The organism is Pseudomonas sp. KH_046_2, from assembly GCF_057838985.1.
Genome location: NZ_CM174480.1, coordinates 4,479,918 through 4,941,290 on the forward strand (window position 1 = coordinate 4,479,918; position 461,373 = coordinate 4,941,290).

The 461,373-nt window shown below is 58.7% G+C and carries 420 protein-coding genes, 9 tRNA genes, 10 pseudogenes and 1 riboswitch (2 of these 440 running past the window's edge); of the genes and pseudogenes, 163 read left to right on the forward strand and 276 right to left on the reverse strand.

The annotated features are described in order from the left end of the window. Nucleotides 1-232, reverse strand: partial view of a molybdenum cofactor biosynthesis protein B gene (gene moaB, locus AC3IX1_RS20220; protein ID WP_489385557.1) — the beginning only. It extends 308 nt beyond the left edge of the window; the window shows 232 of its 540 coding nt (coding positions 1-232); it begins with the start codon at nt 230-232; its stop codon lies off the left edge, out of view. Between the two features lie 81 nt (nt 233-313). Here moaB and mobA point away from each other — a divergent pair, with 81 nt between their 5' ends. Both mobA and AC3IX1_RS20230 read left to right on the forward strand, forming a co-directional pair. Beyond that, a complete protein-coding gene (gene mobA / locus AC3IX1_RS20225) occupies nt 314-916 on the forward strand; it encodes a molybdenum cofactor guanylyltransferase MobA (protein ID WP_489385558.1) in 603 nt (200 codons plus the stop codon). A gap of 77 nt (nt 917-993) precedes the next feature. Then, nucleotides 994-1,215, forward strand: a complete 222-nt coding sequence (locus AC3IX1_RS20230; RefSeq protein WP_007994800.1) for a YgdI/YgdR family lipoprotein — start codon at nt 994-996, stop codon at nt 1,213-1,215. Between the two features lie 84 nt (nt 1,216-1,299). Here AC3IX1_RS20230 and AC3IX1_RS20235 read toward each other — a convergent pair whose 3' ends face one another. The 4 genes from AC3IX1_RS20235 to AC3IX1_RS20250 form a co-directional block, all read right to left on the reverse strand. Continuing rightward, nucleotides 1,300-2,193 carry a pseudouridine synthase gene (locus tag AC3IX1_RS20235; RefSeq protein WP_489385559.1) on the reverse strand — a complete coding sequence of 298 codons (894 nt, stop codon included), beginning with the start codon at nt 2,191-2,193 and terminating at the stop codon, nt 1,300-1,302. A 118-nt stretch (nt 2,194-2,311) separates the two neighbouring features. Then, entirely contained in the window at nt 2,312-2,629 is a 318-nt protein-coding gene (locus AC3IX1_RS20240; RefSeq protein ID WP_095946326.1) for a transcriptional regulator, read from the reverse strand. Nucleotides 2,630-2,801: 172 nt separating this feature from the next. Next, the gene (locus AC3IX1_RS20245; RefSeq protein ID WP_489385560.1) at nt 2,802-3,038 is read right to left on the reverse strand and encodes a glutaredoxin family protein; all 237 of its coding nucleotides are present in this window, start codon (nt 3,036-3,038) and stop codon (nt 2,802-2,804) included. A 105-nt stretch (nt 3,039-3,143) separates the two neighbouring features. Continuing rightward, the gene (locus AC3IX1_RS20250; RefSeq protein ID WP_489385561.1) at nt 3,144-4,352 is read right to left on the reverse strand and encodes an ammonium transporter; all 1,209 of its coding nucleotides are present in this window, start codon (nt 4,350-4,352) and stop codon (nt 3,144-3,146) included. Nucleotides 4,353-4,681: 329 nt separating this feature from the next. Here AC3IX1_RS20250 and AC3IX1_RS20255 point away from each other — a divergent pair, with 329 nt between their 5' ends. The 8 genes from AC3IX1_RS20255 (at nt 4,682) to AC3IX1_RS20290 (ending at nt 15,359) form a co-directional block, all read left to right on the forward strand. Next, nucleotides 4,682-4,996 carry an ElaB/YgaM/YqjD family protein gene (locus AC3IX1_RS20255; protein WP_008049105.1) on the forward strand — a complete coding sequence of 105 codons (315 nt, stop codon included), beginning with the start codon at nt 4,682-4,684 and terminating at the stop codon, nt 4,994-4,996. A 1-nt stretch (nt 4,997) separates the two neighbouring features. Next, complete coding sequence (locus AC3IX1_RS20260; RefSeq protein ID WP_489385562.1) at nt 4,998-5,387, forward strand: phage holin family protein; 390 nt, start codon at nt 4,998-5,000, stop codon at nt 5,385-5,387. Beyond that, nucleotides 5,384-5,728 (forward strand): hypothetical protein, encoded by a 345-nt coding sequence (locus AC3IX1_RS20265; protein WP_489385563.1) that lies wholly within the window; start codon nt 5,384-5,386, stop codon nt 5,726-5,728. Before AC3IX1_RS20260 ends, AC3IX1_RS20265 begins: the two co-directional genes overlap by 4 nt. Before the next feature lie 214 nt (nt 5,729-5,942). Further along, entirely contained in the window at nt 5,943-7,271 is a 1,329-nt protein-coding gene (locus AC3IX1_RS20270; RefSeq protein ID WP_489385564.1) for a deoxyguanosinetriphosphate triphosphohydrolase, read from the forward strand. Nucleotides 7,272-7,449: 178 nt separating this feature from the next. Continuing rightward, entirely contained in the window at nt 7,450-7,842 is a 393-nt protein-coding gene (locus AC3IX1_RS20275; RefSeq protein ID WP_489385565.1) for a response regulator, read from the forward strand. Nucleotides 7,843-8,087: 245 nt separating this feature from the next. Next, nucleotides 8,088-8,714: a response regulator gene (locus AC3IX1_RS20280; RefSeq protein WP_489385566.1), complete on the forward strand. Its 627-nt coding sequence runs from the start codon at nt 8,088-8,090 to the stop codon at nt 8,712-8,714. An 8-nt stretch (nt 8,715-8,722) separates the two neighbouring features. Further along, complete coding sequence (locus AC3IX1_RS20285; protein ID WP_489385567.1) at nt 8,723-12,364, forward strand: transporter substrate-binding domain-containing protein; 3,642 nt, start codon at nt 8,723-8,725, stop codon at nt 12,362-12,364. A 49-nt stretch (nt 12,365-12,413) separates the two neighbouring features. Further along, nucleotides 12,414-15,359 (forward strand): HD domain-containing phosphohydrolase, encoded by a 2,946-nt coding sequence (locus AC3IX1_RS20290; RefSeq protein WP_489385568.1) that lies wholly within the window; start codon nt 12,414-12,416, stop codon nt 15,357-15,359. Here AC3IX1_RS20290 and AC3IX1_RS20295 read toward each other — a convergent pair whose 3' ends face one another. Further along, nucleotides 15,360-15,842 carry a GAF domain-containing protein gene (locus tag AC3IX1_RS20295; protein WP_057713828.1) on the reverse strand — a complete coding sequence of 161 codons (483 nt, stop codon included), beginning with the start codon at nt 15,840-15,842 and terminating at the stop codon, nt 15,360-15,362. Beyond that, nucleotides 15,839-16,729, reverse strand: coding sequence for an ATP-binding protein (locus AC3IX1_RS20300; RefSeq protein ID WP_150756002.1), 891 nt, complete (start codon nt 16,727-16,729; stop codon nt 15,839-15,841). The genes AC3IX1_RS20295 and AC3IX1_RS20300 overlap by 4 nt, the downstream gene beginning before the upstream one ends. A gap of 123 nt (nt 16,730-16,852) precedes the next feature. Here AC3IX1_RS20300 and AC3IX1_RS20305 point away from each other — a divergent pair, with 123 nt between their 5' ends. Then, nucleotides 16,853-19,216, forward strand: coding sequence for a hybrid sensor histidine kinase/response regulator (locus tag AC3IX1_RS20305; RefSeq protein WP_489385569.1), 2,364 nt, complete (start codon nt 16,853-16,855; stop codon nt 19,214-19,216). Here AC3IX1_RS20305 and AC3IX1_RS20310 read toward each other — a convergent pair. The 3 genes from AC3IX1_RS20310 to msrB all read right to left on the reverse strand — a co-directional run bounded on the left by AC3IX1_RS20310 (nt 19,200) and on the right by msrB (nt 20,641). After that, nucleotides 19,200-19,661, reverse strand: a complete 462-nt coding sequence (locus AC3IX1_RS20310; protein ID WP_489385570.1) for a MarR family winged helix-turn-helix transcriptional regulator — start codon at nt 19,659-19,661, stop codon at nt 19,200-19,202. The genes AC3IX1_RS20305 and AC3IX1_RS20310 overlap by 17 nt on opposite strands. Beyond that, complete coding sequence (locus AC3IX1_RS20315; RefSeq protein ID WP_056727098.1) at nt 19,658-20,143, reverse strand: glutathione peroxidase; 486 nt, start codon at nt 20,141-20,143, stop codon at nt 19,658-19,660. Before AC3IX1_RS20315 ends, AC3IX1_RS20310 begins: the two co-directional genes overlap by 4 nt. A gap of 102 nt (nt 20,144-20,245) precedes the next feature. Then, nucleotides 20,246-20,641: a peptide-methionine (R)-S-oxide reductase MsrB gene (gene msrB, locus AC3IX1_RS20320; RefSeq protein ID WP_489385571.1), complete on the reverse strand. Its 396-nt coding sequence runs from the start codon at nt 20,639-20,641 to the stop codon at nt 20,246-20,248. A 226-nt stretch (nt 20,642-20,867) separates the two neighbouring features. Between msrB and AC3IX1_RS20325 the strand changes: the two genes are divergently transcribed. Beyond that, nucleotides 20,868-22,079: a pyridoxal phosphate-dependent aminotransferase gene (locus tag AC3IX1_RS20325; protein ID WP_489385572.1), complete on the forward strand. Its 1,212-nt coding sequence runs from the start codon at nt 20,868-20,870 to the stop codon at nt 22,077-22,079. A 314-nt stretch (nt 22,080-22,393) separates the two neighbouring features. After that, complete coding sequence (htpX, locus tag AC3IX1_RS20330; protein WP_007973520.1) at nt 22,394-23,284, forward strand: protease HtpX; 891 nt, start codon at nt 22,394-22,396, stop codon at nt 23,282-23,284. A 179-nt stretch (nt 23,285-23,463) separates the two neighbouring features. On the opposite strand, the gene AC3IX1_RS20335 is transcribed toward htpX, so the two are convergent. Continuing rightward, nucleotides 23,464-24,120, reverse strand: a complete 657-nt coding sequence (locus tag AC3IX1_RS20335; protein ID WP_489385573.1) for a thiopurine S-methyltransferase — start codon at nt 24,118-24,120, stop codon at nt 23,464-23,466. 102 nt (nt 24,121-24,222) lie between these two features. On the opposite strand from AC3IX1_RS20335, the gene AC3IX1_RS20340 reads away from it, so the two are divergent. Further along, a complete protein-coding gene (locus AC3IX1_RS20340) occupies nt 24,223-24,990 on the forward strand; it encodes a DODA-type extradiol aromatic ring-opening family dioxygenase (protein ID WP_489385574.1) in 768 nt (255 codons plus the stop codon). A gap of 77 nt (nt 24,991-25,067) precedes the next feature. Here AC3IX1_RS20340 and AC3IX1_RS20345 read toward each other — a convergent pair whose 3' ends face one another. After that, nucleotides 25,068-26,741 carry a DEAD/DEAH box helicase gene (locus AC3IX1_RS20345; protein WP_150756007.1) on the reverse strand — a complete coding sequence of 558 codons (1,674 nt, stop codon included), beginning with the start codon at nt 26,739-26,741 and terminating at the stop codon, nt 25,068-25,070. A gap of 422 nt (nt 26,742-27,163) precedes the next feature. Here AC3IX1_RS20345 and AC3IX1_RS20350 point away from each other — a divergent pair, with 422 nt between their 5' ends. Then, nucleotides 27,164-27,955 (forward strand): crotonase/enoyl-CoA hydratase family protein, encoded by a 792-nt coding sequence (locus tag AC3IX1_RS20350; protein ID WP_489385575.1) that lies wholly within the window; start codon nt 27,164-27,166, stop codon nt 27,953-27,955. A gap of 110 nt (nt 27,956-28,065) precedes the next feature. Here AC3IX1_RS20350 and AC3IX1_RS20355 read toward each other — a convergent pair whose 3' ends face one another. Beyond that, on the reverse strand, nt 28,066-28,821 hold the full coding sequence (locus AC3IX1_RS20355; RefSeq protein ID WP_108229894.1) for a spermidine synthase: 756 nt from the start codon (nt 28,819-28,821) through the stop codon (nt 28,066-28,068). A gap of 150 nt (nt 28,822-28,971) precedes the next feature. On the opposite strand from AC3IX1_RS20355, the gene AC3IX1_RS20360 reads away from it, so the two are divergent. Beyond that, nucleotides 28,972-30,318, forward strand: coding sequence for a class II 3-deoxy-7-phosphoheptulonate synthase (locus AC3IX1_RS20360; RefSeq protein ID WP_150759484.1), 1,347 nt, complete (start codon nt 28,972-28,974; stop codon nt 30,316-30,318). A gap of 122 nt (nt 30,319-30,440) precedes the next feature. Here AC3IX1_RS20360 and AC3IX1_RS20365 read toward each other — a convergent pair whose 3' ends face one another. Both AC3IX1_RS20365 and AC3IX1_RS20370 read right to left on the reverse strand, forming a co-directional pair. After that, on the reverse strand, nt 30,441-31,670 hold the full coding sequence (locus AC3IX1_RS20365; protein ID WP_489385576.1) for a winged helix-turn-helix domain-containing protein: 1,230 nt from the start codon (nt 31,668-31,670) through the stop codon (nt 30,441-30,443). Between the two features lie 64 nt (nt 31,671-31,734). Further along, nucleotides 31,735-31,950 (reverse strand): DUF1127 domain-containing protein, encoded by a 216-nt coding sequence (locus tag AC3IX1_RS20370; RefSeq protein WP_007983517.1) that lies wholly within the window; start codon nt 31,948-31,950, stop codon nt 31,735-31,737. Between the two features lie 95 nt (nt 31,951-32,045). On the opposite strand from AC3IX1_RS20370, the gene AC3IX1_RS20375 reads away from it, so the two are divergent. Continuing rightward, nucleotides 32,046-32,900, forward strand: coding sequence for a LysR substrate-binding domain-containing protein (locus AC3IX1_RS20375; protein ID WP_489385577.1), 855 nt, complete (start codon nt 32,046-32,048; stop codon nt 32,898-32,900). On the opposite strand, the gene AC3IX1_RS20380 is transcribed toward AC3IX1_RS20375, so the two are convergent. After that, nucleotides 32,890-33,639, reverse strand: a complete 750-nt coding sequence (locus AC3IX1_RS20380; protein WP_489385578.1) for a sulfite exporter TauE/SafE family protein — start codon at nt 33,637-33,639, stop codon at nt 32,890-32,892. The genes AC3IX1_RS20375 and AC3IX1_RS20380 overlap by 11 nt on opposite strands. Before the next feature lie 111 nt (nt 33,640-33,750). On the opposite strand from AC3IX1_RS20380, the gene AC3IX1_RS20385 reads away from it, so the two are divergent. The 4 genes from AC3IX1_RS20385 to AC3IX1_RS20400 all read left to right on the forward strand — a co-directional run bounded on the left by AC3IX1_RS20385 (nt 33,751) and on the right by AC3IX1_RS20400 (nt 37,066). Beyond that, nucleotides 33,751-34,707 (forward strand): LysR family transcriptional regulator, encoded by a 957-nt coding sequence (locus tag AC3IX1_RS20385; RefSeq protein ID WP_489385579.1) that lies wholly within the window; start codon nt 33,751-33,753, stop codon nt 34,705-34,707. 67 nt (nt 34,708-34,774) lie between these two features. Continuing rightward, nucleotides 34,775-35,239, forward strand: a complete 465-nt coding sequence (locus tag AC3IX1_RS20390) for a MarR family winged helix-turn-helix transcriptional regulator (RefSeq protein WP_489385580.1) — start codon at nt 34,775-34,777, stop codon at nt 35,237-35,239. A gap of 359 nt (nt 35,240-35,598) precedes the next feature. Further along, on the forward strand, nt 35,599-36,018 hold the full coding sequence (locus AC3IX1_RS20395) for an organic hydroperoxide resistance protein (RefSeq protein WP_046031808.1): 420 nt from the start codon (nt 35,599-35,601) through the stop codon (nt 36,016-36,018). A 34-nt stretch (nt 36,019-36,052) separates the two neighbouring features. Further along, on the forward strand, nt 36,053-37,066 hold the full coding sequence (locus AC3IX1_RS20400) for an alpha/beta hydrolase (RefSeq protein ID WP_489385581.1): 1,014 nt from the start codon (nt 36,053-36,055) through the stop codon (nt 37,064-37,066). Nucleotides 37,067-37,242: 176 nt separating this feature from the next. Here AC3IX1_RS20400 and AC3IX1_RS20405 read toward each other — a convergent pair whose 3' ends face one another. Next, nucleotides 37,243-37,812 carry an elongation factor P gene (locus AC3IX1_RS20405; RefSeq protein WP_028619992.1) on the reverse strand — a complete coding sequence of 190 codons (570 nt, stop codon included), beginning with the start codon at nt 37,810-37,812 and terminating at the stop codon, nt 37,243-37,245. A 48-nt stretch (nt 37,813-37,860) separates the two neighbouring features. Continuing rightward, the gene (gene earP, locus AC3IX1_RS20410; protein WP_489385582.1) at nt 37,861-39,003 is read right to left on the reverse strand and encodes an elongation factor P maturation arginine rhamnosyltransferase EarP; all 1,143 of its coding nucleotides are present in this window, start codon (nt 39,001-39,003) and stop codon (nt 37,861-37,863) included. A 124-nt stretch (nt 39,004-39,127) separates the two neighbouring features. On the opposite strand from earP, the gene AC3IX1_RS20415 reads away from it, so the two are divergent. Continuing rightward, entirely contained in the window at nt 39,128-39,538 is a 411-nt protein-coding gene (locus AC3IX1_RS20415; protein ID WP_489385583.1) for a hypothetical protein, read from the forward strand. Between the two features lie 2 nt (nt 39,539-39,540). Then, the gene (locus tag AC3IX1_RS20420; protein ID WP_489385584.1) at nt 39,541-40,023 is read left to right on the forward strand and encodes a GreA/GreB family elongation factor; all 483 of its coding nucleotides are present in this window, start codon (nt 39,541-39,543) and stop codon (nt 40,021-40,023) included. A gap of 16 nt (nt 40,024-40,039) precedes the next feature. Here AC3IX1_RS20420 and cysB read toward each other — a convergent pair whose 3' ends face one another. From cysB to AC3IX1_RS20445, 5 genes are all read right to left on the reverse strand, one after another. Next, complete coding sequence (gene cysB / locus AC3IX1_RS20425; protein WP_015094029.1) at nt 40,040-41,014, reverse strand: HTH-type transcriptional regulator CysB; 975 nt, start codon at nt 41,012-41,014, stop codon at nt 40,040-40,042. Between the two features lie 113 nt (nt 41,015-41,127). Next, a complete protein-coding gene (locus tag AC3IX1_RS20430; protein WP_116264780.1) occupies nt 41,128-41,631 on the reverse strand; it encodes a universal stress protein in 504 nt (167 codons plus the stop codon). A 95-nt stretch (nt 41,632-41,726) separates the two neighbouring features. Beyond that, on the reverse strand, nt 41,727-42,632 hold the full coding sequence (locus tag AC3IX1_RS20435; RefSeq protein WP_046043378.1) for a 5'-nucleotidase: 906 nt from the start codon (nt 42,630-42,632) through the stop codon (nt 41,727-41,729). Nucleotides 42,633-42,657: 25 nt separating this feature from the next. Continuing rightward, nucleotides 42,658-43,611: a putative 2-dehydropantoate 2-reductase gene (locus AC3IX1_RS20440; RefSeq protein WP_489385585.1), complete on the reverse strand. Its 954-nt coding sequence runs from the start codon at nt 43,609-43,611 to the stop codon at nt 42,658-42,660. Beyond that, nucleotides 43,608-43,994, reverse strand: a complete 387-nt coding sequence (locus tag AC3IX1_RS20445) for a thioredoxin family protein (RefSeq protein WP_489385586.1) — start codon at nt 43,992-43,994, stop codon at nt 43,608-43,610. The genes AC3IX1_RS20440 and AC3IX1_RS20445 overlap by 4 nt, the downstream gene beginning before the upstream one ends. On the opposite strand from AC3IX1_RS20445, the gene AC3IX1_RS20450 reads away from it, so the two are divergent. Continuing rightward, nucleotides 43,993-44,436 carry a PilZ domain-containing protein gene (locus AC3IX1_RS20450; protein WP_489385587.1) on the forward strand — a complete coding sequence of 148 codons (444 nt, stop codon included), beginning with the start codon at nt 43,993-43,995 and terminating at the stop codon, nt 44,434-44,436. The genes AC3IX1_RS20445 and AC3IX1_RS20450 overlap by 2 nt on opposite strands. Before the next feature lie 186 nt (nt 44,437-44,622). Continuing rightward, complete coding sequence (locus AC3IX1_RS20455) at nt 44,623-45,699, forward strand: 3-deoxy-7-phosphoheptulonate synthase (RefSeq protein WP_489385588.1); 1,077 nt, start codon at nt 44,623-44,625, stop codon at nt 45,697-45,699. A gap of 83 nt (nt 45,700-45,782) precedes the next feature. On the opposite strand, the gene AC3IX1_RS20460 is transcribed toward AC3IX1_RS20455, so the two are convergent. Further along, nucleotides 45,783-46,070, reverse strand: coding sequence for a GNAT family N-acetyltransferase (locus AC3IX1_RS20460; RefSeq protein ID WP_007973562.1), 288 nt, complete (start codon nt 46,068-46,070; stop codon nt 45,783-45,785). 642 nt (nt 46,071-46,712) lie between these two features. Between AC3IX1_RS20460 and oprI the strand changes: the two genes are divergently transcribed. After that, on the forward strand, nt 46,713-46,964 hold the full coding sequence (oprI, locus tag AC3IX1_RS20465; RefSeq protein WP_003199355.1) for an outer membrane lipoprotei OprI: 252 nt from the start codon (nt 46,713-46,715) through the stop codon (nt 46,962-46,964). A 123-nt stretch (nt 46,965-47,087) separates the two neighbouring features. On the opposite strand, the gene AC3IX1_RS20470 is transcribed toward oprI, so the two are convergent. The 4 genes from AC3IX1_RS20470 to AC3IX1_RS20485 form a co-directional block, all read right to left on the reverse strand. Further along, nucleotides 47,088-48,062, reverse strand: coding sequence for a L,D-transpeptidase family protein (locus AC3IX1_RS20470; RefSeq protein ID WP_489385589.1), 975 nt, complete (start codon nt 48,060-48,062; stop codon nt 47,088-47,090). 1,000 nt (nt 48,063-49,062) lie between these two features. Next, the gene (locus AC3IX1_RS20475) at nt 49,063-50,367 is read right to left on the reverse strand and encodes an IS4 family transposase (RefSeq protein WP_489385590.1); all 1,305 of its coding nucleotides are present in this window, start codon (nt 50,365-50,367) and stop codon (nt 49,063-49,065) included. 213 nt (nt 50,368-50,580) lie between these two features. Beyond that, complete coding sequence (locus tag AC3IX1_RS20480; protein WP_007991769.1) at nt 50,581-50,874, reverse strand: hypothetical protein; 294 nt, start codon at nt 50,872-50,874, stop codon at nt 50,581-50,583. Nucleotides 50,875-50,930: 56 nt separating this feature from the next. Beyond that, entirely contained in the window at nt 50,931-51,536 is a 606-nt protein-coding gene (locus AC3IX1_RS20485; RefSeq protein ID WP_489385591.1) for an arylesterase, read from the reverse strand. 10 nt (nt 51,537-51,546) lie between these two features. Here AC3IX1_RS20485 and AC3IX1_RS20490 point away from each other — a divergent pair, with 10 nt between their 5' ends. From AC3IX1_RS20490 to greB, 3 genes are read left to right on the forward strand one after another with little or no spacing between them, the layout of a single operon-like run. Continuing rightward, complete coding sequence (locus tag AC3IX1_RS20490) at nt 51,547-52,230, forward strand: ABC transporter ATP-binding protein (RefSeq protein WP_046043370.1); 684 nt, start codon at nt 51,547-51,549, stop codon at nt 52,228-52,230. Then, a complete protein-coding gene (locus AC3IX1_RS20495; RefSeq protein ID WP_489385592.1) occupies nt 52,230-54,734 on the forward strand; it encodes an ABC transporter permease in 2,505 nt (834 codons plus the stop codon). Before AC3IX1_RS20490 ends, AC3IX1_RS20495 begins: the two co-directional genes overlap by 1 nt. A gap of 34 nt (nt 54,735-54,768) precedes the next feature. Then, nucleotides 54,769-55,266, forward strand: a complete 498-nt coding sequence (gene greB / locus AC3IX1_RS20500; protein WP_007973570.1) for a transcription elongation factor GreB — start codon at nt 54,769-54,771, stop codon at nt 55,264-55,266. A 3-nt stretch (nt 55,267-55,269) separates the two neighbouring features. Here the strand turns inward: greB and AC3IX1_RS20505 are convergent, their stop codons facing one another. From AC3IX1_RS20505 to AC3IX1_RS20520, 4 genes and pseudogenes are all read right to left on the reverse strand, one after another. Then, nucleotides 55,270-55,578 carry a class I SAM-dependent methyltransferase gene (locus tag AC3IX1_RS20505; protein WP_489385593.1) on the reverse strand — a complete coding sequence of 103 codons (309 nt, stop codon included), beginning with the start codon at nt 55,576-55,578 and terminating at the stop codon, nt 55,270-55,272. Between the two features lie 316 nt (nt 55,579-55,894). After that, nucleotides 55,895-57,319: pseudogene (locus tag AC3IX1_RS20510) on the reverse strand (IS1182 family transposase). A 109-nt stretch (nt 57,320-57,428) separates the two neighbouring features. Continuing rightward, nucleotides 57,429-57,863, reverse strand: a complete 435-nt coding sequence (locus AC3IX1_RS20515) for a DoxX family protein (protein WP_489385594.1) — start codon at nt 57,861-57,863, stop codon at nt 57,429-57,431. Nucleotides 57,864-57,966: 103 nt separating this feature from the next. Then, nucleotides 57,967-59,388 (reverse strand): MltF family protein, encoded by a 1,422-nt coding sequence (locus AC3IX1_RS20520; protein ID WP_489385595.1) that lies wholly within the window; start codon nt 59,386-59,388, stop codon nt 57,967-57,969. Nucleotides 59,389-59,625: 237 nt separating this feature from the next. Between AC3IX1_RS20520 and AC3IX1_RS20525 the strand changes: the two genes are divergently transcribed. The 3 genes from AC3IX1_RS20525 (at nt 59,626) to AC3IX1_RS20535 (ending at nt 62,621) form a co-directional block, all read left to right on the forward strand. Further along, nucleotides 59,626-60,432: a TatD family hydrolase gene (locus tag AC3IX1_RS20525; RefSeq protein ID WP_489385596.1), complete on the forward strand. Its 807-nt coding sequence runs from the start codon at nt 59,626-59,628 to the stop codon at nt 60,430-60,432. Nucleotides 60,433-60,545: 113 nt separating this feature from the next. Then, the gene (locus tag AC3IX1_RS20530; RefSeq protein WP_489385597.1) at nt 60,546-62,027 is read left to right on the forward strand and encodes a methyl-accepting chemotaxis protein; all 1,482 of its coding nucleotides are present in this window, start codon (nt 60,546-60,548) and stop codon (nt 62,025-62,027) included. A gap of 228 nt (nt 62,028-62,255) precedes the next feature. Then, the gene (locus AC3IX1_RS20535) at nt 62,256-62,621 is read left to right on the forward strand and encodes an Mpo1-like protein (protein WP_008049048.1); all 366 of its coding nucleotides are present in this window, start codon (nt 62,256-62,258) and stop codon (nt 62,619-62,621) included. On the opposite strand, the gene AC3IX1_RS20540 is transcribed toward AC3IX1_RS20535, so the two are convergent. The 3 genes from AC3IX1_RS20540 to AC3IX1_RS20550 all read right to left on the reverse strand — a co-directional run bounded on the left by AC3IX1_RS20540 (nt 62,622) and on the right by AC3IX1_RS20550 (nt 64,802). Further along, nucleotides 62,622-63,419: an acyl-CoA thioesterase gene (locus AC3IX1_RS20540; protein WP_489385598.1), complete on the reverse strand. Its 798-nt coding sequence runs from the start codon at nt 63,417-63,419 to the stop codon at nt 62,622-62,624. Nucleotides 63,420-63,664: 245 nt separating this feature from the next. Beyond that, nucleotides 63,665-64,423 (reverse strand): CHAD domain-containing protein, encoded by a 759-nt coding sequence (locus AC3IX1_RS20545; protein ID WP_489385599.1) that lies wholly within the window; start codon nt 64,421-64,423, stop codon nt 63,665-63,667. Nucleotides 64,424-64,523: 100 nt separating this feature from the next. Next, a complete protein-coding gene (locus tag AC3IX1_RS20550; RefSeq protein ID WP_007973587.1) occupies nt 64,524-64,802 on the reverse strand; it encodes a hypothetical protein in 279 nt (92 codons plus the stop codon). Between the two features lie 221 nt (nt 64,803-65,023). On the opposite strand from AC3IX1_RS20550, the gene AC3IX1_RS20555 reads away from it, so the two are divergent. Then, the gene (locus AC3IX1_RS20555; RefSeq protein WP_489385600.1) at nt 65,024-66,061 is read left to right on the forward strand and encodes a patatin-like phospholipase family protein; all 1,038 of its coding nucleotides are present in this window, start codon (nt 65,024-65,026) and stop codon (nt 66,059-66,061) included. Between the two features lie 87 nt (nt 66,062-66,148). Here AC3IX1_RS20555 and AC3IX1_RS20560 read toward each other — a convergent pair whose 3' ends face one another. The 6 genes from AC3IX1_RS20560 to kdpF all read right to left on the reverse strand — a co-directional run bounded on the left by AC3IX1_RS20560 (nt 66,149) and on the right by kdpF (nt 74,214). Beyond that, entirely contained in the window at nt 66,149-66,838 is a 690-nt protein-coding gene (locus tag AC3IX1_RS20560) for a response regulator (RefSeq protein WP_489385601.1), read from the reverse strand. A gap of 48 nt (nt 66,839-66,886) precedes the next feature. Then, nucleotides 66,887-69,538, reverse strand: a complete 2,652-nt coding sequence (locus tag AC3IX1_RS20565; protein WP_489385602.1) for a DUF4118 domain-containing protein — start codon at nt 69,536-69,538, stop codon at nt 66,887-66,889. A 131-nt stretch (nt 69,539-69,669) separates the two neighbouring features. After that, complete coding sequence (gene kdpC, locus AC3IX1_RS20570) at nt 69,670-70,215, reverse strand: potassium-transporting ATPase subunit KdpC (protein WP_489385603.1); 546 nt, start codon at nt 70,213-70,215, stop codon at nt 69,670-69,672. Between the two features lie 138 nt (nt 70,216-70,353). Then, on the reverse strand, nt 70,354-72,411 hold the full coding sequence (kdpB, locus tag AC3IX1_RS20575) for a potassium-transporting ATPase subunit KdpB (RefSeq protein WP_489385604.1): 2,058 nt from the start codon (nt 72,409-72,411) through the stop codon (nt 70,354-70,356). Nucleotides 72,412-72,421: 10 nt separating this feature from the next. Beyond that, nucleotides 72,422-74,116, reverse strand: a complete 1,695-nt coding sequence (gene kdpA, locus AC3IX1_RS20580) for a potassium-transporting ATPase subunit KdpA (RefSeq protein ID WP_489385605.1) — start codon at nt 74,114-74,116, stop codon at nt 72,422-72,424. An 8-nt stretch (nt 74,117-74,124) separates the two neighbouring features. Beyond that, nucleotides 74,125-74,214 carry a K(+)-transporting ATPase subunit F gene (kdpF, locus tag AC3IX1_RS20585; RefSeq protein WP_489385606.1) on the reverse strand — a complete coding sequence of 30 codons (90 nt, stop codon included), beginning with the start codon at nt 74,212-74,214 and terminating at the stop codon, nt 74,125-74,127. A gap of 413 nt (nt 74,215-74,627) precedes the next feature. Between kdpF and eat the strand changes: the two genes are divergently transcribed. The 3 genes from eat (at nt 74,628) to AC3IX1_RS20600 (ending at nt 77,023) form a co-directional block, all read left to right on the forward strand. Further along, nucleotides 74,628-75,992: an ethanolamine permease gene (gene eat, locus AC3IX1_RS20590; RefSeq protein ID WP_489385607.1), complete on the forward strand. Its 1,365-nt coding sequence runs from the start codon at nt 74,628-74,630 to the stop codon at nt 75,990-75,992. Between the two features lie 140 nt (nt 75,993-76,132). Next, nucleotides 76,133-76,300, forward strand: coding sequence for a DUF2897 family protein (locus tag AC3IX1_RS20595; RefSeq protein ID WP_007985427.1), 168 nt, complete (start codon nt 76,133-76,135; stop codon nt 76,298-76,300). 165 nt (nt 76,301-76,465) lie between these two features. Next, complete coding sequence (locus tag AC3IX1_RS20600; RefSeq protein ID WP_489385608.1) at nt 76,466-77,023, forward strand: TetR/AcrR family transcriptional regulator; 558 nt, start codon at nt 76,466-76,468, stop codon at nt 77,021-77,023. On the opposite strand, the gene fabF (AC3IX1_RS20605) is transcribed toward AC3IX1_RS20600, so the two are convergent. From fabF (AC3IX1_RS20605) to mtnA, 30 genes and pseudogenes are all read right to left on the reverse strand, one after another. Next, complete coding sequence (fabF, locus tag AC3IX1_RS20605) at nt 77,020-78,294, reverse strand: beta-ketoacyl-ACP synthase II (RefSeq protein WP_489385609.1); 1,275 nt, start codon at nt 78,292-78,294, stop codon at nt 77,020-77,022. The genes AC3IX1_RS20600 and fabF (AC3IX1_RS20605) overlap by 4 nt on opposite strands. 31 nt (nt 78,295-78,325) lie before the next feature. Beyond that, nucleotides 78,326-79,120 (reverse strand): SDR family NAD(P)-dependent oxidoreductase, encoded by a 795-nt coding sequence (locus tag AC3IX1_RS20610; protein WP_489385610.1) that lies wholly within the window; start codon nt 79,118-79,120, stop codon nt 78,326-78,328. A 386-nt stretch (nt 79,121-79,506) separates the two neighbouring features. Further along, entirely contained in the window at nt 79,507-79,842 is a 336-nt protein-coding gene (locus AC3IX1_RS20615) for a ComEA family DNA-binding protein (protein ID WP_489385611.1), read from the reverse strand. 112 nt (nt 79,843-79,954) lie between these two features. Then, on the reverse strand, nt 79,955-81,949 hold the full coding sequence (locus tag AC3IX1_RS20620; RefSeq protein ID WP_489385612.1) for a polysaccharide biosynthesis protein: 1,995 nt from the start codon (nt 81,947-81,949) through the stop codon (nt 79,955-79,957). 103 nt (nt 81,950-82,052) lie between these two features. After that, nucleotides 82,053-83,078: an MraY family glycosyltransferase gene (locus AC3IX1_RS20625; protein ID WP_489385613.1), complete on the reverse strand. Its 1,026-nt coding sequence runs from the start codon at nt 83,076-83,078 to the stop codon at nt 82,053-82,055. A 64-nt stretch (nt 83,079-83,142) separates the two neighbouring features. Next, complete coding sequence (locus AC3IX1_RS20630; RefSeq protein WP_489385614.1) at nt 83,143-84,105, reverse strand: UDP-glucose 4-epimerase family protein; 963 nt, start codon at nt 84,103-84,105, stop codon at nt 83,143-83,145. A 20-nt stretch (nt 84,106-84,125) separates the two neighbouring features. Beyond that, complete coding sequence (gene wecB / locus AC3IX1_RS20635) at nt 84,126-85,253, reverse strand: non-hydrolyzing UDP-N-acetylglucosamine 2-epimerase (RefSeq protein WP_489385615.1); 1,128 nt, start codon at nt 85,251-85,253, stop codon at nt 84,126-84,128. Beyond that, on the reverse strand, nt 85,246-86,256 hold the full coding sequence (locus tag AC3IX1_RS20640) for a polysaccharide biosynthesis protein (protein WP_489385616.1): 1,011 nt from the start codon (nt 86,254-86,256) through the stop codon (nt 85,246-85,248). Before AC3IX1_RS20640 ends, wecB begins: the two co-directional genes overlap by 8 nt. A gap of 32 nt (nt 86,257-86,288) precedes the next feature. Next, on the reverse strand, nt 86,289-87,146 hold the full coding sequence (locus AC3IX1_RS20645) for a dTDP-4-dehydrorhamnose reductase family protein (RefSeq protein WP_489385617.1): 858 nt from the start codon (nt 87,144-87,146) through the stop codon (nt 86,289-86,291). Between the two features lie 2 nt (nt 87,147-87,148). Further along, nucleotides 87,149-88,387, reverse strand: a complete 1,239-nt coding sequence (locus AC3IX1_RS20650) for a glycosyltransferase family 4 protein (RefSeq protein ID WP_489385618.1) — start codon at nt 88,385-88,387, stop codon at nt 87,149-87,151. A gap of 3 nt (nt 88,388-88,390) precedes the next feature. Next, a complete protein-coding gene (locus AC3IX1_RS20655) occupies nt 88,391-89,527 on the reverse strand; it encodes a glycosyltransferase family 4 protein (protein WP_489385619.1) in 1,137 nt (378 codons plus the stop codon). Nucleotides 89,528-89,537: 10 nt separating this feature from the next. Continuing rightward, a complete protein-coding gene (gene asnB, locus AC3IX1_RS20660; protein ID WP_489385620.1) occupies nt 89,538-91,481 on the reverse strand; it encodes an asparagine synthase (glutamine-hydrolyzing) in 1,944 nt (647 codons plus the stop codon). A 225-nt stretch (nt 91,482-91,706) separates the two neighbouring features. Further along, nucleotides 91,707-92,792: a hypothetical protein gene (locus tag AC3IX1_RS20665; protein WP_489385621.1), complete on the reverse strand. Its 1,086-nt coding sequence runs from the start codon at nt 92,790-92,792 to the stop codon at nt 91,707-91,709. 187 nt (nt 92,793-92,979) lie between these two features. Next, complete coding sequence (locus AC3IX1_RS20670; protein WP_489385622.1) at nt 92,980-94,251, reverse strand: glycosyltransferase family protein; 1,272 nt, start codon at nt 94,249-94,251, stop codon at nt 92,980-92,982. Then, on the reverse strand, nt 94,232-95,440 hold the full coding sequence (locus AC3IX1_RS20675; protein WP_489385623.1) for a hypothetical protein: 1,209 nt from the start codon (nt 95,438-95,440) through the stop codon (nt 94,232-94,234). Before AC3IX1_RS20675 ends, AC3IX1_RS20670 begins: the two co-directional genes overlap by 20 nt. Further along, on the reverse strand, nt 95,437-96,498 hold the full coding sequence (locus tag AC3IX1_RS20680) for an NAD-dependent epimerase/dehydratase family protein (RefSeq protein WP_489385624.1): 1,062 nt from the start codon (nt 96,496-96,498) through the stop codon (nt 95,437-95,439). The genes AC3IX1_RS20675 and AC3IX1_RS20680 overlap by 4 nt, the downstream gene beginning before the upstream one ends. An 80-nt stretch (nt 96,499-96,578) precedes the next feature. Then, a complete protein-coding gene (gene tviB, locus AC3IX1_RS20685; protein ID WP_489385625.1) occupies nt 96,579-97,856 on the reverse strand; it encodes a Vi polysaccharide biosynthesis UDP-N-acetylglucosamine C-6 dehydrogenase TviB in 1,278 nt (425 codons plus the stop codon). A 907-nt stretch (nt 97,857-98,763) separates the two neighbouring features. Continuing rightward, nucleotides 98,764-99,834: an LPS O-antigen chain length determinant protein WzzB gene (locus AC3IX1_RS20690; protein WP_489385626.1), complete on the reverse strand. Its 1,071-nt coding sequence runs from the start codon at nt 99,832-99,834 to the stop codon at nt 98,764-98,766. A gap of 161 nt (nt 99,835-99,995) precedes the next feature. Beyond that, a complete protein-coding gene (locus tag AC3IX1_RS20695; RefSeq protein WP_489385627.1) occupies nt 99,996-100,250 on the reverse strand; it encodes a lipopolysaccharide assembly protein LapA domain-containing protein in 255 nt (84 codons plus the stop codon). A 23-nt stretch (nt 100,251-100,273) separates the two neighbouring features. After that, entirely contained in the window at nt 100,274-100,573 is a 300-nt protein-coding gene (ihfB, locus tag AC3IX1_RS20700) for an integration host factor subunit beta (RefSeq protein WP_489385628.1), read from the reverse strand. Nucleotides 100,574-100,722: 149 nt separating this feature from the next. Beyond that, the gene (locus AC3IX1_RS20705; protein WP_489385629.1) at nt 100,723-101,004 is read right to left on the reverse strand and encodes a hypothetical protein; all 282 of its coding nucleotides are present in this window, start codon (nt 101,002-101,004) and stop codon (nt 100,723-100,725) included. Between the two features lie 210 nt (nt 101,005-101,214). Further along, nucleotides 101,215-102,906 (reverse strand): 30S ribosomal protein S1, encoded by a 1,692-nt coding sequence (gene rpsA, locus AC3IX1_RS20710; RefSeq protein ID WP_007973639.1) that lies wholly within the window; start codon nt 102,904-102,906, stop codon nt 101,215-101,217. A 120-nt stretch (nt 102,907-103,026) separates the two neighbouring features. After that, complete coding sequence (gene cmk, locus AC3IX1_RS20715; protein WP_008049002.1) at nt 103,027-103,716, reverse strand: (d)CMP kinase; 690 nt, start codon at nt 103,714-103,716, stop codon at nt 103,027-103,029. Then, nucleotides 103,713-105,920 carry a bifunctional prephenate dehydrogenase/3-phosphoshikimate 1-carboxyvinyltransferase gene (locus tag AC3IX1_RS20720; protein WP_489388768.1) on the reverse strand — a complete coding sequence of 736 codons (2,208 nt, stop codon included), beginning with the start codon at nt 105,918-105,920 and terminating at the stop codon, nt 103,713-103,715. Before AC3IX1_RS20720 ends, cmk begins: the two co-directional genes overlap by 4 nt. 28 nt (nt 105,921-105,948) lie before the next feature. After that, complete coding sequence (gene hisC / locus AC3IX1_RS20725; RefSeq protein WP_489385630.1) at nt 105,949-107,061, reverse strand: histidinol-phosphate transaminase; 1,113 nt, start codon at nt 107,059-107,061, stop codon at nt 105,949-105,951. A 13-nt stretch (nt 107,062-107,074) separates the two neighbouring features. Further along, entirely contained in the window at nt 107,075-108,169 is a 1,095-nt protein-coding gene (gene pheA, locus AC3IX1_RS20730; protein ID WP_007939916.1) for a prephenate dehydratase, read from the reverse strand. Further along, nucleotides 108,169-109,254, reverse strand: a complete 1,086-nt coding sequence (gene serC, locus AC3IX1_RS20735; RefSeq protein WP_489385631.1) for a 3-phosphoserine/phosphohydroxythreonine transaminase — start codon at nt 109,252-109,254, stop codon at nt 108,169-108,171. Before serC ends, pheA begins: the two co-directional genes overlap by 1 nt. 28 nt (nt 109,255-109,282) lie before the next feature. Further along, a pseudogene (locus tag AC3IX1_RS20740) lies at nt 109,283-109,363 on the reverse strand (outer membrane lipoprotein carrier protein LolA); the annotation flags it as partial. A gap of 92 nt (nt 109,364-109,455) precedes the next feature. After that, a complete protein-coding gene (gene gyrA / locus AC3IX1_RS20745; RefSeq protein WP_489385632.1) occupies nt 109,456-112,110 on the reverse strand; it encodes a DNA gyrase subunit A in 2,655 nt (884 codons plus the stop codon). 416 nt (nt 112,111-112,526) lie between these two features. Then, the gene (gene mtnA, locus AC3IX1_RS20750) at nt 112,527-113,603 is read right to left on the reverse strand and encodes an S-methyl-5-thioribose-1-phosphate isomerase (RefSeq protein WP_489385633.1); all 1,077 of its coding nucleotides are present in this window, start codon (nt 113,601-113,603) and stop codon (nt 112,527-112,529) included. A 108-nt stretch (nt 113,604-113,711) separates the two neighbouring features. Here mtnA and AC3IX1_RS20755 point away from each other — a divergent pair, with 108 nt between their 5' ends. The 5 genes from AC3IX1_RS20755 to AC3IX1_RS20775 all read left to right on the forward strand — a co-directional run bounded on the left by AC3IX1_RS20755 (nt 113,712) and on the right by AC3IX1_RS20775 (nt 118,715). Next, a complete protein-coding gene (locus AC3IX1_RS20755) occupies nt 113,712-115,046 on the forward strand; it encodes a TRZ/ATZ family hydrolase (protein WP_489385634.1) in 1,335 nt (444 codons plus the stop codon). A 58-nt stretch (nt 115,047-115,104) separates the two neighbouring features. Then, nucleotides 115,105-115,803 (forward strand): bifunctional 2-polyprenyl-6-hydroxyphenol methylase/3-demethylubiquinol 3-O-methyltransferase UbiG, encoded by a 699-nt coding sequence (ubiG, locus tag AC3IX1_RS20760; RefSeq protein ID WP_033055822.1) that lies wholly within the window; start codon nt 115,105-115,107, stop codon nt 115,801-115,803. A 4-nt stretch (nt 115,804-115,807) separates the two neighbouring features. Next, complete coding sequence (gene mupP / locus AC3IX1_RS20765; protein ID WP_489385635.1) at nt 115,808-116,479, forward strand: N-acetylmuramic acid 6-phosphate phosphatase MupP; 672 nt, start codon at nt 115,808-115,810, stop codon at nt 116,477-116,479. A 191-nt stretch (nt 116,480-116,670) separates the two neighbouring features. Beyond that, entirely contained in the window at nt 116,671-117,411 is a 741-nt protein-coding gene (locus tag AC3IX1_RS20770) for a YciK family oxidoreductase (protein WP_007999919.1), read from the forward strand. Nucleotides 117,412-117,788: 377 nt separating this feature from the next. Beyond that, entirely contained in the window at nt 117,789-118,715 is a 927-nt protein-coding gene (locus AC3IX1_RS20775; protein ID WP_489385636.1) for a GGDEF domain-containing protein, read from the forward strand. Nucleotides 118,716-118,852: 137 nt separating this feature from the next. Here AC3IX1_RS20775 and AC3IX1_RS20780 read toward each other — a convergent pair whose 3' ends face one another. From AC3IX1_RS20780 to AC3IX1_RS20810, 7 genes are all read right to left on the reverse strand, one after another. Then, the gene (locus AC3IX1_RS20780; RefSeq protein ID WP_489385637.1) at nt 118,853-119,614 is read right to left on the reverse strand and encodes an iron-containing redox enzyme family protein; all 762 of its coding nucleotides are present in this window, start codon (nt 119,612-119,614) and stop codon (nt 118,853-118,855) included. Between the two features lie 76 nt (nt 119,615-119,690). Continuing rightward, nucleotides 119,691-122,150, reverse strand: a complete 2,460-nt coding sequence (locus AC3IX1_RS20785) for an EAL domain-containing protein (protein ID WP_489385638.1) — start codon at nt 122,148-122,150, stop codon at nt 119,691-119,693. Nucleotides 122,151-122,318: 168 nt separating this feature from the next. Further along, the gene (locus AC3IX1_RS20790; RefSeq protein ID WP_489385639.1) at nt 122,319-124,136 is read right to left on the reverse strand and encodes an ABC transporter ATP-binding protein; all 1,818 of its coding nucleotides are present in this window, start codon (nt 124,134-124,136) and stop codon (nt 122,319-122,321) included. Then, nucleotides 124,129-124,731 (reverse strand): DsbA family protein, encoded by a 603-nt coding sequence (locus AC3IX1_RS20795; protein WP_489388769.1) that lies wholly within the window; start codon nt 124,729-124,731, stop codon nt 124,129-124,131. The genes AC3IX1_RS20790 and AC3IX1_RS20795 overlap by 8 nt, the downstream gene beginning before the upstream one ends. Nucleotides 124,732-124,767: 36 nt before the next feature. Then, a complete protein-coding gene (trhO, locus tag AC3IX1_RS20800) occupies nt 124,768-125,709 on the reverse strand; it encodes an oxygen-dependent tRNA uridine(34) hydroxylase TrhO (protein ID WP_489385640.1) in 942 nt (313 codons plus the stop codon). A gap of 102 nt (nt 125,710-125,811) precedes the next feature. Beyond that, a complete protein-coding gene (locus AC3IX1_RS20805) occupies nt 125,812-126,111 on the reverse strand; it encodes a BolA family protein (RefSeq protein WP_150765645.1) in 300 nt (99 codons plus the stop codon). Nucleotides 126,112-126,123: 12 nt separating this feature from the next. Further along, nucleotides 126,124-126,648, reverse strand: coding sequence for a DUF2059 domain-containing protein (locus AC3IX1_RS20810; RefSeq protein WP_007997268.1), 525 nt, complete (start codon nt 126,646-126,648; stop codon nt 126,124-126,126). 191 nt (nt 126,649-126,839) lie between these two features. On the opposite strand from AC3IX1_RS20810, the gene AC3IX1_RS20815 reads away from it, so the two are divergent. Then, nucleotides 126,840-128,234 (forward strand): class II fumarate hydratase, encoded by a 1,395-nt coding sequence (locus AC3IX1_RS20815; RefSeq protein WP_489385641.1) that lies wholly within the window; start codon nt 126,840-126,842, stop codon nt 128,232-128,234. A 130-nt stretch (nt 128,235-128,364) separates the two neighbouring features. Here AC3IX1_RS20815 and AC3IX1_RS20820 read toward each other — a convergent pair whose 3' ends face one another. The 3 genes from AC3IX1_RS20820 to pap all read right to left on the reverse strand — a co-directional run bounded on the left by AC3IX1_RS20820 (nt 128,365) and on the right by pap (nt 132,382). Beyond that, entirely contained in the window at nt 128,365-129,324 is a 960-nt protein-coding gene (locus AC3IX1_RS20820) for a DMT family transporter (protein ID WP_489385642.1), read from the reverse strand. A gap of 247 nt (nt 129,325-129,571) precedes the next feature. Then, on the reverse strand, nt 129,572-130,756 hold the full coding sequence (locus AC3IX1_RS20825) for a thiolase family protein (protein WP_489385643.1): 1,185 nt from the start codon (nt 130,754-130,756) through the stop codon (nt 129,572-129,574). A 102-nt stretch (nt 130,757-130,858) separates the two neighbouring features. Then, complete coding sequence (gene pap / locus AC3IX1_RS20830; RefSeq protein WP_489385644.1) at nt 130,859-132,382, reverse strand: polyphosphate:AMP phosphotransferase; 1,524 nt, start codon at nt 132,380-132,382, stop codon at nt 130,859-130,861. Between the two features lie 153 nt (nt 132,383-132,535). Between pap and mnmC the strand changes: the two genes are divergently transcribed. The 5 genes from mnmC (at nt 132,536) to AC3IX1_RS20855 (ending at nt 139,980) form a co-directional block, all read left to right on the forward strand. After that, entirely contained in the window at nt 132,536-134,515 is a 1,980-nt protein-coding gene (gene mnmC / locus AC3IX1_RS20835; protein ID WP_489385645.1) for a bifunctional tRNA (5-methylaminomethyl-2-thiouridine)(34)-methyltransferase MnmC2/FAD-dependent 5-carboxymethylaminomethyl-2-thiouridine(34) oxidoreductase MnmC1, read from the forward strand. A 170-nt stretch (nt 134,516-134,685) separates the two neighbouring features. Next, nucleotides 134,686-136,458 (forward strand): N-acetylglutaminylglutamine amidotransferase, encoded by a 1,773-nt coding sequence (locus AC3IX1_RS20840; RefSeq protein WP_489385646.1) that lies wholly within the window; start codon nt 134,686-134,688, stop codon nt 136,456-136,458. 3 nt (nt 136,459-136,461) lie between these two features. Next, entirely contained in the window at nt 136,462-138,210 is a 1,749-nt protein-coding gene (gene ngg / locus AC3IX1_RS20845) for an N-acetylglutaminylglutamine synthetase (RefSeq protein ID WP_489385647.1), read from the forward strand. Between the two features lie 139 nt (nt 138,211-138,349). Continuing rightward, complete coding sequence (locus AC3IX1_RS20850) at nt 138,350-139,540, forward strand: osmoprotectant NAGGN system M42 family peptidase (protein ID WP_489385648.1); 1,191 nt, start codon at nt 138,350-138,352, stop codon at nt 139,538-139,540. 212 nt (nt 139,541-139,752) lie between these two features. Beyond that, nucleotides 139,753-139,980, forward strand: a complete 228-nt coding sequence (locus AC3IX1_RS20855) for a YheU family protein (RefSeq protein ID WP_489385649.1) — start codon at nt 139,753-139,755, stop codon at nt 139,978-139,980. Nucleotides 139,981-139,985: 5 nt separating this feature from the next. On the opposite strand, the gene csrA (AC3IX1_RS20860) is transcribed toward AC3IX1_RS20855, so the two are convergent. The 13 genes from csrA (AC3IX1_RS20860) to AC3IX1_RS20920 form a co-directional block, all read right to left on the reverse strand. After that, the gene (gene csrA, locus AC3IX1_RS20860) at nt 139,986-140,171 is read right to left on the reverse strand and encodes a carbon storage regulator CsrA (protein WP_489385650.1); all 186 of its coding nucleotides are present in this window, start codon (nt 140,169-140,171) and stop codon (nt 139,986-139,988) included. Nucleotides 140,172-140,325: 154 nt separating this feature from the next. Continuing rightward, nucleotides 140,326-140,658, reverse strand: coding sequence for a YnfA family protein (locus AC3IX1_RS20865; protein WP_489385651.1), 333 nt, complete (start codon nt 140,656-140,658; stop codon nt 140,326-140,328). A gap of 64 nt (nt 140,659-140,722) precedes the next feature. Further along, nucleotides 140,723-141,538, reverse strand: a complete 816-nt coding sequence (locus AC3IX1_RS20870; RefSeq protein WP_489385652.1) for an SDR family oxidoreductase — start codon at nt 141,536-141,538, stop codon at nt 140,723-140,725. Between the two features lie 198 nt (nt 141,539-141,736). Beyond that, entirely contained in the window at nt 141,737-143,830 is a 2,094-nt protein-coding gene (locus AC3IX1_RS20875; RefSeq protein ID WP_489385653.1) for an LTA synthase family protein, read from the reverse strand. Between the two features lie 338 nt (nt 143,831-144,168). Beyond that, complete coding sequence (locus tag AC3IX1_RS20880; protein WP_489385654.1) at nt 144,169-144,774, reverse strand: START domain-containing protein; 606 nt, start codon at nt 144,772-144,774, stop codon at nt 144,169-144,171. 40 nt (nt 144,775-144,814) lie between these two features. Further along, the gene (locus tag AC3IX1_RS20885) at nt 144,815-145,069 is read right to left on the reverse strand and encodes a YkgJ family cysteine cluster protein (protein ID WP_046037440.1); all 255 of its coding nucleotides are present in this window, start codon (nt 145,067-145,069) and stop codon (nt 144,815-144,817) included. 166 nt (nt 145,070-145,235) lie between these two features. Then, nucleotides 145,236-145,715, reverse strand: coding sequence for a translation initiation factor 2 (locus AC3IX1_RS20890; protein ID WP_489385655.1), 480 nt, complete (start codon nt 145,713-145,715; stop codon nt 145,236-145,238). Nucleotides 145,716-145,796: 81 nt separating this feature from the next. Continuing rightward, nucleotides 145,797-147,236 (reverse strand): aminotransferase-like domain-containing protein, encoded by a 1,440-nt coding sequence (locus AC3IX1_RS20895; protein ID WP_347908207.1) that lies wholly within the window; start codon nt 147,234-147,236, stop codon nt 145,797-145,799. 201 nt (nt 147,237-147,437) lie between these two features. Further along, nucleotides 147,438-148,250, reverse strand: coding sequence for an OmpA family protein (locus AC3IX1_RS20900; RefSeq protein WP_057713742.1), 813 nt, complete (start codon nt 148,248-148,250; stop codon nt 147,438-147,440). Next, the gene (locus AC3IX1_RS20905; protein ID WP_489385656.1) at nt 148,247-148,603 is read right to left on the reverse strand and encodes a DUF4398 domain-containing protein; all 357 of its coding nucleotides are present in this window, start codon (nt 148,601-148,603) and stop codon (nt 148,247-148,249) included. Before AC3IX1_RS20905 ends, AC3IX1_RS20900 begins: the two co-directional genes overlap by 4 nt. Nucleotides 148,604-148,612: 9 nt before the next feature. Next, nucleotides 148,613-149,452 (reverse strand): substrate-binding periplasmic protein, encoded by an 840-nt coding sequence (locus AC3IX1_RS20910; RefSeq protein WP_489385657.1) that lies wholly within the window; start codon nt 149,450-149,452, stop codon nt 148,613-148,615. 193 nt (nt 149,453-149,645) lie between these two features. Then, nucleotides 149,646-150,575: an electron transfer flavoprotein subunit alpha/FixB family protein gene (locus AC3IX1_RS20915; RefSeq protein WP_223534377.1), complete on the reverse strand. Its 930-nt coding sequence runs from the start codon at nt 150,573-150,575 to the stop codon at nt 149,646-149,648. Next, nucleotides 150,576-151,325, reverse strand: a complete 750-nt coding sequence (locus AC3IX1_RS20920) for an electron transfer flavoprotein subunit beta/FixA family protein (RefSeq protein WP_150753971.1) — start codon at nt 151,323-151,325, stop codon at nt 150,576-150,578. A 548-nt stretch (nt 151,326-151,873) separates the two neighbouring features. Here AC3IX1_RS20920 and AC3IX1_RS20925 point away from each other — a divergent pair. Further along, nucleotides 151,874-153,538: an electron transfer flavoprotein-ubiquinone oxidoreductase gene (locus AC3IX1_RS20925; protein WP_489385658.1), complete on the forward strand. Its 1,665-nt coding sequence runs from the start codon at nt 151,874-151,876 to the stop codon at nt 153,536-153,538. A gap of 183 nt (nt 153,539-153,721) precedes the next feature. Here AC3IX1_RS20925 and AC3IX1_RS20930 read toward each other — a convergent pair whose 3' ends face one another. Beyond that, nucleotides 153,722-154,612, reverse strand: coding sequence for an AraC family transcriptional regulator (locus AC3IX1_RS20930; protein WP_150726208.1), 891 nt, complete (start codon nt 154,610-154,612; stop codon nt 153,722-153,724). Nucleotides 154,613-154,816: 204 nt separating this feature from the next. On the opposite strand from AC3IX1_RS20930, the gene AC3IX1_RS20935 reads away from it, so the two are divergent. After that, a complete protein-coding gene (locus AC3IX1_RS20935; protein ID WP_489385659.1) occupies nt 154,817-155,869 on the forward strand; it encodes an NAD(P)-dependent alcohol dehydrogenase in 1,053 nt (350 codons plus the stop codon). Here AC3IX1_RS20935 and AC3IX1_RS20940 read toward each other — a convergent pair. The 6 genes from AC3IX1_RS20940 to AC3IX1_RS20965 form a co-directional block, all read right to left on the reverse strand. After that, nucleotides 155,866-156,669, reverse strand: coding sequence for an IclR family transcriptional regulator (locus AC3IX1_RS20940; RefSeq protein ID WP_489385660.1), 804 nt, complete (start codon nt 156,667-156,669; stop codon nt 155,866-155,868). The two genes, AC3IX1_RS20935 and AC3IX1_RS20940, sit on opposite strands and share 4 nt — an antisense overlap. A 60-nt stretch (nt 156,670-156,729) precedes the next feature. Then, nucleotides 156,730-158,040: an MFS transporter gene (locus AC3IX1_RS20945; protein WP_489385661.1), complete on the reverse strand. Its 1,311-nt coding sequence runs from the start codon at nt 158,038-158,040 to the stop codon at nt 156,730-156,732. Between the two features lie 170 nt (nt 158,041-158,210). Further along, on the reverse strand, nt 158,211-159,359 hold the full coding sequence (dgoD, locus tag AC3IX1_RS20950; protein WP_008047041.1) for a galactonate dehydratase: 1,149 nt from the start codon (nt 159,357-159,359) through the stop codon (nt 158,211-158,213). Nucleotides 159,360-159,407: 48 nt separating this feature from the next. Beyond that, nucleotides 159,408-160,028: a 2-dehydro-3-deoxy-6-phosphogalactonate aldolase gene (locus AC3IX1_RS20955; protein ID WP_489385662.1), complete on the reverse strand. Its 621-nt coding sequence runs from the start codon at nt 160,026-160,028 to the stop codon at nt 159,408-159,410. A gap of 19 nt (nt 160,029-160,047) precedes the next feature. Beyond that, nucleotides 160,048-161,040 (reverse strand): 2-dehydro-3-deoxygalactonokinase, encoded by a 993-nt coding sequence (locus AC3IX1_RS20960; RefSeq protein WP_489385663.1) that lies wholly within the window; start codon nt 161,038-161,040, stop codon nt 160,048-160,050. A 145-nt stretch (nt 161,041-161,185) separates the two neighbouring features. Then, the gene (locus tag AC3IX1_RS20965) at nt 161,186-161,668 is read right to left on the reverse strand and encodes a GNAT family N-acetyltransferase (RefSeq protein WP_057713732.1); all 483 of its coding nucleotides are present in this window, start codon (nt 161,666-161,668) and stop codon (nt 161,186-161,188) included. 322 nt (nt 161,669-161,990) lie between these two features. Between AC3IX1_RS20965 and AC3IX1_RS20970 the strand changes: the two genes are divergently transcribed. Together AC3IX1_RS20970 and AC3IX1_RS20975 are read left to right on the forward strand one after the other, a co-directional pair. Further along, on the forward strand, nt 161,991-163,196 hold the full coding sequence (locus tag AC3IX1_RS20970) for an MFS transporter (protein ID WP_489385664.1): 1,206 nt from the start codon (nt 161,991-161,993) through the stop codon (nt 163,194-163,196). Between the two features lie 81 nt (nt 163,197-163,277). Next, nucleotides 163,278-163,607 carry a hypothetical protein gene (locus tag AC3IX1_RS20975; protein ID WP_489385665.1) on the forward strand — a complete coding sequence of 110 codons (330 nt, stop codon included), beginning with the start codon at nt 163,278-163,280 and terminating at the stop codon, nt 163,605-163,607. A gap of 160 nt (nt 163,608-163,767) precedes the next feature. Here the strand turns inward: AC3IX1_RS20975 and AC3IX1_RS20980 are convergent, their stop codons facing one another. From AC3IX1_RS20980 to AC3IX1_RS21055, 16 genes are all read right to left on the reverse strand, one after another. After that, nucleotides 163,768-164,328, reverse strand: a complete 561-nt coding sequence (locus AC3IX1_RS20980) for a DUF1285 domain-containing protein (RefSeq protein ID WP_489385666.1) — start codon at nt 164,326-164,328, stop codon at nt 163,768-163,770. 16 nt (nt 164,329-164,344) lie between these two features. Then, complete coding sequence (locus AC3IX1_RS20985) at nt 164,345-164,953, reverse strand: DUF4823 domain-containing protein (RefSeq protein ID WP_057713723.1); 609 nt, start codon at nt 164,951-164,953, stop codon at nt 164,345-164,347. 171 nt (nt 164,954-165,124) lie between these two features. Then, a complete protein-coding gene (locus tag AC3IX1_RS20990) occupies nt 165,125-166,093 on the reverse strand; it encodes a GTP 3',8-cyclase MoaA (RefSeq protein WP_489385667.1) in 969 nt (322 codons plus the stop codon). Between the two features lie 137 nt (nt 166,094-166,230). Next, the gene (locus AC3IX1_RS20995; RefSeq protein ID WP_489385668.1) at nt 166,231-166,869 is read right to left on the reverse strand and encodes a TetR/AcrR family transcriptional regulator; all 639 of its coding nucleotides are present in this window, start codon (nt 166,867-166,869) and stop codon (nt 166,231-166,233) included. Between the two features lie 386 nt (nt 166,870-167,255). Further along, a complete protein-coding gene (locus AC3IX1_RS21000) occupies nt 167,256-168,044 on the reverse strand; it encodes a TatD family hydrolase (protein WP_489385669.1) in 789 nt (262 codons plus the stop codon). 78 nt (nt 168,045-168,122) lie between these two features. Then, a complete protein-coding gene (locus AC3IX1_RS21005; RefSeq protein WP_489385670.1) occupies nt 168,123-169,103 on the reverse strand; it encodes a DNA polymerase III subunit delta' in 981 nt (326 codons plus the stop codon). Next, nucleotides 169,096-169,728: a dTMP kinase gene (gene tmk / locus AC3IX1_RS21010; RefSeq protein WP_489385671.1), complete on the reverse strand. Its 633-nt coding sequence runs from the start codon at nt 169,726-169,728 to the stop codon at nt 169,096-169,098. The genes AC3IX1_RS21005 and tmk overlap by 8 nt, the downstream gene beginning before the upstream one ends. Nucleotides 169,729-169,747: 19 nt before the next feature. Then, complete coding sequence (mltG, locus tag AC3IX1_RS21015; protein WP_489385672.1) at nt 169,748-170,980, reverse strand: endolytic transglycosylase MltG; 1,233 nt, start codon at nt 170,978-170,980, stop codon at nt 169,748-169,750. A gap of 3 nt (nt 170,981-170,983) precedes the next feature. Further along, a complete protein-coding gene (gene pabC / locus AC3IX1_RS21020) occupies nt 170,984-171,799 on the reverse strand; it encodes an aminodeoxychorismate lyase (RefSeq protein WP_489385673.1) in 816 nt (271 codons plus the stop codon). After that, nucleotides 171,799-173,043: a beta-ketoacyl-ACP synthase II gene (fabF, locus tag AC3IX1_RS21025; protein WP_489385674.1), complete on the reverse strand. Its 1,245-nt coding sequence runs from the start codon at nt 173,041-173,043 to the stop codon at nt 171,799-171,801. The genes pabC and fabF (AC3IX1_RS21025) overlap by 1 nt, the downstream gene beginning before the upstream one ends. Before the next feature lie 109 nt (nt 173,044-173,152). After that, nucleotides 173,153-173,389: an acyl carrier protein gene (acpP, locus tag AC3IX1_RS21030; protein ID WP_003175607.1), complete on the reverse strand. Its 237-nt coding sequence runs from the start codon at nt 173,387-173,389 to the stop codon at nt 173,153-173,155. A 196-nt stretch (nt 173,390-173,585) separates the two neighbouring features. Further along, complete coding sequence (fabG, locus tag AC3IX1_RS21035) at nt 173,586-174,326, reverse strand: 3-oxoacyl-ACP reductase FabG (RefSeq protein WP_007987168.1); 741 nt, start codon at nt 174,324-174,326, stop codon at nt 173,586-173,588. A 16-nt stretch (nt 174,327-174,342) separates the two neighbouring features. Next, nucleotides 174,343-175,281 carry an ACP S-malonyltransferase gene (gene fabD, locus AC3IX1_RS21040; protein ID WP_489385675.1) on the reverse strand — a complete coding sequence of 313 codons (939 nt, stop codon included), beginning with the start codon at nt 175,279-175,281 and terminating at the stop codon, nt 174,343-174,345. Nucleotides 175,282-175,406: 125 nt separating this feature from the next. Further along, on the reverse strand, nt 175,407-176,417 hold the full coding sequence (gene plsX / locus AC3IX1_RS21045; RefSeq protein WP_489385676.1) for a phosphate acyltransferase PlsX: 1,011 nt from the start codon (nt 176,415-176,417) through the stop codon (nt 175,407-175,409). Nucleotides 176,418-176,421: 4 nt separating this feature from the next. Continuing rightward, entirely contained in the window at nt 176,422-176,604 is a 183-nt protein-coding gene (rpmF, locus tag AC3IX1_RS21050; RefSeq protein WP_003179396.1) for a 50S ribosomal protein L32, read from the reverse strand. A gap of 13 nt (nt 176,605-176,617) precedes the next feature. After that, nucleotides 176,618-177,145, reverse strand: coding sequence for a YceD family protein (locus AC3IX1_RS21055; RefSeq protein WP_008050439.1), 528 nt, complete (start codon nt 177,143-177,145; stop codon nt 176,618-176,620). Nucleotides 177,146-177,250: 105 nt separating this feature from the next. Here AC3IX1_RS21055 and AC3IX1_RS21060 point away from each other — a divergent pair, with 105 nt between their 5' ends. Further along, entirely contained in the window at nt 177,251-177,829 is a 579-nt protein-coding gene (locus tag AC3IX1_RS21060) for a Maf family protein (RefSeq protein WP_489385677.1), read from the forward strand. 62 nt (nt 177,830-177,891) lie between these two features. On the opposite strand, the gene AC3IX1_RS21065 is transcribed toward AC3IX1_RS21060, so the two are convergent. From AC3IX1_RS21065 to rluC, 3 genes are read right to left on the reverse strand one after another with little or no spacing between them, the layout of a single operon-like run. Beyond that, the gene (locus tag AC3IX1_RS21065) at nt 177,892-178,881 is read right to left on the reverse strand and encodes a S49 family peptidase (protein WP_489385678.1); all 990 of its coding nucleotides are present in this window, start codon (nt 178,879-178,881) and stop codon (nt 177,892-177,894) included. Nucleotides 178,882-178,905: 24 nt separating this feature from the next. Next, the gene (locus AC3IX1_RS21070; RefSeq protein WP_489385679.1) at nt 178,906-179,568 is read right to left on the reverse strand and encodes an HAD-IA family hydrolase; all 663 of its coding nucleotides are present in this window, start codon (nt 179,566-179,568) and stop codon (nt 178,906-178,908) included. Then, nucleotides 179,555-180,517 (reverse strand): 23S rRNA pseudouridine(955/2504/2580) synthase RluC, encoded by a 963-nt coding sequence (gene rluC / locus AC3IX1_RS21075; protein WP_095942602.1) that lies wholly within the window; start codon nt 180,515-180,517, stop codon nt 179,555-179,557. The genes AC3IX1_RS21070 and rluC overlap by 14 nt, the downstream gene beginning before the upstream one ends. 701 nt (nt 180,518-181,218) lie before the next feature. Between rluC and rne the strand changes: the two genes are divergently transcribed. Continuing rightward, a complete protein-coding gene (gene rne, locus AC3IX1_RS21080) occupies nt 181,219-184,437 on the forward strand; it encodes a ribonuclease E (RefSeq protein WP_489385680.1) in 3,219 nt (1,072 codons plus the stop codon). 191 nt (nt 184,438-184,628) lie between these two features. Here the strand turns inward: rne and AC3IX1_RS21085 are convergent, their stop codons facing one another. The 12 genes from AC3IX1_RS21085 to AC3IX1_RS21140 form a co-directional block, all read right to left on the reverse strand. Next, nucleotides 184,629-185,225, reverse strand: a complete 597-nt coding sequence (locus AC3IX1_RS21085) for a nucleotidyltransferase family protein (RefSeq protein ID WP_489385681.1) — start codon at nt 185,223-185,225, stop codon at nt 184,629-184,631. Beyond that, a complete protein-coding gene (locus AC3IX1_RS21090) occupies nt 185,222-186,205 on the reverse strand; it encodes an XdhC family protein (protein WP_489385682.1) in 984 nt (327 codons plus the stop codon). The genes AC3IX1_RS21085 and AC3IX1_RS21090 overlap by 4 nt, the downstream gene beginning before the upstream one ends. Further along, on the reverse strand, nt 186,205-188,526 hold the full coding sequence (locus AC3IX1_RS21095) for a xanthine dehydrogenase family protein molybdopterin-binding subunit (protein WP_489385683.1): 2,322 nt from the start codon (nt 188,524-188,526) through the stop codon (nt 186,205-186,207). Before AC3IX1_RS21095 ends, AC3IX1_RS21090 begins: the two co-directional genes overlap by 1 nt. Beyond that, on the reverse strand, nt 188,523-188,993 hold the full coding sequence (locus tag AC3IX1_RS21100; RefSeq protein ID WP_150753999.1) for a (2Fe-2S)-binding protein: 471 nt from the start codon (nt 188,991-188,993) through the stop codon (nt 188,523-188,525). The genes AC3IX1_RS21095 and AC3IX1_RS21100 overlap by 4 nt, the downstream gene beginning before the upstream one ends. A 241-nt stretch (nt 188,994-189,234) precedes the next feature. Beyond that, nucleotides 189,235-190,254: a UDP-N-acetylmuramate dehydrogenase gene (gene murB / locus AC3IX1_RS21105; protein WP_489385684.1), complete on the reverse strand. Its 1,020-nt coding sequence runs from the start codon at nt 190,252-190,254 to the stop codon at nt 189,235-189,237. Beyond that, on the reverse strand, nt 190,251-190,715 hold the full coding sequence (locus AC3IX1_RS21110) for a low molecular weight protein-tyrosine-phosphatase (protein WP_489385685.1): 465 nt from the start codon (nt 190,713-190,715) through the stop codon (nt 190,251-190,253). Before AC3IX1_RS21110 ends, murB begins: the two co-directional genes overlap by 4 nt. Then, the gene (gene kdsB, locus AC3IX1_RS21115; RefSeq protein WP_489385686.1) at nt 190,715-191,479 is read right to left on the reverse strand and encodes a 3-deoxy-manno-octulosonate cytidylyltransferase; all 765 of its coding nucleotides are present in this window, start codon (nt 191,477-191,479) and stop codon (nt 190,715-190,717) included. Before kdsB ends, AC3IX1_RS21110 begins: the two co-directional genes overlap by 1 nt. Next, a complete protein-coding gene (locus AC3IX1_RS21120; RefSeq protein ID WP_003179363.1) occupies nt 191,476-191,661 on the reverse strand; it encodes a Trm112 family protein in 186 nt (61 codons plus the stop codon). The genes kdsB and AC3IX1_RS21120 overlap by 4 nt, the downstream gene beginning before the upstream one ends. Nucleotides 191,662-191,685: 24 nt before the next feature. After that, nucleotides 191,686-192,696 (reverse strand): tetraacyldisaccharide 4'-kinase, encoded by a 1,011-nt coding sequence (lpxK, locus tag AC3IX1_RS21125; RefSeq protein WP_489385687.1) that lies wholly within the window; start codon nt 192,694-192,696, stop codon nt 191,686-191,688. Then, nucleotides 192,696-193,124 (reverse strand): ExbD/TolR family protein, encoded by a 429-nt coding sequence (locus AC3IX1_RS21130; protein WP_489385688.1) that lies wholly within the window; start codon nt 193,122-193,124, stop codon nt 192,696-192,698. Before AC3IX1_RS21130 ends, lpxK begins: the two co-directional genes overlap by 1 nt. Then, nucleotides 193,121-193,756 carry a MotA/TolQ/ExbB proton channel family protein gene (locus tag AC3IX1_RS21135; RefSeq protein WP_489385689.1) on the reverse strand — a complete coding sequence of 212 codons (636 nt, stop codon included), beginning with the start codon at nt 193,754-193,756 and terminating at the stop codon, nt 193,121-193,123. The genes AC3IX1_RS21130 and AC3IX1_RS21135 overlap by 4 nt, the downstream gene beginning before the upstream one ends. Nucleotides 193,757-193,854: 98 nt before the next feature. Further along, complete coding sequence (locus AC3IX1_RS21140) at nt 193,855-196,089, reverse strand: DNA internalization-related competence protein ComEC/Rec2 (protein ID WP_489385690.1); 2,235 nt, start codon at nt 196,087-196,089, stop codon at nt 193,855-193,857. A gap of 135 nt (nt 196,090-196,224) precedes the next feature. Between AC3IX1_RS21140 and AC3IX1_RS21145 the strand changes: the two genes are divergently transcribed. After that, entirely contained in the window at nt 196,225-196,740 is a 516-nt protein-coding gene (locus AC3IX1_RS21145) for a DUF2062 domain-containing protein (protein ID WP_489385691.1), read from the forward strand. 172 nt (nt 196,741-196,912) lie between these two features. Here AC3IX1_RS21145 and AC3IX1_RS21150 read toward each other — a convergent pair whose 3' ends face one another. The 4 genes from AC3IX1_RS21150 to AC3IX1_RS21165 all read right to left on the reverse strand — a co-directional run bounded on the left by AC3IX1_RS21150 (nt 196,913) and on the right by AC3IX1_RS21165 (nt 200,080). After that, nucleotides 196,913-197,692, reverse strand: a complete 780-nt coding sequence (locus tag AC3IX1_RS21150; protein WP_008054107.1) for an ABC transporter permease — start codon at nt 197,690-197,692, stop codon at nt 196,913-196,915. Beyond that, a complete protein-coding gene (locus AC3IX1_RS21155) occupies nt 197,689-198,621 on the reverse strand; it encodes an ABC transporter ATP-binding protein (RefSeq protein ID WP_108215331.1) in 933 nt (310 codons plus the stop codon). Before AC3IX1_RS21155 ends, AC3IX1_RS21150 begins: the two co-directional genes overlap by 4 nt. Nucleotides 198,622-198,753: 132 nt before the next feature. Next, nucleotides 198,754-199,377 (reverse strand): glutathione S-transferase family protein, encoded by a 624-nt coding sequence (locus tag AC3IX1_RS21160; RefSeq protein WP_489385692.1) that lies wholly within the window; start codon nt 199,375-199,377, stop codon nt 198,754-198,756. 43 nt (nt 199,378-199,420) lie between these two features. Next, a complete protein-coding gene (locus AC3IX1_RS21165; protein WP_489385693.1) occupies nt 199,421-200,080 on the reverse strand; it encodes a transglutaminase-like domain-containing protein in 660 nt (219 codons plus the stop codon). A 204-nt stretch (nt 200,081-200,284) separates the two neighbouring features. On the opposite strand from AC3IX1_RS21165, the gene AC3IX1_RS21170 reads away from it, so the two are divergent. The 5 genes from AC3IX1_RS21170 to AC3IX1_RS21190 all read left to right on the forward strand — a co-directional run bounded on the left by AC3IX1_RS21170 (nt 200,285) and on the right by AC3IX1_RS21190 (nt 206,176). Continuing rightward, nucleotides 200,285-202,732: an acyl-CoA dehydrogenase gene (locus AC3IX1_RS21170; protein WP_489385694.1), complete on the forward strand. Its 2,448-nt coding sequence runs from the start codon at nt 200,285-200,287 to the stop codon at nt 202,730-202,732. Nucleotides 202,733-202,806: 74 nt separating this feature from the next. Continuing rightward, nucleotides 202,807-203,214 carry a PA2817 family protein gene (locus AC3IX1_RS21175; RefSeq protein WP_007991629.1) on the forward strand — a complete coding sequence of 136 codons (408 nt, stop codon included), beginning with the start codon at nt 202,807-202,809 and terminating at the stop codon, nt 203,212-203,214. Nucleotides 203,215-203,831: 617 nt separating this feature from the next. Further along, entirely contained in the window at nt 203,832-205,055 is a 1,224-nt protein-coding gene (locus AC3IX1_RS21180; protein WP_489385695.1) for a type II and III secretion system protein family protein, read from the forward strand. Between the two features lie 119 nt (nt 205,056-205,174). Further along, complete coding sequence (locus AC3IX1_RS21185; RefSeq protein ID WP_489385696.1) at nt 205,175-205,888, forward strand: tetratricopeptide repeat protein; 714 nt, start codon at nt 205,175-205,177, stop codon at nt 205,886-205,888. 18 nt (nt 205,889-205,906) lie between these two features. Next, nucleotides 205,907-206,176 carry a DUF3613 domain-containing protein gene (locus AC3IX1_RS21190; protein ID WP_489385697.1) on the forward strand — a complete coding sequence of 90 codons (270 nt, stop codon included), beginning with the start codon at nt 205,907-205,909 and terminating at the stop codon, nt 206,174-206,176. A 211-nt stretch (nt 206,177-206,387) separates the two neighbouring features. On the opposite strand, the gene AC3IX1_RS21195 is transcribed toward AC3IX1_RS21190, so the two are convergent. The 9 genes from AC3IX1_RS21195 to AC3IX1_RS21235 form a co-directional block, all read right to left on the reverse strand. Further along, a complete protein-coding gene (locus tag AC3IX1_RS21195) occupies nt 206,388-207,350 on the reverse strand; it encodes a type II secretion system F family protein (RefSeq protein ID WP_489385698.1) in 963 nt (320 codons plus the stop codon). 29 nt (nt 207,351-207,379) lie between these two features. After that, on the reverse strand, nt 207,380-208,366 hold the full coding sequence (locus AC3IX1_RS21200) for a type II secretion system F family protein (RefSeq protein WP_489385699.1): 987 nt from the start codon (nt 208,364-208,366) through the stop codon (nt 207,380-207,382). Then, nucleotides 208,363-209,805, reverse strand: coding sequence for a TadA family conjugal transfer-associated ATPase (locus AC3IX1_RS21205; RefSeq protein WP_489385700.1), 1,443 nt, complete (start codon nt 209,803-209,805; stop codon nt 208,363-208,365). Before AC3IX1_RS21205 ends, AC3IX1_RS21200 begins: the two co-directional genes overlap by 4 nt. 3 nt (nt 209,806-209,808) lie before the next feature. Further along, on the reverse strand, nt 209,809-211,029 hold the full coding sequence (locus AC3IX1_RS21210; protein ID WP_489385701.1) for an AAA family ATPase: 1,221 nt from the start codon (nt 211,027-211,029) through the stop codon (nt 209,809-209,811). Next, nucleotides 211,023-211,499, reverse strand: a complete 477-nt coding sequence (locus AC3IX1_RS21215) for a pilus assembly protein TadG-related protein (RefSeq protein WP_489385702.1) — start codon at nt 211,497-211,499, stop codon at nt 211,023-211,025. Before AC3IX1_RS21215 ends, AC3IX1_RS21210 begins: the two co-directional genes overlap by 7 nt. Nucleotides 211,500-211,574: 75 nt before the next feature. Then, nucleotides 211,575-212,402: a Flp pilus assembly protein CpaB gene (gene cpaB, locus AC3IX1_RS21220; RefSeq protein ID WP_489385703.1), complete on the reverse strand. Its 828-nt coding sequence runs from the start codon at nt 212,400-212,402 to the stop codon at nt 211,575-211,577. A 15-nt stretch (nt 212,403-212,417) separates the two neighbouring features. Then, complete coding sequence (locus tag AC3IX1_RS21225) at nt 212,418-213,746, reverse strand: DUF8689 domain-containing protein (RefSeq protein WP_489385704.1); 1,329 nt, start codon at nt 213,744-213,746, stop codon at nt 212,418-212,420. Nucleotides 213,747-213,748: 2 nt separating this feature from the next. Then, nucleotides 213,749-214,279, reverse strand: coding sequence for an A24 family peptidase (locus tag AC3IX1_RS21230; protein WP_489385705.1), 531 nt, complete (start codon nt 214,277-214,279; stop codon nt 213,749-213,751). A 28-nt stretch (nt 214,280-214,307) separates the two neighbouring features. Beyond that, nucleotides 214,308-214,502 carry a Flp family type IVb pilin gene (locus tag AC3IX1_RS21235; RefSeq protein ID WP_489385706.1) on the reverse strand — a complete coding sequence of 65 codons (195 nt, stop codon included), beginning with the start codon at nt 214,500-214,502 and terminating at the stop codon, nt 214,308-214,310. Nucleotides 214,503-214,911: 409 nt separating this feature from the next. On the opposite strand from AC3IX1_RS21235, the gene AC3IX1_RS21240 reads away from it, so the two are divergent. Next, on the forward strand, nt 214,912-215,781 hold the full coding sequence (locus tag AC3IX1_RS21240; RefSeq protein ID WP_489385707.1) for an AraC family transcriptional regulator: 870 nt from the start codon (nt 214,912-214,914) through the stop codon (nt 215,779-215,781). Between the two features lie 58 nt (nt 215,782-215,839). Here the strand turns inward: AC3IX1_RS21240 and AC3IX1_RS21245 are convergent. From AC3IX1_RS21245 to AC3IX1_RS21260, 4 genes are all read right to left on the reverse strand, one after another. Beyond that, nucleotides 215,840-215,915 (reverse strand) — tRNA-Gly (locus tag AC3IX1_RS21245). 3 nt (nt 215,916-215,918) lie between these two features. Beyond that, a tRNA-Glu gene (locus AC3IX1_RS21250) sits at nt 215,919-215,994 on the reverse strand. Nucleotides 215,995-216,098: 104 nt separating this feature from the next. Then, nucleotides 216,099-216,174 (reverse strand) — tRNA-Gly (locus tag AC3IX1_RS21255). A 2-nt stretch (nt 216,175-216,176) separates the two neighbouring features. Further along, nucleotides 216,177-216,252, reverse strand: a tRNA-Glu gene (locus AC3IX1_RS21260). Nucleotides 216,253-216,636: 384 nt separating this feature from the next. On the opposite strand from AC3IX1_RS21260, the gene AC3IX1_RS21265 reads away from it, so the two are divergent. Further along, nucleotides 216,637-217,395, forward strand: a complete 759-nt coding sequence (locus AC3IX1_RS21265; protein ID WP_489385708.1) for a hypothetical protein — start codon at nt 216,637-216,639, stop codon at nt 217,393-217,395. 59 nt (nt 217,396-217,454) lie between these two features. Here the strand turns inward: AC3IX1_RS21265 and AC3IX1_RS21270 are convergent, their stop codons facing one another. The 4 genes and pseudogenes from AC3IX1_RS21270 to AC3IX1_RS21285 all read right to left on the reverse strand — a co-directional run bounded on the left by AC3IX1_RS21270 (nt 217,455) and on the right by AC3IX1_RS21285 (nt 221,874). Beyond that, a complete protein-coding gene (locus AC3IX1_RS21270) occupies nt 217,455-218,336 on the reverse strand; it encodes a methyl-accepting chemotaxis protein (protein WP_371918222.1) in 882 nt (293 codons plus the stop codon). After that, nucleotides 218,316-219,419 (reverse strand): annotated as a pseudogene (locus tag AC3IX1_RS21275) (HAMP domain-containing protein); the annotation flags it as partial. The pseudogene AC3IX1_RS21275 and the gene AC3IX1_RS21270, both read right to left, overlap by 21 nt. A 108-nt stretch (nt 219,420-219,527) precedes the next feature. Further along, nucleotides 219,528-220,913: an aminotransferase-like domain-containing protein gene (locus AC3IX1_RS21280; RefSeq protein WP_489385709.1), complete on the reverse strand. Its 1,386-nt coding sequence runs from the start codon at nt 220,911-220,913 to the stop codon at nt 219,528-219,530. 199 nt (nt 220,914-221,112) lie between these two features. Beyond that, nucleotides 221,113-221,874, reverse strand: a complete 762-nt coding sequence (locus AC3IX1_RS21285; RefSeq protein ID WP_489385710.1) for an SDR family oxidoreductase — start codon at nt 221,872-221,874, stop codon at nt 221,113-221,115. A gap of 236 nt (nt 221,875-222,110) precedes the next feature. Between AC3IX1_RS21285 and AC3IX1_RS21290 the strand changes: the two genes are divergently transcribed. Further along, nucleotides 222,111-223,115 (forward strand): NADP-dependent oxidoreductase, encoded by a 1,005-nt coding sequence (locus tag AC3IX1_RS21290; protein WP_489385711.1) that lies wholly within the window; start codon nt 222,111-222,113, stop codon nt 223,113-223,115. 120 nt (nt 223,116-223,235) lie between these two features. Here the strand turns inward: AC3IX1_RS21290 and pyrF are convergent, their stop codons facing one another. From pyrF to AC3IX1_RS21325, 7 genes are all read right to left on the reverse strand, one after another. Beyond that, nucleotides 223,236-223,934 (reverse strand): orotidine-5'-phosphate decarboxylase, encoded by a 699-nt coding sequence (gene pyrF / locus AC3IX1_RS21295; protein WP_223456137.1) that lies wholly within the window; start codon nt 223,932-223,934, stop codon nt 223,236-223,238. 804 nt (nt 223,935-224,738) lie between these two features. Continuing rightward, nucleotides 224,739-226,007 carry a group II intron reverse transcriptase/maturase gene (gene ltrA / locus AC3IX1_RS21300; RefSeq protein ID WP_489385712.1) on the reverse strand — a complete coding sequence of 423 codons (1,269 nt, stop codon included), beginning with the start codon at nt 226,005-226,007 and terminating at the stop codon, nt 224,739-224,741. 833 nt (nt 226,008-226,840) lie between these two features. Then, nucleotides 226,841-227,896: an AI-2E family transporter gene (locus AC3IX1_RS21305; RefSeq protein WP_489385713.1), complete on the reverse strand. Its 1,056-nt coding sequence runs from the start codon at nt 227,894-227,896 to the stop codon at nt 226,841-226,843. 69 nt (nt 227,897-227,965) lie between these two features. Beyond that, on the reverse strand, nt 227,966-228,772 hold the full coding sequence (locus tag AC3IX1_RS21310) for a DUF4892 domain-containing protein (RefSeq protein ID WP_489385714.1): 807 nt from the start codon (nt 228,770-228,772) through the stop codon (nt 227,966-227,968). An 8-nt stretch (nt 228,773-228,780) separates the two neighbouring features. Continuing rightward, entirely contained in the window at nt 228,781-229,440 is a 660-nt protein-coding gene (locus tag AC3IX1_RS21315) for a glutathione S-transferase family protein (protein ID WP_489385715.1), read from the reverse strand. A 50-nt stretch (nt 229,441-229,490) separates the two neighbouring features. After that, entirely contained in the window at nt 229,491-230,345 is an 855-nt protein-coding gene (locus tag AC3IX1_RS21320; protein WP_489385716.1) for an alpha/beta hydrolase, read from the reverse strand. After that, nucleotides 230,342-231,148: an alpha/beta fold hydrolase gene (locus tag AC3IX1_RS21325; RefSeq protein WP_489385717.1), complete on the reverse strand. Its 807-nt coding sequence runs from the start codon at nt 231,146-231,148 to the stop codon at nt 230,342-230,344. The genes AC3IX1_RS21320 and AC3IX1_RS21325 overlap by 4 nt, the downstream gene beginning before the upstream one ends. Before the next feature lie 190 nt (nt 231,149-231,338). Here AC3IX1_RS21325 and AC3IX1_RS21330 point away from each other — a divergent pair, with 190 nt between their 5' ends. The 5 genes and pseudogenes from AC3IX1_RS21330 to AC3IX1_RS21350 all read left to right on the forward strand — a co-directional run bounded on the left by AC3IX1_RS21330 (nt 231,339) and on the right by AC3IX1_RS21350 (nt 235,505). Then, nucleotides 231,339-231,647, forward strand: coding sequence for a hypothetical protein (locus AC3IX1_RS21330; RefSeq protein WP_489385718.1), 309 nt, complete (start codon nt 231,339-231,341; stop codon nt 231,645-231,647). Nucleotides 231,648-231,905: 258 nt separating this feature from the next. Beyond that, entirely contained in the window at nt 231,906-232,745 is an 840-nt protein-coding gene (locus AC3IX1_RS21335) for a hypothetical protein (protein WP_489385719.1), read from the forward strand. A 43-nt stretch (nt 232,746-232,788) separates the two neighbouring features. Further along, nucleotides 232,789-232,911 (forward strand): annotated as a pseudogene (locus tag AC3IX1_RS21340) (RHS repeat-associated core domain-containing protein); the annotation flags it as partial. 1,052 nt (nt 232,912-233,963) lie between these two features. Beyond that, entirely contained in the window at nt 233,964-234,368 is a 405-nt protein-coding gene (locus AC3IX1_RS21345) for a TadE/TadG family type IV pilus assembly protein (protein WP_489385720.1), read from the forward strand. 21 nt (nt 234,369-234,389) lie between these two features. Beyond that, nucleotides 234,390-235,505: a TadG family pilus assembly protein gene (locus AC3IX1_RS21350; RefSeq protein ID WP_489385721.1), complete on the forward strand. Its 1,116-nt coding sequence runs from the start codon at nt 234,390-234,392 to the stop codon at nt 235,503-235,505. A gap of 1,109 nt (nt 235,506-236,614) precedes the next feature. Here the strand turns inward: AC3IX1_RS21350 and AC3IX1_RS21355 are convergent. From AC3IX1_RS21355 to AC3IX1_RS21375, 5 genes are all read right to left on the reverse strand, one after another. Continuing rightward, nucleotides 236,615-237,061: a hotdog fold thioesterase gene (locus AC3IX1_RS21355; RefSeq protein WP_489385722.1), complete on the reverse strand. Its 447-nt coding sequence runs from the start codon at nt 237,059-237,061 to the stop codon at nt 236,615-236,617. A 32-nt stretch (nt 237,062-237,093) separates the two neighbouring features. After that, nucleotides 237,094-238,761 carry an AMP-binding protein gene (locus AC3IX1_RS21360; RefSeq protein ID WP_489385723.1) on the reverse strand — a complete coding sequence of 556 codons (1,668 nt, stop codon included), beginning with the start codon at nt 238,759-238,761 and terminating at the stop codon, nt 237,094-237,096. Nucleotides 238,762-238,961: 200 nt separating this feature from the next. Continuing rightward, entirely contained in the window at nt 238,962-239,417 is a 456-nt protein-coding gene (gene sixA / locus AC3IX1_RS21365; RefSeq protein WP_150759674.1) for a phosphohistidine phosphatase SixA, read from the reverse strand. Further along, nucleotides 239,414-239,761 (reverse strand): DUF4389 domain-containing protein, encoded by a 348-nt coding sequence (locus AC3IX1_RS21370; RefSeq protein WP_489385724.1) that lies wholly within the window; start codon nt 239,759-239,761, stop codon nt 239,414-239,416. Before AC3IX1_RS21370 ends, sixA begins: the two co-directional genes overlap by 4 nt. Nucleotides 239,762-239,792: 31 nt before the next feature. Continuing rightward, entirely contained in the window at nt 239,793-240,818 is a 1,026-nt protein-coding gene (locus AC3IX1_RS21375; protein ID WP_150812165.1) for an NAD(P)H-dependent glycerol-3-phosphate dehydrogenase, read from the reverse strand. Between the two features lie 195 nt (nt 240,819-241,013). Between AC3IX1_RS21375 and AC3IX1_RS21380 the strand changes: the two genes are divergently transcribed. From AC3IX1_RS21380 to AC3IX1_RS21405, 6 genes are all read left to right on the forward strand, one after another. Beyond that, nucleotides 241,014-243,137 (forward strand): TonB-dependent receptor plug domain-containing protein, encoded by a 2,124-nt coding sequence (locus AC3IX1_RS21380; protein WP_489385725.1) that lies wholly within the window; start codon nt 241,014-241,016, stop codon nt 243,135-243,137. Next, entirely contained in the window at nt 243,138-244,070 is a 933-nt protein-coding gene (locus tag AC3IX1_RS21385) for an ABC transporter substrate-binding protein (protein WP_489385726.1), read from the forward strand. Further along, nucleotides 244,067-245,968 carry an ATP-binding protein gene (locus AC3IX1_RS21390; protein WP_489385727.1) on the forward strand — a complete coding sequence of 634 codons (1,902 nt, stop codon included), beginning with the start codon at nt 244,067-244,069 and terminating at the stop codon, nt 245,966-245,968. The genes AC3IX1_RS21385 and AC3IX1_RS21390 overlap by 4 nt, the downstream gene beginning before the upstream one ends. 247 nt (nt 245,969-246,215) lie before the next feature. After that, nucleotides 246,216-246,731: a 3-hydroxyacyl-[acyl-carrier-protein] dehydratase FabA gene (gene fabA / locus AC3IX1_RS21395; protein WP_003227150.1), complete on the forward strand. Its 516-nt coding sequence runs from the start codon at nt 246,216-246,218 to the stop codon at nt 246,729-246,731. Between the two features lie 11 nt (nt 246,732-246,742). Further along, the gene (gene fabB, locus AC3IX1_RS21400) at nt 246,743-247,963 is read left to right on the forward strand and encodes a beta-ketoacyl-ACP synthase I (RefSeq protein WP_489385728.1); all 1,221 of its coding nucleotides are present in this window, start codon (nt 246,743-246,745) and stop codon (nt 247,961-247,963) included. A gap of 386 nt (nt 247,964-248,349) precedes the next feature. Beyond that, nucleotides 248,350-248,538, forward strand: a complete 189-nt coding sequence (locus AC3IX1_RS21405; protein WP_489385729.1) for a hypothetical protein — start codon at nt 248,350-248,352, stop codon at nt 248,536-248,538. 59 nt (nt 248,539-248,597) lie between these two features. Here the strand turns inward: AC3IX1_RS21405 and AC3IX1_RS21410 are convergent, their stop codons facing one another. From AC3IX1_RS21410 to AC3IX1_RS21445, 8 genes are all read right to left on the reverse strand, one after another. Beyond that, nucleotides 248,598-249,545, reverse strand: a complete 948-nt coding sequence (locus AC3IX1_RS21410) for a hypothetical protein (protein ID WP_489385730.1) — start codon at nt 249,543-249,545, stop codon at nt 248,598-248,600. A 186-nt stretch (nt 249,546-249,731) separates the two neighbouring features. Further along, nucleotides 249,732-250,274, reverse strand: coding sequence for a DUF2058 domain-containing protein (locus AC3IX1_RS21415; RefSeq protein WP_489385731.1), 543 nt, complete (start codon nt 250,272-250,274; stop codon nt 249,732-249,734). Nucleotides 250,275-250,302: 28 nt separating this feature from the next. Next, a complete protein-coding gene (gene mazG / locus AC3IX1_RS21420) occupies nt 250,303-251,136 on the reverse strand; it encodes a nucleoside triphosphate pyrophosphohydrolase (protein ID WP_489385732.1) in 834 nt (277 codons plus the stop codon). 139 nt (nt 251,137-251,275) lie between these two features. Further along, entirely contained in the window at nt 251,276-253,519 is a 2,244-nt protein-coding gene (relA, locus tag AC3IX1_RS21425; protein WP_489385733.1) for a GTP diphosphokinase, read from the reverse strand. Nucleotides 253,520-253,641: 122 nt separating this feature from the next. Further along, the gene (rlmD, locus tag AC3IX1_RS21430; RefSeq protein ID WP_489385734.1) at nt 253,642-254,994 is read right to left on the reverse strand and encodes a 23S rRNA (uracil(1939)-C(5))-methyltransferase RlmD; all 1,353 of its coding nucleotides are present in this window, start codon (nt 254,992-254,994) and stop codon (nt 253,642-253,644) included. Then, nucleotides 254,994-255,896, reverse strand: a complete 903-nt coding sequence (gene cysM / locus AC3IX1_RS21435) for a cysteine synthase CysM (protein WP_489385735.1) — start codon at nt 255,894-255,896, stop codon at nt 254,994-254,996. Before cysM ends, rlmD begins: the two co-directional genes overlap by 1 nt. Nucleotides 255,897-256,060: 164 nt before the next feature. Continuing rightward, nucleotides 256,061-257,482, reverse strand: a complete 1,422-nt coding sequence (locus AC3IX1_RS21440; RefSeq protein ID WP_489385736.1) for a histidine kinase sensor domain-containing protein — start codon at nt 257,480-257,482, stop codon at nt 256,061-256,063. Continuing rightward, nucleotides 257,472-258,191 (reverse strand): response regulator transcription factor, encoded by a 720-nt coding sequence (locus AC3IX1_RS21445; RefSeq protein WP_489385737.1) that lies wholly within the window; start codon nt 258,189-258,191, stop codon nt 257,472-257,474. The genes AC3IX1_RS21440 and AC3IX1_RS21445 overlap by 11 nt, the downstream gene beginning before the upstream one ends. Nucleotides 258,192-258,406: 215 nt before the next feature. Here AC3IX1_RS21445 and AC3IX1_RS21450 point away from each other — a divergent pair, with 215 nt between their 5' ends. From AC3IX1_RS21450 to AC3IX1_RS21465, 4 genes are all read left to right on the forward strand, one after another. Continuing rightward, a complete protein-coding gene (locus AC3IX1_RS21450; RefSeq protein WP_489385738.1) occupies nt 258,407-261,160 on the forward strand; it encodes a response regulator in 2,754 nt (917 codons plus the stop codon). Nucleotides 261,161-261,255: 95 nt separating this feature from the next. After that, on the forward strand, nt 261,256-262,248 hold the full coding sequence (locus tag AC3IX1_RS21455) for a 2-hydroxyacid dehydrogenase (RefSeq protein WP_489385739.1): 993 nt from the start codon (nt 261,256-261,258) through the stop codon (nt 262,246-262,248). Nucleotides 262,249-262,325: 77 nt separating this feature from the next. Next, entirely contained in the window at nt 262,326-262,760 is a 435-nt protein-coding gene (locus AC3IX1_RS21460; protein ID WP_007988765.1) for a hypothetical protein, read from the forward strand. Further along, nucleotides 262,760-263,164, forward strand: coding sequence for an META domain-containing protein (locus AC3IX1_RS21465; RefSeq protein WP_489385740.1), 405 nt, complete (start codon nt 262,760-262,762; stop codon nt 263,162-263,164). Before AC3IX1_RS21460 ends, AC3IX1_RS21465 begins: the two co-directional genes overlap by 1 nt. Before the next feature lie 184 nt (nt 263,165-263,348). On the opposite strand, the gene AC3IX1_RS21470 is transcribed toward AC3IX1_RS21465, so the two are convergent. Further along, nucleotides 263,349-263,816, reverse strand: coding sequence for a TlpA disulfide reductase family protein (locus AC3IX1_RS21470; protein ID WP_489385741.1), 468 nt, complete (start codon nt 263,814-263,816; stop codon nt 263,349-263,351). 114 nt (nt 263,817-263,930) lie between these two features. Between AC3IX1_RS21470 and arsC the strand changes: the two genes are divergently transcribed. Genes arsC through AC3IX1_RS21485 form a run of 3 tightly spaced genes read left to right on the forward strand, consistent with a single transcriptional unit; the run spans nt 263,931 to nt 265,304 of the window. Continuing rightward, complete coding sequence (arsC, locus tag AC3IX1_RS21475) at nt 263,931-264,284, forward strand: arsenate reductase (glutaredoxin) (RefSeq protein ID WP_489385742.1); 354 nt, start codon at nt 263,931-263,933, stop codon at nt 264,282-264,284. After that, complete coding sequence (gene wrbA / locus AC3IX1_RS21480) at nt 264,281-264,877, forward strand: NAD(P)H:quinone oxidoreductase (protein ID WP_046043016.1); 597 nt, start codon at nt 264,281-264,283, stop codon at nt 264,875-264,877. The genes arsC and wrbA overlap by 4 nt, the downstream gene beginning before the upstream one ends. Nucleotide 264,878: 1 nt before the next feature. Beyond that, a complete protein-coding gene (locus tag AC3IX1_RS21485) occupies nt 264,879-265,304 on the forward strand; it encodes a DUF2069 domain-containing protein (protein WP_489385743.1) in 426 nt (141 codons plus the stop codon). A 114-nt stretch (nt 265,305-265,418) separates the two neighbouring features. Here AC3IX1_RS21485 and AC3IX1_RS21490 read toward each other — a convergent pair whose 3' ends face one another. Both AC3IX1_RS21490 and ttcA read right to left on the reverse strand, forming a co-directional pair. Then, the gene (locus AC3IX1_RS21490) at nt 265,419-266,093 is read right to left on the reverse strand and encodes a DNA-3-methyladenine glycosylase I (protein WP_489385744.1); all 675 of its coding nucleotides are present in this window, start codon (nt 266,091-266,093) and stop codon (nt 265,419-265,421) included. 175 nt (nt 266,094-266,268) lie between these two features. Then, the gene (gene ttcA, locus AC3IX1_RS21495; RefSeq protein WP_008051493.1) at nt 266,269-267,093 is read right to left on the reverse strand and encodes a tRNA 2-thiocytidine(32) synthetase TtcA; all 825 of its coding nucleotides are present in this window, start codon (nt 267,091-267,093) and stop codon (nt 266,269-266,271) included. Between the two features lie 282 nt (nt 267,094-267,375). Between ttcA and AC3IX1_RS21500 the strand changes: the two genes are divergently transcribed. Further along, the gene (locus AC3IX1_RS21500) at nt 267,376-267,978 is read left to right on the forward strand and encodes a Yip1 family protein (RefSeq protein ID WP_056728028.1); all 603 of its coding nucleotides are present in this window, start codon (nt 267,376-267,378) and stop codon (nt 267,976-267,978) included. Nucleotides 267,979-268,135: 157 nt separating this feature from the next. Continuing rightward, on the forward strand, nt 268,136-268,630 hold the full coding sequence (locus tag AC3IX1_RS21505; protein ID WP_489385745.1) for a SprT family zinc-dependent metalloprotease: 495 nt from the start codon (nt 268,136-268,138) through the stop codon (nt 268,628-268,630). 120 nt (nt 268,631-268,750) lie between these two features. On the opposite strand, the gene AC3IX1_RS21510 is transcribed toward AC3IX1_RS21505, so the two are convergent. Both AC3IX1_RS21510 and AC3IX1_RS21515 read right to left on the reverse strand, forming a co-directional pair. After that, nucleotides 268,751-269,932, reverse strand: a complete 1,182-nt coding sequence (locus AC3IX1_RS21510; protein WP_489385746.1) for a CaiB/BaiF CoA transferase family protein — start codon at nt 269,930-269,932, stop codon at nt 268,751-268,753. Nucleotides 269,933-270,076: 144 nt separating this feature from the next. Then, nucleotides 270,077-271,411, reverse strand: a complete 1,335-nt coding sequence (locus tag AC3IX1_RS21515; protein WP_489385747.1) for a dicarboxylate/amino acid:cation symporter — start codon at nt 271,409-271,411, stop codon at nt 270,077-270,079. Between the two features lie 338 nt (nt 271,412-271,749). On the opposite strand from AC3IX1_RS21515, the gene AC3IX1_RS21520 reads away from it, so the two are divergent. Then, nucleotides 271,750-272,748 (forward strand): AraC family transcriptional regulator, encoded by a 999-nt coding sequence (locus AC3IX1_RS21520; protein ID WP_489385748.1) that lies wholly within the window; start codon nt 271,750-271,752, stop codon nt 272,746-272,748. A gap of 160 nt (nt 272,749-272,908) precedes the next feature. Here the strand turns inward: AC3IX1_RS21520 and AC3IX1_RS21525 are convergent, their stop codons facing one another. The 3 genes from AC3IX1_RS21525 to AC3IX1_RS21535 form a co-directional block, all read right to left on the reverse strand. After that, a complete protein-coding gene (locus AC3IX1_RS21525) occupies nt 272,909-274,255 on the reverse strand; it encodes an ATP-binding protein (RefSeq protein ID WP_489385749.1) in 1,347 nt (448 codons plus the stop codon). Beyond that, complete coding sequence (locus AC3IX1_RS21530; RefSeq protein WP_489385750.1) at nt 274,252-274,929, reverse strand: response regulator; 678 nt, start codon at nt 274,927-274,929, stop codon at nt 274,252-274,254. Before AC3IX1_RS21530 ends, AC3IX1_RS21525 begins: the two co-directional genes overlap by 4 nt. A 119-nt stretch (nt 274,930-275,048) precedes the next feature. Then, nucleotides 275,049-275,651, reverse strand: a complete 603-nt coding sequence (locus AC3IX1_RS21535; protein ID WP_489385751.1) for a hypothetical protein — start codon at nt 275,649-275,651, stop codon at nt 275,049-275,051. 233 nt (nt 275,652-275,884) lie between these two features. Between AC3IX1_RS21535 and AC3IX1_RS21540 the strand changes: the two genes are divergently transcribed. Beyond that, entirely contained in the window at nt 275,885-276,610 is a 726-nt protein-coding gene (locus tag AC3IX1_RS21540) for a 4'-phosphopantetheinyl transferase family protein (protein ID WP_489385752.1), read from the forward strand. A gap of 52 nt (nt 276,611-276,662) precedes the next feature. Here the strand turns inward: AC3IX1_RS21540 and AC3IX1_RS21545 are convergent, their stop codons facing one another. Together AC3IX1_RS21545 and AC3IX1_RS21550 are read right to left on the reverse strand one after the other, a co-directional pair. After that, nucleotides 276,663-278,273, reverse strand: coding sequence for an ATP-binding protein (locus AC3IX1_RS21545; protein WP_223446608.1), 1,611 nt, complete (start codon nt 278,271-278,273; stop codon nt 276,663-276,665). Then, complete coding sequence (locus AC3IX1_RS21550; protein WP_008051517.1) at nt 278,270-278,992, reverse strand: response regulator; 723 nt, start codon at nt 278,990-278,992, stop codon at nt 278,270-278,272. The genes AC3IX1_RS21545 and AC3IX1_RS21550 overlap by 4 nt, the downstream gene beginning before the upstream one ends. 734 nt (nt 278,993-279,726) lie before the next feature. On the opposite strand from AC3IX1_RS21550, the gene AC3IX1_RS21555 reads away from it, so the two are divergent. Beyond that, nucleotides 279,727-282,621 carry a ribonucleoside-diphosphate reductase subunit alpha gene (locus AC3IX1_RS21555; protein WP_489385753.1) on the forward strand — a complete coding sequence of 965 codons (2,895 nt, stop codon included), beginning with the start codon at nt 279,727-279,729 and terminating at the stop codon, nt 282,619-282,621. A gap of 284 nt (nt 282,622-282,905) precedes the next feature. Here the strand turns inward: AC3IX1_RS21555 and flgE are convergent, their stop codons facing one another. From flgE to AC3IX1_RS21580, 5 genes and pseudogenes are all read right to left on the reverse strand, one after another. Next, nucleotides 282,906-284,237, reverse strand: a complete 1,332-nt coding sequence (gene flgE / locus AC3IX1_RS21560) for a flagellar hook protein FlgE (RefSeq protein ID WP_489385754.1) — start codon at nt 284,235-284,237, stop codon at nt 282,906-282,908. Between the two features lie 31 nt (nt 284,238-284,268). Next, a complete protein-coding gene (gene flgD / locus AC3IX1_RS21565; protein ID WP_489385755.1) occupies nt 284,269-284,991 on the reverse strand; it encodes a flagellar hook assembly protein FlgD in 723 nt (240 codons plus the stop codon). Nucleotides 284,992-285,006: 15 nt separating this feature from the next. After that, the gene (gene flgC, locus AC3IX1_RS21570) at nt 285,007-285,450 is read right to left on the reverse strand and encodes a flagellar basal body rod protein FlgC (protein ID WP_007980123.1); all 444 of its coding nucleotides are present in this window, start codon (nt 285,448-285,450) and stop codon (nt 285,007-285,009) included. Between the two features lie 3 nt (nt 285,451-285,453). After that, entirely contained in the window at nt 285,454-285,861 is a 408-nt protein-coding gene (flgB, locus tag AC3IX1_RS21575) for a flagellar basal body rod protein FlgB (protein WP_489385756.1), read from the reverse strand. 341 nt (nt 285,862-286,202) lie between these two features. Beyond that, nucleotides 286,203-286,382 (reverse strand): annotated as a pseudogene (locus AC3IX1_RS21580) (PhoH family protein); the annotation flags it as partial. Between the two features lie 311 nt (nt 286,383-286,693). Here AC3IX1_RS21580 and AC3IX1_RS21585 point away from each other — a divergent pair. The 9 genes from AC3IX1_RS21585 to AC3IX1_RS21625 are packed head-to-tail and all read left to right on the forward strand — an operon-like array spanning nt 286,694 to nt 294,049. Continuing rightward, nucleotides 286,694-287,425, forward strand: coding sequence for an SDR family NAD(P)-dependent oxidoreductase (locus AC3IX1_RS21585; RefSeq protein ID WP_489385757.1), 732 nt, complete (start codon nt 286,694-286,696; stop codon nt 287,423-287,425). 30 nt (nt 287,426-287,455) lie between these two features. After that, complete coding sequence (locus tag AC3IX1_RS21590; protein WP_489385758.1) at nt 287,456-288,169, forward strand: SDR family NAD(P)-dependent oxidoreductase; 714 nt, start codon at nt 287,456-287,458, stop codon at nt 288,167-288,169. Nucleotides 288,170-288,190: 21 nt separating this feature from the next. Continuing rightward, nucleotides 288,191-289,234, forward strand: coding sequence for a Gfo/Idh/MocA family protein (locus tag AC3IX1_RS21595; protein ID WP_489385759.1), 1,044 nt, complete (start codon nt 288,191-288,193; stop codon nt 289,232-289,234). Continuing rightward, nucleotides 289,215-290,225 (forward strand): zinc-dependent alcohol dehydrogenase, encoded by a 1,011-nt coding sequence (locus tag AC3IX1_RS21600; RefSeq protein ID WP_489385760.1) that lies wholly within the window; start codon nt 289,215-289,217, stop codon nt 290,223-290,225. The genes AC3IX1_RS21595 and AC3IX1_RS21600 overlap by 20 nt, the downstream gene beginning before the upstream one ends. A 21-nt stretch (nt 290,226-290,246) precedes the next feature. Beyond that, on the forward strand, nt 290,247-291,029 hold the full coding sequence (locus AC3IX1_RS21605) for a 1-deoxy-D-xylulose-5-phosphate synthase N-terminal domain-containing protein (RefSeq protein ID WP_489385761.1): 783 nt from the start codon (nt 290,247-290,249) through the stop codon (nt 291,027-291,029). A 21-nt stretch (nt 291,030-291,050) separates the two neighbouring features. Further along, nucleotides 291,051-291,980, forward strand: a complete 930-nt coding sequence (locus AC3IX1_RS21610; RefSeq protein WP_489385762.1) for a transketolase family protein — start codon at nt 291,051-291,053, stop codon at nt 291,978-291,980. A 3-nt stretch (nt 291,981-291,983) separates the two neighbouring features. Beyond that, on the forward strand, nt 291,984-292,805 hold the full coding sequence (locus tag AC3IX1_RS21615) for a sugar phosphate isomerase/epimerase family protein (RefSeq protein ID WP_489385763.1): 822 nt from the start codon (nt 291,984-291,986) through the stop codon (nt 292,803-292,805). A 3-nt stretch (nt 292,806-292,808) separates the two neighbouring features. Beyond that, a complete protein-coding gene (locus AC3IX1_RS21620) occupies nt 292,809-293,603 on the forward strand; it encodes an SDR family NAD(P)-dependent oxidoreductase (protein WP_489385764.1) in 795 nt (264 codons plus the stop codon). A 2-nt stretch (nt 293,604-293,605) separates the two neighbouring features. After that, the gene (locus tag AC3IX1_RS21625; protein ID WP_489385765.1) at nt 293,606-294,049 is read left to right on the forward strand and encodes an HIT family protein; all 444 of its coding nucleotides are present in this window, start codon (nt 293,606-293,608) and stop codon (nt 294,047-294,049) included. A 159-nt stretch (nt 294,050-294,208) separates the two neighbouring features. Here AC3IX1_RS21625 and cheR read toward each other — a convergent pair whose 3' ends face one another. Both cheR and AC3IX1_RS21635 read right to left on the reverse strand, forming a co-directional pair. Further along, nucleotides 294,209-295,036: a protein-glutamate O-methyltransferase CheR gene (cheR, locus tag AC3IX1_RS21630; RefSeq protein ID WP_489385766.1), complete on the reverse strand. Its 828-nt coding sequence runs from the start codon at nt 295,034-295,036 to the stop codon at nt 294,209-294,211. 45 nt (nt 295,037-295,081) lie between these two features. After that, nucleotides 295,082-296,014, reverse strand: coding sequence for a chemotaxis protein CheV (locus AC3IX1_RS21635; RefSeq protein WP_008051531.1), 933 nt, complete (start codon nt 296,012-296,014; stop codon nt 295,082-295,084). Between the two features lie 83 nt (nt 296,015-296,097). Between AC3IX1_RS21635 and flgA the strand changes: the two genes are divergently transcribed. The 4 genes from flgA (at nt 296,098) to AC3IX1_RS21655 (ending at nt 298,705) form a co-directional block, all read left to right on the forward strand. Beyond that, complete coding sequence (gene flgA / locus AC3IX1_RS21640) at nt 296,098-296,856, forward strand: flagellar basal body P-ring formation chaperone FlgA (RefSeq protein ID WP_489385767.1); 759 nt, start codon at nt 296,098-296,100, stop codon at nt 296,854-296,856. Nucleotides 296,857-297,023: 167 nt separating this feature from the next. Beyond that, nucleotides 297,024-297,350, forward strand: coding sequence for a flagellar biosynthesis anti-sigma factor FlgM (gene flgM / locus AC3IX1_RS21645; protein ID WP_277530970.1), 327 nt, complete (start codon nt 297,024-297,026; stop codon nt 297,348-297,350). Between the two features lie 48 nt (nt 297,351-297,398). Then, complete coding sequence (locus AC3IX1_RS21650) at nt 297,399-297,866, forward strand: flagella synthesis protein FlgN (protein ID WP_489385768.1); 468 nt, start codon at nt 297,399-297,401, stop codon at nt 297,864-297,866. A gap of 92 nt (nt 297,867-297,958) precedes the next feature. Next, a complete protein-coding gene (locus AC3IX1_RS21655) occupies nt 297,959-298,705 on the forward strand; it encodes a flagellar brake protein (protein WP_489385769.1) in 747 nt (248 codons plus the stop codon). A 63-nt stretch (nt 298,706-298,768) separates the two neighbouring features. On the opposite strand, the gene AC3IX1_RS21660 is transcribed toward AC3IX1_RS21655, so the two are convergent. From AC3IX1_RS21660 to AC3IX1_RS21675, 4 genes are all read right to left on the reverse strand, one after another. Continuing rightward, the gene (locus AC3IX1_RS21660; protein WP_489385770.1) at nt 298,769-300,145 is read right to left on the reverse strand and encodes an MFS transporter; all 1,377 of its coding nucleotides are present in this window, start codon (nt 300,143-300,145) and stop codon (nt 298,769-298,771) included. A gap of 70 nt (nt 300,146-300,215) precedes the next feature. After that, entirely contained in the window at nt 300,216-301,460 is a 1,245-nt protein-coding gene (locus AC3IX1_RS21665; protein WP_489388770.1) for a glutamine synthetase family protein, read from the reverse strand. Nucleotides 301,461-301,661: 201 nt separating this feature from the next. Beyond that, the gene (locus AC3IX1_RS21670) at nt 301,662-302,354 is read right to left on the reverse strand and encodes a sensor histidine kinase (protein ID WP_489385771.1); all 693 of its coding nucleotides are present in this window, start codon (nt 302,352-302,354) and stop codon (nt 301,662-301,664) included. Continuing rightward, nucleotides 302,351-303,955, reverse strand: a complete 1,605-nt coding sequence (locus AC3IX1_RS21675) for a response regulator (protein WP_489385772.1) — start codon at nt 303,953-303,955, stop codon at nt 302,351-302,353. The genes AC3IX1_RS21670 and AC3IX1_RS21675 overlap by 4 nt, the downstream gene beginning before the upstream one ends. Nucleotides 303,956-304,567: 612 nt before the next feature. Here AC3IX1_RS21675 and AC3IX1_RS21680 point away from each other — a divergent pair. The 3 genes and pseudogenes from AC3IX1_RS21680 to AC3IX1_RS21690 form a co-directional block, all read left to right on the forward strand. Further along, nucleotides 304,568-304,834: a hypothetical protein gene (locus AC3IX1_RS21680; RefSeq protein ID WP_489385773.1), complete on the forward strand. Its 267-nt coding sequence runs from the start codon at nt 304,568-304,570 to the stop codon at nt 304,832-304,834. Then, complete coding sequence (locus AC3IX1_RS21685; protein WP_489385774.1) at nt 304,831-305,544, forward strand: response regulator transcription factor; 714 nt, start codon at nt 304,831-304,833, stop codon at nt 305,542-305,544. Before AC3IX1_RS21680 ends, AC3IX1_RS21685 begins: the two co-directional genes overlap by 4 nt. 1,016 nt (nt 305,545-306,560) lie before the next feature. Then, nucleotides 306,561-307,338: pseudogene (locus tag AC3IX1_RS21690) on the forward strand (IS3 family transposase); the annotation flags it as partial. Between the two features lie 110 nt (nt 307,339-307,448). On the opposite strand, the gene AC3IX1_RS21695 reads toward AC3IX1_RS21690, so the two are convergent. From AC3IX1_RS21695 to AC3IX1_RS21705, 3 genes are read right to left on the reverse strand one after another with little or no spacing between them, the layout of a single operon-like run. Continuing rightward, nucleotides 307,449-308,105, reverse strand: a complete 657-nt coding sequence (locus tag AC3IX1_RS21695) for a hypothetical protein (RefSeq protein WP_489385775.1) — start codon at nt 308,103-308,105, stop codon at nt 307,449-307,451. Between the two features lie 5 nt (nt 308,106-308,110). Continuing rightward, nucleotides 308,111-311,347 (reverse strand): hypothetical protein, encoded by a 3,237-nt coding sequence (locus AC3IX1_RS21700; RefSeq protein ID WP_489385776.1) that lies wholly within the window; start codon nt 311,345-311,347, stop codon nt 308,111-308,113. Then, nucleotides 311,337-312,122, reverse strand: coding sequence for a tyrosine-type recombinase/integrase (locus AC3IX1_RS21705; RefSeq protein WP_489385777.1), 786 nt, complete (start codon nt 312,120-312,122; stop codon nt 311,337-311,339). Before AC3IX1_RS21705 ends, AC3IX1_RS21700 begins: the two co-directional genes overlap by 11 nt. Nucleotides 312,123-312,337: 215 nt before the next feature. Between AC3IX1_RS21705 and tnpA the strand changes: the two genes are divergently transcribed. From tnpA to tnpC (AC3IX1_RS21740), 7 genes and pseudogenes are all read left to right on the forward strand, one after another. Beyond that, nucleotides 312,338-312,655, forward strand: coding sequence for an IS66-like element accessory protein TnpA (tnpA, locus tag AC3IX1_RS21710; RefSeq protein WP_489385778.1), 318 nt, complete (start codon nt 312,338-312,340; stop codon nt 312,653-312,655). Continuing rightward, the gene (gene tnpB, locus AC3IX1_RS21715) at nt 312,652-312,987 is read left to right on the forward strand and encodes an IS66 family insertion sequence element accessory protein TnpB (protein ID WP_256453175.1); all 336 of its coding nucleotides are present in this window, start codon (nt 312,652-312,654) and stop codon (nt 312,985-312,987) included. Before tnpA ends, tnpB begins: the two co-directional genes overlap by 4 nt. A 61-nt stretch (nt 312,988-313,048) precedes the next feature. Then, nucleotides 313,049-314,023, forward strand: a pseudogene (gene tnpC / locus AC3IX1_RS21720) (IS66 family transposase); the annotation flags it as partial. Between the two features lie 113 nt (nt 314,024-314,136). Beyond that, nucleotides 314,137-315,363: a tyrosine-type recombinase/integrase gene (locus AC3IX1_RS21725; RefSeq protein ID WP_489384666.1), complete on the forward strand. Its 1,227-nt coding sequence runs from the start codon at nt 314,137-314,139 to the stop codon at nt 315,361-315,363. Beyond that, nucleotides 315,360-316,304: a tyrosine-type recombinase/integrase gene (locus AC3IX1_RS21730; protein ID WP_489384667.1), complete on the forward strand. Its 945-nt coding sequence runs from the start codon at nt 315,360-315,362 to the stop codon at nt 316,302-316,304. Before AC3IX1_RS21725 ends, AC3IX1_RS21730 begins: the two co-directional genes overlap by 4 nt. After that, a complete protein-coding gene (locus AC3IX1_RS21735; RefSeq protein WP_489384668.1) occupies nt 316,297-317,295 on the forward strand; it encodes a tyrosine-type recombinase/integrase in 999 nt (332 codons plus the stop codon). Before AC3IX1_RS21730 ends, AC3IX1_RS21735 begins: the two co-directional genes overlap by 8 nt. 116 nt (nt 317,296-317,411) lie before the next feature. Beyond that, nucleotides 317,412-318,002: pseudogene (tnpC, locus tag AC3IX1_RS21740) on the forward strand (IS66 family transposase); the annotation flags it as partial. Here the strand turns inward: tnpC (AC3IX1_RS21740) and AC3IX1_RS21745 are convergent. The 5 genes from AC3IX1_RS21745 to AC3IX1_RS21765 all read right to left on the reverse strand — a co-directional run bounded on the left by AC3IX1_RS21745 (nt 317,999) and on the right by AC3IX1_RS21765 (nt 322,305). Further along, entirely contained in the window at nt 317,999-318,475 is a 477-nt protein-coding gene (locus AC3IX1_RS21745; protein WP_489385779.1) for a hypothetical protein, read from the reverse strand. The pseudogene tnpC (AC3IX1_RS21740) and the gene AC3IX1_RS21745 overlap by 4 nt on opposite strands. Nucleotides 318,476-319,325: 850 nt before the next feature. Next, a complete protein-coding gene (locus tag AC3IX1_RS21750) occupies nt 319,326-319,532 on the reverse strand; it encodes a hypothetical protein (RefSeq protein ID WP_489388800.1) in 207 nt (68 codons plus the stop codon). Next, nucleotides 319,519-320,322 (reverse strand): IS21-like element helper ATPase IstB, encoded by an 804-nt coding sequence (istB, locus tag AC3IX1_RS21755; protein ID WP_489385302.1) that lies wholly within the window; start codon nt 320,320-320,322, stop codon nt 319,519-319,521. Before istB ends, AC3IX1_RS21750 begins: the two co-directional genes overlap by 14 nt. Further along, nucleotides 320,315-321,814, reverse strand: coding sequence for an IS21 family transposase (istA, locus tag AC3IX1_RS21760; protein ID WP_178925292.1), 1,500 nt, complete (start codon nt 321,812-321,814; stop codon nt 320,315-320,317). Before istA ends, istB begins: the two co-directional genes overlap by 8 nt. Before the next feature lie 419 nt (nt 321,815-322,233). Further along, a tRNA-Arg gene (locus AC3IX1_RS21765) sits at nt 322,234-322,305 on the reverse strand. Nucleotides 322,306-322,803: 498 nt separating this feature from the next. On the opposite strand from AC3IX1_RS21765, the gene AC3IX1_RS21770 reads away from it, so the two are divergent. The 3 genes from AC3IX1_RS21770 (at nt 322,804) to AC3IX1_RS21780 (ending at nt 323,980) form a co-directional block, all read left to right on the forward strand. Further along, nucleotides 322,804-323,037, forward strand: coding sequence for a hypothetical protein (locus tag AC3IX1_RS21770; RefSeq protein WP_489385780.1), 234 nt, complete (start codon nt 322,804-322,806; stop codon nt 323,035-323,037). 23 nt (nt 323,038-323,060) lie between these two features. Further along, nucleotides 323,061-323,240, forward strand: a complete 180-nt coding sequence (locus AC3IX1_RS21775) for a PA3371 family protein (protein WP_489385781.1) — start codon at nt 323,061-323,063, stop codon at nt 323,238-323,240. 413 nt (nt 323,241-323,653) lie between these two features. After that, the gene (locus AC3IX1_RS21780; RefSeq protein ID WP_489385782.1) at nt 323,654-323,980 is read left to right on the forward strand and encodes an Arc family DNA-binding protein; all 327 of its coding nucleotides are present in this window, start codon (nt 323,654-323,656) and stop codon (nt 323,978-323,980) included. Nucleotides 323,981-324,081: 101 nt separating this feature from the next. Here the strand turns inward: AC3IX1_RS21780 and mgtE are convergent, their stop codons facing one another. Continuing rightward, entirely contained in the window at nt 324,082-325,524 is a 1,443-nt protein-coding gene (gene mgtE, locus AC3IX1_RS21785) for a magnesium transporter (protein WP_489385783.1), read from the reverse strand. 321 nt (nt 325,525-325,845) lie between these two features. On the opposite strand from mgtE, the gene AC3IX1_RS21790 reads away from it, so the two are divergent. Continuing rightward, nucleotides 325,846-326,364 carry a cell envelope protein SmpA gene (locus AC3IX1_RS21790; RefSeq protein WP_489388771.1) on the forward strand — a complete coding sequence of 173 codons (519 nt, stop codon included), beginning with the start codon at nt 325,846-325,848 and terminating at the stop codon, nt 326,362-326,364. Nucleotides 326,365-326,383: 19 nt separating this feature from the next. On the opposite strand, the gene AC3IX1_RS21795 is transcribed toward AC3IX1_RS21790, so the two are convergent. The 7 genes from AC3IX1_RS21795 to ltaE all read right to left on the reverse strand — a co-directional run bounded on the left by AC3IX1_RS21795 (nt 326,384) and on the right by ltaE (nt 332,351). Beyond that, nucleotides 326,384-326,460 (reverse strand) — tRNA-Arg (locus AC3IX1_RS21795). A gap of 72 nt (nt 326,461-326,532) precedes the next feature. Then, nucleotides 326,533-326,609 (reverse strand) — tRNA-Arg (locus tag AC3IX1_RS21800). Between the two features lie 107 nt (nt 326,610-326,716). Continuing rightward, nucleotides 326,717-326,807: transfer RNA gene (locus AC3IX1_RS21805), tRNA-Ser, on the reverse strand. 62 nt (nt 326,808-326,869) lie between these two features. Beyond that, entirely contained in the window at nt 326,870-327,058 is a 189-nt protein-coding gene (csrA, locus tag AC3IX1_RS21810; RefSeq protein WP_002554426.1) for a carbon storage regulator CsrA, read from the reverse strand. 187 nt (nt 327,059-327,245) lie between these two features. Continuing rightward, entirely contained in the window at nt 327,246-328,487 is a 1,242-nt protein-coding gene (locus tag AC3IX1_RS21815) for an aspartate kinase (protein ID WP_007971040.1), read from the reverse strand. Between the two features lie 91 nt (nt 328,488-328,578). Next, nucleotides 328,579-331,200 (reverse strand): alanine--tRNA ligase, encoded by a 2,622-nt coding sequence (alaS, locus tag AC3IX1_RS21820; protein ID WP_489385784.1) that lies wholly within the window; start codon nt 331,198-331,200, stop codon nt 328,579-328,581. Between the two features lie 146 nt (nt 331,201-331,346). Then, on the reverse strand, nt 331,347-332,351 hold the full coding sequence (ltaE, locus tag AC3IX1_RS21825) for a low-specificity L-threonine aldolase (RefSeq protein WP_489385785.1): 1,005 nt from the start codon (nt 332,349-332,351) through the stop codon (nt 331,347-331,349). Between the two features lie 197 nt (nt 332,352-332,548). Then, nucleotides 332,549-332,719: riboswitch (FMN riboswitch) on the forward strand. Nucleotides 332,720-332,818: 99 nt separating this feature from the next. On the opposite strand from ltaE, the gene AC3IX1_RS21830 reads away from it, so the two are divergent. After that, nucleotides 332,819-333,328, forward strand: a complete 510-nt coding sequence (locus AC3IX1_RS21830) for a 6,7-dimethyl-8-ribityllumazine synthase (RefSeq protein WP_489385786.1) — start codon at nt 332,819-332,821, stop codon at nt 333,326-333,328. 119 nt (nt 333,329-333,447) lie between these two features. On the opposite strand, the gene astE is transcribed toward AC3IX1_RS21830, so the two are convergent. From astE to AC3IX1_RS21865, 7 genes are all read right to left on the reverse strand, one after another. After that, complete coding sequence (gene astE / locus AC3IX1_RS21835) at nt 333,448-334,458, reverse strand: succinylglutamate desuccinylase (protein WP_489385787.1); 1,011 nt, start codon at nt 334,456-334,458, stop codon at nt 333,448-333,450. Nucleotides 334,459-334,470: 12 nt separating this feature from the next. Further along, on the reverse strand, nt 334,471-334,761 hold the full coding sequence (locus tag AC3IX1_RS21840; protein ID WP_046042326.1) for a hypothetical protein: 291 nt from the start codon (nt 334,759-334,761) through the stop codon (nt 334,471-334,473). Nucleotides 334,762-334,822: 61 nt separating this feature from the next. Then, the gene (astB, locus tag AC3IX1_RS21845; protein WP_489385788.1) at nt 334,823-336,169 is read right to left on the reverse strand and encodes an N-succinylarginine dihydrolase; all 1,347 of its coding nucleotides are present in this window, start codon (nt 336,167-336,169) and stop codon (nt 334,823-334,825) included. A 166-nt stretch (nt 336,170-336,335) separates the two neighbouring features. Next, nucleotides 336,336-337,805 (reverse strand): succinylglutamate-semialdehyde dehydrogenase, encoded by a 1,470-nt coding sequence (gene astD / locus AC3IX1_RS21850; protein WP_489388772.1) that lies wholly within the window; start codon nt 337,803-337,805, stop codon nt 336,336-336,338. Then, nucleotides 337,802-338,827 carry an arginine N-succinyltransferase gene (gene astA, locus AC3IX1_RS21855; protein WP_489385789.1) on the reverse strand — a complete coding sequence of 342 codons (1,026 nt, stop codon included), beginning with the start codon at nt 338,825-338,827 and terminating at the stop codon, nt 337,802-337,804. Before astA ends, astD begins: the two co-directional genes overlap by 4 nt. Nucleotides 338,828-338,906: 79 nt before the next feature. Continuing rightward, nucleotides 338,907-339,926: an arginine/ornithine succinyltransferase subunit alpha gene (aruF, locus tag AC3IX1_RS21860; RefSeq protein WP_007971023.1), complete on the reverse strand. Its 1,020-nt coding sequence runs from the start codon at nt 339,924-339,926 to the stop codon at nt 338,907-338,909. A gap of 195 nt (nt 339,927-340,121) precedes the next feature. Continuing rightward, on the reverse strand, nt 340,122-341,342 hold the full coding sequence (locus tag AC3IX1_RS21865) for an aspartate aminotransferase family protein (protein ID WP_477775263.1): 1,221 nt from the start codon (nt 341,340-341,342) through the stop codon (nt 340,122-340,124). Between the two features lie 313 nt (nt 341,343-341,655). Between AC3IX1_RS21865 and AC3IX1_RS21870 the strand changes: the two genes are divergently transcribed. Beyond that, complete coding sequence (locus tag AC3IX1_RS21870; RefSeq protein ID WP_489385790.1) at nt 341,656-346,680, forward strand: dermonecrotic toxin domain-containing protein; 5,025 nt, start codon at nt 341,656-341,658, stop codon at nt 346,678-346,680. Nucleotides 346,681-346,697: 17 nt separating this feature from the next. On the opposite strand, the gene argR is transcribed toward AC3IX1_RS21870, so the two are convergent. From argR to acs, 6 genes are all read right to left on the reverse strand, one after another. Then, nucleotides 346,698-347,678: a transcriptional regulator ArgR gene (argR, locus tag AC3IX1_RS21875; RefSeq protein WP_489385791.1), complete on the reverse strand. Its 981-nt coding sequence runs from the start codon at nt 347,676-347,678 to the stop codon at nt 346,698-346,700. A gap of 245 nt (nt 347,679-347,923) precedes the next feature. Then, entirely contained in the window at nt 347,924-348,688 is a 765-nt protein-coding gene (locus AC3IX1_RS21880) for an ABC transporter ATP-binding protein (RefSeq protein ID WP_477775266.1), read from the reverse strand. 37 nt (nt 348,689-348,725) lie between these two features. Continuing rightward, complete coding sequence (locus AC3IX1_RS21885; protein WP_223446648.1) at nt 348,726-349,424, reverse strand: ABC transporter permease; 699 nt, start codon at nt 349,422-349,424, stop codon at nt 348,726-348,728. Beyond that, on the reverse strand, nt 349,421-350,110 hold the full coding sequence (locus AC3IX1_RS21890; protein WP_150726078.1) for an ABC transporter permease: 690 nt from the start codon (nt 350,108-350,110) through the stop codon (nt 349,421-349,423). Before AC3IX1_RS21890 ends, AC3IX1_RS21885 begins: the two co-directional genes overlap by 4 nt. A gap of 90 nt (nt 350,111-350,200) precedes the next feature. Further along, nucleotides 350,201-350,977: an ABC transporter substrate-binding protein gene (locus AC3IX1_RS21895; protein WP_150726077.1), complete on the reverse strand. Its 777-nt coding sequence runs from the start codon at nt 350,975-350,977 to the stop codon at nt 350,201-350,203. Between the two features lie 703 nt (nt 350,978-351,680). Beyond that, the gene (gene acs / locus AC3IX1_RS21900) at nt 351,681-353,636 is read right to left on the reverse strand and encodes an acetate--CoA ligase (RefSeq protein ID WP_489385792.1); all 1,956 of its coding nucleotides are present in this window, start codon (nt 353,634-353,636) and stop codon (nt 351,681-351,683) included. Between the two features lie 473 nt (nt 353,637-354,109). Here acs and AC3IX1_RS21905 point away from each other — a divergent pair, with 473 nt between their 5' ends. The 6 genes from AC3IX1_RS21905 (at nt 354,110) to AC3IX1_RS21930 (ending at nt 359,804) form a co-directional block, all read left to right on the forward strand. After that, nucleotides 354,110-354,373: a DUF2790 domain-containing protein gene (locus AC3IX1_RS21905; RefSeq protein ID WP_489385793.1), complete on the forward strand. Its 264-nt coding sequence runs from the start codon at nt 354,110-354,112 to the stop codon at nt 354,371-354,373. 188 nt (nt 354,374-354,561) lie between these two features. Next, nucleotides 354,562-354,837, forward strand: coding sequence for a hypothetical protein (locus tag AC3IX1_RS21910; RefSeq protein ID WP_489385794.1), 276 nt, complete (start codon nt 354,562-354,564; stop codon nt 354,835-354,837). 527 nt (nt 354,838-355,364) lie between these two features. After that, the gene (locus AC3IX1_RS21915) at nt 355,365-356,612 is read left to right on the forward strand and encodes a ribonucleotide-diphosphate reductase subunit beta (protein ID WP_108215199.1); all 1,248 of its coding nucleotides are present in this window, start codon (nt 355,365-355,367) and stop codon (nt 356,610-356,612) included. 101 nt (nt 356,613-356,713) lie between these two features. Next, entirely contained in the window at nt 356,714-358,048 is a 1,335-nt protein-coding gene (locus AC3IX1_RS21920; protein ID WP_489385795.1) for a KAP family P-loop NTPase fold protein, read from the forward strand. A 393-nt stretch (nt 358,049-358,441) separates the two neighbouring features. Continuing rightward, the gene (locus tag AC3IX1_RS21925) at nt 358,442-358,975 is read left to right on the forward strand and encodes a BRO-N domain-containing protein (RefSeq protein ID WP_489385796.1); all 534 of its coding nucleotides are present in this window, start codon (nt 358,442-358,444) and stop codon (nt 358,973-358,975) included. A 115-nt stretch (nt 358,976-359,090) separates the two neighbouring features. Beyond that, nucleotides 359,091-359,804 carry an HNH endonuclease gene (locus AC3IX1_RS21930; protein ID WP_489385797.1) on the forward strand — a complete coding sequence of 238 codons (714 nt, stop codon included), beginning with the start codon at nt 359,091-359,093 and terminating at the stop codon, nt 359,802-359,804. A gap of 234 nt (nt 359,805-360,038) precedes the next feature. On the opposite strand, the gene AC3IX1_RS21935 is transcribed toward AC3IX1_RS21930, so the two are convergent. From AC3IX1_RS21935 to AC3IX1_RS21945, 3 genes are all read right to left on the reverse strand, one after another. Next, the gene (locus AC3IX1_RS21935; protein ID WP_489385798.1) at nt 360,039-360,284 is read right to left on the reverse strand and encodes a type II toxin-antitoxin system Phd/YefM family antitoxin; all 246 of its coding nucleotides are present in this window, start codon (nt 360,282-360,284) and stop codon (nt 360,039-360,041) included. A gap of 62 nt (nt 360,285-360,346) precedes the next feature. Next, nucleotides 360,347-363,850, reverse strand: coding sequence for an alkaline phosphatase family protein (locus tag AC3IX1_RS21940; protein WP_489385799.1), 3,504 nt, complete (start codon nt 363,848-363,850; stop codon nt 360,347-360,349). Nucleotides 363,851-364,023: 173 nt separating this feature from the next. After that, nucleotides 364,024-365,790 (reverse strand): SulP family inorganic anion transporter, encoded by a 1,767-nt coding sequence (locus AC3IX1_RS21945; protein WP_489385800.1) that lies wholly within the window; start codon nt 365,788-365,790, stop codon nt 364,024-364,026. A gap of 118 nt (nt 365,791-365,908) precedes the next feature. Between AC3IX1_RS21945 and AC3IX1_RS21950 the strand changes: the two genes are divergently transcribed. Continuing rightward, nucleotides 365,909-366,874, forward strand: coding sequence for a hypothetical protein (locus tag AC3IX1_RS21950; protein ID WP_489385801.1), 966 nt, complete (start codon nt 365,909-365,911; stop codon nt 366,872-366,874). Nucleotides 366,875-366,993: 119 nt separating this feature from the next. Further along, entirely contained in the window at nt 366,994-367,311 is a 318-nt protein-coding gene (locus AC3IX1_RS21955; protein WP_007978167.1) for a helix-turn-helix domain-containing protein, read from the forward strand. A gap of 47 nt (nt 367,312-367,358) precedes the next feature. Here the strand turns inward: AC3IX1_RS21955 and AC3IX1_RS21960 are convergent, their stop codons facing one another. Beyond that, complete coding sequence (locus AC3IX1_RS21960; RefSeq protein WP_489385802.1) at nt 367,359-368,417, reverse strand: MBL fold metallo-hydrolase; 1,059 nt, start codon at nt 368,415-368,417, stop codon at nt 367,359-367,361. 215 nt (nt 368,418-368,632) lie between these two features. On the opposite strand from AC3IX1_RS21960, the gene AC3IX1_RS21965 reads away from it, so the two are divergent. Continuing rightward, nucleotides 368,633-369,244: a TetR/AcrR family transcriptional regulator gene (locus tag AC3IX1_RS21965; RefSeq protein WP_489385803.1), complete on the forward strand. Its 612-nt coding sequence runs from the start codon at nt 368,633-368,635 to the stop codon at nt 369,242-369,244. 119 nt (nt 369,245-369,363) lie between these two features. On the opposite strand, the gene AC3IX1_RS21970 is transcribed toward AC3IX1_RS21965, so the two are convergent. Further along, the gene (locus AC3IX1_RS21970) at nt 369,364-370,305 is read right to left on the reverse strand and encodes a LysR family transcriptional regulator (protein WP_489385804.1); all 942 of its coding nucleotides are present in this window, start codon (nt 370,303-370,305) and stop codon (nt 369,364-369,366) included. 15 nt (nt 370,306-370,320) lie between these two features. Between AC3IX1_RS21970 and AC3IX1_RS21975 the strand changes: the two genes are divergently transcribed. Continuing rightward, nucleotides 370,321-371,028: a CTP synthase C-terminal region-related (seleno)protein gene (locus AC3IX1_RS21975; RefSeq protein WP_489385805.1), complete on the forward strand. Its 708-nt coding sequence runs from the start codon at nt 370,321-370,323 to the stop codon at nt 371,026-371,028. Then, a complete protein-coding gene (locus tag AC3IX1_RS21980) occupies nt 371,025-371,348 on the forward strand; it encodes an antibiotic biosynthesis monooxygenase family protein (RefSeq protein WP_489385806.1) in 324 nt (107 codons plus the stop codon). The genes AC3IX1_RS21975 and AC3IX1_RS21980 overlap by 4 nt, the downstream gene beginning before the upstream one ends. A gap of 141 nt (nt 371,349-371,489) precedes the next feature. On the opposite strand, the gene AC3IX1_RS21985 is transcribed toward AC3IX1_RS21980, so the two are convergent. Next, nucleotides 371,490-371,816, reverse strand: coding sequence for a DUF2025 family protein (locus tag AC3IX1_RS21985; protein ID WP_489385807.1), 327 nt, complete (start codon nt 371,814-371,816; stop codon nt 371,490-371,492). Between the two features lie 211 nt (nt 371,817-372,027). Here AC3IX1_RS21985 and AC3IX1_RS21990 point away from each other — a divergent pair, with 211 nt between their 5' ends. Together AC3IX1_RS21990 and AC3IX1_RS21995 are read left to right on the forward strand one after the other, a co-directional pair. Continuing rightward, on the forward strand, nt 372,028-373,155 hold the full coding sequence (locus tag AC3IX1_RS21990) for a glycerophosphodiester phosphodiesterase (RefSeq protein WP_489385808.1): 1,128 nt from the start codon (nt 372,028-372,030) through the stop codon (nt 373,153-373,155). Further along, nucleotides 373,156-373,839, forward strand: coding sequence for a helix-turn-helix transcriptional regulator (locus AC3IX1_RS21995; RefSeq protein ID WP_489385809.1), 684 nt, complete (start codon nt 373,156-373,158; stop codon nt 373,837-373,839). Between the two features lies 1 nt (nt 373,840). Here AC3IX1_RS21995 and AC3IX1_RS22000 read toward each other — a convergent pair whose 3' ends face one another. Beyond that, the gene (locus AC3IX1_RS22000; protein ID WP_489385810.1) at nt 373,841-374,728 is read right to left on the reverse strand and encodes a sterol desaturase family protein; all 888 of its coding nucleotides are present in this window, start codon (nt 374,726-374,728) and stop codon (nt 373,841-373,843) included. A 151-nt stretch (nt 374,729-374,879) separates the two neighbouring features. On the opposite strand from AC3IX1_RS22000, the gene AC3IX1_RS22005 reads away from it, so the two are divergent. Continuing rightward, nucleotides 374,880-375,188 carry a PepSY domain-containing protein gene (locus tag AC3IX1_RS22005; protein WP_150674262.1) on the forward strand — a complete coding sequence of 103 codons (309 nt, stop codon included), beginning with the start codon at nt 374,880-374,882 and terminating at the stop codon, nt 375,186-375,188. Between the two features lie 198 nt (nt 375,189-375,386). Here the strand turns inward: AC3IX1_RS22005 and AC3IX1_RS22010 are convergent, their stop codons facing one another. Continuing rightward, the gene (locus AC3IX1_RS22010; RefSeq protein ID WP_489385811.1) at nt 375,387-377,012 is read right to left on the reverse strand and encodes a methyl-accepting chemotaxis protein; all 1,626 of its coding nucleotides are present in this window, start codon (nt 377,010-377,012) and stop codon (nt 375,387-375,389) included. 271 nt (nt 377,013-377,283) lie between these two features. Between AC3IX1_RS22010 and AC3IX1_RS22015 the strand changes: the two genes are divergently transcribed. Beyond that, nucleotides 377,284-378,306, forward strand: a complete 1,023-nt coding sequence (locus AC3IX1_RS22015) for a transporter (RefSeq protein ID WP_489385812.1) — start codon at nt 377,284-377,286, stop codon at nt 378,304-378,306. Nucleotides 378,307-378,360: 54 nt separating this feature from the next. Here AC3IX1_RS22015 and AC3IX1_RS22020 read toward each other — a convergent pair whose 3' ends face one another. After that, nucleotides 378,361-378,795, reverse strand: coding sequence for a multidrug/biocide efflux PACE transporter (locus AC3IX1_RS22020; RefSeq protein ID WP_489385813.1), 435 nt, complete (start codon nt 378,793-378,795; stop codon nt 378,361-378,363). Between the two features lie 92 nt (nt 378,796-378,887). On the opposite strand from AC3IX1_RS22020, the gene AC3IX1_RS22025 reads away from it, so the two are divergent. After that, nucleotides 378,888-379,742 carry a LysR family transcriptional regulator gene (locus AC3IX1_RS22025; RefSeq protein ID WP_489385814.1) on the forward strand — a complete coding sequence of 285 codons (855 nt, stop codon included), beginning with the start codon at nt 378,888-378,890 and terminating at the stop codon, nt 379,740-379,742. A 126-nt stretch (nt 379,743-379,868) separates the two neighbouring features. Here AC3IX1_RS22025 and AC3IX1_RS22030 read toward each other — a convergent pair whose 3' ends face one another. The 3 genes from AC3IX1_RS22030 to AC3IX1_RS22040 all read right to left on the reverse strand — a co-directional run bounded on the left by AC3IX1_RS22030 (nt 379,869) and on the right by AC3IX1_RS22040 (nt 381,943). Further along, nucleotides 379,869-381,104, reverse strand: a complete 1,236-nt coding sequence (locus AC3IX1_RS22030) for an RNA polymerase sigma factor (RefSeq protein WP_489385815.1) — start codon at nt 381,102-381,104, stop codon at nt 379,869-379,871. A 1-nt stretch (nt 381,105) separates the two neighbouring features. Beyond that, entirely contained in the window at nt 381,106-381,450 is a 345-nt protein-coding gene (locus AC3IX1_RS22035; RefSeq protein WP_015096538.1) for a YciI family protein, read from the reverse strand. A gap of 67 nt (nt 381,451-381,517) precedes the next feature. After that, the gene (locus AC3IX1_RS22040) at nt 381,518-381,943 is read right to left on the reverse strand and encodes a YybH family protein (protein WP_489385816.1); all 426 of its coding nucleotides are present in this window, start codon (nt 381,941-381,943) and stop codon (nt 381,518-381,520) included. 142 nt (nt 381,944-382,085) lie between these two features. Here AC3IX1_RS22040 and AC3IX1_RS22045 point away from each other — a divergent pair, with 142 nt between their 5' ends. Continuing rightward, nucleotides 382,086-382,571 (forward strand): GNAT family N-acetyltransferase, encoded by a 486-nt coding sequence (locus AC3IX1_RS22045; protein WP_489385817.1) that lies wholly within the window; start codon nt 382,086-382,088, stop codon nt 382,569-382,571. 150 nt (nt 382,572-382,721) lie between these two features. On the opposite strand, the gene AC3IX1_RS22050 is transcribed toward AC3IX1_RS22045, so the two are convergent. The 3 genes from AC3IX1_RS22050 to AC3IX1_RS22060 all read right to left on the reverse strand — a co-directional run bounded on the left by AC3IX1_RS22050 (nt 382,722) and on the right by AC3IX1_RS22060 (nt 384,524). After that, nucleotides 382,722-383,210, reverse strand: coding sequence for a GNAT family N-acetyltransferase (locus tag AC3IX1_RS22050; RefSeq protein WP_489385818.1), 489 nt, complete (start codon nt 383,208-383,210; stop codon nt 382,722-382,724). 98 nt (nt 383,211-383,308) lie between these two features. Continuing rightward, complete coding sequence (locus tag AC3IX1_RS22055) at nt 383,309-383,794, reverse strand: GyrI-like domain-containing protein (RefSeq protein WP_489385819.1); 486 nt, start codon at nt 383,792-383,794, stop codon at nt 383,309-383,311. A gap of 67 nt (nt 383,795-383,861) precedes the next feature. Further along, a complete protein-coding gene (locus AC3IX1_RS22060; RefSeq protein WP_085717119.1) occupies nt 383,862-384,524 on the reverse strand; it encodes a LysE family translocator in 663 nt (220 codons plus the stop codon). Between the two features lie 139 nt (nt 384,525-384,663). Here AC3IX1_RS22060 and alaC point away from each other — a divergent pair, with 139 nt between their 5' ends. Next, nucleotides 384,664-385,878, forward strand: a complete 1,215-nt coding sequence (alaC, locus tag AC3IX1_RS22065) for an alanine transaminase (RefSeq protein ID WP_489385820.1) — start codon at nt 384,664-384,666, stop codon at nt 385,876-385,878. Nucleotides 385,879-386,060: 182 nt separating this feature from the next. On the opposite strand, the gene AC3IX1_RS22070 is transcribed toward alaC, so the two are convergent. Further along, nucleotides 386,061-387,413: a GntP family permease gene (locus AC3IX1_RS22070; protein WP_150726658.1), complete on the reverse strand. Its 1,353-nt coding sequence runs from the start codon at nt 387,411-387,413 to the stop codon at nt 386,061-386,063. Nucleotides 387,414-387,494: 81 nt separating this feature from the next. Next, nucleotides 387,495-388,028 carry a gluconokinase gene (locus tag AC3IX1_RS22075; RefSeq protein WP_489385821.1) on the reverse strand — a complete coding sequence of 178 codons (534 nt, stop codon included), beginning with the start codon at nt 388,026-388,028 and terminating at the stop codon, nt 387,495-387,497. A gap of 215 nt (nt 388,029-388,243) precedes the next feature. Between AC3IX1_RS22075 and gntR the strand changes: the two genes are divergently transcribed. Continuing rightward, a complete protein-coding gene (gene gntR / locus AC3IX1_RS22080; RefSeq protein WP_489385822.1) occupies nt 388,244-389,275 on the forward strand; it encodes an HTH-type transcriptional regulator GntR in 1,032 nt (343 codons plus the stop codon). A 190-nt stretch (nt 389,276-389,465) separates the two neighbouring features. Here the strand turns inward: gntR and AC3IX1_RS22085 are convergent, their stop codons facing one another. Continuing rightward, nucleotides 389,466-389,714, reverse strand: coding sequence for a DUF6124 family protein (locus AC3IX1_RS22085; RefSeq protein ID WP_489385823.1), 249 nt, complete (start codon nt 389,712-389,714; stop codon nt 389,466-389,468). A 442-nt stretch (nt 389,715-390,156) separates the two neighbouring features. Between AC3IX1_RS22085 and AC3IX1_RS22090 the strand changes: the two genes are divergently transcribed. Beyond that, entirely contained in the window at nt 390,157-390,663 is a 507-nt protein-coding gene (locus AC3IX1_RS22090; RefSeq protein ID WP_489385824.1) for a hypothetical protein, read from the forward strand. Between the two features lie 141 nt (nt 390,664-390,804). Continuing rightward, the gene (locus AC3IX1_RS22095) at nt 390,805-391,443 is read left to right on the forward strand and encodes a glutathione S-transferase family protein (protein WP_489385825.1); all 639 of its coding nucleotides are present in this window, start codon (nt 390,805-390,807) and stop codon (nt 391,441-391,443) included. Nucleotides 391,444-391,504: 61 nt separating this feature from the next. On the opposite strand, the pseudogene AC3IX1_RS22100 reads toward AC3IX1_RS22095, so the two are convergent. The 3 genes and pseudogenes from AC3IX1_RS22100 to AC3IX1_RS22110 all read right to left on the reverse strand — a co-directional run. Further along, a pseudogene (locus AC3IX1_RS22100) lies at nt 391,505-392,837 on the reverse strand (IS4 family transposase). A 228-nt stretch (nt 392,838-393,065) separates the two neighbouring features. After that, nucleotides 393,066-393,605, reverse strand: coding sequence for a methyl-accepting chemotaxis protein (locus AC3IX1_RS22105; protein WP_227698141.1), 540 nt, complete (start codon nt 393,603-393,605; stop codon nt 393,066-393,068). A gap of 9 nt (nt 393,606-393,614) precedes the next feature. Continuing rightward, a pseudogene (locus AC3IX1_RS22110) lies at nt 393,615-394,385 on the reverse strand (PAS domain-containing protein); the annotation flags it as partial. Between the two features lie 779 nt (nt 394,386-395,164). Between AC3IX1_RS22110 and AC3IX1_RS22115 the strand changes: the two are divergent. Further along, nucleotides 395,165-395,611: a GNAT family N-acetyltransferase gene (locus AC3IX1_RS22115; RefSeq protein ID WP_489385826.1), complete on the forward strand. Its 447-nt coding sequence runs from the start codon at nt 395,165-395,167 to the stop codon at nt 395,609-395,611. Here AC3IX1_RS22115 and def read toward each other — a convergent pair. After that, a complete protein-coding gene (gene def / locus AC3IX1_RS22120) occupies nt 395,565-396,104 on the reverse strand; it encodes a peptide deformylase (protein ID WP_489385827.1) in 540 nt (179 codons plus the stop codon). The two genes, AC3IX1_RS22115 and def, sit on opposite strands and share 47 nt — an antisense overlap. Nucleotides 396,105-396,106: 2 nt before the next feature. Then, a complete protein-coding gene (locus tag AC3IX1_RS22125; RefSeq protein WP_046042267.1) occupies nt 396,107-397,063 on the reverse strand; it encodes a YihY/virulence factor BrkB family protein in 957 nt (318 codons plus the stop codon). A gap of 353 nt (nt 397,064-397,416) precedes the next feature. Here AC3IX1_RS22125 and AC3IX1_RS22130 point away from each other — a divergent pair, with 353 nt between their 5' ends. Next, nucleotides 397,417-397,794, forward strand: coding sequence for a hypothetical protein (locus tag AC3IX1_RS22130; protein ID WP_489385828.1), 378 nt, complete (start codon nt 397,417-397,419; stop codon nt 397,792-397,794). Nucleotides 397,795-398,003: 209 nt separating this feature from the next. On the opposite strand, the gene fadD1 is transcribed toward AC3IX1_RS22130, so the two are convergent. Both fadD1 and fadD2 read right to left on the reverse strand, forming a co-directional pair. Then, the gene (fadD1, locus tag AC3IX1_RS22135; RefSeq protein WP_489385829.1) at nt 398,004-399,704 is read right to left on the reverse strand and encodes a long-chain-fatty-acid--CoA ligase FadD1; all 1,701 of its coding nucleotides are present in this window, start codon (nt 399,702-399,704) and stop codon (nt 398,004-398,006) included. A 384-nt stretch (nt 399,705-400,088) separates the two neighbouring features. Continuing rightward, complete coding sequence (fadD2, locus tag AC3IX1_RS22140; protein WP_489385830.1) at nt 400,089-401,777, reverse strand: long-chain-fatty-acid--CoA ligase FadD2; 1,689 nt, start codon at nt 401,775-401,777, stop codon at nt 400,089-400,091. A 245-nt stretch (nt 401,778-402,022) separates the two neighbouring features. Between fadD2 and AC3IX1_RS22145 the strand changes: the two genes are divergently transcribed. The 4 genes from AC3IX1_RS22145 to AC3IX1_RS22160 all read left to right on the forward strand — a co-directional run bounded on the left by AC3IX1_RS22145 (nt 402,023) and on the right by AC3IX1_RS22160 (nt 404,987). Next, nucleotides 402,023-402,967, forward strand: a complete 945-nt coding sequence (locus AC3IX1_RS22145) for an alpha/beta hydrolase (RefSeq protein WP_489385831.1) — start codon at nt 402,023-402,025, stop codon at nt 402,965-402,967. Between the two features lie 42 nt (nt 402,968-403,009). Continuing rightward, nucleotides 403,010-403,480, forward strand: coding sequence for a MaoC family dehydratase (locus AC3IX1_RS22150; RefSeq protein ID WP_007995982.1), 471 nt, complete (start codon nt 403,010-403,012; stop codon nt 403,478-403,480). A 69-nt stretch (nt 403,481-403,549) separates the two neighbouring features. Continuing rightward, complete coding sequence (locus AC3IX1_RS22155) at nt 403,550-403,786, forward strand: DUF3820 family protein (RefSeq protein ID WP_003227425.1); 237 nt, start codon at nt 403,550-403,552, stop codon at nt 403,784-403,786. A gap of 19 nt (nt 403,787-403,805) precedes the next feature. Next, nucleotides 403,806-404,987, forward strand: a complete 1,182-nt coding sequence (locus tag AC3IX1_RS22160) for an aminotransferase class V-fold PLP-dependent enzyme (RefSeq protein ID WP_489385832.1) — start codon at nt 403,806-403,808, stop codon at nt 404,985-404,987. Nucleotides 404,988-405,184: 197 nt separating this feature from the next. Here AC3IX1_RS22160 and AC3IX1_RS22165 read toward each other — a convergent pair whose 3' ends face one another. From AC3IX1_RS22165 to zwf, 3 genes are read right to left on the reverse strand one after another with little or no spacing between them, the layout of a single operon-like run. Continuing rightward, nucleotides 405,185-405,850 carry a bifunctional 4-hydroxy-2-oxoglutarate aldolase/2-dehydro-3-deoxy-phosphogluconate aldolase gene (locus AC3IX1_RS22165; protein ID WP_489385833.1) on the reverse strand — a complete coding sequence of 222 codons (666 nt, stop codon included), beginning with the start codon at nt 405,848-405,850 and terminating at the stop codon, nt 405,185-405,187. 17 nt (nt 405,851-405,867) lie between these two features. Further along, nucleotides 405,868-406,581, reverse strand: coding sequence for a 6-phosphogluconolactonase (gene pgl, locus AC3IX1_RS22170; protein WP_489385834.1), 714 nt, complete (start codon nt 406,579-406,581; stop codon nt 405,868-405,870). Continuing rightward, the gene (gene zwf, locus AC3IX1_RS22175; protein ID WP_008050559.1) at nt 406,568-408,037 is read right to left on the reverse strand and encodes a glucose-6-phosphate dehydrogenase; all 1,470 of its coding nucleotides are present in this window, start codon (nt 408,035-408,037) and stop codon (nt 406,568-406,570) included. The genes pgl and zwf overlap by 14 nt, the downstream gene beginning before the upstream one ends. A 226-nt stretch (nt 408,038-408,263) precedes the next feature. Between zwf and AC3IX1_RS22180 the strand changes: the two genes are divergently transcribed. Then, entirely contained in the window at nt 408,264-409,124 is an 861-nt protein-coding gene (locus AC3IX1_RS22180; protein WP_489388773.1) for a MurR/RpiR family transcriptional regulator, read from the forward strand. Between the two features lie 144 nt (nt 409,125-409,268). On the opposite strand, the gene AC3IX1_RS22185 is transcribed toward AC3IX1_RS22180, so the two are convergent. The 11 genes from AC3IX1_RS22185 to edd all read right to left on the reverse strand — a co-directional run bounded on the left by AC3IX1_RS22185 (nt 409,269) and on the right by edd (nt 423,130). After that, on the reverse strand, nt 409,269-410,123 hold the full coding sequence (locus tag AC3IX1_RS22185) for a D-hexose-6-phosphate mutarotase (protein WP_489385835.1): 855 nt from the start codon (nt 410,121-410,123) through the stop codon (nt 409,269-409,271). 291 nt (nt 410,124-410,414) lie between these two features. Continuing rightward, nucleotides 410,415-411,761 (reverse strand): carbohydrate porin, encoded by a 1,347-nt coding sequence (locus AC3IX1_RS22190; protein WP_095942741.1) that lies wholly within the window; start codon nt 411,759-411,761, stop codon nt 410,415-410,417. Nucleotides 411,762-411,963: 202 nt separating this feature from the next. Next, complete coding sequence (locus AC3IX1_RS22195) at nt 411,964-413,124, reverse strand: ABC transporter ATP-binding protein (RefSeq protein WP_489385836.1); 1,161 nt, start codon at nt 413,122-413,124, stop codon at nt 411,964-411,966. A 3-nt stretch (nt 413,125-413,127) separates the two neighbouring features. After that, the gene (locus tag AC3IX1_RS22200) at nt 413,128-413,973 is read right to left on the reverse strand and encodes a carbohydrate ABC transporter permease (protein WP_489385837.1); all 846 of its coding nucleotides are present in this window, start codon (nt 413,971-413,973) and stop codon (nt 413,128-413,130) included. Further along, a complete protein-coding gene (locus AC3IX1_RS22205; protein ID WP_008032969.1) occupies nt 413,966-414,874 on the reverse strand; it encodes a carbohydrate ABC transporter permease in 909 nt (302 codons plus the stop codon). Before AC3IX1_RS22205 ends, AC3IX1_RS22200 begins: the two co-directional genes overlap by 8 nt. 160 nt (nt 414,875-415,034) lie before the next feature. Continuing rightward, nucleotides 415,035-416,333: an ABC transporter substrate-binding protein gene (locus AC3IX1_RS22210; RefSeq protein ID WP_489385838.1), complete on the reverse strand. Its 1,299-nt coding sequence runs from the start codon at nt 416,331-416,333 to the stop codon at nt 415,035-415,037. Between the two features lie 117 nt (nt 416,334-416,450). Continuing rightward, entirely contained in the window at nt 416,451-417,710 is a 1,260-nt protein-coding gene (locus AC3IX1_RS22215) for a D-mannose isomerase (protein WP_489385839.1), read from the reverse strand. A gap of 261 nt (nt 417,711-417,971) precedes the next feature. After that, the gene (locus tag AC3IX1_RS22220) at nt 417,972-419,399 is read right to left on the reverse strand and encodes an ATP-binding protein (protein WP_489388774.1); all 1,428 of its coding nucleotides are present in this window, start codon (nt 419,397-419,399) and stop codon (nt 417,972-417,974) included. A gap of 31 nt (nt 419,400-419,430) precedes the next feature. Further along, nucleotides 419,431-420,162, reverse strand: a complete 732-nt coding sequence (locus tag AC3IX1_RS22225; protein ID WP_008050538.1) for a response regulator — start codon at nt 420,160-420,162, stop codon at nt 419,431-419,433. Nucleotides 420,163-420,347: 185 nt separating this feature from the next. After that, nucleotides 420,348-421,307 (reverse strand): glucokinase, encoded by a 960-nt coding sequence (locus AC3IX1_RS22230; RefSeq protein WP_489385840.1) that lies wholly within the window; start codon nt 421,305-421,307, stop codon nt 420,348-420,350. Further along, nucleotides 421,304-423,130 (reverse strand): phosphogluconate dehydratase, encoded by a 1,827-nt coding sequence (edd, locus tag AC3IX1_RS22235; RefSeq protein ID WP_489385841.1) that lies wholly within the window; start codon nt 423,128-423,130, stop codon nt 421,304-421,306. The genes AC3IX1_RS22230 and edd overlap by 4 nt, the downstream gene beginning before the upstream one ends. Nucleotides 423,131-423,350: 220 nt before the next feature. Here edd and gap point away from each other — a divergent pair, with 220 nt between their 5' ends. From gap to AC3IX1_RS22280, 9 genes are all read left to right on the forward strand, one after another. After that, complete coding sequence (gene gap / locus AC3IX1_RS22240) at nt 423,351-424,352, forward strand: type I glyceraldehyde-3-phosphate dehydrogenase (RefSeq protein WP_489385842.1); 1,002 nt, start codon at nt 423,351-423,353, stop codon at nt 424,350-424,352. Nucleotides 424,353-424,369: 17 nt separating this feature from the next. Further along, entirely contained in the window at nt 424,370-424,834 is a 465-nt protein-coding gene (locus AC3IX1_RS22245) for a methylglyoxal synthase (protein WP_489385843.1), read from the forward strand. A 77-nt stretch (nt 424,835-424,911) separates the two neighbouring features. After that, on the forward strand, nt 424,912-425,430 hold the full coding sequence (locus tag AC3IX1_RS22250; protein WP_489385844.1) for an RNA polymerase sigma factor: 519 nt from the start codon (nt 424,912-424,914) through the stop codon (nt 425,428-425,430). A gap of 120 nt (nt 425,431-425,550) precedes the next feature. Beyond that, a complete protein-coding gene (locus AC3IX1_RS22255) occupies nt 425,551-426,516 on the forward strand; it encodes a FecR family protein (RefSeq protein WP_489385845.1) in 966 nt (321 codons plus the stop codon). Nucleotides 426,517-426,638: 122 nt separating this feature from the next. Continuing rightward, nucleotides 426,639-429,206: a TonB-dependent receptor gene (locus AC3IX1_RS22260; RefSeq protein ID WP_489385846.1), complete on the forward strand. Its 2,568-nt coding sequence runs from the start codon at nt 426,639-426,641 to the stop codon at nt 429,204-429,206. 114 nt (nt 429,207-429,320) lie between these two features. Next, nucleotides 429,321-429,929: a biliverdin-producing heme oxygenase gene (locus tag AC3IX1_RS22265; protein WP_489385847.1), complete on the forward strand. Its 609-nt coding sequence runs from the start codon at nt 429,321-429,323 to the stop codon at nt 429,927-429,929. A 147-nt stretch (nt 429,930-430,076) separates the two neighbouring features. Further along, nucleotides 430,077-430,466, forward strand: a complete 390-nt coding sequence (locus AC3IX1_RS22270) for a YbaN family protein (RefSeq protein WP_489385848.1) — start codon at nt 430,077-430,079, stop codon at nt 430,464-430,466. A 200-nt stretch (nt 430,467-430,666) separates the two neighbouring features. Continuing rightward, nucleotides 430,667-432,805, forward strand: coding sequence for a methyl-accepting chemotaxis protein (locus tag AC3IX1_RS22275; RefSeq protein WP_489385849.1), 2,139 nt, complete (start codon nt 430,667-430,669; stop codon nt 432,803-432,805). Nucleotides 432,806-432,914: 109 nt separating this feature from the next. Continuing rightward, nucleotides 432,915-434,264, forward strand: coding sequence for a CoA transferase (locus tag AC3IX1_RS22280; RefSeq protein WP_489385850.1), 1,350 nt, complete (start codon nt 432,915-432,917; stop codon nt 434,262-434,264). A gap of 130 nt (nt 434,265-434,394) precedes the next feature. Here the strand turns inward: AC3IX1_RS22280 and AC3IX1_RS22285 are convergent, their stop codons facing one another. Further along, entirely contained in the window at nt 434,395-435,258 is an 864-nt protein-coding gene (locus tag AC3IX1_RS22285; protein WP_489385851.1) for a DNA-3-methyladenine glycosylase family protein, read from the reverse strand. After that, complete coding sequence (gene arcD / locus AC3IX1_RS22290) at nt 435,255-436,682, reverse strand: arginine-ornithine antiporter (protein ID WP_489385852.1); 1,428 nt, start codon at nt 436,680-436,682, stop codon at nt 435,255-435,257. Before arcD (AC3IX1_RS22290) ends, AC3IX1_RS22285 begins: the two co-directional genes overlap by 4 nt. 442 nt (nt 436,683-437,124) lie before the next feature. Here arcD (AC3IX1_RS22290) and arcD (AC3IX1_RS22295) point away from each other — a divergent pair, with 442 nt between their 5' ends. From arcD (AC3IX1_RS22295) to AC3IX1_RS22350, 12 genes are all read left to right on the forward strand, one after another. Continuing rightward, nucleotides 437,125-438,552: an arginine-ornithine antiporter gene (arcD, locus tag AC3IX1_RS22295; protein ID WP_489385853.1), complete on the forward strand. Its 1,428-nt coding sequence runs from the start codon at nt 437,125-437,127 to the stop codon at nt 438,550-438,552. 51 nt (nt 438,553-438,603) lie between these two features. After that, on the forward strand, nt 438,604-439,860 hold the full coding sequence (arcA, locus tag AC3IX1_RS22300) for an arginine deiminase (protein WP_489385854.1): 1,257 nt from the start codon (nt 438,604-438,606) through the stop codon (nt 439,858-439,860). A gap of 81 nt (nt 439,861-439,941) precedes the next feature. Next, entirely contained in the window at nt 439,942-440,952 is a 1,011-nt protein-coding gene (locus AC3IX1_RS22305; protein WP_489385855.1) for an ornithine carbamoyltransferase, read from the forward strand. 187 nt (nt 440,953-441,139) lie between these two features. After that, on the forward strand, nt 441,140-442,069 hold the full coding sequence (arcC, locus tag AC3IX1_RS22310) for a carbamate kinase (protein ID WP_489305936.1): 930 nt from the start codon (nt 441,140-441,142) through the stop codon (nt 442,067-442,069). A gap of 12 nt (nt 442,070-442,081) precedes the next feature. Next, a complete protein-coding gene (locus AC3IX1_RS22315) occupies nt 442,082-442,444 on the forward strand; it encodes a DUF5064 family protein (protein ID WP_108215109.1) in 363 nt (120 codons plus the stop codon). Nucleotides 442,445-442,597: 153 nt separating this feature from the next. Beyond that, nucleotides 442,598-444,106 carry a sigma-54-dependent transcriptional regulator gene (locus tag AC3IX1_RS22320; protein WP_489385856.1) on the forward strand — a complete coding sequence of 503 codons (1,509 nt, stop codon included), beginning with the start codon at nt 442,598-442,600 and terminating at the stop codon, nt 444,104-444,106. A 444-nt stretch (nt 444,107-444,550) separates the two neighbouring features. Next, a complete protein-coding gene (gene gcvH / locus AC3IX1_RS22325; RefSeq protein WP_008047373.1) occupies nt 444,551-444,934 on the forward strand; it encodes a glycine cleavage system protein GcvH in 384 nt (127 codons plus the stop codon). An 11-nt stretch (nt 444,935-444,945) separates the two neighbouring features. Further along, nucleotides 444,946-447,798, forward strand: coding sequence for an aminomethyl-transferring glycine dehydrogenase (gene gcvP / locus AC3IX1_RS22330; RefSeq protein ID WP_489385857.1), 2,853 nt, complete (start codon nt 444,946-444,948; stop codon nt 447,796-447,798). A gap of 204 nt (nt 447,799-448,002) precedes the next feature. Next, entirely contained in the window at nt 448,003-449,379 is a 1,377-nt protein-coding gene (locus tag AC3IX1_RS22335) for an L-serine ammonia-lyase (protein WP_489385858.1), read from the forward strand. A 36-nt stretch (nt 449,380-449,415) separates the two neighbouring features. Then, nucleotides 449,416-450,540, forward strand: a complete 1,125-nt coding sequence (gene gcvT, locus AC3IX1_RS22340; protein ID WP_489385859.1) for a glycine cleavage system aminomethyltransferase GcvT — start codon at nt 449,416-449,418, stop codon at nt 450,538-450,540. A 403-nt stretch (nt 450,541-450,943) separates the two neighbouring features. Then, nucleotides 450,944-451,156, forward strand: a complete 213-nt coding sequence (locus AC3IX1_RS22345; protein ID WP_007977299.1) for a cold-shock protein — start codon at nt 450,944-450,946, stop codon at nt 451,154-451,156. A 95-nt stretch (nt 451,157-451,251) separates the two neighbouring features. After that, nucleotides 451,252-451,740 (forward strand): RDD family protein, encoded by a 489-nt coding sequence (locus AC3IX1_RS22350; protein ID WP_489385860.1) that lies wholly within the window; start codon nt 451,252-451,254, stop codon nt 451,738-451,740. Nucleotides 451,741-451,876: 136 nt separating this feature from the next. Here AC3IX1_RS22350 and nadA read toward each other — a convergent pair whose 3' ends face one another. From nadA to ruvB, 12 genes are all read right to left on the reverse strand, one after another. After that, nucleotides 451,877-452,935 carry a quinolinate synthase NadA gene (gene nadA / locus AC3IX1_RS22355; RefSeq protein ID WP_095942772.1) on the reverse strand — a complete coding sequence of 353 codons (1,059 nt, stop codon included), beginning with the start codon at nt 452,933-452,935 and terminating at the stop codon, nt 451,877-451,879. A gap of 270 nt (nt 452,936-453,205) precedes the next feature. Continuing rightward, nucleotides 453,206-453,281, reverse strand: a tRNA-Lys gene (locus AC3IX1_RS22360). Nucleotides 453,282-453,344: 63 nt separating this feature from the next. Next, nucleotides 453,345-454,037, reverse strand: a complete 693-nt coding sequence (gene queC, locus AC3IX1_RS22365; protein ID WP_489385861.1) for a 7-cyano-7-deazaguanine synthase QueC — start codon at nt 454,035-454,037, stop codon at nt 453,345-453,347. A gap of 1 nt (nt 454,038) precedes the next feature. After that, complete coding sequence (gene queE / locus AC3IX1_RS22370; protein ID WP_007995628.1) at nt 454,039-454,686, reverse strand: 7-carboxy-7-deazaguanine synthase QueE; 648 nt, start codon at nt 454,684-454,686, stop codon at nt 454,039-454,041. Nucleotides 454,687-454,852: 166 nt separating this feature from the next. Next, entirely contained in the window at nt 454,853-455,692 is an 840-nt protein-coding gene (gene ybgF / locus AC3IX1_RS22375) for a tol-pal system protein YbgF (RefSeq protein ID WP_489385862.1), read from the reverse strand. Nucleotides 455,693-455,698: 6 nt separating this feature from the next. Further along, a complete protein-coding gene (pal, locus tag AC3IX1_RS22380) occupies nt 455,699-456,196 on the reverse strand; it encodes a peptidoglycan-associated lipoprotein Pal (protein WP_003178634.1) in 498 nt (165 codons plus the stop codon). Between the two features lie 52 nt (nt 456,197-456,248). Further along, entirely contained in the window at nt 456,249-457,529 is a 1,281-nt protein-coding gene (gene tolB, locus AC3IX1_RS22385) for a Tol-Pal system beta propeller repeat protein TolB (protein WP_167362903.1), read from the reverse strand. Between the two features lie 17 nt (nt 457,530-457,546). Then, on the reverse strand, nt 457,547-458,626 hold the full coding sequence (tolA, locus tag AC3IX1_RS22390) for a cell envelope integrity protein TolA (protein ID WP_489385863.1): 1,080 nt from the start codon (nt 458,624-458,626) through the stop codon (nt 457,547-457,549). Beyond that, nucleotides 458,626-459,078, reverse strand: coding sequence for a protein TolR (gene tolR / locus AC3IX1_RS22395; RefSeq protein WP_162135951.1), 453 nt, complete (start codon nt 459,076-459,078; stop codon nt 458,626-458,628). Before tolR ends, tolA begins: the two co-directional genes overlap by 1 nt. Before the next feature lie 23 nt (nt 459,079-459,101). Continuing rightward, on the reverse strand, nt 459,102-459,797 hold the full coding sequence (gene tolQ, locus AC3IX1_RS22400; protein ID WP_150726712.1) for a protein TolQ: 696 nt from the start codon (nt 459,795-459,797) through the stop codon (nt 459,102-459,104). After that, nucleotides 459,787-460,254: a tol-pal system-associated acyl-CoA thioesterase gene (gene ybgC, locus AC3IX1_RS22405; RefSeq protein WP_057713518.1), complete on the reverse strand. Its 468-nt coding sequence runs from the start codon at nt 460,252-460,254 to the stop codon at nt 459,787-459,789. Before ybgC ends, tolQ begins: the two co-directional genes overlap by 11 nt. 127 nt (nt 460,255-460,381) lie before the next feature. After that, a protein-coding gene (ruvB, locus tag AC3IX1_RS22410) for a Holliday junction branch migration DNA helicase RuvB (protein ID WP_489385864.1) crosses the window boundary here: on the reverse strand, nt 460,382-461,373 show its 3' portion. 70 nt of this gene lie beyond the right edge of the window; the window shows 992 of its 1,062 coding nt (coding positions 71-1,062); its start codon lies off the right edge, out of view; it ends in the stop codon at nt 460,382-460,384.

Genomic DNA, 461,373 nt, shown 5'->3' on the forward strand with positions numbered 1-461,373 from the left:
CGGTGATCAGCACCACCTGCACGACATCGTCGGCAATCCAGTTGGCGACTTGCGCGCGAATTTTGTAGAGGTCATCTTTGAGCAACACCCGGGCGGCCAGGTAATGACCGGCAGCGGTCAATCCGTCGACAAAGGCCTGGCCTGAGGTGTCGGTTTCCAGTGTGCGGGTATCGCTGACAGTCAGCACTGCAATATTCAGCGGTGCGAAAGGTACATCAGCCTTGGCTTTCATAGGCTCGTCCAGTTGTAGGAGAAACAGCCCGGTGTTATATCACAGCGCTCCGTTTTTTCGCCGCCCCCATGGAGGCCTGCCATGACCACGAATTCACAATTGCCACCCTGCTCCATTCTGCTCCTGGCGGGCGGTCGCGGCCAACGTATGGGTGGTCGGGACAAAGGGTTGCTGGACTGGCACGGTGAACCCCTGATTGCGCACTTGCATCGCAAGACCCGCCCGCTGACCGACGACCTGATCATCTCCTGCAATCGCAACCTTGAGAAGTACGAGCCCTACGCCGACCAGTTGGTCCACGATGATGAAGGTGACTTCCCCGGACCTCTGGCCGGCATTCGCGCAGGCCTGAAAGCGGCTCGCCATAGCCATCTGCTGGTCATGCCCTGTGACGTTCCGGGCATCGATGCGGCGCTGATCGGCACTATGCGCGAGTCCGCCAACCTGCATCCGGACAAGCCGCTGATGGTGCGGCATGACGGCCACTGGGAACCTTTGTTGTGCGTGATTCCCGTGCTACACAGGGCAGCATTTGAAGATGCCTGGAACGAAGGTGAGCGCAGCCCTGGCCGGTTGATGCGCAAGCTCGGTGCGACCGCACTGCAATGCCCGGACAACGATCCTCGGCTGGCAAATCTCAACACGCCGGAACTTTTAAGCGGTCATGACACTGTGTCAGACTGACATTGATCAGGAACTTGCGTGGACGGTGCACGTCTCAAGTTCAGCAACCAAAGAATTCATTTTCGGAGACACAACTCATGACTCAACGGACCCTCGCCACTTTCATGCTCGCACTGGGCCTTGCTACCCTCGCCGGTTGCGCCTCGCCTACAGTGATCACCTTGAATGACGGTCGCGAAATCCAGGCCGTCGACACACCGCAATTCGACAAGGATTCCGGTTTCTACGAATTCGAACAGCTCGATGGCAAACAGACCCGCATCAACAAAGATCAGGTTCGTACCGTCAAAGAGCTGTAATCCTGGTGACACCGGATACAGAAAAGCCCGCTTGATGCGGGCTTTTTCATGCCTGGAGAACAGCGCTTCAGGGGCGCTTCCTGATCACCATTGCAGAGTGATTTCACTCTCGAACTCACGCGCCTGGCCCGTGACCGGATCGATGAACTTCAGCCCTTGAGCCAGCAGTTTCAAAGGATTGGCGTAGTCATCCTGCGCATCCTTGAGCACCTCGGGGTAAAACGGGTCGTTGCAGATACCGGCGCCCAACGCCGCCATATGTACCCGCAGCTGATGTTTCTTGCCCGTCACCGGGTAAAGACCATAACGCCAGAGATCCCCCTGTTTTTCCCTGACTTCGACCGCAGTCTCGGTGTTGCTGGTTCCCGGCCCCTCCTGCATGCGGAAAAACGGCTCGCCATCGACCAGTCGGCTTTTATGAACCAACGGGAAAGAAAGGCCAGGCAACGCCTTTGCGATGGCCTCGTAACGCTTTTCGATTTGCCGGGTTGGAAACAGCGACTGATAAGCCGAACGGGTCTGCGGATTAGCGGAAAACAGCACCAGCCCCGCGGTATGCCGGTCGATGCGATGCAATGGCACCAGGTGCGGATTGTCCAGGCGCCGGATCAAGCGCCTGAGCAGCGTCTGTTCGACGTATTCGCCAGCCGGCGTCACCGGCAGGAAATGCGGCTTGTCGGCGACCACCAGATGCTCATCCGCGTACAGAATCGACTCGATCACCGGGATCGGCTTTTCATCCGGCACTTCGCGAAAATAATGAATCCGCAAACCTTCCCTGTAGGCCAGATCGAGGGCAATCGGTATGCCCTGCCCATCGAGGACCCGGCCACGGGCAATTCTGTCCAGCCATTGTTCACGACCGATGGCGCTGAAATGCTCGCACAGGCAATCGACAACGGTCTGCCACGGGCCAGGTGGCAAATAGAGCGTACTGGCCTGACGGTGTGCCGCGGAAAAAGAAGAAGAAGTGGACATACGAAAGCTCTAACCTCAGTGCAGAGCGGCATTATCCAACAGCACGGGGAATGAACCTAGGGGACGTTCTCAATTAGTTTTCCCGTGAAAACTAATTGAGAACGCCCCCTAAGATTCCTCAAGCCGGGATCTGCGCGCGCGCCGCCGCTTCGGTGTACTCCTTGAGCCAGCGCAGCACATCGACCGCCTCCCAGCGAGCCGGGTCATACAATGCGTACAACAACCCCTGATAACCCACGACATCGAGTTGCCGGTGATAACCCGCGCGTTGAAACAAGGCTTCGATTTCTGCGAAACAGGTATTGAAATGCGTTTTGTTGAAGGGCGTTTTCCCCTCGGTCACCAGACCATCCAGACGCAACTCAAGGACAGCCTCGCGCACGACGTCCGCGGACATCCGGTTCACGCTGTTCTTCAACTGTTCGACATTGACCACGATTCATCCCTCTGACGCCCGGGCTTGCCTGCTCACTCCCGAAAATCGGGAACGGCAAGGCAGGCACCGCGAATAACTGTATACACATACAGTATCCGATCAACACCTAATAAGCCAAGGGGATCAATCGCAAAGTTCGACAGGCGGGAGATACCGCCAGTGCAAAAACTGTTTAACCCAGGAACGCCACCACCTGATCGGCACTGAACGGCCAGCCCAGTTCAGCACCGGTATCGACTCGCCGCAACACCGGAATTCGCAGGCTGTAGGCTGCGAACCATGTTTCATCTTCGGCGATGTCCACCAGCTCCACCAGCAGACCGCGCTCGACGAACTCCATCAACATGGCTTCGGCTACTTCACAGAGATGGCATCCAAGGGTGCCGAACAGCTGACATTCGGGAAGCATGAGTGCTCAACCAGAAAATGAAGTGACCATTCTAGGCCTGCCCCGAAAAACCGTCGAGCCATTGAGGCCCCTGCCCTGATGCCACCGAAAATAAAGAGACCCGAATCAGTCCTGGCTCACGGCGCCGATCTTGTGGATCGACAGGTCCGCGCCGTAATACTCTTCTTCCTGGCTCAGGCGCAATCCATGCAGCGCCTTGATCACGCCATACACCGCAAATCCGCCGGCCAGTGCCACAGTGATGCCCAGCGCAGTGCCGATCAACTGGCTGATCAGACTGACCCCGCCCAGCCCGCCCAAGGCGCTCTGGCCGAAAATGCCGCAGGCGATGCCGCCCCACACGCCGCACAAGCCATGCAACGGCCACACACCCAACACATCGTCGATGCGCCATTTGCCTTGGGCCGCGGTAAAGCACCAGACAAACAACGCCCCCGCGACAGCACCGGTGACCAGCGCCCCCACTGGATGCATCAGGTCGGATCCGGCACAGATTGCCACGAGCCCCGCCAAAGGGCCGTTGTGCAGAAAGCCGGGGTCGTTGCGCCCGACAATCAGCGCCGCCACCGTACCGCCAACCATGGCCATCAACGAGTTCACCGCCACCAGCCCACTGACACCTTGCAGGGTTTGCGCGCTCATGACGTTGAAGCCGAACCAGCCAACAATCAGGATCCACGAGCCCAGTGCCAGAAACGGGATGCTTGATGGCGCGAACGCGACCAGCCGACCGTCGCGATAGCGGCCATTACGCGGCCCGAGCAACAGCACCGCCGCCAGTGCCAGCCAACCGCCCATGGCATGCACCACCACCGATCCCGCGAAATCATGGAAACCGGCGCCAAAGCGCTCCAGCAACCAGGCTTGCAAACCCAGGTTGCCGTTCCAGACAATGCCTTCGAAGAACGGATAGATGAACGCGACAATCAACGCGGTTGCACACAGTTGTGGGACAAACCGGGCGCGCTCGGCGATCCCTCCGGAAATGATCGCCGGAATCGCCGCGGCAAAGGTCAGCAGGAAGAAAAACTTCACCAGTCCATAGCCATGGTCGGCATTGAGCACGGCCGCTGGCTGCATGAACGTCACACCATAGGAAATCCAATAGCCTATAAAGAAGTAGGCCAGTGTCGAAACGGCGAAGTCGCTGAGGATTTTCGACAACGCATTGACCTGGTTTTTCTGTCGCACGGTTCCGACTTCGAGAAAGGCAAAACCGGCGTGCATGGCCAAAACCATGACCGCACCGATCAGAATGAACAGCGTGTTGGAGCTATGGACCAGGGTGTCCACAACGCTTTGCAGATTTTCCATGGAATGGGCAGACCTTATGGCAGAAAAAAGCACCAAAGCAGTTCGCGATGACTGCCCATGCACCAAGTTGCAGCCTCAAGACATCAGCGCACTGATCTCGTTGAACCACTTTGGCGCACGGACGCCACCCGGGAAAAAACGCGCCCCGGACGTTTACGCGAGTTTTTGATTGTTGGTCCTACGGTTTTACTGAAATCATGCCCGGCAATAGCGCAATGGTGCGGACCGGCGCACCACGACCCAGCAAAAGTTGTACCAGTCATTTGTACTGAACCTTCGCCGAAGGCTCATACTCGAACGCATCAGAAAGCCACTTAAGGAGATCCACCATGGCCCGCCCCCAGGCAAAGACTGCTCAAGAAATCCTGATGAACGACTTTCAGACACTGGTCAGTGACACCGAACGCTTGCTGGAGCACACCGCGACCCTGGCTGGCGATCAGGCCGACGAGTTGCGCGAGCAGATCCACGAGAGTCTCTTGCGTGCCCGTGAAACCCTGAAACTGACCGAAGACTCCCTGCGCGAACACGGCAAGGCTGCTGTAACGGCCACTGAAGACTATGTCCAGGCCAACCCTTGGCAATCCGTCGGGATCGCGGCCGGCGTGGGTTTCCTGATCGGCCTGCTGGCCAGCCGGCGCTGATATGTCGATCGGCGAATCCGGCCCGTCCGTGACGGGAACCAGCTCCTCATCGCGGCGCCTGGGTGCTGCCTTCCTTGGGTTGCTGCACAGCCATGTCGAACTGTTCGGCATCGAATTGCAGGAACAAAAAGCCCGCACCGTCAGCCTGTTGCTGTTTGCCGGCCTGGCGCTGGTGTTTGCATTGCTGCTGCTGGTAGGGCTGTCGACGCTGGTGCTTATCCTGTTCTGGGACACGTATCGCCTGACCGCCATCATCGGGCTCTGTGCGTTCTACTCCCTCGCCGCCATATTCTGTGGGATGCGCTTGAGAGCGGCGATTTTCGATGAGTCCTCGCCCTTCCATGGCACCCTGGAAGAGCTGGCCAACGATCGGGAGCGCCTGCTGCCATGAGCCTGCCTGAACTGCCACAAAACAGCTCGCGCGCGGAAATGCGCAAGGCCCTGATCCGCCTGCGCATGGAAATGCATCGTCAGGAAATCCGCCACGAGTCCGCGCAACTGCTGCAACCCTTGCAACGGGTGCGCGGGATCACACAAAACCTGCAGGACGGCTTTGGCATCAAGCACGCTCCACTCTGGGGCGTGGCCGCCGTTACCTTGCTGGGCTTTCTGACCGGCAAGGGTGCGAAAAACGGAGGTGGCCTCAGCAGCCTGACCCGGCTGATCCGTCTCGGCACCTCACTGGGGCCGCTGATCAAACTGATCATGCAGGGCTCTTCGCGCAAAGACTGATCAGTTTTTCTGGCTGTATTTTTGCCATGTCGACGGGATGTGCCCCTCTTTCGAGGGGTGCAATCCTGTGCGCCTACCCGGTCGACAGGCACCCTCCAAAAAATGATCTTGCAAGGACGTCTCGATATCGACGCCGCCAGATTGTAGTTCCGCTTGCAGGTCATGGCGCGAAACGGGAAGCTAGGCCATCAGTCACCTGACGGAGAGACCCGCCTTGGATTGGCACACCCTGCTTACCCGCGAACGCCTCGGAAAACCTCTGCACAGCCCTGAAGAACTCGGCCGCAGCCCTTTTCACAAAGACCACGACCGCATCATTTTCTCGGGGGCTTTCCGCCGCCTCGGGCGCAAGACCCAGGTCCATCCGGTGTCCAGCAACGATCACATTCATACGCGTCTGACCCACTCGCTGGAAGTCAGTTGTGTGGGTCGTTCACTGGGCATGCGCGTCGGCGAAACCATCCGCAGGACCCTGCCCGAATGGTGTGAACCCAGCGACCTGGGGATGGTGGTGCAATCGGCCTGCCTGGCACACGACATCGGCAACCCGCCGTTCGGCCATTCCGGTGAAGACGCGATCCGCCATTGGTTCCAGCAAGCCGCCGGCCGTGGCTGGTTGGATGCAATGAGTGAAGCCGAGCGCAATGACTTCCTGAATTTCGAAGGCAATGCCCAGGGCTTTCGGGTACTCACCCAACTGGAGTATCACCAGTTCGACGGCGGTACCCGCCTGACCTATGCAACGCTGGGCACGTACCTGAAGTATCCATGGACGGCCAGGCACGCCGACTCGCTGGGCTACAAGAAACACAAGTTCGGGTGTTATCAGAGCGAGCTGCCGCTGCTGGAGCAGATCGCCCATAAACTCGGCCTGCCACAACTGGAGGAGCAGCGTTGGGCGCGGCACCCGCTGGTGTACCTGATGGAGGCCGCCGACGACATCTGCTATGCGCTGATCGACCTGGAAGACGGCCTGGAAATGGAGTTGCTGGAATACGCCGAAGTCGAATCCCTGCTGCTGGGCCTGGTGGGCGATGACTTGCCGGAAACTTATCGCCAGCTCGGTCCTGACGATTCGCGCCGACGCAAACTGGCGATCCTGCGCGGTAAAGCCATCGAGCACTTGACCAATGCCGCGGCTCGCGCCTTCGTCGAGCAACAGGAGGCGCTATTGGCCGGTACACTGCCCGGCGATCTGGTGGAACACATGCACGGTCCCGCCAAGCGTTGCGTGCTGAATGCCAAGGACATGGCCCGCAAGAAAATCTTCCAGGACAAGCGCAAGACCCTGCACGAGATCGGCGCCTACACCACGCTGGAAATCCTGCTCAATGCCTTTTGCGGTGCCGCGCTGGAGCAGCACAATGGGCGGACGCCGTCATTCAAGAGCCGCCGCATCCTTGACCTGCTGGGCAACAATGCACCCGACCCTCACGGCCCGTTGCATACTTCGTTTTTGCGCATGATTGATTTCATTGCCGGCATGACCGACAGCTATGCCAGTGACATGGCTTTGGAGATGACCGGCCGCGCCAGCCACTGAGGAGAATCGACTGATCAGCCATTACGGCATTCGTTATGGCTGATCCCCCCTTCAACATCCAACAGCACTCAAGTTTCGTCGAATCGCCCTACAGCACATGGCGAGCAAACTGATCGCTTGCCCGGTACTCTCGCGAAACAATCGCCCTCCCTTCTGTTCGACAGATGAAGTACGCCCCATGGCCAAAGACGATCTACGCATCCTCGTGGTGGAAGACCATCCCTTCCAACTAATAGCCACTCAATGCCTGCTGGAAAGTTATGGCTTCACCCGGCTGACGACCACCGACAGCGCAAAAGGCGCTCTGCAGCAACTGCTCGGGGCCGACCAACCGTTCGACATCCTTTTATGCGATCAGTGCCTGCCCGATCTGACGGGACTCGATCTGGTCCGGTTTGCCAGCCAGCGAGGGCTGATCAGGCAGGCGATCATTCTGAGTAGCCTGACGACATCTGAACTGGATGAGCTAGAAAAAACAGCCACTGAACACGGGCTGCCATTATTGGGTTACTTGATAAAACCATTGAAACAATCTGAATTTAGAGACTTGTTGACTTCAGCAACACTATAGAAAAAAACATATAAAAACTGACAAACACACAGTGAAAAACTTACAAACAACTCCCTTTTAAAGCACATCCACTTGTTTGACTTTTTTCAGCCTTCCTAATAAGAAACCTAGTTAATACGTAGTCCAATTCTTTTTAATCTGTAGGATTTCTCCTATATTGCTGCTACAGGTCGGTCAGTTCATGCGTCCCTTCAAGTATCTGAGCTATGGTGCGCGCTTTATTTGAGCTCGCATGGGACTTTATTATGAACTCCGTTTTTATAGTCGACGATCACCCGGTTATCCGCCTTGCCGTTCGAATGTTATTGGAACATGAGGGTTACAAAGTCGTCGGCGAAACTGACAATGGTGTCGACGCCATGCAGATGATTCGCGAATGCATGCCGGACCTGGTCATTCTCGACATCAGCATTCCAAAACTGGATGGACTGGAAGTGCTATCCCGATTCAATGCAATGAGCGCCCCTCTTAAAACACTGGTACTGACAGCACAATGCCCGACACTTTTCGGTATTCGTTGCATGCAATCGGGTGCATCGGGCTATGTCTGCAAACAAGAGGACATCAGTGAACTTGTCAGTGCCATAAGAGCGGTATTTGCGGGTTACAACTACTTCCCGAGCGAGGCCTTGAACCCCGTCCGCGGAGATGAAACACGCTGCATCGAATTGGAACTGTTCAAATCGGTAAATGACCGGGAACTTATGGTCTTGCAACTTTTTGCCCAAGGTCGCACAAACAAGGAAATTGCCAAGGGCATGTTTCTAAGCAACAAGACCGTGAGCACCTACAAAAAGCGCCTCATGCAGAAACTCAAAGCCAAATCCCTGGTTGAACTGATCGAGATGGCAAAACGTAACGCACTCGTGTGAGAACCTCGATGCCCAGCCGTTTGAAGGCCTATCTGATTCAATTGACCGCAGGTCTATGCGTGAGCACCTCGTTGTTCGGGGCACCGGGCAATGAAAACTACACGCTGCTCAGTCGCTCGAAGGCCGGGGCACTGGAGGTTCGGCTGGATGAATCCCAGCGACAATGGATCAAACAAAAAAATCAGCTGACGCTCGGTACGTCGGCCCCGGACTATCCCCCATTCGACCTGACCACCAGTGGTCGGGACTATGAAGGGTTTACCGCCGATTACGCCGGTCTCCTGGGGAAAGTTACCGGTTTGCCCGTCACGGTTCAGCGTTTCGATTCCCGAGGGGCCGCGATCGCTGCGCTGGAGAACGGCGAAGTCGATCTGCTTGGCACCGCCAATGGATTCGAAGCCGGCAATGCCGACATTGCACTGTCCATACCCTATGCCGTCGACCAACCCGTATTGGTGACCCGCGAAGGGGAAACCCGATCCCTCACCGATGGCCTGGCCGGATTGCGCCTGAGCATGGTGTATCACTACTTGCCGCTGGCGGAAGTCAAGGCGTTGTACCCGAAGGCGATCATCACGTCCTATCCGTCCTACCAGAATGCGATCAATGCCGTTGCTTTCGATCAGGCGGACGTGTTTCTCGGCGACACCATTTCAACTCACTACATGATCAACAAGGGGTACCTGAACAACATCCGCATGGCCAACTTCGGCAAACATGAAGCCTTTGGTTTCAGCTTCGCCGTCAACCGGAACAACCCCGAGTTGCTCCGCATCATCAACACGGTGATCACGGCCATCCCCTCCAGTGAACGAGAAAACATCGCCAAACGCTGGAGCGCCGGCAGCGACATTCTGCTGACCGATCAAAAGCTGCAACTCACCGAGCGGGAAGAACGCTGGCTGAGCCACCACCCGATTGTGCGTGTTGTCGTCAACGAAGCCTTTGCGCCACTGACGTTTTTCGATAGCAATGGCAATTTTCGCGGAGTCACCGCGGATTTGCTTGAGCTGATCAGGCTGCGTACCGGCTTGCGTTTTGATATCCGGAGCAGCCGAAGCGATGACGAAATGATCAAACAGATCAAGGACAACAAGGTAGATGTGATCGCAGCGTTGCTCCCCAGTGCCCAACGTCAAACCCGGCTGAACTTTACCCGCCCCTTTCTGGAAAATTCCTACGTCCTGCTGACCCGCAAAGCCGCCGACAGCCCGACCAACCTCGCGCAGTTAGAGGACAAGCGCCTGGCCATTGCCCGCGGCAATCCACTCATGGATTACCTGCGCGGAGAGTTTCCCCGAATCAAGTTGGTCGAAACCCCGGACACCTTCAGCGCCGTAGAGCTACTCGCCGAAGGCCAGGTAGAGGGCGCGGTGAACTCACTGGTCATTGCCAATTACTTTATTTCCTCGCAGCTGTTCGAGCACACATTGCAAATCAGTACCACCATCGGCACCGAGCAGGCGGCGTTTTCCCTTGCCACCGCTCTGGACGCCAAAGAGCTGAACGCCATTCTCGACAAGGCGTTGCTGAGCATCTCGCCGGAAGAACTGGGCATCATCAACAGTCGCTGGCGCGGCTATTCGGCGTCCTCGCAAAACACCTGGCGCAACTATCAAAGACTGTTCTACCAAATCGTCATCGGTGCCGGCGTGCTATTGCTGATTTCCATTGCGTGGAACGACTACATGCGACGCCAGATCAAGCAATGCAAGGCCGCCGAGCGTGCGCTGAACGATCAGTTTGAGTTCATGCGATCGCTGGTCAACGGCACACCCCATCCGATCTACGTGCGTGATCGCCAGGGGCTGCTGCAAAGTTGCAACGACAGTTACCTGCAAGCGTTCTGCGCCCGGCGTGAAGATGTCATCGGCAAAAGCGTCATGCAGGGATCGATGAGCAACGTGTTCGAAGCCCGGGAGTACCAGGCCGACTACCAGCGTGTGGTGGCCGAGGGCAGACCGTTGATCGTCGATCGCGAGCTGCACATTGGTGGCCGGCGGCTGACGATCTATCACTGGATTCTTCCCTATCGGGATTCGAGCGCAAAAGTGCAAGGCATTATCGGTGGCTGGATCGACATCAGCGAACGGCGGCAACTGCTCGATGATCTGCGTTGCGCGAAAGAACGTGCCGATAACGCCAACCGGGCCAAAAGCACGTTTCTGGCCACGATGAGCCATGAGATACGCACGCCGATGAATGCAATCATCGGCATGCTTGAACTGACACTCAAGCGTCTTGATCATCAGCACCCGGAGCGTCCGGCCATCGATGTCGCGTACAACTCGGCGAAAGGGTTGCTGGAATTGATCGGCGACATTCTCGACATCGCCAGAATCGAATCAGGACGCTTGAGCCTGAGCCCGGAGCGGGTCAATCCGGGTGAACTTGTGACCTCGGTCGTACGAATCTTCGAAGGCCTGGCCCGACAGAAGGAGCTCGAACTGGTGCTGGAGTTTTCATCGGTGAACCCGACCTTCGATGTGTTGCTGGACCCATTGCGCTTCAAGCAGGTGCTGTCCAACCTGATCAGCAATGCCATCAAGTTTACCGAGCAAGGCCAGGTCCGGGTCATTGTCGACCTGCACCTGGCAACGCAACCTGAGCATGTGCAGATGCGGGTGCAGGTTCACGACAGTGGTATCGGGATCAGCGAACAGGATCAACAACGCCTGTTCGAACCCTTCGCCCAGGCCGACCACGCCATGCAATCGGCCAGGGGAGGCGCAGGGCTGGGGCTGGTGATCAGCCGCAATCTCTGCGAGATGATGGGCGGCAGCCTGCAATTGCGCAGCGAGCCGGGCATCGGCACCCAAGTAGAGGTGTTGTTGCAGCTGGAAACGTTGCCGCTGCAACAGTCAGCCCAAGCAGTCGAAACCCAAGTCATCGTCGCCACAACCCCATTGAATGTTCTGGTCGTCGACGATCACTCCGCCAATCGATTGCTCACGTGCCAGCAACTGGAATTTCTTGGGCATCGATTTGCCGTCGCGGCCGATGGACAGGAGGGATTGAAGGCATGGAAAGACCAGCCTTTTGATCTGGTGATCGCCGATTGCAACATGCCGGTCATGAACGGTTACGAGCTGGCCCGTGCCATTCGCCAGCATGAGCGACAGCTCCATCGTCCTCCCTGCACCGTTCTCGGCTTTACCGCCAACGCCCAACCGGAAGAAATACAACGCTGTAAACAGGCAGGAATGAACGACTGCCTGTTCAAACCCCTCAGCCTCGGGGCCTTGAGTCAATGGGTGCAAGGCATTGAACCAACCCATGCAGCCCCGGCGTTCAGCCTTCACGGGTTGAAACTGCTGACCGGGGGCAACCCGATCTTGAACCGACGATTGCTGAACGAACTGGTGAACAGCAACCGCCAGGATCTGCCAACGCTGTTGTCGCTATCCAGCTCCGGGGATACGCAGGCGCTGCGAGACATTGCCCACAAAATCAAAGGCGCAGCCCGGATAGTACAGGCCTCCCGCCTGATCGACTGCTGCGAGGCACTCGAAGCCGTCTGCCATGAGGATTTCGATCGCGGAAAAGTGGCCGGATGCTGCAAATCCATGGAGCGCGCCATGCTTGAGCTGGAGGAGGCATTGCTGCGTCAGATCGAGCAATATGACGAAGGCAAAATGCCAGAGCCTTAACTATGCTTGGTCCCTCGGCAGTGTGTTGACCATCATGGAGAAACCCGCAATGCCTGACCCACTGCGCACGGATCCACGCCGGTTTCCGCTGCATGTCCATATCAGCGTGATGTTCACCTTTTTGTTGTTGCTGACCGGGGCGGTGCTGGGGCTTTTCAACTACCGGCAAACCACACAGATCATCTTGTCCAGCAGCGAGAAACTCTTCAACCGCATTGAGCAGGATGTCCGGCTGGACCTGCACGCGACCTATGACCCCATTCGTCATCTGTTGAGCCTGCTGGCACTCAATCCGGCGGGCCAGTCCCCTGATCTGGAACAACGCCTGGCACTGCTCGAACCGTTCAGCCAGTCACTCGAAGACAACCCCAACCTGGCTTCGCTGTACCTGGGCTACGACAATGGTGACTTTTTCATGGTCCGCCCGCTGCGCACCCCAGCGGTCAATGCCCTGGTCAAGGCACCGGACACGGCGGTTTACCAGGTCTGGAGCATCGAGCACGACAGCAGCGGCCAGGCCCACTCCCAGTCGTTGTTTTTCGACCGGAACCTGGCACTTGTCAGCCGTCAGGACAACCTGAACGACACGTACGACCCACGCAATCGTGCCTGGTTTATCAGCGCCCATGGGGACAATGACCAGATCACCACCGAACCCTATATCTTCTTTTCCACCCACAATATCGGCACGACACTGGCACGACGCAGTGGCGACAAGGCAATCCTGGCCGCTGACCTGACCCTGGCCGAGCTCAGCGCGACCCTGGCCAAGCACGTCGTGACCCCCAATACCGAAATCGTGTTGTTCGATGCCGAAGGCAATGCCATCGCCTACCCCGACAGCCGCAGGCTGATCATCGATGATCAGACGTCCCGCCTGATCAAGGCGGCGGACCTGAGCCCCAGCCTGGGTGCGTTGCTCAACAGTCCGCCTCAAGGCAGTCGCCTGAACGCCAACGGCCGGCAGTGGATCGTGGCCCGCAGCAGCATGCAGGAAGGCGGCCCCCAAGGCCTGCAACTGGCGCTGCTGGTACCGGAAGACGAGTTGCTCGTCGACGCCTACCGGATGCGCTGGCAAGGTGCGCTCATTACCCTGGCAACCCTGCTGTTATGCGTGCCGCTGGGTTGGCTGACGTCGAGAGTCCTGGTCAAACCCTTGCGCGCCCTGGTGCAGGAGGCCGATGCGATTCGCAGCTTCGATTTCAATTTTCCGCTTTCCCGTCGCTCGCCGGTGCTCGAAGTCGACCAGTTGAGTGTGTCGATGGCACGGATGAAAGACACCCTGGCGAGCTTCTTCCAGATCACTGAGAGCCTCAGCGCCGAAACCCGTTTCGCCCCGCTGCTGGAACGGGTGTTGTTTGAAACCGTGAAAATCGGCCAGGCCCAGGCCGGCCTGATCTATCTGCGCGAAGGTGATGGCGAGCACATGGAACCCCACGGACTGGTGATCAACAACACCGCCGAAAACCTGCAAGCCTTCGACATCCGCGGACACTCGCTCAAGAACCCGCAAAGCCCCCCATGGCTGCATCAGTTGGCCAACGTCGACACTGTCGTCAGCAACCTGGGTTTCGAGCAGGCAGGTGACCTGCAGAAAATCCTGCTCGCGCTGGAAAGTCCCCGGGTCCATCTGATCGGGATCCGCCTGCACAATCGCCACAACGAAACCGTGGGTCTGCTGGTATTGCTGTTGGCCGACAGCGGCGAGCAGAGCGATCTGGACAAACTGCGGCCGGACCGCATTGCGTTTCTCCAGGCGGTGTCCGGCGCGGCCGCCGTATGTATCGAAAGCCAGCGCCTGCAAGCCCGGCAAAAACAGCTGCTGGACGCCTTCATTCAACTGCTGGCCGGCGCCATCGACGCCAAAAGCCCCTACACTGGGGGCCATTGCCAGCGCGTGCCGGAACTGACCCTGATGCTCGCCCAGGCGGCGGCAGACAGCCAGGAGCCCGCCTTCAGCGCTTATCAGCCAACCGAAGATGAATGGGAGGCACTGCACATCGCCGCTTGGCTGCACGATTGCGGCAAGGTCACCACCCCGGAATACGTTGTCGACAAAGCCACGAAACTGGAAACCCTGACCGATCGCATCCACGAAATCCGTACCCGCTTCGAGGTACTCAAGCGCGATGCCTGGGTAAGCTACTGGCAGGCCATCGCCCTGGGCGGTGACGAGCAAGCGCTGGCGGAACTGCGCAATGCCAGCCTGGCCGGGCTGGATGATGATTACGCCTTCGTGGCCCGTTGCAATCTCGGCGGCGAAGCCATGGCCGACGATGACCTGCAACGCCTGCGTCGCCTGGCTGAACGCACCTGGACCCGGACCCTGGATGACCGGCTGGGCGTGTCCTGGGAAGAAAACCGGCGTCAGGCCCGAACACCCGCTCCCGCCCTGCCCGTCAGCGAACCCTTACTGGCGGACAAACCCGAGCACTTGTTCGAACGCAGCGAAAACGAAGTGATACCGCAAGACAATCCCCTGGCCTTCAAGCTCGACGTTCCGCCCCACAAATACAACCGGGGCGAGCTGTACAACCTGAGCATTGTCCGGGGCACCCTGACGAGCGAGGAGCGTTATGTCATCAATAACCACATCGTTCAGACGATTCTGATGCTCAACCATTTGCCGTTCCCCGAGCACTTGCGCAGCGTCGCGGAAATAGCCGGCGGGCACCACGAAAAAATGGACGGCACCGGCTATCCGAAACGCTTGAAGCGAGAGGAAATGAGCCTGCCGGCGCGGATGATGGCGATTGCCGATATATTCGAAGCGCTGACGGCCGCCGACCGCCCCTACAAAAAAGCCAAGACCTTGAGCGAGGCGCTGGGCATCATGGCGTTCATGTGCCGTGATGCCCACATCGACCCGGAGCTGTTCGGGTTGTTCATCAAGGCACAGATCTATTTGCAGTACGCCAGGCGCTTCCTCGACCCCGGGCAGATCGATGCGGTGGATGCCTCGGGCCTGTTGGCCAAGGCCGGATTGGCATCTTGATCAGCAGTCGGTCAGGCGCAGGAAAATCGCCGCCAGCTGTTCGATTCCGGCCTGGTCCTGCGCGGTGAAACGCGCGAGTTTCGGACTGTCGAGATCGAGCACGCCGATCAATCGGCCGTCCTTTACCAGCGGCACCACCAGTTCGCTGTTCGAGGCGCTGTCGCAGGCAATGTGACCGGGGAACGCGTGCACATCTTCGACTCGTTGAGTCTGCAAGGTGGCTGCCGCCGCCCCGCAAACGCCGCGGCCAAACGGAATCCGCACGCAAGCGATCTGCCCCTGAAACGGGCCCAGCACCAGTTCTTCATTACGGTTGAGGTAGAAACCGGCCCAGTTCAAGTCATCGAGCTGGTTGAACAGAAACGCCGAGAACTGTGCGGCATTGGCGATGAAATCCCGCTCGTCCGCCAGCAATGATTCCAGCTGCGCGTGCAGCATGCCGTAGCCTTCGAGGCCCTGGCCGCTCTTTTGTAAATCGATCATGCCTTGTGCTCCAACAGTTTCAGCCCGACCCAGTAACGGGCAAATTGATAGGCACAACGCCCATTGCGATTGCCTCGGCCGGTGGCCCAGCGCACCGCCAGAATGTCCAGCTCCTCGGTGCGCTGCCAGGCCAGTCCGGCCTTGCCGGCCAACTGGCCGATCCAGTGTTCGACGACGTCGAGGAAGTGTTCCTGGGTAAACGGATAGAACGACAGCCACAGGCCGAAACGGTCCGACAGCGCGATCTTGTCTTCCACCGCTTCGCTCGGATGCAGTTCGCCGTCGACCCGTTTCCAGTTTTCGTTGTCACTTTCCTTTTCCGGCACCAGGTGGCGACGGTTGGACGTGGCGTACAGCAAAACGTTGTCCGGCGCCTGCTCCAGCGAGCCATCGAGGACGCTCTTGAGCACTCGGTAATCACCCTCGCCCGACTCGAACGAAAGGTCATCGCAAAACAGCACGAAACGCTGAGGCAGTTTGCCGATCTGTTCGACCACTCGCGGCAGGTCTGCCAGGTGATCACGTTCAATCTCGATCAAGCGCAAACCGGCTTGAGCGTGCTCAGCCAACAAGGCGCGCACCAGCGACGACTTGCCGGTGCCGCGCGAGCCCCAGAGCAAGGCGTGGTTGGCCGGCATGCCGTCGAGGAACTGCCGGGTATTGCGCCCAAGCTGCTCGACCTGCCGGTCGACGCCGATCAGGTCCGACAAACGCATGTCGAGGCTGACCTCCAGCGGCATCAGATAACCGCCACGCGACTCACGCTGCCAGCGCGCGGCCAGGCATTGCGTCCAGTCGATGGCTGGCCGAGGCGCCGGCAGCAACGGCTCGATACGGGCCAGAACGGCATCGGCGCGTTCAAGAAAAGCATTCAATCGAGAATCCACGACTTCTCCTCGGGCACGTTCACAGTAATGATGGTGATACAGCGACGAAACACAGCGTCACACAAGCGGCTGCCCCCGCAGTACATGCCTCGCGAGAACATCAGCAGGCAGGCATGATCGACTATGCTTGAGCAGCGAAAGGAAACCGAAGTGGTTCACCCCCCAATGGACATCAAATTCACCAACCGGCTGTCATTCAAGCAAGCCCGGCTTACCGTGCTGGTCGGTTTCATTCTGGGCACGCTGCTCAGCCTGCTGCAAATAGGCATCGATTATGCCAGTGAAGACGCCTCCATCAATCGTGAAATCCTTTCATTGCTGGAAATCAGCCACAACCCGGCATCGCGGATCGCCTACAACATCGACGCCGAACTCGCCAAGGAACTGACACAGGGCCTGCTGCGCTCGCCGGCGATCATCGGCGCAAAACTGACCGACAACAACGGCACCGTGCTGGCCAACGTCAAGCGACCCGGTGTGGAAAACGGTTACCGGATGCTCAGTGACTTCCTGTTCGGCGCCAACCGACAGTTCGATGACCGGCTTTACCTGGATCATATGCCCAACGAATCCCTGGGTACGCTGCGGCTGAACGTCGACACTTACGCCTTCGGCGACCGGTTCCTGCGCCGGGCCGAAGTGACCCTGCTTAATGGCTTCGCCCGCAGCCTGCTGCTGTCCGGCATCCTGCTGGCGCTGTTCTATGTGATGCTGACCAAACCCCTGGTGCGGGTCATCCGTGAACTCAGCGGTCGCGACCCGAGCAGCACCGAATCGACCTCACTGGAGTGTCCCACCGGGCATGCCAACGATGAGATCGGCGTGCTGGTCAAGGTTGCCAACCAGCAATTCAAGAACATCGCCACCGAAATCCAGCAGCGGCGCAACGCGGAAAACCGCCTGACCGAGTATCTCGGCCAACTGGAAAACATCGTCTCGGCCCGCACTGCCGAACTCAAGGCGATCAACACCCGGCTGAGTCAATCCAACGAGGAACTGGAAGCCGCCCGCAGTACCGCCCTCGACATGGCCGAAGCCCGCTCGGTGTTCCTGGCCAACATGAGCCATGAAATCCGCACCCCCCTCAATGGCTTGCTCGGGATGATCGCGCTGTCCCTCGACGGGCCGCTGAATGCCGAACAACAGCAGCAACTGTCGATCGCCCATGACTCGGGCAAAGTGCTGGTGGAGCTGCTCAACGATATTCTCGATTTGTCGAAGTTCGATGCCGGCCAACTCGAACTCGAACACATCCCCTTCGACCTTGGTTCGCTGATCGAAGACACCGCCAACCTGTTGTCGCAGAACGCCGCCCCCAGCGTCGAACTGACCTGCCTGATCGATCCGCATTTCCCGGCACTGGTGCTCGGCGATCCGACCCGGGTGCGGCAGATCGTCAGTAACCTGCTGTCCAACGCCCTCAAGTTCACCCGTTTCGGGCGGGTCGACGTGCGCCTGTCGACGTTCGGTGACGGCGTCAGGATCGAAGTGTGCGACACCGGCATCGGCATCCCCCAGGATGCCCAGGTCAAGATCCTCCAGCCTTTCACCCAGGCCGGCGCCGGTATTACCCGACAATTTGGCGGTACCGGGCTGGGCCTGGCCCTGACCTACAACCTTTGCGAAGCCATGCAGGGGCGCCTGACGATCAGCTCCGAGCCGGGTTTTGGCAGCCAGTTCTGCGCGGAGTTGCCATTGCCCAGCCATACCCGCGCAATGCCTGCTGTTTCGCTCAAGGGCAAAGTCATCGCCATCACGGCCGCCAGCAGCGGGCTGGGGGAACTGTTGAACAGCCTGTTGCCTGTCTGGGGGCTGGACTATGAACGGCGTTCCATGGATGACCCACTGCTTGGCCTGGCAGCCGACGTGCTCATCACCGACTGCCCCGAATGCCTGTTCAATTTGCGCCCCACCCTCAGCGCGCCGATCCTGCTGATCACCGCTTACGGCAACTTCATGCCCGGCGAAGAGGCCAACGCCCTCGCCCCCCTGCAACAACAGGCCCGCCCCCTTGCCCGCAATACACTGCTGCAGACGTTGCAGCGGATCCTGCAACCGCAAACCCACCCGATCAATGAGGCCCGGCTCGACACCCAATGCCCTCAACGCCGCGGGAGCGTGCTGTTGGTGGAAGATAATCCGGTCAACCAGTTGGTGGCCAAGGGTATGCTCGGCAAACTCGGCTGCGAGGTCATCACCGCGGCTCATGGTGGCGAGGCCCTGGATCAACTCGAGCAACGGGATTTCGACCTGGTGCTGATGGACTGCAACATGCCGGTGATGGACGGCTATGAAGCCAGCCGGCAAATCCGCCGCAGCGGACGCTGGCCCCAACTGCCCATCGTCGCCCTGACGGCCAACGCCATGTCGGAGGAGCGCGAACGCTGTCGTGCCGCGGGCATGAGCGACTACCTGGCCAAACCCTTCCGGCGCGAAGAACTGGCCGCCCTGCTGGACTTGTGGGTCCCCGCTACGACAGCGCCTTGATCTGCCCCAACAGGTGATCGAGGCCATCGCGCAAGTCGTTGAGACGATTGAGATCGACCCCGCTGTCGCACAACAGGCGCGCCTTGAGTGGCCCGACCCGGTCGCGCAAGGCCGTGCCGGCTGGCGACAGGCTCAGGTGCACTTCACGCTCATCGCGCGCCGAACGCTGACGCTGCACCAGTTGCAGTTGTTCCAGGCGCTTGAGCAAGGGTGTCAGCGTGCCGGAATCCAGGGCCAGACGCTCGCCCAATGCCTTGACGGTCGGCTGCTCCGGGGCCGCTTCCTGCCACTCCCACAACACCAGCATCGCCAGGTACTGAGGGTAAGTCAGGCCCAACTGATCGAGCATGGGCTTGTAGGCGCGAATCACCGCCCGGGAAGCCGCGTACAGCTTGAAACACAGCTGGCTGTCGAGCTTCAGGGAATCGACTGACAAGGTGTTCATTTGAGCAGGGCTTCGATCTCGCGGGTCAGGTCCTGCGGCTTGGTCGCCGGGGCGAAGCGCTTGACCAGTTGCCCGTCCTTGCCGATCAGGAACTTGGTGAAGTTCCACTTGATGCCCTGGGAACCCAGCACCCCCGGTGCGCGCTTTTTCAATTGCACGAACAGCGGATGGGCGTCGGCACCGTTGACGTCGATCTTTTTGAACAGCGGGAAGCTGACGCCGAAGTTCAGTTCGCAGAACTCGGAGATGGCCCCTTCGTTGCCCGGCTCTTGCTTGCCGAACTGGTTGCAGGGAAAACCGAGCACCACCAGGCCCTGGTCCTTGTAGGTCTGCCACAGCTCTTCCAGGCCTTTGTACTGTGGAGTGAAACCGCATTTGCTCGCGGTGTTGACCACCAGCACGGCTTTGCCGGCGAAGTCCGCCAGGGTCTTTTGCTCACCCTTGATCGTGGTGCAAGGGATGCTCAGCAGGTTGTCGCTCATGTTTGAGGTTCCGATTGAATGGACGAGATAACAAAGTAGCGAGCAATTGAATTGTGTGCAATTTAAATATCCGGAAAGCGATCACCGGATCGCTTCAGGGACTTACCCGCGGGGCACCAGGTCCAGGCACACCGAATTGATGCAATAACGCAGGCCCGTCGGCGGTGGCCCATCGGGGAATACATGCCCCAGGTGCGCGTCGCATTTGGCGCAGACCACTTCGGTGCGGATCATGCCGTGGCTGACATCACGGATTTCGGTCATGGCGCTGTCGCCGATCGGCGCGTAGAAACTTGGCCAGCCGCAGCCGGAGTCGAACTTGGTCCTGGAGTCGAACAGCGGTTCGTTGCAGCAGATGCAGTGGTAGATACCGTCGGTCTTGGTGGCGTTGTATTTGCCGGAAAACGGTCGTTCGGTGCCCTTGAGACGACACACGTTGTACTGCTCTGGATCGAGCATTGCCTTCCATTCTTCCAGGGTTTTTTCCAACTTTTCCATCATCACACCTCAGCGGCTGAAAAAGCCCGATCTGTACCTTTTCCACGGATCGGGCGGCACGTATGATTGCGCCTCGTCAAACGCCAGTCTGGCAGCCAGTCCACGCGCATTCAAACGGAAATATGGGTGCTGCCTCTCAAGGCGTCAGGCCTGTGTGAATACGCAGGATTCCCAGCACGGTTGCCCAAACGCCGTCTGGATCGTTCATTTTCGGGAACACATCGCCATGCAGGTCAGCAAATCGAACAAGCTCGCCAACGTCTGCTACGACATTCGCGGCCCGGTGCTCAAGCACGCCAAGCGCCTGGAAGAGGAAGGCCATCGCATCCTCAAGCTGAACATCGGCAACCCGGCGCCTTTTGGTTTCGAAGCGCCGGATGAAATCCTCCAGGACGTGATCCGCAACCTGCCGACCGCCCAGGGCTACAGCGATTCCAAGGGCCTGTTCAGTGCGCGCAAGGCCGTCATGCAGTACTACCAGCAAAAGCAGGTGGAAGGCGTCGGCATTGAAGACATTTACCTGGGCAACGGCGTTTCCGAACTGATCGTGATGTCGATGCAGGCCCTGCTCAACAATGGCGACGAAGTGCTGGTGCCGGCGCCGGACTATCCATTGTGGACCGCAGCCGTGAGCCTGTCCGGTGGCAATCCGGTGCATTACCTGTGTGACGAGCAAGCCAACTGGTGGCCGGACCTGGCCGACATCAAGGCCAAGATCACCCCGAACACCAAGGCCCTGGTGATCATCAACCCGAACAACCCGACCGGCGCGGTGTATTCCAGGGAAGTACTGCTGGGCATGCTGGAACTGGCCCGCCAGCACAATCTGGTGGTGTTCTCCGACGAGATCTACGACAAGATCCTCTACGACGATGCCGTGCACATCTGCACCGCCTCCCTGGCGCCGGACCTGCTGTGCCTGACCTTCAACGGTCTGTCCAAGTCCTATCGCGTGGCCGGTTTCCGTTCCGGCTGGATCGCCATTTCCGGCCCGAAACACCACGCCCAGAGCTACATCGAAGGCATCGACATGCTGGCGAACATGCGCCTGTGCGCCAACGTGCCGAGCCAGCATGCGATCCAGACCGCCCTGGGTGGCTATCAGAGCATCAATGACCTGGTGCTGCCCCAGGGCCGCCTGCTGGAGCAACGCAACCGCACCTGGGAGTTGCTCAACGACATTCCGGGCGTGAGCTGCGTCAAGCCAATGGGCGCGCTGTATGCGTTCCCGCGGATCGACCCGAAGGTCTGCCCGATCCATAACGACGAAAAGTTCGTCCTGGATCTGCTGCTCTCCGAGAAGCTGCTGGTGGTTCAAGGCACCGCGTTCAACTGGCCATGGCCAGACCACTTCCGCGTCGTGACCCTGCCCCGTGTCGATGACCTGGAGATGGCCATCGGACGCATCGGCGGCTTCCTCAAGTCCTACCGCCAGTAAGCGATCCGTCACCGTGCGACGCCCCGAACGTCGCACGGTGATTCATCCGGCAACATTTGTTTGCATTGCGCCACTGGCAGTCGCTTTGTCGCTGCCGGACAGCGCCTTGCCTGCTCGCGCCTAACAAAGGCGGGGCCTTCGACACGAATTGACTGACAAACACTTCCCGCACACTTGTCGGAAATGCCCTGCAAGCAGCTAGACTGTTGCCGTAGGACACAGTTTGAAATAGTCACCCTGTTGAATACCCCGGTGCAGCACCTTATATACCCCGCAGTACGCTACATCTTTAGCATGAGGAGATTTCTACAACCATGATGCGCATCCTGCTGTTCTTGGCCACTAACCTGGCGGTCGTGCTGATTGCCAGCATCACCCTGAGCCTTTTCGGCTTCAACGGGTTCATGGCGGCCAATGGGGTTGATCTCAACCTCAATCAGCTGCTGATTTTCTGTGCGGTCTTTGGTTTCGCCGGTTCCCTGTTCTCGTTGTTCATCTCCAAGTGGATGGCGAAGATGAGCACCAGCACCCAGATCATCACCCAGCCACGCACCCGTCACGAGCAATGGCTGCTGCAAACCGTCGAGCAACTGTCCCGCGAAGCCGGGATCAAGATGCCCGAAGTCGGTATATTCCCGGCCTACGAGGCGAACGCCTTCGCCACCGGCTGGAACAAGAACGACGCATTGGTCGCCGTGAGCCAGGGTTTGCTCGAGCGTTTCTCACCGGATGAAGTGAAAGCCGTCCTGGCTCACGAAATCGGCCACGTAGCCAATGGCGACATGGTTACCCTGGCGTTGATCCAGGGCGTGGTGAACACCTTCGTGATGTTCTTCGCACGGATCATCGGCAATTTCGTCGACAAGGTGATCTTCAAGAACGAAGAAGGCCAGGGCATTGCCTACTACGTGGCGACCATTTTCGCCGAACTGGTTCTGGGCATCCTGGCCAGCGCCATCGTCATGTGGTTCTCGCGCAAGCGCGAATTCCGTGCCGACGAAGCCGGTGCAAACCTGGCCGGCACCGCCGCGATGATTGGCGCCCTGCAACGCCTGCGGGCGGAACAAGGGCTGCCGGTGCACATGCCCGACACCCTGAACGCCTTCGGCATCAACGGTGGTATCAAGCAAGGGTTCGCTCGCATGTTCATGAGCCACCCGCCGCTGGAAGAGCGTATCGACGCTCTGGCTCGTCGTCGCGGCTAAGAGACTTCACAGCAAAAATGAAAAGGCCCGCAGCGATGCGGGCCTTTTTTTGTCTGTTCAAAAGCTTCAGTGCTTTTCAGGGCCCCTTCGCGGGCAAGCCCGCTCCCACAGGATCTGTGAACGCCACAGATCATTGTGGGAGCGGGCTTGCCCGCGAAGAGGCCGGGACTAACAACTAATTACTGACTGGAAACCCGATACACCCGCTCCTCAAGCCGCGTGACACCTGCCTCCAGAAACTTCCCGCTCTCGCTCAACACATCCTGATCCTCCAGGATCTTCAGCGCCCATGAGTCCCCGAACAACCGCCGCACCTCATCATCGAGCACAGCAAACGGCGGACCGGGCATTTGCGCCTGGTCATAGTCCAGGGTAATCAACAGGCCATGGGACTCCTTCGGCAGAATCCGCTTCAAATGGGCGGCATAGCGCTCTCGCATTTCCGCCGGCAACGCGATCAACGCCGCGCGATCATAAAGTGCGGAGCAATCGGCAACATCGCCTGCCGTCAGCTCGAAGAAATCGCCGCACCACAGCTCAATGGAACCAGCCCGATAAACCTTGAACGGCCCCTGCTCGCTGACGGCCGGATCGAAGCCATGTTCGCTGAAAAACTCCTCGACGGCTTTTTCCGACAGCTCGACTCCCAGGACCTCATGGCCTTGATGGGCGAGCCAAAGCAAATCCAGGCTTTTCCCACATAACGGCACCAACACGCGTGCGCCTTCTTCAAGGCTCAACGCTGGCCAGAACCGTTTCAGATGAGGGTTCACCTGCGGCAGGTGAAAGCCGATCTGGTTCGCCGCCCATTTCTTGTGCCAAAACTCCGGCTGCATAAATAACCCCGAAAATTCGATCAAAACACCCTAAAACTTATATTAGATTTAGATTAATGATCTGACTGAAGATGTTGCATCTTAACTCTCAGGAGCTCATTCATGTTCCCCAGCCTGTACATATCCCACGGCTCCCCCATGCTCGCCCTGGAACCCGGCGCCAGCGGGCCGGCACTCGCCCGCCTGGCCGCCGAAATACCGAAGCCAAAAGCCATCGTGATTGTTTCCGCGCACTGGGAAAGCAATGAGCTGCTGGTCAGCGACAATCCACTACCTGAAACCTGGCATGACTTCGGTGGCTTTCCCAAAGCCCTGTTCGAAGTCCAGTACCCGGCTCCTGGCGACCCACGACTCGCCGCAGAGGTTGCCGAGTTATTGAAATCCGCTGGCTTTCCAGCACGTATCGACAGCAATCGGCCTTTCGACCATGGCGTCTGGGTGCCGTTATCGCTGATGTACCCGCAGGCAGACATCCCGATTGTCCAGGTTTCATTGCCCACCCGTGGCGGCCCCGCCCTGCAGACCCGCGTTGGCCACGCGCTGGCCAGCCTGCGCGAGCACGGGGTGCTGCTGATAGGCTCCGGCAGCATCACCCACAACCTGCGGGAACTGGATTGGCATGCCGGCCCCGAGAGCGCTGAGCCCTGGGCCCGATCCTTCCGTGACTGGATGATCGAGAAACTCGCCGCGAACGACGAAGCCGCATTGCACGACTACCGCGCGCAAGCACCGAATGCTGTGCGCAACCATCCCAGCGACGAACACTTGTTGCCGCTTTACTTTGCCCGCGCCGCCGGCGGGCCGTTCAGCATTGCCCACCAGGGCTTCACCATGGGTGCACTGGGCATGGACATCTATCGCTTCGGCTGACGCTTTTGCGCACGGCAAAAAAAATCCCCGAACCAGTCGGGGATTTTTCATGTTCGATCAATCAGCCCGAGAGCGGATCAATCTTCGCGGTAGCGACGCAGCTTCAACTGCTTACCGGCAACGCGAGTGTCCTTCAGCTTGGTCAGCAACTTCTCAAGACCATCTTCCGGCAGCTCGACGAGGCTGAAGCTGTCACGCACCTGGATGCGACCGATCGCTTCACGCGCCAGACCACCTTCGTTGAGGATGGCGCCCAGCAGGTTCTTGGCAGCGATACCGTCACGCGCGCCCAGCGCGGTACGGCAACGTGCACGGCCTTCGCCCAGTGGCATCGGAGCACGACGCTCGCGGTCGCCACGCTCAGGACGATCACCGGAACGCTCTGGACGATCGCCACGCGGTGCATTGTTCGGCACCAGTGGACGTTCTTTCTCGATAGCGGCCAGGGTCAGCGCTTGAGCGTTGGTAGCCTTGCGCAGCAGAGCAGCGGCCAGGGCACGCGGGCTGCAACCGATGTCGGCGGTCAGACGATCCAGCAGATCGCCATGAGTCGATTCGGCATCAGCCACCAGCGGCGACAGGCTGTTGGTCAGTTTCTTGATGCGCGCATCCAGAACGGCTTGAGCGTCTGGCAGGCGAACTTCAGCAACCTTTTGACCGGTTACACGCTCGATCACTTGCAGCATGCGGCGCTCACGCGGAGTCACCAGCAGCAGTGCACGACCTTCGCGACCGGCACGGCCGGTACGGCCGATACGGTGAACGTAGGACTCTGGATCGTACGGCATGTCAACGTTGAACACGTGAGTGATGCGCGGAACGTCCAGGCCACGAGCAGCAACGTCGGTCGCCACAACGATGTCCAGACGGCCATCCTTGAGGGAGTCGATCACGCGCTCACGCTGGTTCTGGGCGATGTCACCGTTCAGCGCAGCGGCTTTGTAGCCTTTGGCTTCCAGGGCACTGGCCAGGTCCAGGGTCGCTTGCTTGGTGCGCACGAACATGATCAGGGCGTCGAAATCTTCCACTTCCAGCAAGCTGAGAACGGCCGAAGTCTTCTGGTCAGCGTGAACCAGCAGGTGAGCCTGCTCGATCGCGGTAACGGTCTGGGTCTTGGTCTGGATCTTCACGTGTTGCGGATCGCGCAGGTGGCGTTCAGCAATGGCACGGATCGACTGCGGCAGGGTGGCCGAGAACAATACGGTTTGACGGGTGACAGGAAGGGCCTTGAAGATAACTTCCAGGTCGTCCATGAAGCCCAGTTTGAGCATTTCGTCGGCTTCGTCGAGAACCAGGTGGTTCACGGTCGCCAGTACTTTTTCGTCGCGACGCAGGTGGTCGCACAGACGGCCCGGAGTGGCGACAACGATCTGTGCGCCATTACGGATTGCTTTCAGCTGTGGGCCCATCGGCGCGCCGCCGTAGACAGCCACAACAGTTACGCCCGGCATTTGCTTGGCATAGGTTTCGAAAGCGGTTGCAACTTGTAGCGCCAACTCACGAGTTGGGGCCAGGATCAGGGCTTGCGGTTCGCGCTTTGCAGGATCGATGCGATGCAGGATCGGCAGGGCGAACGCAGCGGTTTTACCCGTACCGGTTTGCGCCTGACCAATCATGTCGTGACCGGCCATGATGATCGGGATCGATTGCTGCTGAATAGCCGATGGCTCTTCGTAGCCAGTCGCGGTGACGGCTGCAAGAATATTCGGATTAAGATTAAAAGCGGCGAAGCCGCCGGTTTCCTGGGTCATGGGTCTGCCTCTAAGTGCATCCGCAAAGACCCATGCTCCAAAGCTGCGCGTGCCGTGTTGAGACTCAAGAGTCGCCCTGGCAGCTTTGTCGGCGGGGATTTGCGAAAACGAATGAATGAAAAGAATCGTCAAGGAAGAGTCCGCTGGGCGGACGTGCAGCCGAAGCTGGCTTCGGGGAATTGCGCTACCTAAACGCGGCCCGGTTAAAGGCCGGCGCGCACTATACCGGAATTCGCCCAAAAAGGGAGCTTTTTTTATCTAAAATTCACCGGATACACCGTTGTGTCACAGGCTTTGCGAATAATCGATCAGCCGTCTATTTTTCAAAGGCCCGGCCTTGCGGGTGATGGCGCTAAAACGGTTCACCCCTTGCCGTGCAGACCGCCGGTCTGACACGCCTTTCCCACCCCGAGGACCGCTCCATGAATCAGCCCAGTTCCAGTCGAGTCAGCCGCGAACGGCATGGCCATGTGTTCCTGATCGGTCTGGATCGGGTGGCCAAGCGCAATGCCTTCGATCTCGACCTGCTCAACGCGTTGAGCCTGGCCTATGGCGAGTTCGAAGCCGACAGCGAGGCGCGGGTGGCGGTGGTGTTCGCTCATGGCGAGCACTTCACCGCCGGGCTCGACCTGGTCAATGCCAGCGTCACACTGGCAGATGGCTGGCAGGTTCCGCCCGGCGGCTGTGATCCGTGGGCGGTGTTCGCAGGTCCCAGGGTCAGCAAACCGGTGATCGTCGCCGCCCAGGGCTATTGCCTGACCATCGGCATCGAATTGATGCTGGCCGCCGACATCAACCTGTGCGCCAGCAATACCCGGTTCGCACAAATGGAAGTGCAACGCGGGCTCTTCCCGTTCGGCGGCGCCACCCTGCGCCTGCATCAAGTCGCCGGCTGGGGGAACGCCATGCGCTGGTTGTTGACCGGTGATGAATTCGACGCCCGTGATGCCTTGCACCTGGGTCTGGTGCAGGAGGTCATGGCCAGTGAGGACTTGCTACCCCGGGCGATTGAGCTTGCTGAGCGGATTGCCCGTCAGGCACCGCTTGGGGTGCAGGCGACGCTGATGTCGGCGCGACAGGCCCGGTATGAAGGGGAAACCGCCGCGGCACAGGCGTTGCCTCTGCTGGTCAAGAAGTTGATGGCTAGCGAGGACGTCAAGGAAGGTGTGCGGTCGATGGTGGAGCGGCGACCTGGAGTCTTCAAAGGGCTTTAGCCTTTGCAGTGGCTTTGATGGCCCTTTCGCGAGCAAGCCCGCTCCCACAGGGGATCGCGGTCAAATGTGGGAGCGGGCTTGCTCGCGAAGGGGCCCTCACAGGCGCCAACCTAAGTCGCCGGACGAATGCACTTGATCAACGAATCCAGCGAATACCCCAACCGTGGCGCCAGCGCTTCGGCGCGGGCGATCAGGCCGTCCATGTCCAGTTCCTGATCCAGCTCCGACGGCACGATCAGAATCACGTTGCCCTCCTTCACCGGCAGCTCCCAGTAATGTCGGTGGTACAAACCGCGCAACAAGGCAGCGCCCAGGGGTTTGCCATCGTCGGTAGCCCACTGATTGATGACCAGCCAGCCACCCGGATTCAATCGCTTCTGGCAGTTTTCCAGAAAGCTCCAGGCCAGATGCCCGACACCCGGACCGACGTCGGTATAAAGGTCGACGAAAATCAGGTCCGCCGACTCAGCGGTGTCCAGCAGCTCCAGCGCATCGCCAACGCGGATGTACAGGCGCGGATCGTCATCCAGCCCCAGGTACTCGATGGCCAGGCGCGGCACATCCGGGCGTAGTTCGATGGCTTCGACATCTTCCAGCGGCAGGAACTTGAGGCAGGCCTGGGTCAGCGTCCCGGCTCCAAGACCGAGAAACAGCGCACTTTCCGGTTGCTCGTGGCACAGCGCACCGATCAGCATCGCCCGGGTATAGTCATACTCGAGCCAGCTCGGATCCGCCGTGAACACGCAGCTTTGCTCGATGGCATCACCGAACTCGAGAAAACGGTAATCGGCCACTTCCAGCACGCGAATCACGCCGAACTCGTCCTGTACCTCGGCGAGCAAATGCTCGACGCGCTCCTCAGTCATTTCATCTCCTGATCGTCACCGGGGCCGGCAACGCAATAACACCGCGTGTAGAGAGCGGCAAAGGCGAGATTGTCGGCGAAGCGACTGGAACAGGTCACGCACTAATTTGCTGATAACATGGACGTCCGAGCGAAAACACTAGAGACCGTGATGAGCCAACCCTGGAGCCCTGACAGCTGGCGCGCCCTGCCGATCCAGCAACAACCCCGATACCCCGACGCCGCGCATTTGCAGCAGGTCGAGCAAACCCTGGCCAGCTATCCGCCGCTGGTGTTTGCCGGTGAAGCCCGGGAGTTGCGCCGTCAGTTTGCCGAGGTGACCCAGGGCCGCGCATTTCTGTTGCAGGGTGGCGACTGCGCCGAAAGCTTCGCCGAATTCTCCGCGGCGAAAATCCGCGACACCTTCAAGGTGTTGTTGCAGATGGCGATCGTGATGACTTTTGCCGCCGGTTGCCCGGTGGTCAAGGTCGGGCGCATGGCCGGGCAATTCGCCAAGCCCCGTTCGGCCAATGACGAAACCATCGATGGCGTGACCTTGCCCGCCTACCGTGGCGACATCGTCAACGGCATCGGCTTCGACGAAAAAAGCCGCGTGCCGGACCCGGAGCGCCTGCTGCAGTCCTACCACCAGTCCACCGCCACCCTGAACCTGTTGCGCGCGTTCGCCCAGGGCGGGTTTGCCGATCTGCATCAGGTGCACAAGTGGAACCTGGACTTCATTGCCAACTCGGCGCTGGCGGAAAAGTACAGCCACCTGGCCGACCGTATCGATGAAACCCTGGCGTTCATGCGTGCCTGCGGCATGGACAGTTCGCCGCAGTTGCGCGAAACCAGTTTCTTCACCGCCCACGAAGCGTTGCTGCTGAACTACGAAGAAGCCTTCGTGCGTCGCGACAGCCTGACCAACGATTACTACGACTGCTCGGCCCACATGCTGTGGATCGGCGACCGCACCCGTCAGCTCGACGGTGCCCACGTCGAATTCCTGCGCGGGGTGAACAACCCGATCGGGGTCAAGGTCGGCCCGAGCATGAACCCGGACGACCTGATTCGCTTGATCGATGTGCTCAACCCGCAGAACGATCCGGGTCGCCTGAACCTGATCGCGCGGATGGGCGCAAACAAGGTCGGCGATCACTTGCCGCAGCTGATCCGCGCCGTCCAGCGCGAAGGCAAGCAGGTGCTGTGGAGTTCCGACCCGATGCACGGCAACACCATCAAGGCCAGCAGCGGCTACAAGACCCGCGACTTTGCGCAGATCCTTGGCGAAGTGAAGCAGTTCTTCCAGGTGCACGAGGCCGAAGGCAGTTATGCCGGTGGTATCCACATCGAAATGACCGGGCAGAACGTGACCGAGTGCATCGGTGGTGCGCGGCCAATCACCGAGGATGGCTTGTCGGATCGGTACCACACCCATTGCGACCCACGGATGAATGCCGATCAGTCGCTGGAGTTGGCGTTTTTGATCGCTGAAACTCTGAAGCAGGTTCGGCGCTAGATTTTGCTTGTCTGATAGACCGCCATCGCGGGCAAGCCCGCTCCCACAGGGTTCGCGTCGTACACATGAATGGTGACCGACGCGGTCATTGTGGGAGCGGGCTTGCCCGCGATGGCGTCAGCTCAATCACCATCAATTTGAGCCAATGCCACCCGCAACCGCGCCGCACACGCCCGCGGGCAATTCAGCTGAACCTGTGCCAGCCCCAGCCAATCCGCCATCTGCCGCAGATTGACCGCCAACGCCAGCATCCCCTCCTCATCCAGCCCCGCGTCCTCTTCATGCACCGCATGCACGGCCAAACGGCCCGCCGCCCGTTCGGCGCGCAGATCGACCCGTGCAGCAATCCGCTCGTTGTGCAAAAACGGCAGGACGTAATAGCCGTACACCCGTTTGTCCTGCGGCGTATAGATCTCCAGCCGATAGCGAAAATCAAACAGCCGCTCGGTCCGGCTGCGCTCCCAGATCAGCGAATCGAACGGCGAGAGCAATGCACTGGCGGCGACTTTGCGCGGCACTTTTGGCTCGGCCAGACAATAGGCCGGTTGCCGCCAGCCCTGGACTTCGCAGCTCAGCAACTCCCCGGCCTCGACCAACTCGGCCAAACGTGAGCGGCTGTCCGCAAGGTTCAAGCGGAAATAATCACGCAAGTCCTTCTCCGTACCGACACCCAAGGCCATTGCCGCATGCCGCAACAGGCCGCGCTGGGCCTCGTCTTCACTCAGGACGGGGTGCGCAAGCACCGCCGAGGGAATCACCCGCTCCGGCAGATCGTAGAGCCTTTCGAATCCGCGCCGTCCGGCGACGGTTACTTCACCGGCAGCGAACAACCATTCCAGCGCATGCTTTTCCGCGCTCCAGTCCCACCAGGGGCCGGCCCGTTCCTGACGGGTCGACAGACTTCCGGCACCCAACGCACCCTGCTCCTCGACCGAAGCCAGTACCCTGCGAATGGTGTCTTGCTGTTCACGGCCAAAGCGCGCCAATTGCTGATAAATGTCTTCGCCACGACTCGCACGCTGCATGCGCCAACGCATCAAGGGGTACATGGACAGTGGCAACAATGAGGCTTCGTGGCCCCAATACTCGAACAACGTACGGCGCCGGCCCTGGCTCCAGGCAGCCTGGTCGAGCAAATCGAAGGAATAGTTGCCGAGGCGGGAAAACAGCGGAAGGTAGTGCGAACGCACCACTGCATTGACTGAATCGATCTGCAGAATGCCCAGCCGTTCGATCAGGCGATTGAGCGCAACAGCCTTGATCGCCGCTGGCGGCGACCGCCCGTTGAACCCTTGGGCGGCCAGCGCCAGACGCCGAGCCTGTTTGAGGGTAAAGGACAACGTTGCGGGCATGGGCGTCTCCTTGTCTGCTCGCAACCTACCTCACCGGTAAGGGGTTTGTGTAGCGTGGCATTCATCATTTATGCATCGGGTCATTCCAGAACGGTTTGATCGACTCGTTCTCCACATCCGCACGGCTCATGCCGATGTCCTTGAGTGCTTCGTCGCTCAAGCTCGCCAGCAGTTCGCGCTCGCGATGCAGTTCGTACCAGCGGCCGACCTTGTGCAGCAGATCGGATATCACGTGAATCGAGTGTTTTTCTGCGCCATGGAACTCATGTTGACCTTTCATCTTGTTGCCCTCCGTTTGGATGGCTCCAGTCTCGCGCCGGGTCTAAGATCAATCCAACGAATGTTTCTGATGTCACATATCTCGGAGATTGATGGATGTCCGCCTACCCGAGTATCGATACCGAAGTGTTGCGCACCTTCGTCGCCATCGCCGACCAGGGCGGCTTTACCCGCGCCGGCGAAATGGTCAACCGCACCCAGTCAGCCGTCAGCATGCAGATGAAACGACTGGAAGAAGATGTGCTGCAGCGCCAGTTGTTCCAGCGCGACGGGCGGCAGGTACGTCTGACGGCCGAAGGCCAGGTGTTGCTCGGCTATGCGCGGCGAATCCTCAAGTTGCACAGCGAGGTCTTCAATACCTTGCGTGAGCCCGACATGGTCGGCACCGTGCGCATCGGCACGCCGGACGATTATGTGATGCGGTTCCTCCCGGGGATTCTGCGCCGGTTTGCCCAGTCTTACCCGCTGATTCAGATAGAGGTGCACTGCGAATCATCAAAACAACTGTTGATGCGCCAGGACCTCGACCTGTCCATCGTCACCCGCGAACCGGGCAGCGAAATCGGCCAGTTGTTGCGCAAGGAACGTTTTGTCTGGGCCGAAGCGCAATGTTACAGCGCTCATGAGCAGACGCCGCTACCGCTGGCGATGTTCAACAGTGATTGCTTCTGCCGCCTGTGGGCCTGCAACGCCCTGGATGCCCGGGGGCGCGATTACCGGGTGGCGTACAACAGCGACAGCCTGTCGGCGATTATGGCGGTGGTCAGCGCCGGCCTGGCCGTCACGGCGCAACTTGAAAGCCTGATCACCGCGGACATGCGCATCCTCGGTGAGGCCGAGGACCTGCCGCTGCTGCCCGAGGCCAGCATCATGCTCGTGCGCAATCTGCATAACCCTTCACCGATAACCGAGTGCCTGGCCGAGCACATCATCGAAGGCTTCAAACTTTGAGGGCGAGCATCACCGCACAGAACACCAGGAACCCGCAAAACAGCCCGCGCAGCAGCCGCTCCGGCAAAGCGTGGGCAACCTTCACCCCCCAACTGATGCTCATCAACCCACCGACCGCCAAGGGTAAACCGATCACCCAGCTGACCTGATGGTGCACGGCGTAAGTCACCAGCGTCACCCCCGTACTCGGCAAGGCCAGCGCCAACGACAACCCCTGCGCAACCACCTGACTGGTGCCGAACAGACTGGTCAGCACCGGTGTCGCCACCACCGCACCACCCACGCCGAACAACCCGCCCATCGTGCCGGATGCAGCGCCGAGTACACCCAGCCAGGGCCACGAGTAGTTCATCTGCGAAGCCGGCGGAGCGCTGGCGGCGAACATGCGAACGAGGTTGTACGCCGACAGCGCGACTAGAAAGGCGACAAAACCCATGCGCATGGTTTGCGCATCAATGCCCACCGCCCAGATCGACCCGAGCCAGGCGAAGCAGAACCCCATGATGGCCAGCGGTAGCGCGTGGCGCAGTTCGATCCGGTTGCGCTGATGATAGCGCCACAGCGCCAGCATCACGTTCGGCACCACCATCACCAGCGCCGTGCCTTGGGCTATCTGCTGATCGAGCCCGAACAGCACGCCCAGCAGCGGAATGGCGATCAGGCCGCCGCCGATGCCGAACAAACCGCCGAGCGTGCCCAATGCAGCGCCGAACACCAGATACATCAAGAACTCAATCACAGCATTTTCCCCGTTGCCGTCAGGCCTTTGATCCTACGCAGTTGCCTCTGGCACGGAAATGCACAGCAACGCACAATGGCTGTGCCAAATTCGCACAAGCGCAAACCTGCCATGAACCCCAATCAACTGACCGACCAACTGGCCTTATTCCTCGACGTGCTGGAAACCGGCAGTTTTTCCGCCGCCTCGCGCCGTCATCCGCTGACCCCTTCGGCCGTGGCACGGCGTATCGACAGCCTGGAAAGCGCGGTCGGCAGTCAGTTGTTCCTGCGCAGCACTCATGCGGTACGCGCCACCCCGGCGGGATTGGCCTTTGCCGAGCGCGCACGACGGATCGTCGCCGAATTGCGCCTGGCCCGGGCCGAGGCCGTGTCGCTGAGCAGCGCGCCGGAAGGCCTGATTCGTATCGATGCGCCGGCAGCCTTTGGTCGCCGGCACCTCGCACCGGTGATTGCCGATTTCCTGATGCTCTACCCCGGGCTCGATGTGCAACTGCACTTGATCGACAGCTTCGTCGACATGCAGGGCCTGAACCTCGGCAAGGTCGATCTGGTGTTGCGCGCCGGGCAACTGGCCGATACCCGGCTGGTGGCCACGCCACTGGCGAGCATGGTGCGTATCGCCTGCGCCAGCCCCGATTATTTACGGCGTCGCGGCGTGCCAACCGAGCCGACCCAGTTGATTGAACACGACGGTCTCGACTGGGATGGCCTGGCCCCGCCCTTCGCCTGGCGTTTCGAGCGCGACGGGCAAATGCAGTTGCACCGGCCGGCGCGAATCCGCATGAGCGCCAACAATGCCGAGGCGCTGGTGTGCGGCGCATTGGCCGGACTGGGTATCGCGCATCTGCCGACCTGGCTGGCCAGCGAGTACCTGTTGCGGGGTGAGTTGCTGCCTCTGTTCTGCGACAGCGGCCTGCCGAAACCGGAAAGCGCCGGCATCTATGCCTTGCGCCTGGAACAGCAGCCCAACTCCCGCAGTCGCTTGTTGCTGGAATACCTTAAAACCCGCTTCAGCCCCGTTCCGCCCTGGGATCTGGTGCTGCAAAGCCATTTGCAGCGACACTGACCAGAATTATCTGGCGCATTAAAGATTCGCCCGCTAGATTCTTCAGATCACAGATCAAGGCTTCGACATGACCACCGAGCGCAACACCCCGGACAACTGCGACAACCTGCTGCTGGACAATCAGGCCTGCTTCGCCCTGCACTCCACTTCGCTGATGATGACCAAGGTCTACAAACCCTTGCTGCAAGCGCTGGGCCTGACCTACCCGCAATACCTGGCGATGATGGTGTTATGGGAAAGGGATGGTTTGACCGTAGGCGAAATCAGCACGCGACTGCTGACCGATCCTGGCTCGTTGACGCCGCTGCTCAAGCGCCTGGAAGCCGAAGGCCTGCTCAGCCGAACCCGCAGCCGTGAGGATGAGCGGGTGGTGATCGTCGAACTCACCGAACAGGGCCGGGCGTTGCGCGACAAGGCCCGTGATGTTCCCCAATGCATCCTCGGCGCCAGCGGGATGAGCGTGGAGCGCCTGCAAAACCTGCAAGCCGAGCTGCAGGAGCTGCGTCGCCACCTGCAAGACAGCCTGATCTAAAGCACATCATCCATTCCTGTGGGAGCGGGCTTGCTCGCGAATGCAGAGTGTCAGTCGACTAATATTTGACTGATACACCGCATTCGCGAGCAAGCCCGCTCCCACATTTGTTTTGCGGCGCACCAGAAAATCGGGCTCGCCACCTCCTCCTGAAAAAATTTCCGCTGAAAAAATCCCCCATCGCTGGCTCTAACTCAACGCCTCCAGCCAAAACCACCCTGCCGCCCTTCCGATTTTTTCATATTTCTTTGAAAATTTATATTGCGCGCAAAATATTAGCGCGATACATTCATCTCGCACTTACTTAGCGCGCAAACATTTAGCGCAAAACAAACCAAACCCTGAACGAGGCTTTCATCATGCAAACTCTCTACACCGCAATCGCAACTTCCACCGGTGGCCGTGACGGTCGTGCGGTTTCCAGCGACAACATCCTCGACGTCAAGCTCGCCACCCCGAAAGAACTCGGCGGCGCCGGCGGCGCAGCCACCAACCCGGAGCAACTGTTCGCTGCCGGCTACTCCGCCTGCTTCATCGGTGCCCTGAAATTCGTGGCCAGCCAGACCAAGCGCAGCATCCCGAACGACGCTTCGATCACAGCCCATGTCGGCATCGGCCAGATCCCCGGCGGCTTCGGTCTGGACATCGACCTGCACATCAGCCTGCCGGGCCTTGAACAGGCCGATGCCCAGGCACTGGTCGACGCGGCCCACCAGGTCTGCCCGTACTCCAACGCCACCCGTGGCAACGTCGATGTGCGTCTGCACGTAACCGTCTAAGCGCTGACTACCCAGGCCCGAACAGGAAACGAACATGAACACTTTCAGTAAAGTCTTGACCGGTACCCTTCTCGCCTTGTCCATCAGCAACGCGTTCGCAGGTACCGGGGTTGAACACAACACCCAGGCGTTCCTCGATGCGCTGAATGCCGGAACCGGCAAGCCGATGGAACAAATGACGCCCGCCGACGCCCGCGCCGTTCTGGTAGGCGCGCAGGCCGGGGTGAAGCTGACGTTGCCAAAAGCCGATGTCAGCCAGAAGACCATTCAAGTCGACGGCCAACCGATCAGCCTGACCATCGTCCGGCCGGCCGGGGTCAAGGGCGAGCTGCCGGTGTTCATGTTCTTCCACGGCGGTGGCTGGGTGCTGGGGGACTTCCCGACCCACGAGCGGCTAGTGCGTGACCTGGTGACGGGTTCGGGTGCTGCGGCGGTGTTCGTGAACTACACGCCGTCGCCGGAAGCGCATTACCCGGTGGCGATCAACCAGGCTTACGCCGCGACCCGATGGGTGGCCGAGCACGGTAAAGAGATCAACGTCGATGGCCAGCGCCTGGCGGTAGCCGGCAACAGTGTCGGCGGCAACATGGCGGCGGTGGTTGCGCTGATGGCCAAGGACAAGGGCACTCCGGCGATCAGGTTCCAGGCGCTGCTATGGCCGGTGACTGATGCCAACTTCGAAACGGCGTCCTACAACCAGTTTGCCGAGGGGCACTTCCTCACCAAAAACATGATGAAGTGGTTCTGGGACAACTACACCACCGACGCCAATCAGCGGAACGAGATCTACGCCTCGCCACTGCGGGCAACCCCTGCGCAACTCAAGGGCCTGCCACCTGCGCTGGTGCAAACGGCAGGTGCAGATGTCCTGCGCGACGAAGGCGAAGCTTACGCTCGCAAACTGGACGAGGCCGGTGTGCCGGTGACCTCGGTCCGCTACAACGGCCTGATCCACGACTACGGATTGCTCAACGTGGTGAGCCAGGTGCCGGCGGTGCGTTCGGCGATGTTGCAGGCTTCGCAAGAGCTCAAGGAACACCTGAAATAAAAACCTGTGGGAGCGGGCTTGCTCGCGAAGAGGGAGTGTCAGTCGACATCCATGTGCCTGATACACCGCCTTCGCGAGCAAGCCCGCTCCCACAGGGGTTCTTCGCTGAAAGGTGAAATCGCAGGCACAAAAAAGCCCGACTCAATGGTCGGGCTTTTTCATTCCTGAAGCTGTGCTTACTTGGCACGGCCTTTGTAGGAACCGCCTTCGCGGGTGTCGATCTCGATCTTGTCACCGATTTCGATGAAGTCAGCAACTTGCAGCTCGGTACCGTTGCTCAGCTTGGCTGGCTTCATTACTTTGCCGGAAGTGTCGCCGCGAGCCGAACCTTCGGTGTAGTCAACTACGCGCACGATGGTGGTCGGCAGCTCTACGGAAACCAGACGCTCTTCGAAGAAGATCGCTTCGCAAACATCGGTCATGCCTTCTTCAACGAAAGGCAGAACGGCTTCGATGTCTTCAGCGTTCAGCTCGTACATGGTGTAGTCGGTGGTGTCCATGAACGTGTAGGTATCGCCGCTGATGAAGGACAGGGTCGCTTCTTTGCGGTCGAGGATTACGTCGTCCAGTTTGTCGTCGGCGCTGTAAACGATCTCGGTCTTGTAACCGGTCAGCAGGTTCTTCAGCTTGGTCTTCATGATCGCGCTGTTACGACCGGACTTGGTGAATTCAGCTTTCTGAACCAGCCAAGGATCGTTTTCGAGACGAATCACGGTCCCGGGTTTCAGTTCTTTACCAGTTTTCATTGCGAATATCCGAATTTGGATGGGATTTACAAAAATCTAGGCCGCGTATCATATCCAATTTCCATAAAACTGTACCAGCGCCGTGGCAAGATCGGCCTGCAAGGCTTGTTCCTGACACCACGCCTCGGCGTGTTTTTCCAGCTCTGGCCAGTGTTTACGGGTGAATTGCCAGTGGTCGGCTATTTTTTCACCAGCGTTCCACGCCCGCCAGAGACCGCTGATCGCCTCCCGCGCAGGCGCAGATAACCCCCTTACATAGAGTTCGAGGAAGGCTTCGAGCTTGTCCAGGTGGATGTCTTCTTCCTGCTGGTAAATGTGCCAGAGAAATGGCCGGCCCGCCCATTGGGCGCGCACAAAGGAGTCTTCGCCGCGCACGGCATTGAAATCACAGCACCACAGCAACCGGTCGTATTGATCCTGGCGGACGAATGGCAGCACTTGCACGGTCAGGGCGTCACGCACATGCACGGCACCGGCCGCCAGACCCTGCACACCGAGCCAGCGCTTGACGTCGCCGAGAATCCGCCCTTCCGGCACCAGCAGATGAGTGGTCGTCGAATCGCCTGCCATCCCGTCGAGCCAACTGGCCAGACCGGTGTTTTCGTAGGCAAACAATGAGATCAGTTGTGCGCCGGGCGCAGGATCGATCCCCATACCTTGCAGGAATTCTCTTTGAGCCTGCGGGTCTTGCTGAAAATGCCGACGCCGTTCCAGCAACCCTCGCTCACGCAGCAGTCCGCCGGTGCCCTTCTGGAACCCCGGAAAGAAAAAGAACTTCTGTACGCTTTTGTACTTCACCGAGGGCAAGCCGTGGCAGCCGATCACCCAGTCTTCGGCGCTCAGGTAATCCAGGTTCATCCACAGCGGCGGCTTTTCCCGTTCGACCATGGCGTCCATATAGGCGCTTGGCAATTGGCAGGCAAAGGCAGCAATCACCACATCGGCGGCTTCGGTCGGCTGCCACTCGGCTGGCCATTGGCGCACGTCGACGTCGTGCTGCCACTGCTTGGGAGCATGGATGTCGATTTCCGGGCACAGGCGCTCGAACGCTCGCAGATCATCGACCCACAAACGTACCGCCAGCCCATGTTCGGCCACCAGTTGCCGGGCCAGTCGCCAGGTCACGCCGATGTCGCCGAAGTTGTCGACCACGGTGCAAAAAATATCCCAGCGGGTTTTCATTTCAGGCATTCCAGGCTCCCGTTGGCAAAGGCGCCGATTGTCCGCATAAATTACCCCGTGCAGAAGAGCCGACGGCGATTATTCTTCATGCGACAATTGCTACCCGCCAGTGACCTTTCGCCAGGAGGCAACCATGCCCCACCGCCCCACTCCGCGCCGATCCTTCCCGATCAGCCTCAACGCGCTGCAGCTGACCGGCAGCATCGCCCTTGGCATATGGCTGGGGTTCGTTGCCATCGTGCTGACCTGCTGGCTCGCGTCGCGCCTGCTTTTCAGCGAACAACTCGCCCCGATCGCGGCGGCGGTAGAGCAACTGGCCCAACCACCCGCGGTGGCTCAACCGATGCCGAACATCCCGCCACAGAGCCCGCTGTTCGAGCAATATGAAGAAAACCTGCGCAAGAACGAGCAGCAGCAACGGCTCGATCAGGCGCGCGGCAGCAGTCGCAACCTGGCCAACCCAAACTGTCAGTTCTGGCTGCAACAGGACCGGACTGCACCCAGCGAAAAAAGCCGCGCCAACGTCCTGCAATTCTGCGATTGATCATGAATAAGCATACCGTCCACCAACTGATTCTCGACAAGCTGCGGATCGATCTCGACATCGCCGAACGGGCCGCACAAACCGCCTACGAAACGGCGACCCATGAAGAAAACATCGCAGAGAACAAGTACGACACCCTGGGGCTGGAAGCGTCCTATCTCGCGGCCGGGCAAGCCAGGCGGGTCGAGGAAATTCGCCAGTCACTGAACCTCTGCCAGCACCTGGCCCTGCGCCCGTATGACGATCAGCGGGGTATCGAAGTGGGTGCGCTGCTCGGACTGGAGGACGAAAAGGGGCGCGAACAATGGCTGTTTCTGGCCCCCGATGCAGCCGGGCTGAAGGTCGATCTGGTGGGGCAACTGATTACCGTCATCACCCCGCGCTCACCGCTGGGCAAAAGCCTGCTGGGCAAGTTCGAGGGTGACGAGGTGGAGATCATGGTGGCGGGCGCTCGGCAACAGTTCGCTGTCACCGAGGTGGTTTGACCGGTAGCAAACGCTATCAGTGAACGGGCAGTTCGACGCCCTCGAACAGCTCTTCCAGTTCCTGCTTGTTGTGGCACTGAATGGCCTTGGCCATGACTTCGCGGGTCAGGTGCGGCGCGAACTTCTCGATGAAGTCGCACATGAAACCCCGCAGGAAGGTGCCGCGACGGAAGCCGATCTTGGTCACGCTGGACTCGAACAGTTCGCTGGCGTCGAGTACCACCAGGTCGCTGTCGAGCTTGGTATCGACAGCCATTTTCGCCACGATGCCCACACCCAGACCCAGGCGAACATAGGTCTTGATCACGTCGGCGTCGGCAGCGGTGAACACCACTTTCGGCGTCAGGCCGCGATGGCTGAAGGCTTCGTCGAGTTTCGAACGGCCGGTAAAACCGAACACGTACGTCACGATCGGGTATTCGGCCAGTGCTTCGAGGGTCAGTTTCGACAGTTTGGTCAGCGGATGGCCCTGAGGCACGACCACGCAACGGTTCCAGCGGTAGCACGGCATCATCACCAGGTCACCGAACAGCTCGAGCGCTTCGGTGGCGATGGCGAAATCCACCGTGCCGTCAGCGGCCATTTCGGCGATTTGCATCGGCGATCCCTGGTGCATGTGCAGGGCCACGTCCGGGTATTGCTTGATGAAATTGCTGATCACCGGCGGCAACGCATAACGCGCTTGGGTGTGAGTGGTGGCAATCGACAGGGTGCCTTTCTTCTCGTTGGAGAATTCCTGGGCGATCTGCTTGATGCTTTCAACCTTGCGCAGAATCTCGCCAGCGGTGGTGATGATGCGCTCGCCGGCCGGGGTAACGCGGGTCAGATGCTTGCCGCTGCGAGCAAAAACCTCGACGCCCAGTTCGTCTTCCAGCAGACGGATCTGCTTGCTGATGCCGGGTTGAGAGGTGTAGAGGCTTTGGGCTGTAGCGGAAACGTTGAGGTCGTGGTGCGCCACTTCCCAGATGTAGCGCAATTGTTGAAGCTTCATATGAATCCCTCAAAGCAGGTAGACGCCACGGGCATCAGCGACGGTATATAACTATATTAATGGCACGAAGAATAAATCTAGAACTTTTTTATCAGATTGCCACTATTCGTGTTCTAGCGATCCCCTTGGCGACGACGTTGCACCAGCGGCACCAGATAGACCGGCACCTTGGACAGTTGCAACACACGGGCGGCGGTTCGCCCCAGAGGCGTTTCCGCACCAGCACCATGGCTGTGACTACCTACGATCAATAAATCCACGGAGAGTTTCTGCGCCTGGTCCAGAATCACCTGCGACGGATCGCCCTGCAGCACCCGCACCGCCTGAATCCGCTCCAGGTCGTGCTCCCCTTCATCCCCCAACTCTTCACGAAAACTGTCGAGCACCCGCTGCTCGATACTGGCAATCACGGTATTCAGGCCCTGGCTGTGAAACTCATTCAGCGCCTGCTCATCGAGATAACTTTGCAGCACCGATTCGGCAAACAGCCCCATGGGCTCGACCGCATGCACGACATACAAATCGGCATTGAAGGTCCGGGCCAACTCCAGGGCATGCTGCATCACCACGGGCGCGTACAGGCCAAGGTCAGTGGCATACAGCATCGAACGAATCATATGACCTCCTCGACTGCCAACATGGCGCAGATTTGATTCAGCTTAGCAGTGCCTTGGCGACTACGACGTCCGGCGCAACGCATTGAATGGCGGGCTTAAACCTTTTGCTCGTTGCTTATGCCATGGGGCACATGACCGGTGGCGACGACTTCACGGGCCAATTCGCAGTGACCGGCCTGATCGTCGAAAAACACGTCGGCCGCGAAGGCTTCGAGAAAGGCCGATTTGGTCAGGCCGCCGAGAAACAGCGACTCGTCGAGACGGATGTCCCATTCGCGCAACGTGCGAATGACCCGCTCATGGGCCGGCGCCGATCGCGCCGTGACCAGCGCGGTACGGATCGGACAGGTGTCCTCCGGGAATTCACGCTGCAACAGATTGAGGGCCGCGAGAAAGCCCTTGAACGGGCCTCCGCGCAACGGCTCGCGGGCGGCCTCACGCTCGCTGGCCTGGAACGCCTCCAGACCACCGGCCTGATAAATACGCTCCGACTCATCGGAAAACAGCACCGCGTCTCCGTCGAAGGCAATGCGTAACTCGTCGCTGGCCGCACGGCTGGCACCACCCGACAGAATGGTCGCTGCCGCGAACCCTGCGTCCAGTGCATTGCGCACGTCTTCGGCGTGGGTCGAGAGAAACAGGTCGCAGCCAAAGGCCTTGAGGTAGGGATACGGACTGCGTCCGCCGACAAAGGCCGCACGGGAAATCGCCAGTCCGTAGTGGTCAATCGAGTTGAACACCCGCAACCCAGTGTCGGCGCTGTTGCGCGACACCAGAATCACCTCGACCCGGGCGCGGCCGAGGCTGTTGTTGAGGTTCAGGAGTTTCTGCACCAACGGGAAGGCATCGCCGGGTTCGAGGATTTCGTCTTCATGTTCGATCTGATACTGCCGGTAGGCTTCGACGCCACTCGACAGGTAGACCTTGTGGCTTTCGCTCAGGTCGAACAGCGCCCGCGAAGAAATCGCCAGCACCAGCTTGTCGTCAATTGCCTTTGGCATGCCCTTCCCCCTCAGGTCGGTCGACTCAGGTGTTGCGTCGATCAATGAAACTCAAACTGCGATACAAGGCCTCGATGCGCGGCATCTCACACCCCGCGGCCCTGGCGGCCGCCAGCGGCCTGGCGTAGATCGCCGCCAGCTCCAGCGGCCGCTTGTGCAGGAAATCGTGGTACATGCTCGGCCAGTAGTCGGGCATTTTTTCGGTCACCATGAACAAGTGCTCGGCATACCCCGTCGGTACATCGTGCCCGCACGCGATTGCACCTTGCACCACTTCAGCCATCAGCGCCTTGATCAGCTCGCGACTGTCGGCATCGGCCATCAACGGTGTGGTGCTCGCTCCCAGCAAAACCGAGAGACCGTTGTAAGGGATATTCCAGACCAGTTTTTGCCAACGTGCCTGATGCAGATTCGCCATGGCCTGGGAATCGAGGCCGGCGCTGCGAAACAGGCCGACGCCCTCCTCGACAATTGCGCTGCGTACCGGCCCATCGGCAGGACCGCTGTGATAACCCACATGCACCGCGCCGAGCGCCTGATGGGTGATGACGCCCGGTGCCTCGCGGTGGACGCAGATGTAGCAGAGCCCGCCGAGCACATGCAGCGAGTCGGGGAGCAACTCGCGCAGACTGTCTTCGACGTCCAGGCCGTTTTGCAGCAGCAGTACCTTGGCGTTCGGTGCTGCCGCTTGCAGGATGGCCGGTGCCAGGTCGGCGTTGCTGGTGGTTTTCGCGCCCACCAGCAGCCAGTCGCAGGGCGGCATGTCTTCAGCGTTCGAATAAGCCTGCACCGGATTCAGTTTTAACGCGCCATGGGGCGCGCTGTCGACTTGCAACCCGTGCTCGGATACAGCGGAAAACTCGCTGCGCAGCAGAAAATGCACATCAAAACCGGCACGCGCCAGCATCACCCCGTAGAAACCGCCGATTGCGCCGGTCCCGATAATGCCGATCGTCGGCCTGGCAACTGCTCCCATCATGGCAACTCCTCTGCTGTTCGACTCAGCGCCTGGCGCACGGCCCGATTGAGTTCGGTGTCGGTCAGGCGCGATTTCAGTGCTCCAAAGAATTCGCCGTCGCGAACGACAAACAGCGCCGGCAAGTGAAAGACCTGATAACGCTCGACCACCCCGCCGTTGTTGCCGGCGTCGATCCAGCACAGCCGATCGATTGTCAGATCGAGTGTCGGCAATTGCTCGCGGGCAAAACGGCAACCGGAGCAGCCGACACTGGTGAAAATGACCAGCGATACACCGCTCATCGCCAGCAGCCGTTGGTCGGCGTCAAAATCGGTCAGTTCCAATTCGACCACTATACTGGGGAGAACAATGTCAGATGGCCGACACATGGAGTCTGTGTTCATGGGACGTTTTATTCCTCACCCTGACGATGTGCCCGTCGAGTTAACGTTGCTGAAACCTGAGTGTATTTCGCGACGACAGCTGCACACTATCAGCCTCGGGGGCATGGCTTGCAATTATCACCGCGCGTGGCGCCACGGCACGGCGCTTGAGGTACGCATGCCGACCGTGAACCCGGACATGCGCTACCTGGGCTATGTCGCCTGGTGCCTGCGACGCAAGCGCGGTTACCTGGTGGGCATCGCCTTCGTTGATGAACAAACGCTGTTCAGCGCCCGAATGGGCGAGCAGGTGTGCCAGATCGAACGCTACTGCCGCCTGCATGACGCCCACGAAGAATTGCAGGATATCCAGGCACTGGCCCTCGAATGGCTCCAGGAGCATGCTGATGAGTTCTCTCACGATTCGGTGCGCAAGGCTTTTGCGCAGCCGGTGCTGGAATAGGGGTGTTCTGGTCGGTTTGCCCCTCACGGCAGGGAAACTGACTGCGAAAGCCCACCAAACCGGCGTCTGCCCATTGTCGAGCCACGGTGTAACGCGCTAAGGTTCGGCTCCCCGACGCGCTTAATTTGCTGTGCTCCGCCGCGCGGGTTCGCTGGCGGCCGGCACCCGTGACCTGACGAGTAAACGATGGCTGATTTACCGATCAACGACCTAAACGTCGCCTCCAACGAGACACTGATCACTCCTGATCAGCTCAAGCGCGATATTCCCCTGAGCGACGCAGCACTGCGCACCGTCACCAAGGGCCGCGAAGTCATTCGCAACATTCTGGATGGCACCGACCATCGCCTGTTCGTCGTCATCGGGCCTTGCTCGATCCACGACATCAAGGCTGCCCACGAATATGCCGAGCGCCTGAAGGTTCTCGCCGCCGAAGTGTCCGATACCCTGTATCTGGTCATGCGCGTGTATTTCGAGAAGCCACGTACCACCGTTGGCTGGAAAGGCTTGATCAACGACCCGTACCTGGACGACTCGTTCAAGATCCAGGACGGCCTGCACATCGGTCGCCAGTTGCTGCTGGACCTGGCCGAAAAAGGCCTGCCGACCGCCACCGAAGCCCTCGACCCGATCTCCCCGCAATACTTGCAGGACCTGATCAGCTGGTCGGCCATCGGCGCGCGCACCACCGAATCCCAGACTCACCGTGAAATGGCGTCCGGCCTGTCCTCGGCCGTCGGCTTCAAGAACGGCACCGATGGCGGCCTGACTGTGGCGATCAACGCCCTGCAGTCGGTTTCCAGCCCGCACCGCTTCCTGGGCATCAACCAGGAAGGTGGCGTGTCGATCGTGACCACCAAGGGCAATGCCTACGGTCACGTGGTGCTGCGCGGCGGCAATGGCAAGCCGAACTACGATTCGGTCAGCGTTGCGCTCTGCGAGCAGGCGCTGAACAAGGCGAAGATCAAGCCGAACATCATGGTCGATTGCAGCCACGCCAACTCCAACAAGGATCCGGCCCTGCAACCGCTGGTGATGGAAAACGTCGCCAACCAGATCCTCGAAGGCAACAAGTCGATCATCGGCCTGATGGTAGAAAGCCACCTGAACTGGGGCGCCCAGGCGATCCCGAAAGACCTCGCCGACCTGCAGTACGGCGTGTCGATCACCGACGCCTGCATCGACTGGACCTCGACCGAAAACACCTTGCGCAGCATGCATGCCAAGCTCAAGGATGTGCTGCCTAAACGCGATCGCAGCTGATCGCCTGATTGGCTGCACAAAAAGCGCATAAAAAAACGCCGGGCTGAACCCGGCGTTTTTTTATGCATTCGTTTTGTTGAAGGTCACTGACTCAGCTTGGCCGCATGCCGCTGGTGACGCTCCATGTAGCGCTCGACGTAGGAGCACGATGGAATGACGGTGTAGCCCATTTCGTCAGCGTACTCCAGCGCCTTCTCGGTCAAGGCTGCCGCAATACCGCGACCACGCAATGCGTTGGGCACGAAGGTGCGATAGATATCCAGGGTCTGTTTCCCCAGATCCATATAGGTCAGATAGGCACGATGACCGTCCACATTGGTCTCGAACTGATGACCAGCCTGGTCATGGTGGATGGACAACGCCTCGCTCATCACTACTCCTCGCGGGTCTGGAATTCCGACCCCTACCTTACCGATGTTTTTCCGGCGAAGGAACATCTACGCCACCCCGTGCCTGAATGGACACCGAGAGAAGAGCTGCACCGATCTCGCGCTACCGAGCACGTACAAATAGTAGGCACCATTGGCAGAAATGCTCAAGGTGCGCTCGTCATCGTGCGGGTTGGCGGGTGCTGCTCCGGATCACGCAGGATTGGCTCGACCGAAGATCACTCCGGGTCGATAGCCTGTACATTGCCGGATGTTGAGACTTAAGACGAGCGCCCGTTGTTTAAGTCACCTGAACATCGAGAAAGATGTTGAGAGGCGCCACACAAAAGCCGAACAAAAGTGTAGACGAATCCATGTAGGCGGACTTTAGCCCGACCAGGAAAAAGAGCGCCGTGCCACAGGAACTTTTTCTCGCCAGTTCGCTCAGCCACGGGCCTTGCAGCTGGATATTTTTTAAACAATTCGGTTAAAAGTTGCTCGAAAAAGAATCAACGCCTACAATTTTTTTTGCTTCTTGCGTCACGTCAGTTTTACTTACTACAAGTAATGGGTAGTATGTATGCCGGCTATTTCCTCAATCGGAGGAGATAGCTACTTAATAGAAAGTCCTTGAAGGGGAACACGATGAACAACGTTCTGAAATTCTCTGCTCTGGCTCTGGCCGCAGTTCTGGCTACCGGTTGCAGCAGCGCATCGAAAGAAACCGAAGCACGTCTGACCGCTACTGAAGACGCAGCTGCTCGCTCCCAGGCTCGTGCAGACGAAGCTTACCGTAAAGCTGATGAAGCTCTGGCTGCTGCTCAAAAAGCACAACAGACTGCTGACGAAGCTAACGAGCGTGCTCTGCGCATGCTGGACAAAGCTAGCCGCAAGTAATAATCCTTCGGGATTGTTATCAAGCCGACCCATTTTTTGGGTCGGCTTTTTTATTGTCCGGCTTTTCTCCAGGCAATAAAAAACCCGTCGACGCGGTCCGCGCCGACGGGCTCTTTGCCCGCGCTACTGCAGCGGGTCGATCGGCATGCTGGACACCATCGGTGCAACGCCGTTGCCCGGCACAGCGATCTCGACCGGCAGGCCGTCTTCAGCGGCGACCACATCACGCACCACATCCCAGTTCATGCGCAGGTTGTTGGTGATGTCTTCACGCTTGAGCATCGCATTGATGACCGCAGTGTGCTTGTCGACCACCGACGGGTTGCCCTTGTCGTCCAGCGGCGTGTGCGCCTCCAGATAGACCTTGCCGCCACTCAGACCAAACTTGTACGGGTCGTTGATGATCCGCACCGACGTACCGACCGGCACCATGCCCGCCATTTCCAGCACATTGTTGTTGAACATGCGGAAGCAGCCGTGGCTGGTGCGCATGCCGATGCCGAACTTCTTGTTCGAACCGTGGATCAGGTAGCCCGGTGTGCCCAGGGTGAACTTGAACGGCCCCAGCGGGTTGTCAGGGCCGGCCGGCACGACGTTGGGCAGCGGGTCACCGTCGGCTGCGTGCTCGGCCTTGATCGAAGCCGGAGGCGTCCAGGTAGGGTTCGGTGTCTTGGCGGTGATGCTGGTGTGGGCGATCGGCGAGCCCCAGCCTTCACGACCGATACCCAACGGGAACGTGTACACCACGTTCTTGCCTTTCGGGTAGTAGTAGAGGCGGTACTCGGCCAGGTTGATCACGATGCCTTCACGCGGGCCTGGTGGCAAGATGAAGCGGGTCGGCAGGATGATTTCCGTGCCGGTGCCTGGCAACCAGGCATCGACACCCGGGTTGGCCGCGACCATTTCCGTGTAGCCCAGATCATAGGCGGTACCAAGGTCGGCGAAGGTATCTTCGTACTTGGCCTTGATCACCTGTACCTGGCCGATGATGTCCTCACCGGGCGGTGGCAGGGGAAACTCCAATGCTGCGACGGGACCGGCCACAAAGAGGGCGGCAAGAGTCAGGCAGCGGGTGACGGCAGGAAAGCGCGGCAACATCCGGAAAATCCTTCGCATGATCAACAGAGATATAAGAGCGCGATTGTACACCGCTGTCCGTTATTTCGGGGAGATGGCCCGATTGCAGGCACTGTAAGGCGATTTTCCTCGTTCTCGTGTGGGAGCGAGCCTGCTCGCGATGGCTTTGTGTCAGGCGGCATGGATTTTTTGATGGTGTACATATCCGTTTCTGCGGTAACGGCCACTTAGGGTTCCGCTCTTACAGCGGGTCACTTGGAAAAGCCCCAAGTAACCAAGGGCTCCTGCCCCTGACATTCGGTGCCTCGCCGTGGCTCGGCATGCCCTCGCTCCGGTCCTGCTCCGTGGGCCCGCCGCCATCGGCCATCCATGGCCGGGGGGCGGCTAACCCGGCATCCATGCCGGGTTGCCCACTGCGCAGAACCTGCGCTCGGCCTCACGAGGGGGCATACACCGCAACAGCATCCGAGGCGGCCTACCGGCCGGCCTGTTCGCGGGGTTCGTTCGGCTGGAAGGTACTTGGTCGGCTGTCAGGCCGCTATCGCGAGCAAGCTCGCTCCCACAGGTACTGAGTACATCTGCAAGTAGTTGGTTGGCTGGCAGACCGCTATCGCGAGCAGGATCGCTCCTACAGTTGGGCCGGGGACATCTGAAAGAAATTGGTCGGCCGTCAGGCCGCCTTCGCTGGCAAGCCAGCTCCTACAGTTGATCGGCGTACACCCACGCTTTTCACCACTCATCAGGCCGAGCGTTAGCTCGCCTGCAGCTCTTGATCTTGATCCACCCGCCCCCTCGGAAGGCTGAGTGGAGGTGTTCCTCCGGGGATTGGCGCGCAGCGCCGTTCGACGCAGTCGAACTCATTGCATGTAGGTCGAAGCGAAGCCGACCGGAGGGCAATGCCCCCGGATGAATACCGCAGCGAAGGAACCCCGAGCCTAAGCGAGGGGCCGTACGTAAGGGGCGAGACCTTTGGTTCCTTTGGGGCGTTTGCCAAAGGGACTCGCCGTAAGGGCCAGCCCTTTCAAGGTGTTTTCCCTTTATGGGCCTTAAGCACCCGATCGGTCGACACATGAGCATGCGCAGCTTTGCCGTCCAGCCACTCCTTGGGTTTGGCGATTTTGGGACCGCGTATGCTTTTGGCCACTTGCTTGGGCTTGATATTCCTGGCCAGCGCCAACAGTCGCATTGCCAGCGTTTCCAGGGTCGTTTGAAGGGGCAGGTAATCTGAGGGTAACGCGATCTGCATGCCCTCGTAACCGCTACGCACTTGCACGGTCAGATGGAAGATCGAAGCCTCCCAACCTTCAGGCAATGTCTCGCGATGAGCCTGTTCCACGCTACGTTTGAGCACTGCCAGGACGTTGTAGGCCAAGATCGCCGAAGCAAAACCCAGCAAGGCCGCCCGGGGAGCGCCAAGGCTTTCGATTTCACTGTCCAGCACCGATTCCAGGCGTTGGAACATCCCTTCGATACTCCAGCGACGACGATATAAATCGGCGATTTGCACGGCGCTGATGGTGTCGGGCAAGTTGCTCCAGAACCACATCACGCAGTCGCCTGATTCGGTAGGTGTTTGCAGGGTCAGTTCAACTCGGCGCCAGCGATGACCACCTTTGAGTTCGATGATTTGCTCGCGCACCGTGCCGGATTCAACCGCCACAGGTTCTTGCCAGCTGCCTTCCTCCATCAACCGTGGATGTTTGCTTGGCTGGCGAATAATGAACGAAGCCTGCGTTTCCTCGCAGGCTTGCATGACGGGCAGCGTGCAATACAGCCGATCGGCCATCCACAGCTGACCCTTAGTAGCGCGGGCCAACAACGGCAGCACGCTGACGCGTTCACTCGCGTAGGCATCCTCGCAAGGTTGCAAGTCGACGATCTGATCCAGGTCCGGGTCGTAGACCACGACTGAAAACCCTGGCCGGGCCGCACCTCGTTCCCGGCGCAAAGCCCCCAAGCGTTTTTCGGTAGAAGGCAGGTGGTTACCGTCGACAATGCGCAATTGCCAGCCAGGCAAAATGGCGGGACAACCCAACTCCTCTATCGTCGGGGTCAGGCGCTCAGCGCTCCCTGTGACCAACGCCCGCAGCAATGCAGGCTCTGTGCGACTGACCTTGTCATAGAGCGCCGCCAAGGTAACCGGTAGGTCATCCATCTGGCGGGCAGCGGCATGCAAGGAAGGGCGCAAACCCAATGAAACAAGGGACATCAGTTCAACGATGGTCGAAAACAAAAGCTCACGCGGGTATTGGCGTTGACGGTGTTCTTCGAACACCTGATCAACCCATTCGGCAGGAACAGCCTGCTCCAGTATCAACTTGGTCATGACACTGGCCGGTGTCTTTTTTTCAAACCGTGCTAGAACTTCTGCCCACATCGTTTTCGTCACCCTGACTGGAGTTTTGGGGGAGTTTAAACGAAGACCTTGAAAGGGCTGGCCGTAAGGGCGAAACCATAAGCCGCCGTTACCGCAGCAACGGATATGTACACGGTCAACAAAAGACAGGTCGGCTCGAAGGCCGCCTCGACTCCCGACGGATCAAAGCTCAAACCGCAATTCAGGCCAGATCGGCGACGTCCCCCGCTTCTGCGACTCAAGAATGGCCCGACACAGCGAACACAGCCGCTGGTCCTGAAACACCCGACGATCAACACTCGACCAGCGAGGCGAAGCCGGCAACAGACTGCCACACAAGGTCCGGTCCGCCGAACCGCCCAACTCCAGCTGACGGGTCACCAGATGCACCCGCACTTCCTGGCAGGCGAACAGATCCAGCTGTTCGTCAGGCTCGATCAGTTGGTAGGCAAATAGTGACCAGGCGGGACGCGGCATCGGGGGCTCCAAATCGGGGGCGCCACCTTAGCCGAAAGCCTGCCTCTAGAAAAGTGTCATAACAGCGGTTTTAGAGTAGGCCAGACATTTTCCAGCAACTTGTCCTGGGCCCCGGCCGCCGGGTGTATGCCGTCAGCCTGCATCAAGTCCGGATGACCGCCCACGCCGTCGAGGAAAAACGGCACCAGCGGGATCTTTTTCTCATCGGCCAGGTTGCTGTAGACCTCGGCGAACGCCTTGGTGTATCGCGTACCGTAATTGGGTGGCAATTGCATGCCGAGCAGCAACACCTTGGCGCCGCTGGCCCGGGAGCTGTCGATCATCGAAGCAAGATTTTGTTGCAATTGAGTTGGCAGCATCCCGCGCAGGCCGTCATTGCCGCCCAACTCGAGGATCACCAGTTCCGGTTTATGCTCTGCAAGCAGCGCGGGCAGGCGCGCCTGGCCTCCGGCGCTGGTGTCGCCACTGATGGACGCATTGATCACTTTGTCGTCGAAACCTTCGCGCCTGAGCCGTTGCTCAAGCAGCGACACCCACCCCAGCCGGGTATCCAGCCCGAAACCGGCGCTGATACTATCGCCAACGATCAGGACTGTACCCGCCGCTGCGTTTTGGGCCATGCACATCAAGGCCAGGCCAGCACTCAAAAACCAGACACGCATCGGACTCTCCATGGGCGCAAGCATTCTCATCGCGAAGGACCTTAGCAAAGTGGTTCCCAGCGCGGAAGGTGAACTGACCATCCTGCACCAACTCAGCCTGGAACTGAACAAGGGCGACAGCCTGGCCATCGTCGGCGCTTCGGGTTCCGGCAAGTCCACCCTGCTGGGCCTGCTTGCCGGCCTCGACCTGCCGAGCAGCGGCGAGGTCACGCTCGCCGGGCAAGGCCTGAGCAACCTCGATGAAGACCAGCGTGCGCGCATCCGCGCCGAGCACGTGGGTTTTGTCTTTCAATCGTTTCAGCTGCTCGACAGTCTCAATGCCCTGGAAAACGTCATGCTGCCGCTGGAGCTCGATGGCCGCAAAGACGCCCGCGAACGCGCCACCCAATTGCTGCAACGGGTGGGACTGGGCCAACGCCTGACTCATTCGCCGCGCCAGCTCTCCGGAGGCGAGCAACAACGCGTGGCGATTGCCCGCGCGTTTGCCGCCGAGCCCGATGTGCTGTTCGCCGACGAACCGACCGGCAACCTCGACAGCCACACCGGCGAGCGCATCAGCGACTTGCTGTTCGAGCTCAACCAGGAGCGCGGCACGACCCTGGTGCTGGTAACTCACGATGAACGCCTGGCCCATCGCTGCCGGCGCCTGATCCGTCTTGAAGCCGGCCTGCTGGTCGCCCCTCTGGAGCCTTGATGGCACGTCTGCCGCTGTTGCGCCTGTTCAGTCTCGCCATCCGCCAATTGCTGCGCGATGCCCGCGCCGGTGAATTGCGCGTGTTGTTTTTCGCCTTGCTGGTGGCCGTGGCCGCCAGCACCGCCATCGGTTATTTCGGCGCGCGCCTGAACGGCGCCATGATGCTGCGCGCTACCGAATTTCTCGGTGCCGACCTGCTGCTCGAAGGCAGTTCGCCTGCACGCTCCGAACAGATAAGAAGTGGCACCGAACTGGGTCTGGAACACGCTCAAGTGGTGGAGTTCTCCAGCGTCATCGCCACCGACAACGGCATTCAGCTGTCGAGCATCAAGGCGGCCGACGACACCTACCCGCTACGCGGCGAATTGAAAAGCGCGCCCGCCCCCTTCGCCACGGAAATAGTCGGTGGCGGACCGCAACCCGGTGAAGCCTGGGTCGAGGCACGCCTGCTGACCGCCCTGGACCTGAAGATCGGCGACAGCATCGATGTCGGCATGAAAACCCTGAAACTGGCGCGGGTGCTGACTTACGAACCCGATCGCGCCGGCAATTTCTACAGCCTGACACCCCGAGTGCTGATCAACCTCGACGATCTTGCGGCCACCGGCGTGGTGCAGCCCGGCAGCCGGGTCAGCTATCGCGAATTATGGCGTGGCAATGCTCAGGCACTCGAGACGTATCGGCAACTGATCAAACCGGAGCTCGCCGCCAACCAGCGCTTGCAGGACGCCCGCGACGGCAATCGACAGATCGGCGGCGCCCTGGGCAAGGCCGAACGCTACCTGAACATGGCCAGCCTGGTGGCGGTGTTGCTCTCCGGCGTGGCGGTGGCGCTGTCGGCAACCCGCTTCGCCACCCGCCGGTTCGATGCCAGTGCCTTGCTGCGCTGCCTCGGGCTGTCACGCCGGGAAACCATGGTGTTGTTCAGCCTGCAACTGACCGTGCTCGGGCTGCTGGCCAGCATCAGCGGCGCCCTCCTCGGCTGGCTCGCACAGCTGGGGTTGTTTGCCCTGCTGCATGACTTGTTGCCGACCGACGTGCCTCCGGGCGGGCTGTTTCCAGCCATTGCCGGGATCGGCACCGGGCTGGTGGCGCTGGCCGGTTTCGCCCTGCCGCCACTGGCGGCTCTGGGCCGGGTTCCGCCATTGCGCGTGCTGCGCCGGGACATGCTGCCAATCCCTTCCAGCACCTGGATGGTCTACGGCGCAGCGCTGGGCGCCCTCGGCCTGATCATGTGGCGCCTGAGCCTGGACCTGGTGCTGACCTTTGCCCTGCTCGGCGGCGGCGTGATTGCAGCGCTGGTGCTGGGCGGCTTGTTGTTGCTGCTGTTGAAGAGTCTGCGGCGCATGCTTGCGCGTGCGTCCTTGCCCTGGCGTCTGGGACTCGGCCAACTGCTGCGTCATCCCCTCGCTGCGGCGGGCCAGTCCCTGGCGTTCGGCCTGATTCTGCTGTCGATGGCACTGATTGCGCTGCTGCGCGGCGAGTTGCTGGACACCTGGCAGAACCAGCTGCCGAAAAACGCTCCAAACTACTTCGCGCTGAACATCCTGCCGGCGGACAAGCAGTCCTTCACCGATCACCTGATCGCCGTGTCGGCGCAATCGGCACCGCTGTACCCGGTGGTGCCGGGGCGCTTGATCAGCATCAACGGCGAGCCGGTGCAGCAAATCGTCACCAAGGAATCGGCAGGTGATCGGGCGATCCAGCGCGACCTGAGCCTGACCTGGGCCGCGGACCTGCCGTCGGGCAACAAACTCACGGCCGGCAATTGGTGGAACGAACAGACACCGGATGATGTTCCCGGCGTGTCGGTAGAAGGCAAGGTCGCCGAAAGCCTGAAAATCCAGCTCGGCGACCATCTGGTTTTCAGCGTTGGCGGGGTCAATCGCGAGGCGAAGGTCACCAGCCTGCGGGAGATCAACTGGGACAACTTCCAGCCGAACTTCTTCATGATCTTCCAGCCCGGCACCCTCAAGGATCTGCCGGCGACCTACCTGACCAGTTTCTATCTGGCACCGGGTCACGATCAGCAGATTGTCGACCTGTCCCGCGCCTTCCCGGCGGTGACGATCCTGCAGGTCGAAGCCTTGCTGGAGCAACTGCGCAGCATCCTCGCCCAGGTGACCCTGGCGGTGGAGTACGTATTGTTGTTCGTGTTGGCGGCGGGCATGGCGGTGCTGTTTTCCGGCTTGCAAGCGACGCTGGATGAACGCATTCGCCAGGGTGCTCTGTTGCGTGCGCTGGGGGCGGAGCGGCAACTGCTGGTCAAGGCTCGACGTATCGAGTTCGGTTTGCTGGGCGCAGTCAGTGGCTTGCTGGCGGCGCTGGGTTCGGAAGTGGTGAGTTGGGTGCTCTACCGCTACGCCTTTGACCTGCCGTGGCACCCGCACCCATGGCTGTTGCTGCTGCCACTGCTGGGCGCCGTGCTCATTGGTGGTGCCGGGGTGTTCGGCACCCGTCGGGCATTGAACGCCAGCCCGCTGACAGTCCTGCGCGAGGGTTGATAGACTCCTGCCATCCTCACCACAAGAAGCTGTCATGAGCCGTTACCGCCCTCCCCGCACTGCCGGCACCGCGCTGATCACCCCCGAGGGTGAAGCGCGGATGCGCGCCGAGTTCCATGAGCTGTGGCATGTACGTCGGCCCCAGGTTACCCAGGCTGTCAGCGAAGCCGCGGCCCAGGGTGACCGCTCGGAGAACGCCGAATACACCTACGGCAAAAAGATGCTGCGCGAAATCGACAGCCGCGTGCGTTTTCTCACCAAACGCCTGGAAGCACTCAAGGTCGTCAGCGAAAAACCCAGCGATCCGAACAAGGTCTATTTCGGCGCCTGGGTCACGATCGAAGACGAGGATGGCAAAGAGTCGCGCTACCGCATTGTCGGGCCGGATGAACTGGACCTCAAACAGGGCCTGATCAGCATCGACTCGCCCCTGGCCCGCGCCCTGATCGGCAAGGCACTGGACGCCGAAGTCCGGGTCCAGACACCGACCGGTGAACAGTGTGTGTACATTGTGGCGATCGACTACCCGTGAGCTTTAACGCCGGGTAATCAACCCTTGCCGGGCAACGCGGGTCAGTTGCCGGATCACTTCAGGCGCATCTTCGAGATTGGGGGACTGAATCACTGCCAGATCGAAACTGTCGTCGGCGAAACGAGCGAGTGACTCACCGTCTTCGACAAACTGGATCAGGAAGGCGGCGGGACCGCCGGTACGACGTGGCCAGCCATCGAGATAACGCAAGAGTGTCGGCTGATGTTGGCCGCCAAGCAGAATTTTTGGATTGCGCTGGGTCAGGTGTGCCGTGATCGGCGCGGGACGTACAACGGCGTTTAGTGCATTCATTGTGTCGTGTCTCTGCCTCAAAAGTCTGCATGGCAGGTGAGAGGCAACACCGAACCAGCGCTTTAGCGGTATTTCGAAGCCTGTTCCGGCCTCTATCGGCAACTGGATGAGTCACCTGGCGCCCCGCAAGTAGCTGTTTAAATCGGCGCATGAGCAACATCCTAGAGAAGCTGACTGGACAGTGTCAAGAATGACGCTCAACAAAAAAGGCCCGCACAATCAGGCTGTGTGAAAACGCAGTCTGCCGCGGTTTAAAGCAAATGCCCCGACTTGTCAGGGCATTTGCTTTTCTGAAATCAGAAAATCAAAAGGCCTCTCAGCCCATCAGCGCCATCAGCTTTTGCGCTCCCAGCACCTTGATGGCCCTTTTCAAGTTGTAGGCCTGTACCGCCAGTGCCATTTCTGCGCGAGCGCCTTTCAACTGACGCAGCAAGAACCGGCCATTACCAAAGATCCACTGCTTCAGATTGCCGAAGGGGTGCTCAACGATGGAGCGACGATTGACCATCATCTCGGGATGGGCCTTCATTCGCTGTTCCATGCGCTCAAACGCTGCTTCGTGAGCGTGGCGCGTCAGATACCGCCGTTGAGCCTTGGTGCACCGGCTTTTCAGCGGGCAACTTCGACAGTCACTGATGGTAGCTTGGTAGATTCGATCGCCCTTGCTGAGTTGTTTGAGCGTCAATTGTTTACCAGCGGGGCATTGATAGTGATCGTTGTCCTGGTCATAGCTGAACGCTGTCCGATCAAAGTATTGCTCTTCACCCCCGGTGGTATTGATGGATCTATTAGGGGGCACAAATGCGGTGATCGCCGCATCCTCACACGCCTGGAACTGGGCGCCATTGGAGTACCCCGCATCCGCCGTGACGCAGAGTTCGGATTGTTGCAGCTCCTCTTTAGCCGCTTGGGCTATCGGTTCGAGCTGACGGTTGTCGGTGCTTTCCTGAGTGACTTCGTGGTGCAAAATTAGGCAATGCTTCGAATCGACTGCACTTTGAATGTTGTAGGCCACAAGCGGGCCGGAGGCCGTTCGCATTTTCTATGCATCGGGCTCACCCACAATGTGCTGGACCAGACCTTGAGCATCCATCAGCCCTTGGCAGGTCTGGTTATTGGCCTTTTTTACCTGCAATTCCCGAAGCGCCGTTTGCACTGCCGAGCGGTCAATCGACTCCCCTTCCTCACCACGATCCGCTTCATCGAGCTGCGCCAAATAGCGCGTAATGCGCTTGTCGAGCACCGCTTCCTGGTGCTTGAGCTTTTTCGGCGTCAGGTGTTTACGGCTTGAAGCGACCGCCTGGAACTTGCTGCCATCAATGGCCACCAACTCGCCAGCGATCAGGCCGGCATTTCTGCAGAATCGGACGAAGGCGCGGCAGGTCGCGGTAAACGCCGCACTGTTGTCGCGGCGAAAGTCAGCGATGGTTTTGAAGTCAGGGGATAGCCGACCAAGCAGCCACATGACTTCGACGTTGCGCTGGCACTCGGCCTCGAGCCGCCGTGATGAACGAATACGCTGGAAATAACCGTACAGGTAGAGTTTGAGCAGATCGGCGGGATCGTACGAAGGTCGTCCCGTGGCCTTGGGCCTGGCTTTGTCGAAACCCAGTTGTTCAAAGTCCAGAAGGGATACATAGGCCTCGATGACGCGAACCAGATGGTCATCGGGAATGAGTTCGTCCAACGACACTGGAAACAGCGCGCTCTGGGAGCGGTTTTCGCCTTGGATGTAACGCATAAGAAAAATGCCCGTATCTTGCGATACGGGCATTTTCTTTAACCGGCCAGCAGATTGCTAGGTTTTCACACAGCCTGACAATGCGGGCCTTTTCGTTGAACCAGAGCGGTCAATCGGCGATGGCACGGTCCGCCGAGAGTTTGCCCGCACCTTCGATCAATACCGCGATACTGCCACCGAGCAACGCCAGGGCGAACTCATAACCGTTGTTGGCCATGAACAGACCATTGCTGATGTGCACCGAGAAAATCGCGACCAGCGACAGGAAGATCAGGCCCAGCGCGGCCGGGCGAACCAGCAAGCCGATGATCAGGGCCAGGCCGGCGAAGAATTCGGTGCCGCCCGCCAGTGCCGCCATCAGGTAACCCGGCGTCAGTCCGATGCTTTCCATGTACTGCCCGGTTCCAGCCAGACCATAGCCGCCGAATGCCCCGAAGAGTTTCTGCGAGCCGTGAGCGGCGAAAATAATGCCGACCACGATGCGCAGAACAGTCAGGCCGTAGCCGGCGCGGGTAGCGAGTACCTTGTTGATCAGAGTGCTCATGCTGTTTCATTCCTTGTAAGTGTGTGTTGGTTGGCCGCTATATTAATCAGTAATTCACACGTTAAAAGTGCAAAAAACCCGTCATAACAATCAGATTAGTTGATCATTTGCGTGAGACAACCTTTTGCCCCTGGGGCTCCAACGACTCCCGCTCCCGGTCGAACGCCAAGTAATACTTGTTCACACTATTAACATAGCTGACGGGCCCCATACCCACTTGCTCCATGGCAATGCGTTCGACCTGGAAGAACCACTGGTTGGGATTCAAGCCTCGCCGCCGCGCTTCGGCCCGCATGCCTTGCACCCGCTCCGGCCCGATGTTGTAGGCCGCCAGCACGAAGGCCATGCGTTCGCGCTCGTTGAGTTTGGGGCTGGCAAAGAACTTGCGCCGGATCATCGCCAGGTACTTGGCCCCGGCCTGCACATTGCCATCAAGGTCCTGAATATTGTTGACCCCCACCCGCTGCGCCGCAGCAGGCGTGATCTGCATCAAACCGGTTGGGCCACCGCCACTGCGGGCGGCGGGTTGCAGGGCGGACTCCTTGAAGGCCAGCGCCGCCAGGTTCAGCCAGTCCATGCCCTGGGCATCGGCGTGTTTCTGCAGCACCGGGCGAAGTTTTTCCAGACGCTGCCGGTCCGTCTTGGCCAATGGATAGCGCACTTGATAGAGACGACGATAGATCCGCAGGAACGCGGCGTCCTGATCCGATGGTTTTTTGTAGACGGTGAGGAAGCGATCAATGCTGGCCCGCAGCATCGAGGCATCACGGCGCACGAACCAGAATTCTTCTCCTGGATCACTGACGAGCACCTGCTTGTCGAAACGCAGCTTGGGCAGGATCTTGCCCCAGCGCTCGGCGATCGACTGCTCGACGATGGTCAGGTGGAAGATTCCGCCCTGCACCATTTCCAGTACATCCTCGACGGCAAGACTTGGATCGACCCATTCGATTGTGACCGGTGGCAGTTTGTGCTGGGCGAGCTTTTGATTGATCTGGCTGACGGCATCCCCGGCGGCGCTGCCAGCGGGTAACGCCAAGGTCTTGCCGGAAAGCTGTTCAAGCCTGGTGTAGCGGCGTTCGCCCTTGATGCCCACCAGGACCAACGGAATGTTGCTGGCAATCGGCTCGCTGGTGCTGACGGCGAAGCCCGGTTGCAGATCGAGCAACTCGCCTGGCGCCACCAGATCGCCCTCCCCGCGCTGCAATGCGCCGAGCAGTTGATCCTTGGCCTTGGGAATGATCTTGAGGGTGATTTCCTGGCCGTCACGGGCGTGGCCGTTGAGGTATTGCTCGAACGCTCTCAGGCGATGGTATTCGACCCCGATCGCCTGCCCCTGGACTTCGCCGGAACTGTTGCGGCTCTGGTTGACCAACACCCGCAGCACACGACTGCTGCGAATTTCGGCAAGGTCGCGCACCTTGCTGGCCGGTACGGCTTGCAGCGGCCCGGGCAGACGCGCGACCGCCGTCATCGGCAGTAGCAGCGAACAACACAGCAGTAGCAAAACCGAGGGACGAATCATCCACTCTCCGGAAAGAATATGAGGCCCGCTTCAATGACGAAAACCATCAAGCGCGGCGACAAAAACAGAGCGCCCAAGGCGCCGGCAAAGTGCGAAAGACTGGCACAATGATAGCAAAACTACCAACCCGGCCTGGTCCGCGGCTCAAGAGACAGCGTTAACCCGTTGTAGTTCTTGGCTTTTCTTATAAATCCACGGCTCTGATATGCTTTCCGGCCTTTGGGCCGAGGTAGCACCATGCAACTCATCGATATCGGCGTCAACCTGACCAACGCCAGTTTTGCCGACAAACACCAGGCCGTACTCGACCGCGCCTACGCGGCCGGCGTGTGCCAATTGGTGCTGACCGGCACCAGTGTCGAGGGCAGTGAACAGGCCCTTGAACTGTGCCAGCAACTGGACGCAAGCGCCCAGCGCCTGTTCGCCACCGCCGGTATTCACCCTCATTGCGCCAGCGACTGGAACGCCGACAGCGCCCGCCGTTTGCGCAGCTTGCTCAACGAGCCGAATGTGGTGGCGGTGGGTGAATGCGGGCTGGATTTCAACCGTGATTTCTCGCCGCGTCCGCAGCAGGAAAAGGTCCTCGAAGAACATCTGGCCATGGCCGTCGAATTGCAGCTGCCGGTTTTTCTGCACGAACGCGACGCCAGCCAGCGTTTGCTGGAAATCCTGCGCGACTTCCGCGACCGACTGCCGGCCGCGGTGGTGCACTGCTTCACCGGCGAACAGAAGGCACTGTTCAGTTACCTCGACCTGGATCTGCACATCGGCATTACCGGCTGGATCTGCGACGAGCGCCGGGGCACGCATTTGCATCCACTGGTCAAGGAAATCAAGCGCGGACGCCTGATGCTCGAAAGCGATGCACCGTATCTGCTGCCACGCAGCCTGCGCCCCAAGCCGAAAAACGGACGAAACGAGCCGGCGTACCTGACCGAAGTACTGCGCGAAGTGGCGCTGCATCGCGGAGAAAGCCAGGAAGATCTGGCGGCGCACACCACCGCATGCGCACGGGCGTTTTATGGCCTGCCATTGATCTCCTGATTGCCGTAAATCCCACAGGTTTGAAGTTGATCTGCATCAAGAATCAGCCACCTGAGTAGCGGCACAATAATGGCACCTTGCCAAAACTGTTTCCGCTATCAGAGAAGACCTCCATGGGTGCCTGGCTTAGCAATATCTCGCTGAAATACAAATTCTGGGCGGTCAACGCCGTCGCTTTCGTCACCACCTTGTTGTTGGTGCTGTACGCGGTGCAGCTCGAACAGCAGGCCCGCAGTCATGCCGCCCAGGCTTCGGCCCAGGCCCAGGCGCGCTTGCTCGAAGCCTGGCCCGCCGGGCAACCGCTGCCCCACGCCGACAACCTGCTGACGTTCAATCGCGGACAGGCGCCGTCGCTGAATGAACAACCCATTCCCGAACTCATCAATGCAAACGGCTGGGTCGAGATCAACGTGATGCCGCTGTTCGGTGACAATCCGTTGATGGGTGCCGAAGTGTTTACCCGTGCCGACGACCAGCGGGTCGCCGTGATTGCCCATGGTCCGAGCCTGAGCCAGGTGTTCAGCGAGCGCTTCACCAATTACGCGTTGGCCGTGTTCATCCTGATGCTGGCAATGCTCGGCGCATCGCAGTTATTGATCCGCTTCCTGCTAAGCCAGCTCAACACCTTGAAAGATGTCATGTTGCACGTAGAGAAAACCGGTGACCTGTCGGCCCGCGTGCCATTGGCTTGCAGCGACGAAGTCGGGCAAATGGCCAACGCCTTCAACGCCATGCAGGCCGGTTATCAACGGGTGGTCAACACCGTCGCCAGCACCGCCCGGCAGCTGGATGTCGGCGCCGCGCGGCTGGCGGCCAGCATGAATGAAGTGCGCCATGGCATGCTGGGCCAGCAAAGTGAAACCGATCAGGCCGCCACGGCGATCAATGAAATGACCGCCACGGTCTATCACATCGCCCAACACGCCGGTGCCACCCGCGACCTTTCGCAATCGGCCAATACCCTGGCCGGCAGCGGGCAGGAGGTCGTGACGCGGGTGCAGCGGTCGATTGCCGGACTGTCCACCGGCGTCCAGCAGACCGCCGAGATGATTCAACGCCTGGCCGAGGACAGCCAGAAGATCAACGGGGTGGTCAACGTGATTCACAGCATCGCCGAGCAGACCAATCTGTTGGCATTGAACGCCGCCATCGAAGCGGCCCGGGCCGGCGAGATGGGGCGCGGTTTCGCGGTAGTTGCCGATGAAGTACGCAACCTCGCCAAACGTGTACAAGCCTCCACGGATGAAATCACCCTCATGGTCTCGGCGTTGCAGGCCGGCACACGGGACGCCGTGGATTTCATGCAAGAGAGCTCGTTCAAGGCCGACGACTGCGTACAACAGGCGCAAGAGGCCGGCGCGGCATTGGCCGAGATAACCGGCGCGGTGGCGCAGATGCGTGAAAGCAACACGCAGATCGCAGTGGCGGCCGAACAGCAGAGTCAGGTGGCGGAAGAGATGAACCGCGCGGTGGTGAGCATCCGTGACGTGACCGAGAACACGGTGCAGCAGACCGTCACTTCAGCGACCACCAGCAATGAACTGGCTGCACTGGCCGGGGAATTGAGCAAAGCCATCGGTCAGCTGAAACTTTGAGGACCCTTTCGCGAGCAGGCTCGCTCCCACAAGGGATCTATGTGGGTCCAGAATCTGATGGTCAACGAAGATCAATGTAGGAGCGAGCCTGCTCGCGATAATCAGTACCGGCAACATCAATCCAGACCATGACACCTATCAAGCCAATAGCCAGCCTTGATTCGCCGCCCGTGCCAAGCCGGCCTATTCTTCAATACATGTATTCAACATGGATCGAGGATCGGCATCATGGGCAAACGTCACCCCAACCTTCCCGCCTGGCAATGGCGAGCGTACCCGAACAATCATCAGCACCCGACCAATCTGGTGCTGCACCTGATCGCGGTGCCGCTGTTCATCGTGGCATTTCTGCTGATCGTGTCCGGGGTGTTCAGCCTGAGCCTGGCAAACATCGCCATTGGTGTGATCGGTGTGATTGCGGCGCTGGCCTTGCAACGCCACGGTCACAGCCTGGAGACCCAAGCCTCCGAACCCTTCAGCGATCGCAAGGATGCGGTATCGCGCCTGTTGGTCGAGCAGTTCCTGACGTTTCCGCGGTTCTTCCTCAGCGGAGGCTGGTGGCGCGCCTGGCGTGAGCGCCACCGCCGTCACTGATCAGGCGAACACTGTCACCGTCTGCCGGCTCATGGCGATCAATCGGCCATCCGCGCTCCACATTTTTGCCGCGGCATGCCCGTAACCGTCGGCGGCGTATTCGGTTTCGACGAGGTATTTGCACCAGTCCTGGGTGGTCAGTTCCAGCAACGGTTGCACGAATTCGATGGTCCAGGTCAGCGTGCTGCCCATCGCCGGTTTCTTCAAAAACGGCATCAGGGCCGGAGGCCAGGCGTCCACCAGCGCCAGGATGTGCGCCTCACCGATGGCCTCTTCCTTTACGTCACCGCGCAAGCGCACCCAGCCGCCCATTTGCCGGGATGTGCTGCCGCTGAACGGCAGCCCGCCGACACTCCAGCGCATCGCCAGATGCCGCATGAACTCCGGGATGACACCTTCGACAAAAGGCAATTCCTGGCACTCGTCCCAGTGCTTCATTTCAGGTGCCGGTTCAGCGGCCACCGCCACTTCCGAAGGTCGCGAGGCGCCGAAGCTGCCCTGGATCAACGTCACCACCTGGCCCTTCTGCATCACCCGGCCCAGCACTTGGCTGACAGCCTTGCCTTCGCGCAGCACGTCGACTTCAAAACTGACCGGAACCTCAGGTTCAACCGGGCCGACAAAGGTGATTGCCAGCGAGCGCACCGGACGGTCCGCCGGCACCCGGGCACGCATGGCTTCGTATTGCAGAGCGGCCACCAGGCCACCGAAACTGGCCCGCCCCTGTGCCCAGGAGGCCGGGATAGACAGCCCTGCTGGCTGGCTACGGACAGCGTCGAGCAGTTCGGAAAAACGCATGAAAACCTCAGGGATCGGAAAAAGATGAAGGGATCTTAACCATCTGGCGAAGTTGATACATCGCCTATTCCGGCCAAATTGACTGACAGATGAGCCGCACAAGGCTCGTGCCGGACATATAACCTGTAGGAGCGAGCCTGCTCCGGGCGGCGTTCCGACGATTGCGCCCGGACAGCCAACATCAATGTTGAATGTCACGACCTCATCGCGAGCAGGCTCGCTCCTACAATGGATCTCCGGTGTTTTCAGGATTTGAAACAGGCCTTGCTGAGTTTTTCCAGCACCCGGTCCGCACGGCTTTCAGCCTCGGCCATGGTGGCTTCCCAGACTGCAACACAGGGTTGCAAATCCGCTTCCCGCTCAGCCATCGCCAGCCATTGCACGCAATCGTGCCAGTCACCCAACGCGCCCTGGGCCGATTTCAGCCGGGGCATGGCCGCTTTCGGCAAACGGTCCAGCTCAGGGTAAGCGTCGATGCCATAGCGCACGCGCTTGATCAGCAGGCGCAGCCGATGACGGTCATGAGTCGGATCGTGCAGCGCCTCGTCGAGTTTTTTCCACTGCTTGCCCAGGCGTTTTTCGATGCGCTTGCGCAGGCCCTTGAGCAAACCCTGGCGTTGAGCTGCACGCAGAAAACGCGGAAACGCATCGAGGACGATCAGCATTTGCGCAAGCTCAGCACTGGCCGCGACGGCCGGATAGGCCTCGGCCATTTGCGCCATGCGCCACTGTGCGGCTTGGGGTTGATGATGCTGGAGCAGGTACGCCGCCAGCACTTCGCGATCACGTAACGGCGTGGTCAGATCGCCCACCCGCGAGGCGGCCGCTTCCAGTTGCTCGACACCGGGCTGCCCGCGCAAGGGCCGCAACAGACTGCGCAACCGACGCATGGTTGTGCGCAGATCGTGCAGTGCTTCAGGGTCAGTACGCTCTTTCAAGCGGGCCTGACAGGCCAGCAGACGAATTTCCAGGCCCAGAACCTGAGCCACCAGCCTATCGATCATGGGGGGGTTACTCCGTAAACAGCGCCAGGTTGCATGCTACGAACTGCAAACCCGATGAGTCCTGCAGTTCATAGCTTAGAGCCTGCTGCTGCTTTTGCCTTCAACGCCCCGCGCGCGACTCACGAATATAGAAACGGGCCTTCTCGGCTTTTCTGGTGCAGCCTTCGAACCCCTCGAATTGTTGCTGGGTCTTGGCCGCGGTCAACAGCGACAGGGCCTTGGAATAGCTGACGGTCCCGGCGAAACCTTCGGCTTTGGCGAGGTCCAGTTCATGCCATGCCGCATCCAGGTTACTACCGCAACTATCGCGATAAGCGGTTTTGCCGGCACAACCGGCTAGCGCCAGGGCAATCAATGGCACGCAGATCCAGGCTTTCATCACTCACTCCTCAAAAATAGGTCAACAGTCATGCAGGTAAGACGTTGTGGCACCTGAAAAGTGCCGTTGGTCAGCTGTGCAAACTATAGCGCTGCCGAGAATAACCATGTGCCGCCATGGAGTGTCGAAAATACGACGCTCCTGTCCCCTCGAACGACCATGGCGATTGAAGCATGGCCCTCGATGGGTGCATTGTTGAACCATTCAAACGAGGGCGATTCATGAAAAAGCGCGTCGCACTGGTATTGGGGTCGGGTGGAGCCCGGGGTTATGCACATATCGGGGTCATTGAAGAGATCGAACGGCGCGGCTATGACATTGCCTGTATCGCCGGATGCTCCATGGGCGCGGTGGTGGGCGGGATCTACGCCGCCGGCAAACTCAATGATTACCGCGATTGGATCGAGAGCCTGGACTATCTCGACGTGTTGCGCCTGGTGGACGTCAGTTTTCGTCTGGGGGCGATTCGTGGCGAGAAAGTCTTCGGGCAGATCCGCAAGATCGTTGGCGAGATCAACATTGAAGATTTGCGCATCCCCTACACTGCCGTTGCCGCTGACCTGACCAACCAGCAGGAAATCTGGTTCCAGGAAGGTTGCCTGCATCAGGCCATGCGCGCCTCGGCGGCGATTCCCAGCCTGTTCACCCCGGTGATGCAGGGCAACCGCATGCTGGTCGATGGCGGCATTCTCAACCCGCTGCCGATCGTGCCGGTGGTGTCGAGCCATTGTGACTTGATCATTGCGGTCAACCTCAACTCCACCAACCAGCGCCACTATCAGTTGCCGGTCATCCAGCGTCCCGCAGCCTTCAAGACCCGCTTCGACAGCCTGATCAACTCCCTGGGCTCGAAGATGCCGTTCCGCCGCAAACAGGCCGAGCAATTGTTGATCCTCGAGCAGGAAGCCCTGAGGGCCGAAGGGGCGAGCCTCAATCCGTGGATCGAATCCGCCGAGCCAGAAGCGCAGCAACCGGCGGCGGCTCCGCAAGCCAGTGGCGCACCCCGCTCCGCTACCGGTTCGTTCATCATCGACAACGTCGGGCCGGCGTCCTTGCTGGATTTGATCAACCAGAGTTTCGAGGTGATGCAGACGTCACTGGCGCAGTACAAGATTGCCGGCTATCCGCCGGACATCCTGATCAACGTGCCCAAGCGCGTGTGCCGGTTTTTCGAGTTCTACAAGGCGCCGGAGCTGATCGCGCTGGGACGGGAGATTGCGCGGGATACGCTGGATCGGTATGAGAATGAGCAGAACTGAACGTCTGAAAGTTCTCGGGTGACTATCAGGGCCTCATCGCGAGCAGGCTCGCGATGGGTCCAGATCAGTCACCACAAAATTTCAAAGCTACTCACCCAACAACCGATACCCCACCCCTGCCTCAGTGACGATGAACCTGGGTTGGGTCGGGTCATCCGCCAGTTTCTGGCGCAAGTGCCCGACCACGATACGCAGGTAGTGAGTGTCTTCGGTGTGGGTCGGTCCCCAGATGTCCTTGAGCAATTGCTGCTGGGTGATCACCCGTCCGGGATGCCGCGCCAGTTGCGCCAGCACGGCGTATTCCTTGCGGGTCAGCGCGACTTCGACACCGTCGAGCAGCACCCGGCGATACACCAGGTCGACCGTCAACGGACCGAAGTTCAGCGCAGCCTGTTGCGCCTCGCCTGCGGGCGCCTGGCGCAATAACGCACGGATCCGCGCCAGGAATTCCTGAATGCCGAACGGCTTGGTCACATAGTCATTGGCGCCGCCATCCAGTGCCTCGACTTTCTGTCCTTCACCGGCGCGCACCGAGAGCACCAGCACTGGCACCGTCGACCACTCGCGAAAGTCGCGCAATACCTGTTGGCCGTCCATGTCCGGCAAGCCAAGGTCGAGCACCAGCAAGTCCGGTTTGTTCAACGCGGCTTGCACCAATCCTTCACTGCCGGTACCCGCCTCCAGCACTTTGTAGCCCTGGGAAGCGAGGCTGATGCGCAGGAATTTGCGGATCTGCGGTTCGTCGTCAATGACCAAAATGGTCGCGGTCTGGCTCATGAGTTCACATCAACACAAAGAAGTGGCAAGAGAGTAGCGCAAGCGCGATCAGGCTTCACTTTCGTATCCCGGTTGAGCCTGTAGCGGCAGGTGCAACGTGATACAGGTGCCGCGCCCCTCGATGCCGTCGGCGACGCTGATGCGACCGCCATGGGCACCGACCATGCCCTGACAAATCGCCAGCCCCAGCCCGGTACCCTGCCCACCACGATCACCCCGCGCCGCGGTATAGAACATATCGAAAATCTTCGCCCGTTCCTCTTCCGGTATCCCCGGCCCCTCATCACTGACCGAGAAAAACAGCTCAGTGTCATCGGCCCCGGCGCGCAATTGCAAGCGCCCGTGGGGTGGCGAAAACCGCGCGGCGTTTTCCATCACGTTGATCAGTGCCTGTTCGATCAGCGCTGCATGCACATACAGTAGCGGTAACTCGGCCGGTACGTCGGTACTGACCTGCAACGGCGCAAGGACTGCTCGCAGGCGATTGCGCGCGCTGCCGACGATGTCCGCCGGCGACACCCAGTCCCGCGCCAGCTTCAAGGCACCGTGGCCGAGGCGGGTCATGTCGAGCAGGTTTTGAATGTAGCGATCGAGGCGCTCGGCTTCATCGCGGGTGCCTTCGAGCAACTCACGCCTGTCCTCCAGCGGGATCGCTTCCCCCAGGGCCAGCAGGCTATCGATACTGCCGCGCATGGACGTCAGCGGAGTGCGCAAATCGTGGGATACCGAAGCCAGCAAGGCACTGCGCAGTTGTTCGGTTTCGCCGTGCAGCCGCGCCGCTTCCAGATCATCGGCCAATTGCGCCCGGGCCAGCGCCTGGGCCAGCGGCTGGCTCAGCGCGGTCAACAAGCGTCGGCGCTGGCCGCTCAGGGTCTGGCCTTCCCTGGCGCACACGCCAAGCAACGCCAGCGGACCGTCCTCCACCGACAATGGCCACCACCACCAGCGGCCGAACGGCAAGGTGCCGGTGCCCGCACCCGCGGGTTGATCGTGCTGCCAGGCCCAATCGGCGGCGGCGCGCTCGGCTTCGCTGAACTCCAGCGGGCCACCGGTTTCGACTTTCCAGCCGTTTTGCCCGTCGCGATTGAGCAGGCACAGTTGCACATCGCTCCAACCGTTGAGGTGCTGGGCGGCCGCGCTGACCACGGCCTGGCGGTCGGTGGCGGCGGTGAGCTTGCGTGACAGGTCGAGCAATTCACTGGTCTCTTCCTGGGTGTCGCGCAGGGCCTGCAATTGCCTGCGCTGACGCGCCGCAAGGTTGCCGGTGAGGGCCGCCATCAACAGGAAGAACAGCAGGGTCAGCACGTCTTCTTCGCGCTGGATCCTGAAGGAAAAAGTCGGCGGAATGAACAGGAAGTCATAGGTCAGAAACGACAGCGCCGCACAGGCCAGCGCCGGCCCGAGACTGCTGCGCACCGCCACCAGCAACACGGCGGCGAGGAACACCAATGAAATATTGGGCAGTGGCAGAACACTCGCCACGCCCCAGGCCAGGGCGCTGGCCAGAACCGTCGCGACCACGGCCAATGCGTAGTCGAACCAGACCAGTGAATGCATCGACCGCTGACGGGGTTGATGCTGTTGCTGATCGCTGTCGAGTACGTTGATTTCCAGTCCGCGCGCATTACGTAGCAACCGCGCCGCCAGCCCTCCTCCGAACAGACGTCGGCGCAAACGCGGTCGGGACTGACCGACCAGCACCAGGCTGGCGCGGCGTTCGGCGGCATGCTGGATCAGGGTTTTCGCCACTTCACCGGCGCGCAGCAACACCACTTCGCCGCCCAGGCGCTCGGCCAGTTGCTGGGCGCTTTGCAGGCGCAGGCGCGACTGTTCGTCACGCACACTGCCATTGTCCACGTGCACAAGGCTCCAGGGCAGGTGCCGCCGTTGGGCCACGCGACTGGCATGCCGTACCAGACGCTCGGCCTGGGCATCGCCGTCGACCCCTACCAACAAACGCCCGCGCACGGCCGGCGCCGCTTGCCCCAACTGACGATACCCTTGGGCCAGATCGTTATCGACCTGAGCCGCCGCGGTTTGCATCGCCAGTTCGCGCAGGGCCGTGAGGTTGGTCTGGGAAAAGAACGCGTCGATGGCCGCCCGCGCCTGCTCCGGCACATAGACCTTGCCGTCGCGCAAACGCTCCAGCAACTCCCGCGGCGGCAAGTCGATCAGCAGCAGTTCGTAGGCTTCCTGCAACACCCAGTCCGGCAGGGTTTCGCGAACCTGTACGCCGGTGATGCCGCGCACCTGATCGTTGAGGCTTTCCAGGTGCTGGACGTTGACCGTGGTGTACACATCGATGCCGGCGGCGAGCAGTTCCTGAATGTCCTGCCAGCGTTTTTCGTGACGGCTGCCGGGGGCGTTGGTATGCGCCAGTTCGTCGACCAGCACCAGCTTCGGTTTGGCGAGGAGCAGTCCGTCGAGGTCCATTTCTTCAAGCAGCACGCCACGGTACTCGGAACGTACCAACGGCTGCTGCGACAAACCGCCGAGCAGTGCTTCGGTTTCGGCCCGGCCGTGGGTTTCGACGACGCCGGCGACGACTTTCACCCCTTGGCGTAACTGGGTGTGAGCCGCTTGCAGCATGGCGTAGGTCTTGCCGACACCCGGCGCGGCACCGAGAAATACCTTGAGCCGGCCACGGCCATCGCGGGGCAGGTCTGCTAACAGCGCGTCGGCGCGGCCGGAGTTGCTCATGTATGAAGTTCTCGTTTTTCTGATGTTGATGTAGTGCTTTTCAGGCCGTCATCGCGAGCAGGCTCGCTCCTACAATTGGAATGCGTACTTCTGTGGGAGCGAGCCTGCTCGCGAATGGCTGCGCCACCGACCTAAAGTTTTTCCAGCGCCCGGTTCAACTCAAGCACATTCACCACCGGCGGGCCTATCAGTGGTTGCTCGATGTGGGCGTCCAGCAGTTGTTGCAGTGTCGCTACCGGCAGGTTGCGCGCCGCCGCGACACGCGCCAGTTGATAGGCAATTGCCGCCGGTGGCAAGTGCGGATCGAGACCGCTGCCGGAGGTAGTGACCAGCGCCAATGGCACCGGCCCCTGGCCAGGCACCAATTGTTTGTTGGCATCGTCGATCACCCGTGTCGCCAGCGCCGGGTTGCTCGGCGACAGGTTGCTGGCACTGCTCGACACGGTGGCAAAGGCACCGGCCGAAGGACGCGGGTGGAACCAGGCGTCGCCGACGAAATCCTGGGCGATCAGCGAGGAACCGCGGACCTTGCCCTCGGCATCCCGCACCAGGCTGCCGTTGGCCTGGTCCGGGAACGCGACCTGAGCCACGCCGGTGACCACCAGTGGATAAGCGACGCCGGTGATCAGCGTCATCAGGACCAGCAGGCTCAGGGCCGGGCGTATCAATGTGGACATTTCAAAATCCTCGAATTGTAGGAGCGAGCTTGCTCGCGAAGAACCGGAGGGCGCTACGCTCATGCAGACAGAACGCGTTATCGTTAACTTCCATCGCGAGCAAGCTCGCTCCTACAGTGGGTGGGTGTGTGAGTGTGCTTAAACCAGATGCAACGCCGTCAACAGCATGTCGATCGCCTTGATGCCCACGAACGGCACCAGGATCCCGCCCAGGCCATAGATCAGCAGATTGCGTCGCAGCAACGCCGCTGCACTCGCCGCGTGAACCCGCACACCGCGCAGCGCCAGCGGAATCAGCACCACTATGATCAGGGCGTTGAACACGATCGCCGAGAGAATCGCGCTCTGCGGGCTGCTCAGGTGCATCACGTTGAGCACGCCCAGTTGCGGATAGATCGCGGCGAACAGCGCCGGCAGGATCGCGAAGTACTTGGCCACGTCGTTGGCGATGGAAAAGGTCGTCAGCGCACCGCGGGTGACCAGCAACTCCTTGCCGATCTGTACCACGTCCAGCAGCTTGGTCGGGTCGCTGTCGAGGTCGACCATGTTGGCCGCTTCACGGGCCGCTTGCGTGCCGTCGTTCATCGCCATGCCGACGTCCGCCTGGGCCAGGGCCGGGGCGTCATTGGCGCCGTCGCCGCACATGGCGACCAGACGACCGTCGTTTTGTTCGTGACGAATGCGCGCCAGTTTTTTCTCCGGCGTGGCTTCGGCCAGCACATCGTCCACACCCGCTTCAGCGGCGATGGCAGCGGCGGTCAACGGGTTGTCGCCGGTGACCATGACGGTGCGGATTCCCAGCTTGCGCAGCTCGGCGAAACGCTCGCGGATACCGGGCTTGACCACGTCCTTGAGGTGGATCGCCCCGAGCAATTTGCCGTCTGCACACACCAGCAGCGGGGTACCGCCGCTTTGGGCGATCTTGTCGATTTCACGAGACAAGGCCGGTGCCAGGTCAGCGCGTTTCAAACCAACGAACGCCAGCAACGAATCCACCGCGCCCTTGCGGTACACGCGTCCCTGATAGTCGACACCGGACAAGCGGGTTTCAGCACTGAACGGCACAGCGGTCAGCAGCTCGGCGGCTGGCTCCGACTGAGGGTGAAGGCCACGCAAGTACTCGACGATGGACTTGCCTTCAGCAGTGTCATCGGCCAGCGAGGCAAACAACGCACCTTCAGCCAGTTCCTTGGCAGTGACGCCAGGGGCGGCATACACCGCCGAGCAACGACGGTTACCGAAGGTGATGGTGCCGGTCTTGTCCAGCAGCAGGACGTGCACGTCCCCCGCCGCTTCCACCGCACGACCGGACTTGGCGATCACGTTCAACCGCACCAGTCGATCCATGCCGGCGATACCGATGGCCGACAGCAAACCGCCGATGGTGGTTGGAATCAGCGTGACCAACAGCGCCACCAAAAACACCAGCGGCAGGCTGCCATTGGCGAAGTGGGCGAACGGTTGCAGGGTGACGACCACCAGCAGGAAGATCAGGGTCAGGCCGATCAGCAGGATATCGAGCGCCACTTCGTTCGGGGTTTTCTGGCGTTTGGCGCCTTCCACCAGGGCGATCATGCGGTCCAGGGTCGACTCGCCGGGGTTGGCGGTGATCTTCACCAGCAACCAGTCGGACACCAGCCGTGTGTTGCCGGTCACGGCCGAGCGGTCGCCACCGGACTCACGGATAACGGGGGCCGATTCACCGGTAATCGCCGCTTCGTTGACCGCCGCGATGCCTTCGATCACCTCGCCGTCACCGGGGATCATCTCCCCCGCTTCGACGCGCACCACATCGCCTTTGCGCAGGCTGGCGGCAGGCACCACCTGAAAGCTGCCGTTGCCGGTCTTGCGCCGGGCGCTCAGGCCTTCGCTGCCGGCCTTGAGGCTGTCGGCGCGGGCCTTGCCGCGACCTTCGGCCAGGGCTTCAGCGAAGTTGGCGAACAGCACGGTGAACCACAACCACACAGCGATTTGCGCGGCGACGAAAGTCGGCACCGCCGTGTCGGGAATGAAGCACAGCACAGTAGTCAGGATCGCCGTCAGTTCGACCACCAGCATCACTGGCGCACGTTGCAATTGCCTTGGGTCGAGCTTGACGAAAGCTTGCAGCAACGCTGGGCGCCAGAGGGCCGAGATTGCGGTTTTCGGTTGTTCCGGTGCCTTTACGGTAGCCGGTTTAATTACGGGCATATTCATCAATTAGTCCTCAGAAGCCCATACTCAGATGTTCAGCAATCGGGCCCAGCGCCAGGGTCGGCAGGAAGGTCAGGCCGCCCACCAGCAAAATGGTCACGGTCAGCAGGGTCACGAACAGCGGGCCGTGAGTCGGGAAGCTGTTCTGCCCGATCGGCGCGGTTTTCTTCATCGCCAGGCTGCCGGCCAGGGCCAGGACCGGAAGGATGTAGCCGAAGCGACCGATCAACATGCCCAGGCCCAGCATCAGGTTGTGGAAGGGTGTGTTGGCGCCGAAACCAGCGAAGGCGGAGCCGTTGTTGGCACTGGCCGAGGTGTAGGCATAGAGCAGCTGACTGAATCCGTGAGGCCCAGGGTTGCTCACCGCAGCCACCGGGCCGGGCAGACTGGCGGCAATCGCGCCGAGCACCAGTACGCCAATCGGCATGACCATCAGGGTCACCACCAGCAATTGCACTTCCCTGGCTTGCAGTTTCTTGCCGAGGTATTCCGGAGTACGACCGATCATCAGGCCGGCGAGGAACACCGCGATCAGCACGTTGAGCAACATGCCGTAGAGCCCGGCGCCAACGCCGCCGAAGATCACTTCGCCCACCATCATGTTGACCAGCGCCACCATGCCGCTCAGCGGGTTGAGGCTGTCGTGCATGCCGTTCACCGAGCCGTTGGACGCAGCCGTGGTGGTCACCGACCACAACACCGTCGCAGTAGTGCCCAGACGCGCTTCCTTGCCTTCCAGCGGCGCGGTCTGTTCGACGGCGACATTGTTCAGGGCCGGGTTCGGCTGGTATTCAGCCCAGAGCGAGGTAGCGCCGCCGATCAGGAACAGCGCCAGCATGCAGGCGATGATCGCGCGGCTCTGGCGCAGGTCCTTCACGTAATGGCCGAAGGTGAACACCAGCGCGACGGGGATCAGAATGATCGAGGACACCTCGAACAGATTGCTCCATGCCGTCGGGTTCTCGAACGGATGCGCCGAGTTCACGCCGAAGAAACCGCCACCGTTGGTGCCCAATTGCTTGATCGCAATCTGACTGGCAGCCGGTCCGAGCGGGATCACCTGATCGACGCCCTGCATCGTCACCGCATTCACATACTGCGCGAAGGTTTGCGGCACGCCCTGCCAGACCAGGTACAGCGCCAGCAACAGGCACAGCGGCAGCAAGCCGTAGAGGGTGGCGCGGGTCATGTCGACCCAGAAGTTGCCCAGGGTCCGGGTGGATTTGCGGCCGATGCCGCGACACAGTGCAACCAGTACCGCCAGGCCGGTGGCGGCGCTGACGAAGTTCTGCACGGTGAGGCCCGCCATCTGGCTCAAGTAGCTCAGGGATGCTTCACCGCTGTAGGCCTGCCAGTTGGTGTTGGTCATGAAGCTGACGGCGGTGTTGAACGCCAGCGTCCACTCCTGTCCCGGCAGGTTCTGTGGGTTCAGCGGCAGGTGGCCCTGGAACAGCAGGATCGCGAACAGCAGCAGGAAACCCGCGAGGTTGAAGGCGAGCAAGGCCAGGGCGTACTTCTGCCAGCTCTGTTCGGCCTGCGGATCGACGCCGGCCAGACGATAACAACCGCGTTCGACCGGACCGAGAACCGGCGTCAGCCAGGTGCGCTGCCCTTCCATCACTTTGTAGTAGAAGCGCCCGAGAAACGGCGCCGGCAGCAAGACCACCGCGAAGAACGCGATGATCAGCCAATAGTCATAACTGTGCATAGCCGCTCCTAGTTCCGGTCCGCGCGCAGCAGCGCAATCAACAGATAAATGAACAGCCCCACTGCCAGCAGCAGCGACACCCCGTCCAGAACGCTCATGGAAGTTCTCCGTGTTACGGCGTATTGCCGCGTGTGGAGTCATTGTCGGGAGGGAGGGTGTAAAGGAACGAGATCGAGGGTGGAGGTGGGGAATAAAGAAAGCGTAAAGAGTGGGTTTATGGCTTTGTTACAGCGAGGATTGATGGCGGATGCGCGGGCCTCATCGCGAGCAAGCTCGCACACATTTGAGACTCGTCAGCCCATACAACATGGCTCCACTGTGGGAGCGAGCTTGCTCGCGATGGCGGCACAACAGACAACAACGCACCCAACTGGCGCATCAAAAGCATGCATTCAGCAGCGATCATCCCCGATACGACAGCTTTCAGCGCTTTACGACGCAACATCACAAAATGGCACGCCCACTGCACTGACCTCCCCCGAGCTTTCCAAACCACTCAGGGAGCAAACCCATGAACACACAACTCAAACCCACGCTGGGCACCTTGCACCTGTGGGGCATTGCGGTCGGGCTGGTGATTTCCGGAGAATATTTCGGCTGGAGCTATGGCTGGGGCGTGGCCGGGACCTTGGGCTTTCTGGTGACCTCATTCATGGTCGCCACCATGTACACCTGCTTCATCTTCAGTTTCACCGAGCTGACCACCGCCATTCCCCACGCTGGCGGTCCCTTTGCCTACAGCCGTCGCGCCTTTGGCGAGAAAGGCGGATTGATCGCCGGGCTCGCGACACTGATCGAATTCGTCTTCGCCCCACCGGCGATTGCCCTGGCCATCGGCGCCTACCTCAATGTCCAGTTTCCAGCCCTGGACCCGAAACACGCGGCAGTCGGTGCCTACATCGTATTCATGGGCCTCAACATTCTCGGCGTGAAACTGGCGGCGACCTTCGAGCTGGTGGTCTGCGTGTTGGCGGTCGCTGAATTGCTGGTGTTCATGGGCGTGGTCGCTCCGGCCTTCAGCTTCAGCAACTTTGCCCTCAACGGCTGGGCCGGGTCCGATGTCTTCGGTGCTCCGGCGATTGCCGGGATGTTTGCGGCGATCCCGTTCGCGATCTGGTTCTTCCTCGCCATCGAAGGCGCGGCCATGGCCGCCGAAGAAGCCAGGGAGCCGAAACGCACGATTCCCAAGGCTTACATCAGCGGTATCCTGACCCTGGTGCTGCTGGCGATGGGCGTGATGTTCTTCGCCGGTGGCGTCGGCGACTGGCGCACCCTGTCGAACATCAACGACCCGTTGCCGCAAGCGATGAAAGCCGTGGTCGGCGAAAGCTCGGGTTGGTTGCACATGCTGGTGTGGATTGGGCTGTTCGGACTGGTCGCGAGTTTTCACGGGATCATCCTCGGTTACTCGCGGCAGTTCTTCGCCCTGGCCCGCGCAGGCTACCTGCCGACGTCCCTGGCCAAGTTATCGCGCTTTCAGACACCGCACCGGGCGATCATCGCCGGCGGCGTAATCGGCATCGCGGCCATCTACAGCGATGGCCTGATCAATCTTGGCGGCATGACGCTGACGGCGGCAATGATCACCATGGCCGTGTTCGGCGCCATCGTGATGTACATCATGAGCATGCTCAGCCTGTTCAAACTGCGTAAAACCGAGCCGAACCTGGAACGCACTTTCCGTGCCCCTTGCTACCCGCTGGTGCCGTTCATTGCGCTGCTGCTGTCAGTGGTGTGCCTGCTGGCGATGGCCTGGTTCAACACGTTGATCGGCCTGATCTTCCTGGGCTTCATGGCGGCAGGTTTCGTGTACTTCATGCTCACCGCACAACTGCGCGCCGAAGCACCGGCAGATGCGATGCTGACCGGACATTGAAAGCGTTCGAGTGAAGCTTGAACAACAGGCATAGAATGGGGGTGATAGCGATGGAACTGCGATGAAACCCCATCACTCATAGTGGTATGCACGATCGGTTGGCGAACCCTCGCCGACCGCCTGTTTTCAAGGAGAGTCCTATGCCCTGGTATGCCTGGTTGATTCTGGTCGTTGCCATCGGCTCGATCGTTGGAGGTCTGATGCTGCTGCGCGACACCGCCAACAAGGTCGAACTGACCGAAGAGCAACGTAAGCGCGTCGCCGAACGCAATGCGGAAATGGACGCCAAGGAAGCGCAGGACCGCTGACTGAAACCCCGCCTGGAACGGCGGGGTTTGTTTTTGCGTGAAAACTCCCGAAATCATGCCCCTTTGCACCCATATCGAAGCATCTGCATGTTTTTTAGAAGTAGAAGTACAGCCACCATGCAATTTTCATTGGTTAATATGGCCGCATTGATGCGGAGATATCAGATGCGTTACTCGCAGGACCATAAAGCCCAGACCCACCAACGCATAATCAAGGAAGCTTCAGCGCGATTTCGACGCGACGGTATCGGCGCGACCGGGCTGCAACCCCTGATGAAAGCACTGGGCTTGACCCACGGTGGCTTTTACTCGCACTTCAAGTCCAAAGACGAACTGGTAGAAAAAGCCTTGCAGGAGGCTGGCGCACAAGTCGATGAGTTGTGCGCGCAAATCTTCGCCGAGGAACAGCCACTCGAAGCCTTCATCGACGCTTACCTGTCCGAATGGCATCAAACCTCACCTCACGAAGGCTGCCCACTGCTGACCATCTCTTCGGAACTGGGACTGCGTGGCCAACCGAGTCCGACCAGCGACGCCGTGCTCCAGGCGCGACTCGATCAGATCCAGCACACCCTCGACGGAGAGCGCACCACCGACCGCAGCATCGTCATCATGTCTACGCTGGTCGGCGCCTTGCTGTTATCGCGCAGCGTGGCCGACGCCGAGTTTGCCCAACGGATTCTCGACGTCGCACGTGAACACCTCAAGAAATCGCAGGATTAACCCTGCCAACGCTTGAACAGCACACTGGCATTGACCCCGCCAAATCCGAAGCCGTTGGACAATGCGTATTCGATGGCCATTGGCCGTGCGTTGCCATGAACGATATCCACTCCTTCAGTGGCAGGGTCCGGGTTCTCGAAATTGAGGGTCGCCGGCACGATCTGGTCACGGATCGCCAGCAGCGTAAAGATCGCCTCGATTCCCCCCGCTGCACCGAGCAAATGCCCGGTCGCCGACTTGGTCGATGTCACAGCGATGCCGTTTTGCGCACCGAACAACGCCTTGATCGCCGCCAGCTCACCCAGATCCCCCACCGGAGTCGAGGTTGCATGAGCATTCAGATGCTGAACCTGAGCCGGTGAAACACCGGCCTGTGCCAATGCCAACGACATCGCCCGCCGCGCACCGTTGCCGTCTTCGGGCCCGGCGGTCAGGTGATAGGCATCGGCGCTGGTGCCGTAGCCAACCAGCTCCGCCAGCGGCTGGGCGCCCCGGGCCAGCGCATGGTCCAGAGACTCGATGACCAGCAGCCCGGCCCCTTCTCCCATGACAAATCCATCGCGGCCACTGTCGAAAGGTCGCGAAGCGCGTTCAGGCGTGTCGTTGTAAGCGCTGGACAAGGCCCGAGCAGCCGCAAACCCGGCCAGGCTAACCCGATCGATCGCCGCTTCCGCACCGCCGCACACCGCAATATCCGCCTCACCGGCACGAATCAACCGCGCCGCGTCACCAATCGCCTGAACCCCGGCTGCGCATGCCGTGACTGGCGCGCCCAATGGCCCCTTGAAGCCATGCTGGATCGACACATGACCCGCCGCGAGATTGACCAGAAACGAGGGGATGGTAAATGGCGACAACCGTCTCGGACCACGGCTATCAGTGGTGCGCACCGCGTCGGCAATCGCACCAAAACCACCTACGCCTGAACCGATGATGGTGGCCGTGCGCTCCTGGGCATTGGCATCCTGCGCTTGCCAGCCGGCTTGCTCGATTGCCTGACGCGCAGCCTCCATGGCGAACAGGATGAAGCGGTCCATCTTCTTCTGTTCCTTGGGTGGGGTCGCCCGGTCCGGATCGAACCCCGCCTCCGGATCATCCGCCAGCGCAGGTACTGCACCGCCGACCGTGGCCGGCAGATCGGCAACCACCTCTTGCGGTAAAGTGCGCAGCCCGGAACGCCCGGCCAGCAGCCGCGCCCAGACCGCTTCGACACCGCTCCCCAGAGGCGACACCAGGCCCATGCCCGTTACAACCACTCGACGATCACTCATACCAAACACACCTCAAGCCGATAGATGGCGCTTACCGATAACGGGCAGCGGCCTTGCTTTTGGAAAGATTAGGCGCCATCACATGACGCGCCGCCACGAACGCCTCCCAATCCGCCGCATCGGGCAACGAAGGAATCGTGATCAGTTCCCCCTGGTCCAGACCCGACAACGCAGCATCGACCATCTCACCCGCCTCCATCACCATTTCCGCAGGAATTTGCGACGCATCGATACCGGAGCGTTCCCAGATTTCAGTACGTGTCACACCCGGCAGCACAGCCTGGATCTTCACCCCGGTGCCATTCAGCTCGGCGTTCAACGATTGAGTCAAGCTCAATACATAGGCCTTGCTGGCGCTGTACGTCGCGTTGAAACGCTCGGGAAACAATGCCACCACCGAAGCGATATTGATGATCGTGCCGCGCCCGGCCTTGGTAAAACTGGCCGCTGCCGCCGACGCCAATCGTGTGACAGCGGTGATATTCAACTGAATCATTCGCTCCAGTTGATCGGTATCGGCATTGGCCAATAGCCCGTCCGCCGCCACACCGGCGTTATTGAGCAACAGACTGATACTTGAATCACTGCGTAGCCGCTGTTCGAGTTGCAGCACGTCTTCCTTCTGGGTCAGATCCGCCTTCAGCACTTCGACCTGGATCCCATGCTCCGAGCGCAGCTTGCTCGCCGCCGCCTCCAGTCGCTGCTCGTCGCGAGCCACCAGCAACAAATCAAAACCACGGGCTGCCAACCGCTTGGCGTAAACCGCCCCGATACCGGAAGACGCGCCGGTGACGAGGGCCGTACCTTGGGACTGAACTGAATTCATGACGGTACTCCTGAAGAATGCTGAAGGACGCCTGACGCCGAGGCACTTTGGCGCAAACGGTATTTATTATACGCATAATTCAAACGTAATATGATAATCGTAATTTTTCATTCCCGCGGAGCAGTCGGCTCTCGTTGATGACCCGGCCAGAATGAGAGAGTAGACCCTGAATGAACGCAAAACCGCACCGAAGCTCTGCGATGGAATGAACGGTTTCGATGAAAGCGATGCCTGATTGGCGACCTTGCTGAACAACGCGGGCCTGTACTTTGCCTGATTTCGGGTAGCCGACAAACCATTCAAGTACTGCGACTGGCCCGCCGGGTATAACTCTCGCTACAGGCAAAGGCCGATCAATGATCGACCCTTGTCGCTCAGTCCCGCCCTTAGTTCACCTCGATCCTGTCGCGGTTCCTATCCAGAAGCGCTTTGCCGATACCCTTCACTTCCAGCAACTCGTCAACTGACGCAAACGCACCATTACTTTCACGATAAGCAACAATCGCTTTCGCTTTGGCCTCGCCCACTCCCGCCAGCTCACGTTGCAGCGTAGGTACATCAGCACTATTGAGATCGACTTTACCGGATGGCGCCTTGACGGCCACATCCTGTACCAGAGGCGCATTCGTCACCTCAGGTGCCTTGACAGGCGCGGCGATTGCCGTAAGAGAGGCGCTGGTGAGAAGGGCAAATACCAGAGAGTAGAAACTGCTTGTACGCATAAGTGAAGCTCCATGCCGTCGTTTGAGAAAGCAGCTTTTCCGAAGCTGCTCTCCAAACGTAGGCTATGCCATGGGACTGTCAAAAATGTGTACGTTACTGCATATGAAACAATCAGGGCTCAAGGCGGCGTTGCTGGTAGATCCAGTCGACAATTTCACCGTCCGGGGTGTAGCCGCTGACAGTGTCGCGCAACAGCTGGCGGACGCGCGTGTAGTCGTCCTGATCCACCGCAGCGAGCAACTCGGTCAACTTGCCCTTCAGCAAATCCCAGGACAGGTGATCCTCGTTGGCCGTCATGATCATCGGGTGCTGTGTGGCTGCCACGTTGTCACCGATCAGTAGCTCTTCGTAAAGCTTCTCGCCCGGACGCAACCCGGTGAACTCGATAGCGATGTCACCATGCAGGTTTTTCTCCGAACGGACGCTCAGGCCGGACAAATGGATCATCTTCTCGGCCAGTTCGACGATTTTCACGGGCTCGCCCATGTCCAGGACAAAAACATCTCCCCCCTGCCCCATGGAGCCCGCCTGAATCACCAACTGCGCCGCTTCAGGGATGGTCATGAAATATCGAGTGATCTTCGGATGCGTGACCGTCAGCGGACCGCCTGACTTGATCTGCTTGTGAAACAACGGAATGACCGAACCCGACGATCCCAGGACGTTACCAAACCGTACCATTGTGAAGCGGGTTTTGTTCACACGCGAAACATTGCTCGTATCACCGAACAACACCGGAGCCAACTCACGACTCAGCGCTTGCAGCGTCAACTCGGCAAGGCGCTTGGTGCTACCCATGACATTGGTTGGCCGCACAGCCTTGTCGGTGGAAATCAGAACGAAGTTCGCCACTCCTGCCTGGAGCGCGGCCTGTGCCGTATTAAGCGTGCCTATCACATTATTGAGCACGCCTTCGGCAATGTTGTGTTCAACCATGGGGACATGCTTGTAGGCTGCGGCGTGATACACCGTGTCTACTCGCCAGGTTTTCATGACATCCAGCAACTTGTTCGGGTTACGAACCGACCCAAGAATCGGCAAAAGACGGATGGACAGTGACTCTCGAGCCACCCGATGCTCCAGTTCGGACAAGATGGAGTAAAGATTGAACTCACTGTGTTCAAACAATAGAAGCGTCTTCGGGCGCAGCGCCAAAATTTGCCGGCAAAGCTCGGAGCCAATGGACCCCCCGGCGCCCGTGACCAACACAGACTGCCCAGTGATGCAATGTTCGAGCAAATCAGCCTGGGCCGGGACTGCGTCACGCCCGAGCAGGTCTGCAATGTCTACTTCCTGGATATCATCGACCTTGACCCGGCCGCTGGCCAGATCCATGAACCCCGGGACGCTTCGAACGTGTAACGGAAAACCTTCGAGAAACCCGAGAATCTCGCGGCGGCGTCCACGGTTGGACGAAGGAATAGCAAGGAGGATTTCCTGAGCGCCAGTGTTGTCAATCATTTGCTGGATGTGCTTGGGTTTGTACACCTGCAATCCGGAAATCACCCTGTCGGCGATTCCGCTATCGTCATCGATAAAAGCAACAGGCCGCATGACGCGCCCCATCCGCAATGCAGCAACGAGTTGATTACCCGCCGCCCCTGCGCCGTAGATAGCCACTTTCGGCAGGCCGTCATCCCGGCTGGTGAAGGGCACGTGCTGGGCAGCGCTGAACCAGTCGCCCATAAAGTACTGACGCATGGCCAGGCGCAGCCCGCCGATCATGATCAGACTCAACCACCAGTAGTTGAAAATGATTGAGCGTGGGACGACGTTTTGGTGATTGCTGTACCAATACACCACAATTCCAAGTATCAAGGATGACAGTGTCACCGCCTTGATAATGGCAATGAGCGCGTCATTTCCAAAGTAACGCATGACGGCACGGTACATGCCAAAGCGGATGAAAAGAGGAATGGCGATCACAGGTGCACTGACAAAAAGCCAGACATGCTGAGTGAACGGGTTGACCAATTCGTCCAGCCCAAGACGCACGACAAACGCCATCCACAGGGCAAACCAGACCAACGAAATATCAGTCAGAACCTGCAGAATGCGTTTATGTCGCCTTGGCAGACTTAACAACTTTGCCCGAATCTTATCCATAACCCCTCTGAACACCTCTCGAAGCTCCTAGCATTGATATAGCAACTACAGCTTTAGGTAACTCACTTACCGACAAAGCAATACTCAGAAACCAATGCGTCCATCACGCCTTGCCAGCGATTTCCAACTTGCCTGCGTGAAACTTGAAAGCCAGCAACACCAGAGGCACATAGGCCAGGACCAATCCCGCCACGCCGTCGAGATACTGCATGGCGACCAATATAGCCACTGGCACTAACCACAACAAATTGATCGCGGTTATTGCCAGCGTAACCGTCCGATGGCTGCCATATTGTCGTGAAGCATACTGGTATCCATGGCTGCGATGGGCCTCATAAACCTTATCCCCGCGCAACAACCGACGAATGAGGGTAAAGGTGGCATCAACAATAAAGACGCCCAACAAAATGAGCCAGGCCCAGAGAAACAGTGGATTCGTCCATGCCGCATAAAGCGACATCACCGCCAACACGATGCCCAGAAAACCACTGCCAGCATCGCCCATGAAAATCTTCGCTGGCGGGAAATTCCAGACAAGAAAACCCAAGACGGCCATCGCCAGTACAAGCGGAGCAATGGCGAGGCTGGTGTGGCCTGCGATCCAGTAGACCAGGCAAGCACCGACACAGGCGCAAATAGCCTCGATGCTGGCCAAACCATCAATACCATCCATGAAGTTGTAGAGATTGAGCATCCAGACCAGATAGAACGCCCCGATGACATAGCCGAACCAGCCGAAACTGAACGCGTGACCGAACAGATTGATCGGCGCCATCCCCCCAATCCAGAACAATGCCCAGATGGCGCCACCGAAATGCGCAAGCAGACGCCAACGCGCAGCAATATGCCCATGGTCGTCGAGAAAACCAATGATCGCGATCCAGCCGCCGGCGCCCAGCAGAGCCAGCGCCATCGGCAAGGCGACGACATCTGTCCAGGCCAAGACAGGCAGCGCAATCAGAAAACTCAGGACGATAGCCACACCACCACCCCGAGGGGTCGGGACCGAATGCGAGCTACGCGCATTAGGAATATCTATCAAGCTGCGTGCCAATGCGTATTTGCGCAATGCACCTGTGCCAAAAAATGAAACACCCACCACCAACGCCAACAACCATATTGTGTTCAAAGGTCAACTTCCTGAAACAGCCAAAATCAACTCTGCAATTGAACCGGCACTGTCATAAGCCAGCTTAGCGCTGCCTCTCCTTGTAGTAGTTGGCAGCCGACACTAGCGCCTCATCGACGCTGACCGGAGGAACCCAGCCTAGCAATTCTCGAGTCTTGCTTATATCGACTTGCAACGAACCGCACAGTCGTTGCGACAAAGCCTGCTTGCCCAGAAGCTGCGCCCCCCATTCAAGCAACACGCTTGGCACAGGTAACAAGCGAGCAGGTTGACCCAATGCCTGCGCCATCCGCGTCAACAATTGTGTCGTGGACAAATCCTCCCCATCGCTGACGAGAAAGGTCTGATTGGCGGCGGCCGGATGACGGACGCAGGTTACGATCAAATCAGAAAGATTGTCGAGCGCGACCAGGCTGCGCCGATTATGGATAGCCCCGAATGGCAAGGGTATTCCCTTGTCCAGCCAACGCATCATGTTCAGAAAGTTGGCTCTCACGCCCGGGCCGTAAACCAGTACCGGACGGATGATCACCACTTCCATCCCGGTGACGGCCGCAATTTCGCGCAGCCCCTGCTCGGCCTCCATTTTCGAAATGCCATACGGATCGCCTGGCGCGGGTGTCGCGTCGGCGAAGTAAGGCTGATTGAGCGGCGTACCTTCGCCATTCACCTTGATCGAACTGATGAACACAAAGCGACGAACACCCAATGAGGCAGCCTGCCGAGCGAGGCTGAGCGTGCCTTCGACATTCACCTTGCGAAACGCCTCCAGCGGATCGGATTCGGTGTCATTCATGACGTGAACGCGAGCCGCGCCATGAATGACAACCTCCACTTGATCCAGCGCCTGCGACCAATCGGTATCAGCACTGAGCCCGGCGGTTCGAACGGTAGTAACGCGCGACGGACAGTCAGGCAAGGCGTGCCCACGAATGGCTGCCACCGGTTCCAGATCGTCAGAGGCCGCCAAACGACCCAATACCGCGCGACCAACGAAACCCGTAGCACCTGTCAACAAAACACGCATTTTTCAAACCTCGACGACGCTCAGGATTTCGACCAGACAGTACGATTGATGTAGTCGGTGTAACTCAACACGACCCGAACTACCTGCTTCGACACAGGACCTGCCTGGTAATCCCTCACGACTGGGATAACACGCCGGGTACGATCATGTTGGCTCGTCACCACACGCACGGCATCCAGAACGCCCTCCACTTTCAGGCCACTCATGATGAGCGTGCCTTCATCCATCCCTTCCGGACGCTCGTGCGCATTACGAATAGTAATGGCAGGCAAATTCAGAAGAGAGGCTTCCTCAGTGATGGTGCCGCTATCGGACAGCACGCAAAACGCCGACATCTGCAACTGGATGTAGTCGAGCAGACCGAATGGCTTCGAGAAACGAATCAGAGGGTGGTCCAGCGATTCACCGATCGCTTCCAGGCGCTTGCGGGTACGAGGATGCGTGGAAACGATAATGGGATACTGGTACTTGTCGGCCAGGGCTCGCAGCGTTTTGAGCAAATCGCGAAGGTTCTCCGGCGTATCGACGTTTTCTTCACGGTGAGCGCTGACAATGAAGAACTTGTCCTGCTCCAGGCCTTCTCGCGCCAGCACGTCGGAAGTGAGGATTTTCGGCATGTAATAGTCGAGCACCTCCTCCATGTGCGATCCGGTCTTGATGATGGTTTCAGGACGAATCCCTTCAGCGATCAGGTAACGCCGGGCATGCTCGGTCAGGACCATATTGATATCGCTGAGGTGATCGAGCACCTTGCGATTCAGTTCTTCAGGAACGCGCTGATCAAAACAGCGGTTGCCGGCTTCCATGTGGAACACCGGAATCTTGCGGCGCTTGGCGGCAATGACGGCCAGACAGGTATTGGTATCGCCGTAGAGTAGAAGCGCATCAGGTTTTTCGGCCTCAAATACTTCATCCGCCTTGGAGATTACTTCGGCGATGGTCTTGGCAGCGGTATCGCCGGCAGCACCCAGGAAGTAATCAGGCTTACGAATTTCAAGATCGTCGAAAAAAACCTGATTCAATTCAAAGTCGTAGTTTTGACCCGAGTGAACCAATACATGATTAACCTGCTTATCAAGCTCGGCAATAACGCGGCTCATCTTGATAAGTTCTGGTCGCGTACCAACCAGCGTCATGACCTTAAGCATCAAGTTGCTCCTGAATGTATTCCAGATTCAACAGAACTTTCTTCACGCCCTCTACATCGAGGCGCTCGGTGTTGTGGGAGGTGTAATCGTCGAGATCGGAAATCTCCTGTTCGCCCTCAACAAAAAACTTCTTGTAGTTAAGGTCGCGATTGTCCGAAGGAATACGGTAGTAGCGCCCCATGTCTTCGGCCTTGGCCATTTCTTCACGGGAGATCAGCGACTCGTAAAGTTTTTCGCCATGGCGGGTACCAATGACCTTGACGGCATTGTCACGAGCGAACAGCTCCTTGAGCGCTTGCGCCAGGTCCGCCACTGTCGAGGCAGGTGCTTTCTGAACGAAAATATCACCTTGCTCGGCATGCTCGAACGCGTGCAGTACCAGGTCAACGGAATCCTCGAGCGACATCAGGAAGCGAGTCATGTTCGGGTCGGTGACGGTCAGTGGCTCACCGCTCTGCAGCTGATTGATGAACAACGGGATTACCGAACCACGGGATGCCATGACGTTACCGTAGCGGGTAGCGCAAATCACCGGACCTGTCGCCGGAATCATCCGCGACTTGGCAACCATTAGCTTCTCAGCCATGGCTTTGGAAATACCCATCGCATTGATCGGATAAACAGCCTTGTCGGTACTGAGCACGACAACGCGTTGCACACCCGAAGCAATGGCCGCATTCAACACGTTTTCGGTACCCATTACGTTGGTACGCACGGCTTCCATCGGGTAGAACTCGCAGGAAGGCACCTGCTTCAGGGCTGCGGCGTGGAAAATGTAATCCACGCCAACCATCGCCTGTGCCAGGCTATCGCGATCACGCACGTCACCGATATAAAATTTCACTTTGTCGTTTGACAAAGCAATACGCATATCTTCCTGCTTTTTCTCGTCACGACTGAAGACGCGAATTTCTTTTACATCTGTATCAAGAAAACGTTTCAATACGGTATGGCCAAACGAGCCAGTTCCACCGGTAATCATCAAAATTTTATTATCAAACATAGCCACCTCCAAAACCTTATTAAACCCAGCAATCAGCGTTGTGCGTGCATTGACTTAATTAATTCCAACCAGGATGGCGGAATATAGCCTGTCGCAGCCTGAAACTTTGAAGAGTCCAGCGAACGATTTATAGAAACACTGACATCAGCAATGATATCGATTTCTTTATCATAAACCTTCGCAACTAATTGAAGTAGTGAAAATTTATCAATTGGATCCACAGAAACGTGGTACAGCCCTTTAAGCCCTGAGTTTGTAATTACAAAATCGCGAATAACGCGTGCAAGTTCCACAGTAGGGAGCCCTGAGAAAATAGCCTTCTCATAACCTTTGACCGTACCATTCTGCGAAAGGAACCAATCAACGAGCGAATATTGGCTACCTAGCTCATGACCAATAATCGAAGTTCGAAGAGTTACCGCGTTGGGAGCGGAATGAAGCTCGCCAATATATTTCGATTTTCCGTAAAGATCTTCGGCATCGGAGATATCACTTTCGGTATACAAGCCTTTGCGACCGGAAAAAACACAGTCTGTACTGATATGGATCATACGAGCGCCAGATAGCTCGCACAACTTTGCAATGCGATGCGGTAACATAGCGTTGATAGGAAGGGCTGAAAGGGGGTCTTTTGCGTCCGCCAGTTGCTTGATCAACCCAACACAATTAATCACAACATCCGGGTTGACCTGCGCCAGCACAGCGACAAGCGAATCCTGATCAAGTACATCTACATTACCGATTAACGAACCTTTGGCGCTTTCTGAAAAGTGCTTTGCACCTCCCGGATTGCGTAAGGTGCCCCACACCTCGTGGTTCGAATCACCGTGGAACAACCGAAATACTGCGCTGCCCAGCATTCCGGTAACACCTAGGACGAGAACTTTCATTTTCAAATACCCTTCAATTCGTTGATCCTGTTCCCGAGAATTTCGACCAGACGCTGGCTCTGGCGGCCCATTTCGAAATGCTCAAGGTAGTATTCCCGCCCTGACCGTCCCATACGCTCGCGCTCACGCAAATCCATATGGAAGAGCTGCTCTATACGACTGGCCAGATTTTCAGAGTCCTGCGCGGGGCTGGTAAAACCAGCCTTGGCCTCCTCTATGATTCTGGCACCTTCGCCATCAAGGGCAGCGATGATCGGCCGTCCTGCCGCCAGATAAGCCTGGACTTTACTGGGAATGGTATAGGAGAACGCCTTATCCTGCTTCAACGTCACCAATAAACCTTCGGCACGACTGAAAAAATGTGGCATTTCGCTAGCTGGAAAACGGCCAGCAAGGACAAGATTGTCCAATTTTCTCGATTGCTTTTGACTCTCGATCCAGCTGTACATACTACCACTACCAACCAGCACTATCCTCAGTCCTTCGAGATGCTTTAGCTTCTCCGCTACCTCAACGATTGTTTCGACTGACTGCGCCGTCCCTAAATTCCCGGCAAAAACGAGACAAAAATTTTCATCAAGGTCAGCAAGCAACTCCTCAGGGATTCGAGTATCTTGTAGATCGGAAGATAATTCCTGATATGAGTTCGGATAATAGATAATTTTATCTAAACTAGCGTACTTTGATACGGGAGCCCGAAACGCCTGCGATTGAACGAGAAGAGTATCGACAAAGGAATAAATGCCCTTCACCATATATCCAACAAGTCGCAACGCAAATTTATTACTGACAAACCCAGTAGCACTTAAGCTTTCAGGCCACAGATCTTGCACCCAAACAGCCAAATGACTCTTAAGCTTCCACTTTAAATATATCGCAGGAATAACCGATGTTATGGGTGATGGCGCAAATACAAAGATCGTATCAAAATACTGACCTTTCACAGCTCGAGGGTAATATCTAAGGCCGTTAAAAACGAAAGACAAATAGTTTAGGAACAAATTCTTTGCTCCTGAAACCCCGCGAGCACGAAGCGGCGCGCGACATACAGTCACATCGGACTCATAGCTCTGCTCAACATATCCAGCGGCGCAATAACCATCAAAAATCATACCCTCAGGATAATTTGGCTTGCCAGTTAAAACTTGAACAGTGTGCCCCTGAGCAGCCAAATTTTTAACCAGGTCGTTGATAATAAAAGACTCTGGCCAAAAATACTGAGAGACTACAAGGATTTTCATATATTAATTACCCTCTCCGGAGCTTGGCTTTAGAGCTAACAACTCATGCCAAGTCTTTCTACAGGTATCTGCCCAGTCAAATTTTTCGCTTTGCCTAATCGCAGCAACTGACAAATCGCTTAAAACCTCAGGACTGCTTAACGCCTTGGACAATACGCTACAGATATTCTCCGAATCAAAGGGAGAGAAATAAAGAGCCGCTTCTGCACCGAACTCTGGCATAGGCATGACGTCAGAACATATCATTGGCCGGCCCGAAGCAAGTGCCTCTAAAAGTATATTTGGGCAGTTTTCGCAAGACGAGGCGAATAGATTAAGATAGGCGTGGTGATACAATGGAGGCAAGCCCTGATAGGGAATGGCGCCCAAAAGCAAAACTCGCCCATCTAGACCAAGATCTTTAACCAGCGACCTCACCCGCTCCGCTTCGGGCATATTAGTCTCGCCAACAAGAATCAATGAGAAACGATCACGTAGCTCTTGCGAAAGCTTTCCGTATGCACTTACAACTTCAAAATGATGCTTATAAATATCAAACCTTGAGACATATAAAATATATTCACTTGCAGAAATAAAATCAGGACGAGGAACAACTTTACCATGTGTTCTAAACACCGAGCCAATTCCGTGGGGAATTGTAACTGCATTTTTTACTTTGGTAAGCGACTCTATTACACCTCTGGCATAATCAGAGATAAAAATCGTTAAATCTGCATTAGACATACTCTTCAACATAACTCTATTGAGGAGCCATACACGGATTCTCTGAAGCCCCCACGGAATACTTTGCTGCACGCGGGAGTCGAACGGGATCATATTCCTAAACATCGTAGCTACCTTGCATCCCTTCGGAGGAACGGTAGACACTACGCCACCAGGGCAGAATAGAACATCAGCATTTTCTGCCTTTAATACCCGAGGAAGTATCAGTTTTTCCCAAAGTGTTCGCAAAATAGGGTTTTCGGTGGGCCAGGCAGTCTCTATGCGCCGAATGCTTGGATGAGCAGGTAGATCAAGGTCCTTCGGAGCAAATACCAAAATTTCCAGACCACTAAAATTCGGCATATGCGCAAAAAGGTTAAGCAGGTAAGTCCGCCCCCCACCAAGACGAGCAGAGAATGCATTAACAATAATTTTCATATCTATTTAATTACCCGACATGTACTGAAGACTGATTTTCAAGCCAAGCCTGAAACATCAGAATATTCCACAAATGTAGACTCCTATCATAAGTCTGGTGTAAATGCTGGGACCAAATTAGACGTATCTTCTTACTGTCAAAATACCCTTGACTTTCAAGTTTACGTTCATCCAACAACTCTTCAGCCCACTCCCTTAACTCACCTCGTAACCATTCCGCTAGTGGAACAGAAAAACCCGCTTTGGGTCTTTCAAAGAATGAAGCAGGGACATACTGTTTAAGTACTTCCCGAAGAGGCCACTTGCCAACTCCATTTTTAATCAAGTGATGCGTGGGTAGAGCAAAGGCCAACTCTACTATTCTGTGGTCAAGAAGTGGTGCACGCGTTTCTAAACTAGCACTCATGGCTGCCCGGTCAACTTTTACCAGTAAATCATCAGGCAGATATTGGCCAAAATCCCAACGTCTCATCTCTTCTATGGAATCAGCTCCTTCCTCCCACGGAGAAGCATCTTGCATAAAACTGTCAACCCCCAGAACCAAGTTATCTACACGCTGCCACTGCGACATCAATCCAGTATACATGTCGGCTAACCGCTCAGAAGTCAATAGTTCAGACATTCTGTAAATACGACGACCGTTGACTTTCTTACGAACTCCGGCAGGAAAAAAAGAACAAACACCATCCCAACTCTTTGAAGAAAGAGCCCTCAGTGAGTGAGCTGCCAATCGACGCAATGGCAAAGGCATCAATTCCATGCGACGCCACAATTCGGAAGTAACCTGATATCTTGGATAACCCGCAAAAAGTTCATCACCACCATCACCGGACAATGCGACAGTGACGTGCTCTTTAGTTAACCTGGAAACAAGTACCGTTGGGATTTGTGAAGAATCGGCAAACGGCTCGTCATAGATCGCAGGTAAATCAGGAATTACTTGAAGTGCATCTTTCGCCCCCACATACAATTCCGTATGTTCAGTTCCAAGATGCTTTGAGATAGCCCTTGCATAAGGAGCCTCGTCGAAACTCTTTTCTTCAAACCCGATAGTATACGTATTTATTTTTTTAACACTTTGAGCTTGCATCAATGAAACGACCAAACTGGAGTCGATCCCCCCCGAAAGGAAGGCTCCAATAGGCACATCAGAGACCATCTGACACTTAATTGCGCCCAACAATTTTTCATTGGTAAGATTTACAACGCTTTTTTCGGACGCTGTATTTAGCTGGCGAGTAAGCTCTCGTTGCCCTGTCGTATTAATATGCCAATATGAACGAGGGGTTGGTAGTTCAGAAGATGATTCAATTGAAACATAATGCCCGGGCTTAAGCTTACTAATACCAGTATAGATAGACTTTGGCGCGGGCACATATCCAAATCTAACAAACTGGGAAAGTGCTGACCGATCAATTTCCAAGTTGTCTTTAAATACGGAGTGAATTGCTTTCAACTCAGAAGCAAATACAAACTTATCACCAACGCACCCATAATATAGAGGTTTCTCACCAACTCGGTCTCGCGCCAAAATTATCGATTGCTTTTCGCTATCCCATAACGCAAACGCGAACATACCAACCAAACGTTGCAACGTCAGTTCCAGCCCCCAACATTCGACAGCGGCTAACAATACTTCAGTATCTGAGCCACCCTTCCACGCAACAGAAAAACCTGACTCAACAAGCTCTGCCTTAATTTCTAAAAAATTATATATTTCACCATTGTATGCAATGGTATATCTCCCACTAGGAGAGACCATCGGCTGATGACCGAGTGGAGTGAGATCCAAAATAGCTAAACGTCGGTGCCCGAACGCTACACCGTACCGACTATCCTCCCACACACCAAAGTCATCTGGCCCGCGGTGAAAAATTGGGGAGGTCATTTTTTCAGCTATCTTACTAACACTGCATCCTGAAACCCAAGTTGCAATACCGGCTATCCCACACATAAGAAGCACCAATCCGTAAAGTACAGTTCAACCTTAAGTTAAACAATCCAAGACTTTTATAATACTACATGAAACAACTGAGCATCCATTCAAAGCTCGAAGACCGTCATTTTGGCCGATCAAGCAGCCTTCCATAGCGCAAAAGCAGGCTTGGCCCGGTTGCCACCTCATCTCAGAACGCTGACAACATGCTAGGGCGAGAAATCACAAGCACCTCTCAGCACGTCAGGGAGCCAACAAAGCTGTGCCAGTCTGAGGAATCTTTCTCATCACAAAAAACAGCATCAATACAGGCGAGATATTTATAAGATATCTATAATCTACAACTGGGGAAATTGAATAAACCAAAAAAAATGAACAAATAACGATCGAAGCAAATAATTGCTCACCTTTTCTCAAAAAAACCCACGGCAGGTAAACTGCACTACAAAAGCGATAACCCAATATTAAAATCAAAAACACCAAATATAATCTTGAGAGATAGACACCCCACCCTAATAGTGAGTTATCTACAGCCGCACTGCGGTATAAATCATAAATGTACTGAATTGGCTTTATAACATTTAGTAAAAAAGACCCAATGTAATACTGACTGTTTAGCATCGAAATCCAGGAAGCAACCCCCCCTTCTGAGTAATAACTATGCGAAAGAAGCGTCTCGCTACTTTCGAGATACAGAGCCACGACTGAGCATACAAAATACAAAAAGAAAACCTTGAAAATCATTTTCGACTTACTCTTGCGTGCATTCAGAGTCCCCACCAGAAAAAATGAAAAAGCCAGCACTAAAAAAAACTGCATGCGTATTGGACAAAGTGCCAACAATAGAAACAGATCTAATTTTTTTCGAAACACCAAAAAAGACAAGAGAACTACATAAAACAAAACACCAAAACTGTCCTTGTTAATTAGTATTGAAAACTGCAGTATTGCAAGCAACCCAAGCCAATAAAAAAACGGAAAAAATCTTTTGATTGTATCAAAGCAAAGCAACTCCGCTCGCCAGTAAGCGTAAGTGAGGATGGATATATTGAGAAAAAGGGAAACCGACACCAGGTCAGACATCCCGAGATTAAAAAAAATCGAATAAATAAAACTTACAACATAATTGTTCAACGACGAAACATCAGGCGTCAAATCAAACCCCGTTACTACCCCCTCATAAAATATATGATCAGGTACATTCAAGTAAGAACTATTAGGGGTAAAATAGTAATCAAAATCGAAATAAAATATGGTTTGAAAAAAAGCCAAGACACAAAAAAAAATAAACACCCTAGCCAAAAAAAACAGAGAATTATTGTTATTCATATACCCACATAGACCTCGAGAGCCCCATCACTAAAAACTTGCCTGGCAAAATAAGCGCCAATTCAGTCAATAACATTCAATTACTAATGACCACCAAATTCTATATAAGTTTCGAACTAAAAATACAATTCAACAACAGTTACGTCCAAGCCTTCCTAGCAAAAACCACGAACAAAGCAACCCGCGATCAATGTGATGCTCCTTCGATATTTTCAAGGTATTTTCTGGAAACCTCCTCAATACCAAAGTCACTCAAAACTCCGTTAATCGTATCAAGCGAAATTTTTTCGCTACCCTTGTATCTTTTAAGGAAATTTTGAAGCTCTACGAATTCGCTTGAGTAAAGCTCATCAATAATAATTGCGCCTCCTTCCGCAGCATAAAGATCAAGCAATTTAGAAACATCTTTTCTTGTTTGAGCAATATCTATAATCGGTTTACCAGTCGCTATATATTCAACAATCTTGCTCGGGATCATTGAGCAGTTCGTATTCTCTATATTTACTAAAAAATCGGCACTTCCAATTACCTCGTTAACATGCTCACGTTCTAAAGGACCGTGCCAACTTATAACAGGACTACAAATTGACGCAACATCTACACCGTTGCTTGCACCATAAACATCAAAGACAATACGCAGACCGTTTTTAGCATGTAAAAAACTTGCTAATTTTTCTATAATTTCCGACGCTAAAAAAGGCTCTCTGATGCCCACATGAAAATTACCGATAAATACCAACCTGATCACTGCTGGATCAATTATTCCTTTGATATTCTTATAAACCTTTTCCACATTAGCCATATGCGGGATAATTTGGGCATTATTTATCACCCCAAAAACCGAGAAATAATCATCTTTCGTATTCTGACTTGTAAAGCAAACCTTGCTTGCCTGATTAATAACTAGCGACTCCACCCACCTGTTCACCCCCCCATACAATGAAATATTATTATTTGGCATTGAAATAGATGTTGAAAACGGATCACCATAATCAGCTATCCAAAAAGAACTGTTCTTGGTAACTTTCTTAAATAACATAACAGCAAGATGAGCAGTAAACGTAGGCGAATAACTTACAATCAAGTCATACTTGGTTGATCTACGCTTAAACAACTCTCCTGACACAGAAAAAAACCAGTGCCAAAGACCATCAGGCCAATAGAACCGCCTATAAATCAATCTCAAAATTTGCTTTAATGCTGTAACTAATCTTTTATGCGAGTGTAGATTTTTCGCGCCAGCGTTCTTTTCTGACTGTATTTTTATCGCGCGAAAAAAACCGACCCTTGTTATTTTTTTATTTTTTCCGCGCTCCAAATCTTCGACATTGCCTACCTTCGAGCAAATCACATCAATTTGGAATCCTTTTTCAGCCCAGTACTCTGAAAGCTGAGTCCACCGATATGCGTGAGCGTCCACCATAGGGCTGTAATAATAGTTAACCAACAGTACTTTCAACCGCTTTCTCCTTACTAGCATTCCATATCATCAACAACGCAATAACTAGATAGCCTGCAGCCATACTTAGTAAAGGTCCTAACCCTACGCTGATCAAGTTAAATATAGGAGTAAAAGCGATCATTACCATAAAACCTATAAATACACCTTTAAGCATTACTCGATAGCTATTAAAGGCAAGCAACTGATTTACGGCAACCGTGGAGATTAGGGAAATTGCAGAGCACAGAGAGAGGATAACGAAAGCCGTACGTAGGCCAGGGTACTTCCCACCATCAACATAGGGTATACCCCACCAAATAATAGCAATTGCAACAAACAAACACAGTAACGCTAAAGGCAACACTTTGTAAAACGAATCAACTTGGGACTTTATTATATCTTTCCTATTACAAAACCTAGCTATTACAACTGTATTTACAGCCATTATCGCCATTGAAAATATAGCTTGATACCTCATGGCGGCACCATATGTCGATATCAACGATTCGTTACGCATAACTGTTGCAATAATAAAAGGATAATATGGAATTGCACCACCGATAATAGAATACAGCAATACATCCCCTCTTGAGAGAAAATATCTGGCAGAGGAAACAAACTGCCCGCCAAAAAACTTGATTGACTTCACCGGCACAACAGTTTCACCGGAAATAAAATACAGAAGCGCATTTGCAAAAATTGCTAATAGCGCATATGTAGCTAGTGCAAAAAACCCGTTTGTTATGTAGGGCACATTGGGAAACATAGAAAACTTTGAATAAAGCAAACAAAGCCACGCAGCATTCCTCAACATATCTACGAAAGAGTAGGTAAAAAAACGTTCCTCCCTTTGTTTTCTAATTCGTTGAATTTGATATTTAGTGCATAAGTAAGTCAGAACAAGCGTGAATACAGCGGCGCGTATATCAGCGTGAAAATAAATGTAACCGGAAACACCAACCCCGAACACCAGTATCAAAAAAAAGCTACTTCCCGCCCCCTGCCTTATATAATTGCAGTGATCAGATATATATAGCCTTTCTACAATGCCACCAATTATCTGGTAAGTCATCATGCTCGCTGTGAACACTACACTGAACTGAGCAAACTCACTTATTGATAAATACTTGATCAGAACTAACGAAGCCACCGCAAGGAAAGCTTTCGAAACCCCATCAACAACGAAAAGAACCAACATTGGATTCATAAAGCATTAAGACTCTGCTTGATATACCACGGCATTGTTTGCTTTATACCTTCTTTAATACTAAACTTCGGAATATATCCGAGCGCTTGGTTAGCCTTCGATATATCAGCCAGAGAATGTCGAACATCTCCAGAACGAAAACCCTGATAAACGGGAGAGCAATTGTAAATATGCCCCTGCTCCAGCAACGAATGAGTCAAGTAAACAAACAGTTGATTAAGCGTCGTGCGCTCACCAAACGCAACATTGTAAATATTGTTTTTCGCTTCTTCATCTGCTGTTGCGGCAAGTAAGTTTGCTTGAACAGCGTTCTCAACGAAACAAAAATCACGACTCGTTTCACCGTCACCATTGATCGATATACTGCCCCCGCCAATCATCGATGCCGTCCACTTCGGAATCACAGCAGCGTATGCGCCATTTGGATCCTGTCGCTTACCAAAAACGTTAAAATACCGTAGTCCTATTGTATTAAAGCTATAGGTTCTTGAAAACACCTCAGCATACAACTCGTTAACATACTTCGTAACGGCATATGGTGAGAGAGGTTTACCGATAAAATCCTCCACCTTGGGAAGGCCCGGGTGATCGCCGTATGTAGAACTCGAAGCAGCATAGGTAAAACTCTTAACCTCTGCGTCTCTGGCCGCAACTAACATATTAAGAAATCCATCAATGTTAGTGCTATTGGTTGCGATTGGATCATTGATAGAGCGAGGTACGGAACCTAGAGCGGCTTGATGTAACACATAATCAACAGGAATCGAATTACTTTCGCCTGGTGAATAGAATCTCATGGCTCTGTTACAATCGGCTAGACTCCGAATGTCTCCTTCGATAAAAATGAATCTTTCCCATTGATCGTTAGAAACTAATGTTCTTACCTCATCCAGATTTCGCTGATGACCTGTGGCAAAATTATCAAGCCCTACCACCCGCTGATTGAGGAGAAGAAGCGTTTCAAGTAGGTTTGAGCCAATAAAACCTGCAACACCAGTAACTAACCAAGTTTTCGGGGTTTGACGTAGCTCAATTAACAATTGATCGTAGCGGCTCATCTCTTTTCTCTTCTCAAAATATCAAAAATGCTTGTAGCTGCTTAGTTTTTTGAGGGACACTACAGCTACGTTTTTTTTCATCAAAGACGTAAGTCAGATTGCTCTGCTGTTAGAAGATATTTAAGATCATACAAAACGTGTTCTGTTTTTCCTAAGCTACGGATACTTTCTGAGCCTAGCGCTGCGAACTCCTTATGAGCCACAGCTAGAATAATGCCATCGTAAGCCCCGGTGGTCGGCTCGGTTATTGGAGTAATGTTATACTCATGCTGCGCCTCGGAAGCATTAACCCAAGGGTCAAAAACATCTACGCTTATATTGTATTCCGTCAATTCTTTAATAATATCGATTATTTTAGTATTTCGAAGATCTGGGCAATTCTCTTTAAAAGTCAACCCCATCACCAGAACACGAGCGCCATCGACATGTATACGGCGCTTTACCATGGCCTTAACTAACTGTGAAACTACGTAAGCCCCCATGCTATCGTTCAAGCGTCGTCCAGCCAAAATAATCTCAGGATGATAACCCAACGACTGGGCTTTATGAGTTAAATAATAAGGATCAACACCGATACAATGCCCTCCCACCAACCCTGGGCGGAAAGGCAAAAAATTCCACTTTGTACCCGCTGCTTCCAAAACAGCTTGTGTGTCGATACCCATCTTATTAAAGATGAGCGCCAGTTCATTTATAAGAGCAATATTAAGATCACGCTGAGTGTTTTCTATTACCTTAGCTGCTTCGGCAACTTTTATGCTGCTGGCCTTGTGTGTACCTGCAGTGATAACCTGATTATAAAGATCATCAATAAGATCAGCGATTTCAGGAGTCGATCCTGAAGTAACTTTCTTTATGGTAGTTACCCGATGTTCTTTGTCACCTGGATTAATTCGTTCAGGACTATATCCAGCGTAAAAGTCGACATTAAACCGCAATCCAGATATTCGCTCTAACACAGGAACACAATCTTCTTCTGTTGCGCCAGGATAGACCGTAGATTCATAGATTACGATGTCTCCCTTTTTAAGAACATTCCCGATGGTTTCTGACGCCTTGATCAGAGGCGTAAGATCCGGTTGATTATACTTATCAATCGGAGTTGGGACAGTAACAATATAAGTATTGCAGGATTTCAGCTCGTCCACATTAGAACTATACTTCAACCGTGTTGCTTGCAACAACTCAACGTCACTTACTTCAAGTGTAGAGTCATGACCCGAATTGAGGGCAGTAATGCGAGATTGGTTGATATCAAATCCAACTACAGAGCGGTGTTTACCAAACTCTACAGCGAGAGGCAGACCTACATAACCGAGGCCAATGATAGCTAGTTTAATATCTTCAAGTTGGAGCATAGTAAAAACCTAAATTATCGAATGAATTATGTCTTGTTAAAGCCGAAAATCACCGCCCACAGGGAAGCCCCGCGGGTGACATTCGGAGCACTTAATAAAGTATCGAGATTCAGAGTCCCATTAAAAATATTACGCTGATTACATTTTTCTCGTGCTGGTAGAATTAGAGGTTGAATACACTCCAATCTCCGGAAAAAAGGATTCCCTTCAGCCGATGTTCCACGAAGAGGCTTACCAGGCTTCAAGTACGTGTAAGCTTTTCCGTTGAGGGTCGACTCGACAGCGCTATAGATGACTTTAAGATCCATTATCTTCATTTCTGACTACGCCTGAAAATTAATCTCTTCTCGATACGGCTGCGATCGAAACCGTTCCTCCATTCGCATCCTCCAGACGAGAAAATGAAGGTGAGCGGAACTGCCCATCGTCCCGCACGATGAGCTGGTGTTTGCGCTGCCGAGGTATGCACAATCACATGCGGGTTGATGCTCTATGTTACCCATTTCAACCTGCACCGCGTATCTCCCTCCCTTCGTCAAACAAAAGCTCACGCCTGTTCATTTCTCCGTGCGATCATCGGCTCGTGACACATCAAACATGCTGCCAACCAAAACAGCCCTCAGTGTAACGATTATACGACCTTTGGAGAAAATTCCGTTACTCCAAATCAAGACCGAGAGCCATCATTTTTTGCTTAGAACTGAGCCGTAGCCTGGGATGTCGAAAGTGACCAATGGATGTTGACAGTCGACGAAATTTGACACCGTGCCCATTCAAAGTGTGAAGCATATTGAGATCACCACTAGTATTGGCGGACAAACTAGAGGTGACCTGCACAGATGAAACAATTGGTATCGACTCTACAATTATCAGCCCGACAAAACCCAATATCAAATCTAGTCAAAATTTATTGCGCCTGACTACTATCACGACGATTTGATTTTCTTCTTGAGATAAATATCCTTACGAATGCACACATCAACCCAACACCTATCCCAAGTACCCCCCCAAAAACAGAGATGATAACTTTCTTAGGTTTTATCGGCGAGTCTGGTTGTTTGATCTCCCCATCCTCTCGATACACAGCGACGTCCTCGGCGCGAATGTTCAAACTTTTAAGTAAATTGGAGCTTGATTCGAGCTCGCGCAAATTATCAATAAAGGGATCTTCTGCCTCACGCGTTTCAAGATTTTCGATTTCAGCTTTCAGCGCTTTAGTGCCGCGCATATAAACTAATTGCCCTCCCATACTTCCCGACATTTCAGCAGAAAGGTTGCCGGATATTATCAAAGGTTTCTCTAAGTTGATCGCCTCAGCAATTCTCAATGCCTCTCGCAACTGAATAATCGAGTCTTCACGAGATTTTCGTGCCCTCTCTCGATACATAGCTGTTTGCTGATCAAGGTTGCGGGCTATGCCTTGAGCTTCCCGCTGGGCATTTTGGATGACCTCCTGTTTGGCATTATCTCCAGCTTGCTTAACATACTTACTAGCCCAGTCTGCTGCTTGCTTTGGATCATACGCCAGAGAAGCTACAGAATACCGGTCAGTCAAATCCTTTCCAGGAGGCGCAACTGTGAGCCGTGAGGAAAAATTTGCATACAATACGTCTTGGGGCGCGCGCCTTTCGGCCTCACTCAAAGAGGGCAAATAAACGTCAATGAAAAAATTTCGCCGAAGCGACTCTGACTGTAAATTCCGCAAAAACACATCGTAAATTTCTTTAACGCTAAAGGGCGCTAAATCATTACTCCGAGTACGACCTATATTAAAACTAACTATTTGACTTTGCTTTGGAGGTAAAATGTAAACTTTAGCTTCGTACACTGGAACACTAAAATAAGCGTATAGTATCGCAACCAAGGAAAAAATACCCGCAACACCAAGAATCAACCAGCCTTGAGAAAAAATGTCTTGGAGAGTTTCAAAAATATCAACCTCATCGTTACGAGTATATTGTCTTTGGTTAGTTGGCATAATACCGCAGCACCTTATCTTTTAATGTTTGCCCAACGAAATCAGCATTACTGAGATATTGGCATAACAAGTTTAATAGTCGCACCCTACACAGTTTCACTTTGTAGAGCTTTCCGCGCCAAACAACTCGTCATTTATAATATCATTATTCTTTTTAACCTTTAGGCACCTGTCAATTTATGCCGACGAGCCAACTTTAATCGTTGACGCGCTTTGAGAACGGTACCAATAAGTGGCCCAATAACCATACCAAGCAGTATTGCAAGCACTACGACCAACGAAACAGGGAGCTCCGGAGAGCGCCACCCAAGCAGCATCAAAGTAAGCGGGCGCTGATTCTCAAGTACAAAACCAACGACAGCCAGAGCGCTAAGCAAGAGAATTAAAATAATAATTACGCGATTAACCTGGCGCATCTCCGCCCCTTTAGCTCAAACATTCAAACACCGTCCAGCTCTTCATCCTCATTAACCCGATCCCTCAACTCCTTACCCGGCTTGAAATGCGGAACGAACTTGCCGTCGAGACTGACAGACTGGCCGGTTTTCGGATTGCGCCCTACCCGCGGTGCGCGGTAGTGCAGAGAGAAGCTGCCAAACCCCCGGATTTCGATACGATCCCCGGTAGCCAGACATTGGGACATTTGCTCAAGCATGGTCTTGATGGCCAGCTCCACATCCTTGGATGAGAGCAGCCCTTGATGGGTGACAATTCGTTCGATCAACTCCGACTTCGTCATATTTTTCCCTTCTTTTTCAAGCAGCTAGATCAGCGCTCCAAAGGTTTTAGCATGCCTGAACGATTTTGAACAGCCTGACTTTTGCCATCCATCCCAGCCTGCCAAAATGCTTGATTCCTGGAACGGGAAGACTCTGGGCGATCCCCCTGTCATCGGCAAATCACCAACATAGTGCGCGTCAGGAAACCTGCCGGGTTGAACCCAAAAAGCCCCCCGTCCTCCTCTTCCTTGAGATCATCAGACCTTGCCACAACCTGGTAGCCCGTCCCCTTGCATTCCCTGGCCGCACGCTTGTGACACTTCTCCCATTTCGAACCGAGCCCCGAACAATCGACCTCAATACCGCTAACCCCACGCACTACGTGAGTTTTGGCGTTAGTGGTACAACCCGCCAATGCCAGCACTGCTACTGCGACAATGAGCTTGTTCATTCACGTCCTTTTGCCAGAAAACCTATCGGGCGATCATTAGCCTCAGGCTAAAGACTAGCTGCAAATAAGCGCTTGATCCGACTAAACAATCAGACCTCCTTTCGGCCTTTTTGGTTCACACCCCAAGCGACTACATCCGCAGGTAACTCACCAAACGCCAGGCACAAAAAAGGGCGACCGAAGTCGCCCTTTTTTACAGAAAGTCAGAACTTAGTTCTGCTTTTCCATTTGTGCACGCAGCAGGTCACCCAGAGTGGTGGCCACAGGAGCATCAGTAGCTACTGGCTTGTCGCGCAGGCTCTGGATTGCTTCTTTCTCGTCTTCAACGTCTTTCGACTTGATCGAGAGCTGAATTACACGGCTCTTGCGGTCAACGCTGATGATCTTGGCTTCTACTTCTTCGCCTTCTTTCAGAACGTTGCGCGCGTCTTCAACGCGGTCACGGCTGATTTCGGAGGCTTTCAGAGTCGCTTCGATATCGTCGGCCAGAGTGATGATGGCGCCTTTAGCGTCAACTTCCTTCACGATGCCTTTAACGATGGCGCCTTTGTCGTTCTCTTGAACGTACTCGGAGAACGGATCGCTTTCCAGTTGCTTGATACCCAGGGAGATGCGCTCGCGCTCTGGGTCAACCGACAGGATAACGGTGTCCAGCTCGTCGCCCTTCTTGAAGCGGCGAACGGCTTCTTCGCCCACTTCGTTCCAAGAGATGTCGGACAGGTGAACCAGACCGTCGATGCCGCCGTCCAGACCAATGAAGATACCGAAATCGGTGATCGACTTGATGGTGCCGGAGATTTTATCGCCCTTGTTGAACTGGCCAGAGAAATCTTCCCATGGGTTAGATTTGCACTGCTTGATGCCCAGGGAGATACGACGACGCTCTTCGTCGATGTCCAGAACCATGACTTCCACTTCGTCGCCGACTTGTACGACTTTCGAAGGGTGGATGTTCTTGTTGGTCCAGTCCATTTCGGAAACGTGTACCAGACCTTCAACGCCTTCTTCCAGCTCAGCGAAGCAGCCGTAGTCGGTCAGGTTGGTTACACGCGCGGTAACGCGAGTGCTTTCTGGGTAACGGGCTTTGATAGCAACCCATGGATCTTCGCCCAGTTGCTTCAGGCCCAGGGAAACACGATTGCGCTCGCGATCGTACTTCAGAACCTTGACATCGATCTCGTCGCCAACGTTGACGATTTCGGAAGGATGCTTGATACGCTTCCAAGCCATGTCGGTAATGTGCAGCAGGCCATCGACGCCACCCAGATCGACGAATGCGCCGTAATCGGTGAGGTTCTTGACGATACCTTTGACTTGTTGGCCTTCCTGCAGGGATTCCAGCAGAGCTTCGCGCTCGGCGGAGTTCTCGGCTTCCAGGACGCTACGACGGGAAACGACAACGTTGTTGCGCTTCTGGTCCAGCTTGATGACCTTGAATTCCAGCTCTTTGCCTTCCAGGTGCGTGGTGTCGCGCACTGGACGGACGTCAACCAGAGAACCTGGCAGGAACGCACGGATGCCGTTAACGTCGACAGTGAAGCCGCCTTTAACCTTACCGTTGATAACGCCCTTGACCACTTCTTCGGCTGCGAAGGCTGCTTCCAGAACAATCCAGCATTCAGCGCGCTTGGCTTTTTCACGGGACAGCTTGGTTTCACCAAAGCCGTCTTCAACCGAGTCCAGAGCAACGTGAACTTCGTCACCGACGTTGATGTTCAGTTCGCCAGCGTCGTTGTAGAACTGCTCAAGCGGGATGAGTGCTTCAGACTTCAGGCCAGCGTGAACGGTTACCCAGCGAGCCTGGTAATCGATATCAACGATAACACCGGTGATGATGGAGCCTGCCTGAAGGTTCAGGGTTTTTAGGCTTTCTTCAAAGAGTTCCGCAAAGCTTTCGCTCATTTTAATTCCTGTCGATGAGGGCGAAGAATACGCCCATCTCCACACCCCAGACGGTGTGGGTTAGTTTCATTTAAAAGAAGCCACCGCAGGACTATGACTGGTCCCCTGCGGCCTTCTTGGTCACCCGGCGATATCGCGAATGGCGATCTCGCTCATGATGCGTTCCAGCACCTGGTCGATGGATAATTCCGTGGAATCCAGCTGTATGGCGTCAGCCGCCGGTTTGAGCGGGGCTACCGCTCGCTGGGTGTCACGCTCATCGCGCGCACGTATCTCATCTAGCAGACTCGACAGACTAACACCCTCGACCTTGCCCTTCAACTGCAAATATCGACGGCGTGCCCGCTCCTCGGCGCTGGCGGTCAGAAAAATCTTCAGCGGCGCGTCTGGAAAAACCACTGTGCCCATGTCGCGACCATCCGCCACAAGGCCCGGCGCTTCCTGAAAAGCCCGCTGGCGCTGCAGCAGCGCCTCGCGTACAGCGGGCAGCGCAGCCACCTGGGAAGCGCCGGAACCGACGCTTTCGGTGCGAATGACATCGCTGACTTCATCACCTTCCAGAATGATGCGTTGCAACTGACCGTCCGTCGCCGCGATGAACTGCACATCCAGATGAGCGGCGAGTTTCTTCAGCAGCTCTTCATTGGTCAGGTCGACACCATGGTTATGCGCGGCGAAGGCCAGCAATCGGTACAGCGCACCGGAATCCAGCAGGTTCCAGCCCAGGCGCTTGGCCAGAATCCCGGCTACCGTGCCCTTGCCCGAACCGCTTGGCCCATCGATGGTGATGACCGGTGCAATGCTGATCACGACTGTGCCTCTTGTGCCACGCGAATACCGACCTGTGCGCACAGCGCCAGGAAATTCGGGAACGACGTCGCGACGTTGGCGCAATCATGAATGCGGATCGGTGCACTGGCGCGCAGCGAAGCAACGCTGAACGCCATGGCGATACGGTGATCACCATGACCGTGTACTTCACCGCCGCCGATCTGGCCGCCGTCGATGATGATGCCATCCGGGGTTGGCTCGCACTTGACGCCCAGCGCCAGCAAACCATCCGCCATGACCTGGATGCGATCCGACTCCTTGACCCGTAGCTCTTCGGCGCCACGCAACACGGTGCGCCCTTCGGCACAGGCGGCGGCGACGAACAGCACCGGGAACTCGTCGATCGCCAGCGGAACCAGCGCCTCGGGAATCTCGATACCTTTGAGTTTAGCTGCACGTACGCGCAAGTCTGCTACCGGCTCGCCACCCACTTCACGCTGGTTTTCCAGGGTGATGTCGGCGCCCATCAGGCGCAGGATGTCGATCACACCGGTACGGGTCGGGTTGATGCCGACGTGTTCCAGCACCAGCTCCGAACCTTCGGCGATCGATGCCGCCACCAGGAAGAACGCCGAGGACGAAATATCACCCGGGACTTCAATGTGGGTCGCGGTCAGTTTGTTGCCGGACTCGACCGATGCGGTCGCGCCGTTGACCGTTACCGGGTAGCCGAAGCCACGCAGCATGCGCTCGGTATGGTCGCGGGTCGGAGCAGGCTCGGTAACCGTGGTCTTGCCTTCGGCATACAGACCGGCCAGCAGCAGGCAGGACTTAACCTGGGCACTGGCCATCGGCATGGTGTAGGTCAGGCCCTTGAGCTTGTTGCCACCGCGAATGGTCATCGGCGGACGACCTTCGGCGGCGGTTTCGATCACCGCGCCCATTTCACGCAGCGGATTGGCCACGCGATTCATCGGGCGCTTGGACAGCGAAGCGTCGCCGGTCAGGGTGCTGTCGAAGTTCTGCGCAGCCAGCAGGCCGGACAGCAGGCGCATCGAAGTACCGGAGTTGCCCAGGTAGATCGGGCCCGGCGCCGGCTTCAGGCCATGCAGGCCGACGCCGTGAATGGTCACGCGACCGTGGTGAGGACCTTCGATCACGACACCCATGTCACGGAAAGCCTGCAAGGTCGCCAGGGCATCTTCGCCCTCGAGGAAGCCTTCGACTTCGGTGACGCCTTCGGCCAGGGAGCCAAGCATGATCGAACGGTGGGAAATCGATTTGTCACCCGGTACGCGAATCCGACCGGACAGGCGGCCACCAGGTTGAGCCAGGAAAATCAGATCGTTGGAATTCATAGCGTCCACATAGGCCCTGCGGGCCAGGATTTTACTGAAATGCTCGCGGGCAACCCGGGCGCGAGTGAAAACGCCCAACAATTGGTGCCCATCCCCTGCATCGACCGCGTCGCGCAAGGCGTCGAGATCGCTGCGAAATGTATCGAGTGTGCGCAGGACAGCTTCGCGGTTGGCGAGGAAGATGTCATGCCACATGACCGGGTCGCTTCCGGCGATTCTTGTGAAATCGCGGAAACCGCCCGCAGCGTAACGGAAGATCTCAAGATTTTCATTGCGCTTGGCCAACGAATCGACCAAGCCGAACGCCAGCAAGTGCGGCAGATGACTAGTCGCCGCCAAGACCTCGTCGTGACGCTCGACCTGCATGTGCTCGACATCGGCACCCAGCTCGCGCCACAAACGGTCGACGACCGCCAGGGCTGCCGGATCGGTTTGCTCCAGCGGCGTCAGGATCACTTTGTGGCGACGGAACAGTTCGGCGTTGGAGGCTTCCACCCCGCTTTGCTCCGAACCGGCAATCGGGTGCCCCGGCACGAAGCATGGCGGCATCATGCCAAATGCTTCAGTGGCCGCACGCACCACATTGCCCTTGGCACTGCCGACGTCGGTCAGGATCGCCTGCCCCAGATCCATGCCCGCCAGACGCGCGAGCACTTTTTCCATGGCCAGGATCGGCACCGCCAGCTGAATGACATCGGCGCCCTGACAAGCAACGCCCAGGTCTTCCTCGCAGCGATCCACCACACCCAGCTCGACCGCGAGCTTACGCGATTGCGGATCGAGATCGACCCCGACCACTTCGCGGCACAGACCGCTTTCACGCAAACCCTTGGCAAACGAACCGCCGATCAAGCCGAGACCGACCACCACCAGGCGACCGATCATAGGTTCAGCAGATTGCAGTGCAGTGACATCAACCACGAGCCAGAACCTTGGTCAGCGCTTCCAGGAAACGGCTGTTCTCTGCCGGCAGGCCAATGGTGATGCGCAGGTGGTTCGGCATGCCGTAGTTGGCTACCGGACGCACGATCACGCCCTCACGAAGCAAGCCCTGGAACACCGGGGCCGCGACTTGACCGAGATCGACGCAAATGAAATTGCCCTTGGACGGAATCCAGCTCAGCCCCAGCTCACGGAAACCGGCTTCCAGTTGCTGCATACCGGACTCGTTCAACTGGCGGCTTTGCGCCAGATACTCTTCGTCCTTCAACGCCGCACAGGCCGCGGCCAGGGCCAGGCTGTTGACGTTGAACGGCTGGCGTACACGGTTCAGCACGTCGGCGACCACCGCCGTGGACAAGCCATAACCTACGCGCAGTGCCGCCAGGCCATAGGCCTTGGAGAAGGTACGGGAAACCAGCAGGTTCGGATAAGCCGCCAGGAAGTCCAGGCCATCCGGCAGATCGCTGCCTTCGGCGTATTCGATGTAAGCCTCATCCAGTACGACCAGCACATGCTCCGGCACATCCTGCAGGAACTCGTCCAGCGCCTCGGCGTCGAACCAGGTCCCGGTCGGGTTGTTCGGGTTGGCGATGAACACCACGCGGGTGTTGGCATCGATTGCCGCCAACATGGCGGGCAGGTCGTGCCCCCAATCCTTGGCCGGAACTACCTTGGCCTGTGCGCCGACCGCCTGAGTGGCAATCGGGTAGACCGCGAACGCATGCTCGCTGAACACGGCATTCAGGCCCGGCGCCAGATAAGCACGTGCAACCAGCTCCAGGATGTCGTTGGAACCGTTGCCCAGCGTGACCTGGTTGAGTTCGACGCGGCACTGCTCGGCCAACAGGCTCTTGAGCGCAAAACCGTTGCCGTCCGGATAACGGGTCAGCTCGGGCAGCGCATCGCGGATCGCCGCCAGCGCCTTGGGACCAGCGCCCAGCGGGTTTTCGTTGCTCGCCAGTTTGACGATGCTGGCTGGATCGAGGTCCAGCTCACGCGCCAGTTCGTCCACGGGCTTGCCCGGAACGTAAGGCGAAAGTTGTTGCACGCCCGGCTGTGCCAGAGCGAGGAAATTGCCACTCATTTGCTACCGCCCCTTAGAGAACTGCTTTCGGGTAGGAACCCAGCACTTTGAGTGCCACTGCTTCCTGACTGATCTTTTCCAGCACACCTTTGACCAGCGGGTCGCGGTGGTGGCCGACGAAGTCGATGAAGAACACATAGGTCCATTTACCGCTGCGCGACGGACGAGTCTCGATTCGCGTCAGGTCGATGCCATTGTCGTGGAACGGCACCAGCAACTCGTGAAGCGCACCCGGCTTGTTGCTCATGGAAACAATGATCGAAGTCTTGTCATCGCCGGTCGGCGGCACTTCCTGATTACCGATCATGAGGAAGCGCGTGGAGTTATCCGGACGATCCTCGATTTTCTCGGCCAGACGGGTCAAGCCGTACAGGCCGGCCGCCATGTCGCCGGCAATCGCCGCCGAGTTCCACTCACCCTTGACCCGCTTGGCCGCTTCAGCGTTGCTGGACACCGCCACGCGCTCGACATTCGGGTAATGGGCGTCCAGCCACTTGCGGCACTGGGCCAGGGACTGGGCGTGGGAGTAGATGCGGCTGATGCTGTCGGTCTTGGTGTTTTCACCGACCAACAGGTGATGGTGGATACGCAGCTCGACTTCGCCGCAGATCACCATGTCATGCTCCAGGAAGCTGTCGAGGGTGTGGTTGACCGCGCCTTCGGTGGAGTTCTCCACCGGCACCACGCCAAAATTCACCGCCCCCGCCGCCACTTCACGGAACACTTCGTCGATCGCCGCCATCGGCTTGCTGATCACCGCGTGGCCGAAGTGCTTCATGGCCGCCGCCTGGGTGAACGTACCTTCAGGGCCGAGGTAAGCCACTTTCAGTGGCTGCTCGAGCGCCAGGCACGAAGACATGATTTCGCGGAACAATCGCGCCATCTCTTCGTTGCCCAGCGGCCCCTGGTTGCGCTCCATGACACGTTTGAGCACCTGAGCTTCGCGCTCAGGACGATAGAACACCGGCACTTCGCCTTCGGCCAGCGAGGCCATCTTTACTCGCGCGACTTCCTGGGCGCAGCGCGCACGCTCACTGATCAGCTCCAGGACCTTTTCGTCCAGGGCATCAATGCGCAGGCGCAGTGCCTTGAGTTCTTGCTCAGACATTAGCCGTGTTCCTTCTCGAACTCTGCCATGTACGAAATCAGCGCATTGACGGCGTTGATGTCGACGGCGTTATAGATGGAGGCGCGCATGCCGCCCACGGAACGGTGACCCTTGAGGTTCAACAGGCCACGCTCGTCGGCACCAGCCAGGAACGGCTTGTCCAGGCGATCATCAGCCAGGCGGAACGGCACGTTCATCCACGAGCGGTCCGACTTGTTGATCGGGTTGCTGTACAGGCCGCTGGCATCGATGAAACCGTACAGTGTGCGCTGCTTGACTTCGTTGAGCTTGCCGATGGCTTCGACACCGCCCTGCTCCTTGAGCCACTCGAACACCAGGCCGGACAGGTACCAGGCCAGGGTCGGCGGGGTGTTGTACATCGAACCGTTATCGGCCGCGACCTTGTAGTTGAGCATAGTCGGGCACAGGGAGCGGGCCTTGCCCAGCAGGTCTTCGCGAACGATGTTGACCACGATACCGCTCGGGCCGATGTTTTTCTGCGCACCGGCGTAGATCATGCCGAAGCGCGAAACATCCACCGGGCGCGACAGGATGTCCGAGGACATGTCGGCGACCAGCGGAACATCACCGGTTTCCGGAATCCATTGGAATTCCAGGCCGCCGATGGTTTCGTTCGGCGCGTAGTGGACGTAGGCCGCGTCTTTCGAGAGCTTCCATTCGTTCTGGCCGGGAATAGCGAAATAGTCGTAAGGCTTGGCGGTGCCGGCAACGTTGACGTGGCCGTAGCGCGACGCTTCTTCGATGGCTTTCTGCGACCAGATACCGGTGTCGATATAGTCGGCCGAGCCGTTTTCCGGCAACAGGTTCAGAGGAATCTGGGCAAATTGCTGGCTGGCGCCACCTTGCAGAAACAGCACTTTATAGTTCGAGGGGATATTCAGCAGATCACGCAGATCCTGCTCGGCCTTGGTGGCGATGGACACGAACTCATCGCTGCGATGGCTCATTTCCATGACCGACAGACCCTTGCCGTGCCAGTCGAGGAGTTCACCCTGGGCGCGCTGCAGGACAGCTTCGGGAAGCGCCGCAGGACCGGCACAGAAGTTATAGGCTCTCTTGCTCACATCCAATCTCGCTCTGATTTGGTGGTATCACTGTAGGAGCGAGCTTGCTCGCGAAAAACCTGAGAGCACAAGGGTGCACCAGACGCCCTGCGTTATCGTTGACGACCATCGCGAGCAAGCTCGCTCCTACATGGGATTTCAGTATTTCCGTACGGACAAACAACAAGGGGGCGAATTTTCATCCGCCCCCTGCTTACCCGCTTACTCCTGTGGTTCTTCGTCAGCGGCGGCGTCGAGTTGCTGGTCTTCGGCAACGTCGTCGATCACGACTTCACCGACAAACCCTTCACCCTCTTCACCTTCCAGCTCTTCGCCCTCGACTTCCGACGGCTCCTGAACCCGCTCCAGCCCGACCAGTGTTTCGTCGTTGGCCAGCTTGATCAGGGTCACGCCCTGGGTGTTACGACCCAGGCTGGAGACTTCGTCGACACGAGTACGAACCAAAGTACCCTGGTCGGAAATCAGCATGATCTCCTCGCCATCGAGCACCTGGACCGCGCCGACCAGACGGCCGTTACGCTCGTTGCTGACCATGGCGATAACGCCCTGACCGCCACGCTTGTACTCAGGGAACTCGGTGATCGCCGTGCGCTTGCCGTAGCCACGCGCCGAAGCGGTGAGGATCTGGCTGCCTTCTTCCGGGATCAGCATGGAAATCAGCTTCTGGCCTTCCGGCAGACGCATGCCGCGCACACCGCGGGCGGTACGGCCCATGGCGCGAACGTCGGATTCCTTGAAGCGGGTGACCTTGCCGCCATCGGAGAACAGCATCACTTCGCGCTCGCCATCGGTGATGGCTGCGGAAATCAGCACGTCGCCTTCGTCCAGCTCCAGCGCGATCAGGCCGACGCTGCGTTGACGGCTGAAGGATTCCAGCGGGGTCTTCTTCACGGTGCCGTTGGCGGTGGCCATGAAGATGTAGTGACCTTCGGTGTATTCCTCGACCGGCAGCATGGTGGTGATGTACTCACCGTCATCCAGCGGCAACAGGTTGACCAGCGGACGACCACGGGCAGCGCGGGACGCTTCAGGGATTTCGTAGGTCTTCAGCCAGTACACCTTGCCCTTGCTGGAGAACAGCAGCAGCGTGGTGTGGCTGTTGGCGACCAGCAGGTGAGCGATGTAGTCCTCATCCTTGACGCCGGTCGCCGACTTGCCTTTACCGCCACGGCGCTGGGCCTGGTACGCAGCCAATGGCTGGGTCTTGGCGTAGCCACCGTGGGAAATGGTCACGACGCGCTCTTCTTCCGGGATCATGTCACCCAGGGTCAGGTCGAGACGGGCGTCGAGGATTTCAGTACGACGCACGTCGCCGTATTCGGCGCGAATCACTTCCAGCTCTTCGCGGATCACTTCCATCAGGCGCGTGGCGCTGTTGAGGATGCGGATCAGCTCGCCGATCTGGTTGAGGATCTCTTGATACTCGGCCAGCAGTTTTTCGTGTTCCAGACCGGTCAGGCGATGCAGACGCAGTTCCAGAATGGCTTGCGCCTGCTCTGGCGACAGGAAGTACTTGCCTTCGCGCAGACCGTATTGCGGGTCCAGGGTCTCTGGACGGCAAGAGTCGGCACCGGCACGCTCTACCATCGAGACAACGGCGGAGGATTCCCACGGCGTGCTGATCAGCGCTTCCTTGGCTTCCGACGGCGTTGGCGACGCCTTGATCAGGGCGATGACCGGGTCGATGTTCGACAGGGCAACCGCTTGACCTTCAAGGATGTGACCACGCTCGCGCGCCTTGCGCAGTTCGAACACGGTACGGCGGGTAACGACTTCGCGACGGTGACGGACGAAGGCTTCCAGCAGGTCCTTGAGGTTCAGGATCCGCGGACGGCCGTCGATCAGCGCGACGATGTTGATACCGAACACCGCTTGCAGCTGGGTCTGGGCGTAGAGGTTGTTGAGGATCACCTCAGGCACTTCGCCGCGACGCAGCTCGATCACGACGCGCATACCGTCCTTGTCGGACTCGTCGCGCAGTTCGGTGATGCCTTCGAGCTTCTTCTCTTTGACCAGCTCGGCGATCTTCTCGATCAGACGCGCCTTGTTCAGCTGGTAAGGGAGTTCGGTGATGACGATCTGCTGGCGGCCACCGACCTTGTCGATGTCTTCGATCATCGAGCGGGCGCGCATGTAAATGCGCCCGCGACCGGTGCGGTAGGCTTCGATGATTCCGGCGCGACCGTTGATGATCGCGGCGGTCGGGAAGTCCGGACCGGGGATGTATTGCATCAGCTCGTCGACAGTCAGCTCTGGATTGTCGATGAGCGCCAGGCAACCGTCGATGACTTCACCGAGGTTGTGCGGCGGAATGTTGGTCGCCATGCCCACGGCGATACCGCTGGAGCCGTTGACCAGCAGGTTGGGAATACGGGTCGGCATGACCGCCGGGATCATTTCGGTGCCGTCGTAGTTCGGCACCCAGTCCACGGTTTCTTTATGCAGGTCAGCCAGCAGCTCGTGCGCCAGCTTGGTCATGCGCACTTCGGTGTATCGCATGGCCGCAGCGTTGTCGCCGTCCACCGAACCGAAGTTGCCCTGGCCGTCTACCAGCAGGTAGCGCAGGGAGAATGGCTGCGCCATCCGAACGATGGTGTCGTACACCGCGGTATCACCGTGCGGGTGATACTTACCGATCACGTCACCGACAACACGGGCAGATTTCTTGTACGGCTTGTTGAAGTCGTTGCCCAGCTCGCTCATCGCGAACAGCACGCGCCGGTGCACGGGCTTCAAGCCATCGCGCGCATCCGGCAGTGCCCGCCCGACAATTACGCTCATCGCGTAGTCGAGGTAGGACTGCTTCAGCTCGTCTTCGATATTGACCGGGAGGATTTCTTTGGCCAGTTCGCCCATGAGAAGCCTGATTCCTTTTTCTGGTGAAACTTCGTCAGGACCAACGAAGCTCGCCGCTGCAGGCTCAGTGCCATGCATTGGCTTACGACAAATCAACGAGTTATGCCATGGATCTGCGCAGTAAAGGTCACCCTGCGGGGCAACCCTGGAAACCGCCGGATGTTATCACAAGAGCCGCCACGCACCTATCCCCCAGATGCGCATGGAGAGTAGTTAGTTGACCGGTGACAGGCTTGAAGGGGACGAGAGGGGCTTAGAGCCGCTGCGAATGCTGAATTCGGGGCCGAATTACAGATGTTTATTGACTTTCAGACCCTAATCGCCAGCAGGCTGGCTCCCACATTGATCTGTGTCGATCACAAAACCTGTGGGAGCCAGCCTGCTGGCGATGGCGTCCTTTAGAACGCCACGGCCAATTAATGCAGACGCTTGCGGCACATCAACTGCGCCATCTTCGCCGTATCCGGGCGCTCTACAATGCCTTTTTCGGTGACGATCGCATCGATCAGATCCGCCGGCGTCACGTCGAACACCGGGTTAAAGGCATCGACATCGGCCCCGACGCGCTTGCCACCGACCTCCAGCAACTCGCGACCATCACGCTCTTCAATCGGGATCTCGTCGCCACTGGCCAGGTTCATGTCGATGGTCGAACTCGGCGCCACCACCATGAAGCGCACGCCGTGGTGCATGGCGTTGACCGCCAGTTGGTAGGTGCCGATCTTGTTCGCCACGTCGCCGTTGGCGGTAATCCGGTCAGCGCCGACGATGACCCAAGTAGGGCCTTTGGTCTTCATGATATGCGCCGCGGCGGAATCGACATTGAGGGTCACGGGAATACCTTCATTGGCCAGCTCCCACGCGGTCAGCCGCGAGCCCTGCAACCACGGGCGGGTTTCGTCGACATATACCCGCTCGACCATACCCTCGATGAAAGCGCCACGAATCACCCCCAGCGCCGTGCCAAAGCCGCCCGTGGCCAGCGCGCCGGTGTTGCAATGGGTCAGGATCGCCTGGGCGTTGCCCTGATGCTTGCGGATCAGATCCACACCCAGTTGCGCCATGGTCAGGTTGGCTTCGCGATCACTTTCGTGAATGGCGATAGCCTCGGCCTCGAGCACTTCAAGCGGATCGGCATTGTCTTTCAGGCGATCAAGCCGGTCGTGCATGCGACCCAGCGCCCAGAACAGGTTGACGGCGGTAGGACGGGAGTCGGCCAGCAACATGAAATCCTCTTCCAGTGCAGCGTACCAGTCACCACCCTCGGCAATCCGGGCGCGGGCTGCCAGTACGATGCCATAAGCGGCACTGATACCAATCGCCGGAGCACCGCGCACCACCATCGAGCGAATGGCCTCGGCCACGCCAGCGGCGCTGGTGTAGGCGATCCAGGTTTCCTCGAACGGCAAAATACGCTGATCCAGCAGATGGAGAGCGCCATCACGCCAATCGATGGCCTTTACCTTTTCCGCAGCCAACAGTCGATCGCGCATCCCTCACCCCGCACTCATGAACAAAAGCCGCCGATTATAGCGATCCCCCCGCGAAGACGCTCGGGTATACTTCACCATCCTTTACAAAAGCACTGGAACCAACCCTCGATGCCGAACACTGCCGCTGCGCTCGACCTGTTATTGCTGCCGACCTGGCTGGTACCCGTCGAACCCGCTGGTGTTGTCCTCAAGGAACATGGCGTGGGCATCCGTGATGGACGCATCGTGTTTATCGGCCCACGTTCCGCCGCGCTGAAGCTTAACGCAACCGAAACCCGCGAATTGCCCGACATGCTGCTCAGCCCCGGCCTGATCAATGCCCACGGGCACGCGGCGATGACGCTGTTCCGTGGCCTGGCCGATGACCTGCCATTGATGACCTGGCTGGAAAACCACATCTGGCCCGCCGAAGCCAAGTGGGTCGACGAGGATTTCGTGCGCGACGGCACGGACCTGGCCATCGCCGAGCAAATCAAAGGTGGCATCACCTGTTTCTCTGACATGTACTTCTTCCCGAAGGTTGCCAGCGAGCGCGTGCACAACAGCGGTATTCGCGCGCAGATCGCGATTCCGATCCTCGATTTCCCCATTCCGGGCGCCGCTACGGCGGACGAAGCCATTCGTCAGGGCGTTGAACTGTTTGGCGATCTCAAGCACCACGACCGCATCAAAATCACCTTCGGCCCCCATGCACCCTACACCGTGGGCGATGAAAGCCTGGAAAAAATCCGGGTGATCGCCGAAGAACTGGACGCCTCGATCCACATGCACGTGCATGAAACAGCCTTCGAAGTGCAGCAATCGGTCGAGCAGCGCGGTGAACGACCACTGGCCCGACTGGCGCGCCTGGGCTTGCTGGGGCCGCGCTTCCAGGCGGTTCACATGACCCAGATCAGCGAAGAAGACCTGGCCCTGCTGGTAGAAAGCAACAGCAATGTGATTCATTGCCCGGAGTCGAACCTGAAGCTGGCCAGCGGGTTCTGCCCGGTCGAGCGTTTGTGGCAGGCCGGGGTCAATGTCGCGGTCGGCACCGATGGGGCGGCCAGCAACAATGACCTGGACCTGCTCGGCGAAACCCGCACCGCGGCCCTGCTGGCCAAGGTTGTCGCCGGCTCGGCCACCGCGCTGGATGCCCATCGTGCCTTGCGCATGGCCACCCTCAACGGTGCCCGGGCACTGGGCATCGAGGCCGAAACCGGCTCGCTGGAAATCGGCAAGGCGGCGGACATGGTGGCATTCGATCTCTCCGGCCTGGCCCAGCAACCGGTCTACGACCCGGTTTCGCAGCTTATATACGCCACCGGCCGGGACTGCGTGAAACACCTTTGGGTTGCCGGCAAGCAGTTGCTCGACGACCGTCGCCTGACACGCCTGGATGAACAACAGCTAAGTACTGTCGCGAAGGCCTGGGGCCAGCGCATCAGCGGCCGCACCGAATCGTAAGCACCCTGGAGCACAATCCGGGGCAACAGGATTTTTCAAGTTTTAGAGGACTTAAACCATGAGCAACGTCGACTACGCCGAAATCGCCAAATTCGAAGCCCTGGCCCATCGCTGGTGGGACCGCGAAAGCGAATTCAAACCGCTTCACGACATCAACCCGCTGCGGGTCAACTGGATTGACGAACGCGTCAACCTGGCCGGCAAGAAGGTCCTCGACGTCGGTTGCGGCGGCGGCATCCTCAGCGAAGCCATGGCTCAGCGCGGCGCGACCGTGATGGGTATCGACATGGGCGAAGCGCCATTGGCGGTTGCCCAACTGCATCAGCTGGAGTCGGGCGTAAGCGTCGAATACCGGCAGATCACCGCCGAAGCCCTGGCCGAGGAAATGCCCGAGCAGTTCGACGTGGTCACTTGCCTGGAAATGCTTGAGCACGTACCGGACCCGTCGTCGGTCATCCGTGCCTGCTTCCGCATGGTCAAACCCGGCGGCCAGGTGTTCTTCTCGACCATCAACCGCAACCCGAAGGCGTACCTGTTCGCCATCGTCGGCGCCGAATACATCATGAAGCTGCTGCCGCGCGGCACCCACGACTTCAAGAAATTCATTCGCCCTTCCGAACTCGGCGCCTGGAGCCGCATGGCCGGCCTGACCGTCAAGGACATCATCGGCCTGACCTACAACCCGCTGACCAAGCACTACAAACTGGCCTCCGACGTGGACGTCAACTACATGATCCAGACCCTGCGCGAGGAATAAGCCGATGCCAATCAGAGCAGTTCTTTTCGACATGGACGGCACCCTGCTCGACACCGCGCCGGACTTCATTGCGATCTGTCAGGCGATGCGTGCCGACCGCGGCTTGCCACCAATGAACGACAAGCACATTCGCGACGAGATTTCCGGCGGCGCCAAGGCGATGGTCGCGGTAACCTTCGCCATGGACCCGGAAACGCCGGGATTCGAGGAATTGCGCCTGGAGTTCCTGGAGCGCTACCTCGTGGGTTGTGCGGTGCACAGCAAACTGTTCGACGGCATGGGCGAACTGCTGGCGGACATCGAGAAGGCCAACCTGGTCTGGGGCGTGGTCACTAACAAGCCGCTGCGCTTCGCCGAGCCGATCATGCAACAGCTGGGGCTGGCTGAACGCTCGGCGCTGCTGATCTGCCCGGATCATGTGAAGAACAGCAAACCGGATCCGGAACCGCTGATCCTCGCCTGCAAGATGCTCGACCTGGACCCGGCCAGCGTACTGTTCGTCGGCGATGACTTGCGTGACATCGAGTCGGGCCGCGATGCCGGTACCAAGACCGCCGCCGTGACCTTCGGCTATATCCACCCGGATGATAATCCGCGGCATTGGGGTGCGGACGTGGTGGTCGATCATCCGCTGGAGTTGCGCAAGGTGCTTGATAGCGCGCTTTGCAGTTGCTGAGCCAGATAGCTTGACGTGGGCACCTGCTTTTGTGGCGAGGGAGCTTGCTCCCGCTGGGTCGCGAAGCGCCCCCTCTGCCTATGCATGCGCCTTCTCGGGAACCGTTATTAAAAGATTACGACTGCTTCGCAGCCGAGCGGGAGCAAGCTCCCTCGCCACAGGTTCGATGCAGGTCTTTGAAGAGGTTTTTTATGTTTGATTATTCCGCCCGCCCCGAGCTGCTCAAGGATCGGGTCATTCTGGTCACCGGCGCAGGACGCGGCATCGGCGCCGCAGCGGCAAAAACCTACGCGGCACACGGCGCAACCGTGCTGCTGCTGGGCAAGACCGAAGCCAACCTGACCCAGGTCTACGACGAAATCGAAGCCGCCGGCCATCCACAACCGGCAGTTATCCCCTTCAACCTCGAAACCGCCCTGCCCCATCAATACGATGAGCTGGCGGCGATGATCGAAAGCGAATTCGGGCATCTCGACGGCCTGCTGCACAATGCTTCGATCATCGGTCCGCGCACGCCGATCGAGCAGCTTTCCGGCGAAAACTTCATGCGGGTCATGCAAGTCAACGTCAATGCCATGTTCATGCTCACCAGCACGCTGCTGCCACTGCTCAAGCTGTCGCAGGATGCCTCGGTGGTGTTCACTTCCAGCAGCGTCGGCCGCAAGGGACGTGCGTATTGGGGCGCTTACGGCGTCTCCAAGTTCGCCACTGAAGGCCTGATGCAAACCCTGGCTGACGAAGTCGATACCGTGGCCCCGGTACGTTCCAACAGCATCAACCCGGGCGCCACCCGCACCAGCATGCGCGCCCAGGCTTACCCGGGGGAAAACCCACTGAACAACCCGACGCCCGAGGAGATCATGCCGGTCTACCTTTACCTGATGGGCCCGGACAGCACCGGCATCAATGGCCAGGCGTTCAACGCCCAGTAATGACCGTACGTCGCTTTTAAGTGCCGCGCCAGCTTCCTGTCGCGGCACTCGAAGGCTCCCGGACTCGAGCCAGGCATCTGTCAAACAAACGTCACACTCTGCACTACACAGGTAGCGAACGAACATCAACCGTTTGATTTAAAACAGATTTTATTCGGATGAACCGAATGGCACGACTTTCGCTCTAAGTTTGCTCAGACACGCAACGTGAAAGCAGACGGGGGTGAAGCTTGAGCGCAGAGATTACTCATCTTCTACAAAGCGGATTAAACTTGTACGAAATGTCCTACGGGACTGACGGACCAGTACGACGCGCAGCCCTAAGCCGCTCTCACCCTGCTTGTAAGACAGCCTTACTGCTTAGGGGCGCACGCCTTATGAAACCACCTTCCCAGACCAACGCAATTGACTTCGATAGCGCCAAATTGCAACGCCTGGGCTTTGGTCAGCAGCCGCCCCTTCTGGAAAGACCTGTCAGTCTTGCGCAATTGCGCCAGCAATTGAGCCAGCAGCTGCAAACCAGCCTGGAGCCGCAACGCATTCTTGGGACTTTCTATCGCGAGATTCAGCGGTTGGTGCCATTGGACGCCCTGTGCTACCTGCACAAGAGCAGTGATCTGCGCCTGGAGTTCGGCCAGCGCGGCCACCATTCCATCAGTTACAGCCTCAGCCACGAAGGCGAACACCTGGGTGAGCTGATTTTCCGCCGCAACCAACGTTTCAGCGAACAGGAACAGGGCAATCTCGAATCACTGCTGGCCGCACTGCTTTTCCCGATGCGCAACGCGCTGCTGTACCGTACCGCCACCCAAAGCGCACTGCGCGACCCGCTGACGGGCACCGGTAACCGCATCGCCATGGACCAGACGCTGCAAAGGGAGATCGAACTGTCTCGGCGCCATCTTCAACCGTTGTCGGTGCTGATGCTGGACATCGATCATTTCAAGCTGGTCAATGACAACCATGGTCACAGCACTGGCGATGACGTGCTCAAGGCGGTCGCCGCCACGATCAAAAACCAGCTACGCAACGTGGACATGGTGTTCCGCTATGGCGGTGAAGAGTTCCTGATCCTGCTGTCGAACACCTGCCGCGAGGCCGCGGCCATGGTCGGTGAGCGGCTGCGGTTTGCAGCGCAGTCCGAAGAGTACCTGGCCGATGGTCACAGAATCCTGCTGACGGTCAGCCTCGGCTGTTCGACCCTGCTGCCCGGCGAGTCTGCCGAAAGCCTGTTGCGACGGGCAGACAGCGCGTTGTATGTGGCCAAGCGCGAAGGTCGTAACCGGCTGGAGATGGCGGGCTGATTTTTCAGCTATTCACAAAACAATGTAGGAGCGAGCCTGCTCGCGATGACGTGCTTTCATTCAATACTTCTGGTGACTGTTAAGCAGCTATCGCGAGCAGGCTCGCTCCTACAGTGGTTTTTCAAGCAGCGATAGAATCAGCCTTCGGCCAGTGCCATCCGCTCACGCACGACCGGTGCCCGCTCTGCGTGCTCCATTTGCATGCAACGCTCGAGGAACAGGTACATATAGTCGTAGCTCTTGCAAACGGCCTGACGCAACTCCACTTGCATGGATTTGCTCGGGTTGGTGCCCGCCAATGTGCAGATGATCTCCAGGGCTTCCCATGGATGGGCATCATCATACTGCGCATGCATCTTCAGCCACTTCATCGCCCGCTTGCGATCTTCCTCGGGGAACGAGGCGGCGTAGATACCGTTGGAACACACTACCGCCGACCATTCCCCGGTCGCCCCTTCGATGGCGTAGTTGGTGGCGGCAATCCCGACGATCAGCGAGTCGGCGGAACTGGTGTGCCAGCACCAATGGCTCAGGGCGTGAAGCTCGGGAGGAACCTGCTGCGCCTGCAGCTCTTCCAGACTGACACCGTGCGCGCGACTCCAGTGCACCCAGTAATCGGCGTGGTTCAGTTCGACGCGGATGTTGCGCATCAGCCAGCGACGGGCCATGTCTTCGCCGGGATGACGGGCAAAGCGGGTCTTGGTCAGGTTTTGTGCCATATACAACGCGAACTGTTCGACCACCGGCCAGCCACCGATCAGGTACTGGCGCATGGTCTTCGCACTGAGTTTGTTGTCTCGCATGCGTTGGTACAGTTCGTGTTCGACAACCCGGCGCTTGCTCTCGCTGCAATCCTGGATCAGGCGCTGGGCCCAGGCAGGGTAACTTGCAGCTTCCATGAGCGGTCCGGTTCGGTTGAATGTATCGATCACTGTCGAGCTCCTTTTGATTGTGATTGTCAGACCGGCAGGAGTTTCAACGGAACGTGCCAGGCGCCTTGAACAACAGCGGCTGAGGCCTGGCAGGGCGACTCAGCAAGCTATCGCAGGTAAACAACTGCGGGCGTTCAATCACATACCCTTGAGCGTAATCCACCCCGATCTCCAGCAATGCCTGCTCGATCTGGGGCGTTTCGACAAACTCGGCAATCGTGCGCTTACCCATCACATGGCCAATGTGATTGATCACTTCGACCATGGCGCGGTTAATCGGGTCGTCCAGCATATCCTTTACGAAACTCCCGTCGATCTTCAGGAAGTCTACAGGCAAATGTTTCAGGTACGCGAACGAGGACATTCCGGCACAAAAATCGTCCAGGGAAAAATGGCAGCCTAAGCCTTTGAGTTCATTAATGAATCGAATGGCGCTGCCAAGATTTGAAATAGCACTGGTTTCAGTAATTTCAAAACAAATCATTTCAGGCGGAATCGAATACGTCACAAACTGTTCGCGCAAGAAGTCCAGGAACGCCTCATCCCCGATCGTCGTGCCTGACAGATTTATCGCACACATGGCCAGCGGCCCGTTGCCTTGCTCGGCCCGGCATTGGGCGATGATCTTGAACACGTTCTGCACCACCCAACGATCAAGCGAGCTCATCAGGCCATAGCGTTCAGCTGCCGGAATGAAGCTGTCGGGCAAAATCATCCGCCCGGCTTCATCATGCAATCGCAGCAGAATTTCAATATGTCCGTCGTCCTGATCGCCATGACCCAGGGGGACAATTTCCTGGGCGTACAGGCAGAAGCGGTCTTCCTCCAGCGCCATGTGCAAACGCTGCACCCAGGCCATTTCGCCGAAGCGCAGGGACAATTCCGAGTCATCCGGATGATAGACCTGGACCCGGTTACGGCCCTTTTCCTTGGCCATGTAGCACGCCATGTCGGCAGCACGCAGCGAGGCTTCGAGCGTCGTCGGATTCTGCGCGACATGGACCAGTCCGATACTGACAGTGGTCACGAAAGGCCGGCCTTTCCAGACAAAATGCAGATTTTGCACAGTCTGGCGCAGGCTGTCGGCAATTTTCTCCGCTGCTTGCGGTGCGCAGTTTTCCAGCAGGATGCCGAACTCGTCACCGCCAAGACGCGCCAGGGTGTCGCCTTCGCGCAGCCCGGATTGCAACAAGGCACAGATATGCCGCAACAGTTCGTCGCCCGCCGCGTGGCCGCAGGTATCGTTGACCAGTTTGAACTGATCCAGATCGAGGAACATCAGGGCATGGCGACCCGAATGGCGGGTCAGATTGTGCAGCGCCTGTTCCAGGCGATATTCGAATTCACGGCGGTTGGCGAGCCCGGTCAAGGCGTCGTGGGTCGCCTGCCACGACAGATTGGCGATGTATTGCCGCTCCTGGGTCATGTCATGCAGCACCAACACCGTCCCGCTGACTTTGCCGGCATTGCGGATCGGCGCGCCCACCAGCGTGACAGACACCGTGCTGCCGTCCAGGCGTTGAATCAGCTTGGAGTGTTCACTGCCGCCACTGAGCTGGCCGCTGAGAATATGCTCGATCAGGGTGAACCCGTCGGTCTGGGCATTTTCGTCCAGCAGGTTGAACAGTGCCGCCAGCGGCAACCCTGTCGCCTGCTCGGCCTTCCAGTGGGTCAACGCCTCGGCCGCGGGATTCATGTAGGCAATCGCACCGGAAACATCCGTGGTGATCACTCCATCGCCAATCGATTGCAGGGTGATCTGCGCCCGCTCTTTCTCCACTTGCAGCGCATCGGCGAAGGCATGGCGCTGCTTGAGCAGTTTATGGGTGCGCATCAGCGCCAGCGCAATCAATCCCAGAGCAGTGGCGAGGTTCGTCAGCAGCAGCAGACGAAGAATGACCCGCGACCCCTCCCCCAGTGCATCACTGAAGGCTTTCGCCGCCGGAGTCACCTCATCATTGATCGCGAAAATCTGCTCCTTCCAGCGCTGTATATCCGCCCTGGAAGCCGGGCCGGCGGTGATGTGCCGATGCATGTCGCCGGCAACGTCATCGAGTTTGGCCAGATAGGCATCACCCACGGTCCATAGGTCGATGGCTTTTTCGAGATAGCTGAAGTGACGAAAGTTGAGGTACAGCCAAATCAGGCTGGAAACGTCATCCGGGTGGTTGCCACCCTTGAGAATCCCCGCACGTGCCGCCTCGACATTCGGCGGTTGATGATCCAGTGCCACACGCAACTCATGCCCGCCCTGAGGCACGGAAATGGCGCGCTGGTATTTACGAAAAATCACTTCGTCGCCACTGTCGGCGTAGAGATTGAGGTAATAGATGGCGTCTTTCTGGCCCTTGGACCACAGGCTTTCACCGGCGACATAACCGCGAACAGCCGACAGCACGTAAAGACTGACACCGCCCAAGAGGGCCTGAAACACCACAACGGCGATAAATGGCCAGACGATGCCCAACAGCCGTGGCGTTCCGAGAGTCCGCTTTTGATTCATGAGGTCCCTTGCGTTAGCACTGCTTGCTCGTCTTCCGGACGAAATCGCTACAGCTAGACTAGGTTGCGATTCCGATCCCGGCAAGCGACAAGCTTTGCCCGGGGGGAACATCGCGGCCGCTGAATTCGGTCGCGATCATGTTTTTTATTGTATTGAATCGGCGGCTCGCTACAACTGCTGCAAATGCCCATACAGCTTGGCGTATAACCCACCCTCGGCAATCAGTTGCTGGTGATCGCCATCCTCCGCGATCTGCCCGCCGTCAAAAACCAGCACACGATCGGCCTGTTTTACCGCCGAAAGACGGTGGGCAATGATCAACGTGGTGCGATTGCTCAGAAACCGCGCCAGCGCCTGGTGCAGGTTGTATTCGGTGGCAGCGTCCAGCGCGGAGGTGGCCTCGTCCAGAATTACCACCTTGGGTTCGGCCAGTACCATTCGGGCGATGGCCAGGCGCTGGCGCTGCCCGCCGGACAAACGTACGCCGGAGCGTCCGACGATGCTGTCCAGGCCATTGGGCAAATCCCGGACCGTGCCGTGCAATTGGGCGATTTCCAGCGCCTGCCAGCAGGCCTCGTCACTGCGTTCGCGGCCCATGGTCAGGTTGGCCCGGATGGTGTCGTTGAACAGCGCCGGATGTTGCAGGACCACGGCAACATTTTCCCGCACGGTTTCCAGGCCGATCTCTTGCTGGGTCGAACCGCCGAAGCGAATGGTACCGGCCAGCGGCGTGTACAAGCCCAGCAGCAGTTGCACCAGCGTGCTCTTGCCACCGCCACTGGCGCCGACGATCGCGACCTTTTCGCCGGGGGCGATGGACAGGTTCATCTGGTTCAAGACCAGCTCATCGCCGTAACCGAAGCTCAGCCCTTGTACTTCCAGCCCGACCGTTTCACGGCCGACAAATGGGTCGACGCCGCCCGGGTACTCGGGCTCATCGGCTCGAGACAGCAACTCGTTGATCCGCGACAGCGCACCGCCAGCGGCGTAGTAGGCGTATTGCAGGTTCAGCAGTTGTTCAACCGGGCCGATCATGAACCACAGGTAGCTGAACACCGCGAGCATCTGGCCGATTGAAAGGTCGGAAAACAGCACGGTGAGCATCGCCGCGGCCCGGAAAATATCGATGCCGAACTGGAACAGCAAACCGCTGGCCCGATTCGACGCATCGGTTTTCCATTGGGAATTCACCGCATAGTCGCGCACGTCCCGGGCGCGTTGCCCCAGGCGACCGAGGAAAAACCCCTGGCGGTTGCCGGCGCGAACTTCCTGGATGGCATCCAGCGTTTCGGTCAGTGCCTGGGTAAAGCGCGAAGTGCTGTCGTTCTCGAGTTTCTTCAGGTGCTTGACCCGCTTGCCCAATTGCACCGTGGCATAGATCACCAGCGGGTTGAACAGCAGAATCAGCAATGCCAGTTTCCAGTGCATCCACATCAGAATGCCCGCCGTACCGACCAGGGTCAGCATGGCCACAAGGAAACGGCTGAGGGTTTCGCCGACGAATTTGTCCAGCGTGTCCAGGTCAGTCACAAGGTGCGTGGTCACCGTGCCGCTGCCCAGGCTTTCGTATTCGCCCAGGGAGATGCGCTTGAGCCGTTCGATCAGCCGCACGCGAATCCGATAGACGATGTCCTTGGCCAGCCCGGCGAACAATTTTGCCTGCACTACGTTGAACATCAACGCCGCGCATCGCAGGGTCAGGGTCACCAGCAGCATCAGGCCGATATAACCCGCGGCCTTCTGCCAGCCTTCGGGCAGCGCGTGGTTCATGATCTTCAGCGCGGCATCACCATGCCCCAGCAACACCTCATCCACCAGCAACGGCAGGAGCAAGGGAATCGGCACGCTGCACAAGGTCGCCAGCACGGCCACGCCGTTGGCGATCCACAGGGATTTCTTGTGATGCAGGGCCAGGCGGCGGATTTCCGCCCAGCTCAGACGGTCGACACGTTTAGCGGGTGCGACATCATCAGGCAGGTCATGCACAGGCAGCACGCTCCAGCCAGCGGCCGAGTAGCGAGGACAATTCGCTCAACGGCTGATAGCCATTGGTCAACAATGCCAGTTGGCCGTTACGCTCGGCCAGCAGAGTGGGGAAACCGGCAATACCCAGGTCCTGGACCCAGGTGAAATCAGCCGCCGTCGCGGTGTGCATATCGGCGCGGTCAAACGCCGCGGCGAATTCGATGCGCGGCAGACCGGCCTGTTCGGCCAGTTCCACCAGCACGCTGGCGCGGGTGACGTCGCGTCCTTCGGCATAAAATGCCTGCTGAATCAGCCCGAGCAGCTTCCAGGCACAATCCGGCGCCAGTGCGCGCGCCGTGACCAGCGCCCGGCAGGCAGGCTCGGTGTCGTAGACAAAGCCATCGGGTAACGCGCCGTCAAACTTGAAGGGCTGACCGGTGGCCTCGGTGACCGCATGCCAGTGTTCCAGGATGTAGCGTCGGGTGGTCGGCTCCAGCGCCGCACCGCTACCGGTGCGCAAACCACCCACGATCAGATGCACATCCACACCCGCGGCTTGCGCCTGCTCGACCAGTGCGTTGGCCACCGGGGCAAACCCCCAGCACCAGGAACACATCGGGTCCATCACATAGAGCAGGCGCGCAGACATGGTTCAGGCCTCGGAGGATGCTTGCTTGTAGTTGAAGCCGATCGGGTGAGGCTGGTTGCGAGCCTTGGCCAGTTCGATCTGCTTCTGCCGGTCGATCGCGCTGCGACGGGTCTTCTCACTCAGCTTATCCCAGCAATGCGGGCAACTGATGCCGGCCACGTAATGCTCGGACGCGCGGTCTTCCACGCTCACCGGCGTGCGGCAGGCATGACATTGATCGTAGTCGCCTTCGCTCAGGTCATGGCGAACCGTCACGCGGTTGTCGAACACGAAGCAGTCGCCCTGCCACTTGGTTTCTTCCTGCGGGACCTCTTCGAGGTACTTGAGGATGCCACCCTTGAGGTGAAAAACCTCACCGAAGCCCTCGCTGAGCATGTAGCTCGAGGCCTTCTCGCAGCGGATGCCGCCGGTGCAGAACATCGCGACCTTCTTGTGCACGGCCGGGTCGAAGTTGGCTTTGATGTAATCGGGAAATTCGCGAAAACTGGTGGTTTTCGGGTCGATGGCGCCTTCGAAGGTACCGATCGAGACTTCGTAATCGTTACGGGTGTCGATCAACAGCACTTCCGGGTCGCTGATCAGGGCGTTCCAGTCCTGCGGATCGACGTAGGTGCCGACCTTTTTGTTCGGGTCCACGCCTTCCACGCCGAGGGTGACGATTTCTTTCTTGAGTTTGACTTTGGTGCGATAGAACGGCTGATCGTCGCAGTACGACTCTTTGTGATCGATGTCGTCCATCCGCGGGTCGCTCTTGAGCCAGGCCATCAGCCCGTCGATGCCTTCGCGGCTGCCGGACACGGTGCCGTTGATGCCTTCTTCGGCAATCAGCAGCGTGCCTTTGATGCCGTTGTCGACCATCGCCTGCAGCAGGGGCTCGCGCAGGGCGACGTAATCTTCCAGGGTGACGAACTTATACAGTGCCGCCACGACAATCTGTTGTGTCATGGGTGAATCTCCAGGTGGCTACCCTCGTAAGGGGTGAACCGGATGCGAAAAAAAACGCGCCGGGTTAGCGGCGCGTTGGGCATTCTAACAAAAAACCGGCGTTTAGTGCTTGCTGCCGCCGGCACAGGTCGGCGAGGCCGGAGCCGCGTCGATCCGGGCCCATTCCTCTGGCGTGTAGGTATGCAGCGCCAACGCATGGAACTCCCCCATCAGCTCGCCAAGCGTGCCGTAGACCTTCTGGTGGCGCTTGACCCGGTTCAGGCCTTCGAACTGCGCGCTGACCACCACAGCCTTGAAATGGGTTTGCAGCCCACGGCTGTGCATGTGGCTTTCATCCAGCACTTGCAGATGCTCGGGCTGAAGCAGGCCCAACGTCGATTCGATGCGTTGTTGCATGGTCATACCGAACTCCGCTTAAGGCTTTTTCTTGGCTGGAGCAGCCGCGTCTTTCGGCGTCAGCTCGGCGGTCATGTCAGCCAGCAGCTTGTTGACCACAGGCACCGCGCTTTCCAGCTTGGCCTGGGTCATCTGGGCCGATTGCTGGGTCAGCTGAGGCATTTTTTCCAGGACTTTCTTGCCCAGTGGCGACTGGTAGAACGCAACCAAGTCCTTGAGCTCGGATTCGGTGAAGTTGGTGGTGTAGAGCTTGACCATGTCCGGTTTCAGCTTGTTCCAGCCAATGGCCTGGTCCAGAGCGGCGTTGGCCTTGGCCTGGTAGGTTTCCAGCACGGCCTTTTTCGACTCAGGGGCTTTGGTTTGTTCGAAACGCTGGGCAAACATCTGCTGTACTTGCATGTACACCGGGGTGCCCAGTTTGTCAGCGTGCGCCATGGTCAGGAAAGCCTCGGCACTGGCGTTATGGCTGGCGGTGTCGGCAAGAACCTGGCCGCTGGCGCAGACCAAAGCAACGGCGGTACAGATGGCACGAAGACGAGTCATCGAGTTTCCTTTTCTAGCTGGCGAGGTAAGACCCCAAGGGCGTCCATTCTGCGCCTAAAAAAGTGTGTCGCTCAACCCCAAGCCTTGTCGCGCCTGATTTAGAGGGGTTGAATGGTCAAATTCAGACTGATGGAACCACGGCCGTCGATCACGGCCTAAACTGCGCTATCGGACCTACAGGAGTGAGCAAGATGAGCCGTATCGAAACCGACAGCCTCGGCCAGGTTGAAGTCCCGGATGAAGCCTATTGGGGCGCTCAGACGCAACGCTCGCTGATCAACTTCGCCATCGGCAACGAACGCATGCCGCTGGCCGTGTTGCATGCCCTGGCGCTGATCAAGAAAGCCGCGGCACGGGTCAATGATCGTAACGGCGACGTACCTGCCGACATTGCCCGCCTGATCGAGCAGGCAGCCGACGAAGTGCTCGCCGGCGACCACGACGACCAGTTTCCGCTGGTGGTCTGGCAAACCGGCAGCGGCACCCAGAGCAACATGAACGTCAACGAAGTGATCGCCGGTCGCGCCAACGAGCTGGCGGGCAACCCGCGTGGCGGCAAGTCCCCGGTGCACCCCAACGATCACGTCAATCGCTCCCAGAGTTCCAACGACTGCTTCCCCACCGCCATGCACATCGCCGCCGTCCAGGCGGTGCAACAGCACTTGCTGCCGGCGATCAGTGAACTGTCCGGCGGGCTGGCCGAGCTGGCCGCCCGCCACATGAAACTGGTCAAGACCGGCCGTACCCACATGATGGATGCGACACCGATCAGCTTCGGCCAGGAAATCTCGGCCTTCATCGCGCAACTCGATTACGCCGAGCGGGCAATCCGCAGCGCACTGCCCGCAGTCTGCGAACTGGCCCAGGGCGGAACGGCCGTCGGCACCGGGCTGAACTCACCCCACGGCTTCGGTGAGGCCATCGCCGCAGAATTGGCCGCCCTCTCCGGCTTGCCGTTCATCACCGCGCCGAACAAGTTCGCCGCGCTGGCCGGCCATGAGCCGCTGACCACGTTGTCCGGCGGGCTGAAAACCCTCGCCGTGACGTTGATGAAAATCGCCAACGACCTGCGCCTGCTGGGCTCCGGCCCGCGCGCAGGCTTCGCCGAAGTCAGGCTGCCGGCCAATGAACCGGGGAGTTCGATCATGCCGGGCAAGGTCAACCCGACCCAGTGCGAAGCGCTGTCGATGCTGGCCTGCCAGGTGCTGGGCAACGACGTCGCCATCGGCTTTGCCGCCAGTCAGGGCCACTTGCAGTTGAACGTGTTCAAACCGGTGATCATCCATAACCTGTTGCAATCGATCCGATTGCTGGCTGATGGCTGCAGCAACTTCCAGCAGCACTGCGTGGCCGGCCTGGAACCGGATGCGGAAAAAATGGCTGAGCACCTGGAGCGAGGCCTGATGCTGGTGACGGCGCTCAACCCGCACATTGGCTATGACAAATCGGCGGAGATCGCCAAGAAGGCCTACAGCGAAGGCCTGACCTTGCGCGAGGCGGCGCTGCAGCTCGGGTATCTGACTGACGAAGAGTTCGATGCGTGGGTGAGGCCGGAGAATATGCTGGAGGCTGGGGCCAAGGGCTGAATCTGTAGCGCCTGACAGGCCGTCATCGCGGGCAAGCCACGCTCCCACAGGTTTTGTGTCGTCCACAAAATTGATGAACGACTCGAAACCTGTGGGAGCGTGGCTTGCTCGCGAAGAACGATGACGCGGTCTAACTGGCTGCCATCCGCACCTTCCGCGCCTTCAACCCGGCAATCAACGATGGCCCCAACGCCACCAGCGCCGACCCCAGCACCACCAGCACCGCACCGCCATATCCCAGACCATTGATCGTCTCGGCATGCACATAGTCGGGCCATAGCCACGCAGCCATGGCAACCGCGGCAAAAGTCACCAACGGCGTAATGGCCAGCGTTGCGCTGACCCGGGAGGCTTCCCAATGGGCCAGGGCCTCGGCAAACGCACCATAGGCAATCAGGGTGTTGAGACAGCACGCCAGCAGCAACCAACCCTGCAACGGGTTCAATTGCAGCGCTTCGAGCGGATGCACCCACGGCGTCAACAGCGCCGCGCAAAACAGGTAGATCACCATCATCACCTGCAGCGAATTCCACACCGTCAGCAATTGCTTCTGCCCCAGGGCATAGAAGGTCCAGACCGTGGATGCCAGCAGCACCAGCAGCACGCCGGCGGTGTAGTCGGTCAGCGATGTGAGCAACTCACTCAAGCGCTGGTTGAAAAACAGCGCAAAGCCGATCAGCAGCACCAGCAGGCCGATCCCCTGCCCCAGGCTGAACCGTTCCTTGAACACAAACAGACTGGCGATCAGCAACATGATCGGCCCCATCTGCACCACCAGTTGCGCGGTACCGGGGCTGAGCAGGTTCAGGCCCATCAGATACAACACATAGTTACCGACCAGGCCGAGCACCGCCATCAGCACCAGCCAGCCACCACAAGATCCGAGTACTTTGCGGCTGGGCAAGCGCCTGGTGGCCGCCAGGTAAATGAACAGGCAGCCGCCGGACACCAGCAGACGAAACCAGGTCACCGTCACCGGGTCCATCACCAGCAACACTTGCTTGAGCTTGATCGGCAGGATTCCCCACAACAACGCGGTCAACAAGGCCAGGAACAGACCGTAACCCCAGCGACCCGATGAAATGTGCATGTGAACCCCAACGCCAACTGACAGGAGCCGTCATTCTAGGCCCGCAGCGGTGGCGTACACAGACACAGTTTCGGTCTGGCCGCGAATGAAACTGTGCGGGTCGTAATCTTCAGGTGATGTTTTTTGACCGTGGTGCACTCATCGCGAGCAAGCTCGCTCCCACAGGAATCTGTTGTACGACACAGATCCCTGTGGGAGCGAGCCTGCTCGCGAAAGCTATCTGGCAGACAACGAGAAGTATCGAGGCTTAATGCACCGCCTCAAACAACCCCGTAGCCCCCATCCCGCCACCTACGCACATGGTGACGATGCCGTACCGCAGATTGCGTCGCTGCAATTCACGAACGAGATGTCCGACCTGGCGCGAGCCGGTCATGCCGAACGGGTGACCGATGGAAATCGATCCACCGTTGACGTTGTACCGGGCGTTGTCGATTTCCAGGTGATTGCGGCTGTACAGGCACTGCGAGGCGAACGCCTCGTTGAGCTCCCACAGGTCGATGTCGTCAATCCGCAAGCCTTTGGCCTTGAGCAGTTTCGGTACCGAGAACACAGGGCCGATGCCCATTTCGTCCGGCGCGCAACCGGCCACGGTAAAACCGCGGAAGAACGCTTTCGGCTTGAGCCCCAGTTCCAGCGCTTTCTCCAGGCTCATCACCAGGGTCATGGACGCGCCGTCGGACAGCTGCGAAGAGTTGCCCGCCGTGACCGAGCCATCCTCGGCGAACACCGGTTTCAACCCGGCCAGACTTTCCAGGGTGGTGTCCGGGCGGTTGCAGTCATCGCGATCGACGATGCCGTCGAGGATCTGTGCCTGACCTGTGGCCTTGTCTTCGACGCGATACTTCACCGCCATCGGCACGATTTCATCGGTGAACAGCCCGGCAGCCTGAGCCTCTGCGGTGCGCTGCTGGCTTTGCAGCGCGTAGAGGTCCTGTTCTTGGCGGCTGACGCCGTACCGACGCGCGACGATTTCAGCAGTCTGGCCCATCGGGAAGTAGATGCCCGGCACCTGTTCCTTGAGCAACGGGTTGATCAGGTTGTCGGTGTTGACGCTCTTCATGGTCAGGCTGATGGACTCGACGCCGCCGGCGACGATGATGTCGCTGCAACCCGAAGCAATCTGGTTGGCGGCAATGGCGATCGCCTGCAAGCCCGAGGAACAGAAGCGGTTGAGGGTCATGCCGGCCGTGCCGATACCCAGGCGCGAGAGCACCGCGACATTGCGACCGATATTGAAACCCTGGGCGCCTTCGTTGGAGCCAGCGCCGACGATGCAGTCCTCGACGCTCGCCGGATCGATACCGGAGCGCGCCAACAGTGCATCGACACAGTGTGCCGCCATGTCGTCCGGGCGGGTCATGTTGAATTTACCGCGAAAGGATTTGGCCAGGCCGGTCCGCACGCTGTCGACGATCACCACTTCACGCATGACATACCTCATTGTTGTTATCGGTTGAGAGTGGACCGAGCATAAGTCCAGCGCTTCACCGACCGCGACAATCATTCACCTCGCGTATGCGTAACCATCGCTTCAATCCTTGTCCTTACGCTTCTTGTCCTCATGCCGGTCGGATTTTTCGAAAGCCTCCTCCAGTGCCCGGTTGATGGTGCGCAAGACTTTGACCCGTGCCCAGCGCTTGTCGTTGGCTTCCACCAGGGTCCATGGCGCAATCTCGGTGCTGGTACGGTCGACCATGTCACCGACCGCCGCACGATAGTCATCCCATTTCTCACGGTTGCGCCAGTCATCTTCAGTGATCTTGAAACGCTTGAAGGGGATCTTTTCGCGCTCCTCGAAGCGCTCCAGTTGCGTCTGTTTGTCGATGGACAGCCAGAACTTGACCACGATCACACCGGGGTCGGTGAGCTGTTCTTCGAAATCGTTGATTTCACCGTAGGCACGCAGCCAGTCCGCCGGGCTGCAAAAACCTTCGATGCGCTCCACCAACACCCGGCCATACCAGGAGCGGTCGAACACGGTGAACTTGCCCCGGGCCGGCAGGTGCCGCCAGAAACGCCACAGATACGGTTGCGCCCGTTCTTCCTCGGTGGGCGCGGCAATCGGCACGATGCTGTACTGGCGTGGATCAAGCGCTGCCGCTACCCGGCGGATCGCCCCGCCCTTGCCGGCCGCATCGTTGCCCTCGAACACCGCCACCAGCGCGTGGCGACGCATGCGCTTGTCACGCATCAACCCGGAAAACCGCGCCTGCTCGGTGATCAGCTGTTCCTCGTAATCATCCTTGTCCAGGTGCAGGGTCAGGTCCAGGCTGTCGATCAGGTTCACTTGATCGACACTGGGGAACACTGGCGCGGCGCTGACCTTTTCTGGATGGATCGTCGGTCGCTTCAATGCGCCCTGCAGACCCGCCAGCAGAATCCGCCCCACGGCCAGGCTGCGATAATGGGCATCCGCCCCGGCGATCACATGCCAGGGTGCATAGTCGCGGCTGGTGCGGCGCAGCGCCCGTTCACCATACTTCACGAACCGGTCGTAGGTTTGCGACTGCTGCCAGTCCAGCGGGCTGATGCGCCAGCTGTGCAGCGGGTCGTCGGCCAGCGCCTTGAGGCGTGCCTTCATTTGCTTCTTGGAGAGGTGAAACCAGAACTTGAAGATCAGCGCACCTTCATCGCAGAGCATCTTTTCCAGGCGTTCGGCGGCATTGATCGCCTGGTCCAGTCGCGGATCCTTGAACTCGCCATGGACCCGTCCCTGCAGCATCTGGCTGTACCAGTTACCGAAGAAAATCCCCATGCGCCCCTTGGCCGGCAGCATCCGCCAGTACCGCCAGGCCGGCGGCCGCGCCAGCTCTTCATCGGTTTGCTGATCGAACGTGCGCACCTCGATCAAGCGCGGGTCCATCCACTCGTTGAGCACCTTGATCGTCTCACCCTTGCCGGCACCTTCGATGCCATTGATCAAAATGATCACCGGAAAGCGGCGTTGCTGCTGCAATTCGAATTGCGCTTCGAGCAACGCTTCGCGCAGGGCCGGTACTTCGGCTTCATAGGTGTCTTTGTCGATGGCGTGATCGATTTCGGCGGATTCAAACATGAGCGGCTCCCTTCCAGATGTGAGCAAGACTAGCGGATTGAACTGAAGGCCAGCAGAGATTTTCCCCGTCCCGGCCAATGCATGCCTTGCCACGGATCAAGCACCGCACCCGCGATCGGCTAGAATGGCCGCCTTGCCGTTGCCGAGCCTGCCATGAAACCTGTATTGCCCCACGCCCAGCTCGACTGGGACGACCAAGGTCGCCCGTATTCGCGAGTGTTCGACGATGTGTATTTCTCCGACCAGTCGGGGCTGGACGAAACCCGCTATGTATTCATCGAGCAGAACCGCTTGGCCGAACGTTTTGCCGCCTTGCCCGAGGGTGGGCGGCTGGTCATCGGTGAGACAGGGTTCGGCACCGGGCTGAATTTTTTGTGCGCCTGGCAGGTGTTCGAGCAACACGCCGCGGCCGGTGCGCGGCTGCATTTTGTCAGCGTCGAGAAGTACCCGCTGAGCCCCGACGACTTGCAACGGGCCCTGGCGCTGTGGCCGGAACTCAAGGTGTTTGCCGATCAACTGCTTGAGCAATACGTGGCCATCCATCAGGGCTTTCAGCGCCTGACGCTGGACCACGGCCGCGTGACCCTGACGCTGTTGATCGGCGATGCACTGGAGCAACTGCCGCAACTCGATGCCCGAATCGACGCCTGGTTCCTCGATGGTTTCGCACCGGCGAAAAACCCCGACATGTGGACCGCCGAGCTGTTTGCCGAACTGGCGCGCCTGGCCGCTCCCGGCGCGTCCATCAGCACCTTCACCAGCACCGGCTGGGTGCGGCGCCTGCTCAACGCCGCCGGCTTCAAGATGAAACGCACCCCCGGCATCGGCCACAAATGGGAGATCCTGCGCGGCGAGTTCCTCGGGTGGCCCCAGGAAACACCGGCCCCGGCTCTGGATAAACCCTGGTTCGCCCGCCCGGCCCCGCTGACCGGCGAGCGCCAGGCACTGGTGATCGGTGCCGGCCTGGCCGGTTGTGCCAGCGCCGCCAGCCTCGCCGCGCGGGGCTGGCAAGTGACAGTGCTGGAGCGTCACGACGACATCGCCCGGGAAGCCTCGGGCAACCCGCAGGGCGTGCTCTACCTGAAGTTATCCGCCCACGGCACGGCGCTGTCGCAAATGATCGTCAGCGGATTCGGCTACACCCGACGCCTGCTCGAACACTTGCAACGGGGCCGCGACTGGGACGATTGCGGCGTGTTGCAACTGGCTTTCAATGCCAAGGAAGCCGAACGCCAGGTGCAATTGGCCGCGGCGTTTCCGGCGGACTTGCTGCACCTGCTGGATCAACCCGAGGCACAGGCCGTGGCCGGTATCGGGCTGGCACAGGGGGGCCTGTTCTATCCCGAAGGCGGCTGGGTCCACCCACCGGCGCTGTGCCAGTGGCAGGCTGCGCATCCACAGATTCAATTGCTCACCCATCACGATGCGCTGGAACTGCGCAAGATTGAAGGCCGTTGGCAGGCCTGGGACGGCGAGCGATTGCTTGCCGACGCCCCCGTGGTGGTGCTCGCCGGCGCAGCCGAAATCCAGCGTTTTCCCGAGAGCGCCGAGTTGCCGCTCAAACGCATTCGCGGGCAAATCACCCGCCTGGCACAAACCCCGCAAAGCCAGGCCCTGAGCACAGTGGTGTGTGCCGAAGGCTATGTCGCCCCTGCCCGCTTGGGCGAACACACCCTGGGGGCCAGTTTCGATTTCAAGAGCGATGACCTGACGCCGACCACGGCAGAACACCTGGGCAACCTGGCCATGCTCGAAGAGATTTCCCACGATCTGGTCGAGCGTCTACAGGCCGATAAACTTGCTCCTGAAAGTCTCCAGGGCCGCGCCGCTTTTCGCTGCACCAGCCCCGACTACTTGCCGATCGTCGGGCCTTTGGCTGACACCCAGGCGTTCACTCAGGTGTATGCAGCGCTGGGCAAGGATGCCCGGCAGGTGCCGGACGTCGAATGCCCATGGCTTGACGGTTTGTACATCAACAGCGGTCACGGCTCGCGCGGCCTGATCACCGCGCCGCTGTCCGGAGAACTGCTGGCGGCCTGGCTCGACAACGAGCCTCTGCCATTGCCCAGAAGCGTGGCCGAAGCCTGTCATCCCAATCGGTTTGCCTTGCGGCGTCTGATCCGGGGCAAGTAATTGATACCGCCGTCGAGGGTGCCCGCACAGCGGCCCTCGGCCTGGGCCTCGCCCACTTATAACTCATCGGTCTAAAACTCCCCTTACCTAGGCGGGTCAGTTTCTGGGTATCCGCCCTTTTGGCGTGGTATCGATTGACCCTCCCCAACGGAAAAACCGGTAAGGAATTTATGTGCGGATTAGCTGGCGAGTTACGTTTTGATCAACAACCTGCAGACCTTGCAGCCATTGAACGAATCACCTATCACCTGGCCCCTCGCGGCCCCGACGCCTGGGGATTTCATAGCCAGGGGCCGGTTGCCCTGGGCCATCGGCGCCTGAAAATCATGGACCTGTCGGACGGCTCGGCGCAGCCGATGATCGATCCGCAACTGGGTTTGTCCCTGGCCTTCAACGGGGCGATCTACAACTTTCCGGAACTGCGCGCAGAACTGGAAAGCCTGGGTTACGCCTTCTATTCCGGTGGCGACACCGAAGTGCTGCTCAAGGGCTATCACGCCTGGGGCGAAGCCTTGCTGCCAAAACTCAACGGCATGTTTGCCTTTGCCGTTTGGGAGCGCGATGCCCAGCGCCTGTTCATCGCCCGCGACCGTCTCGGCGTGAAACCGTTGTACCTGTCGCGCACCGGCCAGCGCTTGCGCTTTGCTTCCGCGTTGCCGGCATTGCTCAAGGGCGGTGACATCGATCCGCTCCTCGATCCCGTGGCGCTCAATCACTACCTGAATTTCCACGCCGTGGTCCCGGCACCGCGCACCTTGCTGGCGGGCATTGAAAAACTGCCGCCGGCCACCTGGATGCGCATCGGAGCCGATGGCCGCACCGAGCAGAAAACCTGGTGGACCCTGCCCTACGGCCCTCACGCCGATGAGACGGATCTGACCCTCGAAGACTGGCGCGACCGTGTGCTCGACAGCACTCGCGAAGCGGTAGCGATTCGTCAGCGTGCAGCGGTGGATGTCGGTGTTCTGCTATCCGGTGGTGTCGACTCGAGTTTGCTGGTGGGCCTGTTGCGGGAAGTCGGCGTGGACAATCTGTCGACCTTCTCCATCGGCTTCCAGGATGCCGGCGGCGAGCGTGGGGACGAGTTCCAGTATTCGGACCTGATCGCCCGACACTACGGCACGCAGCACCATCAACTGCGCATCGACGAAAAGGAAATCATCGAACAGCTGCCCGCCGCGTTCCGCGCAATGAGCGAACCGATGGTCAGCCATGACTGCATCGCCTTCTACCTGTTGTCCCGGGAAGTGGCCAAACATTGCAAAGTCGTCCAGAGCGGCCAGGGCGCCGATGAACTGTTCGCCGGTTACCACTGGTATCCGCAAGTGGACGGCGCGAGTGATCCCTATGCCGCTTACCGCGAAGCGTTTTTCGACCGCAGTTACGACGACTACGCCGCCACCGTGCAACCGAAATGGCTGACCGCGAATGACGCTGCCGATGACTTCGTCAAAGCCCATTTCGCCCAGCCCGGTGCCGATGCGGCGGTGGACAAGGCCTTGCGTCTGGACAGCACGGTGATGCTGGTGGACGACCCGGTCAAACGCGTCGACAACATGACCATGGCCTGGGGCCTGGAGGCGCGCACGCCGTTTCTCGACTACCACCTGGTGGAGTTGTCGGCACGGATTCCGGGGCGTTTCAAACTGCCGGACGGCGGCAAACAAGTCTTGAAAGAAGCCGCGCGGCAAGTGATTCCCAGTGAAGTGATCGACCGCAAGAAAGGTTACTTCCCGGTGCCGGGCCTCAAGCATTTGCAGGGCGATACGCTGGACTGGGTGCGAGAGTTGCTGCTCGATCCCAGCCAGGATCGCGGCCTGTTCAACTCAGGCGAACTCGACCGTCTGCTGACTGATCCACAGGGGCAATTGACGCCGTTGCGCGGCTCGAAGCTGTGGCAGCTGGCAGCCCTCAACCTGTGGCTCAGCGAACAAGGAATCTGACCGATGAAATCTCACGCCACGGCTTTCAGCCAACGCCTGTTGCGCGGCCAGTCGCCCTCCTACGAACGCTTGCAGGCACGCCTGGCCGAGGATGGCAGTGAACTCGGCGGGGCGCCGATTGCCGTGCATTGCGGCTGGGGTCGCTTGCTGATCGGCCACACCTTTGCCGATGCCGCGAGCCTCGCCGGGGAGTTGCTCAACGAGCAGCCCGGCGAGCGGGACATTGCCCTGTACGTCGCCGCGCCTCAGCAAGTGCTGGGGCTGGAGCCGACGCAGCTGTTCCTCGATCCGTCCGACACCTTGCACCTGTGGTTCAGCGATTACCGTCAGGCGACCCGGGTGTTTCGCGGCTTCCGCATTCGACGCGCGCAAAGCGATGCCGACTGGCAGGCGATCAATCAGCTGTATCAGGCCCGCGGCATGTTGCCGATCGATGCCACCCTGCTCACTCCACGCCATCTGGGCGGCCCGGTGTATTGGCTGGCTGAAGACGAGGACAGCGGCGCGATCATCGGCAGCGTCATGGGCCTTAACCACCACAAGGCCTTCAACGACCCGGAAAACGGCAGCAGCCTGTGGTGCCTGGCGGTCGACCCGCACTGTGCGCGGCCGGGTGTCGGTGAAGTGCTGGTGCGGCATTTGATCGAACACTTCATGAGTCGCGGGCTCGCTTGCCTCGACCTGTCGGTGCTGCACGACAACCGCCAGGCGAAAAACCTTTACGCCAAGCTCGGTTTTCGCAACCTGACGACCTTTGCCATCAAGCGCAAGAACGGCATCAATCAACCGCTGTTTCTCGGGCCCGGCCCGAAGGCCGCGTTCAATCCCTACGCGCGGATCATTGTCGAGGAAGCGCACCGTCGCGGCATCGATGTGCACGTCGATGACGCCGACGCCGGGATGTTCACCCTCAGCCATGGCGGGCGCCGTGTACGCTGCCGTGAATCCCTGAGCGACCTGACCAGCGCCGTCAGCATGACCCTGTGCCAGGACAAAAGCCTGACCCACAAAGTGCTCAAGGCTGCCGGTTTGAACCTGCCGGCGCAGCAACTGGCGGATAACGCCGATGACAACCTGGCCTTTCTCGATGAACACCTGCGCGTGGTGGTCAAACCGCTGGACGGTGAACAGGGCCAAGGGGTGGCGGTGGATTTGCGCACCATCGAGGAAGTGCAGCAAGCCATAGAAGCCGCTCGCCACTTCGACAGCCGCGTGCTGCTGGAAAGTTTCCACGAAGGCCTCGACCTGCGCATTGTGGTGATCGGTTTTGACGTGGTCGCCGCCGCCATCCGCCGACCGGCCGAGGTGGTCGGCGACGGCCAGCACTCCATCGGTGCCCTGATCGAAGCCCAGAGCCGGCGGCGACAAGCGGCCACGAGCGGTGAAAGCAAGATCCCGCTGGACCAGGAAACCCGGCGCACCTTGCGTGCCGCCGGTTACGACTACGACAGCATTCTGCCGTCCGGTGAGCACCTGTTCGTACGGCGCACGGCGAATCTTCATACCGGCGGCGTGCTTGAAGATGTCACGGCGATCCTGCATCCGACGCTGGTGGACGCCGCCGTTCGCGCCGCCCGTGCCCTGGACATTCCCGTGGTCGGCCTCGACCTGATGGTGTCCGCCGCTGACCAGCCGGACTATGTGTTTATCGAAGCCAACGAACGGGCCGGGCTGGCCAACCACGAACCGCAGCCGACGGCGGAGCGGTTTGTGGATCTGTTGTTTCCGTACAGCCAACCGGTTGTCTCTTAGCCATGTGTTGGCTGGGCTGATGCCTTCGCGAGCAGGCTCGCTCCCACCTTTGATCGCGTTCCCCCTGTAGGAGCGAGCTTGCTCCGGGCGGCGTTCCGACGAAGGCGGCCGTACAGGCGATAACCAATCAGGAGTTTCCATGACCAGCAAAATCCCCGAACCGGACCTCGGTTACCTGCAAAAAGTGCTGCTGGAAATGCTCGCCATTCCCAGCCCCACCGGGTTCACCGATACGATCGTGCGCTACGTCGCCGAGCGCCTTGAAGAACTCGGTATTCCCTTCGAGCTGACCCGTCGCGGCACCATCCGCGCCACGCTCAAGGGCAAGAAGAACAGCCCCGACCGCGCCGTTTCCGCCCACCTGGACACCATCGGCGCGGCGGTGCGTGCAGTGAAGGACAACGGCCGCCTGACCCTAGCGCCCGTCGGCTGCTGGTCCAGCCGCTTTGCCGAGGGCAGCCGGGTCAGCCTGTTTACCGACAATGGCGTGATCCGTGGCAGCGTCCTGCCGCTGATGGCTTCCGGGCACGCATTCAATACCGCCGTGGATGAAATGCCGATCAATTGGGATCACATCGAGTTGCGCCTGGACGCCTACTGCGCCACCCGTGCCGACTGCGAGTCCCTGGGCATCAGCGTCGGCGATTTCGTCGCCTTCGACCCGCTGCCGGAGTTCACCGAAAACGGCCACATCAGCGCCCGTCACCTCGACGACAAGGCCGGGGTGGCTGCGCTGCTGGCGGCGCTCAAAGCCATCGTCGACAGTGGCGAAGACCTGATGATCGATTGCCATCCGCTGTTCACCATCACCGAGGAAACCGGCAGCGGCGCCGCGGCGGCATTGCCTTGGGATGTCAGTGAGTTCGTCGGCATCGACATCGCACCGGTCGCGCCTGGCCAGCACTCCAGCGAGCACGCGGTGAGCATCGCGATGCAGGATTCCGGCGGGCCGTATGACTATCACCTGTCACGCCACCTTCTGCGCCTGGCCAGTGACAACGAGTTGCCGGCACGCCGCGATCTGTTCCGCTACTACTTCAGCGACGCCCATTCGGCGGTCACCGCCGGCCACGACATCCGCACCGCCCTGCTCGCCTTCGGCTGCGACGCCACCCACGGTTACGAGCGCACCCACATCGACAGCCTCGCCGCCCTGAGCCGCCTGCTCGGTGCGTACATCCTCAGTCCGCCCGTGTTTGCCAGCGATGCACAACCGGCCAAGGGCTCACTGGACCGCTTCAGCCATCAGCTCGAACATGACACACAGATGGAAAGCGATACGCGGGTGCCGTCGGTGGACAGCCTGGTGGGGCAGCGGTCGGAGAGTTGATCCTGGTTCTTCATTGCCTGGTAAACCGCTATCGCGAGCAGGCTCGCTCCCACATTCGACCGCATTCCTATGGAAGAACCGGGTCAACTGTAGGAGCGAGCCTGCTCGCGAAGGCGTCAGACCAGACAACACTGAATCCCGCACTGAATCCCGGGCTGGCCGTCCTCGCCCAATCGCCGTAGCATCGCGCCATTGATCCAACCGAGGTGCCTATGCTGATCCCCCACGACCAACTTCAAGTCGACACCCTCACCCGCCTGATCGAGGATTTCGTGACCCGTGACGGCACGGACAACGGTGACGACACCCCCCTGGAAACCCGCGTACTGCGTGTGCGCCATGCGCTGACCAAGGGCCAGGCACTGATTGTCTTCGATCCGGAAAGCGAGCAATGCCAACTGATGCTCAAGCACGACGTGCCCAAGCACCTGTTTGACTGAAGTCTTCAGCGCCCCTTGGTTTTCGCCAGTTTGTTCTGGATGCGTTCGTAGATTTCGCAGCGGTGCACATTGACGTCCTGGGGCGCTTCGACGCCAAAGCGAATGTTGTTTCCGTTGATCGCGAGAACGCGCACGGTGATGTTGTCACCGATGGAAATGGATTCGCCCACAACACGAGTGAGTACGAGCATGAGGAGTGTCCTTCAGGGGTTTCTGGCCCTTGAAGATGCCCGGCCCGACGTACACCTACAATGCTCCGACAGCAAACCAGACCGGACTGACAGCCCTTGACGCACACCACTTACGGAAAGGTCTGACAGGTCGGTTGATTGTAGGGCCGATCTGTCAGGACGCGGAGAATCGCGGTCCGAACAGAATGATACTCGCGCCGATCACACACAGCGCCACGCCGAGCCAATCCGAACCCAGCGGACGAATCCGCTCGACCACGGCCAACCAGCCGATCGAGGCAATGATGTAGATGCCACCGTAAGCGGCGTAGGCGCGGCCGGCGTAGGTGGCTTCGATCCGGGTCAGCAGCAGGGCGAACAGGGCCAGGCTCAGGAGCGCCGGCACCACCCACCACATGCTTTTACCCTGGCGCAGCCACATCCAGAAGGCAAAGCAACCGGCAATTTCGAACAGCGCAGCGAGGAAAAACCACAGGTAGTTGAGCATGCAAGCGTCTCGCGAGGATGGCCGATGGCGGCCACCCTAACCACAGCGTTGCCTGCGGGCAAGATCAGCTTGCGGATTGCCTGGCCTTGGCGCGCATTTTGTCGGCCATGGCGGTCATTTCGTTGTAGAGCAATTGCGGGTTCTTCTGTTTGATCGCCCAGGCCATGCGGCCCTGTTCGTGGGGCAGGATCATGAACTCGCCGGCGGCGACCTGCTGATAGATGTAATCGGCGATGTCGGCGGCGCTGATCGGCGAGCTTTCCAGCAACTTGCCGACCTGAGCTTTCATGGCCGGGGTCGGACCGCGGAAGGAGTCAAGCAGGTTGGTCTGGAAGAACGACGGACACACCACATGCACGCCGACCTCCTGATGCGCCAGCTCGATCAGCAGGCTTTCGGACAACGCCACCACGCCCGCCTTGGCCACGTTGTAATTGCTCATCGCCGGGCCTTGCATCAGCGCGGCCATGGACGCGATGTTGATGATCTTGCCTTTGCTTTTTTCCAGCAGTGGCAGGAAAGCCTTGCAGCCCTTGACCACACCCATCAGGTTGATCGCGATCTGCCAGTCCCAGTCCTCCAGGGACAACTCAGTGAAAAACCCGCCAGACGCTACACCCGCGTTATTGACGATGACATCGATGCCGCCGAGTTTGACTTCGCAGGCCTGGGCGAACGCTGTCAACTGGCTGTAATCGCGTACGTCACAGCGCTGGATAAAACCGTCGCCGCCCGCTTCGCGGACCAGCTTGAGGGTTTCCTGCAAGCCGGGCTCGCTGACGTCCGACAAGGCCAGTTGCCAGCCTTCACGCGCCCAGCGCAGCGCGATTTCGCGACCCAGGCCAGAGCCTGCACCAGTGATCATCATGCGATTTTGCATAGCAAACAGCCTTGTTGTTCTCGGAAGATGCACCGAGTGTAGCGAAGGAAACTACCCGACCCACGCTCCATCAGATTGCTGAATGGCCCAGGCAAACCGCGGGAGCCTTTGAAGTAACTAATGCAACAAAAAAAGATAAAGACCCGCCAGGCAAAAAAAAGAGGCTCTTGAAGAGCCTCTTTTCTATTGCGTCACAACTTAGTCCGGCTTGCCATCAACAACACCGGCGGTGTTGTCCAGCAGGCTCTTGGTCGCTGTCTGCAGGAACGCTTCGAGCTTGAGTTTCAACTCTGCGATACGCGGCGCATCAGCAATGATTTCGGCGCGAGGCTTGGCACCCAATTCATACTGATACAACTTCGGCACCATGTCCTTGTCCTTCGGCAGGACCAGAATCTGGTCTGCGGTGAGGATGGCCGTGGTCTGCTCGCTGCCCGACGGCTTGATCACACCAATACCGGCGTCGCCTTCCGGCAGGTTGAGCAGGTCGCGTCCCCAGCACTGATGACGCACTTCGCCACCGATGCGACCCATGATGGTCGGCACGATGTCGATCTGAGTGCCCACGGTGTGGTCACGCTGGCCGAACTTTTCCTGGATGCCCGGCGCGATCATCAGCATCGGCACGTTGAAGCGGCCCAGGTCCATTTCGGTGATCTGCTGTTCGTTGCCGAAACCGTGGTCACCGACGACGACAAACAGGGTTTCCTTGAAGTACGGCTCCTTGCGGGCCTTTTCAAAGAACTGGCCCAGTGCCCAGTCCGCGTAACGCATGGCGGTCAGGTGTTCGTTCAGGTTGCCGCGATTGGTCACGGGCTCGACCGGCAATGGCGTCGGCAAGGCGTAAGGCGTGTGGTTGGACAGGGTTTGCAGCAAGGCATAGAACGGCTTGCCGTTTTCCCGTGCCTTGAGCTCGACCAGGCCACGGTCGAACATGTCCTGGTCGGACACGCCCCAGGTCGGATCAGAGAACACCGGATTCACGAAATCGTTACGGCCGATGAAGTTGGTCATGCCCTGGTTGCTGAAAAAACCCGACTGGTTGTCCCAGGCGAAATCGCCGTTGTAGACATACACGTCGTCGAAGTCACGGGCGCTGAGCAACTGCGGCAGACCGGACAGCTTGTGGCTGCCTTCCGGGGTCTGCATCAGGTATTCGAAGCCCGGCAGATTCGGGAAGCAGGCCATGGTGGCGAACATGCCCTGGTGGGTATGGGTGCCGTTGGAGAAGAAGCGGTCGAACAGCAAGCCTTCCTTCGACAGTTTGTCGAGGTACGGCGTGATGTTGCCCGGCCCACCCAGCGCCCCCACCGAGTGACCGGCCATGCTTTCCATCAGGATCACGACGACGTTCTTGATCGGCAGGGTCTTGTCGGCTGGCGGGGTGTAATCGCGACGTACCGCTGCGGTCTCGCCATCCACCAGTTTGTCATCCGCCATCACCAGCATGTCGCGCACGACTTGTTGGGCTTGTGGCTGTGGCAACGTGGCTTTCCAGATATTGTCGCGATCTTCGGACATCCGGCTCTTGGCGGCGGCGACCAGAGAAAGCGTACCGTTGAGACCCAACTGGTTGGCGAAGTTGGAGTCTGTGGTGTAGACATCACCCCAGCGCATCGGCGGGCCTTGACGCAAGGTGCCACGGGCCGCGACGACGCAGATCAGCAGGCAAACCACGAACACGCCAATGCGTGCATACCACGGCGCTACCTTGCGTGTGCCGATGCTGCCGCCACTGAACGGGCCACGAGGGCGGGTCGCACGGTCGGCACCCTTGAATGCCATGCTCAGGATCACGGTACCCAGGGCCCACGCCAGCAGATAGCGGACCACCGGAAAACCATACCAGAGCATGCTGGCCACGGTTTTCGGGTCTTCCTTGACGTACTGGAAGACCAGGCCATTGAGGCGCTGGTGGAACTCACGATAGAAGTCCATCTCCATCAGGCCCAGGAACAGCGCAATGCTGGAGACCACCGTCAGCCAGAGACGGAACAGCCCGCGTGCCGCCATTGCCCGGGTGCTGAACAAGGCCAGCAGCAATGGAATACTGAGATAGACCACCAGGCGCAGGTCGAAACGCAGACCGTTGGCGAATGCCTCGAGGAAGGTCGAAGCCGGCGTGTCGAGGATCATCGAGCTGTTGTAAGCCAGCAGCGCGACGCGCAGCAGGCTGAACATGACCATCATGACCAGGGCACACAACAGCGTGTAGGCCAGATGCGATTTGACGGTCGGTTGCAGCAGGCGACTAGAAGCTCGCTGCTGATTCAGGGCGTCCGGGATTGCCATGTCGTTTTAGGACCCATTGGAAGTTGAAGTTTCAAAAATACAGCTGCGCCTTGCCCTCTTTTCGGCCCGTACCAGGCCTGGGGGTTTGCGCGGTGCGCAAATGTTGCACGATCAACGGCAGCATTGCCATTGATAACTACCCTCATCCCGAGTCTTTCATCCTGCATTGCGCAATACGCAGCGCGTTACGGGAGAGCCGGCGAATTGTCTTGGAGAGTGAGTGAAAATTTCGTGCAACGAATATCCGGAAACAAATTAAAGCCTGCGCACCGTTCAAAAACGCAAACGCCCCGATCGAGTCGGGGCGTTACGAAGTCACATCAAAAGATGTGACACATTTACTTCTCGGCGCGTTCCTTGAGGGCTTTCAAGGTATTGAACGGGGCATCCACCACGAACTTGTTGGCCACCACCGACGGCACGCTGCCGCCCGGTTCGGTGTGCACCTGATAGGTCACTTCGATCTGGTCGCCCTTGGGTACGAACTTCCAGAAACCGTCGACCTTGGCGACCCGGACGAAGCCTTTTTCTTCAGGAAGGTACTTCGGTACGCCTTCGAGCTTGCGGGTCAGGCTGCCATCGGCCCCTTCGATGGTGGTGACGTGTAGCACCGAATCACGCGGAGTAACCGGCCACGGGGTGTTGAACTGAGTGTAGGTCCAGCTCTGGTCACCTTCGTGCTTGAGCAGCTTCTGGGTTTTGCATTCGTGAATCCAGGCGCAGGCTCCGGACACGTCGTCCTGCAACGCACGCAGCTTGGCCATGGTGGTCTTCATCAGCGTGACGCCCTGGTAGGCCTTGTAGTCGGAGCCAGCCACCTCACTCAGGGAGATCTTGATGCCGTCTTCGTCTTTTTTGACTTTCCAGTCTTCGGCCTGGGCCGTAGAGGTAGCCAGCGCAACCGTCAAACCACACAGCACAGCGATACGATGCAGCGAACCCATAGTCTTATTCCTTATTGTTGAAGTTCCGTTCGTGAACACATCATGCCGCCGTCATTTGCTCCCACCAGCCAATCAACCGGATAGCTTCTTCGCTGCTGCTTCCGCACACCTCGGGGTCGGCCTCGAAGGCAGAACACACCGCCGGCCGTTCCGGCTGGCCGAAAATACTGCACAGGTTATCGGAGGAAAGTTGCAGGCAGCGCTGCCCCGCGGCCTTGCCATTGGGCATACCGGGAATCGGCGAACTGATGGAAGGGGCAATGCAACAAGCGCCACAGCCCTCACGGCATTTCATGACGACAAGCTCCTCGCGACGAGCAATGTGTTAATGGACGGGGCACAGAGTACCCGCTAAAACAGTTGTTTTAAATTACCTGCGAGCGGGTTTTTCAATGCAAACGGGCATGACCGGCCAGTCTCCGACAAAGCGTCTGGCCTGCGGCTCGCGGATCCTGACGGGGTTACTGCTTGAACTCGAAATCCAGTGCCGCGCCTTCGACCTCGTGGCGCTCTTCATTTCGCAGTTGCAGCTGCATTTCGTTGCTGAGCAGGCGGCCGTTGAGCTGGAACTCGCTGTTGCCGCTTTTGTCACCGAACATCTGGGGTAACAACGGTTCGCGCTTGACCAACGGCACCGTTCCGACCGGCTTGAGCTCTTGAACCATATCCTTGGGCAAGCTCAGATCCAGCTTGGCAGAGGGAAGCTCGGTCTTTACCACCTCGCTGGCCGGTTTCGATTTGGAGGCAATGGGCGGACGCTTTTTCACGGGCGCAGCCTGCTTACTGGCCGCCGAGGTTTTTTTCGCAGGTGCGGTTTCTATCGGTGCGACGTGGAAACTGCCGGTTGTCTGATCCTGCTCGGTGGCAGCCACGACGGATGCCGGCTGAATACTCGCAATCAGGCAGAGCAAAAGCCAGGCGGCAGGAAAAGTCGGTTTCATGTATCCAACGGTGGGTGCAAACGGCAGAGATGCATATGCTCGCCTGTTGCAGCCCACAAGACAAGCGCAGTCAGCAACCTGTTACAAACCGCTAGCCATCTCCTGGCAGAGTTGGGTGGCCAACATGCCCAGGGTCATCAAAGCGCGCTCGGCTTCACGATTCCACGGGATGCCGCAGTTGAGCCGGATGCAGTGATTGAATTGCTCGGTATTACTGAAGATCAGTCCCGGCGCAATACTGATGCCCTGCTGCAATGCCCGCACGTGCAACTCTTGCGTGTTGACCCGCCCCGGCAGGCTGACCCACAGAATGAAGCCGCCGGTAGGCCGGGTCATCTGCGTGCCTTCCGGGAAATACTGCTGCACGGCCAGCTGGAAGGCACTGAGGTTCTTGCGGTATTCCTGACGGATGAAGCGCAAATGCCGGTCGTACCCGCCATTTTCCAGATACGCGGCAATGCCCATCTGGGTCACGCTGCACGCAGAATGCGTACTGAAGGTCTGCAAGCGCTGGATTTCCTGCTGATACTTGCCGGCAATCATCCAGCCGATCCGCACGCCAGGCGACAGGGTCTTGGAGAAGCTCGAGCAATAGATCACCCGGTCCAGCCGATCATAGGCCTTGAGGGACTTGGTGCGCCCCTGCTCGAACATCAGCTCACCGTAGATATCGTCTTCGACAATCTGGATATCGAAGTCCGACGCCAGGCGCAGCAATTGTTTCTGCCGCTCCTCCGGCATGGTGCCGCCCAATGGATTGCTCAGTCGGGTGGTCAGCACCAACGCCTTGATCGACCATTGATTGGCCGCCAGTTGCAGGGCTTCCAGGCTCATGCCCGTGGCGGGATCGCTGGGGATCTCGATGACCTTCAGGCCCAACAGATCGGCCAGTTGCAGCAAGCCGTAATAGGTCGGCGACTCGGCCGCGATCAGATCGCCCGGACGGGTCAGCACGCGCAAGGACATCTGCAGCGCATCGACGCAACCGTGGGTGATCACCACTTCCGACGGATCGACCACCACGCCGGCATCGCGCATGCGGATCGCCACCTGGCGGCGCAACGGCTCGAAACCGGGGCTGAACATGTAGCTGAAGGCCCGCGGGCTATGGAAACGGGTGACTTTGGCCAATTGCTGATGCAGTGCCCGCACCGGCAAATAGTCGACACTCGGCACCGCTGCGCCCAGCGGGAAGACACCTTCGCGACGGGACTCGACCAGAACTTGCTGAATGATGCTGCTGCGGGTGACCAGGCCGGGGCGCTCGACCCGGGCGATGTCCGGTGTCGGCGCGGTGAGTGCCGGCGTCTGGTGCACGTAGTAACCCGACTGCGGCCGGGCGCGGATCAGCCCCTGATCCTCGAGATTGGCATACGCCTGCAACACCGTCGCATGGCTGACATTGAGCTGCGAGCTCATCTTGCGCACCGAAGGCACGCGCTCTCCCGGCTGATAGACCCCACGACGGATGTCTTCGGCCAGTTGTTGAGCAATACGTTGATAGAGCAAAAGATTGGTCATGACGCAGCACTCGATTTCACGGGCATTTTATTCTTGTGTGAAACAATACCGGAACAGTTTAGAAGTGTACGGGGACAGTTGCCACAATAGTCGACCGTACAGTGCAGTGTCAGCAAAATCTGTACTGTTTTGTGCGGTAATCGGCGGACATAAAAAAACCCGGCGCTGCATGGCAGGCCGGGTTTTCCAGCGACGCAACCCTTAGCGGGCGGCGCCGAGCTGGCCTTTTTCGTCGGAAAACACAATTTCCACCCGACGATTCTGCGCACGGCCCCGCTCGGAAGCGTTGGCGTCCACAGGATATTCGTCGCCATAACCTTCGACCTGGATACGCTTGTCGTCGATGCCCAGGTCCATCAGCACGTCAGCCACCGATTGCGCGCGGTCGCGGGACAGCTTGAGGTTTTCCTGCTTGCCCCCGGTACTGTCCGTATAACCTTCGATCCGCACCACACGCTTGGGGTTGAGTTGCAGGAACTGCACAATCTTCAACACCACACGGTTGGCCGACGGTTTCAATTCCGCTTCGCCCGTGTCGAACAGCATGTCGCCCAAGGTCATCACCAGACCACGGTCGGTCTGGCTGGTGGTCAATGCCAGGATCTGTTCCTCGAGCCATTTACCTTGCTGCTGCACGCTGAACAGTTTGGATTCGCGCAGTGCCAGCTGCAGGCGCTGCCGTTCCAGTTCGAGTTTCGCCGCTTGCTCTTCGTTGAGCACCTGATTGGTGTGTTCCCGGGCAATGGCGCTATAGCGCTGGCTCAGGTAGGCGTAATGCACCACGTCCGAACCGCTGCCCCAATAGCTGGACAGGCGATCGGCACGGGCCAGGGACTCACCGGCGCGAATTACGTCCTTGGGGGCGATTCGCAGCACATTGGAGTCTTCCTTGACCTTCTGAAAGTCGGCACCGGCCTGCTGCAACGCGGACTCGCTGTGCTGGCTGGCGCAGCCAAAGAGGCTCGCGCAGCCTGCCAGGATCAAACCGCCGAGGGCTTTGCTCTTGAGGCTCATTGGGCATCTCCCAGTTGCTTGCGCAGGCGGGCGATGCGGGTGTTGAGCACGTTCAACTGTTCCTCGCTCTTGGCCGTCAACACCTTGGCTTCAGCCAGGCGCGCATCGAGTTCGGCCTGTTCGGCCCGCATGCGTGCGTTTTTGAAGGATTGATCGGTCATGTTGCCCTTGGCGCGGTTGAACTTGTCTTCGGCCAGTTTCATTTCCGGCACATCGTCTGCCGTGGCGCCCACGGCCTTGGCCTGTTCGAGTGCCTGCTCGGTCAGGCGAAACTGTTCATTCGGCGCAGGATCGGTTGCACAACCCGCCAGGGCGGCAAAGGCCACGGCAGCGAAAAGAGGTCGAATACTCACTGAAAATCCTTACTGTTTTGGGGTACTGACGGGTTGTTGCGGGGAGCTTGGCTGTGGTTGTGAGCGTTGTGCTTTCCAACGCTCGATATTGCGCATCAGCACGGCCTCCGTCAGTCCGGACGCGGGCAATTCTGTCATCTTTTTGGCCAACTGTCCGCGCAACCACGGATCGTTGCAGGCCGAGTCATGGGAAATCGCCAGGTACAGGCCAGGTTTGTCGACCGGTTGTGAGCGTGCGATCAGATCAGCGGCCATGCCCAGTGTCTGTGCAGTCGCCATGCCCGAGTAACGCCCTGCCAGTACAAACTCGACCTCGCCCAACAGCAGTTTCTGAAAGGCCTGGGTCAGGTTGGACGTGCGCGTGAGGGTCAGTTGCTGTCCGGCAAAGGTGCTGAATTGCGCGGTCATTCGGGCCTTTTCCGACACGGCACCGGGATGGCCGTGCAGGTCCTGTGCTTCGTTGTAGACCAGGGTCGAGTCCTTGCGAGTCCAGACCAGGTAGTCGTTTTCAAGCAAGGCTGGATGAATGTAGTCCAGGGTTTCCAGCTCACTGACGGTCAACGTTGCGTCCGCCAGCATGTCCATGCGCCCGCTGCGCACTTCGTCCAGGGCCTGGGCGCGTTTGCCGGCATAAAGCAGTTCGACCTTGAGCCCCAACTCCCCCGCCACTTGCTGCAGCAAATCGGCGCTGGCACCGATCAGGTGCTTGGGACTCTGCGGGTCTTGCCACAGGTACGGTGGCGCGTCCGGGCTGCCGGTGATCACCAGGCGTTCGCATTTGCCTGCGGCGACAGACAGCGCCGGCAATAGTGTCAATCCCAGCAAGCTCCACACACAGCGCAGATCCATGGCTTCACACTCCACTCATACCCGGTTATGCCCCCTGTAGGAGCGAGCCTGCTCGCGAAGGACTCAAATGCGCCGCGTTTTTCCAGAATGAACGCGTCATCGTTAACGTTCATCGCGAGCAGGCTCGCTCCTACAGAAGAACAAAAAAAAACCCGACCAAAAGGCCGGGCTCTTTATAAGTGAAGCAGCCGGATTAGACCAGCTTCTCGAACTCAGGGATGGCTTCGAACAGGTCCGCCACCAGGCCGTAATCGGCCACCTGGAAGATCGGCGCTTCTTCGTCCTTGTTGATCGCAACGATCACTTTGGAGTCTTTCATGCCGGCCAGGTGCTGGATCGCGCCGGAGATACCAACGGCGATGTACAGCTGTGGAGCAACGATCTTGCCGGTCTGACCGACCTGCATGTCGTTGGGAACAAAACCTGCGTCGACCGCGGCGCGGGAAGCACCGACGGCAGCGCCCAGCTTGTCGGCCAGGGCGTACAGGTGTTTGAAGTTGTCGCCGTTCTGCATGCCGCGGCCGCCGGAAACGACGATCTTGGCAGCGGTCAGTTCCGGACGATCGGACTTGGCCAGTTCTTCGCCAACGAAGCTGGAGATACCAGCGTCGTGAGCAGCAGCAACGGCTTCAACGGCAGCCGAACCACCTTCAGCGGCAACCGGGTCGAAACCGGTGGCACGCACGGTGATTACCTTCACAGCAGCGTTCGACTGAACGGTGGCGATGGCGTTACCGGCATAGATCGGACGCTTGAAAGTATCAGCGCTTTCTACCGAGATGATCTCGGAGATCTGGTCAACGTCCAGTGCAGCGGCAACGCGCGGCAGGATGTTTTTGCCGTTGGAAGTAGCGGCAGCCAGGATGTGGCTGTAGCCCTTGCCCAACTCTGCAACCAGAGGAGCAACGTTTTCCGGCAGCTGGTGAGCGTAGGCGGCGTTGTCAGCCACCAACACTTTAGCCACGCCAGCCACTTTCGCAGCGGCTTCAGCCACGGCGCCAGCGCCCTGGCCTGCAACCAGAACGTGGATGTCGCCACCGATTTTGGCGGCAGCAGCAACGGTGTTCAGCGTGGCCGGGGCCAGCACTTTGTTGTCGTGTTCAGCAATAACCAAGATAGTCATTTAGATTACCTTCGCTTCGTTTTTCAGTTTCTCGACCAGTTCAGCCACCGATTTGACCTTGATACCCGCGCTGCGTGCAGCAGGCGCTTCGACTTTCAGGGTCTTGTTGGTGGAGGCGGTGGAAACGCCCAAAGCATCCGGAGTCAGCACTTCGAGAGGCTTCTTCTTGGCTTTCATGATGTTTGGCAGAGACGCATAACGCGGCTCGTTCAAACGCAGGTCGGTGGTGACGATGGCCGGCAGTTTCAGGGAAACTGTCTGCGCGCCGCCGTCGACTTCACGGGTGACAGCTACGCTGTCGCCGCTGATTTCGACTTTCGAAGCGAACGTGCCCTGACCGTAGCCGCTCAATGCAGCGAGCATCTGGCCAGTCTGGTTGTTGTCGCTGTCGATGGCCTGTTTGCCAAGGATCACCAGCTGAGGCTGTTCCTTGTCGACAACAGCTTTCAACAGTTTGGCAACAGCCAGGGAAGTCAGGTCTTCGGCGGACTCGACGAGGATGGCGCGGTCGGCACCCAGAGCCAGCGCGGTGCGCAGTTGCTCTTGAGCGGTGGACGGGCCTACGGAGACGACGACGATTTCAGTCGCAACACCCTTCTCTTTCAGGCGTACGGCTTCTTCCACGGCGATTTCGCAGAACGGGTTCATCGACATCTTGACGTTGGCAAGATCGACGCCGGAATTGTCCGCCTTGACGCGAACCTTGACGTTGTAATCCACAACGCGTTTGACAGCTACAAGAACCTTCATGGATTCCTCGTTACTCTCCGGTGAAAAGAAAGTCGCCTAGGCGAACCTGGCGGTTGATGCTCATCGGGCGCAAGGGCACCTCCAAAAACGCCGGCTAAGGTGTCAAGTGACCATCGCTCATGATCTGGATGACCGTTCGTCAGTGGTGACTGACGAGTCATTCAACATCGCGGCGTGTAAACTGCACATCAAACCCGCGCAGCGCATCACTCTCTACTGCCATCGCCCTGTCTTTAGAGGTGCTCTTGAAACCAACAGTCAGCCTACGGCGAGCGCAAAACCGCCCGTATCTTGACCGGAACGCCTATTCCGGTCAATACGCCAAAATGGCCGTTCATAAGGCGCGTGACTTTGATTTCTCTGGCTTTGAGCCAATTCAAACAAACGTTTGTATTGGACGCTGAGAGTGGTGTAGATATAATGCGCCACCCAAAGAGAAAGGTGGTCAATCGATTGTCCTCTTCCGGCGTTGCGCCGGGATTCATGGATGCGACACCCGACTTCCAAATTAGAAAAAAAACTGTTGAGCCTTGAGTAGGAGATAGCCTGTGGAACGCGAATACATGGAATTCGACGTGGTCATCGTCGGTGCCGGCCCCGCTGGTCTTTCCGCCGCCTGCCGCTTGAAGCAGAAGGCTGCTGAAGCCGGTAAGGAAATCAGCGTCTGCGTGGTCGAAAAAGGCTCCGAAGTCGGTGCTCACATCCTGTCCGGCGCCGTGTTCGAACCACGGGCCCTGAACGAACTGTTCCCTGACTGGAAAGCACTCGGCGCGCCGCTGAACACGCCGGTGACCCGTGACGACATCTTCGTGCTCAAGAACGCTGAAAGCGCGCAGAAAATTCCAGACTTCTTTGTGCCCAAGACCATGCACAACGAAGGCAACTACATCATCTCCCTGGGCAACCTGTGCCGCTGGCTGGCTCAGCAGGCCGAGAACCTGGGCGTGGAAATCTACCCGGGCTTCGCCGCTCAGGAAGCGCTGATCGACGAAAACGGCGTGGTTCGCGGGATCATCACCGGCGACCTCGGTGTCGACCGCGAAGGCAACCCGAAGGAAGGTCTGTACACCCCCGGCATGGAACTGCGTGGCAAATACACGCTGTTCGCCGAAGGCTGCCGTGGTCACATCGGCAAGCAGCTGATCAAGCGCTTCAACCTGGACACTGACGCTGATGCCCAGCACTACGGCATCGGCCTGAAAGAAATCTGGGAAGTCGACCCGGCCAAGCACCAGCCTGGCCTGGTAGTGCACACCGCCGGTTGGCCGATGGACATCATGGGCACCGAGAACACCGGTGGCTCGTTCCTCTATCACCTGGAAAACAACCAGGTCGTGGTTGGCCTGATCGTCGACCTGTCCTACAGCAACACCTACCTGTCGCCGTTCGACGAGTTCCAGCGCCTCAAGCATCACCCGGTGCTTGCTCAGTACCTGGAAGGCGGCAAGCGCATCAGCTACGGCGCACGTGCCATCAGCAAGGGCGGCCTGAACTCGCTGCCGAAAATGGTGTTCAAGGGCGGCGCGCTGATCGGTTGCGACCTCGGTACCCTGAACTTCGCCAAGATCAAAGGCAGCCACACCGCGATGAAGTCCGGCATGCTCGCCGCTGAATCCGTGGCTGACGCGCTGTTCGCAGAGAAGGATGGCAGCGAAGAGCTGACCACCTACGTCGATGCGTTCAAGAACAGCTGGCTCTACGAAGAACTGTTCGCCAGCCGCAACTTCGGCCCGGCGATCCACAAGTTCGGCGCTATCGTTGGTGGTGGTTTCAACTGGCTGGACCAGAACATCTTCGGCGGCAAACTACCGTTCACCCTGCACGACACCAAGCCGGATTACGCTTGCCTGAAGCTGGCAGCCGATTGCAAGAAGATCGACTACCCGAAACCGGACGGCAAGATCAGCTTCGACAAACTCAGCTCGGTGTTCATCTCCGGTACCAACCATGAAGAAGAACAGCCGTGCCACCTGAAGCTGACCGATCCAAGCATCCCGATCAGCAAGAACCTGCCGCTGTACGATGAGCCTGCCCAGCGTTACTGCCCGGCCGGCGTGTATGAAGTGATCACCAAGGAAGACGGCGAGAAGCGCTTCCAGATCAACGCCCAGAACTGCGTTCACTGCAAGACCTGCGACATCAAGGACCCTGCACAGAACATCACCTGGGTAGCGCCGGAAGGCGCTGGCGGCCCGACTTACCCGAACATGTAAGCCGAACCGCTGAACATCAAGGCTCCCGAAACGGGGGCCTTTTTGTTGCGTGCGATTTAAACCACACCACAAGACCAATGTAGGAGCGAGCCTGCTCGCGATAGCGGTGCATCAGAAAATATTGACGGCGACTGACACTCCCTCATCGCGAGCAGGCTCACTCCTACAGGGTTTATCGGTGGATCAGGCTGCGCGCTCGTCGCCAGGATTACGCTCAAAGTACCGCTTGTACTCACGACTGAACTGCGACGTGCTCTGATACCCCACCCGATGCGCCACCTGCGCCACACCCAGCCCCTCCCCCACCAACAACTGCTGCGCCCGCAGCAGACGCAATCGCTTCAGATACTGCACCGGCGACAACAAGGTGCTGCGCTTGAAGTGCTCGTGAAAGGTCGATGCACTCATGTTCGCGCAACTGGCCAGGGTCTCGACGTTCAGCGGTTCGGCGAAATGCGCATGCAGATGACTGAGGGATGCCGCGATCCGGGCGAACTGCCCCTGCTGCTCCACCAGCGCCCGCAACACATCGGCTTGCGGACCGCGCAAGGCGACGAACAGCAACTCGCGCAAACGCGCTTGTCCCATGATCTGGCATTCCAGCGGATCGTGCAGGCAACGCAGCAGCCGCTCGACACAACCGCGCATCGCGTCATCGAGCACTGCCGAGGTCATGGACTCAGGTGTTTGCGCCGGAATATGCCGCCCCGGTGCCAGGCCCATCGCCAACACCAGTTCGCCCAGCATCACCCGGTCGATCGCGACGGAAACACCCAGCATCGGTCCGTCCGGAGCGGCAAAGGTTTCACACTCGAACGGCACCGGCAGCGCCTGAATCAGGTAATGCCCTGCGCCATATTCCAGGGTGCGCGGCCCCAAGTACGCCAGTTTGCTGCCCTGGGCGATGATCACCAGGCTCGGCTCGTAGATCTGCGGCCCACGGGCCACATCGCAACTGGCCCGCAGAACCTGCACGCCCGGCAAGGCAGTCGGGACGAAACCGTCGCGAGTGGACAGCGGCTCGATCAGCGAAACCAGGGTGGCATTGGCATCAAGGTGACGGGTCAACAGCATCGGGAGCTCTTCACAAAAAAAGTCACAAAAAAAGTCACGGAATAAGGGACGAAAGCATCATCGCAGGTCTGATTGCCAATGGGTTCGAACAGAGGCTGATGCCGGAGGAATAGGCATGACACCCGGAGGAATCGCCATGGCCGGTACAGGGTTCGGCGCCCAGAATGCGCCACCTCACCCGTCAGCGTTTTTGCGAGGTTCACCATGTACACCGCCATCGGATACGCCGCCCAATCGGCCACCACTCCCCTCGCCCCCGTGAAATTCGAACGTCGCAGCCCAAGGCCTGACGACGTTGCCATCGAGATTCTCTACTGCGGCGTCTGCCATTCCGACATCCATCAGGCCCGCAACGAGTGGGGCATTGCCGTTTACCCGCTGATGCCCGGCCATGAAATCGTAGGCAAGGTGACAGCCGTCGGTGCGAAAGTCACCCAACACAAAGTCGGCGATCTGGTCGGTGTTGGCTGCATGGTCGACTCGTGCCGCAGTTGCGAAGCCTGCCAGGCCAACCTGGAGCAATACTGCCTCGAAGGCCCGACCCTGACCTACGCCACCCCGGACCGGGTCGATGGCAGCAACACCATGGGTGGCTACTCCGACAGCATCGTGGTCAGTGAGCACTTCGTGGTGCGCATTCCCAAGTCACTGGACCCGGCCAACGCCGCGCCGATCCTGTGCGCCGGCATCACCACCTACTCGCCGCTCAAGCACTACGGTGTGAAGGCCGGTGACAAGGTCGGGATTCTCGGCATGGGTGGCCTGGGCCACATGGGCATCAAGTTCGCCAAGGCCATGGGCGCAGAAGTGACGCTGTTCACCCGTTCGGCAAGCAAGGCCGAAGAGGCTCGCCGCCAGGGCGCGGACCATGTGATCGTGTCCACCGATGACGCACAGATGCAGGCTGCCGCCGGTCACTTCGATTTCCTGCTCGACACCATTCCGGTGCAACACGACCTCAACCCTTACCTCGATACGCTGCGTTTCGACGGCGTGCATATCCTGGTGGGGTTGATCGAACCGGTGGAGCCGCCGGTGCATGCCGCCAAACTGGTGTTGGGGCGTCGTGTGCTCGCCGGCTCGCTGATCGGTGGCATCGCCGAGACCCAGGAAGTGCTGGATTTCTGCGCAGAACACGACATCACCTGCGACATCGAGATGCTCGACATCCGCCAGATCAACGAGGCTTACGCCCGCATGATCGCCGGTGACGTGAAGTACCGCTTCGTCATCGACATGACGACCCTCAAGGTTTAAACCTTGAGGCCCAGCTCCGCCGACAGCCGGGCTGTGACCCCTTTGATCAGGGGAATCAGCTCGGCCATTTTTTCCAGCGGCATGTACGGCACGGTACTGGCAATGCTGATGCCGGCGACGATACGTTTGCTGGCATCGCGGATCGGCGCCGCCACGCAGCGGATCGACGGTTCGTTGTCTTCCAGATCGAAGGCATAACCGCCGGCCACGTACTCGACCATGCGCTGCTCGAACTGCTCCCAGGATTGCTCCGGGTGCTGCGGCCAGAACTGGTTTTTCCCGACCACCGGCAGGCTGACTTCGTACAGGCGCTGCCATTCTTGCGGCGAATCATCGAGCATCAGCGCCTTGCCGATCCCGGTGCGCGCCAACGGCATGCGATGGCCGACCCGCGAACGCATTTCCGGGCCATTGCGCCCCGGATTCTTGTGCAGGTACAGCACTTCGTCGCCTTCACGAATCGCCAGGTGAATGGTGTCGCCGGTCAATGCCGACAACTCATCCAGATATGGCCCGGCCAGGGTCACCAATGGCAACTCTTCTCGGGCCTGAAAGCCCAGCTCGATCAGCTTCGGCCCCAACAGATAACCGACTTGCGGCACCACCCGCAGATAACGCTCGTCCACCAGGCAACTGGCCAGGCGATGGGTGGTGCTGCGCGTGGTGCCGATCAGCCGGGCGATTTCCTTGAGATCGCGGGCGCCGCTGGCCACGGCATGAACCACACCCAGACCGCGAAGCAGGGTCTGAGTGCCGGTCGGCGCGGCGTCCTTGGCGATTTTTGGGGCGTCTTCCTGCATATCCAGCCTTTACCGTTGAGCGAGTGAACGGGCGGCATTATGGTCGCCCGCGTGCCACGACTACAACTTGATACGCTCGACCTTGCCCACCAGCAAGATGTAGGACAGTGCGCCAATCAACGCCAGCACCGAGATGTAGGTGATCGCCGGGGCAAAAGAATCACCCGTCGCGAGGAAGCCGATCACGATAGGCGTGGCAATCGCCGACAGGTTGCCGATGAAGTTGAACACCCCGCCGGTCAGCCCGAGCAAGCGTGCCGGAGCCAAGGTCGATACCAGCGACCAGGTGATCGAAGCCAGGCCATTGCCGAAGAATGCCAGCGCGAGGAAGGCAATCACCAACGGCGTCGACTCGACAAAGTTGGCGCCGATGATCGAAGTGGAAATCAGCAGGCCGCTGATGATCGGCAACTTGCGGGCGAAACCTACCGTGTAACCGCGACGGATCAAAAAGTCCGAGAAGAAACCGGAACACAGCACACCGACAAAGGCAGCGAGAAACGGCAGCGACGCCAGCAGGCCGGACTTGATGAAGTCCATGCCGCGGTATTTCACCAGGTAGGTCGGGAACCAGGTAAGGAAGAACCACAGGGTCGAGTTGAGGCAGAACTGCCCGAGGTAAATGCCCCAGAGTTTGCGCTTGGTCAGGACGATACCCAGGTCGGTCCAGCTGAATTTGGCTTTGACCTTGGCTTGTTCGGCCTGGATATCCACCAGCCCGCCGCCCTCGCGAATCAGATCAATCTCTGCGTCATTGGCGCCTTTGAAATCCCGCGGCTCGCGATACACCGCGTACCAGATCACCGCCCACACAATGCCCACCGCGCCGGTGGAGACGAACACCATGTGCCAGCCGAACTCGTGCTGGAGCCAGGCCAGCACCGGCGTCAGGAACGCCAGGCCGACAAACTGTCCGGAGGTGTAGAAACCGATGGCCGTGGCGCGCTCGCGCTCGGGGAACCAGGTGGTGACCACGCGGCTGTTGATCGGATACGCCGGCGCTTCCAGGGCTCCGACCGCCATGCGCAACACGAACAGCGCGATGAAGCTGGCGGCGAAGCCGAGCATCACCGTGGCCACCGACCACAGCAGCAAGGCGACGCTGTACAGAATCCGTGGCGGCACACGATCCACCAGCCAGCCGCCGGGGATTTGCATGGCGGCGTAGGTCCAGCCGAACGCGGAGAAGATCAGGCCGACGTGGATCGGGTCGATGCCCAGGTCACTGGTCAATGCCGGAGCGGCAATCGACAGGTTGCTGCGGTCCAGGTAGTTGATCACCACGGTGATGAACAACAACACCATGATGAAAAAACGCTTGCGGCTGGGCGTCACCAACGACGCCTGCCCGGTGAGGGTTTGCGGTTGCATGGGGGGTGCCTCTTCTTATGGTTATTGAGGTCGTTCTAAAGACTGGCGCAGGTCCTTGTGGGAGTGAGCCTGCTCGCGATAGCGGTGTGTCATTCAGCATTGATGTCGACTGACACACCATCGCGAGCAGGCTCGCTCCTACAGGGGATTTGTGGTGAATCAAAGATCACTCACCACTCGGCAAAACTGCCATCGGCATGGCGCCAGATCGGGTTGCGCCAGCGGTGGCCGATGGCGGCGCGTTCGATTACGTATTCCTCGTTGATCTCGATGCCCAGGCCCGGGCCGTTCGGGATCTTCACGAAGCCTTTGTCGTAGTCGAACACCCGTGGGTCTTTGACGTAGTCGAGCAGGTCGTTGCTCTCGTTGTAATGGATGCCCAGGCTCTGCTCCTGGATGAACGCGTTGTAGCAAGCCGCGTCCAGTTGCAGGCACGCCGCCAGGGCAATCGGGCCCAGCGGGCAATGCAGCGCCAGTGCCACATCGTAGGCTTCGGCCATGTTGGCGATCTTGCGGGTTTCGGTGATGCCGCCGGCGTGAGAGGCATCCGGCTGGATGATGTCGACGTAGCCTTCGCTGAGCACGCGCTTGAAATCCCAGCGCGAGAACAGCCGCTCACCGAGGGCAATCGGCGTGCTGGTCAGCGGCGCGAGCTCTTTCAGCGCTTCGTAGTTTTCGCTGAGCACCGGCTCTTCGATGAACATCAACTTGTACGGATCAAGCTCCTTCATCAGCACCTTGGCCATGGGCTTGTGCACCCGGCCATGGAAGTCCACGCCAATGCCGACGTTCGGTCCGACGGCATCGCGCACGGCGGCGACGTTGGCCAGGGCCTGGTCGACCTTGTCGAAGGTATCGAGGAATTGCAGCTCTTCGGTGCCGTTCATTTTCACCGCGGTAAAACCACGCTCGACCGCTTCTTTCGCCGCACGCGCGGTATCCGCCGGACGGTCGCCGCCGATCCACGAATACACACGAATCTTGTCCCGCACCTGGCCACCCAACAGGTCGCTGACCGACACGCCCAGCGCCTTGCCCTTGATGTCCCACAAGGCCTGGTCGATACCGGCCAGGGCGCTCATGTGGATCGCGCCGCCACGGTAGAAGCCGCCACGATAGAGCACGGTCCAGATGTCTTCGATGTTGCGCGGATCCTTGCCGATCAGGTAGTCGGACAATTCTTCAACCGCTGCAGCAACGGTGTGGGCGCGGCCTTCGACCACGGGCTCGCCCCAACCGGTGACGCCCTCGTCGGTTTCGACCTTGAGGAAGCACCAGCGCGGCGGAACGATGAAGGTGGTCAGTTTGGTGATTTTCATCTGCTTGTCTCTCTTGTTAGATGCAGCGCTCGCAGCGCCCAAAAAGTCTTAGCGAAGGGCCTTCCACGCAGCGACGTAGGCCTTGGCATTGGCCGCCACTTGCGCAGGCGTCATGCCCGGTTTGAACAGACCGGAGCCGAGGCCGAAACCTTTGACGCCGGCGTCGATGAACGACTGCATGTTGTCCGGCGTGATCCCGCCGACCGGCGCCAGAATCGTTCCCACCGGCAGCACTGCCAGCCAGGCGTTGACGACCGCCGGCCCCATCTGCTCGGCCGGGAACAGCTTCAGCACATCCGCGCCTTCAGCCAGTGCCGCGAAGGCCTCGGTCGGCGTGGCGACACCGGGCGACAGATACAACCCCGCCGCTTTCGCCGCGCGCAAAACCTTCGGATCGCAATGGGGCATGACGATCACCTGGCCGCCTGCCGCCTTCACCTGTTCGACCTGTTCCGGCGTCAGCACCGTACCGGCACCGATCAGGCAATCGGCGGGCAAGGTACTGCGCAGGATGCGGATACTTTCGTACGGCTCAGGGGAATTGAGCGGCACTTCGATGATGCGAAATCCGGCGGCGTACAGCACTTCGCCGATGGCCGCCGCTTCCTGCGGGCGCAGGCCACGCAGGATCGCGATCAGGCCGTTTTGCGTCAGGGCTTGTTTGAGCATGTCAGGACTCCAGTCAGGTTTAACGGGATGCGGTGCACGTGACCAGGCCGGCAGCCAGCGCCAGTTGCCACAATCCGCGTTCGGTGGCCTGCTCGGCCAGGATCACCCGGGCAAAACCGCAGGCGTCGAGCGCACGGCTGTAGCGGGCACAGAGTTGGGTGTTACCGATGAGGATGATCGAAGGCAGATGCACGCTGTTGCGGCGGCGCCGTTGCACACAGGCCAGGGCCGCCAGCTCGTGGCCGATCAGCAGGCCGGACAGATAGTCCGCCTGGGCGGTGGCGCTCAACTCGCCAGTCAACCCAAGACTGCGGGCGCTGAACATCGTCGACAGCGGACCGATATCACCGTCCGCCGACAACGCGACCCGTACGCCGCGATCAAACGCATCGCCATCGAAAGACGCGCCACATTGTTGGGTGCGTCCGAGAATGCTGTGTTGACTGAGCACAGCGAAGACTTCGCCGGTCATGAAAGTGTCGAAATGCACGATGCAGCCGTCGGCCACTTCCACCCATTTCGAATGGCTGCCCGGTAGGCCGATCAGCAGATCAGCGCCCGCCTCGCTCGCCAGGTTTTGCAGCACGCCGAGCACCTGGGTTTCTTCGCCGCGCATCACGTTCGGCAAAGGCGAACGCTCGATGACGCCGGGCACGATGTGCACATCGACGCCGCGCAGGCTGCGCACGATTTGCAAGGAAGTACCGAGCGAGGCGACGTTCGCCGGCGTATCGCGGTAGGCCGCTTCGCGCCAGCCCTGGGCGCTGCCGACCATGCCGCAGGCAATCACCGGCAAATCCGGCTGGGCATCGAGCCAGTCGCCGCAGGCCTCATCGAAGGCCAGTTCGAAGCCATCGGTGCATTCCCGGCCGGCAATGATTCGCGGCGCTTTCGGCAGCTGCATGATTCCCGACGACAGCGAACGCTGTTCGAGCACTTGGCCGCCTTCAGCCAGTTTGTAAGCACGTAATGAGGTTGTCCCCCAGTCGAGCGCGATCAATTGCGCCTGCATCGCTTCACCTGTTTTGGTTTTTGGCAGTGAGTGAGCGGGACTATAAACCTTGGCGCTGCAAAATCTCAATATATAAATATCAATCCCACATTATGATACAAGACAAAAAAATCGCAGCCCGAAAGCTGCGATCTTTTAAAAGCTATCAGTTACCCGCTGCGAAATCCCGCAACACCGCCCCATCCATCCGATACCGAACCCACTCCTCCTGCGGCTGCGCACCCAGGGATTTGTAGAAATCGATGGCCGGGGTATTCCACTCCAGCACGCTCCACTCGAAACGGCCGCAGTCGTTGGCGCAGGCGATTTTCGCCAGATGCCGCAGCAGGGTCTTGCCCGCACCACCGCCGCGTTGTTCCGGGGTGATGTAGAGGTCTTCGAGGTACAGGCAGTTGCTGCCAAGCCAGGTGGAATAGCTGAAGAAAAACACCGCGAAACCGATGGGTGCACCTTCGCGCAGGCAGATCAGGCCATGGGCGGTGGCGCCTTCGCTGAACAGGCTGCGCTCGATATCGGCAACGCTGGCGATGACTTCATGGCGGGCACGTTCGTAGTCGGCCAGTTCAGTGATGAACGCGAGGATTTGCGGTGCGTCACTGGGGGTCGCCGGGCGGATTTCGATCGTCATGGACGTGCCTTGTCAAAAGTGGAAAACGCCATACTAAGTCGGCGCGGTACTTGTGGCGAGGGGGCTTGCCCCCGTTGGCCTGCGGAGCAGGCCCTTCCTCAGCGATTGCGTTACACCAGAAAGACTCCAGTGTTTTTATTGGGGTTGCAGCGCAACCCAACGGGGGCAAGCCCCCTCGCCACAAAAGCTGGATCGCCACAACAGTGCAGATGCTTTACTCCGGCCAACACTAACCCTGGAATCGATAACCTCGGACCTAACATTTTGGCACTGCGTGGTTAGATAGCCGCGCTGCTCATTTAGCCGGTCAAGGAACCGCGTCATGTCTACCGCAACGCCCCCAGTTTCAAGCAAGCTGTTCGGCCTGTTTTGCCTCGCCAGTTACCTGTTGTCGTTGTCCTACGGCTCGACGTTTTTGCTGTCGTTGCTGATTGGTTCACGCGGCGGTAACGAACACGATGCCGGTAGCGTGATTTCGGCGGCGATGCTCAGCACCTTTGCGGCGGTGATTGTTTCCGGTCATTTGTCCGACCTGCTCGGTGCCGCCCGCTCGGTGGCGCTGTTCGGTGTATTGCTGGTGGCGGCCAGCCTGGGCTTCGCCCTGACCCCGGGCTTCGGTCACCTGCTGTTGTTTTTCGGGCTGCTGCTGGGCCTGGGCTGGGGCGTGTTCTACACCCTGGGGCCGATCATCGTGGCAAGTCTTGTGACACCCGCGCAGCGCGCCAAATATTTCGCCCTGCTGTCGGGCAGCATGATGACCGGGATCGGCAGCGGCCCGTTGCTCGGCCGCGCGGCGAGTGCGCTCGGTTATCCGCTGACCGCGGCGTTTTACCTGGCGGCACTGGCCAGCCTGATCGGCGTATTGCTGTTCTGGCGCCTGGATCGACAACTGAAACAGACACCCGCGCAATCCGGCAGCGTGTCGCGGATTTCCTGGCGCGCAGCGGCTCAGGTGCTGTCGTCCAGGGCCGTGTTCCCGATCATCATGGTCGGTCTCGGCGGCTGCGTTTTCGGTGGTCTGTCGAGCTTTCAAACCAGTTACGCGGCGGCGCACTCACTCGACTATTCGCTGTTCTTCCTCGGCTTCATGAGCGCCGCGATCAGCGGCCGCATGCTGGTTGCCGGTTTTGTGGTCAAACGCGATCCATTGCGTGCATCGTGCCTGCTTTCGGGGTTGATGCTGGCATCGATCGTGATGTTCGGTTTTGTCGTCGACAGCAGCTTCAGCTACGTGCTCGCGGCGGTGATGCTCGGGATCGGCTACGGCCTGACCTACTCGGTGATCAACGGCCTGGCCGCCAATGAAGCGCCGAACGGCACCACCGCGCAATCCTTGCTGCTGTTCAGCCTCTCGTATTTCATCGGCGTATTCGGATTTCCATTGCTGGCCGGGAAAATCATCGTCGAGCAAGGCATGCCCACGCTGTTGCTCACGGTGCTGGCAGTTGCCGCGCTCAACTGGATGATCACCGTGGGCCGGTTGATCTGGCGTAGAGCCACGGCGGTCAGTGCACTGGAGCAGGCCTGAGCCGTTCGTCGCCGACAATGCACCCATCCGGATCGAGGGCGTAGTAATCAGGTAAAGACTCTAGCCGTTGGAGACAACACCATGACCCTGTCCAGGTTGACCGCCCTCGCCCTCACCGCCCTGCTGTCTTCTGCCTCGTTCGCCGGGACCATCGGCTCGAGCACCGGCCCGACCAACCCGGTGGAAAAGCCCAGGGCGCCAGCCATTCAGAGTGCCCCCGGCATGAACACCGATGGCACTACGATCGACCACAACCTGCCACTGTCCACCGGCACCGACCCACGGGTTCAAGGCAACGACGCGGGACGTCAGGGCGGTATGAGTTTGCCAGGCAGCAAAACACCCAGCAGTGGCGGACTTGGCTCGACCACCAGCGGTAGCTCGGGTGATGACGACGATGACAGCCAATAGCTGCCAGTTTGAGGACAGAAGCTCGGGCGAAGAATATTGCGCTATCAGGAATGTGCACGCGGGAATTGGTTGAGGCGCTACGCAAGGCAAGTTAGAGCCAGATCATGTGTTGAGTGTCAGGACCTCTTCGCGGACAAGCCCGCTCCCACAGAGTTATGCGTCAGGGCTCAAGGCCGATGGTGAAGAACTCGCCGCCACTCCATACACCGAGCCAGCGCTGGCCGTCGATCTCGCGACTCACCGCCAGCTCCACCAATTGATAGAACACGTTGCGATGGATCAAGGCTTCCAGATTGCTGCGTACATGCACGTAGGGGGCTGGCTCTTGCGTTACCGGGTCGATGACCACGCGCATCGGATGCCCTGCACCGGCCTCGGTGGTTTCATCGACATTGGTGGTAAAGCGCAACAGCTGCGCCTCGCCCTCGCCTTCCGCGTCTACCGCAATCGCCACAAAGGGCGCATCGTCGACCTTGATTCCGACTTTTTCGACCGGCGTGATCAGGAAATAATCATCGCCGTCGCGGCGAATGATGGTGGAGAACAGTTTGACCATCGGCTTGCGCCCGATCGGCGTGCCCAGGTAATACCAGGTGCCGTCCCGGGCGATGCGCATGTCGATGTCGCCGCAGAAATCGGGATTCCACAGGTGCACCGGCGGCAAGCCTTTGGTCTTGGGGATTTGCCCCAGTAGGTCGTTGGCTTTTTGCGGGCCACTCATGGCGTTCTCCTCGGGATTACTGGTCACTGAGGCCCAGCAGGCTGCGCGCGTATTGCTCCAGCGGCGGGCCCATCAGGTCTTCGGGTTTTTTATCGTGGAACGTCAGTAAACCGCCACGACTCTTGATGGTTGCAGTATCAATCAAATACTGGGTGCTGGTCTCGATCAACATGATCTGAATCATACCGCTGTCGATACCGAGACGATCCAGGGCTTCCTGGTCCAGCCACTCGTCCGAGTTGCCGATACGGTCGTCAGACTTGGCAAACCGGGTATAGAGCAGATAGTGCGCACCGGCGGCACGGGCTTCGCCCATGGCCTGGTCGAGCCCTTCCGGCGTGCGGGCACGGCGGACCATCGGGAAGTATTCGACGAAGCCATCGAACGCGACTTCGGCAATCACGTTGGGCCGCGGGTAAACGGCGCTGCCTGGCGGCATGAAAGCGCCCTGGGCGATGTAGACGAACGAGTCCGGTTGAATGCGCAGGTTGTTTACGCGACGGCTGTCACTGTGGTCGAGCAACCCCGCATCGCTCATATGGTAACGAGTCCCTTCGGCCATATCGCTGACGTTCATGCAGCCACCAAGTGCCAAAACGGCCAGCAGCAAAACCAGGCTACGCATCCTATCCTCCAGAGGCCGGTGTCGGAAAACCGGCGAATGGCCGTAGGATGCAGCTTCCGCGCCAGTCCAAGTTGATCATTGCCTGATCAAATGCAATCGCGGGCAAGCCACGCTCCCACAGGGTTTACGCAAAACCTTGTGGGAGCATGGCTTGCCCGCGATGAGGCCGGATCAACCGCCGATAATTTTCATCACAGTCGCACCACCAGAGAACGCCACTTCCTGCTTGTCACCCAAGGCTTTCACCAAGAGTCTCTGCAGCGCCGGCAGGGCCTGATGGCGCGGTTTGTCCAGCAGGTCGCCGATGTAATGGCGATTGCTCGACGACAGGCAGCCATGCAGCCAGCCGGTAGAAGACAAACGAAGTCGCGAGCAGGTACGGCAGAAAGGCACGCTCTCGTTGGCGATCACGCCGAAATGGCCTTGCCCCGGAATTTCATAGCGCACCGCTGTCGCATCGACAGGTGCGTCGGCTTGCAGATAATCGTAGCGCTCGCCGATCAGGCTGAGCAATTGCTGGAGGCTGACGAACTGTTGCAGAAAGGCATTGGAATCGTTGGCCAGGTGGCCCATGCGCATCAGTTCGATGAAGCGCAGTTCATAACCGCGCTCCAGGCAGTAGTCGAGCAGCGGCATCACTTGATCGAGGTTCTGTCCGCGCAGCGGCACCATGTTGACCTTGATCTTCATGCCCGCCGCACTGGCCTCGCTCATGCCGTCGAGCACGGTGGCCAGGTCGCCGCCCCGGGCAATGCCGCGGAACGCACTGGCATCGAGGGTATCGAGGGAAACGTTAAGGCGCCGAATGCCGGCGTTCACCAGCAGCGGCAGTTTCTTCGCCAGCAACTGGCCATTGGTGGTCAGGCTGATGTCTTCCAGGCCCATCTGCCCGACCGCCGTCATGAACGCTTCGAGTTTCGGACTGACCAGCGGCTCGCCGCCGGTAATGCGCAGACGCTCGATGCCCGCCGCTTCAATCAGATAAGCCACGCCGCGCGCCATGGCTTCGGCCGACAACTCATCCTGCGCAGCCACCAGCCGCTTGCCATTGGGCACGCAGTAGGTACAGGCGTAATTGCAGGCTGAGGTCAGACTGATTCGCAAGTTGCGAAAACGCCTGCCTTGACGGTCAACGATCATGCTCACTCCGGCGGAAGAATATCGGGCCGCTAAAACTTGACTCAGAAATCAAGTTTTAGCAAGTCCTCTACCTGAGTATATTCCTGCGCTACTGCGCCATGTAGCGAAATCATGGCGCAATAAGGCAACTGAATGGCTCAGCTGCCGGAAGTGTCGGTGTCGCGCTTGCGCTTGTTGCCCATGCGCACGCCGATGTCCATCAGGAACTGGAAGAAACCTTCCTGATCTTCCAGCACATTGCTCCAGAACGGCGAGTGATACAGCGCGACAGCACCGTGCACCAGCGCCCAGGACGCGCAGTAGTGGAAGTAAGGTGGCACGTCCTCAAGCTTGCCTTCGCTGATCCGCCCCTTGATCAGCAGGGTCAGGCGTTCGAAGTTCGAGGCACGGATCTTGTGCAGTTCCTCGATCATCTCCGGCACCTGGTTGCCCTTGACCACTTTCTCTTCGAGACGGTCGAACAGGCGATAGCGTTGCGGATCGCGCATGCGGAATTCGAAGTAGGCCCGGGACAGGGCTTCCTTGTCCTTGTCGACATCGGCCGAATGCAGCAGAGCGTTCAAATCGCGCTCGTAGTCGAGCATCAGGCGCAGATAGATTTCCGCCTTGGATTTGAAGTGCTTGTAGATCGTGCCTTTGCCGATACCGACGGCATCAGCAATCATCTCGACGGTGACACTGTCTTCACCTTGGTCGAGGAACAGCTTGAGCGCGGTATCGAGAATTTCCTGCTCGCGGCGACGAAATTCACGGACCTTACGAGGTTCTTTATGCATAAGAAAAGGTCTGTCGGGGTCAAAATCGAAGCCGCGTATTATGCCTAACTTGCACAAAAATGCACGGATCATCCGACCATATCTGCGCTTTCTGGTCATTCCGCGCACGTTTACAGGGTGATGAGAACTCTTCCGAAGCGCACGTATTCCAAATTTGTTTAAAAACCCGGGCCGCTAAACTGGACGAGGCGCAATCCTGATCAATACTTGAACTGTCGGCGGGGCATCTCCCCCAAGTGTCACGCCGATATTGGTACCAACGGACCGCGTGCCATTGTTTTACTCCTAATGGTCTTAACCCGGATTCACCCCCCAGAACCCGGGTTTTTTTTGCCTGCGATTTAACCTTGTGGGAGCGAGCCTGCTCGCGAAAGCGGCTTCGAACCCTAAACTGATTTCACATGCGCCAACGGAAACAACCGCTTGAAGTTCTCAGTGGTCTGCTCGGCAAACCGCTCGTAAGGCTCACCACGCAACATTGCCAGAAATTCCGCAACTTCACGCACGTACTGCGGCAGGTTTGGCTTGCCGCGATAGGGAATCGGCGCCAGGTACGGCGAGTCGGTTTCCACCAGCAATCGGTCGGCCGGTACCTTGCTGGCCACATCGCGCAATGCGTCGGCATTGCGGAAAGTGACAATCCCGGACAGGGAAATGTAATAGCCCATGTCCAGCGCAGCCTTCGCCATCTCCCAGTCTTCGGTGAAGCAATGCAGCACGCCCGCCTGGGGCAGCGCCGCTTCACGCAACAGGTCCAGGGTATCGGCGCGGGCGCCACGGGTGTGGATGATCACAGGTTTCCCGGTCTGCTGCGCCGCTTGCAGGTGCAGGCGGAACGACTGCTGCTGCAACTCTGCCGCTTCCGGTTCGTAGTGATAGTCCAGGCCGGTTTCGCCAATCGCCACCACCCGCGGGTGATTGAGCTCCTGCAACAACCAGTCCAGCGCCGGCGCGGCACCCGGCTGCACATCCAGCGGGTGCACGCCCACCGAGCAGTCGACGTCGTCATAACGTTCGGCCAAGGCCTTGACGTCGGCCGCGTTGTCCGCGCTGACACCGATACACAGAAAGTGCCCTACCCCACGCTGCCGGGCAGCCTCAAGGGCAGCGTCCAGGGAGCCGTCGTGGGCGGTCAGGTCGAGGCGATCAAGGTGACAATGGGAATCTACGAGCATAAAGGGCTGCAACTTGTATCGAATGGGTGGGACGGTCGGATGTACCGATACTCAGAGTCTAGGCGCAGACAGTCATCGTTAGGCAGGCAACGACGCCCATTGCACCAGCAATGCCTCCAGCAACAAGGCCGGATTGAGGTTGGCCTTGCTCAAGACTTTCTGTCGCTGGGCGAGGATCCAGTCCTGGATATCGAGGACTTTGCCCTGGGCGCTTTTCTGCGCCAGGTATTGCACGACCTTGCGCATGTCGGTCAGGCCGAGGCCGGCTTCGTCCTGGGTCAACTGATAGCGCAGGATCAGGCTCGACCAATCGCAGAACCAGTCGAACAGGCGCAACATCGGAATATTTTTCCATTCTTCGGCCAATTGCGTCGGCGACTGCTGTTGCTTGAGGAGTTTTTTCACCCCTTCCACCACTTGCGCGCGCTGTTCACGCACACCCTGGCCCTGGAGATTGACCGCCGCCAGCGGCGAACCGGCGGCCAGGGTCAGCAGTTCGACACGCTCGTCTTCGGAGCACTCCGGCAACGCCTGGGCCAGCCACTTCAAGCTCATGGCCTCGCCCGGCAGCGGACAGGCCTGCTGCACGCAGCGACTCTTGATGGTTGGCAACAAGCGGCTCGGCTGATGGCTGACCAGCAACAGGACGGTATCGCCGGACGGTTCTTCAAGGCTTTTGAGCAAGGCGTTGGCGGCGTTGATGTTCATCGACTCGGCCGGCTCGATCAGCACCACCTTGCGCCCGCCCAACTGTGCGGTCTGCACCACGAAACCGACCAGGTCGCGAACCTGATCGACCTTGATCGCCTTGTCGGCTTCTTCCGGCTCCAGGATGTAGTTGTCCGGGTGGCTGCCAGCCCTGAGCAGCAGGCAGGATTTGCATTCGCCGCAGGCTTCCAGCGCGTTCGGGCGCTGGCACAGCAAGCTGGCCATCAAGCGCTCGGCCAGTGCCCGCTTGCCGATTCCGGCCGGGCCATGCAGCAGGTAGGCGTGCGCATGCTGGGCGCGACCGGCCAGGTGCTGCCAGAGGTTTTCCTGCCATGGATAGGCCTCAGCCACGGCTCAACTCCAGCAGGCGTGGCAGCAAGGCATCCAGCGATTGCTGAACCTGTGCCAGGGGTTGGGCCGCATCGACCAGCACGTAACGCGCCGGATCCGCCTCGGCCCGCCTTAGGAAGGCATTGCGTACGGCATCGAAAAAGGTCCGGCCTTCGAGTTCGAAGCGATCCAGACGACCGCGAGCACTGGCGCGGGCCAGGCCCACCTCGACAGGCAGATCGAAAATCAGCGTCAGGTCCGGGCGCAGATCGCCCTGGACGAAGGTTTCCAGGGTCGCGATACGCTCCAGCGACAAGCCGCGACCGCCGCCCTGGTAGGCGTATGTCGAATCGGTAAAACGATCACACAAGACCACGGCACCGCGGGCCAGCGCCGGGCGAATCACCTCGGCCAGGTGCTGGGCACGCGCCGCGAACACCAGCAACAGCTCGGTATCCGGGTTCATGACTTCATCGACCGGGGCCAGCAGCACTTCACGGATACGCTCGGCCAACGGCGTGCCGCCCGGCTCGCGGGTCAGCACCACCTCGATGCCGGCGGCGCGCAGGCGCTCGGCCAGGTATTCGCGATTGGTGCTCTTGCCGGCGCCTTCAGGGCCTTCCAGAGTAATAAACAAGCCAGTCACAGGCAGTCCTTAGTCAGAGTCATTGCGGGCTTTTCGGTGCGCTTGCATCGGGTTCGGGCGTTTCAGGGGCTGGCGCAGGATCTTGCGCCGGCACCTGCGGCAACGCCTCGGGAGCTGTGTTCGGTGAAGCGGCCGGGATCGGTGCCAGCTCCTGCGAAGCCTTGGCCTCCTGCGTACCGTTTTGCTCAGTCTGGGTCAGCGATGTCTCTGGCGTGGCAGTGGGTGCCAGGCTGGAGCGGTAATCGGCGCGACGCTTGAGCTGGAACTCCTTCACCGCATTGTTGTGGGCATCCAGGTCATCGGAGAACACGTGAGTGCCATCACCACGCGCCACGAAGTAAAGGCTGTTGCCCTCCACCGGATTGAGCGCCGCATGGATGGCTTCGCGACCGACCATGGAAATCGGCGTCGGCGGCAGGCCCGCATTCATGTAGGTGTTATAGGGCGTCGATTCCTTGAGGTGAGCCCGGGTCAGCTTGCCGCTATAGCGGTCGCCGAGGCCGTAGATCACCGTCGGGTCGGTCTGCAGCAGCATGCCTATCGCCATGCGTCGCACAAATACGCCGGCAATCTGCCCGCGCTCCTGCGGCACACCGGTTTCCTTTTCCACCAGCGAAGCCATGATCAGCGCCTGGTAGGGTTCGGTGTACGGCGTATCTGCAGCGCGCTTTTCCCACTCCTTGGCGAGCACTTCATCGAGGCGGTCGTAAGCGGTTTTCAGCACCTCGGCATCGGACATGCCCCGCACATAACGATAGGTGTCAGGGAAGAAGCGCCCTTCCGGAAAAATCCCGGTGTGGCCGAGCTTGTCCATGACCTGGCTATCGCTCAAACCGTTGAGGCTATGATCGAGTTTCTCTTCCTTGGCCAGCGCTGCGCGGACCTGACGGAAACTCCAGCCTTCGACCAGGGTCAGGCTGTACTGAACCATTTCCCCGCGTTTCCACAGGTCGATCAGGCCTTCGACGGTCATGCCAGGTTGAATGCGGTATTCGCCGCTGTGCAGGGGTTGTTTGGCGAGGTTGAAGCGCCAATACACCCGCAGCCAGAATGCGTCCTTGATGACGCCATTGGCTTCGAGTCGGTATAAGGTGCGGGTCGGCGTGGTGCCCTTGGGCACATCCAGCAATTGTTCCTGGGCAATGTTCAGCGGCTGTACCAGCGCCGAATGAATTTTCCAGGCTGAAGCACCCAACAGCAGCCCTGCCAGAACCACTCCGGTTTCCAGCAGCAGCAAGAGTTTACGTCTCACGTATCAAGCATCCAGTAGCACACGGGCAATGGTTTGGAGTTTACGGGTGAGCGGCCCAACCGGCCAGTGAAGAGCAGCATAGGCGCGCACCGGCCAGATACCATACACGCTGTTGCAGACAAAGACTTCGTCAGCCCATTGCAGCTGTTCGAGGGGGATATCGGTGATTTGCGTGGGGATTCCCAGCGACTTGGCTTGAAACAATATTTCGGCGCGCATCACGCCTGCCACGCCGCAGCGCTTGAGATCAGCGGTGATGAGCACGCCATCGCGCACCAGGAACAAGTTGCTGAATACGCCTTCAATCACCCGTCCGGCCTGATCGAGCATCAAGCCTTCGGCATGCTCGGTGTCCTGCCATTCGGCACGGGCGAGGACTTGTTCAAGACGATTCAGGTGCTTGAGGCCGGCCAGTAATGGCTGCCTGGACAATCGCGTGGCGCATGGAAACAGACGTACACCCTGCTCACCATGCGCGGCAGGATAAGCCGCCGGTGGATTGCCTTGCAGAATGCGTCGGGCCTGGGCCGAAGAATCGGGGGCGTAACCACGCAGACCGTCGCCACGGGTGAGGATGAGCTTGAGCACCCCGTCACCCAGTGCCGCGGCGTAGGCCAGCAGTTCGCTGCGGATCAACTCCTGCTCGACGGTTATCGCCAGGCGCGAACAACCGTCCACCAGACGCGACAGATGCCGGTCCAGCAACACGGGCTGCCCGTTGCGCACGGCAATGGTCTCGAACAGACCATCGCCATAAGCCAGGCCGCGATCCTTCAGCGACAAAGCGTCAGCCGGCTGACCGTCGACCCAGCTGTCCATCAGCCTGCGAACCGGCGGAACACCAGCGAACCGTTGGTGCCGCCAAAACCGAAGGAGTTGGAAACGACCACATCGATATCCATGTTGCGCGCCGTGTGTGGCACGAAATCGAGGTCGCAGCCTTCGTCCGGCTCATCGAGGTTGATGGTCGGCGGCGCCACCTGGCTGTTGATCGCCAGCACGCTGAAGATCGCCTCGACCGCGCCCGCCGCACCCAGCAGGTGGCCGGTCATGGACTTGGTGGAGCTGACGGCCAGCTTGTAGGCGTGCTCGCCGAACACCGACTTGATCGCATTGACTTCGGCCAGGTCGCCTGCGGGAGTCGAGGTGCCGTGGGCGTTGATGTACTGCACTTGATCGCCATTGATTTTGGCATCGCGCAGCGCATTGGTGATGCAGCGCGCTGCACCTGCGCCATCAGCTGGCGGCGAGGTCATGTGGTAGGCATCGCCACTGGTGCCGAAGCCGATCAGCTCCGCATAGATGGTCGCGCCACGCGCCTTGGCGTGTTCGAGTTCTTCCAGCACCAGCGCACCGGCACCATTGGACAATACAAAGCCATCGCGACCCTTGTCCCATGGACGGCTGGCGCGGGTCGGCTCGTCATTGCGGGTCGACAGCGCGCGGGAGGCACCGAAGCCGCCCATGCCCAGACCGCAGGCCGCCATCTCGGCGCCGCCGGCAATCATCACGTCGGCTTCGTCGTACATGATGTTGCGGGCTGCCATGCCAATGCAGTGGGTACCGGTGGTACAGGCCGTGGCGATGGCGTAGTTGGGTCCCTGTGCACCGAGGTGGATGGACAGGAAACCGGAAATCATATTGATGATCGAGCCTGGCACGAAGAACGGAGAGATCCGTCGCGGGCCGGTCTCGTGCAGCGTGCGGGCGGTTTCTTCGATATTGGTCAGACCGCCAATACCCGAGCCCATGGCCACGCCGATACGCTCACGGTTGGCGTCAGTGACTTCCAGACCGGAATTGCGTACCGCCTGAAAACCTGCGGCCAGACCGTATTGAATGAACAGGTCGAGCTTGCGGGCTTCCTTGACCGACAGGTATTCCTCGACATTGAAGTCCTTTACCGAGCCGCCAAAACGGGTGGAATAGGCAGAAAGGTCGGCGTGTTCGATCAGACCAATGCCACTGCGGCCAGCCAGAATGCCCTGCCAGCTGCTCGGCACATCCGTGCCCAGTGGCGACAACATACCCATACCGGTGACTACGACGCGTCTACGCGACACAGCACTCTCCTTTTTTCAAATGACGACTTTGCATCAGGCCTAAAGAAAAAACCGCACGCCATGATGGCAGTGCGGTTTTTCCATGACAGCGAGCAACGATTACAAACTATTACGCCTGGTGGCTAGTAACGTAGTCGATTGCAGCTTGTACGGTAGTGATCTTCTCGGCTTCTTCGTCAGGGATTTCGGTCTCGAATTCCTCTTCCAGAGCCATCACCAGCTCAACGGTGTCAAGGGAGTCGGCACCCAGGTCTTCAACGAAGGAAGCAGTGTTGACCACTTCTTCTTCTTTAACGCCCAGTTGCTCAGCAACGATTTTCTTGACGCGCTCTTCGATGGTGCTCATACCTTGTTTTCACTCCTAATGGACAAATTCAGGCAGCTGGCCAGTGGGTAAGTGTATAGAAAGACTTTTCAGCTTTTCAACTGAAAGCTTCACTCCTCGAACCCGGTGACCCTCTGCCTATAAATAGATTGCAGCTTTATAACGGATTTTAGACAGCTCGTATGACATTTTTTTGAAGCAATCCGTCACATTTGAATTACATGTACATCCCGCCGTTCACCGGGATTGTAGCTCCGGTAACGTAAGCCGCACCGTCCGACGCAAGAAAAGCGACCACGGACGCGATCTCTTGAGCCTGCCCCAGACGACCCAGCGGAATCTGCGTCTGCAAGGCTTCACGCTGCGCCTCGGGCAGTTCACGGGTCATATCGGTATCGATGAACCCAGGGGCCACCGAGTTTACCGTAATCGAACGCGAACCGACTTCACGCGCCAGTGCACGGCTGAAACCTTCCAGACCGGCCTTGGCGGCAGCGTAGTTTACTTGGCCTGCGTTGCCCATGGCACCCACAACCGAGCCAATACTGATAATTCGGCCCCAACGGGCTTTGGTCATGCCACGCAAAACGCCTTTGGACAGGCGGAACAGACTGTTCAGATTGGTATCGACAACGTCGTGCCACTCGTCGTCTTTCATGCGCATCATCAGGTTATCGCGGGTGATACCGGCATTATTGACCAGAATCGCCGGCGCACCGAACTGCTCCTGAATGCTCGCCAGAACACTTGCCACAGACTCGTCGCTGGTGACATTGAGTTCCAGGCCAGTGCCCTGGATACCGTTTTCCTTCAAGGTCGCGGCAATGCGCTCGGCACCCGACGCGGAGGTCGCGGTACCCACAACGATGGCGCCCTGACGACCCAGTTCCAGGGCGATAGCCTGGCCGATGCCACGGCTTGCACCGGTGACCAGTGCAACTTTACCTTGCAGACTCATGCAAGCTTCTCCTGATTCAGGCCAACGCTGCGCGGGCGGCAGCGAAAGCGTCTGGGGTATTGAGGTTGGATGTCGACACGCCTTCGGCGCAACGCTTGTTCAGACCGGCCAGTACTTTGCCCGGGCCGCACTCGACCAAATTGGTCGCGCCCTTGGCGGCCAGCGCCTGGACCGATTCAACCCAGCGTACTGGCTTGTACAGTTGCTCGAGCAGATCGCGCTTGAGGGTTTCCAGATCGGCCGACACCTGGGCACTGACGTTCTGCACCACGGGAATCTGCGGTGCCTGCCAGTCGATCGCAGCGATCGATTCGGCGAAACGCTCGGCAGCCGGACGCATCAGCTCACAGTGCGACGGCACGCTGACCGGCAATGGCATGGCGCGTTTGGCACCACGCGCCTTGCAACCTTCGATGGCGCGCTCGACAGCAGCCTTGGCACCGGCGATGACCACCTGGCCCGGCGAGTTGAAATTGACCGCGCTGACCACTTCGCCTTGCGCCGCTTCGGCACAGGCTGCCAATACGTCGGCATCGTCCAGCCCCAGGATGGCGGCCATGCCGCCCTGCCCGGCCGGAACGGCTTCCTGCATCAACTGGCCACGACGCTCGACGAGCTTCACTGCGTCGCCCAGGCTCAGACTGCCTGCCGCGACCAGCGCGCTGTACTCACCCAGGCTGTGCCCGGCAACGTAAGCCGGACGCGCGCCACCTTCGGTCAGCCACAGACGCCACAGGGCGATAGAGGCGGTCAGAATGGCCGGCTGGGTTTTATCGGTTTGATTGAGTTGCTCTTCCGGCCCTTGCTGGGTCAGTGCCCACAGGTCGTAACCCAGTGCATCGGAAGCTTCTTTGAATGTTTCAAGGACAACCGGATGTTGCGCGCCCAGCTCGGCCAGCATGCCGAGGGACTGCGAACCCTGTCCTGGAAAGACGAATGCGAGGGAAGCAGACATGTAACAAGCCCCTAATGATCTTGTCGTCGGAGAGTTGGCGCCCCGCTTCGGGGACGCAAGAAACTGACAGTTGGATGGCCCATCGAACCAAGCGGTCACATTTAAGCATTGTCCGACGAAAACACCTAAAGCAACAAATCCTCAAGACGACCGTGCAGACGTTCGGGAAGATTCTCCTGAATCTCGATCAAGGCGCGCTCAATGGCACTCTGAAACCCCTGGACCCCGGCAGAACCGTGGCTTTTCACCACAATCCCCTGCAAGCCGAGCAAGCTCGCGCCGTTGTGCCGGGCAGGCGCCAGATCGGCCTGCAGGCGCTTCATCAAGGGCAGCGCCAGTGCGCCAACCACGCGAGAGGCCAGGTTCTTCCTGAACAACGCCTCGATGCGCCCGGCAATCATGGTCGCCAGACCTTCGCTGGATTTGAGCAGGATGTTGCCGACAAAACCGTCGCACACCACCACATCCGCTTCGCCACGGTACAAACCGTCGCCCTCGATAAAGCCGATGTAATTGATGCCCCGGGCGCCTTGCAACAACGTCGCTGCCAGCTTGACCTGCTGATTGCCCTTGATGTCTTCGGTGCCGATGTTCAGCAACGCCACCCGTGGACGCACTATGCCCAGGGTTTCCGCCGCAACCGAACCCATGACCGCAAACTGCAACAGATGCTCGGCACTGCAATCGACGTTGGCGCCCAGGTCGAGCAATTGGCAGTAACCCTTTTGTGTCGGAATCGCCGCGACCATGGCCGGACGGTCAATGCCCGGCAGGGTCTTGAGCACGAACCGCGACAACGCCATCAGCGCCCCGGTGTTGCCGGCACTGACACAGGCCTGGACCTTGCCGTCACGCAACAACTCAAGCGCCACGCGCATCGACGAGTCGGGTTTGCCACGCAGGGCCTGGGCAGGTTTTTCGTCCATCGTGATGACTTCGGACGCCGGCGTAATCGACAGGCGCGCGCGTTCCACAGCCGGATGACCAGCGATCAATTCTTCAAGAAGGGAGGGTTGACCGACGAGGGTCAGGTGCAGCGAGGGTGTAGCAGACAGGCAAGCAAGGCTGGCCTGAACAATGCTGCGGGGACCGAAGTCCCCGCCCATTGCGTCAATCGCGATGACTTGAGCGGACAAGTGATTACTCGTCAGCGCCCTTGTCGATCACTTTACGGCCACGGTATACGCCTTCTGGCGATACGTGGTGACGCAGGTGAACTTCACCGGTGGTTTTTTCTACAGACAGGGTGCTAGCCTCGAGAGCGTCGTGCGAACGGCGCATGTCACGGGCAGAGCGGGATTTTTTGTTCTGCTGAACAGCCATAATTGATTAACTCCTAAACGTTTGGGTCACGCTTTAACTGCGCCAATACACTGAACGGGTTGGACCGCGTTACCTCGTCCTCGCTCGGTTCGGGCTCATCGAGACCCGCCGGCTGCTGGCATTCTTCCGGATGATGAGCAGGCACAATGGGCAAGGCGAGCAGAAGCTCCTCCTCGATCAGTGACTGCAGATCCAAAGGATCTTCGCCCAGTTCCAGCACGTCATAACCTTTCGGCAACGACTGGGTATTCGCACCCTCCTTCACCACAGCGTAACTGCATTCGCTGTGGATCGGCAGGGTGACCAGCTCAAGACAACGCTGGCAAACCATTTTGACTTCAGTGTCGATAAAGCTGTGGATGACCACAGATTTACGTTCATCTCGTTCAAAAACGAATTTAGCCTGCACCGTACCGACATTGTCGGAAAGCGGGTCGCAGAGTCTCTCCAAATCGGCCAGCAGCATTTCACCTTGAAGGGTGGTGCCACGATCAGCCAATTTGCGCGGGTCAACGTGAGGTGGAATCGGGTCATTCAACATAGGCGCAGCATTATAGGGATGCCCCCGCCCATGTCAAAGGAAATTCAGCCCTGTCCGTCACTTGGAAGCCTCGCTAGAATTCGCGCACACCTTATGGAGTTGCGCATGCTGCCTTTATTACTCGCTTCGAGCTCGGCCTATCGCCGGGAATTGCTGACCCGCCTGCGACTGCCTTTCACTTGCAGCTCGCCGGATATTGACGAAAGCCATCGCCCAGGTGAACCCGCCATCGAGTTGGTCAAACGCCTCGCCGAAGAGAAAGCCCGCGCCCTGGCCGACAGCCATACCGCTCATCTGATAATCGGCTCCGACCAGGTCGCCGTGCTGGGAGAGCGAATTATCGGCAAGCCCCACACCTTCGAAAAAGCCCGCGAACAACTGCTGGCGGCCAGCGGTGCCAGCGTGACATTCCTGACCGGCCTGGCCCTGCTCAACAGCCAGACCGGGCACTGCCAGGTCGACTGCGTGCCGTTCACCGTACACATGCGCGCACTCGACGCGACTCGTATCGAGCGCTACCTGCACGCCGAACAACCCTACGACTGCGCAGGCAGCTTCAAGGCCGAAGGCCTGGGGGTCAGCCTGTTTCGCAGCACAGAGGGCCCCGACGCCACCAGCCTGATCGGCCTGCCGCTGATTCGCCTGATCGACATGCTATTGACCGAAGGCGTGCAGGTCCCCTGATCCTCAAAACCAAAAAACCAAAAAACCGGCCACGCAGGCCGGTTTTTCATGTCACCCCGCAATCAGCGCAGCGACGGACCGTTAAAGCCCATCCACATCGCCAAATGCTCAGCCACGCTGGCACCAAGCTTTTTCGAGAAGCGATCGAATGGCGACTCCTGAACGGTAAAGTCCACCAGTTCTTTCTCGCCGATCACATCCCGCGCAACCGAACTGGCATTGCCCAGACCGTCGATCAACCCCAGCGGCAGCGCCTGCTCGCCGGACCAGACCAGACCGGAGAACAGTTCCGGATGCTCCTTGTCCTTCAGGCGATCGCCGCGCCCCTGCTTGACGCTGCTGATGAACTGCTTGTGGGTCGTATCGAGCACACCCTGCCAGAAGGCGGTTTCTTCCGGCTTCTGTGGCTGGAACGGGTCAAGGAACGACTTGTGCTCGCCAGAGGTGTAGGTGCGCCGCTCGACGCCCAGTTTCTCCATGGTGCCGACAAAACCATAACCGGCTGCAGTCACACCAATGGAGCCGACCAGGCTCGCCTTATCGGCGTAGATCTGATCTGCCGCGCTGGCGATGTAGTAAGCACCGGAGGCCCCCAGATCGGAAATGACCGCATAGAGCTTGATGTCCGGGTGCAGGCCGCGCAGACGACGGATCTCGTCATAGACATAACCCGACTGCACCGGACTGCCGCCCGGGCTGTTGATGCGCAGGATGACGCCCTTGACCTTCTTGTCCTCGAAAGCCGCGCGCAGGCTGCCAACGATATTGTCTGCGCTGGCCGGCTCCTTGTCGGCAATCACGCCTGTCACATCGATCAACGCCGTGTAATTGGCACTGAGGGTAGCGGCCTTTTCCATATCCATCAGCGGCGAAAACAGAGCAATGGCGCCAAACAGATACACAAAAGTCAGCAACTTGAAGAATATTCCCCAGCGACGGGACCGACGCTGCTCCTGCACGCCGGCCAGCAGTGTCTTTTCCAGCAGCTTCCAGCTTTTGTCGTCACCGCTCTCTGCGCTCGCCTTGGCGGGCGCCTTCCATTCGTCGGTCATGCCATCTACCCCAAAAACAACCGGTTAAGCCTGCTGACTCAGCCAGGCATGCAATTCTGAAAAACGGTCGATGGCCAGTCGCGGCTCATACAACTTCAACGCATCGATCGATTGAGCGCCATAGCTGACGGCCACCGAGCCCATGCCGGCGTTGCGCGCCATCTGCAAATCGAAAGACGAATCACCGACCATCAACGCCTGTTCCGGGCGAACCTCGCAATGCGCGAGAATCTGCTCGAGCATCAGCGGATGGGGCTTGCTGGCGGTCTCGTCGGCGGCGCGGGTGATATCGAAGTAGTTCTCCCAGCCATGGGACTTCAACACCCGATCCAGCCCGCGACGGGCCTTGCCGGTCGCCACTGCCAGATGATAGCCCTCGGCACGAAACGCCTCGAGCGACTCGACCACACCCTCGAACAGCGGCGAAGGCACAGCCTCCGACGCAATGTAATGCTCAGCATAGCGTTCGCGGAACGCGATCAGCTCGGCATCATCGATTTCGGGGTACAGGGTACGGATCGCTTCTGGCAAGCCCAGGCCGATGATGCCCTTGACGGCCAGATCATCGCGCAACTCAAAACCGCAACGCTGGGAGGCGACATGCATCGCCTCGACAATCCGACCAATGGAATCGGCCAGAGTGCCGTCCCAATCAAAGATCAGCAGCTTGTAATCAGATGGGCGCACTCAATCGCTCCACGGTTTTGGCCCACATCTCGTCGACCGGCGCTTGCAGCTTCAGCTCACCGCCATCGGGAAGCGGCACGGTCAGCATGTAGGCATGCAGGAACAGGCGCTTGCCGCCCAGATCGCGGATTTCCTTGCTGAAATCGTCATCGCCGTACTTGGTGTCGCCGGCAATGCAGTGCCCGGCGTGCAACGTGTGGACGCGAATTTGGTGAGTGCGCCCAGTGATCGGTTTGGCTTCGATCAGGGTGGCAAAGTCGCCAAAGCGACGCAGGACCTTGAACACGGTCACGGACTCCTTGCCCTCCTCCTCGTCGACCTCGACCATACGCTCGCCGGAACGCAGGTTGCTCTTGCCGAGCGACGCTCGAACCTGCTTGATCGAGGATGCCCAGTTACCACGAACCAGCGCCATATAGCGTTTATCGACGCCATCACCGCGCAAGGCTGTGTGCAAGTGACGCAGCATGCTGCGCTTCTTGGCGATCATCAGCAGGCCGGAGGTGTCACGGTCGAGACGATGAACCAGTTCGAGCTCCTTGCAATCGGGACGCAACTGACGAAAGGCTTCGATTACCCCGTAATTCAAGCCGCTGCCGCCGTGAACCGCGATGCCGCAAGGCTTGTTGATCACGATCAGCGCCTTGTCTTCGAAGACAATCGAGGCCTCGAGTCGCTGCAGCAGGCCTTGTGCCAGCGGCACCGGCTCGTCGCGCTCAGGCACGCGAACCGGCGGCACGCGCACGATGTCGCCCGCCTGCAGCTTGTACTCGGGCTTGATCCGACCTTTGTTCACGCGCACTTCGCCTTTGCGCAAAATGCGGTAAATCAAGGTCTTGGGCACGCCTTTGAGTCGGGCGAGAAGGAAATTATCAATGCGCTGGCCGGCATATTCCGGCGAGACCTCAAGCAGTTGTACGCTTGGAGTCGGGAGGGTAGTCGTCGTCATGGCGCGGATGATAACAATTTTTTATGGAATTGAAGCACTTAATCATTGCTGCTATAGTCGCGAACGCCGCCAAAAGCGGCCTGGACAGCGGACCAACGGTCAAAAACCGGCCCTGACCAACGCAATTCACCAGGACGCGAGGCCGTCCTACGGGGCTTTCGCTACGTAACGGTGGAGTTTGCAGGTGTAACGAGCGCAGGTGACATGAGGCCTGAATCACGCCACAAAGCAGAGTTTTCACTCGTTTTGCGCGCCATATTCACGGCCAGTTCACAAAGTGCAGTCAGCTGCGAATGACCCCGAGCGAAGGCATCGGAAACAACGCCTAAATTAGCCATGATGCGTGACCTCCCCTTTCGGAGCTCACGGTAAATGCCAACCCGCTGCGGATTCTGCGCGCGGCAGCACCCGAATTATCAGGGATACGTGTAGGGTGGAGATGCACAACCGCCGGACTGTGTAGCAACAGGCTTTCTCAAGACGCTTCATCTCGTCCACAGCCGCTGGTTGATTCCTCCTCCTGACTGAGTGCTTAAGTAGCCACAGCAAGCAGGACGCGTACGTCGCGATGAAGGCCCACATTGGCCGGACTTCGCTGGACACGGGAAATGGCCAACCACTCCCGACGCACCTGACACCGACCGTGAGAAGTCGTGTGTGCCGAACGCCGTTTCCGGCAGCCCGGAAACCGACGGTACTACATGAAAAGAATGCTGATTAACGCAACTCAACCCGAAGAGTTGCGTGTTGCACTGGTAGATGGCCAGCGCCTCTACGACCTGGACATCGAATCCGGTGCACGCGAGCAGAAGAAGGCCAACATCTATAAAGGCCGGATTACTCGCATCGAACCAAGCCTCGAGGCTGCCTTTGTCGATTTCGGCTCTGAGCGCCACGGCTTCCTGCCCCTCAAAGAAATCTCCCGCGAATACTTCAAGAAAGCCCCGGAAGGTCGCGTCAACATCAAGGACGTCCTGAGCGAAGGCCAGGAAGTCATCGTTCAGGTCGAAAAAGAAGAACGTGGCAACAAGGGCGCCGCCCTGACCACCTTCATCAGCCTGGCCGGCCGTTACCTGGTGCTGATGCCGAACAACCCGCGTGCCGGCGGTATCTCCCGTCGCATCGAAGGCGAAGAGCGCAACGAACTGCGTGAAGCCCTGAACGGTCTGGTTGCCCCGGCCGACATGGGCCTGATCGTGCGCACTGCCGGCCTGGGCCGCAGCAGCGAAGAAATGCAGTGGGACCTCGACTACCTGCTGCAACTGTGGACCGCCATCAAGGAAGCTTCGCTGGACCGCGCCGCGCCATTCCTGATCTACCAGGAAAGCAACGTGATCATCCGCGCGATCCGCGACTACCTGCGCCAGGACATCGGCGAAGTGCTGATCGACAGCGTTGAAGCCCAGGACGAAGCCCTGACCTTCATCCGCCAGGTGATGCCGCAGTACGCCAGCAAGATCAAGCTGTACGAAGACAGCGTTCCGCTGTTCAACCGTTTCCAGATCGAAAGCCAGATCGAAACCGCTTTCCAGCGCGTTGTCGAACTGCCTTCCGGCGGCTCCATCGTTATCGATCCGACCGAAGCCCTGGTGTCCATCGACATCAACTCGGCGCGCGCTACCAAAGGCAGCGACATCGAAGAAACCGCACTGCAAACCAACCTTGAAGCGGCCGAAGAAATCGCCCGTCAGTTGCGCCTGCGCGACATCGGCGGCCTGATCGTCATCGACTTCATCGACATGACCCCTGCCAAGAACCAGCGCGCCGTGGAAGAGAAAGTCCGCGAATGCCTGGAAGCCGACCGCGCTCGCGTGCAAGTCGGTCGCATCTCGCGCTTCGGCTTGCTGGAAATGTCCCGTCAGCGCCTGCGTCCGTCCCTGGGTGAAAGCAGCGGCATCGTCTGCCCGCGTTGCAACGGCACCGGCATCATCCGTGACGTTGAATCGCTGTCCCTGGCGATCCTGCGCCTGATCGAAGAAGAAGCCCTGAAAGACCGCACCGCCGAAGTTCGCGCACAAGTGCCGATCCCGGTGGCTGCGTTCCTGCTCAACGAAAAACGCAACTCGATCACCAAGATCGAACTGCGCACCCGCGCCCGCATCGTCATCCTGCCGAACGATCACCTCGAAACGCCGCACTTCGAAGTGCAGCGCCTGCGTGATGACAGCCCGGAAGCGGCGACCAACCAGTCCAGCTACGAAATCGCCGCTGCCGCTGCCGAAGTCGAAGAAGTCCAGCCAGCCGCCGCGACCCGCACCCTGGTTCGCCAGGAAGCCGCGGTCAAGACGGCGCCGGCCCGCGCCAATGCTCCGGTTCCGACCGAAGTTGCCGCTCCAGCCCCTGCTCCCGCTGCCGTGCCAGAGCCAAGCCTGTTCAAAGGCCTGGTGAAGTCGCTGGTGAGCCTGTTCGCCACCAAGGAGGAGCCTGTTGCTCCGACCGTGGTTGAAAAGCCTGCGACCACCGAGCGTCCGGCCCGCAACGAAGAGCGTCGCAACGGTCGCCAGCAAAGCCGCAACCGTAACGGTCGCCGCGATGAAGAGCGCAAGCCTCGCGAAGAACGTGCACCGCGTGAAGAACGCGCACCACGTGAGCCGCGTGAAGAGCGTCAGCCACGGGAAGTGCGCGAGCCTCGCGAGACCCGCGAAGAAACGCCGGCAGTAGCCCGCGAAGAACGCGCACCACGCGCGCCTCGTGAAGAACGTGCACCGCGCGCTCCGCGTGAAGATCGCAAGCCACGTGGCGAGCGTGAAGAACGCGTTCGTGAGCTGCGCGAACCTCTGGATGCCGCTCCGGCTGCTCCGGCCGCCGCTGCTACAGCTACGGCTGCTACCGCTGAAGAGCGTCCGGCTCGCCAGCCACGTGAAGAACGCGCTCCACGCCCACCGCGTGAAGAACGTCAGCCACGTGCCGAACAAGCTGCCGCAGCCGCAACTGAAGAAGAACTGGTCACCAACGAAGAGCAACTGCAGGAAGACGGTCAGGAAGGCGCCGAAGGCGATCGTCCACGCCGCCGTTCCCGTGGCCAGCGTCGTCGCAGCAACCGTCGCGAGCGTCAGCGTGACGCTAACGGCAACGTGATCGAAGGTTCGGAAGAATCCGAGTCCGGCGAAAACGCTGAAGCGCCAAGCACTGCCGATCTGGCCGCCGGCCTGGCTGTCACCGCAGCCGTTGCCAGCAGCGTGATCAGCGCTCCAGCCGAAGCTGAAGCCAACGTGCAAGCCGAACGCGCCACTGCCGCGACCCTGGAAGCAGCTCCGGTTGAAGCGCCAGTCGTTGAAGCGACCACACCGGTCGAAGTCACCGCCTCGCCGGAAATCGAAGTGGCGCCAGCGCCTGAGGCACAGCCTTCCGTTGAAGCGGCTGCCGAGCCAGCGCCGGTGGTAGAAGCTCCTGCCCAGGCTGCAGAAGCGGTTGTTGAGACCGTGACTGAAACCGTGCGTGAAGTTCGCGAAGAGCAAACCGCATTCAACTGGGTTGCCGAGCCAGCCGTCGCTGAAGCCGCTGCACCAGCCGCTGAAGCCATGGTTTCCGAACCAGTGGTTGCCGCTGCAGAAACGGCTCCAGCGCCGGTGGTTGAAGCGCCAGTCGTTGAAGCTCCGGTCGATGCCGAAGCACCTGCACCGGTAGTCGAAGCCGCGTCTGCCAGCGCCTTGACGCCAAGTGGCCGTGCGCCTAACGACCCGCGTGAAGTGCGTCGTCGCAAGCGTGAAGCCGAGCGCCTGCAGAAGGAAGCTGAACTGGCTGCCGCTGCGGCTCCAGCTGAAGCGGCTGTCGCTGCCGAACCTGCACCGGTTGCTGCTGAAGTGGCTGCCGAGCCGGTTGAGTCGGTGATCCACGAAGCACCGCGCTCCGTTCAGGACGCGGTAGAGCAACACGAGCAAGCCGAGGAAAAAGAGCACGAGCCTAAACCTCTCGTCTGATTCCATCGGCCACTAAAAAGCCCCGCCTGGTGATCCCAGGCGGGGCTTTTTTATATCCGGACTTCACAACAATCCATTGTAGGAGCGAGCCTGCTCGCGATAGCGGTGTATCAGATTGCATCTCTGCTGGATGCCAGATCGCTATCGCGAGCAGGCTCGCTCCCACAGGGGATCCAGGTTGATCTGAAAATCTATGCGGGGATAAAGTTCAATGCCTGCGGCACATCCACATCCCACAACACACCGGGATCCTCCACTGCCACTTCAACCACCCGCCCCTGGGCAAACAGCGGCTTGGCGCCACGATCCCCCGATAGCGCCATCAACCCCACAGCGAAGTCCCGTCCGAACCCGACCGGATGCCCGTACTCGCCGTCCTGCACGGGCACGCTGATACTGTCATCGCCAATACCCGCCACCACTTGCTCGATACTGGATGGCAGGATGAACGGCATATCCCCCAGCACCATCAACCAGCCATCGAGTTGCTTGCAGGCAGCGACTCCCGCGGCAATGCTGTCGCCCATTCCCGTCGATTCGATCAGTACAATCTCGCAGCCATAGGCCTGAGCCATGCGAATCACTTGCGGGCGGCCAGCAGTGGTCACCAGTACGCGTTTGTCCAGCGCCGCCGGCAGGTTGACCAATGTGTGCTCGATGACGGACCGCACCACGCCGTCACGCCCGGTGCAATCGGCCACCAACTTATCCTTTTCGGCACCCGCCACCTGACGAAACCGGCTGCCCTGCCCCGCCGCCAACACGACGACGCCAATGGACTCGCTCATACGCTCTCCCGCACGGCTTTCTTCTGCTTCAGTTCGATGCCGTTTTTGACCGCCACGACTTCCGCCATGAGCGACAAGGCAATTTCCGCCGGATTATGACTGCCGATGTGCAAACCGATCGGACCATGCAAGCGGTCAATCGCCGATTGCGACAAGCCCAGTTGGGCCAGGTTTTCCCGGCGCTTCTGGCTGTTGACCCGCGACCCCAGCGCCCCGACATAAAAAGCCCTGGAATCGAGGGCCGTGAGCAGCGCCATGTCGTCCAGACGCGGATCATGGGTCAAGGCCACGATGGCCGTGCGTTCATCGGTCTGGATGTTCAATACCGCCTCATCCGGCATGCCCGAGACAAATCGTCCATGCTGTTCCTCCCAGCCGTAGACGAACTCGCTACGCGGATCGCAAATCAGCACCTCGAAATCCAGCAGCCTGGCCATTTCCGCCACATAGCGCGACAACTGCCCCGCGCCGATCAGCAGCAAGCGCCAGCGCGGGCCGTAGATCGCCCGCAAGGTGTGGCCGTCGAACGTCAACACATCAGCTTTACTGGCCGGCTGCAAAAGCACTTTTCCGGTGGCCAGGGTCAGTTCACGGGCAACGATTTCATGGGCCTCGCAACGGGCGAGCAATTGCTCGACCCACTCCCCATCGTCGATGCGCTCCTCGGTCAAGCGCAAGGTACCGCCGCAGGGCAAGCCGAAACGCGCGGCTTCCTCGCGGGTCACGCCGTAGGTGATCAGTTGCACCGGCGGCCCGTTAAGCGCAAGGCGCCCGTCGTGCAGCCGGGCGATCAAGTCATCTTCGACACATCCGCCGGAAACCGAACCAATCACCATGCCGTCTTCACGCAAGGCCAGCATGGCGCCGGGTGCCCGGGGCGCGGTGCCCCAGGTTTCAACCACGCTGTACAACACCACCCGCTGACCGGCGCGATGCCATTGCAACACGCTGCGCAAGACGTTCAGATCGGCGCTGTCCATCAGGCGCCGGCCTTCTGCCAGCCCGACAGCTGATAACGAACCGGCAGGTCGCGGATGCGCTTGCCGGTGGCAGCAAAGATCGCATTGCACAGTGCCGGTGCAATCGGTGGTACGCCCGGTTCACCCACACCGCCCAATGGTACGTTGCCCGGCGGCGTCACCAGATGCACCGCCACTTCTTTCGGTGCCAGGGACATGCGCGCCACTTCGTACATGTGAAAGTTATCCTGCTGGACCTTGCCGTCCTTGAAGCTGATTTCCCCCAGCACCGCATTACCCAGGCCCATGACGCAGGCGCCTTCGAATTGCGCGCGAATCCGCTCGGGGTTGATCTGTGGACCGCAATCCACCGCAATATCCGCCTTGTGCACGACCAAGGTGCCGTCGTCTTTGACTTCGACCTCGATCACCGCCGCCACATAGGTCACGAAGCTGTAATGCACCGCCAGGCCCAGGCCGCGCCCCTTGGGCAACTCACGCCCCCAACCGGCGGCTTTGGCGGCAGTCTCCAATACCGTGCGCAGGCGCGCGGTGTCGATCGGATAACGCTCGGGGGATTCGCCGTAGTTCCACTCTTCACTCAAGGTGCGCGGATCGATCTGACGGTCCGGACCGAGCAATCTGATCTGATACTTCAGCGGATCTTCCCCGGCCTTGTGCGCCAGTTCATCGATAAAACTCTGGATCGCGAAGCCATGGGGAATGTTCGACACCGAGCGATACCATCCCACCCGGGTATGCACCGTTGCCTCGGGGTTTTCCAGGCGAATGTTGGGGATCGCATACGCCATGTTGGTGAACCCCATGCCCAATTCGAACGCCGCCTCATGGTTCATGCCCGGCGCAAACAACGCCGTGATGCTCGGCGCCACCGTGCGGTGCAACCAGCCGGACGGCAGGCCGTCCTTGTTCAGGCTCGCCTTGAGGTATTCGGCCGACACGGTGTGGAAATACGAACAGTGAATGTCATCTTCGCGGGTCCATTGCACCCGCACCGCTTTGCCGGGGAATGCCTTGGCGAGGATGGCGGCCTCGATGATGAAGTCAGGCTTGGACTTGCGCCCGAATCCGCCCCCGAGCAGGGTCACGTTGAACGTAACCTTGTCAAATTGCAGACCCAGGCGTTCACCAATACGCTCCCGGGTGACCTGCGGTGCCTGGCTTGGCCCCCAGGCTTCGCACGCACCGTCCTTGAACCGCGCAATGGCGACCATCGGTTCCATCGGCGACTGTGACAGATGCGGCAAGTAGTAGGAGGCTTCCAGGGTGCTATCGGCGCTGCTCATGGCCTGGTCGAAGTTGCCGGTATTGCGCACCACTTTGCCGGGTTTGAGCGAGGCGGCTTCGAGTTCCTTGCGATAGTCAATCGAGTCGTAGCTGGCGTTGGGGCCGTCGTCCCACTCGATTTTCAGCGCCTCGCGGCCCTTGATCGCCGCCCAGGTATTGCTCGCCACCACGGCGATACCGCCGAGCGGTTGAAACTCCGAAGGCAACGGACGACTTTCAATCTGCAGCACCTTGACCACGCCTGGGACTTTCATCGCCGCGCTGCCATCGAAGCTTTTGACCTTGCCGCCATACACCGCGGGCCGCGCAATGGTCGCGTAGAGCATGCCGTCGAAATTCACGTCGGCGCCGTACACCGCACGACCGTTGACGATGTCTTCACCGTCGATGGCCTTGGTGCCTTCCTTGCCGATGTATCGAAACTCCGAAGGTTGCTTGAGTTTCAGGCTGTCGCGGGCCGGAACCGGCAAGGCGCTTGCGGCGGAGGCCAGGGCGCCATATCCGAGCTCGCGGCCGGACGGCTCATGGACAACCTTGTGCAATTGCGCATGGCATTCACCGACCGGCACTTTCCATTGCGCGGCGGCAGCCTGTTCGAGCATGGTCCGCGCGGCGGCACCGCAGCGACGCATCGGCTCGTACCAGTGACGCATGCTGCGCGAACCGTCGGTGTCCTGGTTGCCGAAACGCACTTCATCACCAGGAGCCTGTTGCACCTTGACCATCGACCAGTCGGCTTCCAGTTCATCAGCCACCACCATGGTCAAGCTGGTGCGTACGCCCTGGCCCATCTCCGAGCGGTTGCAGATCACGGTCACCGTGCCATCGGCGGTGATGCTCACATAGACTTTCGGATCATCGACCCAGCCGTGAGGCATGCCGTCGGCGCCGAACTTCTTCTCTTTCTCTTCGGCAAACGCGTCCTGCCAGCCCCAGCTCGCGGCGACCACCAGCGCACCGGTCGCCCCCACACCCTTGAGAAAACCACGGCGACTGAGGTTGCTCAGGACGAAATCATTCGGTAACCGGCTCATGCCTTGGCCTCCTTCAGGTGAGTGGAGGCCTGACGGATCGCGGTCTTGATGCGATTGTAGGTGCCGCAGCGGCAGATGTTGCCGACCATGGCTTCTTCGATCTGCTCGTCGCTCGGGTTCGGATTGGTCTTGAGCAGCGCCGTCGCCGACATGATTTGTCCGCCCTGGCAGAAGCCGCATTGGGCCACTGCCGTGTCGAGCCAGGCTTGCTGCACGACTTTGCCGATCGGGTCGGCGTGCAGGTTGTCGATGGTGCTGACATTCTGCCCGGCGACTGAACCGATGGGCGTGATGCAACTGCGTGCCGGAGCCCCTTCGATATGAATGGTGCAGGCGCCGCACAGGCCCATGCCGCAGCCGAACTTGGTGCCGTTGTAACCGGCCACGTCGCGGATCGCCCAGAGCAGCGGCATGTCCTCGGTGACGTCGAGTTGATGGTCTTGACCATTGAGTTTCAGGGTAATCATGGGCACGCCCGCATAGGTCTTGAGTTATGGGGTCGAGCAATCTGCCGCTGGATCTCGGTGGGTCGCACGCAGATCGACTCAGGCTAATGGGCTCTCTTGTGCGGACGCAAACGGTCTGCACCGGGCCTTTGGTGGAGCAAGAGTGTGCATCGTTAGCTGACTAAGTTAACCGAGCATTAACAAAAAAGCCCTGCACAATAAACATTGTGCAGGGCTTTTTGATCCGTCCTGGAAGCTTAGCTCAATACCGGTTCGGCTCCATTTCCAGATCGACATGGAAACGCTCGAAAATGTCTTTCTGGATGCGCTGCGCCAGGTTCAGCAGTTGCAGGCCCGTCGCGCCGCCATAGTTGACCAGCACCAGCGCCTGCAATTTATGCACGCCAGCATCGGCCTCACGGAAACCTTTCCACCCTGCCCGCTCGATCAACCAGCCGGCGGCCAGCTTCATCTGCCCATTGGGTTGCGCATAGGCCACCAGGTCCGGGTATTCGCCCTTGAGCCGTGCAGCCAGCGCCGCCGACACCAGAGGGTTCTTGAAGAAGCTGCCGGCATTGCCGAGCACGGCCGGGTCCGGGAGCTTTTCATTGCGGATGCTGCAAATGGCCTGGCTGACATCACTGGCGGTCGGATGCTCGATGCCTTGTTCGGTCAGGCGCTGGCGCACCGGGCCGTACTCCAGGTGCAGATGCGCGGCGCGGTCGAGGGCGAAACGTACACGCAGGATCAACCAACGCCCCGGCTCCCGCTTGAACAGGCTGTCGCGGTAAGCGAAGTTGCACTCTTGCAGTGTGAAGTCGCGCAGTTCGCCGGTCTGGCGATCGAGGGCGGTCAGGCCGGCGAACACGTCCTTGATCTCGACGCCATAAGCGCCGATGTTCTGCATCGGTGCCGCACCGACCGTGCCGGGAATCAGGCTGAGGTTTTCCAGGCCGGACAACCCCAGGGACAGTGTGTGTTGCACAAAGGGATGCCAGGGCTCGCCCGCCTCGGCCTCGATCACCACTTTGCCGCCCTCATCGCTCAGCACGCGAATTCCGCGAGTGGCCATGCGCAGCACCAGTGAATCGATATCCGCCGTCAGCAGCAGGTTGCTGCCGCCGCCGATCACCAGCACCGGGACCTTGTGCTCCAGCCCGTAGGCCAGGGCTTCGCGCACATCGGCATCGCTATGGGCCTCGGCAAACAGCCGGGCCTGGACATCCACGCCAAAGCTGTTGAACGGCTTGAGCGAAACCTGCGATTGAACCTGCAAACTCATAACCGTCCCTTCAATTCGATCACCAGCAAATCACTGGCGTGCTCGATCAGGTCCAGCACCTGTTCGAAGCCTTGCTCGCCGTCGTAGTACGGGTCCGGCACTTCATCGACCGGCGACTGGTAGCGACGCAGGAACAGGTCGAGTTCGGCCTTGCCCTTGGCCGGTTGCAAGGCCTTGAGGTTGCGCAGGTTGCTGTTGTCCATCGCCAGGATCAGATCGTAGGTGGCGAAATCGGCACGGCTGACTTGCTGGGCACGCTGGGCGGACAAGTCATAACCGCGCAGCTTTGCCGCGGCCTGACTGCGCTTGTCCGGTGCCTTGCCGACATGCCAGTCGCCGGTGCCGGCGGAGGCCACTTCAACCTGATCGGCCAGGCCGGCCTCGTGCAGCTTATGCCGCAATACACCTTCGGCCGTGGGTGAACGGCAGATGTTGCCCAGGCAGACAAACAGAACCCGCATCACGCCTCCAGCAGGCGACGAACGCGCTCGAGGTCTTCAACGGTATCGACGCCGGCTGGCGGCGCGATCAGTGCGTCGGCCACGTGGATCCGCACGCCGTGCCACAGGGCACGCAGCTGTTCCAGGCACTCGGTGTTTTCCAGCCAGCACGGACCCCAGCTGACGAAATCCTGCAGGAAACCGGCGCGGTAGGCATAAATGCCGATATGGCGGCGGTACGGCACACCTTCGGGCAACTGCTCAGGGTTCACGGCGAATGCATCCCGCGCCCAAGGCAAGGTGGAACGGCTGAACGTCAGCGCCAGGCCATTGAGGTCGCTGACGACCTTGACCACGTTGGGATTGAACAGGGTGTCCGCTTCTTCGATCGGCTCGGCCAGGGTGGCCATGCGCGCTTCGGCGTGGGCCGCCAGGTTGGCGGCGACCTGATCGATCACGCTCGGCGGGATCAGCGGCTCGTCACCCTGGACGTTGACCACGATGGCGTCGGGCGCCAGGCCCAGCTTCATCGCGACTTCGGCCAGGCGATCGGTGCCGGAATTGTGATCTTCACGGGTCAGCACCACTTCGGCACCAAAGCCCTTGCAGGCCTCGACGATGCGCGCATCGTCGGTGGCCACCACCACCCGCTCGGCGCTGCTTTTGCTCGCCTGTTCCCAGACGTGCTGGATCATCGGCTTGCCGGCGATCAACAGCAGCGGCTTGCCCGGCAGGCGGGTGGAGGCGTAACGCGATGGAATGACGACGGTAAAGGCTGTGGTCATTTATCCAGACGCTCGTCGGTGGTCAGGGTGCGCGCTTCGGATTCGAGCATCACCGGGATGCCGTCGCGAATCGGGTAGGCCAGGCCTGCACCCTTGCTGATCAGCTCGGTCTTGTCGGCGCTGAGCTTGAGCGGGCCTTTGCAGACCGGGCAAGCGAGGATGTCGAGCAATTTGGTGTCCATGAGCATTCCCTGGAAAAAACGGAGTTAAGGCAACAAACGAGCCGGCAGCAGGCGCATCAGCTGTGTGTCGAACCAGGCCACGAAGGCCGGCGACGGCACGGCATCGACCGCCAGGTACCACCAGTCGGCGGCGGCAAAGGCACGGCATTTCACCGCGTCTTTTTCCGTCATCACCAACGGCAATGACGGCGTGAAATTCAACGCCTCCACGCTGTATTCGGCGTGGTCGGCAAACGCATGTGGAACCGGCTGCCAGTGTAGCGTTTCGAGGGTCTTGAAGAAACGTTGCGGATTGCCGATGCCGGCCACCGCGTGCACAGACTGGCCTGCGCCGAAGTGGTCGAGGGGATGCCGTTCGCCGCTGCGCAGGTTGACCAGCGCGGTGGGTTGCAATTGAAAGGCAAACCCATCGTTGCGGTCAGCCGCGGCACCATTGTAGAGCACCGCGTCGACGCTTTGCAGGCGCTCGACCGGCTCACGCAATGGCCCGGCAGGCAGGCAACGGCGATTGCCCAGGCCACGGGCGGCGTCGATCAGCACCAGTTCCAGGTCACGGGCCAGGCGGTAGTGCTGCATGCCGTCGTCGGACAGGATCAGGTCCAGCGGCTCGCTGGCCAGCAAGGCTTTGACGGCGTTGCTGCGATTGGGGTCGATCATCAGCGGCACGCCCGTGCGCTGGACGATCAGCAACGGCTCGTCACCGGCGACGTCGGCGCCCTGCTCGGCCTCGACCCGCCACGGCAACTGCGGCGGCTTGGCGCCGTAGCCGCGGCTGACCACGCCGACTCGCAGGCCGCTGCGCTGGCAGTGGTCGATCATCCACAGAATCAGCGGCGTCTTGCCGGTGCCACCCACGGTGATGTTGCCGACCACGATCAGCGGCACCGGCGGCTGATAGATCTCGCCCTCACCCGCCAGAAAGCGCTTGCGCTTGTTCATGATCACGCGCCGGTACAGCCATTCCAATGGCTGCAACAGCTTCAGGGCCGGATGACCTGCGTACCACGCGGCGAGCAATCGATCGGACATGGCCATCAGGGCGCCGGGGGCGCCGCCTCGATGGTGGTCATGCGCAAATGACTGAAGCCGAGTTTGCCGGCCGCATCCATGGCAGTCACAACGGACTGATGCGCAGTCTTGCCATCAGCGCTGATGGACAGCGGTCGGCTGGTGTCGCCGTTGGCTTCTTTTTGCAGCGCGTCCATCAGCGAGGCCAGGTCGCTTTTCGGCAGGATCTGATTGTTCACCGAGAACACGCCGTCGGCGCTGATGGCGATGTCCAGCGGCTTGCTCGGATCGTCGGCGGGCGTGCCGCTGACCGCTTCCGGCAGATCGACGCGTAGCTGAGTCTCACGGGTAAAGGTGGTGGTCACCACGAAAAACAGCAGCAGGACAAACACCACGTCGATCAGCGACACGAGGTTGATGTCCACGTTCTCCCGTTGCTTGCGGCGGAATTTCACGCTTTACCCTCAGCCAGATCAACGTCACGGTCGCCCTGCACCACTTCAACCAGCTTGATGGCTTCCTGCTCCATGCCCACGACGAGCTCATCAATGCGCCGTTGCAGAAACCGGTGGAAGAACACCGCCGGGATACCGACGATCAGGCCCGAAGCCGTGGTAATCAAGGCTTTGGAAATACCGCCGGCCAGCACTGCGGCGTTGGTCATCATGCCCGTGCCCATGAACGAACTGAAGATATCGATCATGCCCAACACGGTACCCAGCAGACCCAGCAACGGCGCCATGGCGGCGATGGTGCCCAGCGCGTTGATATAGCGCTCCAGCTCGTGGATCACCCGGGCAGCGGCCTCTTCGATGCACTCTTTCATGATCTCGCGACCATGCCTGGAGTTGGCCAGGCCGGCCGCCAGGATCTCGCCCAACGGGGAGTTGGCGCGCAGTTCCTTGAGTTTTTCCTTATTGAGCTGTTTGTCCTTGATCCAGACCCAGACCTGCCCGAGCAAATGCTCCGGGGTCACGCGGCTGGCCCGCAGGGTCCACAGACGCTCGGCAACGATCGCCATGGCCGCGATGGAACTCAAAATGATCGGCAGCATCATCCAGCCGCCGGATTTGACCAATTCCCACACAGTGACAGCCCCCTCGAAAAAGTGCGCCACTCTAACATAGGGGGTTGAAGCACCGAAAACCGTGATGTCGCAACCGGTCGGGCTTTGATAATGCTCGGTTATGGGTTCAAGGGCGGCGGATCGCGCCAGAAACGCCGTTCCTGGCGCATTGACCACGGCGGCTCGAAGCGTCCCAGTTGCAGACGAATGGCACCCTGTTCGACGCTGTCGTAGATCGCCATTCCACGTTTTTGATAACGCGCGATGACCGTGGGATGCGGATGGCCAAACGAATTGCCCTGCCCGCGGGAGATCAGCGCACCTTTGGGTTGCAGGACATCCAGCAGGGCCATGGACGACGAACTGCGACTGCCGTGGTGTGGCGCCTGCAGCCAATCGATGGGCACGGCCAGCGGACTGTCCAGCAGGGCCCTCTCGGCGGCGGCATCGATGTCGCCACTCAACAGCAACCGTTCACCATTGGCCTCGATCAGCAAGACACAGGAATTCTGGTTGCTGTCGCCGGCCAATGGCCAGTGCCAAAGCTGGAAATCGACTTCATCCCAGGTCCATTGCCGACCGCTCTCACACCTCTCGGCCTGCAATTGCGCAGGCAAGTCTGACGGTTCACCACTGACCACCCGTTTCACCGGCAAGCCCCTGGCAATCGCCGGGGCACCGCCGGCATGATCGGCGTGGGCGTGGCTGATCAGCATCAGGTCGAGCCCCTTCACCCCCAGTTTGCGCAATGCCGGCAGCACCACCCGTTCCCCCTGGTCAAGCTCACCGAAACGCGGCCCGGCGTCATACAGCAACGTGTGATGCCGAGTGCGCACCAGGATCGCCAGGCCCTGTCCCACATCCAGTTGCCAGACTTCGGCCATGCCTTCCTGCAACATCGGCCTGGGCGAAAAAACCAGCATCAACAGCATGGGCCACCCTAACGGGCGCATCGGCAAGCCTCGCGGCAGCAATAGCAAAAAGGCGCCAGCGGCACCGATTACCCAGGCCCATAGCGGGACTGCCGCGGGCACCCACGCGGGAATCTGGCCGGAGACGAGCCCCAACGCCCTGAACCACCCGTCGATCAGGCCGCCCGCCAGCCACAGCAATTTCTCCCCCACGTAAGGTACCGGCAGCAACAGCGTCCCGAGCAAGGCCGGTGGCAGGACCACCAGACTGATCCAGGGCACCGCGAACAAATTGGCCAGCGGCCCGCTGAGACTGATCGGCAACCCCAGCGCCAGTAACAACGGACACAGACCGATTGCAATCAGCCACTGGGCACGGGTCCAGGTCTGCCACCAACGCCAAGGCCCCAAACGTCCGCCGAAGGTCAGTATCAAGACTGCCACGGCCGCGAAAGACAGCCAGAAACCAGGCTGAAGACTCGCCAGCGGCTCCAGCAGCAAAATGCCGCTGAGTGCCAACAACAGTGGCCACCATGCACCGAGATGACGGAACCGCAGACGCCACAACAACACCATTGCGATCATCAGGCAGGCCCGCCGCACCGGCACCTCGAAACCGGCCAGCATCCCGTAACCGAGCGCAGCGGCGAATGCCAGGCCACACGCCCAGGGCAACCATGGCAGACGGTTCGGCCATAACCCGAAGCGGGCCAGGCCGGCGATCAGCAGATACACGACGCCCGCCAGCAACCCGATGTGCTGCCCGGAAATCACCAACAGATGCACCGTGCCGGTGTCCTGCAATACCTGCCAGTCTTCGCGACTCAGCTCGGTGCCGTCCCCGAGCACCAATGCCGTCAGCGCGCCGCTTCGCCCTTGGGCATCCACCGCCAGCAAACGCTGACGGATGGCATCGCGCCAGGCCCATTGGGCTGGCGCAAGGCGTTCGCCTTGCTTGATTGTCCCGGTCGCGCCGATGCGTTGTGCCAGCAACCAGGCCTGGTAGTCGAAGGCCTGCGGATTGAGCAGTCCGACCGGGCGCTTCAACTTGACTGCCAGGCGCCAGCGCTCGCCACTGTTCACCGGCGGCCCGCCATACCAGGCCAGACGCATTTGCCGCGGCAGCCGGGTACGTCGGGACTGGATGTCGGTCAATTCGAATCGCACGACACCGTCGTCATGCCGGGGCAAGCCCGTGACCAGCCCTTCGACCCAGCGGGTTTCTCCGTCCAGCGCCGGCGGTAACCGGTCATCCAGCGCCCACTGCGCATTCGCGCAGGCCCAACTCAAGCCGAACAGGTAAAACGCCACCGGATACGTCCTGAACGGCAGCAACATCAAACCCGCCACCGGCATCGCCAGCCACAACCAGACCGGCGGTAATGCCGGTAAAAAACGCAAGGTCAGCAGACCCAACGCCAGCGCCACCATCCCTGTGCGCATAAGCCTGTCCTTGAAAGTCCCCTCCAAGGCTTAGCCCACCCGTCGCGTGGGCGTCGTTATCAATTGTCACAAAGTCTGTATGGGCAGTTCATGGAATCCAGACATACTTGCCGCCTGGACCGACCGAGAAGCCTTATGCCCCGGCGCTTATTCAAACGTTACATGCCAGACCCGATGAGCATCAGGGAACACAAATCCCTACGCTTTCTCGGCACGCTGTTGCATGACCCGAACCTGTGGCACCTCAACCGCCACTCCGTTGCCCGCGCCATGGCGGTGGGCCTGTTCGCCGCGTTCCTGCCGATCCCGCTGCAGATGCTGCTGGCGGCAATCCTCGCCATCATCGTGCGCGGCAACATGCCGATTGCCGTGAGCCTGGTCTGGCTGACCAACCCGATCACCATGCCAGCGGTGTTCTTCTGCACCTACCAGACCGGCGCCTGGCTGATGGACGTTCCCGCCCGGCAGTTGCCGGACTCACTGACCTGGGAATGGATCAGGGGCGAAATCTCGACCTTGTGGCAACCGTTTCTGCTGGGTTCGGTGGTGACGGGGCTGGCACTCGGTGCGCTGGCCTACTTCCTGGTGATGATGTATTGGCGCTGGTGGGTGGCCAGGCAGTGGAAGCGGCGCAAGAGAAGCCGGATGTAAGAATGCAGAACGGCCTCCACTTGGGAGGCCGTTTTTTTTTGTGGTGTCTGGGCTGACGCCATCGCGAGCAAGCTCGCTCCCACAGGGTCTCTGGTGTGAGTGGGATTTATGCCACCCCAAAAAGATCCTTGTGGGAGCGAGCTTGCTCGCGATGCAAACGACTCGGTCGTCCTCAGGTACGCATCCCGCGTCCACTCACCAGCAACCGCGCACTACCGAGATACAGCACCACGGTCGCGACCAGCATGAAGGCGATGGCCACGCTGATGCGGATATCCGACACCCCGAGGATGCCGTAGCGGAACGCGTTGACCATGTGCAGCACCGGGTTGGCCAGGGACACGGTCTGCCAGAACGGCGGCAGCAAGGTGATCGAGTAGAAGACCCCGCCCAGGTAGGTCAGTGGCGTCAGCACGAAAGTCGGAATGATCGAAATGTCATCGAAGTTGCGCGCAAACACCGCGTTGATGAAGCCCAGCAGCGAGAAGATCGTCGCGGTCAGCACCACCACCAGAATGGTCACGCCCAGGTGATGCACCTGCAAGTGGGTGAAGAACAGCGACAGCAGGGTCACGATGATCCCCACCATCAACCCGCGCAGCACACCGCCCAGGGTGTAGCCGATCAGAATGGTGTGCGGCGACAGCGGCGACACCATCAGTTCTTCAATGGACCGCTGGAACTTGCTGCCAAAGAAACTCGACACAACGTTGCCGTAGGAGTTGGTGATCACCGACATCATGATCAGCCCCGGCACGATGTACTCCATGTAAGTGAAGCCACCCATGTCGCCGATCTGCCGACCGATCAGATTACCGAAGATCACGAAGTACAAAACCATGGTGATCGCGGGTGGCAGCAGGGTCTGCGGCCAGATCCGGGTGAAACGCCGGACTTCACGGTAAACGATGGTGTTGAGGGCAACGAGGTTGGGGCGCAGCTCGGAACTCATACCGCCACCTTCGACAGATTTTTCTCCACCAGGGACACGAACAGCTCCTCGAGGCGATTGGTTTTGTTGCGCAGGCTCAGCACTTCGATGTTCTGCTGCGCCAACTGGGTGAACAGCGCGGTGATGCCCATGGACTTGTCCACCTGGACTTCCAGGGTGTGGCTGTCGATCAACCGGGACGGGTAGCCGAGCAACTGCGGCGCCACTTGCAACGTGTTCTTCATATCCAGCAGGAACGTTTCCACATGCAATTGGCTGAGCAACTGCTTCATGCTGGTGTTCTCGACGATGGTGCCGTGGTCGATGATGCCGATGTTGCGGCACAACTGCTCAGCCTCTTCCAGGTAGTGGGTGGTGAGGATGATGGTGATGCCTTTCTGGTTCAGCTCGGTGAGGAAGCTCCACATCGAGCGACGCAATTCGATGTCCACCCCGGCGGTCGGTTCGTCGAGAATCAGCAGGCGCGGTTCATGAACCAGCGCGCGGGCGATCATCAGGCGACGCTTCATGCCGCCGGACAACGAGCGTGACGGCACGTCCTTCTTGTCCCACAGGCCGAGCTGGGTCAGGTACTGTTCGGCGCGTTCCTTGGCGATTTTCGCCGGGATGCCGTAGTAGCCGGCCTGGGTCACGACGATGTCGAAGGTCTTTTCGAACTGGTTGAAGTTGAATTCCTGAGGCACCACGCCGATGCAGCGCTTGAGCTGCGCGGGATTTTTGTCCAGGTCGTGACCGAAGATATTGACCGTGCCGCTGGTCTTGTTCACCAGGGTCGAGAGAATGCCGATGGTCGTGGATTTGCCCGCGCCGTTGGGGCCGAGCAAGGCGAAAAAGTCACCTTCGGCGACATCCAGATCGATACCACTCAGGGCCTGGAAACCGTTGCCGTAGGTTTTGGTTAGCTGCCGGATGGACAGAGCGGAACTCATATCTGATTTACGCACCAAGAAGGGAAGAAAGGGATAAGTATGGGCGGCGGCGAACAATACAACCGCAGTGAACTGGCACAATGGTGCTTGTCGCCGCCACACAAGTACAGTCAAGCGTGTCGATAGTGAGTATTAAGTCAACGCGGTCATGACCGCCTTTTGATACGCCGGACGCTGTTTCAACCGCGCGTACCAGGCCTGCAGATGCGGTTGTGGCGCACGCTCGATCGGCATCTCGAACCAGGCATAAATGAAACTGCCCAAGGGAATATCGCCCATGCCGATCTCGTCTCCGGACAGGTACGGCTTGTTCGCCAACGCCTGATCGGCCATCGCCAGCAGCGTGTCGCATTCCTTGATCGCCGCCTTGATGGCGGGCCAGTCCTGCTGGTCTGCCGGGGTACGCAGCACGCCCCAGAACACGGTGCGGAACGGGCCGGCAAAGCTTGAGGTGGTCCAGTCCATCCACTTGTCCGCAGTGGCGCGGGCCTTGGGATTGTTCGGGTACCAGGCCGTGCCGTCGGCATGCAAGGCCATCAGGTAACGCACGATGGCGTTGGATTCCCACAACACAAAACCGTCGTCTTCAATGACAGGCACGCGACCATTGGGATTCATGGCGCGGTATTCGGGCGTATCGACGACACCAAAGGCGCCACCGGCATCGATCGCCTCGTAGGCCAGTCCCAGTTCTTCGGCGGCCCACAATGGCTTTCTGACATTCGACGAGTTTTTCCGACCCCAGATCTTCAGCATGACCGCCTCTTTTTCGCTAAGTGGGCGGGCAGCATACGCCGGATCAGGCGCGACTCAAATCGCTCTGCATATCGCCCAGCAGCGGTTGCTGTTGCTCACCGAACAGGTGCGGATAGCATTTTTCCAGGTGCTCGAAAAAGAACGCTTCAGGTACGTCGGCGAATTGGCCGTGATCGACGAGGTACTCCATCAGCTTCGCGCCATCGCGGTTGAAGGGATGAAAAACGCTGTCGCTGATCCCGTCGAATTCCAGCGGCGCCACATTGAACAGGTCGCAGAGTTTGCGGTTGAACGCTGGCGTCGCCTTGACCCAGCGCTCCTGCAGATAAAACTCGGTGTAGCCGTGCATGGCGAACATGTCGCTCTTGAGCAATTCAAGCAGTCGTGGCGTCGACAGATGATTGCGCACATCCGCCAGGCCGATCCGCGCGGGAATCCCGCAATGCCGCGCCGCACCTGCCAGCAGCGTGGCCTTGGGCACGCAGTAACTCTCCCCGGCCGCCAGCGCATAACTGCCGCGCAGGGTCTGCGGATCGCGACTGAATGTGTACGGGTTGTAGCGCACCGCTTCGCGCACGGCGTAATAGAGACTGATCGCCTGCTCCAGCGGATCGCGACTGGCGCCACGGTGCTTTTCGGCGAACTCCACCACGGACGGATGGTCACTATCGATGAAGCGGCCGGGACTCAGGTACTCGTGCATGAGAATAATCTCCAAGGGAAGCCCCGAGTCTAGCGAGCGCTTGAGCACAGAGATAACGACGTTTCGGCCAAACTTGGGCGCTTTGCCGCTCGCTCGATGAACGCTTTTTCCACGATTCCAATCACATCGCTCCAACCAGCCTGTTTCGCGGATGCCGTCTAAGCTCTGTGGGCTGGTTCGCCCTGGTTTCACGGAGGAATGAATATGCTGCTGTTGTGGATACTGGTTCTGCTGGTCGGGATTGCTTATCTGGCCCACCGCCGCATCGCCCCGTTGCCCGCCCTGGTCATCGTGGCCGTCTATATCGTGGCAATGGGCGCTTTCAGCCGTGCGCCGGGCTGGTTGCTATTGGTTTTCTGGATCCTGATTGCCGCCGTCGCCGCGCCTTTGCTGCTGCCCGACCTGCGCCGCAAATTGTTCAGCGCGCCGATGTTCAACTGGTTCCAGAAAACCCTGCCGCCGATGTCGCAAACCGAACGCGATGCCATCGACGCCGGCACGGTCTGGTGGGACGGCGAACTGTTCAGTGGCCGTCCGGACTGGAGCAAATTGCTGTCCTATCCCAAGGCGCAATTGAACGAAGAGGAACAGGCTTTCATCGACGGGCCGACCGATGAGCTCTGCGCCATGGTCAGTGAATGGCAGCTCGGTCAAACCATGGACCTGCCGCCGCAAGCCTGGACCTTCATCAAGGACAACGGCTTTTTCGCCTTGATCATCCCCAAGGAGTTTGGCGGCAAGGGCTTCTCCGCCTATGCCCACTCGCAAGTGGCGATGAAGCTGGCGAGCCACAGCGGCGACCTCGCCTCCACCGTGATGGTCCCCAACTCCCTTGGCCCGGCCGAACTGTTGCTGCATTACGGCACCGATGAACAACGCAATCATTACCTGCCACGCCTGGCGCGCGGCGACGACATCCCGTGCTTTGCCCTGACCGGTCCCTTGGCCGGCTCCGACGCCGGCGGCATGCCGGACTCCGGGGTGATCTGCAAAGGTGAATGGGAAGGCCAGGAAGTCCTCGGCCTGCGTCTGAACTGGGAAAAGCGCTACATCACCCTCGGCCCGGTGGCCACCCTCCTCGGCCTGGCCTTCAAGGCCTACGACCCGGATCGCCTGCTGGGCGACAAGGAAGACCTGGGGATCAGCCTGGCGCTGATTCCGACCGACATCGCCGGTGTCGAGATCGGTCGCCGGCACCTGCCGTTGGGCGCGGCCTTCATGAATGGCCCGAACTCAGGCAAGGACGTGTTCGTCCCGCTGGAATTCCTCATCGGCGGCCAGGAAATGCTCGGCAAAGGCTGGATGATGCTGATGAATTGCCTGTCGGTCGGACGTTCGATTTCCCTGCCAGCGGTGGGCACCGGCATGGCCAAGTTCACCAGCCTGGTGACGGGCCAGTACGCTCAGGTTCGCGAGCAGTTCAATGTGCCGATTGCTTCGTTCGAAGGCATCCAGGAAGCCATGGCCCGCATTGGCGGCAACACCTGGATGATGGACGCCGCCCGCATGCTGACCGCCAACGCGGTCGATCTGGGCGAGAAACCGTCGGTGCTGTCGGCGATTCTCAAGTACCACCTCACCGAGCGCGGCCGCGACTGCATCAGCGATGCCATGGATGTGCACGGCGGCAAGGCGATCATCATGGGGCCGAACAACTACCTCGGTCGCAAATGGAACGGCGCGCCGATCTTCATCACCGTCGAAGGCGCGAACATTCTCTCGCGCAACCTGATGATCTTCGGCCAGGGCGCGATTCGCTGCCATCCCTTCGTGCTCAAGGAAATGGCCCTCGCCGGCCGTGAAGACAAGGATCAGGCGCTCAGAGAATTCGATGGCCTGCTGCTCAAGCACATCGGTTTTGCCGTGGGCAACGCCGCCAGTACGCTGGTGCTCAATCTCGGTTTCGGGCACCTGGAACACACCCCGGGCGACAAACTCAGCCAGGGTTATTTCCGCGCCCTCAACCGTCAGGCCGCTGCATTCGCCCTGCTCGCCGACCTCAGCATGATGTTGCTGGGCGGCGCACTGAAACGCCGCGAACGCCTGTCCGCACGGCTAGGCGACGTACTGAGCAACCTTTACCTGGCGTCCGCCGCACTCAAGCGCTACAACGACCTCGACTCACCGCAGTACATGACACCACTGCTGACCTGGGCCATGGAAGAAAGCCTGGGCCAGGCGGAACGGGCCATGGATGAACTGCTGAGCAACTTCCCGAACAAAGTTGTGGGCTGCCTGTTGCGAGTGATCGTGTTCCCGTTCGGTCGCCGGCACAAAGGGCCATCGGACAAACTCGGTGCAGAAGTCGCCGCGTTGATTGGCCGCGCCAAGGGCGACCCTGCCCTGGAGGAATTGCTCCTGGGTTGCTACCGCCCGCAAGCGAGCGACGATCCGGTCGGGGCATTGCAACACGCCTGCAATCTGTTGAGCGCCGCACAGCCGTTGCAGAAGAAGCTGCATGTGGCACTCAAGAGTGGCCAGGTCAAACCGGTGGCCGGCGAGTCGGTGATCGATGCCGCCCTCGAGGCGGGTGTATTGCAGCCGGTGGAAGCCCAAACCCTGCGTGAAGCCGAGGCGGCCCGGCGCAAGGTGATCGATGTCGATGACTTTGACCAAAAGGCTTTGGCACTGGCCAAGGGAAAAGTCCGCTGATCCCTTCAAGCATGTAAAAACGGGCGCGGGCGCTTTATACTCCCGCGCCCGTTTTGCTCTTGAGGACTTATCTCGTGTCCAACATCGTTGCCGATCATCTCGTTTTACTCGACCACTTGCGCAGCATCCTGGTCGCCGTAGGTGAGGCCGAGCAGGTTCCCGAAGAAAGCCATGCCTTGTTCCTTGAGCGCTTCGACGAACTGCTGGCGTCACTGCCGATCGATCCGATCGAAAGCCAATACCTGGGCCAGGACATCCTGACTCAAGTCATTTCCCGTTATCCGCAAATCGCCCACCTGATTCCACGGGATCTGCTATGGTATTTCGCCGGTGACTGCCTGCACTACTTGTCCGATGAAGAAATCGACCTGTATCAGGCACTGGAAGAACGCCGCTTCGAAGCCGAACAGAACGACGAGCCTTTCGACTGGAACCAGGAAAAGCAGCTGCTGGCGCTGTCGAACCAGGACAGCAAGCACTGATCTTCAATCAGTGATGCCAAAGGCCCGCATGCTTGAGCATGCGGGCCTTTTTTGTTTATTGCCTTCAGCGCAACCCGCCGGTTTCAGGCAACCGCACTGTGCTGTGACCTTGCCCGCCCCCTCGCCCGCCCGCCTGATTCGAGCCTTTGCACCAATAGTTTTCTCTCTAACTCATGGCACTTTGGTTTGATTGAACTACCTTCAAACTACAAGAAGTCATAACGGCTCGAGTTTCCACGTTAGCTTCAGTGATCAGATAGCGGACTGGCAAAAGGAGTTACCTCACCATGATCCTGGCAGGCGTTTTCCGGCTCTGTACCTGCATTGCCGATGTGTTTCAGGGGAAACCGGGACAGCAGACAGTGCCATCCCCAGGCGCGGGTATCGCTCTGGCGCGCAGTCCAGGTCACCGGATCACTGAAAACCGTTTCAGCAAAGGTCGCTCGCTATCCAGCCAGATCAGCGAATTGCGCCCGCGCGCGCGTAGCACGCAAGGAATATCGCCAAGGCCATGGATGAGTGGTCTGGCGCATTGGGGGGGATAGCCCGATCCCCGTGAAGTGATTCGAGACAACTCAGTCCGCCTAAAGACGGTCTATCCAGTGAGGATGTACTTAATGAGCCTTCGTACCGTGCCCGCTTTCAAGCGAATTTTCCATGGCCTGTTCTGGATGGGCCTCAGCGTGGATGCGGCTCAGGCCGCGCCGGCCAACTGCCCGCAACTGGACAATTGGCCGACAACGTACGAGGTCGGTCAGGGGTTGCAGAATGAACTGCGCAGCCCCGTTCCGGTGACGCAACTGGCGGTGGGTGACCCGAAAATTGCCGACGTGCAACCCAGCGGCAGCAACGCTTTCATACTCACGGGCATTGCGCCGGGAACCACCAGCCTGATGGTCTGGACCGCCTGCTCGAAAACGCCGCGCCAAAGCATGGTATTCGTCAAGGGCAAGGCCACAGCGGCGCTGACCAGCGTGCCGTCGGTACCTTCCGACGACCCGCTGCTGCCGAGCCAGGTACAGACCGATATCCGCTTCGTTGAAGTCAGCCGGACCAAGCTCAAGGAAGCCTCCGCCTCGATTTTCGGCGTCCGGGGCAACTGGCTGTTCGGCTCGCCGAGAACCTTGCCCACCATTGGCGGCATTGTCACGCCGTCGATACCGGTGAGAAACGACCAGTTCAACCTCACGTTTGCTACCGGCAGTACCCTGGTGGCGCTCAACGCGCTGGAAGGCAGTGGTTTCGCCTACACCCTGGCGCGGCCAAGCCTGGTAGCGCTCAGCGGGCAGAGCGCGAGCTTCCTGGCCGGCGGAGAAATTCCGATTCCGGTGCCCAGCTCAGGCAGCGATAATGTGTTCATCGAGTACAAGGAGTTCGGTATCCGCCTGACCCTGACGCCGACCATCGTCGGGAAAAACCGTATCGCGCTGAAGGTGGCGCCGGAAGTCAGTGAACTGGACTTCACCAACGCCGTGAGCATCGCCGGCACGATAGTCCCGGCCCTGACCGTGCGCCGTACCGATACCAGCATCTCCCTGGCCGACGGCGAAAGCTTCGTCATCAGCGGCCTGATCAGCTCCCACAACGATTCCCAGGTGAACAAGTTTCCGGGGCTTGGCGATATCCCGGTTCTGGGCGCGTTTTTCCGCGACAACACCATCAACCGTGAAGAGCGCGAACTGCTGATGATCGTTACCCCGCATCTGGTCCAGCCACTGGCTGCCAATGCACAACTACCGTCATTGCCTGGGGAGCAGCTGCGCAATTACGACCCGAACTTCTACCGCATGTTCTTCCTGGAAAATGGCGACTTCGACAGTCGCAGCGGGCTCTCGCAATGAACCGGAGCCTGAACCAGACTTGTCTCGCCCTCACGCGTAACGGTGACTTTGAACGCTTGCCGGGCCAGCTTTATTGCCATTGGCCAGGCGTTCAACGTGTTGTAGCCAGAGGACATTCGATGAAGGCAGTCATTGCCATAGCGGCGACATTAATGCTCGCAGGTTGTGCCAGCAATGGCCTGTCTTCGCGACCGGCCAGCTGTGCCAAGCCCGGTTCGGAGCAAGAACTGGCCCTGAACCTGGCCGACAACATGGCCGACGAAGGTCGTTTGTATGCCAGCCTGGCGAATCTGGAAGGCTTGCCCGATGACGTGGTCCAGGTTCGCCTGCGCAAGGCTCGAGTGCTGCGCTTGATGGGGCGTAGCGGCGACGCGCAGCCGTTGTACGAAAGCTTGCTCGGCACCTGTCTGGCGGCTGAAGGGGAACATGGCCTGGGCCAGTTGGCCGCCGCCAAAAATGACAACGCCAGCGCTGCCACTCACCTTGAGCGTGCGGTGAAGATGGCCCCCACCGACGACAGGATGCGAAATGACTTGGGGGTCGTCTACCTCAATCAGCAACGGATCCCTGAAGCACGCTTTGAGTTCATGACCGCCATGGAGCTCAAGCAGGCAAACACACTGGCGGCACTCAACATGGTGACGTTGCTGATCTATCAGGATAACTGGAAGGCGGCAGCCGAACTCGTGACCCGCGCCGACTTGAGCCCCAAGCAAGTCGTAGAGGCTCAAACCCGCGCGGAAAAACTCAAGGCCTCCGCCAAAAAAGTGGTGGCTACCGATGGGAATCGCAAGACTGAGGTAGCCGATGCCTCTACCAGTGCGAACAAGTAGAACGTACGAGGAGTCGAGATGAATACCAAACGGCTGTTGATCGTGTGCACGGCTTGCCTGTCAACCACTGCCTGGGCCATTGAGCCGGGCCCCTCTTCGCCGTACCAACAAGGCACCGAACAGTGGCTGCAGCTGCAGATTCGCGGTGTGGTTGCCTCCCCTAAACTGCAAACCGCTTCGGCCACCGAGCGTGACCTGGCCATGCAGCGCTGGCTCAATAGCTTCAACTACCCGATTCCGGAATTTTATGACCAGGATGCAGCGGGAGAAATGACCATCGGCGACTGAGACATGTCGATGGGTGATCAGCCTCTGGCGTCGTCCAGAGTAGCCTGGCTGCAAAGCCGGGCTTCATGTCGTGTGCAGGAAAGCAGTGGTCTACACATTATTCAACTCTGGCCGGATTCCCCCGGAGCAGAGGTGTAGATCCATGGCAGAAAGTGCAGATCAGGCTCGGGTGGTAAGGCCATCGCACTCGACAGCCTCCCGTTGTTTTACCTCACCCGAATGCTCTGATTACCCCGATCAGGGGAGGGCCAATGGCTACCAGAAAGAAGCTCGGCCACAGGCAGAAGATCAGCGGAAATACCAGCTTGGTACCGACTTTCGCCCCCATCTCTTCGGCGGCTTGCGTACGCCGGTCACGAAATTCATCGGCATAGATGCGCAGGGTGTCGGCCACGCTGGTGCCGAAGCGAATACTTTGCGCCAACAGGCTGACCAACCCTTGCACATCTTCCAGCCCGGTGCGCACAGCTAGTTGCTTGAGTGCTTCGGTACTGGGAATGCCGGCGCGGATTTGCGCGTTGACCAACGCCAACTCCTCCGCCAGTTCAACCTGGCTGACCGACATTTCCTCTGCCACCCGCTCGATGGTCTGCGGCAATGCCAGACCCGACTCCACGCACACCACCATCAGGTCCAGGGCATCCGGAAAGGCGGCACGCAGGTTGCCCTGCCTGGCCTGCTTGCGCTTATCGACATACAGCGCGGGCAGCAACCACCCGGCAGCAGCAGTCATTGGCACCAGCAACAACAACATATTCCCAGAAAGCCCGGAGAACATCGGCAACAACAACAGCGCAAGGCCAACCGAAATCAGTGGCAACAGCAAGCGCACCGCCCAATACATCTGTACCGCCGAGGGCGAGCGGTAACCGGCGTGCATCAACAGGGTTTGGGTGGCAGACGTCTTAGCCGCCTCAGACGAGCCAAAGCGTTGGCCGACCCGCTCCAGCAATAATTGCAGATTACCCGGCGCGTCCTGCCCGGAGACACTCCCTGAATGACCGCGTTTGATAAGCGCCAGACGACGCTGTACCGGATCCAGCAGCCCCAACACCAGCAACACCACGGTGACGGCCGCGAGCACCGCACTCAAACCGACAGCACTGACGAACAACATACGCGCCAGCTGCGCATTGCCCACCAGCTGACTGAACAACCCGAGCAAATAGTCCATGACCTGCACCTCCGCGAAACGAATACCACTCAAACCTGAATCCGGATGATTTTGCGGATCCAGAGAATCCCGAGCAACATGGCGCCGAAAGCCCCGATGATCAGCTTTTGACCTGTAGGATCATTGATCAGCACAGGCAAATAAGTGGGGGTTGTGATCAGGATCGCCGCCGCCAACACGAAGGGAATGGCCACCAGCACCCAAGCCGATATACGTCCTTCAGCCGACAAGGTTTTAATCTTGCGCTGGAAACGGAAGCGCCCGCGAATCAGGCTACTCAGACGCTCCAACACCTCGGTCAGATTACCGCCGGTCTCGCGATGAATAAGGATCGAAGTCACCAGCATCATCACCGTCATGCTGGGCATCCTCTCCAGCAGGCCGAGCATGGCCCGGCGCACATCGTTGCCATAGTTGATATCGGCGAAGGTCAGGCCGAACTCCTGAGCGACCGGCCCCTTGTGCTCCTCGGCCACCAGGCGCAGGGTTTCATTGAATGGGTGTCCGGCGCGCAAAGCGCGGCACATGGCATCCAGCGCGTCCGGCAGGCCTTCCTCGAACGCAGCGAAACGCTTACCACGGTCGCGAGAGATTTTCAGTACTGGTAACCAGAAGACCGCGAAAACCGCCACCAGCGCCATCCACCAGACTGGCGAAACCATCCAGATCAAGATACCCGCCCAGACACCCAGCACCAGCCCGAGTAGCAATACCCGATAGGCCCGGTATTCGTGCCCGGACTGCTCAATCATTTGCGTCAATGCTTCCATAAAGGGCAGTTGCTCAAGCCTGGCCTCCAGTGGCGACAAACGCGTCAGGTATTTCTGCCTCAATACCGTTTGCATGTTGGGCAAATTACTGGCTTTCTCCAGTACGTGCAGGCGGCTGCGGATGCGCTTGCGCATCTTGCCGGCCTCGCCGAATACCGGCACCGCCACGCCCTGGGACAGGAGGAAGACGGCGATAAACACCATGCCGAGGAACATCAGAATGAATTCACCGGGAACCTGGTTCATGATTGCCGTGCCTCCATCCATTCAGGTCTGAACATCGTGAGCGGCAACTCGATGCCGCGCTTGGCCAGCACATCACGGAAGGCAGGGATCATGCCGCTGGGCCGATAATCACCCAGCACTTCGCCGTTTTCGCCCACGCCATGGCGCGCGAAGGAGAAGATCTCGGTCATGGTGATGATCTCGCCTTCCATGCCGTTGATTTCCTGCACACTGACCAGACGGCGCTTGCCGTCCTCCTGGCGTTCCAGCTGGATGACCACATCGATGGCCGATGCGATCTGTTGGCGCATGGCCTTGATCGGGAAGGTCGCCCCGGTCATCGACACCATGTTCTCGACCCGCCCCAATGCATCGCGCGCGGTGTTGGCGTGGATCGTGGTCAACGAGCCGTCGTGGCCGGTGTTCATCGCAGTCAACATGTCCAGCGCCTCGACACCGCGCACTTCGCCGATCACGATGCGGTCAGGGCGCATCCGCAGGCTGTTGCGCACCAACTCCCGCTGGCTCACCTCGCCACGTCCCTCGATATTCGAAGGCCGGGTTTCCAGGCGTACCACGTGGGGCTGTTGCAACTGCAGTTCGGCCGAATCCTCGATGGTGACGATCCGCTCGTTGTGCGGGATGAAACTGGACAGCACATTGAGCATGGTGGTCTTGCCGCTGCCGGTACCGCCGGAAATCAGCACGTTCAAACGCCCACGGACAATAGCCTTGAGCAGCAGGGCAATGGCAGGGGTCAACGTCCCCACCTGGATCAGACTGTCGGTGTTGAGAAGGTCCACCGCAAAGCGCCGGATCGATATGCTCGGGCCGTCGATGGCCAGCGGCGGAATAATCGCGTTGACCCGCGAACCGTCCTTGAGCCGCGCATCCACCAAGGGCGAAGACTCGTCGATACGCCGACCCAGGCTGGAGACGATGCGGTCAATGATGTTCAGCAAATGCTGATCATCGCGAAAACGCACATCGGTGCGTTGCAGTTTGCCAAAGCGCTCGACATAGACCGAGGCAAAGCCGTTCACCAGAATGTCGGACACGCTGTGATCGGCCAGCAACGGTTCCAGAGGACCAAGACCGAGCACCTCGTCGCTGATCTGCTTGATGATCAATTGGCGACTGGACGTACTCACCGGTGCCGAATGCTCATCGAGCAGGCGCTGGCAAATATCACGAATCTGCCGCGCGGCCTCAGCCTGTTCAAGGGAGTCCAGCAAGGACAGGTCCATGACCTTGAGCAACTGCTGGTAGATCTTTTCTCGCCACTCGGCTTCCACCGGGGTGACCTGACTTTTGGTTTCGTAAAGAACGTCCGGCGTTGCACGTTCCCACGCCATTATTTCCTCTGCCGGATCCAACTGGTTGTCACCCGGCTGGTTAGCCTGCGATGGGGCGGGTTTAGCGGATTGTTTGCGCAAGCGGTTACGAAAGTCGCTGATCATGGGTCACCCCCCGAAAAAACGGTTGAAGGCGCGCTTGAGCACGCCTTTTTTACCAGCCATCTGGTTGCCGAGCAGGTCATCGGCGACGTTGCGCAAGGCAACGGTGATCGCTGCCCTCGGCGCATGCAACCCCAACGGCACGCCAGTGTTCTGACTCTGGCTGACAAGGTTGAAGTCGTTGGGTAATTTCGACAAGTTCGTGCAGCGTAGCGCCTCGCCGATATCTTTGAGGCTGACCGCTGCCGCCTTGTCATAGCGGTTGACCACTATCTGCAATTGATCCCCACGCACGCCCAGGTCTTCGCGAAGAATCCGCACCAGGGAGCTGGCATCGCGCAGATGGCTGACGCTCTGCTGCACCACCACGTACACCCGATCCACCTGCTCCAGTACGGAGCCGGTGAGGTGGTCGATTTGCCGTGGCAGATCGATCACTACCCAGTCATAGCTGGCGCGGGCCAACTGCATAAGGGTATCGAGTTGCTCAGGCTGGGCATCCTGCGGCAGACACAACTCACCGGACCGGCCACCCAGCACATGCAGGGTCGGGCTGAAGTGGCTGCAAAAACCCCGTAGCGCAACACTGTCCATGCCGTCGATCTGATGCAACACCTCCAGGTGGCTGTGGGTTTGCGCCACATCCAGGTAATGCGTCACGCTGCCAAATTGCAGGTCCATATCCAGCAACAGGGTACTGCCACCCTTCATGCTCAACTGCTGAGCCAGGTTGCAGGCCAGCATGGTGCCGCCGGATCCGCCCTTGGCGCTGATCACGGCGAGCAATTTGCCTTCTGTCCCACTGCCGGTCCGAACCTCCATGACCAGCCGATTCAAGGCGGCGACCAGTTCTGTCTCGGCGACGGGCTCCGGCAGCACGTCACGGGCGCCGGCCTGCATCGCCAGGCGCATGCCTTCCTGTTCGCTCAACAGCCCGCACACCAGCATCGGCGGACGCTCATGGGCCGGGCGCTGCAACAGCGCCGCCAGCTCCTCACGCCACAGGTGGCTGACGCGCAACAGCAGCAGATCGGGCATCCGGTCCAGACCGTAGAGCGGGTCGACATGCCCATTGCTCACCAGCCGAGTACTCACCTCCAGGCTGGGCATGCGTTGGCAAACGCTCTGCAGATCGCGCAACGACGTGGCATCACGGCTACTGATCAGCAACCTCAGCCCGGCTTTGCCGGTCGAACTGGAGAGCGGGGTATCCTTGGTATTCAGCATGGCGTGATCTCCCCGGAATCGGAATGACGCCCGAGGCTTTCGCGTGGCAAGGTTGCCCTGAATGCAGGCAAGGTAATGGACACGCCGAACCCGGGAATAAACAGATTGAAAACGAAGTTTGGCAGACTCAACTGGGCATCGCGGCTGGCCTGCAGCACGTTGTACTGATAGAGCATGCGGCCGAACTCACCGAAGGTCAGCGTATTGAGCGCGGCAGCGCGTGTCGCGTTAGCAATGGTGGGAGTGTCGACACCGCCTTCCATCTGCCGAAGGGTTTTGGCGCCACTCAGGGCGGCAGCATCTACAGCGTTCTGCAGGCGCGTTTTGCTCAGCATCATATGCCTGCCGTCCAAAGCCAACGCCGCCATCATGGCCATCGCCGCCAACGCGATCACCATCAATACACTCACCGATCCTTTCTGGCGCCTTGGCGTCGAAGTGAACGGCCGCTGAATACGAAGATTCATCATCAAGCCCTCGATTGCCAATACTGATCGGGATCGGCTCCGCCAATACCGTGGTGCCCGGGCACCTGTTGCGCCCTGTCAGCGAATTCTGACTACATTGGCTTCGATCCCGCGAATAATGGTGACGGCTCTGCCACCCTCTCCATTACCACGCTGCACTACGCGTTTTGGCTCTGTGGCGGTAGCCACCGCCATGACCGGTGTGGCAGGTGCGGCAGGTGCGGCAGGTGCGGCAGTCGCGATTTTTTTCTCGGCGTTCAGCGGGTTGCGCAAAGTCAATTGCAATTTCCCTTCCGATTGCGCCGTGACCAGGGTTTCAGCCTCTGCGGTCGTCATCTCCAGCGTCACTGCACGCACCACCACCGGTTGGGTTTTGTCGGTACCGGCAGTCTGGTCCACCGCCAACACCCGCAAATTTTCGAGGATGGTCTTGGACTCGGCGTTGTTGCCGGCACTTTCCGTGCGTTTGGTCGCCAGTACGTCGACCCGGTTACCCGGCAACAGGAATCCGCCCACGCCGACCACATCGTCCACCCGTACCGATATCGCGCGTTTGTCAGGCTCAATCAAAGAGGCCAGGGTGCTGCCCCCCAGGTGCTCGCTCAGACGCGCACCGCGCACAATGTCGCCCCGCAGAATGTCGAACGTTGCGATCTTGCCCACGGCTTTTTCGCTGGCATCGAAGGCATCGTCCGGGATTGTATCCATGGGCATGCGTACGGTCGTGACCTGCTGGGGCTCGACCTTTTGCCCGAATGGAATCTCTACCGTGGCAACCACCACGCTTCGAAGGTGGTCATCCGGGCTGGCATTGAGCCGCGCGCTCAGCCAGGAGTCGGCCATCCATGCGGCCCCAAGGCCCATGGCCAGGGAAACGCCTATCAGGGTCAGCGTACGAGAGCTCATGTCAGTATCTCCGTATCAAAGAAAGTCGAGCTGGACGAAGTAGTTGTGCCAGGCCCATTCCAACTCTTTCGGTGACAGTGGTCCGGAACCACCCATATAACGCTGGCGATCGAGCGCCATGTTCAGGAGATCGCGGGGATGGCAGGGCACCAGGGGCATGCCTTCACTTGCATACAGCCTTTGCAGCACATAACGCACCAGCAGCGGGTCATAAGAAATGCCCAGGCGCTCGCTTTCCTGACGCCAGATCTTTTCGTACTCCTCAGGCTTCAGGTAACCGAATTGCAGCTTGTAGCCAATCCGGCGAAGGAAGGCCTCATCGGCCAGCTCCAGGGGATTGAGGTTGGTGGAAAACACCAGGATCAGATCGAACGGCAGCTCGCAATGCCGTCCGCCGCCCAGGTTGAGGAAATCGCGTTTCTCTTCCATCGGGACGATCCAGCGATTCAACAGCTCGGCAGGTGCCATGCGCTGGCGCCCCATGTCGTCGATGATGAACAGGCCATTGCTGGCCTTGAGCTGCAGGGCAGCCTGGTATTGACGGGTGAAAGGGTCATAACGAACGTCCAGCTGTTCCATGCTCAACTCGCCGCCAGTGATGACGATCGGGCGTTTGCAGCACAGCAGTCGACGGTCGATGCCTTCATTGAGCATCAGAGTGTTCTGTTGAACATTATCATCGAGCCGCTGGTGCACCTGCGGGTCATAGATCTCGATCACCGACTCGTTGATCACGATGGCATGAGGGACCCAGATGGCCTCGGCGAACAGACGGATCAGCCGGCTGCTGACATAAGTCTTGCCAGTACCCGCCGGGCCATAAATCATGATCGCGCGCCCGGAGTTCATCGCCACACCCAACTGATCGAGCATCTCCTCCGTGAGCACTACGCCAGCCAGGGCATTGCGCATATCGTTGGCGTTGATGCGACCATGGTGAATGGTCTGCAGTTTGATCAGGGAGCGGTAGGTACTCACCGGGAACGGTGCCGCACCGATATAGCCACTGCGCGACAGGGCATCGCGGGCGGCACTGCGGCCACGTTCGGTCAGACCATAACGCAGCATCTGCCCGCCCGTTTGACTCGCCTGGCCAAGCACTTCGACACGGCCATCCTTGCGCAGAAACGCCAGGACCTCTTCAAGTACCGCGCCGGTCAGCGCCAGGCGCTCCACCAGCCGCGACATGTCCAGCACACCGGCATCAAACAAATGCTTGCACACCAACTCACCGAGAAAACTGTCGGTCAAACCGGTTTCGCGGATTGTGCACGGCTGAGGAGCCAGTCGTTGCACCGCTTCCCGCTCATTCGGGAAGGCATCAGTATCAACCATGACGTGCATGACTAATCTCCCAACCCACTGGCAACGAGTTGCCAGTAGATGCTGCCCAGCGTGCCGAGCAAAATTGCAACCGCGTAAGGAAAGGGCTTGCCGGCCGCCTCGTCCGCACTCGGCGCCAGGTAGGCCCGAGCCTTCAGAATCAGCCAATAACGCCCCAGGGTTTGAAACATCTGACCGTGCACCAGCACAATCAGAAAACCGCACAGGCTGCCGAATACCAGGCTGTATAGCGCGGCCCACAATGCGTAATGAACCGGCAGGAAACTGCCAACCATGGCCATCAACTTGACGTCACCGGCGGCCATGCCACCCACGACATACATGGGCAGAAACAGCGCAAAACAGATCAGGATGCCCAACAGGCCGTCACCCAACCCGCTTAACCCACCTGAATAAGTCTGGCCGGCCAATCCCAATGCCAGACCCACGAGGATCAGCAGGTTGGGAATGCGGTGGCGACGAATATCGCTCACCACCGCTACGCCCAGCAGCCCTATCAGCAACCCAGTAACCACCAGCTGCTCGATGGACATCAAATCCCCCCCCTGTCGGAAATTATTGTTACCGGCAATTGCCACCACCAACGGCGTTACACAACGCCGTGATTCGGGTATGTACGTTCGTTCCGAGGTCGGTGAACGCGAAGGCAACAGCTGCCGTAATCAACCCTCCCGCTACCGCATACTCAACAATGGTCAGACCATCTTCGTCTTTGACGAACTTCACTACCGAAGCCTTGATTGTTTGCATGATCATTTTGCCCACCTCACTCGAATGTTGTTTTTTCTGAGGCAGTACTTTCTGCGCTGCCTGATGCAACCCTAGTCAGGGTGCAGGCATAGGCGTTAGGAAGATTTTGCACATCGTTAGGACTTTTTTGCGGAGCGGCCAAATACGCAGCATTGGCCTTAGCGGAAGTAACGGGAGGGGTAAACAAGGCACTGAAACGCAAAGGCAATTGTCATTGATTCACAAGCGACAGGCGGTTCAACCCGGGTTTGTCGAAGACACACCAACAAACACTCGCCCGGGGCTGCCCTCCAAGTAACCCATAGAGCGAAAAGAACTAAAAATCGTCTTTCCTATCAGGATTAAATCTGCAAAGTGATGGCACCTTGGCAATACTCCTTAGCGAGAGAGTCACCAAGAACCCCAGAGTAGAGACATGACGTCCAATTTGACCAAAAGGCCATCGCTCCTGTGGTTCGATCTGACTCATGATCGGTCCACGAAAGAACTCGTCGTGCAGTTCGAGGACACCTGCGACTGCAAACTGGCGAAAAACTCCGTGTTGCCCATCACGGAACCGGCAGACATGATCTGCGTCCATTTTGATCGCCCCGACACTCCAGGCTTGAAGCTATTGCTGGAGATCAAACGCACCACCCCCAGCATCCCGATCACCATGTTCACCGTGCAGCACTCGGAGGAACTGGCTGTATGGGCCATGCGCTCCAGCGTCTGGGAATACATGGTGCTCCCGCTCTCGACCACCGAGAGGAAGCGTTACCTGACGGCGGTGGTGCAGCTCTGCGAGCTGCGCCGAAATGCCAACGGCCAGGGCAAGTCATCGCAAATCGACCACGCCCCAACCCTGCCGGACAGCATCCGGCGGACCTCAGGACACCAAAAACACCAGGCGCTGAGCAATGTCATGCTGTACATCGAACAGCACTTTCGAGACAGCATCGATCAGAGGGAATTGGCGCAGCGCTGCGGCATGACGACATTTCGCTTCAGCCGCCTGTTCAAGGAAGCCAATGGGCTTGGCTTCACGGATTACATCCTGGACAAGCGCATGAACTTCGCCAAAGACCTGCTCGACAACAGCCAGATGCCTATTACCAGCATCGGCTATGAAGCCGGCTTCAAGGATCCTTCCTACTTCGCCCGTGCCTTCAAGCAGTTCGCAAATTGCACGCCCAGCGAATACCGCCTGGCACGCCAACTCAAAGCGGCTGCCGCTGCGCAACAGGTGCAGGATGAGAAAACCACTGATGCGCTCGAAAGCCTGGTACAAACCCTCAGCGGTTGATCCGGTTTTTTACGCGCAAACAAAAACGCCGCTCAATGAGCGGCGTTTTCGTTAAATATGGAGCGGGAAACGAGACTCGAACTCGCGACCCCGACCTTGGCAAGGTCGTGCTCTACCAACTGAGCTATTCCCGCAAATGGCGTCCCCTAGGGGACTCGAACCCCTGTTACCGCCGTGAAAGGGCGGTGTCCTAGGCCACTAGACGAAGGGGACACGCTACCCGGAACACATGGTGTGTGTTTCGGTGTCCAGAGCCGCATCCGAAGACTTGGTTCTGGTTTCACTCAGCCCTGCCCGAAAGCAACGCTGTTTAAAATTGGAGCGGGAAACGAGACTCGAACTCGCGACCCCGACCTTGGCAAGGTCGTGCTCTACCAACTGAGCTATTCCCGCATTGGCGTCCCCTAGGGGACTCGAACCCCTGTTACCGCCGTGAAAGGGCGGTGTCCTAGGCCACTAGACGAAGGGGACACACGTACAACATTCACTCCCTGCTTCGTTTCGCTGTGTGCTTTACGCTGCAAGTGGCGCGCATTCTATGGATGGATTGAGAGGTCGTCAACCCCCTGATATAAATTTATTTAAATCAATGACTTCGCCCTGCTTTTGGGAGCCATTGCGGTTTTTCCGCTGCCCGGCGATTGACGCCTATATTCTGGCACCCGCCAAGACGTTATAGTCCACCCGGTGATGGCAATCTGTATATCAAGTGCCATCATTTATAGATGCGGGGCTCCGGCCGATATAAGTACAAGCATGTCCGATCCAACCCGTCGTGCGGGCCTGGGCGCTCAAATGCCAAGCCACAGACTCGCATGCGTAACCTATAAAGAGGTCTTACCGGTGACGCCACTCATGATCACCCTGCTAGTCGTAGCCGGGATCGCACTGTTGATCGCCATTGGCTACATGAACCATGTGGTGGAAAACAACAAGCTGGAAAAGGCCCGTACCAAGATTGAGCTCAACGATCGCCTGCGACGCTGCGGCGAAATCACCGAGACGTTCCCCGGCCAACTGATGACCCCGGCACTCAAGCTGCTGTTGGCCCGCCTGGAACTGAACGTCTGCCAGCGCCTGCTCAACCTGGAAAAATCCAGCGCCAACCTCAAGGCTCGGATCGCCGAACTGGAGGCCCTTGTCGGCCAGGGTGAGTCCATCCCGGTCAACAACCCGCCAGCACCGATCCAGACCGAAGCCAAGGCCAAGGATGTACGCTTCCTGCTCGAAGCCCTGCACGGCCAGATTACCCGCGCGGCACAGGACGGCTTCCTGCCCCCCAACGAAGCCAAGCGTTGGATTCGTGAAGTGCGCCACATCCTGGTGCTGCTGCACATCGAGTTCTTCAACAACCTCGGCCAGCATTCCCTGCAACAGAACCAGCCCGGGCAGGCCCGCCTGGCATTCGAGCGCGGCGTGCAGTACCTGCGTAAACAACAGGAACCACAGATCTACGCCGAGCAGCTGGAGTATCTGGAAAAACTCCTGGCCCGGGCCAACGACCAGGTCATGGATCGCATCGCGCCGGTCGAAGGCGAGGTCAACCAGTTGACCGAAGGCCTCAAGGTCGTCGAGGCTGACGCGGACTGGAAGAAGAAAGTGATCTACGACTGATCATCGAAAACTCAAAAGCCACCGAGAGGTGGCTTTTTTGGCTCTGGCCGAAGATCATTTCAAAGCCTGAAATGCCCCACCATCCCCTTCAGTTCAACCCCCAGTTGTGCCAGCTGAATACTCGACGCTGCATTGCCCTGCATCGCCAGCGATGACTGATCGGCACTGGCGCGAATACTGGTGACACTTCGATTGATCTCCTCGGCCACCGAGCTCTGTTCCTCGGCCGCCGCGGCGATCTGCTGGTTCATCTGCTGGATCAACGACACCGCCGCCGCAATACTGCCCAGCGCACTCTCGGTCTGCAAGGCATCGCTGACCGCCAGCTTCACCAGCTCGCCACTGCTCTGGATCTGCTGCACCGACGACTGCGCCGCCAAGCGTAAAGCACTGACCAGGCGTTCGATTTCCTCGGTCGATTGCTGGGTTCGCTTGGCCAGCGCACGCACTTCATCGGCCACCACCGCAAAGCCCCTGCCCTGCTCGCCGGCCCGGGCCGCCTCGATCGCCGCGTTCAATGCCAGCAGGTTGGTCTGCTCCGCCACGCTTTTGATCACACTCAAAACCGTGCCGATGTTCTGGATTTCCGCACTCAGGCTTTCGATGCTCGAACTGGCCGAGGTGGCCGAGTCCGCCAATTGCTCGATCCGCGCCATGCTCTGGCGCACCACCTGCTGACCACTTTCAACCTTGCCGTCAGCCGTTTGCGCGGCCAGCGCCGCCTCCTCTGCATTGCGCGCGACATCATGCACCGTGGCCGTCATCTGATTCATCGCGGTGGCGACCTGTTCGGTTTCCTCCTTCTGCGTGCTGACTTCGAGATTGGTCTGTTCAGTCACCGCCGACAACGATTGGGCCGAAGTCGCCAACTGCTCGATACCCGACTGCAAGCCGCTGACTATATGGCTGAGCCCCGCGCCCATCTGCTGCATTGCCTGCATCAACTGGCCGATTTCGTCACGGCGGGTCACATCAATGGTCGCACTCAAATCCCCCGAGGCAATCTGCTGCGCCACCTGAATCACGCGGCGCAGCGGTGCCACGATCAACCGGGTGATGAACCACGCGGCAACCAGCCCGACCAGCAAGGCCAGGGCGGAAGAGCCAATGATCAGCAGCGAGTTCTTTTTCAGTTCGGCCTGCATCGCCAGGTCTTGCGCGACATAAGCCTGATCCACCCGCTCGACCACTTGGGCGGCGCGCTGGTGCAATTGTTGATAGACGGTTTTTTCCTGTTCCAGCAGGCCGGTGTACTCGGCGAGCTTGTCACTGAAACTGGCGATATGGCCTGTCACCTCATTGAGGACGGTCTGGTAACCCTCATCCTTGACCGTGGTCTTGAGCTGCTCGGCCTGGACCAATGCCTGGCTGGCCTGTTCGATCTTGCCCTGCCCGGCGCTGTCGTCACCTTTGCGGCTTTGATCCAGACGCACGCGAGCTTCATTCATGGCTTGCAGCATCAAGTGTGAAACCTGACTGACCTGGCTGGCCTGCTCGATGAATTGCGCACCGTCCTTGCCTTCGGACTCTTTCAGCGTATAGGCGCCGTCATCGGCGAGCCCGGATTGCAATACATCAAGGTTATTGGCCACGCTGGACACCGACCAACTGGCCATTTCCAGCGCCAGGTCCTTGGCCTGGGTGAGCGAGACAAACTCGTCGAAGGCCTTGCGATAGGCCCCCAGGGACTGTTCGACATCGTTCATCACCGGCACGTTGGCCGCAGACGCGGCCTTGAGCTGACCGGCCAAGGCAATCAAGCCATCGACGCCCTCGTGCAGGGCATCGACGGTTTTCGGATTGCCGTGCAAGGCGTACTCCTGCTCCAGCAGCCGCACCTTGAGCAAACCGCTGTTGAGCGATGACATTTTCTTGAGCCCGTCGAAGCGCTGGCTGATGGTTTGCAGGGACCAAACGCCAATGCCCGCCACCAGCGCAGTCAACAACAGCACCAGGACAAACCCGACACCCAGTTTTTTCGCCATACCGAGGTTGGCAAAACGTCCTTGCACGGCCGAATTCATTGCACTTAGTCCCCTGCCAAAGTCTGTAGACGCAGATTCGCAACGGGCCGGTAGCAACACAAGGCTCTGGCGCCGGAATAGTGGCAAAAAGCTACGCCAGCGTCGTTTTCAGAACGCTTGAGGTCGATCCCGGGCAGTGGCCTGAAAGAACGCCCGGGCACGCGGGTCGCAGGCATAAGCCACATTGATGCGCTGCCAGTCACTGGCCTCACCCGAGGGGTTGAAGGCGGTTTTCGATGACAGCAGCACACCCAGGCGCCGTGCCTGGGTCCGCACCTGATCGTAGTCGGACATTCGTGATCGCGCCCAGATGAACAGGCCTCCTGCCGGCTTGCCGAAAACCTCCCATTCGGCATCTTCGAGCAATTGCAGCACCACCAGCCGGTCGCTGTTCAAGCGTTGGCGCTGACGCTGCACCAGTTTGCCGTAGGCACCGTTAGCCAACAGGCACGCCAGCACCGACTCGCAAAATCGTGAGACGCCCATGCCTGTGATCATCTTGACCTCGGCCAGGCGCGTAATGATTTCAGATTCGGCCACCACGAATCCGACCCGCAAGGAACTGCTGAGGGTCTTGGAAAAGCTGCCTACGTAGATCACGTTTTGGTCCAGCGCAGCCAGTCGCGTACCGGAACCGCCGTGCAAATCCGCATAGACGTCGTCTTCGATCAGCAGCAGGCCAAAGGTCTTGGCCAACTGCAGCACGCGGCGCGCCACCACCGGTGCAAGGCTGCTGCCGGTCGGGTTGTGATAGAAGCTATTGATGATCAGCCCTTGGGGCCGGTGTTTGACCAGCACCGATTCGAGCACGTCCACGTCCGGCCCGCGCGGTGTTCGCGGCACCTCGACCATGTGGATGCCATGCAGCCTGAGCAGATCGAACAACATCGGATAACCGGGACTTTCCACAACCACACAGTCACCGGCCTTGAACAGTGTCCGCACAATCAGGTCGAGCCCCTGACTGGCACCCGCCGTGATCATCATCCGGTTGTCCTGCACCGGGATATCCAGCGGCCTGAGGCGCTTGAATATCTGTTGTCGCAAGGCTGGCAAACCCAGCGGCGTGCTGTAGTTGAACAGGCTGACCGTATCGGTACGACTGACTTGCCGAATCGCGTAAATCAGATCGTCTGTCTCGCGCCAGCTTTCAGGCAGCCCGCCACAGCCCAGCCTCAACTCACTCGAAAAAGGCCCTTGCCCGGGCTCAGCCCCCTCGAACCACACCGACTCGTGTTTTGCGCCCGCGGTCAATGCCGGGTCGGCAACCGTATAGCCGGCCCCATGACCTGACACCAGCATCCCCTGCGTCACCAGGCGTTCACAGGCCTGGGCGACGCTTACCTGACTGAGCAAATTGATCCGCGCGATCTGTCGCACCGATGGCAGGCGCGTACCGGGCGATACTCCGCTGGAATGAAGCCAGCAGGTCAGCGCGTCAACAATTTGCTGTACGACGGGCACCAGCGCCTGTCGGTCGATTCTCAAGTCCATGAGCAAGCAAACTCCTGTTGATTTTTGCGAGAAGCAGTTAATCACAGGAGTGTTCGAAGGCATGTGCGACAACGCCGCCAAAACCCTTTGCTCTAATCATTTGAAACACATTGCCTGGCTCTTTAGCGGAACCAAAAAACCTGTGGGAGCGAGCTTGCTCCCACAGATCACAACTCTTCTTTGGTGGAGATGCTTTGCTTTAGAACGCAGTAACGCCGCCATCCACCGCCAGCGAATGGCCGGTCGTGAACGCCGCGCCATCGCTGCACAGGTATAGCACCGCGCTGGCAATCTCCTCGACCTTGCCGATGCGACCGACCGGATGCATGGCGTTGGCGAACTCGCCTTTTTTCGGGTCGGCTTCATAGGCGCGACGGAACATATCCGTGTCGATCACCGCCGGGCACACCGCGTTGACCCGGATCTTTTTCTTGGCGTATTCAATGGCCGCCGACTTGGTCAGGCCGATTACCGCATGCTTGGAGGCTGCGTAGATGCTCATTTTCGGCGCGGCTCCAAGGCCGGCCACCGATGCCGTATTGACGATCGCGCCGCCCCCTTGCGCCAGCAACAGCGGCAACTGGTACTTCATGCACAGCCAGACACCTTTGACGTTGACGCCCATGATCGCGTCGAACTCGTCGAGCGTACCTTCGGCCAACTTGCCTTTCTCTATTTCGATGCCGGCATTGTTGAAGGCATAGTCGAGGCGACCGTAAGAATTGATCACCTCCTCCATCAGATTTTTTACATCGCTTTCCAAGGTAACGTTGCAGCGCACAAAGGTCGCTTCGCCACCGGCTGTACGAATCAGCGCCACCGTGCCCTCGCCCCCCGCCGCGTCCATATCGGCCACTACTACCTTCAGGCCCTCGGCGGCAAATGCCTGGGCGGTCGCGCGGCCAATACCGGCCGCCCCGCCTGTCACCACGACCACCTGGCCGGAAAACGTCATGCTCATTGTTATGTCCTCGAAAAGAAGAATGCGGGGAGTCGCGTAGGGCCAGTCTAGCCATGGAGGTCTTGAACACGGCAGCACTATCAAGGCTCCGGTTGGGCGCCCATGAGTTGCAGTGATGGAACTGCCGTACCAACTATCACTGCACTGGATCAACCTGCATTCGCCGCATCAGCCGAACTTGCGACATCGTCGCTGACCGGCTATCAACAAAGCTTCATTCATCTTGAGTGCCTGCCATGACCTCCCAGACCAATCGCCAATTCCTGCTCGCCAAACGTCCGGTTGGTGCGGCGACCCGTGAGACATTCACCTACCAGGAAGTACCGGTCGGCGAGCCGGCGGCGGGTCAGATCCTGGTTCAAAACGAATACCTGTCCCTGGATCCGGCCATGCGCGGCTGGATGAACGAAGGCAAGTCCTACATTCCGCCGGTCGGGCTCGGCGAAGTCATGCGCGCCTTGGGTGTGGGCAAAGTCATTGCCTCGAACAACCCGGGGTTCGCGGTCGGGGATTACGTCAACGGCGCCCTGGGCGTGCAGGATTTCTTCCTCGGCGAGCCGCGAGGCTTCTACAAGGTCGATCCGAAACTGGCACCGCTGCCACGTTACTTGTCAGCGCTGGGCATGACCGGGATGACGGCGTACTTCGCCCTGCTCGACGTAGGCGCTCCGAAGGCCGGTGACACCGTGGTGCTGTCGGGCGCGGCTGGCGCCGTGGGCAGCATCGCCGGGCAGATCGCCAAGATCAAAGGCTGCCGGGTGGTTGGCATCGCCGGCGGTGCCGACAAGTGCAGGTTCCTGATCGATGAGCTGGGTTTCGATGGCGCTATCGACTACAAGAGCGAAGACGTCCTCGCCGGCCTCAAACGCGAGTGCCCGAAAGGCGTCGACGTTTACTTCGATAACGTGGGTGGCGACATTCTCGACGCGGTGTTGAGCCGCCTGAACATGAAGGCGCGGGTGGTGATTTGCGGTGCCATCAGCCAGTACAACAACAAGGAAGCGGTCAAGGGGCCGGCCAACTACCTGTCACTGCTGGTCAACCGCGCGCGCATGGAAGGTTTCGTGGTGATGGACTACGCCGCCCAATACGCCAGCGCCGCCCAGGAAATGGCCGGCTGGATGGCCAAGGGGCAACTCAAGAGCAAGGAAGACATCGTCGAAGGACTGGAGACTTTCCCGGAAACGCTGATGAAATTGTTCAGCGGCGAGAATTTCGGGAAGCTGGTGTTGAAGGTTTGACCCGAATGTAGGAGCGGAGCCTGCTCGCGAAGAACTCAATGACACCGCGTTTATCCATGATATGCGCGCCATCGTTGACGACCATCGCGAGCAGGCTCGCTCCTACAGGTTTAACGGTGTTTAAGCCAGTTCGGCCACAACGTCGGCCAGTGCCTTCGCCGGGTCAGCCGCCTGGCTGATCGGACGGCCGATCACCAGGTAGTCGGAACCGGCATCCAGCGCCTGACGCGGCGTCAGGATGCGGCGCTGATCGTCCTGGGCGCTGCCCGCCGGACGAATCCCCGGGGTCACCAGTTGCAGCGACGGATGCGCCGCTTTCAGTGCCTGGGCTTCCAGGGCCGAGCACACCAGGCCATCCATCCCGGCTTTTTCCGCCAGTGCGGCCAGGCGCAGCACCTGCTCCTGGGGCTCGATGTCCAGGCCGATGCCCGCCAGGTCTTCACGCTCCATGCTGGTCAACACGGTCACGCCGATCAGCAGTGGTTTAGGACCGGTGCGCTGATCCAGCACTTCACGGCACGCGGCCATCATGCGCAGACCGCCGGAGCAATGCACGTTGACCATCCACACGCCCATTTCCGCAGCCGCCTTGACGGCCATCGCGGTGGTGTTCGGGATGTCGTGGAACTTGAGGTCCAGGAACACTTCGAAACCCTTGTCACGCAGGGTGCCGACGATTTCCGAGGCGCAGCTGGTGAACAGCTCCTTGCCGACTTTGACCCGGCACAGTTTCGGGTCCAACTGATCGGCCAGCTTCAGCGCGGCGTCACGGGTAGGGAAATCCAGGGCGACGATGATAGGAGTCTGGCAGGCGGACATGAGTGGGCTCTCAGGCAAGTCGAAATCGGCGCGCATTGTAGCGGAACCAGCGCCGCTGCGGGACCCGATGATCGGTAAATCGTCGCGACGGCTCAGCAAGACTAGCCCTTGAGGCCATTGTGTCGAGTTCGATACAGACACGACACGCCCGGCAACACCCCGGCCCGCTACCCTCGGCAACCGCAACAGGTCCCTTCAATGGCACTTCCCGCCTCAGGGCCGGGTGGTCTGACGGCGGTGATTCGCCTGCCGCGTATCTGAACTCCCATCCGATCCATTGTGGGAGCGAGCCTGCTCGCGATGAGGCTCTGTGCAGATCGAGTAGGAGGCGGGGTTGCCCCCGCCGTCCTCTCACACCACCGTACGTACGGTTCCGTATACGGCGGTTCCTGCCTACTGACAAACAGCGTCAGCGAGCTTGGTTCCGTTGATGTGTCGCCTGCGGTATCTAAGCGCCCAGACCGGCCCTCGGAGCTTCCGGCTCCTACCTCCTGATGGTCTCGACCCCCGCTACGCGGAGTTTCTGCTTTACGCTCCAACAGAGATCACACCCGACTATCCACTCATGGCAGGTTCAGCCCTTCATTACTCCGGTTTCGAGCAACTACTACGGCCTCTGCTGACTTCTGTCGCCCATCCCGTCGTCTCGCGACGCCGGTAGCACATGGCAGGCTAAACAGATCTCCCAGGGTAATTCGCGCGACCTTCCTGCTTATGCCCGTCGGATCTACGTCACAGCGTTCCGTGGTAAGTAGGCCGTAGGAGTTTCACCTTCAGCCTCTCGCAGAACCGTACGTGAGCCTCTCAACTCATACGGCTCCCGTTGCCCAGTCGAGACTCATCTCCATAGACATGCCAGTGCACGAACAACGATGGACATGCTTCCTTCATTCGGTTGAGCCAGTCAGCACTGCGGCGCTTGCGCCCCGCCAATGGCTTGTATTTCCGACGGGCCCAGCGTTGCAGCTTCAAATCAAAGTGATTGAAGACCTTGTGCATCACCGTTTTGTAGAAAGCTCCATAGTAATTCCACCATCCACGAAGAATGGCGTTGTACTGCGTTGACAGTTCAAAAAGGCTGGCTGGTGTTTGCCGCTGGATATTCCAGCTGCGAGTTCGTTGACGCATTCGTTTTAACGCCTCATTACTGGCTCCGGGCAGAAAGCTGGTAAACCGGCGTCCATTATTGCCCCATGCCTCCCGTGGCCGGAAGGTGAACCCCAGGAACGTGAACTGCGTCGTTGGGTACGCTGCCTTGCGGTTACTGTCCTTGCAATAAACGATCTTCGACTTTTCCGGGTGCATGGTCAGTAGGCACTCTTCCAGACGGGCCTTGATTGCCGCCATGACCTCACACGCCTGCTTTTCGCTACGGCAGTGAACCACCGCATCGTCGGCGTAGCGTGCAAATGGACAACCTGGAAAAGTCCGTTGTATCCAGGCATCGAACGCATAGTGCATGAACAGATTCATCAATAAGGGACTGACAATCCCACCTTGGGGTGTACCGCTTTCACGTGGTACCTGAACGCCGTCAGCAGTCTCAAACGGCGCTTTAAGCCACCGTTCGATATACAACAGAATCCAGACATCCTTCACATGATGCCTCACAGCTTTGAGCAGCAGCTGATGATCGATATGATCAAAAGCCCCCTTGATATCAAACTCCACCACCCAATTCATATTCCAGCAGCGCCTGCGAGTGATCTCGACCGCCTGTTTGGCTGATTTTCCCGGCCGGTATCCATAGGAATCCGAGTGAAAAAGACAGTCCAGACGCGGCTCTATAAGCAGTTTGACGGCGGTCTGAGCCACCCGATCGGCTACTGTCGGAATACCCAGCTTGCGTTTGCCTCCTGATTGCTTCGGAATTTCCACCTGCCGAACCGGTGGCGGAAAATAGGAACCCGACGACATGCGGTTCCAAACCTTGTACAGGTTCCGTTGCAGCTTCTGCTCGAACTGGGCAATAGATTGTTCATCTATCCCAGCGGCTCCTCGATTGGCTTTCACTCGCTGGAAGGCCTCCCAAACTATCAGTTTGGAAATGCTGTACGACTTTGCTGCGCTCATGCCGCTCTTCCCCGCCGAAGCCGGTTGACGACATGAGCGAGCTGGGCAACGCCATCCCTTCGCTCCATTCTCATTACAAGAACTTCATCACTACTACGAATGGCTCCGCCCCTCGGCCTTTGCATCGGTATTCTTTCTTGCGGTGATAGCCGCTTGTCATTTCCCTTGGCATCAAAGGCGAGGTTCTCACGTTCCATATCAAAGCCTGTATTGAGCTCATGCCGCCTATACACCGGCTGCCATCTGGACGGTAAGCAGGAGTCCTCCAGACTTGCTCCCAAGGCTACTTGCCAGCCTCGGTTCTGACAGCGCTTGAGCCCTTAACGATGCGTCTTCGGACGGTTTGCTTTCGCTCATCTGCTCAATACGTACCTGACGCCTTTATTGACGCCTTTTCCACGGTCGCTCACCACCACGCCTTTTGAACGCAGCAGCACCGGGCGGTTTGAAGCCAGCTCCTGCAAGCGGACTTCGGGAGGCCTACTCCCATCTTCGATACAGCATCGCTGGCTTACGCCAGCGTTCGTGACACACGCAAGTATTGGGCTTTGAAGATATTGGCCTTCTTACCCCGCTGCACCGCCTAATCCGCTTCCTGTTCGTCAGGCCAGCATTTTGCCTCGGGCTTCCTTCAGATTCGCAGTCACCCGCGACACCCTTGCCTCTGGCTAACACTTCCCCTTGCCGGGTGTGTAGAGGACTTGCACCTCCAAGTCACCAGCGAGGCCACCACAGCCAAGCTGATTGCGCTTGCGCGCAACGCGCCATGCCTGGCGCACCAACAAAAAGCCCACTGCCCCTCAGGGAAGCAGTGGGCTGCAAACCCTGGAGCTTCAGGGCCGGCGATCTTCAACCCGTGCCTGAGTCTTGCTCCAGTCGATCAACAGGCTGTAGGCCACCGCCAGCAATGTCGGGCCAATGAACAGGCCGATAAAGCCAAAGGCAATCAACCCGCCAAACACCCCGAGCAGCACAATGACCAGCGGCAGGTTACCGCCACGGCTGATCAGGTACGGCTTGAGCACGTTGTCGACACCGCTGATGACGAATGTGCCCCAGATCCCGAGGAATATGGCCATCCCGTACTCACCTTTCCAGGCCAGCCACGCGGTCGCCGGAATCCACACCAGCGGCGGGCCCATCGGGATCAGGCTGAGCATGAACGTCACGATGCCGAGCACCAACGCGCCCGGTACGCCGGCGATCAGGAACCCGATCAGCGCCAGGATCGCCTGGGCCGCCGCGGTGCCGATCACGCCGTTCACCACCCGCTGTACCGTGCCCGCCACCAGTTCAATGTAGTAGCCAGCCCGCTGACCGATCAACCGCTCCAGCAATGTGTGTACAAACGCCGCCAGACGCGGCCCGTCACGATAGAAAAAGAACACGAAGACGATGCTCAGGGTCAACTCGAGAATGCCGCCGCCGATCTGTGCGCTGCGCGCCAGCAACCAGTTACCCACCTGCCCCAGATAAGGCTTGAGCGACACCATCATCGCCGCGCCCTGCTCATCGATACTGTTCCAGATCCCGACCAGCCGCTCACCCACCAAGGGAATCGAACCCAGCCACAGCGGCGCTTCTGGCAGCCCCTCGACCTGCGCATCCTTGATGAATGCCGTGGCATCGCGCACATGATCGGCAAGGTTGAAACCCAGCCACACCAGCGGTGCCGCCACCAGCACCATCCAGCCCAGCGTCAGCAATGCCGCCGCCAGCGACTCGCGGCCATTGAGCCAACGGGTCAGCAAGCGCATCAGCGGCCAACTGGCAAACGCCAGCACCGCGCCCCAGAACATCGCCGACCAGAACGGCGCCATCACCCAGAAGCTCGCGCCGAACAGCACTACGAGCAGGATCTGCACCAACAGGCGATCGTTATTGATCATCAAAAGTCTCGAAAAATTCAGTCAGCAAAAGAGTAGGCGAGCGCAGCTTGCGCGCTCGCCCGGTACAGCCTAGCGCAATAGCTCGATGTGCAGGCCAGAGCCTTCGGCACTTCCGGTTTCCATCCGCGCGGCACGCACGCCCTGGCCAATCAGTGCCTGACGCCAGGCTTCGGCGTTCGCTCCGGAAATACTGACCCGCAAGGTGGTGTCCAGATTCAGTCCGCGAGAAATCAGGCGCAGCCAGGTCTCGTCAGGTGCGCTGTTCAACGTGGAAAAATCGAGCTCGCCGGTGCTCTTGAGTTCACGCAGCAAGGTCGCGGAGGTCGGCAACAACTCGCCCAGCGGTGCCGAAGCCTCGAACTGCTCGACATGCAGGTAGGCTTTGCGATTACCCCGGGTGATGCTGTACAGCGCGACGAGCGTGTTGTCCCGTGGAGCGGCAAGACGCAGCAGCAGATAGGCCTGTTGATCGTCGGCGCCGTACAGCTTGGCGTTGCCGAATACTTCATTGGCCCAGAGGCTGCTTTCGCCGCAATCGCGCGCCTGGCACCAAAAGAGCAACCCGGCGTCCTGCTGTTGCAAGGCCTCGCGGGCAGCGGTGAACGCCTCGATGGATGAATGCTCCGGCGGCAACTCGTAGGTCACCGAAGTGACGTTGCCGCGGGCACTGACCTGACCGTCGAAACGTAACTGGCCACTGATTTTACGGATCGAGCCCAACGGGTAGATCCGCTCCAGTTCGGCGGCGGGGCGATAGTCGACAATCTGGGCGTCGACCATGCGCGGCACTATTGGCAGGTCCTGACTGCCCGGAACATCGGCGGCGAACAACAAGGGACTGAAACTGCACAGCACCAGCAAACTGAATGAACGCATGGATAGACTCATCGGATCAGCATGGCCTGGGCGCCCTTGATGACACTGGCTTCATCGGCGCGTTCGGGTACTTGCAGACCACGCTGCACCGCCGGCCGGGCCTCCAGGGTTGCCATCCAGCGTTGCAACGCCGTCAAGCCCTCCACCGAGACGCCCGACCACTCGTAGCCGCGCACCCAGGGAAAGGTGGCGATGTCGGCGATGCTGTACTGATCGGCAAGGAACTCCACGCTTTGCAACCGCGTGTCGAGCACTTCGTAGAGGCGACGGGTTTCATGCTGATAGCGGTCGATGGCGCCCTGGAGTTTTTCCGGAAAGTAGCGGAAGAACACGTTGGCCTGGCCCTGCATCGGGCCGATCCCGCCCATCTGGAACATCAGCCACTGCAATACCTGCGAACGTCCCTTCGGGTCCGATGGCATCAGCTTGCCGGTTTGTTCAGCGAGGTAAATCAGGATGGCGCCGGATTCGAATACGGCGAAATCGCCGTTGGCGCGGTCGACAATCGCCGGAATCCGGCCATTGGGGTTGATCTTGAGGAAGTCCGCGGACTTCTGCTCCTTTTTGTCGAAACTCAAGGCATGCACCGTGTAGGGCAGGCCAAGTTCCTCGAGCACGATAGAGACCTTGTGGCCATTCGGGGTCGCAGCGGTGTAGAGATCTATCATGGTTGTCTCCCTTTTCAACCCGCCAAGCCTCGACAGTTGCCCGGCGCAAGTCAAGGAATGGCGAAAAACCGATTGAAACAGTCTGCGACAAGATCGGCACCGGACTCGTCATTGAGGTGCAAATGGTGGCCGCCTGGCAGCTGTTCCCGGCTAAAGGGTAGACGCTCCAGCAATTCCGGGTGTTTGGCCAGCATGCCGTCGGCAGCGACCACCAGTGTTACAGGACACTTGATCCGTTGGACGAAGGCCATGGCCTGTTCGGTGGTAAGACGCAGCGGCGATGGCAGCGTGAGGCGATTGTCGGTGCGCCAGGTGTAACCGCCCGGCACCGGCATCAGGCCACGCTGCGCCAGCAGTTCGGCGGCCTCGCGGCTGACCGCCACCAGGCCCTTCATGCGCGCTTCGATGGCTCGGTCGAGGGTGTCGTAGACCGGTTTGCGCTTTTCCCGCAGGTCCAGTTGCGCCTGCAGGGCCATGCCCATTCGCTCGGCAGCATTTTCACCTTTGTCTGTAGGAGGAATGATGCCGTCAATCAACGCCAGGTGAGTGGCCCGCTCGGGCATCGACCCGGCGATGATCAGCGAAGCAATGGCGCCCATCGAATGCCCCATCAGCGCAAATTTGCGCAGTCCAAGCTGTTCGGCGACTTGCAGCACATCGTGGGCATAGTCCCACATGGCGTAACCGGCGCCCGGCGGGCGATGCCCGGAATGACCGTGACCGGCCATGTCCAGCGCGATGATGCGCAGGCCTTTGAGCTTCGGCGCCAGACGGGCAAAGCTGTTGGCGTTGTCCAGCCAGCCATGCAGCGCAATCACCGGCAAACCGTCTTCGGGACCGAACAGGTGCGCCGCCAGTTCGATGTGCGGCAGGCTCAGGCGGACTTCTTCGACGGCGTGGCTCATGCGCAATCCTGTTGTCGACGGCCGTCCCAGCGGTAGAACAGGCCTTTGAGCATGTCAGCGGTATCAAGGGGACGTTCGAGCGGAAACATGTGGCCGCCGGGCATGGTCAACGACTCGCCCAGCGGCAGGCGGTCCACCGAACTGGCGTGATGGCGCATCACCACGCGGCTGTTGTGCCCGCGAACCACCGCCAGCGGCACTTGCAACTGCCGGGTGCTGCCCGGGCTGGTGTGCGGCACGCCGCGATAGATGCTGATTTCCGTGGCCGGGTCAAAGCGCAGGCGCAGCTTGTCGCCGACTTGGTGCAAGCCGTGTTGCAGGTAGGCATCGAAGCATTCCGGGTCGAAGCCACGAAACAGGGTTTTTCCGGCGAAATACTTGCGGGCGCTTTCCAGGTCGGCGAATTCTTCACGGCGGCCCAGGGTACGCCCGGCCGGGGTCAAGCGGTCGATGAAACCGAAGCGTTTGGCCGCGCGGATCACCCATTGGTCGGTGCGGGTCAGCACTGGCGAGTCGAGCATCACCACCCCGCGATACAACTCAGGGCAGCGCAAAGCCGCATGCAGGTGCAACACGCCACCGAAGGAGTGACCGACGCCCCACACGGGTTCGGCCTGCTGTTGCAGGTGATGGATCAGCTCATCCACCAGGTTGTACCAATTGTCGTCCGCCGGGTAACGCGGATCGTGGGCGTGCTGCTCCAGATGCGCCACCTGAAACTCGGGTGCCAGCGCCGCAAACAACTTGCCGTAGGTCCCCGAAGGAAAACCATTGGCGTGGGCGAAAAAGATCTGTTGCGACATACCTGCAAATCCATGAGCGAGAACAGGCGTTGATTGTCCGCAAGACCGCGTCCTTCAGCAATGACCGTAACTGCCAGGAATGATGAGAGACCTGCCGTGGCTATGACGCCACTGCGGGCGCCACCTGTTATTTCTGACAGTTGACTGCCAACCAGCATCAAGTGGATAAGAAGGGCTGTCCCGCCGAGCCATGGACAAACTCACGATGCCCCACGCCAACACTCCGGCCATCCAGGTATCTGACCCGCGCGGGCTGAGCGTGCGCGGTGTGGCGTATCACCGTCGCGAGAGCGCGTCGATACCGGAGCCTTGCATCACTCAGCAGGAATATGACGGCGCCGGTCGTGCTGTTCTTAGTCGTGATCCACGCCTGTTCCGCTTACATCAAGACGGTCAGACGGCAGCCAATCAGCAAAACGTCTTCAGTTTGTCGGGTGCTGTCGTGCTTTCGCAAAACAGCGACGCCGGCAGCGAGCCCGTCAGCCAGACCGATGCATAGGGCAACCGGCAGACGTTCATTCATACCTGTGCAGGCGAACTGCGAGAAATTCGCCTGAACCTTGTCGGACAGGCCGATGCAACGGCACTGGTCCAGGACATTCAGTACAACGCCTTCGGCCAGATCGAACAACAGCGTGCGGGAAACGGCGTTGTTTCATGCGCGACTTATCGGCCCGACGATGGCCGACTGGAACACCTGAAAGCCTATGTAACAGGTCAACCGGCCCTGCAGGATCTGACTTATGAATACGACGCGGTGGGCAATGTCACCTGCATCACCGACGCCGCTGAAGCGACTCACTTTCAGCGCAACCAGCGCATCGAGCCAGTCAGCCGCTACCGCTACGACAGCCTCTACCGACTGATCGAGTCCAGCGGCCGGCAATTGCGCAACACGCCGGATGGACCACAGCTACCGGATTTCCAGTCCACCCTCGATTCCGGACAACTGGTAAATTACACGCGTTTCTACACCTACGATGAAGCCGGCAACCTGACGGTCATGCAGTATCAGGCGGACAGCGCCAGCCGTACCGAGCGCACGGCAGTCGCCCGGTTCAGCAACCTCAGCCTCCCCGAGAAGCCCAATGGCGAGCTGCCCGACGAACAGGAAATTGCCGTCGGTCATGACCTCAACGGCAACCGTACCGGGCCTCAACCGGGGCAAACCCTGCAATGGGACCTGCGCAATCAACTGCGGCAGGTCGATCAGGTGGTGCGTGAAGATGGACCGGACGATTGCGAGTTTTATGTGTACGACGGCAGCGGCCAGCGTCAGCGAAAAATCCGTCTGGCCTACACCGGCAAATTGATCCGCACTCACGAAAACCGTTATTTGCCGGGTGTGGAAATGCGGACCTCTGCCGATGAGACCTTGCACGTCGTGACGATCAAGGCCGGACGCAGCACGGTGCAGGTACTGCACTGGGAAAAAGGACAACCGACTGGAATCCCTCAAAACCAACAACGCTACAGCTTCACCGATCATCTGGGTTCCAGCACCCTCGAACTCGATGAAGCAGCCTTAATCATCTCGCGGGAAAGCTACTACCCCCAACGGCGGAACCTGTTGGTGGGCCGGGAGGAACAAGGTTGAAGCGAACTACAAAACGCTTCGTTACTCGAGACAGGAACGGGATGCGAGCGGGTTGTATTACTACGGGTTTCGTTATTACGTGCCGTGGTGCCAACGGTGGTTAAGTGCCGATCCGAGTGGCACATTGGACGGGCTGAGTCTATATGCCATGGTCCATGGCATATAGATTGACCATGTCGAACCAACAATGGCCTGGAAATAACAGCGGGTGCGATAGAAGGCTTTGCGGTCGCGCTTGTCGGGGGCGGCCTGGCTACCAGAATTCATCTTGGTGCGGTGGTGTTCGGCGCCGTTTTAGGGCTCATTGTTGGTATCCAGCCAGCGATCTGGAGCGCCAACGACGGGGCGGAAATACTGGAGAGGTCGAACTCAACCAAGTTGCCATCAATCGAATCGGTGCGGCGGCGGGGTCAATTGCGCGGGAAGTCTCACAGCAAATACTCAGAGGCCACGGTTCAAACTTCCCTTGGGACAACGTCAATGTACGGCAACGGTTGCCGACCATCGGTAGGACAGCGCTGCCTATTCCGTACTGACCGGGCTCAACGGTGCGTTCAGTCAATTCGTGCCGGAATCCATGCGTAGCTGGATCAATCCGATGGATTGGAATAACTATCCATAAAACCCTTTAAGACAAAGGGTTACAGCAGCCTTCTGTTCCGTTCGTACCAGTTCTGTACCACCAAGCTCTCTCAATCCACCTTTTCGCTATGGCTAACTGCGTCTACATCAGGCAGATAACGGCCATTAGCGACGACCACTACACACAAGCGACAACTCTGACTCGATCAATTGACGCAATCCGACTGATAGCCCTCAGCCCCATAGAGTACGGCTATATCGAAGCAAGCAAACCACTTCAATTCGCGATTAATATTGCAAAAACTTGGATGACTACAGCCCCATGGAGCGATTTGAAATAAACCCTCGATTAATGGGTGAGTATCGCGTACTGACTTATATTGTTGATTTCTATCGATAATGCGTCAGATCGAGTGAGAACTGGCTTCTGCGGCAGTTTCTTCAGCAGCCAACCACACAACCAAAAACCCCACAAATTAACGCTAGACAGGCTTTACTTTTGGCCAAATGAATCTATTGTAAATACGTAAATGGCTGGTTTTTTTACGAAGCAACGAAGTCACCAGTTAAGTGGCGCATGCAAGCCTAGAGCATGCATTGTCGTACAAGAAGGTACAGGTAGCAAAGGTGGTTAGCATGAGAAAAAAACAACAAGGACTTGCCGCCGTCGAACTCTCGCTCGTGCTGCCAGTTCTTTTTCTTATCATATTTGTAATTATAGAATTTAGTATTGCCCTTTATAACAAAGCCATAATAACGAATGCCAGCCGAGAAGCAGCAAGAGCCGGCATAGTATTAAAATCGCCGAAACCCACCGTCGCTCAAATTCAGAGTGTAGCCAATAATTATCTAGGCTCTAACTTGATAACATTTGGATCTCCCGTCACCCCGGTGGTAAGTGTTACGCAAGTCACGGGATTTGGAGAACCACTCACTGTCCAGGTTTCATACGAATACTCCACTATGATTCTTGGCGGTATCCTCCACGTAGTCGATAACCCCATGAACTTGTCGGCAACAACAGTGATGCTAAATGAGTGACTTCAATTTAGGATGCTCACCATGTGCCCAGTGATTGAAACCAAAAACATTGCCACACGCCAATATAGCCACAAAAAAATAGCCGGCCACATTGAGATTAAGAGAAACCAGCAAGGCGCAGTGTTGATTTTGGCTGTCCTTGCACTGCCCGTACTATTGGGTCTTTCAGCATTGGCTGTAGATTTTGCTTATGCTTACGTTGTGCGTAACGAACTTCAAAACGCCGCTGATGCCACTGCTCTTGCAGGCGCGGGTTGTCTACAACCGCGCACTGAATGTGAAAACTCAACTAGCAGCGCACCAGATTTCGCCACAGCATCTAGTCGAGCAAATACGAAGCTTGGACTGAATAAAACCGAAAACGTCAAAATAACCAACGGTAGTATTAAAACCGGTTACTGGGACGTTACAAACCCTTCAAGTGGCGTGCATGTTTCTCCGGGTGCGTCAGATTTTCCAGCTGTGCAAGTGACTATCAAAAAAGATACAGGCCTAAACGGCGGACCTGTAAATACTTTTATTGCACGCATTTTTGGGGTTGACACCGTACCCATTGCCGCCACTGCTACTGCGATAATATCAAGCCCCGGAACCGTTGTGCAGGGGCTTCTCCCCTTTGTAATGACTAAATGTATGTACGATAATTTTTGGGATTCAAGCTCAAATCCGAATCAACCGAAAATTGACCCTGCCACGGGAAAGCCCTATGTATTTAAAATTGGATCAGACTATCATTACGGACCATGCGAATCTGGGCAATGGACATCATTCACTCAAGACAAAGATGACGTTCCAACAGTAAATAATCTTATTACTGAAGGAAACCCAACACCACTCAGTATCGGGACTAATACCTGGATTCAGCCGGGCACTAAAAATACACTTTTCAGCTCGGTAAATGACTGCAGTGCGGCAGGGGACAAAAGCTGCGAGTATGTTACGGTTCCGATCGTTGTAAATGTATCCACTCATTCGTCTGTCCCAATTGTGGCTTTTGCTTGCCTCCACATCGACTCAGCGGTAGGAGGATCAGGAAAGTACATTCTAGTTGAAATGAGTACAAAGTGCCCCCCTTCTAACTCAAGTGGCATTGGCCCGGCGTATGGCGCCATTACACCACCACGACTTGTTCAGTAGTGCAAAAACGATAGCCATCATTGGTACCGCCTATGGGGTATCGTCGTACTGTTGTTCAGGCTTTCTATTTTTCGAACATCTGAATGGCTAGACTTACCGGGCTTCTATCTTTACCGAAGGAGGAACTCTCATGAGTACCGTGACGCTTCTGGAAATCGACTGAATCGCCCACATTTCTGTAATGAACTTTGAGCGGCCGCTTTTGGTCGAGGCTGTGTAAAAACGATTTGGATTGACGCTTTGCCCGAGATCACGCGAAAAATCGCGCCCCTAAGTAAAATTCAGGTCTGCTGAGTAGCGGTCCGTCAAAAGTTGGCAGGCCAAAGCAAAAAGCACTCCAACAATCCAAAAGAACAGCCTGATACCGACAATCCACCAGGCAAAGATGGCATTCGTCAGTGACTCAGTAATCGTGAACCAGACTACCCCAAGGAATGCGCCTATTTGAAGCAATGATCCAAGCCAGTCCCAAGCAGTCCTTACCACCCCACAGAGGTCAGACAGCCGATTGCTCAAGCGATCGTTACTAAAGCGCTCGGATGAGAACTCTATTACCCGGGAAGTGAGCTTTTCATCGATTAGGCCCTCTACAGCCACACCTGGTTTTATTGCGAGATCCTCCAACTCGGCTTTGTCGTTCTTATCTATCTCCCATGATGGTGGGGATAGATGGGTTCATCGGCACATGGCTGCGAGGCCTTCATCCGGGAACCAGGCACAGTGCAGGTTCCCTCTCGCTACAGACACCGCCGCCGCTCGATACCCTATATGGGTCGGCCGGCAGGGTGACCGGGTCTGTGTACAGCTAAGGTGCGGCGAGGGTCGTTGAAGCCATCACCCAACTGGCAACCGCACTACCCAACTCCGAGCGAGGGGCGCTGGTCACCCCCCTGAGCGGCGGTGCAAGCGGCCTTCTCTCTGCGGCTACCGAATATCGAGGCGCGATCATGCAGGCCGCTCAGGATGGGTATCGTCGTCTTAACCCACAAGTCGCCAACAGCATGAGTGCGGACGTTCAGACGACAGAAGCCATATTTCCCGACAGAACTATCACCCGGCGCCACAGCGTCCACGATATTTGAATCTGCCGGCAGAGAGAGCCGTCGACGTTATGATCTGCTCGGCGGTGTCTCCCCCAACGGCACCACCGCCATGGTCAGTCGTGACACACAGCTGGCCTTGCCCTCATCGCTGGTCAGTCGAATGTCCCAGACATGGGTCGTGCGGCCGATGTGGATCGGCTTGGCCACTGCCGTCACCCGTCCGCTACGCAGGCCGCGCAAATGGTTGGCGTTGATTTCCAGGCCCACGCAATAGAACTTGCTGGCATCGATGCACAGGTAGCTGGCCATCGAGCCGACCGATTCGGCCAGCACCACAGAGGCACCGCCATGCAGCAAGCCGTAAGGCTGATGGGTGCGGTGATCGACGACCATGCTGGCGGTCAGGGACTCGTCGTCAAAGGATTCGAAACGGATGTCCAGCACTTCGCCAATGGTGTTTTTCTGGATTGCGTTCAACCGCTCGATGTTCGGGGTGGTGCGCCACAGGCTCATCGCAGAGTTTCCTTGTTGGTTTTGTTCATGGATCAATCCTGCCACAGCACCGCTTCGCTGCGCTCGCTCCATTCCTCAAAGCGCTCACCGTAAGCCGCTTCGATCACGTTGCGCTTGATCTTCAAGGTCGGGGTGAGAAAGCCGTTTTCCACGGCCCAACTGTCCTTGACCACCACCAGGCGCCGAAGTTGTTCATGCTTGTCGAGGGCGCCGTTGACCTCTTCCAGCAGTTTTTCCAGGCTCGAATGCAGGCCGGCGCGCGCGGACCCGTCGGCATCCTGCTGGCCGACCGCCGACAACACGCACAAACCCAGCGGCGCACTCAAGCCATCGCCCACCACGCAGACCTGTTCGATGCGCGAATGCACGGCCAGGCGATTTTCAATCGGAGCCGGAGCCACGTACTTGCCTTTGCTGGTCTTGAAGATTTCCTTCAGGCGCCCGGTCAGGCGCAGATTGCCTTCGGCGTCCTCCTCGCCCTTGTCGCCGGTACGCAGGAAGCCGTCCTCGGTAATGGTGTCGGCGGTTTTTTCCGGCTCCTTGTAATACCCGAGCATGGTCGCACCACTGCGCACCATGACCTCCCCCGTCTCGGCAATCCGCACTTCGACGTCCGGACACGGCTTGCCGATCCAGCCCGGTTTGTGCTGGCCCGGTATGCCGATGTGGGAGTAGCCGCAACTCTCGGTCATGCCGTAGACCTCCAGCACATCCAGTCCCAGTTTGCGGTACCACTGCAACAAGGTCTGCGGCACCGGCGCCGCGCCCGACAATGCAACACGCAACGCATCCAGCCCCAACCCGGCGAGGACTTTATGCCCGACCCGTTTGCCGATGATCGGCAGGCCGAGCAGGAAGTCGAGACGTTTTGCCGGGATCTTGCTGTACACGCCCATCTGGAATTTGGTCCAGATGCGCGGCACGCCAAACAATGCGGTCGGGCGCGCACGCTTCAGGTCGGTGAGGAAAGTATCGAGGCTCTCGGCGAAAAACACCGTTTGGCCGGTATAGATCGACGCCAGTTCGACGAACATCCGCTCGGCAACGTGGCACAGCGGCAGGTAGGACAACAGCCGGTCCGACTCGTTGAGGCCGAACAATGCAGTGCCGCGTGTGGTGGCGAACCCCAGATTGCCGAAGCTGTGCATCACGCCCTTGGGCATGCCCGTGGTGCCGGATGTGTAAATGATGGTCGCCAGTTGATCGGCGTCAGGCTTGGGATTGTCCTGGATGGGCGAGTTGCGTTGCAGATCGTCCCAACTGAAATCAAAGTCGCCGGGAGGATGCAGGGGCAGGCTGATGGTCGGCAGGTCGGGGCTGACGCCACGGGACATGCCTGGCCAGTCGTCGAGCTTGCCGATGAATGCCAGCGCCGCTTCCGAATGTTCGAGCACCTGGGCAACGGTCTCGGCGGTGAGGTTGGGGTACAGCGGCACCGACACATGTCCGGCCATCCAGATCGCCAGGTCGGCAATGATCCAGTGCGCACAGTTCTTCGAGATCAGGGCGATATGGCTGCCTTGCGGCAGTTCCCGCGCTCGCAGCCAGTGGGCTGCGCAGCGTGCCTGATGACCGACGTCGGCCCAGGTCAAGGTCTCGACCTGGCCGCCGCCGACAGGCTGGACCAGAAAGCGCTGGCGGGGATGACGGGCCTCACGCTCGTAGAAGACGTCCAGTGGCAAACGAAAAGCAGCAGACATGCGACTCGCTCCTGTGATTTTGGTCTGGAGCAAGCGTAGTCAACCAAGCAAGTGCTTGGTTGACTATTTCATACAAAACTTTTCGGGTTAAGACGTACCTGTGGGAGCGTGGCTTGCCCGCGATGCAGGCTCCGCGGTTTATCAGGCATGACCGAGTCGATGCCTTCGCGGGCAAGCCACGCTCCCACAGAAAAGCGGTGTTAAGGGTGCTTGATGCTGTTGAGCCTCATCGACCCGACCACCAACTCATTGCTCTCGAGCTCGGCCAGGCCGGCGGTGCTGACCCGCTCCGGTGGATGTCCCGCGCCATGTTGCAAGTAACTCAACAAATTCCCCACCAGCGGATTGTGGCTGACCAGCAGGACATCGCTCACCGCCACCATTTGCTCGGCGACCTTGTCCGGCTCGGTGTCCGGCGTCAGCCACTCGACGGTGCGGATCTCCGGCTCGAACCCCAATACCTCGCGCACCAGATGCGCGGTCTCCTGCGCTCGCAGGTACGGGCTGGCATAGATTGCCGTCAACGGCTGCCCCATCAACTGCTCGGCGCTGCGCAGCACTTCCTTACGACCGTGGTCCGTCAGCTCCCGCTCCGAATCGTGGGGGCGGGACCCGTGTGGTACAGCTTCACCATGACGCAATACCCAGAGTTTCATAGCTTGGGTTCCTCATCTCGGACCGGATGGGGTGCCGGTGCCACGACATGCGGCGCCTCACCCTCCGGTGTACGCGGCGTCGGCCAGTCGGCGAACGGCCAGGGCTTCTGGTCGCTGTGAAAGCTGCCGAAACGACCGATCTGCGCCAGAAACTGGCTCAGGCTGTCGCCGAAATTCATCAGGCTGGCGCTTGGGGCGCCATAGAACAAACGATAGATCAACTGCACCAGCACGACGGCGCCGAGGATGAACTGCGCCACTTGCCACACCAGCACGAAGAGGATCATCCACAGCACCCGCAGCAGGATGGACTCGTACTTGGCTTCTACTTTTGGATCGTTCATGCGCAACTCCCTGCTTTTCTGGCAAGCGTGATTAGTTGAAACCACTGGTGGAAATAAAGTCGACGTCGGTTTTCGGCTCGCCACGCATTAACAGACCGATGACCTGCTCCAGCGTGCGGCCCTCGAACAGGATCGCATGCAGCCCGGCGACCAGCGGCATGTACACGCCAACCTCCTGGGCCTTGGCCTTGAGCACTTTAAGGGTATTGACCCCTTCGGCGACTTCACCCAGGCGCGTGACCGCCTCGTCCAGGCTCAGGCCCTGGCCGAGGGCGAAGCCGACCTGATAGTTGCGGCTCTTGGGCGACGAACAGGTCACGATCAGATCGCCCACGCCCGCCAGCCCCAGGAAGGTCATCGGGTTCGCGCCCTGATTCACCGCAAAGCGGGTCATTTCCGCCAATGCCCGGGTGATCAGCATGCTTTTGGTATTTTCCCCCATGCCCAGCGCCACCGCCATGCCGGCGATGATCGCGTAGACGTTTTTCAACGCCCCGCCCAACTCCACGCCGAAACGGTCGGCGCTGGCGTACACACGAAAGGTGCGCCCGTGCAGCGCAGCCTGAACCTGCTGGCAGAGTTCTTCGTCTTCGCTGGCGACCACAGTGGCCGTCAGTGCATGTTCGGCGATTTCACGGGCCAGGTTGGGTCCGGACAGTACGCCGATGCGCGCCTGCGGGGCGATCTCTTCGAGGATCTCGCTCATCAACTTGAACGTGTGGGCTTCGATGCCTTTGGTCAGGCTCACCAGCATTTTACCGGTCAAGCGTTCGGCGTGCGGGACCAGCACCGAGCGCAGCGCGCTGGAGGGCAACGCGACGAAACACAGGTCGCAGGCGTCCAGGGTCGCTTGCAGGTCAGTGACCGGCGTGACGCCGGGCAGAATCTTGATGCCTTTGAGGTAGCGCGGGTTTTCGCGATTGACCCGAATGGCCTCGGCCTGTTCGGGGTCACGCATCCACTGAAGGACCTGATGCCCGTTCTCGGCCAGCAGATTAGCCACGGCGGTTCCAAAACTTCCGCCTCCCAGGACCGCAATCGGGCGCTGTTCAGTCATATGCAATCCGTTAATCCATACCAGTGGCGATGTCGGCATTATACGGGGCAGCCCATCGGCGGCCAGCCCCGACATCAAATACCTGCACCCGTAGGAAGAAGACCAATAAAACCGAGGAAAATGCAGACATCGTGAATGGAAAAGTCATTCGGCTCGGTTAACATGCGCGCCAACAATAACTGACAGGGATCTGTTGTGTCTCCGGGCTCTCCTTCACCGCATTCGCCTCTGGTACTGGCGCTGATTTTCAGCTCGCCAGCGCTGGCCGACGACTTGTTCCTGGACAGCGAACCGCTGCCGCAAGTGCTCACTGCCACGCGCCTGAAGCAGTCGCCGGCGGCCGTGCCGGGAAGCATGACGGTGATCGACAGCGCCCTGATCCACGCCAGCGGTGCCCGCGACATCAGCGAACTGCTGCGCCTGGTGCCGGGGATGATGGTCGGCAACATCAGTGGCAACCAGGCAGCGGTGAACTACCACGGCACCAACGCGACGGAAGCGCGACGCATGCAAGTGCTGATCGACGGGCGCTCGGTGTATCGCGCCGGCCTGGCCACCGTGGACTGGAGTGACATTCCGGTGGCCATGGAGGACATCGAGCGCATCGAAGTCTTTCGCGGGCCGAATACCGTCAGCTACGGCGCCAACGCCCTGATGGCGGTGGTCAACATCATTACCCGCAGGCCGGCCGACAGTCACGGTACGCGCATGAAGGTCACCCGCGGCCAGCGCGGCATCAACGATTTTTACGCCAGCCAGGGCCTGGGCTGGGAAGACGGTGACTTGCGCCTGTCCCTGTCCGGCCAGCAAGACGACGGCTTCGACACCGACCGAACCGGCGCGCACTACCATGACAGCCGTCGCCTCGATCGCTTCAATCTCGCCGTCAGCCAGAACCTCGACGAACGGCAAAGCCTCGACTGGCAATTGAATACCAAGGACGGCACCAACCAGCGGCCCTATACCTACCGGCCGGTGTTCCCGGGGATTACCCGCGCGGGCAACGACTCCGACGTTACCGCCAAGGACTACGCCGGGTCATTGCGCTGGAACCTGGACATCAATCCCGACCACAGCCTGTATATCCAGGGTTCGGCCCAACACTGGGATCGCCAGCAAACCTGGCGCGCCTGCGACGCAGAAATTTCGTTCAGCCCGCAACTGACCGAACTCTGGCAGTTGAACCCGAACTACACCGAACGCCTGGCCCGCAACATCACGCGGTTCATCGGCCCCGGTGCGCCGTCCGGCACATCCGCAGAGCAGGCACTGGCCAACCAGGTACTCGATCAATGGCGCAACGGTGCGAGCCAGACCGTTTGCGGCGACATCGACCAGAGCACCCGGGAATCGCGCTACGACCTCGAACTGCAGGACACCCTCAGCCTTGCCGATAACCTGCGGCTGGTCAGCGGGATAAACTATCGTTACGACCGGGCCGATTCCGAGACCTACTTCAATGGCACTCTCGATGACAGGATCTGGCGCGCGTTCGGCCAGTTCGAGTGGCGGGCCAGCGAACACTGGCTGCTGCAAGGCGGTGCCATGTTCGAGGACACCCGGTTGATCGGCAGCTCGCTGACACCCCGCATGGCGGTCAACTACCTGATCAATCCGCGTCACGGCTTGCGTGCGGTGTACTCCGAGGCCGTCCGTTCGCCGGACATGTTCGAGAACAACGTCAACTGGAGTTATCAGGTCACCAACCTCAAGCCCGGCGCCTTTGGCCAGTCCAGCGCCCGTTATTTCGTCAAGACCCGTGGCCCCGGCGACCTCGACCAAGAGCACATGCGCTCCCGGGAGCTGGGCTACAACGGCTATTTTCCCGAACCGGGGCTGGCGCTCGACGTGAAGCTGTTCCACGACGAAATCACCGGCATGATCAGTGAACCGTTGCGCAATAATCAGTACATTGCCAGCAACGCCAACAAGGCGCGTTTTTCGGGGGTCGAAACCCAACTCGACTGGCGTGTCGGCGACCTCGATCGCCTGCGACTGACCTATGCCTACGTCGATGTCGACGCCAGCAATCCACTGGATGCCAGGCAGACTGCAAGCAACAGTGGCTCAGCCGGATGGCTGCGCGATTGGGGCCAGGGCTGGAACAGTGCGCTTTTCTATTATGGCGATGACGCCCTCAACGGCTACCGCTTCGAACGGGTCGATGCGCGCATCGCCAAACGTATCGCCCTGGGCAAGGCCAGCCTGGAACTGGCCGGAGTGCTCCAGCAACGACTGGACAATCAGCCGACTACTTTCATCGACAACAATTATGACCAGCGCCACGTGATGTATTTCAGTGCGGAGCTGGAGCTTTAGATGCCGAATCGTCCGGCCTGCAGAATGCCGACCCTGGGTCGGCTGCTGGCCATATTTTGCCTGCTGACAAGCGGCCTGCTGGGCAGCCTGGCGAGCAACGCGGCCGACATTTTGCTCACGGGAGCCGAAGACAGCCCCGCTGTGCGGGCGTTTACCCAGGCCCTGAGCGAGCTGCGACCACGCGATAACGTACGCTTCCAGACGCTGGCCAAAATGCCGATACCGGACAAGCTGCCGGAAAACATCCGCCTGATACTGCTCGACCTGCCCAGCCTCGACTGGCGCCTGCAGAACGCCCAGGGCCCGGCGACACTTGTATTGCGCATCAGCCGCCTGCAAGCCCGGCAACGCTTGAACAACTCGCTGCCTGCACGCCTTTGCCTGCTATGGAGCGATCCACCCGTGGACCGCCAATTGCGCCTGACCCGCACCCTGCTGCCCCAGGCCAGACGCATAGGCGTGCTCTACGACAACCACAGTGAGTTCCTGTTGAGTGAGCTGCGTCAGGCCGCCCTCCCCCTGGGTCTTGAGGTGGTCACCCAGCGCTGGGACAACATTCACGACAGTCGTCCGTTACAGGCCTTGCTGAAAAACAGCGACGTGTTGCTGGGCCTGGATGACGCCGACCTGTACAACCCGCAAACCGCGAAAAACCTGCTGCTGAGCAGCTACTCGCGGCAAGTGGCGCTGATCGGACCCAACGCCGGATTCGTCAAGGCCGGAAGCCTGGCCAGCACCTATAGCGATCAGAGCGACTGGCTGGCGGTCCTCGACGAATTGCTCGACCGGCCACCGACCACCTGGCCGCGCACCCATTATCCCCAGCGATTCAAAGTCTCGAGCAACCCGCAAGTAGCGCGTTCATTGGGGATCGAGCAGATCAACGAAGCGTCTGTCGCCACGTTGCTGGCTGAAGGAGAACGCCATCCATGAACTTTCGCCGTCGCTGGGACATCAACACCCGCACCCAACTGATCAGCCTCGGCCCTGCACTGCTGCTGACCTTGTTGCTGATCAGCTTCTTCACGTTCGTGCGCATCCAGGATCTGCGTCAGGAAATCTCCCACACTGGCCAATTGATCGCCAATCAACTGGCCCCGGCCACCGAGTACGGCGTTTTTTCGGGCAACATCGAAGTGCTCGAAACCTTGCTCAAGGCGACGCTGGCCACGCCCAACGTGAGCTTTCTGGAAATCCAGGACAGCGCCAACCGGGTTCTGGTGTACGTCGAACAACCGAACGAACACCACAATCGCGCGCAACAGCTCGAAGTATTCCAGGCACCGATCCGGCTACAACGCATCGCGTTGCACAATGATTTTTTCCAGAGCAGCAAGACCGTCAGCGCGGCCCCCACCGAAGACTATATGGGCCGGGTGATCGTCGGGCTGTCCAACGACGCGTTCAGCCGGCGCCAGCAGGAAATCGTGCTCAAGGCCGCCATTCTGGCGCTGTTTGCCCTGCTGTTTACCTTCCTCGTGGCCCGGCGTCTGGCGGGCAGCCTGTCGCAACCGATCCGTGATATCGGCAATGCGGTCAAGGCGATCCAGGAAGGCGATTACAAGACACCGCTGCCGATTGTCGACGACACCGAGCTGGGGGCGCTGTCGCAACACATCAACAACCTCGCCAGCGGTCTCGAGCAGGCCAGCCGCGAACAGCATCAAGCCATGGCGCAGTTGATCCAGACCCGTGAAGAGGCGGAGAAGGCCAACAACGCCAAATCCGACTTCCTCGCCATGATGAGCCATGAGCTGCGCACACCGATGAATGGCGTGCTGGGCATGCTGCAGTTGCTGGAAACCACCGACATGACCGAGGAACAGGTGGAGTACGCGGCGCTGGCCTCGGAATCCACCGAGCATCTGCTCAAGGTCATCAACGACATCCTGGATTTCTCGCGGATCGAACGTTCGGAACTGGAGCTGGAACACATTGCGTTCAACCTCGCCGACCTGATCGGCAGTTGCGCCCAGTCGTTCCAGCACAGCGCCGCGCAACGCGGCCTGGACCTGCAACTGATGATCCCCGACGACATGCGCGGCTTGCAGGTCAAGGGCGACCCGACGCGGATCCGGCAGATACTGGTCAACCTGGTCGGCAATGCGCTGAAGTTCACCGAAAACGGCCGCGTCACCATCGAGGCGCAGTGGCAGTCGCTGGACCACGAGTTGTTGTGGTTCACCTGCACCGTGCGCGACAGCGGCATCGGCATCCCGGCGCAAAGCCTGGAATTGATGTTCAACGCTTTCCAGCAGGCCGACAGCTCCATTTCAAGGCGCTACGGCGGCACCGGGCTGGGCCTGCCGATTGCCCGCACCCTGGCCGAACGCATGGGCGGCACCTTGCGCGCGCAGAGTGAGGAAGGCCGCGGTTCGGTGTTCACCCTGGAAATTCCCTTGGCACTTTACCAGCAGACACAACCGCTGTTGCCTCCTCGCGCGCAATCGCGCAACAGCAACGGCGAAGGGCGCAATGTGTTGTTGGTCGAAGACAACCCTGTCAACCAGACCGTCATCGAAGCCATGTTGCGCAGCCTGGGCTTCAAGGTCAGTGTCGCCGCCGACGGCGCACAGGCAGTGCGCAGCGCCGAAAGCCTGATATTCGAGGCGATCCTGATGGATTGCCGCTTGCCGATCATCGATGGTTATGAAGCCACCCGACAAATCCGCAAGCTGCCCGGTTGCACCGACCTGCCGATCATCGCCCTGACTGCCAACGCCTTGCAGGGCGACCGCGAAGCCTGTCTGTCGGCGGGGATGAACGATTACCTGGCCAAGCCGTTCAAACGCAATGATCTGCAGCAAATTCTGCAGCGATGGGTGCAGTAGAACAGGCCTTTCGACCATCTGTGACTGGCGTGAAAGACGAAAGTGCGGCAGTCTTAGGCACCTCGACAGGCCCGAAAAGGGGCTTGAATAATAATTTCAGTGCACAAGTGTACATTCATGTCCTTTGTGCTGTGACTTTCACCACAACGCAATAGTCTATGAGTAGGCTGCCGGTTCGAGGCATGAACGCTTCGATCGGCCGGGAAGATTTGCCCCACCTGCCGCATGGGACTATTGAGGAGCTCGCATGACCAAACAAAACGCCTTTACCCGGGAAGACCTGCTGCGCTGCAGTCGCGGTGAGCTGTTCGGCCCAGGTAACGCGCAACTGCCCGCCCCGAACATGCTGATGGTTGATCGCATCACCCTGATCAGCGAAGAAGGTGGCAAGTACGGCAAAGGTGAATTGGTCGCCGAGCTGGATATCAATCCGGACCTGTGGTTCTTCGCCTGCCACTTCGAAGGCGATCCGGTGATGCCGGGCTGCCTGGGCCTCGACGCCATGTGGCAACTGGTCGGTTTCTTCCTGGGCTGGCAAGGCTTGCCGGGCCGTGGCCGTGCGCTGGGTTCGGGCGAAGTGAAATTCTTCGGCCAGGTCCTGCCGACCGCCAAGAAAGTCACCTATAACATTCATATCAAGCGCGTCCTCAAGGGCAAGCTGAACCTGGCCATTGCCGACGGTTCGGTCACTGTCGACGGTCGCGAAATCTACACCGCCGAAGGCCTCCGGGTCGGCGTGTTCACCTCCACTGACAACTTCTAAGGGTTATCCGCATGCGCCGCGTCGTTATCACTGGTCTGGGCATTGTTTCGTGCCTGGGCAATGACAAAGAGACCGTCTCCGCTAACCTGCGTGCAAGCCGCCCTGGCATCCGGTTCAACCCGGAATATGCCGAAATGGGTCTGCGTAGCCAGGTTTCCGGCTCCATTGACCTCAACCTTGAAGAACTGATCGATCGCAAGATCTATCGCTTCGTCGGCCACGCGGCAGCTTATGCCTACCTGGCCATGAAAGACGCCATCACCGACTCCGGCCTGACCGAAGAGCAGGTTTCCAACGTGCGTACCGGCCTGATCGCCGGCTCCGGTGGCGCGTCGACCCTGAACCAGATGGAAGCACTGGACATCCTGCGCGAGAAAGGCGTCAAGCGTGTCGGCCCGTACCGCGTCACGCGGACCATGGGCAGCACCGTTTCCGCCTGCCTGGCCACGCCGTTCAAGATCAAGGGTGTGAACTACTCGATCTCCTCCGCTTGCGCCACCAGTGCTCACTGCATCGGTAACGCCATGGAACAGATCCAGCTGGGCAAGCAGGACATCGTTTTCGCCGGCGGCGGTGAAGAAGAACACTGGAGCCAATCGTTCCTGTTCGACGCCATGGGCGCCCTGTCCACCCAGTACAACGAAACCCCGGAAAAAGCTTCCCGTGCCTACGACGCCAAGCGTGACGGTTTCGTCATTGCCGGCGGTGGCGGCATGGTCGTGGTTGAAGAGCTGGAACACGCTCTGGCCCGCGGCGCGAAGATCTACGCGGAAATCGTCGGCTACGGCGCGACCTCCGACGGCTACGACATGGTTGCCCCGAGCGGCGAAGGCGCGATCCGCTGCATGCAGCAGGCGCTGTCCACCGTCGATACCCCGATCGACTACCTGAACACCCACGGCACCTCGACCCCGGTCGGCGACGTCGCGGAAATGAAAGGCGTGCGTGAAGTGTTCGGCGACAAGGCTCCGGCCATCAGCTCCACCAAGAGCCTGTCGGGTCACTCCCTGGGCGCCGCTGGTGTTCACGAAGCGATCTACTGCCTGCTGATGATGGAAGGCAACTTCATTGCCGGCTCCGCCAACATCGACGAGCTGGACCCTGAAGTGGCCGATCTGCCGGTGCTGACCAAGACCCGCGAAAACGCCACCATCAACACCGTGATGAGCAACAGCTTCGGTTTCGGTGGCACCAACGCTACCCTGGTACTGAAGCGCTGGCAGGGTAAGTAATACCCCGCCATAACGCCGCACAAGAAAACGCCCCGACTGGTTCGGGGCGTTTTTTTGCCTTGAGAAAACAAGACATACACAAATCCTCTGTAGGAGTGAGCCTGCTCGCGATAGAGGTATTCCAGTCGACATCACTGGTAACTGACCCACCGCTATCGCGAGCAGGCTCACTCCTACAAAGGTCTGCGGTGCGTTCTGAAGATGAAGCTTTTGTCATGAAACTTAATGCCCGGCAACCGAATGTCGCGTGTTTAGCGGGCTGCAGGACTGTTTCCGTTTTTGCAAAAAACCGTACCAAATCCAGTCGTTTACTTAGCAAGCTACCAACCCATATAACAGAGGCCTGCACACGCCTTGCTGCAGATAACAGAAATTGGAGCTAGCAGATGACTGTAAAAGTAACTGAACGCGACGATTCACATAAATCCCACGAGGGTGTAGCCGCCGGTATCCGGATCTGGGATGTGCATCAACAAGACCTGCTGGTCGGGATGTTCCACTCCGAGACCGAAGCGCAAAACTACAGGGCCGAACTGGAAATGCTCGAGCGTAAACGCGAGCTCGCAACCGGTTGAAGACCGACTCCACCACCGTGCAGCCTGCCCTTTTCCTGCCGGGCAGGCTGCAAGCCGAATCAGACAACCTCGATCAACGTCAAATGAAGGTTGTCATCGATCAGCACCGAAGGGACATTTTCAACGATCCAGCCCGCTTGAAGCCTGACCACCTCGACCTCGCCGTCGCCCATTCCGTCATTGCGTATCGAAAACTGCAGCGATGACGGGTGACGCTTGGCGTAGTCGAAATCCATGCCGCACGCGATCAGGAAATCGATTTTTGCCTCGGTCAATTCAACTTGAGTATCGCGCTCGCCTTCTTTCAGACTGTAGTAATCCAGGCACAAGTTGATCGAAAAAGGGCAACCATTGACGAGACTATTGATAAACCTCCCTTCATAACCATCAAAATAACTGTGTTCGGCCCGCACGCTGCTGAGCTTCTTCACCCTCACTTCGACCTCCTCGGAAAGTTTGAACAGCCAATACTCCCCATCCGAAGCTCGATGCTTGCCGAAGTCGATACCTGATACATGGCGCTTTGGCCACATCGACATCAATGGCATATCAACTTCATAATCTTTATTGGTTATCGTCAGCAAATAATTAATAACATCGTAAAAACCCGACTCACCCTCTCCAACCTTGATGAGTGTCGCACAGCTTCCCGCCAGCAATACGATCTTGCCATAGCGCTCCATTGGCAGTTCGGTCATCAATAAAGCTATACACTCAGGCACTTTCTCCAGATAGGCGGAATTCAGCTCATGGAGCTCCTCTTCACTGCGAACCTCGCGCCAGGGTATGTTCCAGAAGAACTCGGGCAGGGTAAAGAAAACACAAGCGGTTGCGCCATGATCCTCGCGAGCGGCTTTTGCGGCGATCTTGATTTTTCGGCGTACAAGCTCGGCACGAGCGACTAACTCATCGTCCAGATAATCGCGAATGGATTGATCGGGCGGTCGCGCTTGTGAAAACAGCGATTTGAAAGTGGGTTGGCGCAATGAAGCGATACTTACAAGCATTGATTCCATCCTTGGATACTAAAGTCCATTCCATTTATTTTCCCCGGACATAAATAACCTTATAAAAGATTTTATTTTTTGGCAAAAGAAAACCCGAATGATCGTATCGACACGATCATTCGGGCTCAATGTATAAATCATGAAAAGTACTAGCAAACATGTAAGCCTGCTAGAACATTAAATCGATTACCACATCAGGTCATCAGGAATCTGGTACGCCGCGTACGGATCGTCCTCGACGCTGACTTCTTCGGTCTGAACATTCAGCTGCACGATGCGTTGCGGATCGCGCTCCTGAATCTTCAGCGCCGCCTCGCGCGGAATCACTTCGTAGCCGCCAGCATGATGCACGATGGCCAGCGAACCGCTGCTGAGCTTGTTGCGCATCAGGGTGTTGACGCAGATACGCTTGACCTTCTTGTCGTCGACGAAGTTGTAGTAATCCTCGGTCGTCAGTTTCGGCAGGCGCGAGACTTCGATCAGTTGCTTGACCTGCGCGGCACGGGCCTTGGCCTCGGCTTTTTCCTGTTGCTGGCGATTGAGCTCCTGATCGCGCTTGACCTTCTCGGCCATGGCTTCCTGAGCCGCACGCTGCTGGGAGTCATCCAGCTCGATCTGGCCTTTGTGCGCCAGGCGTTGCTGTTTCTGCTTGTCTTTGCTGACCTGCTTGGCCTGCTTCTGGTTGACCAGCCCTGCTTTGAGCAACTGGTCGCGAAGGGAAATGCTCATGGTGCTTATTACTCACTTAGGCTACTGCTCAACCGCAGCTGGGCAAATTCTTTTCCTGACGTTTGGCTTCGCCCCACAAGGCGTCCAACTCTTCGAGGGTGCAATCTTCCATGGGACGGCGGGTGTCGCGCAATGCCTGTTCGATAAAACGAAAGCGTCTTTCAAACTTGCCGTTGGCGCCACGCAGTGCGGTTTCCGGATCGACCTTGAGATGCCGCGCCAGATTGACCACGGAAAACAGCAGGTCACCGATCTCGTCGGCCACGGCCTCGGGATCATTTTCCGACATGGCTTCGAGGACTTCATCGAGCTCTTCACGCACTTTATCGAGCACCGGCAAGGCGTCCGGCCAGTCGAAACCGACCTGCCCCGCGCGCTTTTGCAATTTCGCCGAACGCGACAACGCCGGCAATGCCGCGGGGACGTCATCGAGCAATGACAGCTGTTCAGGTGCCGAGGATTTCTCCGCGCGCTCCTCGGCCTTGATCTCCTCCCAGCGCTGCTTGACCTGCTCCTCACTCAGGCGCGGGACATCCAGCGGCGCATACAGATTACCGGTGGGGAACACGTGGGGATGACGACGGATCAGCTTGCGGGTGATGCTGTCGACCACACCGGCAAATTCGAAGCGCCCTTCTTCCCGGGCCAACTGGCTGTAATACACCACCTGGAACAGCAGATCGCCCAACTCACCCTGCACGTGATCGAAGTCACCGCGATCGATGGCATCGGCGACTTCATAGGCTTCTTCAAGGGTGTGCGGGACGATGGTGGCCCAGGTTTGCTTGATGTCCCACGGGCAACCGTATTGCGGGTCGCGCAGGCGGTTCATGAGGTACAGCAAATCTTCAAGTGAATGCATCAATCTGTCTCTACCTGCTCTCTGTAGGAGCGAGCTTGCTCGCGATGGACGTTAACGATGACGCGTACTTTCTGAATGAACGCGTCGCCCTCAGGTTTTTCGCGAGCAAGCTCGCTCCTACAGTAAAAGCCCCCTCGCTTCACGGCGTCCGGTTACGCCGGGTTTCGATGATGTTCGGCAACTGGGAAATCCGCCCCAGCAACCGCCCCAATGCATCCAGCCCCGGAATCTCGATGGTCAGGGACATCAGCGCGGTGTTGTCCTCCTTGTTCGAGCGGGTGTTGACCGCCAGCACGTTGATCCGCTCGTTGAGCAGCACCTGCGAAACGTCACGCAGCAGGCCGGACCGGTCGTAGGCGCGGATGATGATGTCCACCGGATAGGTGAGCACCGGCACCGGGCCCCAACTGACCTGGATGATCCGCTCTGGCTCGCGCCCGCTCAGTTGCAGCACCGAGGCGCAGTCCTGGCGGTGAATGCTCACACCACGGCCCTGGGTGATGTAACCGACGATGGCATCCCCCGGTAGCGGCTGACAGCAGCCGGCCATCTGGGTCATCAGGTTGCCGACGCCCTGGATCTGGATGTCGCCGCGCTTGCCGGGCTTGTAGCCGGTGGCCTTGCGCGGTATGAGTTCAAGCTGTTCGTTGCCACGCTCAGGCTCGACCAGTTGCTGCGCCAGGTTGACCAGTTGCGCCAGGCGCAAATCCCCGGCGCCGAGGGCGGCGAACAGGTCTTCGGCGGTTTTCATGTTGGCCTTGTCGGCCAGCTTGTCGAAATCCACTGCCGGCAGTCCAAGGCGATTGAGTTCGCGCTCGAGCAGGGTTTTACCGGCCGCAACGTTCTGGTCGCGAGCCTGCAACTTGAACCAGTGAACGATCTTCGCCCGTGCCCGCGACGTGGTGACGTAACCCAGGTTCGGGTTCAGCCAGTCGCGGCTCGGGGTGCCGTGCTTGCTGGTGATGATCTCGACCTGTTCACCGGTTTGCAGGCTGTAGTTGAGCGGCACGATGCGCCCGTTGATCTTGGCGCCACGGCAGTTGTGACCGATCTCGGTGTGTACGCGGTAGGCGAAGTCCAGTGGCGTCGCGCCCTTCGGCAAGTCAATGGCGTGCCCGTCCGGGGTAAAGATGTAGACCCGGTCGGGTTCGATATCGACACGCAGCTGTTCCGCCAGGCCACCGATGTCACCCAGCTCTTCGTGCCATTCGAGCACCTGGCGCAGCCAGGAGATTTTCTCTTCGTAGTGATTGGAGCCGGATTTTACGTCGGTGCCTTTGTACTTCCAGTGGGCGCATACCCCCAGCTCAGCCTCTTCGTGCATGGCGTGGGTGCGGATCTGCACTTCCAGTACCTTGCCTTCCGGACCGATCACCGCCGTGTGCAGCGAGCGGTAGCCGTTTTCTTTCGGGTTGGCGATGTAGTCGTCGAACTCTTTCGGGATATGCCGCCACAGAGTGTGGACGATGCCGAGCGCGGTGTAGCAATCGCGCATTTCCGGCACCAGCACGCGAACGGCACGCACGTCGTAGATCTGGCTGAACTCCAGACCCTTGCGCTGCATTTTGCGCCAGATCGAATAGATGTGCTTGGCCCGGCCGCTGATGTCGGCATCGACGCCAGTGGCGTGCAATTCGTTTTTCAGCTGGCTCATCACGTCGCTGATGAAGCGCTCGCGATCCAGTCGCCGCTCATGGAGCAACTTGGCGATCTGCTTGTACTGGTCCGGCTCCAGGTAACGGAAGGACAAGTCCTCCAGCTCCCACTTGATGTGACCGATACCCAGTCGATGGGCCAGGGGCGCGTAGATGTCGAAGACTTCACGGGCCACGCGGTTGCGTTTTTCGTCGTCGGCGGTTTTCACCGCACGGATTGCGCAAGTACGCTCGGCCAGCTTGATCAGGGCGACGCGAACGTCGTCGACCATGGCCACCAGCATCTTGCGCAGGTTTTCCACCTGGCCCTGGGTGCCCAGCACCAGTGATTTGCGCGGGCTCAGGCTGTCGCTGATCGCGGCCATGCGCTGCACGCCGTCGATGAGCTTGGCCACCACCGGACCGAAGCGCTGGCTGACGGCCGGCAACTTGATCTGGTTTTCGCGCACGCCTCGATACAGGATCGCGGCGACCAAAGAGTCCTGATCGAGTTTGAGGTCGGCGAGGATCTCGGCGATCTCAAGCCCGGTACGGAAAGTCGAGTTACCTTCCGACCACAGATTCTGTGCCGCATTGGCTTGTTGTTCGGCCTCGCGAGCGTACTCGCAGGCCTCTTTCAAGGCTTCGCGATCCAGTGCCAGATCGACACTGACCGCGTGATCGAGCCAAGCCTCGAGATTGATACTGCCGTCGGTGTTGATCGGCTGGTGTGCTCTCACCTGTACCATCTTGCTTACCTTCCCCACGACGCAGATTCAATGCGTCAAATCGCTGACCTTCGTTGCCCGTGCGCCCACGTCGGGCTGGGTGCGCGGCTGCACGGGCGGGCCAGTCGGACCAGACGAGCATCCTAGCTCGCTTCAAATAACGCCATGGCCTCGACATGTGCCGTTTGAGGAAACATATCGAGAATCCCGGCACGTTTTAACCGGTAGCCCTGCTTGATCAATTCGACCGTGTCGCGCGCCAGAGTTGCAGGGTTGCACGACACATACACCAATCGTTCGGCGCCAAGGCTCTTGAGCTTGCGCACGACCTCGAAAGCACCGTCACGCGGTGGGTCCAAGAGTACCGCACAAAAGCCTTCGGCGGCCCATTCGGCGCCTGTCAAAGGCTGGGATAAATCGGCCTGAAAAAACTTCGCGTTATGCAGATTGTTGCTAGCTGCATTCGCCGCGGCCCGATCGACCATCACCTGCACGCCTTCGACCGCCACCACTTCACGAGCGGCCTTGGCCAGCGGCAAGGCAAAGTTGCCCAGGCCACAGAACAGGTCGAGTACGCGCTCATCCGCTGTCGGCTTCAGCCAGTCCAGCGCCTGGGCGACCATCGCTTCGTTGACGGCGGCATTGACCTGGATGAAATCCCCGGGACGATACGCCAGCTCCAGGTCCCACTGTTCAAGACGATAGCCCAACGACTGATCGGCCTCGACCGGTTGCGGTTCACCGTCGCCATGCAGCCACAACTGGGCTTCATGGAACGCGCAGAAATCTTTGAGGATCGTCAGGTCGGCGTCGGACAACGGTGCCATGTGCCGCAGCAACACGGCCAGCGTCGAGCCGCTGAACAACTCCACATGCCCGAGTGCCTGGGGCTTGCTCAAGCGCCGCAGCATCTCCGGCAAGCGGGCCATGATCGGTTGCAAGGGCTGTACCAGCACCGGGCAGTCATCGATGCCAACGATGTCCTGGCTGCCGGCGGCACGAAAACCGACTTCGAGTTTTTTCGCCTTCATGTCCCAGCGCACCGCCACGCGGGCGCGACGCCGGTAAGCGAACTCAGCACCGCTCAATGGCGCCGCCCACTCTTCGGGTTCGACGCCCGCGACCCTCGACAACTGTTCGGCGAGCATGCGCTGTTTCAGGGCAAGCTGCTCGTTGTGGGGCAGATGCTGCACGCTGCAACCGCCGCAGCGGCCGGCATGGGCGCACGGTGCCGGGCGGCGCAATTCGCTGGCCTTGAACACCCGCTCGGTACGCGCCTCGACCACTTTGCCGTGGGCACCAAGGACGCGCGCCTCGATCTCTTCACCGGCCAATGCACCGATGACGAACCAGGTGCGACCTTCGAGAAACGCAATACCGCGACCGTCATTGGCCAGGCGCTCGATGGTCAGGCGCTGCTTTTTGCCGGTCGGGACTTGCGGGGCCTTACTGCCGCCGGTGGGCTGGAAGCGCAGGCCTCTTTCATGTTTGGCCATCAGTTGGGCGCGTCGAAAATGCCGGTCGACAGGTAACGGTCGCCACGGTCGCAGATGATCGCGACAATCACCGCATTTTCAACTTCTTTGGACAGGCGCAACATTGCCGCTACGGCACCGCCCGAGGACACGCCGCAGAAAATGCCTTCTTCGCGGGCCAGTCGACGGGTCACGTCTTCGGCTTCGCTTTGGGCCATGTCGACGATCCGGTCCACGCGGTCGGCCTGGTAGATCTTCGGCAGGTACTCCTGAGGCCAGCGGCGGATACCCGGGATCGCCGAGCCTTCCATGGGTTGCAGGCCGATGATCTGCACGTTGTCGTTCTGCTCTTTCAAGTAGCGCGACACGCCCATGATGGTGCCGGTGGTGCCCATGGAGCTGACGAAATGGGTGATGGTGCCCTGGGTCTGGCGCCAGATTTCCGGGCCGGTGGTGGTGTAGTGCGCCTCGGGGTTGTCGTCGTTGGCGAACTGATCCAGTACCTTGCCGCGGCCTTCGGCTTCCATCTTCTGTGCGAGGTCACGGGCGCCTTCCATGCCCTGTTCCTGGCTGACCAGAATCAGCTCGGCGCCATAGGCCGTCATGGCTGCCTTGCGCTCTGCGCTGGAGTTGTCCGGCATGATCAGGATCATCTTGTAACCCTTGATCGCTGCGGCCATGGCCAGGGCGATCCCGGTGTTGCCCGAGGTCGCCTCGATCAGCGTATCGCCGGCGTGGATCTGCCCGCGCAGTTCGGCGCGGGTGATCATCGACAGCGCCGGACGGTCCTTGACCGAACCCGCCGGGTTGTTCCCTTCGAGCTTGAGCAATAGGGTATTGCTGGTGGCGCCGGGCAGGCGCTGCAAACGGACCAGCGGAGTGTTGCCGACGCAATCGGCGATGGTTGGGTACTGCAAGGTCATGGCGTATTCGCAATCCAGACTGCGGGGGCGTCTATCATACCGGCAAACGTTCCCAGGCCATATCACGCAAAGTGTGGTGCTTATGGTTTATGGGAATAAGCACATATTTTGCGGTGAACATGAGGGCCTCATCGCGAGCAGGCTCACACAGGGTGCAGGGGTGTTCACACATTTTGCGGTTGAAGCGCGGTCAATGTAGGAGCGAGCCTGCTCGCGATGGCGTCGTCAAGAGCATCACCATCATCCGCCAGCAACCGCATATTCATCCGCAACCCGCTCCCGGTGTTCTGCGCCCACAGCTGTCCGCCCTGACGCTGCACCGCGTTCCGGGCAATGCTCAGCCCCAGCCCGAATCCACCATCCCCCGGCCGCGAACCGTCGAGCCGGGTGAACGGCAGGAAGATCCGCTCCAGATCCGCTTGCGCCACGCCGCCGCCGTGATCTTCCAGCCACAGGTGCCAGAATTCACCATCACGACGACCGCCCAATTGGACAATGCCTCCAGCCGGTGAATGCCGAATCGCATTGCGCAGAATGTTTTCCAGCGCCTGGGCCAGGGTGTTGAGATGACCGCGAACCCAACAGGATGCATCCACCGTGCATTGCAGTTGAGTATCAGGCCAGCCACTTTCATAGCAGGCATTCTCAGTGAGCATTTCCCACAACGCCTGGATCTGGATCGCTTCGTCGGGCAATCGGGTGCGTTCGGTATCGAGCCATGCCAGTTGCAGCGTGTCTTCGACCAGGCGCTGCATGCCATCGACCTCACGACCGATGCGCTCGCGCAATGGCTCCAGCCCCTGCTCGCTTTCGCTGGCCACCCGCAGGCGGCTCAAGGGGGTACGCAATTCGTGGGACAAGTCGCGCAGCAGTTGCTGCTGCAGGGCCACAGTGCTTTGCAGGCGCTCGGACATGTGATCGAACGCCCTGCCCAACTCGCCCAGTTCATCCGAACGATTGGTGGTGCGGCTCGATAGGCGCACATTCAGTTGGTCGGCACGCCAGGCGTTGGCCTGCTCACACAAGTGGTTGAGTGGCACCACCAGCAAACGGTAGAGCCCAACGCACAGCAGCAAAGTGAACAGCCCCGGAATCACGCCGTTGGTGATCACCCGCCAGAACACCCGGTATTGCCCTGGCAGAAAGCGTTCGGGCAACTCGATCACCAGACTGCCGGCGGACGGGTCACCGGGAAACGATATACGCATCCACGGCTGGCCTTTCTTGTGGATGGGCCAATCGAGGCCGCGCAAAAAAGTCAGGCGTTCGACTTCCTTGTCCGTCATCGATTGGTTACTCAAGGACTGCAAATCACCGCCGATGACACCGACCCAGCCTTTTTCCCGCTGATGCATGCCTTGCAGCCAGTCATCGACACCGGCGCTCTGGCGCTGCTGCCACGCCTGCTCGGCTTCGGCGGCATAACCGGACAGGGTGCCGCGGGCCTTATCGGAGAGGAACTGGTTGCGCTGCTCCATGTAACGGCCCCAGGACCAACTCAGCCAGATCATCAGCAGGCAGAAAGCGACCAATAGACAGGCCAGTTTCCAGAACAGCGAATGCCTGCCGGGCAAGTTACATTTCATCGGCGGCGCTCAGGATGTAACCCTTGCCCCATACCGTACGCACTTCTCGCTCGGTGTAGCCAATGGCCTTGAGCTTGCGGCGGATCTGGCTGATGTGCATGTCCAGGCTGCGGTCATGGGCCGCGTAACCGCGCTGCAGCACCTGTTGATAAAGGAAGGCTTTGCTCAGTACTTCGTCGCCGCTGCGGTGCAGGGTCTCCAGCAACCGATACTCGCTGCGGGTCAGGCCACCGGCCTGTTCGCCGTAAAAGACCTCGAAGCTTTCATCGTCGAAACGCAGGCTGTCCATCGACAGGGCCGGCACGGCAGGCGCGGGTCGGCGGTCGAGTGCCACCCGCCGCAGAATGGCTTCGATGCGCACCCGCAACTCCACCATGCTGAAGGGCTTTGGCAGGTAATCATCGGCCCCCAGGCGAAAGCCGCTGATACGGTCGGCTTCGGCGCCGAGGGCCGACATCAGCAACACCGGGGTGGAATGGCTCTGGCGCAATTGGGTCAGCACCGCCAGGCCATCCATGCCCGGCAGCAGAATATCCATCAACACCACGTCGAAAGGTTCCCTGCGGGCAATGTCCAGGCCTTCCTGACCGTTCTGGCACCAGGTCACCTGGTAGCCGTTGCGGTCCAGATGCTCATGCACGTAGGCGCCGAGCACAAGGTCGTCTTCGATGGACAGGATTCGGGGGAGTCCGGCAGTAATGGGAGTCATGACTATCTGCAAATAATTCTCAGTTGATCGATTATTCAAGATTGCCTCGCCCGGGGCAACCCACGGTTTGTCCGTATTGCCAAAGAGCCGCCGGGGTCGACGAATGACGGCACCATTTTTACGAGGATTGCCCGCGAGCAAATCGCTACACTGCGCAAGTGGCGCATGGCGGATGCATGTGCAGGCCTATAAATAGCGGGATGCAGGAGAGATGCGTGCTCAAGAAACTGGGAATCAAAGGCCGCGTGCTGTTGCTGACCCTGTTGCCGACCAGCCTGATGGCGTTGGTGCTGGGGGGTTATTTTACCTGGATGCAACAGGCTGACCTGCAAACCCAACTCATGCAGCGCGGCGAAATGATCGCCGAGCAGTTGGCTCCATTGGCGGCGCCCGCCATGGGCCATCAGGACAACGAACTGCTCGAACGCATCGCCACCCAGGCCCTGGAACAAACCGACGTACGGGCCGTGACCTTCCTGGCTCCCGACCGCACGTTGCTGGCCCACGCCGGCCCGACCATGCTCAACCAGACACCCTCCGGCAGTGGCACGCAGATGCTGCGCCGCAGTGGCAACGACGCGACCCGCTATCTGCTGCCGGTATTCGGCAAACACCGCAACCTGGCCGGGGACGTGATTCCCGAAGAAGCCGACCGCCTGCTCGGCTGGGTCGAACTGGAACTGTCCCATAACAGCATGCTGCTGCGTGGTTACCGCAGCCTGTTCGCCAGCCTGATACTGATCATTGCGGGACTGACGGGTGCGGCACTGCTGGCCCTGCGCATGGGTCGCACGATCAATCGACCACTGAGCCAGATAAAGCAGGCCGTGGCCCAACTCAAGGACGGTCATCTGGAAACCCGCCTGCCACCCCTCGGCAGTCAGGAACTGGACGAACTGGCCTCGGGCATCAACCGCATGGCCGGCACCCTGCAAAATGCCCAGGAAGAATTGCAGCACAGCATCGACCAGGCCACCGAAGACGTGCGCCAGAACCTGGAAACCATCGAGATCCAGAACATCGAGCTGGACCTGGCGCGCAAGGAAGCCCTGGAAGCGAGCCGGATCAAGTCCGAATTCCTGGCCAACATGAGCCATGAAATCCGCACGCCGCTCAACGGTATACTCGGCTTCACCCACCTGTTGCAAAAAAGCGAGCTCACCCCACGCCAGCTTGACTACCTGGGCACCATCGAAAAGTCCGCCGACAGCCTGCTGGGCATCATCAACGAGATTCTCGACTTTTCGAAAATCGAGGCCGGCAAACTGGTGCTCGACCATATTCCGTTCAACCTGCGCGACCTGCTCCAGGACACCCTGACCATCCTCGCCCCGGCCGCCCACGCCAAGCAGCTGGAACTGGTGAGCCTGGTGTACCGGGACACACCGTTGTCACTGGTGGGCGACCCGCTGCGGCTCAAGCAGATCCTGACGAACCTGGTGAGCAACGCGATCAAGTTCACCCGCGAAGGCACCATCGTCGCCCGCGCCATGCTCGAAGAAGAACACGAAGACACCGTGCAGTTGCGCATCAGCATTCAGGACACCGGCATCGGTCTGTCGAACCAGGACGTGCGCGCCCTGTTCCAGGCCTTCAGCCAGGCCGACAACTCGCTGTCGCGGCAACCCGGCGGCACCGGCCTGGGCCTGGTGATTTCCAAGCGTCTGATCGAACAGATGGGCGGTGAGATCGGCGTCGACAGCACGCCGGGGGAAGGCTCGGAGTTCTGGATCAGCCTGAGCCTGCCGAAAGCCCGCGACGATGCCGAAGACCTGCCCTGCGCGTCCTTGCTCGGGCGACGGGTGGCAGTACTGGAAAACCACGAACTGGCGCGCCAGGCGTTGCAGCATCAACTGGAAGACTGCGGCCTCTGCACCACACCGTTCAATACCCTGGAAAGCCTGACCAATGGCGTCACCGCCGCCCATCAGACCGACCAGGCGATCGAGCTTGCCGTGCTCGGCATCACCAGTAACGACATGCCGCCGGAACGTCTCAACCAGCACATCTGGGACCTCGAGCATCTTGGCTGCAAAGTGTTGGTGCTGTGCCCGACCACTGAACAGACGCTGTTCCATCTTTCCGTGCCCAACCCCCACAGCCAGCTTCAGGCGAAACCGGCCTGCACCCGCAAGCTGCGACGCTCCCTGTCTGACCTGGTCAACCCGCGACCGATGCGCAGCGAACCGGGCGAACCGGTGTCCAGCCGTGCCCCGAAGGTGCTGTGCGTCGACGACAATCCGGCCAACCTGATGCTGGTGCAGACCCTGCTCGAAGACATGGGCGCCAAGGTGCTCGCGGTGGAAAGCGGTTATGCCGCCGTCAAGGCAGTGCAGAACGAGACATTCGATCTGGTGTTGATGGACGTGCAGATGCCCGGCATGGACGGGCGCCAGAGCACCGAGGCGATCCGCCAGTGGGAAAGCGAACGCCATTGCACGCCGCTGCCGATCGTGGCCCTCACCGCACACGCCATGGCCAACGAAAAACGCGCGCTACTGCAAAGCGGCATGGACGATTACCTGACCAAACCGATCAGCGAACGGCAATTGGCCCAAGTGGTGCTGAAGTGGAGCGGCCTGGCGCTGCGCAATCACAACCCGGAGCGCTCCGGCGATGGGCATGCAGGCGCCCATGACCTGTTGGTGCTCGACCACGACGAAGGATTGCGCCTGGCCGCCGGCAAGGCTGATCTGGCGGCGGACATGCTGGCGATGCTGCTCGCCTCCCTGGAAGCCGACCGCGAAGCCATCCGCCTCGCTCAGCAAAGCAACGACCACAACGCCCTGATCGAACGGGTCCATCGCCTGCATGGCGCAACGCGTTACTGCGGCGTACCGCAATTGCGTGCGGCCTGCCAACGCAGTGAAACCCTGCTCAAGCAACAGGACCCGAAAGCCGGCGTGGCACTCGATGAGCTAGACCGGGCAATCAATCGCCTGGCGGCCCAGGCGCGCATGAATGCTTGATGCAGCGCAATCGCGAAGGGTTGCCGGCGAGCTAACCTGACGACTGTCGAATGCCGGCTTGCTCAACGGCGCAGGCCACCTTCAAGGAGCACCGCATGCGTACGATTCTTTTCAGCAGCCAGAACTACGACCGCGACAGCTTTCTCGCGGCCGAGCAACCGGCCGGCATCGAGCTGCAATTTCAGCCTGCGCGCCTGAGCCTCGACACGGTAGCGCTCGCCCAAGGGTATGAAACAGTCTGCGCGTTCATCAATGATGACCTCGGCGCGGCGGTGCTCGAACGCCTGGCCGCTGGCGGCACACGCCTGATCGCCCTGCGCTCGGCCGGTTACAACCATGTCGACTTGCCGACAGCAAAACGTCTGGGACTGGCCATCGTGCGCGTCCCGGCTTATTCGCCCCACGCCGTGGCCGAACATGCGGTAGCGCTGATCCTCGCACTCAACCGCCGCTTGCCCCGCGCCTATAACCGCACTCGCGAAGGGGATTTCAGACTGCAGGGGCTGACCGGTTTCGACCTGGTGGGCAAGACCGTCGGCGTGGTCGGTACCGGTCAGATTGGTGCCACCTTCGCCAAAATCATGAGCGGGTTTGGCTGCCAGTTACTGGCCTATGACCCCTACCCCAACCCGCAGGTCGAAGCCCTCGGTGCGCGCTACCTGAGCCTGCCGCAACTGCTGGCCGAATCGCAGATCATCAGCCTGCACTGCCCGCTCAACGAACAGAGCAAGCACTTGATCAACCGCGAGTCCCTGGCGCACATGCAACCGGGTGCGATGCTGATCAATACCGGGCGTGGCGGCCTGGTGGACACCCCGGCGCTGATCGATGCCCTGAAAGACGGTCGCCTGGGTTACCTGGGGCTGGACGTGTATGAGGAAGAAGCGCAGTTGTTCTTCGAGGACCGTTCCGACCTGCCCCTGCAAGACGATGTGCTGGCACGGCTGCTGACCTTTCCTAACGTGATCGTCACCGCGCACCAGGCCTTCCTGACCCGCGAAGCGCTGGACGCGATTGCCACCATCACATTGCGCAACATTTCAGCCTGGACGGCGGGCACCCCGGAAAACCTGGTGACGGGAGACTGAAACGGATCGAAGGTCATCTGCCTGCGCGATGCGGCGTGCAAGCCCGTGCTAGCATATCGCGCATATTTGGAGGACCCATGGTCGAACACGATTTCCGCTACAGCCTGATGAACCCGCAACACACCCTCACTGAATGCCGCGCCCTGGTGCCGGGGCGCTATCAAGTCACCGGCAACGGTGGTTCGATTCGCAACAATGACGTGCTGGTCGTGACCCTCAAGGGTGCCAAGGACTTGTCCATGCGCCTGACCGTCGAAACGGTTCGCCACCTGATCAACCCGCCCGGCCAATGGGTCGCGGTGGCCAGTGGCCCGGTGTTCGGCGAACTGGCCATCCACACCTGGCAAGTGAACTGTGACAGCTGCGCCAAAGAGCTGAGCTTCGAGTTCGCCGTCGATGCCAAGCTGGGCAACAAGGCCGAAAAACCTGCCGCCACGGCGCGGATTGCCGAGCTGGGCTGGACCACCGTCGGCGAGAAACACCTGTGCCCGAAATGCCAGGAGCCTGCGTGATGAAACGCCTCGCTGTGAGCGCCATGGTCGGCGCCAGCCTGCTGGGCTGCGCCGCCGAGCCGGTGCAGCTTGAACACAATCGCAGCTACATTCTGGAGTGGATCGGCGAGCGGCCATTGATGGACTACAGCCACCTGACCATCACCTTCGGCGAAGACGGCCGGGCCTACGGCAATGGCGGCTGCAACCACTGGTTTGCGCCGTACACCCTCGATGGCGACAAACTGACCTTCGGCAAAATAGGCAGCACCCGCAAATTGTGCGCGCCGGCGCTGATGGAACAGGAAAAACGCTTCCTGCAGGCCCTGGAAAATGTCCAGCGCTGGGACGTCTCCCCGATCGAGCAGATCCGCTTCTGGCCAGCCGAAGGCAAGCCGCTGCGTTGGTGGCTTGAGGAAGGTTGATCCTTACTGGGTATCCCGAGAAGCCTGTGGCGAGGGGGCTTGCCCCCGTTCGACTGCGTAGCAGTCGCAAAACCGTTCTGCACAGTTCAACTGACGAAAAGAGGTGGCTGGGTTTAGGGCTGCTTCGCAGCCCAACGGGGGCAAGCCCCCTCGCCACAAAAGCCCGCTCACCGCAGTGAAGACATCAATTTTTAGCCTGTAACGCCTCAAGCCTGGCCATCACCCCCGCCGCCGTCTGTTCACCCATCAACTGCTCACGCACCTTGCCCTCGTTATCGATGATGTATGTCACCGGCAACGCCTCGCTGCGCGGCAACTCGAACAGTTCGGAAGGGTCCTGGGCCAGCACGGTGAACCTGATCCCCAGTTTCTCGCTCGCACTCTTGAGCTCTTGCCCCTGGACGTTGTCGAAGTTGACCCCGAATACACCGATTTTCTTGTCCTTGAGCTGCTCGGCCAGGGCGTTCAACTCCGGTATCTCGGTCCGGCAAGGTCCGCACCATTCTGCCCAGTAGTTGAGCACCAGCCATTTGCCGTCCAGGCGGTCAGAGGCGATTTTATGACCATCCTGGTCGATGCCATAGTCATTACCGCAGCCCCCCAGCATCAACGCTCCGATGATCGCCAATGCTGCTGCCAGTCGCCTTGTCATGTCGTGTTCCTTGTCAAAAATTGAATGCACCTGCGACCCATCGCCTCTCACGGTTCTGGATTGCGCGCTGCACAGTTAGAATAGCCGCCACCTTACGCAAGATGCGACCCGCTCATGACCGATCTGACGCTTTATCACAACCCGCGCTGCTCGAAATCCCGCGGTGCGCTCGAACTGCTTGAAGCCCGTGGCCTGACCCCGACCGTGGTCCGTTACCTTGAAACCCCGCTGGACGCCGCGCAGATCCAGAGCCTGCTGGGCAAACTCGGGATCAGCGCGCGGCAATTGCTGCGCACCGGCGAGGACGAGTACAAGGCCCTCGACCTGGCTGACAGCAACCTGAGCGAAGCGCAATTGATCGCCGTCATCGCCGCCCACCCGAAACTGATGGAACGACCGATTCTCGAAGTCGGCGACAAGGCCGTCATCGGCCGCCCACCAGAACAGATCCTGGAACTGTTGCCATGAGTGCGCCGTACATTCTGGTTCTGTACTACAGCCGCAGCGGCTCGACCAACGAAATGGCCCGGCAGATCGCCCGTGGCGTCGAACAGGCCGGGCTTGAGGCCCGCCTGCGCACGGTGCCGGCGATTTCCACCGAGTGCGAAGCCGTTTCGCCGGAGATTCCCGACGAAGGCGCGCTGTATGCCAGCCTCGACGACCTGAAGAACTGCGCCGGCCTGGCGCTCGGCAGCCCGACCCGCTTCGGCAACATGGCCGCGCCACTGAAGTATTTCCTCGACGGCACCAGCAACCTGTGGCTGACCGGCGCCCTGGTGGGCAAACCGGCCGGTGTGTTCACCTCCACCGCGAGCCTGCACGGCGGCCAGGAAACTACGCTGCTGTCGATGATGCTGCCGTTGCTGCACCACGGCATGCTGATCACCGGCCTGCCCTACAGCGAGTCGGCACTGCTGGAAACCCAGGGCGGCGGTACGCCATACGGCGCCAGCCACCACGCCGGCGCCGACGGCAAAAGCGGTCTGGATGCCCATGAAGTGGCGCTGTGCCGTGCGCTGGGTATGCGCCTGGCCAAGACCGCACAGAAACTGGAGAGCTGAGGTGGCCAAGAAGCCGAAGATCCTGCCCGCCCTCGAATGGCTCGAACCACGGGTCAAGGCGATGCGCGCCATCAGCCTGCTGTGCTTTTTCGGGCTGGTGGGATTGCTGTGTGTTTACTACCTGGCGATTGCCGATCTGCACGGGGCACGCCCCTGGGTGATCCTGTTGATCGAGCTGGTGCCACTGCTGATTCTGGCACCGGGAATGATCATCGGCAGCCCTCGCGGGCATTCGTGGATGTGCTTTGTGGTGAACCTGTATTTCATCAAGGGCGCATTGGCTGCCTATGACCCGAACCGGCAGATGTTCGGTTTGCTGGAGATGGGCGCAAGCCTTGCGGTGTTTTGCTCGGCGCTGTTGTATGTGCGCTGGCGGTATCAGTTGAACCGCAGGCTGGCGGGTGAAGGCGAACCCTCCGTCGCCTGATAGAAAGCCATCGCGGGCAAGCCCGCTCCCACAGGATCTCTGTTGAAACACAAATGTGTGATCGACGCTAAAACCTGTGGGAGCGGGCTTGCCCGCGATTGGAGCGACTAGGTCTCAATGATTGACGGTATAAGCCAGCATCATCGAAATCTGGCTCATCGGCCGCCCGCCACTTTCCTCATGCCACTGATTGAACACCTCCTGCACCAACGCCAGGTCGCGCAGACTGCTCGGCACCTTGTCGATGATGTCCTGCGCATTCAGCGCCGCCACCACGTCATAGCTCGGTACAAAGGTGTCCTTGCCGATCATCCGCAAGAAGCGCGGGGCTGACAGCCCGCCCAACTGATGTCCGCGTTTTTTCAGAAAGGTCCAGAGCCCGACGATATCGGTCACCGGCCAATCGGCGATCAGCGCGCCGAAGCTGCCCTTCTCGTGAGCCACATCGAGTATGAACTGCGCATTGCGCGGCACGCTCTTGAGCTTGCCCAGGTGACGGATGATCCGCGTGTCCTGCATCAGGCGCTCAAGGTGCTCGGCGCTCATCAGCACGACTTTTTCCGGGTCGAACTTGAAGAACACTTCTTCGAAGGCCGGCCACTTGGCATCCACCAGGCTGTGCTTGAGCCCGGCACGGAATACCCGTAGCGCCATCATTGAGAGGTAGCGATCGTCGCTGATCTTGCGCAATTGTTCCGGGGATTTGGGAACGGGCAGATGGGCTTCCAGTTCAGCCGCCGAACCGAAGCGGTTCAAACAGTACTCGTTAAGCCACTTGTAATCGCGCATGCCCTCTCCTGAGGTAAACGAAAAACCTGTGGGAGCGGGTCTGTGGCGAGGGGGCTTGCCCCTGTTGGGCTGCGAAGCGGCCACAAGATCTCCGATGTACCAAAGATCTTGTGAGTGCTACGCACTCAAACGGGGGCAAGCCCCCTCGCCACAGGCTCACTCCTACAGTTTTTGACTAGAGGTTGACCACATTGACAAAGCGCGATGCAGCGCTTTCGTCGATCTTGAGGCTGGTGAAGTCAAACAGATTGCGGTCCGCCAGTTGCGACGGGATCACGTTCTGCAGGCTGCGGAAAATGCTCTCGGTACGGCCCGGGGTCTTGCGCTCCCAGTCCAGCAGCATTTCCTTGACCACCTGACGCTGCAGGTTCTCCTGGGAACCGCAGAGGTTGCACGGGATGATCGGGAATTGCTTGAAGTCCGAGTAGGCCTGGATGTCTTTTTCATTGCAGTAGGCCAGCGGGCGGATCACCACGTTGCGACCATCGTCGGCGCGCAGTTTCGGTGGCATGGCCTTGAGCGAACCGTTGAAGAACATGTTCAGGAAGAACGTTTCGACGATGTCGTCGCGATGGTGACCGAGGGCCATCTTGGTCGCGCCGATTTCATCGGCGAAGGTGTAGAGCGTGCCGCGACGCAGGCGCGAACACAGCGAGCACGTGGTCTTGCCTTCCGGAATCAGCTCCTTGACCACCGAGTAAGTGTCTTTTTCGACGATGTGGTACTCGATCCCCAGTTCCTTGAGGTAGGCCGGCAGCACGTGCTCCGGGAAACCCGGCTGCTTCTGGTCCATGTTCACGGCCACGATCTCGAACTTGATCGGCGCGACCTTCTGCAAGTGCATCAGCACATCGAGCATGGTGTAGCTGTCCTTGCCACCGGACAGGCAGACCATGACCTTGTCACCGTCTTCAATCATGTTGAAATCGGCAACCGCCTCACCGGCCAGTCGGCGAAGGCGCTTTTGCAGTTTGTTCTGGTTGACCGTGAGAGTGCCCATGACGCGAAATCCGTGAGGTGTGACGAAAGGCCGGCATTTTACGCAAAAATATCTCAGGGGCGAAGTGCCTCGCCAAAAGGGCTGCTCTCCACAGACCCGGCGGCGATTAACAACTGCGTTTACAGCGCGATTTGCTCTAAAGCCCCTACTCCCTCTGGGGAAACTCCTCCCTATACTGCGACATAAGGTCACATACAAATTCAGACCTATGACTTACTTGGCCGTATTGGCCCGTAGGCGCTCCGCTGGGGGGCGACGGTAAAAACAAGAGGAGTGACTGGCATGATCCATCACGTAGTGGGGCTCTTCACCCACCCTGACCAAGAATGGAAAGAAATCCGTGGCGACCAGGAGGAAAGCATCAGCCACATGTACCTGACCCATACGCTGATCCTGGCGGCGATCCCCGCCGTGTCTGCCTTTATTGGCACCACACAGGTCGGCTGGGTCATCGGCAATCGACCTCCCGTAATGCTGACCGTAGAAAGCGCGATATGGATGACGATCATGTCGTACCTGGCGATGCTCGGCGGTGTCGCGGTAATGGGCGCATTCATCCACTGGATGGCCCGCACCTATGACGCCAACCCAAGCCTGGCCCGCTGCATTGCGTTTGCCACCTACACCGCTACACCGCTGTTCATCGGCGGCCTCGCCGCCTTGTACCCGCACTTGTGGCTGGGGATGATCATCGGTACCGCCGCCATCTGCTACACGGTGTATTTGCTGTACGTGGGCTTGCCGACGTTCATGAACATTCCTTCTGACGAGGGCTTCCTGTTTTCAAGCTCGGTGCTCGCCGTAGGCCTGGTGGTGCTGGTCGCCATCATGGCGTTCACCGTAATTGTCTGGGGACTCGGCGTGGGCCCGGTCTACACCAGTTAGCCGCTCATCACTGAAAATCGGAACTGCCGACAATGGCCGCCGCAAGGCGGCCTTTTCATTCTTCAGCAACGAGAACGCACACGACCATTCGGCAACTTGGCGATTCGCAAGGTCCGAGGGTTGCGGCATACTCGACTGCTCTGGAGATCCATCAAGCATGCCCGAGCAACTCAATACCCGCGTCGAAGACTGTTTCCAACAAGCCGAATCCTTTTTCAAACGACCTTTCAAGCGCCCCGTGGTGAGCCTCAAGCTGCGCGGGCAAAAGGCCGGTGTTGCGCATTTGCACGAAAACCTGCTGCGCTTCAACCCGCAGCTGTACCGGGAAAACACCGAAGATTTCCTCAAGCAGACCGTGGCCCATGAAGTCGCACACCTGATCGCCCACCAGCTGTTCGGCGACCGCATCCAGCCCCATGGCGAAGAGTGGCAATTGATCATGCGCGGCGTGTACGAACTGCCGCCCAACCGCTGTCACACCTATGACGTCAAACGCCGCAGCGTGACCCGCTACATCTACAAGTGCCCGTGCGTCGACAGCGACTTCCCGTTCTCGGCCCAGCGCCACAGCCTGGTTCGGCAGGGACGGCGGTATTTGTGCCGGCGGTGTCGCAATACTCTGGTGTTCAGTGGGGAGATGCGGGTCGAGTAGCGGGGTTTTCGGTGTTTGTGCGGCCGCCATCGCGAGCAAGCTCGCTCCCACAGGGGATCTGTGGCGTGACACAAACCCAGTGTGGGGGCGGGCTTGCCCGCGAAGAGGCCGGTGCAGACGCTAGAGAACTACCTTGGCGAACCGCAATTGAGCAATCCGCTCAGCACTGAACCCCAACTCCCCCAACACCTGATCCGTATGCTGCCCCAGCGCCGCGCCAATATGCCGGGCCTCAGGCAACCCTTGCGAAAACTTCAGCGGACAAGCCATCTGCGCCTGGGACGAGCCATCGCCACGGGGCACTTCGGCCACCAACTCCCGCGCCTGCAACTGCGGATGATGCAGCGCTTCTCCCAGGCTCAACACCGGCTCGACACAGGCATCCAGTTCGGCGAACAGCGTGCGCAACTCGGCAAAGTCTTGCTTTTCGAACTCGACCTTCAGCGCGTCTTTAAGCTGTTTCTGATGCGCCGGTTGCGGTGACAGGCCGAGGCTGGCCAATTCCTCCAACCCCAACGCCGCGCACAACTGTTTCATGAAGGCCGGCTCCAGGCTGCCCACCGACAGCCAGCGTCCATCCCGGGAGCGGTAGTAATCGTAGAAACTGCCGCCATTGAGCACCTGGTTTTCCGGGCCCGGCTCGACGCCGCAGGCCAGATACCCGGCCCCCGCCATTGCATTGAGGCTGAACGCGCAGTCGGTCATGCTGACATCCAGGTGCTGGCCCTGACCGGTTTGCTGCCGGGCAATGACCGCTGCCAGCAAGCCAATCACCCCGTGCAGCGAACCACCGGCGACATCCGCCACCTGCATGCCCAACGGCAGCGGCCCAGTGTCTGCACGGCCGGTGTAACTCGCCAGCCCGGACAGGGCCAGGTAATTGATGTCATGGCCGGCGCGGTCCTTGTAGGGGCCGGTCTGACCGTAGCCGGTGATCGACACATAAATCAGCTTCGGATTGATCGCCTTCAGGGCTTCGTATCCAAGGCCCAGACGCTCCATGACACCCGGGCGGAACTGTTCGAGCACGATGTCGTAGTCCTGCAGCAACGACTTGATCACCTCCAGCGCCTCAGGCTGCTTGAGGTCCAGGGCCAGGCTGCGCTTGTTGCGATTGAGATAGGCATGACTGGCTGACACGCCCTGGTCATGGGGCGGCAGGACCCGCAGCAGATCCATGCGGGTCGGTGATTCGATGCGCAGCACTTCGGCGCCCATGTCCGCCAGCAGCAACGAGGCGAACGGCCCCGGCAGCAGTGTCGAGAAATCCAGAACCTTGAGTGATGCCAGTGGACCGAGCATGAGCGTTCTCCCTTAACGATGCCCACAGCCTAGGCAGCCGATCGCTTTGCAGCAATCACCTTATACGCCACGCGCAGTGACCGTTACGCTCAATCGCCGGGCATGAAAAAACCCGCCGAAGCGGGTTTTTCATCAGGACAAGGCTTACTTGGCGTTAGCCGGGGCTACCTCTTCGACGTGGCCCAAAACATCGTCTTTAGGCTCGTCGGCAATGCCGCGACCGCCCGAGGCCAGCTCCGCTTGCAGCACGTCGGTATCCAGTTCCTTGACCCACTTGGCCACAACGACGGTGGCAACCGCGTTGCCGATCAGGTTGGTCAGGGCACGGGCTTCAGACATGAAGCGGTCGATACCGAGGATCAGCGCCAGGCCGGCAACCGGCAGGTGGCCGACGGCGGACAGGGTCGCAGCCAGTACGATGAAGCCACTACCGGTTACGCCCGCAGCGCCCTTGGACGACAGCAGCAACACCACCAGCAGGGTGATCTGGTGCGTGATGTCCATGGGCGTATCGGTGGCCTGGGCAATGAACACCGCGGCCATGGTCAGGTAGATGGCGGTACCGTCGAGGTTGAACGAGTAGCCGGTCGGGATCACCAGACCCACGACAGATTTCTGCGCGCCCAGACGCTCCATCTTGATCAGCATGCGTGGCAGTACCGATTCCGAAGAAGACGTACCGAGCACGATCAGCAGTTCTTCACGGATGTAGCGGATCATTTTCAGCACGCTGAAACCGTGCATGCGGGCGATGGAGCCCAGCACGATCAGGATGAACAGCAGGCAAGTGATGTAGAAGCACGCCATCAACTGACCCAGCTGTACCAGCGAGCCGACACCGTAGGCACCGATGGTGAACGCCATGGCACCGAAGGCACCGATTGGCGCGAGCTTCATGATCATGTTGATGATGTTGAACATCACGTGGGCGAAGCGATCGATGAAGTCCAGCAGCGGCTTGCCGTAGGCACCCAGGCGATGCAGGGCGAAACCGAAGATCACCGAGAACATCAGCACTTGCAGGATGTCACCGGTGGCGAAGGCGCCGACGATGGTGCTCGGGATCACGTTCAGCAGGAAGCCGACGACGCTTTGGTCAGCGCCCGCCGCCACATAAGCGGCAACCTTGGAGGCATCGAGGGTGGCGACGTCGATGTGCATGCCATTGCCCGGCTGCACGATGTTGACCACGACCAGACCGACCAGCAGAGCGATGGTCGAAACGATCTCGAAGTACAGCAGCGCGTAGCCGCCGGTCTTGCCGACCGATTTCATGTCCTGCATGCCGGCGATACCGCTGACGACGGTACAGAAGATGATCGGAGCGATGATCATTTTGATCAGCTTGATGAACCCGTCACCCAGTGGTTTAACGGCCACACCGAGCTGTGGATAGTAGTGACCGAGCGCGATACCGATGACAATTGCAACGATCACCTGGAAATACAGGGATTTGTACAGTGGCTGACGAGTCGTCATTGCAAAGTTCCTCAAGAGTGCCCGGTGACAACATCCAACTGTTGCCCGCAACACCACAATTGCGAACCCTCCTGCACTGGAGGGATTTGTTTTTTCGAGCTGCGCAACGGCAGGCATCTGCTCGTTGTATCGCAAGGCCCGTGCCACCTTCCGTAAAAACCCTGCAAGCCTTTTGGTATCAGGGGTTGCAGCGAATCCCTTGTCACCGAACGGTTACAAGTATGTGGCGGATTTCCGCCCTCCCACTAGAAGTCGTCCTGCTATTTGGCGGATATCCGCCCTGTTCATGCCTTCAGTGCGCAGCTAACATCCGTCGATCAACGGTCGGATCTGCTGCCATGCGCGAACGCACCATCGCCAGTCATTTCGCCCGCGCCGTTCTCGGGGGAGCGCGTCGACACGGCTATGACTATTCGAGACTGCTGCAACAACTCGGAATCAGCCCCGAGCTGCTGGACGAGCCGCGGGCGCGCATCGCTCCGGAGCAGTTCACCCAGCTGATCCAGGCGTTATGGCTGGCGCTGGACGACGAGTACCTGGGATTCGGGCAAGCCCCAAGCAGGCCGGGCAGCTTCGCGATGATGTGCCATGCCGTGATTCACTGTCGCAACCTGGATAAGGCACTCAATCGCGGCTTGTTGTTTTACAGCCTATTCCCCGGGGCTCCGCGTTTGACCCTGAGCCGCGAAGATGAATGGGTGCGCCTGAGCCTAGACGACTCGCAGCTCTGGGACCCGGAACATTTCCTCAGCGAAAGCCTGCTGGTGATCTGGCACCGTTTCGGTAGCTGGCTGATCGGCCAGCGTATTCGCCTGGAACAGGCCACGTTCAGCTACCCCCGGCCCGAACATGGCGCCGAGTACGACCTGTTGTTTTCCTGTCCGCTTGAGTTTTCCAAACCCCAGAGCAGCCTGTTGTTTCACAGCCGCTACCTGGCCATGCCGCTGTTGCAGGATGAACGCACCCTCAAGCATTTCCTCGAGCGCTCCCCCGCCGACCTGCTCTCGCGCCCGGATGATGGCGACAGTTTGAGCAGCCGCCTGCGGCGCTTGCTCAGTCGCGATAGTTCACACTGGCCCGACCTGGAAGCCGTGGCCGCCCACCTGCACATCAGCCCGCAGACCTTGCGCCGGCATTTGCGGGAAGAGGGTTCGAGCTTTCAGGAGTTGAAGGACCAGTTGCGCCGGGACATCGCGATTTATCACCTGAGCCGCGCTGACCTGTCGCTGCAACAGATCGCCGAGCAGCTGGGATTTTCCGAGCCGTCGGCGTTTCACCGGGCGTTCAAGAAGTGGACGGGGCTGACGCCGGGGGCTTATCGGGCGCAGGAACACTGAGGTTCAAGGCTGAGTTTTTTGGTGTCTTCACTGGCCACTTCGCGGGCAGGCCTGCTCCCACAATGGCCGAAGTTGCTCACAAATCATCTGACTCACTCAAAACCCTGTGGGAGCGGGCTTGCCCGCGAAGTGGCCCGAAAGAACACTATCAAACGTCAGGTCAAACCACGGGAAAATGAATCCGGAACGCCGCTCCGCCCATCGGTGAATCCCCCAGGGTCAGCTTGGCGCTGTAGCTCTCGATGATGTCCTTGACCACCGCCAGGCCGATGCCCTGTCCCGGGTGCTGGCGGTCCAGGCGCTCTCCGCGCTCGAGAATCCGTGCGCGCTGATCCTGTGGTACGCCAGGGCCGTCGTCCTCGACACACAACTCGGTGCCGCTGAAGGTTTCACGCACGCTGATGCGTATTTCGCCCAGGCACAGGCGATAGGCGTTTTCCAGCAGGTTGCCCATCATCTCCAATAGAGCGCCCTGCTCGATCGGCACGTAACATGGGTCGGGCAAATCGAACGCGACGTGCACGCGCTTGTCGCGATAGACCTTGTCCAGCGTGTCGCACAGGCTTTTCAACACCGGCCGCAAGTGCACCTGATGACGTACCAGGCCACTTTTGCGCAGGCTGGCTCGCTGTAACTGGTAGCTTATCTGCTGGCTCATGCGTTCGATCTGCGTTTGAAGCACCCAGGCCTGATCTCGATCCTCGGGACGCTGGGCCATGTCTTCACTAACGCCTTGCAACACCGCCAGCGGCGTTTTCAGGCTATGGGCCAAGTCGTCGAGGGAATCACGGTATCGACTGCGCTGCTCACGCTCACTGTGCAGCAAACGGTTGAGAGAACCGGTCAGGCGCAACAATTCCCGGGGATGTTCCTCACTGAGGCTTTCGCGGGTCCCCCCCTCGATCTGGTCCAGCTCCTGGCTCAAGCGCCGCAATGCCTGCAAGCCCCAGGTCAGCCCGATCCACAGCAACGCCAGCAGCACCAGCAGTGCCGCGCCAAATCCCAGATAGAGATTTTCCCGCAGGCCCTCGAGGGTCAGCTCGTACTCGCGAACCGGTTGCAGCGCCACGATACTGAAGGCTGCACTTTTGCCGCCGAGCAACTTGACCTCGACGTCGTAGACGAAGAACTCCTGGCCGCTGGCTTCGCGGATCCGCGCAAACTCGCTGCCACGTCCGTCGTAGCGCGGCTTGTAGTTGATGCGTTCTTCCTGGGTCGCCTTCGAACGCCAGACCAGCTGCCCTTCACGGTCATAGATGTAGCCGAGCAATCGGCTGTCGGTGAGGTTGAAGCGCTCGTCGGGCAATTGCGCCGGCATCTGCAGGCTGTTGTTCTCCACCCGGGCGGCCGAGATCAGCGTGGTCACGTCGGATGCCAGGCGCTGCTCGATGGAGTCCTGCAGCGCCAGGCTGAAGGCACCCTGCATCGCCGGCAGCAACGCCAGCATGAACAACACCGCCAACAGCGTGGCGGCGAGCATCAAGCGTATGCGCAGCGAACGGATCAAGTGCAACGCTCGTTGAACAGGTAGCCCAGGCCGCGCACGGTATCGATCGGCTTGAATCCGCCCGGCCCCTCCAATTTACGGCGCAGACGGCCGACCAATACCTCGATCACATTCGGATCACGCTCGTCGTCATCCGGGTAGAGTTGTTCCATCAAGCGATCCTTGGGCACCACTTGCTGATGATGGCGCATCAGGTATTCGAGAATTCGGTACTCATACGCGGTCAGTGCCAGCGGCTGTTCGTCGAGGGACGCCTGCTTGCGGTTCAGATCCAGCAGTAACGGGCCAGCGACGATGGTCGACTGGGTGAAACCGCTGGAGCGCCGCAGCAAGGCATTCAGGCGGGCCTCCAGTTCTTCGAACTGAAACGGCTTGACCAGGTAATCATCGGCGCCGGAGGCCAGGCCTTCGACCTTGTCCTGCCAGTTGCCGCGCGCGGTGAGGATCAGGATCGGGAAGCTCTTGCCACTTGAGCGCAACTGGCGGATCAGGTCGAGCCCGCTCATGCCCGGCAGGCCGAGGTCGATCACCGCCAGGTCAAAGTTGAACTGCGCGGTCTGGTACAGCGCCTCCTCGGCGTTGGCCACGGACTCGACCACATGGCCGCTCTCCGACAGCCGGGTTTGCAGGTGATGACGCAGCAGCGCTTCATCTTCGACGACCAGCAGTTTCATAACACTCTCCCAGGCAAATCACATCTCCAGAGGCGCAACGCCGCACCTCAATAGCTAACATGGCAACGCCGGATCAGTCACTCGGGCTGATCCGGCGCAGGCCGTTCACGAAACGCTTGTCAGAAAGCGTAGTTGGCGGACAGGTATGTCTGGGCGCTGCTGGTCAGGTCCAGCGAACCCTGCTTGCTGCCGCCGCGCTCACTCATCTCGGTGCTGGCGTTGCTGCGCAGGTAACGGTAACCCAGTTCAACCGAGGTGTTCTGCGAAACCTGTTGCAGCACACCCACCTGGCCACCGATGGCGTAGCCGATATCACTGTCGCGGCTGAAGCCTGGCGATTCCTGAGTCATTTTGGTCAGGCCGGCCGTGACACCACCGAACAGCCTGGTAGTGCCGCCGACCGGGTAGAACAGATCGTAGCTGCCCAGGAGATTTTCCTGACGCAGTTTAATGCCGTTGTGGGAGCCCGACACATTGTCGTAAGTGGCGTAGTAGCGGCCTTTGGTGTTTTGCTGCCCCAGACGAACACCCCAGGTGGTGTCCTTGCCGATTACGCCATCGGCGTTCGGGTGATTGAGGTTGTCGTTCAAGGCGTGGGACTTTTTGACCTTGTCGCTGGTCTGTCCAAGAGTAAGGCTGGCGAAGTTGTCGTCAGACGCGAAAGCTGCGGTGCTTGCGCCCAGAACCGTGAATGCCAGAAGCAGTTTTTTGAATCCAGTCATTGGGGAGTTTCCTCATGTGCCGATTGTTTTTTGGGTACGAGGCAAGGTTACGCACCGCGCCCTGAACTCCCCCTGAACGCACCCTGAACCTGGGCTGAACCGACCCGCTCCGAATATTTCGACACGTTTCAACAGCAGATCCGACCATGCAAAGGACAAGGCCGGCGCCGACTACCCATTCGTCAGAAGCTTTGCACTACCCAGCCTCAAGCCAACCCGGCAAAATGCCTGATATGAATTCAACCCCCGCCCTGCCCGCCTGCTGCACGCCCCTCGATGACCATTGGCCGCTGCCGTTTGTGCTGCCCGATTCGGTCCTGTTGAGTACTCACTTCGATAGCACCCGACTGGCCTGCGATGACTTTCAGCGCAGTGCTGTCGAGGCGCCGGCGAGTATCCAGCGCTCTGTCGCCAAACGGCAGGCAGAGTTTCTCGCCGGGCGAGTCTGCGCCCGGGCCGCGTTACAGCGACTGGAAGGCTTGAGTTTCATTCCGGCCATCGGTGAAGATCGGGCACCGGTCTGGCCGGGGCATATCGCTGGCTCGATCACCCACAGCACTGGCCGGGCCGCGGCAATCGTGGCGAACAAAAGCCATTGGCGTGGCCTGGGCATGGACCTGGAAAACCTGCTCAATGCCGAACGGGCCGAACGCCTGGCCGGGGAAATCCTCAATCCGCCGGAACTCCAGCGCATGGCGGCCGGTGATCACGATCAACGGGCGTTGCTGGTCACCCTGACGTTTTCGGTCAAGGAAAGCCTGTTCAAGGCCCTCTATCCGATCGTTCAGCGGCGCTTTTATTTCGAACACGCCGAAGTGCTGGAGTGGCGTGAGTCGGGCGAGGTGCGGTTGCGATTGCTCACTGACTTGTCCAGCGAATGGCGTAATGGCACCGAGCTGGACGCGCAGTTCGGGGTCAAGGACGGGCAGTTGTTGAGTCTGGTCAGCATCAAGGCCTGAGGTTTATTGGCGCCTGTTCGGGCCCCATCGCGAGCAACAGGCAACACAAGGCTCAACGCTTCTCCTGATTGCGCGGCCAGCTCAGACTGAAACACGCCCCGCCCAGGCTCTTGCTCTTGCCGATCAACGCCCGCCCGCCATGCCAATGGATGATGCGTCGCACAATGGACAGGCCTAACCCATGGCCTCCAGAGGCGCGAGTACGGCTGTCATCAAGGCGCAGGAACGGCGTAAAGATCTTCTCCCACGCCGACTCCGGCACACCCGGCCCGTCATCCTCGATATCCACCCGGCATCGCTGCTGCCCTACCTGATAGCTGATGGTCACCCGTGATTGCGCATGGCGCATGGCATTAGTCACCAGGTTCTGGATCGCCCGATGCAGGTAGCGCGGTTCAGCCTCGACCCAGGCGTCGTCGTTGTCGGCGGCCGACAGGCACAACCCGCGTTGCACCGTGACGTCGGCGCGCAACGGCGCCAGCTCTTCGATCACCTGATCGACCAAGGCATCCAGATCGATCCGCTGAAAGTTCAGCGCCGGCGAGCCCTGCTCCAACCGCGCGTAGGTCAGCATCTCGTCCACCAGCCGGTCGAGGTCCTCGATGTCGTGGTCCATGCCCTGGCAGTATTTTTCCAGGGCTTGCGGCGTGGTGGCCGAACCGATCATCTCCAGGCCAAAGCGCAGGCGCGCCACCGGCGTGCGCAATTCGTGGGACACCGCGCGCACCAGTTCGCGCTGGATCGCCAGCAACTGCTGCAAGTGTTCGGCCATGCCGTTGAACGCCGAGGCCAGCCGTCCCACCGAGTCCGCCCCCCGAGCAGGTACGCGGGTTTCCAGGCTGCCCTTGGCGATGCGCGTGGCGGCGGCTTCCAGGCCACGCAAGCGGCGCTCGAGCTGGCGCACCAACAGGTAGACGATCAAACCGATCAGCGTCAGGCCCAGCGCGGCAATCAGCACCAGCCATTCCGGCGGATATGGATTCATCTGATACAACGGGCCGATTTCCAGGACCCACGGCGTGCCGACCATGCCGGCAAATACCCGGATCGAATCGCCCCCCTTGCCCAGCGCCATCACCGTGTCGCCCTCGGACACCCGGCGGCTCTGGTCTTCGTCCATGTCCGCCTGGTCAACCGTGACCAGGCGCAGGTCGAAGCCGAAGCCCTTGCTTTCCTTCAATTGCGCCAGGCGCAAGGGCTGGTCGGCGACCGGGGTGCGCACCAGTTCATCGGTCAACAGGTAGATGGTCGCCCGGGCCAGTTGCTCGCTGATCTGCTGCACTTCCCCGGTGAGCATCAACTGTTCCTTGTCGCTGACCAGCTTGTAGACCTTCGCCGCGTGCGGCCCGGTCTGTTCCACCAATGCCTGGCCGCGCAACACACGGGTGCGCTGGGTCAGGTCGAGGTCGGTCTCGGCAAAGGTTTTCAGCGCCAGCGGAATCCCCAGCAGCCGCTCCCACACCAGCAAGGCCCGGTGGCGCTCGGTCTGGTTCATCGGTTGCAGGTTGTCGGCCATCAGCGAGAACGTGCCGTGGGCCAGGCGCTCGCGGTATTGCTCGCTGCGCACCTCATTGAGCAGGTGCAACGCCAGCACGCCGAGCACCGCCACCAGAATCAGCGCGGCGCACATGCCGCCATAGATACGCAGGAAGATCGAGTTCACAGGGACGGGTCTACGCAAGCCTCGGGAACGAACAGATAGCCTTTGCTGCGCACGGTCTTGATCAGCCGCGGATGCTCCGGATCATCGCCGATCTTCGGGCGGATGCGCGAGATGCGCACATCGATGGAGCGATCCTGACCGTCATAGCCGATGCCCCGTAGCGCGGTGAAGATTTCTTCCCGGGAGAGGATGCGTCCGGCATTGGCCACCAATAGCCAGAGCAAGTCGAATTCGGCGCTGGTCAACTCGATGCCGTTGCCCTGCAACCAGGCTTCGCGCAAGGCGTTGTCGACGATCAACGGACCGAACTGTAGACGCCGCTGTTTTTCCGGGGCGACTTCGGGCGTTTCACTGCGTCGCAGCAACGCCTGGATGCGCGCCAGCAACAGGCGCGGCCGTACCGGTTTGCAAACGTAGTCGTCAGCCCCCAGGTCCAGGCCGAGAATCTGGTCAGTGTCATCGGTGCGGGCGGTGAGCATCAGGATCGGGCCGTCATAGCGGGCGCGGACCTTGCGGCAAATGCTCAGGCCATCTTCACCGGGGAGCATCAGGTCGAGGATCACCAGGTCCGGTTGTTCCTTGATGATGCGATTCGCCGCGAGCGCACCATTGCCTTCGATCGATACACGCAGGCCATTGGCTTCCAGGTAATCGCGGGTCAGTTCGGCCAGTCGCTGGTCGTCCTCCACAATCAATACCTGCCAGGCTTCTTGCTCCACGGGTGACCTCTGCTTGCCAAAAACACTAATAAGGAAGGATCCGCCCGTCTTTTTGTAATGATTCGGGGGGATAAATATGTATACACGCTGGGCCGATTGTATAAACGCCGCCCGCCGAGAACACAAGCCGGTAAATGCGTTCGGACAACACGGTTTTTTGTGGTAGGGTTCGCGCCCTTAAAAATCTGACCTGGCGTTTTCACCCGTTGAAAATCGCTGAAAAAAGCTTCGATCCAGCAAGGTCGCGGCCTACACGCCGATTCCCTCTTTCACACACAATTTACGCACAGGTTTATCCACAAGCAGTATGTTGCACCCCCCCATAAAACGCATTATCTTGTACCCCAGCGTAAAAAAAACCCTACATGTAGGGTTTTGACTAAAAAGCCCAACCACATTTCAGACCAGAAACTCAAGCGCTTTATTGCCTGTTTATGGTTGAACCAAGCGTGAACTTACAAGCCCAAACCGCACTGGCGGATGGCACCGTTTTTTCAGGCCAGAGCGGCCAAAACGGTACGGGTGTTGCAGTCATGACTGACACCCCCGAAAGGAATCCGGTTTCGAGCCCACGCTCGTAGCCAAAGACTTCGGCAAGGACGGCCTCATTAGCCTTTTTCCTACTGTCCCGAAGTTGTTATGCCCGGCGCTCGCCGGTTGTAGTGCTTCAGGACGGAACGGTGGGCACCGTGATGGTGCCCAAACAAACATAGAGAATGTGGAGACACTCCCCCATGCAAACCGACACAACTCGCGAGAACCCGCAGGGCAACTTGCCGCAGGCCGCCGATTCGAATTCGGATCTGTCCGCCACCGCGCCAGGTCAGCTGCGTGTGATCAAGCGTAACGGCACTGTCGTTCCCTACACCGATGACAAAATCACCGTCGCCATCACCAAAGCGTTCCTCGCAGTTGAAGGCGGCACCGCTGCTGCCTCGTCGCGAATCCACGACACCGTTGCCCGCCTGACCGAACAGGTCACCGCGACCTTCAAGCGTCGCATGCCATCGGGCGGCACCATCCACATCGAAGAAATCCAGGACCAGGTCGAACTGGCCCTGATGCGTGCCGGCGAGCAGAAAGTCGCCCGCGACTACGTGATCTACCGTGACGGTCGTTCGAAAGAACGTGCTGCCCACGCGCCGGCCGAAGAAGCCGTCAACGCTCACCCGTCGATCCGTATCACCCGCGCCGATGGCACCTTTGCTCCTCTGGACATGGGCCGCCTGAACACCATCGTTACCGAAGCGTGCGAAGGCCTGGAAGAAGTCGACGGCGACCTGATCCAGCGCGAAACCCTGAAAAACCTGTACGACGGCGTGGCCCTGACCGACGTCAACACCGCCCTGGTGATGACCGCCCGTACCCTGGTCGAGCGTGAGCCGAACTACTCGTTCGTGACCGCCCGCCTGCTGATGGACACCCTGCGTGCCGAAGGCCTGGGCTTCCTCGGCGTTGCCGAAAGCGCTACCCACCACGAGATGGTCGACCTGTACGCCAAGGCCCTGCCTGCCTACATCGCCAAGGGTATCGAGTTCGAACTGCTGAACCCTGTGCTGGCCACCTTCGACCTGGAAAAACTGGGTAAGGCGATCAACCACGAGCGCGACCAGCAGTTCACCTACCTGGGCCTGCAAACCCTGTACGACCGTTACTTCATCCACAAGGATGGCGTGCGTTTCGAACTGCCGCAGATCTTCTTCATGCGCGTGGCCATGGGCCTGGCGATCGAAGAGAAGCACAAAGAAGACCGTGCGATCGAGTTCTACAACCTGCTGTCGTCCTTCGACTACATGTCGTCGACCCCGACCCTGTTCAACGCCGGTACCCTGCGTCCACAGCTGTCGAGCTGCTACCTGACCACCGTACCGGATGACCTGTCGGGCATCTACCACGCGATCCACGACAACGCCATGTTGTCCAAATTCGCCGGCGGCCTGGGCAACGACTGGACGCCGGTTCGTGCATTGGGCTCGTACATCAAGGGCACCAACGGCAAATCCCAAGGCGTCGTACCGTTCCTGAAAGTCGTCAACGACACCGCCGTTGCCGTTAACCAGGGTGGCAAGCGCAAAGGCGCTGTGTGTGCCTACCTGGAAACCTGGCACATGGACATCGAAGAGTTCATCGAGCTGCGCAAGAACACCGGTGATGACCGTCGTCGTACCCACGACATGAACACCGCCAACTGGATCCCTGACCTGTTCATGAAGCGCGTCTTCGATGACGGCAAGTGGACCCTGTTCTCGCCGTCCGAAGTACCGGACCTGCACGACCTGACCGGCAAGGCCTTCGAAGAGCGTTACGAGTACTACGAAGCCCTGACCGAGTACCCAGGCAAGGTCAAGCTGTTCAAGACCATCCAGGCCAAAGACCTGTGGCGCAAAATGCTGTCCATGCTGTTCGAAACCGGCCACCCATGGCTGACCTTCAAAGACCCGTGCAACCTGCGCAGCCCGCAGCAGCATGTGGGCGTGGTCCACAGCTCGAACCTGTGCACCGAGATCACCTTGAACACCAACAAGGACGAGATCGCCGTTTGCAACCTGGGCTCGATCAACCTGCCGAACCACATCGTAGGCGGCAAGCTGGACACCGCCAAGCTGCAACGCACCGTGAACACCGCCGTTCGCATGCTCGATAACGTTATCGACATCAACTACTACTCGGTGCCGCAAGCGAAGAACTCCAACTTCAAGCACCGTCCGGTCGGTCTGGGCATCATGGGCTTCCAGGACGCTTTGTACCTGCAGCACATCCCTTACGGTTCCGACGCTGCCGTCGAGTTCGCCGACAAGTCGATGGAAGCGGTCAGCTACTACGCGATCCAGGCTTCCTGCGACCTGGCAGACGAGCGCGGCGCCTACGAGACGTTCCAGGGTTCGCTGTGGTCCAAGGGCATCCTGCCACTGGACTCGCAACAGATCCTGATCGAAGCCCGTGGCCAGAAGTACATCGACGTTGACTTGAACGAATCCCTGGACTGGGCACCGGTTCGCGCCCGTGTACAGAAAGGCATTCGTAACTCGAACATCATGGCCATCGCACCGACCGCGACCATCGCCAACATCACTGGCGTATCGCAGTCGATCGAACCGACCTACCAGAACCTCTATGTGAAATCGAACCTGTCGGGCGAATTCACCGTGATCAACCCGTACCTGGTTCGCGACCTCAAGGCTCGCGGTCTGTGGGACTCGGTCATGATCAACGACCTGAAGTACTACGACGGTTCAGTGCAGCAGATCGAGCGCATCCCGCAAGAACTCAAAGAGCTCTACGCGACCGCATTCGAAGTGGACACCAAGTGGATCGTCGACGCGGCCAGCCGTCGTCAGAAGTGGATCGACCAGGCCCAGTCGCTGAACCTGTACATCGCCGGCGCTTCGGGCAAGAAGCTGGACGTGACCTACCGCATGGCCTGGTACCGTGGTCTGAAAACCACTTACTACCTCCGTGCCCTGGCCGCGACCAGCACCGAGAAGTCGACCATCAACACCGGCAAGCTGAACGCTGTTTCCAGCGGCGGCAACCACGGTGACGATTCGGTCCTGGCCGCTCCAGCCGGTCCTGCTCCAGTGCCGAAGGCTTGCGCCATCGACGAGCCGGATTGCGAAGCTTGCCAATAAGCTGAACCGGTAAGCGTCGCAAGGCGCTTGCTCGAAACCCCCGATCAGCCTCTGGCGGGTCGGGGGTTTTCTTTTGCCTCAAGGAAAGCGGAGCCAGTACTGACGCTATCGCGAGCAGGCTCACTCCTACAGTGATCGTATTTCCATGTAAAAAACTCGGTCACCTGTAGGAGCGAGCCTGCTCGCGATGAGGCCATCAGCAACGACACAAAAATATTGAGCTGTTTTAATCACCCACAAAAAGCCCCTCTGATGAGGGGCTCCTTGCACAGCACAATCCAGCATCAAGTCATCTGAATGATGGTCTGCATGATGGTGCTCTGGGTGGAGATAGTCTTGGCGTTCGCCTGGTAGTTGCTCTGCGCCTTGATCAGGTCGACCAGTTCGTTGGTCAGGTTGACGTTGGACTCTTCCAGGGAGTTGGAAACGATCGAACCCAGGGTGCCGGTCTCCGGCGCATCGTAGCCCGGGATGCCCGACGCGTAGGTTTCTTTCCAGCTGGTGCCACCCACCGGCTGCAGACCTTGTTCGTTGGTGAAACTGGCCAACGAAATCTGGCCGATTGGCTTGGTCTGGTTGTTGCTGAAGTTGGCCAGCAGCACGCCGCTGCCGTCGATGGTCAGGTTGGTGATCTGGCCAGTGGCATAACCGTTCTGCGATGGAATCGAACGCGCGGTGTCAGCGTTGAACTGAGTGGTGTTGGCCATGGCGATAGTCAAACCTGCTGGATCGGCTGCGGCACCATTGGCTGTCCAGACGCCATTGGTGACACTGCCCGGGGTCCAATTGGTGATTTTCAGGTCACTGCTGGTAATCGCGGTTGGCGGTGTGGTCGGAGGCGTCACTGGTGTGCTGACCGAAGTCAGTTTACCGGTGGAGTCGAACGACATGGTCGAAGCGATTGGAGCCGTCAGCGCAGGATCACTGCCGTCCGGGTTACGACCATCGATCAGGGTGTAGGTATCCCAAGTGTTCGGCCCAGTCTTGACCATGTACTGATCCATGGTGTGCTGGTTACCCTGAGTGTCGAAAATCGGGGTGCTGAACTGCTTGGTAAAGGTTTCCGGTTTAGTCGGATTGAACTTGTTGGTAGCAACCGCCTGGTCAATCACCGCTGCTGTAGAGTTCAGGTTGATCGTCGATGAAACGGTGCTGGTGGATTTCGGCGCCAGATTGGAGGTGTCGATACGCAGGTCGGTCAACACGCCATTGAGGATCTTGCCATTGGAGTCCACGCCATAACCCTGCAGACGGGCCGTACCGTCGCTGTTCGTCACGTAGCCATCCTTGTCGGTCTTGAACGTACCGGCACGGGTGTAGGTCAGCGAACCGTTGTTGCTCAGAACGAAGAAGCCATTGCCCTGGATACCCATGTCGAGCACGTTGCCGGTGTTGTTCACGTCACCCTGGCCGAACTGCTGGGAAACGTTGGCCAGGCGCACGCCATTGCCAACGGTCTTGCTGCCGGTGCCCAGGCGGGTTGCCGAGTACACGTCTTCGAATTCTGCGCGGGACGATTTGAAACCGGTGGTCGCGACGTTGGCGATGTTGTTGCCGGTCACGTCCAGTTGTTTGTTGGCTGCATAGAGACCGCTAAGGCCGATATTAAAAGACATCATCCACTCCTTTATGCCGTGTTAATCGGCTCTACATACCAATGGTTTGTACTTTGGACAGGGCAATGCTGCCCAGCCCGGCCAGATTGAGCATCAACTCACCGCCGGTCTGGCTGATGGTCACGCTGTTGACGGTCGCCGGCAGGTTGGTGATCAACGCGACGGACTTGCCATCGATCGAGGTCGTGGCGCCGAAGGTGTAGGTGCCCGCAGGTACCGTCTCACCCGCATCGTTCTTGCCGTCCCAGATGAAGCTGGCATTGCCGGCCTTCTGCGAGCCGAGGTCGATGGTGCGTACTGTCTTGCCGGTTGCGTCGGTGATCTTCAGGGTGGCGGACGCCACCGAAGACGGAACCACCACCGTGCCGCTGAGGCTCTTGGTGGTATCGACCACGGCCTTGTCGCCTGGAGCGATGACCGAACGGCCCACCAGCGACGAAGCCTGCAATGCCTGGGACGAGTTGTAGTTGCTGGCCAGGCCGGTCACCGTGTCGTTGAGCGTAGTGATGCCTTCCAGGCTGCTGAACTGCGCCAACTGGGCCACGAAAGCGCCGTTGTCCTGCGGCTCCAGCGGGTTCTGGTTTTTCAGCTGGGTCACCAGCAACTGCAGGAATGCATCCTTGCCCAGGGCTTTGTTGCCCGCGGCGCTGTTGGCGGCCGATGCAAGGCCATCAGTCGTGGTGGTGGTCTTGATCGAGGAGTTGGCCAGGATATCCTTGAGGCTCAAACCACTGGTGGAATCGGTAACACTCATCTGAGTCGCTCCTTATCACTGACCCAGGGTCAGGACCTTCTGCATCATGGTTTTGGCGGTATTCATCATTTCGGCGTTGGTCTGGAACGAACGGCTCGCGGAAATCATGTCGGCCATTTCCTCCACCACGTTGACGTTCGGGTAGTAGACATAACCCTTGGCATCGGCCGCCGGATGGTTCGGCTCGTAGCGCGCCTCGAGATTGCTCTGGTCTTCGACCACACCCAGCACCTGCACGCCTTGGCCAGCGGCATCCTGGCTCTGGAACAGCGAGTCGCTGCCGCCGCTCTGCCCGCCCTGGAACATGGTGGCGAATACCGGGTGGCGCGCGCGGTAGGTCTGGTCGATGCTCGACGAGACCGTCTCGGCGTTGGCGATGTTCGAAGCGACGGTGTTCAAGCGCGTGGTCTGCGCACTCATGCCGCTACCGGCAATGTTGAAAACACTGGATAGAGACATGGCTTACTCTCCACGCAGGGCTGATACCAGCCCTTTGAATTTGCTGTTGAGCAGGGTGAAGCTGGCCTGGAAGCCGATCGCGTTTTCCGCGTAGTTCGACTGTTCCAGCTGAGCGTCCACGGTGTTCTGGTCGATCGACGGTTGCATCGGCGCGCGATACAGCAACGACTCGTCGCCATTACCCAGGCCCTCAGCTTCGATATGACGGTTGTTGGTCATGTTCAAGGCGAAGGTGCCGCTTTTGGTTTTCTCGTTCTGCTCGGCGAGCACTTTCGAGAAGTCCAGGTCCCGAGCCTTGTAGTTCGGGGTATCGGCGTTGGCGATGTTGTTGGCCAGGACTTCGGCACGCTGGGCGCGGAAGCCCAGGGCTTGTTCGTGGATACCGAGCGCTTTATCGAAGCTGATGCTCATGTCGGGAAACCTTCGGGTGACCTGATTTTTCGTAGGATCAACTTAGCAAGCCCCATGCCAATTCAAAAAAGCCCGTAAACCGGGGCTTTGCCGGCCATGGCAACGCGGCAATGCCAGAAAAGCGGCAACGGTTTTCCGCCGGATGCCGCTTTTCTGCCGCCTCCTCACCCTTTTCAGAACACCGCCGCCCCCTGCTCGCGAAGGCGTCGTGTCAGCCGACATCAACTTTTCTGACCCACCGCTTTCGCGAGCAGGCTCGCTCCCACAGGGGAATGTGGTGCTGGCGAGAAATCAACACAAAAAACCGGGCGGCTGTTAAGCCGCCCGGTTCCGGTGGACAGTTACAAATGCGATTCGGCGTATTCGGCCAGGATCGAACGTGGCCCCCCTTGCAGGGTGATGTGCACCCCGTTCGGGAAGTCCTTGAAGCGTTCAGTGAGGTAGCTCAGCCCGGAGCTGGTCGCGGACAGGTAAGGGGTATCGATCTGCGCCAGGTTGCCCAGGCACACCACATTGGAACCGCACTGATTGGCTCCTTATTAAGTTTTAAAAACACCAATGGAAGCTGCGCCAAATAACAGAAAGAAATGTAACAAAACCCTACTGGAAATGCGTTTTTTTGACATCACCGAATAGCTCAAATTTGTGCAACAGTTGAGAACTTACTGATTAACTTAAAATAAATCTCGACGTAAGAATTTTCCGTAAGTCCACACCCAAGACCTGCAGTGAAACCTCCTACAACGGAATGATTGACCGAACTATTTAGCCTCACTAACTTGATCAACGCAGGCAACGGCATCACAAACTCAAAAACTGGAAGGTTACTATTATGAAAGTTGCTCTGGTCACAGGTGGAACCAGAGGCATTGGCTTTTCCATCATCAAGTTAATCGCACTGAAAGGAAACATAAGGGTTATCACCTGCGGCACTAAGCCTCACCCTGAAGTCAAACTTCCCGCGGGGGGGGTAGAATACATTCAGTGCGACATATCTAGCTCAAGCTCTGTCACTACAATGATTAGCAAAATTATTCAAACACACTACAGGATCGACATACTCATCAACAATGCCGGTATCTCCCATGTGAAACCCGATGGGCGATTCCTGATTGAAGACATTCAAGATCAAACGTGGCACAAAGTAATCAACACCAACTTATCCGGCGCCTTCTACACTTGCAAACAAGTGATCCCCCATATGAAAATTAACAACTATGGACGTATCATAAACATATCTTCTGCATCAGCCAGATTTGGAGGAGTACTTGCCTCTGTTGACTATATTTCTTCAAAGGCGGGGCTTATCGGCCTAACTAAAGGACTGGCCTACGAGCTAAGAAACTGTGGAATCACTATTAATACCGTTGCTCCCGGACGAATAGACACCGACATGATCTCCGATGCTAATCTAAGCGCTGACTGGGTTAAAAATCACGTCCCCCTTGGCAGACTTGGAAAGGGTGAAGATATTGCAGGTGTCATTTTATTTTTAATTTCAAACAACGCTGACTACGTGCATGGAGCCACAATTGATTGTAATGGAGGCTGGATCATTACGTAATTTTACTGAGTTTCCGAGGGAGAAACATCTATGCCCAGCAGAACAATTGTCGTCAGCGGTGGAACTAGAGGAATTGGACTCGCTATCTCAGAGAGACACGCAAGAGCCGGCGACACCGTGTATTCACTATGTTTAAACCCTAGAAAAACTTACAAAACTCACGCAAACATCCATGTAATAACATGTGACATTCGTGAGTTCAAAACAGTTAACAACTGCATGGACCAAATACTCTCAGAAGCGGGAAACATTGATGTCCTCGTTAACTGTGCAGGTATTCAGCAACCACCGTCTGACGGTTTCGAACACATTGACTATGACGATTGGCGAAACGTTCTCGGCACCAATCTTGATGGCGTCTTTCATTTATGCAAAGCAGTGATACCCGGCATGAAAATTAGGCGTGAAGGCGTGATCGTCAATATAGCATCGGTTGCCGCTACCGATGGATACCCGATGGCCTGCGCTTATTCAACCTCCAAAAGTGCGCTGATCGGTATGACGAAATCCTTGGCGAAGGAGTTGGCGACGTACAACGTCCGGGTGAATGCAATCATGCCCAGCCTGACCATGACAGATGCCGCATTGGGGCTTCCTGCCGAAACCTTAGAGCGACTTGTAAGCTTGGTCCCTTTAGGAAGAATCGCGTTGCCTGAGGACATTGCCGGCGTTGAGTTTTTTCTATCCAGTCCCGACGCTAACTACATCACAGGTGAGCTATTCAGAGTCGCCGGTGGGCGATAAATAGCCAAGGAGGATCGACTCATGTTGAATATCGGTATCGTTGGTCGCAACCACGGAATGAAACACCTGAAAAATATACAGCGCTATCACTCCAATAAAGCCTTGGTCAAATGCCTTACCTACAAAGAACTCTCTAAAGCATCTAATCTTGAAAATGAGATACAGACGTACGACGATTATAAAAAAATGATTGATGAGGTGAATTTAGATGCATTGGTCTTGGCCGGACCACATAGCCTAACTCGAGAAATAATTGAATTCAGCGCGAAAAAAATTAAATTTTTCTTAATTGAAAAACCGGTGGGGCACGACTCAGCAGAAATCATCAAAATAAAAAAAATACTTCAGGAGCATAATTGCACAGCATTGATAGGACATCACCGAAGGTTCTCTCCAAAGCTGCAGGAACTCAAAAGAATCATCGATTCTGGAATTATAGGAAATGTCATATCTTTTGATTCGGTGTGGTGCATCAAAAAAAATGATGAGTACTTCAACAATAACGAACACAACTGGAGAATTCATGAGAGTCAAGGAGGAGGTCCTTTAGCAATCAATGCAATTCATGAAATAGATACTGTCAGGTTCCTATTTGGTGAAATCAGTCTCACGAAGGCGATCTTAGGTCGAAGCAACAGGAACTTGGCCGTCGAAGAAAATGTCACTGCCATTTTCAAACTGGAAAACGACGTTGTCGGCACTCTGTTGATCGGAGACAACATCCCGTCTCCGTTTAATTATGAAAAAACGATGGGTGAAAATCATACCTTTCCATCAAGCGATGTGGACTTCTTAAAAATCTTCGGCGACAAGGGAGCAATCACCTTTCCAAGCTTAACTTTATACCCTTATGAAAGCACTGGAGATTGGTTCTCCGAGTTTTCGGCGTTTTCTATCGATCCCAAAGTGGAATGCGAGGATCCGCTCAAGCTAGAAATGGACCATTTTATAAGAGTAATTGAAGGGAAAGATATCCCCATGGTCAACATAGACGATGCACTGAACAACATGGTCGTTATAGATAAAATAAAACAGGAGATTAAACATGAAAGCGTTGATCTATGATGGGGAACGCGTCATACATCAAGATATTGATCACTGCGATACTGAGCTTTATTCTCGCCCTATAAAGATAAAGATCCAGCTAGCAGGAATTTGTTCGACTGACCTGAAAATCGTCGACGGCAAGTACTACAACAAAGCGTTGTTAAAGCCCAACGGCATACTCGGTCATGAAGGGTGTGGCCTCGTTGCACAATGCTCTCCTGGTAGTCTCTTCAAGATGGGAGACCATGTGGTGTTTGAGACCGTTTTCTCCTGCCATAAATGTGACGCCTGTGTAAAAGGCCTGACTAATTACTGCAGGAACTGGCTGCATATTGGTATCAATACTAATGGTACGTTTTCTGAGTACTTGACCGTCGACGAATCGATGGTTCACAAAATATCGAAAGACATCCCTGCCCAAGTCAGTGTGCTAGCAGAACCGCTTTCCATTGCCCTGAACTCCATTGCCAGTGTTTTTAAAGGGCGGCGAGATAAGGTTTTGACAGTCGCCGTCGTCGGGCCAGGAATTCTGGGTCTTCTCCATACGCTCCTGCTGGCGGAATACGGTCATTTGGTCGATGTGTTTGGCGTGAGCAGCGACGATCAACGCCTTGAGAAAGCACTCAGCCTCGGCGCAAAGAATGTCTTCAAAACGGATGCTGCACCAGCAACGTTGCAACAGTACGACCTCGTCATTGACTCGAGCAACACCAGTTCCGGCGTCGCGTTTGCGCTGCATAGGTGTAAACCCGGCGGACACCTCAGAGTCCTGAATCTCTCAACAGAAAAAGGCATCAGTTCCTCCGACATTGTCAAAAGTGGGTGCCGTATATCGACAAGCAAAGGCATAAATCACAGCCATATGGTGATGGCCTGTAAATACATAGAAACCAACGGCCACAAGCTCACCGGACTCACGACCCACTTTTTCAGTCCGGATGAACATCAAAGGGCGTTCAATTTCGCTCGGAATCAAGAAGGAATCAAATCAGCTTTTACTTTCAACTAAGAAAAATTCGGCGGACTTCACATGCTTGACAATGGACGAATTGAAAAAAATATCCGTTATCAAATCTTCAAGCTGTGTCATGAATCGGGGGGTGGACATATTGCCTCTTCGCTATCGATGGTGGAGATTTTATGGTCTGTTTTTTCCACTCATTACAAACCAACACACGATAGATTTTTACTGAGTTCCTGCCAAGGCGCACTGGCTCTGTATTGCGTGCAACACGCACTAAAAAATGAAAATTTCCAACTTTCTGACTTCTTAAAAGAAGGATCAGACTTAACCATGTTCCCTAATAAAAATCTAGCGTTTTCAGATATGAGTTCTGGTTCTCTCGGCCATGGAATTTCTATAGCTGTTGGAATGGGCCTGTATAAAAATTTCAATACTGCAGCGAACACCTTGTATGTGGTCGTTGGTGACGGTGAACTTGATGAGGGCAGTAACTGGGAAGGGATCATGGCGGCTGCTCACTTCTCGATCAACAACCTCATCATCATTATCAATTACAACAAAGTTCAGATTGATGGCCCTATCGCAGAGGTGATGAATATCGAACCCTTGGTCGACAAGCTAACTTCCTTTGGCTGCAACGTACTCAGTGTAAACGGACATAATACCGATGAAATAGCCAACGCGATTAGTACTATCAAGAAAAATAAAACCGCAGGCCCTTCTGTGCTGATTGCCCATACCGTAAAAGGGCACGGCATCAGTTTTTGCACCAAAGATCTCAGTTGGCACTATCGAGTTCCTACTGCACTGGAGTTGGATTTTGTAAAAAGCGAATTGGACATTCACTAAGCCACGCCAGGAGCCGCGAAAATGAAGAAAGATTTGAGGGACATTATTAACAACCACATTATTCTACACGCCGAAAGTGAGGATATTTACGTCGTCGCTGTCGACTCGGCCATTTCTTCAAAACTGCACATGTTCAAGAATCAGTTGGGTCATCGCTTTATCGATGTAGGAGTGGCCGAACAAAACGCCTTTGGCGTTGCTGCTGGACTTGCCCAAGAAGGGGCGACAGTGTTCGTGTTTGGAATATCGACCTTTCTGCTGTACCGAGGGTACGAACAACTACGCTCAATCATTTGCGAAAACAAGCTCAAGGTTATTTTTGTCGGTCTTTGGTGTGGCCTCTATTACTCAGACCAAGGTTATACGCATTTACAAATAGATGACATCAATGCTACTCGATCGCTGCCGAACCTAAACATATATTCGCCTTACAGTATTCTCAGTACTACACGCTGCCTCGTCGATGCGCTTGAGCACCATGGCCCGTCTTACTTTAGAATCGAGAATCCACTTCCCGGGAGTGATTACCTCGATACCCATGTGGCCTTGAACTCCTCCACGTGCACCGATTCAAACGCGCTAGCAATCCTTGCGACAGGCCAGTCGGTAAAAAGAAGTCTACTTGCCTCGAAACACTTAAACTCAGGTCTAAAACTTCAGATACCCGTGCATCCGTTGTGCGACTTAGACGTTAAGCGCTTGCAGCCAAGTATCCAAGAATACGTGAGCCATTACCAAAACCTGCTGATTGTGGAAGAACACCTTGCGTACTGCGGCATCGGAGCCTCCATAGGGTTCCCGTCGTCCGTGAAGCACACAGGTAGCAGGATACATTGCTTGGGAGTGGGCAGCGTAGTCGTTCGAAACCAAACCTATGATCGAGCTTTAGAATTCCACACTCTCAACACCCCTGGAATTATCAATAGATGCTTGAGTATATTGGAGGGTTGACCAATGAAAATTTATATTAATGAGGGTAGTTTCGGATTTGAAATATCACCGCTGGAAAAGATAAATCTGATCTCCGACTCACCATTTTCTGGCATTGGATTATGGTTCGAAAAGCTTGATATCTGGCTTGATAAGGAAAACATTGCCCCAAATGATATCAAATCAGTATTACAAACTAAAAAAGTCGAAGTGATCGAAATTAATTTCTTAAAACATCTTTTCACCCATGAGTATGAGAGCCAAAAATTACAACATGAAATTTCACAAGGAATTTATTATGCAAAGCTGTTCGGCGCTCCCTTTCTCACCGCGGCGACATTTGGAGAGAACCTTCAACCGTCCCTGTACAGAGAGAACATCAGAAAACTCTCAGAGAAACTGGAGCAGGAAAATCTTTCCCTCGCGATCGAGTTCCTTCCCTGGACAGATATTCCTTCAATTACAAAGTTACAAGAGTTGGTCGCCGCTATCGATCGAAACAACGTAGGCATCCTGTTAGATACCTATCATTTCTTTATGGGTGACCCGGATCTGAAGGCGCTGAAGAAAATTCCACCAGAACAAATCTTTCTCATCCATTGCAATGACTTGATTAGTAACCCCGACCTTTTTTCGAAGCTCTCACTGATCGAAATTACCCGTGGCTACCGGGTAGCACCCGGCTTGGGTGACTTTCCTCTAATCCCTTTTTTTAGAACCCTTAGGAAAATGGGTGTCAAGGCACCGGTCTGTCTAGAAGTATTGAACAAGAACTCAAAATCACAACGCCATATTGACTCTGTACTCAATTCCTATACCTCAACGGTACAGCAAATAGGAGCATAACCGATGTCTTCGGGACAATTGACTGCGGTGGTGACAGGAGCAGGGGGTACAATTGGCACATGTCTATCCACACACCTAGCAAGTACTGGCTACAACTTGGTAATTATCGATACTAACAAAACCAATCTGGATGCTCTTCAATCGAAGATCCACAGCCAGCACCCTGAAACCAAAGTACTGGCGCTAGAAATTAGTATTTCTTCGTCTCAAGATGTCATACATGCGGCGCAAGTGGTCCAGGATAAATTCAAGGGCATCGACTTACTGATCAATAACGCCGGCATCTCTCCAAAATTAACAAATGGCAAGAGAATACCGCTCTTGGATATCGATGATCAGGAGTGGGATCTTGTAATGCAAACTAATTTAAAAAGTGTTTTTTTGATGTGTAAATATTTTTTCGGTGTGCTGAAGGCCAAGGAAGGAAAAATTATCAATATTGCATCCATGATGGGCGCTACCGGCTCTGGCGTTGACACTCACAAAATATTTCCCTATAGCGTCTCTGCCGCGCATTACAGCGCATCAAAAGCCGGCGTGATCAACTTCACAAAGTCGTTAGCACGCGAATTCAGTAAATTCAATATCCCGGTCTACGCCATTGCTCCCGGCGCAGTTTCCGGTGGGATGGGTAAATTCGATGATAGCTTCATCAAAAACCTGAAAGAACAAATACCTAGTCACCAGCTAGGATCTCCTGAAGAAATTGTGAACACACTCACTTTCCTGCTGACCTCCGGTATGAGCTTGACGGGGCAGACCCTACACATTAACCATGGTTGGTACATGGGAGGCTAGTCATGTCAACGCGGACAATTTACTCAGGAAAACACATCGTAATCTCTCATTGTCGAGACTGTGACATCCCTGGCTACATGATTATTTCTCTTAAGCGGGACATATCAAGACTCGCAGAACTAAGTTCGGCGGAAAGTGCTGAACTGATGAAGGGCTTGGCATTTACGGAGCGAGCCTTAAACACTCTATTCTCTCCTGAGAAAATATACATAATGCGTATTTCCGAGCTCAATCATGAACTGCACTTTCATGTTTTCCCCAGATATACTTCCGTGACAAAGTTATATTTGGCGGAACACGATGAACGTTTTATTGATGGCCCCTTCTTTTTCAGCTGGACAAGAAAAAAGTTTAGTAGCTCACAGCCTGAGCCGACCCAAGAGGTATTGGACGCTCAATCAATTCTGACGAAAACCCTCAAGGGCTATTTTTCACAACCTCTGTAAACAAGGCTGTTTTCGCCCCTGGCTTTGCAGAAACACATTCATCGGTATTGGGTCTGCATCATTACGCCTGATTGTTGCCCTGAGGCACAGCCTTTACGTCGCGTACAAAAAAACGGGAGTCCCTGAGGACTCCCGTTTTTCTTCAAGCCTTCAACCAAATCACTTCGCCTGGTAAATGATCCCCGGGCTGCACTGGACCATCTGGTAATGATCCGGCAAACCGTTCAGCGCTTCGGAAGCACCGAGGAACAGGTACCCCCCCGGCTTCAACGTGCTGTGGATGCGCAACAGGATGTCCTTCTTCACCTCGGCGGAGAAGTAGATCAACACGTTGCGGCAGAACACGATGTCGAACTTGCCGAGGCTCGCGTAGCTGTCCAGCAGGTTGAAGGAACGGAATTCCACCCGGCTCTTGATCGGTGCCTTGATCGCCCAGCGCCCCGGCCCTTTCGGGTCGAAATAACGCTGCAGGCGCTCAGGCGACAATCCACGGCCGATGGCCAGGCTGTCGTACTCGCCGGTCTTGCAGTTGTTCAACATGGTGCCGGACAGATCGGTGGCAATAATCTGTACGCCCATCCGCAACTGGCCCATGTTGACCCGCTCGAACTCGTCGATGGACATCGACAGCGAATACGGTTCCTGGCCCGACGAGCACGCCGCCGACCAGATGCGCAGGCGCTGGCCGGGACTGGCCTTGATCGCTTCGGGCAGCACCTTGTTCTTCAAGACTTCAAACGGGTAGGTGTCACGAAACCACAGGGTTTCGTTGGTGGTCATGGCATCCACCACTTGCTCGCGCAAACCACTGCGCGGCTGGGTCTGCATGCGCTGAACCAGCTCCCCCAAAGATTTGATGCCTTGCTGTTCCATCAGTTTGTTGAGACGGCTGGAGACCAGGTACTGCTTGTTTTCACCGAGCAAAATGCCACAGGCTTTTTCCAGGAATACCCGGAACTGTTCGAAATCCAAATTACCCGTAGACAATGATGCCGCCTCTTAAATCGTGTTGACTGCCAGGGGTGCGAACCCCTAGCTGATATCTGCTGCTTTGATCCGGTCGACTACCCGGGATGCCAGGTCATCAGGACGGAACTTGGCCAGGAAGTCATCGGCACCGACCTTCTTGACCATCGCCTGATTGAATACCCCCGACAACGAAGTATGCAGGATGATATGAAGCTTTTGCATGCGCGGGTCATTGCGGATTTCCGCCGTCAGGGTGTACCCGTCCATCTCCGGCATTTCGATGTCGGAGATCATCATCAGGAACTCTTCTTCCGGCTTCTTGCCCTCGTCGACCAGTTTGCGCAGGTAGTCCAGCGCTTGCCGACCGTCGTTCAACGCCACCACTTCGACGCCGACCGTTTGCAGGCAACGCGTGACCTGCTTGCGCGCCACCGATGAGTCGTCGACCGTCAGCACGCGCAACGAAAGCGCCTTGTGCTGGGTTTCGACATCCACCACACCCACGGAAATCGCTTCCGGCGTCGGCGCCACTTCCGCGAGCACCTTCTCGACATCGATGATTTCGACCAACTGATTGTCGACCCGCGTCACTGCCGTCAGGTAGTGATCGCGCCCGGTGCCCTTGGGCGGCGGATGGATCTCCTCCCAGTTCATGTTGACGATGCGCTCCACCGAGCGCACCAGGAAACCCTGGGTCTTGGTGTTGTACTCCGTGATGATCACGAAAGGATTGTGCTTGTCCTTCAACGCACCGGAGCCGGTCGCCATCGCCAGATCAAGGATCGGAATGGTCGCCCCCCGGATGTTCGCCACGCCGCACACGACAGGACTGGACTTGGGCATCAGCGTCAGTTTGGGACATTGCAGCACCTCCCGAACCTTGAACACGTTGATCCCGTACAGCTGCTGGCCGTCGAGACGGAACAACAACAGCTCAAGGCGATTCTGCCCCACCAGTTGCGTGCGCTGGTTTACCGAATCCATTACACCAGCCATGCCCAGACTCCTACACCAACGCCAAGTGTTGTTGCGACGCGCCTTCATCACTAAACGGCACGGCGCTTGCTTTTTTAATCGTTATGAACACAGAACCGACACTTTTCCGACGCCTGACCAGACCCTGCCGCAAATTGCTCGGCGCGCTGGCGGCCGTATGCCTGTTCAACACTGGCAGCCCTGCCCTTGCTGACGCGGTTACCTTGCCTGACATGCTTATCGGCGTCACTCAGGGCTTTCTTGAATTCACCGTAGAAGACTATCTGGCTACCAGTCAAACGGAAGGTCGCTACGAGATCCAGGTCAACCAGCTCGATCCGCGCATGCATATGCCCATGTGCGACAAGGAATTGACAGCAACGCTTGAGAGTCCCAAGCCGCTGGGACGGGTCACGGTCAAGGTTCGCTGCGAGGGCGCGTCTCCCTGGACCGTCTTCGTACCCGCTCAAGTCCGCCTGTTTCGCGATGTCGTGACCAGCGCCCGGCCACTGCGCCGCGCCGCCATTGTCGAGCCTGGGGATGTAGTGCTGCGCGAGCGCGATATCAGCCTCATCAGCCAGAGCTACCTGACCTCCCTCGATCAGGCGATCGGGCAGCGACTGACCCGACCAATGGTCGCCGACCAGGTGATTACCCTGGTGAACATCGAACAGGCCGAAGTCATCCGCAAGGGTGATCAAGTGGTGATAACCGCCCGCAGCGGTACCCTCAGCGTGCGCATGCCGGGCGAAGCCCTGTCGAACGGCAGCCTGAGCGAACAGATCCGGGTGAAAAACCTCAACTCCCAACGAGTCATCAAGGCGCAGGTCATGGCGCCGGGGCAGGTGGAGGTGTCCATGTAAGGCTCTCTGTTCATCGGAATGTGGCGCTTGCCGCAGCTGTTCCCTAGACTGTGCTCCATGCAGGGCAAGCGCTGGCGCGCGCGAGGTTCATTGATAAATGGGCCTAAAGTTTTCCAGGGAATGGCCGAAACCATGGCAAGCGTCCAAATTCCCAGAGGTTTTTTATCATGGTCATCGATTTCAGCCGTTTGAACAGCTCCTCGTCCCTGACGGGCAGTACACGTACCAGCGCCAGCAAGGAAAGCGCCGAGGCCGACAAATCCGCGCCGCTGGAGTCCGCGGCCGAACAGGCCGGTACCGTCAAAAGCGGGGAATCGGTACATCTCAGCAATGAGGCTCAACAGTTGCAGAAGGTCACTGACAAGCTGCGCGATCAGCCTGCCGTCGACAACGCCCGCGTGGCCGAGTTGAAAGCAGCGATTGCCGATGGCAGCTATAAAGTCGACAGCAACCGTGTAGCCAGCAAACTGCTCAACTTCGAAGCCCAGCGCTAGGCCACCGCCGGCGCCAGGCTTTTGGACGCTTAAAACCCAAGGCCAGCCATGCACGACACAAATTTACTGCAACTGATCACCGACGACTTTGCTCCAGCACAACACCTGCTGGAGTTACTGCAGACCGAATCCCTCGCATTGCATGGCCGCGACATGCCATTGCTCGAGGACATCCTGGCGCAGAAACAGGCATTGGTCGTTTTGCTCGAACAGCATGGCCGCAAACGCAGTGAAATCCTCGCCAGCCTCAACCTGCCGACCAACCGCGGCGGTCTGGAGCAATTGGCCGGCCAGTCGAGCATCGGCGAGCAGTTGCTGGCGCAAAGTGACGTGCTGAGCGATCTCCTGGCCCAGTGTCAGGCTATCAACGCCAACAACGGCCAGTCGATCCTCACTCAGCAGGCCGCTACGGCCACCCAGCTGAAAATCCTCAATGGCGGTGAAACCCCGGCGCTTTACGATGCCAGCGGAACATTCTCCAAGCTTGCCAAGCCGCGCCCGCTCAGTCAGGCATGAGCCGGTCAATGCCCCCGCTCTATCAAGACGCGCAACATACTGGCAAACTGCTAGCCTGCCGTAGTCAAATTTTGTCTGGAGATTGATTAACCGTGTCCAATGCCTTATCCGTGGATGATGCTCCGCAGCCACCCAAGGTGCTCTCCACGCCCTTGGAAATCTCCAGCAACCTGCGCCAGCTGCTCGAAAGCCATGACCCGCTGATCATCACGTTCCACGAGCGCAGCCAGCGCTTCCAGAGCTACCTGGTGGACCTGGACCGTGACAGCAACATGATTGCCCTGGACGAAATGATTCCCCGCGATGGCGAGCGTTACCTGCTGGCGGGCGAGCCGTTCAGGGTCGAAGGCTTCCACGAAGGTGTACGCATTGCCTGGGAAAGCAACGGCCAGTTGAGCATCGACGAATCCGGTGGCAGCCGCTGCTATCGCGGCCCCTTGCCCGATGAAGTGGTGTACCACCAGCGCCGCAATGCGTTCCGCGCCGCGCTGAAGCTGGCACAACTGGTCAACGTCAACCTGGACGGCGAAAAGCTCAAGACTGCGATCAGCGGCAAGCTGCTGGATATTTCCGCTACCGGCTGCAAACTGCGCTTCGACGGCGACATCACCGGCAGCCTGCAACTGGGTCAGGTCTACGACCGTTTCAACGCCGACCTGCCCTTCGGCAAGATGACCGCGCCGGTCGAGTTGCGCTATCTGCACTTCGAAGAAAGGATTTCCACCACCTTCGCCGGCGTTCGCTTCCACAACATGAGTGGGCTGGTGCAGCGTCAGGTCGAACGCTTCGTCTATCAGTTGCAACGCGAAGCGCGTCGATTCGACAAAGACGACATGTAATAGAGCGCCAACAAAAAAAGGGCAGTCCCTTGCGGTGACTGCCCGTTTTTTTTTGCCCTGAATTTAAGGCCTGGCCTCGCTGAAGTTAGGGTCCCGCCCTGTATCAGGGTCTTCCGGTGGCTGATCGGTTTCAGTTTCGCTGACAGGTTCAGATTCAGGCTCTGGCCCGGTACTCACCGGGTTTTGCATCTGATCATGCACCACCTGTTCATCAACACGCGGGTCGAGGCAGGCCACCAGCGGTGAACTCGTCATGTTGTCCGGCATGGCCACGTGATGTAGCGGCGCATCTTCCACCTGATGCAGGTTGGTCACCGCTTTCGGGCGGATACGCCACACCAGCACCAACGCGAAGAAACTGAAGAAGGCGTAGAGCATCTGGCTGCCAAACAGCTTCATCAGCACACCTGCCACCAGCGGCCCGATACTCGCACCCACGCCATAGGTCACCAGCAACATCGCCGTCAGTGACACCCGGCGATCGCCTTCGACATGGTCATTGGAGAACGCCACCGCCAACGGATACAGGCAGAACTGCACCAGCGAACAGAGGAACCCGGCGATGAACAATACCTCCAGCGGCACCTGCGGCATGATCGCCAGCGGCAGTGCAGCCAGTGCCAGGCTGAACGCGAAACTGCGGATCAACACGGCCCGATCGTAGCGATCGGACAACCAGCCCAGCGGCCACTGCACCAGCAGCCCGGCAAAAATACAGCTACCCATGAACAGACCGACCTGCTCGGTGGACAATCCCTGCTGAGAGGCATACAGCGGTGCCAGACCGTAGAACGAACCAACGATCAGGCCCGCCCCGAGCACCGTGCTCAACGACTGCGGCACCCGCTTGATAAAAAACCGTGGTTCCATCGGTGCCGGATGCAACGGTGCCGGGTGAATCCGTCGGGTCAGCGCCACCGGCACCAGGCACAGGGCGAAACACAGGGCGACCAGCATCAGCAGTTCCAGCCCCAGCGCCGGGTGCATGACCAGAATCAACTGCCCCAGCACCAATCCCAGGTATGAAGCGATCATGTAGCCGCTGAAGACCATGCCGCGCTGATTGGCATCGGCCTGTTCATTGAGCCAGCTCTCGATCACCATGTATTGGCACATCATGCCGAGGCCGACGATCACCCGCAAAAACAGCCAGGCCGGCAACCAGTCCACCAGGCCATGGCCGAGCACCGCCGCGCCAACGATCCCGGCACACGCCGAATAGGCCCGGATATGCCCGACCCGGGCAATCAACCGGTGACCGATCTTGCCCCCCAGCACCAGGCCGAAATAGTTGGCGGCCATCAGCGCACCGACCCACAGGCTGTCGACATGGTCGGCAGCCAGGCGCAACGCCAGGTAAGTACTCAACAGGCCCGAGCCGATCAACATCATCAGCGAGGCGAAATACAGCGCTCGAAAGGATTTCCAGATTTGGCGCATCGGCGTTCCGAGCGGCTCCTTGCAGTGAGAATCGGCTACCGCTAAACGATAGCCGGAAGTCGACGGGACGTCAGGCCTGGGCTGCTAAAACACGCCTTTCCCAGGGAGTAATTTCATCATGGAAACTGGTCAGTTCCAGGGTCTTCGAAGCAATGTAGCCTTCGATGAATTCCGCGCCGAACAGTTCCTTGGCCAACTGGCTACGTTTCAGACGCTCGAGCGCCGCATGCAAGGTACACGGCAACGAAAGATTGTCCGGCACTTCGAACTCACCCTGGATCGGCGCGCTCGGTTCCAATGCCTTCTCGATGCCATGCAACCCCGCCGCCAGGCTTGCGGCAATCGCCAGATACGGATTGGCATCGGCCCCCGGCAAGCGGTTCTCGACCCGACGGGCCACCGGCAAACTGGCTGGAATGCGCAGGCCGGCCGCCCGGTTATCATAGGACCAGCAGGCATTGTTCGGTGAGGCGTAAGGGTGGCACAAGCGCTGATAGGAGTTCACGTTCGGCGCAAACAACGCGGTGAAATCGGCCATGCACGTTTGTTGACCAGCAATGAAATGGCGGAAGATGGCCGTCTCCTGCCCCGCCTCGTCGCTGAACACGTTACGCCCCGAATCAATCTCGACCACGCTCTGGTGGATGTGCATCGAACTGCCAGGCGTATGCGCCAACGGCTTGGCCATGCATACCACACTCAGGCCGTGCTTGAGGGCCACTTCCTTGAGCAGATGCTTGAACAGGAACGTCTGGTCGGCCAGCAACAGCGGATCACCGTGCAGCAGATTGATCTCGAACTGGCTGACGCCCATTTCGTGCATGAAGGTATCGCGAGGCAACCCCAGGGCCGCCATGCACTCGTAGACTTCATTGAAGAACGGCCGCAAGCCGTTGTTGGAGCTGACGCTGAACGCCGACTGACCATCCTCGCGACGACCGTCCAGCCCCAGTGGCGGTTGAAAAGCCTGGGTCGGATCGGTGTTGGGGGCGAAGACAAAAAATTCGAGCTCGGTCGCCACCACAGGCGCCAGGCCGCGGGCCGCGTAACGGGCAATCACCGCCTTGAGCTGACCACGGGTCGACAGACTGGAGCTGGTGGTGGTGCCCAGCTCATCCGCATCGCAAATGGCCAAGGCCCGCGGTGGATGGCTCCAGGGCAAGCGGTGGATTTGCGCAGGGTCCGGGATCAGCGCCAGGTCGCCATCATCGCTGCCGTAAAAACGCGCCGGCGGATATCCGCCCATGATGCATTGCAGCAGCACGCCCCGCGCCATCTGCAAACGTCGACCGTCGAGAAAGCCCTCGGCGGTCATCACTTTACCCCGCGGTACGCCATTCAAATCCGGCGTGACACACTCAACTTGATCAATGCCCGTCAATCGCTGCGCGAGTGAACTCAGGCCAACGGTCGTCATGACGCTATCCTTGTTATTGTGCGGGCCGCGAACGGCGACCGTACAAAATAGGCTCCGCGTGTTCGGAATTTCAAGCAGTGTCGATAAATATGCTGCCTGTCAGGACAGGTAAAGGCGGAACACTCCACCGCCCAACGGCCCGCCATTGCTGATTTCGGTACGCCCACCCACGCCGTTGCGTTGATGCAGCGCGGCAATTCGCCCGGCAAAGTACAGGCCCAGACCAGTGCTGCCGGTGCTTTGATTGATGCCCTGCACGTAATCGGCCTGACGTTCGATCATCTGCGCCGGATACCCCTGGCCATCGTCATTGATGGTCAACACCAGTTGCCCGGCTTCGTCGCTGACGCTGATCAGAACGGCATGCCGCGCAAAGCGAATGGCGTTGTTGATGCAGTTGGCCAATACCGACGCGATCAACTCACGGTCGAAGAAACCCAGCGGGCTCAACGGGTCCACTTCAAAGGTGGCCATGATGCCGCGGCTGGCGAACACCTCCTGATGACAGGCCAGTTGCGCTTCGATGAAGTCGTCCAGTTCATGGTAGGCCGGTTGCAGCGGCATCTGGTTGACCCCGAGTTTGTACAGCCCCAGCAACTGCACCAGCATGCCGTTGAGGTGGGCGAACTCGAAGTCGATCACGCCCTGCTCCGGCGTCTGCCGCGCCGAATCCGGCAATCGTGCCAGCCACTGGCTGTGGGCCTGCATCAACATGGCCAGCGAGTTCTTCATGTCGTGCACGGTAGAGGCGATCACCGTGGAGAAATCCAGTGCCTGTTGGCTGTCGTTCATTGGCCAAACGCCTTGCTTTTGAGCTTCTGGTAACGCGGATAGCGCGCATCGGAGTCGGGCATCAGGCCGACCATTTTCAGGCAGGTCCGGCATTCTTCCAGCTCCGCCGAAGGAACGCTGGTATCGGTGCCATGCAACAACGACTGCGCCAGGTTAAGGGCGATACTGATGTTCTTCGGTTGCATCGCCAGGGCTTTGCGGAACACCTGCCGGGCCTCCACCAGGTTGCCGGTCTTGTATACGCGCACGCCCTGACGGTTGAGTTCCGCGGCGGCGTTGCCGGAATTGAGGATGCTCGGGTCGTCGGTCTGCTTGGCGATGTCCTTCATGACCACCGGATCGTCGCCATAGATTTCCACGCAGTTTTTCAGCATCGCGGTACCGGCCTCGGTCTGCCCGAGCAGTTTCAGCTGCTTGGCCACCAGCAAGGCCGCTTCGGCGCTCATGAATTGCTCCATGCCGTCCAGGCGCAACAAGGCTTGCTCGGTGAGCTTGTCCGCCGTCTCGGCATCGTTGAGCAACAGGCTGGTGGCCTTCATCAGGCGTGCGCGGATTTGCAGGCCCGGATCGGAGGGGTTTTCCTTGGCCACGGCGCTCAGCGTGGTATTGATTTCCAGTCGAGTACGGGTATCCAGCCCCCTGTCGCTACCCTTGCTGATCAAGGCGTGAGCCAGGCCGAGGTTACTTTCAGGATCCTTGAAACGTGATTGCGCGCCTTGGGCCACGGCCTGGCGATAGGCTTTGGAGGCGGTATCAAAATCTTCGTTGGTCATCGCCAGCTTGCCAAGCAACGCTTGCCGGCGCACCGCCAGCGGCGACAGGCGAATCGCCTCTTCCAGGACGCGCTGCGCCCCCTTGGTGTCCCCTTCGGCGACCAGTACATCCGCCATGCCGTCATACAGCGACGGCATCATCGGGAAGACTTTCAGGGCTTTTTCATAAATGCCCCTGGCCTGCCCGACCTGACCGCGCTTGAACAGCAACTTGCCCAACCCGGCAAACGCCCATGGCAACGGGCGGTCGGCGATGATGCCATCGTAGAGGCGCTCCAGCGCTTCGTTCTGATTCAAGTCGCGCAGGGCATCGGCGCGATAGCGCAGGCACAGTGGCGAATAGCGGATGTCTTGCTTGCACAGGGCGATGCAGGCATTGAGCACCTCCATTGGCTTGCCCCGGTCAAGGGCCTGCAGGATCGGCTTGAGCAAGGTCTTGCGCTGCTCCAGGCGCTCCAGGCGCTGGGCCAGGCTGGAACGGTTGAACGGCTTGGTCAGGTAGGCATCGGGCTCATGCTCCAGCGCACTGAGCACCATGGCCTGGCTGGTTTCGGCGGTGACCATGACGAATACCGCTTCATGGCTGATCAGCTTTTCTTCCATCAGGTCTTCGAGTACCTGCTGGCCGTTTTTCTTGCCGTCACCCAGGTGAAAGTCCTGCAGGATGAAGTCGTAAGCCTTCTGCGAGCACATTTTCAGCGCCTGCTCGCCGGTATCGGCAGTGTCCACTTCCTTGACGCCCAGTTCACGCAGCATCGACCTGACCGAACTGCGGAAGTCCGAGAAATCATCGACGATCAGAAAACGCTTTTGGTGATACGACAACATCGAAGATTTCCAGGCAATTTAAGAAGAAGAACCCAAAGGCAAATACACGGACGGACTCAGCTTCGCAGCCCCTGTTTTGGCGCGCGGATGATAACGGGTGGCACTAGGCTATCAAACACCTTCTCATAAACAGTGAGCCCCCATGCAGACCGGAAGAGACGAACAAGTCCCTGACTGCCCGGGTTATCGGCCAGCAACAGCGTTCCCTTGAGAACCTTCCCCAACGCTCACTCTGAATATGTGAAGCCCTTACTGAAAACGAGACCTCGCGCACAAAAAAGTGCTGATACATGAACACCTGCAATACATGAACAGCAGCAATTGCCGGTGGCTGGCAGGCAGATTTCGCCGATAAATTGACTAAGTCGATATTAGCACTCCTAAGTGAAGGCCACTCGTCGATTAATTGACGAGCGTGATCAGAATCAGATCTTGGCCACTGGCCACCCTTGGCGAGCCTAATACCTTGATTTTCTAAGGTTACTCCCCCTCTTGAGAACATCGGGCAGGCCTGGCCGCACCGGGCTTGTACCAAGGACTGACGGATGGGCAGGTTGGCAGTGCTCCGGGCTGACCTAGAATCAGTTGAGAGGCGGGAGGGAGCACATCATCATGCGTAAACTACTGATAATTACTCGTATTGATCTTCTCTCCCGAGCTTTGCCTGCCTTCTGGAAACGTTCCCCTCGCCTGCCGGTGCTGTTGTTGGAAATGGCCCTGGGGTCGGTGGTTACCAATGCTTTGGCGCGCATCATCACGGCCTTCTGGCGTTCAAATCCGTCCTTCATTCGCGCCGCCCCAGTGAGCAAGTTGCTGACCCGGGAAGACCAGCGGGTGGAGACCATCGCTGGTTTTTCAAGGGGGTCAGGAAGATCATGACTGACCAAAAAGAGTCAATTCGCGTGATGTTGATCGATTGTCGCCCCCTCGTGCTCAGGGGCCTTCACGACCTGATCAATGCCAGAAAGCCCCAAATGGAAGTGACAGCACAGGCCACCACCTATACCCAGGCGCTGGATCTTGCCGATCAGCTGCGGCCCAATGTCATTTTTTTCAGTTTCTTTCCGGATGCGCTGAATCCTCTGGATGTCGTCGCGGGACTCACCCGTAGCGCCGAAATGAAAGTGCTGCTGCTCAAGGGCCTGTACGAAGTTGTCCCCGCTGCCCAGGCGATAGAGGCCGGCGCTCGCGGCATCGTGCTGGCGGAAGACCCGACGGAATTGATTATCCAGGCCATCCTCAAGGTCCACCATAGCGACTTCGCAATGGATCGAGCCTGGGCTGGCGGCCTTTCCGGTTATGCCGCGACGGGGCAAATCCCCATGAAATGCAATTTGGAGCAGGCGAAACAGGCGCGGTTGACGCTGCGAGAGAGAGAACTGATTCGCGCCATCGTGGGCGAACCGTCCGCCAAATATGTGAGCATCGCCGGGCGCCTGGGGATCAGCGAGCACACCGTGCACAACCACCTCAGCAACATCTATCAAAAGCTCAATCTCATCAACCGCATCGACTTGTTGATGTATGCGCTCAAACACGGGCTCACCAACGAAGCACCGACCGAGTCCGTCTGGGTGGAACTGGATTGAAGTTCAAGTCGATACAAGACGGTCTTCCCCTCATTTTCAGGGGGTAGGCCGTCACCCTTTCGCCATCCTTGTCGGTGGACTGGGACAGGGTGCCCACTACAGACCGAGCCAGGTGCCTACGTTTCGCATTGGCGATAGAAACGACGAGTTGACTTTGATTAGGCAGAATTGGGTGCTTGAGAAAATTAGAAGCATCAGAAGATAGCCTTCTCAGCAAGCCAATGATTTTCACCTGTGACAAGGCTTAGAAGCGAATTTGGGGGCACCGATGCTTTGTCACGGTGCTAGCCCCTTGCTAGCCTGAGCAAGTCAATCAGAAAGCAATAACTGCTAACCTATTGATAAATATGGTGTCCCAGGGCAGGTTCGAACCTCTATCCGACACAACCCTTCCCAGCCATGAAATAAATCATTATAAATCAACAGCTTGCAATACGCAGCTGCTGCGCATTGATCTCTAGCGTTCGTGCTAACGACGGAGCGGTCTCTATTCCAGTGGTACGACCTGCGAGGAGATCTCTAACCACAGTACTACCTGCGGTTGCCGCTGAAGCCATTTTTGACTAAGAACCCTCATCCTCGGCTGGGTTAGCCTGCGGGATAAATACGGGGTTGCGATGTAAAGCCTGGCCTTGGTCAATGACGACAGGGAGCTGGTTATGGCACAAAAGTGAATGCCATGCCGAACCTAACGCCCAACTCTAAAAACAAGATGACAGCAGCGCGACCTGAAATGCACCTATTAAAGAAGAGGCTGCAGGCGCCAGTGATACACCAGGCCAAGTAGGAGGCATAGTGCTTCCGGCTGCATGCATGGATGCTACAACACGATAAACCGTCGCACAGCCAAGAAAAGGTACCGATTACGGATGTCCGTTGCACAGGAATCGAGATGCGTTTGGAGAGTGGCAGCAGCCCAGATCTGAGCCCACTGCAGAACCAGTGGCAAACACCGCAAAAGCCATATCCTGCTGGAATCCATCCGCATAATCGAAAAACCGAAGGAAGCATAAGGTCGGCAGCTCTTCCTGACTCTAAAGGATCATCCCGGAGGCTATTACGCATGGCTGTCCAAACCAAAATCCACGTGAGCCAAGGATGATCAGCGACTGCTCGGTTTGATCAAACATTCCTTGCTGGAAAGCCGTGGTGTTTGGCTATCGCAAGATCCATGATGAGCTGGGAGAGGTTGGCGAGAGCTGTGGCCACCCTCGGGTTGCTAGGTTAATGCACCTTGAAGGTTTACGTTCTCAGACTGGTTTCGGCGGCGACCAAGAAAATCTGTCGGCAAACCAGCGGTTGCCTCGCAAAACTTACTGAAGCGCAAGTTCGATGTCAGAGAGCCCAACAAAGTCTGAGTCACCGACATCACCACCATCCGAACATATGAAGGCTGACTGTATTTGGCCGTGGTGCTCGATCTGTTTTCACGCCAAGCCGTTGGCCAGTCAATCAAGTCAAAAATGACTAGCGACCTGGCCATTGAAACACTGCAGATGGCAGTGTGGAGGGTGAGCAAAAGCAGGAGGCAATAGTCTGTTCACGGCAGCCAGGACAGCAGTACTGATTGGTGCAGCTTTTATAAGATCGACAACTTGGTCGCCGGCATAAGCCGACGAGGTAACTGCCACGACAACGCCGTAGCCTAGAATTATTTTTCAGCTGCTGAAACGGGAACGAATCAAACGGAAAATCTACACCACGCGAGAAGATGCTCATAGGGATGTATTCGATTGCATCGAGATGCTTTACAACTCAAAGCGCCGTCATGATTTCAACAATAAGTCGTCATAGGTAGAGTTTGAAAAGCGTTGCACAGCGAGCCTTGAAGTTCCTATGAAAATCGCCACTCCCTATGTGCAACAGCGCTTTCAAGCACACGATAAAATCCACCGAAAACCTTGCTAAAATTCATCCATCAGTATAAATCCACCAGAACACTTCGACTTACGCCAATTGAGAAAGCAAGCCACCTCATGCCGAGAAAATGCAACACGTCTCGCTCTTGAGACAAATAATACTTCACCTGTGCTCTCATCTAACTTGAAAAGCTCTGTGCTAATCAGTGTATTAAAAAACAATGCAGCGACCTCGCCCATCGCATCCAAATTAGATACCATATCTGTTGATTCTTGCGCAACCGCTCGCGACTGTGCATCATGCCGACCTGTCCTATCCTTCAACGCCCTAGATAACTTTTTATTGAGATTTGAGATCTCAACTTCTTTGGAAAGAATCACTCGTCGCGCCACAGGATCAGTTACAACATCAACTAGCTCTCCCGTTCGCATTTTCAGATCCATGAGATAACTATCAAGCAACGATCTGTAGTTACCCCCAACACGCAGCAACGTGGCAGAATTGATAGCCTTATAAGCACCCTGACTATCCGTCGCGCGCGCCCTCTCTACTGCTGCTATAGTTTGACACACCACTCTCGCCAGCTCAGTCACAGATTTAACCGACGACTTATGAGCTCGCATAGAATTCAAAACTTCAACAACAAGCTCTGTCCTAATCTTAACTTTATTTATTTGCCACCCCATAAGATTAGTAGCCACCAAATTCACCCCTCATTCTCTAATAATAACGGCTTGTAATTCTCTAAGGACAAACCCGGCGAGGTTTCTAGCACTTTTAGAAAATCATCCATTCGCATACCACTTACTTTTAAAATTGACTTAATTTGACTCACCACTTCCACAGTTGGGTCGCAAGGGATAGACTTGAATATATCTAAAATATTAGTAACACCGCCTTTCAGCCTCATTTTAACGAGATTGTATTTGGCCCGCGACACATCGGTCTGCAATTCTGGGTAAAGGCTAACCTCATAAAGCTTGGAGAAGACATACTTCAGAGAAGACTCTTCCATACTCAGTTCGACCATTTTTCTTTTGAGTAGGTCTGGTTTGAATGAAATATATCTATCGAGTGCAACAGCGTCTCGCTTATAGCACTCTAGCAGATAGTCACGGCACCACGTCCACCCCATCAAATCCGAAATGCATGCATCCAACCGCTCATCAATCCTCTCTAGCTCATATCCATTCTCTTCCGGAATAGTGTCAGCGTAGGCATGTAGATCTTCCACTTCAAGCGACAAGGTATGAATTTTTACATCTATAGCCGGGATATGATCAACACCTTTCACGCTGTAGACACATAACCCGCACCTCCTCTCAAGCCCTGCTTCAATGATTTCAATTGTACATTTGTCACCTCGAGTGCAAATATGGGTAGGATGATGACTAATTTTATTTTGATATTTATTTAGAATATCCTGCAACCCTGACTCTTTTTGTGCTGAACCCACATGAGACATGGTAATACAATTGAAATCCCGAAGAGCTTGTGAGGTATTATTCTCTAAAGCAGTTCGAAAAGTAGATTTCGGAGTAGTCGTATCGAGACGAGTGCCTGCCCAGATTTTCTCCACCCCCCCTTCTATTTCGTCAAGTACTTCATCATAATCCTGTTGAATTAATGCATCGTAATATCGGACTGTAGCTGCACCTTGCCCCGTCTTAAATAGTCCAACCTTGGCATCTGGTAAGATTCTCCTCCACACCTTTACGGCGCTGTTGCGTGTATGATGCGGTGTCATATCCGTCACAATGCGGACTGGACAATATGGGTATTCGACACTGCGTACATCTACCGCTCCGGAAATAACCGGCTCACCATACTCATAACCATTAGGCTTAAACTCGTAAAACCTAGCGACATAAGAGTGCTCTCTCAAAAAAGCTTGGTACCCAACTAGAAACTTAGCATATGACTTTGAATATACAGCGTCACTATATGGATCACCCGATATCAAAGAGAAGGAAAATAGAGGAATGAAATCCGGCCTAGTATTATCAACTCGATTCTCGTAACTCTTCTCTTTCTTGAAGCTATCACATGAAACCAAACTTCTTATGGTTCTCTGATACTGCAACGCAATCATAGTTTGCGCGCTGACGATCGTTTTTAGCGGCTTCTTACTTACCTTATCAACGACAACATGAAGCCAATAAGGTTTGTTCATCGCCAGTTCACCTATGACAAACTTGTCAAAATCAATGGACAACCATTGCACAGACTGATGTCGAAGACCGCTCTCTAGCGCAGCCAGTGTATGCACTATCAAATGAGGTGAAAAAATAGTAGTTATGCTTCCACTTGTTACTGGAATGCTCCAACGCCTAAAAAAAATACGTGGAAGAGTCGAGACCTCATACTTCCGCTTTCCGTAATAAAAAATTGGATTCCAACCTAAGCTCTTTGCTCGCTCCTCCAAACTTCCGTGCATTATGTTTTCATAGCTATTTGAAAGAATATCGGCATTCAACAACTCCAACGCCCTAAATATGCAAAACAAATAATTAACCCCCAGACTATATTCTAGCGGTGAAAATGGTCGCTTATTAGATTGTGGCAATCCTCCACTGGCCGGCATATCAATAGACGTAATAAAATTCTTGAATCTTCCATTATCATCATTAGGGCACTTTAATTCCAACCACTGAAACATAGCGCGCAGCTGCTGCATCACTAAATACCTGGTAGTTGGCGCGTCCAATGCCAATGCATCAACAAACTGACATAGAGGCATCGGAGAATTTGGCTCCCGCTTAATCGGAGCCTGAAATTCAATCCCCAACTCGGATACGTATCTGGGAAAGCCGAAAGTTGATTCATCTCCGAAAGCATCAAACCATCGAGAAAGATATACAAAAAGATAAATGTTAAGAAAGCTTAGGCCGACCGAACCGTTTGATTCATCCTCATACCTCTTCATCATCAAATAAGCTTGCTGCAAGTCAAGCCAACGCTTCAATGTAGAAGCATTTCTCCCATCTAGACAACCTGATAGGTCGTTAGTCAAATTAGACGGCGCAAAATTCGTTCTTCGGAGGAGACGGCAATAATCCATCAGCTCTTCATCCGTGGCAGCATTAGCAATAAGTTGTGGTAACTCAACCGAGTTTAGCTCACCCAAAGCCCTAGTTTTATATTTTGTGCCGCGAAGTCTATTTAACGCCCCAAATAATTCATCATAAGTAAACCTTACCCTACTCGTGAAATAAGCGCATACGTGCGACATTATTGTATGGACAGGAAGCTCGGCTGTAAGGCGCTCACCTTCGTAATAATATTTCTTATGTACGGAAACCAAAGCTTCAATTGTCAGATCTTCAGGCGTGACGGCACCTATTAGCCAAAAAAGTCTCGGCCCATACTGCGCAACCCGCTCTCTTACCTTCTTGTCGACACCGACCCAATAAGGAGGAAGATCAAGTTTCAAACGTGCCGATACAGTAAACCCCATCAATTCAGGGTATAGCTCGCACCCAAACTCACGAACCACTTCCGAGTTATGCTTGAATTGTGTCGCTCTCAATAATGGTGGGAGCAAAATACAGCGATTCTTGAACAATAGAATCAACAGTAACCACAGCCCTCTTCTCAGGCACACCTGTGTGTTTGGACGATAATTAATCGCATCCTCACCTAATATTTTTTCCACAAGATCTTCGGATGCTTTTATATCGCCGTGCAGGACAAACTCATACGCATCCAGTACCCATCCCGAATCATATTTCCTTTTATCTTTGTTAGGCGAAAGCACAAAAAATTTTTTAAATACATAATTGCGCATCTCCCCCCCTGAATTGATACTTTCAAATGTTACAGATTTAAAGCCGAACACCCCATCAATATATTTACTTACCAAACTTATATTAAGCTTTACGCTTCTGACGAGCTCTAGTTCACCTACCAAAAACATAGGCTTATCAGTGAAATTAATTTGCATCAGATGCCCCTAAAAGAATCTCCTCATAGAAGCCATTTTCGAGATAAAAATCTTCTGCCTCAGCTAAGGCCTCGGTCGAATCGACATGGTTATATCGCTCAGTGCTCTCAATATTTATATGCCCAACGTATGAAGAGGTTTTCTTCACCCCGAGGCCTTTTCCTGTACGAGTCGGAATGTCATTACACAGATATGACACGTGCATATGGCGTACATCATGTTGACAAGCCACATCGCTCTTGACTTTCTGCAAGTTTTTTTTGAACGTGCGAAGAATTGGAGACTGGTCAACTAAACAAAGAGGTTTACCTTTTGTTGCCCCCTTGTATACACAAAACACAAACTGGTGTGTTATATAGCTCCCCCTACTGTCCATTACCGGCAGCTCCGGGGAAACGAGGAGTTTACTATAAAAATCCCAAAACATTGTAGCAAACGGTTCGATCATAGTTAGATTTTCTAGCGTCCGCCCTTTATAGCTAAGCGAGTTAACTTCAGAAAGTGTAAGCCCCATCCTCAGGTATTTTGCCTTCCTTGTCTTAGGATCTACGATTCGAACAGTTCTCTCGTCCTTATCTATATCATCACGGATCACTTGTAGCGTTTCGGAAATCCTGGCACCACCTGCACCCAATAGAGCGTAATATGCCTTATCTCTGATACTCTCTGTTGCGTTGATTAGTTGACTAATGTCGTCGGTATTGAGTTTCAGTGCGCTCAACGTGCGAGAGGCGCTTCCTACAAAATAACTAGGCATATTACTCAACTGCTTCACTCCTACTCCGCCAGAGATGCACTCCGCCAAGTAAGAGTTCACTTTCCGCTTATACCACCCTCGTTGCTTGAAGGTAACAATAGGCTCTTTCTCATTTGGAAACTGGAGTACTACTGTAAGCGTCCAGCCAACACACCTTCCGAACTCCAGCGTTAAGGGCGATGGTGTCCGCGTATTTTTAAGCGGACGCGATCGCCCTTAACGTCAGGATTTCCATGCGCCAACGAAGCTCTTACCCGAAACCGTTCAGAGCCCAGGTTGTTCAGGAATGTCTGCAACCGGGCGCAACCCTATCCAGCGTTGCCATCAGCCACGGCATCAATGCCAACGTTATCCGCAAGTGGCTACCGCTTTATCGAGATCAGCTACCAGCGGCGTTGCCGGCTTTCGTTCCGTTGAAAGCTACGCCTAAACGGCAGGTGGAAGCGTTGGCGACCATTGAGTTGCCGCTTGGCGAGCAATCGATCACAGTGAAATGGCCAACGTCCGATCCTGAAGGCTGCGCCCGCTTTGTCCGTGGACTCACTCAATGATTCGCATCGACGCCATCTGGCTTGCCACCGAGCCCATGGACATGCGTGCCGGTACTGAAACGGCGCTGGCCAGGGTGATCGCGGTGTTCGGTGCGGCGAAGCCGCACTGTGCTTATCTGTTCGCCAACCGCCGCGCCACTCGTATGAAAGTGCTGGTGCATGACGGGATTGGCGTCTGGCTGGCTGCTCGCCGGTTGAACCAAGGCAAGTTTCACTGGCCCGGTATTCGGAATGGCTGCGAGATGGAGCTGGATACCGAGCAACTTCAGGCCTTGGTGCTCGGTCTGCCTTGGCAGCGCGTTGGGGCGGGCGGTGCAATCACACTGCTTTAACGCCCGCCATTAGCCCATTGGTCTATCGCCGCAAACGGCTTGCTCTGGCAAAATTCGCGGCATGACTTCATCGCCCAATCTCGACCAAATGTCCCCAGACCAACTGCGTGCCCTCGCGGCGCAGTTGCTGTCCCAGGTTGATTCTCTCGGGCAGCAGGTCGACCGGATGGGCAAGAAGAACGACCGCGACCAAACCATCATCGAGCAGCTCACCCACGAAATCGCCTGGTTCAAACGTAACAAGTTTGCCAAGCGCAGCGAGCAACTGAGCCCTGCCCAAGGCAGCCTGCTCGACGACCTGCTCGACACCGACATCGCGGCCATCGAAGCCGAGCTGAAGGCGCTGAATCCGCCGGCTGCGCCGGCCGAACCACGCAAGCAGCCCAAGCGTGTTTCCTTGCCAGCGCAGTTTCCGCGTACCGTGATTTATCACGAACCCGACACCACCCAGTGCGCCTGCGGCTGCCAGCTCCAGCGCATCGGCGAAGACGTCAGCGAGAAGCTGGATTACATCCCGGGCGTGTTCACCGTCGAGCAGCATGTGCGCGGGAAATGGGTCTGCCGCAAATGTGAAACGCTGAGTCAGGCTCCGGTTCCGGCCCAGGTCATCGACAAGGGCATCCCGACCGCAGGGCTGCTGGCTCACGTGATGGTGGCCAAGTTCGCCGACCATTTGCCGCTGTATCGGCAAGAGAAAATCTTTGGCCGCGCCGGCCTGGCTATCGCCCGCTCGACCCTGGCGCAATGGGTCGGCCAAACCGGTGTGCAGCTCCAGCCCTTGGTCGATGCGCTGCGCGAAACAGTGCTTGCTCAAGGTGTGATCCACGCTGACGAAACGCCGGTACAGATGCTCGCGCCGGGCGAGAAGAAAACCCACCGTGCTTACGTCTGGGCCTACTGCACCACGCCTTTTTCGGCGCTCAAGGCAGTGGTGTACGACTTCAGCCCGAGCCGGGCGGGCGAACATGCACGCAATTTTCTTGGCCAGTGGAATGGCAAGCTGGTTTGCGATGATTTTGCCGGTTATGTTGCGGCCTGAGTTATGTGATCCCGACCGGGCGAATAGGCAGTTTCTCTGTTGTCGATAGGTGATTGACGCAACATAAGTTGCAGCGCCTTGGTAGACCCTCATCACCTGGAGTGTCTGCCATGTTCGAGAATATCTATTCTTCAAACGCTGCCTGTAAACGCCATCGTGTGGGATCGCTGGCCGCTGAACGCGAGCGATATCTACAGCACTGTGCTGAGCAGGGCTGTACGCATGCCTCCCTTTACTTGAAGGCGTGCTGCTTGCTTTGGATCGCCGAACGGGTGCAGCCAAGCGACCTCAATGCAATCAATTCGTCACGGCTGCGCCAGATCATTCACGAAGGGCCATTGCCGGCCAATTCTCCTGCAACTGCTACGACGTTGATAAACACCGCAAGACCTTGGTTTAAGTTCCTGGGCTGGTGGCAAGAGCCAACGGCGGAGCCAATTCCATTCGAGGAGAATCTTGAGCTTTTCGTCTCGTGGATGCGGGATGAACGCGGGTTGACACCATGTACCATCAGTCAATGGCGCAGTCGAACGGCAACCTTTTTGCGCTGGTGCTTCAACACAGGCCGCAGATTTTCGACGCTTAGCCCCGAGGATATTGATGCCTACTTCATCACCTACGGTGCGCAACGGTGGTCGCGAATTTCGGCAGGGCACGTCGCAACAATGTTGCGGGTATTCCTGCGCTACGCGGCAACGCAGGGAGCATGCAGCAGTACATTGGCCGACTCGATCCGCGCCCCGCGACATTACGCCCTAGAGTCACTTCCCTATGCACTGAGCTGGGAGGATGTTCAGCGAGTACTCGCAACTACAAATTCAAGCTCTGAACGCGATGTGCGCGACCGAGCCATCCTGATGCTTCTCGCCGTCTACGGTTTACGCCGGGGAGAAGTTGCCGCACTCCGGTTGGATCAGATCGACTGGGCTGCTGGCCAATTGCATATTTGGCGATTGAAGCGCCGTCAGCCACAGGTTTATCCATTGGCGTTCACAGTGGCTGAGGCATTAGCGCAATACGTCGACACAGTGCGTCCGAAGGTACTGCACCCTGAGATATTCATCCGAACTCGGGCGCCGCGAGTCCCCATCTCCGCTGCTGGCCTATACAACATCGTCAGCGGCAGATTGCGTCTGCTCAACATACAAGTCGCACATTTGGGGCCGCACGCGCTGCGACATGCATGCGCGGCCAGGCTGCTCGCCAATGGGCTGAGCCTCAAGGAGATTGGCGACCACCTGGGCCACCGCAGCACGTCGGCGACAATGACGTACACCAAGGTTGATCTGGTCTCGTTACGTGAAGTCGGTGACTTCGACCTGGGAGACCTGCTATGAGAACCTTGGACGTAGTCAATGCCTACGTGGCTGTCCGTCGTGCCCAAGGCGTGGGCCTGAATAGCAGTGCCAGAGTACTACGTCAGTTTGCACGTGAGACTGGAAACCTGCCGCTGCCCGAAGTTACTCCAGAGGCAGTAGCCGCATTTCTGCATGGGCACGGTGAGCTAAGCGCTACGTGGAAGACGAAGCGAGGATTACTTGTTAGCTTTTATCGCTTCGCAATCGCACGTGGTCACACAACGATCTCGCCCCTGCCGGAACGACCACCACAGTTTCCACCGGCACAGACTCCCTATGTCTATGCCACCGCAGAAATACAGCACTTGTTAGATGCCACCGTCATACTGAGTACCTCGCTCAGTCGCCTTCAAGCTGCGACATACAGAACCCTCCTGCTGATCCTTTACGGTGCAGGGTTGCGCGTCGGAGAGGCGATCAGACTAAATCTCTGTGACGTCGACCTCGAGCAGCGAATCATCACCGTTCGTGACACGAAGTTCTATAAGACAAGACTGGTGCCGATTGGGCCCAGGCTGGCATCGAAACTGCGAGTCTATCTAGGACAACGTTGCGCGCTGGCACTTCCACTGGGCCAAGACTCTGCCCTGCTGTGCACTCGTACTGGCCATCGCCTGAACTACCAATACGTCATAACTGTGTTCCAACGTGTTCGTTTGGCGGCAGGTATTGCTCGCCCAACTGGCGAGCTACGGCCACCGCGCCTCCATGATCTGCGGCATACAGCCGCCGTTCATCGTGTACTGGGATGGTATCGCGCCGGTAAGGATGTACAGCGGCTATTGCCGCAATTGGCAACGTATTTGGGGCATGTCGACATAAGGTCGACCCAGCGCTATTTGCATATGACTCCCGAACTGTTGCACGAAGCGAGTCGCCGATTTGCCATTTATTCAGGCCAGGAGATTGATCATGATTGACCGCAATCGCCTCGGGGCATGGGTACGTCGCTTCTTGTTGGAGTATCTGGTCGCCGAGCGCAACCTATCCCACAACACCCAGATCAGTTACCGCGACACGCTGACGCTCCTGCTTCCATTTGTCAGTCGACGAGCCTCGGTGGCAATCGACCATTTAACGGTGCTCGACATATCGCCCGCCATCGTGCGCGCATTCCTTGAACACGTCGAACACGAGCGCGGTTGTGGCATCGTCACGCGCAACCAGCGGCTCTGCGCGATTCATTCATTAGGGCGTTTCATTGCTATGCGATCGCCAGAGCATTTGGCGTGGTGCACAGAGATCCGTTCTATCCCGTTCAAAAAAACTACCCAGGCAGTCATCCACTACCTCGACAAGCCAGAAGTGGAGGCTCTGCTCCGGGCACCTAATCGGGCTACGAGCCAGGGTGCACGGGACTATGCGATTTTGCTGTTCCTATACAACACCGGCGCCCGCGCTGACGAAGCTGCCTGCCTCAGCGTTGGTAATTTGCAACTTGGGACTTCACCCTCCGTGCGCATTCTGGGTAAGGGAAACAAATGGCGCGTCTGCCCCCTGTGGTCAGTAACAGCTACAGCGCTGCGGGCACTCATCGTCGAACGCAGAACAGAGGATCGCGTATTCATAGGTCGTGCCGGGAATCCCATGACTCGATTCGGCATCCATCGCGTTGTGTCGGTGTATGGACGAGCAGCCGGCAAGTGGGTTGATTCCATGCAAGGCAGGCGCATCAGCCCGCACACTATTCGACACACGACCGCCGTTCACCTGTTAAGAGCCGGGGTCGATATCAATACAATTCGGGCCTGGCTGGGGCATGTCTCCTTGGACACAACCCACATCTACGCGGAAGTCGATCTCGAAATGAAGGCCAAGGCGCTTGCATGTTTGGACGTCACAAATGTGCCTGAGGCTGTGCGCCTGCGACCGAGTTCAGCATCTCTCATGGCGTTCATGCGAGGGCTGTAACATGAATTTATGTGCCACTTTTTGCGCCGAACTCCCGATTGGGAGGCGGCGCCTCTTACCACCGCAACATAACTCAGACCGCAACATAACCGGCATTATGTGTTGCAACACATAATGCCGGCTACAAAGCCAGCTTCCAGCAAGGCATCACGGAAATCGGCTGCCTGGCCCACGCCCGCCGCAAGTTTTTCGATTTGCACGCGACGAATAAAAGCCAACTGGCTGAGCAGGCGCTGCACTCAATTGGCGGGTTGTACGAAATTGAACGGCAAGCGCGGGAAATGACCGACGAAAATCGCTGGCGAATACGCCAGGAAAAAGCGGCCCCCCTGATCGACGCACTGCATACCTGGATGTTGGCCCAGCGCGATCTTGTGCCCGAAGGGTCGGCCATCGCCAAAGCTCTGGATTACAGCCTCAAACGCTGGACGGCACTGACTCGATATCTCGAGGACGGGGCTGTGCCCATAGATAATAATGCGGTCGAAAATCAGATAAGGCCGTGGGCACTTGGACGCTCGAACTGGTTGTTCGCCGGGTCGCTACGCAGCGGTAAGCGGGCAGCTGCGATCATGAGCTTGATCCAGTCAGCCCGCATGAATGGGCATGATCCTTATGCGTATCTCAAAGATGTGTTGATGCGCCTGCCGACGCAGCGGGCAAGTGAGATCGACCAACTGCTGCCGCATCAGTGGGTGCCGGCCTAACTTACGCAAGGTGAGTTGGGCAGACGCTTACGTACTACTAGGCCATCCTTAGCGTCTGGCAACTTATCCACCTGCTTGTCCGAAAACTCACAAAATAGGGTCAGCGCCGACTTGTAGATACTTACAGACCTGGGCGTCGCCGATTTAATACTTAGGCTTTTCGTGACTTTTCTCACAAGCGCGCACTCAGAATCTACACCGATACATATCGCCTGAAAGAAAATATCCATGATGTTTATGCGTTCGACTTTCTCGTAGTCAGTTGTCTCTATCTCACACATACATTCGATAGCTGCATCAAGATACTTTGCAACTGCTTTTGTATAAGTCAGCACCGAATTTCTTTTGGCACCTAGAGAAAACAATTTTTTCGCAAAGCTTTCGACACAATCGATGACTTCGCCATCTTTTGACATCAAGCCAAGTGCTATCTGACCGGCGATAGTTTTCTTCACGAAACGAAAATTTTTCATTCAAGGCCTAACTTTCACAACAAATTTTTGCGAACCATAAACACTGATCGCCGAACTGTCAACAACTTTCCAGCCTAAAAAATCGCATTTAAATTACTTAGCTTAATTGCACAAATGATATTTATAGACATATTGACAATATATAATTTTACCATTGAATTATATATACACCCCCGTCGACAAATATGTACGCCGCCTTCATATTTATATAATTATAATACGACATTAATTTTTATAAACATATTCATCCAAGATACTTGTGCAGATGAACTCTTAGTACTCTCCATCTGTTTCCAAAATAAAGCTACGAGCCCATCTTAATCAATCTCCGACTTGTTTGGAGGTTCCTGCGAAGCGTTGGTAAAGACAGGCAAGTAGTCGGGCATCGAGCAAGGCATGATGCGGAAGGTCGGGAAGCGCAATGTTGCGGTTGGGCGAGACGGGGGTAGGACGAACGAAGCTAGATTGCGTTTATACGGAGGCGGATGATGAGTTGAGGACTCTTAGCTCAGCTCCCGACGGGCGAATCTCAATCGATCCCGAAACGATCTAAGGCACAATGGCGAGCCCCATACCCTTGTAAAATTGATACGAAGGCCCTAGAACCACCATGATTTTGTTACAGCGAGTCGCCCGCCTATGAGCCTTCGAATCGTATTGAGTCCAAAGCAGAGCAATCTCATCCCCGCCCGCTTTCCAGCCGCCCAGCGCCCTTTGCACACCTTGATAACTACGGTGATGAGCCACCTGATGGGTTGGAACTGGATGATGTTGAATTCCTCTGGTGGGTAGTCGCATCGCGCACCAGCAAAAAGGAACTACGAAGAAAATTGAGCCAGGCGGTTCAAAGTCATCTCTCAATTTTGGGCTGTATTGTTGGCGCTGATTGAAAACTGACCCACCCTGCCGATTGAAAATTGACCCAGGGCGGATTGCTGTTTTTTGTCCCAGCAATTGTGAATAAGCTTAGCAGCAGTGTTCCGGTTGAACGGTCATCAAGCCCCACCGCATAAAGGCATGCGGCAGGGTGTTTATGGTGCAGATCAAAACGGTTCATCGTCCTCGATACCATCTTCGTCCTTGCGCTTTCGTTCACGTGATTTGATCTTTGTCTGCGCGGCCAGAGTGCTGTGTTGCAGGCGGTAGGACTCGTTGCCCGTTTCGACGATGTGACAATGGTGTGTCAACCGATCCAGCAACGCTGTGGTCATCTTGGCGTCGCCGAACACACTCGACCATTCCGAGAAGCTGAGGTTGGTCGTGATCACAATGCTGGTGTGCTCGTATAGCTTGGACAGCAGGTGAAATAACAGCGCGCCGCCGCTCTGGCTGAAGGGCAAATACCCCAGTTCATCGAGTATCACCAGGTCTGTCCGAAGCAGCCCTTGAGCGATTCGGCCACTCTTGCCGTCGTACTTTTCACGCTCCAGCAGATTGACCAGATCCACTGTGGAAAAGAAGCGCACGCGTTTGTTATGGGTCGTGATTCCGGACACGGCCAGGGCGCTGGCCAAATGTGTTTTGCCGGTTCCGGGCCCGCCGATGAACACGACATTCTGCGCGGTCTCTGTGAACTCCAAGCTGGACAGATCTTTGACCAGACGGGCATCTGCGCTGGAAGCGCCGAAGTCGAAGCCTGCCAAGTCACGATGCATGGGCAGTTTGGCCATGTTCATCTGGTGGTTCACTGAGCGTACGGCGCGATCTGCTTGTTCTTGTTGGAGCAGATGTTCGAGCAGCCACTTCGACGACGTCGTCGAGGCTTCGCCTTGAGAAGCCAGTTCTTCCCAAGCGCTGGCCATGCCATGCAGACGCAGCTCTTTGAGTTCCGCCATTAGGTCACGCATTGCGATTCTCCTCATCGGTTGTACGGAGCCGGTCGTAGCGCGCCGTATTGGCGACAGGCGCTACCTTGAGTTGCAGGTTGGTTTCTACGGAAGGAGGTGGTGCAGTGGAGGTCAGTCGAGCTAGAACATTCAGGATGTGATCGGCGCTCAAGCTTCCCGACTCAAGCACCAGTTCTACCGCCACGAGCACCGGGTCGAGACCGGCGATGGGCACAGCAGCCAGTACCTGCGTCATGATTCGATCACCGTTGCTGTGACGTCTCAGGCCCCGCTTGAGAAGCTGCAACGGCTTAGGCAGATCGGCAAACGGCGCGCCATTGCGCAGCGCACCGGGTTTGCGTTCGATGAGTGGGATGTAATGCTGCCAGTCAAAACTGACCTGATCTCGATCAAACAGACGCTCGTGGCTGGCGATCATAGTTTCATCGGCGATGACCACGATCCGAGAAGGATACAGACGGCTGCTGACCCACTGGCCGACGCGCTCGCAAGGCACCGAATATCGATTTCGCGCCACGCTGATCAGGCAGGTGCTGGAGACCCGCACGGTGCGCTCGACGTAGCCATCAAAAGCCGTCGGCATCGGCATCATTTCGACCCGCTCTAGCTCCAAGACCTCTGCCACCGTCAGCCCGTTGTACTGCGGATGCACCAGCTCGCTCCAGAGTGCACGACAGCGTTGGCCGAGCCAGGCATTCAATTCTTCGAAGGTGTGAAACATGCAGTCTTGAGCGTCGAGCCAGATGCGTCGTCTGCTGTCTTGCACGTTCTTTTCAACGATGCCTTTTTCCCAGCCCGAGGCGACATTGCAGAAGTCCGGATCGAACAGGTAGTGCGCGCACATCACGGAAAACCGAGCATTGACCGTGCGGCCTTTGCCCTTGTTAACCTTGTCGACAGCCGTTTTCATGTTGTCGTAGATGCCTCGACGTGGCACCCCACCTAACGCACCGAACGAGCGCGTATGGGCATCGAACAGCATCTCGTGGCCTTGGCTGGGATACGCAACCAACCAGAACGCGCGACTGGCGCACAGCTTCATGTGGGAGACCTGGATGCGTCGGAACAGGCCGCCGATCAGCAGACCTTCTTCGCTCCAGTCAAATTGAAAAGCCTCACCGAGTGCAAACGTCAGCGGCACAAAGGCACGTAACGATTTGCCTTGCTCACCGCGCCACGAGCGGATGAAGGCTGTGAGCTGGCTGTAGCCGCCGTCATAACCCTGGGCTTTGATCTGCTCAAAGAGTGCTTTGGCGCTCCTGCGGTTGTGCTTTGCCCGAAACGAATCAGCCTTCAGCGCCTGCTCCAGCGTCTCGTGGAATGGGCTGAGTTTGTTGAAGGTTACGCACCGCTGGTACGCCGGCTGAGTGGCTTCGGGTGCTCTGACCCATTTTCGGATGGTGTTTCTCGACAGCCCGGTACGCTTGGCGATCTGGTGCAGCGACAGCTTGTCGCGAAAGTACATCCTCCGAATTTTCCCCAACATTTCCATGCTGATCACCCTGTGTTCTCCTGCTCGGAAAGTGAGCAGAAGTAGTTGAACACCTGGGTCAGTTTTCAGTCGGCAGAACAGCCTTTACTGGGTCAGTTTTCGGTCAGCGGCAACAGCTAGGGCTGGCTAAGTCGAAGGTGAATCGGTACCGGCAGTCGTAGGGGCTCTTACATCTCACATCAGAAACGGCTAGCGATGAGCTATGAGAGTGTTCCGCCCCAGCCCTGTTATTCCGCGCTCACTGCTAAGCCACGGCACTAGAACGCAAGCTAAGGAGCTTGGAAAGGCCAGAGTCGATCGGGCAAACGCCTGTTGCCAGGTAGCGCTTATCGAAACCGATTCGTGATCGCCTTGGAAGGGGTACTGCTTGAGGGGCTTAGCAACAGGGAATCTAGAGGCAAAAGCAAAGCGGAAGGATATGTCCCCTGCAGGAATCGAACCTGCATCTAGCCCTTAGGAGGGGCTCGTTCTATCCGTTGAACTAAGAGGACGTCACGTTACCTTTACTTGGAGCGTTGCGCATTCTACGAAAATTTAAGATTTTGTAGAAGCCTTTGAATAGGCAGTGAAATCCAGTCACTCCCTCCTCCAGCTCAGGCGAGAAGAGCCTATCCCAATACGCAGTAGAACCAATGTCGGATAAGAACTGCCAACCTTCCCCTTAGGAGGGGGATGCTCTATCCAATTGAGCTACTGAGACACACGTTGACCGCGACGATACGCGGTGCGATGGACGGCGTGCATGTTAACGGCCGGGCCGGCTTTTGTCATGTCATCCGTAGGCTTTTTAAGTGTAGGCAGACGCCTCGGCCGGGCGCGGACTTGTTTACCGTGCAAATTGCATCACTGCAAAATGCCACCATTGCAAAATGCATGATCGAGCTTTCGCATAAATATGTTAATTCATTGTTTTTAAAGAATTTAATTGTCGATAGACTCTGGCATGCGAGCTGCTTCAGCTGTTCTCACAGAACAACGGAGGCCGCTTCATGAACAGCGCCCTTTTACTCTCGAATGCAATCGCTCTGACGGTTTTGCTGGGTTTTCATTTTGCCCCCCAGAGCGGTGTTACGCAGGTTGCCCAGCAAATGCCACATTACCTTCAGTTGCAGAAAGCGCCGCAGTTGGCCGTGATGAGCGACCGGCACGGCTTTGTCAATCAGCAGGTCAGCCAGGAAAACATCCTGGTGCCGGCTCCGTCTGCCGAACGCTTGGTATTTTGAATGACCCTCACCAGGAGCACAGCATGTCCAGATCAGCCGCGAGTTTTTTCATCCTCGCCTTGTTGAGCGGCATTTTTCATCTGTCATTGACCCAGGACATGGTCGTCACCCTCCCCCTGATCGCCTGTGGCGTATTCAGCGTGCTGTTCGTGCTCGCATTGGTCGCCGGACGCAAGATCAAGTTTGATCCGGTACTGCGCTGATCCCGACATGGCAGACCCGCTGCAAGGGCCTGCCATCCATCCTGAATTAACCCCCTCCATGCGACTCCCCCTAGTAAATCGGCAATTTGCCACTATTCTGTAAAGACAAGGAACAGGGATCGAGTTCACTTTTTCCTGCCCGCCGGAAACCTTTCGTCGGGTGGAGAAAGCACGAAGTGATACGGCCTGGTCGAACTTTTCAAACCAGTCCGCATTTCTGATAATTGGTGCTGGCAGAACGCCTTTATCCAGATCAATATTTGTCACAGAATTGACGCCAAGGATCTGGCTGGTTTGAGGCATGATGCGCGCCTCTATCAATTCAGGTTGAACATTTGGTCAGAGCGCTTGTCCTACCAGACATCCTGCGGCCAATCCCGAAAACCGCTCCCCTGAACTAACCGGTTAAATATATGCGCCCATTGAAACAGGCAATTTATTCCAGCCGTACGGCTGACAAGTTCGTCGTACGTCTGCCAGACGGAATGCGTGAACGCATTGCCGAGGTGGCTCGCAATCATCATCGCAGCATGAACTCCGAAATCATTGCGCGCCTTGAGCAGAGTCTTATTCAGGAAGGCGTACTGGGAGAAGAGTTGAGCATGCGCCTGGACAGCCCGGAGCTTTCCTTGCACGAACGGGAGCTGCTGCAGCGCTTCCGCCAGCTCTCCCATCGACAGCAGAACGCCCTGGTTTCTCTGATCGCCCATGACGCTGAAATGGCCGCCGACGCGTCCTGATTCAGCCAGAAAGCCCAAGCCAGCCTGATCGCTGGCTTTTTTTTTGCCTGAAATCCGGGCACAAAAAACCCGCCAGACGGCGGGTTTTAGTGAAACGGACTTCAGAGCAGGAAGATTGTCGCCAGCCCCAGGAAGATGAAAAAGCCGCCGCTGTCGGTCATGGCCGTGATCATCACACTGGCCCCCATCGCCGGGTCGCGCCCCATCTTCGCCAGGGTCATCGGGATCAGAACCCCCATCAACGCCGCCAGCAACAGGTTGAGGATCATCGCAGCGGTCATCACCACGCCAAGCGACCAACTGCCATAGAGCAGGTAGGCAACCACACCGATCACCCCGCCCCAGATCACGCCGTTGATCAGCGCTACCGCCAACTCCTTGCGCATCAGGCGCGAGGTATTACCGGTACTCACCTGGTCCAGCGCCATGGCCCGCACAATCATGGTGATGGTCTGGTTACCCGAGTTACCACCGATCCCCGCCACGATCGGCATCAACGCCGCAAGTGCCACGAGCTTCTCGATCGAACCCTCGAACAGACCGATCACCCGTGAAGCCACGAACGCGGTAATCAGGTTGATCGCCAGCCAGGCCCAACGGTTACGCAGGGACTTCCAGACCGATGCGAAGATATCTTCCTCTTCGCGCAGACCCGCCATGTTGAGGACTTCGTTTTCACTCTCTTCACGAATGAGGTCGACCATCTCGTCGATGGTCAGACGGCCGATCAGCTTGCCGTTCTTGTCGACTACGGGGGCAGAGATCAAGTCATAACGTTCGAAGGCCTGGGCGGCATCGTAGGCGTCTTCGTCCGGGTGGAAACTCACCGGATCGCTGGCCATCACCTCGGAAACCTGCTTGTCCGGATCGTTGACCAGCAAACGCTTGATCGGCAACACGCCCTTGAGGACGCCGTCGTAATCGACCACGAACAGCTTGTCGGTGTGGCCCGGCAACTCCTTGAGACGGCGCAGATAACGCAAGACCACTTCAAGGCTGACATCCTCGCGGATGGTCACCATCTCGAAGTCCATCAGCGCACCGACCTGCTCCTCGTCGTAGGACAGCGCCGAACGCACACGCTCGCGTTGTTGCTGGTCGAGGGTCTCCATAAGCTCGTGGACGACGTCTCGCGGCAGCTCGGAGGCCAGGTCAGCGAGCTCGTCGGCATCCATGTCCTTGGCCGCAGCCAGGAGCTCATGATCGTCCATGTCGGCGATCAGGGTTTCACGAACCGAATCGGATACTTCAAGAAGGATGTCGCCGTCGCGATCGGCCTTGACCAGCTGCCAGAGCGTCAGACGATCGTCCAGCGGCAAGGCTTCAAGGATGTAGGCGACGTCGGCGGAGTGCAGGTCATCGAGTTTGCGTTGCAACTCGACGAGGTTCTGCCGGTGGACCAGGTTCTCGACCCGGTCATGATGCGGACCTTCCTGGCGGTGAGTCAGGTCTTCGACAACTCGCTGGCGCTGCAGCAACTCAACCACCTGAGCCAGGCGATCCTGCAAGCTTTCCTGCGTTTTCTTTACTTCAACTTCAGACATAGGCGAACTCCACTCCCAGCAGCGGGGCGCGCCGGAAGGATCAATCAGTCAATTCATGATTGGAAAAACGGGGTACTGAGTAACTACTGGGTAAGTCCATGGAAGTAATCCAAAAGCCCCGGCGGGGCTGACGGGCGCAATGATACACCGCCTGACGGTTTTAAACGTTAAAAAATCTCGGCTGAAACAAGCGCTTGCACAACAATCTTGAGCATCGTCCTGATCCTGGAAAATGCGACGACGTATTCTGAAAAGAAAACACACCGCCCCTCGAAAATTGTAGCCGCTACCCTTGCAAAGGAACGTCATGGAGGACACCTGATGTCATCAACTTCACAATTCTTTTTACTGCTCAACTTGCTCAGCCCCCTGCCCCAAGCGCTCGCCACCACCGTTCACCGTTGCGAGGCGGCCAATGGGCGCATTACTTTCACCACGCTAAGCTGTGCCACGGGAGATAGCGTTTCACTTCAGGACATCCGCACCTTTACACCCGGTACTACGATGGCGCTTATGCCGCAAGCCGAAACCCGTGAAACATCAGGTATGAACATCAAAAGGAGAGAGCCGACCGTGGTCGGTCAGGCACAGGACAAGTGTGGAAACCTGATCAGTGCCAGGGAGCGCCGAGAAGCGATCATCAATCAGCGAGTGATCGCCGGCATGAGCCAGCAAGACGTCGAAAGCGCACTCGGCAAGCCGGACAGGATCAGTATTCGCAATTCAGCCACGAGCTACCGCTACGACACCCGGCGAGGTCGTAGCGCAAACGTGGAGTTCGACGAGAGGGGATGCACGAAGGGAAAAGCCAAATCCCGGACGGCAAAAAGCCCGCATTAAATGCGGGCTTTCTGTTGTATGGTGCACTCGACAGGATTCGAACCTGTGACCGCTCGGTTCGTAGCCGAGTACTCTATCCAGCTGAGCTACGAGTGCATTTTGTGTTTTTAGACCAGACCACAACTGGCTGAAGCCAAGTTACTTGCATTACTGCAACTAACTCTTAAATGGTGCACTCGACAGGATTCGAACCTGTGACCGCTCGGTTCGTAGCCGAGTACTCTATCCAGCTGAGCTACGAGTGCATTTGTTGCCGCGCATTATAGGCCGTCTAATCTCTATGTCAAACACTTTTTCTAGTAATTTCAACAACTTACCGAAAAAGCCAGATTACAACGTACTACGCAAATAATGGCGGAGAACGGGGGATTCGAACCCCCGACACCCTTTTGAGGTGTACTCCCTTAGCAGGGGAGCGCCTTCGGCCACTCGGCCAGCTCTCCGCAACACGGGGCGTATATTAACCAGCTTCTTCCCCGTTTGCAAACATAAAAAACGATAAAAATTAATGGCTTGGTTCTTCGTCCTTCTCTTTCTTGATACGCAGGTAAATTTCTTCCCGGTGAACAGCCACCTCTTTGGGGGCATTAACACCGATGCGCACTTGATTTCCTTTGACGCCAAGCACGGTCACAGTGATTTCGCCATCACCGATAATCAGGCTTTCTGCGCACCGACGAGTCAGAATCAGCATACCTTTCTCCTCACGCATTACATTTCAGGGACAACAGTCTGCAAAAAAAAGGCACTCGACCCACAACCGGAGCGGTCGCAGCCCTACATGCCTGAGTATTGACTAGCGTGAGCAAAAGAACAGCCTTGGGGTCACACCATTCAAAAAAACAAAAGGCGCGGTCAGACCGCGCCTTTTGGCAAACGCATCACTCGCCCTGGCGGGCCGGTGCGTCCAGTTCGAAAGCCGTGTGCAGAGCGCGCACAGCCAGTTCCAGGTACTTCTCTTCGATCACTACGGAGACTTTGATTTCCGAGGTCGAGATCATCTGGATGTTGATGCTTTCCTTGGCCAGGGATTCGAACATGCGGCTGGCCACGCCTGCGTGAGAGCGCATGCCAACGCCGACGATCGATACCTTGGCGATCTTGGTATCGCCCACGACTTCACGGGCACCCAGCTCGCCAGCGGTCTTTTCCAGCACGGCTTGCGCCGCCTGGTAGTCATTGCGGTGCACGGTGAAGGTGAAGTCGGTGGTGTTATCGTGCGCAACGTTCTGCACGATCATGTCGACTTCGATGTTCGCGGCACTGATCGGGCCGAGAATCTTGAAGGCAACGCCCGGGATGTCTGGCACGCCACGGATGGTCAGCTTGGCTTCATCGCGGTTGAAAGCGATACCGGAAATGATCGGCTGTTCCATGGTTTCCTCTTCATCAATAGTAATGAGGGTGCCCGGACCCTCCTTGAAGCTGTGCAGTACGCGCAGCGGAACGTTGTACTTGCCGGCGAACTCGACCGCGCGGATCTGCAACACCTTGGAACCGAGGCTGGCCATTTCCAGCATCTCTTCGAAGGTGATCTTGTCCAGGCGCTGAGCCACGGACACCACACGCGGGTCGGTGGTGTAGACACCGTCGACGTCGGTGTAGATCTGGCACTCGTCAGCCTTCAGGGCTGCCGCCAGCGCCACGCCGGTGGTGTCGGAACCGCCACGACCGAGAGTGGTGATGTTGCCGTGCTCGTCGACACCCTGGAAACCGGCGACAACCACCACACGACCCGCCTTCAGGTCACCGCGAATCTTCTGGTCATCAATCTGCAAGATACGCGCTTTATTGTGCGCGCTATCCGTCAGAATCCGCACCTGGTTGCCGGTGTACGACACCGCCGGCACGCCGCGCTTGATCAGCGCCATGGCCAACAGGGCAATCGTCACCTGCTCACCGGTGGAGACGATCACGTCCAGCTCGCGCGGAACCGGTTGGCCGTCGCCACTGATTTGCTTGGCCAGATCGATCAGACGGTTGGTTTCGCCGCTCATTGCAGACAGCACAACCACCAGGTCATCGCCGGCATCGCGGAATTTCTTAACCTTGTCGGCGACCTGCTCGATTCTCTCGACAGTGCCGACCGAGGTGCCTCCAAATTTCTGTACGATCAAAGCCATTTCAAAGCCGCCTCTGCCCATGAAGGGCGCCCAAATAATCACTCAAACAGCGTTGCGGCCCACCACTAGACTGCGGGCCGCAAGAACTGCCTTATAGACCCTGCTCTACAAACGGAATGGTCAGGGCCAGAGCCGCATCCAGTGCGCCAGCGTCGGTACCGCCGCCTTGCGCCATGTCTGGACGACCACCACCCTTCCCGCCCACTGCCGCAGCGGCTTGCTTCATCAAATCACCGGCTTTGAGTTGGCCAGTCAGGTCTTTGGTTACGCCTGCAACCAGAACGACCTTTTCCTCATGGACACTGCCGAGCAGGATCACTGCGCGGCCGAGTTTGTTTTTCAGTTGATCGACCAGCGCCAACAGCGCCTTGCCATCCTGACCGTCCAGACGCACGGCCAGCACTTTCACGTCCTTGACGTCCAGCGCCTGGGCCGACAGATCGTCGCCCGCGGCACTGGCAGCCTTGGCTTGCAACTGCTCGAGTTGCTTCTCCAGCAGACGGTTGCGCTCCAGCACAGCCGACAGCTTGTCGATCAGGTTGTCGCGGCTGCCCTTGACCAGGCTGGCCGCTTCCTTGAGTTGTTCTTCCGCCGCGTTCAAGTAGGCCAGCGCTTGCGCACCGGTGACGGCTTCGATACGACGCACACCCGACGCCACACCGCCTTCGCTGATGATTTTCAGCAGGCCGATGTCGCCGGTACGGTTGGCGTGGATACCGCCGCACAGCTCGACGGAGAAATCGCCCATGCTCAGCACGCGCACATTGTCGCCGTATTTCTCGCCGAACAGCGCCATGGCGCCTTTCTGCTTGGCGGTTTCGATATCGGTTTCTTCGGTTTCAACCTCGGAGTTCCTGCGGATCTCGGCGTTGACGATTTCTTCCAGCGCCTTGATCTGCTCAGGCTTGATGGCTTCGAAGTGGCTGAAGTCGAAGCGCAGGCGCTGACTGTCGACCAGCGAGCCTTTCTGCTGAACGTGATCGCCCAGCACCTGGCGCAATGCTGCGTGCAGCAAGTGAGTCGCAGAGTGGTTCAACGACGTGGCGTGACGCACCTCGGCGTCAACGTGGGTCTCGACCGGCGCACCGACGATCAGGCTACCCGAATCCAGGATACCGTGGTGCAGGAATGCACCGCCGGTCTTGGTGGTGTCACGCACGTCGAAACGCGCGCTGCCCGCCTGCAGGTAACCGCAATCACCGACCTGGCCACCGGACTCGGCGTAGAACGGCGTCTTGTCGAGAACGATCACGCCCTCATCGCCTTCGCTCAATACGTCGACCGACTGACCATCTTTATACAGCGCAACGATTTTTGCCAAACCACGGGTATCGGTGTAGCCGGTGAATTCGGTGTCCACATCGACCTTGACCAGGCTGTTGTAGTCCATGCCGAAGGAACTGGCGGAACGGGCACGGACGCGCTGGGCTTCCATCTCGCGTTCAAAACCTTCTTCGTCGATGGTCAGGCTGCGCTCGCGAGCGATGTCGCCGGTCAGGTCCATCGGGAAACCATAGGTGTCGTAGAGTTTGAACACCACGTCGCCCGGCACCACGTCGCCCTTGAGTTCAGCCAGATCCTGCTCGAGGATCTTCAGGCCCTGCTCCAGGGTCTTGGCGAATTGCTCTTCTTCGGCCTTCAGCACGCGTTCGATGTGCGCCTGCTGGGATTTCAGTTCCGGGAAGGCTTCGCCCATCTCGGCGACCAGGGCCGCGACGATCTGGTAGAAGAAGCTGCCCTTGGCGCCCAGCTTGTTACCGTGGCGGCAAGCGCGACGGATGATCCGGCGCAGCACGTAGCCACGGCCTTCGTTGGACGGCAGCACGCCGTCGGCGATCAGGAAGCCGCAGGAACGGATGTGGTCAGCCACCACTTTCAGCGAAGCCTGGGCGTCGTTGGTGCAGCCGATGGCCTTGGCCGAAGCGCTCAGCAGGCTCTGGAACAGGTCGACTTCATAGTTCGAGTGAACATGCTGCAGCACGGCACTGATTCGCTCCAGGCCCATGCCGGTGTCGACCGACGGCGCTGGCAGCGGGTGCAACACGCCATCGGCGGTGCGGTTGAACTGCATGAACACGTTGTTCCAGATTTCGATGTAGCGGTCGCCGTCTTCTTCCGGCGAGCCCGGTGGGCCACCCCAGATGTCGGCGCCGTGATCGTAGAAAATCTCGGTGCAAGGACCGCACGGGCCGGTATCGCCCATGGTCCAGAAGTTGTCGGAGGCGTACGGCGCGCCCTTGTTGTCGCCAATGCGCACCATGCGCTCGGCCGGAACCCCGATTTCCTTGGTCCAGATGTCGTACGCCTCGTCATCGCTGGCGTAGACGGTGACCCAGAGCTTTTCCTTGGGCAGGTTCAACCACTTGTCGGATGTCAGGAAGTTCCAGGCGTAGCTGATGGCATCACGCTTGAAATAATCACCGAAGCTGAAGTTACCCAGCATTTCGAAGAAGGTGTGGTGACGAGCGGTATAACCGACGTTTTCCAGGTCGTTGTGCTTGCCGCCGGCGCGCACGCATTTCTGGCTGCTGACGGCGCGGGTGTACGCGCGCTTTTCCTGGCCCAGGAAGCAGTCCTTGAACTGGTTCATCCCCGCGTTGGTGAACAGCAGGGTTGGGTCGTTGCCCGGAATCAAAGAGCTGGAGGCTACACGGGTGTGGCCTTGCTCTTCGAAGAAGCGAAGGAAGGCTTCACGGATTTCTGCGCTTTTCATTAGGTTCTTCCACGGAGGCTGCGGCCAAAGGCCTGTTCGAAACGTCAACAGACGAAGCGACGGCAAAGGGCCGCATTATATCGGCCCTGCGCGCGGGGTACAGCGTGTTTATACGATAGAAACGGTCAATTGGAGTGCTAACGCTATCACTTGCGCGAAAAGTCGACGAATGCCGCGACGACCTGCTCGATTTGCGCACGGCTGACGTCCATGTGCGTGACCATGCGCAGACGCGCGGCGGCACTGAGCTTGATCCCGCGTTCGGCGGAAAATGCCTTGATCGCCTCGGCCTGGTCGCCCATCTGCACGTAAACCATGTTGGTTTGCACCGGTTCGACTTCGAAACCCGCCGCCCGCAGGCCTTCGGCCAGGTATTGCGCGTTGGCGTGGTCATCGGCCAGGCGCTGAACGTTGTGATCCAGCGCGTACAGGCCTGCCGCCGCGAGAATACCGGCCTGACGCATGCCGCCACCGACCATTTTGCGCAGGCGCCGGGCCTTGCCGATCAACTCGGCCGAGCCGCACAGCACCGAACCCACCGGGGCGCCCAGCCCTTTGGACAGGCAGACCGAGACGGAATCGAAATAGTGGGTGATTTCCCGGGCATCGACACCCAGCTTGACTGCAGCGTTGTACAGGCGAGCCCCGTCCAGATGCAGCTTCAAACCGTTTTCGCGGGTAAAACTGCGCGCCCGGGCCAGGTACTCCAGCGGCAGGACCTTGCCTTGCATGGTGTTTTCAAGCGCCAGCAACCGGGTACGTGCAAAGTGGAAATCGTCTGGCTTGATTGCTGCGGCGACGTGGGTCAGGTCCAGCGTACCATCGGCTTGTACTTCCAGCGGCTGCGGCTGGATCGAGCCAAGCACCGCTGCGCCACCCCCTTCGTACTTATAAGTGTGGGCCTGCTGGCCGACGATGTACTCGTCACCGCGCTCGCAATGGGCCATCAACCCCAGCAGGTTGCTCATGGTGCCGATCGGTACGAACAGTGCCGCGGCAAAGCCCAGGCGCCTGGCCAGTTCGGCCTCCAGGTGATTGACCGTCGGATCTTCGCCATACACGTCATCGCCGGTGGCGGCCTTGGTCATTGCCTCGAGCATGCCAGCGCAAGGTTGGGTGACGGTGTCGCTGCGAAGATCGATAACACTCATGAATCTGGCCTCGGTAAGCAGGGGAAATCCCTTTCAGTCAGGAATTACTGCGGGCATGGCGACGATTAATCAACCCTTGGGCAGGGATAATGCTCACTAATAAAGCGAAATACTTGATTGGAATCATCCAAAAGGGGCCATGCGCACACCGCAAATATGTGATAAAAACGCTGCGCCGCCAAACATTTGGGCGGCAAAAACGTTCTCAGGGCGGGGTGCAACTCCCCACCGGCGGTAATTGCGCGCAAAGCGCATAGCCCGCGAGCGCTTGGCGACGACGCTGCTTCGGCGGTGGTTGGCGGCAAGGTCAGCAGACCCGGTGTGATCCCGGGGCCGACGGTCATAGTCCGGATGAAGAGAGAACGGGATTGACAACAAAGGGCCGTCCGCCGGCATTCGTGCGTGCGCACCCTCAGATCCCCTTCGATTCATAACGCCCTGTTTTTCACACAAACAGGAGTCAGAACATGCAACCCACCGCAATCGACAGCAAAAGCAAACACCATCATGGCGAGCGCGTAGCGTTCATCCAGGCCTGCTGGCACAAGGACATTGTCGATCAGAGCCGTAAAGGCTTCGTCACCGAAATGATTGCCCAGGGTTATCAGGAATCCGACATCGATTTCTTCGAAGTCGGCGGCGCCTTTGAAATGCCCCTGCACGCCAAGCTGCTGGCCAAAACCGGTCGTTATGCCGGCATCGTCGCGGCAGCCCTGGTGGTGGACGGCGGCATCTACCGTCACGAATTCGTCGCCCAGTCAGTGGTCAGCGGCCTGATGCAGGTGCAACTGGAAACCGAAGTGCCAGTGTTCTCGGTGTCCCTGACCCCGCACCACTTCCATGCCGGTGAAGAGCACCAGAAGTTCTTCTTCGAGCATTTCCTGCATAAAGGTCAGGAAGCGGCGAAGACTTGTGCGGATACGTTGAGCAAACTGCGTGCATTGCGTCGCACTGAACCTCGCGCGGTCGCCGTCTAAACACAAAACCAACTGTAGGAGCGAGCTTGCTCGCGAAGAACTCAAGGACACCGCGTTTCTAGAGAATTCGCGCGTTATCGTTGACGACCTTCGCGAGCAAGCTCGCTCCTACAGGTGTTTCAGGCCAGGTTTTCGTCAGTGGTCGGCACGACCAGGATGCCGGCACGCAAACCATTCTTCACCTTGGGGTTCGGGAAGATGATCCGGGCGCCCTTTTCCTCGATGATCCAGCGAGTGTTGGCGATGTCTTCCGCCAGCAGATAACCCACTTCCAGCTCCGAAAAGTTCTCGATGTCCGCCGGCAGGTTCAGGCGGAAGCTGTCGCTGTGCTTGATGATTTCCCGCGCCACGCTGTACAGCTGCAAACCGTCCAGTGCCGCTTCAGTCAGTTCCGGCTCGGTGCCTTCGATGATCTGCTTGAGACGGTTTTCCAGCAGCGAGACATTGACCCCGTCGTTCTGACCGAACGGCCGCGCCTTGCCCAACTCCAGGGTGAAAGCCTCTGCACCGAGCTTGTCGTAGGTATAGGAACTGAAGACGATCGACGGCTTGTTCTGCAGCAGCACCGCTTCCATGCCCGCAGCACGCAGGCGCGCCAGTTCCTGACGCGAATGCTGGCGGTCTTCTTTCCACGGGTACAGGGCGAACTGCTCGATTTTCGAGCCGCGAATCGCCGTGTGCAGGTCGTAGTGCAGGCGCTGGCGATCCGGCAGGCTGAAGAAACTGGCGGCCAAACGCTCCAGCTCACAGGCGCGCAGGGCTTCGCAACCGCTGCTTTGTTCGTGACGGCCATTGAACAGCCGATTGACGTCCTGCTCGACGAAACGCTCGCCCTTGCGAATCGCTTCCGGGTTGCCGAACAGGAACAGAACACGTGCGCGCGGCTTCAAGTCGCCGCGGGCAATGTCGTGCAACAGGCGATCGAGCAATTCGATCGGCGCTGTTTCGTTGCCATGGATCCCCGCCGACAGCAGCAGGTCCAGGCCGTTGTCACGGGCTTCAGGTGGCCGGACTTCCAGCGCACCTTCGCTCAACCAGCGCATGCGCACGCCTTCGACAGTCAGTTGAGTCTTCTCCGCCGGTTCGCGGCCGGCGAGGGTCAGTTCAAGCAGTTTGCCGAGGGCGAGCATAGAGCGGTTTCCTTAGTGGTCGTGGTTGCAATCCGGGCCGTGAACGTGATCCTCGTCGTCGCCGAGTTCAGCCGGTTCCATCTCCAGTTGCAGACTTACCAGATTAGTCGCCAATGGGCGCAACAGCAGGTTGGCGTACTCGGCGTCACCTTCCTCGACGTCCACGCCGATCAGCAACTGGCCACGGCCGTCCTGCTGGATCCACAGCTCTTTACCTTGCCACAGGACCGCGACGCGGGTGCAGGAAGTCTCCAGTTGCGTGCCGTCGGTGTCTTCAAGGATCAGCTGCAGGGTATCGCTCATGTCTTTACGCTCTCGTTTGAGATGAAGCAGCGCGCTGCCGTAGAGGGCGGCGCGCCGTCGATCAATTGATCTGGAATGGATAAACCGCGCCCAGTTTAAGGATTTGCGTCAGTTCATCCAGTGCCGTCCGGCACTCAAGCAGCAATTGCGGGTCCGCCAGATCGTTTTCGGTCATGCGGTCGCGGTAGTGCTTCTCGACCCATTCGGTCAGAGTGCCGTACAACGGTGCCGTCATGATAACCCCTGGGTTGACGGCCGCCAGTTCGGTTTCGTTGAGTGCGACGCGCAACCGCAGGCAAGCAGGGCCACCGCCGTTCTGCATGCTCTGCTTGAGATCGAAGACTTTCACTTCGCGGATCAGGCCGCCGGAGCTGGTCAAACCCTGCAAGTACTGCCAGACACGCTCGTTGCCACGGCATTCTTCCGGCACGATCAACAGCATGGAGCCGTCAGGACGTGACAGCAGTTGGCTATTGAACAGGTAGGAACGAACCGCGTCTTCCACGCTCACTGCGGAACGCGGTACGCAGACTGACTGAAATTTCCCACCGACCTTGGCGAGTTTGCTCTGCAATTCAGCGAGCATCAGCTCGGTGTCGAGGAACGCGTCCTCGTGATAGAACAGCACTTCGCCATTACCGACGGCGATCACGTCGTTATGGAACACGCCCTGATCGATCACCGACGGGTTCTGCTGGGCGTAGACCACGCCGTCATCGCTCAAGCCGTGCAGACGGGCAACGGCCTGGGACGCTTCGAGGGTCTGGCGCGCCGGGTACTTCTGCGGTGCCGGGTAGCGGGTATCGAACGCGCTGCGACCGAACACGAAGAACTCGACACCGGCTTCGCCATATTCACGGCAGAAACGCGTGTGGTTGGCCGCACCTTCGTCACCGAACTGCGCCACGGCCGGCAAGGCGGCGTGGTGGGCGAAGTGTTTCTGATCAGCGAACATCGCCCCCAGCACGCGGCTGGTGGTCGGGTGTTCGATGCTGCGGTGATATTTGCAGTTGAGGTTGGCGGCGGTGAAATGCACGCGGCCATCAGCGGTGTCGGCGCTCGGGCTGACAGTAGCGGCGTTGGCCACCCACATGCTCGAGGCCGAGCAACTGGCCGCCAGCAGCGGCATCGCGTCTTTGGCAGCGCGCTCGATCACTTCAGCATCGGTACCGCCAAAGCCCAGGCGACGCAGTGCGGCCACATCCGGGCGCTCTTGCGGTGCCAGTACGCCTTGCTGGAAACCCATTTCCATCAGCGCTTTCATCTTTGCCAGGCCTTGCAGCGCCGCTTCCCTGGGGTTGGAAGACTGCTGGCTGTTGCTCTGGGACGCGACGTTGCCGTAGGACAGGCCGCCGTAGTTATGGGTCGGCCCCACTAGACCGTCAAAATTGACTTCATAGGATTTCATCAGCGAGGCTCCACGAGAATCTGTTGTTATAGGCTTCAGTAACTAACTGTTCAGTGCGACCGAGTCGCGGCCTTCGCGGGCAAGCCCGCTCCTACAGGTTCGGTGGTGTTCACACATTTGTGTTCCACTCAATCACTGTGGGAGCGGGCTTGCCCGCGAATGGGCGTTACGCCATTTTCACGCCAGGCGTAAGGGTCGACGGCATCACCAGGCTCGGTGTTTCCAGCGAGGCCACCGGGTATGCGCAGTAGTCGGCCGCGTAGTAGGCGCTGGCACGGTGGTTGCCCGAGGCGCCGACGCCGCCGAACGGCGCACTGCTCGCGGCACCGGTCAGCTGCTTGTTCCAGTTGACGATACCGGCACGGCTTTCCAGCCAGAATTGCTGGTAACGCGCCTCGGAGTCCGACAGCAGGCCGGCGGCCAGACCGTAGGCGGTGTCGTTGGCTTCAGCGATCGCCGCTTCAAAATCAGCGTAGCGGATCACTTGCAGCAACGGGCCGAACAGCTCTTCGTCAGGACGATTGGCAACGGCGGTCACGTCCAGAATACCCGGGGTCAGCAATGCCGATTGAGCCTGAGGCTGCGTCATTTCCAGCAGCGCCACGGCGCCGTTGGCCAGCAGATGTTCTTGCGCATCCATCAACGCTTTCGCAGCGCCAAGGGAAACCACCGAGCCCATGAATGGCGCCGGTTGCTGATCGAAGGCACCGACTTCAATAGTCGCGCTGACCGCCACCAGGCGCGCCAGCAACGAATCGCCCCAGGCACCTTGCGGCACCAGCAAGCGGCGGGCACAGGTGCAACGCTGGCCGGCGGAGATGAACGCCGACTGAATGATGGTGTACACCGCGGCATCGAGGTCGGCGACCTGATCGACCACCAGCGGGTTGTTACCGCCCATCTCCAGCGCGAGGATCTTGTCCGGACGACCGGCGAATTGCTGGTGCAAGTGATTGCCGGTGCGGCTGGAACCGGTGAAGAACAGCCCGTCGATACCCGGGTTCGCCGCCAGGGCGATGCCGGTTTCGCGAGCGCCTTGCAGCAGGTTCAACACGCCCGCCGGCAGACCGGCCTCGATCCAGCACTTGACCGTCAGTTCGGCCACTTTCGGTGTCAGTTCGCTTGGTTTGAACAGCACGCTGTTACCGGCCAGCAGTGCCGGAACGATGTGACCGTTCGGCAAGTGACCCGGGAAGTTGTAAGGACCAAACACCGCCACCACACCGTGGGGTTTGTGGCGCAGCACGGCGGTGGCGTCGCCCAGCGGGCCGCTCTTCTCGCCGGTACGCTCGCGGTAGCTCTGCACCGAGATCGCGATCTTGTTGACCATGCTGGTGACTTCGGTCGCCGCTTCCCACAGGGGTTTGCCGGTTTCTTCGCCGATGGTGCGGGCCAGTTCGTCAGAGTGATTCTTCAGCGCGGCCGCAAAAGCTTCCAGCACCGAGATACGTTCTTCCAGCGTACGCCGCGCCCAGTCCGGGAACGCCTGACGCGCCGCTTGCACAGCCGACTCGACCTGAGCGGCGGTGGCGCCAACGCCGGACCACAGCACTTGCTGGGTCACCGGGTTCAGCGACTCGAAGGCTTCGCCCCCACCTGCCAGCCATTCACCTGCGATGTAAAGCGACTTCATTATTTCGACTCCCGAGCTGCGGACAACGCCACGGCGCGCACTTGATCGCCAGCGTTGAGTTGAAGACGTTTGGCGGTCTGCGGATCGACCACCAGGGTGCCGGCGGCCAGACGTGCCGGCGCAGCAGTGATGCGGCAGTCTTCGCGCTTGCGGTTGTGAATGATGAATGGCGTGGCGTCGTCACCCGGCGTGCCAACGGCCAGCACCAGTGCCTGGCTGTCACGCACGGCGCGGATCTTGCCGGTTTCGCATTCGATGGCCGGGCCGGCGTCGAAAATGTCGACGTAACCCTGGTAGCTGAAACCTTCGCTCTTGAGCATGGCCAGCGCTGGCTCGGTGTCCGGGTGAACCTGGCCGATCACGTTGCGCGCATCCGGCGACAGGAAGCAGGTGTACAGCGGGAATTTCGGCATCAGCTCGGCGATGAACGCCTTGTTGCCCACGCCGGTCAGGTAGTCAGCCTGGCTGAACTCCATCTTGAAGAAGTGTCGACCCAGGCTTTCCCAGAACGGCGAACGCCCGGCTTGGTCGGAAACACCGCGCATTTCGGCGATGATCTTGTTGCCGAACAGTTGCGGGAATTCGGCGATGAACAGCATCCGCGCCTTGGACAGCATGCGGCCGTTGAGGCCAGTGCGGTAATCGGCATGCAGGAACAGCGAGCACAGCTCGGAGTTGCCGGTCAGGTCGTTGGCCAGGAACAGCGTAGGGATTTCACGATAGATGTTCAGCTCTTGCGAAGCGCTGACGGTCAAACCGACCCGGAAGTTGTACCAGGGCTCACGCAGGCCGACGGCGCCGGCAATGGCGGAAATGCCCACCACGCGAGCGTTGTCATCTTCGAGCACGAACAGGTAGTCCGCGTCGCCCCGCCCGGCTTCGCCGCGAAAGGTCTTCTCGGCCCAGCCGACCCGATGGGCCAGACGTTCTTCGTTGGCCGGCAAAGTGGTCAGGCCGGTGCCGGTGCTACGGGCCAGGTCGATCAGAGCGGGTAAATCGCTGCTGCGTACGGGACGAACGATCATGCTATCTCCTCAAACGGGCCGCTTGCGCCACCCGTGAAACTTCGCTGCTGTCTAAACAAGCAATCAGGCCAGGCAGGCGTTAAACCGCGACCAGGCGCACGCTGGCACCCTCGCCGACGCCCAGGGCTTCGGCCGCTTCCAGGTCCAGGGTCACCGGTTTGCCCGGCGCATAATCGAGCTCGAGCATCACTGCGCGGTAATCCTGCAACTGGGCATTGGCCACCAGATACTGGCGACCGACACCTTTGACCGGCTCGCCGATTTTCACCGGCACCACGCGGCTCTGGGCGATCGAACGGATCCCCGAGACGCGGGCATGCAGGGTCGGGCCACCGTCGAAGATGTCGATGTAGTGATCGGTTTCGAAGCCTTCGCGCATCAGGATGTCGAAGGTGATCTGCGCCCGCGGGTGTACCTGGCCCATCGCTTCTTGCGCGGAGTCCGGCAGCAGGGGCACGTAGATCGGGTAATGCGGCATCAGTTCGGCGAGGAACGTACGGCTCTTCAGGCCGCACAGACGCTCGGCTTCAGCGTAGTTGAGGTCGAAAAAGTTGCGCCCGATGGCATCCCAGAATGGCGAGTCGCCATTTTCATCGCTGTAACCGACGATCTCGGTCACCACGGAATCGGCAAAACGCTCCGGATGGCTGGCCACGAACAGCAAGCGGCCACGGGAGTTGAGTTCCGACCACGGCGAACCCACCAGATCGCGCTGCACGTAGAAACTGGTCAGCAAGCTGTTACCGGTCAGGTCGTGGCACTGCGAGAGCACGTGGATCTTGTTGTGAATCTTCAACTCGCGGGAAGCGTGCACGAAGGTTTCGTTGCGGAAGCTGTAGAACGGCTCGGAGTAACCGGCCGACGCCACGATGGCCGAGCAACCGACCAGCTTGCCGGTGGCACTGTCTTCGAGGACGAAGAAATAGCTTTCCTCACCGTTGAAGCTCACTTCGGCGGCGAACGAGGCTTCGCTTGCCGCGATCTTGTCGCTCAGGCGCTCAACGTCATCCGGCAAGGAAGTGACACCAATCGGGCTGTCCGCAGCCAGACGCTGTACCTCGCCCAGATCAGCCATTTGCGCGGGGCGCATCACCAGCATGGTGTCACTCCTTTTTCTAAAACTCTTTGAGGAAAATAAGCCGGCCCCTTGTAGGAGCGAGCCTGCTCGCGATGGTGGATCAGCAACAACGATGTCGACTGACACACCATCGCGAGCAGGCTCGCTCCTACAGAAAAGCGGGGCCGGCATCAAAATTGGGTTCGACGCCCGAAAACTCAGGCGTCGAAGGGTCTATCAGGCTTGTGTCAGTTTTGCTGCAGCACGTTCGAAGCGGTCCAGGCCGGCATCGATATCGGCGTCTTCCACCACCAGGCTTGGCGCGAAACGCACCACGTCCGGGCCGGCTTGCAGCACCATCAGGCCTTCTTGCTCAGCAGCGTTGAAGATGTCCTTGGCCTTGCCTTTCCACGCATCGCTCAGCACGCAGCCGATCAACAGGCCCATGCCGCGGACTTTAGTGAACAGGCCGTACTTCTCGCCGATCTGCTCAAGACGCGCCTTGAACTTGTCGTGCTTGGCGTTGACGCCAGCCAGCACTTCAGGGGTATTGACCACGTCAATTACCGCTTCGGCGACAGCGCACGCCAGCGGGTTGCCGCCGTAAGTGGTGCCGTGGGTGCCGACAACCAGGTGCTTGGCCAGGTCTTCGGTGGTCAGCATGGCTGCGATCGGGAAACCGCCGCCCAGGCTCTTGGCGCTGGTCAGGATGTCCGGGATCACGCCGTAATGCTGGTAGGCAAACAGGTGGCCAGTACGGCCCATACCGGTTTGCACTTCGTCGAAGATCAGCAGCGCGTTGTGCGCAGTGCACAGTTCACGGGCACCTTGCAGGTATTCCAGTTCAGCCGGGATGACACCGCTTTCGCCCTGGATCGGTTCCAGCACCACGGCGCAAGTCTTGTCGGAAATGGCAGCTTTCAACGCAGCCAGATCGTTGTACGGCACGTGGGTGATACCGGTGATTTTCGGACCGAAACCGTCGGAGTACTTCGACTGGCCACCGACGTTCACAGTGAACAGGGTGCGGCCGTGGAAACTGTTGAGCGCAGCGATGATCTCGTACTTCTCGCTGCCGAAACGGTCGAAACCGACGCGACGGGCCAGCTTGAAGGCGGCCTCGTTGGCTTCGGCGCCGGAGTTGCAGAAGAAGGCGCGGTCGGCAAAGGTGGCGTCGACCAACTTGTGGGCCAGGCGCAGGGCCGGCTCATTGGTGAACACGTTGGACACGTGCCACAGCTTGTTCGCCTGCTCGGTCAAGGCACCGACCAGCGCCGGATGCGCGTGACCCAATACGTTGACGGCGATCCCGCCGGCGAAGTCGATCAGCTCGCGGCCGGACTGGTCCCAAACGCGGGAACCGGCACCACGCACAGGAATGAATGCGGCAGGCGCATAGTTGGGAACCATTACCTGATCGAAATCGGCGCGTTGTACCGCAGCGTGCTCAACGGACATCGGAGTCTCCTGAAGAGAAAACACTCGCCTGAAACTGGCGAGCTTGGTGAGGATTGTAAGGACAGTTTTCAGCCCGGCCTTGCCGCCAAGCGACAACTTCTTATAGCGCAAACCCCGGATTTTCCCGGGTTTACGGCAATGCGACATATAGGGTCGCAAAGGCGCAGTTTAACTGGCGGCGAGCGATTAAGGCAGGCTTGCGCCGCTGTAACCCATGCCGATTTGCCGAGGGCGGTAAATATGTACCGCACGTCGTCCGCGTTCCCGCGGTTTCCTAAGGGCCTAATCAAACTTCGATGGCCACCTTAACCCCATGAATACCCAACATACCGCCAACGCGTCCGATGAATTCAGGCCGGATGCCCACTATCAGCACCTGATCAATGTCATTCCGTCCTGGCTCCGTCAGGCAACGCCCCAACGGCGCGAGGCGCTGAGCAACAGCACGCCAGGCATGCCGGCCGCGCTCAAGGACGCGCCCCCCCATCAGCATGCGGAACTGGGCAAACTCATCGCCCGACATGTGAGCAGCCAGAATCAGGTTGATCAGATGATGGCAAAACTGCAGAGCCCCGCCGACTTCGCCGAATCACTGCTCGAAACGGCGCTCAAGACCCGATTCGGTCTGGAACTGGACGCTCGCAAAACCTTCCTTCACCTTTACATCCCCGATCACATCCCATGGCTGCGGTTGAAGTCAGGCGCCGCGCGCACCTGGACGGTGTCACTGCTGGATGCCGCGCTGCACAACTTTGAAAGCGCCGAAACCGAAGCAGACGCCTTCGAGCCCGCCTCGACTTACATCACGCCCCCCTCTGCTACCGGGCAATTCGCTACATTGCCGCAAATACTGGAAAAGATGCCCATCACCGCATTCACCCAGCTATGCCGGGAGCTCGACATCGGCCAGCGCTATAAAGAGTATCTGGAGGACAATCTTGGCATCAGCAATCCGGTGGCCGCGGCAATACTGAAATCGAAAATTCACGACAGCCAGAAAACCGCACTAACCGCTGCCCTGCACATGGCGCAGATGCAAAAATTGCTGGGCAGTGGTGTCCACCAGCTGATTCTTGGCCTTGTCGACAACCTGCCGCATTTGCGTTTGCACGGTCAGCCCTGGGGCTGCCATGAACTGACAATCATGAACTTTCCCCTGTCCGGCATCGTGATGTTTTCACCGGATCTGGAGCGCGCAACGGAAGTGGCCAGGGTGGTGGCTTACATTCCTGACGACCCCGAACATCCGATCAAGGAATACATTTCGTCCGCCGCCTTCGCAGAGGAACTTGGCCGGCGCTTGCGTACCCCCGAATATCAACAGTTCTTCAGTCGCTTCATCAATCATGAGGATCGTGGTCACTTCTTCGCGCAGTTGAACAACGAACTTTCGTCCATAACCTGGCAGCCTGTGCCACCTGGCGATCCACGACCGACCTGGCGAGAACAGCCTAACGAGCGCACCAATTTGCGCATGGCGGCAACGCCGGTCAAAGGCGAGTTATTGACCCACCTCTATCAGAGCAGGCTTAACAAGGTACTCAACGATGCGCGAGTCATCGCGGTATCCACCGCAACAGTCGACCGGAAAGCTCGTTGGGCGTTGTGGGATTCCTTCACGGAAATTGCCTCGACGCTGCTGAACATCGCCGCCTTCATTGCCCTGCCCTTCGTGCCGTTCCTCGGCGAACTGATGTTGGCCTACACGGCCTATCAGTTACTCGACGAAACCTTCGAAAGCATTGTTGACTGGGCCGAGGGCCACACCACCGAAGCCTTCGAACATTTCATGGGGGCCGTTGAATCCGCCGTGCAACTGGGCACCTTTGCGGTGGGCGGTGTGGTCGCGGCGGGAGAGTTTCGCGCGCTCCTGCCACGGGAAATTGTGCAATTCATCGACCGTTTCAATTCGGTGAAGCGACCCGATGGCGAAACCCGCTACTGGAAACCCGACCTTACCCCCTACGAGCACCCCGCCACACTCTCGGCGGACTCAAAACCGGACTCACTCGGACTGCACAGGCATCAAGGTAAAACGCTGTTACCACTGGAAGGCAAAAACTACGCCGTCAGCGAGGGCTCAGTGATCGGCGAGCATCGCATCGACCACCCCTCCCGCCCTGAGGCCTACAAACCTCAACTCAAGCACAACGGTGCCGGCGCCTGGCAAACCGAACTCGACCAGCCGTTGAGCTGGGACCAGGCCACCGTGCTGCGACGTATCGGCCCGGACATGCAGCGTTTTTCCGAAAGCGAGCGCGAACGCATACTCACCATCAGCGGTTGCCACGAAAATGTTCTGCGCAAGATGCATGTGAATGGCGGGCAAGTACCGCCACTACTGGCCGACACACTTAAACGCTTCAAGATCGATCAAGACATTCAAACGTTTATCCGGCAAATAGGTAGCGAGCGCCCGGAAGACTTCCTCAAGGCCGACCCGGTGATTCAGCTTGAGTTACTCAATGCAAACGGCTATTGGCCGGCAAATAAAGGGCTGCGATTGACCGACGGAGCGGCGCAAACCCTTTGGCAAAGTCCCGCCCCCGATGTGCCTGTACTGCAAATCGATGTCACAAGGCTCAACGACGGCGATCTGCTCAAAACCTTTCTCCTGGCCCTATCGGAAACAGAAATAAAAACGCTGATGGGCGAAGAGTTCGGTCTGCCCTCCCCTCGTATCGAAAGCCGCACACGCAGCTTGCGCCAAACACTGGCAAAAATAGCCGAACGCAAGCGACAAGACCTATTCGAGCAGCGTTACCGCAAGCTCGAACGGGGTGCCCCTCCCGCCGTACAAACCCTCATGGACGACGAACCCGGCTTGCCCGTCAGCGTCGCGGAAACACTCATGGGCACGGCAAACGATCAGGAACTGCTACAGCTCCGACGCGGAACCGTGCCCCCGCGACTCGCAGACCTGAGCCAGGAGGCAGGCCTGCAAGTGCGCGTAACCCGCGCCTACGAAGGGCTTGAGTTGCCATCGACCACGGCCAGTCTCGACACCGATCGATTGGCCATGCACTCGCTGGAAAATTTGCCGGGCTGGACGGGACAGTTGCGCCTGGAAATTCGCCACTACGCCTATGACGGGCGCCTGCTCGACAGCCTTGGCAGCGTGGACGCGCCGATCCGCAAGGTCCTTGTCCTCACCGAAGAAGGTTCTTACCAGCCATACGACAACACCGGCGAAGAACTCAGCGGCTCGAACTCACTTTACGACAGCTTGCTGCAAGCATTGCCGGACAGTGAACGAAACGCCCTGAACATCCACATCGGCGAAAGCGAACGACTCAAACAATTGATTCGCCAACATACCTTGAGCCGCGATGCCTTACGCGAACTACTGGCTGAGCACCCCAACTTCAAACCCTCCTACGATCCAAAGGTGATGCGCTTACTGGGGGGTGGCGATGGCTATCGTCAAATGCCGACCAACACACCATCCCTGCAGGCCCGGGCTCAAACACTGTTCCCCCATCTATCACCCGAAGAACTTGAAGCCTTCGTCCTGCGCCTGCAGCAGCACCCAAGCGGACCACGGGAAGTATTGAGCCGGCTCAGGGTTCAACACAGGCAACTTGTCGAAACGCTGTCGTCCTGGAAAGATGAAATCCCATTGTTCATTCCCGATACTCAAATCAGGCTGACCCCAGAGCAATTCACAGTTCAGAAGCAAATCCGCCAGCAATTCATGCACGAACTGATGGACTGCTGGCGACAACAATGGACCCTTCCCGAATCCATTCTGGAAACGGTCGAGTTCAGCTTCTTCCATCCGATTATCGGCGAGCTGCCAGCGTTGAGCGCCGACTTCAGTGCAGTCACCATAGTGAGACTGGATGGCAGTAGCGCCACGCGAGGCATCCATGAATTCCTGCGCCATTTTTCCGACTTGCGCACCCTCGCATTACGCGACTTCAACCTGGGTCAATTACCGGACCTGAACACATCACCACAACTAAAGGAATTGATACTCAGCGACTGCGCGATCACGCTCAACTCCGAGAGCCAGGCCACACTTTCAGGGCTGCATCAGCTGACGACACTGGATTTGTACAAGAACCCGCTGGGGCTGTTGCCGGACGTGGAAAGCATGCCCGATCTGAACTACATCGATGTGTCCGAGACTGGCATAACCGACCTGCCGCGGGGCTTGCTGACTCGTCCACATCTGCGCACGGCCCTGCTCAATGACAACCTGATCGAAGAATTGCCCCCAACACTGTTCACCCTGCAACGCAGCACCCAGGAAGGCTTCGACCTGGGCAGCAATCCACTTACAAAGGCCACCCGCGAACGCCTCAAACAGCACTTCCGGCAGACCCGGCAGGACTTCGGCATCTTCGCCGAAGAGCCAGACATTCGTCGCGTGCAGGCGCTGTATCCAATGATGGATCAGGAAGTCGCGAGCAGATTCGTGTACTTGCTACCCGGCACGCTGGACGAGGGACGACTCGCACTGAGTCGCCTGGAAGCTGAGCTTGTGACCCTCGAAGACGAACTGTCTGCCTGGACCGCCAATATCCCTGCCGTACACCCGCAAAGCAACCAACCCTTCAATGCACAGCAGTTGCTGCTTGAGCACTCGGCCCGGGACGAATTCAAACAATTCGTGCTGCGCTGCTGGCGTCGAGAAAGCGAACTGAATGACTTCAATGACCTGCTGCAACCAACCTTTGATTTGAGCCTGGACACCCTGATTACCGGTGACCTGCCAACCCTGAGTGCCGACTTCAGCCATGTATCGCTGGTTTACCTGCACAGCGAATCCGGCCTGACCACTGGCGTTACACGGTTTCTGGAGCGCTTTCCAAAACTCAAGACCATCAGCCTTAGCGGTTTCCGCCTGGGTGATATGCCGGAGGCGATTTTCCGCATGGGCGACCTGACCTCGGTCAATTTCCCCGATTGCAACATCACCCTTACCCCGCAGGCTGTCTCGAGCCTGACCGAGATGACGCGCCTGAACTTCCTGGACTTGAGCAACAACCCGTTGGGGCTAGCACCGGATGTCAGTCAGATGACCGATCTGGCCACCTTGCAGCTGGAAAACTGCGGCCTCACCGAATTGCCTACCGGTCTGCAGCAACTCAAGAACCTGGAAACAGCGGATCTGAGCAGTAACTCGATTACCCGGATACCCAGCGACATTCTGGAATGGCCGATGGAAATCACCGAGGGCATCGAGCTGCGGGACAATCCGCTTTCCGAAGAAAGCCTGCGAATCCTGATCGAGTATTTCAGGCTGACCAACATCGACTTCGGCGTCCAGGCCGTGATCGAACGGGCAGAACTGGAGGTGTCGAATTCCGAGGACTCCGCCCCGGAAGATTGATCAGGGTCAGGCGCGGATCAACCGCGCTCCGGCGGCACAGAAGACAATTCGAACGGGCTGCTGCTACGCCGCTGGTTGCGATCTTCCCGCGGCGTGGCACCGAAGAAATTGCGATAGGCGCTGGAGAAATGCGGCCCCGAGGAGAAGCCACAGGACAGGCCGATCTGGATGATCGACTTGCTGGTTTGCATCAACATCTGCCGGGCCTTGTTCAGGCGCAGCTCCAGATAGTACTGGCTCGGCACACGGTTGAGGTATTGCTTGAAGATCCGCTCAAGCTGCCGACGGGACACGCACACGTGCTGGGCGATTTCGTCGGTGGTCAGCGGTTCCTCGATGTTGGCTTCCATGAGCAGCACCGCCTGGGTGAGCTTCGGATGGCTGGAACCAAGGCGATTCTGCAACGGAATACGCTGGCGTTCGCCACCTTCACGGATGCGCTCGACCACCAGCTCTTCAGACACCGCACCGGCCAGCTCCGCACCGTGATCGCGGGCCAGCACGGCCAGCAACAGGTCGAGCACCGACAGGCCGCCGCACGCGGTCAGGCGATCACGATCCCAGTCGAACAGGTGACTGGTGGCGATGACCTTCGGAAAGCGCTCGGCGAAATCGTCCTGCCAGCGCCAATGCACGGCGGCGCGATATCCGTCGAGCAAGCCCAGTTGTGCCAGCGGGTAAACACCGGCCGACAGACCGCCGATCACACAACCGGAACGCACCAGTTGCTTGAGCGCACTGCTGAGCGCCGGCGCCAGTGCGGTCGGCGGTTCGTCAGCGAGCAGGAACAGTTTCTGGAAGTTCTCGAGCTTGCCGGTCCACGCCTCACCCGGCAATTGCCAGGCGCTTTCGGCCGGCGGTTCGGCCTGCAGGAACGACAACTCGTAAACCACGTCCGGATGCACACGCTGGGCAACACGCAAGGCCTCCTCAGCCAGCGCAAGCGTCAGTGCTTTAGTGCTGGGCCAAATCAGGAAACCAATTCGATGGGCAGTCATGGTGGGCAATCCGAAGCGGAGAACAGTGATGAAGGCATGGGCCAATGCTAGCCCGTAAATGAACGCAAATCTCAAAACCAACAGAGATCAAATGTGGGAGCTGGCTTGCCTGCGATAGCGGTGGACCAGATTGCATCCCTGGTTCAGACACACCGCCATCGCTGGCAAGCCAGCTCCCACAGGGGTCGGGGTCAGCCTCTAGGCTGCGAAGCATGCACTATCCCTGTGCACAACGGCAGTCCTGATTACTTCAAGCTGCCGGACAGGAATTGCTGCAAACGCTCCGATTGCGGGTTCACCAGCACTTCGCGCGGATTGCCGCTTTCTTCGACCAGACCTTTGTGCAGGAACACCAACTGGTTCGACACTTCACGGGCGAAGCCCATTTCATGGGTCACCACGACCATGGTCCGGCCTTCCTGAGCCAGGGCCTGCATGACCTTCAACACGTCGCCGACCAGCTCCGGGTCGAGTGCGGAAGTCGGTTCGTCGAACAGCATCACCTCAGGCTCCATCGCCAGCGCACGGGCAATCGCCACGCGCTGCTGCTCGCCGCCGGACATGTGACCCGGATAAGCGTCTTTGCGATGGGCCACGCCTACCTTGTTCAGGTAGTGCTCGGCCTTGTCGCGAGCCTCAGCCTTGGACATGCCCAGTACGTGCACCGGCGCTTCCATGATGTTTTCCAGCGCGGTCATGTGCGACCACAGGTTGAAATGCTGGAACACCATCGACAGGCGCGAACGCATGCGTTGCAGCTGTTTCGGGTCGGCCGCCTTCAGCGCGCCGTCCTTGTTCGCCACCAGCTTGAGCTCTTCGTTGTTGAGCAGGATCTTGCCCGCGTGCGGCTGCTCCAGCAGGTTGATGCAACGCAGGAAAGTACTTTTGCCGGAGCCACTGGAGCCGATGATGCTGATCACATCGCCGGCTGCCGCTTTCAGGGACACGCCCTTGAGCACTTCGTGACTGCCATAGCGTTTATGCAGGTCTTGGACTTCAAGTTTGTACATGCTGTCGGTTCTCACAAAAACAGTCAGTCAGTGGTATTCAGTGCTTGCGCGGGGCCAGGTAGCCCAGCCAGCGGCGCTCGGCCATCTTGAACAGCTTCACCAGAATGAAGGTCAGGCACAGGTAGAACACGCCGGCGGTGATGTACGCCTCGAACGGCAGGTAGAACTGGGCGTTGACCGTGCGCGCGGCACCGGTGATGTCGATCAGGGTCACGATGGACGCCAGACTGGTGGTCTGCAGCATCATGATCACTTCGTTGCTGTACTGCGGCAGTGCGCGACGCAGGGCCGACGGCAGCAGGATGCGCTTGTACATCTTGACCCGCGACATGCCCATGGCCTTGGCCGCTTCGATCTCGCCGTTCGGCGTGGCACGCAGGCTGCCGGCGATGATTTCGGCGGTGTAGGCGCTGGTGTTGATCGCGAACGCCAGGCACGCACAGAACGTTGCGCTGGACAGCCACGGCCAGAGGAAGCTTTCACGCACGGCTTCGAACTGCGCCAGACCGTAGTAGATCAAGAACAGCTGCACCAGCATCGGCGTGCCGCGGATCACGTAGGTGAAGAGCCAGGCCGACATGTTGACGACCGCGTTCTTCGAGACGCGCATCAAGCCCAGCGGCAAGGCGCACAGCAAGCCGAAGAACAGCGACAGCGCGAGCAGTTTGAGGGTGGTCACCAGGCCGCCGAGGTACAGCGGCAGGGCCTCCCAAATGACGTTGTAGTCGAAGATCATAGATCAGCCGCCCTTACGCCTACCGAGTAGCGCTTCTCAAGGTGACGCAATGCCAGCAACGACACACTGGTGATCACCAGGTACATCGCGGCTACTGCGAGGAAGAAGGTGAAAGGTTCGCGGGTGGCATCGGCCGCCTGCTTGGCCTTGAACATCATGTCTTGCAGACCCACCACCGAAATCAGCGCGGTAGCCTTGGTCAATACCAGCCAGTTGTTGGTAAACCCCGGAATCGCCAGACGAATCATCTGCGGCACCAACACCCGGAAGAACACCTGAAAACTGCTCATGCCGTAAGCCATGCCGGCTTCGGCCTGACCTTTGGGGATCGCCATGAAGGCGCCACGGAAGGTTTCCGACAGGTACGCCCCGAAGATGAAGCCCAGGGTGCCGATACCGGCGGCCAACGGGTTCAGGTCGATGTAATCGTCAAAGCCGAGCAGCGGCGCGACGCGGTTGAGCAGGTCCTGGCCGCCGTAGAAAATCAGCAGGATCAGCACCAGGTCGGGAATACCGCGGATCACCGTGGAATACAGGTCGCCCAGCCAGGCCAGCCAGCGCACCGGCGACAGACGCAGTGCCACGCCGATCAGGCCCAGAACGATGGCCATGGCCATGGACGACAAGGCGAGCTGAAGCGTCAGCCAAGCGCCATCGAGGATGACAGCCCCGTAGCCTTTCAACATGATTCAGGTCCTCGAAAGTAGGATGAAAAAATGGCGCAAACCTCAGAGATCCTGTTGCTTGCGCCATTTCGGACTTGTCGCTGGGACGTATTACTTGCCGTAGATATCGAAGGCGAAGTACTTGTCCTGGATTTGCTTGTACTTGCCGTTCGCACGAATGGCCGCGATAGCGTTGTTGAGCTTGTCCAGATCTTCCTTGTCGCCCTTGCGAACCGCGATACCTACGCCGTCGCCGAAGTATTTGACGTCGGTGAACGCTGGGCCGACAAAGGCGAAACCTTTACCGGCGTCGGTTTTCAGGAAACCGTCATCCAGAAGCGTAGCGTCTGCCACGGTGCCGTCGAGGCGGCCGGCGGCCACGTCGAGGTAAATTTCGTTCTGCGAACCGTAAGGCTTGATCTCGGCACCCAGCGGGGCCAGGACTTCGCGGGCGAAACGTTCGTGGATCGAACCACGCTGCACGCCGATGTTCTTGCCCTTGAGCTCGGTCAGGCCTTCGCTGACCTGAGTGCCGGCCTTCATGACCAGGCGAGCCGGGGTGTTGTAGTACTTGTTGGTGAAGTCCACGGACTTCTTGCGATCTTCAGTGATCGACATGGACGACAGGATCGCGTCGATCTTGCGCACTTTCAGTGCCGGGATCAGGCCGTCGAACTCTTGTTCGACCCACACGCACTTGACCTTCATCTCTTCGCACAGCGCGTTGCCGATGTCGTAGTCGAAACCAACGATGCTGCCGTCCGGTGCCTTGGACGCGAACGGAGGGTAAGCCGCCTCGATACCGATTTTCAGAGGTTTTTCATCGGCGAAGGTTGGCATGGACAGCACGGACAGTGCCAGGGCGCCAAGCAGCACGAGTTTCTTCATCTTGGGACTCCATCGGTAAAGGGCAAAAACGGCAGAGTGAGCAACAGCCCAATATGCGAATGAGTGGAACCGGAAAGCAGTGCTACGTCCTGGGAAGCGGGTGTTGAAATTCAACACGAGCAACGACGAGCGAGTGATCGGCATTCTAACGACAGGCCCGAGGCCGATATTTCTTCAATGCGACAACTAATTACAGAAGCACCGAGAAAGCCGTTTTAGCACGTTGACAGCCCTGCAAAATCATGCAAGAGCAAAAGACATTGAACCGATCTATGTTGCAAATTGCGGGCCTATTATTGGCAAACCCTTCTAATCCGGCAAGCGCAGCGTGGGGACTTATTTTTTTGTCGACCTTTTAAGGCCCTAAAACAGTGCTGTGCGTTTCCCATCACCCCGTATAGGCGCGACGCGGTTACACATTCAGTAACCTGAAAGAACACAGGTAACAGTAGGAAAAGGCCGACAGAGGAACCCGATAATTATTGGTAGATGTTGCTGTATTGCCTGACAGATCGCCTTCGCGGGCAAGCCCGCTCCCACAGGGATTGATGGTGTTTTTGTGATCCGAGCCACACCACAAAAACCTGTGGGAGCGGGCTTGCCCGCGAAGAGGCCAACCCAGCCAACACAAAAACCTCAGACACAAAAAAGCCCCGCCAGGCTCAACACCTGACGGGGCGTTTAAGTGACTCAGAACCAGCGCTTACGCGACATTCATCGTCTTGTGCGTATCAATCAAATGCTGCACCACACTCGGATCCGCCAGGGTGGAGATATCACCCAACCCATCGTATTCAGCCGTGGCAATCTTGCGCAGAATCCGGCGCATGATCTTGCCTGAACGGGTTTTCGGCAGCCCCGGCGCCCACTGGATCACATCCGGCGAAGCAATCGGACCGATTTCCTTGCGCACCCAGTTTTTCAGTTCCAGGCGCAGCTGCTCGTTCGGCTCTTCACCGTTTTTAAGGGTGACATAGACATAGATGCCTTGCCCCTTGATGTCGTGCGGCACACCGACCACCGCCGCTTCGGCGACTTTCGGGTGCGCGACCATCGCGCTTTCGATCTCGGCGGTGCCCATGCGGTGGCCGGAGACGTTGAGCACGTCGTCCACGCGACCGGTGATCCAGTAGTAGCCGTCGGCATCGCGACGGGCGCCGTCACCGGTGAAGTACATGCCACGGAAGGTTTTGAAGTAGGTGTCGACAAAGCGGTCATGGTCGCCAAACAGCGTCCGCGCCTGGCCTGGCCACGAATCCAGAATCACCAGGTTGCCCTCGGCCTCGCCTTCGACGATGTTGCCCAGGTTGTCCACCAGTGCCGGTACCACGCCGAAGAACGGACGCGCCGCCGAGCCTGGCTTGAGCGCGTGAGCACCCGGCAGCGGGCTCATCATGTTGCCGCCGGTTTCGGTCTGCCACCAGGTGTCGACGATCGGGCAGCGGGACTTGCCGACATTCTTGTAGTACCAGTCCCAGGCTTCCGGGTTGATCGGCTCGCCCACCGACCCCAACAGGCGCAGGCTGCTGCCGTCGGCACCTTCAACAGCCGCAGTACCCGAGGCCATCATGGCGCGGATCGCGGTCGGTGCGGTGTAGAGGATGTTGACCTTGTGCTTGTCGACGATCTTCGCCACCCGGGTGATGTCCGGGTAGTTCGGCACACCTTCGAACAGCAGCGTGGTCGCGCCGTTGGCCAGCGGGCCGTAGACGATGTAACTGTGGCCGGTGACCCAGCCGACGTCGGCGGTGCACCAGTAGATTTCACCCGGGCGGTAGTCGAACACGCGCTCGTGGGTCATGGCTGCATACAGCAGGTAACCGCCGGTGGTGTGCTGCACGCCCTTCGGCTTGCCGGTCGAGCCCGAGGTGTACAGGATGAACAGCGCTTCTTCGGCGCCCATCTCTTTCGGCGCGCAAACGGTGCCGGCCACTTTCATCAGGTCTTCGAACCAGATGTCGCGATGCGGGTTCCACTTGATGTCGCCACCGGTGCGCTGGCACACGATGACTTTCTGGATGCTGCTGGTTTCCGGGTTGGTCAGGGCGTCGTCGACGTTGGCCTTGAGCGGGATCTTCTTGCCGGCACGAATGCCTTCGTCGGCGGTGATCACCACCTTGGATTTGCAGTCGATGATGCGACCGGCCAGGGCTTCCGGCGAGAACCCGCCGAACACCACCGAGTGAATCGCGCCGATCCGGGTACAGGCCAGCATGGCGACCACGGCTTCGGGGATCATCGGCATATAGATCGTCACCACGTCGCCGCGGTGCACGTCCTGACCACGCAGGGCGTTGGCGAACTTGCACACTTGCTCGTGCAGTTCGCGGTAAGTGATGTGGCGGCTTTCGGCAGGGTCATCACCCTCCCAGATGATAGCGACCTGATCGCCGCGCTCGGCCAGATGACGGTCGAGGCAGTTGTAGGACACGTTCAGGGTGCCGTCGGCGAACCATTTGATGTCGACATGGTGATCGTCGAAGGAGGTCTGCTTCACCGTGGTGAAAGGCTTGATCCAGTCGAGGCGCTTGGCTTGCTCGCGCCAGAAGCCGTCCGGGTTGACGACCGACTGCTGGTACATGGCCTTGTAGGTCGCCTCGTCGGTCAGCGTGTTAGCCAGAACCTCGGGACGAACGGGATACAGGGAAGCCGCACTCATCTTTCTTACCTCGGTGGAATAGTTGTTTTTGTATGACCACGTTTTAGCGGGGCCGGGGCTATAGAACCATTCGACGATGGTAGTAACAAGCCCCTACAAAATGTCGTGAAAATCCCTATAAAGCCATTGCCACCGCGGTTCCTGTAGGAGCGAGCCTGCTCGCGATGGTCGTCAACGATAACGCGCCCAATCTGACATCCCGCGGCGCTCTCTGGCTCATCGCGAGCAAGCTCGCTCCTACAAAAGAAGAGGCTATTCAGGGATTGTTACAGGATCTGTCAAAAGTGTTTATCAAAACCACGCCTATATGGACGAAGCGTCGACGCCTAAAATCAGCCACGCCAACAAGGCAACCTGATTAACCCAGTTGCAGCCCCCACGAAGGCAGTTAATCAAACCCCTGATACCGAAGCTCCACACGCAATCTCAAAAGGATTGCGTGCCCCCTTTCGACCTCTAAAAGGTAAATTCGAATGAAAGCTTTATTAGTTCTGGCCCTCAGTAGTCTGTGCGCAACCGCCATGGCAAACGAGGTCCCGACTGATGTCGCACAGCAAAAACCGGCAATAGAGGAATACACCTACTCCACCCATCTGGACATCGCCAAAGTGATCTCCATGAGCGAAGCCCCGAACGTGTGTGAAGTTGTGCCGATGAAAATGGAATACGAAGACTCCCACGGCCAACGGCATATCCTGCGCTACAGCATGATGGGCAATGGCTGCTCCAACGGCTGATCTCCTGCTTCACCCCTCCCCCGAAAGGTTCGACCCACCCGCCGCGATCAGGAGATGAAACGCTGAACCTAAATGATCGATAAACTCGATTATTTTAAGCATTTATTTACGCTTTTTAATCGAAATAGTCGGCGTAGTATCAACTGCAACCCAAGACAAACAACGCTTACGAAACTGGAGCAACGACCATGAAAACCCAACTGATCCTCGCCCTGACCCTCTCCGTCCTGGCTGCCAACACCTTCGCCGCCGATGGTTACGACCGCACCGGCTCGGCTGCTTACACCACTGAAGCGACTGTCGCTTCCGACGGCTCTGACCACACTGGTGCCGCCCGCTTCGCCGCCGATGGTGCCGATCACGTTGGCGCAGGCAAACTCGCCTCCGATGGCTCTGACCACACCGGTGCCGCCCGCCTCGCCGCCGATGGTGCTGATCACGTCGGTGCCGCTCGCCTGAGCTGATCCGCCAGGGTGACTTCACAGCCCGACTTCGGTCGGGCTTAGTTGTGTCTGGAGCCTGAGAAAACCCCACCGAAACACAAGATGTAGTGAAAAAAGCCTTTTTTGGTTATTTCTTGAACAAAAATAATCCGGGGCAAAAAATCAGGAAAAAAAATCTTCCCCCGCCAACGCCCTTCAAAGCCCTGTAAACCCTCACTCCGACCGAAAAACGGCCCCCGTCGACCGATCCGTGAGCCATTTCGCCGCACCACAGCACGTAAAACTTCCCTATAATGCGGCCTTAAACGGGCCTGCAATATTCCCTTACAGGGACGAAAAGCCAGTCTGAAGCCCCGCACAAGCGATCAACGCTTGCTGCGCCCATCAGTGGCTCTCGGAACCCCGTACAAAATTCTGTTTGATGCCTGCGTATAGCTGCCGCAAAAAACGATTCCTTTAGATCCAACGCGGCCAGTAAGGCCGTGTGAAAAACCGACCTATCCATTTTCACACGGGCACACTGGCCCTCACGCAGGAGACGACACGTCATGCTGAGCTGGGACGAATTCGACAAAGAAGACACGGAAGTAGCAGTCAAGAGCGCCAACGCTGGCCACGCCACCGAAGCCAACATGGACCGTCTCGACAGCGCCGGCGGTGCCGCCGCCCTGGAAGCCCGTGCCGTGACCGCTTCTGACTCCGCCGCCGTTGCCCGCGCCAAAGCCGCCCTGGATTCGCTCGACGTCGCCGAAGGCCTCGCCGAACTCGAAGGCGCCTCCGCCCGTGTCGCCGTTGACGAAAAGCGCATGATCAACTGCCGCGCCGACCTCAACCAACTCGTACCCTTCAAGTACGACTGGGCCTGGCAGAAATACCTGGACGGCTGCGCAAACCACTGGATGCCGCAAGAAGTCAACATGACCGCCGACATCGCCCTCTGGAAAGACCCGGAAGGCCTGACCGACGACGAGCGTCGCATCGTGATGCGCAACCTCGGCTTCTTCTCCACCGCCGACTCCCTGGTTGCCAACAACCTGGTCCTGGCCGTGTACCGCCTGATCACCAACCCGGAATGCCGCCAGTACATCCTGCGCCAGGCCTTCGAAGAGGCGATCCACACCCACGCCTACCAGTACTGCATCGAATCGCTGGCCATGGATGAAGGCGAAATCTTCAACATGTACCACGAGATCCCGTCGGTCGCGAAAAAAGCCACCTGGGGCCTGAAATACACCCGCTCGATCTCCGATCCGAAGTTCGAAACCGGCACCGTCGAAACCGACAAAGAGTTGCTGCGCAACCTGATCGCCTACTACTGCGTTCTGGAAGGCATCTTCTTCTACTGCGGCTTCACCCAGATCCTCTCCATGGGCCGCCGCAACAAAATGACCGGCGTCGCCGAGCAGTTCCAATACATCCTGCGCGACGAATCCATGCACCTGAACTTCGGTATCGACGTGATCAACCAGATCAAAATCGAAAACCCGCATTTGTGGGATGCCGAGATGAAGGAAGAAGCTTCGCAGATGATTCTGCAGGGTACCCAGCTGGAGATCGAATACGCTCGTGACACCATGCCTCGCGGCGTGTTGGGCATGAACGCGGCGATGATGGAGGACTACCTCAAGTTCATCGCTAACCGTCGCCTGTCGCAGATCGGTTTGAAGGAAGAGTACCCAGGGACGACTAACCCGTTCCCTTGGATGAGCGAGATCATGGACTTGAAGAAAGAGAAGAACTTCTTTGAGACTCGGGTTATTGAGTATCAGACTGGTGGGGCTTTGAGCTGGGATTAATACATTCCCGCTTATGAATAAAAAAACCCGCGAGAGCGGGTTTTTTTATTAGTTCAGCACTACAATACCTTGATCAATTTAAACCTGCAGGGAGTTTAAACATGCTCATAAAACCACCTGAACTTGATAAGAAAAAAATCATTGGCTTCGCACCAGACATTGACATCTTTGAAAGAAAGCCTCTCGGTGATGCCATTTGCAATCTATTTGAAAGCACAACCGAAGACTTGGTGCTTGGCCTTGATGGACAATGGGGAGAAGGAAAGAGCACATTTGCTCTAATGCTATCCGCACACCTCAACCAAGAAAAAAATGTGCACACCATTTATTTCGACGCTTTCAAAAACGACTATCAAAAAGATGCTTTTTTATCTATTGCAAGTGAAATACAAGAGCTACTTGAGAGCCAATTACCAAAATCAAAAACCGAATTTAAAAACTCTCTAATAAAAGCTTCAAAAGCCATTACTCGGGGGGCAATGCGAGTTGGAATAAAAACACTATCAGCTGGACTGCTTGACGAAACAATACTAGACGAACTCGGAACCGCAGACCAGTTTGGGGAAGAACTATCCAACGGTTTTGATAAAGCACTCGCAGCAAAACTTGACGAAACAAAATCTGACAAAGCCTCTTTAGAAACATTTAAAATAATCCTCGAGAAACATATATCAGACTTAGGAAAAGGAAAACCTATAGTCTTTATTATCGACGAACTCGATCGATGCCGCCCCGATTTCTGCTTAGAGTTAATTGAGCAAATAAAGCATCTATTCAGTGTTAAAAACCTCAAATTCCTTTTAGTAACAAACAAAACACAGCTCCACGCATCGATCAACAAAAGATACGGATCAAATATCAACTCGCATACATACCTACAAAAATTCGTAGATCTTTGGATCGAATTACCACGACAGGAAACAGAATATACAAGCCACACTGAAACCTACTTCAACTACTTAATCAAAAACATAACAACAGCAGAAGAAAAAATATCAAACACGCTAACACTTGACACATTAAAAAACCTATTCATAACCAACAAAACAAGTTACCGCGGAATTCAAAAATCCATTTCCTACTTATCAATTTTTCACAACACTACAAAAAACACACAATATATCGATTACTATCAGACAGCCATCGCGCTATGCTGCTTCAGCAAAGCTGAACAACCAGCTTTAATTGACAAAATACTTAGCAACCCTGACTACCACACAACAATGAGTACTTTATTCCCTTTTCAAAACATCACAGGCCATCGTTCAGATTACACACAGACGTATACCCAAACACTTCTCAAGTACCTAGTTTCAAATGAAGCAGATCAAAAAACAATGATACAAAACCGAGAAATAGCTAGTGATTATGGAAGAAGCCCTCCTAAAGACTTACTAAAACAAATAAACAACACTTTAAACTTATTCGCACAATGAAAAAATATCAATCTGGCTTGTAGATATACGTACCTCTAAAGACACAGACATATCTTGACCATGTCAACCTTACACAATACTCTCTGCAGTTGGTGCCTAAGAAACACCTCACACAGCGGACCGACCGCCCCCGACAGTAGCGGCTTTTTTGTGCCTACGGTTCCTCCGTGCGCATCAAAAAACTCTGTTATGCCGGGAGTGGGCGAATACAAGACCCGAAAGGGGAATATGTCCGGCCCTCTGTGTGGGGTTTCTTAGCTCCCGGCACCCAGCCCTAAGAAAGCTGACATCACACAGAGGTAAAGGATATGCCTAAGAATGTCTCCTTCCGTACGAAGGTAATCGGCTTCAACCGCCCCACCATCTGCAAGCTTCCAGCTCCGGAGGCCTACCATGTCTGATCCACACATTCCAACAGTCTTCACTCGCCACAACCTCCCTCTACACGCCCTCCTCCTTGAAAACCAAACATGGTTTTGCGCCCGCGATATTGGCCGTTTGATGGGGGTCCACTTGAGTGATCGCATGGTCCACAAGCTGGATAAGGATCAGCACCGCATTCTGTGGATTGAGTATTTCCGGCAACCAGAAAAACAACTGATGCTCAGTGAGTCCGGTGTGTATGCGTTGTTGGTGTATCACTACGTACCGGGGAATCGGTTGCTGCGTGAGTGGTTGACGCATCAGGTCGTGCCGACCTTACGAGATGCGATGCCGTCGGATAATTCGGATCGGCCAATGTTGAGTTTGTTGAATTGGCCGCAGATGTCGTTGAGTCTGCTGCACTGGCAGGATGAAGGTTGGATTCGGCTGCGAGACATGCCGTACCTGTTGCACGATCAGGCGCAGCGGCAAGTGCCGGTGGTTAAGCCTTGGTGGCGGAGGGTCGCGCAGGTGTTTCAGTCGTCGAAGCATTCGATGGGCTAGCGACAGCCTTGTAGGATCGAACGAGAGATCCGTCGCTTTTTTCTGTAGGAATTTTCGTAGACAGTCGTAGTGGCCACTCAGTATCGTCCGAGGGTTATCAACCCTCGGCGATAGTATGGATACCCCAAAGGAAAAAAGTGGCTGGAGCGATCAGGAACTTGAGGCTTCGGTCGATGCTTACCTGAAGATGCTGGGCCTGGAGCAAAGCAGACAGACGTTTAAGAAGTCAGTCGAGAATCAGCTTTTGCGTGAAGGCCCGTTAAGCAAGCGTAGCGCCTCTTCGGTTGAGTACCGCATGCAAAATATCTCTGCCGTGCTGGAGCAGATGGATTTACCGCGAATTAATGGCTACAGACCCGCCAAGAATATTGGAGCAGGGATCAGCGAGCGGATTCGCAAGGTGTTGGACAAAAAAGTCGTGCCTGGTGCAGGCGAATACGCTCCGACTGCCAACCATGAGACTTTGATAAGCCGAGCATCCAAGCTGCAAAAGCAGGGGCTCAAGGTTGAGCCCGCCGGTAACCCGAGCCCACCACAAGTTAGCACCCTCACTACGTCCTATGTCCGCGACCCGAAGGTTAGAGCCTGGGTTACGGACCTAGCCAAGGGGATTTGTGAAGGCTGTGGCCAGAAAGCACCGTTTGAAGCCGATGGTTTGCCGTTTCTTGAGGTTCATCACGTTAAGCATTTGGCGCAGAAAGGTTCGGATAGCATCACCAACGCTGTTGCACTTTGCCCAAACTGTCATCGACGTTGTCATCTTTCCAGCGACAAAGTTGAGTTCACCTTGTCGCTTTATACGAAGGTGGAACGGCTGAAGCGCGAGTAATTGGCGCCTGTTGCTCGACCTCGTACCGAGTACAAATCATCAATCCGCACAAGTCGGTTTGTCTGATACTCCGCGAGTTGCAGTATTTGGGGCCGCTTCGCGGCCCAACGGGGGCAAGCCCCCTCGCCACAAGGTTGGTGTCTGGCTTGGTTGCTACATTGCTCTTGCGAATCGCGAGCAAGCTCCCCACAGGGGATCTGCGTCGGTTTGGGAAACATCAATTCAGTAAGCACCTCATAGACGGTCCTCAAATCCATCGATTAGATCATCGAGAGTCTTGTCGAAATCCGCAGACATCTGAATTTTCCCCTTCAACCGCCCAGGCGTTCGCGCCCGGGGTGTATCGACATGGGGCAGCAGATCCAGGTAAGACTTACCGTTTTTGGTAATCACCACGTTGTCACCATTCCATGCACGCTCGGCAAGTTGGGAAAGCTGTGATTTGGCTTCGCGCATGTTTACTTTTACCCGCTCAGTCATTTGGCACCTCCATGGAATTAGCCAAACTAGCCGAAGCCGTAGCTTTTCGATAGGCCACCCCCTCACCTCCCCAACCCACTAATCCGCCACGGACAAACCGCCGCCCTAACCCCACTAGGCCCAACAATCTCCGGCGTCTGCCCCAACGACCTGGCACTCAACACACTCCCCACCCGCTCTATCAATTGATCAAACCCCAACGTCGCATCCTCCTGGTGCAATTTGCGCAGTTGCTCCACCAGGGCATAAGTGAAGGCCCCATAACTGTTCGACCCCACCTCATACTCATTGGCCTTTTCGTTTTCCCGCGCGGCGTAGAGCATCAAAGGCATGTACGGCCCATGGTGGCCGTAGAGTTTGCCCTGACGCAGCAGTTGGGCTTTTTTCTCGGGGCGAAGGCCCGTGGCGGCGCCTTGGGTGGTGCGGGTGCGGGTGAGGCCGCGGGTTTTGTTGTCTTGTTCGCTGAAGTCGCGGCGGTCGGTGTCGACGGCGTAGACGCGGCGGTCCCAGTCGCCGGCGTAGGGGTCCCAGCGCAGCATGCGGTGGCGGATGTCGCTGGGTGGGGTGATGCCGCGTACGCGGCCGTTGCCGCGGGTCATGCCGCCGGCGTAGCAGCAGTCGAACATGACGGTGAGTTTGGCGCCGTGGCCGTCCGGGTCGAAGGGCAGGTGGCTGTAGAACTGGCGGAACAGTTTGTCGGTGAAGTGGGTGCTTTCGTCGTCCCAGTCGAAGTCGTGGAGCACCAGGGTTTCGTCCATGCAGTCGGCTTCGCCGCTGCTGCTGTAGGTCGGCAGCTGGGTGCCGTGGCCGGAGTAGAACAACACGCGCTCGTCCCCGGCGCGGGCGCCTTCCACCAGCCATTCGAGGCGTTCGACGAAGTTGGCCCGGGTCGCTCGGGCGTCGTGCAGCAAACGGATGTCGCCGGCGTCGTAGCCGCTTTCCTGGAGCATGCGGCTGATCAGGTAGGTGTCGTTGATGCAGCCGTCGAGGCGTGCGCTCGGGTCGAGGTAGTCGTTGATGCCGACCACCAGGGCGCGGCGTTTGCGTTGGCCGCTGCGGGACAGGAACGCCGGCACTTCCAAGGCGCGTGCGGCCACCACATCGCGGGCCAGTTGTGGCCAGAGGCCGGTCTGGCTGGTGGGTGATGACAAGTAGGCCTGGGCGGCGTGATTGAGGTCGAGCAGGTCATCGCGCAATGGCAAGGTGAATTCGGTTTGCAGGTCGACCCGCGCGGAATCCGGCGAGGTGATTGGCCGGGTCAGCAAGCCGTCGTTGGGGTTATGGAGGTGGAACCAGCGGCGGATGCCTCGGCCGTTTTCACTCAGGCGCAGGACCCGCCCGCCCCACACTTCGCGCATCACCAACGGCAGGGCGATCGGTGAGCCGAAACTGACGAACACTCGGCCATCGATGCGCTTGAGTGCCGAACCTTTTTTCGCCACCGACCGGCGCAGGGCGTCATAGCCGATCAGGCTGCCCAGGCCTTGGGCGAAGATGATTTGCGGATTGAATGCGTCAATCTTCGCTAGCAGATGTTGAGTCAGCTCCGTACGCAAATCGGCGTCTTCGATCCATTGCACGAGGGCGCCCACCGTGGTGCGCAACATTTGATTGACCGGCAAACCCCAACTGCCGAAGTTCTCATCGGCCTTACCCCTGGCATCTGCCCTCAGCATCGCCAGGCCTCGGGTGATCTGGGCGAAATCCGGTCCTTCCTTGAGCTGGTCATCGAAGCACAGAAAATCGATGTCCTGGTCATCGATGGGGCGACCGTTCTGTGCCAATTGAGTACGGATCAAGGTGCGCCATTGGTCCTGCCAGTTCGCATCGATGCCGCCCTGCCCGCCCGTTGCCCGGCTGAACCCGACACCGGGCAGGCACAGGATGCGCAGCCGCGTTGGCGCGACCTCCAATCCCGGCTCGACCAAGGCTTTGCTGGCCGGCGCCGCAACCGGAGGAACCGTTTGCCCTTGGGCGGTGACCATCAAATCCTGCAGGCGCCGCAGTTTCGCCTCCAGACTGTCCGCACTGGGCGCGGCAGGCGTGAGAGCAGCCTGACCGGGATCAGCCAAGGCACGACTGCGGTTGCCGAGAAAACCACTGACCCACTGGGCGCTGCTCTTCCAGATCTGCTCTGGGTCGAGGCCGTCGAGGTAACCGGTGGCACTGTCCACCACCTGTCGACTTTGAGTCGCCAGTTCGGACTCGATCAATGGCAACCCGGCGCGACTCGGTACCAGGGTGGCAGCGAATTTTGGCGCAGCCGTTACTCCCGGTGCAGCGCGCCAGATGGGGGCATTGCCGAAGTGCTGCGCCGCAATCACTCGTGGGCCGAGGGCGCTGCGGGGCAACTTGAAATGATCGCAAAGAAAGGCCAGCAAACTGGTGTGATCGTAGTGCTGCGCCTGGACATCGCCCGTCCAGGGTATCAAGCCTGGCTTGAGCCACGGCGAAGCCAGGATCGCCGGTATACGAACGCCGAGGCGGGTGAAGGGATTTTTCCAGGGGACATCGACCGTTGAACCGGTCGCCACGCAAGTCGGCGGCACCACGTGGTCATGGAAACCGCCATGTTCGTCGTACAGCAGCACGAACAGGGTTTTGTTCCAGACAGAGGGATTGGCCGACAAGGCGTTGAACACCTCACCGACAAACTGATCGCCAAAGCGCAAATCTTCAGGTGGATGATGGGACACGTTTGGTCCGAGCTTACCGTTGAGCAAGCCATAGCTCGGCTCGATCCAGGACAGTTCGGGGAGTTTGTTACCGGCGACGTCCGACTTGAAGTCGTCGATGCTCAGGTGCTGCAAACCACCCTTGACCAGCGCCGCCAGCGGAATGGCACCGTCGGAATAAATGCGCGCGTCGTGACCGTTGTTGCGCAGCAGCGAAAAAATACTCTCGCCGCCGAACTGTGCGATCAGGCTTTTGATGCCGGCCAATACCGTGCCGGTGGAGGGCATCAGCAGATGGCCGTTGCAGCTGCCGAGCATGGCAAAAAAGCGGTTCGGCCAGGTCGGGCCTGGCACCGAGGAAAACCAGCGATCGCACACGGTGAAGTTACGCGCCAATCCGTGGATGGCCGGCAGCGTATCCTTCGCTGGCGTAGCGCCGAACGGGATGTAGTTCATCGCCCGTTGGGCCATGGATTGCGACCAGGTTTTGTAGACTTTCAGGTCGGCGCGGGCCTTGTCGTAGGCATCCTGGGCAAAACCATTGAGCGTGGGGTTGGCCGGGATGGTCTTGAAGGAGACGCCCAGTTGTTTCTCCACGTTGACGAACTCATGGCCAAGGTCGAAACCCTCGCTGTTGCCCGGCGGTAGCGCCGGAGGTAACGGAGGCGGTGGCGCCCACAGGCTGTAGTTCTCCGGAAACTCCGATGCCTGAGTGATAACCGTCGAATTGCCATTGGCCAGCTTCAGCGCATTGGTGCTGGGCGCCTTGCGGTTGATACCGTCACACGCGGGATTGATGCTTGTGTAATCCCCCAGCAAATGGTCGAACGAACGGTTTTCCATCATCAGCACGACAACGTGCTCAATCCCGGCGGGCCAGTTGTTCGGCATGGTGCGCTCCTTGCTGTGAAGTCTCGATGTCGACCTCTCGGGTTTCACGGCAATCAAGGCTTGGACGGCTGGACAGTCCGCTTGGCCCGGCACTTGCCCATGAGGCATGCGGCGATTCGATCTGCCAGACAACGCTAGTCAGGCGATGGGGGCTTGTCCAATGACGGGAGCACCTATCCTTTCACCCAATCCACCGAATACATCGCCACATAGCTATCCACAGCCGTCCCGACCGTTGGAAAAAACGCCGTTTCCCCCAAACGCGCAAACAATCCAAAGCGCTTGAGCTTGTCCTTGACCGGGTCCTTCATCTCGGCAATGCACAACTCGATACCCGCCGCGTGCAGGGTGTCGTCCAGTTCGGCGAGCATGTCGGCGGAGGTCACGTCGACGCTGGTGACCGGTTCTGCGGCGACCACCAGCCAGCGCACGGGCGTGGGTGATGCCGCCACGGCGTCCAGCGCTCGGTCGCTGAACAGTTCGGCGTTGGCGAAGAACAAGGGCGCATCCCAGCGAAACAGGACCAGGCCGGGTATCAGGCGTGCGTCGGGGTAGCGTTTGATGTCGTGGTAGCCCTTGACCCCGTCGGCGCGGCCCAATACCGCGGAGTACGGGCGCCAGCCGTCCCAGAGGAATTCTATGACCGCGATCACGATGGCCAGGCCGATGCCCTCGATCGCGCCGAACACGGTCACGCCGACGGTACAGACAATCGACAGCCAGCATTCCCAGCGCTGGATGCGATAGATCCGGCGCAGGTCGGTGATTTCGATCAGGCCGATGGCCGAGGCGATCACGACTGCCGCCAGGGCGCTGGAAGGTAGATGTTGCAGCAGGTCCGGTGCCACCACCAGCAGCAAGGCAACCGCCAGTGCGCCGACGACGCCGGTCATTTGGGTTTTGGCGCCGGCGGCCTCGGCTACGGGTGTCCGTGACGAGCTGCTGCTGATCGGGAAGCCTTGGAAAAAACCGGCTGCGAGATTGGCGATGCCGAGGCCCACCATTTCCTGGTTCGGGTTGACGTAGGTTCGGGTCCGCGCGGCATAGACACGGGAGAGCACGCTGGTGTCGGCGAACGAGACGAGTGCGACGGCGCAACCACCGATCAAGACGGGGATGAAATCGGCGGTAGTGATCCATGGGATGGCGAATCCCGGCAAACCTTGCGGCAGTGAGCCGAGGACCTTCACACCGGCGCGTCCCGCAAGGTCGAGTACACCGACGGCGACCGTCGCGCCTGCCACGGCGATCAGGATGCCCGGCCATTGCGGTCTTCTTTTGAGCAGCAAGATCACCGCCAGGGTGAGCCCGCCCACTATAAATGCGGTCCAGTTGACCTTTCCCTCCATCACCGCTGAGGCAATGGTCCATAAGTCTCTCAATGGACCGTTGGACTCAATCGAAAAACCGAACAGCTTGGGCAGTTGGCTGATCAATACGGTCAGTGCGATGCCGTTCATGTAGCCGTAGCGGATCGGTTTGGACAGCAGTTCGGTGATAAAACCCAGGCGCGCCATACCGGCCAGGATACACACCGCTCCCGAGACGATCGCCATCATCCCCGCCAGGGCGACGGCACGCTGCGGGTCGCCACCGGAAAGTGGAATGATGACGGCAAGGATGACAGCCACCAGGGAGGAATCCGGCCCCATTACCAGAATTCGGCTGGGGCCGAACAAGGCATAGAACAGCAGCGGCACGATGGTCGCGTAGAGGCCATAAATGCCGGGCACGCCCGAGGCCACCGCATAGGCGATACCGACGGGCACCAGCATCGTGGTGAGCACCAGGCCGGCCACGATGTCGTAACGCAACCATGCCGGTTGGTATTCGCGCAGCATGCCCAGCCCCGGTAGCCAGCGGCGCCAACCGGTCTGTTCGTCCCGGCGGGCTATCCGGCCCGGCTCCGGGAGAGGGGGCGAAGCATCTGAATGGCTCATGAACCGCCCTCTTTGACGGACTGTGCAGGCTCGGCGATATCGAAGTGATCTCAGTGTAGCTATTGCTTCGAATGCGCCATCACTGGAAGCTGTTCATCTAAAGGACTTGGAACCCGATATGAAATTCGACCTCGCCTATTGCCTCAGCCTCAACGACAAGTTGTCGATCTACGACGTTCGGGATCTGAATTTCGACGAGACGATGGATTTCGACTCCGCCAGGGAACACTTCCAGTGCCCCAACGATGCCTGTCGTTTGGCATTCGATGCGAGCAATGAACTGGGCACGTTCAACGCGAAGAATGTGAATTACGTGCGCACGCCGCACTTCAAGAACCTGCCGAGTACGCGGCATGTCGTGGGCTGCCCTTATGTCAGCGTGAAGACGCCGGCGTCGGGTGTGGATGAAGCGGAAACGGATGACAGCCGCGAGGAAAATTTCCCGTCGGAATTGTTACTGACTCGGCGTGAATATGTGCGTAAGCCGTCCAGCCCGGTGGTGATTGCCGATGTGGTTCGAGGTGAACCATTGGCGCCTAAGGCGGCTAGTAATGTCGAGCAACCGAGCAGGGAATCGGCCCCGGACAAGACCAGCGTCTTCGCCCATCCGGTGGAATGCTTCGTTTCAAACTTCGATGACAAGGATTTGCTCAAGCGCGTGCCGCTGAAGATTGGCGAGCACACCGCGCCTTACGGGTCGTTTTTCAAGAAGATCGAATACCTGCAAGACAACAAGGGGCTGATTTACTGGGGCAAGGTCAAGGAGATCAAGGACTATACCCAGAGCTTTCGCATCGACTTCGAGAAGAAGGTCTGGTTCGAGAAGAAGCCTTACTCGGTCAATGTCTACCTGAGCAAAAAACTGATCGACAGCTACCGCAAGCGCAAGGCGTTCCTGGAGGAGATCAAGCACGCCATCGACAGCGGGCGGGAGCTTTACTGCTTCTTTTATGGCGTGACGCCCGAGCTGAAGCAGGTGCCGAGCAAGAAAAACCCCGAGCAGACGTTCGGGGTGTTCAGCGCCAACATTGAAAACCTGGATCACTTTATTGTGCGGGAAGCGCCGGGGTTGGCGGGCAAATAAGCGCAGTGCCGTTCGTCTGTCTGAAAAGAAAAATCAAAAAATGCATTTGATCCGGGTTCAAAACAACTGTACAAAAACACAGTACATTTTGACCAACACTCTCGAGCCCGGAGAACACCATGGCCTCTCAAGCGATGAAAATCACCCTGGAACGTATCGCCCTCTTCCAATTCACCCCGGCCCACTGCGCCCAGGCCCGAGCGATGCTGGGCTGGAGTGTCGAAGAACTGTCGCGGGAGTCCCGGGTTTCGGTGGAGGCCATTCAACGCTTCGAGGCGCGCCAGGAGGTGCTGGATGTCACGCGCCTGGCGTTGGCCTATCGGTTCGAATCGGAGGGGTTGGTGTTCTTCCCGGGGTTTGCGCCGGGTCGAGGGATGAATGTAAAGGGTTCGACGCCGAATCCGGTTGGGCGGGCGGATTTTGCGATGGTGGAGTGAGGGGTGTATGAGGGCCACTCCATGGCAAGTGGCCCTGTCTCAGCAGCTTACGCGTTCTGCACCACCACCCGCTCACTCTCCCCCTCCACCGCCATCCACCACGCACCACCACGCTGCGGATGCATCAAGTTGAACGCCTCGCCCATTTGCGGTGTGGTGATCGATACGTTGCGTTCCCAGGCCAGGGCCAGGATGCGGTCGAAGGGTTCGTACCACGCGTGCATCGACAGGTCGAAGGTGCCGTTGTGGATCGGCAGTAGCCAGCGGCCCTTGAGGTCGAGGTGGGCTTGCAGGGTTTGTTCGGGTTGCATGTGCACGTGCGGCCAGTCGACGTTGTAGGCACCGGTTTCCATCAGGGTCAGGTCGAATGGGCCGTACTGTTCGCCGATGCACTTGAAGCCGTCGAAGTAGCCGCTGTCGCCGCTGAAGAAAATGCGTGTGTCGCCGTCGATCATCACCCACGAGGCCCAGAGGGTGCTGTTGCTGTCGAACAGGCCACGGCCGGAAAAGTGTTGCGACGGGGTGGCGATGAACTGGATGCCATCGACTTCCGTGCCTTGCCACCAATCCAGTTGGCGGACTTTGCTGGCGTCGATGCCCCACTTGATCAGGGTGTCGCCTACGCCCAGTGGGGTAAGGAAGTGTTTGGTCTTGTCCGCGAGCTTGAGCACCGCCTGATGATCCAGGTGGTCGTAGTGATCGTGGGACAGGATCACCGCTTCAATCGGTGGCAATTGTTCCAGGCTGATCGGCGGCTGGTGGAAACGCTTGGGGCCGGCCCATTGCACGGGCGAAGCACGTTCGGCGAAGACCGGGTCGGTGATCCAGAATTTGTCGCGCAGCTTGAGCAACACCGTGGAGTGGCCCAGGCGATAGACGCTGTGGTTGGGCGCTGCGATCAGCGCGGCTTGAGTCAGAGCTTGCACCGGGACGGGCGCGCTCGGGCGGGTGTTCTGCGGTTTGTGGAACAGTACGTTCCACAAGATGCCCATGGTTTTGCCAAAGCTTAAACGCTGAACCGGCGTGAAGTTTTGATACTGCCCTTGAGCCTGTCGGGACGCTTCAGGTGTGGAGGCGTTGTCCGCCGGGGAGTTTGAATTGGCCATGACTGAATGACTCCAGAAAAACCGCACGTATCACGATTTTCCGCTTTGGGACGATAAATGGCCAAGGCACGCACGCATCAGCCGGACTTTCTATTTTTGCTGGGCAGGGTTAACAAAACATTACACTGCACAGTGTAGTTTCTAGGTTGCATCAAAGTCGATGACAAGTAAACTACCGAGTGTAATTTCCCCTCTCTTCCTGCCGAAGCGTACTTATGACAGCTCCACAGCGCCTCACCGACCGAAAACGCCAAGCGATCATTCAAGCCGCGATCAACGAATTCCGTGACAACGGTTTCGAGATCACCAGCATGGACAAGATTGCTGCCACTGCCGGTGTGTCGAAGCGCACGGTGTACAACCACTTTCCCAGCAAGGAAGAGTTGTTCGCCGAGATCCTCAATCAGTTATGGATCCGGGTGACGGCAGAACAGGAAACGGCCTACAGGCCCGACCTGCCGCTGCGCGAGCAATTGCGCGGATTGCTGATGGCCAAGCTGCAAATGTTGGGCGATGACAATTTTCTCGACCTGGCGCGGGTGGCGATAGCGGCGACGATTCATTCCCCGGAGCGGGCGCAGGATATGGTGGCGCGAATGGGCGAACGCGAAGAGGGGCTGACGGTATGGATTCGTGCCGCTCAGGCCGATGGTCGATTGAAAGCCACTGCCCCTGATTTTGCTGCGCAACAGGTGCAGGGGCTGCTCAAGTCGTTTGCCTTCTGGCCGCAGATTTCCATGGGCAAGCCTGGCTTGTCACCGGAAGAACAACACCAGGTGGCGGACTCTGCGCTGGACATGTTTCTGGCCTGCTATCAGTTGCAATAAATGACAAGGTCGACGGCGGTGTCGAAGGATTGATGGCTCTGATTTGAATGGCGTGATGTGTTTCAGAATGAAACTGGCGCTGAGGCTATAGTGAGCTTCAGCCAAGAACCTGAACGGTTTCACGGCAATTTCAGCGCCCGCCCCAACTCATCGAACAAGGTGACCACCGAGCGCAAGGCACGGCAGTCGGGACGGGTCAGCAGCCACAGCGCGGTGTCATATCCGTGCAACGGTTCGCTCAGCGGCTGTAATCCGTCGCCGATCAAGAAGTCCGGTAACGCCGCTACACCCAGCCCCGCCCTGACCAGTTCGGTGACCGACAGCATGCTGTTGCAGCGATAGCCCGGCGTTACGCCCGGCAAGGCTTGGCGACGCCAGGTAACGGTCGGGTGATCAGGCAGGAAGTCATCCGGGGCGATCCAGGTCAATGCGGCCAGGTCAGTGCTATTGACCGATTGCAGGTATCGCTCGCTGGCACACACGCGGTAGGCAATGTCCGCCAGCCGCCGTCCCACCAGATGCTCCGGTGGCGTGCGGGTCAGGCGCAGGGCGATATCGGCATCCCGACGGCTGAGGTTGGCAAAATCATTGGACGTGCTGAGTTCGAGGGTCAACGCCGGATAGTTCGGCATGAACTGCGCCAGCGCCGGCAACAGCAAACCTTGCAGGACCGAATCGGTACAGGTCAGGCGCACGATGCCGCTGATCACTTCACCGCCCTGCTCCACACCGATGCGCGCCGCCTCCAGCGCCTGCTCGGCGCGCTCGGCCTGTTCCGCCAGCGACTGCGCCAGGGTGGTGGGCAGGTAACCGGCGCGGCTTTTTTCGAACAGTTGCTGACCCAGTGCCGCCTCCAGCCGGCGCACCGCTCGAAACACCGTCGAGACATCCACCTTCAGCAGTTGCGCGGCCCGGGCCAGAGAGCCGCCGCGCACCAGCGCGAGGATCAGGGCCAGGTCCGGGTAGTCGAGTCGATAGTGCGTCACTGCATTGATCACTTGGGAAAACGCCAATATTGAGTGCGTGAACGCCAATCTATAGTGGGCATCAGGAATCAACAAGTGCAGAGGCCCCACATGGATACCCGCCCGATTTGCATCGCCCTGATCGGCGACTACGACCCGCAAGTCACCGCCCACCAGGCCATTCCCGTCGCCCTCGAAAAGGCCGCTGAACACAGTGGCCTGAACGTGCAATGGCAATGGCTGGCCACCGATGAAATCCACGCCGAGACACCGCTGCACACATTCGACGGATTCTGGTGCGTACCGGCCACCCCTTACCGGAGCACGGACGGCGCATTAAAAGCGATCCGTTTTGCCCGCGAACAACGGCGACCTTTCCTCGGCACCTGCGGTGGTTTTCAACACGCGGTGCTGGAATATGCGCGCAATGTGCTGGGCTGGTCGGATGCCGAACACGGCGAGACAAATCCCGATGCCGCACGGGCGCTGCTGACGCCGCTGTCGTGTGCGCTGGTGGAAGCGGTCGATACGATTGAATTGCTTGAGGGTTCGTTGCTCGCCCAGGCCTACGAAAGCGCCGAGATTCGTGAAGGCTATCGCTGTCGTTATGGGGTGAATCCGCAGTTCGAAGGGGAGTTGCTCAAGCGCAAACTTCACGCCGTCGGCCACGATTCGGACCACGGACTGCGGGCGGTCGAACTCAGTGGTCATCCGTTCTTTGTCGCGACCTTGTTCCAGCCCGAGCGGGCCGCGCTCAAGGGCGTCTTGCCGCCGTTGGTTGGCGCCTTTGTCGAAGCCTGTGCGGGGCGCTCGGCATGATCGCCGATACGCCAGCTGCGCCTTATTACGCGGTGATCTTCACCTCACTGCGTACCGAGGGTGACCAGGGTTACGCCGATGCGGCTGCACGGATGCTGGAACTGGTCCGTGAGCAGCCGGGGTTTCTTGGTGTGGAGTCGGCGCGGGGCGAGGATGGGCTTGGGATTACGGTGTCGTACTGGGCCAGTGAAGCGGCGATTCTGGCGTGGAAGCATCATCCTGAGCATACGGCCATTCGCGAGCGTGGGCGTTCGACCTGGTATGCGCGGTGTCATACGCGGGTGTGCCGGGTTGAGCGGGCCTACGGGTTCAGTCTGTAAATGATGGGGTGTTCTTGAGGCCGTCTTCGCGGGCAAGCCCGCTCCCACAGGTTTTTGTGTCGGGAACATATCTTGCGTACACCCACATACCCTGTGGGAGCGGGCTTGCCCGCGAAGAGGCCAGAACAGTCACCGCAAAAATCAGCCCCGAACCAGACTGCGAACCGCCGAAATCTCCGGCACTTCCCGCCGGTTCATGTACACCCGCAACGGCTCGGTGATGTTGATCCGGTCATCGATGTTCTGGTCCTGCAGCAACTGAATCAATTCGCGCTTGAGCATCATGGTCTGCTCGGGCCCCGCGGCCCAGACGAATTCGCTGGTAGGGATGATGCCGTCGTCCGCCACGTCCATGCCAAACGAGTCTTCGCTGAAGCGAACGATGTAGTGCCCGGTCTTGCGGTTGAGGCCGACGAAACCTTTGAGTTGGTCGGCAGCCTGGCAGATGAGCTGGGAAGTGATGCGCATGGTAAACCCCGCAATGGTGATCATTGGTTTGCACGCAGGGCCTGGGTTTCCCTCTGTCGGGGAAATTGCAGGGCCCCAGCGTACTGCAAACGGGCGCACAAAAACGCTGACGAAAATCAGCTTTAGACAGGTTTATGTCGGTCTGGCGATAGCGCCTGCAACGATGAGTTGTTAAAAGGGACCGCTCACTTATTGCGAAAGGATCTCGACCATGCCCGCAACCTTTACCAAAAGCGCCCTGTTACTGAGCCTGTTGCTCGGCCTCGGTCACGCACAGGCCGCCAGCGAACCCGCTCCCTCGGCACTGGCGAACCGCTTGGGCATTCCGCATCCAGCGGTGATCGCCCACCGTGGTGCTTCTTTCGATGCGCCGGAATCCACCGCCGCCGCCTACAAGACTGCCCGCGACCTGGGCGCCGACTACCTGGAGCTGGATCTGCAGCGCAGCAAGGATGGCGTGCTGTTTGCCCTGCACGACAACAATCTGCAACGCACCACCGACGTCGCCAGCAAATTCCCCGATCGCAAGGACAGCCCCGCCAACGCGTTCACCATGGCCGAACTGAAAACCCTGGACGCGGGCAGCTGGTTCAATGCCGCGTACCCGGATCGCGCACGTCCCGCCTTCGCGGGCCTGAAGATTCTGACCCTTGATGAAATCATCGACATCGCCGAGGGCAACAGCCTGCACAAGCCCGGCCTGTACATCGAGACCAAGGAGCCCAAGCAGTTTCCCGGCATCGAACACGACCTCAAGGAAAAACTTCAGGACCGGGGCTGGCTGAGCCCGACCGCTTCGAAACTGGGAAAAAGCGAGTTGGCGGTCGGCCAGGGTAAAGGCAAGGTGGTCTTGCAGACCTTCGAGAAGAGCAGCCTCGAACTGCTGCAAAAGGAGATGCCGAAGGTGCCGAAGATCCTGCTGTTGTGGGTCGGTGAAGGCAGTATCGAGCCCAAGTCCAAGGTGACATTTGCCGAGTCCGGCGAAAAGGATAAAGCCGCTTACTACGCCAAACAGCAACCGAAGGACAAGGCCGAATTCCAGCAATGGGTCGACTACGCCAAGGCCCAGGGCGCCATCGGTACCGGCCCGTCCGCCGCACTGACCCAGGGTGGCGACCAGAGCTACTCGGATCTGGTGCAACCCTGGATGAACCAGTACACCCACGATCAGGGCCTGCTGGTGCACGTCTACACCATCGACGATGCGGTGGACTACCGGAAAGTCATGGACGCCGGTGTCGACGGCATCTTCACCAATCGCGCCAGTGAGTTGTTGAAGTTCTATAAACGCCCGGCGGCCGCCAGTGTCGATCAGGTGTTGAAGAACAACGGTTTTTAAATGACCCAAGGTAACGAGTGGACTGGCCAACTGTGGCTCGGGCGTGACTATGCCCTGATCCACGGTCGGTCGGGGCGCACCGCGCCCCACTCTCACTACGCCCATCAACTGATCTTCGCACCCGACAGGCCGGTGACCGTTGAGCTCGACGGCACGCCTGTCACCGCCACTCGCCTGCTGATTCCTTCACACGTTCGACATGCCATTGTCGAAGCACCGGATCCGCTGTTCATGCTGTATGCCGAGCCGCTAGTCTTTGATGCGCCGACATTCGGCCAGGCAATGTCGGACGCCGAACTGTCCCTGCAAGGTCTCGATCAGGCAGTGCGCAACTGTTCGCGACGCGCTCTGACCGACCCACGGATCGACCGCGCCATCGCCGCCATCGATGCGTCCCTGGCAAACAAAGTGGCCGCGCATGCGGTGGCCGACACCGCTCATTTGTCCATGAGCCAGCTACAGCGACTGTTCGTCAGCCAGGTAGGCTTGCCGGTACGCAGGCTGGTGCTTTGGCGCCGCCTGCGCCTGGCGATGGAATTGATCCTGGCGGGCGAAGCCGTGACGCTGGCGGCCCATGCGGCCGGGTTTGCCGATTCGGCACACTTTTCCCGCAGCCTGAAAAAACTCTTTGGCGTGACCGCCCGCCAAGCCTTGCGACACCTGGACCTGTTTGTGCTGGACTGACTCAGCGACGCAACGCTGGCGGCACGAGTGGCTCTTCTCCCAACGCTATCGACTCAAACGGATCGAGCAACTGCGCCACATAATCCACCGGAAAATCCGGACGGCTGCCGATCCCGAGGTCGCCTTGGCGAATCTGATAGTCCTGCGTGTAAAAACCGGTCCCCAACAGCCAGTCCCACAGGTTGAAGAACAAGGCGAAGTTGACGTCGCCAGCTTTGCCGTACTTCATGTGGTGAAAGCGGTGCATCGGTGCCCAGGCAAAGATCCAGCGCCAGGGACCAGGGCGCATGTCGACATTCGAATGCTGTAACAAAAGCTGAATCGCGATGGAGAACGCCAACAGCGCTGCAACGTCTTGCGGGATGCCAAGTACCAGCAGCGGCAACAGTCCCGCCGAAGCTTCGAGCATTTGATGCAGCGGGTGTTTCATCAAGCCGTTGAAGCCATACAGGCGTTGCACGCTGTGATGCACCGCGTGCAATCGCCACAGCCAGGGCAGTCGATGACTGGCGTAGTGCATCAGGCTGACCCCGGCATCCGCGACGAAAATCGCCAGCCCCAGTTGCAGCCATAACGGCCAGCCCTGTGGCCACGCACCCTCAACCGCCAGCAACGCCACCAGAGCCGGCAATGCCAAAAGTCCGAGGGCGCCCAGCGTTTCGTTGATGAGTGCATGGAAGATGTCCCGCCGACGATCGCCGGCACTGTGGTTCCAGCAAGCTTCATAGGGCAGTGCCCATTCAGCCAGGAACGACACCAGCAAGGCTGCAATAAACAGCAGCATCAACCACAGCGTCGACAGGCCACCGACACCGATCAGCCACACCCCTGCCCCGATGAATCCGCCCCAGAATACCGGTGCGTACAACCCCGCAATGATAGTTTTCATCGCCACCTCCATTGATTGAAGGCAAAGCATGCGAGTTGATCCGGGCACAGAATTGAACAAACGAAGCAATCGAACGCTCAGTTTTAAGGGTGAATTAAGTTGATACGACTAACCTGATCCCACTTGAACAACTATCCCAAGGAAAGAACTCATGAAGACTTTGACTGCCCTCTTCACCGCTGCCGCCCTGACGCTCACCGCTGGTTTGGCCCAGGCCAAAGACGTTCCCGTCGACCAGATCCCTCAGCTGGTGAAGGAGGGCAAGATCAAGCCTATGGAAGAGTTGAACCAGATCGTGTTGAAGCTGCACCCGGGGGCCACCATTACCGACAGCGACCTGGACAAACACTCCACCATCTACGAGTACGAAGTCGAACTGCGTGACGCCAGCAACGTTGAATGGGACGTGGATTTGAACGCCACCACCGGCGAAGTCCTGAAGAACAAAAAAGACGTCTGATGCACACAACAAAGAGCCGCACGGTTTTCGGATCGTGCGGCTTTTCTGCGTCTGGATGATTGATCAGGCCGACGTGCTGACCATGGCGTTTTTTTTCCAATGTGGATTCAGGTTCAACCCGTCATCGACACCCTATACCTGCACTTGAGACCGACTGTGTACCGACTCGATAAGGAACCCGGTACACCGTCCCTTTCATCAAGCGCTCAGGCGCGCCGTCACCTCGTTCAACCGCCCCGACAAACCGTGCAGGTTGTTGCTGGCCGCTTCAGTGCGCTGCACGTTGTCCAGGTTGGTGCTGGCGATGCTGGTGATCTCGGTGAGGTTGCGCGAGATGTCTTCGGCCACCGAGGTCTGCTCTTCGGCGGCAGTGGCGATCTGGCGGTTCATGTCGCGGATGGCTTCCACGGCCAGAGTGATGCGTTCGAGCATGGCGCCGGCCTCCGTCACTTGCTGCACGCTTTGCTCGCTGCGCGACTGACCGCTTTCAATCGCCTGGGCCGCTTCGATTGCACCGGTCTGCACGGTCTGAATGATCTGGTTGATTTCGATGATCGACGCCGCCGTGCGCTGGGCCAGGCTGCGCACTTCATCGGCCACCACCGCGAAACCGCGCCCGGCCTCACCGGCACGGGCCGCTTCGATGGCCGCGTTGAGTGCCAGCAGGTTCGTCTGTTCGGCGATGCCGCGAATCACTTCCAGGACCTTGCCGATGCGCCCGCTGTCGGTTTCCAGTTGGCGGATGACCGTGGCGGTATTGGCGATTTCACCGCGCATCTGGGTGATCGTATGGATGGTGCCCTGCATGACTTTTTCGCCCTGTTGGGCGGACTGGTCGGCGTCGTCGGCGGCCCGCGCCGCTTCGGCGGCATGACGGGCGACTTCCTGTGCCGTAGCGGACATTTCGTTCATCGCCGTGGCCACCTGATCGGTGCGGTTGAACTGTTCGTTGGTACCGCCGGCCATCACGGTGGCGATCGAGTTCAACTCACCGCTGGCGCTGTCCAGGTCCGACGCGCTGCGCTGCAAACGGCTGAAGGTTTCGGCAAGGAAATCGCGCAGGGTGTTGGCGGCCATCGCCAGTTTGCCCAACTCGTCCTGACGGGTGCTGGCCACGCGCTCGGCAATACGTCCCTGGCTGAGCTGCGCCACGTATTCGATCAGTTTGCGGATCGGCTCGACCAGGTTGCGGTTGACCAGCCACAGGCTCAGCAGGCCGATCAGCCCCCCCGAAACCAGCATCACGACCAGCCCCAGCAACACCGTGCGATCGGCACTGGCACTGATCAGTGTCGATTGTTCGGCACCCTGCTTGCGCAACTCGCTGACCAGTTCACTCATCTGATCGCTGGCCGCGCGGTCCACGCCCTTGACCGCCGCGTCGCCCGCCGCCGGGTCACCACCGGCGGCCACGAACGCGTCCCGGCCCTTCTGATAGGCCGTGCCCAACTGGCGATGCTCGTCACGCAAGCGATTGATGCGGCTCTTGAGTGGCGGCTCGATACCCTTCTGCGCGGCCAGTTCGCCGAGGATGTTTTGCACATCGCGCTGACGCGCCTCGAATTGCCCCCAGTACTTGCTCAGGTCCGCCGGTTGCTTGCCGCGCAGCAGGACGTTTTTCCACTCCTGCACCTGCACCTTGAATTGCAGGTTGGCTTCATCGATCAATTGCGAGGTGTGCAGCGGGCCTTCGATCAGATTGGCGTAGTTCTGCACGCCGCTGGACAGGAAGTGAAAGCACGCCAGGGCGATCAACAGCATCGCCAGCAGACTGCCGCTCAGCAGGGCGAGAATTTGTGCTCTCAGGGACTTTTGCAAAAGCATCGCAGGGTACTCATGACAGGAATGAGGCACGCCCGTAAAGGCGTGAAAAGTGTCCGGACATCCCTGTCTGCGGTCCCGGCCGAAGCCGGCGGCGCGCAACTCAACCCAAGCGTGATCGGCTAGCCAGAGCGGTTCTTGAGAAAATCCCGACCGCCGGTAGAACAATTGTTTGCGTTATTTTCCTGTCACAAAAACGTCACCCCCGCTTGCGATGATGCCGCTCAAGTGAACCTGCAAAACACGTGACAGGCGCCTCCCCTTGCGAGTCCTCATGAACCACAGCATCGATCAAAGCCATCGCGACACGGATCTGTTCGGCCTGCTTTACGGTTTCAGCTTTCGCCCCGGTGAGGCCGGTCGGGAAATCAATTCCGCCGAGGCCTTGCAGTACCTGCAACAACCGCAAAGCGACGAGCAATTCCTCTGGTTGCACCTGAACCTCGCCCACGCCGCGTGCGAGCGCTGGATGAAGAGCCATCTGGAGTTGCCCGAAGAATTTTTCGAAGCGCTGCACGAAGGCTCGCGGTCGACGCGCATCGAGCATGTCGACTCCGCGTTGCTGGCGGTGGTCAACGATGTGGTGTTCAACCTCAGCAACATGGTCTCGTCGGATGTCTCGACCCTGTGGGTGTGCGCCCGCAGCCAATTGATCATCAGCGCCCGCCTGCAACCGCTGCACTCGGTGGACAAATTGCGCTCGTCGGTGAAGGCCCGGGAGTGCTTTCGTTCCCCGCTGGAGTTGCTGGTGCATCTGCTGCGCGACCAGGGTGAAGTGCTGACCCAGATCGTGCGCAAGACCAGCCAGAGCGTGGATCAGATCGAAGACGAATTGCTGTCCTCACGCCTGTCGACCAACCGCGCCGAACTGGGCGCCAATCGCCGGGTGCTGGTGCGTTTGCAACGGCTGCTGGCGCTGGAGCCAGGCTCATTGCTGCGCCTGCTCAACCGGCCGCCGCAATGGCTGCAAAAGGAAGACGTGAAGGAGTTACGCAAATCCACCGAGGAGTTTGCGCTGATTATCAACGACCTCACGGCGCTGGGTGAGCGGATCAAGCTGTTGCAGGAAGAGATCGCCGCCAACATCAACGAACAGACCAACCGCACGCTGTTCACCCTGACCGTGGTGACGGTGCTGGCGCTGCCGATCAACATCATCGCCGGTTTCTTCGGCATGAACGTCGGCGGCATTCCGCTGGCCGATGATCCGCAGGGTTTCTGGGTCCTGGTGGCGCTGGTCGCGACCTTTACCGTGATCGCCGGGCGCTGGGCGTTTCGCAAGCAGCAGGATTATTAACGTCTGCTAACCCCTGTGGCGAGGGAGCTTGCTCCCTCGCCACAAAAACGATACTTAGCAAACCTCGCGAGTCACCAGCATCCGCTCCCGAACCACGTCATATGCCCAGTGGTAGACGTAGGTGTACGGCAGGAAAAACAGCAGCACGCCGATATCCAGCAGGAACGCCTGCCACAGGCTGACATCCAGCCACCAGGCGATCAGCGGTACGCCGAGGGCGACCAGTCCGCCTTCGAACAACAGCGCATGCACCACGCGAACCCAGGCGTTGTGTGCGATGGCGAAGCGCTTGAGCAGCCGTTCGAACATACCGTTGAAGACCACGTTCCAGGCCAGGGCCAGGCCGGCGATGAGGACGGTGACCATACCCATTTCCAGCATCGGTTTCTTCATGATCCAGGCCAGCAACGGGGTACAGATCAGGATGGCCAGCAGCTCAAAACCGATGGCTTGAAAAATACGTTCAGTAATGGACTTGTTGGCGCTCATGGCCGAACTCCCTTGAGTGACTGTGTGGTTGCCATGATCTGTCATCACGCCGATACTTAATAACCAATAACCATCGATCAAGGCGATAGTTCATGGCCTCTCACGAAGTGTTGCTGGCGTTTGTCGAAGCCGCGACCCAAGGCTCGTTTTCCGCCGCGGCGCGCAAGTTGGGCCGCAGTCAGTCGACCATCAGCGCGGCGGTGGCCAGTCTGGAAATCGACCTGAACCTGACCCTGTTCGACCGCAGCAGCCGCAAGCCCGGCCTGACCCCGGCCGGGCACGTCATGCTGCAACGGGCCGAAGAGATCCTGGCCGCCACCAGTCGCCTGGAAATAGCCGCCAGCCAACTGTCTCAAGGGGTGGAAGCGAAGTTGACGGTAGCGCTGTCCGATACCTATCAGTCGGACCGCTTCGAAGCCGCCCTCAGTGCCTTCGAGCAGCGTTACCCGGACCTGGAGCTCGAGTGCCTGATCGCCGAATGCGATGACCTGATGTCCCTGGTGCAAAGCGGCCGGGCGCAGATTGCCTTCGCCGAAATGCAGGACAGCTACCCGCCGGACCTGGTCAGCTCGACGGTGGACGAGCGCACGGAAATCGCTTTGTTCGTGTCCCCGACACACCCGTTGGCGACGCTGGACTACGTCGACCGGGACGTACTGCAGCAGCACCGCGAGTTGCGCTTGGCCACCATCATCAATCCCTATGAAAGTCGGGCGAAGGGTCGCGTCTGGTCGGCGCCGAGTTATCTGATGCTGCTGGAAATGGCCCAGGGCGGGTTCGGCTGGGCGCCGTTGCCCCGCTGGCTGGTCGAGCGGTTCGGGCCTGGCACGTTGCAGGAACTGGTGGTGCGCGGCTGGCCGAAAACGGTGTCGGTGGATGCGTTGTGGTCGCGGCTGAATCCGCCGGGGCCGGCGGGGAGCTGGTTGCTGGGCAAGATGCTGGAGTGAAGGTCCTTCGGCCCTTATCGCGGGCAAGCCACGCTCCCACAGGAAATGGTGGCAACCACAAAACTTGTGTGCACCACTGCCCCTGTGGGAGCGGGCTTGCCCGCGATGGGGCCAGCCAATTTCACATCAATCCAACGCCTTGAGCCGCTCTTCGATAAACCGCCGCTCAGGCTCTTGCCGGGTCAACGCCAGCGCTCGTTCCCAAGCCGCCCGCGCCTCTTGCACCCGGCCCAGTTGCCGACAGAACTCCGCCCGCGCCGAGTGCGCCAGGTGGTAGTCGAGCAGTTCTCCCCGATCCAGAATGGCGTCGACTAGCGTCAGCCCCGCCAGTGGTCCATCGCGTTGCGAAATCGCCGCTGCACGATTCAACTCGATCACCGGCGACGGCACCGCCCGCAGCAGGACGTCATACAGACCGACAATCTGCGGCCAATCGGTTTCCCCCGCCGTCGGGGCTTCGGCGTGCACCGCCGCGATCGCCGCTTGCAGGCAATAGGGTCCGAATCGTCCCATGGTCAGCGCCCGCTCGACCAGTGTGCAGCCTTCGCTGATCAACCCGGCGTCCCACAGCGAACGGTCCTGTTCGTCCAGCACAATCAGCTCGCCGCTCGCCGAGGTCCTGGCCGGGCGGCGCGACTCGTGCAGCAGCATCAACGCCAGCAAGCCCATCACCTCCGGCTCCGGCAGCAGTTCCACCAGCAACCGGCCGAGACGGATCGCTTCGCGGGTCAAATCCTCGCGGATCAGTTCGGCCCCGATGGACGCCGAGTAGCCCTCGTTGAACACCAGGTAAATCACCCGCAATACGCTGTCCAGGCGCTCGGGCAACTCAGCGAGTGTCGGCACTTGATAAGGGATTTTCGCGTCGCGGATCTTCGCCTTGGCGCGCACGATGCGCTGGGCGATGGTGGCCGGGGCCGAGAGAAAGGCCCGGGCGATTTCCTCCGTGGTCAGGTCGCAGACCTCCCGCAGCGTCAGCGGCACTTGCGCGTCCGCCGCCAGGGCCGGGTGGCAGCAAGTGAAGATCAGCCGCAGGCGATCGTCTTCCACGTCTTCATCACTCCACGGCGTGTGCTCAAGCTCCTCCAGCTGTGCGATCAGCAAAGGCTGCGACGCGGCAAAACGCGCACGCCGACGCAAGGCATCGATGGCCTTGAAACGCCCGGTGGACACCAGCCAGGCCCGCGGATTGTCCGGCACGCCATAACGCTGCCAGCGTTCGACCGCGACGAAAAACGCCTCGTGCAAGGCCTCTTCGGCGAGGTCGAAATCCCCCAGCAAGCGAATCAGGGTCGCGAGAATGCGCCTCGACTCTTCGCGATAGACCCGCTCGACCTGAGCCTGAACCGGCAGCCCAGGCATCTTAAGGATTCAACTGCCGAACGGGGCGCACTTCGACACTGCCGACCCGGGCCGCCGGAATGTTCCCGGCGACCTGGATGGCTTCGTTGAGGTCCTTGGCGTCGATCAGGTAGAAGCCTGCCAACTGCTCCTTGGTTTCAGCGAACGGGCCGTCGGTGATCGACATCTTGCCGTTGCGCATGCGCACGGTGGTGGCGGTCTGCACCGATTCCAGTGCTTCGGCGGCGACCATCCGGCCACTGCCCTGGATCGACTCGGCATAGGCCATGCATTCTTCGTCCTTCGGGCTTTCCGGTAGCGAATGCAGCAGGTGCTCATCGCTGTAGACCAGGCATAAATACTTCATCACGCTCTCCTTATCGAACGGATCAACTATGGCCGCTGATTGGCATTCTGGCTCGGCTTCCCGACGATCAGGGTTTGAGATCGAACAGCGTCGCGCCGCTGGCCATGTCGAACGGTGCCGACCAATGTTCGTGGACGATCTGCCACAGCCCGGCTTCTTGCCGATAGCAGGCGGTGACGCGCATCCAGCAGGACTGGGTTTCGCCCTTGTCGTTGGTGCCACCGCAATTTGCCAGCCAGTGAGCGAACGCAATTTCCTGGGACGGCTCGATGGTGATTTCGTGGAATTCGAAGATGTGCGGGCCGGGGCACATTTCCATGCAGGCCTGCCAATGCGCGCGATACGCCGGCTTGCCTTTGAATTGCAGGGCCTTGACCGCGTCGAAGGAGACGATGTCATCGGCATAAAGGGCCATGACTTTTTCAATGTCCTTGGCCATGACCGCCTGACGATAGTTCTCGATGAGGTTCTGGATCTGGGTTTGCGAATTCATGGTGGTTCTCCGTGGTTTTTATAGTGAAGACACCCTTAGTCGTCTGGCGATCCGGCGAATCGACAGAAGAAATAAAAATAATCCATAACGCCAGACTCGCTAGAATCCGAGGCTCATTTTCAGTTGGAAAAAGGACACGCCAGTGACAGCCCGACTCGTGCCTTATGAAAGCCTGAACACGCAGCAGCGCCAACAGGTCGAGGCCATCGAAGTGCATCCGGAACAAATCAGGTTCTCCGGTGATATCCACGGTGCCCTGCACACCTTGTTGTCCAAGCCCGGCCCGGGAGTCAAAGGATTTGCCCTGCTGGCCGAAGATATTCCCGTCGCGTTCCTGCTGCTCAAACGCCCGCCGGTGTTGCCCGCCTGGGCCGATGAGCACAGCGCCACCCTGCATGCGCTGCAAGTCGATCAACGCGCCCAGGGCAAGGGCTACGGCAAGGCCTGCCTGCAAGCGCTGCCCGAAGCGGCGCGCCTGGCCTGGCCGGAAATCAGAGGGCTGGAGTTGTCGGTGGATGCGGACAACGAAGCCGCCATCGCCCTGTACGCCAGGTTTGGCTTTGTCGACAGCGGCGAGGCGTACAAGGGGCGGATCGGTTATGAGCGGCGGATGGGGTTGATGTTTTGACTGCTCAATAGTCGCAACCGATTTCTCCAACACAACGCCGAACCTGTGGGAGCGGGCTTGCCCGCGAAAGCGGTCTGTCTGACACATTGATGTTGGATGTGCCGACGCCTTCGCGGGCAAGCCCGCTCCCACAGGGGATCTCCAACAGTCTTACAGCTCCAAAATCATCTCATGCCACGCCATGCCGCCATGGTCGGACGCCGAAGGCTTGACGTAGGCAAAGCCGAATCCGGCATACAACGGAATGTGCCGTTCCTTGCACATCAGGTTGATGCTGGCCTTGCCCATCGCGCGCATGCGTTCGATGAACTCAGCCATCAGGCGCTTGGCCAGGCCCTGCCCCTGGTAATCCGGATGCACCACCACCGACATGATCACCACGTGGGGCCCGGCCGGGTCGTGGCCGATCAGCTCCTTGAACGCCTCGTCCGACATTTCCACCTGGAACGCCGCACCGGAGTTGATGAAACCGGCGACGACCCCGTCCACTTCCGCGACGATAAAACCCACGGGCCAGGTGGCGATGCGGGTGGCGATCTTCTCGCGGGTCGCGGCTTCGTCACCTTCATAGGCAAGGGTTTCGATGGCAAAGCAGCGGTCCAGATCGGCGGGGGTGACGTTGCGGATGACGGTGTTCATGGCAGCTCGGGATCAGCGTGGGAAAGGCTGGGGATGATAAATCAGCAGCCGTGGGACATCGAGAGACGAATCGGCTGATCCGCCTCTCGACACACATCTCACCCTTTGATCGGAATCCAGATCTCCAGCTTGCCGGTGTTGAGCTTCGGGTTGAAGTCTTCGCTGTAGCGTTCCAGCTCCGGCGCATCCAACACCTCATGCCCCGACTGCGGCTGCCAGGTGCCGAAGATGTACTGAAACAGTTGCGGCAAAGTATCCAGCGGCCCCTTGTGCTCGAACACCGCGTACAGCTGAGGCTGAACCTCTACCCAACGGTAGGCTTCCGGCAAGTCGTCGAGCTTGCTGATCTCGACGCCAGCGATGTAATCGAAGCCGCCCTTGCCGTCGAAATTGCAGCAGACACCGTAGGTGACTTCGCCTTTTTGACCCGGAATGTTCCCAATGTGGGGCTCGAATTTTTCCCAGAGCTTGGGAATGCCTTGGGTGGTTTGCTGGGTAAATTGTCCGCCCAGCCCTGCAATCAGCAGGAAGTGCCCGTGTTCGAAGCGCGGTTGCGTCAGTTCGACGCGTGCTAACTCATCCATGACTCGACTCCTGACGCATAAAAATGGGTTCGGCTGGAAGTATAGAAGCCAAACCCGATTCGCCCAATTACAGTGCGTGCAATTGCTCGACGGCAGCGGCGCCAACGAACTCGTTGTAACCCGATAGGATCACGTAGACCGCGAAATAGCAGAAGATCGCCGCCGATGCCATATAGGAATAACGCAGCAATTTGTCGCCCAGCAACTTGCCTCCATGGCTCGCGGCGAAGCACAGGCCTGCCGACCAGAGCAGCCCGGCACAGAGGAAACCGCCGAGAAACAGTGCCGAACTGAGCGGGCCACCGCCACCGGAACGGGCGATCAGGGTGCCGCCCACTGCCGCGAACCAGAGAATGGCGCTGGGCGAAGACATGGCGAGAAAGATCCCGCGCAAGAACTCCTTGCGGTGGGAGTTGTTCCCGACCTCCGCCGTCTCGGCCAGCAGCGCCTCGTGGTGAATCGCCGAATAGATCATCTTCGCCGCGAAGTACACCAGCAGCGCCGAGCCACCGATCCACAACACCCAGCGCACGCTTTCGTATTGCAGCAATACGGTCATGCCGGCCAGTGCCAGTACCGCGTAGATCAGGTCGCCGACACAGGTCCCAAGCCCCAGGGCAAAGCCCTGGAAATAGCCGCGCTGCATGGCCAGGGTGATCATCGCGATGTTGGCCACGCCAATATCCAGGCACAGCGAGAGGCTCAGCAAGAAGCCGCTGGTAAATTCCATCGAACCCTTTCCTTCGGACAAATTTGTTTACATTGAGGCTGGACAGTCTGCCACAGCTGCCCTTACATTCCGCCTCAGGTCACCGCAGTGACCAGCGTCGCTCGGACGGTTCCGGGCGCTTACGTTATCCGAGGCAACAATGGCCGAACAAGGTTCGCCGCGCCGCTTTGCGCGCATAGATCGACTCCCCCCTTACGTTTTCAACATCACCGCCGAGCTGAAGATGGCCGCCCGTCGTCGTGGCGAAGACATCATCGACTTGAGCATGGGCAACCCCGACGGCGCCACGCCGCCGCACATCGTCGAAAAACTTGTGCAAGTCGCTCAGCGTGAAGACACCCACGGCTACTCCACGTCCAAGGGCATTCCGCGCCTGCGCCGGGCGATTTCCAACTGGTACAAGGACCGTTACGAGGTCGACATCGACCCGGAAAGCGAGGCCATTGTCACCATCGGTTCCAAGGAAGGCCTGGCGCACTTGATGCTGGCAACCCTGGACCAGGGCGACACCGTTCTGGTGCCCAACCCGAGCTACCCGATTCACATCTACGGTGCCGTGATTGCCGGCGCCCAGGTGCGGTCGGTGCCGCTGGTGCCGGGCGTGGATTTCTTCGCTGAACTGGAGCGGGCCATTCGCGGCTCTATCCCCAAGCCGAAGATGATGATCCTCGGTTTCCCATCCAACCCCACCGCCCAGTGCGTGGAGCTGGATTTCTTCGAGCGCGTCATTGCCCTCGCCAAGCAGTACGACGTGCTGGTGGTGCACGACCTGGCCTACGCCGACATCGTCTACGACGGCTGGAAAGCCCCGTCGATCATGCAGGTGCCGGGGGCCAAGGACATTGCGGTGGAGTTTTTCACCCTGTCCAAGAGCTACAACATGGCCGGCTGGCGCATTGGCTTCATGGTCGGCAACCCGGAACTGGTCAACGCCCTGGCGCGGATCAAGAGCTACCACGACTACGGCACCTTCACCCCGCTGCAAGTGGCGGCCATCGCTGCGCTTGAAGGCGACCAGCAATGCGTGCGCGACATCGCCGAGCAGTATCGGCAGCGGCGCAACGTGCTGGTCAAGGGCCTGCATGAACTGGGCTGGATGGTGGAAAACCCGAAAGCCTCGATGTACGTCTGGGCCAAGATTCCCGAGGCCTATGCGCATCTGGGCTCACTGGAGTTCGCCAAGAAACTGCTGTCCGAGGCCAAGGTGTGTGTCTCGCCGGGCGTCGGGTTTGGCGAGTACGGCGATGATCACGTGCGCTTTGCCCTGATCGAAAACCAGGACCGGATTCGTCAGGCCGTGCGCGGGATTCGCGGGATGTTTCGGGCGGATGGGTTGGCACCGAAAACCAACTAAAAACACATGACACTGTAGGAGCGAGCCTGCTCGCGATGAGGCCATCACATCCAACCAAGATGTCGACAGTCCCACCGCTATCGCGAGCAGGCTCACTCCTACATGGGTTTTGTGTATGGCCATGAAATCATCACCCACAAAAAAACCGCATCGCAGCGGTTTTTTTGTGTCTGTCGATTCGCTTAGACGAACAGCGACAACAACAGGATAAAGCCCAGGCCAACCACGGAGAGGATGGTTTCCATCGCGGTCCAGGTCTTGAAGGTTTCGGCCACGGTCATGTTGAAGTACTGCTTGACCAACCAGAAACCGGCGTCGTTGACGTGGGACAGGATCAGGGAGCCAGCACCGGTGGCCAGCACCAGCAGTTCACGGTTCACACCCGGAATCATCCCCACTACCGGCACCACAATGCCCGCGCCAGTAATGGTCGCCACGGTCGCTGAACCGGTCGCGATACGGATCACCGCCGCCACCAGCCAGGCCAGCAAAATCGGCGAGATCTGTGCAGCCACCGCCATGTTGCCGATCACGTTACCCACACCGCTGGTCACCAGCATCTGCTTGAAGCCGCCACCGGCACCGATGATCAGGATGATCGCAGCGGTCGGCGCAAGGCTCGCGTCCAGCCACTTGAGCATCTGTTGCGACCCGATGCCCTGCTTGTAGCCGAAGGTGTACAGCGACAGCAGCAACGCCAGCAGCAGCGCCGAGATCGGGTGACCGATCAAGTCCATGAAGGTGCGGAAGAAGTTGCCGTCCGGCAGCGCCACATCGGCAAAGGTCTTGAGCAGCATCAGGAACACTGGCGACAGCACAGTGATCAGGGTGATGCCGAAGCTAGGCAGATCGCCTGCATCCTCATCGCGCACCAGTTGATCCACCAGTTCCTGATTCGGATGACCAGGAATGTGCTTGGCAATGAACGTACCGAAGATCGGGCCGGCAATAATGGCCGTTGGCAGTGCAACGATCAGGCCATACAGAATGGTTTTCCCGATGTCGGCACCGAACACGCCGATGGCCAGCAATGGACCCGGGTGCGGCGGCACCAGGCCGTGTACGGCGGACAGACCGGCCAGCAGCGGGATACCGATCTTGATGATCGACACGCCGGTGCGGCGGGCAACGATGAACACCAACGGAATCAGCAACACGAAGCCGATTTCGAAGAACAGCGGAATGCCGACCAGGAACGCAGCGAACATCATCGCCCACTGCACCTTGTCCTTGCCGAAGGCGCGGATCAACGTCTGCGCAATCTGATCCGCACCGCCTGATTCGGCCATCATTTTGCCGAGCATCGTGCCCAGCGCCAGGATGATGCCGACAAAGCCAAGCACGCCACCGAAGCCGTCCTGGAACGCCTTGATGATGGTGCCGATCGGCATGCCGGAGGTCAGCCCGAGGAAAGCGGCGGCAATGATCAGGGCAATGAACGGGTGGAACTTGAACTTGGTGATCAGGACGATAAGCCCGATCACCGTGACCACTGCATCGAGCAGCAGGAACGTCTCGTGGGACATGCCAAACATTAGGGGTGTCTCCTGGTTGTTGTTGTTATTAAAGCGGGTTGATCAGAAGTCGTGAGGACAGCGCTGTCTTTGCAAACACAGTCATACCGCCTGTTTCAGGCCGTTCACCTGCCACCAGACATGAGCCTGCGCCGCCAGTTGCTCGACGCTATGGGTCGAAGCATCCAGCGCCAGGGTCAACGGCTCGCCGACGGGCGATTCGAGGGTGGCGAACTGGCTGTCGATCAGGGTCGACGGCATGAAGTGGCCTGGCCGATGGGAGACACGGTCGGCGGCGACTTCGGGGGTCAACTCAAGGAACACGAAGCCCAGGCCCGGCAAGGCACTGCGCAGACGTTCGCGATAGATGTGCTTGAGAGCCGAACAGGTCAGCACCGGGCGCTGGCCCTTGGCGTCGACACGGCGCAGTTCATCGCACAGGCTGTCGAGCCAGCCGGCACGGTCTTCATCGTTCAGGGGAATCCCCGCGCTCATCTTTTCGATATTGGCGGCAGGGTGAAAAGAGTCGCCTTCAATGGCAGTGGCGCCGCTCAAATGGCACAGGGCCTCGCTGACGCACGTCTTGCCGCAACCGGCAACGCCCATGATGACCAGGGCGGTGATGGGATGATTCATGTAACACCTCAGCGCGCAGACAGCGCTACCTTTGCCAGTTATGACACTAGACCAAAAGCAGAAGTTGCCGACGCCTTTCTTGTCATTTTATGGGTTGCAGCAGGTTAGGTCCCGACACCAAAAAGCAAGGATCAGGCGAACCCTTGCTCACGCATTTGCAGCTGCATCAAGACAGCGCTACCTTAGTGCCTTGAATTTTGTTTGGCAAGCCGTCGATGAACACAACCAAGAACGATAAAAATACCCGCACCACTGGCCGCCCTACCCTGAACGAAGTTGCCCGACTGGCCGGCGTCAGCCCGATCACCGCCTCCCGCGCCTTGCGTGGCGTCAGCACCGTGGCCACTGAACTTGTGGAAAAAGTGCAGAAAGCGGCGCTGGAGCTCAACTATGTGGTCAACCCTGCCGCCCGTGCCCTGGCCTCGGCCCAGAGCCAATCGGTGGTGGTGTTGGTGCCTTCACTATCCAATTTGCTGTTCATCGATACCCTGGAAGCCATTCATCGGGTTTTGCGTCCCAAGGGCTTCGAAGTGCTGATCGGCAACTTCCATTATTCGCGCGATGAAGAAGAAAACCTGCTGCGCAACTACATGGCCTATCAACCGCGCGGCTTGTTGCTGACGGGTTTCGACCGCACCGAAAGCTCACGACGGATGATCGAGGCCAGCAATATCCCGTGTGTGTACATGATGGAACTGGACAGTGCGGCCGGGTTAAATTGCGTCGGCTTCTCGCAACTGGCGGCCGGTGAAACGGCTGCCGAACACTTGCTGTCCCGGGGCCGCAAGCGCCTGGCCTACATCGGCGCGCAACTGGACCAGCGCACCTTGCTGCGCGGCGAAGGTTTCCGCCGCGCCCTGCAAAAGGCTGGCCTGTATGACCCGGCACTGGAAGTGCTGACGCCCCGCCCGTCTTCGGTCGGCCTGGGCGGCGAATTGTTCTTGCAGATGATCGCCAGCCACCCGGATGTCGACGCGATCTTCTTCGGCAACGACGACCTGGCCCAGGGCGCGCTGCTCGAAGCGATGCGACACGGAATCAAGATCCCCGAGCAAGTGGCGATCCTCGGCTTCAACGACCTGCCCATGTCCGAACACATGGTCCCGCGCCTGAGCAGCATCAACACCCCGCGCGAGGCTATCGGTCGCCGCGCGGCGGAGCAGATGCTGACGCTGATGGCCGGCAATACTGTGGCCAGACCGGTGCAGGACATGGGGTTTGAGTTGAAGGTGCGGGAGAGTACGTAGGCGCGACACAAATCACTGTGGCGAAGGGGCTTGTCAGAACGCCGCACCGCCCCGTTCGGCTGCGAAGCAGTCGTAATCCAGCTCACTTGGTTTAACTGTATGACCGCAGTGTCTGTTTTGGGGTTGCTTCGCAACCCAACGGGGGCAAGCCCCCTCGCCACAGGGTAAGCCTCTCGCCCTCGCTCTGTGTTCAGTCCTGCGGATCAAGGTTATCCAGCACGCGATTCACCGCCAACTCGGCCAACATGATGATCTGTGCAATCGCCAGTGCCGTATTGCGCTGACCGCCTTCCAGAAAAGCCGCAAAATCATTGGTCATCACACTCGCCGAGGCAAGTGATTCGCAGGCGTGAGCCAACAGCGTTTCGTTATTGATGCCGGGTGAGATGAAGAACATCGGACTGGGATTGCGCGGGGGGTTCGGCGTGGGTTTGAACATGGTGATGCTCCTAGAGTGATGGAGCTGCCACGTCTCGCTGCGATACGAAGGGTGGCAGCTGTACGCGGGTCGCAGACCGGGACTCTAGAACCCGGTAGACCCGAAGGTCTCCCACGCACAGCCGCCATAACATGAACTGATCACGAATGGTGGACGCTATGCGTCTAGAGATACCCGGGCTGCGAAACCCGATCGCTGAATTTGCAGCGACACGGAACGATAGAGTCCGGATACCAGGCGCACAAGTCGGCGGATTCTGGCGTAGTTGTAGGCAAGGGTGCAAGAAACCGTAACCTGCGGAACTCCTCTGAAGCCACTTACCTTCAGACCATTCCTACACGGCATGCCGGGACTGTTTATCCGCACTTCGAAACATCTTTTACCCTCCGCGACCCGAGAGGCGAGTGCAGAATCCACAACCTTTTTTCTCGCGGATATTGCTATGCGCAAAGCGATTTTCCTGACCGGCGTGCTGACCTTCCTGCTCGGCCAAACGATTCAGGCACAAGCTTCGGAGCCGAACGACTGGACGCAATTGCTCAGCGATCCGCGTTTCATGTCGGCAATCAAAAGTTGCCTGGCCGCTCACCCGAAAGCCGAGGGGCCGGCCGTTGTCATGAGCGTTTGGCATGCAAGTCTGGAAGAAGCCGGGGTCATGACAACCGACCTGAGCGGACGCAGAAACAGCTGTTTCGCCCGCAAGGACACGGGCGTTGTAAGCCATTCCCAGACAGTGTTCGATTTGTCGGGACCGCTGTTTGTATCAGTGGATCAAGCCAAGGTTGCGCCCAAAGGCGAGTGCATCGAATCAACCCCGGTGTACATCGACCAACGGCTTCAGGGCTGGATACTCAGGCAACCGATCCTCCATCCGCACATTCCCAGTGCCTGTTCGACCCCCATCTGGACCGACCTGCTACCGAAAAAACAGGTTGGGCCAAGCAGCTGACAGCCATTTGCGATGGCGCTTCGCCCATGCCGCGGGATTTCAACTAACCTTTAGTGTGTTTCTTATCCCCCTGATCTCATTTGAGATCAACACAGACCACTGTTAGATTCCCGAAGCGTCGATTCGCTAACGGAGTAGCTCATGGAACATGCACTGAAGATCCTCGGCAAAGCCTCGTCCATCAACGTCCGAAAAGTCCTGTGGACCTGTGAGGAGCTGGGCATAACCTACGAACGCGAGGACTGGGGCAGTGGTTTTGCGTCCACCCACAGCCCCGAGTTCCTGCGCTTCAATCCAAACGCACAGGTGCCGGTGATCATCGATGAATCCGGGGTGTTGTGGGAATCCAATACCATCTGCCGCTATCTGGCCGGCAAACACCACCACCATCACACCGACCTGCTACCCACCGATCCGGCAGCACGTGCCCGGGTGGAACAGTGGATGGATTGGCAAGCCACCGAACTCAATCCATCCTGGAGATACCCGTTCATGGCACTGGTGCGCAAGGACCCGGAATTCCAGGACCCGCATAGCCTTGAGGTCGGCATCCGCGCCTGGAACCAGAAGATGGGCATCCTCGAACATCAACTCGCGACCACCAAGGCGTATGTCGCCGGACCACGCTTTACCCTGGCCGACGTTGTCATCGGTTTGTCGGTCAACCGCTGGCTGATGACGCCGATCGACCGGCCTGACTACCCCGCCGTCGATGAATATTTCCAGCGCCTGGCCCAGCGCCCAGGGTTCCTCAAGCACGGCTGCAACGGCTTGCCTTGAATGGCCGCAGGTTGCCGCCCACCACACAATAAAAAAGGGTCCCTCGACCGGGTAATGCCAGTCAGTTAAGCTGACTGGCATTTTTATTTTTGATCGGATACTTCGGTGATTTCAGCCGAATCGCCCGAGGATAAACGCGCTCCTCACGTCGATGCGGCAGCACGTAGTGCGGCGCTGAAGCATGAAGCTCGGCCAAATACTTGGGGATGTTCCCGGAACGGTCGGCCGAGACGCTGTTGATAAACCCGAGAATCGCCCAGGTACACGCGGTAAAGCTCATTTCGCACGGGTAAATGCCCAGGACAGTGGCGACTCATTTCCACCATCTGATAGCGCAACAAGTTGTAGCCCAACAACACGCCCCACAACTCTTGCTCGATCATCTCGGGTGTCTTGCTGCGCAGCGTATAACTGCTGTTGAGCAGCGTCTGCTTCATTTCCCGAAAGCCTAATTCGATTTCCCAGCGCTGGCTGTACAGATCAACGATCTCGTCGGAAGGAAAACGCAGCGGGTCAGCCATTGAGGTCAGAATCTGACACACCTTGCCCTTCACGGTTTTGCTCAGCAGTCGCGCGGTCAGCCGCTCCGGCAACCCAGGCCATTGCTTGCGGGCCTGCGGCGAAGTGCTCAGCGAAACAATCGCATCCTGGCGCCCCAAACGCTGGATCACCTCGTACTGCGAGCCTTTTTTCAGCGGCATCAGCCAGTGGCGTTCGACGCCTGCCTGCTGCCACTGATGCAGTAAACCTAACGAGTAAAAACCACGATCAAACAGCGTCAGCGAGTGATCGGGGGTGGTTTCGATCAGTTGCTCGGCCAGTTTCATTTCGTTGCTGCGGTAGCCGTCAAACGCACTTCCAATCAGCAAATGGCTGGTCAACTCCATTTGGCAGACCATGCGCACCTGAGGAAAACCGGTGTCGCCGTGCTGGTTGCTGGCGGAGTCATAGCGCGCCCGATTTTCCGGCGTGTCGGGCGTGCGCCAGACAACGCCATCGACGCCCAACAAACGCAGACCGGCCCAAGTCGGATGATTGGCCGCCTCATGCCAACTTTTCTGGGTCAAATCGAAGACTTGTCGTACAGCTTCGCTGCCCAATCTCTGACGGGCCTGGACTACGGCGCTGGGGGCCACCAACGGGCGCTGGCCCGGCAACATGATGTTCATGCGACTGACCACATCCCAGGCCGACATGCGCCGGAAGAACGCCATGGAGATCACGCACCAGAGCATCATTTCCAGCGGCAAACGACGCTTGCGCAGCGTCGCCACACCGGCTTGTTCAAGCGCCTGTTCGACCAAAGAAGGATCGAGCAAGGCATCCAATCCCTCGATGGCGTTGGGGGTAGAGGCGATGTTGTGGGTCAGTTCCAGTGCCCGAGCGAGACGCATAAAAAAATCCGATGCCAGTACAGGCATCGGATTTTGATTTCTTGCGGCCAAAGGTCAAGCGAGAAGGCTTAACTGATCGGCATTACCCTCGACCGGGACCCTTTTTCATTGTGCTTATTTGTAGGAGCGAGCTTGCTCGCGATGGTATCTGGAGCGCTGCGTTTAACCAGTAACACGCGTTATCGTTAACGACCATCGCGAGCAAGCTCGCTCCTACAGTTGCTCCGCTTAGTTCAATTGCAACGTCGAATTGAACTGACTGATCGCATCCACCACATGTCGCGAACCCTGCTGGATTTCCAGAATCACCTCCCCCGCCTCATTCGCCAGTTCCACGCCGAGGCCGGTTCGGCTCAGGCTCGATTGCATGCTCGACACCGCGCTGAGCGACAAATCGTGGTTCTTGCGCACCACCTCGACAATCTCCAGCGTCGCCTGACTGGTGCGCGCCGCGAGGCTGCGCACTTCATCGGCCACCACCGCAAACCCTCGCCCGTGCTCACCGGCGCGGGCCGCCTCGATCGCCGCGTTGAGCGCCAGCAGGTTGGTCTGATCGGCAATGCCGCGAATGGTCTGCACGATGGTGCCGATGATGTCGGACTGTTTGCTCACGGCATCGATGCTCAGTGCCGCCTCGTTCAGGTCCCGGGAAATGTCCTGGATGATCTGCACCGTCTGCTGCACAACCTCGGAACCCTTGCGCGCGCAGACGTCGTTTTGCACCGAGGTGCTGTGGGCCGATTCTGCGGCGGTTTGCAGGGTGGTCATCTGGTGGGTGATATCGCTGGCGAACTTGACTACTTTGTACAACCGCCCCTTGGCGTCGAACAAAGGGTTGTAGGACGCTTCCAGGAACACCGTCTGACCCTGCTTGTTCCTGCGCTCGAAACGATGGGAGTGATATTCACCACGGTTGAGCGAAGCCCAGAAATTCCGGTAACCCTGGGACTCGGCTTCGGCACGGTGGCAAAACAGGCTGTGATGCTGCCCCACCACTTCGTTGAGCGAGTACTGCATGGTTTTCAGGAAGTTCTCGTTGGCGCTGATGACCTTGCCTTCGGGCGTGAATTCGATCACCGCCATTGAGCGGCCGATCGCAGCGAGCCTGCTTTCGTTTTCGTGTTCCTTGTTGATCCGTGCGGTGATGTCGGTGGCCACCTTGATCACACTTTTCACCTGCCGGTCGGGGCCCAGCACCGGCATATAACTGGCTTCGAGCCAGATCTCCCGGCCACTCTTGTGCAAGCGCAGAAAGGTCCCGCTCAGCGGCTCGCCCTGCGCCAGGTCACGCCATAACTTGGTGTACTCATCGCTGCGGTAATACTGCTCTTCACAAAAGACCCGGTGATGCTTGCCGCGCACTTCGTCGGCGCTGTAGCCCATGGCACTGCAAAAATTTTCGTTGGCATCGATGACGATACCGTCCGGGGTGAATTCAATCATCGCCATCGAACGACTGATCGCCGCCAACTTGGCATTGGCCTCAGTCAGCGCACAGCTGAAGCGTTCGATTTCCAGCAGGTCAGCCTTGTGATGTAGGTTGAACATTGTTGTATCACCTTCAGCGCGGTTTTTTTGATTGATGAAAGTTGCAGGTCTTTCACATCCACCACTACGTTCCGTGGAACAGGCACACGCATCCCTCCAAAAAGAAGGACTAGTCAGGTGATAAATGATGATCAATCGGAGGGTCCTTACAGCGACACGCTCATCAAGACATCCTTCTCTTGATAGCCCGCATGCGGGCCAGCCCTAACAGCTTCACAACAAATTCCATTTAGCACACAGCTCCTTGTCATCAAGTGTCGGTGCCTTCGATTACGCACTCTTTCGCCAAGACATCAACCGCCCCATCACGGCCGATATGGTTAGTTACAGCTGATCATAGACAGCAACCTTGGGCTTGCAAGGCCACTAGTCGGCCAGCATTGAGGACAAAAACGTTTCAGCGGCTTGTGAGGGGGGTTGCCGTCTGTCGAGCATGAAAGCGGCACTGGCCGCCGAATTGGCGTAGGACTTGAGAACATTCGCGCGCAATGGCTTTGGGAAATCTTGCAGATTATTTTCAGGAGGATCGCTCCCATGTTGCATGGGAGCGATCAATCAACGCGGGATCAGTGACCGAACACGCCGACCTTCTTGGCCTTCTTGTCCGCGCGCTTTTCAATGGCGGTTTTCACCGGTTTCTTTTTCGCCGCTTTCTTTGAATCCAAACCTTTGGACATGATGCGCACTCCACTCATGGGGATGTGAGATCAGGTATACACCTATCCCGGCGCGCGTGTTCTTTTATAATCGCCCGCTTTGCACACCGACAGCCTAAGACCATGCCCGACACCCAATACGCCCTGCTCGACGAGCCGTTATGGCCATTGATGAACAAGTTCTATCGCGCTCACCAATCGTCGATGAAAGCCGTGCGCGACGCGCAGCTGTGGGTGGCCCGGCGTGACCGGATTGTTGCCGTGCTGTGTTTGCGTCCGGTGTCCGGCGGGTATTGGCTGACCGGGTTGCTGGTCGATCCGGCTTGTCGCGAACAAGGGATTGCCGCCGGGTTGATTGCGGCTGCGGTGAAGGAGTGCGAACTGCCGGTGTGGTTGTTCTGCCATCCGGACTTGCGGGGCTTCTATGAGCGACGTGGGTTTACGTTCGATCCGCCGATGCCTTACGCGATGGTTGAACGGTTGAGCCGTTATGCGCGCAGCAAGCCGATGATTGCGATGGGCATTAGTCGTCCGCGCCAGGATCCAGGTCCGGGAACATCACCTCGGTGAAGCCAAACTTGCTGAAATCAGTGATGCGCGACGGGTACAGGCGGCCGATCAGGTGATCACACTCATGCTGCACCACCCGCGCATGAAACCCTGAGGCAAAACGCACGATGGGCTCGCCCTTGGGGTCGACGCCTTCGTAGCGAATCTGCTGGTAACGCTGCACCGCGCCGCGCAGGCCCGGTACAGACAAACAGCCTTCGAAGCCCTCCTCCAGGGTCGGGCTCAGCGGTGTGATCAACGGGTTGATCAGGATTGTCTGCGGCACGGCCTCGGCATCCGGATAACGCTCGCTGTGCTCGAAACCGAAGATCACCAGTTGCAGGTCGACGTCGATCTGCGGAGCGGCCAGGCCAACACCCCCCACGCTTTCCATGGTCTGGAACATGTCATCGATCAGTTGCCACAGCTCGGGGCTGTCGAACATCTCGGCCGGCACTGGCGGGGCAATGCGCAGCAGGCGCTCATCGCCCATTTTCAGAATTTCACGAATCATGATCAGGTTTCATCAATGGTCGGTTTGTGTGAGTGATCGCGGCCCAGCCCCGACACGTGGTGCTTTTCCTCATGGACGGGACCATGCTCGCCAGCCACTTTTTCGCCAGGGTCCTTGCCCTCTCGCGACATGTGCTCGATCACGGCATTCATCTCCGCGCCCAGCAGCAGCACCGCGGCGGAAATGTAGAAGTACAGCAACAACACGATGATCGCCCCGATACTGCCATACATGGCGTTGTAGTTGGCGAACTCCTTGACGTACAAACCGAAGCCCAGGGACGCGATGATCCATACCACCACCGCCAGCACTGAGCCTGGGGTGATGAAGCGGAATTCCTGTTTGACGTCGGGCATGACGTAGTAGATCAACGCCACCGCGACCATCAGCAGGATCACGATCACCGGCCAGCGCGCGATGGTCCAGAGCGTAACGATGAAGTACTCAAGGCCGACCTGCGCAGCTATCCAGCTCATCACCTGCGGCCCGAGCACCATCAGTGCCGCGGCGATCAGCAGCATGCCGGCAATACCGACGGTGTAGATGATCGACAACGGAAAGCGTTTCCACAGCGGGCGTCCTTCAACCACGTCGTAGGCAGCGTTCATCGCGCTCATCATCAGCCGCACGCCGGCGGAGGCGGTGTACAGCGCAATCACGATACCCACTGACAGCAGCCCCCCCTTGGACTGCTGAAGCTGGTCGATCACCGGGTTGACCTGCTCCAGCGCCTGGGGCGGCAATACGAGTTCCGATTGCAGGCGCAGCCAGGAGAAGAAGTCGGGCAGATGCAGGAAGCCGATCAGGGCGATCAGAAACAGAATGAACGGAAACAGCGAAAAGAGCATTTGATAGGCCAGCGCCGAGGCATAGGTCGACATTTCGTCGGCGATGAACTCGGTGACCGTGCGCATCATCACACGGTGCAGGGGTAAGCCTCTCATGTCCGGGAAAATCATTCGCGTCTCCATTCGCCGCATACGGATTGGGTTGAAGTCGTGGCGACTCAGGGGCTGTTTTCTTTCATCAAGGTAGCCCAGTTGGCGACTTTGAAACAAATTCAGCGTGCAAGTTCAGGCTGACACAAAAACGGCCATCTGAAGATGGCCGCGTCTTCTTTTCATTAAAGACATTTCAATGCAGGAAAGTCGTTACACAAGGTTGACCGGGGGCTTTTGCAGGGAGTTTCATTTATTTCACCACGACATTTCATCGTTCAGTGCAGGTTGCGCTTTATGTTTGCGGGCCAACCCCTGAGAATGCGCATCACATTCAGGCCTTGGCGCTGAAGATCCAATCCCGTAGGAACGTTATGAAACTCGATAAAAAGCAGGCCATTGCCCGCAGAAACCAGGAACTCGGCGGTGCTGTGCTTGGCGTCAACAACTGCCACTTCGCCGAACTGAACCGTAACCGCAACATCTGGTGGTTCGACCTCCCGGTGACGCGCCTGGCCGTGGGTCAGTACGAGTGGATTCACCTGCTGATGCACACGCCGGCCACCGATGAGTTGCTGCACCTGAAAGTGCCGACCGTGTTCCTGCGAGAGAAGCTCGAAGGCCTGGTGGTGCGCAATGAAGGCAAGCGCAAGGCGGCATTGAGCCTGGAACTGAGCGCCGACAAGGACTCCTTCCTGCAGGACATGCGCCCGGCGGGCACCAACGTCAACTTCGCGCAGTTTCGCTTGTAACCCACAGAACCTTGTGGCGAGGGGGCTTGCCCCCGTTCGGCGGCGCAGCCGTCGTAAATCAGATGAGCGTGGTGTGTCAGGCGAATTGCAGCTGCTGGTTTTGGGGCCGCTTCGCAGCCCAACGGGGGCAAGCCCCCTCGCCACAAAAGCCCCTTCGCCAAAAGTCTGCACCAACAAAAAGCCCCGCATCTGCGGGGCTTTTTGCTGGATTACGCGGTGGCTTTCTTCGCGTTGATCTTCTTCAGCTCTTCATCGCGCAATTCACGACGCAGGATCTTGCCGACGTTGGTGGTCGGCAGTGCATCGCGGAACTCCACGGAGCGCGGGACCTTGTAGCCGGTGACGTTGGCGCGCATGTGCTCCATCACCTGTTCCTTGGTCAGGGTCACGCCCGGCTTGGCGACGATGAAAATCTTGATCGCCTCGCCCGACTTCTCGTCCGGTACACCGATGGCCGCGCATTGCAGCACGCCCGGCAGGGTGGCCAGCACGTCTTCGAGCTCGTTCGGGTACACGTTGAAACCGGACACCAGGATCATGTCTTTCTTGCGATCGACAATACGCATATAGCCATCGGGCTGAATCAGCGCAATGTCACCGGTCTTCAACCAGCCTTCGCTGTCGAGGATTTCATCCGTGGCTTCCTGGCGTTGCCAGTAGCCTTTCATTACTTGCGGCCCCTTCACGCACAGCTCGCCGATTTCACCCATCGGCTGCTCGACACCGGCATCGTTGATGATTTTGCACAGGGTCGACGGCACCGGAATGCCGATGGTGCCGATCTGGATGTTCTGGATCGGGTTCACCGTCGCCACCGGGCTGGTTTCGGTCATGCCGTAGCCTTCGCAAATGGCGCAACCGGTGACGGCCTTCCAGCGCTCGGCTGCGGCCAGTTGCAGGGCCATACCGCCCGACAAGGTGACTTTCAGCGCGGAGAAGTCCAGCTTGCGGAAGCCTTCGTTGTTGCACAGGGCCACGAACAGCGTGTTCAGGCCGACGAAGCCGCTGAACTTCCACTTCGACAGTTCCTTGACCATCGCCGGCAGGTCGCGCGGGTTGCTGATCAGGATGTTGTGGTTGCCGATCAGCATCATCGCCATGCAATGAAAGGTGAAGGCATAGATGTGGTACAGCGGCAGCGGCGTGATCAGGATCTCGCAACCTTCATTGAGGTTGGAACCCATCAGTGCCTTGCACTGCAGCATGTTCGCCACCAGGTTGCGGTGGGTCAGCATCGCGCCCTTGGCCACGCCGGTGGTGCCGCCGGTGTATTGCAGCACCGCGACATCGCCGCTGGCAGGGCTGGCTTCAGCCACTGGCTGACCCATGCCTTTGCTCAGCACGTCGTTGAACTTGACAGCCTTGGGCAAGTGATAGGCCGGCACCATCTTCTTCACGTACTTGATGACGCTGTTGATCAGCAGACGCTTGAGCGGCGGCAGCAGGTCGGCGACTTCGGTGACGATCACGTGCTTGACGCCGGTTTTCGGCACCACGGTTTGGGCCAGGTGCGCCATGTTGGCCAGGCAGACCAGGGCCTTGGCACCGGAGTCGTTGAATTGGTGTTCCATTTCCCGCGCGGTGTAGAGCGGGTTGGTGTTGACCACGATCAGCCCGGCGCGGATTGCACCGAAGACGGCTACCGGGTACTGCAACACGTTGGGCAGTTGCACGGCGATTCGATCGCCAGGCTGCAAATCGGTATGCTGTTGCAGATAAGCGGCAAACGCACCGGACAATTCGTACAGTTCACCGTAGGTGAGTGTCTTGCCCAGGTTGCTGAATGCCGGCTTGTTGGCGAAGCGTTGGCAGGATTGCTTCAACACTGCCTGAATATTCGGATACTCGTCTGGATTGATGTCGGCAGCAATCCCAGCTGGGTACTTATCCTTCCAAAAGTCTTCGATCATGGAAGCCCACTCCTCAGCAACGCGAATTCAGCACCGCATTTGATGCGATTATTATTGGTGTTTGGTCATTGGTGAATCTGGCTGATAGAAGGCCGAGAAGTCACAAAGCGCGCCGAGAGTAGCAGCTTTGCCAAGGGTCGACTAGAGCCAAAAGCGGCCTCTACGGTCACAATTGTGACTCAAGACTTGTAAGCAGTCATTTTAGAGCAAAAAACCTATAAAGCCCTGTAGCCCGCGAAAAACGGGGCTTTAGCATCCGCCGAAAAGCATCGCGGGCAAGCCCGCTCCCACAGGGTTCGTGTCGTCCACATCCATTATGTACGACACTGAACCTTGTGGGAGCGGGCTTGCCCGCGAACCGCGCGAAGCGCGGCCATTCACCAATCAGGCAATATCACGCAACTCCCGCCGCAAAATCTTGCCCACCGGCGTCATCGGCAGCGACTCTCGCAGCACGATGTGCTTCGGTACTTTGTATGCCGTGAAGTTCTCCTTGCAGTAAGCCTTCAGCTCTTCAAGGCTGACCCCTGCTTCACGGGCCACCACGAACAACTTCACCGCCTCCCCCGACCGCTCGTCGGGCACACCGATGACCGCGCAGTTGGCGACGTTCGGGTGAGCCATCACCACGTCTTCGATCTCGTTCGGGTACACGTTGAAACCCGAGACAATGATCATGTCCTTCTTGCGGTCAACGATGCGCACGAAACCGTCCGGGTCGATCACCGCGATGTCACCGGACTTGAACCAGCCTTCGGCATCCAGCACTTCGGCCGTGGCATCAGGTTTCTGCCAGTAGCCCTTCATGATCTGCGGGCCCTTGATGCACAACTCGCCGCGCTCGCCCAAAGGTTGCTCGACACCGTCATCATTGATGACTTTCAGCGTGGTGCCCGGCACCGGCATGCCGACCGTGCCGATCCTCGATTGATCGCCGTAGGGGTTGGTGCAGGCTACCGGCGAAGTTTCGGTCAGGCCGTAGCCTTCGGTGATGCGGCAACCGGTCAGTTGCTCCCAACGCTCGGCGGTGGCCTTGACCAGCGCAGTGCCGCCGGAGTTGGTGAGCTTGAGGCTGGAGAAGTCCAGGGTCTTGAAGTCCGGGTGATCCATCAGCGCGACGAACAGCGTGTTGAGCCCCAGCAACGCCGAGAACCGCCAGTTCTTGAGCTCCTTGATGAAGCCGGCGATGTCCCGTGGATTGGTGATCAGCACGTTGTGGTTGCCGGTCACCATCATGCACATGCAGTTCGCCGTGAATGCATAGATGTGGTACAGCGGCAGCGGCGCGATCATCACCTCCTGGCCTTCGCGCAACAACGGCTGACCGTCGCTGGCCGACTGGCTGAGGCAGGCCCGTGCCTGTTGCATGTTCGCCACCAGGTTGCCGTGGGTCAGCATCGCGCCCTTGGCCAGGCCGGTGGTGCCGCCGGTGTATTGCAGCACCGCGATGTCATCGAGGCCGACCTTCAGCGGCTTGATACCCAGGCCACGGCCCATGCGCAGCGCACTCTTGAATGAAACGGCCTGGGGCAAGGAATAGTCCGGGACCATCTTCTTGACCTTGCTCACCACCGTGTTGACCAGCCAACCCTTGGCGGTGGGCATCAGGTCGCCCATCTTCGCTTCGATCAGGAACTGGATATCGGTGTCGGGCAGCACTTCCTGGACTTTCTGGCCGAACATGTTCAGGTACACCAGCGCCCGGGCACCGGAATCCTTGAATTGGTGGCGCATTTCCCGCGCGGTGTACAGCGGGTTGGTGTTGACCACGATCAGCCCGGCGCGCAAGGCGCCGAACACGGCAATCGGGTAATGCAGGACATTGGGCATCTGCACCGCAATGCGGTCGCCCGGCACCAGGTCGGTGTGGGCTTGCAGGTAACCGGCGAAGGCAGCGCTGTGGCGTTCCAGTTCCGCGTAGGTCAGGGTCACGCCCATGTTGCTGAACGCAGGGCGGTCAGCAAACTTCTTGCAGGAACGCTCGAACACCTCGATTACCGACTTGTAGGTTCCCAGATCGATATCCAGGGGTACGCCGGCCGGGCGTTTGTCATTCCAGAAATCAGGTTGCATTGTTGTTGTCCTCTTTACCTGAATCTATCCGGGGCCACTTTTCTGTCACTTTTCAAAAAAAATGCAAAAAGCGGAGCTTCACGGACACTAGCAGTTATGACGTAGCAGGCAAATATGCCCACAGCCGTCATTGACCGTATGAATCTACTCGCCGTGGCGTAGGCTGATCAGACGCCCAGCCAAGGATGCGCTATAAACTGCAACGAGCTGTTTCAGACATAGCAGCCTCATGCAAAGGAACCGCCATGATCCATGACACTTTCTGGCTGACCACGAGCGACCACAGCCGCCTCTTCGTCAACCAGTGGCTCCCCGACGGCAGCCTCAAGGCAATGATTCTGCTGGCCCACGGCATGGCCGAACACAGCGGCCGCTATGGCCCCCTGGCGCAAAAGCTCTGTGATCAGGGCTATGGCGTGTGCGCGCCGGACCTGCGCGGACATGGCAAAACTGCCGAAAACGGGACACTCGGGCATTTCGCCGATGACGATGGCTGGTGCAAGGTTGTGAGCGACCTGGCCAGCCTCAACCAGCACATCGGCCAGCAGCACCCTGGCGTCCCGATCGTGCTGCTCGGTCACAGCATGGGCAGTTACATCGCCCAGGCCTATCTGCTGCACCACAGTGCCAGCCTGCACGGGGCAATCCTCAGCGGCTCGAACTTCCAGCCTGTGGCGCTTTATCGCGCGGCACGGCAAATCGCCCGTCTCGAACGTCTGCGCCAGGGCCGCACAGGACGCAGCGCTTTGATCGAATGGCTGTCGTTCGGCTCGTTCAACAACAAATTCAAACCGGCACGCACGCCGTTCGACTGGCTCAGCCGTGATCCGGAACAGGTCGATCTGTACGTCAACGACCCGCTCTGCGGTTTCCGTTGCACCAATCAACTGTGGATCGATTTGCTCGGCGGCTTGCAGCAAATCAGCAAAGCGTCCAATCTCGCCCAGATCGACCCGGGCCTGCCGTTGCTGGTGATTGGCGGCGAATGTGATCCGGTGAGCGAAGGCAAACGTCTCAAGGATCTGGCCGACGCGCTGCGAGCGGCCGGCAGCCAGCACCTGCAACTGACCGTTTACCCGCAGGCGCGGCACGAACTGTTCAATGAGAGCAACCGCGATGAAATCATCGCCGATGTGCTGAACTGGATCGCACAGGCCTTGAGCGCTCCTCGGCCGCACCGGTCCGAATAGTTTTTTTGTGAATTTTTTAATTCGTCACAGGAATTGAGACAGATGACCCAGGTTACCAACACCCCTTACGAAGCCCTCGAAGTCGGCCAGACCGCCAGTTTCAGCAAGACGGTCGAAGAACGCGACATCCAGCTGTTCGCTGCGATGTCCGGCGACCACAACCCGGTACACCTGGATGCCGAATACGCCGCCAGCACCATGTTCAAGGAGCGCATCGCCCACGGCATGTTCAGCGGCGCGCTGATCAGCGCAGCGGTCGCCTGCGAATTGCCTGGCCCGGGGACCATCTACATCGGCCAGCAAATGAGCTTTCAGAAACCGGTGAAGATCGGCGACACCCTGACCGTGCGCCTGGAGATCCTCGAAAAACTGCCGAAGTTTCGCGTGCGCATTGCCACTCGCGTGTTCAACCAGCGCGATGAACTGGTGGTAGATGGCGAGGCGGAAATCCTCGCGCCACGCAAGCAACAGAGCGTGACCCTGACCACGCTGCCGGCGATCAGCATCGGCTAACCCTCTGTGGCGAGGGGGCTTGTCGGAATGCCTGTATTTCCAGACTGACTGAATCAAGACGACCGATCGATGAATCCTGAAAAGCTCGAACTGCTGATCACCCGCGAAATGCCCTTTGGCAAGTACAAGGGTCGAATCATTGCCGACCTGCCCGGCCCTTACCTGAACTGGTTCGCCCGGGAGGGTTTCCCCCATGGCGAGTTGGGTGGCCTGCTGGCCCTGATGCAGGAAATCGATCACAACGGTTTGTCGGACCTGCTCGAACCGCTGCGTGCCAAACACGGCAAGCCGGCCCCGCGCCACTGAATCACCTACCGAGGACCCCATGCCCGACAACACCCGCCGCGCCCGTGATGAAGCCTTCTGGCAAACCTTTGCCGACCGCTACGATGTCGAACCCGGCCCGATCAACCTGGAGAACGGATACTTCGGACGCATGTCGCGCACGGTGGTCGAGGAATACCAGCGCAACATCGAACTGATCAACCGCAGCAATTCGGTGTACGTGCGCCAGCGCTTCGAACAGGGCGACAGCCTGAAGATCCGCGCGCAGATGGCCAGATTGATTGGCGTACCCGCCGACAGCATCGCCCTGACCCGTAACGCGTCGGAAGGTTTGCAATCGCTGATCCGCAACTACAACCGGCTGCAGCCCGGCGATCAGGTACTGGTTTGCGATCTGGAATACGATACGGTCAAGGGCGCCATGCGCTGGCTGGCGCGAAATCGCGGTGTCGAAGTGATCGAGATCGAACACGCACACCCGGCAACCTTCGACAGCCTGCTCAATACCTACCGCGAAACCTTCGCACGGCACCCGCGGCTGAAGCTGATGGCCCTGACCCACGTCACCCATCGCACGGGCCTGGTGATGCCGGTGCAGACGATTGCAGCGGCTGCGAAGGAACATGGCATCGACGTCATCCTCGACGGCGCCCATGCCCTCGGACAACTCGAATTCGACCTGACCGAACTCGGTATTGCCTTCGCCGGCTTCAATCTGCACAAGTGGATCGGCGCGCCCCTGACGCTCGGCTTTATCTACATCGCACCCGAACGCCTGGCCGACATAGACCCGGACATGGGCGAAATGCATTTTCCGCCCACTGACATTCGCGCCCGTACCTCGTACAGCACCCCCAACATCCCGGCGCTGCTGACCCTGCCGCTGGTGCTCGAGGAGCATCACGCCATGGGCGGCGCGGCAGCCAAGGGTTCTCGGCTCAACTACCTGCGCAACCTGTGGGTCCGCCCCGTGCGCGAACTACCGGGCATCGAAGTCCTGACCCCGGACGACCCACGACTGTACTGCGGCATCACGTCCATGCGTTTCATCGCACAGACCGATCAGCAGGCGATGGTCGAGCGGCTGCTCAAGGACTACAACCTGTTCACCGTGGTACGCACTGGCGCGGCGTGCGGCCCGTGCATCCGCATCACTCCGGGGCTGACCACCACCTCCGAGCACATGACGCGGCTGACCACGGCGCTGGCGGAATTGTGCTGACCTGAGCGAGCCTGCTCGCGATGGTCGTGAACGATAACGCGGGAACCCGATAGCCAGCGGTGCCTGGAAGTTTTTCGCGAGCGAGCTCGCTCCTACAGGTATTAATTGCCTCAACTTTTCGCAGGCAAAAAAAAACGGTGCACCGACCAAGCGCACCGTAAAGCCGTAGAACACACAACGAGTGTAGGGTGAAGCGATCAGTCCAGCAGCGCCAAAGCCTCGGCGGTGCATTCCTGAATGCGGGCCCAGTCGCCGTTCTTGATCCACTCCGGATCAAGCATCCAGCTACCGCCCACGCACATGACGTTTTTCAACGCCATGTAGCTCTTGATGTTGGCAGGTCCCACGCCGCCGGTCGGGCAGAATTTCACTTCGCCGAACGGACCGCCCAAAGCCTTGATGGCTGCGACGCCGCCGCTGACTTCCGCCGGGAACAGCTTGAAGCGGCGATAACCCAGACCGTAGCCTTCCATGATGCCCGAGGCATTGCTGATGCCTGGCAACAGCGGAATCGGGCTGGCGACGCTGGCTTCCAGCAGGTCACGGGTGATACCCGGCGTGACGATGAATTGCGAGCCGGCCGCTTCCGCCGCCGCCAGCATCTGGCGATCCAGCACGGTGCCGGCACCGGTCACCAGTTCCGGACGCTGCTCACGCAGAATCTGGATGGCCTTGAGGCCGAATTGCGAACGCAAGGTCACTTCCAGGGCCGTCAGGCCACCGGCCGCGAGGGCGTCGGCCAGCGGCAGAACGTCTTGCTCGCGGGCGATGGTGATCACCGGCAGGATCCGCGCTTTCGCGCAAATGCTGTCGATCAGGGCAACTTTGTCCGCCATGGAAACGGTCGGGGATGGGTTTGTCATAGCGGCTGTTCCTTGGCTCATGGGCACCAGTAAATCTCTAACGTGGGTTGCAGAAATGCGCGCACCGGCATTTCGGCGACATCGTCACCGGCCAGCGCGAAACTCAGGGTGGTCAGCTTGGACTGACCGGAAATCGACAGAACTTTATGCTTGGCCGAGGCCAGCAGCGCACGACTCATGGTCAGGCGCTGATGCGGCACGGTCGGCGCCAGCATCGGCCAGCAGCGACGAACGCCATCGACTTGCAATGCCTCGGCAAGGTTCGGGCTGTTGGGGAACAGCGACGCGGTGTGGCCGTCATCGCCCATGCCGAGGATCAGCACGTCGATCACCGGCAACTCCGACAGCAAACGGTCGGCCTGCTCGGCCGCCTGCTCCAGGTTGGCACTGGCGCTGTACAGGCTCAGGAACTGCGCCTTGGCCGCCGGGCCTTGCAGCAAGTAACGCTTGATCAGACCGGCGTTGCTGTCGGCGTGCTCCACCGGCACCCAGCGCTCGTCGGCCAGGCTGATCACCACGTTCGACCAGTCCAGCGTCTGCCTGGCCAGGTGCTGGAAAAACGCCACAGGGCTGCGGCCACCGGAGACCACCAGGGTCGCAGTGCCCTGGGCGTCGATCGCGTCGCTCAGTTGTTTCGCCACGTTCAGTGCCAGGCTTTCAGCCAGCAGCACCGGGCTCTTGTATGCATGGGCGCTGACGCCCTGCGGCAGTTTCAAATCAGATATCGCCATACCACGACCTCCCGTCCCGCGTAATCAGAGCAATGGAGCTCATCGGCCCCCAGGACCCGGCCGCGTACGGCTTGGGCGCATCACCGGATTTTTTCCACCCGGCGATCAACTGGTCACACCACTTCCACGCGGCTTCGATTTCATCTTTACGGACAAACAGGTTCTGATTGCCGCGCATCACTTCCAGCAACAACCGCTCGTAGGCATCGGGAATCCGTGCGCTGCTCCAGGTGTCGGAAAAATTCAGCTGCAACGGACCGCTGCGCAGCTGCATGCCCTTGTCCAGGCCTTGATCTTTGGTCATCACGCGCAAGGAAATGCCTTCGTCCGGTTGCAGGCGGATAATCAGCTTGTTGCTGATTTGCAGGCGCTGCTCGGGAGCGAAGATGTAGTGCGACGGTTCCTTGAAGTGGATGACGATCTGCGACAGCTTCTGTGGCATACGCTTGCCGGTACGCAGGTAAAACGGCACGCCGGCCCAGCGCCAGTTGCGGATGTCGGCACGCAGGGCGACGAAGGTTTCGGTGTCACTCTGGGTGTTGGAATTGGGTTCTTCCAGGTAGCCCGGCACTGCTTTGCCTTCGCTGTAGCCGGCAATGTACTGGCCGCGCACCACTTGAGTGGTCAGGCCTTCCGGGCTGATCGGCGCCAGGGCCTTGAGCACTTTGACCTTCTCGTCACGGATGCTGTCGGCGGACAAATCGGCAGGCGGGTCCATGGCGATCAGGCAAAGCAGTTGCAGCAGGTGATTCTGGATCATGTCGCGCAGCTGGCCGGCCTTGTCGAAGTAACCCCAGCGGCCTTCGATGCCGACTTTCTCGGCCACGGTGATTTCCACGTGGGAAATGTAGTTCTGGTTCCACTGGGTTTCGAACAGGCTGTTGGCAAAACGCAGGGCGATCAGGTTCTGGACGGTCTCTTTGCCCAGGTAGTGGTCGATGCGGTAGGTGCGGTTCTCCGGGAAGAACTGCGCCACGGCATCGTTGACCTTGCGCGAGGATTCCAGGTCCGAACCGATGGGCTTTTCCAGCACTACACGGGTGTTTTGCGCCAGGCCGACCTTGGCCAGGTTCTCGCAAATCGCGCCATACACGGCGGCAGGGGTCGCAAAGTAGGCAATAACCCGCTGCGAACTGCCGGCGGACTCGGCCAGGGCCACATAATCTTCGGGGTTGAGGAAGTCGACGTGCAGGTAGCTCAGGCGCGCCAGAAAGCGCTCGACCACGGCTTCGTCCAGCTCTTTGGCACCGACATAGCGGCGCAGCTCGGAGGTGATGAACGCCAGGTGTTCCTGCTCGCTGCCCGGCTCACGGGCCAGCGCGATGATCCGCGTGTCCTCGTGCAACAGGCCGGCGCCGTCGAGTTGATAAAGGGCAGGAAACAGCTTGCGCAAGGCCAGGTCGCCAAGGGCGCCGAACAAGGCAAAGGTGCACGGTTCAACCGTAATCGAGAGCATGATGTTTGTTCTTTTATCAAGTTAAGCTACAAATACCTTTTTTCAAGGCATCACTCAAGGGAAAATGTAGTAATAACCACAACATTTTCGCAAAATACAGATTCCGAGTGGTGGTCGGTCGGAGCCATCAGTAGGATAGGCCACCGTTACGGGCCTCACCAAAGGCCCTTTTTGCATTAGCCGCGCGCTTGTTGGCGCAGGTGTAAAGGATACTTATATGGACCGCGTGCGAAATTTACTGGAGCAAATCCAGAATCGCCTTGAAGAGCTGAACAAGGCCGAACGCAAAGTCGCCGAGGTGATCCTGCTCAACCCGCAGCAGGCCACCCGCTTCAGCATCGCCGCCCTCGCCCAGGCCGCCTCGGTCAGCGAACCGACGGTCAACCGTTTCTGCCGTTCGTTCGGCGTCAGCGGCTACCCCGAGCTCAAGCTGCAACTGGCCCAGAGCCTGGCCAGTGGCGCCGCCTATGTCAGCCGTGCGGTGGAGGCCGATGACAATCCGGAGGCCTACACCCGGAAGATCTTCGGCAGCGCCATCGCCTCGCTGGACAGCGCTTGCCAGGCACTGGACCCGAACCTGATCAGCCGCGCCGTCGACCTGCTGATCCAGGCGCGGCAGATCCACTTCTTCGGCCTCGGCGCCTCGGCCCCGGTGGCACTGGATGCGCAGCACAAGTTCTTCCGTTTCAACCTCGCCGTCACGGCCCACGCGGATGTGCTGATGCAGCGCATGATTGCCTCGGTGGCCCATACCGGCGAGTTGTTCGTGATCATTTCCTACACCGGCCGCACCCGCGAACTGGTGGAAGTGGCGCGCATCGCCCGGGAAAACGGCGCCTCGGTACTTGGCCTGACCGCCGAGAACTCGCCACTGGCCAAGGCCAGCACCCTGAGCCTGAACATCCCGCTGCCGGAAGACACCGACATCTACATGCCGATGACGTCGCGGATCATCCAGCTGACCGTGCTGGACGTGCTCGCCACTGGCATGACCTTGCGCCGCGGGGTGGATTTCCAGCCGCATTTGCGCAAGATCAAGGAGAGCCTGAATGCCAGTCGGTATCCGATTGGGGATGAGTTCAACTAGATCTCTGTTGCCGGTTCTGGCCTCTTCGCGGGCAAGCCCGCTCCCACAGGTTTTGTGCCATTCGCAACTTTTGTGATCGACTTGGACACTGTGGGAGCGGGCTTGCCCGCGATGAGGCCAGCCCAGACACCACAAGATCCAGAGCTAAGCCCCCACCCGCGCCTGCAAACTCAAATGCGCCCGCTCCCCCGGCGCCAAAGACAGGCTGTCGGTGCCGCCACTCGCCGCCTCTACGCAAACGAATTCGGATATCTCGTTCCAGCTCACACCCAATAGTGGCCGTGAGCCCGGATGCCAGACAACAGTGTCGGCGCTGGCGCCCGTATCAATGCACAACGCCCGGTCCCAGGCATGGTCGTTCAGCTGCAATTCGCCGTCGTGCTGGAACACCCGCTGGCATCCGCCGTCCACGCGCAATTCGCCTTCCTGCTGACAAACCTGCCGGCTCAATTGGTCGTAACCCTGCGCGCCTTCGAGCCCAGACAGCGCTATCTCACTGACATCGCCAATACGCCAGTACGCATGCAAAGCCTGGCTCAACTGGCACGGCATGTCGTCCTGATGCTCGGTGCTCAGGCGCAGTTCCATGCGTTCACCCAGGTGCGCATGCAGGTCCACCTGCCAGTCGCACAACTTCAGCTGCCAGTGCAATCGCACGCCATCGTCGTCACTGTTGCTGTCTAGCAGCTTCCAGTCGAGCAACCGTGCCCAACCATGGGACGGCCAGGCATTTTCGCTTGGATGCCGGCCATACCACGGCCAACACACCGGCACGCCGCCGCGAATGGCGCCGACCTGCGGCCACTTTGCCGCGCACCACAGCCAGGGTTTCTGGCCCTTGGGCTGGAAGTGCAGCAACTGCGCGCCCTGACGGCTGAACACCGCCTGACACAGCGGATGATCGATCACCAGTACATCGCGCGTCTGATAGCGCTCCCACGCGAACACCGGACGCTCGCGCAAGGATTTGAAGAAGCGTTGTAGCGGATGCTCAAGCATGTGCCACGGTCCTGAAAAACATGGGTGTACTCATACTGTCGTGCCAGTGAACCACTGTGGCGAGGGGGCTTGCCCCCGTTGGAGCGCGAAGCGCTCCCAATACTGTCGCTGCCGACTGCCTGAAGGAGTCGGTTAGCAGGTTTTACGACTGCTTCGCAGCCGAACGGGGGCAAGCCCCCTCGCCACAGTTGCGCTCGACACAACATGTCTTGTTTGCCCTCGCAAAAAAAAGCGGACAGCCATGGCTGTCCGCAAATATGCGCACATGGAGAGAAGCTTATCGCAGACGCGTTAGAACACCGACTGAATTTTCAGGCCGGCCACCAGCGCGTTGTCGACTTCATCCACACCACCCGGGTGCGTGACGTATTGCAGGTTGGGACGTACGGTCAGCCAGTTGGTCACGTGGAAGCCGTAGTTGATCTCGTAGTTGTATTCAGTTTCACGAATCGGCGAGAACAGCGGATTGTCGTATTCCGAAACACCGTTGGCCACGTTGGTCAGCTCGGCGTTTTTCTTCACGTCATCGTTGACATGGATACGGGCGAAACCGATGCCCACGTCATCCTTCGGACGCGCGTCGAACGGGCCCTTGTACACGAACATCAGCGACTGGTAGTTGTCGATGAAGTTGGTGTCCTTGTCATGGAAAGTGGCGTTGGCCGCGATGTTCAGACCACGGGAAGCGTCACCGTTGTGGCTGGTCAATTGCTGCTGCGCGACGAACCAGTAGCCGTGCTTGCTGTCGTGGACGCGATAAGGGTTGCCGGTGGTCGCGGCGTTCTGGCCGTTGTCGTCCTCGAGAACGTCGTCGGCATCGGAGGTACTTTTGTAGTAACCGACACGGTATTCACCCGGCAGGTTGTTGACCTTCGGTGACCAGACCAGCTCGACCGGCAGGACGGTGCCATTGGTGCCACTGCCGCTGAGCTTGAAGCCGTTGCCGTGCTCCAGTTGCGACGTGTTCTGGTTGTACGCGCCAATCTGAGCGTAGAGCTCGTCATTGATGTTGTACTTCACGCGGATCGCCGCCTGGCTGACCGGCCAGTTGTACCAGATGTTGGTCGCCCAGTTACCGACCTGGGATCCGCAGAACGCCAGGTTCTGGAATTCGCACGGGAAGGTGTTGAAGTCTTCACCTTCACCGAAGTAACCGGCTTTTACGTCCAGTTTGTTGTCGAAGAACTGGTGCTGAATCCACAGCTGGGTCAGACGCACCATATGGCCACGGCCGTAGACTTCCTGGGAGGAACTCAAGGTGCCGGCACGTGGATCGCCGATACGGTCGTTGGAGATGTTCTCACCGTTACGGTTGGTGAGCTGGATCTTGGCCTGGGTGTTATCCCAGCCGAACAGTTTTTCCAGGTCCAGCGCCGCGCCCAGACCAAATTGGTCGGCGTAGCGCGCGGTCTTGTCATCGTTGAAACCGCCATGCAGGTTGCCGCCGACTTCACCGACGTAGTCCATCTTGATGTCGATGCCTTGCTCGATCAGCTTGGTACGCTCGCCACCCCAATCGCCCGTCATCCATTTGGAGTCGGAGCTGAACGCTTCATCGGCCATCGCATTGCCGGCCAGAACCAGTGCTGCCGCTGCTGACACTTGGCAGATCAACCGGGCCTTGTTCTTCATCTTCATCCCTACTTCCTCGTTTTATTGTTATTAACTTTTCTTCTTTAACGCGGTTACATCAGTTGCGACGGATGTCTCCACCCGACGCATATCCCCCCCTGTAGGAGCGAGCTTGCTCGCGATGGACGCAATGACGACGCGTACTCTCTGATTAAATGCGGCGCCATTGAGATCATCGCGAGCAAGCTCGCTCCTACAGTTTTGTTCTTCAGCGGCCTTTGAATTGGGCCACGTTGTCAGCATGCGCCTCGGCCTTCGGCACGCCAGCAACGCCCAAGCGCTCTCCGGTCTTGGCATCGAACAGCAGCACTTTCGCCGGATCGAATTGCAGGGTCAGGGTCTCGCCCACCGCCGGCGCCACGTCCGGTGCCAGGCGGCAGCAGACCTTGGTGTCGTTGAGGTTGACGAAGACCAGAGTGTCGGGCCCGGTCGGTTCGGTGACTTGGACTTCGGCACGAATGGTCGGCAAACCATTGGCTTCGCCGTTCGCCAGAACGATCTGCTCCGGACGCATGCCGAGAATCACTTCGCGGTCTTCAAGACCGGCATCCTGCATGCCCAGCGGCAACTCGCAACGGGCCTGACCGCTGTCGAGCAGCGCCAGCAGGCGACCGTCCTTGCGCTGCAAGCGCAGCGGGATGAAGTTCATCGGCGGCGAACCGATGAAGCTCGCCACGAACAGGTTGGCCGGGTTGTTGTAGATATCCTTCGGTGTACCGAACTGCTGGATGATCCCGTCCTTCATCACCGCCACTTTGTCGCCCAGGGTCATGGCTTCGATCTGGTCGTGGGTCACGTAGACCGTGGTGGTTTTCAGGCGCTGGTGCATCAGTTTCATTTCGGTGCGCATCTCGACCCGCAGCTTGGCGTCGAGGTTGGACAGCGGTTCGTCGAACAGATAAATCTTCGGCCGCCGCGCCAGGGCACGGCCCATCGCCACGCGCTGCTGCTGGCCACCGGAGAGCTGGCCGGGTTTGCGGCTGAGCAGATGTTCGATCTGCAACAGCTTGGAAACCCGAGCGACTTCTTCGTCGATTTCCGCGGTCGGCATTTTGCGGATCTTCAGGCCGAAAGCGATGTTGTCGCGCACGCTCATGGTCGGGTACAGCGCGTAGGACTGGAACACCATGGCGATGTCGCGATCCTTGGGGCTCATGCCGCTGATGTCGGCGTCGTCCACCAGGATCGCGCCGCCGCTGATGGTTTCCAGTCCGGCGATGCAGTTCATCAAGGTCGACTTGCCGCAGCCCGAGGGGCCGACCAGGATCAGGAACTCACCGTCATCGATCTTCAGTTCGATGTTTTTCAGCGTGTCCGGCAGGCCGGGGCCGTAGGTCTTGTTGACGTTGCGTAATTCGAGAGTTGCCATGTTCTACCCCTTGACCGCGCCGGACGTCAGCCCACGCAGGAAATACTTGCCAGCGAATATGTAGACCAGCAGTGTCGGCAGCCCGGCGATCATCGCGGCGGCCATATCAACGTTGTATTCCTTGGCCCCGGTGCTGGTGTTGACCAGGTTGTTCAGGGCCACGGTAATTGGCTGGGCATCGCCACTGGCGAAGACCACGCCGAACAGGAAGTCATTCCAGATCTGGGTGAACTGCCAGATCAGGCAGACCATCACGATCGGGATCGACATCGGCAGCAGGATCTTCAGGAAGATCGTGAAGAAGCCCGCGCCATCCAGCCGCGCGGCCTTGACCAGCGCATCCGGAATGCTCACGTAGTAGTTGCGGAAGAACAGCGTGGTGAACGCCAGGCCGTAGACCACGTGCACCAGCACCAGGCCGGTGGTGGTGTTGGCCAGGCCGAACTTGCCGAGGGTGAACGAGGCTGGCAGCAGCACGGTCTGGAACGGCAGGAAGCAGCCGAACAGCAACAGGCCGAAGAACAGTTGCGAACCACGGAAGCGCCACATCGACAGCACGTAGCCGTTCATGGCCCCGATGAAGGTCGAGATCAGCACCGCCGGCACGGTGATCTTCACCGAGTTCCAGAAGTAGCCGCCGACCACGTCCCAGGCCTTGATCCAGCCGATGCCGTCAATCACCGTCGGCCAGCTCAACAGGTTGCCGGTGCGGATGTCTTCCGGGGATTTGAAACTGGTCAGCAGCATTACCACCAACGGGATCAGGTAGATCGCAGCGGCCAGCAACAAGGTTGTGTAGATCGCGATACGGCTGAAGCTGAGCGATGGTTTGCCGAGTTGATTAGTCATGGCGTTTGCCTCGCAGCTCGGAGTACAGGTACGGCACGAGGATGGTCAGCACAGCGCCCAGCATCAGCATGGCGCTGGCCGAACCGATGCCCATCTGGCCACGGCTGAAGGTGAAGGAATACATGAACATCGCCGGCAGGTCGGAGGAGTAACCCGGACCGCCCGCGGTCATCGCCGCGACCAGGTCGAAGCTCTTGATCGCGATGTGCGCCAGGATCATGAAGGCACTGAAGAACACCGGGCGCAGGCTCGGCAGGACGATCTTCAGGTAGATGGTCGGCAGGCTCGCCCCGTCGACTTGCGCGGCACGGATGATCGATTGATCGACACCGCGCAGACCGGCGAGGAACATCGCCATGACAAACCCGGAGGCCTGCCACACGGCGGCGATCACCAGGCAGTACACCACGCGATCCTGATCCACCAGCCAGTCGAGACGGAAGCCTTCCCAGCCCCAGTCACGCAGCATCTTGTCCAGGCCCAGGCCTGGGTTGAGCAGCCACTTCCACGCGGTACCGGTGACGATCATCGACAGCGCCATCGGGTACAGGTAGACGGTGCGGATGAAGCCTTCCTTGCGAATGCGCTGGTCCAGCAACACGGCGAGGAACACGCCCAGCACCAGGCTGATGCCGATGAACATGCCGCCGAACAGCGCGAGGTTCTTGCTCGCGACCCACCAGCGGTCGTTGTCCATCAGGCGCATGTATTGCTGCAGGCCGACCCACTTATAGCTCGGCATGAAGCTGGAGTTGGTGAAGGACAGAATGAACGTCCAGATGATGTAACCGTAGAAGCCAACCAACACGATCAGCATGCTCGGCGCGAGTACCAACTTGGGTAGCCAGCGTTGCAGCGCATCGAACGGTGAGGCTTTGCTGAAAACCGCCACAGAGCTCATCGGGATAATCCAGGTTTAGATGTAAGGATCGGAGTGCGATCCCTTGTAGGAGCGAGCCTGCTCGCGATGGAGTGTCAGTCAACATCTGTGCAGCTGACACACCATCGCGAGCAGGCTCGCTCCTACAAGGGGGAACTCACTCAGGTAAATGCCACAGGAATTACTGGGCAGCTTTGACAGCCGAGGCCAGTTGGGCGCTGGCCTTGGCCGGGTCTGCGTCCTTGTCGTTCATGAAGTTGGTGACCACGTCGAAGATCGCGCCTTGCACCGCCAGGGAGGTGGCCATGTTGTGCGCCATGCTCGGTTGCAGGTCGCCGGTCTTGTCGTCCGCGATGAAGTCCTTCGCCGACTTCTGGGCGCACTCGTCGAAGCCGAGCTTGTCCATTTCGTTCAGCATGTCGTTACGCACCGGGATCGAACCCTTGTTCATGCTGAAGACTTTCTGGAAGTCGGTACCCAAGGCGACCTTGGCCAGGTCTTGCTGGGCTGCGATGTCACCCTTGCGATCGGCCTTGAGCTTGAACACCGCCAGGGAGTCGATGTTGTAGGTGAAGGCTTTTTCAGTGCCCGGGAACGCCACGCACTGGTAGTCCTTGCCGGCGACTTTCTTCGCCGCAGTCCACTCGCTTTTTGCCCAGTCGCCCATCATCTGCATGCCGGCCTTGCCGTTGATGACCTCGGCGGCGGCGATGTTCCAGTCACGACCGGCGCGGTTCGGGTCCATGTAGGTGGTGATCTTTTTCAGCTCGGTGAAGGACTTGGTCATCTCCGGGCCGGACAGGGTTTTCTGGTCCAGGTCGACCAGGGCTTTCTTGTAGCCGTCAGCACCCATGACCGAGAGCACGATGTCTTCGAACACGGTGCTGTCCTGCCAAGGCTGACCGCCGTGGGCGAGCGCGATGAAGCCGGCGGCCTTGAGCTTGTCGCCGGCGGCATAGAATTCTTCGAGGGTAGTCGGGGCTTTTTCGATCCCGGCTTTCTTGAACACCTCCGGGTTGATCCACAGCCAGTTGACGCGGTGGATGTTCACCGGCACGGCGACGTAGTCACCTTCGTACTTCACGGTGTCGGAGACTTTCTTCGACAGCAGGCCGTCCCAGTTTTCCGCCTTGGAAACGTCTTTCAACGCGTCGGTGCTGAGCAGGCCAGTGCTACCCCACTCCTGGATGTCCGGACCCTTGATCTGTGCAACGCCCGGCGGGTTGCCGGCTACGGCGCGACTCTTGAGTACGGTCATGGCCGTGGAACCGCCACCGCCGGCGACTGCGCCGTCCTTCCAGGTGAAGCCGTCTTTTTCGACTTGAGCCTTCAGGACATCGACCGCTGCCTTTTCACCACCGGAAGTCCACCAGTGAACGACTTCAACGGAACCTTTGGATTCGGCGGCCAGGACACTGAGAGGGAGTGCAGACAGGGAAGCGAGAGAAATGACAGTAGCGAGGCGAGAAATCGCATTCATCTAGGAGCACCTTTCTTGTTGTTATGCATGCAAGTCTGTTGCTTGCGCTGCATAAGATTCTAAACAGGGGATATCCCCTCGCAGGTAACGAAGGGATGCGCGAATGTCACCGCATGGTTACATAGAACCGCTCTGGGACAACTGCGCCAGCGCCGTGGCCATGCTCGGCGCCAGCGCCAGGCGCGGAATCAGCACGGCTTGCCAGGCGTGGTAAAGATCCGGTTTGCCGGGCCAGATATCGGCACTCGGGCGGTTCAGCGGGTCGAGTTCGTGATGCCAGCTGCCGCCTTCGCGGTCGATGAAATGACTGTCAGAGAATTCCCAGAACAGTCGGTACCAGTGTTCGTATTGTTCATCGCCAGTGCGCTTGAGCAAGGCACTGGCGGCGGCGCTGGCTTCGCAATGGGTCCAGTGCAGACGATGACGGACCACCGCTTTGTTGTCCCAGTCCAGGGTGTAGACAATGCCCGGCGCGCCATCGACGTCCCAGCCGTGGAGGCAATTGTGCTCGAACAGTTTTTGCGCATCGGTGACCAGCCAGCCGGGCGTGAGCATCCCGGCCTTCACCCGCGACGCCTCGAGGTGCAGCAACAGCCGCGCCCACTCGAAACCATGGCCCGGCGTGGTGCCGTAGGGGCGGAAGCCGTCGGCCGGATTGTCGCGGTTGTACTCGCGCAGCGGCTGCCAGGCGCGGTCGAAATGCTCGATCACCAGGTAATCGTTGGCGACGGCGTGACCATGAATTACGCGCTCGACAATCCGTTGGGCACGGCTCAGCCAGCGGTTGTCATCGGTGACATCGGCCAGGGCGAGGAAGGCTTCGGTGGCGTGCATGTTGCTGTTGGCACCCCGGTACGCCTCCTCTTCGCTCCAGTCGCGATTGAAAGACTCGCGCATCGCGCCTTCTTCTTCGCTCCAGAAATAAGTGTCGATGATATCGATCGCATCATCGAGCAAGGCTTGCGCACCGGGACGCTGCGCGACCACCGCAGAACTGGCGGCCAGCGCGACGAAAGCGTGCAGGTAGGCATTCTTGCCGGTATTGCCGTCGCGATGTTCGGCGGCCGCGAACCAGCCGCCATGCAGCGCATCACGCAATGGTCCGCGCAGGGCGGCAATCCCGTGATCGACCAGTTCGGCAAAACCCGGCAAGCCCTGAATGTGGGCCATGGCGAAGCTGTGGGTCATGCGTGCGGTGTTCATGGTGTGGGCTTGCGCATCAGCCGCGAGGCGGCCTTTTTCATCGAGGTTGCCGAAGCCTTCAGGCAGTTTCGAAGCCTTGACGAAGGCCAGCAGGCGCAAGCCTTCGGTGGCGAGCCATTGCTGATGGGCAGGTGCGTTCAGCCAACTGCTGAAGGCCGGTTGGAAGGTGTCCATGGCGTACCTTTTTTGTTGTTATGACTGTGGGGCAGCATAAACAACGGACGAAGGCGGGCTTGTAACGAAGGGGGTGGGTTATGTCACCGAGCTGTGACAATAGACACTGAGTGAACACTTGTGGCGAGGGGGCTTGCCCCCGCTGGAGTGCGAAGCGCTCCCAAAACGATCACCCTCGAATTATCTGTAGATATGAGGTTGCTGATTTTACGACTGCTTCGCAGCCGAACGGGGGCAAGCCCCCTCGCCACAGGGTCGGTGTCAATCCATCGAGCGGGGTAACTGAAGGGTCACCCGCAGCCCGCCCTCTCGCAAATTCTGCAAGCTGACCTCACCACCATGGCTATGGGCAATGTTGCGGGCAATCCCCAGCCCCAAGCCATAACCCTGCTGCTGCCCGGCCAGGCGGAAGTGCGGTTCGAACACCTGCTCCAGCCGCTGCTCCGGCACGCCCGGCCCTTCATCATCGACATGCAGGATGAACGCGCTTTCGTCGTCATCGATGTGCAGGTGCGCGTTCTGCCCGTACTTCAACGCATTGTCGATCAGGTTGCCGATGCAGCGCTTGAGCGCCAGCGGTTTCCCCGGGTACGCCGCCAGCGCCCGCCCCTGCTGGGTCACGCGGCCATTGCCGTTCGGCGCGAGATAGGGTTCCACCAGACAGTCGAGCACATGGTTGAGGTCCACCGGCTCGATGTTCTCGTGGATGTCGGTGTCTTTCACGCATTGCAGCGCGCCCTTGACCAGCAATTCGAGCTCATCCAGATCGCGCCCGAACTTGGCTTGCAGCGTTTCGTCTTCGAGCAATTCAACCCGCAGGCGCAGGCGGGTGATCGGCGTGCGCAGGTCGTGGGAAATGGCGCTGAACAACTGGCTGCGCTCGGTCAGGTAACGGCTGATGCGCTCGCGCATGGTGTTGAAGGCGCGCCCGACCTCGACCACTTCGCTACCCCCGCCTTCGGCCACCGGTTCCACGTCAGCCCCCAGCGACAGGTCCCGCGCCGCCCGCGCCAGGCGCTTGAGCGGACGACTCTGCCAGTGCACCAGCAGGCCGATGAACAACAGCAAAAAGCTGCTGGTCAGGACGATGAACCACACCTGCTGCGCTGGCAGGCCCTGCTCTTCAAGACTGGTGTAGGGCTCGGGCAACAGCGAGGCGATGTACAGCCATTCACCCGGCGCCATCTGGATCTGCGTGACCAGCACTGGCGGATTCACCGGTTCCAGGGTCAGCGCGTAGTGCGCCCAGGAGCGTGGCAACTCGTCGAGCTTCAGGCCGCCATTGAAGATGCGCAGATCTTCCGGGCTGACGAAGGTCACCGAGATGTCCGTGTCCTGACCGAGGGACTGGCGCAACACCTCGTCCACCGCTTTGAGCACCGCCTCTTTGCGCGGGGTGATGGGCAATACTTCCATGCCCAGGGGTTTGTCGTTGAGCGTCACCACGAACCGGGTGCCGCCCATGCTGCGCAACTGATCGAGCACCAAGGGTCGAAACGCCACCGGCAACGAACGGAAATAACTGACGCTGGCGGTCATTGAATGGGCCAGGCTGCGGGCGCTGGTGACCAGACCCTCGAGTTGCGTGGCACGCAGTTGCGACACCCAGATCACGCTCGACAATGCCTGGGCGAACAACACCGCCAGCAGGGTCAGCAACAACATCCGCCCGAGCAGTGAACGCGGCATCGGCACCTTGGCGGCGAGCTTGCGCAAAGACTCAGTGACCATTGCTGGCAACCACGTTGGCTGCCAGTTGGTAGCCACTGCCGCGCACGGTGCGGATCAGCCGTGGCGGTTTTTCGGTGTCGCGCAAGCGCTGGCGCAACCGGCTGACCGCCATGTCGACGATGCGATCGAGGGGCATCAGTTCACGGCCGCGGGTGGCGTTGCCGATGGTGTCGCGGTCGAGGATTTCCTGCGGGTGATCGAGGAACAGTTTCAGCAAGGCGAAATCAGCGCCGGAGAGAATGACCTCTTCGCCGTCGATGTGAAACAGCCGATGGCTGACCATGTCCAGTCGCCAGTCATCGAAGGCCAGCACCTCACCGCCACTGCGCTCCTGACCGAACTGCGCGCGGCGCAGCAATGCCTTGATCCGCGCCTGCAATTCCCGTGGGCTGAAGGGCTTGCCGAGGTAATCGTCGGCGCCCAGTTCCAGGCCGATGACGCGGTCGGCTTCGTCGGAACTGGCGGTGAGCATGATGATCGGCACCTGCGCCTGGCGCGGATGCTGGCGAATCCAGCGGCACAGGCTGAAACCGTCTTCGTCGGGCAGCATCACATCAAGGATCACCAGATCACTCGGCGCCTCGTTCAGCGCCTGGCGAAAGCCGGCACCGTCGGGCGTGGTACGTACCTGAAAACCGGCGCGGGTCAGGTAGGTATCCAGCAACTCGCGTATCTCTTGATCGTCATCGACCAACAAAATCGACTTGTTGACTGAGCTCACGGGCGGCGTCCTTGTTGTTTGAATTGGGCGGATTATGCCTGATGCGCTGAAACTGCAAACACCCCAAAACTACTGTAGGAGCGAGCCTGCTCGCGATGGACGTCAACGATAACGCGTGCTTTCTGAATGTACGCGGTGCCTTCAAGTCCATCGCGAGCAGGCTCGCTCCTACAGGTAATCGGGTTTCAAGCAGGGATTGATTGCTCCAGCGCCACACCCGCCCCCATCAACCCCGAATACGGCGCTGTCACCAGCCACACCGGAATCCCCTTGAAGTAATCGCTCATGCACCCCTTGTCGGCGAAGCACCGGGCGAAACCGCTTTCGAGGAAGAAATCGGCAAACCGCGGAATCACTCCGCCAACGATGTACACGCCACCGCGTCCACCGGTGGTCAGCACGTTGTTGCCCGCCACGCGACCGAGCCAGCAGCAGAACTGCTCAAGCACTTCCACGGCAATCGGGTCACCCGCCAGCCCGGCAGCGGTGATGGCTTCCGGTGTGTCGAGCACCGGCGTGTGCCCGTCCACCGCACAGATCGCCCGATAGACACGGGGCAAACCGCCGCCGCTCAGGGCTGTTTCTGCACTGACATGGCCAATTTCGTTGAAGATGTGCTGCCAGAGTTGGGTTTCACGCGGACTGCTCAATGGCAGATCGACGTGACCGCCCTCCCCCGGCAACGCGGCAAACCGGCCCTCGCCCAGATCGAGCAAGGTGCCGACGCCCAGGCCCGTGCCCGGGCCAATCACCACCGCCGGGCGCAACGGCTCCGGCGTGCCTTCGCAGACCACGCGGAATTCGCCGGGCTGCAAACGGGTCATGCCCAGGGCCATGGCCGAGAAGTCGTTGACCAGCAACAGTTGCTCGACCTGCAAGGTCTGGCAGAAACCCTTGCGGCTCAGGCGCCAGTGATTGTTGGTGAACTTGAATTCATCGCCACTGACGGGACCGGCCACCGACAGGCACACCGAACCCATCGCCCCCGGCGCCAGCCCCAGGCCATTCAGGTAGAGGCTGATTGCCTCTTCGGGGCTGGGGAAATCTGCTGTCGCCAGCACCTGGACCGATTCCAGCTGCTGGTTTTTCCACAACGCGAAACGTGCGTTGGTCCCACCGATGTCACCGACCAAAGCCAGTTTCAATTAAGCGTCTCCAGGGCAGAAGTGAAGGCGCTGGCGCCCTGCTCCGCCGAGCTGAAGGCCATGCGCATGAAACCAAACAGTTCGCGACCGGTGCCGATGTTGTTGCCCAACAGGCCTTTGGCCGGTGTGCGCGCTGCGAATTCTTCGGCGTCCACCTTAAGCTCCAGGGTGCCTTTGACGCCATCGACGCGGATGATATCGCCCTCTTGCACCCGCGCCAAAGCGCCACCGACATAAGCTTCGGGGCTGACATGGATGGCCGCCGGGATTTTCCCCGACGCGCCGGACATGCGCCCGTCGGTCACCAGTGCCACCTTGAAGCCGCGATCCTGCAGCACGCCGAGGAACGGCGTCATCTTGTGCAGCTCCGGCATGCCATTGGAGCGCGGGCCCTGGAAGCGCATCACCGCGACAAAATCCTTTTCCAGCAAACCGGCCTTGAAGGCATCGGCCAGGTCCTGCTGATCCTGGAACACCATGGCTGGCGCTTCGACGACCTGGTTTTCCACGGCTACGGCGGAGACTTTCATCACCCCACGACCGAGGTTGCCTTCCATCACCCGCAGGCCGCCTTCGGCCGAGAATGCGCGAGCGACGGGGCGCAGGATGCTTTCATCCAGGCTGTCGGTCACGCCTTCGCGCCAGACCAGTTGGCCATTGTCGAGGAACGGCTCCTGGGTGTAGCGGCTCAGGCCGTGACCCATCACGGTGTTGACGTTTTCGTGGAGCAGCCCGGCTTCCAGCAGCTCGCGAATCAGGAACGACATGCCGCCCGCGGCCTGGAAGTGGTTGATGTCGGCCTTGCCGTTCGGGTACACGTGGCTCAGGGTCGGCACGACTTCGGAGAGGTCGGCCATGTCCTGCCAGGTCAATTGAATGCCCGCCGCCATGGCGATGGCCGGCATGTGCAGGGTGTGGTTGGTCGAGCCACCGGTGGCGTGCAGCGCGACAATCGAGTTGACCAGCGAACGCTCGTCGACGATTTCGCCGATCGGGATGTAGTCACCGTTCTGCTTGGTCAAACGCGTGACCTGATGCGCCGCTTCGCGGGTCAAGGCATCGCGCAACGGCGTGTTCGGGTTGACGAAGGACGCGCCCGGCAGGTGCAGCCCCATGACTTCCATCAGCAACTGGTTGGTGTTGGCGGTGCCGTAGAAGGTGCAGGTGCCAGGGCTGTGGTAGGACTTCATTTCCGATTCCAGCAGCTCTTCGCGAGTCGCCTTGCCTTCGGCGTACTTCTGGCGCACGTCGGCTTTCTGCTTGTTGGAAATGCCCGACACCATCGGCCCGCCCGGCACGAAGATCATCGGCAGGTGGCCGAAGCGCAGCGCGCCCATCATCAGGCCCGGCACGATCTTGTCGCAGATGCCGAGCATCAGCGCGCCGTCGAACATGTTGTGGGACAGCGCCACGGCGGTGGACAACGCGATCACTTCGCGGCTCGGCAGGCTCAGTTCCATGCCCGGTTCGCCCTGGGTCACGCCATCGCACATGGCCGGGGTGCCACCGGCGAACTGGCCGACGGAGCCGATTTCGCGCAGGGCTTTCTTGATCAGTTCGGGGAAGACTTCGTATGGCTGGTGCGCCGAGAGCATGTCGTTATATGACGAAACTATCGCGATGTTCGCGGAGTTCATCATCCGCAGGCTGTGCTTGTCGTCGCTGCCGCAACCGGCCACGCCATGGGCGAAGTTGGCGCATTGCAGCTTGCCGCGCATCGGACCGTCGCTGGCCGCACCGCGGATCAATGCAAGGTAGGCCTCACGCGTGGCGCGGCTGCGGGCGATAAGCCGTTCAGTGACCTCAAGGACGCGGGGATGCATGTGTAGAACTCCAGGCTAACGGATGTGGCGACCTGATTGTCTATGCTGATCAAAGGCCGGTGTCGATGGGATGACAGACGGTTTATTTGACCATTCGGACCAGTTGATTCAGGTCACTCGTTGTAGATCGAACAAAATATTGCCATCAAAAAGGCTTGTTTTCTATTTTTTTACGAATAATCTTGTAATTCCAACAACAAAACGACGGTAGCGCCGCACTATGACTCTTCGAATCGCAATCAATGGTTTTGGCCGCATCGGCCGTAATGTCCTGCGCGCACTCTATACCCAGGGCTACCGTCAGGATCTGCAGATCGTCGCCATCAACGATCTGGGCGACAGCGCGATCAATGCTCATCTGCTCAAGTACGACACCGTTCACGGCACGTTCGATGCCGATGTTCAGCACGACCAGGAGAGCCTGACGGTCAACGGCGACCGCATTTCGGTCAGCGCCATCCGCAACCCGGCCGACCTGCCCTGGGCCGCGGAAAAGATTGATGTGGTGTTCGAATGCACCGGTCTGTTCACCGACCGGGCCAAAGCCGCCGCGCATATTACGGCGGGCGCGCGCAAAGTGATCATCTCGGCCCCGGCCAAAGGCGCCGACGCTACCGTGGTTTACGGGGTGAACCACGACATTCTGCGCCAATCGCACCAGATTATTTCCAACGCCTCGTGCACCACCAACTGCCTGGCCCCGGTGGCTCAGGTGCTACACCGCGAACTTGGCATCGAAAGCGGCCTGATGACCACCATCCACGCCTACACCAACGATCAGCACCTGACCGACGTCTATCACGTCGATCCGTACCGCGCCCGTTCGGCCACCCAGAACATGATCCCGAGCAAGACCGGTGCTGCTGAAGCGGTGGGCCTGGTGCTGCCGGAACTGGCGGGCAAATTGACCGGCATGTCGGTGCGCGTCCCGGTGATCAATGTGTCGCTGGTGGACCTGACGGTGCATCTGAAAAAAGAAGCCAGCGCAGAGGAGGTCAATGCGCTGATGAAAGAAGCCAGCCAGCACTCCAAGATCCTTGGGTACAACACCCTGCCGCTGGTCTCCAGCGACTTCAACCACAACCCGCTGTCGTCGATCTTCGACGCCAACCACACCAAGGCCAGCGGCAAGCTGCTCAAGGTACTGGCCTGGTACGACAACGAATGGGGCTTCTCCAACCGCATGCTCGATAACTGCCTGGCGCTGTGCAACGCTGAATAAGCCCGGAGCAACAGTCGATGATCGGCATCAGCTTTACGCAAAAAACCATGGCGGCGCGCAAGCGTATCGCCTTGGTCGCCCATGACCACTGCAAGGCGTTCCTGCTGGACTGGGCCGAACGGCAAAAAGACAGACTGGCCCGGCATGATCTGGTCGCCACCGGCACCACGGGGTTGTTGTTGCAACAACGCCTCGACCTGCCGGTGCAAAGCATGATCAGCGGGCCGCTGGGCGGCGACCAGCAGCTTGGTGCGCAAATCGCCGAGCAGCGGGTCGACATGCTGGTGTTTTTCTGGGACCCGTTCGAACCCCAGCCCCACGACCCGGATATCAAGGCATTGCTGCGGGTCGCGGCGGTATGGAACATCCCGGTGGCCTGCAATGAATGCAGCGCCGACTACCTGCTCAGCAGCCCGTTGATGGATCAGGCGCACCCCCATCGGATTCCCGATTACGCCACCTATTTGCAGGGCCGCGCATAAAGCTTCACAAATCAGCACTTGACCACTCGAGTAGATGATAAGCATTATCATCTACTCGAAATGGATCAGGTTCTCCCGTGAGTCAGTCGCGCTTCAACCACGTTTTCCTCGCCCAGCGCACCTCCCTGCTGCGCACGCTGGAACGGATGGTCAACAATCACAGCACTGCTGAAGACCTCTTGCAGGAAACCTACCTGCGGGTGACCCGCGCATTGAGCGAACGGGCCATCGATCATCTTGAGCCCTTTGTCTTCCAGACGGCGCGCAACCTGGCGCTGGACCATTTGCGCGCGCGACGCATCCATTCGCGCACCATGGTCGAGGACGTGCCGCAGGAGGTAATGCACAGCATCGCCGCCCCCACCAGCAGCGCCGAAGACGCCGCCCACGCCGAACAATTGCTGGAGCGCCTGAACGTGAGCCTCGGTCAACTCAGCGCCCGCCAACAGCGGATTTTCATCCTCAGCCGCCTGCACGGGCACAGCTACCAGGAAATCGCCGAGGAGCTGAACGTGTCCCTCAGCACCGTGCAGAAAGAACTCAAATTGATCATGTCGATCTGCATCGGGGTTGCCGATCGCTTGAACGCCAACTGAGCGCCAAGGCCCTGCGCTTATCTGGACCGACTGCGCTGATCACCGGGCTTTGCTACCCTTGGCCCACTTTTACGCTTCACTAAAAAAACAGCCGTGCACAGACACTGCCGAGGAAACACCGTGACGGACAACCACCGCTCCCCAGAGCCTTCATCGGCGCAGGACCCCGCAAGCGCGATGGACCAGGCCCTGGACTGGCTGATCGTGCTCGGCAGTCCCGACGAGGAGCAGACCCGCCAGTTCCATGCATGGCTCGATGCCGATCCGCTCAATGCCCAGGCGTTCGCCAAGGCCCAGGCGATCTGGGACGGCCCGCAAGTGGCGCAATGCGCGCAAAGCCTGGCCGCGCGGCCAGCGAAAGTCACTGTCCTCGCCCGTCTGCGTCCGCACTGGAAACCACTGGCCACCGCCGCCGTGCTGATCCTCGGACTGTTCAGTTTCAGCAGTTTGCCAATGCGCCTGCAGGCCGATCACCTGACTGTGGTCGGCGAGCGTCAGCGCCTGCAACTGGAGGACGGGTCCAAGGTCCTGCTCAATACCAATTCGGCGTTCTCAAGCACCATCAACGACCAGCAACGTGTCGCCCGCCTGTATCAGGGCGAAGCGTTTTTCGAAGTGCAGGCCAATCGCGGCCAACCACTGGAAATCGACGCTGGCCCGGTCACGGCCAGCGTTCGCGATACGGCATTTGCCGTGCGTTACCTCGACGGCGTGGCGCAGGTGCGGGTGCAACGCGGCGATGTCGACTTGCGCGCCACCCGGGATGATGCGCGGGTGCGCTTGTCCGCCGGGGAAAGCATTCGCATCGGCCCCAACGGCTTCGATCGCCCGGCCAAACTGGATGCAGCCACCGACCTGGCGTGGGTCCAGGGACGGCTGGTGTTCGAAAACTGCCCGTTGAACCAGGTGCTGGCAGAACTTCGCCGCTACTACCCGGGCTGGATCATCAACAACAACGAACAGTTGGCCGATGTCACCGTGACGGGCAACTACCGCCTCGATCAGCCGCTGGACGTGGTTCGTTCCCTGGCCCACATCACCTCGGCCCGGCTCCAGGAATTCCCGGCATTGGTCATCCTGAACTGAATGAGAATTATTTTTACTCGATAGCCAAACCCCGTACGTCTCGTTATAGCCAATGCAATTGATTCGCATCTCACCCTGCCAATCAGCACCTATAAAGATTCGTGCGACACGGAGCGCTATCGATGTCCCCTCGCCTTACCCGCCAAGCCCCTACACCTTCCCGCGTGCTGTCGCTGCTGACCGCCGCCATCCTGATGGCCGGTACCGCACCGCTCATGGCCGCCACTGCCACCGAGCAATCGACCCGCAAAATGGGCGACTACGCGTTCGCCATTCCCCAGCAATCACTAGTGTCGGCAATCAATGCCTTTACCGCCGTGACGGGCTGGCAGGTCGGCGTGTCGTCGGAATTGGCGCAAGGGGTGGCCTCGCCGGGAGTACGCGGTTTGCTGTCACCGGAGAAAGCGCTGGATCGCCTGTTGGCGGGGACCAACCTGGGCTATCGCAAACTGGGCAACAACAGCATCGTTCTGGAAAAGCGCAGTGGTAGCAGCACGCTCAACCTGCAACAGGTGACCATCAGCGCCACCCGTAACGAGCAGGATGTGAACAGCGTGCCGAGCACGGTCTCTGTCTACACGCGCGAAGATCTGGACCGCAACAACGTCAATACCATCAAGGAACTGGTGCGCTACGAACCCGGTGTTTCGGTAGGTGGCGCAGGCCAACGCGCTGGCATCACCGGCTACAACATTCGCGGCATCGATGGCGACCGCGTGCTGACCCAGGTCGATGGTGTTCAAGTGCCCGACGGTTTCTTCAACGGCCCCTATGCCCAGACCAACCGCAACTATGTCGACCCGGAAATCGTCAAGCGTGTGGAAATCCTCCGGGGCCCGGCGTCAGTGCTGTATGGCAGCAGCGCCATTGGCGGTGCGGTCAGCTACTACACGCTGGGCCCGGACGACATCATCAAGCCGGGCAAGGATGTCGGCGCGCGCCTGAAAACCGGCTACAGCTCCGCCGACGACAGCTGGCTGACTTCCGGCACCATCGCCGGTCGCACCGGCGAGTTCGATGGCCTGTTGCATCTCAGTCAACGCAACGGTCATGAAACAGAGTCCTATGGCGAAACCGGCGGCACTGGCCTGAACCGCACTGAAGCCAACCCCCAGGACGCTCGCACCACCAGCGTGCTGGCAAAACTGGGCTGGAATTACGCCGACGACGCGCGTTTTGGCCTGACCTACGAGCATTACAAAGACGACCGCGACACCAATCAATTGAGCGCAGTGGGCGGCCCGTTCAATGCCGGACGCGGTTTCGGCTACTACAAGTCCCGTACCGGTAACGACACGATCACCCGCGAACGCTTTGGCCTGGAACACAGCTTCGGCCTGGACAGCGCACTGGCTGACAACATCAAGTGGACGCTGAACTACCAGATCGCCAAGACCGACCAGACCACCGAGGAAATCTACGCGCCGCCGTCACGAACCGTGCTGCGTAACCGCGATACCACCTACAAGGACCGCCAATGGGTATTCGATGCCCAGGCTGACAAGTCGTTTGCCATCGCCGACACCGAACACCTCGTCACCTATGGCACCACCATCAAGCAGGACAAAGTCACCGGCCTGCGTACCGGTACCGGCACCTGCCTGACCGTGGCCGGCGCCTGCCGTGTCATTGGCGCTCCTAGCGCCACCGACACGCTGACACCCGCCAGTGACTTCCCGGACCCGACCATCAACAGCTACGCCCTGTTCGCCCAGGATCAGATCAGCTGGGGCAACTGGACCTTTGCGCCAGGTGCTCGCTACGACTACACCGAGCTCAAACCGCACATCACCGACGAGTTCCTGGCCACCGCCGACCAGAGCCGCAACGGCGTGGTGAGCGACGAGACCAAGACCTGGCATCGCCTGTCGCCGAAGTTCGGCACCACCTACAGCTTCAACGACCACTACACGTGGTACGGCCAGTACGCCGAAGGCTTCCGCACCCCGACCGCCAAGGCGTTGTACGGTCGTTTCGAAAACATCGCTGGCGGCTATAAGGTCGCGCCGAATCCGGACCTCGAACCGGAAAAGAGCAAAAGCTACGAGACGGGTTTGCGCGGCAACTTCGAGCAGGGATCGTTTGACGTAGCAGTGTTTTACAACAAATACCGCGACTTCATTAACGAGAACGCCATCACTCCTGGCTACACCGAGACCACGTTCCAGAGCAACAACATCAAGCACGCCACCATCAAGGGTGCCGAGGTCAAGGGTCGCCTGAACCTGGACGCCTTCGGCGCGCCGCAAGGCCTCTACACCCAGGGCTCGGTGGCCTATGCCTACGGTCGCAACGACGACAACGGCGAGCCGCTCAACAGCGTCAACCCGCTGACCGGCGTATTCGGCCTCGGCTACGAGCAGGACACCTACGGCGGCTTGCTTAGCTGGACGCTGGTGAAGAAGAAGGACCGCGTCGACAGCACCAGCTTCAAGACCCCGGACGGCACCAGCACCCAGTTCAAGACCCCGGGCTTCGGCATTCTGGACCTGAGTGCGTTCTACAAGGTGACCGACGACGTGACCGTCAGCGGCGGCGTCTACAACCTCACCGACAAGAAATACTGGCTGTGGGATGACGTGCGCGGCTACGACAGCGTTGGCGAAGCCTCGGTGACCCAACCGGCCAACCTCGATCGCCTGACCCAGCCGGGTCGCAACTTTGCGGTCAACCTGATCTGGGATATCTGATCCGTTCATCCCGCCGGGCGGTTAAATCAAGCCGCCCGGTGAGGATTTTTTACTGTCAGGTGCCTTGCTGTTCGTCTCGTTACCAAGCGCCTCTTCTTTCTCCAAGGAATTGCCATGACTACCCAGGCCACCGAACAACGCCCCAACCTGCGTTCGCAACGTTTGAACCAGATCACCAACGAGCCGCACAGCAAGCTCGATGCGCTGGTCAAGGCCCATGCCCCGTTTGAAACCCCGGCCAATTTTGCCCGCTTCGTAGTGGCGCAGTACCTGTTCCAGTCGGAACTGGTGTCGCTGTACAACGATGCCGAACTGACCGCCATCGTCCCGGACCTGCCGGCTCGCTGCCGCGCCGATGCAGCCAGGGCCGACCTCGCGGACCTGGACACCGACGTACCGGCGCCTGTCGTCGGTGCGTTGAAGCACCCGACCAAGGCCGAAGCCTTGGGCTGGATCTTTGTTTCGGAAGGTTCGAAGCTTGGTGCGGCGTTCCTGATCAAGCGTGCCGTGGGCCTTGGCCTGAGCGAAACCTTCGGCGCCCGCCACCTCGGCGAACCGGCCGGTGGCCGCGCTGAAGGCTGGAAGAGCTTCGTCAAGACCCTGGATGGCCTGGCCTTCAGCGCCCAGGAAGAAGCCGACGTGGAAAAAGGCGCTATCGACGCGTTCAACCGGTTTACCGTATTGCTGGAGCAGGCTTACGCTACCGCGCCAGAAATCGCCTGACACACCACCACCCCTGTGGGAGCGAGCTCGCTCGCGATTGCGGCCTGACATTAAAAACATGTCGACTGACACTCCGCCATCGCGAGCAAGCTCGCTCCCACAGAGGCCCGAGCAAGTCTGCGAGATCCGACGAAATCCCTTGAACCCATGCCCACCTCTTCAAAACTCTCCCGCCTCCTCTTCGGCCTGCTGGCCTACGTCAGCCTGGGCATCGGCCTGATCGCCATCGTCATACCCGGCCTGCCTACCACCGAGTTCATCCTGCTCGCCGCCTGGGCCGCGACGCGCAGTTCGCCGCGCCTGAGTGCCTGGCTGGAAAACCACCGGCTGTTCGGCCCCATCCTCCTCAACTGGCGCAACGGCAAGATCATCGCGCGCCGGGCAAAAGTCAGCGCCACAGTCAGCATGCTGTTATGTGCCGGTCTGATGTTAGTGATGCTCGATCACGGCTGGCCGATCTACCTGGCGATTGCCGGGATGGGCCTGGGCAACCTGTGGATCTGGTCGCGACCGGAATCACTGCCGCAACTCTCCTGAACAACTCCGCGATTTTTCTTCGTTTTAAAGCGCTTTTCGGCACATTTTCCTGCGCAAACGTTCAACCATTACCGTTCGTCGGGTTGCCCCTCATGTAACCTCAACGCCACGCCGATGTGCATTGATCGGCGCTAAATGGATTTAGCGAGTGAGCCGCAACGGCCCACAGCCAACACTTCATCCATTCGCGAGTTCGCCCTATGTTCGACTCACTGTCCATCCGCCTGAAAATCGTCCTGCTGTCCGGTCTGTGCCTGCTGGGCGTAGTCGCCTTGATCGTGGGCATGAACATCTACCAGACCAATCAGAACGATGACCTGGTCAGCGACTCCAGCAGCACAATGCTCACCGCCAGTGGACAGGACCTGCTCCAGGCCAAGGCCGCCGAGCAAGCGGTGCGGGTGCAGAAGACCTTCGGTGAAACCCTGACGGTGGTGACCGCCCTCGCGGATCAGGTCCAGGACATGCGCATCCTGGCCGCCAAGCGCTCCCTTGAACCCGGCGCCCTGCGTGAAGAGTTGAACCAGAGCCTGAAAACCGCCTTCGAGCGCAACAGCAAAGTGCTGGGGATCTGGTTGGCGTTCGAACCCAACGGCCTGGATGGCAAGGACAGCGAGTTCGTCGATGATGCGGCGCGCCAGTCCAACGAGATCGGTCGTTTCGCCACCTACTTCAGCCGTGCCGGTGGCGAAACGCTGAACACGATCATGGTCGAAGAGGACATGACCAAAACCACCCTGAACCTCAGCGGCACGCCGTACAACGTCTGGTACACCTGCCCGCGCGATAGCAAGCGCACCTGCCTGCTCGACCCCTACGCCGATACTGTCGGCGGCAAGGAAGTGTTGATGACCACCATTTCCGTACCGTTGCTGGAGAATGGCAAGTCCATCGGTGTGGTCGGTATCGACATCGCCCTCGACGCCCTGCAAGCGGCGGCGGTCGACTCCCAGCGCGACCTGTTCAATAGTGCCGGGCACATGCTCATCGTTTCCGGCACTGGCGTGCTGGCCGCCTACAGTGTCGATGCCGGCAAAGTCGGCAAGAACATCGGCGACACCCTGGGCGGCGATGGCAAGGACATCCTGCAATTGCTCGCGAGTGGCGCACCGAAGATTCTCCAGCAAGGCGACCTGATCCGCGCGGTGTACCCGGTCAGCCCGATTGCCGATGCCAAGGCCTGGGCCGTGGTGATTGACCTGCCCAGGCAAGTGCTGCTGGCCGACTCGGTGAAGCTGCAAGCGGTACTCGACGATGCCCAGCAAAGCGGCACGCTCAAGGCGCTGTCGGTGGCGGTGATTGCCGGCCTGCTCGGCTTGTTGCTGATGTGGCTCACCGCGTCCGGCGTGACCCGCCCGATCAACAGCGTGGCCGACATGCTCAAGGCCATTGCCAGTGGCGACGGCGACCTGACCCAGCGCCTGCACTACAGCAAGAAGGACGAGTTGGGCGAACTGGTGAGCTGGTTCAACCGCTTCCTCGACAAACTGCAACCGACCATCGCGCAGATCAAGCAAAGCATCACCGATGCCCGGGGCACCGCCGACCAGTCTTCGGAAATCGCCCGCCAGACCAGTGAAGGCATGCAGGTGCAGTTCCGCGAAATCGACCAGGTCGCCACCGCGTCCAATGAAATGAGCGCCACCGCCCACGATGTCGCCAACAGCGCCTCGAACGCGGCCAATGCGGCGAAAGGTGCCGACCAGTCGGCCCGCGACGGCATGTCGATCATCGAGCGCAGCACCCGCGACATCAATCAACTGGCCGAAGAAGTCAGCAAGGCCGTGACCGAAGTCGAAGCCCTCGCGGTCAACAGCGAGCAGATCGGTTCGGTGCTGGAGGTGATTCGCAGCATCGCCGAACAAACCAACCTGCTGGCGCTCAACGCCGCCATCGAAGCCGCCCGTGCCGGTGAAAGCGGTCGAGGCTTTGCCGTGGTTGCCGATGAAGTGCGCAACCTGGCCAAACGCACCCAGGACTCGGTGGAAGAAATTCGCCTGGTGATCGAACGCATCCAGAGCGGCACCCGCGGCGTGGTCGCCACCATGCACTCAAGCCAGACCCAGGCCCACAGCAACGCCGGGCAGATCCAGCAAGCGGTCCAGGCCTTGGGCAAGATCAGCGACGCGGTCACCGTGATCAGCGACATGAACCTGCAAATCGCCAGCGCCGCCGAGCAGCAAAGCGCCGTGGCCGAAGAGGTCAACCGCAACGTCTCGGCGATCCGCACCGTCACCGAAACCCTGACCGGCCAGGCCACCGAATCGGCGCAGATCAGCAGCCAGCTCAATTCCCTGACCACCCACCAGATGAAGTTGATGGATCAGTTCCGCGTTTAAAAACCTACCGAAGATCCCCTGTGGGAGCGAGCTTGCTCCCACAGAAGGATTTCATCTGACCTGGAATTTTTTGGACTAAGATCTGGCTCTCGCTCCGGAGGGCCCTTCGATGACTGATCTGCTCACGTCCATTCAAGCCGCACTCGGTTTGCCTCACACCCCGATTCCATTCACCTCCAGCGGCGCCCTGCCCTCGGCGTTTGCCGTCACGGATCTGGCCTGCGCCAGCATCGCAGCCGCCGGCCAGGCCGCCAGCGAACTGTTGCACCAGCAAACCGGCCGCCTGCCCGACCTTGAGGTCGACCGACGCCTCGCATCATTCTGGTTCGCAACTTCGATTCGCCCGCTTGGCTGGAGCGTTCCGCCGTTGTGGGACCCGATCGCCGGTGACTACGCCGCCCGCGATGGCTGGATTCGCCTGCACACCAACGCCCCCCATCACCGCGCCGCTGCCGAAAGCGTGCTCGGTGCCTGTACCGACCGCGCAGCGATGGCCGGCCAAGTGGCCCGATGGGCGAAAAGCGAGCTCGAGCAGGCAGTGGTCGATGCCTGTGGTTGCGCCGCCGAAATGCGCACCTGGGAACAATGGCAGGTCCATCCTCAAGGCCAGGCGGTCAATGCCGAACCCTTGGTTCTGTTCGCCAACCACCCAAGCCAGAGCCGCAAACCGTGGACAGGTTCAGTGGCTCGACCACTGGCCGGCATCAAGGTGCTGGACTTGACCCGAGTACTGGCAGGCCCCATCGCCAGTCGCTTTCTGGCAGGCCTGGGCGCCGATGTCTTGCGCATCGATCCGCCGACCTGGAACGAGCCTGGGGTGGTACCGGAGGTCACCTTGGGAAAACGTTGCGCGCGTCTTGATCTGAACGACAGGTCCGACCGCGCTGCATTCGAATGCCTGCTCAAGGATGCCGACATTCTGCTCCACGGCTATCGCGCCGATGCGCTGGAACGACTTGGCCTGGGCATGAATGAGCGCTGGCAACTGAACCCCGGCCTGATCGATGTTTGCCTCAACGCCTATGGCTGGAGCGGCCCCTGGCAAAACCGGCGGGGCTTCGACAGCCTGGTGCAGATGAGCAGCGGCATTGCCGAAGCGGGCATGCGCTGGAAACAGGCGGACAAGCCGACGCCATTACCGGTGCAAGCCCTCGATCACGCCACCGGGTACTTGATGGCGGCCAGTGCGATCCGGTTGTTGGCACAGCGGTTGAACGACGGTACCGGGGGCTCGGCGCGATTGTCGTTGGCGCGTACGGCGAAGTTGTTGATCGAGCAAGGTGCCGGCCCGGATGAGCCGTTGCGCGCCGAAGGCCAAAACGACCAGGGGATGCCGGTTGAGCAAACGCCCTGGGGGCCGGCGCATCGGTTGCAGGTGCCCCTGAAGATCATCGGGACGCCACTACAGTGGGTATTGCCCGCGACTGAACTGGGTTCACATCCCGCGCAGTGGTGGTGACCTTGAGATAGCTATCGCGAGCAGGCTCGCTCCCACAGGTGACCGGGTTCTCCCGGCCAACCGCGATCAAATGTGGGAGCGAGCCTGCTCGCGATGGCGCCAGTGGAGACAACACTAAACTCGCTCCCGATCAGTCCACCCGACTCAAAGAAGTCCACAACACCTGCGCCGCATACCCTCGATAAGGCCGCCACCCTTCAGCCCGCAACAACAGCTGCTTCGCCGTCACCGGCCCACCCTCCAGCGCTGCCAGCGCATTGATCAGCCCGACATCACCATTGGGAAACCCATCCATCTCCCGCAACTGACGCAAGGCAATGTATTGCGCCGTCCAGTCACCAATCCCGTGCAAGGCCAGCAACCGCACTACGCCCCCCTCCCGACCGGGCTCAAACAATCGCGGATCATCGAGTAGCGCCTGAGCCACACCCGACAACGTCCGGCCTCGGCTTTTCGGCATACCCAGAGTCGCCAGATCTGCGTCTGCCAAAACGCTGGCCTGGGGAAATACATGGGTCAATCCCGGCAGTGCTGAACTCAACGGCGTGCCGTACTGCGCCACCAGTTTCCCCGCCAATTTGATCGCCGCCACCACCGTAATCTGCTGCCCCAGTACCGCGCGGATCGCCAGTTCCAGCCCATCCCACGCCCCCGGTACACGCAGGCCCGGGCGCTCGGCAATCAACCGCGCCATCAGCGGATCAACCGCCAGGTGCCGTTGAATCGTGGACAGGTCGGCATCCAGGTCGAACATTCGCCGCACTCGCGCAACGATCTCGGGCACGGCTGCAGCATCCGGAAAGTCCAGATTCAGCTCAAGTGCATCGGATGCAGCAGGCTGGATCGAAAACGTACCGTGAACGCCATGCAAGTCGATGCTGCGCGAGTAGACACCCTCGACCACCGTTTCCAGGCCAACGATCGCCCGCGCAGACAAGAACCCCAGCAACGCCGGCCAGTCATAGGGCGGCTGGTACGCCAGCAACAACCTCACAGGCTGAGCAACCCGCTATACAACCCATAAGCTGCCAGCCCCGCCCCCCCGATGACACAGGTGAAAATGCCTTTCTCGACCACCGTGAACAGTGGCTTGCCCTGCTCATTACGAGCCTTGGCGAACAGGATCACACCCGGCGCATACAGCAGCGCCGACAGCAGCAAATACTTCAGGCCGCCGGCATACAGCAGCCACACCGCGTAGCCCAGGGCGATGCCACCGATCAGCAGGTCCTTGATCCGCTCGGCGGGCGCCTGTTGATAGGTTTCACCCCGTGCGCACAACAACACCGCATAGGCCGCCGACCACAGGTACGGCACCAGAATCATCGAGGACGCCAGATAAATCAGGCTGGTGTAGGTGCCAGCGGAAAACAGCGTGATCAGCAGGAACAGCTGGATCATCGAGTTGGTCAGCCACATCGCATTGACCGGCACATGGTTGGCGTTTTCCTTGGTCAGGAATGCCGGCATGGTCTTGTCTTTCGCCGTGGCGAACAGGATTTCGGCGCACAGCAGCGCCCAGGACAACAAGGCCCCCAACAGCGAGATCGCCAGGCCGACACTGATCAGCAACGCCCCCCAGGGGCCGACGATATGTTCAAGCACTGCCGCCAGCGAGGGGTTCTGCAGTTCCGCCAGTTGCGGTTGGGTCATGATCCCCAGCGACAGCACGTTCACCAGCACCAGCAGCGCCAATACCCCAATGAACCCGATCACCGTCGCCCGGCCCACGTCGGAACGTTTCTCCGCCCGGGCCGAATAGACACTGGCCCCCTCGATACCGATGAACACGAACACGGTGACCAGCATCATGTGCCGGACCTGATCCATCACGCTGCCGAATTCCGGGTTGTTGCGCCCCCAGATATCGAGGGTAAAGATGTCCGCCTTGAACGCCACGGCGGCAATCACGATGAACATGATCAGCGGCACGATCTTGGCCACGGTGGTCACCTGGTTGATGAACGCCGCCTCCTTGATCCCGCGCATCACCACAAAATGCACGGTCCAGAGCAGCACAGAAGCGCAGACGATGGCGATCGGCGTGTTGCCTTCGCCAAAGACCGGAACGAAATAACCGAGGGTGCTGAACAGCAACACGAAGTAACCGACGTTACCCAGCCAGGCGCTGATCCAGTAGCCCCAGGCCGAAGAAAAGCCCATGTAGTCGCCGAAACCGGCCTTGGCATAGGCGTACACCCCGGAGTCCAGCTCCGGCTTGCGATTGGCCAGGGTCTGGAACACGAACGCCAGGGTGAGCATGCCGACGGCTGTGATTGCCCAACCGATCAGGATCGCCCCGGCATCGGCCCTGGCCGCCATGTTTTGCGGCAGGGAAAAAATCCCGCCACCGATCATCGAACCCACCACCAATGCGATCAGTGCGCTCAGGCGAAGCTTGTTCGGTGATTGCGCCATCGTTGCATCTCCATTTCTCTGGGGGGCGACAACTGCCGCGAGATCATCACAAAACGGGCGTCAACTAAACTGCTGAAGAGTAATAACGTTTATTGGATAACGCCAACAATCGTCTTTTTACTTGCACAAAACGGCTATTAGAGGCGCCGATATAATCATTTGTTGTATACGTTTTTTTAATACATCAATTTTGTACAAGAAACTCATCAGGAAAATTTGCAGATTCTGAAAATCCAACTAGCGTCATAATTCGAAACAAATTCTAAAAGTACTGAAATAATCTACAAAAGGCTCTAGAACAAGCATTACAGACAGTCGCCCCGCAAATGATGGCACTCCGCCAACAACCTGGGAAGGTTCTCATTTAGTGATCTAAGTCAGCTGATTGGATAGCCAACGGAATTAGTCTGTTGCCTCTCTTCTCCTGCATTGGAGTCATGCAATGTCTGAAGCTCCCGGAAAACTGAAACTCGGCGCGCTGGTTGCGTTAGTCGTGGGTTCGATGATTGGTGGCGGGATATTTTCCTTGCCACAAAACATGGCCGCCAGCGCGGATGTCGGCGCCATTCTGATCGGTTGGGCGATCACCGCCGTCGGCATGCTCACCCTGGCGTTCGTGTTCCAGACCCTGGCCAACCGCAAACCCGATCTCGATGGCGGGGTCTATGCCTACGCCAAAGCCGGTTTCGGCGACTACATGGGCTTCTCGTCCGCCTGGGGGTACTGGATCAGTGCCTGGCTGGGCAACGTTGGCTACTTCGTCTTGCTGTTCAGCACGCTCGGCTACTTCTTTCCGCTATTTGGGGAGGGGAATACCGTGGCCGCCGTGATCGGCGCCTCGGTGCTGCTCTGGGCCGTACATTTCCTCGTGCTGCGAGGAATCAAGGAAGCCGCGTTCATCAACCTGGTGACCACCGTCGCCAAGATCGTGCCACTGCTGTTGTTCATGTTGATTGCGGTGTTCGCCTTCAAACTGGACATCTTCGCCGCCGACATCTGGGGCCTGAAGAACCCGGACCTGGGCAGCGTGATGGATCAGGTGCGCAAAATGATGCTGGTCACCGTGTGGGTGTTCATCGGCATCGAAGGCGCGAGCATCTTTTCGGCCCGGGCGGAAAAACGCAGCGACGTGGGCAAGGCCACCGTGATCGGCTTTGTCACCGTGCTGCTGTTTTTAGTCCTGGTGAATGTGCTGTCGCTGGGGATCATGACCCAGCCGGAACTGGCCAAACTGCAGAACCCGTCAATGGCCGCCGTGCTGGAGCACGTGGTCGGTCACTGGGGCGCGGTGCTGATCAGCGTGGGTTTGATCATCTCGTTGCTGGGGGCGTTGCTGTCGTGGGTGCTGCTGTGCGCGGAGATCATGTTCGCCGCCGCCAGGGACCACACCATGCCGGCGTTCTTGCGCAAGGAAAATGCCAACCACGTACCGGTCAACGCCCTGTGGCTGACCAACACCATGGTCCAGGTTTTCCTGATCATCACTCTGTTCTCCGCCAGCACTTACCTGTCGCTGATCTACCTCGCCACCTCGATGATCCTGGTGCCTTACCTGTGGTCGGCGGCCTACGCACTGCTGTTGGCTGTCCGCGGCGAAACCTACGAAGGCGCGCTGGCCGCACGCAAGAAAGACCTGTTTATCGGCGCCGTGGCCCTGATCTACGCGATCTGGCTGCTGTACGCCGGCGGCATCAAGTACCTGCTGCTGTCCGCCCTGCTCTATGCCCCCGGCGTGATCCTGTTCGCCAAGGCCAAGCTGGAAATCAACAAACCGGTTTTCACCAACGTCGAGAAGCTGATTTTCGCTGCGGTGGTCGTCGGCGCCATGGTGGCGGCCTACGGTCTCTACGACGGTTTCCTGACCCTTTAGCTCCTGTTTCTAGAAGCACTACCCTGTTTTGTCATCTGGAGGATCACTGTAATGACCAAGGAAAAAGTTAAGTTCGGCGTCCATTCCGAAGCCGGCAAACTGCGCAAAGTCATGGTTTGCTCCCCAGGCCTGGCCCATCAGCGGCTGACCCCGAACAACTGCGATGAACTGCTGTTCGATGATGTGCTGTGGGTGGCCCAGGCCAAGCGCGACCACTTCGACTTCGTCACCAAGATGCGCGAACGCAACATCGATGTGCTGGAAATGCACAACCTGCTGACCGACATCGTCGCCATTCCCGAAGCCCTGGACTGGATTCTGGAACGCAAGATCACCGCCAACTCGGTGGGCCTGGGCCTGATCAACGAAACCGCCTCGTGGCTGCGCAGCCTGGAGCCGCGCAAGATCGCCGAGTTCCTGATCGGTGGCGTATCGGGCGATGATCTGCCCACCAGTTTCGGTGGCAAGGCCATCGAGATGTTCCGCGACTTCCTCGGCAACTCCAGCTTCATCTTGCCGCCGCTGCCCAACACCCAGTTCACCCGCGATACCACCTGCTGGATCTACGGTGGCGTCACCCTCAACCCGATGTACTGGCCGGCACGCCGTCAGGAAACCCTGCTGACCACCGCCATCTACAAGTTCCATCCCGAGTTCACCAACGCCGACTTCCAGATCTGGTACGGCGACCCGGACAAAGAACATGGCAACTCCACCCTCGAGGGCGGTGATGTGATGCCGATCGGCAACGGCGTGGTGTTGATCGGCATGGGCGAACGCTCGTCGCGCCAGGCCATTGCGCAACTGGCGGTGAACCTGTTCAAGAACAAGGCCGTCGAGAAAGTGATCGTCGCCGGCCTGCCGAAATCCCGCGCGGCGATGCACCTGGACACCGTGTTCAGCTTCTGCGATCGCGACCTCGTCACGATCTTCCCGGAAGTGGTGAACCAGATTGTCGCCTTCACCCTGCATCCCGATGAAAGCAAGGCCGGTGGCATCGACATCCGTCGCGAAGAAACCAACTTCCTCGACACCGTGGCCCAGGCCCTGAACCTCAAAGCATTGCGCGTGGTGGAAACCGGCGGCAACAGCTTCGCCGCCGAACGCGAGCAATGGGACGACGGCAACAACGTAGTGGCCGTGGAACCGGGCGTGGTCATCGGCTACGACCGCAATACCTACACCAACACCCTGCTGCGCAAAGCCGGCGTGGAAGTGATCACCATCAGCGCCGGCGAACTCGGCCGGGGACGGGGCGGCGGCCATTGCATGACCTGCCCGATCATCCGCGACCCGATTGACTACTAACCTATTGCCTTGGCCCGCGCTGCCCTCTACCCAAGGGCATGCGCAGACCAAGGGGATAACCGACACCTTAGGAGATCCAAAATGGCGTTCAATATCCATAACCGCAATCTGCTGAGCCTGGAACACCACACCCCTCGCGAATTGCGCTACCTGCTCGACCTGTCCCGCGACCTCAAGCGTGCCAAGTACACCGGCACCGAACAGCAGCATCTCAAGGGCAACAACATCGCGCTGATCTTCGAAAAGACCTCGACCCGCACCCGCTGCGCGTTCGAAGTCGCAGCCTATGACCAGGGCGCCAACGTCACCTACATCGACCCGAACTCCTCGCAGATCGGCCACAAGGAAAGCATGAAGGACACCGCCCGCGTGCTCGGGCGCATGTACGACGCCATCGAGTACCGTGGCTTCAAGCAGGAAATCGTCGAGGAACTGGCCAAGTTCGCCGGCGTACCGGTGTTCAACGGCCTGACCGACGAATATCACCCGACGCAAATGATCGCCGACGTGCTGACCATGCGCGAACACGCCGACAAACCGATCCACGAAATCAGCTACGCCTACCTCGGCGACGCGCGTAACAACATGGGCAACTCGCTGCTGCTGATCGGCGCCAAGCTCGGCATGGACGTGCGCATCTGCGCGCCAAAAGCCCTGTGGCCAGCGGACGACCTGGTGGCACGCTGCAAAAAGTACGGCGAAGAAAGCGGTGCACGCATCACCCTCACCGAAGACCCGAAAGCGGCGGTCAAGGGCGTGGACTTCATCCACACCGATGTGTGGGTGTCGATGGGCGAACCGGTCGAAGCCTGGGCCGAGCGCATCCAGCAACTGCTGCCGTATCAGGTCAACGCCGAACTGATGAAAGCCACCGGCAACCCGCGCACCAAGTTCATGCACTGCCTGCCGGCGTTCCACAACAGCGACACCAAGATCGGCAAGCAGATTGCCGAGCAGTACCCGTTCCTGAACAACGGCATCGAAGTGACCGATGACGTGTTCGAGTCGCCAGCCTGCATCGCCTTCGAGCAAGCGGAAAACCGCATGCACACGATCAAGGCGATTCTGGTGTCGACGCTGGCTGACCTTTAACGGCTGACTCGCTCCCACTGACGGATCGCGGTCAATGTGGGAGCGGGCTTGCTCGCGAAAGCGGCGTATCAGACAACAATGATGTCGACTGACACTCCGTCTTCGCGAGCAAGCCCGCTCCCACACTGGCCCGATTCCAACCGGGAGTTCGAGTTGTTTGTGACTTCTCTTTTAGAAGGACTGCACCATGCGAATCGTCGTTGCTCTGGGCGGCAATGCCCTGCTCCGCCGGGGCGAACCCATGACCGCTGACAACCAGCGCGCCAACATCCGGATCGCCACCGAACAGATCGCCAAGATCCATCCCGGCAACCAACTGGTCATCGCCCACGGCAATGGTCCTCAGGTCGGCCTGCTGTCATTGCAGGCGGCGGCCTACACCTCGGTTTCGCCCTATCCGCTGGACGTGCTCGGTGCCGAGACCGAAGGCATGATCGGCTACATCATCGAACAGGAACTGGGCAACCTGCTGGACTTCGAAGTGCCCTTCGCGACCTTGCTGACCCAGGTCGAAGTCGATGCCAATGACCCGGCCTTCAAGAACCCCACCAAACCCATCGGCCCTGTCTATACCAAGGATGAGGCTGAAGCACTGGCCGCCGAGAAAGGCTGGGCCATTGCCCCGGACGGCGACAAATACCGTCGCGTGGTCGCCAGCCCGAAACCGAAGCGCATCTTCGAAATCCGTCCGATCAAATGGCTGCTGGAAAAAAGCAGCATCGTGATCTGCGCCGGCGGTGGCGGCATTCCGACCATGTACACCTCGCCCGGCAAACTCGAGGGCGTCGAAGCGGTCATCGACAAGGACCTGTGCTCGGCGCTGCTGGCCGAACAGCTCGAAGCCGATCTGCTGGTGATCGCCACCGACGTCAACGCCGCCTTCATCGACTTTGGCAAACCCACGCAGAAGGCCATCGCCCAGGCCCACCCCGACGAAATGGAAAAACTCGGCTTCGCCGCCGGCTCCATGGGACCGAAGGTGCAGGCAGCCTGCGAATTCGCGCGCCATACTGGAAAAGTCGCAGTGATCGGTTCGCTCGCGGACATCGAAGCGATCGTCCAGGGCAAGGCCGGCACGCGCATCAGTACGGCGACACCTGGCATTACCTACTTGTAAGGAGAGACGTCTATGGCACAGTTTGAGCCAGGTCACTTGCACATCGAACGACATGCGCTGACCCCGGATGATGTCAGCTACAACGTGCACCTCGACTATGAAGTCAGCAAGAATGCCAAAGGGGAAAAAGGCATCCAGTTCACTATGCATGGCAGCATTCAGGGCAAGGAGATGTCAGAGCCCTTCTTCCTGCCCAAGGAGGAGGCCTACAACTTCGCCAGCAACGTGACGAAAATCGCCGAGAAGTACGGGATTCCGAAGACTCACAGCCAGATCGGATCGGTCCACAAACATTACGATTTGATGTTTGAAGACATCCGGCAGCAGTTGAATATGAAATCAGGCGACCCGGTAAACCCCGAACACTTCGAATAACCCAGTCTCCAAGTAGAAGCTGTACCTGTGGGAGCGAGCTTGCTCGCTCCCACAGGGATCTTCGTTACCCGCATATCCCGCGCAAAATTTCACCATTAGCCCGCCCCAAGGCATACTTGCCACCCTCCGCACTGCAGACCCCAAGACCGCCCCATGCGTATCCACGTCAGCTTCATCGACCGCGTCGGTATCACCCAGGAAGTCCTGGCCCTGCTCGGCGGGCGCAATCTGAACCTGGATGCGGTGGAAATGGTCCCGCCCAATGTCTATATCGACGCCCCGACCCTGAGCCCGCAAGTCCTCGAGGAACTGCGCGATGCCCTGTTCAGCGTGCGTGGCGTGCAAGCGGTGACGGTGGTCGACATCCTGCCCGGCCAGCGCCGGCACTTGCAGCTCGACGCCTTGCTGGCCGCCATGACCGACCCGGTGCTGGCACTGGACAGCGACGGCAAGGTGCTGCTGGCCAACCCGGCCCTGATCGCCCTGTACGGCCGCGAACCGGACGGTGAAAGCGTGGGCGACCTGTTTGCCGACCCGGCCTTGCTCGACGCCCTGCTCGAACACGGCTTTCGCCTGCCGCTGCGGGAAATCACCGTCAACGGCCAGACCCTGTTGCTCGACGCCACACCGATCACCGACGCCGGTGCCCTGCTGACGCTGTACCAACCGAACCGCATCGGCGAACGCCTTTCCGCGCTGCACCATGACCACGCCGAAGGTTTCGATGCCCTGCTCGGCGAGTCCCCGGTGATCCGCACCCTCAAGGCGCGCGCCCAGCGGGTGGCGGCCCTCGATGCACCGCTGCTGATCCAGGGCGAAACCGGCACCGGCAAGGAGCTGGTGGCCCGTGCCTGCCACGCCATCAGCGCCCGTCACAGCTCTCCGTTTCTGGCGTTGAATTGCGCGGCATTGCCGGAGAACCTCGCCGAAAGTGAACTGTTCGGCTACGCCCCCGGCGCCTTCACCGGCGCACAACGGGGTGGTAAGCCGGGGCTGATGGAACTGGCCAACCAGGGCACGGTGTTTCTCGACGAGATCGGCGAGATGTCCCCGTACCTGCAGGCCAAACTGCTGCGTTTCCTCAACGATGGCAGTTTTCGCCGGGTCGGCGGAGACCGTGAGGTCAAGGTCAACGTACGGATCCTCAGCGCCACCCACCGCGACCTGGAAAAAATGGTCAGCGAAGGGCTGTTCCGCGAAGACCTGTTCTACCGCCTCAACGTCCTCAACGTCGAAGTGCCGCCCCTGCGCGAGCGCGGCCAGGACATCCTGCTGCTGGCCCGCTACTTCATGCAGCAGGCCTGTGCGCAGATCCAGCGACCGATCTGTCGCCTGGCGCCGGGCACTTACCCGGCGCTGCTGGGCAACCGCTGGCCGGGCAATGTGCGGCAATTGCAGAATGTGATCTTCCGCGCCGCGGCGATTTGCGAAAGCAGCCTGGTGGACATCGGCGACCTCGACATCGCCGGTACCTCGGTAGCCCGCCAAGGCGACCATGATGTCGACAGCCTGGAACAGGCCATGGATGAGTTCGAGAAAACCCTGCTGGAAAAACTCTACGCCAGCTATCCCTCGACCCGGCAACTCGCGACCCGCCTGCAAACCTCCCACACCGCGATTGCCCATCGGTTGCGCAAGTACGGGATTCCGAGCAAGGTTTGAAACACTGACTCCACTATCACCGCAGGTCCCTGTGGGAGCGGGCTTGCCCGCGATGGCGTCGGCACATGCAACATTGATGGCGGCTGGGCTACCGCTATCGCGAGCAAGCTCGCTCCCACAGGGTTCTCCATCCAGCCGAAAAACCGCGCCAAAAACGACCTCCACCTGTACTGAAAGCGCTACAGCGGAACGATATCGCTACACCCCTCTCCGATCACGGCTGTGCAAGGCTTTGATCCACCTCGGCTTTTATCATTGACATATGCCGTATCGATTTCGCTACAACGATTGATTTTCAGCGTTTGTCGAAACCACCTAAATCATTGATCAATAACAATAAAAACAACGTTGGCCGCGTTCTTGCTATGTACTCCCCCATAACCCGGGCATTGCCCAAGCATTCAATCGCGTCCACCAGACGAGTCTGGCCCCTTAGGAGTTTCCATGAGCGAGTTGCGTTTTACTGAAGATCACGAATGGCTGCGCACCGAAGCTGACGGCAGCGTCACGGTCGGCATCACCGCTTTCGCACAGAACGCCCTGGGCGACGTGGTTTTCGTTCAACTGCCTGAGCTGCAGTCCTACGACAAAGGCGCCGAAGCCGCCACCGTGGAATCGGTAAAGGCTGCCAGCGGCGTGTACATGCCGCTGGACGGCGAAGTGCTGGAAGTTAACCCGGCGCTGGACAGCAGCCCTGAACTGGTCAACGAAGATCCGCTGGGCGAAGGCTGGTTCTTCCGCTTCCAGCCAAGCGACGCCTCGGCAGTCGCCCAACTGCTGGATCAGGACGCCTACGACCGTCTGATCAAAGCCCAAGCCGAAGCCTGAGGAGCACTGACATGACCCAGATCAATCTGACTACCGCCAACGAATTCATCGCCCGTCACATCGGCCCGCGCGCCGGTGACGAGCAAGCGATGCTCAACAGCCTCGGTTTCGACTCCCTGGAAGCTCTGAGCGCCAGCGTGATTCCCGACAGCATCAAGGGCACCAGCGTCCTCGGCCTGGAAGACGGCTTGAGCGAAGCCGATGCCCTGGCCTTGATCAAGTCCATCGCGACTAAAAACCAGCTGTTCAAGACCTTCATCGGCCAGGGTTACTACGGCACCCACACGCCGTCGCCGATCCTGCGCAACCTGCTGGAAAACCCGGCCTGGTACACCGCCTACACCCCGTACCAACCAGAAATTTCCCAGGGCCGTCTCGAAGCGCTGCTGAACTTCCAGACCCTGATCAGCGACCTCACCGGCCTGCCGATCGCCAACGCCTCGCTGCTCGACGAAGCCACCGCCGCTGCCGAAGCCATGACCTTCTGCAAACGCCTGAGCAAGAACAAGGGCAGCCACCAATTCTTCGCCTCCGTGCATTGCCACCCGCAGACCCTCGACGTACTGCGCACCCGTGCCGAGCCTCTGGGCATCGACGTGGTGGTTGGCGACGAACGCGAGCTGACTGACGTGACGCCGTTCTTCGGCGCCCTGTTGCAATACCCGGCAAGCAACGGTGACGTGTTCGATTACCGCGAACTGACCGAGCGTTTCCACGCCGCCAACGCCCTCGTTGCCGTGGCTGCCGACCTGCTGGCCCTGACCGTGCTGACCGCGCCGGGCGAATTCGGTGCCGACGTGGCCATCGGCAGTGCACAGCGCTTTGGCGTGCCGCTGGGCTTCGGTGGCCCACACGCGGCGTACTTCTCCACCAAGGACGCGTTCAAACGTGACATGCCGGGCCGTCTGGTCGGTGTTTCCGTAGACCGTTTCGGCAATCCGGCCCTGCGCCTGGCCATGCAGACCCGCGAGCAACACATCCGTCGCGAGAAAGCCACCAGCAACATCTGCACCGCACAAGTACTGCTGGCCAACATCGCCAGCATGTACGCCGTGTACCACGGACCGAAAGGCCTGACGCAGATCGCCAATCGCGTGCATCGCCTGACCGCAATCCTGGCCAAAGGCTTGAGCGTATTGGGTCTGAGCGTCGAGCAAGCGAGCTTCTTTGACACCCTGACCGTGAAGACCGGTGCGCAAACCGCGGCCCTGCACGACAAGGCACACGCCCAGCGCATCAACCTGCGCGTGGTCGATGGCGAGCGCCTGGGCCTGTCCCTGGACGAAACCACCACCCAGGCCGACGTTGAAACCCTGTGGAGCCTGCTGTCCGACGGCAAGGCCCTGCCGGACTTCGCCGCCCTCGCCGCCTCGGTCACCAGCGCCATCCCGGCCACGCTGGTACGTCAGTCGCCGATCCTCAGCCACCCGGTGTTCAACCGCTATCACTCGGAAACCGAGCTGATGCGCTACCTGCGCAAACTGGCGGACAAGGACCTGGCGCTGGACCGCACCATGATCCCGCTGGGTTCGTGCACCATGAAACTCAACGCCGCCAGCGAAATGATCCCGGTGACCTGGGCCGAGTTCGGCGCCCTGCACCCGTTCGCCCCGGCCGAGCAAAGCGCCGGCTACCAGCAACTGACCGACGAACTGGAAGCCATGCTTTGCGCTGCCACCGGCTACGACTCGGTATCCTTGCAACCGAACGCCGGTTCCCAGGGTGAATACGCAGGTCTGTTGGCGATCCGTGCCTACCACCAGAGCCGTGGCGAAGACCGTCGTGACATCTGCCTGATCCCGTCGTCGGCCCACGGCACCAACCCGGCCACCGCCAACATGGCCGGCATGCGCGTGGTTGTGACTGCCTGCGATGCCCGTGGCAACGTCGACATCGAAGACCTGCGCGCCAAGGCCATCGAGCACCGCGAACACCTCGCTGCGCTGATGATCACCTACCCGTCGACCCACGGCGTGTTCGAAGAAGGCATCCGCGAAATCTGCGGCATCGTTCATGACAACGGCGGCCAGGTGTACATCGACGGTGCCAACATGAACGCCATGGTCGGCCTCTGCGCCCCGGGCAAGTTCGGCGGCGATGTGTCGCACCTGAACCTGCACAAGACCTTCTGCATCCCCCACGGCGGTGGCGGCCCGGGCGTCGGCCCGATCGGTGTTAAATCGCACCTGGCGCCATTCCTGCCGGGCCACGCACAGATGGAGCGCAAGGAAGGCGCCGTTTGCGCAGCACCGTTCGGCAGCGCGAGCATTCTGCCGATCACCTGGATGTACATTCGTATGATGGGTGGCGCGGGCCTCAAGCGTGCTTCGCAGCTGGCGATCCTCAATGCCAACTACATCTCCCGTCGCCTCGAAGAGCACTACCCGGTGCTGTACACCGGCAGCAACGGCCTGGTGGCGCACGAGTGCATCCTCGACCTGCGTCCGCTGAAAGACAGCAGCGGCATCAGCGTCGATGACGTGGCCAAGCGCCTGATCGACTTCGGTTTCCACGCGCCGACCATGTCGTTCCCGGTGGCCGGCACGCTGATGATCGAGCCGACCGAAAGCGAATCCAAGGAAGAACTGGACCGTTTCTGCGACGCCATGATCCGCATCCGCGAAGAAATCCGCGCAGTGGAAAACGGCACCCTGGACAAGGACGACAACCCGCTGAAAAACGCGCCACACACCGCCAAGGAACTGGTGGGCGAGTGGTCTCACCCGTACAGCCGTGAGCAAGCGGTGTACCCGGTTGCGTCACTGATCGAAGGCAAGTACTGGCCACCGGTCGGTCGCGTCGACAACGTGTTTGGCGACCGCAATCTGGTCTGCGCCTGCCCGTCGATCGAAAGCTACGCTTAAACCAGTGAGGGGGCGGATTCATCCGCCCCCAATTTCCAGAACACCACAGCCCCTTGTAGGAGCGAGCCTGCTCGCGATAACGGACTGACATTCTCCATATATGTCGACTGATAGACCGCTATCGCGAGCAGGCTCGCTCCTACAGAGGACTGCTCCCGGCCCCAACATCCGTGAATTCCTATAACAAGAAACCGGAGAACCACCATGTCGTTAAGCGTGTTCGACCTGTTCAAGATTGGCATCGGCCCCTCCAGCTCCCACACCGTCGGCCCGATGCGCGCCGCTGCGCGTTTCGTCGAAGGCTTGCGCCGTGAAGGGCTGCTGACGGCCACCACCTGCGTCAAGGTCGAGCTGTACGGCTCGCTCGGCGCTACCGGCAAAGGCCACGGCAGTGACAAGGCTGTGCTGCTGGGCCTGGAAGGCGAACACCCGGACACCGTGGATACAGAAACCGTCGCTGCACGCCTCCAGGAAATTCGCAGCAACGGCCGCTTGAACCTGCTCGGCGAACACAGCATTGCGTTCAATGAGAAAGAACACCTGGCGATGATTCGCAAACCGTTGCCCTATCACCCCAACGGCATGATTTTCCGCGCCTTTGACGCAGCGGGCCTGCAGGTCCGCAGCCGCGAGTACTACTCGGTCGGCGGTGGTTTTGTGGTCGATGAGGACGCCGCCGGCGCCGATCGCATCGTCGAAGACGCCACCCCCCTGACCTTTCCGTTCAAAAGCGCCAAGGATCTTCTCGGTCATTGCGTCAAATACGGGCTATCGATCAGCCAGGTGATGCTGACCAACGAAAGCGCCTGGCGTCCGGAAGCGGAAACCCGCGCCGGCCTGCTGAAAATCTGGCAAGTGATGCAGGACTGCGTCGCCGCCGGTTGCCGTAACGAAGGCATCCTGCCCGGCGGACTGAAGGTCAAACGCCGGGCCGCCGCACTGCATCGGCAATTGTGCAAGAACCCGGAATCGTCTTTGCGCGACCCACTGTCTGTGCTGGACTGGGTCAATCTCTACGCCCTGGCGGTCAACGAGGAGAACGCCAACGGCGGGCGCGTCGTAACGGCGCCCACCAATGGTGCAGCGGGGATCATTCCAGCGGTGTTGCACTACTACATGCGCTTTATCCCGGGCTCCAATGACGACGGCGTGGTGCGATTCCTGCTGACCGCCGCGGCCATCGGCATTCTGTACAAGGAAAACGCCTCCATCTCCGGCGCCGAAGTCGGCTGCCAGGGTGAAGTCGGCGTCGCCTGCTCGATGGCCGCCGGTGCCCTGTGCGAAGTGCTGGGCGGTAGCGTGCAGCAAGTGGAGAACGCCGCGGAAATCGGCATGGAACACAACCTCGGCCTGACCTGCGACCCGATTGGCGGGCTGGTGCAAGTGCCTTGCATCGAGCGCAACGCCATGGGCTCGGTCAAGGCCATCAATGCCGTGCGCATGGCCCTGCGCGGCGACGGGCAACACTTCGTTTCCCTCGACAAGGTCATTCGCACCATGCGCCAGACCGGCGCCGACATGAAAAGCAAATACAAGGAAACCGCCCGTGGCGGTTTGGCGGTCAACATTATCGAGTGCTGATGCGCGCTCATCTGCACCCTTCTTCAGGAGCTGAATATGTCCACCGAACAACTGTTGCAAACCCCGTTGCACGCATTGCACATCGAACTCGGCGCGCGCATGGTGCCGTTCGCCGGCTATGACATGCCGGTGCAATACCCGCTGGGCGTGATGAAAGAACACCAGCACACCCGCGACCAGGCCGGGCTGTTCGATGTCTCGCACATGGGCCAGATCCGCCTGACCGGCGCCAACGCAGCCAAAGCCCTGGAAACCCTGGTGCCGGTGGACATCATCGACCTGCCGGTGGGCATGCAGCGCTACGCGATGTTCACCAATGCGACGGGCGGCATCCTCGATGACCTGATGGTTGCCAACCTGGGCAACGACGAACTGTTCCTGGTGGTCAACGCCGCGTGCAAGGATCAGGACCTGGCCCACCTGCGCAAGCACATTGGCGACCAGTGCACGATCGAGCCGCTGTTCGAAGAGCGCGCTCTGCTCGCCCTGCAAGGCCCGGCTGCGGTGACCGTGCTGGCACGCCTGGCACCGGAAGTTGCGAAGATGACCTTCATGCAGTTCGCCCGCGTGAAGCTGCTGGGCGTGGACTGCTTTGTCAGCCGCTCGGGTTACACCGGTGAAGACGGCTTTGAGATTTCCGTACCCGCCGCCAACGCCGAAGCCCTGGCTCGCGCACTGCTCGCTGAAGCCGAAGTGGCCGCCATCGGCCTTGGCGCCCGCGACTCCCTGCGCCTGGAAGCCGGCCTGTGCCTGTACGGCCACGACATGAACACCGACACCACCCCGATCGAGGCAAGCCTGCTGTGGGCGATCTCCAAGCCACGTCGCGCCGATGGTGCACGGGCCGGCGGCTTCCCTGGCGCCGAAACCGTATTTGCCCAGCAGCAGGCAGGCGTGAGCCGCAAACGTGTAGGTCTGCTACCACAGGAACGTACACCCGTACGTGAAGGCGCCGAGATCGTCAACGAAGCCGGCGACATCATCGGCAGCGTCTGCAGCGGCGGTTTCGGACCGACCCTGGGCGGTCCGCTGGCCATGGGTTATGTCGACAGCGCCTACATCGCAATGGACACACCGGTCTGGGCGATCGTTCGTGGGAAAAAGGTGCCTTTGCTTGTAAGCAAAATGCCATTTGTCCCACAACGCTACTATCGCGGCTGATTGAATGTTCCTATAAGTAACGCGGTTGCGTTAACGGTGCACTAATGTGTAACGCAACCGCCATATAACAGTGCATCGTTTGGCTATAAGCTTCGATTATGAACTTTGCTTATAACGATCGAAAACAACTGAACAACACTAGGGAACAAGCCCCCGCTAGTGGACTGACTTTGCCATCAACCTGAGGAAATACGGGGCCTTCACGGGGCTTGTTTTTTCTCCCGTAGTTGGCGTAGAGTTTGTTCACTGTGTTTGCATGGGTCGCTTGGAATCGTGACCTGGGCAGTAGCCTACAAGTTAGCTACATCCCGTTCGACGTCTTCTTACTCTCCTGCAACCAGCCCCAGTACTCTTTCATGAGAAGGAGACTGTCATTAATTTTTTGCGTCAAAGGAAATAAGAAATGTCCCAACGTCAGAGCGGTACCGTCAAGTGGTTTAACGACGAGAAAGGTTTTGGTTTTATCACTCCTGAAAGCGGTCCGGATCTGTTCGTGCATTTCCGCGCCATCCAGGGCAACGGCTTCAAGAGCCTGAAAGAAGGCCAGAAAGTGACTTTCATCGCCGTGCAGGGCCAGAAAGGCATGCAGGCTGACGAAGTACAAGCAGAAGCCTAATCTTCTGCAACGAAAAAGCCCCTGATGCTGACATCAGGGGCTTTTTTGTGCGCGTAAATCCGTAAAATGGCTTCTTTTTTCGCCGAGAGCCTGCCATGTCGAAACACCTGCTTACCCCCCAGGGCGACTTTCCTGCCGCTGGCCTGGGTCGTCGCCTGGCAGCCATGTTCTATGATTTCCTGCTGTGCACCGCCCTGCTGATCGTCACCAGCGGCATCTACAAGATGATCCAGATGGCGATCATCGGTGAAGAAAGGATGCGCACCCTGACCGAAGCCGGCGCCCTGGACGGCGATCCCCTGCTCTCCACAGTCCTGCTGTTCGTACTGTTCGGCTTCTTCGCCAAATTCTGGACCTGGTCCGGTCAGACACTGGGCATGCAGGTCTGGTGCATCCGCGTGCAGAATGCCGATGGCACGTCCATCAGCCTGTGGCAGGCGCTGCTGCGCTTTGTGGTGTCGATTGCTTCGCTGCTGTGTGTTGGCCTGGGATTCTTCTGGTCGCTGTTCGACAAGCAGAAACGCAGCTGGCATGACATGTATTCCAATACCGAACTGGTGCGGATTCCGAAGAAGACCAAGTAATTTCCCGACGCAGAAATCACTGTGGGAGCGAGCTTGCTCGCGATGGCGTAGTGTCAGTCAACTTCAATGGAGACTGATACACCGCTATCGCGAGCAAGCTCGCTCCCACAGTTTTTTTGGGCCTGGTTGAAAGATCTCAGGCGTTACCGGCCAGCTTCATCCGCGCCGCCTGGGTGAAATCGAGCATGCGCTTGAGCGGGCGAATCGCCTGCGGAATCAGTGCCGGGTCGACAAAGATCTCGTTCGACCCTTCCTTCAACGCCTTGAGCGTGCGCTCAAGGGTGTTCATGGCCATCCACGGGCAATGCGCACAACTGCGGCACGCCGCGCCGTTACCCGCCGTTGGGGCCTCGATGAAGACCTTGTCCGGGCACAGCTGCTGCATCTTGTAGAAGATGCCGCGGTCGGTCGCAACGATCAGCGTCTTGTTCGGCAGACTCTGTGCCGCCGCGATCAACTGACTGGTGGACCCCACGGCGTCCGCCAGTTCGATCACCGAGGTCGGTGACTCCGGGTGCACCAGGATGGCAGCATCCGGGTACAGCGCCTTCATGTCTTCAAGCTGCTTTGACTTGAACTCTTCGTGAACGATGCAGGCACCGTCCCACAGCAGCATGTCGGCACCGGTCTGGCGCTGGATGTAGGTCCCCAGGTGCTTGTCCGGGCCCCAGATGATGGTCTCGCCGTTGTCCATCAGGCTTTCGACGATTTCCAGCGCACAGCTTGAAGTCACCACCCAATCCGCTCGGGCCTTTACCGCAGCCGACGTGTTGGCGTACACCACCACCGTGCGCTCCGGGTGTTGATCGCAGAACGCGGAAAATTCGTCCACCGGGCAACCCAGGTCGAGCGAACAGGTCGCTTCAAGCGTCGGCATCAGCACGCGTTTTTCCGGGTTGAGGATCTTGGCGGTCTCACCCATGAACTTCACGCCGGCGACGACCACGGTCTTGGCCGGATGGGCGTTGCCGAAGCGGGCCATCTCCAGCGAGTCGGAGACACAGCCGCCCGTCTCTTCGGCCAGCGCCTGAATGACAGGGTCACAATAGAAGTGGGCCACCAGCACCGCGTCTTGAGCCTTGAGCTCGGCAGCGATGGCAGCACGGTAATAAGCCTCTTCATCGGCGGTCAGCGGCTTGGGCTGTTTGGCGTCGAGGTGGGCTTGAACCAGAAGGCGTTCAGAAATTTGCGTCATGTTCGCAAGACCTGCAGGCGCATTCGCGCGAAAGTCGAGTATACACCCGGCTCCGGACCCATCGGGGTACCGCCGGGAAAGTGAGTATTCATCAGGCACGGACAGCGTTGAAGCTGCGCAAGGCTACAGAATATCCGACGGATGCAAAAGGTGATTCTGACCTGCGTCATGCGCTGCAGCCCGCAGCGAAGCGGACTGGAATCGCGGGCAAAAAAAAACCCGGAAATCCTCACTTGCGTGGGCCTTCCGGATTTTCTAAACCGCCAAAAATGGTGGGTCGTGTGGGATTCGAACCTACGACCAATTGGTTAAAAGCCAACTGCTCTACCAACTGAGCTAACGACCCGCTGTGTGGTGGCGCGTATAATACTGATTTTTAAGGACTATTCAACACCTATTTTGAAATAATTCAAAAATAAGGGGTTGGATCGCTGATTCCGGCCGCCGCAAAGCCTTCTGCGCGCAGTCGGCAGCTGTCGCACTTGCCGCATGCACGACCGTTATCGTCGGCCTGATAGCAGGAAACGGTCAGTCCGTAGTTCACGCCAAGCTTCACGCCTTCCTGGACGATCTGCGCCTTGCTGAGGTTTTGCAGCGGCGCCTGAATGCGGAAGCCATTGCCTTCCACGCCGGCTTTGGTTGCCAGGTTGGCCATGCGCTCGAACGACTCGATGAACTCGGGACGGCAGTCCGGGTAACCGGAGTAATCCACCGCGTTGACGCCGATGAAGATGTCCCGTGCGCCGAGCACTTCTGCCCAGCCCAGGGCCAGGGACAGGAACACCGTGTTACGCGCAGGCACGTAAGTCACCGGAATGCCCTCACCGAGTTCCTCTGGAATATCGATACTGCTGTCGGTCAGGGCCGAGCCGCCCATTCCGTTCAGGTTCAGACCGATCACCTTGTGCTCGACCACACCCAGATCCCGCGCCACACGCTCGGCGGCGTGCAGTTCGGCGTGAGAGCGCTGACCGTAATCGAAGCTCATGGTGTAGCAGCTGTAGCCTTCGGCGCGGGCCATGGCCACGACGGTCGCCGAGTCCAGGCCACCGGACAGCAGGATGACCGCACGTTTTTCAGCAGTATTCAGTTGTTCTGTCATTTCAGCGCCCCGGCTCGTCATTCCATAGATATTTATGCAGCTGCAATTGCAAACGCACTGGCAGGTTGTCCGCCACCACCCAATCCGCCAGATCCCGAGCATTGAGATCATGGTGACTTGGCGAAAACAGGACTTCGCCGGCACGCTGGTCCAGACCGTACTGGATCAGTTTGGAAACGGACCAGTCATAGTCTTCCCGCGAGCAGATGACAAACTTCACCTGATCGTTGGGCGTGAGCAGCTCAATGTTTTCGTAGCGATTGCGGTGTGCTTCCTTCGAACCTGGGGTTTTCAGGTCGACAACGCGACTGACCCGGGAATCTACTGCCGAGATATCGATAGAGCCACTGGTTTCCAGTGACACTTCGTAACCGGCATCACACAAGCGCTTGAGCAAGGGAATGGCGTTGGGCTGTGCCAGGGGCTCGCCGCCCGTGACGCAGACATAACGCGGGCGAAACCCTGCGACCTGCTCGAGGATGTCGTCGAGCGTACGAATGGTTCCGCCGGTGAACGCGTAGGCGCTGTCGCAGTATTGGCAACGCAGAGGGCAACCGGTCAGGCGCACAAAAACAGTGGGCAGGCCGGCAGTCCGCGTTTCACCCTGCAACGAGTAGAAAACTTCGGTGATTCTCAATGTGTCTTGCATAGTCGCCACGGGCGTAACAGCTAAACAGGCTGTCCGCCTCCGTCAGGCACTTGAAGGAACCCCGGCAATGCGCAGATCCCAAAAAGCGTGTTTCAGAAAAAGGGGATGAATTCTAACGAAAAAACCCGCGACAAGCGCGGGTTTCTTTGAAACGGGTCAAGCAGGCCTACATTTTTTGTAGATCGCGCTGGGCCAACTGAGCGGCGGAAGTGCCCGGATACTGGGACACCACCTGCTGCAGAATGCCTTTGACCCGGTCGGTATGACCCAGGCGGCGCTCTACATCAGCAAGCTTGTACAGCGAGTCCGGCACTTTGGCGTGCTTGGGATATAGCTGCGAAACCTTGGCAAATGCCTGACCTGCGCCTTGCAGATCGCCTTTGGCCAGGTTCACTTCGCCCAACCAGTATTGGGCGTTGCCCGCGTACTGGCTGTTCGGGTATTTGCGCAGGAAAGCGGCAAAAGCCTGGCTGGCCTTGTCGAAATCCTTGGCCTTGATCAGGTCGAAGGCAGCATCGTAATAGAGCTTTTCCTTCGCCGGATCCGCCGGTTCGCTACCCGCGGCAGGTGCTTGAGCGGCGGCTGCGCCAGCTGCCGCACCTGCGGCTGCACCGGGGGCGTTCAAATCACCACCGGTGGAAGAATTCTCAGGAGTCGCGGCTGGTGCAACGCCGGTTCCTATGCGCCGATCAAGATCCTGGTATCGCTCCAGGTTTTCCTGCTTCATGCGCGCTACATCATTTTGCAGAACTTCGATCGCACCTTGCTGGCGCTCGATCTGTTGCTGCATTGATTGCAGTTGGTTGAACAGCTCGCCCTGTGCCGAGACAGGGGCCGAAACCCCTCCCCCGGCATAGGCGCCGTTCGTACCGTAACCTGCAGGCGGATAACTGCTCCCGCTATTGTTATAGCCGGAGTCATTATCGACCACAGGAACCGCAGCCCACACCGCAAGCGGCGCAAGGCTGAGAGCCAGGACAGTTACAGCACGACGGCACGTTCGCATGACGAATTACTTACGCAGTTCGACGCGACGGTTTTGAGCCCAGGACTGCTCGTCGTTGCCGGTAGCAACTGGACGCTCTTCGCCGTAGGAAACCAGTTCCAGCTGAGCAGGGGAAACACCTTGCAGTACCAGGTAGCGCTGAACGGCTTTCGCACGACGCTCGCCCAGTGCCATGTTGTACTCACGAGTACCACGTTCGTCGGTGTTGCCTTCCAGAACAACGCGAGCGCCGTTTGCTTTCAGGTCTTTGGCGTGAACGTCCAGAGCGCGCATGGCTTCTGGCTTCAGGTCCGAGCTGTCGTATTCGAAGTAGAAAGTGGTGATAGCGCGCAGTGCAGCTTCTTCGCTCAGGGAGCCGTCAACTGCACCAGTGTTTGCGCCGTAACCAGCGTTTGGATCTACCGCGCCTTCACCGGCATTGTCGCCGCCTTTGGACGAGCAACCTACAGCTACAGCCATGGCCAGTGCCAGCGCAGCAAATTTACCAAACTTCAGCATTTCCATCGTGAAACTCCTAATGAACCCCAGTGTGTTAAGTACAACGTATAGCGCCGCGTCAGTTCAGGTAAGGGGACCAGGAAGGTTCTCTGACTTCGCCTTGTGCGGTAGGAAGCGGGAGCCTTACGCGTCCATTGATGGACACGAGCATCAAGACTCCCCGGCCCTGCTGGCGGGTGGCGTAGATTACCATGGTGCCGTTGGGCGCGACAGTAGGCGACTCGTCCAGAGTGCTATCAGTGAGGATTTTTACACTACCGCGCTGCAAATCCTGGGCCGCCACCTTGAAATTGGTGAAGCCATCCTGACGGTGAATCATGACAAGCGTCTTTTCATCAGCCGAAAGTTTAGGGTTGGCGTTGTAGTTACCGACGAACGTCACGCGTTCGGCACCGCCACCACCGGCACTGGTCTTGTAGATCTGTGGCTTGCCGCCACGGTCGGACGTGAAGTAGATGGTCGAGCCATCCTTGCCCCAGAACGGTTCGGTGTTGATGCCAGGACCGTTGGTGACGCGGCTGATCTGACGCGAACCCAGGTTCATCACATAGATGTCCGGGTTGCCGTCTTTCGACAGCACGAACGCCAGGCGATTGCCATCCGGCGACCAGGCTGGCGCACCGTTCAGGCCTTCGAAGTTGGTGATCTGCTCACGGCGACCGGTGTCGATGTTCTGCATGAAGATGCGTGGACGCTTCTGCTCGAAGGAGACATAAGCGATGCGCTTGCCGTCCGGTGCGAAACGCGGCGACAGGATCGGCTCACGCGACTGCAGCAGGGTCACGGCGCGAGCACCGTCGTAGTCCGAACGTTGCAGGGTGTATCGAGTGTTGTTCTCGGAGAAACGCTCGGCCGTTACGTACAGCAGGCGAGTCGAGAAGGCACCCTTGATACCCGTGAGTTTTTCGAACGACTGGTCGGAGATGTAGTGCGCCATGTCGCGCAACTGATCGACGCCGCCGGACACGCTGCCGGTCAGCACTTGCTGCTCGGTGGCCACGTTGAACAGTGCGTATTGCACCTGCAGGCGACCGCCCGCCGGCACAATGCTGCCGACCATGACGTACTGGGCACCCAGCGCCTTGAAGTCACGGAAGATGATTTCGCTGGCCTGGCTCGGCTGGCTGATCATGTTCTGCTTTGGAAGCGGCGAGTAGTAACCCGAGTTGCGCAGGTCGTTACCGATGATTTCCGCCATATCGTCCGGCAGCACGCTACCGCCCTGGAAGCCGAACGGTACGACGGCGATCGGGGTCGCCCGATCGCTGCCGCTGGTAACCAGAATGTTTTTCTCATCTGCCATCGCCATCCCTGCCATGCAGCAGATAACGACCAGCATTCCTCGAAGAAGGTTTCTCACAAGGCTAGATCCTCAGGTGTGAATGTCATCTTGAATGAACGATACGGAGCGAAATCACTCGGCTTCATTCCCTGCATTTCTGTCAAACGTCCAATATTCTTCACCGCTGCAACAGCCGACGCGTCAAACGGACCGTCGCCACTGGACTTGGACACGTTGACGGAAGTCACCGTACCGTCCGGCAACATGCCGATTTGCAACACCACCGTCATGCCTTTGCGTGCCGAAGGTGGGCGAGCCCAGCCTTCCGCTGCACGCGCACGAATCAGGTCATCGAAACTGCCGGCGACTTCGTCGCCCTGCTCATCGGCCAAGGCCTGCTGACGCTGCGGCGTGTCGGAAAGCAAATCTGCCAGGGCCTGGGCCTTTTTGTCTTCGGCGGATTTACGCGCCGCATCCTGCGATTTCTTCTTCGCAGCATCGGCGGCAGCTTTCTTCTTCGCTTCCTCGGCGACTTTCTTCTTCGCCTCTTCAGCTTCAGCTTTCTTCTTGGCGTCTTCCGCGGCTTTCTTCTTCGCGTCTTCGACGATCTTTTTCTTGGCTTCTTCAGCGGCCGCTTTCTTGGCCTCTTCTTCCGCGGCTTTCTTGGCTTCTTCTTCGGCTTTCTTCTTGGCTATATCAGCCAACTGTTTCTCTTCTGCCTTCTTGGCTTCCGCGGTTTTCTTCGCTTCGTCGGCTTTCTTGGCTTCATCAGCCTTTTTCGCCTCGTCCGCTTTCTTCGCCTCGTCGGCCTTCTTGGCTTCTTCGGCCTTTTGAGCCGCCTCTTCTTTCTTTTGTTCCGCAGCCTTCACCGCTTCCTGCTCGACCTTTTTCTGTTCCATCTGCTCGACTTCGGTCTGACGCGCAGCAGATTTCTGCGCTTCACCGGCAATCTTCTGATTGGTCTGGGTGGTCGCCCGACTTTTCGATTTCAGCTGGTACAAGGTCGCCTGGACAATCGGCTTGGCCGGCGGCAATTCCGGGGTAAAGGCAAAACTGACGAACAGCATGCCGAACACCAGCACGTGCAAGCCAATCGCCCAGACACTAGGCCAGAAGTAGCTTTCCGAGGCGGACGGCTCTCGCTGTTGCTGCATCAGGGCGCCTCGGTAATCAAGCCAACATTACCGACCCCGGCTTTCTGCAACCCGCCCATCGCGCCCATGACGGAGCCGTAATCGACGGATTTGTCGCCGCGAATGAAGACCTGGGTACGCTTGCCGCCTTCGTTGCCGACGCGAATGATCTTGGTCACGGCATCGGTCATCTGCGGCAGGGTCATGGCCCGATCCTGCTGCTTTTCGGTGTCGACTTCGCTGCCAAGGTTCCAGTAGTAGGTCTTGTCGGATTTTATGGAAATGGTCAGGACCTGGGTGTTGTTGTCCTGCGGCAAGGCTTCGCTGGAAACCTTGGGCAGATCAACTTTCACGCCCTGATTGAGCATCGGCGCGGTCACCATGAAGATGACCAGCAGCACCAACATCACGTCGATGTAAGGCACCACGTTCATCTCGGCGACCGGCTTGCGCTTTTTGCGAGCTCGAGCGATTAAAGCCATTGGAAATTACCTGCTTATTCTTCGCTGGTGTGCACTTTGCGGTGCAGGATCGCCTGGAACTCATCGGCGAAGGTGTAGTAACGGCCCAGCAGGGTTTCGCTGCGAGCAGCAAAACGGTTGTAAGCGATAACAGCCGGAATGGCAGCGAACAGGCCGATCGCGGTAGCAATCAGTGCCTCAGCGATGCCTGGGGCAACAGTGGCCAGGGTCGCTTGCTGGGCACTCGCCAGACCGCGGAAGGAGTTCATGATGCCCCAGACCGTACCGAACAGGCCGATGTACGGGCTCACGGAACCGACGGTGGCCAGGAATGGCAGGCTTTGCTCAAGCTTTTCTTCTTCGCGGGAAATGGCAACGCGCATGGCGCGTGCCACGCCTTCCATGACCGCTTCAGGATCAACGCCTGACTGCTGACGCAGTCGGGAGAACTCCTTGAAGCCGGCGCGGAAGATTTGCTCGACACCCGAATCCGGGTCCGGGTTGCTGCCGGCCTGACGGTAGAGCTTGGACAGGTCGATGCCCGACCAGAAGCGCTCTTCAAAGCTCTCCAGGGCGCGTCGACCGGCGCGCAGCAGGTTGCTGCGCTGAAAGATCATGATCCATGAGGTCACCGATGCGGCTACCAGGATCAGCATTACCAGTTGCACCACGATACTGGCATTGCTGATCAGGCTCCACATGGAGGAATGGTCGACGACGTTAGCTTCCACGCTTTATCTCCTGCTTTGAGTGTGTACCCGCGCCGCTCACGTCGGCAAAGGCCGCTCGTAGAGCTTCGGGAATGGCCCGGGGTTTTAAACTTTCAGTGCGCACACAGGCCACCAGAAACTGCCCTTCACAGAGCAGCGCATTATCCGTAGCCCGCCTTACCTGCTGCTTGAAGCGCAGGCTGGCACGGTTCAATTCGATTACTTCAGCGCTTACCAGCAGTTCGTCGTCCAGCCGCGCCGGCGCGTGGTAGCGCGCTTCGCTGGAATGCACGACGAACAACAGGTCCTCCCCGGCAAGCTGCGATTGGGCAAAGCCCAGATCTCGTAGCCGCTCGGTTCGAGCCCGTTCCATAAACTTGAGGTAATTAACGTAATACACGATGCCCCCCGCATCGGTGTCCTCGTAATAAACGCGACAACGATGTGCGAAAGGCTCAAGCCCGTTTTGCGCGCGCATACTCTAGTGCTTACTCCTCAGGTTGCCAATCCGGCATGGCAACTGTTTTTCATTGTTCTGCGGCTTTCTCGTGAAAGTACGGTCCTGGGACCCTACATTGCCCGAAAAAATCAGCACGCAATGTTAATTAATCGTCAGCGGCATCGAGAAACTCGTCTACCACGGGCATTTCGCCCAATCGTGACGGAATGTTTAAACCGAAATGCAGGTAGGCATGCCGCGTCACTACCCGCCCCCGTGGCGTGCGCATGATGTAGCCCTGCTGGATCAGATAAGGCTCCAGCACGTCTTCAATGGTGTGACGCTCTTCGCTGATGGCGGCGGCCAGGCTGTCGACTCCAACTGGCCCGCCGTCGAATTTCTCGATCATGGTCAGCAACAGACGCCGGTCCTGGCGATCGAAGCCACGCTCGTCGACGTCCAGCAGGTTAAGCGCCAGGTCGGCAATCGGTTTGGTGATATGCCCCTTGGCGCGAACTTCGGCGAAATCGCGCACCCGGCGCAGCAGCCTGTTGGCGATCCGCGGCGTGCCACGGGCACGGCGGGCGATTTCGAATGCGCCCTCCGGGTCCAGCGGCAAACCGAGGATGCTCGCCGAACGACTGACAATCGTCGACAAGTCGGCGTTATTGTAGAACTCAAGACGCTGGACGATGCCGAAACGGTCACGCAACGGGTTAGTCAGCATCCCCGCCCGCGTCGTTGCGCCGACCAGGGTGAACGGCGGCAGATCCAGCTTGATCGAACGCGCGGCCGGCCCCTCACCAATCATGATGTCGAGCTGGAAATCCTCCATGGCCGGGTACAGCACCTCTTCAACGATGGGCGACAGGCGATGGATTTCGTCGATAAACAGCACATCGTGAGGCTCAAGGTTGGTCAATAGCGCCGCCAGGTCACCGGGGCGCTCCAGCACCGGCCCCGAGGTGCTCTTGATCGACACGCCCATTTCCTGGGCGATGATGTTGGCGAGGGTGGTCTTGCCCAGGCCTGGCGGCCCGAAGATCAGCGTGTGATCCAGGGATTCGTTACGACCGCGAGCGGCCTGGATGAACAGCTCCATCTGTTCGCGAACGGTCGGCTGGCCAATGTATTCGGCCAGGCTGACCGGGCGAATGG

Bases quoted from the DNA above. Each gene is read 5' to 3' on its own strand.
- mobA (WP_489385558.1), top strand. From the start codon at position 314: ATGACCACGAATTCACAATTGCCACCCTGCTCCATTCTGCTCCTGGCG.
- AC3IX1_RS20230 (WP_007994800.1), top strand. From the start codon at position 994: ATGACTCAACGGACCCTCGCCACTTTCATGCTCGCACTGGGCCTTGCT.
- AC3IX1_RS20235 (WP_489385559.1), bottom strand. From the start codon at position 2,193: ATGTCCACTTCTTCTTCTTTTTCCGCGGCACACCGTCAGGCCAGTACG.
- AC3IX1_RS20245 (WP_489385560.1), bottom strand. From the start codon at position 3,038: ATGCTTCCCGAATGTCAGCTGTTCGGCACCCTTGGATGCCATCTCTGT.
- AC3IX1_RS20250 (WP_489385561.1), bottom strand. From the start codon at position 4,352: ATGGAAAATCTGCAAAGCGTTGTGGACACCCTGGTCCATAGCTCCAAC.
- AC3IX1_RS20255 (WP_008049105.1), top strand. From the start codon at position 4,682: ATGGCCCGCCCCCAGGCAAAGACTGCTCAAGAAATCCTGATGAACGAC.
- AC3IX1_RS20260 (WP_489385562.1), top strand. From the start codon at position 4,998: ATGTCGATCGGCGAATCCGGCCCGTCCGTGACGGGAACCAGCTCCTCA.
- AC3IX1_RS20265 (WP_489385563.1), top strand. From the start codon at position 5,384: ATGAGCCTGCCTGAACTGCCACAAAACAGCTCGCGCGCGGAAATGCGC.
- AC3IX1_RS20275 (WP_489385565.1), top strand. From the start codon at position 7,450: ATGGCCAAAGACGATCTACGCATCCTCGTGGTGGAAGACCATCCCTTC.
- AC3IX1_RS20280 (WP_489385566.1), top strand. From the start codon at position 8,088: ATGAACTCCGTTTTTATAGTCGACGATCACCCGGTTATCCGCCTTGCC.
- AC3IX1_RS20285 (WP_489385567.1), top strand. From the start codon at position 8,723: ATGCCCAGCCGTTTGAAGGCCTATCTGATTCAATTGACCGCAGGTCTA.
- AC3IX1_RS20290 (WP_489385568.1), top strand. From the start codon at position 12,414: ATGCCTGACCCACTGCGCACGGATCCACGCCGGTTTCCGCTGCATGTC.
- AC3IX1_RS20295 (WP_057713828.1), bottom strand. From the start codon at position 15,842: ATGATCGATTTACAAAAGAGCGGCCAGGGCCTCGAAGGCTACGGCATG.
- AC3IX1_RS20305 (WP_489385569.1), top strand. From the start codon at position 16,853: ATGCTTGAGCAGCGAAAGGAAACCGAAGTGGTTCACCCCCCAATGGAC.
- AC3IX1_RS20310 (WP_489385570.1), bottom strand. From the start codon at position 19,661: ATGAACACCTTGTCAGTCGATTCCCTGAAGCTCGACAGCCAGCTGTGT.
- AC3IX1_RS20315 (WP_056727098.1), bottom strand. From the start codon at position 20,143: ATGAGCGACAACCTGCTGAGCATCCCTTGCACCACGATCAAGGGTGAG.
- msrB (WP_489385571.1), bottom strand. From the start codon at position 20,641: ATGGAAAAGTTGGAAAAAACCCTGGAAGAATGGAAGGCAATGCTCGAT.
- AC3IX1_RS20325 (WP_489385572.1), top strand. From the start codon at position 20,868: ATGCAGGTCAGCAAATCGAACAAGCTCGCCAACGTCTGCTACGACATT.
- htpX (WP_007973520.1), top strand. From the start codon at position 22,394: ATGATGCGCATCCTGCTGTTCTTGGCCACTAACCTGGCGGTCGTGCTG.
- AC3IX1_RS20335 (WP_489385573.1), bottom strand. From the start codon at position 24,120: ATGCAGCCGGAGTTTTGGCACAAGAAATGGGCGGCGAACCAGATCGGC.
- AC3IX1_RS20340 (WP_489385574.1), top strand. From the start codon at position 24,223: ATGTTCCCCAGCCTGTACATATCCCACGGCTCCCCCATGCTCGCCCTG.
- AC3IX1_RS20345 (WP_150756007.1), bottom strand. From the start codon at position 26,741: ATGACCCAGGAAACCGGCGGCTTCGCCGCTTTTAATCTTAATCCGAAT.
- AC3IX1_RS20350 (WP_489385575.1), top strand. From the start codon at position 27,164: ATGAATCAGCCCAGTTCCAGTCGAGTCAGCCGCGAACGGCATGGCCAT.
- AC3IX1_RS20355 (WP_108229894.1), bottom strand. From the start codon at position 28,821: ATGACTGAGGAGCGCGTCGAGCATTTGCTCGCCGAGGTACAGGACGAG.
- AC3IX1_RS20360 (WP_150759484.1), top strand. From the start codon at position 28,972: ATGAGCCAACCCTGGAGCCCTGACAGCTGGCGCGCCCTGCCGATCCAG.
- AC3IX1_RS20365 (WP_489385576.1), bottom strand. From the start codon at position 31,670: ATGCCCGCAACGTTGTCCTTTACCCTCAAACAGGCTCGGCGTCTGGCG.
- AC3IX1_RS20370 (WP_007983517.1), bottom strand. From the start codon at position 31,950: ATGAAAGGTCAACATGAGTTCCATGGCGCAGAAAAACACTCGATTCAC.
- AC3IX1_RS20375 (WP_489385577.1), top strand. From the start codon at position 32,046: ATGTCCGCCTACCCGAGTATCGATACCGAAGTGTTGCGCACCTTCGTC.
- AC3IX1_RS20385 (WP_489385579.1), top strand. From the start codon at position 33,751: ATGAACCCCAATCAACTGACCGACCAACTGGCCTTATTCCTCGACGTG.
- AC3IX1_RS20390 (WP_489385580.1), top strand. From the start codon at position 34,775: ATGACCACCGAGCGCAACACCCCGGACAACTGCGACAACCTGCTGCTG.
- AC3IX1_RS20395 (WP_046031808.1), top strand. From the start codon at position 35,599: ATGCAAACTCTCTACACCGCAATCGCAACTTCCACCGGTGGCCGTGAC.
- AC3IX1_RS20400 (WP_489385581.1), top strand. From the start codon at position 36,053: ATGAACACTTTCAGTAAAGTCTTGACCGGTACCCTTCTCGCCTTGTCC.
- AC3IX1_RS20405 (WP_028619992.1), bottom strand. From the start codon at position 37,812: ATGAAAACTGGTAAAGAACTGAAACCCGGGACCGTGATTCGTCTCGAA.
- earP (WP_489385582.1), bottom strand. From the start codon at position 39,003: ATGCCTGAAATGAAAACCCGCTGGGATATTTTTTGCACCGTGGTCGAC.
- AC3IX1_RS20415 (WP_489385583.1), top strand. From the start codon at position 39,128: ATGCCCCACCGCCCCACTCCGCGCCGATCCTTCCCGATCAGCCTCAAC.
- AC3IX1_RS20420 (WP_489385584.1), top strand. From the start codon at position 39,541: ATGAATAAGCATACCGTCCACCAACTGATTCTCGACAAGCTGCGGATC.
- cysB (WP_015094029.1), bottom strand. From the start codon at position 41,014: ATGAAGCTTCAACAATTGCGCTACATCTGGGAAGTGGCGCACCACGAC.
- AC3IX1_RS20430 (WP_116264780.1), bottom strand. From the start codon at position 41,631: ATGATTCGTTCGATGCTGTATGCCACTGACCTTGGCCTGTACGCGCCC.
- AC3IX1_RS20435 (WP_046043378.1), bottom strand. From the start codon at position 42,632: ATGCCAAAGGCAATTGACGACAAGCTGGTGCTGGCGATTTCTTCGCGG.
- AC3IX1_RS20440 (WP_489385585.1), bottom strand. From the start codon at position 43,611: ATGATGGGAGCAGTTGCCAGGCCGACGATCGGCATTATCGGGACCGGC.
- AC3IX1_RS20450 (WP_489385587.1), top strand. From the start codon at position 43,993: ATGGGACGTTTTATTCCTCACCCTGACGATGTGCCCGTCGAGTTAACG.
- AC3IX1_RS20445 (WP_489385586.1), bottom strand. From the start codon at position 43,994: ATGAACACAGACTCCATGTGTCGGCCATCTGACATTGTTCTCCCCAGT.
- AC3IX1_RS20455 (WP_489385588.1), top strand. From the start codon at position 44,623: ATGGCTGATTTACCGATCAACGACCTAAACGTCGCCTCCAACGAGACA.
- AC3IX1_RS20460 (WP_007973562.1), bottom strand. From the start codon at position 46,070: ATGAGCGAGGCGTTGTCCATCCACCATGACCAGGCTGGTCATCAGTTC.
- oprI (WP_003199355.1), top strand. From the start codon at position 46,713: ATGAACAACGTTCTGAAATTCTCTGCTCTGGCTCTGGCCGCAGTTCTG.
- AC3IX1_RS20470 (WP_489385589.1), bottom strand. From the start codon at position 48,062: ATGTTGCCGCGCTTTCCTGCCGTCACCCGCTGCCTGACTCTTGCCGCC.
- AC3IX1_RS20475 (WP_489385590.1), bottom strand. From the start codon at position 50,367: ATGACCAAGTTGATACTGGAGCAGGCTGTTCCTGCCGAATGGGTTGAT.
- AC3IX1_RS20480 (WP_007991769.1), bottom strand. From the start codon at position 50,874: ATGCCGCGTCCCGCCTGGTCACTATTTGCCTACCAACTGATCGAGCCT.
- AC3IX1_RS20485 (WP_489385591.1), bottom strand. From the start codon at position 51,536: ATGCGTGTCTGGTTTTTGAGTGCTGGCCTGGCCTTGATGTGCATGGCC.
- AC3IX1_RS20490 (WP_046043370.1), top strand. From the start codon at position 51,547: ATGGGCGCAAGCATTCTCATCGCGAAGGACCTTAGCAAAGTGGTTCCC.
- AC3IX1_RS20495 (WP_489385592.1), top strand. From the start codon at position 52,230: ATGGCACGTCTGCCGCTGTTGCGCCTGTTCAGTCTCGCCATCCGCCAA.
- greB (WP_007973570.1), top strand. From the start codon at position 54,769: ATGAGCCGTTACCGCCCTCCCCGCACTGCCGGCACCGCGCTGATCACC.
- AC3IX1_RS20505 (WP_489385593.1), bottom strand. From the start codon at position 55,578: ATGAATGCACTAAACGCCGTTGTACGTCCCGCGCCGATCACGGCACAC.
- AC3IX1_RS20515 (WP_489385594.1), bottom strand. From the start codon at position 57,863: ATGAGCACTCTGATCAACAAGGTACTCGCTACCCGCGCCGGCTACGGC.
- AC3IX1_RS20520 (WP_489385595.1), bottom strand. From the start codon at position 59,388: ATGATTCGTCCCTCGGTTTTGCTACTGCTGTGTTGTTCGCTGCTACTG.
- AC3IX1_RS20525 (WP_489385596.1), top strand. From the start codon at position 59,626: ATGCAACTCATCGATATCGGCGTCAACCTGACCAACGCCAGTTTTGCC.
- AC3IX1_RS20530 (WP_489385597.1), top strand. From the start codon at position 60,546: ATGGGTGCCTGGCTTAGCAATATCTCGCTGAAATACAAATTCTGGGCG.
- AC3IX1_RS20535 (WP_008049048.1), top strand. From the start codon at position 62,256: ATGGGCAAACGTCACCCCAACCTTCCCGCCTGGCAATGGCGAGCGTAC.
- AC3IX1_RS20540 (WP_489385598.1), bottom strand. From the start codon at position 63,419: ATGCGTTTTTCCGAACTGCTCGACGCTGTCCGTAGCCAGCCAGCAGGG.
- AC3IX1_RS20545 (WP_489385599.1), bottom strand. From the start codon at position 64,423: ATGATCGATAGGCTGGTGGCTCAGGTTCTGGGCCTGGAAATTCGTCTG.
- AC3IX1_RS20550 (WP_007973587.1), bottom strand. From the start codon at position 64,802: ATGAAAGCCTGGATCTGCGTGCCATTGATTGCCCTGGCGCTAGCCGGT.
- AC3IX1_RS20555 (WP_489385600.1), top strand. From the start codon at position 65,024: ATGAAAAAGCGCGTCGCACTGGTATTGGGGTCGGGTGGAGCCCGGGGT.
- AC3IX1_RS20560 (WP_489385601.1), bottom strand. From the start codon at position 66,838: ATGAGCCAGACCGCGACCATTTTGGTCATTGACGACGAACCGCAGATC.
- AC3IX1_RS20565 (WP_489385602.1), bottom strand. From the start codon at position 69,538: ATGAGCAACTCCGGCCGCGCCGACGCGCTGTTAGCAGACCTGCCCCGC.
- kdpC (WP_489385603.1), bottom strand. From the start codon at position 70,215: ATGTCCACATTGATACGCCCGGCCCTGAGCCTGCTGGTCCTGATGACG.
- kdpB (WP_489385604.1), bottom strand. From the start codon at position 72,411: ATGAATATGCCCGTAATTAAACCGGCTACCGTAAAGGCACCGGAACAA.
- kdpA (WP_489385605.1), bottom strand. From the start codon at position 74,116: ATGCACAGTTATGACTATTGGCTGATCATCGCGTTCTTCGCGGTGGTC.
- kdpF (WP_489385606.1), bottom strand. From the start codon at position 74,214: ATGAGCGTTCTGGACGGGGTGTCGCTGCTGCTGGCAGTGGGGCTGTTC.
- eat (WP_489385607.1), top strand. From the start codon at position 74,628: ATGAACACACAACTCAAACCCACGCTGGGCACCTTGCACCTGTGGGGC.
- AC3IX1_RS20595 (WP_007985427.1), top strand. From the start codon at position 76,133: ATGCCCTGGTATGCCTGGTTGATTCTGGTCGTTGCCATCGGCTCGATC.
- AC3IX1_RS20600 (WP_489385608.1), top strand. From the start codon at position 76,466: ATGCGTTACTCGCAGGACCATAAAGCCCAGACCCACCAACGCATAATC.
- fabF (WP_489385609.1), bottom strand. From the start codon at position 78,294: ATGAGTGATCGTCGAGTGGTTGTAACGGGCATGGGCCTGGTGTCGCCT.
- AC3IX1_RS20610 (WP_489385610.1), bottom strand. From the start codon at position 79,120: ATGAATTCAGTTCAGTCCCAAGGTACGGCCCTCGTCACCGGCGCGTCT.
- AC3IX1_RS20615 (WP_489385611.1), bottom strand. From the start codon at position 79,842: ATGCGTACAAGCAGTTTCTACTCTCTGGTATTTGCCCTTCTCACCAGC.
- AC3IX1_RS20620 (WP_489385612.1), bottom strand. From the start codon at position 81,949: ATGGATAAGATTCGGGCAAAGTTGTTAAGTCTGCCAAGGCGACATAAA.
- AC3IX1_RS20630 (WP_489385614.1), bottom strand. From the start codon at position 84,105: ATGCGTGTTTTGTTGACAGGTGCTACGGGTTTCGTTGGTCGCGCGGTA.
- wecB (WP_489385615.1), bottom strand. From the start codon at position 85,253: ATGCTTAAGGTCATGACGCTGGTTGGTACGCGACCAGAACTTATCAAG.
- AC3IX1_RS20640 (WP_489385616.1), bottom strand. From the start codon at position 86,256: ATGTTTGATAATAAAATTTTGATGATTACCGGTGGAACTGGCTCGTTT.
- AC3IX1_RS20645 (WP_489385617.1), bottom strand. From the start codon at position 87,146: ATGAAAGTTCTCGTCCTAGGTGTTACCGGAATGCTGGGCAGCGCAGTA.
- AC3IX1_RS20650 (WP_489385618.1), bottom strand. From the start codon at position 88,387: ATGAAAATCCTTGTAGTCTCTCAGTATTTTTGGCCAGAGTCTTTTATT.
- AC3IX1_RS20655 (WP_489385619.1), bottom strand. From the start codon at position 89,527: ATGAAAATTATTGTTAATGCATTCTCTGCTCGTCTTGGTGGGGGGCGG.
- asnB (WP_489385620.1), bottom strand. From the start codon at position 91,481: ATGTGTGGGATAGCCGGTATTGCAACTTGGGTTTCAGGATGCAGTGTT.
- AC3IX1_RS20665 (WP_489385621.1), bottom strand. From the start codon at position 92,792: ATGAATAACAATAATTCTCTGTTTTTTTTGGCTAGGGTGTTTATTTTT.
- AC3IX1_RS20675 (WP_489385623.1), bottom strand. From the start codon at position 95,440: ATGAATCCAATGTTGGTTCTTTTCGTTGTTGATGGGGTTTCGAAAGCT.
- AC3IX1_RS20680 (WP_489385624.1), bottom strand. From the start codon at position 96,498: ATGAGCCGCTACGATCAATTGTTAATTGAGCTACGTCAAACCCCGAAA.
- tviB (WP_489385625.1), bottom strand. From the start codon at position 97,856: ATGCTCCAACTTGAAGATATTAAACTAGCTATCATTGGCCTCGGTTAT.
- AC3IX1_RS20690 (WP_489385626.1), bottom strand. From the start codon at position 99,834: ATGCCAACTAACCAAAGACAATATACTCGTAACGATGAGGTTGATATT.
- AC3IX1_RS20695 (WP_489385627.1), bottom strand. From the start codon at position 100,250: ATGCGCCAGGTTAATCGCGTAATTATTATTTTAATTCTCTTGCTTAGC.
- ihfB (WP_489385628.1), bottom strand. From the start codon at position 100,573: ATGACGAAGTCGGAGTTGATCGAACGAATTGTCACCCATCAAGGGCTG.
- AC3IX1_RS20705 (WP_489385629.1), bottom strand. From the start codon at position 101,004: ATGAACAAGCTCATTGTCGCAGTAGCAGTGCTGGCATTGGCGGGTTGT.
- rpsA (WP_007973639.1), bottom strand. From the start codon at position 102,906: ATGAGCGAAAGCTTTGCGGAACTCTTTGAAGAAAGCCTAAAAACCCTG.
- AC3IX1_RS20720 (WP_489388768.1), bottom strand. From the start codon at position 105,920: ATGATCGGTCGCCTGGTGGTGGTCGGTCTCGGCTTGATCGGCGGTTCG.
- hisC (WP_489385630.1), bottom strand. From the start codon at position 107,061: ATGAGTGGCAATTTCCTCGCTCTGGCACAGCCGGGCGTGCAACAACTT.
- pheA (WP_007939916.1), bottom strand. From the start codon at position 108,169: ATGTCTGAGCAAGAACTCAAGGCACTGCGCCTGCGCATTGATGCCCTG.
- gyrA (WP_489385632.1), bottom strand. From the start codon at position 112,110: ATGGGCGAACTGGCCAAAGAAATCCTCCCGGTCAATATCGAAGACGAG.
- mtnA (WP_489385633.1), bottom strand. From the start codon at position 113,603: ATGCGCGATCGACTGTTGGCTGCGGAAAAGGTAAAGGCCATCGATTGG.
- AC3IX1_RS20755 (WP_489385634.1), top strand. From the start codon at position 113,712: ATGCCGAACACTGCCGCTGCGCTCGACCTGTTATTGCTGCCGACCTGG.
- ubiG (WP_033055822.1), top strand. From the start codon at position 115,105: ATGAGCAACGTCGACTACGCCGAAATCGCCAAATTCGAAGCCCTGGCC.
- mupP (WP_489385635.1), top strand. From the start codon at position 115,808: ATGCCAATCAGAGCAGTTCTTTTCGACATGGACGGCACCCTGCTCGAC.
- AC3IX1_RS20770 (WP_007999919.1), top strand. From the start codon at position 116,671: ATGTTTGATTATTCCGCCCGCCCCGAGCTGCTCAAGGATCGGGTCATT.
- AC3IX1_RS20775 (WP_489385636.1), top strand. From the start codon at position 117,789: ATGAAACCACCTTCCCAGACCAACGCAATTGACTTCGATAGCGCCAAA.
- AC3IX1_RS20780 (WP_489385637.1), bottom strand. From the start codon at position 119,614: ATGGAAGCTGCAAGTTACCCTGCCTGGGCCCAGCGCCTGATCCAGGAT.
- AC3IX1_RS20785 (WP_489385638.1), bottom strand. From the start codon at position 122,150: ATGAATCAAAAGCGGACTCTCGGAACGCCACGGCTGTTGGGCATCGTC.
- AC3IX1_RS20795 (WP_489388769.1), bottom strand. From the start codon at position 124,731: ATGTGTTCCTGGTGCTGGGGGTTTGCCCCGGTGGCCAACGCACTGGTC.
- trhO (WP_489385640.1), bottom strand. From the start codon at position 125,709: ATGACACAACAGATTGTCGTGGCGGCACTGTATAAGTTCGTCACCCTG.
- AC3IX1_RS20805 (WP_150765645.1), bottom strand. From the start codon at position 126,111: ATGACCATGCAACAACGCATCGAATCGACGTTGGGCCTGCTTCAGCCC.
- AC3IX1_RS20810 (WP_007997268.1), bottom strand. From the start codon at position 126,648: ATGACTCGTCTTCGTGCCATCTGTACCGCCGTTGCTTTGGTCTGCGCC.
- AC3IX1_RS20815 (WP_489385641.1), top strand. From the start codon at position 126,840: ATGAGCCGTATCGAAACCGACAGCCTCGGCCAGGTTGAAGTCCCGGAT.
- AC3IX1_RS20820 (WP_489385642.1), bottom strand. From the start codon at position 129,324: ATGCACATTTCATCGGGTCGCTGGGGTTACGGTCTGTTCCTGGCCTTG.
- AC3IX1_RS20825 (WP_489385643.1), bottom strand. From the start codon at position 130,756: ATGCGTGAAGTGGTGATCGTCGACAGCGTGCGGACCGGCCTGGCCAAA.
- pap (WP_489385644.1), bottom strand. From the start codon at position 132,382: ATGTTTGAATCCGCCGAAATCGATCACGCCATCGACAAAGACACCTAT.
- mnmC (WP_489385645.1), top strand. From the start codon at position 132,536: ATGAAACCTGTATTGCCCCACGCCCAGCTCGACTGGGACGACCAAGGT.
- AC3IX1_RS20840 (WP_489385646.1), top strand. From the start codon at position 134,686: ATGTGCGGATTAGCTGGCGAGTTACGTTTTGATCAACAACCTGCAGAC.
- ngg (WP_489385647.1), top strand. From the start codon at position 136,462: ATGAAATCTCACGCCACGGCTTTCAGCCAACGCCTGTTGCGCGGCCAG.
- AC3IX1_RS20850 (WP_489385648.1), top strand. From the start codon at position 138,350: ATGACCAGCAAAATCCCCGAACCGGACCTCGGTTACCTGCAAAAAGTG.
- AC3IX1_RS20855 (WP_489385649.1), top strand. From the start codon at position 139,753: ATGCTGATCCCCCACGACCAACTTCAAGTCGACACCCTCACCCGCCTG.
- csrA (WP_489385650.1), bottom strand. From the start codon at position 140,171: ATGCTCGTACTCACTCGTGTTGTGGGCGAATCCATTTCCATCGGTGAC.
- AC3IX1_RS20865 (WP_489385651.1), bottom strand. From the start codon at position 140,658: ATGCTCAACTACCTGTGGTTTTTCCTCGCTGCGCTGTTCGAAATTGCC.
- AC3IX1_RS20870 (WP_489385652.1), bottom strand. From the start codon at position 141,538: ATGCAAAATCGCATGATGATCACTGGTGCAGGCTCTGGCCTGGGTCGC.
- AC3IX1_RS20875 (WP_489385653.1), bottom strand. From the start codon at position 143,830: ATGGCAATCCCGGACGCCCTGAATCAGCAGCGAGCTTCTAGTCGCCTG.
- AC3IX1_RS20880 (WP_489385654.1), bottom strand. From the start codon at position 144,774: ATGGGTTCGCTGCATCGTATCGCTGTGCTGTGTGGTTTGACGGTTGCG.
- AC3IX1_RS20885 (WP_046037440.1), bottom strand. From the start codon at position 145,069: ATGAAATGCCGTGAGGGCTGTGGCGCTTGTTGCATTGCCCCTTCCATC.
- AC3IX1_RS20890 (WP_489385655.1), bottom strand. From the start codon at position 145,715: ATGAAACCGACTTTTCCTGCCGCCTGGCTTTTGCTCTGCCTGATTGCG.
- AC3IX1_RS20895 (WP_347908207.1), bottom strand. From the start codon at position 147,236: ATGACCAATCTTTTGCTCTATCAACGTATTGCTCAACAACTGGCCGAA.
- AC3IX1_RS20900 (WP_057713742.1), bottom strand. From the start codon at position 148,250: ATGAGCCTCAAGAGCAAAGCCCTCGGCGGTTTGATCCTGGCAGGCTGC.
- AC3IX1_RS20910 (WP_489385657.1), bottom strand. From the start codon at position 149,452: ATGGATCTGCGCTGTGTGTGGAGCTTGCTGGGATTGACACTATTGCCG.
- AC3IX1_RS20915 (WP_223534377.1), bottom strand. From the start codon at position 150,575: ATGACTATCTTGGTTATTGCTGAACACGACAACAAAGTGCTGGCCCCG.
- AC3IX1_RS20920 (WP_150753971.1), bottom strand. From the start codon at position 151,325: ATGAAGGTTCTTGTAGCTGTCAAACGCGTTGTGGATTACAACGTCAAG.
- AC3IX1_RS20930 (WP_150726208.1), bottom strand. From the start codon at position 154,612: ATGCTGTTGACCCGTCACCTTGATGCCAATGCCACCCTGGTTTCGCTG.
- AC3IX1_RS20935 (WP_489385659.1), top strand. From the start codon at position 154,817: ATGTACACCGCCATCGGATACGCCGCCCAATCGGCCACCACTCCCCTC.
- AC3IX1_RS20940 (WP_489385660.1), bottom strand. From the start codon at position 156,669: ATGCAGGAAGACGCCCCAAAAATCGCCAAGGACGCCGCGCCGACCGGC.
- AC3IX1_RS20945 (WP_489385661.1), bottom strand. From the start codon at position 158,040: ATGCAACCGCAAACCCTCACCGGGCAGGCGTCGTTGGTGACGCCCAGC.
- dgoD (WP_008047041.1), bottom strand. From the start codon at position 159,359: ATGAAAATCACCAAACTGACCACCTTCATCGTTCCGCCGCGCTGGTGC.
- AC3IX1_RS20955 (WP_489385662.1), bottom strand. From the start codon at position 160,028: ATGCTCAAACAAGCCCTGACGCAAAACGGCCTGATCGCGATCCTGCGT.
- AC3IX1_RS20960 (WP_489385663.1), bottom strand. From the start codon at position 161,040: ATGCAGGCGCAATTGATCGCGCTCGACTGGGGGACAACCTCATTACGT.
- AC3IX1_RS20965 (WP_057713732.1), bottom strand. From the start codon at position 161,668: ATGACGATCGAAATCCGCCCGGCGACCCCCAGTGACGCACCGCAAATC.
- AC3IX1_RS20970 (WP_489385664.1), top strand. From the start codon at position 161,991: ATGTCTACCGCAACGCCCCCAGTTTCAAGCAAGCTGTTCGGCCTGTTT.
- AC3IX1_RS20975 (WP_489385665.1), top strand. From the start codon at position 163,278: ATGACCCTGTCCAGGTTGACCGCCCTCGCCCTCACCGCCCTGCTGTCT.
- AC3IX1_RS20980 (WP_489385666.1), bottom strand. From the start codon at position 164,328: ATGAGTGGCCCGCAAAAAGCCAACGACCTACTGGGGCAAATCCCCAAG.
- AC3IX1_RS20985 (WP_057713723.1), bottom strand. From the start codon at position 164,953: ATGCGTAGCCTGGTTTTGCTGCTGGCCGTTTTGGCACTTGGTGGCTGC.
- AC3IX1_RS20990 (WP_489385667.1), bottom strand. From the start codon at position 166,093: ATGATCGTTGACCGTCAAGGCAGGCGTTTTCGCAACTTGCGAATCAGT.
- AC3IX1_RS20995 (WP_489385668.1), bottom strand. From the start codon at position 166,869: ATGCATAAAGAACCTCGTAAGGTCCGTGAATTTCGTCGCCGCGAGCAG.
- AC3IX1_RS21000 (WP_489385669.1), bottom strand. From the start codon at position 168,044: ATGCTCGTAGATTCCCATTGTCACCTTGATCGCCTCGACCTGACCGCC.
- pabC (WP_489385673.1), bottom strand. From the start codon at position 171,799: ATGGACAGCTGGGTCGACGGTCAGCCGGCTGACGCTTTGTCGCTGAAG.
- acpP (WP_003175607.1), bottom strand. From the start codon at position 173,389: ATGAGCACCATCGAAGAGCGCGTCAAGAAAATCGTTGCTGAGCAACTG.
- fabG (WP_007987168.1), bottom strand. From the start codon at position 174,326: ATGAGTCTGCAAGGTAAAGTTGCACTGGTCACCGGTGCAAGCCGTGGC.
- fabD (WP_489385675.1), bottom strand. From the start codon at position 175,281: ATGTCTGCTTCCCTCGCATTCGTCTTTCCAGGACAGGGTTCGCAGTCC.
- rpmF (WP_003179396.1), bottom strand. From the start codon at position 176,604: ATGGCTGTTCAGCAGAACAAAAAATCCCGCTCTGCCCGTGACATGCGC.
- AC3IX1_RS21055 (WP_008050439.1), bottom strand. From the start codon at position 177,145: ATGTTGAATGACCCGATTCCACCTCACGTTGACCCGCGCAAATTGGCT.
- AC3IX1_RS21060 (WP_489385677.1), top strand. From the start codon at position 177,251: ATGCTGCCTTTATTACTCGCTTCGAGCTCGGCCTATCGCCGGGAATTG.
- AC3IX1_RS21065 (WP_489385678.1), bottom strand. From the start codon at position 178,881: ATGACCGACGAATGGAAGGCGCCCGCCAAGGCGAGCGCAGAGAGCGGT.
- rluC (WP_095942602.1), bottom strand. From the start codon at position 180,517: ATGACGACGACTACCCTCCCGACTCCAAGCGTACAACTGCTTGAGGTC.
- rne (WP_489385680.1), top strand. From the start codon at position 181,219: ATGAAAAGAATGCTGATTAACGCAACTCAACCCGAAGAGTTGCGTGTT.
- AC3IX1_RS21085 (WP_489385681.1), bottom strand. From the start codon at position 185,225: ATGAGCGAGTCCATTGGCGTCGTCGTGTTGGCGGCGGGGCAGGGCAGC.
- AC3IX1_RS21090 (WP_489385682.1), bottom strand. From the start codon at position 186,205: ATGGACAGCGCCGATCTGAACGTCTTGCGCAGCGTGTTGCAATGGCAT.
- AC3IX1_RS21095 (WP_489385683.1), bottom strand. From the start codon at position 188,526: ATGAGCCGGTTACCGAATGATTTCGTCCTGAGCAACCTCAGTCGCCGT.
- AC3IX1_RS21100 (WP_150753999.1), bottom strand. From the start codon at position 188,993: ATGATTACCCTGAAACTCAATGGTCAAGACCATCAACTCGACGTCACC.
- murB (WP_489385684.1), bottom strand. From the start codon at position 190,254: ATGAGTTTGCAGGTTCAATCGCAGGTTTCGCTCAAGCCGTTCAACAGC.
- AC3IX1_RS21110 (WP_489385685.1), bottom strand. From the start codon at position 190,715: ATGCGGGTTCTGTTTGTCTGCCTGGGCAACATCTGCCGTTCACCCACG.
- kdsB (WP_489385686.1), bottom strand. From the start codon at position 191,479: ATGACCACAGCCTTTACCGTCGTCATTCCATCGCGTTACGCCTCCACC.
- AC3IX1_RS21120 (WP_003179363.1), bottom strand. From the start codon at position 191,661: ATGGACACCAAATTGCTCGACATCCTCGCTTGCCCGGTCTGCAAAGGC.
- lpxK (WP_489385687.1), bottom strand. From the start codon at position 192,696: ATGGCCATGTCCGATCGATTGCTCGCCGCGTGGTACGCAGGTCATCCG.
- AC3IX1_RS21140 (WP_489385690.1), bottom strand. From the start codon at position 196,089: ATGCGCACAGGGATGGTGGCGCTGGCGTTGGGTCTGCTGACCTTGCGT.
- AC3IX1_RS21145 (WP_489385691.1), top strand. From the start codon at position 196,225: ATGCCCCGGCGCTTATTCAAACGTTACATGCCAGACCCGATGAGCATC.
- AC3IX1_RS21150 (WP_008054107.1), bottom strand. From the start codon at position 197,692: ATGAGTTCCGAGCTGCGCCCCAACCTCGTTGCCCTCAACACCATCGTT.
- AC3IX1_RS21155 (WP_108215331.1), bottom strand. From the start codon at position 198,621: ATGAGTTCCGCTCTGTCCATCCGGCAGCTAACCAAAACCTACGGCAAC.
- AC3IX1_RS21160 (WP_489385692.1), bottom strand. From the start codon at position 199,377: ATGCTGAAGATCTGGGGTCGGAAAAACTCGTCGAATGTCAGAAAGCCA.
- AC3IX1_RS21165 (WP_489385693.1), bottom strand. From the start codon at position 200,080: ATGCACGAGTACCTGAGTCCCGGCCGCTTCATCGATAGTGACCATCCG.
- AC3IX1_RS21170 (WP_489385694.1), top strand. From the start codon at position 200,285: ATGCTGCTGTTGTGGATACTGGTTCTGCTGGTCGGGATTGCTTATCTG.
- AC3IX1_RS21180 (WP_489385695.1), top strand. From the start codon at position 203,832: ATGAGCCTTCGTACCGTGCCCGCTTTCAAGCGAATTTTCCATGGCCTG.
- AC3IX1_RS21185 (WP_489385696.1), top strand. From the start codon at position 205,175: ATGAAGGCAGTCATTGCCATAGCGGCGACATTAATGCTCGCAGGTTGT.
- AC3IX1_RS21190 (WP_489385697.1), top strand. From the start codon at position 205,907: ATGAATACCAAACGGCTGTTGATCGTGTGCACGGCTTGCCTGTCAACC.
- AC3IX1_RS21195 (WP_489385698.1), bottom strand. From the start codon at position 207,350: ATGGACTATTTGCTCGGGTTGTTCAGTCAGCTGGTGGGCAATGCGCAG.
- AC3IX1_RS21200 (WP_489385699.1), bottom strand. From the start codon at position 208,366: ATGAACCAGGTTCCCGGTGAATTCATTCTGATGTTCCTCGGCATGGTG.
- AC3IX1_RS21205 (WP_489385700.1), bottom strand. From the start codon at position 209,805: ATGATCAGCGACTTTCGTAACCGCTTGCGCAAACAATCCGCTAAACCC.
- AC3IX1_RS21210 (WP_489385701.1), bottom strand. From the start codon at position 211,029: ATGCTGAATACCAAGGATACCCCGCTCTCCAGTTCGACCGGCAAAGCC.
- AC3IX1_RS21215 (WP_489385702.1), bottom strand. From the start codon at position 211,499: ATGATGAATCTTCGTATTCAGCGGCCGTTCACTTCGACGCCAAGGCGC.
- cpaB (WP_489385703.1), bottom strand. From the start codon at position 212,402: ATGAGCTCTCGTACGCTGACCCTGATAGGCGTTTCCCTGGCCATGGGC.
- AC3IX1_RS21225 (WP_489385704.1), bottom strand. From the start codon at position 213,746: ATGCACGTCATGGTTGATACTGATGCCTTCCCGAATGAGCGGGAAGCG.
- AC3IX1_RS21230 (WP_489385705.1), bottom strand. From the start codon at position 214,279: ATGTCCATCGAGCAGCTGGTGGTTACTGGGTTGCTGATAGGGCTGCTG.
- AC3IX1_RS21235 (WP_489385706.1), bottom strand. From the start codon at position 214,502: ATGATCATGCAAACAATCAAGGCTTCGGTAGTGAAGTTCGTCAAAGAC.
- AC3IX1_RS21240 (WP_489385707.1), top strand. From the start codon at position 214,912: ATGACGTCCAATTTGACCAAAAGGCCATCGCTCCTGTGGTTCGATCTG.
- AC3IX1_RS21265 (WP_489385708.1), top strand. From the start codon at position 216,637: ATGATCACCCTGCTAGTCGTAGCCGGGATCGCACTGTTGATCGCCATT.
- AC3IX1_RS21270 (WP_371918222.1), bottom strand. From the start codon at position 218,336: ATGCAGGCAATGCAGCAGATGGGCGCGGGGCTCAGCCATATAGTCAGC.
- AC3IX1_RS21280 (WP_489385709.1), bottom strand. From the start codon at position 220,913: ATGGACTTGAGAATCGACCGACAGGCGCTGGTGCCCGTCGTACAGCAA.
- AC3IX1_RS21285 (WP_489385710.1), bottom strand. From the start codon at position 221,874: ATGAGCATGACGTTTTCCGGCCAGGTGGTCGTGGTGACAGGCGGGGCG.
- AC3IX1_RS21290 (WP_489385711.1), top strand. From the start codon at position 222,111: ATGACCTCCCAGACCAATCGCCAATTCCTGCTCGCCAAACGTCCGGTT.
- pyrF (WP_223456137.1), bottom strand. From the start codon at position 223,934: ATGTCCGCCTGCCAGACTCCTATCATCGTCGCCCTGGATTTCCCTACC.
- ltrA (WP_489385712.1), bottom strand. From the start codon at position 226,007: ATGAGCGCAGCAAAGTCGTACAGCATTTCCAAACTGATAGTTTGGGAG.
- AC3IX1_RS21305 (WP_489385713.1), bottom strand. From the start codon at position 227,896: ATGATCAATAACGATCGCCTGTTGGTGCAGATCCTGCTCGTAGTGCTG.
- AC3IX1_RS21310 (WP_489385714.1), bottom strand. From the start codon at position 228,772: ATGCGTTCATTCAGTTTGCTGGTGCTGTGCAGTTTCAGTCCCTTGTTG.
- AC3IX1_RS21315 (WP_489385715.1), bottom strand. From the start codon at position 229,440: ATGATAGATCTCTACACCGCTGCGACCCCGAATGGCCACAAGGTCTCT.
- AC3IX1_RS21320 (WP_489385716.1), bottom strand. From the start codon at position 230,345: ATGAGCCACGCCGTCGAAGAAGTCCGCCTGAGCCTGCCGCACATCGAA.
- AC3IX1_RS21325 (WP_489385717.1), bottom strand. From the start codon at position 231,148: ATGTCGCAACAGATCTTTTTCGCCCACGCCAATGGTTTTCCTTCGGGG.
- AC3IX1_RS21330 (WP_489385718.1), top strand. From the start codon at position 231,339: ATGGACAAACTCACGATGCCCCACGCCAACACTCCGGCCATCCAGGTA.
- AC3IX1_RS21345 (WP_489385720.1), top strand. From the start codon at position 233,964: ATGAGAAAAAAACAACAAGGACTTGCCGCCGTCGAACTCTCGCTCGTG.
- AC3IX1_RS21350 (WP_489385721.1), top strand. From the start codon at position 234,390: ATGTGCCCAGTGATTGAAACCAAAAACATTGCCACACGCCAATATAGC.
- AC3IX1_RS21355 (WP_489385722.1), bottom strand. From the start codon at position 237,061: ATGAGCCTGTGGCGCACCACCCCGAACATCGAGCGGTTGAACGCAATC.
- AC3IX1_RS21360 (WP_489385723.1), bottom strand. From the start codon at position 238,761: ATGTCTGCTGCTTTTCGTTTGCCACTGGACGTCTTCTACGAGCGTGAG.
- sixA (WP_150759674.1), bottom strand. From the start codon at position 239,417: ATGAAACTCTGGGTATTGCGTCATGGTGAAGCTGTACCACACGGGTCC.
- AC3IX1_RS21370 (WP_489385724.1), bottom strand. From the start codon at position 239,761: ATGAACGATCCAAAAGTAGAAGCCAAGTACGAGTCCATCCTGCTGCGG.
- AC3IX1_RS21375 (WP_150812165.1), bottom strand. From the start codon at position 240,818: ATGACTGAACAGCGCCCGATTGCGGTCCTGGGAGGCGGAAGTTTTGGA.
- AC3IX1_RS21385 (WP_489385726.1), top strand. From the start codon at position 243,138: ATGCCGAATCGTCCGGCCTGCAGAATGCCGACCCTGGGTCGGCTGCTG.
- AC3IX1_RS21390 (WP_489385727.1), top strand. From the start codon at position 244,067: ATGAACTTTCGCCGTCGCTGGGACATCAACACCCGCACCCAACTGATC.
- fabA (WP_003227150.1), top strand. From the start codon at position 246,216: ATGACCAAACAAAACGCCTTTACCCGGGAAGACCTGCTGCGCTGCAGT.
- fabB (WP_489385728.1), top strand. From the start codon at position 246,743: ATGCGCCGCGTCGTTATCACTGGTCTGGGCATTGTTTCGTGCCTGGGC.
- AC3IX1_RS21405 (WP_489385729.1), top strand. From the start codon at position 248,350: ATGACTGTAAAAGTAACTGAACGCGACGATTCACATAAATCCCACGAG.
- AC3IX1_RS21410 (WP_489385730.1), bottom strand. From the start codon at position 249,545: ATGCTTGTAAGTATCGCTTCATTGCGCCAACCCACTTTCAAATCGCTG.
- AC3IX1_RS21415 (WP_489385731.1), bottom strand. From the start codon at position 250,274: ATGAGCATTTCCCTTCGCGACCAGTTGCTCAAAGCAGGGCTGGTCAAC.
- mazG (WP_489385732.1), bottom strand. From the start codon at position 251,136: ATGCATTCACTTGAAGATTTGCTGTACCTCATGAACCGCCTGCGCGAC.
- relA (WP_489385733.1), bottom strand. From the start codon at position 253,519: ATGGTACAGGTGAGAGCACACCAGCCGATCAACACCGACGGCAGTATC.
- rlmD (WP_489385734.1), bottom strand. From the start codon at position 254,994: ATGGCCAAACATGAAAGAGGCCTGCGCTTCCAGCCCACCGGCGGCAGT.
- cysM (WP_489385735.1), bottom strand. From the start codon at position 255,896: ATGACCTTGCAGTACCCAACCATCGCCGATTGCGTCGGCAACACTCCG.
- AC3IX1_RS21440 (WP_489385736.1), bottom strand. From the start codon at position 257,482: ATGAAATGTAACTTGCCCGGCAGGCATTCGCTGTTCTGGAAACTGGCC.
- AC3IX1_RS21445 (WP_489385737.1), bottom strand. From the start codon at position 258,191: ATGACTCCCATTACTGCCGGACTCCCCCGAATCCTGTCCATCGAAGAC.
- AC3IX1_RS21455 (WP_489385739.1), top strand. From the start codon at position 261,256: ATGCGTACGATTCTTTTCAGCAGCCAGAACTACGACCGCGACAGCTTT.
- AC3IX1_RS21460 (WP_007988765.1), top strand. From the start codon at position 262,326: ATGGTCGAACACGATTTCCGCTACAGCCTGATGAACCCGCAACACACC.
- AC3IX1_RS21465 (WP_489385740.1), top strand. From the start codon at position 262,760: ATGAAACGCCTCGCTGTGAGCGCCATGGTCGGCGCCAGCCTGCTGGGC.
- AC3IX1_RS21470 (WP_489385741.1), bottom strand. From the start codon at position 263,816: ATGACAAGGCGACTGGCAGCAGCATTGGCGATCATCGGAGCGTTGATG.
- arsC (WP_489385742.1), top strand. From the start codon at position 263,931: ATGACCGATCTGACGCTTTATCACAACCCGCGCTGCTCGAAATCCCGC.
- wrbA (WP_046043016.1), top strand. From the start codon at position 264,281: ATGAGTGCGCCGTACATTCTGGTTCTGTACTACAGCCGCAGCGGCTCG.
- AC3IX1_RS21490 (WP_489385744.1), bottom strand. From the start codon at position 266,093: ATGCGCGATTACAAGTGGCTTAACGAGTACTGTTTGAACCGCTTCGGT.
- ttcA (WP_008051493.1), bottom strand. From the start codon at position 267,093: ATGGGCACTCTCACGGTCAACCAGAACAAACTGCAAAAGCGCCTTCGC.
- AC3IX1_RS21500 (WP_056728028.1), top strand. From the start codon at position 267,376: ATGATCCATCACGTAGTGGGGCTCTTCACCCACCCTGACCAAGAATGG.
- AC3IX1_RS21505 (WP_489385745.1), top strand. From the start codon at position 268,136: ATGCCCGAGCAACTCAATACCCGCGTCGAAGACTGTTTCCAACAAGCC.
- AC3IX1_RS21510 (WP_489385746.1), bottom strand. From the start codon at position 269,932: ATGCTCGGTCCACTGGCATCACTCAAGGTTCTGGATTTCTCGACACTG.
- AC3IX1_RS21515 (WP_489385747.1), bottom strand. From the start codon at position 271,411: ATGACGACTCGTCAGCCACTGTACAAATCCCTGTATTTCCAGGTGATC.
- AC3IX1_RS21520 (WP_489385748.1), top strand. From the start codon at position 271,750: ATGCGCGAACGCACCATCGCCAGTCATTTCGCCCGCGCCGTTCTCGGG.
- AC3IX1_RS21530 (WP_489385750.1), bottom strand. From the start codon at position 274,929: ATGAAACTGCTGGTCGTCGAAGATGAAGCGCTGCTGCGTCATCACCTG.
- AC3IX1_RS21535 (WP_489385751.1), bottom strand. From the start codon at position 275,651: ATGACTGGATTCAAAAAACTGCTTCTGGCATTCACGGTTCTGGGCGCA.
- AC3IX1_RS21540 (WP_489385752.1), top strand. From the start codon at position 275,885: ATGAATTCAACCCCCGCCCTGCCCGCCTGCTGCACGCCCCTCGATGAC.
- AC3IX1_RS21555 (WP_489385753.1), top strand. From the start codon at position 279,727: ATGCAAACCGACACAACTCGCGAGAACCCGCAGGGCAACTTGCCGCAG.
- flgE (WP_489385754.1), bottom strand. From the start codon at position 284,237: ATGTCTTTTAATATCGGCCTTAGCGGTCTCTATGCAGCCAACAAACAA.
- flgD (WP_489385755.1), bottom strand. From the start codon at position 284,991: ATGAGTGTTACCGATTCCACCAGTGGTTTGAGCCTCAAGGATATCCTG.
- flgC (WP_007980123.1), bottom strand. From the start codon at position 285,450: ATGTCTCTATCCAGTGTTTTCAACATTGCCGGTAGCGGCATGAGTGCG.
- flgB (WP_489385756.1), bottom strand. From the start codon at position 285,861: ATGAGCATCAGCTTCGATAAAGCGCTCGGTATCCACGAACAAGCCCTG.
- AC3IX1_RS21585 (WP_489385757.1), top strand. From the start codon at position 286,694: ATGAAAGTTGCTCTGGTCACAGGTGGAACCAGAGGCATTGGCTTTTCC.
- AC3IX1_RS21590 (WP_489385758.1), top strand. From the start codon at position 287,456: ATGCCCAGCAGAACAATTGTCGTCAGCGGTGGAACTAGAGGAATTGGA.
- AC3IX1_RS21595 (WP_489385759.1), top strand. From the start codon at position 288,191: ATGTTGAATATCGGTATCGTTGGTCGCAACCACGGAATGAAACACCTG.
- AC3IX1_RS21600 (WP_489385760.1), top strand. From the start codon at position 289,215: ATGAAAGCGTTGATCTATGATGGGGAACGCGTCATACATCAAGATATT.
- AC3IX1_RS21605 (WP_489385761.1), top strand. From the start codon at position 290,247: ATGCTTGACAATGGACGAATTGAAAAAAATATCCGTTATCAAATCTTC.
- AC3IX1_RS21610 (WP_489385762.1), top strand. From the start codon at position 291,051: ATGAAGAAAGATTTGAGGGACATTATTAACAACCACATTATTCTACAC.
- AC3IX1_RS21615 (WP_489385763.1), top strand. From the start codon at position 291,984: ATGAAAATTTATATTAATGAGGGTAGTTTCGGATTTGAAATATCACCG.
- AC3IX1_RS21620 (WP_489385764.1), top strand. From the start codon at position 292,809: ATGTCTTCGGGACAATTGACTGCGGTGGTGACAGGAGCAGGGGGTACA.
- AC3IX1_RS21625 (WP_489385765.1), top strand. From the start codon at position 293,606: ATGTCAACGCGGACAATTTACTCAGGAAAACACATCGTAATCTCTCAT.
- AC3IX1_RS21635 (WP_008051531.1), bottom strand. From the start codon at position 296,014: ATGGCTGGTGTAATGGATTCGGTAAACCAGCGCACGCAACTGGTGGGG.
- flgA (WP_489385767.1), top strand. From the start codon at position 296,098: ATGAACACAGAACCGACACTTTTCCGACGCCTGACCAGACCCTGCCGC.
- flgM (WP_277530970.1), top strand. From the start codon at position 297,024: ATGGTCATCGATTTCAGCCGTTTGAACAGCTCCTCGTCCCTGACGGGC.
- AC3IX1_RS21650 (WP_489385768.1), top strand. From the start codon at position 297,399: ATGCACGACACAAATTTACTGCAACTGATCACCGACGACTTTGCTCCA.
- AC3IX1_RS21660 (WP_489385770.1), bottom strand. From the start codon at position 300,145: ATGCGCCAAATCTGGAAATCCTTTCGAGCGCTGTATTTCGCCTCGCTG.
- AC3IX1_RS21665 (WP_489388770.1), bottom strand. From the start codon at position 301,460: ATGACCGCCGAGGGCTTTCTCGACGGTCGACGTTTGCAGATGGCGCGG.
- AC3IX1_RS21670 (WP_489385771.1), bottom strand. From the start codon at position 302,354: ATGAACGACAGCCAACAGGCACTGGATTTCTCCACGGTGATCGCCTCT.
- AC3IX1_RS21675 (WP_489385772.1), bottom strand. From the start codon at position 303,955: ATGTTGTCGTATCACCAAAAGCGTTTTCTGATCGTCGATGATTTCTCG.
- AC3IX1_RS21680 (WP_489385773.1), top strand. From the start codon at position 304,568: ATGCGTAAACTACTGATAATTACTCGTATTGATCTTCTCTCCCGAGCT.
- AC3IX1_RS21685 (WP_489385774.1), top strand. From the start codon at position 304,831: ATGACTGACCAAAAAGAGTCAATTCGCGTGATGTTGATCGATTGTCGC.
- AC3IX1_RS21700 (WP_489385776.1), bottom strand. From the start codon at position 311,347: ATGCAAATTAATTTCACTGATAAGCCTATGTTTTTGGTAGGTGAACTA.
- tnpA (WP_489385778.1), top strand. From the start codon at position 312,338: ATGCGCCAACGAAGCTCTTACCCGAAACCGTTCAGAGCCCAGGTTGTT.
- tnpB (WP_256453175.1), top strand. From the start codon at position 312,652: ATGATTCGCATCGACGCCATCTGGCTTGCCACCGAGCCCATGGACATG.
- AC3IX1_RS21725 (WP_489384666.1), top strand. From the start codon at position 314,137: ATGTTCGAGAATATCTATTCTTCAAACGCTGCCTGTAAACGCCATCGT.
- AC3IX1_RS21730 (WP_489384667.1), top strand. From the start codon at position 315,360: ATGAGAACCTTGGACGTAGTCAATGCCTACGTGGCTGTCCGTCGTGCC.
- AC3IX1_RS21735 (WP_489384668.1), top strand. From the start codon at position 316,297: ATGATTGACCGCAATCGCCTCGGGGCATGGGTACGTCGCTTCTTGTTG.
- AC3IX1_RS21745 (WP_489385779.1), bottom strand. From the start codon at position 318,475: ATGAAAAATTTTCGTTTCGTGAAGAAAACTATCGCCGGTCAGATAGCA.
- AC3IX1_RS21750 (WP_489388800.1), bottom strand. From the start codon at position 319,532: ATGAACCGTTTTGATCTGCACCATAAACACCCTGCCGCATGCCTTTAT.
- istB (WP_489385302.1), bottom strand. From the start codon at position 320,322: ATGCGTGACCTAATGGCGGAACTCAAAGAGCTGCGTCTGCATGGCATG.
- istA (WP_178925292.1), bottom strand. From the start codon at position 321,814: ATGGAAATGTTGGGGAAAATTCGGAGGATGTACTTTCGCGACAAGCTG.
- AC3IX1_RS21770 (WP_489385780.1), top strand. From the start codon at position 322,804: ATGAACAGCGCCCTTTTACTCTCGAATGCAATCGCTCTGACGGTTTTG.
- AC3IX1_RS21775 (WP_489385781.1), top strand. From the start codon at position 323,061: ATGTCCAGATCAGCCGCGAGTTTTTTCATCCTCGCCTTGTTGAGCGGC.
- AC3IX1_RS21780 (WP_489385782.1), top strand. From the start codon at position 323,654: ATGCGCCCATTGAAACAGGCAATTTATTCCAGCCGTACGGCTGACAAG.
- mgtE (WP_489385783.1), bottom strand. From the start codon at position 325,524: ATGTCTGAAGTTGAAGTAAAGAAAACGCAGGAAAGCTTGCAGGATCGC.
- AC3IX1_RS21790 (WP_489388771.1), top strand. From the start codon at position 325,846: ATGTCATCAACTTCACAATTCTTTTTACTGCTCAACTTGCTCAGCCCC.
- csrA (WP_002554426.1), bottom strand. From the start codon at position 327,058: ATGCTGATTCTGACTCGTCGGTGCGCAGAAAGCCTGATTATCGGTGAT.
- AC3IX1_RS21815 (WP_007971040.1), bottom strand. From the start codon at position 328,487: ATGGCTTTGATCGTACAGAAATTTGGAGGCACCTCGGTCGGCACTGTC.
- alaS (WP_489385784.1), bottom strand. From the start codon at position 331,200: ATGAAAAGCGCAGAAATCCGTGAAGCCTTCCTTCGCTTCTTCGAAGAG.
- ltaE (WP_489385785.1), bottom strand. From the start codon at position 332,351: ATGAGTGTTATCGATCTTCGCAGCGACACCGTCACCCAACCTTGCGCT.
- AC3IX1_RS21830 (WP_489385786.1), top strand. From the start codon at position 332,819: ATGCAACCCACCGCAATCGACAGCAAAAGCAAACACCATCATGGCGAG.
- astE (WP_489385787.1), bottom strand. From the start codon at position 334,458: ATGCTCGCCCTCGGCAAACTGCTTGAACTGACCCTCGCCGGCCGCGAA.
- AC3IX1_RS21840 (WP_046042326.1), bottom strand. From the start codon at position 334,761: ATGAGCGATACCCTGCAGCTGATCCTTGAAGACACCGACGGCACGCAA.
- astB (WP_489385788.1), bottom strand. From the start codon at position 336,169: ATGAAATCCTATGAAGTCAATTTTGACGGTCTAGTGGGGCCGACCCAT.
- astA (WP_489385789.1), bottom strand. From the start codon at position 338,827: ATGATCGTTCGTCCCGTACGCAGCAGCGATTTACCCGCTCTGATCGAC.
- aruF (WP_007971023.1), bottom strand. From the start codon at position 339,926: ATGCTGGTGATGCGCCCCGCGCAAATGGCTGATCTGGGCGAGGTACAG.
- AC3IX1_RS21865 (WP_477775263.1), bottom strand. From the start codon at position 341,342: ATGTCCGTTGAGCACGCTGCGGTACAACGCGCCGATTTCGATCAGGTA.
- AC3IX1_RS21870 (WP_489385790.1), top strand. From the start codon at position 341,656: ATGAATACCCAACATACCGCCAACGCGTCCGATGAATTCAGGCCGGAT.
- argR (WP_489385791.1), bottom strand. From the start codon at position 347,678: ATGACTGCCCATCGAATTGGTTTCCTGATTTGGCCCAGCACTAAAGCA.
- AC3IX1_RS21880 (WP_477775266.1), bottom strand. From the start codon at position 348,688: ATGTACAAACTTGAAGTCCAAGACCTGCATAAACGCTATGGCAGTCAC.
- AC3IX1_RS21885 (WP_223446648.1), bottom strand. From the start codon at position 349,424: ATGATCTTCGACTACAACGTCATTTGGGAGGCCCTGCCGCTGTACCTC.
- AC3IX1_RS21890 (WP_150726078.1), bottom strand. From the start codon at position 350,110: ATGTTGAAAGGCTACGGGGCTGTCATCCTCGATGGCGCTTGGCTGACG.
- AC3IX1_RS21895 (WP_150726077.1), bottom strand. From the start codon at position 350,977: ATGAAGAAACTCGTGCTGCTTGGCGCCCTGGCACTGTCCGTGCTGTCC.
- acs (WP_489385792.1), bottom strand. From the start codon at position 353,636: ATGAGTGCGGCTTCCCTGTATCCCGTTCGTCCCGAGGTTCTGGCTAAC.
- AC3IX1_RS21905 (WP_489385793.1), top strand. From the start codon at position 354,110: ATGAAAGCTTTATTAGTTCTGGCCCTCAGTAGTCTGTGCGCAACCGCC.
- AC3IX1_RS21910 (WP_489385794.1), top strand. From the start codon at position 354,562: ATGAAAACCCAACTGATCCTCGCCCTGACCCTCTCCGTCCTGGCTGCC.
- AC3IX1_RS21915 (WP_108215199.1), top strand. From the start codon at position 355,365: ATGCTGAGCTGGGACGAATTCGACAAAGAAGACACGGAAGTAGCAGTC.
- AC3IX1_RS21920 (WP_489385795.1), top strand. From the start codon at position 356,714: ATGCTCATAAAACCACCTGAACTTGATAAGAAAAAAATCATTGGCTTC.
- AC3IX1_RS21925 (WP_489385796.1), top strand. From the start codon at position 358,442: ATGTCTGATCCACACATTCCAACAGTCTTCACTCGCCACAACCTCCCT.
- AC3IX1_RS21930 (WP_489385797.1), top strand. From the start codon at position 359,091: ATGGATACCCCAAAGGAAAAAAGTGGCTGGAGCGATCAGGAACTTGAG.
- AC3IX1_RS21935 (WP_489385798.1), bottom strand. From the start codon at position 360,284: ATGACTGAGCGGGTAAAAGTAAACATGCGCGAAGCCAAATCACAGCTT.
- AC3IX1_RS21940 (WP_489385799.1), bottom strand. From the start codon at position 363,850: ATGCCGAACAACTGGCCCGCCGGGATTGAGCACGTTGTCGTGCTGATG.
- AC3IX1_RS21945 (WP_489385800.1), bottom strand. From the start codon at position 365,790: ATGAGCCATTCAGATGCTTCGCCCCCTCTCCCGGAGCCGGGCCGGATA.
- AC3IX1_RS21950 (WP_489385801.1), top strand. From the start codon at position 365,909: ATGAAATTCGACCTCGCCTATTGCCTCAGCCTCAACGACAAGTTGTCG.
- AC3IX1_RS21955 (WP_007978167.1), top strand. From the start codon at position 366,994: ATGGCCTCTCAAGCGATGAAAATCACCCTGGAACGTATCGCCCTCTTC.
- AC3IX1_RS21960 (WP_489385802.1), bottom strand. From the start codon at position 368,417: ATGGCCAATTCAAACTCCCCGGCGGACAACGCCTCCACACCTGAAGCG.
- AC3IX1_RS21965 (WP_489385803.1), top strand. From the start codon at position 368,633: ATGACAGCTCCACAGCGCCTCACCGACCGAAAACGCCAAGCGATCATT.
- AC3IX1_RS21975 (WP_489385805.1), top strand. From the start codon at position 370,321: ATGGATACCCGCCCGATTTGCATCGCCCTGATCGGCGACTACGACCCG.
- AC3IX1_RS21980 (WP_489385806.1), top strand. From the start codon at position 371,025: ATGATCGCCGATACGCCAGCTGCGCCTTATTACGCGGTGATCTTCACC.
- AC3IX1_RS21985 (WP_489385807.1), bottom strand. From the start codon at position 371,816: ATGCGCATCACTTCCCAGCTCATCTGCCAGGCTGCCGACCAACTCAAA.
- AC3IX1_RS21990 (WP_489385808.1), top strand. From the start codon at position 372,028: ATGCCCGCAACCTTTACCAAAAGCGCCCTGTTACTGAGCCTGTTGCTC.
- AC3IX1_RS21995 (WP_489385809.1), top strand. From the start codon at position 373,156: ATGACCCAAGGTAACGAGTGGACTGGCCAACTGTGGCTCGGGCGTGAC.
- AC3IX1_RS22000 (WP_489385810.1), bottom strand. From the start codon at position 374,728: ATGAAAACTATCATTGCGGGGTTGTACGCACCGGTATTCTGGGGCGGA.
- AC3IX1_RS22005 (WP_150674262.1), top strand. From the start codon at position 374,880: ATGAAGACTTTGACTGCCCTCTTCACCGCTGCCGCCCTGACGCTCACC.
- AC3IX1_RS22010 (WP_489385811.1), bottom strand. From the start codon at position 377,012: ATGCTTTTGCAAAAGTCCCTGAGAGCACAAATTCTCGCCCTGCTGAGC.
- AC3IX1_RS22015 (WP_489385812.1), top strand. From the start codon at position 377,284: ATGAACCACAGCATCGATCAAAGCCATCGCGACACGGATCTGTTCGGC.
- AC3IX1_RS22020 (WP_489385813.1), bottom strand. From the start codon at position 378,795: ATGAGCGCCAACAAGTCCATTACTGAACGTATTTTTCAAGCCATCGGT.
- AC3IX1_RS22025 (WP_489385814.1), top strand. From the start codon at position 378,888: ATGGCCTCTCACGAAGTGTTGCTGGCGTTTGTCGAAGCCGCGACCCAA.
- AC3IX1_RS22030 (WP_489385815.1), bottom strand. From the start codon at position 381,104: ATGCCTGGGCTGCCGGTTCAGGCTCAGGTCGAGCGGGTCTATCGCGAA.
- AC3IX1_RS22035 (WP_015096538.1), bottom strand. From the start codon at position 381,450: ATGAAGTATTTATGCCTGGTCTACAGCGATGAGCACCTGCTGCATTCG.
- AC3IX1_RS22040 (WP_489385816.1), bottom strand. From the start codon at position 381,943: ATGAATTCGCAAACCCAGATCCAGAACCTCATCGAGAACTATCGTCAG.
- AC3IX1_RS22050 (WP_489385818.1), bottom strand. From the start codon at position 383,210: ATGAACACCGTCATCCGCAACGTCACCCCCGCCGATCTGGACCGCTGC.
- AC3IX1_RS22055 (WP_489385819.1), bottom strand. From the start codon at position 383,794: ATGGATGAGTTAGCACGCGTCGAACTGACGCAACCGCGCTTCGAACAC.
- AC3IX1_RS22060 (WP_085717119.1), bottom strand. From the start codon at position 384,524: ATGGAATTTACCAGCGGCTTCTTGCTGAGCCTCTCGCTGTGCCTGGAT.
- alaC (WP_489385820.1), top strand. From the start codon at position 384,664: ATGGCCGAACAAGGTTCGCCGCGCCGCTTTGCGCGCATAGATCGACTC.
- AC3IX1_RS22070 (WP_150726658.1), bottom strand. From the start codon at position 387,413: ATGTTTGGCATGTCCCACGAGACGTTCCTGCTGCTCGATGCAGTGGTC.
- AC3IX1_RS22075 (WP_489385821.1), bottom strand. From the start codon at position 388,028: ATGAATCATCCCATCACCGCCCTGGTCATCATGGGCGTTGCCGGTTGC.
- gntR (WP_489385822.1), top strand. From the start codon at position 388,244: ATGAACACAACCAAGAACGATAAAAATACCCGCACCACTGGCCGCCCT.
- AC3IX1_RS22085 (WP_489385823.1), bottom strand. From the start codon at position 389,714: ATGTTCAAACCCACGCCGAACCCCCCGCGCAATCCCAGTCCGATGTTC.
- AC3IX1_RS22090 (WP_489385824.1), top strand. From the start codon at position 390,157: ATGCGCAAAGCGATTTTCCTGACCGGCGTGCTGACCTTCCTGCTCGGC.
- AC3IX1_RS22095 (WP_489385825.1), top strand. From the start codon at position 390,805: ATGGAACATGCACTGAAGATCCTCGGCAAAGCCTCGTCCATCAACGTC.
- AC3IX1_RS22105 (WP_227698141.1), bottom strand. From the start codon at position 393,605: ATGACCACCCTGCAAACCGCCGCAGAATCGGCCCACAGCACCTCGGTG.
- AC3IX1_RS22115 (WP_489385826.1), top strand. From the start codon at position 395,165: ATGCCCGACACCCAATACGCCCTGCTCGACGAGCCGTTATGGCCATTG.
- def (WP_489385827.1), bottom strand. From the start codon at position 396,104: ATGATTCGTGAAATTCTGAAAATGGGCGATGAGCGCCTGCTGCGCATT.
- AC3IX1_RS22125 (WP_046042267.1), bottom strand. From the start codon at position 397,063: ATGATTTTCCCGGACATGAGAGGCTTACCCCTGCACCGTGTGATGATG.
- AC3IX1_RS22130 (WP_489385828.1), top strand. From the start codon at position 397,417: ATGAAACTCGATAAAAAGCAGGCCATTGCCCGCAGAAACCAGGAACTC.
- fadD1 (WP_489385829.1), bottom strand. From the start codon at position 399,704: ATGATCGAAGACTTTTGGAAGGATAAGTACCCAGCTGGGATTGCTGCC.
- fadD2 (WP_489385830.1), bottom strand. From the start codon at position 401,777: ATGCAACCTGATTTCTGGAATGACAAACGCCCGGCCGGCGTACCCCTG.
- AC3IX1_RS22145 (WP_489385831.1), top strand. From the start codon at position 402,023: ATGATCCATGACACTTTCTGGCTGACCACGAGCGACCACAGCCGCCTC.
- AC3IX1_RS22150 (WP_007995982.1), top strand. From the start codon at position 403,010: ATGACCCAGGTTACCAACACCCCTTACGAAGCCCTCGAAGTCGGCCAG.
- AC3IX1_RS22155 (WP_003227425.1), top strand. From the start codon at position 403,550: ATGAATCCTGAAAAGCTCGAACTGCTGATCACCCGCGAAATGCCCTTT.
- AC3IX1_RS22160 (WP_489385832.1), top strand. From the start codon at position 403,806: ATGCCCGACAACACCCGCCGCGCCCGTGATGAAGCCTTCTGGCAAACC.
- AC3IX1_RS22165 (WP_489385833.1), bottom strand. From the start codon at position 405,850: ATGACAAACCCATCCCCGACCGTTTCCATGGCGGACAAAGTTGCCCTG.
- pgl (WP_489385834.1), bottom strand. From the start codon at position 406,581: ATGGCGATATCTGATTTGAAACTGCCGCAGGGCGTCAGCGCCCATGCA.
- zwf (WP_008050559.1), bottom strand. From the start codon at position 408,037: ATGCTCTCGATTACGGTTGAACCGTGCACCTTTGCCTTGTTCGGCGCC.
- AC3IX1_RS22185 (WP_489385835.1), bottom strand. From the start codon at position 410,123: ATGCTTGAGCATCCGCTACAACGCTTCTTCAAATCCTTGCGCGAGCGT.
- AC3IX1_RS22190 (WP_095942741.1), bottom strand. From the start codon at position 411,761: ATGAAGATGAAGAACAAGGCCCGGTTGATCTGCCAAGTGTCAGCAGCG.
- AC3IX1_RS22195 (WP_489385836.1), bottom strand. From the start codon at position 413,124: ATGGCAACTCTCGAATTACGCAACGTCAACAAGACCTACGGCCCCGGC.
- AC3IX1_RS22200 (WP_489385837.1), bottom strand. From the start codon at position 413,973: ATGACTAATCAACTCGGCAAACCATCGCTCAGCTTCAGCCGTATCGCG.
- AC3IX1_RS22205 (WP_008032969.1), bottom strand. From the start codon at position 414,874: ATGAGCTCTGTGGCGGTTTTCAGCAAAGCCTCACCGTTCGATGCGCTG.
- AC3IX1_RS22210 (WP_489385838.1), bottom strand. From the start codon at position 416,333: ATGAATGCGATTTCTCGCCTCGCTACTGTCATTTCTCTCGCTTCCCTG.
- AC3IX1_RS22215 (WP_489385839.1), bottom strand. From the start codon at position 417,710: ATGGACACCTTCCAACCGGCCTTCAGCAGTTGGCTGAACGCACCTGCC.
- AC3IX1_RS22220 (WP_489388774.1), bottom strand. From the start codon at position 419,399: ATGCCGCGTTCACTGCTCGGGCGGATGTTGTTGCTGACCCTGCTGGCG.
- edd (WP_489385841.1), bottom strand. From the start codon at position 423,130: ATGCATCCCCGCGTCCTTGAGGTCACTGAACGGCTTATCGCCCGCAGC.
- gap (WP_489385842.1), top strand. From the start codon at position 423,351: ATGACTCTTCGAATCGCAATCAATGGTTTTGGCCGCATCGGCCGTAAT.
- AC3IX1_RS22245 (WP_489385843.1), top strand. From the start codon at position 424,370: ATGATCGGCATCAGCTTTACGCAAAAAACCATGGCGGCGCGCAAGCGT.
- AC3IX1_RS22260 (WP_489385846.1), top strand. From the start codon at position 426,639: ATGTCCCCTCGCCTTACCCGCCAAGCCCCTACACCTTCCCGCGTGCTG.
- AC3IX1_RS22265 (WP_489385847.1), top strand. From the start codon at position 429,321: ATGACTACCCAGGCCACCGAACAACGCCCCAACCTGCGTTCGCAACGT.
- AC3IX1_RS22270 (WP_489385848.1), top strand. From the start codon at position 430,077: ATGCCCACCTCTTCAAAACTCTCCCGCCTCCTCTTCGGCCTGCTGGCC.
- AC3IX1_RS22275 (WP_489385849.1), top strand. From the start codon at position 430,667: ATGTTCGACTCACTGTCCATCCGCCTGAAAATCGTCCTGCTGTCCGGT.
- AC3IX1_RS22280 (WP_489385850.1), top strand. From the start codon at position 432,915: ATGACTGATCTGCTCACGTCCATTCAAGCCGCACTCGGTTTGCCTCAC.
- arcD (WP_489385852.1), bottom strand. From the start codon at position 436,682: ATGGCGCAATCACCGAACAAGCTTCGCCTGAGCGCACTGATCGCATTG.
- arcD (WP_489385853.1), top strand. From the start codon at position 437,125: ATGTCTGAAGCTCCCGGAAAACTGAAACTCGGCGCGCTGGTTGCGTTA.
- arcA (WP_489385854.1), top strand. From the start codon at position 438,604: ATGACCAAGGAAAAAGTTAAGTTCGGCGTCCATTCCGAAGCCGGCAAA.
- AC3IX1_RS22305 (WP_489385855.1), top strand. From the start codon at position 439,942: ATGGCGTTCAATATCCATAACCGCAATCTGCTGAGCCTGGAACACCAC.
- arcC (WP_489305936.1), top strand. From the start codon at position 441,140: ATGCGAATCGTCGTTGCTCTGGGCGGCAATGCCCTGCTCCGCCGGGGC.
- AC3IX1_RS22315 (WP_108215109.1), top strand. From the start codon at position 442,082: ATGGCACAGTTTGAGCCAGGTCACTTGCACATCGAACGACATGCGCTG.
- AC3IX1_RS22320 (WP_489385856.1), top strand. From the start codon at position 442,598: ATGCGTATCCACGTCAGCTTCATCGACCGCGTCGGTATCACCCAGGAA.
- gcvH (WP_008047373.1), top strand. From the start codon at position 444,551: ATGAGCGAGTTGCGTTTTACTGAAGATCACGAATGGCTGCGCACCGAA.
- gcvP (WP_489385857.1), top strand. From the start codon at position 444,946: ATGACCCAGATCAATCTGACTACCGCCAACGAATTCATCGCCCGTCAC.
- AC3IX1_RS22335 (WP_489385858.1), top strand. From the start codon at position 448,003: ATGTCGTTAAGCGTGTTCGACCTGTTCAAGATTGGCATCGGCCCCTCC.
- gcvT (WP_489385859.1), top strand. From the start codon at position 449,416: ATGTCCACCGAACAACTGTTGCAAACCCCGTTGCACGCATTGCACATC.
- AC3IX1_RS22345 (WP_007977299.1), top strand. From the start codon at position 450,944: ATGTCCCAACGTCAGAGCGGTACCGTCAAGTGGTTTAACGACGAGAAA.
- AC3IX1_RS22350 (WP_489385860.1), top strand. From the start codon at position 451,252: ATGTCGAAACACCTGCTTACCCCCCAGGGCGACTTTCCTGCCGCTGGC.
- nadA (WP_095942772.1), bottom strand. From the start codon at position 452,935: ATGACGCAAATTTCTGAACGCCTTCTGGTTCAAGCCCACCTCGACGCC.
- queC (WP_489385861.1), bottom strand. From the start codon at position 454,037: ATGACAGAACAACTGAATACTGCTGAAAAACGTGCGGTCATCCTGCTG.
- queE (WP_007995628.1), bottom strand. From the start codon at position 454,686: ATGCAAGACACATTGAGAATCACCGAAGTTTTCTACTCGTTGCAGGGT.
- ybgF (WP_489385862.1), bottom strand. From the start codon at position 455,692: ATGCGAACGTGCCGTCGTGCTGTAACTGTCCTGGCTCTCAGCCTTGCG.
- pal (WP_003178634.1), bottom strand. From the start codon at position 456,196: ATGGAAATGCTGAAGTTTGGTAAATTTGCTGCGCTGGCACTGGCCATG.
- tolB (WP_167362903.1), bottom strand. From the start codon at position 457,529: ATGCTGGTCGTTATCTGCTGCATGGCAGGGATGGCGATGGCAGATGAG.
- tolA (WP_489385863.1), bottom strand. From the start codon at position 458,626: ATGCAGCAACAGCGAGAGCCGTCCGCCTCGGAAAGCTACTTCTGGCCT.
- ybgC (WP_057713518.1), bottom strand. From the start codon at position 460,254: ATGCGCGCGCAAAACGGGCTTGAGCCTTTCGCACATCGTTGTCGCGTT.